The organism is Roseomonas alba (assembly GCF_019430885.1).
GTDB lineage: Bacteria > Pseudomonadota > Alphaproteobacteria > Acetobacterales > Acetobacteraceae > Neoroseomonas > Neoroseomonas alba.
Genome location: NZ_JAHYBZ010000002.1, coordinates 502,417 through 908,870, shown reverse-complemented (window position 1 = coordinate 908,870; position 406,454 = coordinate 502,417). Strand labels below are relative to the sequence as shown.

Genomic DNA, 406,454 nt, shown 5'->3' with positions numbered 1-406,454 from the left:
GGCGGGCCGTCCGTGACAGCCCGATCAGCCAGCCAGCCGTTGCCAATCAGCCAACGCACAGCAACATCCCGGGCAGATCAAATCGTCAAACCAGCCTCTCAGCAGGGTTGCCGGAAGTGTCCAGGCGACCTGGCCAACGCCGGCTACTGGTATCGCCGGGCCGGGCGCCCGGCGGCGCGCGGCACGCTGGCCGAGGAATGGGACGCCATCCTCACCGCCCTGGCAGCATGAGATTCACAGGGCTGGCGGAGCGCGTCATACTCCCCACATGGGCGTCCGGCGCGACAACGCTGAAGCACGGCCACCACCCTCAGACAGGACCCCTGCTGACCGCCATGGACCGGGCACGCTGACCGCGCGGCAGCAGGCCGGCGCGACCCGCAACCGCACCGCGTCGTCCGGTCCCGACGGCACATTGGGCTAGGACCTCCCCATGCCTCATTCCCCGGCGGGTGGCCGCCTTCCCGTGACCCGAGGCCGGCCCGGTGCGATGCGTCCGGGGGCGCTGCGGTGAACCTCGCCCAGACCACGCGGCCGGACGGCCTCGCGGACACCCGGCAGAGCGGGTCGGCATCGCTGCCGCTCCTCGCCCCGCCCTATGTGGTCTTCGATCGCGCGCAATGGGCGGCGCTGCGGGGCGGCACGTCGCTCGCCCTGTCCGAGATCGACCTGCCGGCGCTCGCCGGGGTGAACGATCCGGCCACGCTGGCCGATGTCGTCGAACTCATCCTGCCGCTGGTGCGCCTGGTCGACCTGCACATCGCCGCGGCGCGGAGCCTGAGCGCCATGGTGGAGGGCGCCTTCGTCGGCCAGCCGCGCGCCACCGTGCCGTATGTCATCGCCGTCGCCGGCAGCGTCGCGGTCGGCAAGAGCACCTTCGCCCGCCTGCTCCAGGCCGTGCTCGCCAGGGGAGAGCAGCATCCCCGGGTCGACCTGGTCGCCACCGACGGCTTCCTCTATCCGACGGAGACGCTGCAGGCGAACGGCCTGATGGAACGCAAGGGCTTCCCGGAGAGCTACGACCTGCGGAAGATGCTGGCTTTCCTGGAAGGCGTGAAGGCCGGCACGCCGGACCTGCGCGTGCCGATCTATTCCCACGAATCCTATGACGTACTGCCTGGCCGCTACCAATCCGTGGACCGCCCCGACATCCTGATCTTCGAGGGGCTGAACGTCCTCCAGACGGCGAACAGCAGCGCGGCCGTCGCCTCGGACTTCTTCGACTTCACTATCTACCTGGATGCCGACAGCGCGACGATCGAGAAGTGGTACATCGACCGCTTCCTGAAGCTGCAACGCACCGTCTTCCAGAGGAAGACCTCGTACTTCCACAACTACCGGGAGCTGACGCCCGAAGCGGCCAGCGACCTCGCGCGCGACATCTGGCGGCGGATCAACCTGCCGAACCTGACCGACAACATCGAGCCGACGAAGCGTCGCGCGCGGGTCGTGATGCGGAAGGGGGAGAACCACCGGATCGAGGAGGTCTGGCTGCGGCAGACCTGATGCTGCGTTCCGATCCGTGGGGTTGGAAGGGGCGCGGGCGGAGCGACGGCGGATGGAGAGGCTCTCGAAACCTGTCCCCGCCAAAGGCCACAGGTCCTTTGGAAACCGTCATCTGGCGCCCTGCGCGACAGTTCGGCCAGTCATGAAGCGCGCGCTTTGTGCCCAATGCCAGGAAGCATGCGTGGGCGCCGTGCACGACGCGCCCTTTGACATTGCGAAGGGGCCCTGCTGCCCGGTGCCCAGTATCGGTTTCCAAAGGCCTTGTGGCCCTTGTTGGGGTGGGGCCCGGGGGAAGGGCAAAGCCCTTCCCCCGGTCCGTCCTTCGCGCGCTGGAGCCAACCCGCCGCAGCGATCCTCAGGCCGCGCCCCGGTCCCACTGCGCGCAGAACGCGGAGACGTCGTCGGTCTGGAAGCTCTCCAGTCGCTCCATGACCAGTTCGAATGGCCAGTCCCACCAGGCGATGCGCTGCAGGGACGCGGCGATGTCGCGCGGAAACCGGTCCCGGATCGGCCGCGCCGGCACGCCGCCGACGATGGTGTAGGGCGCGACGTCCTTCACCACCACCGCGCCCGCGGCAAGCACCGCGCCGTCGCCCACCGTCACCCCGGCCAGCACGGTGACACCGTGCCCGATCCACACATCGTTGCCGATCGTGGTCCGCGCCGCGCGCCGTGCCGCGAAGAACGTGGCGTCCCGCTGCTTCGTCGCGTCGTAATACTCCGGCACATAGGTGAAGCGGTGCAGCGAGGGCCGCTCCATCGGATGGTTCGGCGGGCCGATGCGCACATGCGCGGCGATGGCGCAGAACTTCCCGATCGTCGCATCCGCGACCTGGCAGTCATGGCCCAGGTAGGACGCATCGCCGATCGTCGCGTATTCGACCGCGCAGCGTTCCAGCAATTCGCAGCGCGCGCCGATTGTCGTGTCGCGCAGCTTCACGCTGGGGTGGATGAAGGTCTCGGCGATCTTGGGCCGGGGCGCCATCTGGTCCATCGACGCGGAACCTCAGAGCAGGGAAGGAATGCCGGGTGCGGGTAGGGCGATATCGCTGGTGAGGAATTCCTGCAACTGCTTGCCGAAGCCGCTGTCGCATTCCCAGGGCGCGCCCGGGGGGGCGCCCATCGCCGGCACGATCACCCCGGCCCCCGGCGGGAAGCGCGCCGAATCCAGGATGCCGAGGTTGAACCCCAGCGAAGGCAGCATCCGCGGTTCCGGCAGCGGATCGGGCGGCGGCCCGTAGAAGCCGAAATAGGTGACGGGCAGCGGCAATCCGCAGGCATTCTCCCACCGCTCCCCCGGCTTCAGTTTCGCGAAATAGGGCACGGGTTCGGATTCCAGCCGCCGGCCCGGCGGCGGCGTCGGCACCCATTTGCCGATGATGACGCGCCCGGAACTCGCGCGCGCCGCGAAGAGCAGCGCGGGATCGCGGTCGCGGTTGCCGATGCTGTCCGTCGCGAACAGCACGGCCGCGACGTAGATGTCGGTCGGGCGCGTGTTGACCACCGCGACGTCGAGGTACAGCGCGTCGCGCGTCAGGCTGCTGATGGTGACCGAAAGGCTCGCCATGGACTCCGTTCCGTTCCGGCTTCAGTAGCGTGGGCGCTGGTATTCGTGCGGGAACTTGCTGATCCCCTGCTGGTCGAACTCCTGGCGCAGCTTGTTCTCGGTATAGGGATCGTTGGCATAGGGACCCAGCCCCACCGCCTGCTGTTCATAGCCGGGCGCGCTGTAGGTGTTGCCGTCAGCGCCCGTGTAGTTGCTGGTCGCCTGCACATTGGTGCCGTGCGTGTCGTGGTTGGCGTGGATCAGCTCATGCCCCAGGCCGATCGCCGGGTCGCGCGTCTGGTCCGGCCGGCCGTTCAGCTTCTCGCGGTCCGGGTTGAAGTAGACGGTGGTGTTGCTGCCCGCGCCGGGTTGGCCCGTCACCGGGTTCACATAGCCGGCGGGCTCGTTCGCCGGCACCTCGGAATTGGTGCCGTCGCGGCTCGGCTTGATCGTCGTGGTGTGCGGCGCGGCGTCGAGGCTCTGCAGCAGCGCGAGCCCGGTCGGCGTCGCGGCGAGCTTCGCGAGGCTCATCATCACCTTGAGCTGGTATTCCGGCGGTCCCTCGATCTTGATCTGCGAGTTGCCGGCCAGGATCTTCGCCAGCAGCGCGGCCGCCGGCCCGCCACCACCGCCACCGCCTCCGCCCCCGCCATCGCCGACCAGCACGGTGAAGCAGCCGAGCACGATGATGCCGCCATGCGCGCAGTTATCCAGGATGCGCGCCTGCGGCATCTTCATGGTCAGCACGGTGGCCGAGCCCTTGACGATCATGTCCGGCGGCCCGACGCAGACGCACATGTCGGTCACCCGCGCGGCGGGCAGCTTGCCGATCAGCACGGTCGGCGCGCCTGGACCGGCGATCGGCCCGCCCACATGCGGCACCAGGACCGTGAACATCGGACAGATATGCAGGTCCGTCAGCCGTGCGGCGGGAAATCCGACCATGGTCCTCTGCTCTCGCTCCCCGCACTCTCACGGTCCCACGGGCGCACCGCAAGCGCCCTGCGTCACGGCCCGTGCCGTTGTCACATGGCCCCGGCCGGCGCACGCTCCGGCACAGCCAGAGGAGACGACGCCATGCCGGCACCCATCCAGGTCTGGACCTGGCCGACCCCGAATGGTCACAAGGTCCATATCCTTCTCGAGGAACTCGTAGAGGAGGGGAAGCCGATCCCCTACGAAGTGGTTCCGGTCGCGATCGGCAAGGGCGAGCAGTTCCGCCCCGAATTCCTCGCCATCACGCCCAATCATCGCATCCCGGCCATCGTCGATCCCGAAGGCCCCGGCGGCCGCTTCCCGCTGTTCGAGAGCGGCGCGATCCTGATCTATCTTGCCGAGAAGGCTGGCAGTGCCCTGATCCCGGCCGACCCGGCCGCGCGCTACCGTGCCCTGCAATGGCTGATGTTCCAGATGGGCGGGGTCGGGCCGATGTTCGGCCAGTACGGCCACTTCGCCAACTACGCGGCCGAGAAGCTACCCTACGCCATCGAGCGCTACACCAACGAGGTCGCGCGGCTGCACCGCGTGCTCGACAAGCGCCTCGCCGAATCGGCCTTCCTGGCCGGGGATGGCTACTCGATCGCCGACATCGCGACCTTTCCCTGGATCCGCAATCCGGCACGCCGCAACGTTGATCTCGGTCAATATCCGAATGTCCAACGCTGGCACGATGCCATCGCCGCCCGGCCCGGTGTAGAGCGGGGCGTGTCGATCCTGGCCGAGAACCAGCGCCAGGGCACGATGACCGACGCCGAACGGGAGATCATGTTCGGCAAGACCCAGTTCCAGGCGCGCTGACCCGCGCCTGGGCCAACAGGAAACGCCAGGAACGCCATGGCCGAGATCGACCACATCGTCATTGGATGCGCCACGCTGGAACAGGGCGCCCGCTACGTCGAGGAACTGCTCGGCGTGAAGCCGGTGAAGGGCGGCCAGCACACCGGCCTTGGCACCCACAACATGCTGCTCGGCCTTGGCTCCGGCTGCTACCTCGAGATCATCGCCGCCGATCCCGACCAGCCGGAACCCGCCCAGCCGCGCCTCTTCGACCTGGACGAGGCCGGCATGAAGACCATGCTGGAAGCGGAGCCGCGGCTCGTCGCCTATGTCGCCTCGACCCCGGCGCTCGACGCGGTGGTCGCCCGACTCGGCCCGTCCCATTCGGGCGAGATCCGCGCCATGACGCGTGGCAACTTCGCCTGGCGCATGGCCTTTCCGCCGCAGCGTACGGACATGGACAACCTGATCCCGCCGCTGATCCAGTGGGACAGCGACAAGGTGCACAAGCACGTCAAGGATTCGGGCTGGCGCCTCGCGGCCCTGGAAGCCGAGCATCCCGAGACGCAGGCGCTGCACACGGCACTCGCCGCCCGCGGCCTGGGCGATGTGGTGAAGATCCGCCAGAGCCCGCATTCGCGCCTGATCGCCCATCTGCGTCACAAGGATGGGCGGGAGGCGACGCTGACCAGCGCCTGATGCCGGCCGCCCTTCCGCCCCGGTCGGGGAGCGGTCACGGCGCCCTTGCGCTGCGCCGGAGCGGCCCGATCTCCAGCGTCGGGCCGCTCCGTTGTGGAGATGAAGAGATGGCGCGCTTTTCGCGCCTGGGTTGCTTGTCTTTTCGCCCTCTTCACCTTCCGGCGAGGACGCGCGACACTGACCCGGGGATCGTGAGCACGGCTTGGAAGGGATGGATGCGGCTTTCAGCCGGCAGGACGATACCGCCACACGCTCGCGGGTGGCAGGTTGAGCGGCGTCCAGGCCTCGCGCCGCGCCGTCAGGCCCAGCTTGCGCCAGGGCAGCGGCGAGGTGATGCAGTAGCTGTAGAGCAGGAAGCCGCGCCCCGGCGCGACCGCCTCGACCGCAGCCACGAAGCGGCGCTGCTGTTCCAGCGGCAGCAGCACCAGCGGGATGCCGCAGATCGCGGTGCCGACCTTGCCGTGCAGCGTGGCGGGCAGCGCCTCGGGCAGCGCGAAGGCGTCGCCTTGGACCACGGTCACGCCGGGCAGGCTGCGCGCCAGGTGCTGCGCCATCTCGGGCACGATCTCGACCACCACGAGGCGGTCCGGTGGCAGGCCGCCGGCGAGCAACGCGCGGCTGATCGCGCCCGTGCCGGCGCCGAGCTCGACCACGACCTCATCCGGGCCGCAGGCGATCTGCGCGGCGATGCGGCGACCGAGCGCCGGCGAGGAGGGCACGACCGAGCCCATCTGCAGCGGATTGGCCGCCCAGCGCCGGAGGAACAGGCTGAAGCCGCTCTGCGCGGCCTCGGTTGCACGCTCTCCGGCAGTCATCTCGGACATGCACAGCTCCATGACTATACTGTGACAATTCAAGGGCTTGTCACCCAAGCCCTGATAGGTCTGGTTATCTGGTCTGGCCAGTTACGGTTGGATTGCAGAAAAGCGGGAGACATCGCGTGACCGCGCGCGTCTTGGTCGTCGATGACATTCCCGCGAATCTTCGCCTGCTCGAAGCGAAGTTGCGGGCCGAATACTTTGAGGTTGCGCTCGCCGCTTCGGGTCCCGAAGCCCTGGCCCTCACCGCCGCCTGGTCGCCTGACATCGTGCTGCTCGACGTGATGATGCCGGGCATGGATGGCTACGAGGTCTGCCGCCGCCTGAAATCGCAGGACAGCACGGCGCATATCCCGATCGTCATGGTCACCGCGCTCACCGAGCAATCCGAGCGCGTGCGCGGACTCGAAGCGGGCGCGGACGATTTCATTTCCAAGCCGGTGGACACCGTGCTGCTCTTTGCGCGGCTGCGGGCGCTGCTGCGCATGAAGCAGGTGCTCGATGCCTGGCGCGTGCGCACCGAGACGGCGCAACAGCTCGGTTTCGATTCACCCGGCGCGCCGGCCGAGGATTTCCAGGGCGCTCGCCTGCTCTTCGCCGGCGGCCAGCCTGACGAGGTCCAGGCTGTCGCGACGGCGCTCGCCGCCGACGGCATGGTGCTGGACCACGCGGCCGACGAGCCGACGGCCTGGGACCAGCTCCAGGACTCGCTGCACGACCTCGCCCTGCTCAGCGTACCGCTGCCCGGTGGTGACCCGCTGCGGCTTGCCTCCCGCCTCCGCGCCCATGGCGACAGCCGGGAACTGCCACTGGTGCTGCTCGCCGACGAGGACCAGCGGCAGGTGGTGCTGCGGGCCTTCGACCTCGGCGTCTCCGACCACGTGATGCGGCCGATCGACGCGCCAGAGCTGCGGGCGCGGGTGCGCAACCAGCTCCGCCGGCGGCGCTATCAGGAATTGCTGCGCGAGACTCTGGACCGGTCGCTGGAACTGGCCGTCACCGATGCGCTGACCGGGCTGCGCAACCGGCGCTATGTGCGCCGTCACCTCGAATCGCTGCTGCGCACCGGGGCGACGGCCGCGGTGCTCGTGATCGACGTGGACCGCTTCAAGCCGCTGAACGACCGTTACGGTCACGCCGCCGGCGACCTGGCGCTGAAGGAGGTCGCTGCCCGGCTGCGCGAGCATCTGCGCGCCGTCGACGTCGTCGCGCGCTATGGCGGGGAGGAATTCCTCGTCGTCATGGCTGGTGCCGCGGAGGAGGAAGCGGGCGCAGCGGCCGAACGCCTGCGCGCCGCCATGGCCGACGTGCCGGTGGTCGCCGGGCCGGGCATCACGGTCACGGTCACGGTCAGCATCGGCATGGCGATCGCACGCGGCCAGGCGGCCGCGGATGGGCTGATCGGCGCGGCGGATGCGGCGCTGTACCGGGCCAAGGGGAATGGGCGGAACCGCGTGGAAGTCGCGACCGCAGAGGATTGGGGCGGGCAGCCGGAGTAGCAGGGGCGAGCCTCGCTTCCCGGGCGCGGAAAGCGGGGCGATGACGGAATTGGAGAGGGGCTCTGCCCCCCTCCAAGCCTCACCCCGCCAAAGGCCCGAGGCCTTTGGAAACCGTCACCTGGAGTCGGGCGGGGCAGGGGGTTCTGCGGAGGCGACAGACGCGCCGTGCCCGAAGCCCGGCATTCCTTCCGGGCTTGCTGCCCGCGAAACAGCCTTCCGGTGATGGCTCGATCGTCGTGCCGGGAACCAAGTTCCGGCGGTCCAGGCCAGTCATGGCCTGGCGGGGTGAGGTTTGGAGAAGGGCGGCGCGCCTCTCCAAACCACTCATCCCGCAACGGCGCGCACCCCGCCAAAGGCCTGGTCCGTGGACGGCAGGCATTCGGTGCTGACCGTCCCTGCTCACATCGGTGCGAATCCGCCAGCGACCGACCGTCAGGATCGTCCCCAACGACAAACGGGCGCTGCCCGCAGGCGCGCCCGTCCGGAAGACGCGGCATGAACCTGGGCGGGCCTTGCCCGCCCGCGGATCACTTGATCTTGGCTTCGCGGAAGACGACGTGCTTGCGCGCGACCGGATCGTACTTCTTCTTCTCCATCTTGGAGGTCATCGTGCGCGTGTTCTTCTTCGTGACGTAGAAGTAGCCGGTATCGGCGCTGGACACGAGACGGATCAGGATGGTGTTCGACTTCGCCATGACACAACTCCATGGCCCGCGGGCGAACCCGCCCCGGGCGCGAGAGGCCGCAAACTAGCGTCCGCGGCTGGAACGTCAAGCAAGACCTCAGCCTGACGTGGTTTTTCCCCGGGAATCAGCGCCCTGGCGCCGCTCCCCGGGGCCCGAATCCTCACTTCGGCAGGGTTGCGAGGCCCTGTTCGAGGTCCGCGATCAGGTCGCCGACATCCTCGAGCCCGATATGGAACCTCGCGGTGAACCCGCCGAGATCCGGATTCGTCGCCGTGCGCGTCACGAAGCCAGTGGTTGGCAGGGCCAGGCTCTCGAACCCGCCCCAGGACGCGCCGATGCCGAACAACGCCAGGCCATCGATGAAGCGGAAGATCTCCGCTTCCGTGTAGCGCGGGTCGAACACGACGCCGAACAGGGAGCAGGACCCGGTGAAGTCCCGCTTGAACAGCGCGTGCTGGGGATGCGACGGCAGGCCCGGATGCAGCACGCGCAGCACCTCTGGCCGACCCTCGAACCAGCGGGCGACGGCAAGGCCGGCCTCTTCCTGGTGCTTCAGCCGCACCGCCATGGTGCGCGCGCCGCGCAGCGCCAGCCAGCAATCGTCCGGTGCGGCGAAATGGCCCATCTGCCCCGCCGCGGTGCGGATGGTGACGTAATCCTCCTCCGACCGCGTGGTGATGGAGCCCAGCAGCACGTCCGAATGGCCCGCCACATACTTGGTCAGCGCCTGGATCGACACATCCACGCCATGCTCGAAGGGCATGAAGTGGTGGATGCCCCAGGTGTTGTCCATCAGCACCTTGGCCCCCTTGGCATGCGCCGCGCGGGCGATGGCGGGGATGTCCTGCAGCTCGAAGGTGTGGCTACCCGGGCTCTCGGTGTAGACGACCTTGGTGTTGGGCCTCATCAGCGCGGCGATCTCGGCCTCGCCGATCACCGGGTCGTAGAAGGTGGTCTCGATGCCATAGCCGGCCATCAGCCCGGTCGCGATGTTGCGCCCCGGCCCATAGACGGAATCGGGCATCAGGCAGTGGTCGCCGGCCTTGAGGAAGGCCATCAGCGGCACCGTCACCGCGGCGAGGCCGGTACCCACCAGCACGCAGCGCGTGCCGCCCTCGATCTCGCAGATCGCGTCCTCGAGCGCGTACTGCGTCGGCCCGCCTTGCGTGCCGTAGGTCATCACGCGGTTGAAGCGATCCTTGCCGAATTCCCGGCGGCTGACGCAATCCGGATGCAGCACGGTCGATCCGCGATGCACGGCCGGGTTCACGAAGCCATGGCTGTGCGTGCTGGAGCGGCCCGCATGAGTCAGGCGCGTGGCGAAGCCCTCGGCGCGGTGGGGCTTGGCGATGTCGTCGGGCATGTCAGGCGGTCTTTTCCTTGGTGGTTTCCGGGCGTGAGGCCCATTCGGTCCAGGAGCCGTCATAGACGGCCGGTTCAGGCAGGCCGGCGCGTACCATGCCGAAGGCGAGCACGCAGGCGGTCACGCCCGACCCGCAGGAGGTCACGACCGGCTTGCCCCCGGTCGCCCCCGCCGCGGCGAACAACGCGCGCAGCGTCGCGGGGTCCTTGGCCTTGCCGTCCGGGCCCGCGATCTCGCTGACCGGGACATTCGCCGCCCCAGGCATGTGGCCCGACGGCAGGCCCGCGCGCGGTTCCGGCGCGGTGCCGTCGAAGCGACCCTTGGCGCGGGCGTCGATGATCAGCGCAGAGCCGTCCTCGACGATCCGCTTCACATCGCCGATGCCCTTCAGCATCGCGGCACGGAAATCGGGGACGAAGGTCGCGGGCTCCGGCACATGGGCCTCGCCGGTCGCGAGCGGGCGGCCTTCGGCCTTCCAGGCCGGCAGCCCGCCATCCAGCACGGCGACCTTGTCGTGCCCGAACAGCCGCATCATCCACCAGCCGCGTGGCGAGCCGCGCAGCCCGTGCTGGTCGTAGAAGACCACGCGCTTGTCGTTCGACACGCCGAGCGCCCCCACCATCCGCGCGAACTTCGCCGGTGTCGGGACCATGTGCGGCAGGTCGGTCTCGTCATCGGCGATGGCGTCGATGTCGAACAGCCGCGCGCCCGGGATATGCGCCGTGCGGAAGGCATCCTTCTTGTTGCCCGGTTCGCCCGGCAGGAAGGTCGAGCAGTCGAAGACCACCAGGTCCGGCTTGCCCAGTTCCCCCGCCAGCCATTCGGTCGAAACCAGCATCTCCATCGGCGTCACTCCCCGGCCAGGACCAGCGTCACGCGCCGGTTCGCCTTGCCCTTGTTCTCGATCTTCGCGACTTCCACGCGGCCGATCTCCCCGGTCGCGCGCACATGCGTCCCGCCGCAGGGCTGCAGATCCACCGGCGTGCCGTCGCCTCCGATGCGCACCAGCCGCACCCGGCCCGACCCGCGCGGCGGCTTCACCGACAGGGTCCGCACCAGGCCCGGATTGGCGTCGAGCTCCTCGTCGCTGATCCAGGCATCGGTGACGGCATAGTTCCCCGCGACGAGCTCGTTCAGCTTCTCGGTCAGGCTTTCCTTGGTGGGCGGATCGGGCAGGTCGAAGTCGAGGCGCGACTTCTCGGCCCCGATCTGCCCGCCGGTCACGCCGGCGCCCGGGATCAGGCTGCACAGCAGGTGCAGCGAGGTGTGCATGCGCATAAGCCGGTGCCGGCGGTCCCAGTCCAGCGCCGCGGTCACAGCGGCCCCGTCCGGCGGCAGCGACGCGCCCGGGGCCGGCACATGCAGCACCGTGTCGTCTGGCCCCTTCACCGTGTCGGCGACCGCCATCTCCCCGCCATCCCAGCGCAGCACGCCGGCATCGCCTGGCTGGCCACCGGCCCGCGCGTAGAAATTGGTGCGGTCGAGCACCACGCCTTCAGGCGCCGCGGAGACGACGCGAGCCGCGATCTCGCGCGCATAAGCGTCGTCGCGGAAGACGAGTTCGGTCGGCATTCAGTCTTTCCAGTCCTTGAGCAGCGCCGCACGGCGGCGGGCGAATTGTGCGAGGCACAGCGCGCCGGTCGCATTGGCGATGCGGTTGTCGTCGAGCATGGCGATGGCCTCCTCGGCGTCCAGCACCAGCACGCGGATGTCCTCATGCTCGCTGGCGAGGCCGTGATTGCCGGCATGCCCCGGCTCGGGCAGCCGGGTGCGGGCGAGGAAGAGGCTGATCACCTCGTCGCAGCCACCCTGGGTCAGGATGTAGCGGCCGAGCGGCTCCATCCGGTCCGCGACCAACGCGGTTTCCTCAGCGAGCTCCCGCTGTGCTGCGCCGACCGGGTCCTCGCCATCTTCGAGCAGTCCCGCCGCGCATTCCAACATGACCGGGTCGAGCCCGGCTGCCAGCGCCGGCAGGCGGAACTGTTCGATCATGGCGACACGGTCGGCCCAGGGATCCCAGGGCAGGATCCCGACCGCGGAGCCGCGGCGCCACAATTCCCAGGTCAGCAACCCGCCTTCGGCGCCGTCGAAGCGTTGCCGGCGGAAGCGGATGCGTTGCAGGGGAAAACGTCCGTCCCAGACGACTTCGTCCGAGAGAACCGTCAAGCCGGGATAGGGAGGGATGGGCTTGGCCTTGGGAGGTCTGGCGCTCATGAAGCCCGGACCCTAGCCTTGGGCGCCCGGCCCGTCCATGCAGGGGGGGAGCGGGAAAGGGCACCGATCAGAATGGTTCAGGCTGGCAGCGTGCGGGCCGGTGACGCGGAGCAGGCCGCCGCGCCCCCCGACCCCCAGGCGCGTATCCGCGCCCGCCGGCGGGCGATCCTGCTGCTGATCGGCGCGACCGCGGCCTTCGCCGTCGCGGCGGGCTGCGCCAAGGCGCTGGCCGGGCACATCCCGGTCGCCGAGGTCATCCTCTTCCGCAACCTGTTTGCCCTGCCGGCCCTGCTGCCGGTGGTGCTGGCGAGCGGCGGCCTCGCCGCGCTCGCCACCCGCAACCCGGTCAGCCACGCGGCGCGGACGGTGTTCGGCATGATGGGCATGGTCGGCACCTTCTTCGGCTACATGCACCTGCCGATCGCGATGGTCACGGCACTCGGCTTCACCATGCCGCTGTTCCTGACGGTGCTGTCCGTGCCGCTGCTCGGCGAGCGCGTGGGCTGGCGGCGCGGGGCCGCGGTCATGGTGGGTTTCCTCGGCGTGCTGCTGATGGTCGGTCCCGGGGCGCAGGGCCTCAGCCCGCAGGCAGGCATGGCCGTGCTGCTCTGCCTGCTGGGCGCGGTGGGCTGGGCGCTCGCCATGATCACGATCCGCAAGATGGGCGAGGCGGGGGAGAGTTCCGTCTCCATCGTCTTCTGGTTCGCGGTGGGCTCGGCGGTGCTGGCGGGGATCGCCGCCGTGCCGGTCTGGGTCTCGCCAACGCCCTTCGAGTGGCTGCTGCTGGTCGGCATCGGCCTGGTCTCGGCGCTGGCGCAGGTGCTGATGACGAGCGCCTATCGTGGCGGCGAGACGACGCTGCTCGCGCCCTTCGAATATACCGGCATTCTCTGGACGACGACGCTCGGGGCGGTGATCTGGGCGGAGCTGCCGGATGGGTGGGACTTCGCCGGCATCGCCGTGCTGGTCGGGGCGGGGATCTACATCTGGCACCGCGAGGTGACGCTGGGCGTCAAGCGATAGCAGGGCTCGCGTGGTCGCTGCCGCTCCGTTGCAGCGCCTGCCTCACGTCACGCAATGCGGAATGTCACCACCAACGATGCCTCCATGCCGGCGCCAACGGCCATGATCTCACCTTGTCCGGTGATGGTGCAGCCGATGGAAATCTCCTGAACGGTCAGTCCCGCAAGGGCCGGCATCTTCTGCTGCAATGTGGGGCTGATGGCCTTGGCCAGGGCTTCGACACTGTCGGCGATCATGGTTGCACTGATGTCGACGACCTTGCCACCCAGCCGTCGTAGTAGCGCGGCATGCGGGCCGCCGCCTGTCGCGCCACTCTGGACAAGGCCGCTCTCAGGGCCCGTGGCGTCATCGGATGCGATCAGAACCTTGATTGTCGTCTCCATCATGTCCTCCCGTCACAGGTAGAGATCTATTGCGAGTTCGGTGACCACCTGCTGCATCCATTGGCCGACGCCTCGTGTCGGGCCGCCACCGATCGGCACGAGATCGCCCACATAGAGGCCGACCGCCTCGCGCTGACCGTGCAAGGTGATGAGAGCGCCGCTGTCTCCGTGCGTGCAGGCGGCGTCGATGACGATCCGCTGCGGCACCATGACGTTCGCATAGATCGCGCTCTGGAAGGTCCGGAGGATTGTTGCGGTTACCAGGGCGCCGCCCGGGTGCCGCGCCGGATCGAGATGCACGTCCACCTTTGTGCCAGGCGCGACCGCAGTGGCCACGGGCAGCAGGTTGACGCCTGCGGGGATCACGACGGGCTCCAGCACCGCGGCGTCGATCGCAAACCCGGCGACGGCGTGTACGCCGGACGGGGTCACCGTCGAGGCGACGTGGTGGACCGCAACATGCGCCGCCGTCAGGATACCATCGCCCCCGAGCCGCATCGGATTGGCGACGCCCGCCGAGGGCCTGGCCCAGCAGGCCGATGTACCGGCGGCGGTGCTCCCCGACATGGGGTGTACGAGACCTGGCGGAGCCTGATGCCGCTGGAATTCGGCCGGCATCGCGAGTACCGGCACGCTCGTTTCCGCGACGCGAAGGGGTTCAAGAAAGGTGACGCTCAGGAAGCGCGATGCGGACGGGCTCAGGCAGAGGCCGAAGAAGTAGCCGTCCATATGATGGACACCCGCGGGAGGCTCGACGCCGCTGGGTATGGCAACGAAACCGGCGGACATGAAGGGCAGCTCCGGTGGGTCCCGGCGGCTTGCCAACCAAAGATCGCCACGCGTGAGTGCTGCATTGACGATCAGCGTTGCCCAGAGGAACGCGCGCCGTTCGGGGTCACGGGGGATCGCCTCGACGCGGCTACGCAGCGCCTCCGATAGCGTCACCACCTCGGGTATGGGGGGGGACGAGTTCCCAGGGAACTTCCAGCGGCATCGCGCATCTCCGGACGCCGCAGCCTAACTCAGGTTATTTCTTTATCGGATTAAATTTCGCTGATGCCTGGCCCGGAGCAATGCTGTGATCCGTCGCGTGCCGCCTATAGTACCTTCCTGAACCACACCCGCGCATGCCCCGCCGGCATGCCGTCAAGGCGACCGAACTCGACATACCCGCTCTTTTGCCAGAAGCCCGGCGCCTGGAAGGAGAAGGTGTCGGTATAGGCGTTGGTGCAGCCGCGTTCCTTCGCGATCGCCTCCGCCCGGCGCAGCAGCTCGGCGCCGAGGCCGCCCGCGCGCACCTCCTGCGACAGCCACAGCCAGTCGATGAACAGCCAGCCCCAGAAGGTCAGGCCGAGCAGCCCGCCCAGCGTCTTCCCCTCGGCGTCCTGGACCAGCAGCGTCACCGGGTCCCGGTCATAGGGGCCACCCGTCGCCTGGTTGAATTCGTGCAGGCCGCGCTGGATCGCCGCCACGGCCTCGAATTCCGGGGCGGCGTCCTCGACGATGGCGATGCCGTCGGGCAGCACCGCGGTCATCCCCCGAAACGCCCTGCCGCTGCCGCGGCCACCGTCACCAGACCGATCACGAGATTCACAGCCACACCTTTCCGTATCGTATCGAGCGCCGCCGCCGCCCGCGCGCCATCGCCGGCCGCGAGGGCTGCCGCCATGCGCCGCCGCGGCCCGAGCGCGAGGTAGGCGAAGATCGCCGCCATCACCAACCCGGTCGTATGCATCAGATGCACATGCCAGACGCTGGCGCCGAAGCCCCAGTACCAGAGGAAGAGCATCGACCAGCCGCTGACCAGCAGCAGGGGAATGACATGCCACAGGATGAAGAAGAAGCGACCGAACACACCATTCATCAGGGCCAGCCGCTGCGGCCCGTCCAGCACCGCATGCGCGGCCGGGCGCAGCACCAGCAGGGCGAAGGTCATGCCGCCCACCCAGACGACGGCGCACAGCACATGCACCACATACACCAGCAATGGCATGATTCAGCGCCCTTTCAGCGCATCCAGGGCGGCGGCGAGGGCACGCGCCTCGGCCGCGGCACTGCCCTTGGGCGCGGATTCCACCGCGCCGAGCCCGGCCATGAAGGCCTGGGCGAAAGCCGTCCGATTGCCCAGCACCGGATCGAGCAGCGGCAGCCCGCGATCGGTGATCAGCTTTATCACCTGCTCGCGCAGCTTGCCGGACGCGGGGACCCGGTTCAGCACCAGGGCGATCGGCCGCCCCTCGCGCTTCGCCAGTTCCAGCGTCCCGTCCATCGACCACAGATCGGCGGCCGAAGGCTGCAGGGGCACCAGCACCAGATCCGCCGAGCGGATCGCCACGCGGGCATCGGTGTCGTCATGCGGCGCGGTGTCGAGCAGCACGACGTCCTGCTCCTTGCGCAGCCGGTCGACCACGCCGGGCACGCGCCAGCCCGACGGTGCCTCGAAATGCAGGGGCTTGGCCTTGGAGGATCTGCCACGCACCTCATCCCAGCGCGCCAGGCTGCGCTGCGGATCGATGTCGAGCAGCCCCACGCGCTGCCCCCCCTCGGCGAAGGCCGCGGCGAGGTTGGCTGCGATGGTCGACTTGCCGGCACCGCCTTTGCGCTGCGCGACGGCGATGACGAAGGCCATGCGCGACTCCTGATGCTCCCGGCAGCATACCATTCCGCGCCGCGGCGGAACCCATTGGATGCCTTGTCCCGCGGCACGGGGGCGGGAATGCTGCTGCCATGGAACCTGATCCCGGCCCGCTCGCCCTGCTGACGCCCGAGGAAATGGGCCGCGCCGATGCGGCCGCGATCGCCTCCGGCATCCCGGGCGAGCGCCTGATGGAGGCCGCTGGCCGCGCCGTCGCCCGCGCCGCGCAGCGCCGTTTCCGGCCCTGCCGGACGCTGGTCCTGGCGGGGCCGGGCAACAATGGCGGAGATGGCTATGTCGCCGCGCGGCTGTTGGAGCAGGCAGGCTGGCCGGTTGCCGTCGCGGCGCTGGCGCCGCCGCGGCCGGGCAGCGACGCCGCCCTGGCCGCAGCGCGCTGGCGCGGCCCCTTCGCACCCTTCGCGCCGGCGGCTGCGGCACGTGCGGACCTCGTCATCGACGCCGTCTTCGGCGCCGGCTTGGCACGCCCGGTTGAGGGCCTGGTCGCCGAGAGCCTCGCCGCCATCACCGCGCCGATCCTGGCGGTGGATGTGCCCTCGGGCCTCGACGGTGCGACGGGGCAGGTGAGGGGCTTCGCGCCCCGCGCCGCGCTGACCGTCACCTTCTTCCGGCTGAAACCGGGCCATCTGCTGCTGCCGGGGCGGGAACTCTGCGGCAAGACCGTGCTGGCGGATATCGGCCTGCCGGCCTCGGTGCTGGAGACGGTGCTGCCGCCATGCTGGGAGAACGCGCCCGGCCTGTGGCGCCTGCCCGTACCGGGCCTCGCCGCCCACAAATACAGCCGCGGGCACGTCACTATCGCCGCCGGGGCGGGGATGACGGGGGCGGCGCGGCTCGCCGCCGCCGGGGCGCGGCGGGCGGGGGCGGGGTTGGTCACGCTGGTCGCGCCGGACCGTGTGGCGGGCGATGTGCTGCGGGCCGGGGACCCCGGCGTGATCGTCACCGAGGCGCCGGCCGCCACGCTGCTCGGCGACCCGCGCCGGCATGTCTGGGTGCTGGGCCCCGGATTGCCAGCCGAACCGGCGAGCCTTGCGCTGTTGGACAGCGTGCTGGCGGCGGGCCGGCAGGTCGTGGCCGATGCCGGGCTGCTCGCCGCGGCCGCCGGCACGCCGCAACGCCTGCGCGGCGCAGCGGTGTTGACGCCGCATGCGGGGGAGTTCGCGCGTCTCTTCGGCCCCATCGGCGAGGACCGGCTGTCTGCGGCGCGCCGCGCGGCGGCGCTGACGGGCGCCGTGATCCTGTTGAAGGGCCCCGACACCGTCATCGCCGCGCCGGATGGCCGCGCCGCGATCAATCGGCATGCCCCGCCCTTCCTGGCCACGGCGGGCAGCGGGGACGTGCTGGCGGGGGTCATCGCCGCGCTGCTGGGCAGCGGCGTGTCACCGTTCGATGCCGCCGCGGCCGGCGCCTGGCTGCATGGAGAGGCCGCTTTCCGCTGCGGGCCTGGCTTGGTTGCCGAGGATCTGGCGCCCGCGTTGCCCGCCGCGCTGGCCATGGCATCGCAAGCAGGGCGCCCGCGCGTCGCAATTTGAAGATTCTGCTGACTCGAAGGATGAGCTTCAGAGGCGAATAGTGTCGGGAAGACAAGATATCGCGGTTGTGCAACCGCCGGGATACCACAGGTTGCGCGTCGCAAAACCAGTCAGAATGCGCGTCCAGAATATTGAATTCACTCATTATTTAGAAGTAGCCTCCGTCCCACAGGGGAATTTCGGGGGTCACCATGAGCAGCAATCTCGTCGCCGTGCTCCACCAGGAGGAGCGCACGATCGTCGCAGAGCTTCGCGCGTCGCGACCGTTCCAGCGGCTGGAGGCCATTCGTCGGTTGCTCGCACTCTACGGTGAGCAGCCCTCGATTGCCGCGGGGCTCGACGCGCCGGCCGAAGCAGAGCGCGGCAGCGGCGAGGTGATCCACTTCGCCGCCGTCCCGGCCGCGGCCCCGCCGGCCCCCGGCACGGCGGCCATCCAGGCCGTGGTGCATGCCGCGGTCGCGGCGTCGTCCGCGCCGGCACCCGCGCCGGCCCCGGTTGCCGCGGCATCGATGCCTGCGGTCAGTGCGATCCCGATGCCCGGGCCGGCGGCCGGCGCGCCCGCCGCTGCCCCGGCCGCAGCCACCAATGTCGCCGCCATCACCGAGGCAGCCGTTGCCGATGTCGTGATGCGCAGTCCGGCCCCGTCCGGGCCGGCGCAGAAGACCGAGGCGGAGCCGGTGAGTGTCGTCTCCTCGGTCCGGGCGGCGCTGCTCGGAATTGGCAAGAGCTGACGCGACGGCCGCAACAGCGCCGGGGGCAGTTTGCGCCCCTCCGGCGGTGTTGTTTCAGAAGCACGCCGTCGCCTCATCGCCACTCTGGATTTTCAAATTCTGTTTCCCTAGGTTTCATACCCAGTCAAACGGGGTGAGACATGTCGGAAGTTGCCGTTCAGGCCGGATTGCTCGACCGGGCGCTGCGTCGCGTCTCGTCTCTCTGGCGCGACATGGCCTCCGTGGTGGGCGCGAATGAGTCCTCGCCCGACCTGACGGCCCGCCTCCGGGATGCGCTTGACGGGCGCGGCGGCGAGGTGTCGGCGCGCAACCGCGCCGCAAGCCTGGCCGAGGCCTATCGCACCCTCAACGCCGACGGCCGCACGGATTTCCTGCGCGCCCTCGCGGCCTTCGATTCCAATCCGGGTGCGGTGGCCCGCGCCATGGAGGCGGTCGCCGCCGCTTCGGACGCCGCCGAACGCGCCGTCGCGACCGCCAGGCTGCGCCGCGCGCTGGAACCGCCGCGGATCCGCCTGCTGACCGCCTTCGCCGCCATCCCGGACGGGGTGAAGTTCCTGGTCGACATGCGTGCCGACCTGATGGCGCGCATCGATGGCGACAAGCTGCTGCTGGCGCTCGAGACCGACCTCAAGGCGCTGCTGGCGTCCTGGTTCGATGTCAGCTTCCTGGAATTGCGCCGGATCGACTGGCATTCGCCGGCCAACCTGTTGGAAAAGCTGGTGCAGTACGAGGCGGTGCACCGCATCCGTCACTGGCGCGACCTCAAGAACCGGCTGGAATCCGACCGCCGCTGCTATGCCTTCTTCCACCCCCGCATGCCCGAGGAACCGCTGATCTTCGTCGAGGTCGCGCTGACCAAGGGCATGTCGCCCAGCGTCCAGCGGCTGCTGGACCTGAAGGCGCCGGTGCTCGACCCGGCCAGCGCCGATACGGCGGTGTTCTATTCCATCAACAACTGCCAGCGCGGGCTGGACGGCATCTCCTTCGGCAACTTCCTGATCAAGCGGGTGGTCGGTCTGCTGTCGGATGAATTCCGCAATATCAAGACCTTCTGCACGCTTTCTCCCATCCCGGGTTTCCGGCGCTGGCTCGAATCCCTGCTTACCGGAGACGAGGCGCCGCTGACCGAGGAGGAGCGCAAGGCGCTCCATGCCATCGCGGCCCTGCTCCCCGAAACGGTGCCCGACGATGCGCAGGAGGAGACGATCCTGCGCGCGCTGATCGCGCGCCGCGGCGTGCTGCGGGTGGAGGAGGCGCAGCGCGCCCTGGATCCCATCCTGACGCGCCTCTGCGCGCGCTACCTGGCCAAGGAAGAGAACCCGAGCCGTCCCGGCCGGGCCCGCGATCCCGTGGCGCATTTCCACCTGTCCAACGGCGCGCGCATCGAGCGGCTGAACTGGCGCGCGGACACATCGGAGAACGGACATCGCCAGTCGGTGGGGCTGATGGTGAACTACCTCTACGATCCGGACCGGATCGAGAAGAACCACGAGCTCTACATGGGCGAAGGCAAGCGTGCGGTGTCGAACGCACTGCGGAAACTGGGGAAGGCGGCGTAGGGCTCCCTAGGTTCGACCGGAAGGATTGAAGACGGCGCCCGCGGGGTGTGGGCAAGGCGTGTGGCGCGATGGGAAGGGCTCTGTCCCTTTCCGGACCTTGGCGGCAGTGTTGCCAGGCCCATCAAAGGCCACAGGGCCTTCGAGAACCGGTAATTGGCGCTGGGCGGGGCGTTCGGACCACGAAAGCAGGGGATGCGCGATGCATCGTGCCCTGGCGCATCTCATGGCGCTGGGCACGAAGCGCGCTTTTGGCGGTCGCCGAACCGTTGTGCGGGGCATCAGGTCATGGTTTCCAAAGGCCCCGCGGCCTTTGAGGGGGTGAGATTTGGAGAGGAGGCAGAGTCCCTCTCCAACCACAGCCTTACTGATACCCCTGCATCATCGCCCGCACCCGCGGGTAGATCTCGTTCTGCCAGCGCTTGCCCGCGAAGACCCCGTAATGCCCGACCCCGGTCTGCAGGTGATGGCTGCGCATGGTCGTCGGCAGGGCGGAGCACAGGTCGAGCGCCGCCATGGTCTGTCCGATGCCGCAGATGTCGTCCTTCTCGCCTTCCACGGTCATCAGCCCCATGCGGCGGATCGCGCGCGGCTGCACCGGCCGGTCGCGGAAGCGCAGTTCGCCGCGCGGCAGGTCGTGGGTCTGGAACACCTTCTCGACGGTCTCGAGGTAGAATTCCGCCGGCAGGTCCATCACCGCGAAATATTCCTCGTAGAAGCGGCGATGCGTCTCCGCGGCCTCGATGTCGCCCTGGGCGACGTTGCGCCAGAAGGTCTCGTGCGCCGTGATGTGCCGCCCGATGTTGAGCGACATGAAGGCCGTCAGTTGCGTGATACCCGGATAGACGCGCCGCCCCGCCCCGCGGCTGCCGAAGGGCACGGTCGCGATCATGTGGCGCTCGAACCAGGCCATCGGCTTGCTGGCGGCGAGCCGGTTCACCCGCGTCGGGTTCAGCCGCGTGTCGATCGGCCCGGCCATCAGGGTGACGCTGCGCGGGCGCTGGGGCTCGCGGTCCTCATGCATCAGCGCCGCGGCGACCAGCACAGGCACCGAGGGCTGGCAGACCGCCATCACATGCACGCCCTCGCCCATCGCGCGCAGGAAGATCATGACGTGCTCGGCGAAGTCGTCCAGGCCGAAGCGCCCGGCCGACAGAGGCACGTCACGGCCATTGTGCCAGTCGGTGACGTGCAGGTCGAAGTCCGGCAGCAGCACCTCGGCGGTCGGGCGCAGCAGCGTCGCGAAATGGCCTGACATGGGGGCGACCAGCAACAGCGGCGGCTGCCGGCCCGGCATGTCCTTGCGGAAGCGCAGCAGGGATCCGAAGGGAGTGGAGGTCACCACCTCCTCGGCCACAGCGACCTCGCGATTGCCCACCATCACCGTGTCGAAGCCGAAGGGCAGCCGCTTGTGGGTGGTGCGCACATTGGCGAAGAGGTCGACGCTCGCCAGCAACCGCCGCAGGGCGGGGGATTGGTCGGCGCCGGCGCCGCGGATCATTGCTGCCAGCCATTCCGCCTGGCCGCGGAACGGGGCGAGCGCCCGCGCATGGCTGTCGTAGAAGGCGTAGATCATTCTCCGCCGCGACTCCCGCACCGTATGGCTGGCCTGCCAGACGGGCATGATGGTAATGCTGCACTGCGATTGCGCATTGCACAAACATCGCGAGCATGGAGACCGGCATGGCCAAGGCGACCCTGTTGATCACCAGCCGCAACTATTCCTCCTGGTCGTTGCGCGGCTTCCTGCTGGCGAGGCTTTCGGGCCTCGACTTCGACACCGAGGTCATCTCGCCCGACGACCCCATCGCGCGGGAGGAGCTGCTGCTGCGCTCCTCCTCCATCCGCTACCCCTGCCTGCTGCATGAGGGGGTGCGGATCTGGGATGTGCTCGCCATCGCCGAATACCTGAACGAGATCTTCCCCGCCGCCGGCATGCTGCCCGCCGAGCGCGAGGCGCGGGCACTGTGCCGCTCCATCTCGGGCGAGATGCATTCGGGCTTCGCCGCCCTGCGCGCCTCGCTGCCGATGAACCTCAAGGCGCACCGGCCGGGCTTCCCGGTCTGGTCGGGGCCGCGGGCGGATATCGTGGCGATCGAGGCGATCTGGACCGACTGCCTGGCCCGCAGCGGCGGGCCCTGGCTGTTCGGCGCGACGCCGTCCATCGCGGATGCGATGTACGCCCCGGTCGCGACCCGGTTCCACACCTACGACATCACGCTCGGCGCCGAGGCCGCGGCCTATCAGCGCCATGTCCTCGCCTGGCCGGACCTCGCCGAATGGTCGCGCGAGGCGGTGGCCGAGCCGGACGAGATCGCGGAACTCGAAGTCGATTTCTGACAGGGCATCCGGATGCGCGCCGTTTGGTGCGTGTCCATGTCCGGCAGCGGCCATGTGGCCTCCTGTCCAGGACGCCGACGTCCAGAGGGGCGTGTAAGGGAGCGGGCCGGTGACGAAGGGTCCGGAGGGCCGCGCTGACGGCGCGGGGAAGCGTCCGGCCGCGCTTCCCTCGCTTGTGCTGCGCACGGATCCGGCCAGGCCTCAGCCCGGCTTCGCGTCGGCCGGCCAGGGCACCGGATCCGGCACCGCGCAGGGGCCTTCGGCGTCCTGGGTGCCGAAATTCGCCGGCCCGACCACCTCCAGATATTCCATGTCGGGCGAGTAGTCGTAGAGGTAGTGCACGATCCCCGGCCGCTGATGCACGCAGTCGCCGGCTTCGACGAGGGTGATCTTGTCCTCGTACATGAACTTGGCCCAGCCCTTGGTCATCAGGACGATGTGGAAATCGGCCTGGTGGGTGTGCCAGCCGGTGCCCTTCTCGGGCGCTTCGTTGGCGCGGACCATGTGGGCGATGACGCGTCCGCCGGTCGCCGCCGCGACGCCAAGGTCGCGATAGGCAAAGAAGGATCGCAACCCGTCCAGCCGCCAGGGCGTGTCGCCGGGCTTGTTGTGGGAAAACAGGTTCACGACAGGGGCATCGAGCATCGCGCGGTTCTCCTGCTGGCGTCCCGACCGTCGGGTTCGGGGCGCAGTTGTCACCGTCTGATCTGGCCTTCCTCGCAGCTTGAGGGTCGCGCCTTTGATTGGCGCACCGCAAGGAAAATGCGGTGCAGCCCGCAAAAGCGGCATGCGATGCGGTGGACAAGCGAAGGCGCCCGCGCGTGACATGCGACACCGCGGCACGATCCGATCGATGCGAGAACGGCCGCAATCACCGGGATTGGTCCAATGGTCGCGATGGCGCAGTTTCTCGTTCTGCTCGGGCTCGCCCTGTCGGCGCTGCTGCTGGCCGGAAGCGCCCTGACGCGGGGCCGGCCGCAGCGGGCGGCAGACCGGGCGAGGGCTCCCCTGTCCATCCGCTCCCGCCCCTGAAGCGTGGCGGAGCGCGGCGGGCCCCATGGTCGCCCGCTCGCTTCCCTTGCGGCCCGCCCACGCCCATCATGGCGCGGAGAATGGGAAGGAGCGACCATGACGGTGCAGGGAAGGGGCCAGCGGCTCGACACGCCAGGGGAAGCGCGCCGCGTCGAGATCCTCCATGCGCTGGAGCGCAAGCTGCTCTGGCTGTCGGCCTGGATGATCCACACCGCCAACCACATCCGCCCCAGCCGTGATGGGCTGAAGGTGGGCGGGCACCAGGCATCCTGCGCCTCCTCGGTGTCGATCCTCGCCGCGTTGTATTTCGGCATCCTGCGCCCGGCCGACCGGGTGGCAGTGAAGCCGCATGCCGGACCGGTCTTCCACGCCATCAACTACCTGTTCGGGCGGCAGCAACGGGAGAAGCTGGAGACCCTCCGGCAATTCGGCGGCATCCAGCCCTATCCCTCTCGCGTGAAGGACGGGCCGGAGGTGGATTTCTCCACCGGCTCCGTCGGGCTCGGCGTGGCGCTCGCCTCCTTCGGCTCGCTGGTGCAGGACTATGTCCATTTGCACAACCTGGTCCCGGAAGGGGTTCCCCCGGGCCGCCACGTCGCCGTCGTCGGCGACGCGGAACTCGATGAGGGGAACATCTACGAGGCCCTGCTCGAAGGCTGGAAGCACGACATCCGCAATGTCTGGTGGGTGGTGGACTACAACCGCCAGTCGCTCGATTCCGTGGTGCCAGACCGCCTGTTCGGCCGCATCGAGGGCCTGTTCCGCGACATGGGCTGGAACGTCGTCACGATCAAATACGGGCGCAAGCTGGAAGCCGCCTTCGCGCGCCCCGACGGCGAGCATCTGCGCCGCTGGATCGACGACTGCCCCAACAGCCTCTACGCCGCGCTGACCTTCCAGGGCGGGGCGGCCTGGCGGGCCGCGGTGCTGGCCGAACTCGGCCGCGTGCCGGGCATCCGCGCCATCATCGACCCGCTGACCGATGACGAACTCGCGACGCTGATGACCAATCTCGGCGGCCACGACATCGAGACGCTGACCGAGGCCTTCCGCGCGCAGGATGCCGAAGGCGACCAGCCGACCTGCTTCATCGCCTACACGGTCAAGGGCATGGGCCTGCCCTTCGCCGGCCACAAGGACAACCATTCCGGCCTGATGACCAAGGAGCAGATGGGCAGCTTCCGCGAGCTGATGGCCATCCGCCCCGGCCATGAATGGGACCTGTTCGAAGGCCTCGACATCCCGGAGGCGGAGCTGCGGGACTTCCTCGCGGGCGTTCCCTTCGCGGAACCGCTGACGCCTGCCGGGCGCAGCCTGGTCTCGCCGGCGATCCCTGTTCCCGCCAGCTTCGCCGCGCCGAAGGTGGGCGAGGGGCGGAAGCTATCCACCCAGGCGGCCTTCGGCGACATCCTCGCGGAGATCGGCCGCGGCAAGGACGAATTCGCCGACCTCGCGAAGCGCATCGTCACCACCAGCCCGGATGTCACGGTCTCGACCAGTCTCGGTCCATGGGTGAACCGGCGCGGCATCTTCGACCGGCACAAGAAGAACGACGTCTTCCGTGACGCGAAGCTCGCCTCGGCCCAGCGCTGGGGCATGTCGCCCGAAGGCCAGCATGTCGAACTCGGCATCGCCGAGCAGAACCTGTTCCTGATCCTCGCCGGGCTGGGACTGGCGGATCGCCTTTATGGAGCGCGGCTGCTGCCGGTCGGCACGGTCTATGATCCCTTCGTCAACCGCGGCCTCGATGCGCTGATCTATGCCTGTTATCAGGACGCGAGATTTCTTTTGGTTTCAACGCCTTCCGGCCTGACGCTTGCACCGGAAGGCGGCCAGCATCAATCGGTGAACACGCCGCTGATCGGCATGGCGGCGGATCGCCTGGCCGCTTTCGAACCGGCCCATGCGGATGAACTGGCGATCCTGCTGCGCCATGCCTTCGACCACATGCAGAAGCCGGACGGCTCGGCCGTGTGGCTGCGGCTATCCACACGGGCGCTGCTCCAGCCGGACCGGGCGCTCGACCCGGCGGCGGTGATCGCCGGCGCCCATTGGGTGGTGCCGCCGGGGCCCGGGGCACGCATCGCCATCGCCTATCAGGGCGCTATCGCGCCCGAGGCCATGGCTGCTTTCGAGGAGCTTCGCGCGGAGGAACCCTCCGCAGGACTCTTGGCCATCACCAGTCCGGACCGGTTGCACGCGGAATGGCTTGCCGCGCGGCGGGCGGTGCGCGGCGGGGTGCGGCGGGTGTCGCACATCGAACGCATCCTGGCGCCGCTCGCGCCGGGCGCGGCGCTGGTCTCGGTGCTGGACGGGCATCCGGCGGCCCATGCCTGGATGGGGGCGGTGCGCGGACAGCGCATCGTGCCGCTGGGCGTCGATCGCTTCGGCCAGGCTGGTGACATCCCGGACCTCTACCGGGAGTATGGGCTGGACAGCGACGCCATCCTCGATGCCTGTGCCGAGGCACTGCTGGGGTGAGCGGACGGACGGGGCTCCGTCCCGTCCGATTGCCGCGGTATCGTGTGCGGCGGGACTGACAGGGGGCGCGTTCTCGTCAACGGCCCTCGCGGGATTCCAGCGTGCGTGGCAGCCAATTTTTGCTGCCCGACCCGTTGGGTCTGCGGCCGCCGATGGCGCGGGTGGTTCAACATTGCGGGCCCGGCGAGACGGCGCCGACCACCCTCTTCCCCATTACCTTCGGGGAGTTGCGGCGCATGGCCGTGCCTGAGCTCCGGCGGCTCGGCGTGTTCCGCGCCGGCCATGCGGGGCGCCGGCTGCGGGACGCCTACGTGACAGGGGCCGAAGCCCTTCTTGTTGCGGTGCGTCAAGACGAGGGCTAGACGAGCCCGGTGGTGACACGCCTTCTTCGCACCGTCGCGCCGCTGCTGGCTGTCAGCCTTCTGCTGCAGATCGTCTTCGCGCCGGTGCATTGCCTCGCCAAGGCCCGGACGGCGGGCGGCTTCGATACGGTCATCTGTACGGCCGAAGGCACGCGCATCATCCATGTCGATGCAGAGCGCCAGGGGCATGCGCCGCAGATCGGCCTTCTCGGCATCTGCGTCGTCTGCATCGGCATGGCGCGCGTGGCGACGGTGGAGCCGTCGCTGCTTGTCGCGCCGGCGGACCGGCCGGTCGCGCGCGCCTGGCGCCCGGCCGCCGCGATGGCCTGGGCCTCCGCGGCCCGCGCACCGCCCTACGCGCCACGGGCACCCCCCGCACCCGGCTGAATTCCAGGCCCGCCCATCCCTGTCGGGCGTTGCCGGCGCATCGGCGTTGCGACCGGGCCCTCAGGCCCCGCGCGCGCGCCGCTGCACACCGTTTTCATCACCTCAAGGAGACCGCACCCGTGAAACGCTGGGTTCCCTTCGCCATTGCCATCTTCATGCTGACGCCCTTCGGGCTCTGGGCCCTCTTCGCGGCTACAGGCCTCGCCCAGGGCAATCCCATCTTTGAAAGCCGCATCGGGACGGTGCTCGTGCTGGCCTCGCTGCCGCTCGCCGGGCTGTTTTGGATCCAGAATCTGAGGCAACTCGGGGATTCCATGGGGCATGCCTCCCGGCTGCACATGGCGCGGTGGCTGACGACGATGCTGCCGCTGGCGATCCTGGGCATCGGCGCGCTCGGTGCCGTCTGGATCGGCGGGATCGAGGGCACGAACCAGGCGCTCGCGGCCTTCGCGGCGACGCTCGCCATGGCGGGGTTGGGCATGATGGCGGCGCGGGCGCCGGTCGAACCGGGCACCGTGACCGAGGAAGTGCATGCCGATCCCGCCGAGCAGGATGCCAAGGGTCTCGAGATGCTGCTGGTGATCGGAAACATCCTCGGCACCGTGCTGCTGCTCGTGATCTGGTGGTCGCCACTGGCGCTGCTCTACGCGGCCTATGCGGCTGTGCCGGCGATGTTCGCGGCGATGATCGGGCTGGCCTGGTGGGCGGCCTATGACGGGGTGGTGGAAGCGGCACCGCCGGTGCGGCGGCATGGGGCCCGGTGAGGAAACTGGGTCGGAGCAGCGCCGCCTAAGGCCGAAAGGCCCTCTTGATGATGCGGAGGTCGCTATCGGAGGGCCGTCGCCCCGTTCGCGCGAAGATGAGGTGCGGCGGGAGATTGGAGAGGGGCGCCGCCCCTCTCCAAACCTCACCCCGCCAAGTGCTTGGAGCACTTGGAACGCAGTCTGTTGGCGCCGGGTGCAACAGGCATCCGGGGGCAACAGGCATATTGCCTGCCTCTCAGCGTGCTTGGGGCGCAAGAGTGGGTCTCGGCGCCATTCTGACCAACGCGCTCGGCGCCAAGTTGAGGTTTCCAAAGGCCTTTCGGCCTTTGGCGGGTGGGGGTTCGGGGGAGGGCAGAGCCCTTCCCCGATCCGCCATCGCCGCAATCTCCGCGCGCATGGGGCAGAGCCCTCCAACTGCGCCAGCGGACGATCAAAGGTAGTCAGAGAAGGTCCTTCGGCCGGTGTGGGCTGCCATTCACGTTGCTCTGCAACGTAAATTGGGTCCCCCCGCGGTGGGGCAGTTTTGAAGGGGGGGAAAGCCCCCTCCATCAGTGCCTTACCGCGCCTTGATCGGCCGGTTCCCGTGGCTGTCCTGCGGCACGCCGCGGCCCAGCGACATATGACTGTGCACGCCCAGCCACCGCCCGTCCGGCTGCTTCTGCAGCACGATCGTCGCGCGGCCGGGGCGGTCGAATTCCGTGCCGTCCTTGTTCCAGCCGGTGCTGGTCCAGGGCAGGATCGCGACGGCCATGGACCCGTCGCCGGACAGCAGCACCTCGGTATTCGCGGCGTCGAGGGTGAAGTCCTTGGTGCGCGGCCAGACATTGGACCACTGCGTGTCGGTCCAGGCCTGGCGGGAGCGCACCAGCTCCTGATAGGTCCCGAAGATCACGATGTCGTCGTGCCAGAACGGGTAGGCGGATTTGAAATCCACCTCCCGCACGCAGGCGAAGAAGCGTTCGAGCCAGTCAATGATCTCCGCCTTGGTGGCGGGATCGGCGGTCGGGATGGGTAGGTTGGTCATGCGGCTCACACCTGTTGCGGGCGCCGCCAGCCAAGGGCGCGGCGCCCGAATGGTCAATGGGCCGCGGCGTCAGGCCGGCTGGATGCCGAGCCGCTCGTCGCGCTTGCGCAGCAGATGCACGAAGGGCAGGGCGATCAGCACCATCCAGGCCTTGCCGATGACCTGGCCGGCCAGGAAGTCGAGGCTGCCGAAGGCCAGATAGAGGAAGGCGATGGAATCGACGACCAGCCCGACGACGGAGGACGCCAGCACCGCCATCACCAGCCCGCGCTTCTGCAGCGGCGTATAGACGGCGAGGTCGGCGAATTCGCTGAGCAGGAAGGCGACAGCCGAGGCCAGCACCAGCGCCGGCGGCGCGAGGAAGGCCGACAGCGCCGCACCGGCCAGCACCGCGGCCGCCGAGAAGCCGACACCGAGCCGCCGCTGCACCAGGTCCCGCAGCACCAGGGCGAGGCCGATCATCAGCACGCCGGACGGCGCCATCACCCCGGGCGCGACGGGCACCAGGCAGGGGCCCTGCGGCACGCAGAACGTGCCGACATTGCCGATGAGCCAATTGGCGGCGGGGATGCAGAGGCCGAAGCCGATCAGGGCGATCACGCCCTCGGCGCGGGGGGTGAGGGTCATAGTCTCTCCGACACGAAATCCTGCCAGCCCTTGGCGCGTAGTTCGCAGGCCGGGCAGGTGCCGCAGCCGAAGCCCCAGGGGTGGTGATGGGTCCTGTCGCCCAGATAGCAGGTATGGGTGTGCTCGACCACGGCCTGGACCAGGGGTTCGCCGCCGAGGTCTTCGGCGAGCCGCCACGTGTCGCCCTTGGACAGCCACATCAGTGGTGTCTCGATCACGAAACGACGTTCCATGCCGAGGTTGAGCGCGACCTGCAGCGCCTTCAGCGTGTCGTCGCGGCAATCGGGGTAGCCGGAGTAATCCGTCTCGCACATGCCGCCGACGATGCGCTTGATCCCGCGGCGATAGGCGATGGTCGCGGCGAAGGTCAGGAACAGCAGGTTGCGGCCGGGGACGAAGGTGTTGGGCAGGCCCTCGGCGCCCATGCGGATCTCGGCATCGCGGGTGAGCGCGGTGTCGGAGACCTCGGCCAGCGCGTCGAGGCGCAGCGTGTGATCGGGGCCAAGGCGCGCGCCCCAGTCGGGGTTCAACGCGGCGATGGCGGCGCGGAAGGCGTCGCGGCAGTCGAGCTCGACGCGATGGCGCTGGCCATAGTCGAAGCCGAGCGTCTCGACATGGCCGAAGCGGTCGAGCGCCCAGGCGAGGCAGGTGGCGGAATCCTGCCCGCCGCTGAACAGGACCAGGGTGGCGTCGTCTCTCATGAAGCGGTCTCCAGGCGCATCGCAGCCCAGCGCGCGGCGTCGGCCACGGTCGGGTCGGGATCCTCGGCGAGGGATTGCGCGACGGGGCGCAGCGCAGCTTCGGCCGAATTGCCGATCGCGACCAGCACGTTGCGCACGAAGCGGTCGCGCCCGATGCGCTTGATCGGGCTGCCGGAGAACAGCGCGCGGAAGGATGCGTCATCGAGCCGCGCGAGATCGGCGAGGCGCGGCGCGTTCAGTTCCGCGCGCGGCGCGAAGGCCGGTTCGCTGTGCGCCTGCGCGAATTTGTTCCAGGGGCAGACGGCCAGGCAGTCGTCGCAGCCATAGATGCGGTTGCCCATCAGCGGGCGCAGTTCGAGGTCGATCGGGCCTTTGTGCTCGATGGTCAGGTAGGAGATGCAGCGCCGCGCATCGAGTTCATACGGTGCCGGGAAAGCCCGCGTCGGGCAGGCGTCGAGGCAGGCGCGGCAGGAGCCGCAATGATCGCGCTCGGCCGCGTCGGCGCCGAGGTCGAGGGTGGTGAAGACCTCGCCGAGGAAGAGCCAGGAGCCGAGGCCGCGCGAGACCAGATTGGTGTGCTTGCCCTGCCAGCCGATTCCGGCGGCCTGGGCGAGGGGTTTCTCGGCGACCGGGGCGGTGTCGACGAAGACCTTGATGCCGGTGCCGGGCCAGGTCGCGGCCATCCAGCGGCCGAGTTGCTTCAGGCGCTTCCTGATGAGGTCATGGTAGTCGCGGTTGCGGGCATAGACGCTGACGGTCGCACGGTCGGGCTGCGCCAGGGTCTCCAGCGGGTCGGTGTCCGGGCCGTAGTTCTGGCCGAGGACGACGACGGAAACGGCCTCGGGCCACAGCGCCTGCGGATGGGCGCGCTGGTCCGCGCGATCGGCCATCCAGCCCATGGACCCGTGCCGGCCCTCGGCGAGGAAATGGAGCAGGCGGGTGCGCACCTCGGGCGCGAGATGGGCGCGCGCGAAGCCCACGGCGTCGAAGCCGATCGCCAGCGCCTGCCGCCGGATCTCCGCGCGCATGTCCATCACCGGGTCTTAGCGCAGATGGCGGGGTGGGGCATGGGGCGCGATATACGAAGAATTCTCCTTGTTTTGCAGCCGATGCGAAGTATTCTTCGTTTATGACGAAGCGGAACGAGCCCCCGTCGAGCCTTCCGGTCCCGGCGCTGCACCGCGCCTTCCCTCAGCATCTGGCCCGGCGCCTGTGGCAGATCGCCGCAACCTTCCAGAGCGAGGCGCTCGCCCCCTTCGACATCGTCCCCTGGCAGGTGGCGCTGCTCGCGCAGCTCCAGGACTCCCCGGGTCGCGACCGGAACTGGCTGGCGGCCGCCATCGGGGTGGACGCTACCTCGACCGGTCAGGCCCTGGCGCGCTTCGAGGCGCGCGGCCTGGTCGCGCGGGAGATCAACCAGCAGGACCGGCGGGCCAATGCCTTCAGCCTGACCCCGGCGGGGCACGCGCTGCGCGCCGAGCTTGCCGGTCCGGCGCGCGGCGTGGCGCGACGATTGATGGCGCCGCTGGATGAGGCGGAGGGCGCGACGCTGCTCGCGCTGCTCACCCGCCTGGTCGAGGCGCATGAGGCCCATGCGCGACCCGGCGCCGGCCGTCGGCCGCCGCGGCGCGCGCAGCGCGAGGAGCGCCCCCCATGTCCCAGCCCATCGGACGCCGCGCCGCCGGCGGTCTCGGTCTTGCCGCGTTCCTCGCGCGGCACGCCGCGGCGCAGCCCGCAACCTGGCCGGAACGCCCCGTCCGGCTGATCAATTCGGGCGCGCCGGGATCGGGCATCGACCTGATCGCGCGGCTGCTGGCCGAGGGCCTGGCGCAGCATTTCGGCCGGCCGGTCTCGGTTGAGAACCGTCCTGGCGGCGGATCGGTGCTCGCCGTGCAGGCCCATGCGCAGGCGCGTCCCGGGGATTCCATGCTGCTGGCGGCGACCGGCGTCGCTTCGACGGTGCCCTATACCTTCACGGGCACGCTGCCCTACGACCCGGTCGCGGACCTGGTGCCGGTGGCCATTCCGGCGAGCGAGTTCCTCTGCATCGCAGTGACGGCCGAGCTGCCCGTGCGGAGCCTCGGCGAGTTCGTGGCGCTCGCGAAGGCACGGCCCGGCGCCATGAACTGGAATTCCGTGCCAGGATATGTGGAACTCGACACGCGCCTGTTCCTCCATCAGCAGGGGATCGAGGCGACCTACATCGCCTATCCGGGCTCGCCGCCGGCGATCCTCGACCTGGCGGCGGGGCGTATCCAGATGGGGGTGCAGCCGCTGACGCCGCTGCTCGGGTCGGTGCGGGAGGGCAAGGTGCGCGCGCTTGCGGTGACTTCGGGCGTGCGGGCGCCGTCCCTGCCGGAGGTGCCGACCGTTGCCGAGGCCGGCTTCCCCGGGCAGAGCTACGACCCGTTCACCGGCCTGTTCGGGTGGCGCGGAATGCCGGCGGCGGTGCGGGACCGAGTTGCGGAGGCGGTGCGCATCGTGGTGGAGAAGCCGGAGGTCGCGGCGCGACTGCGCCAGGCCGGGATTCTCGCGCGCTACGGCTCGCCGGCTGATCTGGCGGCGGTGATCGGTGTGCAGCGGGATCGGGTGCAGCTTGCTGTGCGGACGGTCGGGCTGCGCACGGGCGGGTGATGCGGAGGTGCAGATCGGAGGGGCGCCGCCCCTCCGAACCACCCCGCCAGGGGCTTGGAGGCCCTGGACCGCAATCGATTGGCGCTGGGCACGCCAGTTGTGCCGGGGCCCACACCGCGCGCTTCGTGCGCAAGTGCGGGTTTCGGCATCCATTCAGCGATTGGCGCCCAGCGCCAAGTATCGGTTTCCAAAGGCCTTTCGGCCTTTGGTGGGGTGAGGTCCGGAGAGGGGCAAAGCCCCTCTCTGGTCCGTCCTGCCCGTCACCCCCGCCCGCGATAGGGTTGCACGTCCTGCTTCGGCACCCACACGCCTTCCGGCGGTTCCCCCGACTGCCAGAACACGTCGATCGGCATGCCGCCGCGCGGATACCAATACCCGCCGATGCGCAGCCACACCGGTTCCAGCAGCGACACCAGGCGCTGGGCGATGTCCAGCGTGCAGGCCTCGTGGAACGCCCCGTGGTTGCGGAAGGCGGCGAGGTAGTTCTTGAGCGATTTGCTCTCCACGATCCATTCGCGCGGCACGTAGTCCAGCACGAGATGCGCGAAGTCCGGCTGGCCGGTCAGCGGGCAGAGCGAGGTGAACTCCGGCGCGGTGAAGCGCACGACGTAGCGCAGCGACTGGTGCGGCGCGGGGACGCGTTCCAGCACCGCTTCCTCGGGGCTCGCGGGCAGGCGCGTCGGGCGGCCGAGCTGGGTCAGGCCGGAATAGTCGTGGTCGGGGGCGCCGCTCATGCCGCCTTCTCCTCCTCGCTGTTGCGCCAGCCGGCGTCGATGCGCGCGGCGGTCTCCTCGAAGCGGCCGGCCAGGATGGCGCCGCCGAGTTCGGCCATCAGGTCCTGATAATACTGGATGTTGTGCCAGGTCAGCAGCATCGGGCCGAGCATTTCGCCCGCCTTGAACAGGTGGTGCATGTAGGCGCGGGAATGCCGCGCGCAGGCCGGGCAGGTGCAGGCCGGGTCGATCGGGCCGCCATCGTCGGCGTGGCGGGCGTTGCGCATGTTCAGCATGCCGTGGCGGGTATAGGCGCGGCCGGTGCGGCCGGACCGCGTCGGCATGACGCAATCGAACATGTCGATGCCGCGGCGGACCGCGCCGACCAGGTCGGATGGCGTGCCGACGCCCATCAGGTAGCGCGCCTTGTCCGTGGGCAGGCGGGGGACCGTGGTGTCGAGGACGGAGAACATCATCTCCTGCCCCTCGCCGACGGCGAGGCCGCCCACGGCGTAGCCCTCGAACCCGATGGCGGTCAGGGCATCCACGCTTTCCGCGCGCAGGTCCGGATACACGCCGCCCTGGACGATGCCGAAAAGGCCATAGCCCTCGCGCGGGGTGAAGGCCTCGCGGCAGCGCGCGGCCCAGCGCATGGACAGGCGCATGGACTCCGCGGCCTGCTTCTCCGTCGCCGGGAAGGGCGTGCATTCATCCAGGCACATGGTCACGTCGGCATCCAGCAGGCGCTGGATCTCGACGCTGTGCTCCGGCGTCAGGCGGTGCTTCGAACCGTCGATATGGCTCTGGAAGGTGACGCCCTGCTCGTCCATCTTGCGCAGGCCGGACAGGGACATGACCTGGAAGCCGCCGGAATCCGTGAGGATCGGGCCGGACCAGTCCATCATCCTGTGCAGCCCGCCCAGGCGCGCGACGCGCTCCGCCCCGGGTCGCAGCATCAGGTGATAGGTGTTGCCGAGCACCATGCGTGCGCCGGTGGATCGCACCGCATCCGCCGTCATGGCCTTCACCGTGCCGGCGGTGCCGACGGGCATGAAGACCGGGGTCGGGACATCGCCATGGGCAGTGCGCAGCGTGCCGGCACGGGCCGTGCCGTCCGTCGCATCCAGTGTCCAGTTCAGCGTCATGCCGCGCGCTCCAGCAACGAAGCGTCGCCGTAGGAATAGAAGCGATAGCCCTGCGCGATCGCATGGGCATAGGCGGATTTCATGCGCCCGGTGCCGGCGAAGGCGCAGACCAGCATGAACAGCGTGCTTTTCGGCAAATGGAAGTTCGTCATCAGCAGGTCGGCGGTGCGGAAGCGGTGGCCCGGCAGCAGGAAGAGGTCCGTGAGGCCGCGGAACGGATGCACATGGCCGTGCTCGTCGGCGGCGGATTCCAGTAGGCGCAGCGCGGTGGTGCCGATGGCGACGATCCGGCCGCCGGCGGCGCGCGCGGCGTTGATGGCGGCGGCGGCGTCCTCGGTCACCTCGCCCCATTCGGCGTGCAGGCGATGGGCGCGGGGGTCCTCGCCGCGCAGGGGCAGGAAGGTGCCGGCGCCGACATGCAGCGTGACGGTCGCCCGCGCCACGCCCCGGTCGCCGAGCGCCCAGAGCAGCGCCTCGGTGAAGTGCAGGCTGGCGGTCGGCGCGGCGACGGCGCCGGGGCGGGCGGCGAAGATCGGCTGGTAGTCGGCGGCATCCTCGGGGCGGGGGCCGTCGGGGCGGTCGATGTAGGGGGGCAGGGGGATTTCGCCCGCCTGGTCCAGGGCGCGTGCCAGTGCGGCCGGATCGGGGCCGAAATCGAGAAGGGCTGCCCCGCCTTCGGGGGCGCCAATGACGCGGGCGGTGCAGTCCTCGGCACCCTCGATGGCGATGGTGTCGCCTTCCCGCAGGCGGCGGGCGTTGCGGATCAGGGCGTGCCAGACGCCGCCGCCCTCCGACCGGTTCAGCATGACCTCGATCCGGGCCTCGCCGCGGCGGGCATGCAGCCGGGCGGGGATGACCTTGGTGTCATTCACGACCATGACGTCGCCCGGGCGCAGCAGGGTCGGCAGGTCGTGCACCCCGGCATCCGTCAGGCCGTCCCCGCCCACCACCAGCAGCCGCGCGGCGTCGCGCGGGCGGGCGGGGGCCTGGGCGATCAGGGCCTCGGGCAGGGCGAAATCGAAGTCGCTGGTATGAAGGGGGGTGCTCACGGGCGGGGCGGTAGCCCGCGCCGCCCGCTTGCGCAACCGTCCTGACCTAGCTGCGGCGGCGACGGAACTGGAAGCTGCGCACGCATTCGGAGCTGGTGTAGCTCGCGGTCATGTCGGATCCGTTAACCTGGCCCTGGAAGCGGTTGTTGCCGCTGGCGAGGTCGAAGCTGCCATTGGGTTGGATCGGGCCGCTGAAGCTGACCCCGTAGCGGTTGTCATAGGGAAAGCTGATCTGGCCGTTGGAGACCGTGAAGCGCCGGTCCGTGGTGTCCGGCCCGCAGGCTGTGCCGCGGCCGCGGCGCTGGGTCAGCGTGCCGGTGCCGGACCAGGTGCCGTCGAAGGCCGAGGTGGCCTGGACGGGCAGAAGCAGGGCGGGCGGCGGGGACGAAAGGGCAAGGGTGAGGAGCAGCACGGCGTGCATGGTGGTTCCTTCTTGGGGGGGATCCGGCATTCGATCTTATGACGGAATGAATGCGCTGTGCAGGGCCCCTTGTGAATGTCACACGGCCCGGGTGGCGGCCCGCACCGGCCGCCGCGAGGCTGGCGCGCCCAGGAGGTCCCCATGCGCATCGTCCTTGCCCTGATCGCTGCCCTTGCCACCATGCCGGCGCAGGCCGAACCCTTCCGCTTCGTCGCCTTCGGCGACATGCCCTATTGCCTGCCCGGCGCGCCGCAGGACTGCCCGGCCGAGGAAGGCCGCGTCGCCCGGCTGATGGGCGACATCAACGCCGCCCAGCCCGCCTTCACCATCTTCGTCGGCGACACCAAGGGTGGGTCGGAGCTCTGCACGGATGAGCGCACGCTGCGCGCGTTCACCTGGATGGGGCTCGCCAACCATCCGCTGGTCTATACGCCCGGCGACAATGAATGGACGGATTGCTGGCAGGACCGTGCCGGTCGCTTCGACCAGCTCGAACGCCTGGCGCTGCTGCGCAACCGCTTCTTCCGCGATGCGCGCAGCCTCGGCCGGGGGATGGCGCTGACCCGCCAGGCAGACGCCGATCCGGCGCATGCGGCCTATGTCGAGAATGCCCGCTGGATGCGCGACGGCGTGGTCTTCGCGACGCTGCATGTGGTCGGCAGCAACAACAACCGGCCGACCGAGCCGGGGGAACGACCGGCCTCCCGCCCGCCCGAGGGCGCCATGGCGGAATTCCAGGCGCGCGATGCGGCGAACCTCGCCTGGCTCGCTGCGTCCTTCGCAACGGCGCGCGAGCAGAACGCCCGTGCCGTGGTGATCGCGATGCAGGCCGAGATGTACTACGCGGAGCGCTGCGGCAGCGGCCAGACCAGCGGCTTCGTCGCGCTGCGCGAGGCGCTGGCGCGGGAAGCCGCCACCTTCGCCCGGCCCGTGCTGCTGATCCATGGCGACATTCACGCCTGGCTGCAGGACCGCCCGGTGCCGGCGGCACCGAACCTGACGCGCATCATGGTTCCGGGTGCCGAGGATGTGCGCGCCGTGGTCGTCACGGTGGACCCGGAGGCGGCCTATCCCTGGGCCTTCCGGCTGATCGGCCCCGAGGATCGCGTCCGCCGTAATCCCTGCTGACCGACGAGGTCCTGCCGTAGGGATGGGCAGGGGCTGCCGCCGCGGGCGGCAGCTTCGGCCTGCGCGGCGCATTGCAGTCGGTGCGTGGCCCTCGACGGGCCTCGCCCCGCATGGTCCGATCGTTCCGCGAGCCGGCCGGGACCGGCGAGGAACAGGAGGCTGCGATGCTGCGACACGTGTTCGCCGGGATGATCGGCGCGGCGATGATGTCCCCCACCGCTCACGCCCAGGCGCCGAGCCTGCCGGCAGGCCCACCGGTGCGCATCGTCGCCGTCACCCAGCCGCTGCCGACCCAGCCGCAATACATCCGCGTCGACCAGGCCATCCTGCGCGACGCGACGGCCCAGCGCAGCAACGGGCGCGTGCAGGTGACGCTGTCCACCCATGCGGAGCGCAACCTCTCGGGCGCCGAGATCGTCCGCCTGGTCCGCTCCGGCCAGGTCGAGATCGGCGCCGGGACGCTCACCACCCTGTCGGGCGACGTGCCGATCCTGGATGGGGTCGATCTCGCTGGCCTCGCGCCCGACATCGACAAGGCGAAGGCCATCGCCGAGGCGATCATCCCCGCCGCGAACCGTGACCTGGAACGTTTCGGCGTGCGGCTGGTCGCGCTCTATCCCTTCCCGGCGCAGGTGGTGTTCTGCCGCGCGCCCTTCTCCAGCCTCGCCGACCTGCGCGGGCGGCGCGTGCGCACCTTCGGCAATTCGCTGGTGGACTACTTCACCGCCCTTGGCGCCCAGCCGGTCAGCATCGGATTCCCCGAGGTCTATTCGGCGCTGGAACGCGGTGTGGTGGACTGTGCCATCACCGGTACCGGATCGGGGGCCGCGGCGCGCTGGCCGGAGGTGACGACGCACATCTCCGCCCTGCCGATCTCCTGGGCGGTGGCGGGCTACATGGTGAATCTCGCCTGGTGGAATCGGCTTGATCCGCCCGTGCGTGCATTCCTTGAAGCCACGATGAAGGAAGTGTCCGACGCGCAATGGGCGCTGGGCGCGGCGGCGACGCGTGACGGCATCGACTGCAACATCGGCCGCACCGCCGATTGCCACATCCACAATATCGCGGCGCGGCCGATGACCGAGGTGCCGGCCTCGGACGCTGACAAGGCCGAGACGCAGCGCATCTTCCGCGAAGTGGTGCTGCCCGGCTGGGTGCGCCGCTGCGGCGCGCGCTGCGGGGAGATCTACAACGAGGTGATCGCGCCCATCTCCGGCGTGCGTTACGGCGGGTGAGTGGCGCGGTCGGGCCGGTCCCGGCGCCGCTGCGAGCGGTCCGCGCGCTGCGGCGCGCGATCGCCGCCGTCTCGGCGCTGATGGCCCATGTCGCGGGCTGGGCCTATTTCGTCTGCGCGCTGTTCATGACCTTCGACATCGTGGCGCGCGCCTTCTTCGGCTTCTCCTCCCAGGCGACGGTCGAGATCACCGGCTATACCCTCGCCGGCGGCATCGCCTGGTCGCTGGCGCATACGCTGTTCCGCCGCGCGCATATCCGCGTCGATGTCTTCGTCACCCGGCTGCCGGTGCGCATCCGCGCGCCGCTGCACATCCTCTCTCTTGCGCTGCTCACCGCGCTGACCGCGCTGATCGTCTGGTCGGCCTGGGAATTGGTGGATGAGAGCGCGCTGTTCCAGGCGCATGACAACTCCGCCCTGCGCATCGAGATGGTCTGGCCGCAGGGCATCTGGGCTTTCGGCATTTCCATCTTCCTGCTGGCCTGCCTGGTGCTGATGGCGGAGGCTGTTTTGGCGCTCGTCGCGGGGCAGGGGGCGGTCCTCGACGGGCTGCTCGGCTCCCGCACGCTCGAAGACGAAACCGAGGAAGCGCTCGAGGCGGTGGCCATGGCGCATGAGGGTGAGCACCGGTGATCGCGATCGTCTTCCTGCTCGGCCTGCTCGGCGTCACGCTCTTCGCCGCGGCGAGCACCGGCCAGGCGCTGCCGGTTTCCGAGATCCTGATGCTGACGGCGGTCTTCGTCGTCTTCTTCGGCTCGGGCGTCTATATCGCCGCCGTCCTCGGCGTGCTCGGCGTGCTGACCGCCTTCTTCTTCTCCGACCGGCCGTGGTGGACCTTCCTCGGCCAGACGCTGTGGGGGCCGTCGTCGAACTTCGTGCTGGTGGCCGTGCCGCTCTTCCTGCTGATGGGGGAAATCCTGCTGCGCGCGGGCCTGTCCGACCGGCTGTATCGCGCGCTCAATGTCTGGCTGAACCGCATGCCCGGTGGCTTGCTCCACACCAACATCGTCTCCTGCGCGGTGTTCTCGGCCATCTCGGGCTCGTCGGTCGCGACGGCGGCGACCATGGGCTCGGTCGCGCTGCCCTATTTCTCGGATACCAAATACAGCCAGCGCATGGTGCTGGGCTCGCTCGCCGCCGGCGGGGCGCTCGGCAATCTCATCCCACCGGGCATCACCTTCATCATCTACGGGCTGATCACCGAGACCTCGGTCGGCGCGCTCTATATAGCTGCCCTGATCCCCTCCATCCTGGTCACGGCGCTGTTCATCCTGGTCATCCTGATCCATGGCATGCGGCACCACACGGAACGGCCGCCACCGGTGCCGCTGGCCGAAAAGCTGCGGGCGCTGAAGGACCTGGTGCCCACCATGCTCCTGATCCTGCTCGTGCTGGGCTCGATCTATGGCGGGCTCGCCACACCGACCGAGGCGGCCGCGCTCGGCGTGGTGGGCAGCGCCATCTTCGCCGCGATCGAAGGGCGGCTGAGCCTGCGCATGCTCAACGCCTCGGCCGAGGCGACGGCGCGCAACACCGCGCTGCTCGGCCTGATCATCTTCGGCGCCTATCTGCTGAACTACATCCTAACGATCATCAATGTGCCGCAGGCCCTGGCCGGTCTCATCGCCGGGCTGCCCATCCCGCCCTGGGGCATCATGCTGTGCATCGTCGCCCTGTATGTGGCGTTGGGCACCTTCATGGAGGGCTTCTCCATGATCATCACCACCGTGCCGGTGGTCTTCCCGGTGGTGGTGGCGCTTGGCTACGATCCGATCTGGTTCGGCGTGATCGTCACCATGCTGGTGGAGATCGCCATGATCAGCCCGCCGGACGGGACAGTGATGTACGTGCTGCAGGGCATGCGCAGCCGGCCCGGGCCGATCACCGACGTCTTCATGGGGGTCATGCCCTTCCTGCTGGTCTATCTGCTGGCGGTCGCCATCCTCATGGTCTTCCCCGGGCTGGCGCTGTGGCTGCCGGCCGTGATGAACTGACCTGCATTCCGGGACATTCCGCGTGACATCCACTGAGACGCTTCGCCCCGTCCGCATCGCGGTCGATATCGGCGGCACCTTCACCGACCTCCAGATCCTCGATGCGCGTGACGGTGTCGCGCGGGCCTGGAAGACGCCGACCACGCCGGAGGATCCGTCCATCGGCCTGCTGCGCGGCGTCGCCGAGGCCGCGGAACGCTTCGACTTCGCGCTGTCCGATGTCGGGCTGCTGCTGCACGGCACGACCATCGCGACCAATGCGGTGCTGGAGCGGAAGCTGGCGAAGGGTGTGCTGCTGACGACGGCCGGCTTCGAGGACGTACTGGAGATCAACCGCCATGTCCGCCGCGACATCTACGGTCTGGCGCCGGAACCCTTCCCGACGCTGATCCCGCGGGACCGGCGGCTGGGCGTGACGGAGCGCATGCGCGCGGACGGGACGGCGGAGACGCCACTGGATGAGAACGCCGTGCCGGCGCTGCTGGACCGCATCGCGGCGCTGGGGGCGGATTGCGTCGCGGTGTCGCTGCTGCATGCCTATGCCAATCCGGCGCATGAGACGCGGCTCGCCGAGCTGATCCGCGCGGCGCGGCCCGACCTGCCGGTGTCGCTGTCCTCCGACATCTCGCCCGAGATCCGCGAATACGAACGCACCTCGACCACGGTGCTGAACGCGCTGCTGATGCCGGTGGTGAAGGCGTATCTCGATCGGCTGGAAGCACGGCTGGGGGAGGGCGGGTTCCACCCGCTGGTCTTCCTGGTGCAGTCGAATGGTGGGGTGTGCAGCCTACGCATGGCGGCCGAGCAGCCGGCGCGGCTGTTGCTGTCGGGGCCATCCGGCGGGACGTTGGCGGCGGGGAGGCTTTCGACGCTGCTGGCGCGGCCCAACCTGGTCGCGGTGGATATGGGCGGCACCTCCTATGACGTGTCGGTCGTGCAGGGCGGGCGCGTATCGGTCGTCACCCAGGGTGAGATCGACCGGCTGCCCGTGCGCCTGCCGATGGTCGAGATGCGCACCATCGGCGCCGGCGGCGGATCCATCGCCGCGGTGGATGCCGGCGGGCGGCTGACGGTCGGCCCGCGCAGCGCGGGCGCCCGGCCGGGGCCGGTCTCCTACGGCCGCGGCGGGACGGAGCCGACGGTCACCGATGCGAATCTCGCGCTCGGACGGCTCGATCCGGAGTTCTTCCTGGGCGGGATGATGAAGCTCGACATGGCGGGCACGCGGGCGGCGCTGACGGCCAAGGTGGGCACGCCGCTCGGCCTCGGCGTCGAGCAGGCGGCCGAGGGCATCCTGACGGTAACCAACGCCAATCTCGGCGCGGCCATCCGGCTGTCGCTGTTTGAGAAGGGGCTCGACCCGCGCGACTTCTGCCTGTTGTCCTTCGGCGGCGCCGGCGGGCTACATGCGACGGATGTGGCGGGCGAGCTCGGCATGACCGAGGTCGCCTTCCCGCGCGAACCCGGCACGCTGTCGGCCTATGGCATCCTGTTCAGCGACCTGACGCAGGACATCGCGCGCACGCGGCTGCTGCGCGCTATCCCGGCGAACCTGCCGGCGATCGGGGAGGGCATCGCCACGCTGCGGGCGGAGGCGGATGCGCGGCTCGCCGCGGACGGGATAGCGCCGGAGCGGCGGCGCATCGTGATCGCGGCCGACATGCGCTACCACGGCCAAGCCTTTGAGCTGCTGATCCCCTGGGGCGAGGTGGATGCGCCGGACGAGGCCGCTTTGGCCGAATTGATCGCGTCCTTCCACGCGATGCACCGGCAGCGCTTTTCCTACGCCAATCTCGACGAGCCGGTGGAGATCGTCACGCTGCGCGCCATCGCGACGGGCGTGCTGGATAAGCCCGAGCCTGGCGATCCGCCGCCGGCGGGGCGCCCGGCGCGCAAGGGCGCGCGTCAGGTCTTCGCCGAAGGCGCCTGGGTCGAGGCGGCGGTCTGGGACCGCGAGGCGATGACAGCACTCGACGTCATCGAAGGCCCCGCCGTGGTCGAGGAAGCCTTCGCCACGCATTGGATCGGACGCGGCTGGACGGCGCGGCTCGGCGCCGCCGGCACGCTGATCGCGCAGAAGGAGGCGGCGTGATGCTCGGCCCCATCGAGATCGAGGTCATCCGCAACGCGCTGACCGCCGCCGCAGCCGAGATGGACATCACCATCTGGCGCACCAGCCGGTCCACCACCGTGCGCGAATTGCTCGACTACTCCACCGCCGTGTTCGATGCGGAGGGCAACAACGTCGCGCAATCCGCGCGCATCCCGCAGCATCTGAATTCCATGGGCGCGGCGCTGCGCACGCTGCTCGACCGTTTCGTCGATGCGGCGGATTGGGACGAGGGCGATGTCGTCATCACCAACGATCCCTATTGCGGCGGGCAGCACCTGAACGACGTGCTGGCCTTCAAGCCCATCGAGCATGAGGGACGGCGCATCGCTTATGTCGGCACGCTCTGCCACCACATCGACATGGGTGGCATGGCGCCGGGTTCCTATGCCGCCACGGCGACCGAGGTATTCCAGGAGGGCATCCGCATCCCGCCGCTGAAGCTCATCGAGAAGGGCGTGCTCAACAAGGCGCTCTGGGCGATGATCGGGCAGAACGTTCGCAAGCCCGGGCTGATGCTGGGGGACCTGCAGTCGCAGCTTGCCAGCCTTGAGGTCGGTGCGGCGTCGATCCGGCGGTTGGCGTCGCGTTATGGCGCGGCGCAACTGATCGAGGCGACGGGGCGCATCCTCGACATGAGCGAGACGGCGATGCGCGCCGCGATCCGTGCCATGCCCGATGGGCGGTACGAATTCGAGGATTTCCTCGACGATGACGGCGTGGCCGCCGATCCGGTGCGACTGCATGCCGTGCTGACCGTGGCCGGCGACGAGATCACGGTGGACCTGACAGGTTGCGCCGACCAGCAGCGCGGACCGATCAACTGCACGCCGGCCATGTCGAATTGCGCGGTGTATTACTCGATCATCGCCGCGACGGATGGGGCGATGCCGGCCAATGCCGGCTGCTACCGGCCGGTGAAGATCATCCATCGCGAGGGCAGCGTGACGTCCTGCCGCGCGCCGGCCTCGGTCGCGCATCGCGTGGCGGTGTCGCATCGCCTGGCGAATGTCATGTTCGGCTGCCTGCACCAGGCGCTGCCGGACCGGATGCCCGCGGCCTATTACGGCGGGTCCTATGTCGCGACCTTTCAGACCGAGGGCGAGGACGGATCACGCGAGGTACTGGTCGAGATCGAGATCGGCGGCACCGGGGCGAACCCCGTGAAGGACGGTGTGAACGCCTGGTCCTTCGGCATGCACAACAACTCCAACATCCCGGTCGAGATGATCGAAGGCCAGATGCCGCTGACCATCACCCATTACGGGCTGATCCCGGGTTCGGGTGGCGCGGGGAAGCATCGCGGCGGGCTGGGGCTGGTGCGCGAATGGCGGCTGGACAGCCCGGCCGGCGTTTTCACGGCCAACATGGATCGCTTCCGCTTCCCGCCCTATGGCCTTGCGGGCGGGCAGCCGGGCAGCCTGGGGAAGCTGATGCGCATCCGCGACGGCGTCGCCACGCCCATCGCACCGAAGTCCGATGGCGTGCGGCTGCTGAAGGGGGATATCGTGCGGCTGGAAACGTCCGGTGGCGGCGGGTTCGGCGATCCGGCCGGGCGCGACGCGACGGATGCCGCGCGCGACAGGACCCTGGGATACACATGACCGGTTTTGACCCTGCGGCACACCGCATGGTGCCGCAGCAACGCTGGTTCGAAGACTTCACGCTCGGCGAACGCTTCATCCTGCCCAGCCGCACCATGACCGAGGCCATCTTCCTCGCCTTCCAGGCAGCCTCCGGCGACAACCACCCGGTCCACTACGATGTCGAATACTGCCGGGCGCGCGGTATGCCCCACATGCTGGCGCACGGCTTTCAGGTGGCGATCCAGACCGCCGCCGGCGCCGGGATGTTCCCGCACATGGTCGAAGAATCGCTCAAGGGTTTCCTCGACCAATCCTCCCGCTTCCTGCACCCGGTCTTCGTCGGCGACACGCTCTACCCCGCGCTCGAGGTGGACGAGATCACGCCCCAGAGAACGACCGGCGTCCTCGGCCTGCGCAGCACCGTCCACAACCAGGCTGGCGCAGTCGTGATGGACGGACGGCAGCGATATCTGCTCCGGCGCCGCCCCGCCTGACTTCACGGGCCTTCCCCGGCACGCCACACTCGGCGCAACGAGGAGGAAACAATGGCCCGCATCGCCTATGCCGACCCTGCCCAACCCGATCTCCGTGCCGCGGCGGAGACCATCCGGAATTCCCGGAAGAAGATCGGGCATCTGCACCGGATGCTGCTGCACGCGCCGCCCATCGCGGAGGGGTGGATCGCGATGTTCGACGCGGTGCGCTGGAACTCCACCCTGTCCGGTAAGATCCGCGAACTGATGATGTGCCGCGTCGCTGCCATCAACGACGCGACCTATGAATGGGAGGCGCATGCGCCCATTGCGCTTCAGGAAGGCGCGACCCAGGCGCAGCTCGACACGCTCCATGACTGGCAGGCGAGCGACGCCTTCGACGCGACGGAACGTGCGGCACTGGCCTATTGCGACGCCATGACGCTGTCGGTGCATGTGCCGGAGAGCGTCGCCGCCGAGGTCCGCGCGCTGTTTCCCGAACGGCAACTCGTGGAATTGACCGTCACCATCGCGGGCTACAATTGCGTCTCCCGCGTGCTGGAGGCGCTGGCGATCAAGGGGACCGACGCGCTGCCGGACGCCTGAAAGGTTGGTGAGGGGCTTTGCCCCGCCCCAAACCGCGAAGCAGCGCTTCGCGCCCACCAGAGGCCGAAAGGCCTTTGGCGGGGTGAGCCCGAGAGGGGCGCCGCCCCTCTCGGTTCCGCCTTACGCCGCGCGTTGCAGCAGCCGGCCCGCGCGCGCGCCTGTCACGCCTGCGCCATGCACATAGGCAGACTGCCCGTTCACCCAGGTCTCCAGGATACCGTCCGCAGGCTGGATGGAATCCTCCCAGGTCGAGCGGTCCTTCACCGTCGCGGCGTCGAGCAGCACCAGATCCGCGAAGGCTCCCGGCGCGATGGTGCCGCGATCCGTGATGCCGAAGACCATCGCCGTGCGGCCCGTCATCTTGTGGATGGCGGTCTCCAGCTCCATCAGCTTCAGCTCGCGGACGTAGTGCCCCAGCACGCGGGGGAAGGTGCCCCACAGCCGCGGATGCGGCTTCTTGGCGAGCGGCCCGCCATCGCTGCCGATCATCGACAGAGGATGCGCCATGATGCGGCGTACGTCGTCCTCGGACATGTTGTGGAAGACGCCGGAGGCCGGCAGCAGGCGGTCGCGCGCTTCCAGCAACGAGACGCCCCATTCGGCGGCGATGTCGGACAGGGCGCGGCCGGCGACCTCCGGGTGGGGCAGGGAGTTCGTCACCGTGACGGGAATGTCCGGACGCGGGTCGCGCGCGGCCAGCGAGGTCGAGGACGCCGTGTAGGGATAGACGTCGAAGGCGACCGGATAGCGCGCCGCGTAGCTTTCGATCAGCGGCAGGGTTTCGCGCGATCGGCCGTGATTCTCCGGCTGTGCGCATTTGTGGTGGCTGATCACCACCGGCGCGCCGACGCTCTCGCCGATCTTCAGCGTTTCCTGGATGCTGTCGAGGACGTGGTTCGCCTCGTCGCGCATATGGGTGACGTAGAGGCCGCGATGGGCGCGCAGCGCCTCGGCGACGGCGATCACCTCCTCGGTCGGTGCGCTCCTGGAGGGCGGGTAGAACAGCCCGGTGGAGAAGCCCGCCGCGCCCTCGGCGAGGCTTTCCGCCAGCCAAACACGCATGCGCTCCGCCTCGGCATCGGTGGCCGCGCGCTGCGTATCGCCGTTCATCGCGCCGACGCGCAGCGACATGTGGCCGATCAGCGCCAGGGCGTTGACCGCGGGAGGCTCGCGCCGCAGATGGTCGGCATATTCGCCGAAGGAGCCGAACTTCCACCATTCCGGCGCGCAGACCTGGTCGAGCGGCGCCGGCGGGCGTTCCGTCATGCGCACCGGGGACAGGCTGATGCCGCAATTGCCCACCACGACGCTGGTGACGCCCTGGGACAGCTTGCAGCACATGCATTCCGCGCCCTGCAGGACGATCTGGTCGTCATGGGTGTGGGCGTCGATGAAGCCGGGGGCGAGCACGCGGCCCCCGGCCTGGACCTCCCGCGCTCCGGACGCGCTGCCGAGGTCGCCGACCGCCGCGATGCGCTCGCCATCCACCGCGACATCCCCGCGGAAGCCGGGGCGGCCGGACCCGTCGATGATCGTCGCATCGCGGATGATGAGGTCGCAACGGAGCGCCATGCGCTGATCTCCTGATTCGTCGGCTTGGCGCAGCATGCCGCAGCGGCGAAGGGCCGGGAAGGCGTTGACCGGGACCTCGCGGCGCCGGATCATCGCGCACGGGAGAACGGTGTCGCACCTGCCGGAGGCTTGCCTATCCATGATTGCATCCCGTCGCTCCGTCATGCTCGGCGCTGCCGGGCTGGTTGCCGCGCCGCGGCTCGGCCGGGCTCAAGCGGGGCGGCCGCTGCGCTTTGTGCCGCAGGCGGATCTCGCGGTGCTCGACCCGGTCTTCACCACGGCGACGGTGACGCTGACCCATGGCTTCATGGTGTTCGACACGCTCTACGCGCTGGACGAGGGCTACAACGTCCGCCCGCAGATGGCCGAGGGCCATGTGGTCGAGCGCGACGGCCTGGACTGGACCATCACCCTGCGGGAAGGGCTGAAATTCCACGACGGCGAGCCAGTGCGCGGGCGCGATTGCGTCGCCTCGATCAACCGCTGGGCGGCGCGCGACATGGTGGGCGCGGAACTGATCGCCGTGCTCGACGAGATGAGTGCGCCGACCGACCGCACCATCCGCATCCGCCTGAAGCGACCCTTTCCGCTGCTGCCGCGCGCGCTGGGCAAGGTGACGGCCGCGATGCCCGCCATCATGCCGGAACGCATCGCGGCGACACCGCCGAACCGCCAGGTAACGGAGATGGTGGGCTCCGGGCCATATCGTTTCCTGGCCGATGAACGCCTGGCGGGGGTGCGCGTCGCCTATGCGCGCTTCGACGGCTATGTGCCGCGCAACGAACCGTCGAGCCGCACGGCCGGCGGCAAGCGCGCCTTCATCGATCGCGTCGAGTGGCAGATATTGCCCGACCCCGCGACGGCAGCCGGCGCGCTGATGGCGGGCGAGGTGGATTGGCTGGAATATCCCTCGACCGACCTTGCGCCGATGCTGCGGCGGAACCGCGACGTGACGGTCGCCGTGACGGATGAGCGTTCCATCAGCGTGCTGCGCTTCAACCACCTGCATCCGCCCTTCAACAATCCGGGCGTGCGGCGGGCGCTGATCGGGGCGCTCGACCAGTCGGCCTACATGACCGCAGCCTTCGGTGACGACCGCGCCTTGTGGCGGGAGGTGGGCGTCTTCCTGTCAGGCACGCCCATGGCCTCCGATGCCGGCATGGCCGCGCTGCGTGGCCCCCGCGACATGGACAAGGTGAAGCGCGACCTCGCCGCCGCCGGCTATGCCGGCGAGAAGGTGGTGCTGCTTCAGGCCAACGACTTCGCGCTGCTGAAGGCACTGAGCGAGGTCTCGGCCGACATGATGACGCGCGCGGGCATGACCGTGGATGTGGTCGGCGCTGATTGGGGCACGATCGGCGCGCGGCGGGCGAGCAAGGAACCAGTCGAACGTGGTGGCTGGTCGGTCTTCACCTCGGGCTTCAGCGGTGCCGGGATGCTGGATCCGGTGGCGCATCTTGGCCTGCGCGCGAACGGAGCGGGAGCCTGGTTCGGCTGGCCCGACAGCCCGCAGTTGGAAGCGCTGCGCCGGGACTGGATGGCCGCGCCGGACACCGCCCAACAGCAGGCGGTGGCGCGGGCGATCCAGGAGCGTTTCTGGATCGACCTGCCCTACCTGCCGCTCGGCGAGTATTCCCGCATGACGGCCTATCGCAGCACCATCACCGACATCCCGGTTGGGCTGCCGAGCTTCTGGGGTGTCCGGCGGGTCTGAGAGCCTCTTTGGGCGTGCGCCATCCGGCGCATGTGCAGATTCGGCACCGGCCCGCATCCCCGCCCGGCCACCCAATCCAGGACGTTGACGTGATTGGCTGGGCGGGGGTGCGGGTCGGTGCCGGCCGTCTTAGGGTGTCGTCAGGCGGCTTCCGGGACAGGCTCTGGGTCAGGCCGGGCTGCTGGTCATCGCGCCCAGCGCGCCCGCCATCACGGCGAGCGCCGCCAGGCCCTTGAGGTGGTCGGCATCGGCCAGGGGCAGACGCATCAGGGCGCCCGAGGCGGCGCGCAGATGCAGTTCCGCGCCCTTGGCGGTTTCGATCAGGGCCACGGAATCCACGGCCTCGGGCTGACGAGGGGGGAGGGTCGTCAGAGGGATCATTTTCGGTCTCCGACAGAGGCACCGCGGTTTGCGGCGCCGCTACGAAAGCGCATCGACCTTGCCGGCCGGTTAATCGCGTCCTTGCCGCGGCGGATTTCGCGCCGCAGCATGGGTATCGACGAGAAGGACCCTGCCATGCCGCGGATCGACACCGAGCGCTTCCTGCGCGACCTTAACGAGCTCCGGAAGATCGGTGCCTACAAGACTGGCGTGCACCGTCCGACCTATTCGCCGCAGGACATGGAATCCCGGCGCTGGCTGATGGAACGACTGACCGAGTGCGGGCTTGAAGCCTCCATCGACGGCATCGGTAATGTGTATGGCCGCCACAAGGGCAATGGGCCGCATCTGCTGGCGGGCAGCCATATCGAGAGCCAGAACCAGGCCGGGTGGCTCGATGGTGCGCTGGGCGTCGTGGCGGCCCTGGCGCTGGCGCGCGCGGGGCTGCCCGTCGATGTCTGTGCCTTCGCCGATGAGGAAGGGCATTTCGAGGGCGGCTTCCTCGGCAGCCGGTCCCTCATCGGCGAGCTGTCGGATGACGAGATCGACCGGTCCCGCAGCCGCAACGATGGGCAGCCGCTGCGCGATGCGCTCGCTGCGGCGGGGCTCGCCGGCAAGCCGCGGATGCAGCTTGAACCCGGGCGCCACAAGGGCTTCTTCGAACTGCATATCGAGCAGGGCACCAACCTGGAATCGAAGGGCCTGCGCGTCGGCGTGGTGACGGGCATCGTCGCCATCTGGCAGTGGCTGCTGCGCTTTGACGGTCAGCAGGACCACGCGGGCGGCACCACCATGGCCGAGCGCAAGGATGCCGGCCTGTCGGCGGTGCGGCTGCTGGCCGCCATCGACCAGGAGTTCCCGCGCATCTGCGGCGAGCGGTCCACCTGGACCACCGGACGCATCGCGCTGGAGCCGGGTGCGCCGTCGATCATCCCAGGTTCGGCCGAGGTGCTCTTCCAGTTCCGCGACGTGTCCGTCCCGGTGCTGGAGCGGATGGAGGAGACGCTCCGTCGCCTGGTGCAGGAGAGCAACCGGCGCGAGAAGTGTCCCGCGACCCTGACGCAGAAGTCGCGTGCGACGCCCGCCATCTGCGACCCGGCGATGATGGCCGCGCTGAAGGCCGCGGCGGAGGAGGAAGCGCCGGGCGCCTGGACCACCATGCCATCGGGTGCCGGGCATGATGCGCAGTACATCGCCAAGCGCATGCCGGCCGCGATGCTGTTCACGCCGTCCATCGGCGGCATCAGCCACCATTGGGCTGAGGACACCAAGGAGGAAGACCTCGCCCTGTGCTGCCAGGTGCTGGGCAGCGCGGCGGAGAAGTACCTGGCCGGCTGACGGGGTGCTGGCACCCGACCGCGCGGTCGGTTGCCACGCGTTCTTGCCGATTGTAGGCATGACCCTGTCCAAGAATGGAGAGGGTGCGTGCTTGATCTGACAGGCAAGGTCGCGATCGTGACCGGTGCCGGCTCGGTCGGTCCGGGCTGGGGGAACGGCAAGGCGACCGCGGTGCTCTTCGCCCGCCAGGGTGCCGCGGTCTTCTGCATCGACAACAAGCCCGAGGCCGTCGCCGAAACCGTCGGCATCATCGCGAAGGAAGGCGGGCGCGCCGTCGCGCACACCGCGGACGTGACGGACTCCGACGCGGTGAAGGCGTCCATCGAGGCCGCGGTCGCGACCTTCGGCCGGCTCGACATCCTGGTGAACAATGTCGGCGGCTCGGCGCCGGGGAGCGCGGAATCCATGACCGAGGAGGTCTGGGACCGCCAGTTCGACATCAACCTCCGCAGCGTCTTCCTGGGCTGCAAGCACGCGCTGCCCTATCTCCGCGAATGCGAGACGGCGGCCATCGTGAACATCGCCTCCATTGCCGCGCTGCGCATGTCGGGCGACCGCCCGCACATCGCCTATTCGGCGTCCAAGATGGGCGTGATCGGGCTGACGAAATCCGTCGCGATGGACCAGGCGCGGAAAGGCGTGCGCTGCAACGTTGTCATTCCCGGGCTGATGCACACGCCGCTGGTCGAGAACCGGCTGCTGCGCCAGCTCGGCGCCAACGACGCGGCCAGCCTGGTCGCGAAGCGCGACGCACAGGTGCCGACCGGCAAGATGGGCACGGGCTGGGACGTGGCGCATGCGGTGCTGTTCCTCGCCGCCGACGAATCCCGCTACATCACCGGCACCGAGATCATCGTCGATGGCGGCATGTCCGCCATGATGCCCGGGGCGGGCGCATGAGCGGCCGGTTCCCGCCGCTGCCCGACGCCGCGCTGGACGAGGCGCAGCGTGCCGTCGTCGCGGCGATGACCGCCGGGCCGCGCGGCGGCGTGATCGGCCCCTTCACCGTGCTGCTGCGCGCGCCCGCCGTGGCGGATGCGGTGCAGCGGCTCGGTGCCGGGCTGCGCTTCTCTGGCATGCTGGACGACCGACTGCGGGAGATCGCGATCCTCACCGTCTCGCGCCGCTGGCAGGCGCAGTTCGAATGGTTCGCGCATCACCCGATCGCGGTGACGGCGGGCGTCGATCCGGCGCCGCTGGAACGGCTGCGCGCCGGCGAGGATCCGCGCTTTGCTGATGCGACCGAGCAGCTTGTCTGGCGCCTGTCCCGCGCGGTGCTCGACCGAGGTCGCCTCGACGACGCCGACTTCGCCGCCGGCCGCGACGCGCTGGGCGAGGCGCCCTTCGTCGAGCTGCTGACGGTGCTCGGCTACTACACGCTGCTGTCCTTCATCCTGAATGTGGGGGAGGTGCCGGTGACCGGCGACAGACCCTTCCCGGACGCGACCTGACAGCAAGACCAGCGGGAGAAACCAGGAATGACCATCACCACACCGCGCCGAGCCCTGCTCGGCGGCGGCATTGCCGTGCTCGCCGCGCCAGGCGTCGCCCGGACGCAGGGCAGCCTCGCGGGCAGGACCATCACCCTCGTCGTGCCGTCGCCGGCCGGCGGCGGGACCGACTTCTCCGCGCGGCTCATCGCGGACTCCTTCGGGCGGGCGCTCGGCGCGACCATGGTGGTGGAGAACCGGCCGGGCGGGAACGACGTGGTCGGGCTGACCTCGGTGATCCGCGCGCCGCAGGATGGTACCACGCTGCTCTGCGGCTATTGCGCGACCATGACGGGGCGCGCGGCCATCAACGGGCTCGGTGACATCCAGCCGATGCGCGACTTCCAGGCCGTGGGGCAGATCACCGACACGCCGCAGCTCTTCGTCACGCATCCCACCGTGCCGGCGACGACGCTGCAGGAATTCATCGCCCTCGCGAAGCAGAAGCCGGGGGAGATGAACTACGCCTCGGCCGGCAACGGGTCCATGCACCACATGGGCACCGAATACCTCAAGCACCGCGCGGGGATCGACCTGGTGCACGTGCCCTATCGCGGCACCGGGGAGACCATCCGCGACCTGATTGCCGGGCGCATCCAATTCTACATGAATTCGCCCCCGCCGCTGACGCCGCTGGTGCGCGACGGCAAGCTGCGCGCGCTGTGCGTATCGTCGAACGAACGGCATCCGGGGCTGCCGGACATCCCCTCTGCGGCGGAGCAGGGCATGCCGGACCTCAACCTGAATGTCTGGTTTTCGGTCTTCGCCCCGCGCGGCGTGCCCGCACCGATGGTGGCGATGCTGTCGGACACGCTGCAGGGGGTGCTCGCCGACCAGGGCCTGCGCGACCGCGCCTTCCAGGCCGGCGCGCTGGTGGCGCCGAGCACCGCCGAGGCGCTGGCCGATCGCGTGGCGCGAGAGACGGAGAACTGGCGCGCCATCGCCCGGACCGCCAACATCACGGCGGGATGATCGCGCTCACTCCGATGTGATCCGCCGCACCGCGGCGGGTCGCCCGGCCGCGTATGAGGCCGCTCTGCCGGCGAGGGTGCCGGCCGGCGTCGCCGCATCGGCGGCGCCCGTGCCCTGCGGGGCCGTAACCCGGAGCTGGCGACATGAACGACAACGAGACGCGGCTGGCGGCCGCATGGCCCTGCAAGACGCGGGAACTGCACAACCACCATTTCGATTCCACGGTCTGGAACGACTTCGTGTTCCGCGACGACGACATCATCGTCGGCACCTATGCCAAGTCAGGCACCACCTGGACGCAGCAGATCGTCGGACAGATCCTGTCGGACGGGTCGCCGGAGGTGGATGTCGCGTCGACCTCGCCCTGGGTCGATCTGCGCGTGCCGCCGAAGCCCGAGAAGCTCGCGGCCATCGAGGCGCAGGCGCATCGCCGCTTCCTCAAGACGCATCTGCCGGTCGATGCGCTCGTCTATTCGCCGCGCGCGAAATACATCTATGTCGCGCGGGACGGGCGCGACGTGGTGTGGAGCATGCACAACCACCACGCCAATGCGAATGCCCTGTGGTACGCGGCGCTGAACGATACGCCGGGCCGCGTCGGCCCCGCGATCGAACCGCCGCAGGGGACGGTGCGCGACTACTTCCTCGACTGGATGGCGCGCGACGGGCATCCCTTCTGGCCCTTCTGGGACAATGTGCGGAGCTGGTGGGCGATCCGCGACCTGCCGAACCTTCTGCTGCTGCATTTCGAGGATCTGAAGGCCGACCTGCCCGGCGAGGCCCGCCGCATCGCCGCCTTCCTGGGCGTGGAGGTGGCCGAGGATCGCTGGCCGGCCATCCTGGAACACAGCAGCTTCGCCTGGATGAAGGCGCATGCGGCCCAGGCGGCGCCGCTCGGCGGTGTCTTCTGGGATGGCGGCGCGGAGACCTTCATCAACAAGGGCACCAACGGTCGCTGGCGCGACACGCTGACCGCGGAGGATTGCGCGGCGTATGAGGCGACGGCGCGGCGTGAACTCGGCGAGGAGTGCGCGGCGTGGCTGGCGCATGGCTCGAGGGCGCGGCCGATGGCGGCAGCCTGAAGATCGGAGGGGCTCTGCCCCTTTCGGTGCGAGAAGAAGGGCAAAGCGCGGGATTGGAGAGGGGCTCTGCCCCTCTCCAAACCTCACCCCGCCAGGCCATGGCATGGCCTGGACCGTCGGATCTTGGTGTGGGGCACGGCGGCCGTGAGGAACCCCACCAGGCGCGCTTCGTGCGCAAGTGCGGGTCTCGGCACTGTTCCGTCAGTGGCGCACGGTGCCAGGTGACGGTTTCCAAAGGCCTCGGGCCTTTGGTGGGGTGGTTTGGAGGGGCAAGGCCCCTCCAACTCCACAGCGACAGCACCGCGATGACCGGCCCGGCGGAAAGCCCGGGAACCGCGGCGCGTCCCGTCGTACGAAGGAACCCTAGCGGCTCGCACCGTCGTAATGCTGGATCTCCAGTGCCGCGAGATCGACCGCCGGCACGCAGCGCAGATTGACTGCGCAGCCTTCGCCGCCATCGGGCGTCTGGGCGAAGGCGAAGGTTTCGCTGCCGCAGGTCGTGCAGAACCGGTGGCTGATCTTGTGCGTGTTGAAGAGGTATTCGCGCAGCGCCTCCTCGCCGCGGATCGTCACGGCGGACCGCGGCACGAAGGTCAGCAGCAGCCCCTTGCGGCGGCAGATGGAGCAATTGCAGGACAGCGCCTGGGTCGGGGTATCCGCGTCCACCGTGAAGGTGACCGCGCCGCAGTGGCAGCTTCCGTCATAGGGCATGGTCCGCGTCCTCTTGTGTCGTTTGCTCTTCAACCGTTCTGCAGCCTGGACGTCACATGGAACGGCAATTCGGCCTGACCATCGCCGAAGCTGACGAGATCCACCGCCACGCTGCTGCGCCGCGGCGCCAGCGGGAAGGAGTAGAGCCTTTCCGCCCCTAGCAGGAAGGCGCGGCCGCCGCGTGGGAACAGCCCGGTGATGGCCGGGTCGGCGGCGTCGAGCCCGCCGGTATAGGCGCCGAAGGCGGGCATCAGCACGCGCCGGCCGTCGCTGATGAAGCAGGGCCGGGCGACGCCGCCGGCGCGCGTCGGCGCAACGGCGCGCGGGTGCAGATGACCGGCAACCTCGCCCATCGCGCGCGGCGTCGGGATGTGGCGGAAGGTGAGGGGGCCGTCGCGCAGTTCCTCGACCGCCGTGCCCGGCAGGCCGACCGGCGGGGCGGGGTCGTGGTTGCCGGCGACCCAGGTGATGTCGATGCCTTCCAGCGTGGCGATCAGCGCGGCGCGGTCGTGCTCCGCGATCCGCGTGCAGCCTTCGTCGTCATGGAAGGAATCGCCCAGGAAGACGATGCGCTTCGGGCCGTAGCGGCGAAGCAGGGGGATCAGTCGGGACAGCGTCTCCCGCGTGTCGAAGGGCGGCACCAGGCGGCCGCGGGCGGCGAAGGCGCTGCCCTTCTCGAAATGCAGGTCGGCGACGACGAGCATCCGCCGCGCCGGCCAGTGCAGCACGCCGGCGGGATCGAGCATCAGCCGTTCGCCGGCGATGTGGACGGGGGCGGCGGTCATCGGCCTGTCACCATCTTCGGGGCCTGGCGGATGTCGCGCACGCGGCGGCGGTCACGGGCCTTGGCGCGGGCGATCGACGTGCCGCCGCGCACGGGGAAGGGTTCGGTCACTTCGGCCAGGGTCTCCACGAAATGCTCGGCGCCGTCGGTGACTTCCTCGACCATGGCGGCGGCTTCGGCGAGCAGCGCGTCCTCCGCGCCGCCCGCGACCCATTCGCGGCCCTGTTCGATCAGCGCCGGCACGGCGAGCGGCGAGACCTGCTCGAGCACGCGATGGCGGATGCGCCCCTGCACGCGGGCGAGCAGCGATGCGATGCGCGCGATGTCGGTCAATCCCTGCGCGGCCTCGGCGCGGGTCGCGCGCAGAAGGATGTGGTCGGGCTGGTGGCGGCGGAGCACGTCGTAGATCAGGTCGGAATTCATCGTCATCTGTCGGCCGGATTTCTCGGCCCCGGGGTGGGATTTTTCAATGAGGCCGGCGATCGTCGCAATGTTGCGGAAGGTCCGCCGCAGCATGCTCGATTCCGCCAGCCATTCCTCCATCTCGTCGCCCAGGATGTCCTCGGTGAACAGCTCGGCGACATCGCGCGGTTCGAAGGCCGACCAGATGGCGAGGATGTAGTCGGTCCCGACATAGCCGAGCGGCGCGAGGCCCAGCCTTTCCATCCGCTTCGTGACCAGCATCCCGAGCGTCTGGTGCGCGAGCCGGCCCTCGAAGGTATAGGCGACGAGGAACCACTTGCCGCCGCGCGGGAAGGTCTCGACCAGCAGCCCGTCGCGCGGCGGCAGTTCGGATTTGTAGCGTTGCAGGCGCAGCCATTCCTTCACGGGGTCCGGCAGGTGCCGCCAGCGGCGCGGGTCCGACAGGATGGCACGCACCCGCGCGGCGAGATGGGTCGTGAGCGGCATCCGCGCCCCCGCATAGACCGGCACGCGCGGTTCGCCCTCGCCGCCGCGCGAGACGATGGCGGCGCCGGGATCGAGCCGTTCGTAGCGCAGCACCTGGCCGCCAAAGAGGAAGCAGTCGCCGGGCTCCAGCGTCGAGACGAACCATTCCTCGACCTCACCGACCACGCCGCCTCCGCGCAGGCGCACCTTCAGCATCGGCGTCTCGACGATGGTGCCGAGATTCATGCGCAGCTGCGCCGCGACCATCTTGCCGCGGATATGCAGGTAGCCTTCGGAATCGCGGAACAGCTTGCGGAAGCGGTCATAGGCGGCGAGCGCATAGCCGCCGTCTTCCACGAAGCGCACGACGTCGTCGAAGTCGCGCCGGGTCAGCGCGGCATAGGGCGCGGCGCGGGTGACCTCGGCGAAGAGGTCGTCCTCGCGAAAGGGCGCCGAGCACGCCATGGCCAGCACATGCTGCGCCAGCACATCGAGCCCGCCGGGGCGTGGCGGCTCGCCGTCCAGTTCATGCGCCGCGACGGCTTCGGTGGCGGCGACGCATTCGACGATCTCGAAGCGGTTCGCCGGGACCAGCACGGCGCGGGAGGGTTCGTCCATGCGATGGCTCGCGCGCCCGACGCGCTGCAGCAGCCGCGACACGCCCTTCGGCGCGCCGACCTGGATCACCTGGTCCACATCGCCCCAGTCGATCCCGAGATCGAGCGAGGCCGTCGCCACCACGCCGCGCAGCTTCCCTGCCGCCATCGCCGCTTCCACCTTGCGGCGCAACCCGATCTCCAGGCTGCCGTGATGCATGGCGATGGGCAGGGCGGCCTCGTTCAGCCGCCATAGGGCGGCGAAGATCAGCTCGGCCTGGGCGCGGGTATTGACGAAGACGATGGTCACCCGCGCGCCCTCGATGCGGCGATAGATCTCGGGTGCGGAGGCAAGGCCCATATGCCCGCCCCAGGGCATGCGGCCTTCCGGCAGTTGCAGCTCGAATTCGGGCGGGGCGCCGCCGCGGGTTTCGACCAGGCGGACATCCTCGGCCCGCGCGGTGGGGGAGAGCCACGCGCGCAGGGCCTCGGGATGCGCGACCGTGGCGGACAGGCCGACATGCCGTGCTTCCGGTGCCAGCGTCGCCAGGCGCGACATGCACAGCGCCAGCTGGTCCCCGCGCTTCGTCCCCGCCAGCGCATGCGCCTCATCCACCACGATCGCCGACAGGCCGGCGAACATCGCCGGCGCGTCGGGCAGGGAGAGCAGCAGCGTCAGGCTCTCCGGCGTCGTCAGCAGCAGGTTGGGCGGGCGTTCACGCTGGCGCTGTCGGCGGTTCACCGGGGTGTCGCCGGTGCGGGTCTCAATGGTCACGGAAAGGCCCATCTCCGCGACCGGCTGGGTGAGGTTGCGGGCGATGTCGACCGCGAGCGCCTTCAACGGGGAGATGTAGAGCGTGTGCAGCCCCTCCCGCGGTCGCGCCGCGAGGTCGACCAGGGAGGGCAGGAACCCGGCCAGCGTCTTGCCGCCGCCGGTGGGGGCGAGCAGCAGCACATGCTCCCCACGCCGGGCAGCATCCAGCAGCGCCATCTGATGCGGCCGCGGCGTCCAGCCGCGCGCGGCAAACCAGCCGGCGAATGGTTCCGGTAATGTTCTCATTCGCCGCCACTATGACCATCATTCACCGCCGGGGGAACCGGTTTGCGCTGGAGCAAGCTTTTCCGCGGGCTTCAGGCCCAATCCTCGCGCCACGTCCATGGCGGACGGGAGATCCGAACGATGCGCAGATCCGATTTCGACCTGACCGATCCGGTGGTCGTCCTCCGGCTCATGTGCGGCCTGTTCTATGCGCCGCACATCCTCTTCAAGCTGAACAACATGGCGGGTTCGGCCGCCTTCTTCGGGCGCGTCCTGCCCTATGGCGAGGTGATGCTCTACCTCGCCCTCGCCGCCGAGACCGCCTGCCTCTTCGGCCTGACCCTGAACATCCTGGTGAAGTGGCTCGGCTTCGTCTCGGCCGGCATCATGGGCATCGCGGTCTATGCGACCCTGATGACCAAGGGCGCGGGCTGGCTGTGGAACCTCGGCGGCGTCGAATACCTGGTGTTCTGGGGGGTGAGCTCGGTGGCGCTCGCGGCCCATGCGTGGAAGCAGGAGAAGGCGCAGTACGGCCGCTTCTTCCTGCTGGTCCCGGCGTGACACCGGCCCCCCTGTCGACGGAACCGGGACCAGGGCCCCGGTTCCGCGTGTAAGCGCTCCATCCGGGGCACCCGTCGCGGTCCGCCGCGATGGTTGCCCCGGTCGCGCATGTCTTCCCTTCGACCCGCCGATGGGTCGGTGATCGGCACGGCTAGGCGGAATCGGGCGCAAGAGCGCCCTGGAAAGCGTCGGCGATGCCGACCACATGGCCGTCATGCCCCACCCCTCGACCTGGCTGAAGGTCACGCCGGCCGGCCTGTACTGCGAGCCCGGCGGCTTCTTCATCGACCCCAGCCGGGTCGTCGATCGCGCGGTGATCAGCCACGGCCATTCCGACCATGCCCGTCCAGGCCACGCCCATGTGCTGGCGACGCGGGAGACGCTCGCCATCATGACCGCGCGGATGGGCGAGGGGCGGGCCGGTGTCACGCAGCAGGCGCTGCGGTACGGGGAGGCGCTCACCATCAACGGCGTGCAGCTCTGGCTGCGCCCGGCGGGGCACGTTCTGGGCTCGGCGCAGATCTGCATGGACTGGCAGGGGTCGCGGGCGGTGGTCTCGGGCGACTACAAGCGCCATGCCGACCCGACCGCGGCGCGCTTCGAGGTCGAGCCCTGCGACCTCTTCGTCACCGAGGCGACCTTCGCGCTGCCGGTGTTCCGTCACCCCTCGGCCGAGGGCGAGCTCGCGAAGCTGCTGCGCTCCGTCGCCCTGTTCCCGGAGCGGACCCATGTCGTCGGCTGCTATTCTTTGGGCAAGTGCCAGCGCCTGATCGCCATGCTGCGCCAGGCGGGATGGGACCGGCCGATCCATCTGCATGGCGCACATGTGGCGATGTGCGCGGTCTATGAGGCGATGGGCGTGCGCCTCGGCGATCTGCGCGCCGCCACCGTCGCAAAGAAGGACGCCCTGAAGGGCGCGATCGTCCTCGCGCCGCCCATGGCGGTTGCGGATCGCTGGGCGCGGCGGCTGAACGAACCCGTGCCGGCCGTTGCCTCGGGCTGGATGCGGGTGCGGCAGCGGGCGAAGCAGGGCGGCGTGGAACTGCCGCTGGTGATCTCGGACCATGCCGATTGGGACGAACTGCTCGATACCTGCTGCGCGGTGCAGGCGCCCGAGGTCTGGGTGACGCATGGGCGGGAGGACGCGCTGATCCACGCGCTGTCCCTGCGCGGCGTCAAAGGCCGCGCGCTGCATCTGGTCGGGCTGGGCGAGGAGGAGGAAGACGCCGCGCCGGCTGAGGACCCTGTGGCATGAGCCTGCCGGCCTTCGCCGAGTTGCTGGAGCGCCTGGTCTTCACGCCCGGCCGCAATGCGAAGCTCGCGCTGCTGGGGGCCTGGTTCGCGGAACAGCCGGACCCCGATCGCGGCATCGGCCTCGCGGCCCTGACCGAGGAGCTGCGCTTCGCCGCTGCCAAGCCCTCCATGATCCGGGAGCTGGTGATGACGCGCACCGATCCCGAGTTGTGGCGCATGTCCTACGACTATGTCGGGGATCTGGCGGAGACCGTCGCGCTGATCTGGCAGCCTCGGGCCGGGGTGAACGCGCCGCCGCCGACGCTCGCCGAGATCACCGAGGCGCTGGAGGAGACGCCGAAGGCCGAACTGCCGGCGCTGATCGCGGGCTGGCTCGATACGCTCGATGCCAGTGGACGGCTGGCGCTCATCAAGCTGGTCACCGGCGGGCTGCGCGTGGGTGTCTCGGCGCGGCTGGCGCGTGTCGCGCTCGCCGAATGGTCGGGTCAGCCGGTGGAGGATATCGAGGAGGTCTGGCACGGGGTCGCCGCCCCCTATGTCCCCCTGTTCCGCTGGCTGGACGGCAAGGCCGAGCGCCCCGATCCGCGCGACCGGCCGATCTTCCGCCCGCTGATGCTGGCGCATCCGCTGGAGGATGCGGACCTCGCCGCGCTGCGCCCCGAGGACTGGCGCGCGGAATGGAAATGGGACGGCATCCGCGTGCAGCTCACGGCCGGCCCAGGCGGGCGAAAGCTGTTCTCGCGCGGCGGAGAGGACATCTCGGCCGCCTTCCCGGAGATCATCGCCGCGATGGATTTCCACGCCGTGCTGGATGGTGAATTGCTGGTGATGCGGCAGGGCGAGGTCGCGCCCTTCGCCGACCTTCAGCAGCGGCTGAACCGCAAGACCGTCACGGCGAAGATGCAGCGCGATCATCCGACGGCGGTGCGGCTCTATGACCTGCTGTTCGATGCGCATGAGGATCTGCGCGCGCTGCCCTTCGACGCCCGGCGCGCGCGGCTGGAAGGTTGGGCGGCGCGCGTTGCGCCCGCCCGCATGGACCTGTCGGCGCTGATCCCCTTCGACAGCATGGACGCCCTCGGCACGCTGCGCGACGGGGCGCGCGCGGCATCGATCGAAGGGCTGATGCTCAAGCGGGGCGATGCGCCCTATGTCGCCGGCCGGGTGAAGGGGCTGTGGTGGAAGTGGAAGCGCGATCCGCTGACCGTCGATGCCGTGCTGATGTACGCCCAGCGCGGGCACGGCAAGCGATCGAGCTTCTATTCCGACTACACCTTCGGCGTCTGGCGGGAGGACGGGGAACTGGTGCCGATCGGCAAGGCCTATTCCGGCTACACGGATGAGGAACTGCTCTGGCTCGACCGCTGGATCCGCGCCAACACGATCAACCGCTTCGGTCCGGTGCGGGAGGTCGAGCGCGGCATCGTCTTCGAGGTCGCCTTCGACGCCGCGCAGCGGTCCACCCGGCACAAATCCGGCGTGGCGCTGCGCTTCCCGCGCATCGCGCGCATCCGCCGCGACAAGCCGGTGGAGGAGGCGGATCGGCTCGACACCGTCATGGCCCTCCTCACCGATGGCGATGGCCGACGGAAGGCCGATTCTTCATCTTGATATTGCGCTGCAGCATAGACAGTGTTGCAGGTTCGGGACGCCGGCACGGCCACTTCACAACAACTCAAGTCCGGGTCCAATCATGCACACTCGTCGACGCGCCGCCCTGGCTGGGGCTGCCGCCCTTGTCGCGCCCACAACCCTCAGAGCCCAGGATGGCTATCCCAGCCGCCCGATGCGCATCGTCGTCGCCTTCGGGGCCGGCGGCGCCGCCGATCTGCTCGGCCGCCTCGTGGCCGAGCGCCTGTCCACCGCGCTCCGCCAATCCGTCGTCGTCGAGAACCGCGCCGGTGCCGGCGGGAACATCGGGACGACAGCGGTGCTTCAGGCCGAGCCGGATGGCCACACCATCCTGCTGCATTCACAGGGCTTCGCGGCCAATCGCTTCCTGTTCGATCGGCTGCCCTTCGATCCGGATAAGGACCTGGCGCCGGTCGCCATGATCGCCGAGATGCCCAACCTGATGGTCGTCAGCCCCTCCATGCCGGTCAGCGATGTCGCCGGTTTCATCGCCATGGCGAAGGCGCGCGGGCAGCCCGTGACCTATGGCTCGATCGGGGTCGGCACCTCGATGCATATCGCGGGGGCCCTCTTCGCCAAGGCGACGGGGCTCGACATGACGCATGTCCCATATCGGGAAACCGCGGCGGTCAACAGCGACGTGATGGCCGGCCGCGTCGACGTGGTGTTCCAGACCTATTCCGCGGCGCTGGGGATGGTTCAAGGCGGGCGGATGAAGCCGCTGGCCGTCACCGGCGGCGAGCGCGCCCCTGGCACGCCGGATGTTCCCACGCTGCGCGAAGCCGGGGTGGATCTCGCCACCGTCGCCTGGTGGGGGCTCCTGGTGCCCTCCGCCGTGCCGGCGGTGCGGCGCGAGAAGCTTCAGGCCGAGGTGATCGCCGCCGTGCAGGATCCCGTCGTGTCGCGCCGCATCGGCGAGGCCGGCGGCGTGCCGCGGCCGCTCGACGGTGCGGCCTTCGGCAGCTTCATCGCGAGCGAGACGCAGCGCCTCGGCACGGTCGTGGGCAATACCGGCATGCGGGCCGATTGACCCGCGTCGGGGGGCGTGGTCGCCTGACCCGCATTCCACGGGAAGGAAATGGCCATGCCTCTCGCACCCAATCTCGCACGTCGCCGCCTGGAAAACGGGGAGCTCGCCTTGGGTTTCGGCGTGCATCACCTGCGCACGCCCGCGGTCGGGATGATTGCTGCGGCCGGCGGCTTCGACTGGCTTTTCATCGACATGGAACACGGCGCGATGAGCGTGGACGACGCCACGCGCATGTGCATGGCCGCGCTGTCCCAGGGCGTCACCCCCATCGTGCGCTGCTGCAAGGATGCGCTGTTCGAGGGCACGCGCTGCCTCGACAACGGCGCGATGGGTGTCGTCGTCCCGCATATCGACACGCGGGAGGAAGCCGAGGCGGTGGTGCAGGCCTTCCGCTATCCGCCCATCGGCGAGCGCTCCTGGGGTGGCCCGCCGGCGCAATACGGCTTCGTGGTCAGCGACACCGCCGCCGCGCAGGTGGAGCTGAACAAGGAGATCCTGATCACGGTGATGATCGAGACGCCGCGCGCCGTCGCCGAGGCCGCCGCCATCGCCTCCGTCCCCGGGGTGGACTGCCTGATGATCGGCACCTCGGACCTCACGGCGTCCATGGGCATTGCCGGGCAGATCGGCCATCCCGATGTGCGCGATGCCTATGCCGCCGTCGCCGCGGCCTGCGAGGCCGAGGGCAAGTTCATGGGCATGGGCGGCGTCTATGACGAGAAGGTGGCGCCGGACTACATCGCCCTCGGCGCGCGTTTCCTGCTGTCGGGGTCGGACCACGCCTTCCTGATGGCGGGCGGCGGGGCGCGGGCGAAGTTCCTGCGCGGGTTGCAGAAGTAGGGAGCGCGGCCGGGAGATCTCCGGACTGCGGCGGCGCGGGAACCGGAAGGGCGCCGGCCCTTTGGACCGCCTCGCCATCGGGGGCCCAATGACACTGCTTCGCAACGCCAATGGGTGCCCCTGATGCCTGGAGCGCCTGGACCACAGGCACTTGGCATCCGGCGGGGCGGCCAGGCTGATGACCTCGGAGCGCCTTGCGGGCGCAAGAGCGTGTCTCGGCGCATATTCTGACAGCGGCGCACGGCGCCAGGTTGAGGTTTGCAAAGGCCCTTCGGCCTTTGCTGGGGTGGTTTGGAGGGGCAAAGCCCCTCCACAACGCGACAGCGCAAGAACGGAGGGCGACCGGGGTAGCGGCCCTGGGCGCGGGGGGGCAGCAGCGCCCCCTCCATCCATCCTGTCCCCGATTACATGCGACCGCATCGCAACTGAACTTGCGAACGCGTCTCAGATGCGATAGTCGACGGCCCGTCACACGATGAGGCCCTGATGCTCCGCCGCACACTTCTCGCGCTTGCCGTCATCGCCACCCCTGCCGCCGCCGCCGAGGCGCAGGAGGTCAACATCTACAATGCGCGCCACTACGACAGCGACGCCGCGCTCTACGAACGCTTCACCCGCGAGACCGGCATTCGCGTGCGTATCATCCAGGGCGATGCCGACCAGCTCATGGCGCGCATCCAGTCCGAGGGCCGCAACAGCCCGGCCGATGTCTTCATCACCGTCGATGCGACGCGCCTGGCCCGCGCGACCCAGGCGGGCATCCTGCAGCCCTACGCCATCCCGGCCGTGGATGCGCGCGTGCCGGCGGATCGCCGCGACCCGAACGGGCTGTGGTTTGCCATCACGATGCGCGGCCGCGTCATCATGTATGACAAGCAGGATGGCCGGCCCGAGGGGCTGAACCGCTACGAGGACCTCGCCGATCCGCGCTTCCGCGGGCAGATCTGCGTGCGGGCGTCCAACCACCCCTACAATGTGGGCCTTGCCACCTCGATCCTCGCCGCCGACGGCGTCGCGGCGACCGAGGCCTGGGCGCGCGGCATCTCCGCCAATCTGGCGCGCCCGCCGCAGGGCGGGGATCGCGACCAGTTCCGCGCCATCCCGTCCGGGCAGTGCAAGATCGCCATCGCCAACACGTACTACCTCGGCCATGTCGGCGCCTCGCAGCGCCCCGAGGATCGCGCGGTGTTCGAGCGCATCGGGGTGATCTTCCCCAACCAGGCGCCGGGTGATCGCGGGACGCATGTGAACGTGTCCGGCGCCGGCCTGGTGACGACCGCACCGAACGCGGCGAATGCGCGGCGGCTGCTGGAATTCCTCGTCTCCGATGAGGCGCAGGAGATCCTGGCGCAAGGCAACATGGAGTACCCGTCCGTACCCGGCGCGCCGATACACCCGATCCTGCGGACCTTCGGCGAGTTCCGCGCCGAACCCATCGCGCCGCTGCTGGATGCGGACCGCGCCGCCGAGGCGCTGCGCATCATGCAGCGCGCCGGCTGGCGCTAAGCGGCGAGGGCGATCGCACCCATGGTCGTCTGCCACTGCAATCGCCTGACCGCGGCGCAGATCGCCGCGGTCATCGCCGCCGGCGCCTCCCGCCCCGCAGAGGTCTATGCCGGCTGCGGCTGCGGCGCCCAATGCGGCTGCTGCTGCCAGACCATCCTAAGCCTGCTGCGCTCGGGGTCCGAGGACGGCAAGTCGGGCTGATAATGCGCCGCAAGCGCGTTCCTCTGCAAATTCAAAGGCTTGCTTGACATCCCGGCAGGTCGCTCCACACTTTCAACCGGAAGGGGCGGCGCGCCGGGATGCGTCGCGTCGATGGAGGATGCCATGCTGCGCGACCCGAAGGTGATCGAGCATCTCAACACCCAGCTCACCAATGAACTGACCGCGATCAACCAGTACTTCCTGCATGCGCGCATGCTTCGGCACTGGGGCGTGACCAAGCTCGGCAAGCACGAATACGAAGAGTCGATCGAGGAGATGAAGCATGCGGACATGCTCATCGACCGCATCCTCTTCCTGAACGGCCACCCCAACGTGCAGCGCCTGAACCCGATCCTGACGGGCGAGGGCGTGCGCGAAATCCTCGAATGCGACCAGAAGCTCGAGGAGAAGGCGATCAACGACCTGCGCGAGGCGATCGCCTATTGCGAATCGGTGCGGGATTTCGTGTCGCGCGACCTGTTCCTCAACATCCTGAAGGATGAGGAGAAGCACGCGGACTTCGTGGATACGCAGTTCGACCTGATCGAGAAGATCGGGATCGAACGCTACACGCTGCTGAACTCGGACGCGGCGCCCGATCAGGATCACTGAGGGCGATGTGTTGGGGAGCCTCGGCTCCTCACCATGCGGGTGGCGCGATCAAGGAATTGGTCCTCGATATGCCGGTTCCGCCGGCGCCAGTGCGGCGGCAGCGGTCCGCGTTCCCGGCGGCGCGCCGAGCTGTCAGCACGGGCCAGCCTTAGACAGTGGCCATCCATATTCCGAATAGCGGTCGCCCTGTGCGATGCACCGCAGGGCTTGTCGGACATACGGGATCGTCTCGTCAGGCAGGGCGTTGGCGGCCCGCCACATGAGATCGCAATGCTTGTCCGTCTCGCAGATTCGGGGGATGCCGGACCACTCCGTGGCCACGAAAAAGTGCCCAACCCAATCAGACCCGTCTGTCTGGCTGTGGAGGGTGTGGGCGTAGTGCAGGGCTGACGGCGCGACCCACACACCGACTTCCTCCTCGGCTTCTCTGCGTGCTGCGGAAGCGATCGTCTCCCCGGCATCCAGCCCTCCCGCCGGCAGACTGAACTGTCCATCCAGCCAGCCCGTTGCCTTCCTGCGGAGCAGGCAGATTTCCGATCCCTGCATGAGGGCGACGAAGACCGACGCCGAATGCATGTGGCGCAGACGCCCCATTAGGCACCCTTCCGATTCCATGGCAATCTTCGCACGGACCCCAGCGGACACGACGGGATGATTCGCCGTTTCGTCCAAAGTCCCGACGGACGCTGTGGCTACAGAGGGAACCTTCGATCCGAAGGGCAGCCGGGCCGGGCAAGGCCGTTCGGCTACTCCTTCCGCCGCATCGCCCGTGTCAGTGCCGCCACGGGCAGCAGCCCCACCACCACGATCAGCAGCGCCGCCGTTGAGGCCTCGACCAGCCGCTCGTCCGAGGCGAGATTGTAGACCCGCACGGCCAGCGTATCGAAGTCGAAAGGCCGCACGATCAGCGTCGCCGGCAGTTCCTTCATCGTGTCCACGAAGACCAGCACGGCCGCGGTCAGCAGGGCGCCGCGAGCCAGGGGCAATTCCACTTCCCGCACCGCTTGGCCCGGCGTGCGGCCCAGCACGCGCGCGGCGGAGAGCAGCGACGGCTTCAACCGCGCCAGCCCCGATTCCACCGAGGACAGCGCCACGGTCAGGAAGCGCACCAGATAGCCGAAGACCAGCGCCGCCATGGTCCCTGACAGCAGCAGCCCGGTGGACACGCCGAAGTGGCGGCGCATCCAGTCATCCAGCGCGTTGTCGAACAGGCCGAAGGGTACCAGCGTGCCGACCGCGATGACCGACCCCGGCAGCGCATAACCCAGTGACGCGATCCGGTTCGCGATGGTCCGCAGCGGGGAGGGATGCAGCCGCGCCCCCCAGGCCATCAGCGCCGCGAGGATCACCGCCAGAACTGCCGTGACGCTGGACACCAGCAGGGAATTGGTCGCGTAGGGCAGGAAGCGGCGGGGGTCGAGTGGATCGCCCGCCGTCACGGTCATCCAGAGCAACGCCCCGGCCGGCACGGCGAAGCCCAGCACTACGGGCATGGCGCAGGCGAGGATCGCCACCGCCTGCTTCCAGCCATGCAGCACCACGGGACGCAGCGGGGGATGGCGTGTCGTGGTCGGATGAAAGCGCCGGCCGCCGCGGGAAAAATACTCCAGCGCCAGCGCCAGGAAGACGCAGCCGAGCAGCGCGACCGACAACTGCGCCGCCGCGCCCCGGTCGCCCATGCCGAACCAGGCCTCGTAGATGCCGGTGGTGAAGGTGCGCACGCCGAAATACTGGACGGTGCCGAAATCGGCGAGGGTCTCCATCAGCGCCAGCCCGACGCCGGCCACCAGGGCCGGGCGTGCCAGCGGCAGCGCCACGTGCAGGAAGGTGCGCGTCAGCCCATGCCCCAGGGTGCGCGACGCTTCGAGCAGACAGACGCTCTGTTGCAGGAAGGCCGCGCGGCAGAGCAGGTAGACATAAGGGTAGAGCACCATCGCCAGCATCACGGCCGCTCCGGGCAGGGACCGGATCTCCGGCATCCAGTACTGGCCGTAATGCAGCCCGGTGACGTCGCGGAAGGTCGTCTGCACCGGCCCCGCCACGTCGAGCAGCCACGTATAGACATAGCCGTTCAGATAGGCCGGGATCGCCATGGGTAGCAGCAGCGCGACCTCCAGCAGCCGGCGGCCACGGAAGGCGCAGGTGGACACGATCCAGGCCGAAACCGCCCCGGCGGACCCGGCCATCGCCCCCACCAGCAGGGAGAGCAGCACCGAATTGCCCAGCATTTCGGGCAGGGTGGTGCTGGCGATGAAGCCGAAGCTCTGCCCGGGCGTGGTGAAGGCTGTCACCACCACGGCGACCAGGGGTCCGGTAATCGCCGCGGCGATCAGCAGGGACCCCCAGGCCCAGGCCGGTGCGCGGCGCGGCTGCGGCCGCGCGGTGACGGGTGCGGCATCCAGCGTGAGGTTGCGAAGCATTCTCGCGGCTGGATAGCACGCCGCGCGGCGGGCGGGGAGGGCGTCCGCGGCGCGTTTGGCAAGGTCCTGCGCCGGACCCGGACATGCGCCGCGGGGCGCATGTCCAAACCGGCTCTCAGCGCGACGGTGCGGGCGGAATGGTCACGCCGCCCTGGAAACCCTGGATCGTCCAGTCATAGGCCTGGGAGCCGACGCGGATGCCCCCCAGCCGGGCAGATCCCATGTCGAGGATGACCGTCGTCGTCGCCGTCCACATGCACAGCAGCAGCACGGTCAGGACCCGCAGCGGCTTGCCCCGCAGCCCGAGCTGGAAGCCGAGCGCGGACATCGACACCAGGCTCATCCCCACCAGCAGCCAGAAGAGTTGCGGCGGGAAGAGCATGGCGAAGGCGAAGCGCTCCGCCGTGGCGAGGTCGAAGGCATTGTTCAGCGCATTCATCAGCGAATTGGTGGTCGGGTCCGGCCGTTCGCGCACCAGCGCCGTCACATGGCCCCACATCTCGCTCTGCAGGGCATTGCTGCGGCGCGAGACCTCGGTCTCAGCAGCGGCGTCGCGGTCCATCAGCACGAAGGTCCGGCGCAGCGCGGTGTACTCCTCCAGCAGCCGTGCGATCTCGCCCCCGCGCGGCCCACCGATGGCCTGGGCCTGCAGCCAGGCCGTGCCGATGGCATTGGCCTCGGCGAGCGTGCCCTCCCGCCTTTCCTGGAAGCGGGCCGAGGAGAAGGAGAGGGTGAGCGCCAGCACGAAGGCGAGCAGGCCGAGCATGCCGCCGACCACGACGCCGACGCCCTCGCCGACGCCCTTCTCGCGTGCCGCGGCGCGTTGGCCGATGAGGTAGCCGATCTCCTTGGCGATGAACTGCACGAGGACCATGGCCAGGGCGAAAAGGCCGACGCCGAGCTGGGCGATGGCCTGCACGGTCTCGTTCAACATCCGGCGACTCGCCCTCCCGCGGCCTTTGGCCGCGGAACGATAGGCAGGGCGCGGGCCGGCCGTCCATGCGCTGTGCGCCGCTGGCAGCGCGGCCCGGGGGTGCCTAGAGTATCGGCATGCAGACGCATTTCTCGGCCGCCCAGCTCGCCGACCCCGATACCGCGGAAAGCAACCGCATCCTGCGCAGCTGCGTGCATTGCGGCATGTGCACCGCGACCTGCCCGACCTTCCTGCTGCTGGGCGACGAACTCGATTCCCCGCGCGGCCGCATCTACCTGATCAAGGAGATGCTGGAGGGCGGCCAGCCGGCGACCGAGCAGGTGGTCCGCCATGTCGATCGCTGCCTGTCGTGCCTGTCCTGCATGACGACCTGTCCCTCGGGCGTGCACTACATGCACCTGATCGACCATGCGCGCGCCTATATCGAGAAGACCTACACCCGGCCCTGGCCCGAGCGGGCGCTGCGGCGGTTGCTGTCGGCCCTGCTGCCCTATCCGGGGCGGTTCCGGCTGGCGCTGCGCGGGGCGGGGTTGGCACGGGCCTTCGGCGGGATGGTGCCCGGCGGGTCGATGACGGCGCAGCGGCTGCGGGCGATGCTGCGCCTCGCGCCGGGCTCCGTGCCGGCGGCCTCGCCGGTCGAACGGCCGGGCGTGCATCTGGCGGAGGGGCCGCGCCGCGGCCGGGTCGCGCTGCTGGCCGGCTGCGCGCAGCAGGTTCTTGCCCCCTCGATCAACGAGGCAACCATTCGTCTGCTGACCCGGATGGGCATCGAGGTGGTGGTGACGGCGGGGCAGGGGTGCTGCGGCGCGCTGGATCACCATATGGGCCATCATGACCCAGCGATGCGCCTGGCCCGCGCCAATATCCGCGCCTGGTCCCGCGAGCTCGCGGGCGGGGGGCTGGATGCGATCGTGGTGAACACCTCGGGTTGCGGTACCACCGTGAAGGATTACGGCTTCATGTTCCGCGAGGAACCGGAGCACGAGGCGGCCGCGAGGGTCTCCGAGCTGGCGGCTGACATCTCCGAGGTGCTGCAACGCTTCGGCTATGCGCCGTCGCGCCCGGCGCCGGGGCTGGCCGTCGCCTATCACGCCGCCTGTTCGCTGCAGCACGGCCAGAAGATCACCGAGGCGCCGAAGGCCCTGCTGAAGACCGCGGGCTTCACCGTCAAGGAACCGGCGGAGGGACACATCTGCTGCGGGTCGGCCGGCACCTACAACCTGATGCAGCCGGAGATCGCGGGGCAGCTCAAGGCACGCAAGCAGGCCAATATCGAACGGACCGGCGCGACCCTGATCGCGGCGGGCAATATCGGCTGCCTGACACAGCTCGGCGACGGCACGATGCCGGCGGTGCACACGGTCGAATTGCTGGACTGGATGGCGGGCGGGCCGGAACCGGCGGCGCTCGGCCGGGCCAGGGCCGCGGCATGACCATGCGCCGCGCCGTGATCGCCCTGCCGCTGCTGGCGCTGCCCGGCCTCGCCTCCGCGCAGCAGAGCGGTCCGACGCGGCAGCAGGAGGCGCGGCGCGCCGAACTCGACAGCCTGTTCGAGACGCTGAAGATCGCTCCGGACGAGGCGGCTGCGGCCCTGGTCGAAGGCCGCATCCGCGTGCTGTGGATCGAAAGCGCCTCGCCCGCCGCGGTGCTGCTGCTGCGCCGCGGCGCGCGGAACCTGGCGGCGCGCACCTTCGACGAGGCGCTGGAGGATTTCGACGCCGCGCTGGTGCTCTCGCCCGACAGCGCCGAGGCCTGGCATCAGCGGGCCCAGGCCTACGCCGCCATGGGCGATGCGCGGTCCGCGGCACGGGATCTGCAGGAGACGCTGCGCCTGGAACCGCGCCACTTCCCTGCGCTGGTGACGCTGTCGACGCTGCAGGAGCAGGCCGGCGATGCGGCGGGCGCGCTGCGCAGCATGCAGGCGGCACTCGACCTCAATCCGCGCCTGCGCGGCGGGCAGGAACGGCTGCGGGAATTGCGCCGCAAGGCGGAGGGCGACGTGACCTGACAGCGCCGCCGGCGCTTCGGTCGCAGCGTCGTCGCGGGCCGGGCGCTACGCCCAGAGCACCGCATGCGTGTCGAATCTGGAAGGCGGGAAGCCCGGCAGCAGGAAGGCCATGTCGGCGCTGCCATCGCCGTCGAGGTCGATGAACAGCGTCTGCTGCGCCTCGTCGAAGCGCCCTTCGGCGCTGCCCTGGGCAGTGAAGGCGAAGTCGCCGCGCCAGCGGAATTCGCCGCCCATGCCGATCCCGGCGAAGGCCAGGGCGTCGCCCTCCTGCGGGTTGAAGCCGACGATGGTGTCCGGCGCCGAGACTGGCGAATGCGATACCGCCGTGAAGATGAACAGGTCCGTCCCGGCGCCTCCGGCCAGGCGATCGACACCGGCGCCGCCGGTGATCTCGTCATTGCCGGCGCCGCCGGTGATGGTGTCGTTGCCCGCGCCGCCATAGAGGCGCGTGCGGACCGTGGTCACGGCGGTGACGGCAATCTCATCATTGCCGGCGCCGCCATGGATCAGTTCCACGCCCCCGGCCAGGACGCGGATGCCGCCATCGCCCAGCGTCAGGGCGTCGCTGCCGGCGCCGAGCGCGACCGAAACCTGTCCCGCGGCCCCAGCGATCGTGACCTGATCCGCACCGGCAGCACCCTGTACGGCCTCGACATTGCGCAGCACGACCGCATTCGCACCTTGGGCCAGGACCACGCGATCGGTGCCGGCGCCGAGGTCGATCTCCGCAGCACCGGTGCCGCGCGCCAGGGTGACTCCATCGTCGCCGCTGCCGCCAGTGATGTGCTCGACATCCGCGACCGTCACCTGATTACCGCCCGGGCCGAGCAGCACATGGTCGTCCCCGGCGCCAAGGCGCAGGATCACGCCGCTCGCCCCGCCGGCGAGGTCGATCGTGTCCGCACCGTCGCTGCCCTGGACGAGCTCGACATTGGCGAGCGCGATGCGATTGCCGCCGCGCGTGAGGATCAGCCGATCGCTGCCGCCGCCGAGGTCGACCAGGCCTGACGGCATGGCCGAGCCCAGGGTGACGACATCCGCGCCCGCGCCACCCGTGATGGTCTCGGCCAGCACCGCAGTCAGGATGTTGTCGCCACCCGCCAGCGTCAGCCGGTCCTGGCCGGCGCCGAGATGCAGCGTTGCGCCACGCAGCGTGTCGAGCAGGGTGATGGTGTCGTCGCCGCCCCCGGCCTCGAGCTTCTCGACGCTGCGCAGGCGTAAGCGTTCGGCCGCATTGGTGAGGACCACGCTGTCGCGCCCGGCGCCGAGATCGAGCAGGGCGTTGTTCGGGGCCGCGACCACGGTCACGTCATCGGCGCCGGCGCCGCCGGTCATGGTCTCGACGCCGCTGACGGAGAGCCGGTTGCCGCCCGCCGCCAGGGTGAGCCGGTCGTCGCCGCCGCCGAGATCGACCAGGGGATGGTCCATCCGGCGGCCGAACAGGATGGTGTCCGCGCCGCTGCCGCCGAGCAGCGTCTCCACCCCCGCGACCGTCAGCGTGTTGCCGCCATCGCCGAGGCGCAGCCGGTCCTGCCCGCCGAGCAGGTCGATCCGTCCGGTCATCGGGGCGGCGAGGGTGAGGTCCTCGTCACCGCCACCGCCTTCCAGGGTCTCGACGTTAAGGATCAGCGCCTGCACCGGGCCGCCGCGGATGATCAGCCGGTCCGCGCCGCCGCCGAGGTCGATCACGCCGGCGGCGATGGCGCCGGAGAGGGTGACCTCGTCATCGCCGCTGCCGCCGCGCAGAGTCTCGGTGCCGCGTGCCCAGAGGGTGTTCCGGCCCTCGGCCAGGACCAGGCTGTCGGCGCCGGTGCCGAGGTCGATCAGCGCCCCGGCCAGGCCCGACAGCAGCACGATCGCGTCGGATGCGGCACTGCCGCGGATGGTCTCCATGCCTGTGGCGACCAGGCTGCCGCCGCCGAGCATCAGGATGCTGTCGGCGCCGCTGCCTCCGGCAATGGTTTCGACGCCGCGTATCGCAAGCGCGTTGCCGCCATCGGCAAGCTGGATGCTGTCCGCGCCCGCGCCGAGGTCGAAGAGACCCCCATTGGGCAGCGCCGCGGCGAGCATGAGGCGGTCATCGCCGCTGGCCGCCGTGACGGCCTCGACGCCGAGCAGGGTTAGGATGTTGCCGCCAGCCGCCAGCACCAGGGAATCGGTGCCGGCGCCGAGGTCGATGCGGCGGCCGCCCTGGCTTTCCGCCAGGGTGACGCTGTCATTACCGGCGCCGCCGAGGATGGTCTCGGCGCCCGAGACGGTGACCAGCCCGCCATCCGTGCCGAATACCAGCCGGTCGTTGCCGGCCCCGAGATCGAGCACGCCCTCGGCGTAGCCGGTGAGCAGGATGGTGTCGTTGCCGCCACCGGCCCGCAGGTATTCGACGCCGGCGAGGCTGATGGAATCGGCCCCGTCGGACAACCAGACGCTGTCCGCGCCCTCCTTGAGATCGATCGCCATGCCGAGGGCGGCCCCGGTGACCGTCACCTCCTCAATGCCGCGATTGCCGAGGACGGTCTCGATGTCGGGCGCGATGGTGACCGCGTTGCCCCTGGTCGAGATCATGGAGAGCCGGTCGGCCCCGGCGCCCAGGCTATAGAAGCCGAGCATGCGGGCGCCGCTGTAGATGTCGTCGTTGCCGCTGCCGCCGAGGACCGTCTCGACGCCGGTGATCGTGACGTAGTTGCCGCCATCGGCGAGCAGCAGCGCATCGCCGCCGCCCTTGAGGTCGATGCGCAGGTCGCTGGTCGGGGCGGTGAGGACGATGGTGTCCGCGCCATTGCCGCCGACGAGAGATTCGACGCCCTGGACCGAGGCCAGGTTGCCGGCATCGGCGAGGACCAGCGTATCGCTGCCGCCGCCGAGGTCGACGATGGCATCGGCGAGCGCGCCGGTGACGGTGACGCTGTCGGCCTTGGTGCCGCCGGTCAGCCGGTCGAAGCCCGCGAGGCTGACGGTGTTCGGGCTGTTGCTGGTGAGGGTGAGTGTGGACAGGGGGAAGGCTCCGGCTCGGGCCGACGCCTTGCGGCGCCGGACCCGGGCAGGATGTCCGCCTGTCCCTAAAAAGAGACGAAATTAGGAGACCGATCTCATATCACGAGACCGTGTCACCAAACCGTGGTCAGGTCTTGATGGGACCTCCGCGGCCGCGTCCCTGACCCGGAGGGTCGTTCGGATCATTGTCCGACGGACCGCTGGGTGCCTGGCGACCGGGACGCTGCCCGCCGCCACGGCCCTGCCCGGGCGGGTCGTTCGGGTCGCTGTCGGACACGCCGCCGCCCTGACGGCCGCCGCCGCGGCCCTGGCCCGGCGGGTCATTGGGGTCGTTGTCGGTGACACCGCCAGGCCGCCGCGCGCCGCCGCCCCGCCCACCGCCGGGCGGGTCGTTCGGATCATTGTCCGTCACACCACCACGGCCGCTTCCGCCGCGGCCCTGGCCTGGCGGATCGTTGGGGTCGTTGTCGGTGACGCCGCCGGGACGGCGACCACCGCCGCCACCACGTCCACCGCCCGGCGGATCATTGGGATCGTTGTCGGAAACGCCGGTGCGGGGGCGCTGGCCTCCGCGCCCCTGGCCCGGCGGATCGTTCGGATCGTTGTCGCTCGGTCCCATCGGGCGACCGCCGCCGCGTGGGCCGCGGCCATTGCCCGGGTCGTCATTCGGGTCGGCGTCCGTGAGACCGGAGCGGGGCTGTTGGGGGCGCTGCTGACCCTTGACCGGCGGACCGCCGGGCGAGGGGGCCGGCGCACCCTGCGGCGGCGCGGGGGCGGGCGCCGGCGCCTGGCCACCGCCTTCGCCCTTGCCGCCCTGCGCGACGGCGGCGCCGGGTACACCGGCGACACCGCCGGCTGCCGCAGCGCGGACCATCAAGACGCGCCGCGCGAGGCGGCCTTCCTTCGAATCGGTCATGTATGGCGGGCCTTCTGGGTTCCGTCCCGCCCATTCTCTGCGGCAGGGGGCATGGCGCACAAGCGGGCGATGGGAAAGCGGGTGAACGGGATCACACGGGGCTTGCATTCATGTTCCCGTTTTGTTCTTATCATCGCATGAGAGCGACCCGACCCTGCGATCCCTCGCTGCTGATCCCGCCCTGCCCGGTGGCGGTGCGCCCGGCGCCCGTGCTGCGCTTCGTTCCGGCCAGGCCCGTGCGACGCATCGCCCGCCAGGCGATGCGCGACTTCACAGCCTTCCTCGCATTGGCCTGGGCGGTAGCGGAGCTGTGCCTCTGGGTTGGCGCCTGACGGCTCGCCGGGATCCATCTGCCAGGGCAGGGGGACGGTTCGCCGCTCAGGCGTGATGGTTGTGTGCCTGCACCCCTCGTTCGGCGGTGCGACGGCGCGTGGCGCCGATGGTTGCCCGAATGCTGCGAGGCGATGCCGGCCGATCCGCATGTGGCACGCAGTCGCGGCCCCTGCGCAGTGAATTCCCGCGCATCCTGGCCTGAATGAGCACGGCCCATAGCGCGATCCTCGCAGTGCAGAGGCGCGAATTCACGTGGGCTCCATCATGGCAGCGTCTGGATCAGGGCGCCCCTGCAGTGAATAGACGGCCCAGAGATTATTCAGATGTGTGACGTTTTTTATGCATGAGCTCGACGGGATGCTGCCGTGATCTTGGCGCGGTCATGACTTTCATCCCGCCCGTCCCAGATGACTGCCGGGCAGGCGCAAACGCCTCCAACCATGTGGGAAGGACATCATCATGACGCTCAAGCACTCCATGCTGCTGATCGTCGCCGCGCTGGGTTCGGGCTGCATCGGTGCGGGGGCCGCGGCCCCGGCGATGGCCAACGTCAGTGACGCTGACCACGTCCTTGCCAGCGCGGAGGCCGGTCGAGGACCGGACGCCGCTCCGCGGGGGCATGGCGTGGGCGCACCGGCGGGCGAACGTCGTGCCTCGGCCGGACAGGCCGTGTCGCAGAACTTCGTCAACCAGGGCCCCCACAGCTTCGGAGACCCGATGGCCTCCGGCCGCAACGCGGCGGGTTCGATGGCCTCTCCGAATTTCGCCAATCAGGGTCCCCACGGGTTCGGCGACCCGATGGCCTCCGGCCGGACAGCGACCGGCTCGATGGCCTCGCCGAACTTCGCCAATCAGGGTCCCCATGCCTTCGGTGGTCCGGTGGGAGGCGGCGCGGCGGTGGCTGTCCCGGCTGGCCGGTAGGCCTCAGCCCCTTCGGCACTGCCGCCGCGATCCGCAGCCCGGCATGGCGGCCGGGCCCAGCTGGACGAGGCTGACGCCACGCGGTGTCACGAGCACAGACGATCATTCCGATGCGGGCAGATCTGGCCGCGGAGCGCGGCACGGGCCTGCCGGGAGGTCGCACGGTCAGCCTTCCCTCTTGCATCTAAAACATATCAAGATATCCTTATAATGCGTTGGTCCCGTGCGAGCGGGCGCAAGAGGGAACGCCGTGCGCGGGGATCGCCCCCGCAAGTCGGCGGCTGCCCCAGCAACTGTCGGCGGCGAGCCGCCGGCCCTTCCGCGGGTGTTCCGCGGGCCACTGCGCGCAGGCGCGGGAAGGCGGGCCGGTGGCGGAGACCCGCAAGCCAGGAGACCTGCCGGCGCCGCCGACCTGCCCGTGACCCGGGCGGGCAGCGCCATCCCTTGGCTGCCGGGCTGGGTGCACCGGGGGCGGAGACGCAGTTCATGACCATTGCCGCCACGCTCGGCTATCCCCGCATCGGTCCACGACGCGAGTGGAAGGCCGCGCTCGAATCCCATTGGGCCGGGACGCTGGATGCGGTCGGGCTCGCCACGGCCGGGGCCGCGCTGCGCATGCGGGCGCGCGCGACGCAGCGCGGTGCCGGGATCGGCCACATCGCCTCGGCCGATTTCGCCTTCTACGACCATGTGCTGGAAACCGCGCTGGCCTTCGGCGCCATCCCGGAGGGCTATGGCTGGGACGGGGAGGGCCCGGCGAGCCTCGCGACCCTCTTCGCCCTGGCGCGGGGCGCCCGCGGCACCGAGGCCGAGCGCGCCGCGGGCATCGCTGCCGATGCCCCGGCGCTTGAGATGACCAAATGGTTCGACACCAACTACCACTACCTGGTGCCACGCCTGTCGGCCGCGACGCGGTTCCGCCTGGTGCAGAACCGCTGGGCGGAGGCGGTGACCGAGGGCCTGGCGGAGAACTGCCGCACCCGGCCGGTGCTGCTTGGCCCCGTCTCCTTCCTGCTGCTGTCCAAGCCGGAGGACGGTACGCCGCCGCTCGCCCTGTTGCCGGCACTTCTGCCGGCCTATGAGGCCGCGCTGCGCGGCATCGCCGAGGCCGGTGCGGCTTGGGTGCAGATCGACGAACCCTGCCTCGTCACCGACCTGCCCGCCGGCGCGGCCGAGGCCTATGCGACGGCCTATGCCCGACTGGCGCAGGCGGCGCCGGGGCTGAAGACGCTGATCGCGACCTATTTCGGCGGGCTGCGGGACAATCTGGCGATCGCGGCGGGGCTGCCGGTGGATGGGCTGCATCTCGACCTGACGCGGGGGGGGGAAGGGCTGGAACCTGCCCTCGCCGTGCTGCCGGAGGATCGCTGGCTGTCGCTCGGCATCGTCGATGGGCGGAATGTGTGGCGGACGGATCTGCGCGCGGCGCTCGCCACGCTGCGCAAGGTCGCGGACCGGCGCGGGACGCGGCGGCTGATGGTCGCGCCGAGCTGTTCCCTGTTGCACGTCCCGCATTCCCTGGCACGGGAGGATGCGCTGGATCCGGCGCTGAAGCGGCGGCTCGCCTTCGCGGAGGAGAAGCTCGCCGAGGTCTCGGCGCTGGCCCGCGGGCTGGACGAGGGCGATGGCGCGATCGCCGCGGCGCTCGCGGAGTCCGATCGCGTGATGGCAGAATGGCGCGCCGATGCGCGGCTGCACGATCCGGCCGTCGCCGCGGCAGTCGCAGCCGTGACCCCGGCCATGGCGCAGCGCGGGTCGGCCTATCCGCAGCGGGCGGAGGCGCAGCAGCAGCGCCTGCACCTGCCGCCTTTCCCCGTGACCAGCATCGGGTCCTTCCCGCAGACCGCCGGCGTGCGCCAGGCGCGTGCGGCCCATGCGCGCGGGGAGATCAGCGACGCCGACTACGAGGCCGGCCTGCGCACCATGACCGCCGAGGCCATCGCCTGGCAGGAGGCGGAAGACGTCGACGTGCTCGTCCATGGCGAGTTCGAGCGCAACGACATGGTCAAGTATTTCGGCGAGCGTCTGGCCGGATACGCCTTCACCAAGCATGGCTGGGTGCAATCCTATGGCAGCCGCTGCGTGGCGCCGCCGATCATCTGGGGCGATGTGTCGCGTCCCGAACCGATGACGGTGGAATGGGCGCGCTACGCGCAGTCCCTGACGGACAAGCCGGTGAAGGGCATGCTGACCGGCCCGGTCACCATGCTGTTCTGGGCCTTCGTGCGAGAGGACATCCCGCGCAGCGAGGTGTGCACGCAGATCGCGCTGGCCCTGCGCGAGGAGGTTTGCGACCTGGAGAAGGCCGGCATCGCCATCATCCAGATCGACGAGCCCGCCTTCCGCGAGGGCCTGCCCCTGCGGCGCGCCGACCAGGCGGCCTATCTCGACTGGGCGGCCTTCTGCTTCCGCCTGTCCGCGAGCGGCGTGGTGGATGCGACGCAGATCCACACCCACATGTGCTACGCGGAGTTCAACGACATCATCGGCGCCATCGCGGCGATGGATGCGGACGTCATCTCGATCGAGACGACGCGCAGCCGGATGGAGCTGCTGAATGCCTTCACGCAGTTCGATTACCCGAACGCCATCGGGCCCGGTGTGTGGGACATCCATAGCCCGCGTGTGCCGGGGGCGGCGGAGATGGCGGAGCTGCTGCGCCTCGCCGCGGCGCATCTGCCGCGGGAGAGGTTGTGGGTGAACCCCGATTGCGGCTGCAAGACGCGCGGCTGGGCGGAAGTGAAGCCGGCCATGCGGAACCTGGTGGCGGCGGCCAAGCAGTTGCGGGCGGAGGCGGTGTAGCGTTCCGGCTCCGCTGTGGAAATTGGAGGGGCGCCGCCCCTCCAAAGCACCCCCGCCACCGGGGTCACATTGACGTTGCTTCGCAACGCCAATGGGGGGCCGTGGTGCTTGGAGCACTTGGAACGCAATCTGTCGGCGTTGGGCGCGACAAGCATGCGATCCCCGCAAAGCCCGCATCCTGCGGAGGAGCGGGTCTCGGCGCCATTCTGACTGCGGTGCACGACGCCAAATCGAGGTTTCCAAAGGCTCTTCGGCCTTAGGCAGAGTGAGCCCGATAGGGCAGCGCCCGTCTCGGTTCCGCAGCGAAAGCATTGCGGTCATCAGGGAGGCCCCAGGAAACCTCCTCTTGGCGCCGGGCGCTCCTGGCAAGATACGCGCAGAGACCCGCCCTTGCGCCCGCAAGGCGTCAGGAGGGGAATCGGACGACCTCGCCGCCCGACACCAGAAGACTGCGGTCCAGGGGCTCCAAGCCCCTGGCTGGGTGGTTCGGAGGGGCAGAGCCCCTCCGATTCCGGCCGCGGCGCAAACCAAGAACGCCGCTGCAGATCTGCATCAGGGCCTCAAGGGAACTGGCCTTCGGCGTTCGCCTTCCCTGCCGTCAACGGGCCTCTTCGATCGCTTGCAGTACGGCGACGGCCGCGGCTTCCGATGGCAGCCCCTCCGGCGCGCGCAGATGCCCCAGGGCTTCGGTGAAGCCCGCGCGCTGGCGTGCCGCGACGTCGGGGTCGAGCAAGGGGGCGACTAGTGCCTCGGCCAACGCCTCGGGCGTGCAGTTTTCCTGCAGGCGTTCGGGCACCACCTCGCGTTCGGCGAGCAGATTCACCAGCGAGGCATGCGGCACCTTCACCAGCCGTCGCACAATCGCCGCGGTGACGGCATTCACGCGATAGGCGACGACATGCGGGATGCCGGCGACGGCCATTTCCAGCGACGAGGTCCCGGATTTGATCAGCCCCGCGCCGCCCGATTGCGCGACGGCCGCGAAGGCGTCGTGCTTGGCCTCCAGCCCGTCGATCAGGATGGGCGCGGCGGGCCAGTCGGACGCGGCCTGCCGCACCAGGGCGGCGACGATGGGGGCAACCGGCAGTACCGGGCGCAGGCCCGGGACGCGCTGTGCCGCGATCCGCAGCGCCGCGCCGAAGATCGGCAGCAGCCGGGATGCCTCCATGCGCCGGCTGCCGGGCATGACGATGACGGGGCGCTCGGCCTCGCCCAGCGCATGCGCTGCGCGGAAGCGCGCCGCGTCGCCGCGATCCGCGCCGCTTTCCAGCACCGGATGGCCGACGAAGGTCACGGGGATGCCGGCGTGTTCGAAGAAGATCGGCTCGAAGGGCAGCAGGCAGAGGATGCGGTCGACCTTCTGCTTCAGCTTCACGACGCGGCCCGGCCGCCAGGCCCAGACCTGCGGCGCGACGTAGTGCACCACGGGAATGCCGAGCGGCTTGACCTTCTCCGCGACCCGCAGCGTGAAGCCGGGGCTGTCGATGGTCACCAGCACATCGGGGCGCCGCGTGGCGATGTCGTCGACGGCATCGCCGATCAGCCGCTTCAGGCGGAAGATCTTGGGCAGGACTTCCATCAGCCCCATCAGCGCGAGCTCGCGATAGTCGAACAGGCTGGGCACGCCCTGCTCGGCCATGCGCGGCCCGCCGATGCCGGCGAAGTCCAGATCGGGGCGCCGCGCGCGCAGGGCGGCGATCAGCCGGGCGCCGAGAACGTCGCCGGACGCCTCGCCGGCGACGATGTGGATCAGCGTCATGCGAATTCCGCCACGGGGGGCACGATGAAGGGATGCGCCGGCCAGTCACGGTGATTGAAGACCTGGCCGTCCGCGCGCACGGCCGCGATGCGTGCGGGATCGAGGGTGCAGAACACCCATTCGTCCTGGTCGAGCGCGCCGCGTGCGAGCACGCCATCCTCGGGGAAGCCGCGGTCGACCGGGCCGAAGACGGCGGCATGGCCGCGATTGACGTCGAGCGCGGCCGACCACGGCGCGACACCCACCGTCGGCGTGATCGCGACGTAGCACTGATTCTCCATCGCGCGCGCGGCCGCGCCGATGCGCACGCGGTTGAAGCCGTGCATCGTGTCCGTGCAGCTCGGCGCGAGGATCAGCCAGGCGCCGGCCTGCACCTGCACGCGGACATGCTTGGGGAATTCCACATCGTAGCAGACGGAGATGCCGATCCGCCCCCAGGGCGTGTCGAAGACGCAAGGATCAGCGCCTCGCGAGACACCCCAGTGCTCGGCCTCGAAGCGCGTCATGGCGCGTTTTTCCTGCACCGCCATGCGGCCATCCGGGGCGATCAGCGGCGCGCGGTTGACGATGCGGCCATCGGCGGCCCGCACAGGCATGGTGCCCGGCAGCAGCCAGACGCGCTGGCGGCGGGCGGCCTCACGCATCGCGGTCTCGATGGCCGGCGCGGCGGCGACCAGGGCAGCGAGTTCCGTCGCCTCATCCGTGACATCGCCGCCGACCAGGCCGGCGCCAAGTTCGACGCAGGCATATTCGGGCAGGACGAGCAGATCGGCCTGCGCGCGGCCGGCCTCGATCCGCGCTTCCAGCGCACGGCCGAAGGCGGCGACATCGGCGGGCCGGCCGACGCCATATTGCAGCAGGCCGAGGCGCAGCGGCTTCGCCTCGGGTGCGGTCACAGCGGGTCCTTCACCCAGAATCCGAGGGCATGCGGCGTCTCGCGATCGTCGCCCACCTCCTGCCAATCGAAGATGACGGAGATGTCGGCGCGCTTCGTATAGCCGCGCTTGCCCCAGAAGGCGTCGAGCGGAACATAGTCGCGTGGCCTGCGTGGATCGTTGTCGTTGCGCGTGACGGCGCAGAAGGCCGCGGCCTGAAGGCCAAGGGAGCGCGCATGCGCCTCGCGCAACTCGAAGAAGCGCACGCCGGCGCCGCGGCCGCGATACTCGGACAGCAGTACGCTCTCGCCGAAATAGCACCAGCGCGCCGGGTCGAGGCCACGGCTGCGGAATGCGTCCTGCACGCGGGCCGTCGCTTCCGCCATGGGCTGGCAGGTGGCGCAGCCGACCGCGCGGTCCCCGTCGATGGCGGCGATCACCGCGGCGCCGGGGCTGTCCGCATAGGCGGCGAGGTACTTCTCCTCATACCCGGCCTCGCCTTCGTAGAGATACGGCCAGTCGCGGAACACCGCGATGCGCAGCCCGGCGAGCCGCGGCAGCCAGGCGCGCAGCGCATCGCCGCGCAGGGTCTCGAAACGCAGATCGGTCGTCGCCATGCCTGTTGCATAGGGGCAGGGCCCCGGGCAGGGAAGGGGCCGCGCTATCGGTCCCGCACCACCCGGATGCCGGCGAAGGTGTAGCGGTCCACCGCCTGGCCGCGCACGCGGTTGCCGGCGCGGACATACCAGGGCAGGTGGCCCCAGGACCCGCCGCGCATCGCCCGACTGTCGCAATCCCCGGTCAGCCGTGCCGATCCGTCCAAGGGCTGCCCGTCCAGCGTCGGGTTCAGGCAATCCAGCGTCCACTGCCAGACATTGCCCAGCATGTCGTAGAGGCCGAAGGCATTGGGCCGGAAGCTGCCGACCGGCGCCGTGTAGGCATAGAGGTCGTTGCAGCGGAAGGTGAATTGCGGCCGGGGGTCGAGGTTCATCCGCCGCATCAATGTCAGATCGAGGACATTGCCGTATTCGCAGGCACCGACCGCCGCATCGCCCCAGTAGCGCGCGGTGATGGTGCCGGCGCGCGCGGCGTATTCCCACTCGGCCTCGCTGGGCAGCCGATAGGGCTTGCCGGTGGTGCGGGTGAGCCAGGCGGCATAGGCCTCGGCATCCTGCCAGCTCACGCAGACGACGGGATGTTCATCCGTCTGCGGGAAGCCGGGATCGCGCCAGTCGAGGTTCGGCCGCTCGACATATTCGTAGGTCGCGCCATTGTTCACGAAGGTCCAGCAGCCGGTGCCCGGCGCGCGGCCGGTCTCCGCGACGAAGGCGGCGAACTGGCCGCGGGTGATCGGCGTACGCGACATGGCGAGCCCCGGCGCGATGGTGATACGCCGCTGCGGGGACGACCGGCCGCGCACATCGGCAGGCACCCCCTCGCGCTCCTCCTCGCCGGACGGCACGCCCATGGTGAAGGTGCCGCCGGGCAGGTCGACCATGTCGGGGCAACGCTCGCAATCGGCGTTGTCGGGCGGCGCATTCTTCGCGCCGGCGGGTCCACCGAGGAGCGCCAGCACGACAAACATCAGCAGCAGCAGGCAGCTTCTGGGCATGCCGTTCTCCGACCTTCGCGGCCGGAGCCTAATCCCAGCCCGCTAGAGCCGGGATACAGGCGCAACGTTCAGAAATCGCGGCTTTTTTCGGTTTCCCGCGCAGCCGTAACGAAGGCCGCTAGACCCTCCGCGACCACCTGCGGCTCCAGGTTGCGCAGCACGAAGACGAGCCTCGATCGACGGTCGTCATCCTCCGGCCAGGCCGCCAGAATGAGTGGTGGATGAAAGACGTGCTGCACGCCATGGACGATCACCGGCCGGTCCTGACCCGCGATGTTCAGCAGCCCCTTCACGCGCAGGATCGAATCGCCGCGCGTGAGCGTCAGCATCTCGAGCCAGGTGGCCACGCCATCCCAGGGGAGTGGATCGTCGAAGACGAAGCTGCAGGCCTGGATGCCGGCGTCGTGGCGGTTCGGGTCGTGGTGATGGTGGTGGTGATGATGGCCGTGCGCTTCCTGCTCCAGCCAGGATGCGACCTCGGGGATGCGGCCGCTGGTGGTGAAGTCCCCGGCGTCGAGCAGCGCCGCCGGCGGCGCATCCGCGGGCAGCAGGGGGGCGATCGGGTTCAGCGCGGCAAGCCGGGCCTTCAGCGCCGCAACCGCTTCCGGCGTCGCGATGTCGGTCTTGGTCAGCACCAGCCGGTCGGCCATGGCGGCCTGCTTCACCGCCTCGACCTGCGTGTCGAGCGTCGCCATCCCCGCCACGGCATCGACCAGCGTCACCACGCCATCGAGGCGATAGGCAGACAGCACCACCGGGTCGGTCATCAGCGTCTGGAGGATCGGAGCGGGATCGGCGAGGCCAGTCGTCTCGACCACCACGCGGCGGATTTCCTGCCCCGCCTCGGCCCGCAGGGCGAGGTCGCGCAGCGCGCGGACCAGATCCCCGCGCACCGTGCAGCACAAGCAGCCGGCATTGAGCAGCACGACATCGTCGTCGAGTTTCTCGACCAGCAGGTGGTCGAGGCCGATCTCCCCGAATTCGTTGATCAGCACGGCGCAGCCGGCCATCTCCGGCGCCTTGAGCAGCCGGTTCAGCAGCGTCGTCTTGCCGGCGCCGAGGAAGCCCGTCAGCACGGTGACGGGTATCTTCTCCCGCCTCATGCGCCGTAGAGCGTCTTCGGATCGACCAGCGGATCGGCGATGGTCGTCAGGGCGCCATCGCGGATGGCGCGGAAGAAGCAGTTGCGCCGGCCGGTGTGGCAGGCGACGCCATCCTGATCGACCAGCGCCAGCAGCGTATCGCCGTCGCAATCGAGCCGCAGGTCGACCAGCCGCTGCTGCTGGCCCGAGGTCTCCCCCTTGCGCCACAGCGCCTGGCGGGAGCGGGACCAGTAGCAGACGCGGCCCGTGGCGAGCGTCTCGGCGACGGACTCCGCATTCATCCAGGCCATCATCAGCACCTCCCCGGTGTCGTGCTGTTGAGCGATGCAGGGGATGAGGCCATCTCTGTCGAAGCGGATGGCGGCGATCAGGTCGGTGGCGGCGTCGGGGGCGGTGTTGCACATGACCTGATGATATAATGTTCCGACCCGGTCCGGCGAGGAGGTGACATGGCGGAAGTTGCGACGCGCGAGACGGCGCTGAAGGAAGCGGAGGCGGTCTGCACACGCCGCGGTGCCGTGCTGACGCCGCTGCGTCGCCAGGTCCTGGAACTCGTGCTGCGCGCGGAAGCGCCGGTCGGCGCCTATGCGCTGCTCGACCAGTTGAAGGCGATGCGCCCGGGTGCCGCGCCGCCGACGGTCTATCGCGCCCTCGATTTCCTGCTGGAGCAGGGGCTGATCCACAAGGTCGAGCGGCTGAACGCCTATATCGGCTGCAACGAGAGCGGCCATGGCCACAGCCATGACCACCACCATCCGCACCAGTTCCTGATCTGCCGGACCTGCGGGGCGACGATGGAGATCGCCGACCCCGCCGTGACCCATGCCATCGAGGCCGCCGCGCGCCGCGTCGGATTCGTGCTGGCCGAGGCGACGGTGGAGATCGAGGGAACCTGCGCCCGCTGCGCCGAGGCTTGATCCTGCGTCCCGCCGCTGCCGCTTCCGTCCCCGTCCTTGCGCTGCCTCATTGCCGCGGTTTGGCGCGGGCGTAAGCATGCCGTCATGGGCTATGACGCCCGTGGGCCCTCACGGCCCCCGGCAAGGAGGACGACAGCCACCATGCTTTCCCTGAACCCGATCCGCGCGCTGCGGCAGGGGGCCCTGGCCCTCGTCGCGGCCGGCGCGCTCGCCACGACGCCCGCCCTGGCCCAGGGCCAGGCCGCCGGCGGCGCCCCTGCCACCTTCACCACCGCCGATCTCGCGCGGCTGTGCGGCCCGCATGCGGACAACGCCAATACCTCGGCGCTGCGTCCGGCCTGCTATGCGGCGCTGGTCTCGATCGGCCAGGTCCACGCCATCTACACCAGCGGCCGCGGCGCGCAGCGCCCGGTCTTCTGCCTGCCCGAGCAGGCGCCGACGCTCGACACCGTCTCGGCCGCCTTCGTGTCCTGGGCCGCGGCCAACCAGCAGTATTCCGGCGTCCGCGCTGCCGAGGGCGTGCTGCGCTTCGCCGCGGCCACCTACCCGTGCCCGGCCGCGCCGGCCCGGCGCCGCTGAGAGAGGAGGAGATGACCATGATCGCCCGTAAGCCTCTCCGTCTCGTTGCCGTCCTCGCGCTCGGCCTCGGCCTCGGCGCCTGCGGGGGCATGACCGAGAACCAGCGCGCCACCGCCACGGGGGCCGGCATCGGCGCCCTCGGCGGCGCGGCGATCGGCTCGCTCTCCGGCAATGCCGGCTGGGGCGCGCTGATCGGCGCCGGTGTCGGCGGCGCGTCCGGCTACGCCATCAGCAGCAGCCGCCAGCGCTGAGTGACGGATCGGAAATGCGCCGAATGGCGCATTTTCGATGCTCCACCGGCGAGCCCCGTCCCGCCGGTGCGATGCTGCGGCGGCAGGCATGCCGCCAATCTCTGTCCGTTCCCGGCAATGCGGCACCCATGCCCGTTGCCGAGCCCTTCCGCCCCGTTGGACACTGCGCCCGCGGCCCGAGTCGCCCCCGCCGGGCGGGGTCGCCAGTCGCGCGACGGAAGGACAGGACCGACATGCGCCTCAAGACCATTCTCACGGCAGCGGCGCTCTGCGCCGCCGTCCCGGCCATGGCCCAGACGCCACAGGCCGCGCAGGGTTCGCACACCGCCACGGTGGCCGAACTCGCCACGCTCTGCGCCGTTCCAGCCGGGGATCCGGCCTATGCCAACGCCTCTGGTCTCTGCCGGGGCTTCATCTTGGGCTTCGCGCAGTATCACGCGGTGATGACGCGCCCAGGCACGCGCTTCCGCCCGCTCTTCTGCGTGCCGACCCCGGCGCCGACCGGCGAGCAGGCCGCCGGCGGCTTCGCCGCCTGGGCGCAGGCCAATCCGCAGTCGGGCAGCGAACTGGCCGTGGATGGCCTCGCCCGCTGGTTCATCGCCACCTATCCCTGCCCCCAGCCCGCGCGCCGCGGCGCGTCGCGCTGAGAGGAGAGCACACCATGCGCAAGATGGTCCTTCTTCCCGCGGCCCTCGCCCTCGGCCTCGGCGCCTGCTCCAACGGCCAGATGACGCAGAGCGGCCGCGACACGCTGATCGGCAGCGGCGTCGGCGCGCTCGCCGGCGCGGCGATCGGGTCCTTCACCGCCCATGCCGGCGTCGGCGCGCTGATCGGCGCCGGTGCGGGTGCGCTCGGCGGTTATCTGTGGAACCAGCACGAGGTCGCTCAGCGCCAGGCAGCGGAACAGCGGCAGCAGCAGCTCAACGCGGCGTATCAGAGCGGGTACCGCGCCGGGGAACGGGCGCCGCAGTAAGGCGCCGGTGGACCGGACAGGGGGGCTTTGTTCCTCTCCGGACCTCGCGCCACCACGGGCGCCCATTGACGTTGCGGCGCAACGCCAATGGGCGCCCGCATAGGCCACAGGGCCTTTGGAAGCTATCGCTTGGCGGGGGGCGCATAGCGTCTGTTCCGCGATGCCGGAGCCCACGCGGCGCCGGACCCGATGGCATGTCTCCCGGCACCGTGCAGGAGACGTGTTCAGCCCTTGGTTTGGCCTCTGGCGCCCGGCGCCACGTTGCGGTGTCCATTGGCCTTGCGGGCTTTGATGGGGTGAGGTTTGGAGCCTCGCCAGGAGGCCCACCGCGACACCGCGGCGATCCTGGGGTACGTCGACGCCGGCGGCGCTAGCGACCACTCGGGCGCACAGGAACCACGGCGCGGGCGCCCGACCCAAGAACGGGCACGATGACCCCTGAGGGGTTCGGCTTCCCCTCCGCCATCGCACCCACCACCTTGCCGGCGCTTCGATACGGCTTGCAGGACTTCCAAAAGGCATTGCCGCATCTGTGGCACGTCGCCCAGGGGCACCGCGGAAGCGGCCAGGGCGCTGACGGATTCGCTACCCTCCGGGGACGGAAAATGCGAAACTGAATCGAATTCACTCTCCCATAGGTTCATCCAGCCCACGCCATCCGTCGGATGGAGCTCCGGGTGCCGGAACGCGGCACGACCCACGCCTCTCCGACGACAGAGCCGCCTGCCCCGACCGCCTGCCATGGCGGCCGAGCCTGACAGGGATCATCGCCCCACTGAATGCGATGAAAAAAAGCCAAGGGAGATGCGTCATGAACCGAGCAGCAGTAGCAGCCTTTGCCGTTGCCTTCGGTATTGGTCTTGGGCCCGTCGCGTGGGCGCAATCCACGACGACGGGCAGCATGACCGAAGCCCAGGTGCTCAGTCGCCTGGAGGCCGCCGGCCTGCGGAACATCCGCGATCTGACCCAGCAGAGCGATGGCACATGGCGTGCCCAGGTCACCCCGGGGTCAGGGGGGAATGTGCTGGCGAGGATCGATACGCAGGGCAACATCGTCCTGAACACCGGGCTGCCGGTCAGGCGGTCCGCGACGACGCAGACCCCCGGCGCGGGCATGGCCGAGAGCGACGCACGCAGCCATCTGGAGGCCGCGGGCCTGCAGAACATCCGCGACCTGACCCAGCAGAGCGATGGTTCCTGGCGTGCCCAGGTGTCGTCCGCGGGAGGCGGCAATGTTCAGGCTCGGATCGATCCCGAGGGCAACATCAGCCTGAACACCGGGGTACCCACCCGGCAATAGCGTCCTCGCGCTCTCCGGAAGGGGGCGATGCCCCTTTCCGGGTGGGCGTCATGCGGCCTGCTGCTGCAGCGTCGGCGCCACATCCTCCAGCGTCACGCGGCGCATGTCGCGCGGATAGGTGCTGTCCTCGAAGGGCCGGGCGCGGTGCAGGGTGCAGCGATTGTCCCACATGACCAGGTCGTTCTGCCGCCATGCGTGGCGGTAGACGAAGTCGCGCTGCGTCGCGTGTTCCGTCAGGTCGCGGATCATCATCATGCCCTCGGGCACGGGCATGCCCTCGACCCGGCCGATATGGGCGGAAAGATAGAGGGAGACACGGCCGGAGCCCGGATGGCGGCGGACCAGCCGCTGCGGGACGGGGGCGAAGGCCTTCTTCTCCTCCTCGGTGTAGTCCGCGAAGCCGAGTTGGGCGCGGGAATAGATCAGCGAATGCCAGGTGGTAAGCGGGCGCAGCTTGGCCTTCTCGGCCTCGGGCAGGGCGTCCCAGGCGGCTCGCATGTCGGCGAACTCGGTGTCGCCGCCCTCGGGCGGGATCACCCGCGCATGCAGCATGGAATAGAGTGCCGGCGTCGACTTGAACGACGAATCGCTGTGCCAGAGCCGGTTGCCGAGCGCGAACATGCGCCGGCGATCATCGGCGGCGAGCAGCTTGCCGTCGGTGTCGAGGTTGGAGATGTCGTTCATCTCCTGGTGCTTCAGCCGGTGCTTGTGGGCGTCCACCACGCCGCGCGTCGGTTCCAGCTTCCCCAACGCCCGGCCGAAATTCATCTGCTGGTCGTCGTCGAGCTTCTGGTCGCGGAAGACCAGCACCGCATACTGGTTCATGGCGCGGTGGATCTCCTCGGCGATGCCGGCGGGCACGGGCTCGCGGAGGTCGATGCCGGAGGCCTCGGCCACGAAGAGTGGATGCAGCGGTGTCAGCGTAAGAGTCATGGGCGGTGTCCTCCAGCCTGCCCGGTCCCGGTGGGCCGGGTTCTTCTGGGGAAAGCGTCGCCCCGGCGGGGGGAGGGGGTCAAGATGCATGGCGCCGCACCGGCGCGATGCGCGACACTGGCGCCGTCCAGCCGCGGACACAGTGTCGGGAGGAAACGATGGAAGGCGGATGCACCTGCGGGCATGTGCGCTATCGCGTCGAGGGACGGCCGCTGATCGTCCATGCCTGCCACTGCACTTGGTGCCAGCGGGAGACGGGCTCGGTGCACGCGCTGAACGCGCTTTGGGAGGCGGATCATGTCGTGCTGACGGCCGGCCACCCTGAGCTGGTGCATACGCCGTCGGCCAGCGGACGCGGGCAGCTCATCGCGCGCTGCCCGGACTGCCATGTCGCGGTGTGGAGCAATTATCCCCAGGCGGGGCCGGCGGTGCGCTTCGTGCGGGTAGGCACGCTGGCGCGGCCGGCGGAATTTCCGCCGGACATCCACATCTACACCTCGACCAGGCTGCCCTGGGTGGTGCTGCCGGAGGGCGCGAAGGCCGTGCCGGAATTCTACGAGGCGGCCTCGGTCTGGCCGGCGGAAAGCCGGGAGCGGGTGCGGGCGATGCGCGCGCGGCTGAAGGCGGAAGCGGTGGTGCCGGACAGCGCGGATCCGGGGAGCTGAGCGGGAATTGGAGAGGGGCTTTGCCCCTCTCCAAGCCTCACCCCACCAAAGGCCGAAAGGCCTTTGGAAACCTCAACCTGGCGCCGAGAAGGCGTGCCGCACCAATCCCTCGAAACGCATTCGGTGCGCAAAAGCGGGTCTCGGCGATTGTTCCGAACCGTAGCGCCCGTCGCCAGGAGATTGCGGTCCAGGGGCTCCAAGCCCCTGGCGGGGTGAGGTGTGGAGAGGGGCAGAGCCCCTCTCCACTCGCGTTATGCCGCCGAGGCCATCGCGTCCTCGGCGTCGAGCACGCCGGCCACGGCGTGGACCACGGCGGCGATGCGCACCGCGGCCTGGACCTGCTCCTTCGACAGGCCGCCATGGAGGACCACCTTCTCATGGGCTTCCATGCACATGCCGCAGCCATTGATGGCGGAGACGGCGAGCGACCAGAGCTCGAAATCCACCTTGTCCACGCCGGGCTTGGCCATGACGTTCATGCGCAGCTTCGCGGGCAGGTTGGCGTAGTCGCCGCCGACCAGGTGGGTGAAGCGGTAATAGACGTTGTTCATGCCCATGATGGCGGCGGCGGCCTTGGCCGCGGCGAGCGCCTCGGGGGAGAGCTTCGGGCCGAATTCGGCGAGGATGGCGCGGGTGACCTCGGCATTGCGCGAGGCGATGGCGCTGGCCACGAAGGTGCCGGCGAGCTGCTGCTGGTTCAGCACGGGCTCAGTGGCCAGCGAACCGAGGTTCAGCTTCAGGTCCTTGGCATGTTCGGGCAGGCGGGCGCGCAGGGCTTCGAGGGACATCATAGCCTCCGGTAACGACACGTCCTGCGAGCCATCAGACTCGCAGGACCGGGGGGTGTAAGGGGGGCTGACTGGCCCCATTTGCGCGGCGGCGGTAGGGTTGGTGTGGCGGCTACCGCTGCCGCGCACAAACATCAGGCCGCCTTCTCGAACAATTCCTGCGGCTTCAGCACGTCCTTGCCCTTCTCCCAGTTGCAGGGGCAGAGCTCGTCGGTCTGCAGCGCATCGAGCACGCGCACGACTTCCTGCGGGTTGCGGCCGACATTCAGGCCGTTCACCGAGGCCCACTGGATGGTGCCGTCCGGATCGACGATGAAGGTCGCGCGCAGCGCCACGCCCTCGTTCTTGTCCAGGATGCCGAGGGCGGTCGACAGCTCGCGCTTGGTGTCGGCCAGCATCGGGATCGGCAGGTCGCGGATGTCGTCATTGTAGACGCGCCAGTTCAGGTGGACGAACTCGCTGTCGGTCGACACGCCGTAGAGCACCGCGTCACGGTCGGCGAACTCGCCGGCGAGCTTGCCGAAGGCGGCGATTTCGGTCGGGCAGATGAAGGTGAAGTCCTTCGGCCAGAAGAAGACGATCTTCCACTTGCCGGCGTCGGAGGCGGAGGTGATCTCGGTGAAGGACTTGCCGGGGCCGCCGAGGCCCTCGGCGCCACCCTTCACGGCGGCCAGGGCGAATTCGGGGAACTTGTCGCCAACGGTCAGCATGCGGTCACGCTCCTTGCGGTTTGGGGGCCGCCGGAACGGCCCTTGTGCAATGCACCAAGTGCGGTGCAGCAATGCTATGGAGCGCGCCGGGTGTCCAATGGATTTCTTCGAAGAATTCGATTGATCGGGTCGATTTGATCGGATTGCTTCAGCGCAAGATCATCGCCCGACGGCGGGCATTTCCGCGCAAAGGGGGATGGCCGCCGCGGCCTGCCGGACCTAGGCTGCTGCCAACAGGGTGGCCCGGCTCCGGCCAGGCGGCCGCCCGCCGGGAGGCGCGCCACTGACCGCAGGAGCTTCGTATGCGCGTTGGCGTCTTCCTGTTTCACGAATCCCGCAACCCGTCCGCCGATGCGCAGGTCATCGACGAGGCGGTGCGCGAGGCGCAACTCGCCGAGGCGGAGGGCATGGATGCCGTCTTCCTCGCCGAGCATCATTTCGACGGCAATTGCGCCTATGTGGATCCGCCGACCATGGCCGCCGCGCTCGCCATGGCGACCAGCCGGATCAAGATCGGCTTCGCGGTGCTGCAGAGCTCGCTCTACCACCCGCTGCGCATGGCCGAGCAGATCGCGCTGATCGACAACCTGTCGAAGGGCCGGCTGATCGTAGGCCTCGGCCGCGGCAGCATGGTCAACCTGCACGAATACAAGGGCTACCAGATCGATCCGACGAGCGCCCAGGAGCGCTTCGAGGAGATCGAGAAGATCCTGCTGCAATGCTGGACGGGCGAGCCTGTCCGTCACGAAGGCAAGTACTGGAACATCGATATCCCGATGCTCCGGCCGCTGCCCTACACCAAGCCACATCCGCCGATCCTGCGATCCGTGGCGTCCGAAGGATCGCTGGTCGGCCAGGCGCGGCAGGGGCGGCCGGTCATCATGGCGGCGGCGACGGCGGCGGGTGCCGCGCGCAACATCGACATCTACCGCAAGGCGGCGTCGGAGGCCGGCATCAGCGATGCGGCGATCGACCGCGCCATCGCCGAATCCTGGGTGTCGCGCACGGCGATCATCGCGCCCACCGATGAGGAGGCGCAGGAGGTCGGCCTGCCGTATTTCCGGATGATGCAGCAGTACCGCGCGGCGCAGAGCTCGGCCTTCGAGCAGCGCGCGGCGGAGCAGAACAAGGCAGCGGCGCCGCCGCTGCAATGCGGATCGCCGGCGACGGTGATGGAGGATTTCACCACGCTTGCGGCGACGGGCATCGGGGGCGTGAGCGTCCGCTTCCGCACCGGGCCGATGCCGGCGGACTTCTCGGCGCGGTCGCTCAAGCTGTTCATGCGGGAGATCGCGCCGCGGCTGCGTGAGCCGGCGCTGGAACCGTTGGCGGGTTGAGCGACGCGAGCCGCGCCTTTCCTTTTCCTGGGCTGTGGAACCGAGAGGGGCCTTGCCCCTCTCTGGCTCACCCCACCAAAGGCCACAAGGCCTTTGGAAACCGTCACTTGGCGCAGAGCGCCGCTGGCGGGATCAATACCGAGACCCGCACCTGCGCACAGAGTGCGCTGTGAGGGTGCAGAATGCCCTTCATACCCGGCGCCAAGTATCCGGCTTTCCAAATGACACGGTCATTTGGCGGGGTGGTTTGGAGGGGCAGAGCCACTCCAACTCCAACTGCAGCAATCAGGCGCGCGACAGCTACCCTACCGCCGCAACTCCATCTGGATCGGCCCCTCGCGATCGCCGCGCGCGAACTGGTCCACCATGGCGTTGCCGGATTCGCCCAGCACCGCGGCGGGCCCGGTCCAGACGATCTTTCCCCTGTGCAGCATCGCCGCGTCGTCGCCGATGCGCCGTGCGCTCGCCATGTCGTGGGTGATCGAGACCGCCGTCGCGCCGAGCCGCTTCACCACATCCACGATCAGCCCGTCGATCACCGCGCCCATGATGGGGTCGAGGCCGGTGGTGGGCTCGTCGAAGAAGATGATGTCCGGCTGGGCGGCGATGGCCCGCGCAAGGCCGACGCGCTTCTGCATGCCGCCCGATAATTCGGCCGGCGAGAGATCGCCGACCGACGCCGCGAGGCCGACCTGCGCCAGAACCTCCGCCGCCTTGTCGCGCGCCTTGGCCCGGGTGATGCGCTTCTGGGCGAGCAGCTTGAAGCAGACATTTTCCCAGACCGGCAGCGAGTCGAAGAGCGCGCCGTTCTGGAACAGCATGCCGATGCGGTCGTTCAGCGCCTCGCGATCGCGCCGCGGCATCTTCAGGATGTCCTGGCCATCGACCTCGATGGTGCCGGCATCGGGCGTGATGAGGCCCAGGATGCACTTGATGGTCACCGACTTGCCCGAGCCCGACCCGCCCAGGATGACCATGCCGTGCCCGGCGCGGATATCGAGGTCCACGCCGTCCAGCACACGCTTCTCGCCGAAGGCCTTGGTCAGGCCTCGCAGGCGGATCTTCGGGATCACGCCGGTCATCGGGCGAAGAACATCTCGGTCAGGATGTAGTCGAAGGCGAGGATGAGGATGGAGGAGGCGACCACGGCCGAGGTCGTCGCGGAGCCCACGCCCTGCGCGCCGCCCCGGCTGTTGTAGCCGCACCAGCAGCCCATCAGGGTGATGACGAAGCCGAAGACCGCCGCCTTCACGAGGCCCGAGGTGACGTCCATGAATTGCAGGAAGTCCATGGTGGCCTTGAGGTAGCCGGCCGAGTTGAAGCCGAGCTTCGTCGTCCCGATCAGCCAGCCACCCATCACGCCGAGGATATCGGCCACCAGCACGAGGAAGGGCAGGGCGAGCACGCCGGCGAGCAGCCGTGGCGCGACCAGATACTTCATCGGGTTGGTGGACAGCGTGGTCAGCGCGTCGATCTGGTCGGTGACGCGCATGGTGCCGATCTCGGCGGCGAATGAGGCGCCAATGCGCCCCGCCACCATCAGCGAGGCGATGACCGGGCCGAGCTCGCGGGTGATGGACAGCACCACGACATTGGCAACGGCGCCTTCGGCATTGAAGCGCGCGAAGCCGGTGTAGGATTGCAGCGCCAGCACCATGCCGGTGAAGAACGCGGTCAGCGAGACGACCGGCAGCGAGAAATAGGCGATCTCGATGAGATGCCGCAGGAACAGCCTGCCGTAGAAGGGCGGCCGCAGCAGGTGCGACAGGCCCTCGAGCGCAAACAGTGCCAGCGCGCCGACCAGGCGGCAGGCATCGAGGACGGCCCGGCCGATCGCGGCGACGGGATTCAGGACCAGATCCACGCGGTCAGCCTCGCAGATAGTCGCGATGATAGCGGGCGCCGAGCGAGGTCAGGATCTCGTAGCCGATCGTCCCGGCGCTGGCGGCGAGATCGTCCGGGCTGCATCCGGACCCACCGATGAGGGTCAGGCGGTCGCCGGGGGCGATGTCTGGCAGGTCGGTCACGTCGAAGGTCGTCAGATCCATGGACACGCGGCCAATCAGGGGAACCGGCTGGCCGCGGCATTCCGCCGCGGCCCGGCTGGACAGGCTCCTCAGGTAGCCATCCGCATAGCCCACCGCAACCGTCGCCACCCGCGTCGGCCGCGCCGCGGTCCAGGAGGCCCCGTAGCCGACCGGGGTGCCGGGGGCGATCTCGCGGACCTGGAGGACGGGCGCATCGAGCCGCACCACCGCGCGCATCGGGTTCGCCTGCCCGGGGGTCGGATTGATGCCGTAGAGCGCGCAACCCGGCCGCGACAGGTCGGAAGCGAAGGCCGGGCCGAGGAACATGCCGGAGGAGTTGGCGAAGCAGCGGCGCGTCTTCGGCAGGCCGGCGCAGGCGGCGGCGAAGCGCTGTGCCTGGGCCGCGTTCAGCGGATGGGCGGGCTCATCGGCACAGGCGAGATGCGTCATCACATAAAGGAGATCGAGGCCGGCCAGCAGGCCGTGATCCTGCGAGACGCGGGCGAGCTCCCCCGCATCCAGGCCAAGCCGTGCCATGGCCGTATCGACATGCAGGATGGCGCGCCGCGCGACGCCATCCGCCCGGCCCGCCGCGCCATGCGCCGCCACGTCGCCGAGGGAGTTCAGCACGGGCGTCAGCCCGGCATCGTCATCCTCGCCGGGGCGGAAGCCGCCGAGCACCGCGATCATCGGGCCGGTGCCGATGGCCTCGCGCAGAGCCATGCCTTCGCGGAGCTGGGCGACGAAGAAATGGCGGCAGCCCGCGGCGCGCAGCGCGCGGCCGACCTCCGCCGCGCCGAGGCCATAGGCATCCGCCTTCACCACCCCCGCCACGGCGCCGGGGCCGCCGCGGAGGGCCAGGTCCTTCCAGTTCGCGACGATGGCCGGCAGGTCGATGGTCAGGACGGCTTCCGTCGAGGCAGGACGCGGCATCAGAGATCCTTGCGGTAGAGCAGGAAGCCGCCATGCGCGGCCACCCGGTCATAGAGCCGACGCGCCGTCGCGTTGGTCTCATGCGTATGCCAATAGACGCGTTCCGCGCCGGCGGCGCGAGCCCTGACGGACAGCGCCTCGATCAGGGCGCGCCCGACGCCGCGGCCACGCAGGTCGGGCGCGGCGAACAGGTCCTGCAGATAGCAGGTGCAGCCGGCGAGCAGCGTGTTGCGATGGTAGATGACATGGGCGAGGCCGACGAGCCGGCCTTCGGCTTCGGCGACCAGGCATTCCATGGGTTCCAGCGCGGCGAAGAAGCGCGACCAGGTCAGGCGGGTGATGGCGTCGGAGGGCGCCGTCGCGCCCTCCCGCCCATAGAAGGCGTTGTAGCCGAGCCAGAGCGGCAGCCAGGAATCGTAATCCTCGGGCCGCGCGGGGCGGACCGCCAGCGCGTCAGTCATGCTGGTCTTCGTGATGGGTATCGAGGTCGCCGAAGCGGGTGAACTCGGCCTCGAAGAACAGCTTGATGGTGCCGGTCGGGCCGTGGCGCTGCTTGGCGATGATCAGCTCCGCCTTGTTGTGCGCCATCTCCATGTCCTTCTGCCACTTGTCGACGGCCTCATGGAACTTCTCCGGGTTGTCGTAGGTCAGTTCCTTGGGCGCGCGCTGGGCCAGGTAGTAGTCGTCGCGATAGACGAACATGACCGAGTCCGCGTCCTGCTCGATGGACCCGGATTCGCGCAGGTCGGACAATTGGGGCCGCTTGTCCTCTCGCGATTCCACCTGGCGGGAAAGCTGGGACAGGGCGATGACCGGGACGGAGAGTTCCTTGGCGATGGCCTTCAGCCCCTGGGTGATCATCGAGATCTCCAGCACGCGGCTTTCCGGCCGCGTGCCGGCGGCGGGTCGCATGAGCTGGAGGTAGTCGACCACGATCAGGTCGAGCCCCTTGGTGCGCTTGAGCCGCCGACAGCGTGTGCGCAGCGCCGAGATGGTGATCGCCGGCGTGTCGTCGATCCACAGGGGGAGGGCGGAGATCTCGCGGCTGACCTCGACGAAGCGGTCGAAGTCGCGCTGGCCGATCTCGCCGCGGCGGATGCGGTCGCCGGAGATGCGCGCTTCCTCGGACAGCAGACGGGTGGCGAGCTGGTCGGCGCTCATTTCCAGGGAGAAGATCGCCGCACCACCCTTGGGCACGGCGTTGGGATCGTTCTCGCGCGCCTCGCGCAGGATCGCCTTGGCGGCGCCGAAGGCGATCTTGGTGGCGAGCGCCGTCTTGCCCATGCCCGGCCGCCCCGCGATGATCATCAGGTCCGACGGGTGCAGGCCGCCCATCTTGGCGTCGAGGTCGCGCAGTCCCGTGGTCAGGCCCGAGACGCCGCCCGGCGTGGTGAAGGCCTTCTCCGCATGCTGGACGGCGGTGGTCAGCGCGCGTTCGAAGGAGACGAAGCCACCATCGCCCGCCCCGCCTTCCTTGGACAGGTCGAACAGGGATTGTTCGGCCGCTTCCAACTGGCCCTTGGCGTCGAGTTCCGGTTCCGCACCGAAGGCGCGGTTCACCACCACCTCGCCCAGGTCGATCAGCTGCCGGCGCAGATAGGCGTCGTAGACGACCTTGCCGTATTCGCCGGCATTGATGATGCCGACCATGGCCGAGAGGAGCTGCGCGAGGTAGCCCGTGCCGCCGGCCTCATCCAGCACGCCGGAATGTTCGAATTCCGACCGCAGCGTGACGACGTCGGCGAGCTGCCCGGCCTCGATGCGGCGCTGGATGGCCTGGTAGATGCGGCCATGCACCGGATCGGCGAAATGCTCCGGGGCGAGGAATTCCGAGACCCGCTCATAGGCCTTGTTGTTGGCGAGCAGGGCGCCGAGCAGGGCTTGCTCGGCTTCAAGATTCGCCGGCGGCAGGCGCTGGGAGAGGCCCAGCAGGCCGTCACCGGTCGGGGACGCATCGAAGCTGTTCATCGGCGTCGGTATAGCGCGGGGGCAGTCCGGCGGGCGGGCCGATTCTGGGGATGAATTGGGGATAGCGGGGATGACCGGTCCGACCAGGATCCTCGGTCAGTGGCGATCGCGACTGCCCCGGCGTGCCCGGGGAGGGTCCCGCCATTCCGAAGGGCTGGCCCCGGGGCGCACTTTCGCGGAAGGACAAGGTCCCTCGGGGCTTCGGCTCACGCGCGCGCAGGCGTCGCTGCCCGTTCCGCCTCGAACATGTAGTCGCGCGTCAGCGGCAGCGTATCGACGCGGCGGGTCAACTGGGCCTGCCAGACCAGATGCCCCATGTGCCGGAACGACAATTCCGCCCCCGCAAGATAGAACTCGAACATCCGGCAGAAGCGTTCATCGGTGAGGCTGGCGATCGTATCGCGGTTGCCTGCGAAGCGCGCGCGCCAGTGCTCGATGGTCTTCGCGTAGTGCAGGCGGAGGATCTCGATATCCGTCGCCCACAGCCTGGCCTTCTCGATCGCCGGCAGCACCTCGGACAGGGCAGGGGAGTATCCGCCGGGGAAGATGTACTTGGCCAGCCAGGGGTTGGTCGATCCCGGCCCATCGGAACGCCCGATGGCATGGATCAGCGCCACGCCGTCTTCCTTCAACGCGTCGCGGACAGTGGTGAAGAAGCGGCGATAGTGGTCGATGCCGACATGCTCGAACATGCCGACCGACACGACGCGGTCCATCGGCGTCTTCCAGCTCCGGTAGTCCAGCATCTCGATGCGGACGCGGTCCTTGAGGCCAGCTTCCTCGACGCGCTGCCGGGCGACGGCGAGCTGTTCCTGAGAGAGCGTGATGCCGGTGACGCGCGCGCCGTAGTCGCGGGCGAGGGTGATCGCCATGCCGCCCCAGCCGCAGCCGATGTCGAGCACTTCGAGGTCGGGCCGGTCGAGCCGCAGCTTGGCGGCGATGTGCCGCTTCTTGGCGACTTGCGCTTCCTCCAGCGTTTCGGTGCCGGTCGGGAAGTAGGCGCAGGAATACTGACGGTCGCGATCGAGGAACAGGGAATAGAGCCGCCCGTTCAGATCATAGTGATGCGCGACGTTGCGCTGCGACCGGCTGGCCGGGTTGAGTTGGTCGAAACGACGGCGGAACAGGCGTATCAGTTCCATGGCGCGCTCGGCCGGGTGGGTGCCGCCCTCCATCATGTTGAGGACCAGCATCTCCAGCAGCGCGAAGATGGAGCAGCCTTCCGGCTGGATCTCGTCGGCCATGTAGCCTTCGCCCAGCGCCATGGCCGGATTGAACGTCATGCCGCGCAAGGCACGGGCGGTGGTGATGCGCATGGCGACCTCAGGGCCGGGACCGCCGCGATAGTCGCGCACGGTGCCGTCCGGGTAGGTGACGGTCAGGCTGCCGTGCTGGATCAGCCGCTTCAGGGCAAGGTGGAACAGCATGCAAGCTCCTCCTGGCGTGGAGGAAGCATTGCAGAGCAGACATGCCTCGGAAAAGTCCCGAATGCTGCATGGCAGTGGCGGAATGCCATGCATCTTGCGCGCGAGCCATTCGCGCCTATGCGACTGAATGCGGCACAATGTCTCGGGAGGGCTTCCTTGCCTCACCTCGACGGTGCGGCCGCGCCGCCGAGGCCATGAAAGACCCTCAGGACGTTCGCGTTCTGGCCCTGTCGAATCGGAGGGGCCTTGCCCCTCCAAGCCACCCCAGCAAGGGCCGAAAGGCCTTTGCAAACTTCAACTTGGCGCCAGGCACCACTGGCGGAACGCTGCCAGAACCCGGCACCTGCGCACCGAACGCGCCGGGTGGGCGTTGCGTGCCCATCCTGCCTCGCGCCAAAGGACTGCGGTCCAAGTGCTCCAAGCACCAGGGGTACCGATTGACGTCGCAAGACAACGTCAAGGGAACCCCGATGGCGGGGTGGTTCGGAGGGGCAGACCCCCTCCGATTCCCACTGTCGCCGATCACGCGTGACGCCGACCTGGCGCCCACGCCTTGGCTGGAATCAGCGCTCCGCGTCGGCCTGGCCGGCCGCGAGTTCCGCCGCCAGCTCTGCCTCGAGGCTCGCCTGCTCGGCTTCCGCCTCGGCCTCGACGCGCTCGCCGCGCGCCTGCTTCTCGGCTTCCTCGACCGAGCGCGCCACGTTCACCACCACGGGGATGGAGACCTCCGGGTGCAGCGCGACCTGGACGGTGGCCAGGCCCACGGACTTGATGGCGTGCGGCAGCAGCACCTGGTCGCGGCCGGTGGTCAGGCCGGCTTCGGTGCAGGCCTCGGCGATGTCGCGAGTCGAGACGGAGCCGTACAGCGCGCCGCTCTCACCCGCCTGGCGGATGATGGTCACGGAGAGACCGGCGACGCGCTCGGCGACGCGCTCGGCTTCCTCGCGGCGCTTGATGTTCTGCGCCTCAAGCTGCGCGCGCTCCTTCTCGAAGCGCTCGAGGTTGGACTTGCTCGCGCGGATCGCCTTGCCGCTGGGCAGCAGGTAGTTGCGGGCGTAACCAGGGCGCACCTTCACCAGCTCGCCCATCTGGCCAAGCTTGTCGACGCGCTGCATCAGGATCAGTTCGATCATGTTGTGCCTCCGGGCGGGCTCGTGCGCCGCCCCCATTGCTCATAGAAACCGAAGGCCGTCACCGCGATCGCGGCCGGCACGCTGAGGATGACGAGCCCGGCATAGAAGAAGCCGAGCATGATCTGGCGCCCGGGGCGGCCCTGGGACCGGCGATGCACCGCGGCGATGCCCTGCAGGAAGACCGGCAGCAGCAGCACCAGCAGCACCGACAGCCACACCGCGTCTTCGGGCCCGCCGAAGGCGAGCCAGCAGGCAGCACCCGCCCCCGGCAGGAACGGATACCAGCCGGGCAGGCGGACCGTGCTCCAGCGCGGTGTCGGCGCGAGGGCGTGGCCGGACCGCGCCAGGGCGGACTGGGCCGCGGCCCCGTTCACCGAGAGCGAGATCGCCGACCAGAAGCCCATCGCCGCGGCCATGACCTGGGTCAGCTCCGCGACCGGGATCCCGGCCGAGGTCGCGCCCATGCGCTGCAGGGACTGTTCCACCGCGCCGCGGATCATGCCTTCGAGTCCGCCGGGGCTGCCCGCGAAGGCCAGCCCGGCGCCCAGGATGACAATGGCCGGCCAGATGCCGAGCAGTGCCAGCGGCATGCCCGGATCGATCCGCCCCTGGCGGAAGCCGAACAGCACCAGCAGCAGCGCCGGCACCGCGAAGGCGATGAGGAACACCGCCGTCGGCAGCACCCCAGCCACCGCGATGTGGATCGCGGCCGCGAGCCCCGCCGCCCAGGCCATGGCACCCGGGCCGAAGCCCAGGCCGGCGCCGAACAGCGGTAGCGGCGTCAGCCAGAAGGCCGCGAAGCCGAGCGGCAGCCCGCGCATGGCCCACAGCGAGAGCACGGCGGCGGTGAGACCCGCCGCCGTTCCCGCCAACCAACGCGGATTGCCGAGCACGCTGCCCATGGCTGCCCCTCCGGGCTCCCCGTCCTCAGTCGTTGATGACGTAAGGCAGCAGCGCCAGGAAGCGGGCGCGCTTGATGGCCTGTGCCAGCTCGCGCTGCTTCTTGCCGCTCACCGCCGTGATGCGGGACGGGACGATCTTGCCGCGCTCGCTCAGGAAGCGGGACAGCAGCCGGACGTCCTTGTAGTCGATCTTCGGCGCCTGCGGCCCGGAGAAGGGGCAGGACTTCTTGCGCCGGTAGAAGGGGCGGCGCGCGCCGACGGCCGGACGGCGGGCGGCGGGGGTCAGGTCGGTGGATTCGGACATGATCGCTTACTCCCCGGCCCCGTCAGGGCCGTCCATTTCGTCGCGGGGGCGGGCGCGGAACTCCTCGCGGTCGTCGCCGCGCTCGCGGCCACGGCCCGAACCGAAGCGGCCGGCCGGACGCGGGCCGCGGAAGCCGCGGTCACGCTCGCGGTCGTCGCCGCGCTTCGCCAGCACCGCCGACGGCGCCTCGTCGATCGCCTCGACGCGGATGGTCAGCGAACGGAGCACGTCCTCGTTCAGACCGAGCTGGCGCTCGACTTCCGGCAGGGCGGCCGCGGGGGCGTCGATACCGAGGAGCATGTAGTGCCCCTTGCGGTTCTTCTTCACCTTGTAGGCGAGGCCGCGCAGGCCCCAGTATTCGCGCTTCTTCACCTCGCCGCCGCCCTCGGTGATGAGGGTCGCGACCTGCTCGGCGATCGCTTCGACCTGCTGCTGGGTGATGTCGTTGCGCGCGATGAACACGCATTCGTAGAGCGGCATGGGATCTCCCTGTGGCTGTCTCAGCCCTGGCCCCGGAATGGAGCGCGCAAACGGGCATAGCCGGGCGCTTGCCTTGCGCCCGGCAGGGGAGCGGGGCGTTAAGCACAACGGCGGGAGCGGTGCAAGGGTGGACCCGATGCCCCATGCTTCCGATGTGGGACGGAGAGGGGCTTTGCCCGATAAGCGCGAAGATCAGATCGGAGAGGGACGCTGCCTCTCTCCGAACCTCAAGCCGTCAGGCCTTCGTATGGCCCGGACCACCGATACCTGGCGCCGGGCAGAGGGGGGTATTCCCGTTCCGCTGAGCATCTGTGCTGCGCAGGGCTGTATGTTGAGGCCCGTTTGCACCGTCGGGCAAAGCGCCAAGTGACGGTTTCCAAAGGCCTTGCGGCCTTTGGCGGGGTAGGGTTCGGGAAGGGGCGGAGCCGCTTCCTGATCCCACCGCCGAGCCCGATCTTCGCGCCTATGGGGCAGCGCCCCTCCAGCTGCGCCAACGAAAGCAGCCTCGGGCGGCGCCTGATGTCGCTGCCCTTCCTGCTCAATCCCCCGCCGCCGCCTGCTCCAGCCGGTACGGATGCGCCGGATAGGCACCGAGGATGCGGAATTCGCGGGAGAAGAAGGCGAGTTCCTCGAAGGCGCGTTGCAGGGCCGGGCTGTCCGGGTGGCCGTCCACGTCGCAGAGGAACTGCGTCGCGGAGAAGCGCCCGCCCACCATGTAGGATTCGAGCTTCGTCATGTTCACGCCATTGGTCGCGAAACCGCCCAGCGCCTTGTACAGCGCGGCGGGGACCGAACGGACGCGGAAGACGAAGGTGGTGACCGGGTTCGGCGTGTCGATCGGCGGATACCGCCGCTCGCGCGACATGACATAGAAGCGGGTCGTGTTGTGGGCCTCGTCCTCGACATTCTTCTCGAGGATGTCGAGGCCGTAGATCTCGGCAGCGAGTTCCGAGGCGATGGCCGCGTCCTCGACGCCGCCGCGCTCGGCCACCAGATGGGCGGCGCCGGCGGTATCGGCCTCGATCACCGCTTCGAGCTTCTTTTCCTTCAGCAGGCGCAGCACCTGGCCCAGGGCGACCGGATGGCTGTGCGCGCGCTTCAGCGTGGCGAGGGTCGCACCCTTCGGCGCCAGCAGGCAGTGCTCGACGCGCTGGAAGTGTTCGCCGACGACGAACAAGCCCGAATCGGGCAGCAGGCGATGGATGTCGGGCACGCGGCCGGCCAGCGAGTTCTCGCAGGGCAGCATGGCGAGTTCGCAGCGGCCCTCGCGCAGCGCGACCATGGCGGCCTCGAAGGACGGGCAGGGCAGGGTGGCCCAGCCGGGATAGGCGGCGCGGCAGGCCAGGTCCGAATAGGCCCCGGGCAGGCCCTGGAAGGCGATGGTGTTGGCGGTCATGCGGGGTCCGTATCAGCCGGCGAGCAGCGCGCGGGCGCGCTCGAGATCGTGTGGGGTATCGACGCCGAAGGGGCCGTGGTCGACACGGGCGGCGGCGATGCGCATGCCGTCCTCGAGCGCGCGGAGCTGTTCGAGCTTCTCGCGGCTTTCGAGCGGACTCGCCGGCAGGGCGACGAAGCGTTCCAGCGCTGCGCGGCGATAGGCATAGACGCCGATATGGTGCCAGCGCGGCCCGTCACCCCAGGGGATCGGCTGGCGCGAGAAATACAGCGCCGGCGCGACGCGGGCCTCGCCCGTGAAAGCGCAGGCGCATTTGACGAAGGAGGCGGTGTTGGCCTCTTCCTCATCAGCGATCGGGCAGACCAGCGTGCCGATGTCGATGGCCGGGTCCGCCAGCGGGTCGAGCACGGCGCGCAGCGTGGCGGGCTCGATGGTCGGGAAGTCGCCCTGCAGGTTCACCACGATGTCGTAACGGCCTTCGGGATCCAGGGCCGCCATGGCGCGCTGCACGCGGTCGGTGCCGGAGGGAACGTCCTCGCTGACCAGGACCGCCTCGGCGCCGGCGGCGCGGGCGGCCTCGACGATCTCCGGCTCGCCGCCGGCGACGGCGACGGGTCCGATTCCCGCCTCCCGCGCGCGGTCGAGCACATGGGCGATCATGGGGCGGCCATGGATGTCGGCGAGCGGCTTGCCCGGCAGGCGCGTGGCCGCCATGCGGGCCGGGATGACGACGATGGGGCGCAAAAGGGCGGCTCCGGCTGCTTGTCTGGCGGAAATACGGGCACTATGGTCCGGCGCGTTTTAGGCAAGGCCGGCGGGTGGCGCAAACGCGTCGCGGCAGGCACAATTGGCGCGCGCGATTACGAAGGGCCCCGACTGGCATGGCGACCAACCTTGAAGGCAACAAGATCGTCGCGGCGGTGCTGACCGCCGGTGTCACCTTCGGCCTGGCCGGGGTCATCGGCCGGCTGGTGGTGCATCCGACCATGCCGCATGAGACGGCCATGGTCGTGCCCGGCGAGGCGACTGCGGCGCCGACCCCGGCCGCGGCCCCGGCGCTCGACCCGATCACGCCGTTGCTCGCCAATGCCGATGTCGCCAAGGGCCAGCAACTCGTCCAGCGCCAGTGCGCCTCCTGCCACACCTTCAACGAGGGTGGTCGCGCGGCGGTGGGTCCGAATCTCTACGGCATCATCGGTAACCACCACGCGCATATGGAAGGCTTCAACTATTCCCCGGCCCTGCGCGGCATGGCCGAGAAGCCCTGGACCTACGAAGAGCTGAACGCCTGGATTCATTCCCCGCGTGCCTATGCTCCCGGCAACCGCATGTCCTTCGCGGGCGTGAGCAACGCGCAGCAGCGTGCGGACATCATCGCCTATCTGCGGTCGATCTCCCCGAGCGCGCCGGCCCCCTGATTCGGCGGGCCATGGAATGGTCCGCGTGAGTCTTTTTTGACCTCAGACGCCGGCGCCCGCATCCGCGGGCTTGGCTTTCGCGCCAATACTGGCGGACCGGGCACCGCGGGCGGTCTGGGCGCGGTCGCGCTTTGCGGTCCCGGATCGCGGAAGGTCCGCGATCCGCGGGGGCGCGGCCCCGCCGGGCGGCTGTTGCGCCATGGTGCCCTGCGCCGGTTCCGCTTCGTCGGAAGGCGCGCCGATGCCGAATCGCGGCAGGAGAGCGTTGCATGATCCGCTATCCCTTCATCACCGCGGCCGAGGACGCCGCCGATGCGGCGGGGGCGGTGATCCGGCCGCTGTTCCGCTCCCCTCTGCTGGTCGAGGCGAAGGGCGATGCGAGTCCCGTCACTCGCGCCGACCGAGAGGCGGAGGAGGCCATCCGCGCCCTGATCGCCGACCGCTTCCCCGACCATGGCGTGATCGGGGAGGAGCATGGCGCTGATCGCCCCGACGCGGAATGGGTCTGGGTGGTGGACCCGATCGACGGGACCCGGGCCTTCGTCACCGGGCGGCCACTCTTCGGCAGCCTGATCGGTCTGCTGCATCGCGGCGAACCCGTCCTGGGCATCATCGACCAGCCGGTCACTGGCGAACGCTGGGTCGGCGTGAAGGGCCGCAAGACCCGCTTCCGCGGCCCCGCCGGCACCGCCGCCTGCCGGCCTTGCGCGACCGTCGCCGAGGCCGAGCTCTCCTGCACCAGCCCGGACATGTTTACCCCCGAGGACAGGCCCGGCTTCGAGCGCCTGCGCGCCGCCGCCCGCCGCGTGACCTGGGGCGGGGATTGCTATGCCTACGGGCTGGTGGCGCTGGGCCTGGTCGATATCGTCGCCGAAAGCACCATGAAGATCTGGGACTGGGCGGCGCTGGTCCCCGTCATCGAGGGCGCGGGCGGCCGCGTCACCGGCTGGAAGGGCGAAACCCTGACGCCAGAGGCCGATGGCCGCATCCTCGCCGTCGGCGACCCGGCCATGCTGGACGAGGCCGTCCGCCTCCTCACCGATCGGTAAGCGCACGGACGTTGCCGCGCGGGGGCGGAACCCGCATCTTGCGGCCATGAATCGCCGCCACCTCCTCGCACTCGGTGCGATTGCCGCCGTCCCCGCCCTGCCGCGCGGCGCCCGTGCCGTGGTCCCGGCCGGGGGCGACAAGCCGGGGGAGGTGGTGCGCACCCATGCCCTGTCCCTGCTGGCCCCGCCCGCCCTGCCGGCGGATTTCCCGAACTGGCCCTGGGCAAACCCGAACGCGCCGAAGGGCGGCGAGGTGGTGCTCGCACGGCTCGGCTCCTTCGACAGCTTCAACCCCTTCATTCTGCGCGGCACGGCCGATCTCGGGGTTGGGCTGATCTACGATTCCCTGATGGCGAACAACCCGGACGAGGCGACCGCCGAATACGGCCTCATCGCCGAGACGGTGGAACTGCCCGCCGACCGCAAGGGCGTCACCTACAATCTGCGCGAGATCGCCCGCTGGCATGACGGCAGGCCGATCACGGCGGATGACGTGATCTTCAGCTTCAACGCCCTGCGCACCCAGGGCCGGCCCTTCTACCGCGCCTATTGGGCCGATGTGACCGAGGTGGTGGCCGAGAGCCCCCGTCGCGTCACCTTCCGTTTCCGCGACGCCGGCAACCGCGAACTCGCGCAGATCCTGGGCGACCTGCCGGTGCTGCCCAAGCATTGGTTCGAGGGGAAGGACTTCGCCCGGCCCTCGCTCGACGTGCCGCTGGGGTCGGGCGCCTATCGCCTCGATCGCTTCGAACCCAACCGCAACGCCGTCTATCGCCGCGTCGACGATTACTGGGCGAAGGACCTCGGCGTGCGGCGCGGGCTGAACAATATCGACATCCTCCGTTACGAATACTTCCGCGACACCACCGTCGCCTTCGAGGCCTTTAAGGCCGGCCAGATCGATTTCCGCACCGAGAACGTCGCGCGCGACTGGGCCACCGGATACGACTTCCCCGCCGCCCGCCGCGGCCTGGTGAAGAAGGAGGAGATCCCGCACGAGATCCCGACGGGCATGCAGTCCTTCGCCATGAACCTGCGCCGCCCGCTGTTCCAGGATGCCCGCGTGCGGCGCGCGCTCATCGAGGTCTTCGACTTCGAATGGATGAACGCGAATCTGTTCTATGGGGCTTACGCGCGCACGGCGTCGTATTTCTCGAATTCCGACTTCGCCGCGCGCGGCCTGCCGCAGGGGCGGGAACTGGCCATCCTGGAAGGGTTCCGCGGCCGCGTCCCCGACAGCGTCTTCACCGAGGAATACAAGCTGCCGGTCACCGACGGGTCGGGCAACAACCGCGAGGGCGCCCGGCGTGCTCTGGCGCTGATGCGCCAGGCGGGCTGGATGGTGCGCGACCGCCGCTTGGTGAACGCGCAGGGCCAGCCCTTCGAATTCGAGATCCTGCTGCAGGGAGCGACCTTCGAGCGCGTCGCGCTGCCCTATGTGCAGTGGCTCGAGCGCATCGGCGTCACAGCGCGCGTGCGCACTGTCGACCCTGCGCAGTACCAGGTACGCATCGATGCCTTCGACTACGACATGACGGTCGATTCGATCGGGCAAGGCTTCTCGCCCGGCAATGAGCAGCGCGACTACTTCACCACCGCCAAGGCGCGGGAGAATGGTAGTCAGAACGTTGCCGGCATCGCCGACCCGGCCATCGACGAACTGGTCGAACTGGTGATCGGCGCGCCCGACTATGACGAGCTGATCGCGCGCACCCGCGCGCTGGATCGCGTGCTGCTGCACCACGACTTCGTCATCCCGCACTGGCACAGCCGCAATTTCCGCATCGCCTTCTGGGACAAGTTCGGCCGTCCGGACCGCAACCCGCGCTTCGGACTGTCCTTCCCCTCCGCCTGGTGGATCGACCCGGCGCGCGAACGCGCGCTTGCCGAAGCGCGTCGCGGCTAGTCCATCATGGGCGCCTATCTGATCCGCCGGCTGCTGCTGGTGGTGCCGACATTGCTCGGCATCATCATCATCAACTTCGCCGTCGTGCAGTTCGCCCCGGGCGGGCCGGTTGAACAGATGATCGCGGAACTGCGCGGGCAGGGCCAATCGACGCTTGGCCGCATCACCGGGGAAGGCGGCGGCGAAGTGCGAAACGCCAACCGCCCGCCAGGGGGCGGCGGCGGGGAAGGCCCCGTCGGGTCCTATCGCGGCGCGCAGGGGCTCGACCCCACCATCGTCGCGGAGATTGAGCGCACCTTCGGCTTCGACAAGCCGGCGAGCACCCGCTTCTTCGAGATGATGTCGGGCTATCTGCGGTTCGACTTCGGCCGTTCGCTGTTCCGCGACCGCCCGGTGGTCGACCTGATCCTCGAGAAGATGCCGGTCTCGATCAGCCTCGGCCTATGGTCCACGCTGATCATCTACATCGTCTCCATCCCGCTCGGCATCCGCAAGGCGGTGCGGGACGGGTCGCGCTTCGACGTCGCGACATCGGGCGTGGTGCTGGTGGGTTACGCGATCCCGGGCTTCCTCTTCGCGATCCTACTGGTGGTCTTCTTCGCCGGCGGGTCGTTTTTCCAGTGGTTCCCGCTGCGCGGGTTGGCAAGCCCAGGCGCCGATGCGCTGCCCTTCTTCCAGCGAGCGCTGGACTATGGCTGGCACATGATCCTGCCGACGCTGACCCTGGTGATCGGCGGCTTTGCCGGGCTCACCATGCTGACCAAGAACGCCTTTATGGATGAGATCGGCAAGCAGTACACCGTCACCGCGCGGGCGAAGGGCAACACCGAGCACCGCATCCTCTACGGCCACATCTTCCGCAACGCGATGCTGCTGATCATCGCGGGGTTTCCCGCCGCCTTCATCGGCATCCTCTTCACCGGCGCGCTGCTGACGGAGATCGTCTTCTCGCTCGACGGGCTCGGGCTGCTGGGGTTCGAAAGCGCGATCCGGCGGGATTATCCGGTGATGTTCGCGACGCTCTACATCTTCACGCTGCTGGGGCTGGTCATGCAGATCGTGGGGGACTTCACCTATACGCTGGTGGACCCGCGCATCGACTTCGAGGCGCGGCGATGAGCGGCGCTGTGCGTTGGAGAGGGGCGCTGCCCCTCTCCAAGCCTCACCCCGCCAAAGGCCCGAGGCCTTTGGAAACCGTCACTTGGCGCGGGGCGCAGAGCGTCAGCCATCATCAGCCGCGCGATCCGTGCGCCGCGCCGGAACACATGACCGGGTGCCGTGCACCACGCGCCCTCCGATATCACGAAAGGGCCTTTGCGCCCGGCGCCAGGTATCGGTTTCCAAAGGCCCTGTGGCCTAGGGGTCCGGGGAGGGGCAAAGCCCCTCACCGTGGGACTGCCGCGCCATGACCCCCATCACCCGTCGCCGCCTCGCGAATTTCCGCGCCAACAAGCGTGGCTATGTCTCGCTGGTGATCTTCGCCTTCCTCTTCTTCTTCACCCTCTTCGCCGAGTTCATCGCGAATGACCGGCCGCTGGTCGCGCGCGTGGATGGCCGTTGGTATGTCCCGGTGTTGGTGGACTATGCCGAGAGCGACATCCTCGAGGACGGCCTGCCCACCACGGCGGACTGGCACGATCGCGGCTTCCTCGAGGAAGTCGCGGCCAAGGGCGGATGGATGGTCTGGCCGCTGGTGCCCTATTCCTACCAGACCGTCGTGCGCGACCTGGAGACGCCGGCTCCTTCGCCACCCAGCGCGCGCAACTGGCTCGGCACGGATGACCAGGCGCGGGATGTGCTGGCGCGGGTCATCTATGGCTTCCGCATCTCGGTGCTGTTCGGGTTTTCGCTGACCATCGTCTCCTCGGTCGTCGGCATCGCGGCCGGCGCCGTGCAGGGCTTCTATGGCGGCTGGGTGGACCTGATCTTCCAGCGCTTCATCGAGATCTGGTCGGGCATGCCACAGCTCTACCTGCTGATCATCCTGGCCAGCATCATCGAACCCTCCTTCTGGGTGCTGCTGATCTTCCTGCTGCTGTTCTCCTGGATGGGGCTGACGGGCGTGGTGCGCGCGGAGTTCCTGCGCGGGCGCAACTTCGACTATGTCCGCGCGGCGAAGGCGCTGGGCGTGTCCGATCCGGTGGTGATGTTCCGCCACATCCTGCCGAATGCGATGGTCGCGACGCTGACCTTCCTGCCCTTCATCCTGTCGGGGTCGGTGACGGTGCTGGCGAGCCTCGACTTCCTGGGCTTCGGCCTGCCGCCGGGGTCGCCCTCGCTGGGCGAACTGGTGAACCAGGGGAAGAACAACCTGAATGCGCCGTGGCTCGCGATGACGGGCTTCGTCGTGCTGGGCGGGATGCTGACGCTGCTGATCTTCGTGGGCGAGGCGGTGCGCGATGCCTTCGATCCGCGCAAGCTGCCGGGGGGAGGCCGCTGATGGCGCTGCTCGATGTGCGGAACCTCTCCGTCGCCTTCCGCGGCAAGCGGGTGGTGCAGGGCGTGTCCTTCTCGGTCGAGAAGGGTGAGACCGTCGCGCTGGTCGGTGAATCCGGCTCCGGCAAGTCGGTCACGGCGCTGTCCTGCCTGCGCCTGCTGCCTGGCGCGGGCGGCAATCCGGAAGGGCGCATCACGCTCGATGGCGTCGATGTGCTGACGGCCGCGAATGACGAGCTGCGCCGCCTGCGTGGCGGCGTGGCGGGCATGGTGTTCCAGGAACCCATGACCTCGCTGAACCCGCTGCACACCGTCGAACGCCAGGTGGCCGAGGCGGTGACGCTGCACCAGCCGCTGGCAGGCGCGGCGCTGCGCGCGCGGGTGATCGACCTGCTGCGCCGCGCTGGCTTCCCCAAGGCCGAGGACCGCCTCGGCGCCTATCCGCACCAGCTTTCCGGAGGCCAGCGCCAGCGCGTGATGATCGCGGCGGCACTCGCGAACGATCCCAAGCTGCTGATCGCGGATGAACCCACCACCGCGCTCGACGTGACGATCCAGGCGCAGATCCTGGAATTGCTGGAGACGCTGAAGCGCGACCTCGGCATGGCGCTGCTGCTCATCACCCACGACCTGAACATCGTGAAGAAGCACGCCGACCGCGTGGTGGTGATGAAGGACGGGGCGGCGGTGGAACAGGGCGATGTCGCCCAGATCTTCGCGAACCCGCAGCACGACTACACGCGCATGCTGATCGCGACCGAACCGCGCGGGCAGCCGGCCCCCGTCGCCGATGACGCCGCCCAGGTCATGCAGGGAGAGGATGTGAAGGTCCGCTTCCCGATACGCCGCGGCCTGATGCGCCGCGTCGTCGCGGAAGTTCGCGCGGTGGACGGTGTCTCGCTGAGCGTGCGGGAAGGCGAGACGGTCGGCCTGGTCGGTGAATCCGGCTCGGGCAAGACGACGCTCGGCCTCGCCATGCTGCGCCTGGAGACGAGCGAGGGCGCCATCCGCTTCGAGGGCCGCGACATCCAGGCACTGGACCGCGCCGCCCTGCGTCCGCTGCGCCGGCGCATGCAGATCGTCTTCCAGGACCCCTTCGGCGCCCTGTCCCCGCGCATGAGCGTGGGCGAGATCGTGGGCGAGGGCCTCGCCGTCCACGAGCCGGGCCTGACCGCTGCGCAGCGCGCCGCGACGGTCGCGACGGCGCTGGAAGAGGTCGGCCTGCAACCCGCGATGGCTGAGCGCTACCCGCATGAATTCTCCGGCGGCCAGCGCCAGCGCATTGCCATCGCCCGGGCCCTGGTGCTGAAGCCACGCTTCCTGGTGCTGGACGAGCCGACCTCCGCGCTCGATGTCTCCGTGCAGGCGCAGGTGGTGGAACTGCTGCGCCACCTCCAGGCGAAGCACCGGCTCGCCTATCTGTTCATCTCTCACGATTTGCGCGTGGTCCGCGCCATGGCGCACCGGATCATCGTGCTGAAGGACGGCAGGGTGGTCGAGGACGGCGCCGCGGCCGATGTTGTCGCGGCGCCGCGGGAAGCCTACACCCGGGCGCTGATGGCCGCGGCATTCGACCTGCGGGCCGAGGCCGGCGCGGGCGTCTGACCCCTCCGGCCGCGTCTGAGAGGGGCGGACCGGGGATTTGAACGAACTCGACACGCTGAAGGCGCTGCTGGATGCGGGGCATGTGAAGCTCGGCATCAGCATCCGGCGGATGAACTCGCCCGGCTCGCCGGTCTATCGTGCCTGGGAGAATGTCTGGCCGCCGATGGTCGCGCTGGGCGCCTCGGTGATCGCCCTGAAATGGGGTGGCTGGCCCTTCGAGGAATACTTCGGCGCGAAGCATGGCGGGGCCTGGGCGGGCACCATCGTGCTGCTGCTCGGCTGCTGGTGGTGGATCACCAAGGTCATGCCGAAGGTGAAGGATGGCGTCTTCGACCGCTCCGCCGCCTTCGCCTTGCAATCGCCGGCGGCCTTCGACGCGCTGTGGGCCCAGGGCGTGCTGTCGCTCTACGCGAAAATGGCCGACGGGACCGAGCGCGCCGCGACCCAGCGCGATTCCTGGCGCAATTTCGTCACCACCATCGATGCTGCACTGAAGGGGCAAGAGTGATGGCCGTCCTGCTTTCGACCAAGGCACACACCATGCAGGACTGGAAGGCGGCGCTGCTCGCCGTCGATCCGTCGCTTGAGATTCGCCTGTTTCCCGATGCCGGCGACCCCGCCGATATCGAGGCCGCGGTGGTCTGGACGGCGCATGACATGATGGAACTGCGCCGCTACCCGAACCTGAAGCTGATCGTGTCCATGGGCGCGGGGGTGGATCATCTGTTCCGCCCGCCCGGGCCGCCGCCGGGCGTGCCGGTCGCGCGGCTGGTGGATACGCGCCTCACTCAGGGCATGAGTGAATGGGTGCTGCTGAACGTGCTGCGCTTCCACCGGCAGGACCCGGAATACCGGGACCAGCAGGCCCGGAAGGTGTGGGAGGAACTGTCCGCACCCGACACCTCCGAGCGGCGGATCGGCATCATCGGCCTGGGCGAACTCGGCACCGATGCGGCGCGCAAGCTCGCCGCGCTGGGGTTCCCGGTCTCCGGCTGGTCGCGCCGGCCGAAGACGGTCGAGGGCATCACCTGCTACAGCGGCGCGGGCCTCGCGGAGATGCTCAAGCAGACCGACATCCTGGTCTGTCTGCTGCCGCTGACGCCGGAGACGCGCGGCATCCTCAACAAGGATCTGCTGTGGTCCCTGCCGCGCGGCGCCTATGTGCTGAATGCCGCGCGCGGCGGCCACATGGTCGCCGAGGACATGCTGCGGGCGCTCGACTCGGGCCAGATCGCCGGGGCGGCGCTCGATGTCTTCGAACCGGAGCCCCTGCCGGCCGACAGCCCCTTCTGGACGCACCCAAAGGTGATCCTGACGCCGCACGCCGCAAGCATCACCATCCCGTCGAGTGCCGCCCCGCAGGTGGTGGAGAATATCCACCGCGCACGAGCGGGCGAGCCGCTGATCAACCTGGTGGATTTCTCGGCTGGCTATTGAGCGCAGCCGTCACTTATTCTTGCGTTGTGGAACCGAGAGGGGCTTTGCCCCTCTCAGGCTCACCCCAGCAAAGGCCGAAAGGCCTCCGCAAACCTCAACCTGGCACCGTGCGCGGCTGACGGGACAGCGCCGAAACGCACCATGGCGCAGGAGACGCGCCGCGGGCGGTAGCATGGGCGTCATGCCCGACGCGAGAAGACTGCGGTCCTGGATGCCCAGCATCCAGGGCCCCATTGGCGTTGCCCTGCAACGCCGATGGGAACCCGGGCAGGGGGGAAGTGGGAGAGGCAGGGCCCCTCCGACGACCGCCAGTCGCGCCCTCAGACCGCCCGCAGGGCCGGCGCTTCCGCCGCAGCCGGGAGGATCTTAGTCTCGCCGGCCGCCTTGGCGGCCTCGGTCATGATGCGCTGCAGGTCCTGCAGGAAGCTGCTGCCCTTCGGGGTGCGCTGCACGAGCACCGAGCGGCGATCCGCCGGGTCCACCTTGCGCCGCGCCAGGTCGAGTTCGCCGAGGCGGTCCAGCGCACGGGTGATGGCGGGCTTGGAGACGTTCAGGTCTGCAGCCAAGCCACGCACCGTGTGCGGGCCTTCCCCGAGATAGACCGTGAGCAGCACGGCGAGCTGGCGGGCCGACAGGTCCGGCCCGTCGCTACGCACCAGCGCGACGATGGTCTCCCGAAGGATTCCAATGTGCTGTTCGGGGTTGCCATGGAGAGTCATGGGATCTTCCTTACGAATGCTTGGGGCGCCGCAGCGCCCAACGGGTGCCTGGTCTGGCACGAAGCGCGGCGAGCATTCTCAAGCTCTCGCCGCAAGGTGGTGATTTTGAGCCATCTTCGCAATCATTGCGTGTATGGCCCGGGTGCATTGCGCCTCGCCACCTTCCGGGCGGCCTGGGCGCGTGCTGTCGTTCCATGCGTACACATCGAGGTGAGCCCAGCCAGTGCCCGGCGGAACGAAGCGGCGAAGAAACAGCGCCGCCACGACTGCCCCCGCCATGGGCTTCTGTGCCACGTTGCACAGATCGGCAAATGGGGTGTCGAGCCACGAATCGTAACCGTCATGGAGCGGCAGGCGCCATATCGGATCGTGCATTGCGACCCCTGCGGCGAGCAAGGCCTCGGCCAACGAGTCGTCGTTGCTGAACAGGGCCGGCAGATCCGGGCCAAGCGCAACCCGCGCCGCGCCGGTAAGGGTCGCAACGTCGATGATGGCGGTCGGGGATTGCTCAGCGGCATAGGTCAGCAGGTCACACAGAACGAGTCGGCCTTCAGCATCTGTGTTGCCGATCTCGACCTTCAGCCCCTTGCGGGTGGGGAGCACATCCATGGGACGCATGGCCGTCCCCGAAATGGAATTCTCCACGGCGCCGATCAGGAGCAGCAGGCGGACGGGCAGGGCGCTGCGCATGACCGCGTCGGCCACGGCCAGCGCGATCGCCGCACCGCCCATGTCCTTCTTCATGCGCAACATGCCCGAAGGCGGCTTCAGATCGAGCCCGCCGGTATCGAAGCAGACCCCCTTGCCGCATAGCGCGATCAGCGGGCCATCCTCGGCACCGGTCCAGCGCAGCATGGCCACGCGCGGCGGGCGCGGGCTGCCGCCGCCGACCGCCGCGATGGCGGGAAAGCCCTGGGCCAGCGCGTCGCCGGCGATGATCTCGCTGGTCGCGCCATGGCGGGCGGCGAGCGTGGCGACGGCCTCGCCGAGTTCGACCGGGCCGAGATCGGCGGCCGGGGCATTGATCAGGTCGCGTGCCGCGCAAATGGCCTCCGCCATGGCGACCGCGGATTCGGTCCCGGCCGGCACTTCCAGCAGCGCCGGGGCGCCATTGACGGATTTGTGCCGGCGCGGGCGATAGGCGCCGAGCGCCCAGCCGAGTGTCGCCTGTGCAGCGTCGCCGTCACCCGGCAGCAGCCGCCAGGCGCTGCCCGCGGGCAGGGCACGCGACAGGCCGCCATAGGCCCAGGGGCCCTGGTCCTGTCCCAGCCCGACCACTGCGCCCGCCAGCCCGTCCGGGCCTGGCAGCAGTGCGTGCTCGCCGGCCCGCGCCGTGAAGCCGCAGCCGCGCAGGAACGCCGCCGCCGACGACGGCATCCCGTCGAGCAGACGAGCGAGGCCTTCGGGACGCACGGCGTGCAGCGGCAGGGCATGGGAAACGGCGGCCGTCAGGCCTTCGAGCATCATGGGCTCCCGGATGTCGCAGTGATCGCGACATCGTGATCACGCATGCGTAACAGGAATCTCTTACAACCATCGACCCGCCAGACCAACGATGCTGGTGCGCAACTGCGATATGCAGCCGCTGCACTAACGATCATCTTGTCCCGCGACAGTTCCGCTACCGGGTTCAACGCGCATGGGCCAGGCCGGTCGGCAGGCTGTTCAGCAGGGCGTCGGCCAGGGCATCGGCAAGGCAGGCATAGCCGCGGTCGTTGTGATGCAGGCCGTCCTGGCCCAGCAGGGCTTCTCCGGGGACGCCGGCGGCGGCCCATCGGTCCATCATCCGGCCGCGGGAGAATAGCGTGACGCCGGGCGTGGAAGCCGCGATCTCCGCCAGCGCGGCATCGAAGCGCTCATGGTTCGGGAAGGCGGCGATCCGGGGCGCGCGCTGGTTGTCCATCAGCACCACCTCGATGCCGGCCTGGCGCAGCCGCGCCACGCCCTCGCGCACGAAGCCGGCGAAGCGGACGGGATCCATCCGGCGCATCGCGGCGTTGGCGCCGACCTGCCAGATCACGATCTGCGGATGCTCGGCGATCACGTCCCGGTCGAGGCGGGCGAGCATGTTGTCGGCGTCCTCCCCGCCGACACCTTGGTTCATCACCGTGACGCCCGGCCCGAGGGCGGCGCGCAGCCGGGCCTGCAGCAGGGCGGGATAGGCATGGTCCGTGTCGCTCGCGCCCGAGCCGGCGGTGGAGGACGAACCGAAGGCGACGATGCGGAGCGCGTGAGAGCCCTGGCGCGATGCCTCGATCAGGGCGGGCGATTCGATAGGCAAGGAGGAGAGCTGGGGGCAGGAGGCGGCGCCGGCCTGCGTCACGCCGGGCAGCGCCAGCAGCACACCCACCAGCAGCGCGCGGTAGCGCGCCGTTTCCGGTCGCACAGAGCCCGGCATGGATTGCCCCTGACCCGCCTCACTCATTCTTGATCGCCAGCATGACGCGTTCGAGCCCGGCTTGCCAAGGAGGCAATTGGACGCCGAAGGTCTCGCGCAGCCTGGTGCCGTCCATCCGGCCATCGGCGGGCCGGATGGCCTTGGTCGGGTAGTCGGCGGTCGTGATGGCGTGCAGCAACGGCGCCGGCCGACCCGAGGCCGCGAAGATCGCCGTGGCGAAGGCGTGCCAATTGGTGAAGCCCGTCCCGGTCGCGTGGAACACGCCGCGATATTGCGCCTGCCACCCGACGTCGCGGATGCGGACGAGGATGGCGGCGATGGCGTCGGCGAGGTCCGGCGCGGCCGTCGGGCTGCCCTGCTGGTCAGCCACAATGCGCAATTCGGCCCGTTCGGCGCCGAGGCGCAGCATGGTGCGCACGAAATTGTTGCCCATCGGCGCGAAGACCCAGGCGGTGCGCAGCACCAGCGTCTGTGGACTGCCCGCCAGCGCCGCCCATTCTCCCGCAAGTTTGGTGCGCCCGTAGGCCCCCAGCGGATTGGGCGCGTCGGTCTCGACATAGGGCACGCCCTTGCGCCCGTCATAGACATAGTCCGTCGAGATCTGGATCAGCGGAATGCCGCGCGCAGCGCAATGTGCCGCGACCATCGCCGGGCCCAGCGCATTGGCGCGGAAGGCCGCGGGCTCATGGTCCTCGGCCGCGTCGACGGCGGTCCAGGCGGCGCAATTCACCACGGCCTCGGGCGCGGCCGCGGCAAAGGCGGCCGCGACGGTCGCGGGATCGTCGAACTCGAAATCCGGCTGGCCGACCAGAATGGCCTCGAAGCCCTGGGCCGGCAGGGCGTCGGCAAGCGCGGTGGCGAGCTGCCCGCCACGGCCGGTGACCAGGATTCTGCGCATCACCACGATCCCTTCGGGAAGGGCGGAGGAATATCGGCCAGCCGCTCGGCGTTGCGGTCCTTGTCCGACAGGATCGGCGCCGCAATCCCCCAGTCAATGCCCAGAGCCGGGTCGTCCCAGGCAATGCCGGCATCGGCGTCGCGGTCGTAATAGGCGTCGGTCTTGTAGAGCACCTCGGTGTCGGGCTCGAGCGTCACATAGCCATGCGCGAAGCCGCGCGGCACCCAGAGTTGGCGCCAGTTCGCCGCGCTCAGCACCTCGGCGACATGCTGGCCGTAGCTCGGCGAGCCCTCCCGGATATCAACCGCGATGTCGAGGATCGCCCCACGCGCGACGCGGACCAGCTTGCCTTGGGCCGAGGGCGGGCGCTGGAAATGCAGCCCGCGCAGCACGCCTGCCGTCGCCGAGAAGGCGTGGTTGTCCTGCACGAAGTCGATGTCGAGCCCATGCCCGGCGAGAGCCCGCCGCGACCAGACCTCGCTGAAGAAACCGCGCGCATCGCCGTGGCGGACCGGTTCGATCAGCAGAACATCGGGAATGGCGCAGGCCGCCGCGGTCATGCCAGCTTGCCTGCGGCGAGGTCGCGCAGATAGGCGCCATAGGCCGTCTTGCCGAGTGAATCGGCGCGGCTGCGTAGTGCTACGGCGTCGATGAAGCCCATGCGGTACGCGATCTCCTCGGGGCAGCCGATCTGGAGACCCTGGCGTTCCTGCACCGTCTGGACGAACAGCGCCGCCTGAAGCAGTGAGGCCGGCGTGCCAGCATCGAGCCAGGCGCAGCCGCGTCCGAGCTGCTCGGCGTGCAGCGCGCCGGCGGCCAGATAGACCTTGTTGAGATCGGTGATCTCCAGTTCGCCGCGCGCCGACGGCATGAGGTTGCGGGCGATCTGCGTGACCCGGGAATCGTAGAAATACAGGCCAATCACCGCCCAGTCCGATTTCGGATGGGCTGGCTTTTCCTCGATCGAGAGCACGCGGCCGGTCGCATCGAATTCGGCGACGCCATAGCGTTCGGGATCGGCGACGCGATAGCCGAAGATGGTGGATTCGCCGGCCAGCGTGCGCGCAGCGGCGGATTGCAACTGCGCCGGCAGGCCGTCGCCGTAGATGATGTTGTCGCCAAGGGCGAGGGCGCAGGGCTCCCCGCCGATCCAGTCCGCGCCGATGGTGAAGGCCTGGGCGATGCCTTCGGGCTTCGGCTGCTCGGCATAGGTCAGCGAGATGCCGAACTGACTGCCGTCACCGAGCAGCCGCCGGAAGGATGGCAGGTCGGCGGGCGTGGAGATCAGCAGGATGTCGCGGATGCCGGCGAGCATCAACGTGCCCAGCGGATAGTAGACCATCGGCTTGTCGTAGACCGGCAGCAACTGCTTGGACGCGGCCAGTGTCATCGGATGCAGTCGCGTACCGGACCCGCCGGCAAGAAGAATACCCTTCATCATGTCTGTCCCTCAGACGGCGGGCGCCGGCCATCGGGCCGGGTTGCCTTCGCGCCCTGCGCTGTTGTGGTGGCGGCGACTGATGGTCCCGTCGTGCCGTGCGCGCCCCGCCTGATGCGAGGCATCGGACCGAAGGTGATCCGTCGCCGCGCTCACGGGATGACCCCGCCGAGGCGCTGCCCCGCGTAGCGCTTGTCGCGGATGGGCCGCCACCAAGCCTCGTTGTCGAGATACCAGGCGATGGTCTGGGCCAGCCCGGATTCGAAATCATGCTTCGCGCGCCAGCCCAACGCGGCCTCCGCCCCCGAAGGGTCCATCGCGTAGCGGAAATCATGCCCCGGCCGGTCGCGCACGAAGGTGATCAGTCGCTCCCGCGGGCCGGCCGGATCGGGCCGCAGCCGGTCGAGCGTCGTGCAGATCGCGCGGACCACCTCGAGGTTCGAGCGTTCCTGCCGTGGCCCGAGGCAATAGGTCGCCCCGGGCTGCCCGCGAAACAGCGCGAGGCACAGCGCCTCGGCATGGTCCTCGACATGGATCCAGTCGCGGATGTTCGAACCGTCGCCATAGACGGGCAGGGGACGCCCTTCCAGCGCGTTCAACGTCACCAGCGGGATCAGCTTCTCGGGGAACTGCCACGGCCCGTAGTTGTTCGTCGTGTTGGAGACGAAGTTGGGCATCCCGTAAGTGTGCTGCCAGGCGCGCACCAGGTGGTCGGAGGCGGCCTTTGACGCCGAGTAGGGGCTGCGCGGATCGTAGCGCGTGTGCTCGTCGAAGGGCGGATCGTCGCAGCTTTCGAGGGAGCCGAAGACCTCGTCGGTCGAGACGTGGTGGAAGCGGAAGGCGTCCTTCGCCGCACCATCCAGCGCGGCCCAGTATTCCCGCGCGGCTTCCAGCAGCATCTGGGTGCCGACGACGTTGGTGCGGATGAACTCGGCCGGGCCGTCGATCGAACGATCCACGTGGGATTCGGCGGCGAGGTGCATCACCCGCGCGGGACGATGCGTCGCGAAGGCGTCACGCATGGCGGCGAGGTCGCAGATATCCGCCTCGATGAGGATGTGCCGCCGGTCATGCAGCCAGGTGCCGAGGCTCTCCGGGCTCGCCGCATAGGTCCGGCGGTCCACATTCACCACGACCTCGTCCGTCGTGGACAGCAGCCGCCGCACCACGGCGGAACCGATGAAACCGAGGCCGCCGGTAATCAGAAGGGTCATGCTGTGTGGGCTCCGCCCCGTCGGATCATGATTGTGCCATCGGATCTACGGAACGAAAACGGCAGCTTCGAGGGCAATTTCCGCTCACGCCGAGGAGCCCCGGCGCGCTGTCCCGCCCACCCGGGATACCGCCGTCAGCGGACGGGGGCGGTGGCAGGCGGCTGCCGCTTGATCGAAAATGCTCTAGACCGCGCCGCGCCGGCCCGCCCGGCCCAGCCAATGGCCGGGCAGGAAGGCCAGGAAGCGCGCCAGCCACAGCGGATCCGCCGCGAATCCAGCCCCGGCCGAGGCCAGCGCCGCCCCGATCCGCCCCTGCCGCGCCTGGACCAGGACGCGATAGCCGGTCGCCCAGCCATGCCAGCGTCGATAGGCCGCGCGGTCGGCCGAACCCGCAGGCAGTTCCGCAACGCGCGTCCGCGCCGTCTCCAGCAGGTGCCGCGACAGCTTGTCGCGCAGATCCCCGGCGGCGAAGGTCAGCGATCCGGGGTGGGAGCGGTAGCGGATCACGGTCGCGTCCATCGCCGCGACGCGCGGGGCGAGCAGCACCAGCCGCATCCAGAAATCCTTGTCCGCCGAGAGCGGAAAGCGATCGTCGAAGCCGCCGAGCCGCTCGATCAGCGCGCGGCGGTAGAAGGCAGCGTTCATCGCGGTGATCCCGCCGATCACATTCGCCTCGCTGAGCGCCACGGCCGCGCCGGCCAGCCGCGCGGTCGTCACCTCGCGGCCATCCTGTTCGGTGAAGAACTCGGCGGCGCCGAGGGCCATGTCGCTCGCCGGATCGGCGAAGGCGGCCTCGGCGGCGGCGAAGGCGCCGCGGGCGTAGAGGTCGTCGCTGTTCAGCAGCCCGACGATCCCGCCGCGCACCACGCGAAGCCCCTTGTTGATCGCGTCGTAGAGGTTGCGGTCCTTCTCGCGGATCACGATGAGATGCGGGTAGCGCGCCAGCACCGCCGCCGTGCCGTCCGTCGATCCCCCGTCGACGATGATGTGCTCGACGGAATCATGTCCCTGCGCCAGCACGCTGTCGATCGCCGCGCCGATGGTCGCGGCGCGGTTCAGGCAGGGTGTCACGATGGAAAAGCGCGGCGCCGTCATCGTCGCAGCACTGCGCGCAGCCGCCGCACCGCACCACCCAGGAGCAGCGATTCCACCGCCCGCCCGAAGGCTGGCGCGATCCGGTCGCACAGCCCGATCAGCCGGATCGCCGCGCGGGCCGGGGCAGCCGCACGCCGACGGGCCCGCGCCGCGGCAGCGGCATCGTCCAGCGCCTCCAGCACGGTCGCGGCGGCCGAGGCGCCGGCCTCGGCCGCGACGAGCTGATACCAGGCGCGGCGCTGAGTCGGCCAATCCTCGGGCAGGGGACGGCAGGCGAGGACCTCATCCGCGTCATGGATCGCGACGCCGTCTTTCCGCGCGCGCAGCAGCAGGCTGCAGAGCGTCTGCGCGGTCTGCGGCGCCGCAATGCCGTAGCGGCGCAGCAGGTTGTCATGGATCAGCGTCGCTTCCGGCACGCCGAGGCCGCGCGGCCCCTTCGGCCCCACATCGCCGGTGAGCAGGCGCGCCCAAGCCGCATCGATGGTGCCGATGCGATGCAGCGTCTCGCCGCCCTCGGGCTCGCGGGCGACATGATGGCCGCGGACGATCAGAGCATCGGAGGGGGCCGCGGCGATGACGCGGCGCAGCGCCGCGGAATCCTGCTGCACGCCGTCACCGCTGCGGATGTGCCATTCGGCCGGCAATGCCCAGCGTGTCGGGATGCTCGCGCCGCGCGCGGCGAGCGCTGCATGCGGCGTCGCGAGGAAGTCGAGCAGCGCCGGAATCCCCGCTTCCCATTGTGCGCGGCCGCGGATGATGCCGTCGCGCGCCCGCGCGCCGATGCCTCGCGCATCATCGAAGTCGAGCGGCGCCCGCCGCCCCGGCGCGTAAAGCAGTCCATTGGCACCGTGCGACACATACTCGTTCATCGTCGGCGCATCCGGCGCGACGACACACAGCCCCCGTGCCATGGCTTCCAGGAATGCCATGCCGATGCCTTCGAGCGGCCGCGGCGCGAAAAAGACGTTCGCACCCGCCAGGGCCTCGCGAAAGGCGCCGCCATCCTCGGACCAGGTGCTGCGGATCAGCTTGCCGACGTGCGCCGGCGCGGCCTTGGGAAAGGGCGCCGCGTGCCCCGGGTCGGGCGCGTCGTGGATGGCAAGGCTTGCGAAGGTCGTGCCAGCGGTCTGGGCGAAGACCGCCTCGGGCGGGATGTCGCGGCGGCGATACCAGAGGAAGCCGCGCAGCGTGTCGAAATCCGTGACCGGCGCCGGATCGGCCTCCGGGAAATACTGCATCCGCGTCAGCACCGGCGCGCGCGGCGTCACCTCGGCGGCGAGCGCCCAGGAGAAGCACAGGATCTTCGCCGCGCTGAAGGAATGCCGCCAGGTGAAGGCGCCGCCGCGCCACATCGCGTCATACATCGGCGCGAAGGTGACGTTGGGATGCCGGCCCGACAGCAGCGCGAAGGCCTCGTGCAACTGCCAGATGACGATGGCGTCGTAGCGCGTCTCGTCGAAGCCGGGCGCGGCCCGGCGCACCGCGGCCACGCCCGGTTCGGCGAAGAAGGCCTCCACCGTCGCATGCTGTTCCAGAAGGTCGAGCAGGAAACGGCTCGACCCCGTCTTCGCATGATAGCCGAGGCCGAAGAAGGCGACGCGCATTGCGCGCGCGGTCAGGTGCGCAGGTTGGGCTGGGCGAGGAACCAGCGATAGGTGGCCGCGAGCCCCTCGGCGAAGCCGATACGCGCATGCCAGCCCAGCGCACCGATGCGCGAGACGTCCATGCGCTTCAGCATGGTCCCGTCCGGCTTCGAGGTATCCCAGGCGATCTGGCCCTTGAAGCCGGTGACCTGCGCGATGGCCTCGGCCAGTTCCTTGATCGTGATGTCGCTGCCGGTGCCGATGTTGAGATGGCTCTCGCCCGAATAGCGGGCGAGGAGGAAGGTGCAGGCCTCCGCCACATCGTCGACATGCATGAATTCGCGCCGCGGCGTGCCAGACCCCCAGCAGGTGACCGTCGGCACCTTGTTCTGCGCGGCGTCGTGGAAGCGCTGCAGCAGGGCGGGGATGACGTGGCTGCGCGTGGGATGGAAATAGTCGCCGGGCCCGTAGAGGTTGCAGGGCATGGCCGAGATGTAGTCGCGCCCGTGCTGGCGACGATAGGCCTGGCACAGCTTGATGCCGGCGATCTTGGCAATGGCGTACCACTCGTTGGTCTTCTCGAGCGGGCCGGTCAGCAGGGCATCCTCGTTGATCGGGTTCGGCGCCTCGCGCGGGTAGATGCAGGAGGAGCCGAGGAACAGCGCGCGGTTGACGTCACAGCGATGGGCGGCCTCGATGAGGTTCGCCTCAATCATTAGGTTGTCGTAGAGGAAGTCCGCCGGATAGGTGTCGTTCGCCAGGATGCCGCCGACCTTGGCGGCGGCGACGATCATGGCGTCGGGCTTCTCGCGGGCCATGAAGGCCTCGACATCCGCCTGGCGGCGCAGATCGACGCTCGTGCGGTCCGAGGTGATGACTTCCGCGCCCTCCTGCGCCAGGCGCCGCGCGCAGGCCGCCCCCACCATGCCGCGATGGCCCGCGACATAGACGCGCTTGCCGCGCAGGGGGAAGATCTCGGGCAGCACGGCAGGCGCCGGCACGTCAGGCATTGGCCTTCAACTCCGCGATGTCGGCCGCCACCATCTCCGAGGCGAGTTCGGGCAGCGTGACCGTATGCGACCAGCCGAGGACACGCTTCGCCTTGTCGGGGTTGCCGATCAGCAGGTCGACCTCGGTGGGGCGGAAATAGGCAGGGTCAACGCGCACCACAACCTTGCCGGTCTTCTTGCAGGTGCCGGTCTCGTTCACGCCTTCGCCCTGCCAGTCGATCGCAATGCCGGCTTCGGCGAAGGCAAGGTCGCAGAAGTGGCGGACGGTGTATGTCTCGCCGGTGGCGAGCACATAGTCGTCCGAGGTCTCCTGCTGGAGGATGCGCCACATCCCCTCGACATAGTCGCGCGCATGGCCCCAGTCGCGCCGCGCATCGAGGTTGCCGAGGTAGAGCGTGTCCTGCTTGCCGAGGCTGATCGCCGCCACCGCGCGGGTGATCTTGCGGGTGACGAAGGTCTCGCCGCGGCGCGGGCTCTCATGGTTGAACAGGATGCCGTTCGAGGCGTGCAGGCCATAGGCCTCGCGATAGTTCACCACGATCCAGTAGGCATAGAGCTTCGCCGCGGCATAAGGGCTGCGCGGGTAGAAGGGCGTCGTCTCGTCCTGCGGCACGGCCTGGACCTTGCCGTACAGTTCCGAGGTCGAGGCCTGGTAGAAGCGCGCGGTCTTTTCCATGCCGAGGATGCGGACGGCCTCGAGCAGGCGCAACGTGCCGAGCGCATCGGAATTGGCGGTGTATTCCGGCGTCTCGAAGGATACGGCGACATGGGACTGGGCGCCGAGATTGTAGATTTCGGTCGGCTTCACCTGCGCCAGGATGCGGATCAGGTTGGTCGCGTCCGTCAGGTCGCCATGGTGCAGGCGGAAGGATGCGCCCGGCACATGGCGGTCGTGATACAAATGGTCGATCCGCCCCGTGTTGAAGGAGGAGGAACGGCGCTTGATGCCATGCACCTCATACCCCTTCGCCAGCAGCAACTCGGCGAGGTAGGAGCCGTCCTGGCCGGTGATGCCGGTGACGAGGGCGACCTTGCGGTGTTCAGGCATGAGTATCCTTCCTGGGGATGGCCGCATCCGCGCGCCGAACCGAGCCGGCGTCTATAGCCCTGGCACGGCGGCATCGGAAGGGGCGCGAGGCCCTGGCTCCGGAAGGGGCTGCGGGCGAAGCGGCGGCGGGCAGCATCCGGGCCGGCTGCGACATGGAATCGGCCGGCGATCAGCCGCCGGAAGCGTTCCGGCCGGCCAGGCGCCGCTTGATGCGCAGCAGCAGGTTCAGCACGGGCCTTGGCAGGTTTTGCACGAGCCACTGGCGCAGGGAGCGCCCGGACGCGGGCAGCGCGCCGCGGGGTGCCGCCAGCTCCTCACGCAGGCGCGAGGCTTCGATCCGAGCCTCCAGCCAGGCCTTCTGGAACAGGTCGATTCGCCGCCTGTCCCATGCCTCCGACCGATAGATCGGCGAGGCATTCTGGATGGCGAAGACCTCGGGCTGCCCCTTGGCGAGATCGGAGGAGGCCCCACCCATGGCGAAGGACCCGATCACGGTGTCGATCTGCGCCAGGCGCAGGGCGGGGTCCGCCATCACCTTCAGCCACCAGTCGTAGTCGGCGTGCCGGCGCCAGCGCAGGTCGAAGGGGCCGGTCCGATCGAAGACCGCGCGCCGCGCCAGCGTCGCCTGATGCGGCAGGCAGCCGAGCACCATCTCCTCCTCCGCCTGGTCGGGCGGCGGGGGGACATGGACCATACGCCCCTGTGCGCTGCGGATCTCCAGCGCGCCATAGTAGACGTCGGCCTCCGGCTGCCGTGCAATTTCGGCCATGGCGTCGCGGAGAGCATCGCGACTCGCGAAAGTGTCATCGGCGTTCAGGAAAAAGACGAATTCGCCACGCGCGCGCGCGATGCCCTTGTTCATCGCATCGTAGAGACCGCGATCGGGTTCCGAGACGACAAGGGCCAATCGGGACGCATTCCGCGCAAGGATGGCGCCGGTCTCGTCGGTCGATGCTCCGTCGATGACAATGTGCTCGATGGGGGCGTAGGATTGCTCCATCACGCTGGTTATGCAGTTCTGCAACGTAGCTGCTGCATTCCGGCAGACCGTGATAACGGATATGAGCGGGCGGTCGGTGTCGGACCGCGAAGTGCCGGTACGCGTCACGGTACCGCAGGTGCCAGGGAAGGATTGCAGTTGCCGCGTCCCATCGGGCATCACCCCATTACGTCACTCGAAAGCCGGGTCCGTGCTTCTGCATTCTCGCCGACACGTGTCGTCTTATAACTCGATGCCCCGATAGGGAAGAATATTATTTCAGTATTTTTTCATTCATGCATTGCATGAATGAATATTCGACCCTTGCCCTCGTGTAAGCCGGAAGCTATGTCGCGCTCCCCCTGTAAGGTCCCGTAGAGCATGATGCCGATCAATTCTGGTGAAGTGACGGATTTCACCGGACCTGTCACGGGTGGTCTTCATGGTGCGGGCGGCGGGAACGGTGGCGTGGCGCCCGCGCTGTCGCTGCGTGCGGAAATTCCCATTGTGACTGCGGCGGAGGATGCCGCGGGCCTGCGGCGCGTCGTGGACCTTCAGGCGCGCGAGCTGCTGCGCCTGCGCCGGGCGCTGGGCGCCGCCCAGACCCTGGCCGAGGATCGTCTGGAGTCGATCCGCAAGGGCTATGAGGCGGCGGTGAGCGCACCGGCGCCGGCCGCCCCGCAGCCGGCGCAGCATGTCGTCGATGACCTTCGCCGCGCCGTCGATCGCTTGCGGGAGGAACTGAGGCTCGCTGCCGGAGCGTCCCGGTGGCGACGCCTGGGGCTCAGGCTTGGGGTTGCGAAGCGCCTGCCCTGGGAAGGCCAGGACCTCATAACCGAAGGCGCCGCGCGGTCCGCGGATGCCGAGGCCGGCGGCGAACGCAGCCGCCAGCTCGCGGCCCTGCACGACGAGTATGATCGCCTGGTGGGCTTCGCCGACGAACTGCGCCGGTCGCGCTGGCGGCGGTTCGGGCATCGTCTTGGCGTGGCCAGGCGCATGTCCTGGGATCAGGCGCCGGATGTCGCCGCGGCCCGCGCCCTGGCACTACCGCCCGGGCTGATGGAGATCGCGGCGCCGCCTGGTCCTGCGCCCGCCCACTCCGCGCCGCCGGCGGTCGCGCATGGCGCGTCGTCCTACGAAGGCTTCATCGAGTATACGAGCCGCCGCTTCCTCGACGAATGCCGCAACTTCGCCGTCGATGTGGTGCTCGATGTGGGGGCGAATGCGGGGCAATTCGCGACGGGCCTGCGGCGCAGCGGCTTCCACGGCCAGATCATGAGCTTCGAACCGCTGAGCAGCGCGCATGCGGCGTTGCGCCAGGCCGCTTCGGCCGACCCGCTCTGGACCGTGGCGGAACGCTGCGCGGTCGGGGCCGAAGCCGGCGTCGCGACCATCAATATCGCGGGCAATTCCGCCAGCTCCTCGCTGCTCCCCATGCTCGACCGCCATCGCGACGCCGCACCGCATTCCGCCTATGAAGGTGTCGAGACCTGCCCGATCGTGCCGCTCGATGCGATCATCGACGGCAGCTTCTCGGACCCGACCACGCAGTTCGGGCTCAAGATCGACACGCAGGGCTACGAGGCCCAGGTGCTTGCCGGCCTGTCGCGCTGGCGGCATGCGGTGAAAGTCATTCTCTGCGAGATGTCGCTGCAGCCGCTGTATGGCGGCGGTCCGGTGATGACGGACATGTGCCGTATCTTCTCGGAACTCGGCTATCGCTGCGTTGCGCTCGGCCCGGAATTCGAGGACCCGCGCACCGGCGAACTGCTGCAGGCCGACGGCGTCTTCGTGCGCCGCGACGCCTGACGACGGAGCAGACCGGACGTGCGGATCGCCCTGCAGAACTCGCTGCCCAACCACCCGGAGATCGCCGAGGCCGAATGGTCGAAGCGCTTCCTGATCGCCGCTGATCGCGTCGGCTTCGACGTCGTCGAGGTCGTCACCTCCGATGACATCCTGGCCTGCCGCCCCGACTGCGTCCTCGTGACGCATGAATACTCGCCCAAACTGACCGAATTCCCGACCATCGGGCTGAACTGGAGCCCGCCGGCCTTCTTCGCCGACGACCCGATCCGCCGGCGTGCGTTGCTCAGCCTCGACGGGCACCTCTGCGGCTCCGCTTCCGTGGCGGAGTGGATCGACGATTTCTGCGCGGGCCAGGGCAAGCGCGCCGTCATCCATGACCGGCTGATGCTGCCTTCGACGCATGATTGCGGGCCGGCCGGCGCCTATCCGGCGCAGCCTGCCGTCATGTATGCCGGCACGCATTGGGACGGGTCGCGGCACGGGGCGGTCTTCAGCGGCCTCGACGGCCGGGTGCCGCTGCATATCTATGGCCCGAGCGCCGCCTGGCACGATCGTGGGGAAAGCTATCGCGGCCTGCTGCCCTTTGACGGCACCTCGGTGATCGACGCGCTGCGGCAGGCCGGCATTGCCCTGTGCCTGCACAAGGCCATGCACCGGGATGCCGACACCCCCTCGATGCGGCTGTTCGAGGCCGCTGCCGCCGGTGCGCTGATCATCACCGACGATTTCGGTTTCCCGCGCCACTGGTTCCGCGACAGCGCGCTCTATGTGGATGCTTCCCTGCCGGCGCCGCTGCTGGTCGAGCAGATCGTCGCCCATGTGGACTGGGCGGCGCGGCACCGCGACGTGGCGACGCGGCTTGCGCGGCAATCGAACGCGATCTTCCGCGAGAGCTTCACCCTGGAAGGCATGCTGCGCCCGCTTCCCGACTTCGTCGACCGCGTGCGCGAGCGCCGGCTGATGGTCCCGGTCCGCAGGGCGGAGGCGCCGCAGGCCCCGACGGTCGAATACGTCATCCGGGTCGGGTCGCGCCCCACGGCGATGATCACCCGGGCACTCGAGAGCCTGGCGGCGCAGACCCATCCCTCGATCGCCATCACCATCGTGCAGTTCCATCCGGTCGAGGGGCTGGATGATCTGCTGGCGCAGTACAGCGACCGCTTCGCCTGGATCAACCGCGTGATCGTGCCCAATCTCGGCAACCGGGCGACCTGCTGGTGGGCCGGGCTGCATGCCGTGCGCGCGGACTACCTCGCCTTCCTCGACGACGACGACACCCTCTTCCCGAATCACGTGGCGCTGCTCCTCGAGGCGCTGGAGAGGCATCCCGAGTCCGGCTTTGCCTATTGCGGGCTCATCCGGATCGAGGAGGAGGAGGGGCATTATGTCGACGGGCCCCAGTTCAACGGGCCGCGGGGCGAGACGATCCCCGAGCAGCGCGAACTCTTCGCGATCGAGGAGGAGCGGTTCGTCGATTTCTCGCCGACGAGGAACGTCATCGGCCACAATGCCTGGATCTGCCGCCGTTCCGTGCTGGACGAGGATATGCTCCGCGACCCCGCGATCGACTGGGCGGAGGACGTGTTCTTCCTGACGCTCGCCGCGGGCCGGACGCCGTTCCGCTTCGTGCCCGGCGCCACGGCGACCTGGCACTGGCGGTCGACCTCCAAGGACAACTGGACTCTGTCGCATCCTTCCGGGAAGTTCCGTCACAACTATGCGCGGTGGCGGCGGCGCCTGCAGGCCACACGGATCCCGGCCTACAGCCGTATCGCGCCGCCGGCTCAGGAGATGCAGGTCGATGAGATGCATGCGCGCGACATCGGCTAGGCCATCCGCGACCAGACGGGGAGACGTATCGATCCGTGCCGACTGACACCGGTTCCGGCCTTGCCGGGATGAGCAACGGAGAGACGCCGATGGGCGCTCATGCCGGCGCGGTGCCCGCCGAGGGCTTGCCGATCCACTTCTTCACCATCGTGCTGAACGGCGAGCCGTTCATCCGGTATCACGAGGCCATGCTGGCGCAACTGCCGTTCCGCTGGCACTGGCATGTGGTGGAAGGCGTGGCTGCGTTGCGCCACGATACGGCTTGGTCCGTCGCCGCCGGCGGCCGAGTGCTCGATTCGGTCCATCGCGAAGGCCGCAGCAATGACGGCACCAGCGAATACCTCGACGACCTCGCGCGCCGCTTTCCCGGCCAGGTCACGATCTACCGCAAGCCGCCCGGCGAATTCTGGGACGGCAAGAAGGAGATGGTGAACGCGCCGCTGCCCAACATTGCCGAGGAATGCCTGCTCTGGCAGATCGACAATGACGAACTCTGGACCGTCGACCAGATCGTTGAGATGCGCCGGCTCTTTCTCGCCGAGCCCGAGCGCGGCGCCGCCTATTACTGGTGCTGGTACTTCGTCGGGCCGGACAAGGTCATCAGCACGCGGCGGAACTACGCGCAGAACCCCGCCTTCGAGTGGCTGCGCACTTGGCGCTTCCGACCCGGCGACCATTGGGCGGCGCATGAGCCGCCGACGCTGGTCCGCCCCGACCCCGCCGGCGGCGAAGCGGTCGACATCGCGCGTCAGTCGCCCTTCATGCATGACGAGACGGAGGCCCATGGCGCCGTCTTCCAGCACTTCGCCTATGTCACCGAGGCCCAGCTTGGCTTCAAGGAGACCTATTACGGCTATGCCGGCGCCACCGCGCGCTGGCGGGAACTGTTGGCGCACAAGGGCTCCGGCCTGCTCGCCGATTATTTCGGCTGGGTCTCCGACCGGACGATGTTCGACGATGCCGCGGTGTTCCGCGTGGAGCCGATGGCCCGCTGCGATGCCGCCGGCACTTGGCATTTCGACGCGCCGACCGGCGTGAAGGACCGCGGCCCGGTGCCGGCGCGGCCCCGCATCGTCGTCGATGGCGTCTATTGGCAGCACCTCGCCTCGGGGATCGGCCGGGTCTGGCAGTCCCTGCTCGAGGCCTGGGTAAAGGACGGCAGCGCGGAGCACATCATCCTGCTCGACCGTGCCGGCACGGCGCCGCGCATGCCGGGCATCCATTACCGGACGATCGCGGCCCATGACCTGGGGCGCTGCGGATCGGACAGCCTCTACCTGGAACGCATCTGCGAAGAGCTCGGCGCGGATCTCTTCGTCTCGACCTACTATTCGTCGCCGACGGCGACGCCCTCGCTTTTCTTCGGGCACGACATGATCCCCGAGGCGATGGGCATCGATCTCAGCGACGAGGCCTGGCAGGAGAAGGCCCGCGCCATCCGCCACGCCGCGGCGCATCTGATGGTCTCGCGCCATTCCGCCCGCGATCTCGCACGCTTCTGCCCGGGCGTGCGGGAGGAGGCGGTGACGGTCGCCCATAACGGCCTGAACCCCGTCTTCCATCCAGTCCCCGCTGATGAGGTCGCGGAGGCGCGTCAGCGCCTCGGCCTGCCGGCGCGCTATGCGCTGATGGTCGGCGACCGCAACGGCGCCGATGGCTACAAGAACGGTATTGCGGCTTTCCGCGCCGTCGAGGCTGCTGCGCGGCAGGGCCACGGCATGGCATTGCTGTGCGTCGGCGGCCTGGCGGATATCGAACCGGCCTTCCGCGCCGCGGCCCCGTCCGTGGACATCCGGCGCCTGTCTGCCGACGACGCGACGCTGCGCCTGCTCTATGCCGGGGCCGAGGCGCTGCTCTACCTCTCGCGCTACGAAGGCTTCGGCATGCCCGTGCTCGAAGCCATGGCCTGCGGCTGCCCGGTCGTCACCTGCGCCAATTCCTCCCTCATCGAGGTGGGTGGCGATGCGGTGCTGTATGTCGACCCGGACGACCCGGACGAAGCCGCCGCGGCGCTGATCCGGCTGGCCACACCAGCAGAACGCGAGGCATGCATTGCCGCCGGCCTGGCCCAGGCCGCACGGTTCACCATCGAGGACCAGGCGCGCATCGTCATGGACGCCTTCCGCCGTGCCGTGGCCGAAGTCGCCGCCGGTCATGCGCCGCGTCCGGGCAATGGCTGGGCGGAATTCCGCCGCTACCAGGCTGGCATCCAGGCCTGGCTGCAACGCCGACCGGATCTCGCTGCCGAGGCGCTGTCGCTGGCCGACCTCAAGGACACGGACCGGGCCGCGCCGGCCAGGGTTTCAGGCGAGTTGCTGCGCGCCCTCGCGGAGATCGAGTCCATGAAGAAGAGCCCCTTCTGGCGCCTGCGCGGCAAGGTGATCGATCTGCTGAAGGCGACTGGCCTGCGGCATCGGAGCTGAGGCGCCCGGCATGCGCCTTCTGCTCTGGTACTGGGGGCGGCGCGGCGCGGGCGGCCAGCTGACCCAGGCGCTGGCCCAGGCGCTGGCGCGGCGGGAGGATGTCGCGGTCGCGCTGTCGCTCTCCGCCCAGGCGGAGCTGCTGGAGCCGATCCGCGCGCTGGACCTGCCGGTGGATGCGGTGCCGACCTATGCCTCGGCGGCCGGCTTCGCGGCGGGGTTCCTGCGCGTCCCCGGCCTTGCCGCTCGGCTGCGGCGCCAGGCACTCGATTTCCGCGCCGACGCGGTGGTCTCGGTGATGACGCATCTGTGGACCCCGCTGATCGCGCCGGGGCTGAAGCGTGCCGGGTTGCGCTACGTGCCCATGGTCCATGACGCCGAACCGCATCCGGGCGATCCCGGGTTCCTGTGGGAGTGGCGGCTGACGCGGGAACTCGATGCCGCGGAATCGGCCATCGCCTTTTCCGATGCGGTCGCCGCGGGGATTCGTCGGCGGCGGCCGCATCTGGTCGTGCATCGCCTGCCGCTCGGCGCTTTGCTGTCCGATGCCGCGCCGGCCGTACCGCGCATGGCAGGGCAGGGGGTCCGTTTCGTCAATCTCGGCCGGTTGCGCGCCTATAAGGGCCTCGACCTGCTGCGTGACGCCTGGGCGCTGTTCCAGCCCCGCTTTCCCGGCGCCCGCCTGCTGGTGGCCGGCGAGGGCGACGCCGACGCCTTGGCACCCGGCCTGGCTCAACTGCCTGGGGTCGAGGTCCAGGCGCGCTGGCTCTCCGAGACCGAGATCGCGACCTTTATCCGGGACGCCGACGCCGTGGTGCTGCCCTATCGCGAGGCGAGCCAGAGCGGCGTCGCCCCGGTTGCGCACGGGCTCGGCGTGCCGGTGGTGGCGACGCCCGTGGGGGGGCTTTCCGAGCAGGTGCGCGATGGGGTGGACGGTCTGCTGGCCCGCGCCATGACGGCCGAAGCGCTGGCCGAGGCGATGGCCACGCTCTGCGACCCCGCACGCCGCGCGGTGCTGGCGGAAGGGGCGCGGGAGACGGGGCGGCGGCTGAACGACTGGGATGGGATGGCGGCGAGGCTGGTCACGATGCTGGCGCGGTAAGCTCTGCTTCCGCTGTGGACGTGGAGGGGCGCCGCCCCTCCAAACCACCCCGCCAAGTGCTTGGAGCACTTGGAACGCAATCTTCTGGAGCGGGGCGCGACGGCCTTGCTCCCTCTCCAGACGTGCTTCGTGCGCAGGAGCCGGTCTCGGCGAGATTCCGTCAGGTGCGCGCGGCGCCAGGTTTCGGCTTCCAAAGGCTCTGCGGCTTTTGATGGGGTGAGGTCTGGAGAGGGGCAATGCCCCTCTCGAGCTCCACGCCTGCCATCATCGTCGCGACGATGGCCCGAGAAGCCTCCACTGCCGTGCCGGCAGGCTCAGACTTCCTCGTCGTTGCCCCAGTCGCCGCCGTCATCCTGGCTGCCACTGGCGTCCTGATCCGGCGTCGCGTCCCAGCCATTGTCCACGGGGGTTGCGTCTGCCTGTTGGCCCCAGCCGGGATCGACCGGCGCCTTCTCGCCGCCCCAACCGCCCGCGGCGGCGCCGGGATCGGTCCAGGGAGAAGCCACCGGCGACGCATCGGCCCCGCCTGTGGCGAAGGGGCTGGTCGCCGCCTGGGCCGCGCCGCCATGCCCACCGAAGGCGTTCATCAGCATGTTGCCCAGCAGCATGCCGCCGGCGACGCCCGCCGCGGCCGAGGCCGCCGTGCCGAGGAAGCCCATCCCGCCGCCGCGCCCCTGTGGGGCGAGCGCCTGCGGATTGTAGCCCGCCGGGTATTGCGGCTGGGGCGGGGGCGGCATCGGGGGCGGCATCGGCGCGTTCGACCGGCCGCCGAACAGCCCACCGAGCATGCCGCCGCCACCGGCCTGCGCTGCGGCCGCCTGGCCCTGGCGGCGGGCGTTCTCGACTTCCCATTCCAGCCGCTGGATGCGGTTGTTCGCCTCGACCAGCGCCGCTTCCTGCACGAAGGCGGTCTGGGTGATGCGGTAGCGCGCCTCCGGGTAGCGCGCGAAGAGGTCGGCGATCAGCCGGTCCGCCTCGGGGTCCACCGGCGGCAGGGTCGGCACCTGCGGGGCCGGTGCGGCGCCCCAGGGGCCGCTCGGCGCCTGCGGCACGGGGGCCGCTCCGCTGATCCGTTCCACGAAGGCGGAAATGATCCGCCGTTCCTCGTCCGTCATCGTCTATCCCTCTCCCGGCATGCGGCGGGGGCTGCCCTGACATGGGGCGTGCTCTCCCGCCCGCGCGGCGACGTGGCCCGGCGCCACGCCCTTTTCAAGTCGAAACCGAAGCCTGTTACCGAGAGGTAGCAATCCGGTCAGGAAGCCCGAGCCGCCGCCACTCGATGGCCGGGCAGCGGTCCATGACGACGGCCAGGCCCGCCGCGCGGGCACGCCCGGCCGCGGCCTCGTCGACCACGCCAAGCTGCATCCAGACCGTCTTCGCCCCGAGCGCGATCGCCTCGTCCACCACGGCGCCGGCGTCTTCCGAGCGGCGGAAGATATCGACCATGTCGAGCGGCGCGGCATCCTTCAGCGCCGCGACCGACGCCACGCCCTGCACCGGCCGCCCGGCGAGCGTCGGGTTCACCGGCACGGCGTCGTAGCCGCGGTCGCGCAGGAAGCCGAAGACGCCGAAACTTGGCCGGCCGGGGCGGTCGGAGGCACCGACCACGGCGATGCGCCGCGTGCGCAGCAGCAGGTCGCGAATCTCGTCATCGGTCATCGCGGGGCTCCCGGCGCGTCGAGGTACTTCTGCATGAACATGAGATCGAGCCAGCGTCCGAACTTGCGACCAACCTCGCGCAGCACGGCGCCGCGTTCGAAGCCGAGCCGTTCATGCATGCGGATCGAGCCTTCATTCGCCGCGTCGACGCCCGCGATCATGATGTGTTTGCCGAGCGCGCGCGCGGGATCGAACAGCGCGCTGACCAGCGCCGTGCCGAGGCCCTTGCCGCGCATGTCGACGCGGATGTGGACGGAGTGTTCGACCGTGTGGCGATACCCGGGATAGGCGCGGAAATCGCCGAAGGTCGCGAGGCCGAGGACGCCCGTGCCGTCATACGCGACCAGCACCGGATAGCCCGCGGCGCGGCGCGCGGCGAACCAGGCGCCACGGTCCTCGATGCTGTAGGGGTCTTCGACATAGAGCGCCGTCGAGGTTGCGATCACCTCGTTGTAGATGGCGGTGATGGCCGGCAGGTCATCCTCGGTGGCGGGGCGGATGGTCATCAGAATTCCTCGAGTAGCCGGCCGCAGCCTGCGACCTTGTCCATGATCCCGTTGGCGCGCAGCGCGTGCCAGTAGGTGGCGGCGTTGATGGCGATGACGGGCTTGCCGAGCCAGAGTTCGGCCATCGCGGCGAGCTTCACCATCGAGAGGTTGGTGCCGACCTGCACGATGGCATCGACATCGTCACCATCGAGCTGCTTCAGCGCCGCGACGCATTGCTGCGGCGTGACCTGCGCAATGCCGGTCCAGGACCGGCATTGCAGCGCGATGTCGCGCACCACCGTGAAGCCCATGTCGCCGAAATAGCGTGCGACCTCGCTGTTCATGACCGGCCAGTACGGCGACAGCACCGCGAGCCGCTTCACGGCGCCATAAGCGTTCAGCGCCGCCGTGCAGGCATGGCTGCCGACGGTGACGCCGATGCCCGAGACCTCCTGCACCTGCGCGATGAAGCGGTCGGCGCCCTTCGCACCATCGAAGAAGGTCACGGCCGACATGCCCATCACCAGATGGTCGGGGTGGCAGGTCATCACCGACCGCACCGCGTCGAGCACATTGCCGCCGATCACCGCGATGCCGGCGCGGAAGCTGTCATTCGAGATGGCGTCCGCGTCGGGCGTGTAGATGCGCGAATAGTGGTTCGTCACGCCGGCCGGCCGCATCACGTCGAAATCCGGCTGCACGACGGTGTTGGTGGACGGCCCCATCACGCCGAACAGCGTGCGCCAGCCCAGGATGTCGCGACCCATTGCCGTCTCCCGCAGGATATCCGTCGCGCAGCCTGCCACAGGCGTCGTGGCGCGCCAGTCGGGGCCGCGTCAGATCGTGCCGGCGAAGGCCCGGCGCAGGCCCAGTCCGACCGGGATCATTCCGGGAATCACCTCGCGCGTGAAGAGGCGCAGCGTTGCCAGGAATTCACCCAGACCGGGCGGGGCCGCCGGCGCGGGGCCGAGCACGGCGATGAGGCCGGGGGCCTCGGCCTTCGCCGCCGCGACCGCCGCGTCCCGGCCCGCGCGCAGCGTCCCGGCATCCGGCAGCAGCGCCGGCAACGCCGCGAGCAGATCCGGCCACAGGGTCAGATGCAGGTAGAGGCTCGGGATCACTGTGGCGTCCGACAGGGCATGGCGCGCCGCGAGGTCCTGCACGGTGGCCGTCGCCGCCGGCGACAGCGTGCCGATGCAGGGCAGGGGAGGTGGCTCGGGCAGTGGTGCACCGATCGGTGCCGGTGCCGCGGGTGCGCCCGGCCCCATGCCTTCCGTGCGCAGCCGCACCGCCGTCAGCAGGGCGAGGTTGGTGATGTTGCCGCGATTGTACGTCTCGACAAGCGCCACCGCTTCAGGGGGTGCGGCCGATCGGGCGATGGCGGGGAGCGCCACGGCATCCGCGATGCGGTCCCGCGCGCCGGCCGCCGCGCCGGAGTCGAGCGCTGGCCGCGCCTGGAGCCAGAGCCAGTCGAGCACCCCCGGCAGCGCGGCCGCGTGGCGCCAGATGAGGTTCACCTGCGGCACGCCGCTCGCGGCGCGCAGGGCGGCATAGGTGGCGGCGACCTCGGCGGAGGCTTCCACCTCGCGGATCTCGGCGAGACTCATGGGCGCAGTGCAGCGCGATCGGGCGCCAGGGGCAAGGGAGCCGACCGCCGTCCCCCTGCGGCGCCCTGCATCCCGCGCACCCTTCATCATGACGCCGATCGTTTACATCCGGCGCCGGGGGATGGCTCCCAAAGGCCTTGTGGCCTTTCGCGGGCGGGGGTTCGGGGAGGGCAGAGCTCTTCCCCGAACCGACCTTCGCGCATCCTCTCCCCGGTCCTCGGCGCCGCTCCGGTTCCGCAATGGCCGACCACTGCGACCCTGCTTGATGCGGCGGCCGGCGGGCGCATCTATGCACCGCATGAATCTCCCCTTCTTCGATCGGGCGCCGCGCGTGGCGCTGCTTCGCCTCGCCGGCGTCATCGCCGCGCGGCCCGACCCGCTCTCCGGTGGGCTGTCCGTGGCGGGTATCGGTCCGCTGCTCGACCGCGCCTTCGCCATCAAGCGGCTGGCGGCGGTGATGCTGGTGATCAATTCGCCGGGTGGGTCGCCGGTGCAGTCCTCGCTGATCGCGCAGCGCATCCGGCGCCTGGCCGAGGAGAAGAAGGTCCCGACCATCGCGGTGGTCGAGGATGCGGCGGCGTCCGGCGGTTACTGGATCGCCTGCGCGGCGGATGAGATCATCGCTGATCCGGCCTCGATCCTGGGGTCGATCGGGGTGATCAGTTCCGGATTCGGGCTGCAGCAGGCGATGGCGCGCGTTGGCGTGGAACGGCGGCTGCACACGGCGGGGACGGAGAAGTCCTTCCTCGATCCGTTCGGGCCGGAACGGGATGCGGATGTGGCGCGGCTGGAAGACCTGCTCGGCAAGCTGCATGACGAATTCAAGGCCTGGGTCCGGGCCCGGCGCGGCGCGGCGCTGACCGCGCCGGAGGACACGCTGTTCACCGGCCGCTTCTGGACGGGGCGGGAGGCCGTGGCGCTCGGGCTGGCGGATGGCCTCGGCGATGCGGAAGCCGAGGCGAAGCGCCGCTTCGGGGAGAAGACCCGCATCATCCGTATCGGCCCGCGCCGGCGGCCCTTCCCCTGGCGCCTGATTCCCGGCGCACGGGAGGGTGTCGATGCTGTCGCCGCCGCGATCGAAGACCGCGCGGCCTGGGCGCGGCTCGGCCTATAGGCTGGCGACGCCCGGCCCCAGCGTCTCGAACAGTCGCGCCAGCAGGCGGGTGCGCGGGACGAGGCAGCGGAGTTCGACGTATTCCTCGCGCGTATGCGGCCCGCCGCCGATGACGCCGAGGCCGTCCAGCGTCGGCACGCCGAGCGCGCCGGTGAAATTGCCATCGGACCCGCCACCCGCGACGCGTTCGCCGGCGGATGGCAGCCCGGTCTCGGCGGCCAGCATCGCCGCGTGGTCGTAGAGCGCCTGGATCGCCGGCGTCTTGCCGAAGGGCGGGCGGCCGAGGCCTTCCGTCACCGTCGTCGTCACATCCGGGTCGTGGCGTTCCAGCGCGTGCACGGCGTCGCGCAGTTCGGCCTGCTCCGTCGCGGTCGGCACCAGCGCGTAGCAGATGGCGCGGCACTCGGCGGGGACCATGTTCTCATGCGTGCCCCCCTGCACGATGCCGATGTTGACGAAGAAGTTCCGCGGATGGTCGGTCAGGGCTTCCAGCGCCAGGATGTGATGCGCCATCTCGCGCACCGCGGACCGGCCCTCGGCGTGGTAGGCGCCGGCATGCGCGGGGCGGCCCTCGGTGCGCAGGTGCCAGCGCGCGATGCCGTGCCGCGCGACGGTGAACTTGCCGCCCTCGCCGGACGGTTCGACCACCAGCACGGCGCGGTGCTTCAGCGCCTCCGCCTCGATGGCGGCGCGGGAGGACGGGCTGCCGACTTCCTCATCCGGGATCATCATGACGCTGACGGGCAGGCGAGGACGCTTCCCGGTCGCATGCAGGTGCTGCAGGGCGGCGACCGCCATCGCATTGCCGCCCTTCATGTCGTAGATGCCGGGGCCATAGGCGCGGTCGCCCGCGACGCGATACCCGAAGGTCCCGCGCTGATGCACGGTGTCCATGTGGCCGAGCAACAGCAGGCCGGGGCCGTTCACCTCGCCCGGCACGCGGCCGATCAGAATGTCCCCATAACCGTCGCGGCCGGGTGTGCGGTCGATCGTCGCGCCGATGCCGCGCAGCAGCGCCTCGGCATGGTCGGCGACACGGTTCACGCCTGCCGCGTCATTGGTGGGGCTTTCGATCTCGACCCAGGCGCGGACGGCGTCCAGCAGGCCATCCGTGGTCAGTTCGCGCATCTCAGATGGTTCCGTCCGCTGCCTTGGCGGGCAGGCGGCTGAAGAACCAGGCGCGCGCCGCGATCGGCAGCATGCCGAGGAGACGCGCCCCGGCATAGGTCGGCCACGGATAGGCGACCCGCGTGCGCCCGCGGGCGATGCCGTCCAACGTGCGCCGCGCCGCTTCCTCCGCGTCCATCAGGAAGGGCATGGAGAAGGCGTTGCGCGCCGTCATCGGCGTGCGGACATAGCCGGGGCAGATGGCGTGCAGGCGGATACCGCGCTGGCGCTCGCTGGCATCCAGCGCCTCGGCCCAGCGCTGCACCGTGGCCTTGCTGGCGCAATAGGCCGGCGCGCCGGGCGCGGCGACGAAGGCGGCGAGGGATGCGATCACCGCCACACGCCCGCGCAGCCCGTCCGGCCCCGGCGCCTGGGCCGCCATGGACTCGATGGCGGGCAGGGCGGTGTTCAGCACGCCGGTGATGTTGGTCTCGAAGATGCGGCGGGTCTGTTCGGCGGGCTCCGTGGCACCGCCCGTGCCGGCCGACACGCCCGCATTGGCGATGACGAGGTCGAGCCGCCCGGCCCCTGCGATCCAGGCCGCCATGGCGGCGGCGTCACGCACATCGGCCACCACGGGCCGCACCTCGGCCCCGCGGGCGCGGCAGGCGGCGGCTGCATCGTCCAGCCGGGCGGCATCGCGGCCCGACAGGTGCAGCACGGCGCCGGGCCGCGCGCAGGCCTCCGCCAGCGCTCGCCCCAGCCCCGAGGACGCCCCGGTGATCAGCACATGCGCCCAGCCCGCTTGCATCCTGCGTCCTCCGGAGGGAGAAGCGGCGCCATGGCCGCACACCCTCTTTCCTCGATGACCGGCTTCGCCCGCGAAGGCGGCACACTGCCGGATGGCACCTCCTTCCTGTGGGAACTGCGCAGCGTCAATGGCCGGGGGCTCGATGTGCGCCTGCGCCTGCCCAACGGCTTCGACGCGCTGGAAGGCCCGCTGAAGGAAGCGACGGGCAAGGTGCTGAAGCGCGGCAATGTCTCCGCCACGCTGGCGATCAAGCGGGAGGAACGGTCTGCCCCGCGCCTAACGCCCGACCCGGCCGCGCTGGACCAGGCGCTGAAGATCGCCCTCGATCTCGCCGCGCGCATCCCCGGCGGACCGGCGCCGCGCGCCGAGGCGCTGCTGACCCTGCCCGGCGTGCTGCGCGCCGAATCGGCCGAACCCGATGAGGGCGAGGAGGAAGCGAAGCGCGCCGCCATCGCCGCCTGCTACGCCAGGGCGCTGGAGGGCCTGGATGCCTCCCGCCGGGCCGAGGGGGCGAAGCTGGCCGAGATCCTGGGCGTGCTGCTGGATGAGGTCGCCGCGCTGCGCGACCTGGCGCAGACCGAGGCCGCCGACCAGCCCGCGCTGCATCTGGCCCGGCTGCGCGAAAGCCTCGCCGCGCTGCTGGAAGGCGAGCGCCGCGTTTCCGAGGAACGGCTCGCGCAGGAAGTCGCGATGCTCGCGACCAAGTCGGATGTGCGCGAGGAACTGGACCGCCTGTCCGCTCATATCGCGGAGGCGCGCCGCCTGCTGACATCGGGCGAGGCGATCGGCCGCAAGCTCGACTTCCTCACGCAGGAGTTCGTGCGCGAGGCCAATACGCTGTGCAGCAAGTCCTCCTCCATCCCGCTGACGCGCATCGGCCTCGAACTCAAGGCGGCGATCGAGCGGCTGAAGGAACAGTCGGCGAATGTCGAATGACGCACCGGCCGCCCGGTCCCGCGCGATGCGGGACCGGCAGCGCCGGCCGGATCAGGCTTCCGGCAGGCGGTGCGGCAGGGTCCGGTCGGCGTCGACGAGGATGCCGGCCGTGAGCTGCGCGGCGACAAGGGTGACGACAGCGATGAGGAAGATCGTGATCGGCATTGGGAACACTCCTGTGCAGGGTTCCTCCCTAAGCTGCTCAGGAACATGGGTTGTTGCGGTGCACAAGGCAAGTGCTGCACCGCACAACGCCATGCGCCCCCGTGCTGGTGCTGCCCAGTGACGGCGATGGAGCCGATCGCCCGTCGGGGCCTCTGCCTGGTGCTGGCCGCGGCCCCCGGGGCGGGCAAGACCTCCGTATCCCGCGCGCTGCTGGAAACCGAGCCGGAGCTGTCCCTGTCCATCAGCGCCACCACCCGCGCTCCGCGCCCGGCCGAACGGGAAGGCGTCCACTACTTCTTCAAGACCGACGCCGAATTCGATGCCATGGCCGAGCGCGGCGAGTTCCTGGAACACGCCCGCTTCCTCGGCCGCGCCTATGGCACGCCGCGCGGGCCGGTCGAGGCGGCGCTCGCATCCGGCCGTGACGTGCTGTTCGACATCGAATGGCAGGGCCATCGCCAGATGAAGGCGATGCTGCCGGAGGATGTCGTCGGCATCTTCCTGCTGCCGCCTTCGCTGCCGGATCTGGAAGCGCGGCTGCGCGGCCGCGGCCAGGACAGCGAGATCGAGATCGCCCGCCGCATGGCCGCGGCGCGGGAAGAGATCACCCATTGGGACGAGTTCGACCACATCGTGGTCAATCGAGACTTCGCGGCGACGGTGGCGCAGGTGAGGTCCATCCTGCACGCCGCGCGCAGCGAGCGCCGCCGCCAGCCCGGCATGGCCGGCTTCATCGCGCAGCTCCTCGCCGGCTGACCCCTTGTCCGTCATCCTCGAGATCGTCGCGCCCGTCTTCATCATCGTGGGGCTCGGCTATCTCGCGGCGGTGCGGGGCTTCATCGACCAGGCAGGGTTTCGCGGGCTCAACGACTTCACCTTCAACCTCGCCGCGCCGGCGCTGCTGTTTGTGGGCGGCACCTCGGGGCATGCGGGCGGCGGGCCGGCGGCGGTCGCCTTCTTCGGCGCGGCGCTGATCGTCTATGCGGTGGCGCTGTGGCTCGGGGCCAGGCGGATGCGCATGCCGCTTGGCGAGGCCGGGCTGTTCGCGCTGAACTGCACCTTCGGCAACACCGTGATGATGGGCATTCCGCTGATCGCGGCGGCCTTCGGCCAGGCGGGGCTGCCCATCCTGATCACCATCATCGCGCTGCATTCCATGGTGCTGCTGACGCTCGCCACCGTCGTCGCGGAATTCGGGCTGCACCGCCACGCGCCCTGGCGGCGCATCGTGGTCGCGACCTTCAGCGGCATCCTGCGCAATCCCGTGGTGGCGACGGTCTTCGTCGCGCTGGGCTGGAGTCTGCTCGGCCTGCCTGTTCCCGGCGTCGCGCGCCGCACCATGGAAATGCTGGGGGCCGCGACGCCGCCGGTGGCGTTGTTCTGCCTGGGCGGGTCACTCGCCGCCTTCAACGCCGGGCAGTCCTTCGGGGAGGTCGCCTGGGCGACGGTGCTGAAGCTCGCGGCCCTGCCGATCCTGGTCTGGGGCGGCTGCCTGCTGATGGCGCTGTCGCCGCTGGAAACCGGCGTGGCGGTGATGACGGCGGCCCTGCCGACCGGGGCCAATGCCTTTCTGCTGGCGCGACGCTACGCCACTGGCGCGGACCGGTCGGGGGCGACGGTGCTGGTGTCCACGGTGATCTCCGTCTTCACCCTGGCCGCGGTGTTGGGCTGGCTGCGTCTGGGCTGATCCCATCCCGGTCCCAGACCGGCGGGTCGCCGAAGGCCCGGCGCAGATGCGCCACCAGGGCACGCAGCTTCGCCGAGCTGCGGCCGCGTTCGGCATGGGCGAGGACGACGTATTCCGGCTCCGGTTCCGCGCCGAGATGGATCGGCATCAGCGCCCCGGTCCGCAGCGCGGCCCCGGCGATGAAGGAGGGCAGCAGCGCGATCCCGAGCCCCGCCACCGCCGCATCGCGCATGATATCCCCGTTGTTGACGCTGAGGGCGACACGCGCGCGCACCAGCACGGGGCCGTCGGCCCCGATCAGCCGCCAATCCGCCACGCCGCGATGGGCGTAGAAGATGCCGCCATGGCCCTCCAGCTCGGCGATGCTGCGCGGCGTGCCGCACCGCGCGAGATAGTCCGGCGAGGCCACCAGGCAGCGCCGGCTCGTCGCCAGGCGCAGGGCGACCAGGCGGCTGTCCTCGACTGGCCCGTGGCGGATCGCCGCGTCGTAGCCCTCCGCCGCGATGTCCACGCGCCGGTCGTCGAGTTCCAGCGCCAGCGCGATGCCGGGATGCGCGGCGAGAAAGGGATACAGCGCCGGCCCCAGATGCATCCGCCCGAAGGTGACGGGCGCTGACAGCCGCAGCGGCCCCGTCAGGCTGCCGCGCCGTTCGGCGAGCTCAGCCGCCGCCTCCTCGACATCCCGCACGATGCGCGCGGCGCGTTCGAGGAAGGCGACGCCGTCCTCGGTTAGCGACAGCTTGCGCGCCGAACGGTGCAGCAGCACCGCACCCAGGCCGCGTTCGAGCTCGCTCAGCCGTTCGCTCACCACGGATTTGGCCAGGCGCTGGCGGCGGGCAGCCTCGCTGATCGACCCGGCCTCGGCCACCTGCACAAAGGTCGCGAGGGCATCGAGCTTCAGCATCGTTCGGTTTTTCCGAATATCGGTTTCGGGTTTTGTAGTCTGCTCCGAACGATACGAAGCCGCCATTGTCTTGGCTACAGGGCGTCCGGCATGGGCGCCGCAGGAGACATGACAGTGCTTCGTTCCCTCATCGGCGCGACATTCGCGCTGGCCTTCGCGCTGCCAGCAGCAGCGGAGGTTTCCCCCTATCCCGCCGGCTTCCGCACGCAGGAGGTCCAGGTGGACGGCGCCACCCTCCATGTCCGCATCGGCGGGCAGGGACCGGCGGTGCTGATGATCCACGGCTATGGCGAGACCGGCGACATGTGGGCGCCGCTCGCCGCGGCGCTCGCCGCCGACCATACGGTCATCGCGCCCGACCTGCGCGGCATGGGCCTCTCCTCCAAGCCCGAGGGTGGCTACGACAAGCGTACCCAGGGCGTGGACATGGCCCGGCTGCTCGATGCGCTGGGCGTCCAACGCGTTGACCTCGTCACCCACGACATCGGCAACATGGTCGGCTACGCCTTCGCCGCGCAGTACCCCGAGCGTGTGACGCGCTTCGTCCTGATGGACGCGCCCATCCCCGGCGTTGGCCCCTGGGACGAGATCCTGAAGAGCCCGCTGCTCTGGCATTTCCGCTTCGGCGGGCCCGACATGGAGCGTCTGGTGGCGGGGCGGGAGCGCATCTACCTCGACCGTTTCTGGAACGAGTTCTCGGCCGATCCGGCGCGTTTCGACGAGGCGTCGCGCGCGCATTACGCCCGGCTCTACGCGCTGCCCGGGGCGATGCATGCGGGCTTCGCGCAGTTCCTCGCCTTCGACCAGGATGTGGTGGACAACCGCGCCTTCCTGGCCCGTGGGCCGCTGACCATGCCGGTGCTGGCGATCGGCGGGGCGGCCTCGCTGGGTCCCGTGATGGAAGCGGTCGCCCGCGGCGCCGCGACGAACGTCGAGGCGGTCATCATCCCGGCCTCCGGCCACTGGCTGATGGAGGAACAGCCGGAGGCGACGGTGTCGGCGATCCGCGCTTTCCTCACCCGCCACTGACGAGCCGTGCGCGGTCGCCCGGCTCACGGCGCGTCTCCAGGGCCTTCTTCTCGCGCGCACCTTCACCCGGTCAGGCGATTCCGCCTGATCGGGATCTGCCCTACAGGAACCGCCCATGCTGACACTGTTCCTCGCTCCGGGGGCCAGTTCCATGGCCCCGCATATCGCGCTGCACGAGATCGGGGTGGAATTCGCCATCCGCCCGCTCTCCTTCGCGCGGAAGGAGAACCGCGACCCGGCCTACCTGGCCATCAATCCGGAAGGGAAGGTGCCGACCCTGCTGGTGGATGGGCGGCCGCTCACCGAGGTCGCGGGCATCCTGTTCTATCTCGCTCGGCGGTTTCCCGAGGCGGGGTTGCTGCCGGCAGGCGATGACGAGGCCGAGGCGCGCATCGTATCCTGGATGTCCTTCCTGGCTTCGACGGTGCACCCCGCGCGCCGGCAAGGGATCGACCATGCCCGGCGGATCTGGGCCCTGGCCGAGGCGCGGCTCGACGGCAGGGCCTGGGCCGAGGGTACGATGATGAGCATCGCCGACATCCACCTGTTCCGGCTGTTCTGGCGGTTCCGTGGCTCGGCCGCGCTCGCCGCGGGGGAATTCCCGGGATTGCAGGACCACCACGATCGGATGATGGCGCGGCCCGCCGTGCAGCGGACTTGCGAGGTCGAGGCGGGGATCGGCTACGAACTGCCGGCGTGAAGGGGCGGGGAGGGCTTTGCAACGTCCGGGGGCCCTGCGCCAGTGGCGGAGAAGCCTTCGTGGTTGGCCGGATGCTTCTGCTGTCGGCGTTGGAGGGGCTCTGCCCCTCCAAGCCATCCCGCCGGGGGCCTGGAGCACCCGGACCGCAGGCTGTTGGTGTTGGCCGTGCTGCTTCCCTCGAAGCGCCTTGCGGGCCCAAGAGCGGACCTCGGCACGCACTCTGCCCGCGGCGCACGGCGCCAGGTGAAGGTTTGCAAAGGCCCTTCGGCCCTTGCTGGGGTGGTTTGGAGGGGCAAAGCCTCTCCAATGGCGACACCATATATATCGGGATATATCGGGGTCATCAGAAGGCCTTTCGGCCCTTGGCGCGGTGGATCCGGGAAGGACGCGTCCCGTTCCGTTACACGCTGCGCGCCAGAAGCTCCCGGGCCAGCCTGTCGAACTCGGCAACCGTCAGCGTTTCCGCGCGGCGCGATCCTTCGATCCCCGCCGCAGCAAGCAGTCCTTCGGCATCGCCCAGCGATTTCAGCGCCCCGCGCAGCATCTTCCGACGCTGGCCGAAGGCGGCCGCAGTCATGCGTTCCATGGCGCGGAACAGGGCGTCGCCTGGGTCCTCGGCACGGGGCGTGAAGCCTACCACGGCCGACCAGACCTTGGGCGGCGGGCTGAAGGCGCCGGGCGGCAGGCGCATCAGCAGGTCGCAGCGGCAGCGCCACTGCGACAGCACGGCCAGCCGACCATAGGCAGGAGTGTCCGGCGCGGCGGTGATGCGCTCGGCGACCTCCTGCTGGAACATCAGGGTCATGCCCTCGATGGCGGCGGCCTGGCGCAGCCAACCCACCAGCAAGGGCGATCCGACATTGTAGGGCAGGTTGGCGATGATCCGCCGCGGGGCAGGGGCCAGCGTCGTGACATCGATCTTGAGCGCGTCGCCCTCGATGATCGTCAGTCGGCCAGGATGCGCCGCGGCCAGTTCCGCGAGAAGCGCGACCGCCCGGCGATCGAGCTCCACGGCCACGACCTGCGCCGCCGGGCTCGCCAGCAGGGCGCGGGTCAGCCCGCCGGGGCCGGGTCCGATCTCGATCACATGCCGATCCGTCAGATCCCCCGCCAGCGCCGCGATGCGCCCGCAGACCGAGGGATCGAGCAGGAAATGCTGGCCGAGCGACTTGCGCGCATCGAGGCCATGGCGCGCGATGGCCTCGCGCAGGGTGAGGTCGCTCATGGCTGACGACGCTGCGTCGCCCGCCCCCGATGGTGGACCCCCGTCAGGATCAGGACCGAAACCCATTCCCGAGCCCAAGGCGCGCCACGATGGCGCCTGACGACATTCGTGCCCGGTACCAGATCGAGGTTTCCAAAGGCCTTTCGGCCGTTGGTGGGGTGAGGTCCGGAGCGGGGCAAAGCCCCTCTCTGGTTGCCGGACATCACCCCCGCCGCGCCCCCTGCCGCGGATTCGCCGGCGGCTGTGCCGGGGTGGTCGCCGCGGGCGTGGCCGTCCGGATGTCGATCTGGGCCCGGCGCTGCAGGTCGCGCAGCATCTGGCGCGAGATCAATTCCACGCGCTCCCGGATGAGGCGATCGCGCGCCTGCTCCGCCGTCACCTCGGCGAGGTTCTTGGTTTCCCGGGCGCAGACCACCAGCACCATGACGCCATCGGGTGCGATGATCGGCTGGGACGGCCGCCCGAGCGGCAGGTTGGAGAGCAGTTCGCGCAGCTCCGGCGGGTTCACGTTGTCGAGCCGCACCTGGCCCGGGTCGTTCACCCGCGCGCCGTCGCGGGCGGCGCCGTCCAACGCGTCGCAGGACCGCGCCGTTTCCGAAAGTTGCTGCGCGCGTTCCACCTGGCGCATCTGCTGCGCGGTAGGGGCGACCGGGTTGACCTGGCCCTCGAAGGGATAGACCGCCTGGCGCACGGTCAGCAGCGTCGCGATATCGCGCCCGGCGGTACGCTTCTGCCGCATCATCGCGATGACATAGCCGCCCGGCACGCGGATGGGGTTCGAGATCGCGCCTTCGGGCATCTGCCGCACGATCGCCGCCACTTCCGGGTCGAGCCGCTCGGCCTGAACCCAGCCGAGGTCGCCGCCGAGCATCGCGGTCTGCGACTGGCTGAACTGGGTCGCGACCATGGTGAAGGGCGCGCCCTGCCGCAGGCGGGCGATGATGTCCGCGGTGAAGCGCTGCACCTCGGCGTCCTGGCTGGGATTGGAGACCGGGAGGAAGATCTCGGAGACCAGGTATTCCGGCTGGCCGGTGCGTGCCTGATAGGCGGCGAGGTATTCGTCCACCGCCGCCTGGGGGATGTTCGCCTGGTCGCCGAGCAGCGCGCGCAGCAGCCGGTTCCAGCCGACCTGGGCCCGGATCTGGTCGTACAGCACGCGCGGGTCGATGTTCCCGCGGCGGAGATTCTCGCGCAGGCCGCCGGTGGGCAGGCCGTTGCGCTGCTCGATGTCGCCGACCGCGTTGGCGATGTCCTGGTCGGTCACCGGGATGCGGCGGCGGGCGACTTCCTGGGTGCGCAGGCGCTCGTCGATCAGCAGGCGCAGGATCTGGTCGTTGGCGCGCCCCGCTGTCTCGCCGGTGATGCCGGCGGACAGGGCGAGCAGACGTCGGCGGCTGTCCACCTCGTTCTGCGTGATGACGTCGCCATTGACGACCGCGGCGATGCGGTTGACCGACTGGGCGGCGGCCGTGCCGGCGAAGGCCAGCAGCGTAGCCATCACCGCGGCGGCGATCGTGGGCAGGCGCCCGAGAAGGGTGTGCGTCGTCGCGACTGTCATGACAGCGCCTTCATAGTGGCTGGGGCCGACAGGAGCGAGTCCGTGGTCGGTTGAGCTTTGTGACAAACTAAATCGCCCGGAAACCGACATCGCCGATCGTCTTCAGCCCGATGCGGAACAGCAGCACCGTATTGGCAGGATAGAGGCTGTTGGTTCCCGGATCCTCGGCGAAGCTTTTCAGGAAGCGGGCTTCGAGCAGGAAGCACTCATCCTCGTAGCCGGCCGAGGCGGTGATCACCACGGGGCGATTCAATTCGATATCGTACCTGGCCAGGGCGCCGAAGCGCCAATGGCCGATCTGCTGGTTGACGCCGACGACCACCTCGTTGCGCGGCTGCACGGGCGTCAGGTAGGGCATGGCCGGCGTGTAGAGATAGCCGGCGGTCACCGAGGTGCGGGTCTCGAAGGATGCGGTGGTCGACAGGTCCATGAACTGCACCGACCCGTCTTCCTGGGCGAAGCGCCCGCGGCCGAGGAATTCCAGCCAGCTCACCGGCATCAGCCGGGCCCGCGCGACGTAGTCCGAGGCCCGGTTGGTCAGGCCGCTGCCCTCGTAGAAGGGCCCGCCATCGTTCTGGATGCGGTAGGACGCGCCGGCGAGGCCTTCCAGCATGCCGCCATTGGGGAAGTACCAGGCCCCGCGCAGCGCATAGTCGAAGCGCGTGCCGCCTTCCTGCCGGTCCCGCCCGTAGAAGCGGTTCAGGCTGAACAGGTTGGCATCGGTGAACTCGAAGTCGATCGAATCCTCGTTCGGCACCGAGGACTGGTTGCCGGTCAGTGGCCCGCCGACGAACTGGACGCGGGGTTCGATCACCTGCTGGCCGTATTCCCCGGCCGAACGGACGAAGGGCATCCGCCAGTCGAGCGCGGCGCGGATGTTCGCGGTGCCGATGCCGCCATTGTTCGCCGAGGTCGAGTAGTTCGGCGCCAGCGCCAGGTCCGTGTAGTTGTAGGCTTGCAGATCCGACTGCATGCGAGCGGTCCACACCCCGCCGGCACCGTCGGTATAGGGCACGGCATAGTGCAGCCGTGTCGCGACGCGCTGGGTGCTCGTGCCCTCCTCGCGGAAGACGGCGAAGTTCCAGGTGTCGATGGTGAAGATCCCGCCGAGGCTGTCCGGCTGGGACCGCCAGTCGCCGTAGATGTTCGGCAGGACGTAGGGGATCTGGCTGTTGTTGTCGGTCGATCGCAGGCCCTGGAAGGCTCGCCCGTCGATCCGGGCATAGGCGTCTGTGCCCCAGAAGCCTTCCGTATAAGCGACCTGGTTCAGCAGGCGCCGGGCGCCGTAGCGGTAGATGCGGAGGTAGTCCTCGCTGCTCGCCCAGTTGTAGTCGAAGCCGGCGCGCCAGTTCTCGTCGATGGCGAAGCGGCCGCGGGAGAAGACGTGCCCGGCCGGGCCCTCCGGCGTGTTCTGCTCCCCATTGAGGTAGCCCACCGACCCTTCGGCCGAGATCTCGCCGAAGTTGAAGCGCCGGCGGTATTCCAGGCCGAGATTGGGCGCCGCGCTGGTCGCGATCTGCGGCCTCAGCACCAGATCCTGGTGTTCGTCGATTGCCCAGTAATAGGGCGTCTCGACGAAGCCACCGAGGTAGTTGGTGATGCCGAAGGTCGGGCTGAGGAAGCCTGATTGCCGTGGCGCCGACCCCGCGGGATGCTGCAGGTAGGGTGTCCAGAACAACGGCACGCCGCCGAACTCAACCACCGCATCGCGATAGCGCGCCTGCCGCGACACCTGGTCGAGGGTCGCGGTACGCGCGCGGAGCTGCCAGACCGGCGGGGCGAGGGGATCGGTCTGGCACGGATCGCAGGCCGAATAGACGACGCGGGAGAGGTCGAAGAAATTGCCGTCGGTGCGCCGCGCGCCGGCTGCTGCGACGCGCCCGTTCTGCGCCAGCAGGCCGCGCAGGCCCTCGAGGACGCCATCCTTGAACTGATTGCGCAGCTCGACGCTCTCGGCAAAGACCACCTGGCCGTCGGCCTCGATGAGCTGGACATTGCCGCGGGCGGTGGCGACGCCGGTGTTGCGGTCATAGGTGAATTCGTCGGCGCGCAGGACGCGGTTGCCCTGCCAGGCCTCGACATGGCCGCGGGCGACGACCAGGGCGCGATTCTGATCGTATTCGACCTCCTCGGCCGTGAAGGTCACGGGCTGGTCCTGGGTGGGCGGTGCGCCGGGTGCCGCGGGTGCCGCGGCGGGCGCCGCCGCGCCGGCGGGGGGCTGGCCCGGCAGGACCGGGGCGACGCTTCGCGGCGTCTCGATCGGCAGCGTCGGGCTGGCCTGGGCCAGCGCCTGTCCCGCCGAGGCCAGCGAGAACAGCGTGCCCAGCCCGGCTAGCGTCTTCGGCATCCCGGCCATGGTCCTCACCCGTCCTCGAGGTGCAGCAGCAGTGCGGTGGCAAGCAGGAAGCCCGCTCCCGCCGGTGCCCAGGCGGCGAAGAGCACCGGCAGGGTGCCGGCCTCCCCGAATTCCGCCGTCACCTTGTCGATCACGAAAAGGGCGAAGCCGGCTGCGACGCCGCCCCCGATCATCTGCGCCACCCCGCCGCGGCGGGAGGAACGCATGGAAAATCCCGCCGCCAGCAGAGCCATGGCCGCTGCCAGCAGCGGCAGCGCCAGCAGCGATTGGAACTGGAGCCGGTGTCGCACCGCCGAGAATCCTGCATTTTCCAGCACCTGGATGAAGTCCGGCAGCGCCCAGAAGGAGAGCGTGTCGGGGCTGGCGAAGGAATCCTGGATGCGTCCCGGGGTCAGTTCCGTCGGCAACTCCATCCGCTGCGCCGGAGACGGGACGCGGTCGGACCCGAAGGTGATCGCGTCCGGGATCACCCAGCGCCCCTGTTCGAGCACGGCGGATGGTGCCTCAACCCGGGCCAACGGCCGGTCGTCGGAGGACAGGCGCCAGAGGGTGACGTCGTCCAGCCGGAAGGCCTGGCCGGGGCGCAGATCGGTGATGGGTACCGGCCTGCCGGACAGGATGGCGACTCCCTGCGGATCGAGAACCGGATCGGACTGGCGCAGCCACAGCCGCCCGCCCGCCAGCGCGGTGATGCCCGAGGTGTTGCGCAGGTATTGTGCATCGAGCCTCTCCGCCCGCGCGAGCATGGCCGAGGAGAGCGGCGAGATCATGGTCGTCGCGAAGGCGCCGAGGATCACCGCCACCGCCACTGGCCCGGTCAGGAAGCCCCAGGCCGAGATGCCGGCGGCGCGCGCCACGATCAGTTCCGACGACCGGGTCAGCCGCCAGAAGGCGGCGATGCCGCCCAGCAGGATGGCGAAGGGCAGAATCTGCATGGCCACGAAGGGCAGGCGCAGCGCGGCGATCTCTGTGACCAGGCTGAAGGTCGCGTCCGGGCGCGTCGCGGCGCGGCGCAGCAATTCGATCAGGTCGAACAGTGCGACGAGGGCGGCAAGCGCGGCCAGCATCGCGACCGTCGCTGAGGCGAAGCGCCGCGAGACATAGAGGGTGAGCGTGTGGGCGAAGGTCATGCTTCGGCCGGCATGGGCGGGCGTCCCGGTTTGGGCCAGCCGGGCGCGCCCACCATCCACCACAGCGCGATGAGGCCGGGCAGCAGCGCCTGCACCCAGATCAGCGGCACCCAGACATTGTCGCGCGCGGCAAGGTTGCCCCCGGTCAGTCCGAAGGCAAGGAGGGCCACCACCATGCCGATGCCGACCGCGATGCGGAATCCGCCGCCATGGCGCCGGAACTCCCCGGTCAGGGCGACGGCCAGGGCCACCAGGGCGAAGGACAGGGTGGTGAACGGGCCCGACAGGCGCTGATGCGCCTCGGCGTAGAAGCGGCGGATCTCGCGGTCGCGCAGGCCCTCGGCGGGATCGGGTTCGAGCAGTTCGGTCACCGAACGCTCGCGCGAATCGCGGTTGCGGACCTCGTCGCCGCGTGTGGCGCGGGCCAGATCGATGCTGTTCTCCGAGAAGGAGAGCAGGTTCAGGCGCAGCGGGGGCGAACCGGGCGCGGCATTCGGCGGCGCCTTCTCCACCTGCTGGCGCACGCCGTTCAGCAGAGTCACGCGCGGCCCGGTGGGGGAGGTCGTGATGCGACCCTGCTCGGCCAGGATGGTCACCGGCGATCCATCGCCGCGCGCGTCGTGCACGAGAATGCCGCGCAGCGTGCCGTCCGGGTCGCGGTAGCGCGCATAGACTGTGAGGTCGTTGCCCACCTGGGAGAAGACGCCTTCTTGCAGCAGCACGCCGACGAGCTGGTTGCGGATCTCGAACTGCCATTGCCGGAAGGCGGTGTGCGACAGCGGCACCAGCCACAGGTTCAGCGCCATGCAGACGCCTGTGGCCAGCACGGCGAGCGCCACAGCGGGCCGCGCCAGCGTCCATTGCGACAGCCCCGCGGCGCGCATGACGACGAGCTCGCGGTCGCTCGCCAGGCGCACATAGACGAACAGCACCACGACGAAGGTGGTGATCGGCAGGATGACTGCGAAGAAAGATGGCAGCATCAGGCTGGTGAGTTCGATGAACACGACCATCGACAGGCCGCGGTCGAGCACGAGCTCGATGAAGCGCAGCGACTGCGTCAGCCAGACGAGCGCCGCCAGCCCGATCGTCACGGCGATCAGGGCGAGGGAGAGCTGGCGAAAGAGGTAGCGATCGATGCGGGTCATGCAGGATGCGGCAAACTAGAGGTTTGTCCCCCGCGCCGGAAGCCTCGCGGGGATATGGTCCATCACGGCGCCGTGTGTTCAGCGCCGGCGGCGCCCCAGCCAGATGAGGGTGCCAGCCAGGCCCGCAAGGTCTTCGAGGGCCTTCGTTCCGCGTAGCGTCAGGGCATGGCCGATCGCCTTTCCGCCATGGCGCAGAAGGCGTTGCGGGGCGTCGGCATGGCCGTGGCGGGCCCCGAAGACCTGCCGCGACAGGGCCATGTGATAGGCCTTGCGCCAGCGGATGCGCAGCGATGGCGGCGAGGATGTCCCGCCCGCATGTTCAACCCGTGCGTCCGGCACCAGCACCACGGAATGGCCGCGGGCGCGGGCCTCCGCGCAGAGCGCGTCGTCCTCGTAGAACAGGAAGAGCGATTCGTCGAAGCGCAGGCCCTGGGCCAGGCGGAGCAGCATCGCGGCCCCCGAGACGAAATCGAAGCAGGCCGGGCCCTCGGGCCAGGGTTCGGCGTCGCGCCGGCGCGGCAGGAGCGGCCGGCGTGCGCGTGTCGTCTCGTAGGACCGGACGCGGTGCCCGTCGCGGCCCAGGATGGTGGGGGCGAGGATCGCGGCGTCGGGGAAGCGGTCGGCGGCGTCCACCAGGGTTTCCAGCGTGCCGGGGGCCAGCCGGGCGTCAGGGTTCAGCAGCAGGGCGAATTCCGTCGCTGCGACGTCGAGCCCTGCATTGCAGCCGGCGCCGAAGCCCCGATTCGCCCTGTTGCGGATCACCTGCGCCGAAGGCCGCAGCGACGCGACGCGATCCGGCGTGCCGTCGGCCGAGGCGTTGTCCACTACCACCAGCGCGAGATCCGCCGGCAGCGCCGCCAGGAATCCCCCGATGGCGTCCCGACTGTCATGGGTGACGGTGACGACCGTCACCCGGCCGGCGGCGGTCAGGGCAGGACCTTGCCGGGGTTCATGATGCCTTTGGGATCGAGCGCGGCCTTGATGCGCTGCATGGCATCGAGCTCTGCCCCGCCACGCCAGGCTTCCATCATGTCGGTCTTGAGCCGGCCGATGCCGTGCTCGGCGCTGAACGATCCATCGAGATCGCGGACCACTTCGTTCACCGTGTCCATGATGTCGTGGCTGCGGGCGAGGAAGGCCGCGCCGTCCATGTCGACCGGCTGTTCCAGGTTCATGTGGATGTTGCCGTCGCCGAGATGCCCGAAAGGCACCGGCCGCGTGCCGGGGATCAGCGCGATGCAGGCCGCCGAGGCCCGGCGGATCAGCTCCGGCACCTTCGACACCGGCACCGAGACGTCGTTCTTCACCGAAGCGCCTTCCTTGCGTTGCGCCTCGGGGTGTTCCTCGCGGATGCGCCAGATGGCCTGGCGCTTCGCCTCATTGCCGCCGATCACGGCGTCGAGCACCTCGCCTTCCTCCATCGCTGCGCCGAGCACCTGCTCGGCCAGCCCCTGGAGGTCGGCATCGGCACGGGTCGAGGCGAGGTCGACCAGTATGTAGTGGTCGGCGCGCTCGGCGACCGGCAGCGTCACGCCGGGGATGTGCTTCACCGCGAAATCGACGCCGGTGCCCGACATGTATTCAAAGGCGCGGATCGCCGTCTCGTCCACCGCGCGGAAACGCTGGAAGACGGCGAGCGCGGCATCCTCATCGCGCACCGAGCAGAACAGGACCTCATTCGCGCGCGGGCGGGCAAACAGGCGCAGCGTCGCGGCGGTGACGATGCCGAGCGTGCCCTCCGCGCCCACGAACAGGTGGCGCAGAGCATAGCCGGTATTGTCCTTGCGCAGCCGCCGCAGCCCCGACCAGATCTGCCCGTCGGGCAGCACGACCTCGAGGCCCAGCATCAGCTCACGCGCATTGCCGTAGCGCACGGTGGTGTTGCCGCCGGCATTGGTGGACAGCACGCCGCCGATCGTCGCCGTGCCCTCGGCGCCGAGCGAGAGCGGAAACAGGCAGTTCGCATCCGCCGCGGCATCCTGCGCGGTCTTCAGCACCACGCCGGCCTCGGCTGTCATGGTCATGTCCACCGGGTCGATGGCGCGGATGCGGTTCATCCGGGCGAGTGACAGTACGACGGAGCGGCCGTCCTCGGTCGGCGTCGCGCCGCCGACCATGGAGGTGTTGCCGCCCTGCGGGACGATCGGCACGCCCGCCTTGGCGCAGAGCGCCACGCAGGCGGCGACCTGTTCGGTGGTCGCCGGGCGCAGCACCGCCATGGCGTTGCCCTGGTAGAGGCTGCGCCAGTCGGACAGGGCCGGGGCGATGTCGGCGGGATCGGTCAGCACGCCGGCGGGGCCGAGCAGGGCGCGGAACTCGGCCAGCAGGCCGTCGGTCGGGATGGTGTCGGGCATGGTGAGGCGGAGAAAACGCCGGGCGCCGGCCGGGGTCAATCGCCCGGTCGGCGCGCGGGCCGCTTCACGCCTTGCCGGTCATCCGCGCGAAGACCTGGCGGTCCCGATTCTCCTGCATCAGCATGGTCAGGCTCGGGATCTTCCCCAGGCCGAGGCCCTGCGGCGGGCCGCCCTCCGGGTCGGCCTCCACCTTGCCATAGGGTTCGGAGGCGACCTTCTCCCATTTCCCGGCAGGCTTCTTCACCTCGATGGTGACGACCGTCGCCTTGAGCAGCATGCGCACGATCGCCTCCTTGGGGGAGGTGGGCTTGGTCAGGCTCGGATGGCCGCCGATCATCGTCCAGCCATTGCCGAGCGCCCAGGCGGTCAGGGCATCCTTGTCCATCATGGGCGGTCCTTGCTGCGTGCCGGGGGCGGGTATGAACCCGGGGCGGCGGGAACAACAGTCCCATCCGGCGGGCCGTGCATCGTTCTGACCTATGGAGCCGGGAAGGGCCTTGCCCCATGCGCGCGAGGATTCTGGTGATGGCGGAGCGGGGAAGGGCTCTGCCCTCCCCCGGACCCCCACCCGCCAAAGGCCACAGGGCCTTTGGAAACCGGTACCCGGTGTTGGGCGCGACGGTCATTTCGGTGTGCGGAAGTATGCGAGGTGCCCGGGTGCCAGTCCTGGTGTTGGGCACGAAGCGCGTGCCTGACCGTGGCGCGACCGTCGCGCAGGGCACCAAGTCAAGGTTTCCAAAGGCCCTGTGGCCTTTGGCGGGGTGAGGCTTGGAGAGGGGCAGAGCCCCTCTCCAACTCAGTCAGTGCGGTGTCTCGTCGCGCCTCCAGACGGGGGCGCCTCCCATTCCGCGTCAGGCCGGCGCATAGACCCGCAGGCGGTGCCCGTCCGGGTCGCGCGCGGTGAAGGTGCGGCCGAATTCCATGACGGTGGGCGGGTGGAGAATGGGCAGCCCGCGCGCGACCCAGTCCGCATGGGTGGCGTCGACATCGGGCACGGCGAAACACAGTTCGCCGCCGCCGCCGGTCAGGGCCGCCGCCGGTTCCACCGTCGCCCGCGACCACAGCCCCAGCCGGGCGCCCGAGTCGAGGGCGAACATGGCGAAGGCCGGGGAGGATTCGACGGGCTCGCGCCCCAGCAGCGCACGGTAGAAACGTGCGCTCGCCGGCGCGTCTTCGACATAGAGGATGAAAAGTCCGGGTTCGGGCATCGCCATCGCCTTTCGTGTTTGCGATGCGCCGATCCTCCGCCGGGGCTGCGTCAGTTCCTGTCAGCAGCCGTCGCGTCAGTGCGTGCCCCAAACGCCCGGCCGCACCGCGACGGCGCAGAGCGCGCCATAGGCGGTGATCCCAAGCGCGACCGCGACGAACTGCCCCGTCAGGCCGAAGCCCATCAGGTCGCCCAGTACCCAGCCGCCGCCGACGGCAAGCGCGATGCGCGACAGCGCCGCCGCGACCGGGAAGGCCATGCGCCCGGCGCCCATGGCGGCGAAATACAGCGCCATGCCGATGCCGAAGCCCGGCATGGCCCAGCCGATGATGGACAGGGCGTCGGTCGCGATGGCGCGCACGGCGGGGTCCTGGGTAAAGGCCGCCGCAGTCGCCGCCGGGAACAGGGCAACCGCGAAACCCACCACCCCGGTGACGGCGATGGCGAGCGCGCCGCCGGTCCAGGCGATGCGCCGAGCCTCGGGCCAGTCGCCGCCACCGACCGCGCGTCCGACCAGCGCGGTCAGCGCCGAGCCGACGCCGAAGGCGAGGGGGATCATGAGGAACTCCATGCGCGCCGAGATGCCGTAGCCGGCGACGGCCGCCGCGCCATGGCTCGCGATGCGCGCGGTGACGAGGATGGTGGCGAGGTTCGCGATGGTCGCCATGACGCAGGCAATCAGCCCGACCGCGAGGATGCGGTGGAACAGGACCCAGCGCAGCGGCGTGCGCAGGGACGGGCGGAAGCCCGCCTGGCCCGACATCACCGCCCCGGCCATCAGCAGCGCCGCGCCGGTCATGGCGATGGCGAAGGCGAGGCCCGCCCCGGCCAGCCCCATGCCACAGGGCTCCATGAGCAGCCAGGCGAGGGGCGGGTACACGATCCAGGCACCGATGACGCCCCGGGCGGCGAGCGCGTGACGGCCGCCGCCGCGTAGGATGGAGGCGAAGGTGTTGGTCAGCCAGGTCGGCAGGGCGCCGGCACCGAACAGCCAGGCCGAGTAAGCAGCGGCGGCGCCGGCGGTCTCGATGCCGCCGATCAGGCCGAGCACGCTGCGCGGGAAAATGGCGAGGGGGATGGCGAAGAGCGCCGCGCCGGCGCAGGCGATGACCAGCGCGTGGGTGGCGAGCGCGGCGGCTTCTTCCGGCTTGCCGGCGCCGAGGGCGCGAGCGATGGCCGAGACCACGCCGCCGCCCATGGCCCCCGCCGTCATCTGGCCGAGCAGCAGCGCGAAGGGCAACACCAGCGCCCAGCCGGCCAACGCCAGGGTGCCCTGGCGCGCGGCGAGCCAGGGCTCGATCAGCAGTGCCGCGACCTGGGCGGCGGCGAGCAGCGTGGTGGGCGCCGCCAGGGCGAGGATGCGGCGCAGCCTCTCCTGCGTCGTGACGAGGGGCGGCGCGGTGAGGACGGCGGCATCGTTCATGGGGTCTCGGCGTCCTCCGGGACGGGCTGGGTCTCTTGGCCGCCGAAGCGGCGGCGGATGGCGGTGTTGGCGCCGGGGCCGGGGATGATGCGGACGTCCTCCGGGCTGATCGGGGTGCCGTCGGCGCGGGTGGGGGGCGCGGCGCGCACGGCCTCGCCGGTCATGCGGTCGATCATGACGGTGGGCGGGCCCTCGGGGCCGGAGAAGTGCCGCGCGCCCCAATCGCGGATGGCGAGATAGAGGGTGAAGGCGTCGCGGCCGCGATCCGTCAGGCGATAGGCGTGGCGGCTGCCCTCGGGCACGCGTTCCAGCAGGCCGTGCTGCGTCAGGTGGGTCAGCCGGGTCGAGAGGATGTTGGGCGCGATGCCGAGATTGGTCGCGAAGCCGTCGAAGCGGGTGGTGCCACAGAAGGCCTCGCGCAGGATCAGCATGGTCCAGCGTTCGCCGAGCACCGCCATGGCGCGGGCGACGGGGCAGCGCATGGCGCCGAAATCGGTGGGCCGCATGGTGTTTCCTCGAACGCAGCCGCAACTTGCAAATTGCAACTTTCAAACTGAAAGTCACATGGCTGTGGCAGCTTGTCCACAGGATTCTGTGCTTCGCCTGCATCGCAGAACTTGTGTGCCGGGGGTCGCTTCGCCTACCGTATGTTGTGTCAGGGGGACACAGGGGGACGCTGCGATGGACTGGACCGCAGAAGCGATCGAGCGCCTGAAGGCGCTCTGGGCTGAGGGCCATTCCACGGCCGAGATCGGCCGGCGGATGGGTATTTCGAAGAATGCGGTGGTGGGCAAGGCGCATCGGCTGAATCTGCCGGCGCGGCCGAGCCCGATCCGCCGCGATGCGGAGCCGCGCCCAGCGCCGGCACCCCGCGCGCCGCGGCCGATTCCGGCCGCCCGCGTGGCGCCGCCGGCGATGTTGCGCCCGGCGTCGATGGCGCCGCAGCCGGCCCCGGTGGTGGCCGTGGCGCCGCCGCCGGTGGTGCGGCCTTTCCCGGCTGCCAGGCCGCGACTCGGCTCGCGGTCCTGCTGCTGGCCGATCGGGGAACCGGGCACGGCGGGTTTCCGCTTCTGCGGCGCCGAGCCGATGTCCGGCAAGCCGTACTGCACCGAGCATGCGGCGCTCGCTTATGTGAAGCCGCGCGATCGCCGCGAGGACGCGGCGTAAAACGGGCCGGAGGGGGCGCCGCCCCCTCCGGGCCATCTTGGGTATGCCGGCCGATCAAGGCCTTTCGAGACGACACATCGGCGCCGACACGACAGGCATGTCGCCTCGTCATGGCGTCCATCGGGCCCGAAAGCGGGCTCCGGCACCTCTTTCCGACAGCGGCGCCATGCGCCAAGTAGCGGTTTCCAAGGGCCTCGGGCCTTTGGTGGGGTGGCTTGGCGGGGCAAGGCCCCTTCGATGACCGTCCGGTTGCCGGTTTGCGCCCCCGCCTCTATAGCGGCCCCGCTCCCCGAAGTAGATTGCAGGTGCTTTAATCTTGGCCAGCATCGCCCCGGCGCCCGACGCCTCGCAGAACCCCGCCCTTGCCGCCCAGGCCGAGATCCTCGCCCGGCCGGCGAGTGAGACGCGGCGGCTGGCCAATGCCATCCGCGCGCTGGCGATCGATGGCGTGGAGGCCGCGAAGTCCGGGCATCCCGGCATGCCGATGGGCATGGCCGATGTCGCCACGGTGCTGTTCACGAAGTTCCTGAAATACGACGCCGCCGATCCGCGCTGGGCCGACCGCGACCGCTTCGTGCTGTCGGCCGGCCACGGGTCGATGCTGCTGTATTCCCTGCTGCACCTGACCGGCCATGCCGGCATGGGCATCGAGGAGCTGAAGCGCTTCCGCCAGCTTCATTCGCCGGCTGCGGGCCATCCGGAATTCGGCGAGCATCCGGCCATCGAGACGACGACCGGCCCGCTGGGGCAGGGGATCGCGACCTCGGTCGGCATGGCGCTCGCGGAACGCATGCTGGCGGCGCGCTTCGGCGCCTCCCTGGTGGATCACCGCACCTGGGTCATCGCTTCCGACGGCGACCTGCAGGAAGGGATTTCGCACGAGGCGGCGTCGCTCGCCGGGCATTACGCGCTGTCGAAGCTGTGCGTGCTGTGGGACGACAACCACATCTCGATCGACGGCGACACGGCGCTGTCCTTCACCGACGACACGCTGAAGCGCTTCCAGGCCTATGGCTGGGCGACGCGCCGTGTGGACGGGCACGACCCCGAGGCGCTGGCCTCCGCCATGGCCTGGGCGACGCGCAACCGCAAGCCGACGCTGATCGCCTGCCGCACCATCATCGGCTTCGGCGCACCGTCCAAGGCGGGCACCGCCGGGTCGCATGGCGCGCCGCTGGGTGCCGCCGAGGCGGCGGCGGCGAAGGAGGCGCTGGGCTGGACCTCGCCCGCCTTCACCGTGCCTGAGGACATCAAGTCTGCCTGGGAGGCCGCCGGCCGCCGCGGCGCCGGCACCCGCCGGTCCTGGCTGAAGCGTCTGGCCAAGCATCCGCAGCAGGCGGAATTCGACCGTGCCCTGTCGGGCAAGCTGCCCGAGGCGTGGCACGAGGCGCTCGTCGCCCTGCGCGCCAAGCACGCCGAGGAGAAGCCGAAGCTCGCGACGCGCGTCTCCTCGCAGCGCGCGCTGGAGGCCCTGGTGCCGTCCGTGCCCGAGATGGTGGGCGGGTCGGCCGACCTCACCGGGTCGAACAACACCAATGTAAAGGGCATCCCGGCGATCGCGCCGGGCAATTTCGCCGGCCGCTTCATCCATTGGGGCGTGCGCGAGCACGGCATGGCCGCTGCGATGAACGGGATGGCGCTGCATGGCGGCATCATCCCGTATTCGGGCACCTTCCTGGTGTTCAGCGACTACATGCGCCCGGCGATCCGTCTCGGCGCGCTCATGGGCGTGCGCACCATCCATGTGCTGACGCATGACAGCATCGGCCTCGGCGAGGACGGCCCGACTCACCAGCCGGTCGAGCACCTCGCCTCCTTCCGCGCCATGCCGAATGTCTTCGTCTTCCGCCCGGCGGATGCGATGGAGACAGCGGAATGCTGGGAACTTGCGGTGAAGCGCGCGGATGGGCCCTCGCTGCTGGCGCTGTCGCGGCAGAACCTGCCGGCGCTGCGCACCGATACCGGCGAGAATCGCTGCGCCCGCGGCGGCTATGTGCTCGCGGAAGCCTCCGGACCGCGCAAGGCGACGCTGATCGCGACCGGGTCCGAGGTGCACCTCGCCATCACGGCGCGCGAGGCGCTGGAAGCGGAGGGCATCCCGACGGCCGTCGTCTCGCTGCCCTGCTGGGAGATCTTCGCCGCGCAGGACGCGTCCTATCGCGAGCAGGTGCTCGGCACCGGGCTGCGCGTGGGCATCGAGGCGGCGATCGGCTTCGGCTGGGAGCGTTGGCTCGGCGCTGACGGAATTTTCATCGGCATGTCGGGCTTCGGCGCCTCGGCACCGGCCGAGGAATTGTTCAAGCATTTCGGCATCACGTCCGATGCCGTGACGGCGGCGGTGAAAAAGCGCCTCGCCTGACGACGACACTACCCAAGGGGAAGGACAGGACACCATGCCGGTGAAGGTTTCCATCAACGGGTTCGGGCGCATCGGTCGCCTGGTGCTGCGCGCGGCCTGCGAGGCGGGCCGCGACGACCTGGAATTCGTGACCATCAACGACCTCGGCTCGGTCGAGGCGAATGCCCATCTGTTCCGCTATGACAGCGTGCATGGCCGCTTCCCGGGCGAGGTGATCGTCGAGGGCGACACCATCACGATCAAGAATGCGGGCAAGACCTGGGGCCCCATCAAGATCACCGCCGAGCGCGATCCGACCAAGCTGCCCCTGCAGGGCGTCGACGTCGCGATGGAATGCACCGGCATCTTCACCAGCAAGGAGAAGGCCTCCGCGCTGCTGACCGCCGGCGCGCGCAAGGTCGTCATCTCCGCCCCCGGCGACAATGCCGACGCGACCATCGTCTATGGCGTGAACCACCAGACGCTGACGAAGGAGATGACCGTCATCTCCAACGCGTCCTGCACCACCAACTGCCTGGCACCCATCGCGAAGGTGCTGCACGACACCTTCGGCATCGTCCGTGGCTACATGGTGACGATCCACGCCTATACCGGCGACCAGAACACCGTCGATACGCTGCACAAGGACCTGCACCGCGCGCGCGCGGCGGCGGTGTCCGCGATCCCGACCAGCACGGGTGCGGCCAAGGCCGTGGGCCTCGTCATGCCGGAGCTGAAGGGTAAGCTGGACGGCACCGCCATTCGCATCCCGACGCCGAACGTCTCGCTCGTCTCGCTCGACTTCGTGCCGGCCAAGACCGAGGGCCTGACGAAGGAAGCGATCAACGCGGCGATGAAGGCGGCGTCCGAGAGCGGGCCGCTCAAGGGCATTCTCGGCTACAACACTGCGCCGCTGGTGTCGGTCGACTTCAACCACAACCCGATGTCGTCGACCTTCGACGCGACGCAGACGCAGGTCGTGGACGGCGGGCTGGTGCGCGTGATGTCCTGGTACGACAATGAGTGGGGCTTCTCGAACCGCATGAGCGACACCGCGAAGCTGTTCGGGTCGCTCTGAGGCGTCCTGGAGAGGGGCGTCGCCCCTCTCCGAACCTGTCCCTGCCATCGGTATCCCAATGACGTTGCCTTGCAACGTCCATGGGTTCCATCGGCGGGGCGAAGTGCGGAGAGGGGCAGGCCCCCTCTCTCCAGCGCCCGTCGGGTCCGGGCCATAGTTCACCCCGTCGACCAGCCTTCCAGCACACGACCTGCGCGCCGCCCCGCAGGCTGGCGCCTGCACCGCCGCCAGCGGAGGGGGTTCCGGCCCCTCCCGATGACTCGCCAATCCCGCGAGGTCGCGGCATGGTGGCGGAAAATCAGGAGTCCTGCCGTGGAGATCGACAACCCCGAGGTGATCGCCGAGGCCCGCGCGGTCTTCGACCGCTACGAGGCTGCGATCGCGTCGAACGACACGGACACCCTCGATGCCTCCTTCTGGCCGGACCCGCGCACGGTGCGTTTCGGCGTCACCGAGATCCTCTATGGCATCGACGCCATCCGCGCCTTCCGCGCGACGGTGAAATCCTACGCCCCGCGCACCACGCGCAAGGTCCACATCACCAGCTTTGGCCGCGACGTCGCCTGCACGCATCTGGAATATGAGCGCGTCGGCACGGGCCTCATCGGCCGCGAGACCAAGATCATGGCGCGCCTGCCGGAGCATGGCTGGCGCGTGGTCTCCGCGCATGTCTCGCTGCTCGCCAACAGCGACCCGGGTCGCACGCAGAGGGGGTGAAGGGTCATGGGCCGAACGGTCGAATGCTTCTACACACTGTCCAGCCCGTGGATGTATCTGGGCGGCAAGCAGTTGACCGAGATCGTGAAGCGCCACGGCGCCACGCTGGTCCTGAAACCTTATGATTTCCGCCTGGTCGTCAAGCATACCGGCGGCGTCCCGCTGCGTACGCGGCCCGAGCCGCGCCAGGATTATCATGCGCTGGAACTCGACCGCTGGTCGCGCCATCTTGGCGTGCCGATCACGCTGAAGCCGAGGCACTATCCGCCCTCGGACCAGCGGCCGGCCGGGCGCATGGTCATGGCCGCCCAGGCGCGTGGGCTGGATGCGATGGAGTTGTCCCAGGCGCTGCTGCGGGCGCTGTGGGTCGACAACCGCGATATCGCTGATCCGCGCGTTCGCGTCGCCATCGCGGAGGATGAGGGCTTCCCCGGCGAGGCCCTGCATCGCGAGGAGGAAAGCTCCTCCATCGATGCCGAATGGGACCGCAACAACCAGGAAGCGGTGAAGCGCGGCGTCTTCGGCGCGCCCACCTTCTTCTGCGACGATCTCTGGCTCTGGGGCCAGGACCGGCTCTTCTTCCTCGACGACTACCTCTCCGGCAAGGCCGTGCAATCCGGTCCCTCGGCGGAAATCGGCAAGATACGGGCAGCATGACACGACAGGTTGCGATCCTCGGGGCCGGCATCGTCGGCGCCTGTTCGGCGGTGGAGGCACTCCGCCGCGGGTTCCAGGTCACCATCGTCGACCCGGCCGAACCGGGCGGCGAGCAGGCGGCGTCCTACGGCAATGGCTGCTGGCTCAGCCCCATGTCGGTCATCCCGCCGGCGGTCCCCGGCCTGTGGAGGAAGGTCCCGAAGTTCCTGATGGACCCGCTGGGGCCGCTGGCCATCCGCTGGTCCTATTTCCCGACCGTCGCACCCTGGCTGATCCGCTACCTGCGGGCGGGCTGGACCTGGCCGCAGGTGGAGGCCACGGCCCGGGCGTTGCGCCCGCTGGTGGTCGATGCGCCGGCACTGCATGCGGCGCTGGCCGAGGAAGCGGGCGTCAGCCACCTGATCGAACGCCGGGGGCTCATCTACATCTACCCCTCTCGCGCTGATTTCGAGGCCGAGGCCACGGTCTGGGAGATCCGCCACAAGGTCGGCGTGCGCTGGATCGAACTTGATGCCAACGACCTGCGTCAGCGCGAGCCGGACCTCGATCGCCGCTACACCTTCGGCGTGATGGTCGAGGAAGGCGGCCACTGCAACGATCCCGGCGCCTATACCGCCGCGCTCGTGGCCCATGCCGTGGGGCAGGGGGCGGTACTGCGCCGCGCCGCCGCGAAGGGCTTCGCGATCGAGGGTGGGCGGCTCAAGGCCGTGCAGACCGACCAGGGAGACATCCCGGCCGACGCCGCCGTCATCGCGGCCGGCGCTTATGCCAAGCCGCTCGCCGCGGCGGCGGGCGATGTCGTGCCGCTGGAGACCGAGCGCGGCTACCACGCCGAACTCGCCGATCCCGAGGTCTCGCCGCGGCACGGCCTGATGCCTTCGGATGGCAAGATGTCGGTGATGCGCACGGCGAACGGCCTGCGCTGCGCGGGGCAGGTGGAGATCGCCGGCCTCGCCGCCGCGCCCAACTGGAAGCGGGCGGAGATCCTGCGCGACCACCTGCTGCGCTGCTTCCCCGGTCTGCCGCGCGACCTGCCGGCCGAACGGGTGAAGGTGTGGATGGGCCACCGGCCGTCCATGCCGGACGGCATGCCCTGCCTCGGGCCGTCCAGCGCGACGCCCGACATCATCCATGCCTTCGGCCATGGCCATACCGGCCTGGTGGCCGGGGCGCGCACGGGACGGGTGGTGGCTGCTCTTCTCGCAGGCGGAATGCCTGAAATCCCGCTCGCATCCTTCGATCCGCGCCGTTTCGCCTGACCTGGGGACTCGGATTTCACTCGCTTTCCGTTTGTCGGGGTGCCATCCTGACAAATAGCGGCCCTGCATCCCGCAGGCTCGCGAGAATTGTGTGGACCTGCAGGAACGTGTCTGATTTCGACAACCAGGGTGGCACCGGCCCGATCGAGGCCGAGGTTAAATGGTATAACAGCCGCAAAGGCTTCGGCTTCGTGCTCGGGCCGGATGGCAACGACGTCTTCTTCCACGCCTCGGCATTGACCGAGGCCGGGATCGAGCCGCCGGATACCGGGGACAAGCTCGTCTGCGAGATCGGTACGGACCGGCAGGGCCGTCGTCTCGTCACCCGCATCGTCGAGCTGAAGCGCGGCGAGGGCGGTGGCGCCCGTCCGCCGCGCCGCGATTTCGGCGCCGGCCCCGGCGGCGGTGGCTTCGGCGATCGTCCCCCGCGGCGCGACTTCGGCGACCGCCCCCCGCGCCGTGACTTCGGTGGTGGCGGCGGCTTCGGTGGCGGTGGCTTCGGCGATCGTCCGCCCCGCCGTGATTTCGGTGACCGTCCCCCGCGTCGCGACTTCGGTGGCGGCGGTGGTTTCGGTGGCGGTGGTGGTGGCTTCGGCGACCGTCCGCCGCGCGCCTTCGGCGACCGTCCGCCGCGCCGCGATTTCGGCCGCGATGAGGGGGGGCCGACCTACGACATCAACGGTACGGTCAAGTGGTTCGACCAGGTCCGCGGCTTCGGCTTCGTGACCCCGGACGATGGCGGCCAGGACGTGTTCCTGCATTCCTCGGTGCTGCAGCGCGCCGGCAAGCAGGATGTGCAGCAGGGCGAGAAGGTCTCGCTCGAGGTCCGTGACGGCCAGCGTGGCCGCCAGGCCGTGAACATGAAGGACTGACCTTCGGGTCGGTCCTCGGAAGGGCCCCGTCGCCGGAAGGCGCGGGGCCTTTTTCTGTCCGGTATGCAGCGCGCGCCTGGGCCTGGCGTGCTGTCGCAGAAAAGGAACCGGCGTTAGCGGTCCCTTCACCTTCGGGCGCCAGAGTGGGCGCGCGGCGGGAATATCCCGTCTTATCGAAGGGAAGATCCCGATGAGCCTCAATTCGGTGAACACCAATGTCGGCGCGATGGTCGCGCTGCAATCGTTGAATCGTACCAACGAGGCATTGAACACCACGCAGAAGCGCGTCTCGACCGGCTTTCGCGTCAACGACGCCAAGGATGACGGCGCGGCCTTCGCGGTCGCCCAGTCCGTCCGCGCCGACGTCGCCGGCCTCACCGCCGCGAATGAGCAGCTCGGCGGCGTTAAGGGCATCCTCGATACCGCGCTGACCGGCCTCAACCAGGTGTCGAACAGCATGATTAAGGTGCGCGAGACGCTGGTGCGCCTCGCCGACGATACGCTGAACGCCGATCAGCGCTCCCAGTACGAAGCCCAGTACGAACAGCTGCGCACCCAGATCCAGAACTTCATCACCGATGCGACCTACAATGGCCGCACGCTGCTCTCGACCACGCCGCCGGAAGGTGGCGACATCACCACGACCCGCAACGAGGCCGGCACGACCTATACGCTGACCTCGCTGGATGGGCTCGGTACCATGGTCGTCGCTGCCGCGCCGACCGATGCGGCGACGGCCCAGGCGGCGATCGCGGCCGGCGGCGACTGGGGCACCATCAACACCGCCATTGCCAATGCACTGAACCAGTACGGGTCGGATTCGCGCTACGTCGACTCCCAGATCTCCTACAACCGCGACAAGCTCGATGCGCTGGATGGTGGTCTGGGTGCGCTGATCGACGCGGACCTCGCCAAGGAATCGGCGCGCATGCAAGCGCTGCAGATCCGCCAGCAGCTCGGCACCCAGTCGCTGTCCATCGCGAACCAGGCGCCGCAGTCGCTGCTCAGCCTGTTCCGCGGCGGCTGATCATCCGCCTCCGGCGAAGGCGTCTGTTGCGCGGGGCGGCCGCGCGCAGGACAGGTATTGATACCGAACCGGCAAGGGCGGGTCGGTATCAGGCATAGCGTCGGGGCCGCAGCCCGGCGTGCAGCCAGGAGATCAGCGAGACCACGTCATAGACCGGCATCCCGACTGCCTCGGCCAGGGATGCCGCATAGGGCGGCATGTTCGTGCATTCCAGCACGATGGCGCCGACCTCCGAGTGGCGCGCGACCAGGGTCTGGCCGGCGGCGATGATGTCCTGTTCCGCCAGCGCCAGGTCGAGATCCGTCGAAGCCCCATCCACCAGCACGCGATGGAATTCCTGCCCGCCCTCGGTGCCGATCATCGGCGTGTCGAGCGGCGCGCCGGCCGCTTCCAGATGGGCCGGCGTCAGCGATCCCGCCCGCACCGTCACCACGCCGACGCGCTTGCCCGGCGGCAGCGTCGCCTGCACCCAGGGCACCTGCATCAGCGCCGAGGTCGCCACCGGCACGCCCAGCGCAGCCGCCAATTCCTGCTGGAACAGCGAGAGGAAGCCGCAGGAGGTCGCGATGCCCTCGGCGCCCAACTCCACCAGTTCCCGCCCTGCCTCGATGAAGGCGGGCAGCAGGCCGCGGGCGCCGTTCAGCACCACCGTTTCGGCGTTGGCCCCGCGCACCACCCGGTAGAGCACCGGGAACGGCCAGGTCCCGCCATTGCCGACATCCCCCGGAACCCGCGCGAAGCGCGTCTCCAGCATGAGGATCCCGATCGGGGCGCCATAGATGGCCTTTCCGCCGCGGGCGGTCCGCGCGACATTGGGGGCAGGGAAGGAGAAAACCATGCCGGCAGGCTAGCGCGTCCCGACGTGCCGGCCCAGCGGCAACCCTTCGCGCAAGGAGACCGGGATCGTGCTTCGTCGAACACTGTTTGCTGCCGCCATCGCTGCCACGGCCGCCCTTCCGGCCCAGGCCCAGGACGCCGCCTGGCCCAGCCGGCCCATCACCATCATGGGCGGCTTCCCCAATGGCGCCGGCACCGACATCTATGCCCGCCGCCTGGCGGAACCGCTGTCGCGCGCGCTCGGCGTGCCCGTCGTGGTGGACAACCGCTCTGGCGCCGGCGGCAACATCGCCTCGGAATATGTCTCGAAGCAGGCTGCGGACGGTTATCTGTTCATGTTCGGCACGGCGGGGACGCACGCCATCAATGCCGCGCTCTATCGCCGGCTGCCCTTCAACGTGATCAACGACTTCACGCCCGTCGTCCTGCTCGGCGACGTGCCGAACGTGATGATCGTCAGCCCCGAGAAGCGGCCGAACTTCCGCACCTGTCAGGACGTGATGACGGCGGCGCGCGCGCGGCCGCAGGCGATTTCCTATGCCTCGACCGGCAATGGCGCCTCGACGCATCTCGCCGGGGCGCAGGTGGCCGTCGCCGCGCATCTGGACATGCTGCACGTGCCCTATCGCGGTCAGCCGGGGGCGATCGCCTCGTTGCTCGCCGGCGACACGGACGTGTTCTTCAACCAGACCGGCGCGGCCATGGGCCCCATCCGCCAGGGCCAGGTGCGCGCGCTGGCGGTGCTGACGCGCGAACGCCTCGCCGCCTTGCCGGATGTCCCGACCGTGTCCGAGGCCTGCGGCCTGCCGCCGATGGATACCTCGACCTGGTACGGGCTGCTCGCGCCCGCGCATCTGCCGGCGCCGATCGTGAACCGCATGAACACCGAGGTGAACCGGATCATCTCCACACCCGAGTTCCGCGAATGGCTGATCCAGAACCAGGCCATCACGCCACCGGCGGCGCCGAACACGCCGGAGCAGTTCCGCCAGACGCTGGCGGCCGACGTGGCGCGCTGGGCGGATGTGGTGCGGGCCTCCGGCGCGACGGTGGACTGACGCCGTGATGCGATGGAACCGGGGAGGGGATATGTGTCTCTCCGGACCGCACCTGGCCCGGCGGGTTCGGGGCAGCGCAGCACGACGCCGAAGGGGGCGCTTCGATGCTTTGCTACGGAGATCGGAGGGGCTCTGCCCCTCCGAACCACCCCGCCAATGGGTGCCCCTGGGCCTTGGAGCCCCTGGAGCGCAGTCTCCTGGCGTTGAGCAACGCCGTCGTTCTGCACCCACCAGGCGCGCTTCGCGCGCCAATGCGGGTTTCGGCATCATTCTGCCAGCGGCCCACGGTGCCAGGTTGAGGTTTGCAAAGGCCTTTCGGCCATTGCTGGGGTGGCTTGGAGGGGCAAGGCCCTTCCAACGCGACAGTGGACGCACAGGCGCCGCCGTTGAACGGCCGACCCTGCCATGACAACCACCACCCACAACGGCGCGCAGAACCTTCGCGCCACCGCCCGCCGCTGGCTGCGCGCCGAGGCCACCGAGAAGCAGCTCGGCCTGACCCTGACCTTCGTCGCCGGCGCCATCAATGCCGGCGGTTTCATGGTGGTGGGGCAGTACACCTCGCACATGTCGGGGATCGTCTCCTCCATGGCGGACCATGTCGCGCTGGGGATGGGGCAGGTGGCGCTGGCGGGAATGCTGGCGCTGGCATCCTTCATGGCCGGGGCGGCGCATTCCGCCTGGCTGATCAATTTCGGCCGGCGGCTCGGCTGGCGCGGCAGCTATGCCCTGCCGCTGCTGGTCGAGGCCGCGCTGCTGCTCGCCTTCGGCATCATGGGGGCGCTGCTGCCGTCCGAACTGGTGGCGATCCCCGTGGTGCCGCTGCTGTGCTTCCTGATGGGGGTGCAGAATGCCTGCATCACCAAGATCTCCGGCGCGCGCATGCGCACCACGCACATCACGGGCATCGTCACCGACCTCGGCATCGAGATCGGCAAGCTGACCTACTGGAATGCCGATCCGACGCGCGACGCGCCGAAGGTCATGGCCGACCGGGCGAAGATGAAGCTGCTCGCCGGACTGCTCTGCTGCTTCGCCTTCGGCGGGCTGGTCGGGGCCTGGGCCTTTGCGCGCATCGGGCTCGCGGCCTGCCTGCCGCTCGCGGTGGTGCTGCTGATCCTGGCCAATGCGGTGGTGCCGGCGGCCGAGGAGTAGGCGGTCAGCCGGCCTCGTACCAGCGCCGCGACCGACGGACGATCTGCACGACGGACAGCATCACCGGGACTTCGATCAGCACGCCTACCACCGTCGCCAGCGCCGCGCCGGACTGGAAGCCGAACAGGGCGATAGCCGTCGCGACCGCGAGCTCGAAGAAATTGCTCGCCCCGATCAGCGCCGAGGGTCCGGCGACGCACCAGGCCACGCCGAGCCGCCGGTTCAGCCAATAGGCGAGCCCCGCATTGAAATAGACCTGGATCAGGATCGGCACGGCGAGGAGCCCGATCACCGCCGGCTGGCGCAGGATCTGTTCCCCCTGCAGCCCGAACAGCAGCACCAGGGTCGCGAGGAGCGCCGTAAGCGACCAGGGCCCAAGTGCGCGCAGCGTCCGATCCAGCGTCCCGCTGCGCACCAGCGCCTGCCGCCAGACCTGCGCGATCGCGACCGGCACCACGATGTAGAGCAGCACCGAGAGCAGCAGCGTCTCCCACGGCACGGTGATCGCGGACAGGCCGAGCAGCAGCCCCACCACGGGCGCGAAGGCGAAGACCATGATCACGTCGTTCAGCGCGACCTGGGACAGGGTGAAGTGCGGCTCGCCTTCCACAAGATTGGACCAGACGAAGACCATGGCGGTGCAGGGCGCGGCGGCGAGCAGGATCAGCCCGGCCATGTAGCTCTCGATCTGGTCGGCCGGCAGGAAGGGGCGGAACAGCCAGCCGATGAACAGCCAGCCGAGCAGCGCCATCGAGAAGGGCTTCACCAGCCAGTTTACGCCGACCGTCGTCGCGATGCCGCGCCAGTGCTGCCCGACCTCGTGCAGCGCGCCGAGGTCGATCTTCAGCAGCATCGGGATGATCATCAGCCAGACGAGCACGGCGACGGGCAGGTTCACCTCGGCGACCGTCGCCGCGCCGAGCGCGTGGAACACGCCCGGGATCGCCTGGCCGAGCAGCACGCCGGCGACGATGCACAGCGCGACCCACAGCGTCAGGTAGCGTTCGAAGATACCCATGGCCGGCGCGGCCCGCTGGACGACCGCCTCGCTCACGACACCAGACCCATGACGCGGTTGCCGGCGGCATCCACGACCTTCTGGCCATCTTCCTTGGCGAAGGCACCGCGCTGCGCGGGCAGCAGGTCCAGCACCATCTCGGAGGGGCGGCACAGCCGCACGCCCTTCTCGGTCTCGACGATGGGGCGATTGATCAGGATCGGGTGCGCCATCATCGCGTCCAGCAGCGCCCCATCGGTCAGCGACGGGTCGCCGAGGCCGAGGGCGTCGTAAGGCGTGCCCCTCTGCCGCAGCAGGTCGCGTACCGAGATGCCCATGCGGGCGATGAGGTCGGTCAGCTCGGCGCGGCTCGGCGGTGTCTTCAGGTATTCGATGATCCGCGGCTCCTCGCCGCTGTTGCGGATCAGGCCGAGCACGTTGCGGGAGGTCCCGCAGGCCGGGTTGTGGTAGATGGTCACGGTCACGCGGCCGGTTCCTTTCTGCTGGCGCAACCTGCGCCGAGGTCGGGCATGCAGGCGGCCAGGTCGCCGCCGCAGCAATTCTCCGTCAGGAAGCCGATCAGCGCCGTCATGGCGCCGAATTCGGCAGCGTAGATCAGCGAGCGCCCGTCCCGGCGGAAGGTGACCAATCCGGCCTGGCGGAGCTGCGCGAGATGGAAGGAGAGGGTGGGCGACGCCAGGCCAAGGCTCTCGGCGATCTGCCCCGCGGCGATGCCCTCCGGGCCGGCCTGGATCAGCAGGCGGAAGATGTCGAGCCGGGATTCCTGCGCCAGGGCCGCAAGGGACTGGATGGCAGCCGTCTTTTCCATAATTCTATAATGATGGAATTGTTTGGCAGGTCAAGCGACCGTCTGATGTTCCTATTGCTGCCGGCACGGTCGGAATCGGAGGGGCTCTGTCCCTCCGAACCACCCCCGCCAGGATGCTGGGCATCCTGGACCGCAGCCTTCTGGCATCGGGCAGAACGGACATGCTCCACTCGCTCAGCGCGCTTCGTGCGCAAGAGCGGGTTTCGGTGCCGTCTCCGACCGCGGCGCACGGCGCCAAGTGGAGGTTTCCAAAGGCCTTTCGGCCTTTGGTGGGGTGGTTTGGAGGGACAAAGCCCCTCCAACGCGGCAGTGCAATCAGGCCAGCATCAGGAAGACCTTCGGCAGGTCGATCCGGCGACGGGCGCGCCTCGCGCGGACCTGCCGATGCCGCACCCTATCCGAACGGCCAGAGCCTTCCATACCAACGCATGATGGCGTCGCGACCACGTTCCTCACTACGACTGCGTTCGCACCACCGCGGGATGCCGCCATGCCGATGCCGGGAAAGAGTCTGCCTGACCCGACCAGGCACGTCCGGAATCATGATCGATGTCGGGTCGCAAAGGGTCTTTACGATCAGGTCGATCGACGCGGCGGTTGTCATGCGACCGTCTCGGGCGGCAGCGCGACAGCATGCCGGCCGGGATCGACAATCTCATTCCCGGATTCGCGAAGCGCTGCGGCGGCGCCTGCGGCCTTGGCATCATCGACGCCAAGGCCATGTTCGCCGCATCCGAAAGCCACTGAAGGAAGGAACTGCTGACATGCCGTTCGTCACCACTACTGATGGCGTCGATATCTTCTACAAGGATTGGGGTCCGAAGGACGCCCAGCCGATCATGTTCCACCATGGCTGGCCGCTGTCCTCCGACGACTGGGACGCGCAGATGCTCTTCTTCGTGCAGAAGGGCTTCCGTGTCGTGGCCCATGACCGGCGCGGCCATGGCCGTTCGACCCAGGTCAGCGACGGCCACGACATGGACCACTATGCGGCCGACGCCTTCGCGGTCGCCGAGCATCTGGACCTGCGCAACGCCGTCCATATCGGGCATTCGACGGGTGGCGGCGAAGTCGCGCGCTATGTCGCGAAGCATGGCGAGCCGGCCGGCCGCGTCGCCAAGGCGGTGCTGGTCAGTGCCGTGCCGCCGTTGATGCTCAAGACCGAGGCGAACCCCGAGGGCCTGCCGATCGAGGTCTTCGACGGCTTCCGTGCCGCACTCGCGGCGAACCGCGCGCAGTTCTTCCTCGATGTGCCGTCGGGGCCCTTCTACGGCTTCAACCGCCCCGGCGCCCAGGTCCATCAGGGCGTGATCCAGAATTGGTGGCGCCAGGGCATGATCGGCGGCGCCAAGGCGCATTACGAGGGCATCAAGGCCTTCTCGGAAACCGACCAGACCGGGGACCTGAAGGCCATCACCGTGCCGACGCTGGTGATGCATGGCGATGACGACCAGATCGTGCCGATCGCCGACGCCGCGCTGAAGTCCATCAAGCTGCTGAAGAACGGCACGCTCAAGGTCTATCCGGGCTATCCGCACGGCATGCTCACCACCCATGCCGAGGTGATCAACCCGGATCTGCTGGCCTTCATCAAGGCCTGACGCGACAGAAGCGGCGCCGGAGGGAGGTTGCCATCGGCTCTCCTCCGGCGCCGCGCGGCACGGTCTGCAGCGTGGCGCCGGCGTGGTCCCCGGCGTCGTCGGCGGATCTGATCGGCGAGCAGATCAGACCCTGACGGCTCAGGCGGGGCGCAGTGACGCCTGTTGCGGTCGCAGCGCCCTGTCCTCGACCCGCAAGGCGCGGTCGTGGAACTGCGCCACCGCTGGCCGATGCGCGATGGAGATCAGCGCCGTCCCCGGCAGCCTCTCCTTCAGCTTCGCATAGAGCCGCTCCTCCGCGGCGGGATCGAGGCTCGCCGTTGCCTCATCCAGGAACAGCCAATCGGGCTTCAGCAGCAGGGCGCGGGCGAGGGCGAGACGCTGCTGCTCGCCGCCGGACAGGCGGCGGTCCCAGGTCTCGGCCTCATGCAGGCGCGGTACGAGATGGCCGAGCTCAGCCGCTTCCAGTGCCGCCGCCACGGCGTCGTCGGTGAACTCGGCCTCGTTCTCGGGATAGCAGACGGCGCGCTTCAAGCTGCCGAGCGGGATATAGGGCCGTTGCGGCAGGAACAGGCTACGCCCCTGCGCCGGCAGTGCGATGCGCCCCGATCCGAAGGGCCAGATGCCGGCGATGGCGCGGAACAGGGTGGACTTCCCGGCCCCCGAGGCGCCGGTGATGACCACAGAATCACCCGGCGCGACGGTGGCCTCGCCATGGTCCAGCAGCACGCGGCCATCGGGCAGGGAAAGCGTCACGCCCTTCAGCGACAGATCGGGAGAGTCACCCTTCGCCACGATCGGCCCGCCATCGGCGCGGCGCGCGGCCTGCACGGCGCGGGTGAAGCCGGTCAGACGCTCCACCGTCGCGCGCCACTCGGTCAGGCTGGCGTAGTTGTCGACGAACCAGGACAGCGCGCCCTGCACCTGGCCGAAGGCGCTGCTGGTCTGGATCAGCCCGCCCAGCGGGATGCGCCCGGCGAAATAGCCGGGTGCGGCGACCACGATGGGGAAGACCACCGCGACCTGCGTGTAGCCGGCGGTGAAGAAGGTCAGGCGCTTGGTGGCGGTCATGATGGACCACCAGTTTTCCATCAGCGCGCGGAAGCGCTGGGTCAGGCCGCGCTTCTCATCCTCCTCGCCGCCATGCAGGGCGACGCCTTCGACATTTTCGCGGAAGCGCACCAGGGCGTAGCGGAAATCGGCCTCGACCTTCTGCTGGGTGAAGTTCAGCGCGATCAGCGGCTTGCCGATGACATGCGCGAGCACCGTGCCCGCCGCCGCATAGACCAGCGCCACCCAGACCATGTAGCCGGGGATGTCCACGCCGAAGACGGTCAGCGGCCCCGACAGCGACCACAGCACCACGATGAAGGAGGCCAGCGTCACCACCGAATTCATCAGCCCGAGACCGAGCGACAGGGTGGCGTCCACGAACAGGCGCGCATCCTCGGCAATGCGCTGGTCGGGGTTGTCGGTGGTCGGGTCGGTCAGCGCCATGCGGTAATAGGCGCGGTCGCCGAGCCAGTTGGTCAGGTAGACCTCGGTCAGCCAGCGGCGCCAGCGGATCTGCAGCGCCTGGCGGAGGTAGAGCTGGTAGACCGCGATCAGGATGTAGAGCACGGCGACGATGCAGAAGGACGGCAGCAGTCCTCCATCCTCGCTGCGATGCCAGGTGAAGAGCAGCGCCATGAAGGCGTCCCAGTCCTTCGCCTCGAGCGCGTTGTAGAAGGCGCGCTGCCAATAGGTGAGCAGCACCGTCATCCCCACCAGGGACAGGTTCAGCGCCACCACCACGGCGAGCAGCCCGCGCGCCTTCCAGCGATCCTCGCTGGACCAGTAGGGCCGCGCGAGATGCCAGGCATCGCGCAGGAAGGGACCGAGGCGTCGCATGGTGTTCTCCTTCAGCCGCGGCGCAGCCGGTCCTCGAAGGCGCGGAGCCAGTCGAGGACGCGCGCGCGGTTCACGCCGAAATCCGACCGTCCCATCAGGCTGCGCGAATAGAGCCAGAGGCCGGTGCCCCCGCCGCTCGGCGCGCATTCCGCCACGATGATGTCGGGGAAGTTCATCAGCCGGCTGCGGGCGACCCATTGCGCCTGGCGGCGGTCCGGCCAGTCGGCGAGGGGGAAGGTGCGCGGCTGCGCGGCCGCCACGCCACGGATGGCGGCGAAGGCAGCGTCGGGGCTGACGGGGAAGGGGTCGTGATGCAGGTGGCCCGCGCCGGGCGCCGTGGTCGGCGTCAGCAGGCAGGTGTTGGGCGTGGCGGGCAGCGCCAGCGTCGCGAAATCGACCGGATCGGGCGGGGGAATGCCCTCCGCCCCGCGGGAGAAGAGCAGGCCGATCACGGACGCGCCCGCAGGCGGATGACGCCGCGGATCTCGGCTTCGGGATCGACCGGCTTGCCCTTGCGCAGGATGTCGATGCGACCCTCCCGTGCCAGCAGCACGGCCTCGCGCCGGATGCGGGTCAGCAGGGATTGCCAGCCCTCCGGTTCCAACACCTGGGCGACGTCGGAAGGCGAGATGCTGCGGCCGGGCGGGCAGGCGGCGGTCTGGGCGAGGATGGCCTCGCGGATGGCGGGTTCGGTCATGGTGCAATCCAGCTTGCGCGCATCGCCCCGGTTTCGTCCCAAGTGAAGCGCGCGCGGCGATGCCCGGCGGGGTCCAGCAGCAGCCAGTCGAGGCAGTCGATGGTCATGACGACCGCGACGAAATGGATGCGGCCGGCCTGAGGGTCGTCCGGCCCGGCGAGGGGGGCGGGCAGGGGCGCGCCCGGGGCAAGGGCGGCGGCATAGGTCATGCGGCTCGATTCGCGGCTGGTGACCCAGGCGTCCTCGGCGATGGCATCGCAGTCATGCAGGGTGACGCGGCCGGCCAGGCGGAGCTGCGTGTGGGTTGCGGGATCATAGGCCAGCAGGGCGGCGCGGGGTTCGGCACGCAGTTCGGCCGTCTTGGGGCTGCGGCTGTCGGTGTGGATGCGCAGACGCCGCGTCGCCGGATCGAAGGCCCGCAGGATGACGGTGCGCAGGGAAGGGGCGCCGTCCCGCGCGACCGTGGCGAGGGCGGGGGTGTGGAAGGGGCTGCGCCGATCCGTCACGCCTCCGGCGAGTGCCTGGAAGGCGAGATCCAGGGCCTGGGTCAGGCCGGGGGCGGATTCGGCGGGCATCAGCGCCGGTATGGCGCCGCGGTGGCGGTGCGCAAGGGGGGCGTTTCGCCGGCAAGTGGCGTGGGCACGTCATCGCCCGGTCCCACGGTTCCGGGCGTTGCTGCGCGTCCTGCATCGCCCGGAGGCGCCGATCTGGTGAGGGGCGTTGCACGCGGTGCCGGAAGCAGGGACGAGCCGCGATCCACCGGACGCCCTTCGGCATCCCGAACAGGCCGCTTCACCCAACTCAACGTATCGGTTTCCAAAGGCCCTTTGGCCTATGCGGGCTCCCATTCATGTTGCGCGGCAACGTGAATGGGTCTCCGTGGTCGGGTGAACTCCGGGAAAGGGGCAAAGCCCCTCACCGCAGCGACCGCCGTGTCTAGCGACCGCGCTGCCCTGCCATCACCCGAAGGCGCGTTCCACCAGCGGCCCCTGGGCCGGTACGGCGGCGATCTCGCGGATGATCTTCCGCCGCACCGCGTTGGCGAAGGCGTCGTAGCCTTCGGCCACCATCAGGAAGGCCCCGGGCCCGCCGATGACTTCGTCGCGGTAGTATTCGTCCACCGGCGGCAGGCCGGCCAGCAGGACAGCAGGCTGCGGCGACCGGTCGAGCACGGCGAGCCCGTTCAGCACGATGCCCTTCTCCAGGGCTTCGGCCCGCGCGGCGGCGAGGGGCCGGCCGGAGTTGCTCACCCCGTCGCCGGAGATGTCGACGACGCGGCGCATGCCGTCATAGCGCTGGCCGAACTGCTGGGAGGCGTAGTCGATCGCGCCGGAGATCGAGGTGTAGAGGTAGGTCTCGCGGGAAGCCCCGTCGATCGCGCGGGCGAAGCGTTCGCAGGAGGTCGAGTCCTCCAGCTTCATCCACGGGACCAGCGTGTTCTGGATGTTCCAGTCCGACCAGACAAAAAGGGTGACGGCGATGGCGCCGAGCGGCCCGCCGGCGATGCCCTCGGCCAGGCGCGGATCACGGAAGGCCTCGGCATAGCCCCGCATCTGCATCTCCATCTCCTCGGTATCGACCGAGCGGGAGACGTCCACGGCGAGGATGAGTTCGACATCGACCTCGGTCGCGGCGCGCGCGCTGCGCGAGGTGATCAGGGCCGGGGCAGCGAGACCAAGGCTGGCGGACAGGACAAGGCGACGAGGCAACTGGCTACGCGACATCAGGGAAAACCTCCGATGGAGCCGTGCGTCCGAGTGCTGTCCTTCCCTTAGCCTTCTGTGTGAAGGTCATGTGTCGCTGATGCCAGAATTTATTGTGCAGCGCAACAAGAGAGTGAGCGAAGCTGACCAAAATTGCGCAAACGCACGACGGATCCTGGCGTGTTTGCCGCGATCCAGAGCCGTATCGGGCGAGGAATGTCCGAGGTCAGTCGTTGCGCGGCTGCTTGGTCCTCCGCCGGATGGTTGCGGGGCGGCGTGGCCGCCGCCCCGTTGCGTGCCCGGACGGGCGCGGCGTCAGACCGGGGTCATGAACCAGTCCGCGCTGACATCGCTCACCAGCACACCCTCGAGATAGACGCTCTGAACGCCGAAGCTCATCTGCACGCCCGTGCCGATGGCGATGGCGCTGCTCTGCATGATGGAAGCCATGATCGCGTCGGTGACCAGCAGGACGTCGCCCTCGCCATGGTCGAAGTCGGTGATCGTGTCCGCGAAGGGCGTCATCAGCATGTTGTTGAGAACGAAGACGTCCGCCCCGGTACCGCCGGTCAGGACATCCGCGTCGAAGCCACCGTCCAGCGTATCGGCGCCCACGCCGCCGATGAGCGTGTCCATGCCATCGCTTCCGTACAGGCTGTCATTGCCGCCATCGCCAGCGAGCGTGTCGCTGCCCCAATTGCCGATGATTGTGTCGCCGCCGGTGCCGCCATGGACCAGAATGCCGAGCGGGCTGATGATCATTCCGTTGGCGGTGATGAAATCGTTTCCGGCGCCACCCATGACCGAGTCGAAGCCGCCGCCGGTCACGATGCTGTCGTCGCCGCTGCCGCCGATCAGCCATTCGGGGCCGAAGCCGCCAATCAGCGTATCGGCGCCCTCACCACCGGTGAGGCGTCCAATGCCCATGCCGCCCAACAGGTAGTCATTGCCGCTGCCACCGAGGATGGTGTCAGAAATGCCGGAACTCCAGATCGTATCGGCGCCGTCACCCCCAGCGAGAAAGTTGGTGCCGATGCCGCCCTGGATCGAATCATCGCCGGCTCCGGCGTAGATCCTGGACGCCGTGCTGCTCCCCGTGACGGTGTCGTTGCCGTCGCCGGCCAAGATCGTATCGCTGCCGATGCTGCCTGTGACGAGGTCGTCGTCCGCCCCGGCGAAGACGCGGTTCAAACCATCGCCGGTACTGATCGTGTCGGCGCCATTGCCGCCGACGATCGTGTCGTTGCCCTCCTGCCCGTTGATCACGTCCGCGCCGTTGCCGCCATGCAAGAAGTCGTCGCCCGCGCCGCCGGCCAGGCTGTCGTTATCGGCCTGGCCGTACAGCTGCGTGCCGCTGCCGCTGGCCACGAGCGTGTCGTTGCCGAGGCCTCCGACGAGGATGTCGCCGGCAACCGCCGCGGTCAGCATGTCGGCGCCGCCCAGGCCGCGCATGAGTTGCGGCGTGAGGCCCGAATTGATGAGCGTGTCGTCGTCGACGGTCCCGATTATCGCCAAGTCAGTATCTCCCGTGCTTGTGTCCTGCGATCCGACGTCGGCCCGGGAAAGGGCGGCGGCCATCGGCCCGAGGTGGGGAGAACATGCGCGCCGTCGATTGAAGTCTTCTTAAGTGACTCCGTGGCAATAATTCATTGCGAATTCGGTTGTTCTTGGCTGAGGGGCCGCGGCGTCTTTCAGAACCCGCCGCCAGCCGCAAGCCAATGCTGCTCCTCAGGCGTATCGATCCGCCCGAGTGCCGCGTTGCGATGCGGAAAGCGACCGAATCGCGCGACCACCGCACGATGCCGCCACGCATAGTCGATGGTCCCGCCCGGCTTCGCCTGGCGCGGGTCGTCACGCAGCCCTTCGAACAGCGTGACCGAGAGATCCTGGTCGGCCATCGCTTCGGAATGCTCGAAAGGCAGGTAGAGGAAGATCCGCTGGGTCGGCGTCAGCCCGAGGTCATGCCGGCGCTGGAGGATCGCGTCGCGCGCCAGGTCGCGCATCAGGGGATCGGCGGCGAAGGCCTGCGCGCTGCCGCGATGCAGGTTGCGCGGCGCCTGGTCGAGCAGGATGGCAAGCGCCAATGCACCGTCCGCCGTCTGCACCCAGTCATTGTGCGCACCGGCCGCAGCGGCAGCGGACAGGTTCCCGAGCGTGACGCGCACCGCATCGTCGAATTCGTCAGACTTCCTGAACCAGGCATCGCGGAAGGTGTCGGTCCCCTCGGAGAACCAGAAGTCGAGAACAAGGCGAGGGGAGGTCATGCCAGGGCTTTCTCCAGGATGCGGACGGAATGCAGTGCCTCGCGTCCCGCGAGGTCGGCGATCTGATGCCGACAGGAGGTGCCGTCCGCAAGGATGTAGGCAGTCGGTTTCGCCGCGCGGACCGCCGGCAGCAGAGACAGTTCCGCCATCGCCTTGGAGGTTTGGATCGTCTCCGCCTGATAGCCGAAGGCGCCCGCCATGCCGCAGCAGGAGGAAGTGATGGGCGTCACGGTCAGCCCTGGGATGCGCTTGAGCAGCGCGACCGCCGGCGGGAAGGCGCCGAAGGCCTTCTGGTGGCAGTGGCCGTGGATGTGGACCTCGGCGTCGAGGCGCTTGAGCGGCAGGACCGCCTTCTCGGCTTCGAGGAATTCGGACAGCAGGAAGGCTCGCGCGGCAAGCGCGCGGGCTGGTTCCCCCGGCAGCAGGGTGAGGAATTCGTCGCGCAGCGTGGTCAGGGAGGAGGGTTCGATGCCGATCACCGGCGACGCGAATGGCACGAGCGCGTCGAGCGTGCGTCGGGCCTCGGCACGCGCCCGCTGCACCAGCCCGGCGGCGAGCAGGGTGCGACCTTCGTCGAGCGGCCGCGTGCCGCGCGCGGGGCGTGCGATGGCGGGATCGTAGCCGGCCGCGCGCAGCACGGTGATGGCGGCGCGCAGATTGTCGGGTTCGAAATAGCGGTTGAACACATCGGGCAGCAGGATGACTTCGCGCTCGCGGCCATCCGGTGCGCGCAACTCGTCATCATGGAAGGACGACCAGACGAAGCGGGGCAGGGACCGTTCGGCGGCCAGTCCCAGCATGTGCTCCGACAGTCTGGTCAGGCCCGGGATCAGGTCGCGCGCATTGGCGAGCGGCGGCAGCAGCGACGCCCAGCGCGCCCAGCGCGGCATGGTGGCGATGAGACGTTCGCGCCAGCCGATGCCGTGGATCTTCGCACGGGCGGCCAGCACCTCGATCTTCATGCGCGCCATGTCGACGCCGGTTGGGCATTCGCGCTTGCAGCCCTTGCAGGAGACGCAGAGTTTCATCGCCTCCGCGACTTCGTCCGAGGCGAGCGCGCCCGGAAGCTGCCGCGTCAGCGCGAGGCGCAGCGTGTTGGCGCGCCCGCGCGTCAGGTGCTGCTCGTCCCGCGTCGCGCGGTACGAGGGGCACATGACATTGGCGTCGAACTTCCGGCACGTGCCGTTGTTGTTGCACATCTCGACTGCGGACAGCAGGCCGCCGAGCGGGCCCGGATACTCCGACCAGTCGAGCGCGGGCGTGATGGCGGGGTCCGCCGCATAGCCGGGCGCGTAGCGGAACAGCGTGCGGTCATCCATCTTCGGCGGCCGCACCACGCGCCCGGGGTTCAGCAGGGCGGAAGGATCGAAGCTGTCCTTCACCTCCTCGAAGGCGCGGGCGATGCGCGATCCGAACATCGGCTCGTTGAATTCGGACCGGACGATGCCGTCGCCATGCTCGCCCGAATGGCTGCCCTTGTATTCTCGCACCAGGGCGAAGCATTCCTCGGCAATGACGCGCATCTTCCGCACGTCTTCGCCATCCTTCATGTTCAGCACGGGGCGGACATGCAGGCAGCCGACGCTCGCATGCGCGTACCAGGTGCCCTTGGTGCCGTGCTTCGCGAAGACATCGTTCAGCCGTTCGGTGTAGTCGGCGAGGTCTTCCAGGCCGACCGCGCAATCCTCGATGAAGGAGACCGGCTTCCCGTCACCCTTCATCGACATCATGATGTTGAGACCTGCCTCGCGCACTTCCGCGATGGCGGCCTGGAAGCCGGGATCGGTCGCACGGACAATGGCGTTGGGATAGCCGAGATCGGCCATCATCTCCTCCAGCCGGTCGAGGTCGCGCAGCAGTGGTGCGTCCTCGTGGCCATGGAATTCGACGATCAGCAGGCTGTCCGGCTCGCCCTTCACCATCCGGTCGATGGTCGCGCGGTAGATCGGTATCGACCGGCCGAGGTCGATCATGGTGCGATCCACCAGTTCCACTGCCTCGGGGTCGAGCGTGACCAGGTGCTGGGATGCCGCCATCGCCGCGCGGAAGGTCGGGAACTGGCAGATGCCGAGCATCTTGCGCGGCTTGATCGGCCATAGCTTCAGATCGAGCGCGGAGGAAAAGGCGAGCGTCCCCTCCGACCCGACGAGAAGCCGCGCAAGGTTGCCACGGCCCTCGGCCCGCGCGGCGGGCGTCAGGCTTTCGATGTTGTAGCCGCCGACACGGCGGAGCTGGTGCGGGAACCGTGCGGCAATCTCCTCCGCCTCCCGCGCGCCCAGGGCGCGCAGGCGCTGGATCAGCTCCGCGATCGGGGCGGGGAGATCGCCGCCCAGATTGTCGGGCAGGTCGCCGAAGGTGAAGCGCGACCCATCGGCGAGCAGCGCATCGATCGCGGTGACATTGTCCGCCATCAGCCCATAGCGAATGGATTTCGACCCGCAGGAGTTGTTCCCCGCCATGCCGCCGATGGTGCAGCGCTGCCAGGTGGAGGGATCGACCGGGAAGAACAGCCCCCGCGCCTTCAGCGCATCATTCAGCGCACCGAGCGTGATGCCCGGCTGCACCCGCGCGCGCTGGGCCGCGGCATCCACCTCGACCACGCCGCGCAGGTACTTGGTGCAGTCCAGCACCAGGGCGCGGTTCACCGTCTGCCCGCATTGGGATGTGCCGCCCCCGCGCGGCAGCAGCGGGATGCCTTCCTCCCGGCACAGGGTCAGCGCGGCCTGCACATCCTCGATGGTCCGCGGCACCAGCACGCCATAGGGCTCGACCTGGTAGATCGAGGCATCCGTCGCATAGCGCCCGCGATCCGCCGCGCCGAACAGCACCTCGCCCTGCGTCTCGCGCTTCAGGCGGGCGGCCAGGCGGCTGTCGCCGAGGCTCGGTCGGGTGATCACGTTCATCGCGGCGTTTCCGGGTCCAGTCGGGCGGAAACTACCCGGCAAGGGCGGCGATGTCCGATGCATAATGCTCGTCGGCGGGAGAAGTGCTGCTAATGCTCGCGCAATCGTTGTCGTTGCGGTATGAGGTGCGCGGGAGTCCCGCCCATGCCGAATTTCCGCCTGTCCCTCGGTCCCTTGCGTGCCAGCCTTTTCGCGGGCCGGCAGGGGGCGGAAATGCGCTTCGGCGTCGGTGGCCCCCGCTGGCTGTCCTGGTATGAGGGCGTGGCCGCGCACCGTCGGGCCCGGCGCGAGGCCGACCGACCCTTGGCCGAGGTCCCGCCGCCCGAAGAGGCCGGCGCTGCCGCTGATCTGCGCCGGCGCATCGCGACCTTGCCCTGGTATCACGTGATCGACCTTGGCCATGGGGTGGTGACGCCGGGCATCTTCGACCACCGGCCGGTCTTGCCGCGCTACCCGCTGCCCGACAGCCTCGCCGGGCAACGCGTGCTCGACATCGGCACCTTCGACGGCTTCTGGGCCTTCGAGTTCGAGAAGCGCGGCGCGGCGGAGGTCGTCGCCCTCGACATCGCGACCTTCAGCGAGGCGGATTTCCCTCCGCCCGCCCGCGCCCGCATGGCTCCTGCGGCGCTGGCGGAGAAGACGGGCCGTGGCTTCGCCATCGCCCATGACGTGCTGGGATCGCACGTCGAGCGCCGCACCGGCAGCGTCTATCGCCTCGACCCTGCCGAATGGGGGCGCTTCGACCTGGTGAATCTGGGCAATGTGCTGGTGCATCTGCGCGATCCCGCGCTCGCCCTGCAGTGTATCCGGCCGCTGGTCCGCGGACGGCTGATGATCACCGAGACGATTGATCAGGACCTCGAGGCCGCGGAGGGCATGGGTCCACTGATGCGCTACATGGGCGGCGAGCAGGATTGCAACTGGTGGCGCTACAACAGCGCGGCGCTGCTGAGGATGCCGCGCGATGCGGGCTTCGCGGCGACGGAACTGGCGACGATCTTCCGCCTGCCGATGAAGGGCGGGGCGCGCGACATGACCCAGGCCGTGGTGGTCGCCTCGCCCTGACGCCGGTCAGCGTTGCGCGAGCGCCGGGTCCGCCCCAGCGCGGAGGAGAGGAAGGCGGCGGCCTCCGCGGCGCTGAAGCTGACCAGTGCCGGGGCGGGCTGGATGCGCAGCCGGATTGCTTCGCCCGGCGCCGGATATAGCCAGGGCGCGAGCGGATCGGCGGAGGGGAAGTCCCAGGCATAGCCGGCGCCGCGATAGACGATAGGCCGCCGTCCATGCGGCAGCGCCAGCCGGTCCGCGACGGCGGCGCAATCCTCGGCCCGGTTGGCCGGGTCGGCATCGCCATGGATCACCAGCAGCGCGTCGCGCCGCGCACCCTCAGGCAGGTCGCGCAGGAGGGTGCGGCAGCCGGGATAGAGCAGCACGCGCGCCGCGACCTCGGACTGCTCCCCGACGCCGAGCATCGCGGCGCGGGCGCCGGCGCCGAAGGCGAGCATGCCGATCGGCGCCCCGCGCAGGCGCGGCTGTTGTGCCAATAGCCGCAGCGCGCGGCGTATGCGCTCACCGAAGGGTTCGTCATCCTCCGGCGCCACTTCGAGCACTGCGAGCCCAGCCCCGAGGAGCTGCGCCACATAGGGCAGGGCACGCAGGTCAGGGCCCAGCGCGTCATGCACCACCAGCACGGCGGGGGTGGGTCCGGCCGGCATGGTGATGGGCTCGCTCAGCAGGCCGAGCTGCCCCTGTGCATCGGCCATGACGTGCGGCGGCGCGAGTTCGTCGAGCGGCGTGGGGTCCGCGGTCGCGATGCCGCCCGCAAGCAGCAGCGCTGCAGCACAAAGGGGAAGGCAGCGGAAAGCACGACGCGGAAGCATGCGGAGTCCCTTCCAAAAGGGATGGGTCGGGCAGGGTCGGACTGCTGATGCGGAAGCGCCGGGCGGGGCCAGAGCGTCGGCGTCACGCCCGCGCTGCGATTGTCATGACAGGCGTGCCGGGACTATCTCAATGCGAAATCGCATCGAAGTGGTGTGGCGCGTCACAACCCGACTATCGCGTCTTCAACTCAGACGCGCGAGCGGCTTGAGGCTCTCCGGCATGTCCCGCGCCTGGACGCCCGCCGCACGCAGCGCGCCCCACAGCGCGACCGCGACGGAATCGAGCACCGGCACGTCCGGCACGGCCGCCACCGCCTGCAGCCCCCGGAAGTTCGTGCAATGGATGGCGATGGCCTCACAGCCCGAGGTCGCGACGTCGCGGACCATCTGCGTCACGCGCGCATCGGTGTGCTCCGCGAAGCTGAAATTGCCGGGGTCTTCCAGATGCCGTTCGGCGACCGTCTCGATCCCCACTGCGCGGAATGTCTGCACGATCGCGTCCTGCACCGACCCAAGATAGGGCGTGACCAGGCCGAGCCGCCGCGCACCCAACGCCTTCAGCGCGTCCAGCAGGGCGAGGGTCGCGGTGGTGCAGGGAATGCCCGTCGCCGCCGTGATCGCCGTGCAGATCGCCCGGTCCGCATCGAGGCCGAGCCAGGACCCCGAGGTCCCGTTCCAGCATAGGGCATGCACCTTGGCGTCCGCGAGCATTTCCGCCGCAGCGACCATGGGCGCCGCGTCGAACTGGCCGGTCGATCCACCCTCCAGCGAAATCGACAGCACCCGCAGGCGCTGGAAATGCGCGGTGATATGCGGCGTGTCCGCAAGCAACGCCGCCGTGGCCGGTTCCAGAACCGTGTTCGACGACGGTGTCAGCATGCCAAGCCGGATCATCAGCCCCCCGTCGCCAGGCGCGGATCGTTCTGGCCCCGCGTAGCCCAGCCCGTGGTCCGTTCCTCGATGGTCACGGCGACCCAGTACATCAGCACGCCCATCACCCCCGTCACGATCAGCCCGGCGAAGACCAGCGGCACGTCGAAGCGGGACGAGGCCACCAGCATCAGATGCCCGATCCCCTCATTTGCCGCCACCGTCTCGCTGATGATGGATCCCACGAAGGCGACGGTAATCGCGACCTTCAGCGAGGCGAAGAAATACGGCATCGCCCGCGGCAGCCCCACCTTCATGATGATGTCGTGGGAACTGGCCCCCAACGCGCGCAGCACGTCGCGCAACTCCGGCTCCACCGTCGCGATGCCGGTCGCGACATTCACCACGATGGGGAAGAAGGAGATCAGGAAGGCCGTCAGCGCGGCGGGCCAGAAGCCCGCCCCGAACCAGATCACCAGGATCGGCACCACCGCGACCTTGGGCACGGAATTGAACGCGATCAGCAACGGGTAGAGCCCGCGATAGGCCAGCACCGAGGATCCGATCGCCACCCCGAGCGCCAGGCCGAAGCCGACGGCCAGGATGAAGCCGACGAAGGTGGTCAGCAGTGTCGCCCAGGCATTCGTCATCAGCGGGTGCCACCACTTCACCATGCTCTCCGCGATGTCGGTCGGCGCGGGCAGTATGAAGGGCGGGATCTCGAACAGCCGCACCGCCGCTTCCCACAGCAGGAACATCCAGACCGTGACGAGCCAGGGCAGGGCGTTCTCCAGCCGCCGGCGGCGGCGCGCGGCGGCGGCGAGCGCCTCGGCGGAACGCGCGGCCTTACCGGACATCGGCGGTCTCCCCGCGGCGGGCATCGGCGATGCGGTCGCGCAATTCGTGGACGATGGCCTGGAACTCGGCCTCATAGGTCTGCTCCAGCCGCCGCGGACGCGGATAGGGCACGCGGCGTTCGGCGATGATGCGTCCGGGGCGGGAGGACATGATCAGCACGCGGTCGGCCAGGTAGACGGCCTCCTTCAGGTCATGCGTCACCAGGATCACCGTGGGCTTGCGGGCGATCCACACCGCCTGCATCACGTCCCACAGATCCTCCCGCGTGAAGATGTCGAGGGCGCCGAAGGGCTCGTCCAGCATCAGCAGCCGCGGTTCATGCACCAGGGCGCGGCACAGCGAGGCGCGCTGCTGCATGCCTCCTGAAAGCTGCCAGGGGTACTTGGCCTCGAAGCCCTCCAGCCCGACCAGCTTCAGCAGGTCGCGCGCCTTGCGCTCATAGGTCCCGCGCTGGGCCCGAAGCTGGCGGCGATGCGGCTTCACCACCTCGAGCGGGAGCATCACGTTGTCCAGGATGTTCCGCCACGGCAGCAGCGTCGGGTTCTGGAAAGCCATGCCGGCGATCGACAGTGGGCCATTCACCTCCCGGCCATCGACGATGACCGTGCCTTCGGTCGGCGGCCACAGGCCGGTGACGAGGCGCATCAGCGTGGACTTGCCACAGCCCGAGGGGCCGACCACGGCGATGAATTCGCCATCGGCGACATCGAGCGAGGCGTTGCGCAGGGCCAGCGTGCCCTCGACGCCGCCATAGCGCATTGAGACGCCGTCGATCTGCACGAAGGGAGGGGTGGTCATGGAGCACTTCCTGGCATGTGGCGGACCAGAGAGGGGCTTTGCCGCTCTCCGGACCTTGGCAGCGGTGCCGCCAAGCCCCGCCAAGGGCCCACAGCCCTTGGATCCCATCGGTCTGCCGGTGTCGGGACGATGGGCGGGCGCATGCCCATCAGGGCTGACATGGTGACCGATGGTTTCCAAAGGCCTTGCGGCCTTTGGCGGGGTGGTTTGGAGGGGCAGTGCCCCTCCAACCTCACAGCTTCCGGTCCGCCACCGGCGGCAGGAAATCCGCCGTGTAGATCTGCGCCGCCTGAAGCCGCGGCGTCAGATTGTAGGCCTCCTCCACCTGCCGGATTCCCGTCTGCAGCCGCGTTGCGTCCACCGCCGAGATCCCGTTCGCGCGGACATTCGCGCTCATAATCACCTTCTCGACGTTCAACTCATGGCGTTCGCGTTCCAGCGTCACGTCGGTCAGCGGCTCCACGCGCTTCAGGATATCGAGCATCTCCTGCCCGTTCTTCACCGTCTCGATGAAGGCCTTCATCAATGCGGCGGTCATGCCGCGCACGGCGTCCGGATTGCGTTCCAGATAGGCGCGGGTGGTCAGAATCGCGCCGCCATAGAGGTCGAGGCCATGGTCGTAATACATCATGGTGCGCTGCTGGTTCAGCCCGAGCCCGATGCCCTTCAGCGCCAGGGCGGAGGTGGTGACGAAGCCGGTCACGCCATCGGCCTCGCGGCGCACCAGCATCGGTTCGCGCAGCGCGGGGGTGACGGACAGGAAGGTGACCTTCGAGGCGTCGACGCCGGCGGCCTTGGCGAAGGCGGGGAAGAGCTGGCGCCCGGCATCGAATTCCGGGGCTGCGAGCTTCTTGCCCTCGAGGTCCTTCGGCGTGCGGATCGGCCCGTCGGCGCGCACGATGGCGCAGAGCGGGCTGCGGTCGTGCAGAACGGCCACGGCGACGATGCCGCGATCCGGGTTCTCGGCCATGAAGCGGATGGCGGGGTTCAGGTCGGCATAGCCCATATCGTAGGAGCCGCCGGCCAGCGCGACCGGCACGCCGCCCGACCCCTGGCCGCGATCGACGGTGACGTCGAGGCCGGCCGCACGGAAATAGCCTTTCTCCCGGGCGACAAGGGCGAAGGCGTTGGGGGCCTGGAAGGCCCAGTCGAGCGTCAGGCGGACGCGCGTCGCCTGAGCCTGCGCCAGGCGCGGGGCGGCAAGAAGGCCGCCGGCCGCGAGCAGCGCGGCGCGTCGGTTGAGGCCAAGGACCATGTGAGCGTCTCCCGGTGTTTCGGCCGTTGCCGATGGGTCGATCTGTGCGGCATCGGACGCGGGGCCTGCAAGCATTGGCGCATGCCCGCGTCACGGAATCTGCGGGCTTTGCGCCGCCCCATGCCTAATCCCTGGGCGATTCCTGCCCATGCGGGTCGCATGGGAGCGTGCCCGGCCCCACATCGACGGGTCGCCCGCACCGGGCCGCGCACTGCCGGAGGGAGGCGCCCATGTTCGAAGTCCTGCCCGAATCCAGCCCGGACCTGCTGGCCATCCGGGTGAGCGGCAGACTGAGCCGGGAGGACTACGCCCGACTCAACCCCTGGCTCGACGAACAGCTCGTGCACAATCCACGGCCCGCCTTCCTGATCGACATGCGGGACTTCCAGGGCTGGGACGGGCCCGGCGCCATGCTCGATGACGCGCGGACCGGCATCGCGCATTGGAACGATCTCGGGCGCATGGCGATCCTGGGCGACCAGCCCTGGGTGGCCTGGACCGTGTCGCTCTTCGCACCGCTGATGAAGGCGGAAATGCGCTATTTCGGCCCGGACCAGGCCGAGGACGCCTGGCGCTGGACGCGCCAGGACGTCACGGCGGCACCATGAAGGCGGAGGCGGCGCATGCCCGCCCGAGCAGCGAGCGCATCGCCGGATTGGCGTGACCCTCATGGGCGGTCAGCGCCTCCATGGGGCAGAAATACTCGTGCGGATGCGGGACCTGATGGCGGGCGAAGCCGTCATAGTGGTCGCGCTGCAACCCATAGAGCACGCGCAGATCGCGCACGGGCAGGCTGAAGCCGGTGATCGGTTCGGCGGCCAGGAAGGGGATGATGCGCCAGCGCGGTGTCGGGTCATTCGCCTGCAACGGCGCCAGCAGCCAGGCCAGTGGGCAATGCGCCAGCAGCGAGACCGTCGAGGGCGCGAAGCGCGACCGCTTGTCGAGGAGATTCTGGAAGGTCGAACAGGCCTCGATGCAGAGGATGTCCGCATAGGGGTCCTCGGCGCTGCCGCCGAAATGCAGCCATAGCCCATCCGGGATGGTCCGCATGCGGTCCGATCCGGGGATCTTGAGGTATGGCTGGGCGACGGGTTCGCCGTCACAGGGCCGGCCGCGCAGCCAGGCGCCGTCGTCGCCCAGGGAGCCGGTGCCTGGCGGCCGCTGTGGCCAGGTCTTCAGACGGTCGCGGACAACGTTGTCGAGCCGCTTGGGGCGACGCAGGAGAGGCCGGATTTCGCTCATTGCAGGAATGCTCGCCCTATTAATCAACCTATGGGAGAATCAATAACGCTCCATTGACGAGTAACAAGAAAAAATCTCAACCAATTGGTTCGTATTTCGCGTTTTGACGGAGAGAAAACGCTACCGAATGGTGCAGCATCGTCGCCGATCTTCACGTGCCATCTTAAGATGGGTCAGTAACGGATTCCAAGGAATCCCCATTTTCCGGCACCGCGCCGCCACCGGTCCGCGTCACTCCTTCGGGGTGCTCCGTGTGCCTTCCGTGATCCGGTCGGTCAGGGCGAGCGCGACCGCACCCACCAGGAACAGCCCATGCAGCCCCATCGCCCAGGCGAGGGTCCGGTCGGAGTAGGCATCGGCACGCAGGAACATCTGCAGAAGCTGTATGGAGGAGATCGCCACGATCGACCCCGCCAGCTTTACCTTCAGGTTCCCCGGGTCGAGCTTGCGGATCCATGACATGCCCTCGCCCTTGCCCTCGGGGGTCAGCGGCCAAACCAGGCTGTCCCAGGAAGCGAGGATCACCATCACCACCAGCGAGGCGACCAGCGTCCAGTCGAGCAGGTGCAGCAGGTCGAGCAGCGCCTGGTCGTCCTGGGATGCGAGGACGCCGCCCGCGAACTTCGCCAGCTTGGTGATGAAGCGTGCCGCAAACAGCGCCAGCGCGACGGTCAGCCCCAGCAGGAAGACGGCGGCGAGCCAGCGGCAGCCGAGAATGAATTTGGTGAGAATCGGCCGCATGGGATGAACCTCCGTCCCGGCTTATGGCCGGTGCACCGCATGGAGGGAATCCACACGATGGCGATCCGTAGACTGGCTGAGGAGCAGCGTCTGTCCGGCGCCGTGGTGGCGGGCGGCATGATCTGGCTGGCCGGCCAGGTGGCCGACGACGCAACGCTCGATGCCGAGGGCCAGACCGCCGACATCCTGCGCCAGATCGACGCCTTGCTGGCCGAGGCCGGCACCGACAAGCGCGCCCTCGTCAGCATCCAGATCGTGCTGGCGGACATCAAGGACGCGCCAGCGATGAACCGCGCCTGGGATGCCTGGCTCGACCCCGCGCACAAGCCGGCTCGCATGACCATCCAGGCGCCGCTGGTCGACCCCGCCTGGAAGGTCGAGATCACCGGCGTGGCCCTGGCCCCGTCGTGAAGCGGCTGTCGCAGCGCTACCGCCTGCCTGCGGGCTGGTTGCGCTCGACGCTGATGACCCTTGCCTTCGGGCTGCTGGTGGCGGGCGGCGTGGCCGATCAGGGGACGGTCTTTCCCTACATGGTCATCGGCGTCGCGGCGCTGGGGCTGGGAACGCTCTACCTGCTGTTTCCTCACGGGCTGCATTTCGCCTTCGGCACCAGCGCGGGGCTGGCGGTCTATGCCTGCCTCTTCGCGGTGATGGGGCATGCGGCCTTTCCCAGCGCGCCGGGCCCGGCGCGGGCCGTGGCCTTCCTGCTGCCGGTGCTGTCCTTCCTGGTCGCGGTGTGGCGGCGCCGGCGCAGCCTGCGCATGGTGGCCGAGGCCGCGCACCCCTTCGACCTCAATCATCTGCCGCGCATGGCGCGCTGGCTGATCCCGGTCTGGCTGGTCGGCATCTGCTCGCTGGCCTTCCCGGTCAACCGCCTGCCGGCCTTCGAGCAGGGCGTGGCGGTGCTGGCGGCCATGGCGCTGATCGCGGGCATGGTTGCCGCCTCGGTGCGCGGCGTGGTGCTGCTGCTGACCGACATGGCGCTGATCACCGAGGAACTCGCGGGCCGAGCCTCCCGCATGCTGATCCCGATCGTCGCCTTCCTGGCCATGTACGGAATGTTGGTGACGGTCTTCGCCTGCCTCTACCGCATCGCCCAGGGGCTTTCGCTGCATCCGCTGTTTCATGGGCCGCAAGGGCCGGTGCCGCTGCCCTTTCCGGATGCGCTCTATTTCAGCCTGGTGACCCAGGCGACCGTCGGGTACGGCGACGTCACCCCGCATGATGATGGCATCCGGCTGCTCGCCTCCCTGCAGGTGATCCTGGGCCAGGTGCTGCTGCTGTTCGGCTTCGCCGAGATCATGCGAACCCGCCGCGTGCTGGGCGGGGAGGGGAATGCGCGGCGCAGCGAACCGTCCGGTGATTGAGAGCCCGTCCCTCATGTCGCCTGACGGCGACTTACGAAGTCCGGCACCGGCCTGCACCCCCGCCCGGCCACCGATTCAGGATCCTCTCGTCGGGTGGCCGGCCGGGGGTGCGGGCCGGTGCCGGACTCGCAAGACAGGCTCTGACGCGTGCTGTGACCTTTGGTGGCTTGCACCCGGCGCTGCCTGTTGCCTAATGCGCCCGCCCGACGAGGAGCCTGCCCATGCGCCTGCCGCGCCCGCTTCCGGCCCTGCTCAGCGCCGCCATCCTGGCGCTGCCGGCCTCCGCCGCCCTGCCGCCGACCGCGCAGCGCCTTGTCGAGTTCCGTGCCGTCATCAACCACCCCGATATCGGCATGGCGATGGGCGGCGACCCCATCACACGCATCGACTATGTGCGGGATGACCTCTACCGCGTCTCCGGCGCGCGCTGTCGGATCGACCTCGCCATCGTGGGTGTGCCGTCCCCGCCCGGTCTGGTCGGTCCGCGGCAGTTCGAGGTGCGCACGGTCGATCGTGCCTGCAACTGAGCGGAAGGCAGGCCCCGCTGGCGCAGGATCGCCGCGGCGCCGGCCCGATTCCGCCGCAATCCGGCGCAGAATGCGCCTTCGTCTCCTGGAAGGCTGACTCAATGAGCAATGCGGCATTCTGGCGCGGGCGGCGTGTGCTGGTCACAGGCGGCGCCGGATTCCTCGGGTCGAACCTGTGCCACGCCCTGGCCGCCCATGGCGCGCGTGTCACCGCGCTCGATGCCATGATGCCCGATGGCGGCGCCTCGGCCCGCAATCTCGAAGGGGCTGGGGTGCTGCTGGTGCGCGGGGATATCCGCGACACGGAACTGCACTCGCTGTGCGAGGGTGTCGACGTGCTGTTCAACATGGCCGCCCAGACCTCCCATATGGGTGGGCAGAAGGACCCGGTCGCCGACATCGCCATCAACGCCGTCGCCCAGGTCCGGCTGATCGGCGTGATGCGGGAGGTCGCGCCGAAGGCCGCCGTCGTCCATGCCTCCACTCGCCAGTTCTACGGCCGCCCGCGTGCTCTGCCGGTCGATGAACTGCATCCGGTGAATCCGCCCGACGCCAATGGCGTGTCGAAATGGGCGGGCGAACAGTATTGGCTGCTCGAACAGCGTGTGCATCACCGCCCCGTGGTCTCGCTGCGCCTGACCAATTGCTATGGGCCGCGGCTGCGCATCAGGGATGCCCGGCAGACCTTCCTCGGCATCTGGATCCGGCGCGTGTTGGAAGGCGAACCTTTCGAGGTCTGGGGCGGGGCGCAGCTCCGCGACCTGACCTATGCCGAGGATGTCACCGACGCCTTCCTGATCGCGGCAGAAAAAGCTTCAGAACCAGCACTTTCAGGGCAGGTGTTCAATCTTGGTGGCAGCCCGCCGACCTCGCTGCTCGATCTTGCCGACCGGCTGGTCGCGGCCAATGGGGGCAAGGGCGAATACGTCACCAAGGAATTCCCCGCCGATCGCGCCCCGATCGATATCGGGTCCTACGCCGCCGATGACCGTGCCTTCCGGAACGCGTCAGGCTGGGCGCCGAAGGTCGACCTGGACGAGGGGTTGCGCCGCTCCCTTGCGTGGTATCGTCCGCGCCTCGCCGACTACCTCTAGCGCGGCGTCCGTTCGCCATGGCTCACGGGCACCGCGCTAAGCCTTCGTTCGACCACGTCTCTTCACCCGGCCCGACGATTCCGTCGGATCGGGATCTGCCCTAAGGGATCGCTCCGATGAACGCGCCCACCGTCACCATGATCCCCCAGGCCGACCCTGGCGCCGGCTATCGCGCCCAGAAGGCCGAGATCGACGCCGCCGTCGCCCGCGCGCTGGAGAGCGGCTGGTACATCCTCGGCAAGGAGGGTGTGGCCTTCGAGCAGGAATTCGCCGCCTGGCTCGGCCCCGACCAGAAGGCGGTCGGCTGCGCCAACGGCACGGATGCCATCGCGCTGATCCTGCGCGGCCTCGGCATCGGGCCCGGCATGGCGGTCGCCACCGTCTCCCACACCGCGGTTGCCACCGTCGCGGCAATCGAGATGGTCGGTGCGACACCGCTGCTGCTCGACATCGACCCCGACACCTACACCATGGACGCGGACGAACTCGTCTCGGTGCTTGAGGATCCGCCGCCGGGCCTGCCGCCGATCAAGGCGGTCATCCCGGTCCACATCTATGGTCAGCCTTGCGACCTGAATCCGATGCTGGAGGCGACCAACGCCGCCGGCATTCCGCTGATCGAGGATTGCGCGCAGGCGCATGGCGCGACGCTGGACGGGCGGAAGATCGGCACGATCGGCTCCGCGGCTGCCTTCAGCCTCTACCCGACGAAGAATCTCGGCGCGCTCGGCGATGGCGGGGTGCTGGCGACGCGCGATGCGGAGCTCGCCGAGCGCATCGCCGCCATCCGCCAGTATGGCTGGCGGGAGCGCTACGTCAGTTCGATGATCGGCGTGAATTCGCGCCTCGATGAGGTGCAGGCGGCGATCCTTCGGGTGAAGCTGACCGTGCTCGATGCCGGTAATGCGCGCCGCCGCGCCATCGCCGACGCCTATGACGAGGCGCTGGGCAATGGCCCGATCGCCCCGCCGGTGCGCCGGACCGGCGCTGAGCACGTTTTCCATCAATATGTACTGCGCACCGAGAACCGCGCCGAGGTCCAGGCCAGGCTGAAGGCGCAGGGCGTGGGGACCGGCATCCACTATCCGGTGCCGGTGCATCTGCAATCCGCCTACAAGGATCGCACGCCGCTGGGTCCGGCCGGCTGCGCCGAGACCGCCCGCGCCTCGGAGGAAGTGCTGAGCCTGCCGATGTATCCGGAACTGACGGATGCGCAGGTGGAGCAGGTCTGCGGGGCGCTGCGCTCGCTCTGACAGCGCCGCGGCAAAGCGCCGCCTGGGCAGGAACCGGAGGGGCACTGCCTCTCCGGATCATGCTGCCGGGTCCCCCATCGGCGTTGGGTCGCAACGTCGATGCAATCCCCTGCCCACTACGTTGCCCGGACCGCCGGCGCTTGATGTTGCGCCGCCGGTCGGCGCTGACCCCTCCCGGCACGTCCTGTACGCGAGAGCGGTGTTCCGGCAGCGGCGCAGCGCGCCAGCTCGAGGTTTCCGAAGACTCTTCGGCCGACGGATTCCCATTGCCGTTGCACCGCAACGCCAATGGGTTCCCGTGGCGGGGCGAGGCCCCCGCGACGTCAAATGCGCGCCGGGTCGGTCAGCGCTGTTCCAGCGCCCGGATGATCGGCACCATGCTGTGCGGGTGCGGGGACTGTGTCGGGCAATCGATGGTCTGCAACGGCATGCCGACATGGCTGCCGAACTTGCTCACCGGGTCCCAATTGCCGCGGAGATTGGCGATGGGCGCGAAGGCCTCGTCGCCGCTGGCGGCAACGACCTGGTTCAGCGCCGTCACCAGCCGACCGCCGAGCCCGAGCGTCCCGAGACTCGCCAGGAAGCCGACGCCGGCCGAGCCGGCCCCGCCCACCGCGGCGCGGATCGGGTTGGAGGAGAGCTGGTTCACCAGCGCAAGCGCCCCCGGCGCGTTCCAGGTGATGCCTGGCAGGCCCAGGATCGCGCCGACCATCTGCACGAAGGCGCCACCGAGCGAATGACCGGTCAGCCAGGTGATCTCCGCCTGGCGCGAGACTCCTGAGGTGAATTCCAGCGCGTCGTTCAGCTTCATCGCGAGCGCGTTGAGCCCGAGGCCGATGCCGCCGAGATCCGCCGCCACCGCATCCTTCAGGTTCGCCGTGCCGCGGAAGCAGACACAGGCGATCTTGTGGCCGGAGCCCTTCCAGTAGACCCGGGCGCGGAAGTTGTCATTCTCGTAGAGGTCCTGAACGAGGCTGGTGTGCCAGTCACGCAGCATGCTCGAGTCAGAAGCATCTTCGTAAACATCGGCCGCGATGCGGGCCATGTTCAGTATGTCGTACATCGTCGCCTTTCTTCCGGCTTTGCCGTGCCCGCGGGAGTAGGGCAGGCATTGATTGCGGAATAGCGACGAAGGTCACAGCCACAACGAGTGCTCGCGGCGGGCGGGCGGCGTGCGGAATCGGCGATGTCTGTACGGCGACGGAATACCGCGGTCTGGCGCATGCCGCGGCCGGCGATCGGCCGTGAGAAACGGTTCATACTGATCGCAGCGGGACGGATGCGCCGCGGCGCCCGGCTGCTCCGCCAGCGCCGCGATGCCGTCGCGCAAGGAGACGTTGCGCGACGGGCGGGAGCCGTGCCTCAGGCGGCCGCGCGACGTCCCCAGGCCGGATTGACCAGCGGCGAGCCCGCATTGATGCGCGCCCGCGCCGCCGCATACTCCGCCGCCAGCCGGTCGATCAGCGCGGCGGCGGGGACGACCTCCTTCAGCCCGCTCACTGACTGCCCCGCACCCCAGATGTCCTTCCACTTGCGCTTGCGGTCGGTGCCGAAATTCATTGTCGAGCCCTCGACGCCCGCGAGGTTGTCCGGGTCGAGCCCCGCCGCGCGCAGCGACGGCTTGAGGTAGTTGCCGTGAACGCCAGTGATCAGGTTGGTGTAGATGATGTCCTCGGCCCCCGAGCCGACGATCATGGCCTTGTAGTCCTCGACCGCCCGCGCTTCCTGCGTCGCGATGAAGGCGGTGCCCATATAGGCGAAATCCGCCCCCATCGCCTCGGCGGCGAGGATGGAGCGGCCATGGGCCATGGCTCCCGACAGTGCGATCGGCCCGTCGAACCAGGCGCGGGTTTCCTGCAGCATGGCGAAGGGGGATTGCGCGCCGGCATGCCCGCCCGCGCCGGCGGCGACCAGCACCAGCCCGTCCGCGCCCTTCTCGATCGCCTTGTGGGCGAAGGTCTGGTTGATCACGTCGTGGATGACGTAGCCGCCATAGGCGTGGATCGCCTGGTTTACCTCCGGCCGCGCGCCGAGGGAGGTGATGATGAGCGGCACCTTGTGCTTCACGCAGAGTGCGAGGTCCTGCTCCAGCCGGTCGTTCGAACGATGCACGATCAGGTTGATGGCGAAGGGCGCGGCAGGCCGGTCGGGATGCGCCGCGTCATGCGCCGCGAGCCGCTCCTTGATCTCGGCCAGCCACGCATCGAGCTGCTCCACCGGCCGCGCATTGAGCGACGGCATCGACCCGATGACGCCGGAGGTGCATTGCGCCACCACCAGGTCCGGCACCGAGATGATGAACAGCGGCGAGCCGATCAGCGGCAGGCGAAGGCGGCCCTTGAGGTTCTCAAGCAGGGTCATGGCGGTTCCTCGTATCGCTTGGCCGGAAGCCTTGCCGGGATCGGGGGTGCTTGTCGAGGGCTCGCCCAACCGGTCGGTCAGGCCAGCACGGCGACGGCGCGCGCCAGCGCGGCCCGCAGCGTGCCGGCGAGGCGGTCGATGACCGCCGGGGCGCTGTCGGGCTCGCCGGGCCAGTTCGCGCCCCAGAAGAAGGTGGCGCGCACCGGGCCGTCGATCATCTGGCCCGCCACCGCGACCGCCTGGCTGCTGTTCCAGTCGATGCTGCCGCCCTTGCCATAGGCCATGACGTCGGGGAGGGAGACGCGCGGCATGGCGTCGGCCCAGGAACTGATGCGCTTGAACTCGGCCAGTGAGGAGGCCTGCGCGAAGACCGCGCCGCCCAGGGCGCGCTCGTACCAGGTGCAGAGATCCTGCGCCGTGCTGACCATCGTCTGGTGTGGATTGATGACGGGCAGCGGCGTGCCCGGCAGCCGGTCGCCGGCGGCGATGGCGCGCATGCCCGCCCAGCCGAGATCCGTCCCCGGCGGCGCGCCGGCCATGGTCGAGATCATGATGCGCGTGCTGTCGGGAATGCGCGTGCCGGCGAGGCCCATCTCCGCGATGAGGCGCCGCACGCGGGCCGGGCCGACGCGGCGCATGGCGATGTCGGTCGCGGTGTTGTCGCTGTGGCTGATCATCGCCTCCAGCGCCGTGCGCGCGGAGACGGTGCCGCTCACCCCGCCGAGCACCGGGCTGATTAGTGACCGCACCCCGTCATCCACCGGCAGGGTCTCGTCGAGCGACAGCCGGCCCGCTTCGACCTCCTGCAGCCAGGCGGCGAGGATGAAGGTCTTGATGCAGCTTCCGACAAAGATCGGTGCCGTGTCGCGATGCGCGGCGCGGAGCCGGCCCTTGGGGCCGGTGGCCTCGATCAGCGCCGCGGCCTCGCCGGGCATGGCGGCGACGTCGCGCATCGCTTCGGCCAGCACGGGATCGGCCGCGGGTTGCGCGAGGGCACCCGCGACCGGCGCGGCTGCGAGCAGCAGGGGAAGGCGGCGGCGTTGCATGGCGTGACCTCGGGGGGCGGGAAGGCGGCCACGATGCGCGACGGGCGTAGCGCGGGGCAATGGCAATCGCGCGCGTGGTCCCTTGCCTGCTGCGTGGAACCGAGAGGGGCTTTGCCCCTCTCGGGCTCACCCCACCAAAGGCCGAAAGGCCTTTGGAAACCAACACCTGGCGCTTTGCGCGACTGACAGGATGGGTGTCGGCATCCGCCTTTGCGCAGGGAACGCGTTGCAAGGGGAATAGGGCGCCTGCGCTGCACAGCGCCAAGTGACGGTTTCCAAAGGCCTCGGGCCGATGGGGCCTCAAAGACGTTGCATGGCAACGTCTTTGGGATCCCGTGGCGGGGTGGCTTGGAGGGGCAGAGCCCCTCCAATTCCGGCCGCACCGGTCGTTCCTGCGGGCCGTTGGGATCAGAAACGGTCCTAGGAACCCGGCGTCAGTTCCGCGACTGCGATCCCGGCCTCGCCTTGCACCGCGTAGTACAGCAGGACGCGCCCATCATCCTCCAGGATGCACGGATCGCGGAGCTGGTTGACCGGGTGGTTGATCGCCCCGCGCCAGGACCGTTCCAGCGGCAGGCCGGCGCCTTCCCAGTCTGTCTCGGGCCGCAGCACCACCGCTTCGCCCTCGGCGCGCCAGCCCATCCAGTCGCCGGACAGATCCACGGTGGACAGCAGGATGGATTCCGGCGTGTCGCCGACCCGCGTCCAGAACACCTCCAGCGTGTCGCCGCGCAGGCGCAGCGCGGTGTGGCGCTGGGTGCCGGGGAACAGGGTCGGGCCACGCTCGAAGCCGGTCAGCCCATTCTTCGAGCGGAACACGATCCCCGGCATGGCGAGCGCATAGCTCCAGCCCCCATGCTGGAAGACCCGGAAGTAGGACGGGCCGAGCAGGTCAGGCAGGGCCTGGAAACGCAGCCCGTCCTCGGACAGCGCCACGCGGCTGCGCTGGGTGCGGAAGCCGGCGAGGCCGTGGAAATACATCACGATGCGGCGCTTCGCGTCATCCACATGCACGTCCGGTGAGGCGATGTGCGGATGGGTGGCGTCCTCCATCGGGTCGGGGATGCCAGGGGTGCCGTCAGGCGCGCTGCCGGGCAGCCGGTCGCCGCTGGCGATATCGGCCGGCACGGGCGGGGAGACGGTGGGGAACAGGCTTTCGGGCAGCGCCAGGCTGCCGGGGCCATGGACCTGCCAGGGTCCCTCGGGCGCATCGGCATAGGCCAGGCGGATGTAGTCGCCCTTGTGGTCGGCGAAGTAGCAGTAGTAGCGGCCGAGCGGATCCTTCACCCAATCCGGCACGCGGATCACCGAGGGGCCCTGGATGTTGGACCCCATGCGCGCATCCATCCCGGGCACGATCACCGGGTTGGCGGGCAGCCGGGTCACGCGGTAGCTCGTCATCGTCTCACTCCGATCGCAGGCCGAGTTCCGCCACCAGCGCGCCGAAGCGGGCATGGTCGTGGCGCATGGTGGCGGCGAGTTCCTCGGGCCCGGCTTCGAACAGCCCGGCGCCGGCAGGCATGCGGCTGGCGAAGTCGGGCTTTTCCAGCGCTGCCTTGGTGTCCGCGGCGATGCGCGCGGTGATCGCGGGCGGCAGCCCGGCGGGGGCCAGGACCGCCTGCCAGGCATGGGCGAATTCCACCTGCGGCGCGACCTCGGCGATCGAGGGAACGTTCGGGATCTCGGGCAGGCGCCGGCGCGGCGTCGCCACCACGGCGCGCAGCGTGCCGGCCTGGATGGCGGGCAGTACCACGCTGAAACTGTCCATCGTCGCCTGGACGCGGCCGGCGAGCAGATCCGCGAGCCCCGCCGGGCTGGTGCGATACGGGACATGCTGGGCAGGGAAGTCCAGGGTGCGGCGTAGGATCTCGAAGTTCAGATGCGGCACCGTGCCGTTGCCGGCAGAGTAGTAGAAGAAGGGATCGCCCGCCGGCCGCGCCCGCGCCGCGGTGACGAAGTCGGGCAGGGTGGTGATGCCGAGCTCGCTGCGCAGCGTCAGCGAACCCGCCGCGACGGTGACGCCGGCGACCGGCGTCAGGTCGCGCAGCGGATCATAGGGTGCGCGCGTCATATGCGGCGTGATGACGAGAGCCGCCATCGCCACCAGCCCGATCGTGTAGCCATCGGGTGCTGCGCGGGCGATCTGCTGCACGCCGATCGCGCCGCCTGCGCCGGGCTGGTTGTCGGCGACGACGCGCTGGCCCCAGCGTTGCTGCAATTCCTCCGCCAGCACGCGGGCGACATGGTCGGCGAGGTTGCCGGCACCATAGGGCACCACCATGCGCACCGGCTTGTTCGGCCATTCGCCCTGCGCCGCGGCGAAGCGTGGCGCAGCGAGGCAACCAGCCGCCGCCAGCATGGCCCGGCGTGACACCGCGCCGCCTGATGATGCGCGTTTCATGCGCTCTCCTCCCGATCCGCGCCTGGCGCGGTGATGCGAAAGGCTCGCATGGACCGGGGCAGGGGACAATGTCGCGGCGTTTCGGACTCGCCTTGGCGGACTGTGCGGATGCAGCATGGTCCCATGGATGTTGCCCCGACCGATCTCCTCGCCGACCTGCTTGGCCGCCTGCGCGCCGCACGGGAGGCAGCGGCGGCCGATCCCTTCGGCGATCCGGTGCTGCTGGTCGCGCTCGATCTCAGCCGGGCGCTCGACGAGGGGCGGGTGACGCTCGATGCGCTCAAGCTGCTGATCGGACGCATGGCGCGGGAGGCGGCGCAGGAACGCGCGACGCGCCTCGCCGCCTATACCGGCATGGGGGAGGACACGGCGGCCCTCGCCGCTGTCGCCGGGCGCCTGGTCCGCCCGGACCCCGAGGACAGCCCGGTGCCCTTCGCGGCGTTCCGGGAGGCGGTGGAACGGACCCGTTTCGCCGCGGTCTTCACCGCGCATCCGACCTTCTCCCTGCCGCTCGCGACCGGCACGGCGCTGGCCGAGGCCGCCGGCGGCGTACCGCTGCCCGAGGGCCTGTCGCATCGCCCCGCGCCGGTCACGCTGGAGGAGGAATTCGCCCAGGCCGCGGCCGCGATCGCGCGCGGGCGCGATGCGCTGGATGCGCTGTCCGCCGCGCTGTTCGAGGCGGCGCGCACGGTCTGGGGCGAGCGCGCGCTGCAGCTTCGGCCGCGGCCGGTGATCCTCACCTCCTGGGTCGGCTACGACACGGACGGACGGACGGATATCGGCTGGAACGACACGCTGCGACTGAGGCTGCGCATGAAGCGGCTGCAATTGGCGCGTCTCGCCGATCGGCTGGAACCGCTCGGCGCCTGCACGGCGCCCATCGTGGATCGCGCGCGGGAGGCCGCCGCGGCGGTCGCGGTGCAGGAGGAAGCAGCGCCAGCGAAGCCCGATGCGGAATCGACCCGCCGCTTCGCCCTCGCGATGATCGAGAAGCGCGAGGCCGCGCTGACCGACCTCGATCCGCTGCTCGGCCTGTTCCCCGCGGCGATCGCGGCGGCGCCGGATGAGGCGACGCGGCTGGGGCTCGCCGTGCAGCGGGCCGGGCTCGCGGCGCATGGGTTGGCGCTGGCGCATACCCATGTGCGGCTGAACGCGGCGCAGGTGCACAATGCGCTGCGCCAGCGCCTCGGCATCGCCGCCGCGCCGGAGGATCGCGCGGCGCGGCGCGGGCTGCTCGCCCAGGTGAATGCCGCGCTGTCCGAGGTCGTGCCCATACCGCTCGATTTCGGGGCGCTGCTGGCGGAGCAAGCCTCGGCGGTGCGGCTCATCATGACCTGCGCGCAGGTCATCAAGCATGTCGATGGCAGCCAGCCGATCCGCTTCCTGATCGCCGAGACCGAGACGGGCTACACGCTGCTCGCTGCGCTGTGGCTCGCGAGGCGCTTCGGCATTGCGGACCGCGTCGAGATATCGCCGCTGTTCGAGACCGCGGATGCGCTGGAACGCGGCGAGCGGGTGCTGGAAGAAGCCCTGCGCAGCCCGCATTTCCGCGACTATCTGCGCCAGCATGGGCGGCTCTGCCTGCAATTCGGCTATTCGGATTCCGGCCGCTATGTCGGGCAGCTCGCCGCGTCGTATCTCGCCGAACGGCTGAAGATCCGCCTGGCGGAGCAGATGCGCCGCCATGGCCTCGAAGGCATCGAACTGGTGCTGTTCGACACCCATGGCGAGAGCATCGGCCGCGGCGGGCATCCGAACAGCCTGACCGATCGCTTCGCCTATCTTTCCCCGCCGGCGGCGCGGGCCGCGCTGGCCGCGGCCAACCTGCACTGGCGCGACGAGGCCGCCTTCCAGGGCGGCGACGGCTATCTGCTCTTCGGCACGGACCGGCTGGCGCTCGCGACGGTGGCGCGCATCGCGGAACACGCCTTCGCCCCGCCCGCCGTGACTGACGACCCGATCTACGCCGAAGCCGATTGGGGCACGGACTTCTTCGCCACCATCCGGCGCGAGATGGCGATCCTCGTCGAGGATCCCGGCTATGCCGCTCTGCTCGGCGCCTTCGGGCCGGGGCTGCTGGACAAGACGGGGTCACGCCCCGCCGCGCGGCAGTCCGATGCCGGCGGGCCGGTACGGATCACCCACCCGTCCCAGCTTCGCGCGATCCCGAACAACGCGATCCTGCACCAGATGGGATTCCTCGCGAACACGCTGCACGGGCTTGGCGCGGCAGCGGTCGCGCATCCCGATAATTTCGCGGATCTTGCGCTGCGTTCGCCGCGCTTCGCGCGGGCGCTCGCCATGGCACGACGGGCGGCGGCCTGCTCGGACCTAGGCGTGCTGCGGGCCTCGGTGGACATGCTCGATCCGTCGCCCTGGCTGGATCGCGCGGGCTTCACGAAGCGGCCGGGCCGGCGGGAGGCACTGACCGCCGTCGCGGCGGCGCTGGAACGGCTCGACCTCTCGGCCGCGACGCGGCGGATGTTCCGGCGCTTGCAGGCGGACCATCAGGCGCTGCGCGCGGCCTGGTCCGATCTGCCCGACATGCCCGACCGGCTGGTGCTGGCCCATGCGCTGCGGCTGTGCCTGGTGCAGCGGCTCTGGCTGCTCGCGGTCGCCCTGCCGGAATTCAGCCCGCGCCATGGCGCGACGCGCGACAGCCTGATCGCGCGGCTGCTGCAACTCGACGTGCCGCCGGTGCTCGACCTGCTCGGCCAGATCTTCCCCGCGGCACCCGATCCCGCGAGCGGGCTTGATTTCGGCGAGCCGGCCGGGCCGCGCGAGGGCGCCTCCTACGCCGCCGAGCACGCGACCATCTTCGGGCCCATGGCGGCGATCTTCGCCCTGGTGCGGGAATGCTCGGCAGTGATCAGCCATGAGGTCGGGGCCTTCGGCTGAATTGCTTCCGCGCGGTTCGGCGGCGATGGGCATAGGATCGCCGCCCATGATCGCGCGTCTCGTCTTCGCCCTGTCGCTTATCGCCACGCTGCCCGCCGTCGCGCAGGAGCCATGCCCCACCCGCCGCCATGTCGATTGCGCCGGCGCCGCGCGGGCCGTGGATGCTGCGATCGCCGCCGATCCCTGGCTGTCGATCCTGGACCGGGCGCGGGCGATGCGGCTGGAGGAGCTCCGCACGCCTCTTGGCCCCGAGGCAGCCGCTGAGCTGACGCGCCAGGATGCCGCCTGGCGGCGCAGCCTGTCGCGCAACCTGTTCTTCCATCCCGACGGCAGCCTCGACGAGCCCGATCCGCGCGCCGCGCTGCGCGGTTCCCTCGAATACTGGCTGATGCGGCTGATCCAGATCGATCCCCTGCCGGCGCCGGGGATCACCGGCCGCTGGATGAGCGCCAAGGGAGAAGTCGTGATCCGCCGCCGCGACCGCGACCACTTCGACGTCGACATCAACGCCGCCGACATCAATGACACCGCCTGGACCTGCGAATACGAGGGCCAGGGCCGGTCTGACCGGATCGAGTGGCTGGAAACGGATGACGGGGCGATGGAACTGCGCTGGCTGGGGACTGCGCTGCAGGTCAGCATGCTGCCGGTTGCGCCCGTGCCGTTCTGCGGCGCGGCGGGAAGCCCGGCGGGGACCTACTTCCGGATCGGGGATGCGGATTGAGGGGGTGAACCGGAAGGCGGTTCTCCAATCATCCCCTTGCCTTCAGAACCCGACGCAGGCCTGCCGGAACACCGTCATCACCGATTCCTGCCGGAAGCGTGCCTTCCACGCCTCCTCGACCGGTCGCAGCCGGGCTTGCGCCGTCGCGGCATCCGCCCCGGGCAGCACGACCACCAGCACCTTGCTCGCTTCCTGGATGATGCGCCCGTCGCGGTTGCGCCATTGGCCGAGGCTCTCGACCGCCGAGAGTCCGTCGGGAAAGGCCGGCGTCACGGTGTCGCTGAGGAAGGCGCGCCATTCCGCCTCGCTGACCGGGTCGCGGTCGCGGACGTTGCGGCCGAAATAGGCCTCGGCCACCGTCGCGGATTGCGTGCCGGCGGGGCAGGCGGTCTCGCCGCCCGCCGCGCAGGCTGTCAGCAACAGCGCGGCGGCGAGGCCCCTCACGCCGTCGTTGCCAGCAGCGCCACGCCGGCGGCGATCAGGCCGATGGCGGCCATCTTGTGCATACCCATGCCTTCCCCGAACATCGCCCAGCCGATGATGGCGATGATGACGTAGGACGCCGCGGTGCAGGGCAGGGCGACGCTCATCGGGATCTTGCGCAGGGCGATGATGTAGAGCAGCGCCGCGCCGCCATAGAGCACCAGCCCAACCATCGTCGGAATGCGGAAGACCTGGTCGAAGAAGCCGCCCTCGGAAGCGACGGAGCGGGCGGCGCCCGCCTTCAGCAGCACCTGCCCGGCCATGGAGGTGCAGATAGCCGTGGCGAGGGCGATCCAGTGCAGCATCATGGCGTCGGGTTCCGTGCGGCAATGACCTGGCGCACCACGCCCTGCGGCTTGCCGTTGGCCGACATGAAGGCGCGGCCGACATATTCGCCCATCACGCCGAGCACGAGGAACTGCACGCCGGCGATCAGCAGCGTGACGGTCATCAGCGACGCCCAACCGGAGGGGGTTTCGCCGAACATCGCCTCGATGATGGTCCACAGGGCTGCGACCAGGCCGAGGATGCCCATGCCGACGCCGGCGAAGATCGCCAGGCGCAGCGGCAGCACCGAGAAGTTCGTCGCGAGGTTCAGCCACAGCCGCACCAGGCGCCGCATCGTGTAGTTCGACCGGCCTTCGACGCGGGCGAAGTGCTTCACCTCGATGGAATCAAGGCGTTGCGTTACCTGCATCAGCAGCCCGTCGATATAGGGGTAGGGACCGCGATACTTGATGACTTCGGATACGGCCAGCGCCGACATGCAGCGGAAGGATGAGAGATAAAGCCCCTTCGGCTTGTCCATGAGCTGGTCCGCGACCCAGTTGGCGAAGGCCGAGCCGAGGTTCCGCCAGCCTTCATGCTCCTTCACCGCATAGCGCGTGTAGACCACGTCGAAGCCGCCGAGCCGGGCATGGTCGTAGAGCTTGATGACCTCCTCCGGCGGGTTCTGGAGGTCGTCGTCCATGGTGATGACATAGGCGCCGCGGGCGTGGCGCAGGCCGGTCATGACCGCGTTGTGCTCGCCGAAGTTCCGGGCGTGCTCGATATAGGTGAGCGGCACGGTCGCCGTGGCGGCGAGTTCCCGGCAGACATCGCCGGAATTGTCGGGGCTGCCATCGTTGACGAGCACGATCTCGATGCCGCCCTCGGGCTGCAGCTTGGACAGCTCCGCGACCAGCATGCCGACGGTGGCGGCACCCCGGTAGACCGGCACGACGATGGACAGGCCGACCGGGTGGGTCTTCCCGGCCGCGGTAATGGACATGAAGCCGTTCTCCGACATCAGGGTCGCGTGGCGACCAGAAGGATGGACCCGCCGGCAGGATAGCGCAGGCCGAGCCGGCCAGCCGCGCGCTCGATCACCGTGGTGCCGTGCAGCGTGGCGTCGAGCCAGGGCGGGAAGGGGGCGACGTCGCTGCTGTCGTGATCGGCGTCCGGGCGCAGGATCTTGCGCTGGAGGACCATCAGCGGCAGCAGCAGGGCGTTCCAGTAGCGCGCCTCGATGGCTTCAAAGCCGGCCGCCCCCAACAGCGTGCGGCCCTGGCGCGCGGTGAAGCGGCGGTCATTGTGCACCCGTGCGTCATGCGCCGAATGCAGCCACTGATAGGCCGGCAGGTTCAGCACCAGCGTCCCGCCCGGGGCGAGCACGCGGCGGAATTCGGCCAGCGCCGCCGGCGGATCGACCGCCCGGTGGCACAGCACGTCGCAGGAGGTCAGCGCGGTGAAGGCGCCTGCGTCGAATGGGAGGCGATTCGCGTCCCCCGCCACGGTCAGCGCGCCGGATTTGGCCGCCGCCCGTGCCGCGGCACCCGGATTGAAGTCGAGCCCCGCCAGCGGCCGCCGCAGCGCGACCAGCCGGCGCAGCAGCCCACCCGTGCCGCAGCCGGCATCGAGCAGCGCCCCCGCCGGCCCGGGACGGCGGCGCAGCGCATCGATCACGCGGGCATGGAGGGCGCGGTACCACCACATGCGCTCCTCCGCCGCATCCATCAGGTCGTATTCGGCGGGTTCCACGGCTTTGCCTCATCGCATCGCAGCAAGGCTGGAACAAGGCAGGGATGCGCCATTCGCGGCCGCATTCCGGTTGCATACAGGCCTTCGCATCGGGAGGATGCGCGCCCTCGATGTCCCCTTTTCCGAACCGTCCCGAGTCCGGCCAGGCCGCGCCCTTCGCCGCCGCCCGGCCGGCCGCCCTGCGCGCCGCGGCCCGCACGCGCCTGCTGCGCTGGGCCGGCTTCGCGCCGGCCGCCTTCTTCCTGGTTTGCATCCTGCTGCCGCCGCTGAACCATGATGTGGCGGCGGTGCTCGACTTCTCCCGTCGCTGGCTGGCGGGGGAACGGCTCTATGTCGACCTCGTCGACGTCAATCCGCCGCTGATCTACCTGCTGAACTTGGTGCCGGCGGCGCTGGCGCGCTGGACAATCCTGACGCCGGTGCAGGCGCTGCTGCTGTGCCTCGTCGGCTATGCGGTGCTGCTCTGGCGGATGACCGAGGCGCTGCGCGTCGGTCGCGTGGAGGGCGCGGTCGAGGCCGCGGTGCTGACCACGACCATCCCGTTGCTGCTGGTCGTGGCGGGATCCGATTTCGGCCAGCGCGACGTGATGATGGGCATGGCCGCGGTCCCATACGCCCTGCTCGCGGCGCGGCGGATGGAGGGGCCGCCAGTGCCCTGGCGGCTGGCGCTCGGCGTCACCGTCGTCGCGGCCCTGGCCTTCGCACTCAAGCCCTACTTCCTGGCCGTGCCCCTGCTGGTCGAGGCGGCGGTCCTCCGCCGCCGCGGCTTGCGGCACTGGCGCCGGGATCCGATCCCCTGGGCGATGGGCATGGTCTGGCTGGCCTATTTGCTGGTCGTGTTGATCGCCTTTCCGGTTTTCTGGGAGCAGGTGCTGCCCTTCGCCTGGCAGGTCTATGGCCGCATCCACGGCCCCGGTTTCTGGGGGGTGCTCGGGACCGACGTGATGGGGGCGGCGGCTCTCCTGATGCTTGCCATGCCTGCGGCGCTGCGGCGGCAATCCGGCGCCTTCGCGCAGGCGCTGGCGGCGGCGGCACTCGGGGCCTTCCTGTCGGCATGGGCCCAGCACAAGGGCTGGACCTATCACGTCATGCCGGTGACCATCCTGGGTTGCGGGGCGGTCGTGGTCGCCGCCGCGCGCTGGGCAGACCGGTCGCTGCCGGCAGTCCGCGCTCAGGCGACGGCACCCATGCTGGCCGCGCTCGCCGCCTTCGGGGTGATGCTCTATGCCGTGCGGGGCGGGGAGACGCCTTGGCGCCAGACCGCCTTCCACGGCGAGACGCCGGGCCGCCTCGCCGACTGGCTGCAGCAGCATGCGCACGGCGCCGATGTCCTGGCGCTCAGCCCCGACCTGTTTCCGCTTCAGCCGGCCCTGACCTATGCCGAAGCGCATCAGCACCTGCATGCAATGAGCATCTGGCTGCTGCAGGGAGCCTATCGGACCTGCCCTGACGGACCGGAGCCCTATCGGGAACCGCACCAGATGGGGGCGGTGGAATTCGCCTTCTATCACCGCACCGCGGAGGAGTTTGCCCTGTCCCCGCCCCGCGCCCTGGTGGTGACGCGGCATGCGAATATCCCGGCCTGCGGCGATCGATTCGATCTGTTGCAGTATTTCCTGCGACATCCGTTGTTCGCCGAGGCATTCTTGCGCTATCAACCAGCAGGTGAGATCGACGGTCACCGTCTATTCTTGCGGCAGGACTGACGGGGGGCCGGTACAGCGCCAATGGCGGATGACGAACCACTGCGCAGGCGCGGGCTGAACACTCCCACAGGTGCGGATGCCGTGCGTGGTATCCTGTTCATCCTGCTCGCCTACATCGTCATCACCGGCGCCGACGCGACGGTGAAATGGGTGCTGCCGGAAGTCGGCGTCGCCATGTCCATGATCGCGCGCGGCGTGGTCGGGGCCACGGCCATCATCCTGCTGACGGGTGGGCGGGGGCTGCGGCCGGTCAATATGCGGCTGCTCGCCCTGCGCGGGCTGCTGCATTGCGGTGTCTCCGCTACCTGGTACTGGTCCTGGGGACGCGGCATGGCGCTGGTCGATTCCTATGCCATCGCCTCGGCGGCGCCGCTGCTGATGACGATCCTCGCCATCCCCATCCTCGGTGAGACGGTGGGCTGGCGGCGCTGGACCTCGACCGCGCTCGGCTTCGTCGGCGTCATGGTCATGCTCCAGCCGGGTGGCGATCTCTGGCGTTTCGAGACGCCCTTCCTGCTGGTCGCGGTGGTCGTGATGGCGGTAACGCGGATCTGGACGCGGGTGCTTTCCGCAACCGACGGGCCGGCGGCGATCGCTTTCTGGCTGATGGTCGCGCATATCCCCTCCGGCCTGCTGCTGCTGCCGGCCTTCCCGCCGGCGACGGTGACCTTCGGGCCGGGGCTGGTGGTGGCGTTGCTGTTCTTCGGCGTGGCCAATGCCATCGCCCATATCTTCTTCGCCCGCGCCTTCGCCCTCGCGCCGGTGTCCGCGCTGGCACCCTATGAATACTCGCCGCTGCTGCTGGGCGGGGTGCTGGGCTTCCTGATCTGGGCCGAGGTGCCGGCCTGGACCACGCTGGCCGGCGCAGTCGTGGTCATCATCGCCGGACTCTACAACCTGCATCGCGAGCGGGTGCGCCGCGCAGCCGAGCAGCGCAACGGCCTGATCTGATGCCCCTGAGGCACGACATCAGGCGCGGCGCCCTGCTGATGCTGGCCGCGACGGCACTCTTCACCGTCATGTCGGTGCTCATCAAGGGCGTGTCCGACAACATCCATTTCATCGAGACGATGTTCTTCCGCTCGGCCTTCGCCCTGCCGGTGATGATCGGGCTGGCGGCGCGGCGGCGGGACTGGGCGCTGCTGCGCACGAAGCGGCTGCGGGGCCATGTGGTCCGCGCCTTCACCGGCACCATGGCGCAGGGCTGTTCCTTCTTCGCCCTGACCGTGCTGACGCTCGCCGACCAGACGGCGCTGTCCTACACCACGCCGCTGTTTGTCACGATGCTGTCCATCCCCGTGCTGGGGGAGAAGGTCGGCATCCATCGCTGGTCGGCGGTGCTGCTGGGCTTCGCCGGCATCCTGGTCATCGCGCTGGGTAAGGGCGCCTTCCAGGGCGGCGGCATGCCCGAAGGCCTGGCCGCGATCGGCATGATCGCGGCGGTCACGCAGGGCCTCTGGTCGGCCATCACGACGCTGCTGGTGCGCAGCCTGTCGGCGACGGAATCCTCGGCGACGATCGTGCTGTGGCAGTCGATCCTGATGACGCTGTTCACCCTGGTCGCGCTGCCTTTCGTGTGGACCACGCCGACGCTGTGGGAATTGCTGCTGCTGGTGCTGATCGGCCTGATCGGCGGCGTCGCGCAGATTATGCTGACGGAGGCCTATGCCTCGGCGCAGGTCTCCGCGCTTGGGCCCTATTCCTACACCTCGATCCTGTGGTCGGTGATGCTGGGCTGGCTGGTCTTTGCCGATGCGCCGACCTGGAGCACCCTCGCCGGCGCCGCGCTGATCGTGGCCTCAGGGCTCTATATCCTGCACCGGGAGCTCAAGCGTTCGGCGATGCGGAGGAACACGTGACCATTCCCTTCTTCAAGGACGACCCCCTGCCGCCCGGCGCGGTGGAGCAGGTGGCCCCAGGCATCCGCCGCATCCTGTGCGGCAATCCCGGGCCCTTCACCTTCCGCGGCACCAACACCTGGCTGATCGGGGCGGGGCAGTCGGTCGCCGTGCTCGATCCCGGCCCGGTTGACGGGGCGCATCTGTCGGCGATCCTGGATGCCACGCGCGGGGAACGGATCAGCCATATCCTGGTCTCGCACACCCATCGCGACCATTCGCCGGGGGTGGCCGCGCTGCAGGCGGCGACCGGCGCGCCCTCCTTCGGCTTCGGGCCGCACATGACGCCGCCGGACCAGGGCGGGGAGGGCGGGGACCATGGCTTTCGCCCGGATGTGACGGTGCCCGACGGCGGCGCGGTGAAGGGTGGCGATTGGGCGCTGAGTGCGATCCACACACCGGGGCATTGCGCGAACCACCTTTGCTTCGCGCTGGAAGGCACGGGCATCCTGTTCAGCGCCGACCATGTGATGTCCTGGTCCACCACGGTGGTCAGCCCGCCCGATGGCGACATGACGGCCTATATGCGGTCCCTCGCGCGGCTCGCCGAGCGCGAGGACCGGCTGTTCCTGCCCGGCCATGGTCCGGCGCTGCCGGATCCCGGGGCGTTCATGGCGGCGCTCGCGGCACATCGACGTGAGCGCGAGGCGATGGTGCTGGACGCGCTGCGCGCCGCACGGCGTGCGACGGCGCAGGAACTGGTGCCGCCCGTCTATGGACCGGCGCTCGATGCGCGGCTGGTGCCCGCGGCGGCGCGCAGCCTGCTCGCGCATCTGATCAAGCTGCAGGCCGAGGGCGCGGCCAAGCGGGACGGAGACGCCTGGGAAGCGTAACCGGTTGAGGGGGAGGCGTCCCTCTCCCGATCCCTCAGCGCTTGCCGCGCCGCATCGGTTGCATCGGCACGATGCGGATATGGGCATCCTGCTCGTCGCCCTTCCGCGACGCGGCGGCGAAGCGCTGCGCGGCATAGGGCGCGACCTCGAACTGCGTCTCGCGCGCCAGGATGCGGATGCGGCCAATCTCCTGGCGCGTCACATGCCCGCGCCGGCACAGGAAGGGCAGCAGCCACTTCGGATCGGCGCGCCCGTCGCGGCCGACATCCATGCGGAACCACACACCCTCCTCGCCGCCGCCCTCCTGAGGCCGCGGCGCGGCTTCGCGCGGCGCGCGCGGGGCAGAACGGTCGGCGATCTCCGTCACCTCCTCCGGCGCCGGCAGGGGTGCGCGGAGGACATGCAGCAGTGCGGCGGCGAGGGCCTCGGCGCTCACCGCCTGGTCCGCAAGCAGGCGGCGGGCGAGATCCAGATCGGCCTCCTCCGGCTCCTCCGCCACCATCGCGCGCGCCTGGGCGGCGAGGCGTTCGTCATCGCGCGCGCGCACCGCCTCGGCGGAAGGCGCGGGTGCCCAGCTCGCCTTCACCCGCGCCGCGGCGATCAGGCGTTCGGCCAGGCGCCGGCGCGTATGCGGCACCAGCAGTACCGACACGCCCTTGCGCCCGGCGCGGCCGGTGCGGCCCGAGCGATGCAGCAGCGTCTCCGGGTCGCGCGGCAGTTCCGCATGGATCACCAGGCCCAGATCCGGCAGGTCGATGCCACGCGCGGCGACGTCGGTCGCGACGCAGACCCGCGCCCTCCCGTCGCGCAGGTTCTGCAGCGCCCGGGACCGCTCGGCCTGGGACAGCTCGCCCGACAGGGCCACGGCCGAGAAGCCGCGCTCGGAGAGATTGCCGTGCAGCCGCGCGACGGAAGCGCGCGTCGCGCAGAAGACCATGGCGATGCGCGCATCCTCGAGCCGCAGCAGGTTCACCACGGCGCGTTCCAGTTCATGCGGGGCAACGATGGCGGCGCGGTATTCGATGTCGCCATGGGGCTCTGCCTGGCTGGTCGCCTCGATGCGCAGGGCGTCGCGCTGGTAGCCCTTGGCCAGGGCGGCGATGCCGCGCGGCACGGTGGCGGAGAAGAGCAGGGTGCGCCGTTCGGCCGGCGTCTCGTCGAGGATCGCCTCCAGCTCCTCCTTGAAGCCGAGGTCGAGCATTTCGTCGGCCTCGTCCAGCACCACGGCGCGCAGCGAGCCGGGAATGAGGTTCCCGCGTTCCAGATGATCCCGCAGACGTCCCGGCGTGCCGACCACGATATGAGCCCCGTGCGAGAGCTGCCGCCGCTCCGCCACCGGGTCCATGCCGCCGACACAGGAGACGACGCGCCCCCCCGCCGGCGCGTAGAGCCAGGTGAGCTCAGCTTTCACCTGCAAGGCGAGTTCGCGCGTCGGCGCCACGACGAGGGCGAGCGGTGCGCCGGCCGGCTTCAGGCGCGGTGCATCGCCGAGCAGTTCGGGCGCGATGGCGAGGCCGAAGGCGACGGTCTTGCCCGACCCGGTCTGGGCGGAGACCAGCAGGTCGCGTCCGGCCGCATCCGGCGTCAGGACGGCGGATTGCACGGGGGTGGGCTCGGCATAGCCACGGGCGGTGAGTGCCTCGCGCAACGGCGCGGGCAGGTCTGCGAAGGACATGGGGGGAGGAACTTCCGGGAAGATGGCGCGCTGGAGCGTGATGATCGCAGGTGCGCATGCACTGGAGGTCTGGATCACGCAATCAAACAATAAGCGGGGGCGTGATTGGTGAACGGATGTGAACCAATCGCACTCTAGTGTCCCCGCGCGGGCGCCACGTCAAGCGCGCGGGACGCAGGGCTGCGTCACAGCGATGCGTCGGGATCGAGGCGGATGACGTAGGAGCGCCAGTCGGCACGGGTGGCGATGCGCTCATACAGCGCGATGGCGCCACGATCGGCTTCGGGCACGATCCAGCGCAGATGCGACCAGCCGCGCTCGCGGCCCAGCGCGCAGAGCGCGTCGATCAGCGCGCGCGCCAGGCCCGCGCCGCGCCGGTCGGGGCGGACGAACAGGTCGTCCAGCGCACCGCAGCGACGTGCGAAGACCGCCTCGGGCAGGTCGAAGAAGATGGCGAAAGCGAGGATCGCGTCACCCTCGGTGGCCACGAGGACCTCGGTGCGCGCATCGGCGGCGAGCAGCGCGGCGGCCTCCTCGCCGCGCGCGGGGCGGCTGCCGGCGAGGGTGTCGCGCATCTCCCCGGCATAGGCTTCGAGCAACGGCGCGAGCCGGTGGCGTTGGGCCGGCTGCAGAGCAAGGATGTCGGGCATGATGGTGTCCGCGATCGCGAAAAGGGCGCCGCCCGCCTTGCGGACGACGCCCCGCTCGCCGGGATCGGCGACGGTCTTATTCCATCGGGGTCTCAGCGGCCGGCGCCGGCTCTGCCGCAGCGGCGGCGGCGGCGGCGGCCTTCTTCGCAGCGCGGGTCGCCGCGGCCTTCTTCGCGGCCTCGACGCGCGCTGCGGACTTCACGACCGCCTTCTTCGGAGCAGGCGCGGCCTTCTTGGCGGCCGGCTTCCTGGCAGCGGCCTTCTTCGGAGCGGCCTTCTTGGCGATGGCCTTCTTGGCGACCGGCTTCTTGGCAGCGGCCTTCTTCGGCGCGGCCTTCTTGGCGACGGCCTTCTTGGCGACCGGCTTCTTGGCAGCGGCCTTCTTCGGCGCGGCCTTCTTGGCGACGGCCTTCTTCGCGGCCGGCTTCTTGGCAGCGGCCTTCTTCGGCGCGGCCTTCTTGGCGACGGTCTTCTTCGCGGCCGGCTTCTTGGCAGCGGCCTTCTTCGGCGCGGCCTTCTTGGCGACGGTCTTCTTCGCGGCCGGCTTCTTGGCAGCGGCCTTCTTCGCGGCCGGCTTCTTCGCCTTGGCGGCGGCGGGCTTGCGCTTCGCCGGCGCCTTCTTCTTCGCCGCGGCCATCGCCATCGGCTGGGCGCGCAGGCCTTCCTCGGCTTCAGCGGTTTCGATGATGTCGGTCATGGTGTTCTGGTGTCTCCGTGCGTTCCGGTGGGTGGAGTGCGGCGCGCATCGGCGCGACGGCTCCGGGGGGACAGCAGGTCGGGACGCGCCGGCGTCAGGCGCGCGGATCCCGTGGCGCGCTCCGTCGACTTTCGGGCAATCGTGCGGATGCGGGTCGTCGGAAGCGTGGCGATCGCGGCAAATCCCCGCCGCGTCTCGCTTCCGATATCTCTTCCGCCGGAGTGCGGCGCCAGTGTGGCGTCTCCCGACGAAGCGGGATGGAAGAGCTTGCACGCCATCCGTCCCAAGAGTCCGCGGTCCATCGACCGTCCTTCCCTGCTGCGGCGGTCACCCTTCCCGATGCGTCGATGGTCTTCGCAGACGACGGTCCGGAGCAGTGATGCGGAGCGACGTGCGAGAAAGCGAAGTCGACGAATCGCGCAAGATGATTCGCGCGGTGTCACGCTATCTGCACGCGCATATTCGGTGTCAACAGAATCCGCACGACGACGTGCGCAAAATGCGCGCGACGTGCATCGCGATGTGCGGTGTGTGGCGCCGCTGTCGCGCCGGATGTGCGTCGGGGCGTTCGACGCGGCGTGCAACGCATCGGCGTCGCGCGCGTTTTCTTCCCGCCGCGCTGCATGCACGCGGCGGGAAGAGCGTTCACTCAGCCGCGCTGCGGCAGCGGCACGACGGGACGCTGCTCCGGACCCGTGTACCAGGAGAGCGGGCGGATCAGCCGGTTGTCGGCCGCCTGTTCCAGCACATGTGCCGCCCAGCCGGTGATGCGGGAGCACACGAAGATCGGGGTGAAGAGCGGGATGTCGAAGCCCATCAGGTAGTAGGCAGGCCCCGCCGGGAAATCGAGGTTCGGGTGGATGTTCTTCCGCTCCAGCATGACCTGCGCGAGCACGTTGGAGGTGTTCATCCAGCGGCGGTCGCCCACCACCTCGGCCATGATCTCCGCGTACTTCTTCATGGTGGGGACGCGGCTGTCGCCGGTCTTGTAGACCCGGTGACCGAAGCCCATCACCAGCGCCTTGTGGTCGAACTTGCCTTCCAGCCAGCCGGCCGCCGCCTCGGGGGAGGGGATCTCCTTCAGCATGTGCATCACCGCCTCATTGGCGCCGCCATGCAGCGGGCCCTTCAGCGCGGCGATCGCCCCGGTGATCGCCCCATGCATGTCCGCCTGGGTCGAGCAGATCGTCCGGGCAGTGAAGGTCGAGGCGTTGAAGGTGTGCTCGGCGTAGAGGATCATCGAGACGTCGAAGGCCCTCAGCACCTCCGGCTGCGGCACCTTCCCGAACACCATGTTGAAGAAGTTGGCGCCGAAGGAGAGCGAGGCGTCCGGCGCGATCGGCGCCTGGCCCTTGGAGGCCCTGTGCGCCGCGGCGACCGCGGTCGGGATCTTGGCGAGGAGGCGCATCGCCTTGCGCCGCTGGGCGGCGTCGGAGATGTCGGCGGTCTCCGGATCCTCCATCCCCATGAAGGAGACGGCGGAACGGATCGCATCCATCGGGTGCGCATCCTTGGGGAATTCGGCGATCACCCGCAGCAGGGCGGGGGACAGCGCCCGGTTCGCCTTCTCCTCGGCCTGGAAGGCGGCGAGCTCGGCCTTCGAGGGCAGCTCCCCGTTCCACAGCAGGAAGGCGGTCTCGTCGAAGGAGGCGTTCTCACAGAGATCCTGCACGGCATAGCCGCGATAGGTCAGCGAGTTGGTCTCTGGCATCACCTTGGAGATGGAGGACTCGTCGGCATAGACGCCGACCAGGCCCTTCTTGATGTCAGGCGTGTCCGTCATGGGTTTCCTCGTTGCGGTGATCGGGAAGGGGGAGGGGGCGGCGGCGACGCGCCGCCCCGCTCGGGTCAGAAGATGCCGGGCTTGCTGTCGAGCAGCCCGCCAGCCGGCAGGGCGACATTCAGCGCGCTCAGCTCGCCGGCCTTCAGGCGCGGCAGGTCCTGCACCACCTCGATGAAGCGGTTCGACTCACGGGCGGAGATGATGCCGTCCGTCAGGGTACGGAACTTGTTGATGTACTGCGCCCGGGCGAAGGGCCGCGCGCCGTTCGGGTGGGCGTTGGCGACGCCCAGTTCATCCACCAGCTTGCCGCCATCCTTGAAGAAGATCTCGACCCGGCCGCCGAAGGCGAGCTCGTCGGGGTCCTTGGAATGGTACTTGCGGGTCCATTCCGGGTCCTCGGTGGTCTCGATCTTGTGCCACAGGCGGACGGTGTCGGCGCGGCCGGCGCGCTTCGGCGCATAGCTGTCGACATGGTGCCAGCGCCCGTCCTGCAGGGCGACGGCGAAGATGTACATGATGGAGTGGTCGAGCGTCTCGCGGGACGCCTTCGGGTCCATCTTCTGCGGATCGTTCGCCCCGGTCCCGATCACGTAGTGGGTGTGGTGGGAGGTGTGGATGACGATCTTCTCGATCGCCTCCATATCCTCGATCTGTTCGCGCATGCGGAAGGCGAGGTCGATCAGGGCCTGGGACTGGTATTCCGCCGAGTGCTCCTTGGTGTAGCTCGACAGGATGGCGCGCTTCGGCTCGCCGGCCTCGGGCAGGGGCACATGGTAGTAGACGGGCCCATAGACGTCGTCGCGGTTCGACCGGCCGGACAGCACCCAGGCAATGACCGAATCCTCGCCCTCATAGATGGGGGAGGGCGCGCCCTCACCGCGCATGCAGCGGTCCACCGCCTCGATCGCCAGCTTGCCGGCATGGGCCGGGGCATAGGCCTTCCAGGACGAGATCTCGCCCTTGCGCGACTGGCGGAAGGAGATGGTGGTGTGCAGCGCCTGCTGGATGGACTGGAAGACCACCTCCTGCGGCAGCTTCAGCAGCGTGCCGATGCCGGCCGCCGCCGAGGGCCCGAGATGGGCGATGTGGTCGACCTTGTGCTCATGCAGGCAGATGGCGCGCACCAGGTCGATCTGCAGCTCGTAGCCGGTGGCGAGGCCCCGGATCAGGTCGCGCCCCGACTTCTCCATCGCCTGGGCGACGGCGAGCACCGGCGGGATGTTGTCCCCCGGATGCGAGTAGTCGGCGGCGAGGAAGGTGTCATGCATGTCGAGTTCACGCACGGCGGTCCCGTTCGCCCAGGCCGCCCATTCCGGCGAGACCGTCGTGCCGGACTTCACGCCCATGACCTGCGCGCCGCCGCCCCGCTTGGCGTGGCCAAGCGCCATGCCGCGGGCCGAGACGACCGGGCGGCGGTTGATCGCGGCGATGGCGACCGAGGCGTTGTCGATGATCCGGTTGATGATCATCTCCTGGACCTCCTTCTCGACCGCGACCTTGTCGGTCGCGACGGAGGCCATCTTCCAGGCGAGCTGGTCCTCGCGCTTCAGCAGCGCCTTGGACGGGTGGACCTTGACGGGGTGGAGCTTCATCGACGGCGTTCTCCCTTTAGAGAAGAGCAAAGCGGATCGTCTTGTGCTCCGGGATCGCGTGATCGTCCAATCCGATTGACCGCGGGGCGCAATAGGATTTCCGTATCGTGATGGATTTCCGGCTGGTGCGCCGCCTCGGGCATTTCCTCGCGGTGGCGGAGGAAGGGCATTTCGGACGGGCGGCAGCGCGGCTTGGCATCTCGCAGCCGCCGCTGACGGCGCAGATCCAGGCGCTGGAGCGCGAGCTGGGCGTGCGGCTGCTCGAGCGCACGGGCAAGGGCGCGCGGCCGACGCGGGAAGGGGAGGCGCTGCTGCCGCTGGCGCGGCGCGTCGCGGGCGATGCAGCGGATCTCGAATCCCTCGCGCGGGAATTGCGCTCGGGCCGTTCGGCGCCGGTGTCCGTCGCCTGCGTCACCTCGGCGCTGTTCGACTACCTGCCGCCGCTGGTGCGCGCCATGCAGGCGGCGCGGCCCGAGGCGGCGATCAGCGTGAGGGAGATGGACACGGCGGATGCGATGGAGGCGCTGCGCCGCGGCGAGGCGGACCTCGCCCTGCTGCGCGCGGATCGCGAGGTCGCGCCGATCCGGCTGCGCCCGCTCGGCGAGGACCGCCTGGTGGTCGCGCTGCCGGTGGGGCATGCGATGCTGTCCGGGCCCGATCCGCTGCCCCTCGCGATGCTGGCGGATGAGCCGATGCTGGTGCTGCCGCGCGCGATCAGCCCGGCCTATTCGGATGCGATGACGGCGGCGTGCCGTGCCGCCGGCTTCGCGCCGGTGGCGGTGCGGGAGGTCGGATCGGCCATGGCGCAGCTCGGCTTCGTTGCGGCGGGGCTTGGCGTCGCGCTCGTCTCGGAGGGCATGGCGCGGCTGAACCCACCCGGCGTGGGCTTCCGCATGCTGGCGGGGCCGCTGCGCGGCGTTGGCGTTGCGCTCGCCTGGAGCGCGGAGCGGGAGAGCGAGGCGGTGCGGCTCGCGCTGGCGCTGGCCGGGCGTCTGTTCCCGCCCCTGTCGTGATGCGGTCCGGCAAGGCGCGATGTCGCGGCCGCCACCGGGGGCAGGAGATGCACCGGCATGCTGCGTGAGGAAGGCGGGCGACGCCTTGTTGCGGCGGATGTCGCCGCCCTGGTCTATCTGCTCGCGCTGACGCTGGTGCTGGCCCAGGCGCTGGGTCTGGCGGGCGGTGGCGGCACGGCCTTCATCGGCGACTTCACGGTGTTCTGGACCGCCGGGCGCGCCGCGGCTGCGGGCCAGGCGATGGCGATTTATGATGGCGCGTGGTTCGTCGATTTCGCCGAGCGGCTGATGGGCCGGCCCGTCTCGGGCGCGCTGCTCTGGCGCAACCCGCCGGGCTTCCTGTTCGTAGTGACGCCGATTGCGATGCTGCCCTACGGCTGGGCCTGGCTGTGCTGGACGCTGGTGACGGCGGGTGGCTTCATCTGGACGCTGCGGCGGGTGACGCAGGATTGGCGCATCCTGCTGCTGGCACTGCTGGCGCCGGCGGCGCTGTTCTGCGCGATGCTGGGCCAGAACGGCTTTCTGACGGCGATGCTCGCGGGGCTTGCGATGCATTGGCTCGACCGGCGGCCAGTCGCGGCGGGGCTGTGCCTCGCCCTGCTGACCTACAAGCCGCAATTCGGCGCCATCCTGCCTGTGCTGCTGTTGCTGGGACGGCGCTGGACCACCTTCATCGCGGCGAGCCTGGGCAGCATCGGTTGCGTTCTGCTGACCGAGATGGTGTTCGGCCGCGGCATCTGGCTGGCCTTCGTGCAGTCGCTGTCGAATGCCGTCGGCACCCTGGCGATGTCGGACGGGCAGCCGGTCTTCTTCTACCACGCCGTCCAGACGGCGCTGCGCTCGCTTGGTGTTCCGGGCGTCGTCGCCTGGGGCGTGCACATCGCCGTGGCCCTCCTCGCCATCGGTGTCGCGGTTCACTTCTGGCGCCGCGACGGGTCCGCGCAGGCCGAACTGCGCGCCGTCGCGACCTTTGGCGCGATGATGCTGGTGACCCCCTATGTGCTGATCTACGATCAGGTGCTGCTTGGTATGGCGGTCGCCTTCCTTGCGCGTGCGGCACAGCGCCAGGGCGGCTGGCTCCCCGGCGAGGCGCCGCTTGCTATGGTCGCCTGCCTGCTGCCGGGCGTGGCGCTGGCCGGCAAGGCGTTCTTCGCCGGGCCGCTCGCCTGGGTGATCCTGCTGACGCTCGTCATTCGGCGGGATGCCGTGACGCAGCGTGCCGGTGAGCACTCCTACATAGAGTAGAGTAGGATGCGGCTTCAGCGCAGGAAGCGCTTCTCGATCTGCCGCATTGCGTCGTCGCCCTGCAGGGCGAAGATGTCCTGCACAGAGGCGATGCGGGATTCGACCCCGGCAATTCCGCCCTCAGCCAGGATGCGCGCGAAGGTGTCGCGCATCGCGGCCACCGCCGCGCGGATCGCGTGGTTGCCGCAGATGATCAGGCCGACCTTCTCCAGCGCCGCGACATCGGCGAAGGAAAGCTGCGGGTAGGAGGTCGGCACCAGCACCAGCGGCACCCGGCCGGGCCAGGCGCGGCAGAAGGCGAGGATCTCGTCGGGCGTCTTCTGCTTGGAATGGATCAGCACGGCGTCTGCGCCGGCTTCGACATAGGCCTTGCCGCGCCTCAGGGCCTCGTCCTGGCCGAGGCCGGCGATCAGCGCCTCGGTCCGCGCGATGACCAGCGGGCCGTTCGCGATGCGCGCCGCTTCGATCTTGCCCTGGAATTCCTCGACCGGGACGAGTTCCTGCCGGCCGCCGGGACGGAGGGAGGAATCCTTGGGGAAGGTCTTGTCCTCCATCACCATCGCCGCGACGCCGGCGGCGGCATAGCGCGGCGCGAGATAGGCGACGTTCACCGCATTGCCGCTGCCGGTATCGATATCCGCGACGACGGGGGTGCCCTGCACCTCGATCATCGCGCGCATGGCGGCGAGGTGCGTCTCCCAGGACAGGATCGAGGCGTCGGGCACCGCATGCGCGGCCGAGAGCTCGAAGCCGCTGCCCCAGATGGAGTCGAAGCCGGCCTCGGCGGCGAGCTTGGCCGAGAGCGCATTGTGCGCCGACATGGCGATGGCGGGGCGGGCGGGGTCGAGGCGGGCGCGAAGCCGCGCGGCGGGCGTTTCCATGCAGGGATGGTCCATCGGCGCCGGCACGCCATCAAGACGGACAAGCCGGGCCGGGGTGGGCATCGGGCGCCGGTGGCGTTAGCTTCCGCGGCGCGATTTTCCGGGAGTCCCCCTGCATGACCGACGCCGCCCCCTTTGACCGCGTGATCCGCGGCGACATCGTCCTGACCGATCGCGTGCTGCGCGATGGCTATGTCGCCATCCGGGGGGAAGTGATCGCCGCGATCGGGGAGGGGGTCAGCCCGCCGGCCAAGGAGGAAACCGCCTTCCCGGGCAGCTACGTCCTGCCGGGCCTGGTGGATGGGCACATGCACACCTCCTCCTCGCGCGGCTGGCCGGGGATCAAGGGGGCGTCGATCTCGGCCGCAGCCGGCGGCGTCACCACCTGCGTCGACATGCCCTATGACGTGCCGCGGCCGGTCACGGACGCTTCGATCCTCGCCGAGAAGATCGAGGTCGTGAACAGCCTGTCCCATGTCGACATGGCGCTCTACGGCACCATCCTGAAGACCGGCGGCGTGGATGCCATCGCGGGCCTGGCCGAGGCGGGGGTCTGCTCCTTCAAGCTCTCTACATATGAGTATGACCCGGTGCGCTTCCCGCGCATCGACCACCCGACCATGGTCGCCGCCTTCCGGGAGATCGCGAAGACCGGCCTGATGGTCGGCATCCACAATGAGGACCAGGAGATCGTGGTCCGCATGACGGAGGAGGCGAAGGCCGCCGGCAACACCTCCCCGATCTGGCATTGCCGCACCCGCCCGCCGCTCTGCGAGACCATGGCCGACCTGGAGATCTTCGAGATCGGCCTCGAGACGGGCGCGCATGTGCACATCGCCCATTCGTCCCTGGCGCGCGGCTTCGAGATCGCCGAGGTATTCCGCCGCATGGGCGGCAAGGCGTCCGGCGAGGCCTGCATCCAGTATCTCTGCATGACCGAGGAGGACATCATCCGCCTCGAGGGCTTCGGCAAGTGCAACCCGCCCTTCCGCACCGCCGACGAAGTGGCGCGCATGTGGGATGCCTTCGCCGCCGGCAAGATCGCCTATGTCTCGACCGACCACGCGCCCTGGCCCAAGGACAAGAAGACCTACACGGGGGACATCTTCACGGTGGGTGCCGGCCTGACCGGCATGCAATCCTTCGCACCGCTGATGTACACGCTGCTCGCGGAACGGTCCCTGCCGGTGACGCTGATGGCGAAGTACTGCGCCGAGCGGCCGGCGAAGTTCCATGGGCTGTTCCCGAAGAAGGGCGCGATCCGCATCGGCGCCGATGCCGATTTCGTCGTGATGGAACCCGGCGACTTCACCTTCGACGCCGCCGAGATCCGCGACGAGCCGGATGCGCGCTGGTCGCCCTATGACGGCCGCCGCATGGCCGCGCGCGTCGCCGCGACCTTCCTGCGCGGCACCTGCATCTGGGACGGCAAGGAGGTGCTGGCGAAGCCCGGCACCGGCCGGTTCGTACCCCGCCAGCACAACGGGACCTATGTCGGGGAAGAATGAACGGCCGCAGGGCCATTGGATCAAGCGTCCGCCGAAGCCCTCGCGCATCGGCGACGCGCCGCCGCCGCGGCAGAAGCCCGGCTTCACCCAGGCGATGATCGCCATCGCCGTGGGGCTGGTGCTCGGCCTGCTTGGCGCGAGCTTCGCTGCCCAGGCCGGGCTGCGGGAGGGGCTGCCCGGCCTTGCCCTCGGCGGCGGCATCTGCCTTGGCACCATTCTCGTCTGGCGGGCCTTCGGGGGCACGCTTCAGGATTTCAGGGACATCTTCAAATGACGCGTATCCTCCGCCTCGCCGGCGCCCAGATGGGGCCGAACCAGAAGGCCGACAGCCGGAAGCAGATCCTCGACCGCATGATCGCGCTGCTGGAGGATGCGGCCGGGAAGGGTGCGCAACTCGTCGTCTTCCCCGAACTGCCGCTGACGACCTTCTTCCCGCGCTGGCTGTTCGAGACCCAGGCCGAGGTCGATAGTTATTTCGAGACCGAGATGCCCGGTCCGAACACCCAACCGCTGTTCGACCGTGCCAAGGAACTCGGGGTCGGCATGTATATCGGCTATGCCGAGCTGACCCCGCAGGGGCAGCACTTCAACACCTCCATCACCACCGGGCCGGACGGGACCATCCTCGGCAAGTATCGCAAGATCCATCTGCCGGGCACGGTGGAGCCGCGTGTGGGCGACCGCTTCCAGCAACTGGAGAAGCGCTACTTCGAGTATGGCGATCTCGGCTTCCCGGCCTTCCGCGGCCCGGAATCCTGGCACCGCGCGATCATGGGCATGCTGATCTGCAACGACCGCCGCTGGCCGGAAGGCTGGCGCGTCTATGGTCTGCAGGGCGTGGAGTTGATGCTGATCGGCTATAACTCCGCCGCCTATGACCCGATGGGCGGGACCTCCGAGGATTCGAAGATCCGCACCTTCCATTCGACGCTCGCGGCGCAGGCCAACGCCTATATGAATGCGACCTGGGCCGTGTCGGTGGCCAAGGCCGGCGATGAGGACGGGTCGGGGCTGATCGGCGGGTCCGTCATCGTCGATCCGAACGGCATGGTGGTCGCGGAGGCAAAGACGCTCGGCGACGAAGTGATCTTCGCCGAGGCCGATCTCGACGCCTGCCGGCAGGGCAAGGAGAAGATGTTCAACTTCGCCGCCCATCGCCGGCCGCAATGGTATCGGGCGATCGTGGACCAGGTCGGCGCGGTGCCGCCGGCTTGAACCGTTGCCGGGCGGGGCGTTGCTCCTCCCGATCCTGCGCGGCGGTTCCGTCGCGCCATGCTGCCGCATCTCCGACGCCGGCGATGCGCCATTCCAGGCAGGACCGCCGCATGGTGCTGCCAGCACGGCAAGGATGATGACGAATGCCTCTCGATACCGGCCGCTTCCTCGCGGATCTTGATACGGCGCGCCGGATCGGCACCTACCGGACCGGTGTGCATCGCCCGACCTTCAGCGCGGAGGACATGGAGAGCCGCCGCTGGCTGGCGGGCCGGATGGCGGAAGCCGGGCTTGAGGCGACGATCGACGGCATCGGCAATGTCTTCGGCCGCCATCCGGGGCCGGGGCCGCATCTTCTCGCCGGCAGCCATATCGAGACGCAGAACCATGCCGGATGGCTGGACGGCGTGCTGGGCGTCATCGGCGCGCTGGAACTGGCGCGGGCGGGGCTGCCCGTGGATGTCTGCGCCTATGCCGATGAGGAAGCCCATTGGGGTGACTTCATCGGCAGCCGCTCCCTGATCGGGGCGTTCAGCGATGCCGATATCGACGCCGCACGCAACCGCCACACCGGTGAGCCGCTGCGCCCGAAGCTCGAGGAAGTCGGCCTCGCCGGCCGCCCGCGCATCACCATCGACCCGACGCGCTACAAGGGCGCGTTGGAGATGCATATCGAGCAGGGCACGCAGCTTGAGAATGCCGGGCTGCGCATCGGCGTCGTCACCGGCATTGTCGGCATCCGGCAGTTCCGCATCATCGTCACCGGACAGCAGGACCACACCGGCGGCACCACCATGCGCGAACGCAAGGATGCCGGGCTGACAGCGGTGCGGCTGCTCGGCATGATCGACCAGGAATTCCCGCGCGTCTGCGCCGAGCGCAGCGTCTGGACCACCGGGCGCGTCGCGCTCGAACCCAACGCTCCGATGATCATCCCGGGCCGGGCGGAACTGGTCTTCTCGTTCCGCGATCTCTCATCCGAGGTCATGGACCGTATGGAGGACTGCCTGCGCCGCGTTGTGCAGGAGAGCAACCGGCGCGAACGCTGCCCCGCCGTGATCGAGGAGATCGGCCGCTCCGAGGCCGCGCTCAGTGATCCCGCGATCCTCGCCGCCTTCGAGGGCGCTGCCGAGGCGCTGTGCCCCGGCGCCTGGCAGGCGATGCCGAGCGGGGCGATCCATGACAGCCAGATCCTGGCGCGCGTCCTGCCGGTTGGGATGCTATTCGTGCCCTCGATCGGCGGCATCAGCCATCACTGGGCCGAGGATACGAAGCGCGAGGATCTGGTGCTGGGGATGGCAGTGCTGGCTGAGGCCGCGCGGCGCCTGCTTGCCTGACAGCGTGCGCGCGGCCTGGCGAGAGCGTCCGGTCGCGCAGGCGTGAGCCGGGCCGTGTGCCGGCACGACAGGCTTCCTCCGGGATCGGGTTGCCCCTCGCGGGGGGTTTGCCCACACTCGATGCCAATGGGGCGCTGCAATCAGTGGCGTCCGAGGAGGAAACATGGACGGCATCGTGACCGGCGGCACGCTGGATTCCGTGGCATCCGCCTGGATCGACCAGTTCGGAAAGGCACTGGCCGGGGGGGCGCCGGATGCGCTCGCCGCGCTCTTCGCGACGGAATGCCATTGGCGCGACGTGCTCGCCTTCACCTGGGATCTGCGCTGCGTGTCAGGCGCCCAGGCGATCGCCCAACGCCTCCTGCCCCTGGCACGCGCGGCAACGCCGCGTGAGTTCGAACTCGCCGCCGACCGCACGCCGCCGCGCCGCGTGACCCGCGCGGGTACCGAGGCGATCGAGGCCATCTTCACCTTCGAGACCGCCACCGGTCCCTGCACCGGCGTGGTGCGCCTCGTCCCGGAGGACGGCACGCATCGCGCCTGGACGCTGATGACGTCCCTCGACGAGATCCGCGGCCATGAGGATCCGGCCAACGGCAAGCGTTGGCAGGATGTGGACTGGAAGCGGAACTTCGGCGGCGAGAACTGGCTCGACCGCCGAAAGAGGGCCGTCGCCTATGAGGATCACGACCCGGCCGTGCTGGTGGTCGGCGCGGCGCAGGCAGGGCTGTCGGTGGCGGCGCGGCTATCGCTGCTCGGCGTCGATACGTTGGTGGTGGATCGCGACCCGCGCATCGGGGATTCCTGGCGCAAGCGCTACCACGCCCTGACCCTGCACAATGAGACCCGGGTCAATCACCTGCCCTACATGCCGTTTCCGAAATCCTTCCCGGTCTTCATCCCGAAGGACATGCTGGCGAACTGGTTCGAGCTCTATGCTGAGGCCATGGAGCTGAACGTCTGGACCGGCACGGAACTGACCGGCGGGTCCTGGGACGAGGCCGGGCAATGCTGGGACGTCACGCTGAAGCGCGCCGATGGCAGCGTCCGCCGCATGCGGCCGCGCCACATCGTCATGGCGAATGGCGTGTCCACCACGCCGATCATGCCGGACCTGCCGGGGCTGAAGGATTTCCGCGGCGCCGTGCGGCATTCGGGGAAGTACGGCAGCGGGCTCGACTGGGCGGGCAAGCGCGTTCTCGTGCTGGGCACGGGCACTTCGGGACATGACGTCGCGCAGGATCTGGTCGTTTCGGGTGCCGCCGAGGTGACGATCATCCAGAACCGGCCTTCCCTGGTGGTCAGCCTGAAGGAGGCGCAGGCGCCCTACGCCCTCTATGACGAGGACATTCCCTTCGAGGACAAGGATCTCCTCGCCACCTCCTTCCCCTATCCCGTCATGCGGCGGGCGCATCAGCGCATGGTGGTGATGAACCGCCATGCCGACCGTGCCTTGCTGGAAGGCCTGGAAAAGCGCGGCTTCCGGCTGAATTTCGGCGAGGACGATACCGGCTGGCAGATCATGTATCAGTCGCGCGGGGGCGGGTATTACTTCGATGCCGGCTGCTCGGCGATGATCATCGATGGCCGCGTCAGGCTGATGCATTACGCCGATATCGACCGCTTCGGCTCCGAGGGCGCCATCATGAAGGATGGCAGCGTGAAGCCTGCCGACCTGATCGTGCTCGCCACCGGCTATGAGGGTCAGGCAGCAGCGGCGCGGCGCCTGTTCGGCGATGCGGTCGCCGACCGGGTCGGCCAGGTCTGGGGCTTCGACGGGGAAGGGGAACTCCACGGGATGTGGCGCCCCACCGGCCAGACGGGCCTGTGGTTCCACGCCGGCGGCTTGGCACAGTGCCGCATCTACTCGAAGGTGCTGGCCCTGCAGATCAAGGCGCGGGAACTGGGGATGGTCGCATGATCGAGGTGGTGCAGGACGAGGAGACCGGCCATTTCCGCGTGGTGACCGTCCGCGGCGAGACACTCGGCATCGCGCGCACGCGCGCGGCGGCGGACGACCTCGCCGAATTCATGCTGGAAGCCTGGGAGGAAGCGCTCGCGACCGCCGCTGCCCGGGCGCGGATGAAGCATGGGGCGGCGATCATCGAGCCGCGCTGACCTCCCGCACTGCGGCAAAGCGCGATAGGGTCGCCGTCTTCTAGCAGGAGCCCCGACCATGACCCGCAGCCTTGTCCTCGCCGCCGCCCAGTTGGGCCCCATCCAGAAGGCCGAGGGCCGTGACGTCGCCGTCGGCCGCATGGTCCGGCTGATGGAAAAGGCGCACCGCATGGGTGCGGAGGTCGTGGTCTTTCCCGAACTCGCTCTGACCACCTTCTTCCCGCGGTGGTACGAGGAAGACATCTCGGTCGCCGACCATTGGTACGAGACGTCCCTGCCGTCCAACGCCACCGCGCCGCTGTTCGAGGCCGCGCGGAAATACGGCATCGCCTTCCATCTCGGCTATGCCGAGAAGACGCCGGATGGGCATCGCTTCAACACCTCGGTCTTCGTGAATCCGGCCGGCGAGGTGATGCTGAAGTACCGCAAGGTCCATCTGCCGGGTCACAAGGACTACGACCCGATCCGCAAGGTGCAGCACCTCGAGAAGCGGTATTTCGAGGTCGGCGATCTCGGCTTCCCCGTCGTCCGCGCGCCCGTCGCGGGGCACGAGGTCAATGTCGGCATGATGATCTGCAACGACCGACGCTGGCCGGAATCCTGGCGCGTGATGGGGCTGCAGCAGGTCGAGCTCGTCATGCTCGGCTACAACACGCCATCCATCAACGCGGACAATCGCGGCTTCGAGGCGCATCACCTGCGCGTCTTCCACTCCCACCTGTCGATCCAGTCGGGCTGCTACCAGAACGCCTGCTTCGCGGTGGCGACGGCCAAGGCCGGGACCGAGGACGGGCACGAGCTGTTCGGCCATTCCATCATCGTGAACCCGCAGGGTGAGATCATGGCCCAGGCGACGTCCTGGGACGACGAGCTGATCGTGGCCGACGCCAATCTCGGCATGTGCGAACTCGGCCGCACGACGATTTTCAACTTTGCGAAGCACCGCCGGCCGGAAGCCTATCAGCGGATCACGGACCAGGTGGGCAGCGAAGCGCCGGCGGTATGGTCGCCGGTGCGCGCGGCGGAGTGATGGGGGAGGGGGCCTATCCCCTCCAATCCCACCGGACGACATTGGATCAAGGGCGAAGCCCTTCCGGTCTACTCGTCGTCCGACCGGCTCGGCGGCCCGGCCAGGACGCCGCCATCGATCACGATCGTCTGACCGGTCATGAAGGAGCCGGCCGCGGAGGCCAGGAACACCGCCGCGCCGGCGATCTCGTCCGGTTCGCCGATGCGCTTCAGGGGGGTGTCCTTGGTGCGCTTCTTGTAGATGCCCGGGTCTTCCCACAGCGCGCGGGCGAAGTCGGTGCGGATCAGGCCAGGGGCGATGGCGTTGGCGCGGACATTCTGCGGGCCCCACTCGACCGCCAGGTTGCGCACGAGCTGCATGTCGGCGGCCTTGGAGATGGCATAGGCGCCGAGCACCGGGGACCCGCGGAAGCCGCCGATCGAGGAGACGATGATGATCGATCCGCCGCCGCGTTCGGCCATGCCCGGCGCGGTCATGTGGGCGAGCCAGAGGTTCGACTTGATGTTGGACGCCATCACCTTGTCGAAGATCTCGTCCGGGATGGTGATGGCGGGGCCGAAATGCGGGTTGATGGCTGCGTTGCAGACCATGATGTCCACCTGACCCCACTTTGCGATGGTGGCGTCGACCAGGGCCTGGCACTCGGGTTTGCGGCCGATGTTGCAGGCGACTGCCATGGCGGTGCCGCCCTTGGCGGTGATGGCGTCCACCACCTCCTGGCAGGCTTCAACCTTGCGGGAGGAGACGACGACCTTGGCCCCATGCTCCGCCAGGCGTTCGCAGATGGCGCGGCCGATGCCGCGGCTGCCGCCGGTGACGATGGCGACCTTGCCGGTCAGGTCGAAGAGGGACATGGCGTTACGCTCCCGTTTGGTTGAGGCGTGCAGCGCAGCACGGCGCGGGCCGCTCGGCAACGGGGGGCGCTTGCCGCCGGACGCATCCTGCACGACACTCCGGCCCGACCGATCGGTCGAACCGATCGAACTGAACAGGCAAGGGAGAGACCCAGTGGCCCAGGAAGCCGTCTTCGTCCAGCACGAGGCGCAGGGCGATGTGCATGTGCTGCATATTGCCAACCCGCCGGTGAACACGCTGCGGACCGAGGTCCGGGCCGGGCTGCTGGCCGGGCTGAATGCGGCCAAGGCGGCGGGCGCGAAGGCGGTGGTGCTGATCGGGTCGGGCCGGATGTATTCCGCCGGGGCCGAGATGACCGAATTCGGCAAGCCACGCCAGCCGCCCTCGCTGCCCGAGGTCTTCGATGCGATCGAGGAGTATCCCGGCATCGTGGTCTCGGCGATCCATGGCTCGGCGCTGGGCGGCGGGCTGGAACTGGCGTTGGCCTGCCATGCGCGGGTGGCCTCGCCGGGTGCCCAGGTCGGCCTGCCGGAAGTGAAGCGCGGCTTCGTGCCGGGGGCGGGCGGAACGCAGCGCCTGCCGCGGCTGATCGGGCCGGAGGCGGCGGCGAAGATCATCGTCTCGGGCGATCCGGTGAAGGCCGAACAGGCGGTGAAGCTCGGCTTCGTCGATGCGGTGATCGAGGGCGATCTGGAAGCCGGGGCCGTGGCCTGGGCCAAGGCGAATATCGGCAAGACCTTCATCCTGGCGCGCAACCGCACCGACAAGATCGAGGGCCAGGACCCGGCGGCCTATGACGCGGTAGTCGCCGGGCTGCTGAAGCGCACGCGCGGGCAGGAGAGCCCGAAGGGCTGCGCCGAAGCGGTGAAGGCCAGCTTCACCATGCCCTTCGAGAAGGGGCTGGAGAAGGAGCGGGAGCTGTTCCAGACGCTCGTTTCGGGCGAGCAGTCCAAGGCACTGCGCCACATCTTCTTCGGCGAGCGCGAGGTGCTGCGCATCCCGGGCATGCCGGCCGATGCGAAGTCCCTGCCGGTGAACAACCTGGTGGTGATCGGCGGCGGCACCATGGGGGGCGGCATCGCCATGTCGGCGGCGAATTTCGGCGTGCCGGTGACCATCGTGGAGATGACCGAGGAGGCGCTGCAGAAGGGCCTCGCGCGCTGCCACGCGAATTGGGAACGCACGGTGTCGTCGGGCCGCCTGTCCCAGGCGGAATACGAGAAGCGCAAGGCGCTGCTGACCGGCAGCACCGATTTCGAGGGCACGGTCGCGAAGGCCGACCTCGTCATCGAAGCGGTGTTCGAGAACATGGAGGTGAAGAAGCAGGTCTTCGCGCGGCTCGACAAGGCGGCGCGGCCGGGGGTCGTGCTGGCGTCCAACACCTCGACGCTGGATGTGGATGAGATCGCCTCCGCGACCACCCGCCCGGAGTTCGTGATGGGCATGCATTTCTTCAGCCCGGCGAACGTCATGCGCCTGCTGGAGAATGTGCGCGGGTCGAAGTCGTCCTGGGCCACGATCGCGACCGCTACCGAATTCGGCAAGCGCATCGGCAAGCTGCCCGTGCTGGTCGGCAATTGCGACGGCTTCGTCGGCAACCGCATGACCGGCAAGCGCACCCCGCAGGTCGAGAAGCTGCTGCTGGAAGGCTGCCTGCCGCAGGACATCGACAAGGTGATGGAAGGCTACGGCATGGCCATGGGGCCGCTGGCCACGGGCGACCTGGCGGGCCTCGACATCGGCGCGGCGGTGCGCAAGGCGCGCGGGACGGTCGCACCCGTTGCCGATGCCGTCGTCGCCCTGGGCCGCTTCGGCCAGAAGACCGGCAAGGGCTGGTACATGTACGATGAGAAGCGCACCCGCCTGCCGGACCCGGAAGTGGAACGCATCATCCTCGACGTCGCCGAGAAGATGCAGGTGCGCCGGCGCAAGATCTCGGACCAGGAGATCCTGGAACGGCTGCTGCTGCCCATGGTGAATGAGGGCGCGCGCATCCTGGAAGAAGGCGTGGCCTCGCGGCCCATCGATATCGATGTCGTCTTCTGCAACGGCTTCGGCTGGCCGGCCTTCCGGGGTGGCCCGATGTTCTGGGCGGATTCCATCGGGCTCAAGGCGGTGCGCGACAAGCTTGCGCACTATGCCGAGGCGACCGGGGATGCCAATCTGAAGCCGGCGGCGCTGATCGAGAAACTGGCGGTCGAAGGCGGGTCCTTCGCCGGCATGGGCGCGAAGGCGGCCTGACCCAATCATACGGGAGTAACGGACATGGACCTCCGGTTTACCGACGAGGAACGCGCCTTCCGACAGGAAGTGCGCGAGTGGATCGACGCCAACCTGCCTGCCGATACGCGGGAGCGCATGGCCTCCGGCCGCACGCCGACCAAGGCGATGCAGGTCGATTGGCAGAAGCGGCTCTACGCGAAGGGCTGGGCGGTGCCGCATTGGCCGGTCGAATGGGGCGGCCAGCCCTGGAGCGCGATCCAGCGCTTCATTCTTTCCGAGGAAATCCAATCGACGCCGGCGCCGTCGCCGCTCGGCTTCAATGCGAACATGCTCGGGCCGGTGATGATCGCCTTCGGCACCGAGGCGCAGAAGAAGGAGTTCCTGCCCAAGATCGCGAGCCTCGATCTGTGGTTCTGCCAGGGCTTCTCGGAGCCCGGCGCGGGGTCGGATCTTGCCTCGCTGAAGACGCGGGCGGTGAAGGAAGGCGATGTCTACGTCGTCAACGGGCAGAAGACCTGGACGACGCTGGCCCAGCACGCCGACTGGATCTTCCTGCTGGTGCGCACCGATCCGGGCGCGGCGAAGCAACAGGAGGGCATCTCCTTCCTCATCGTCGACATGAAGACGCCGGGCATCACCGTGCGGCCGATCATCACCATCGACGGCGCGCATGAGGTGAACGAGGTCTTCTTCGACGATGTGAAGGTGCCCGTCGCGAACCTGATCGGCACCGAGAATCGCGGCTGGGATTGCGCGAAGTTCCTGCTTTCGAACGAGCGCACCGGCCAGGCGCGCGTCGGCGCCTCAAAGGAACGCATCCGCCGGTTGAAGCTGATCGCCAAAGAAGCCCCGGGCGGCGGCAAGCCGATCATGGAAGACCCGCGCTTCCGCTCGCGCCTCACGGATGTCGAGGTGCAGCTCAAGGCGCTGGAGATGACCACGCTGCGCGTGCTGGCCGACGAGAACCGTCAGCTCAGCCAGCGCAAGCCGAACCCGGCATCGTCGGTGCTGAAGATTCGCGGCACCGAATTGCAGCAGGCGATCAGCGAGCTCTACGTCATGGCCGCCGGGCCCTATGGCATGGTCGCGCCGGACGATCCGGAAGCGAGCCTGCGCAACGAACCCGCGGTGGCGGATGATTGGCAGACGCTCTCGCAGGCGACCTATTTCAACTGGCGCAAGCAGAGCATCTACGGCGGATCCACCGAGATCCAGAAGAACATCATGGCCAAGGCCTTCCTGGGACTCTGACGCACATGGATTTCGATCTTTCCGAAGATCAGCGCCTTCTCCAGGACAGCCTGGCGAAGCTGCTGAAGGACAAATACGGCTTCGAGCAGCGCAAGGCCTACCTCAAGTCGGAGACCGGCTGGTCGCGCGAGGTGTGGGCCGCGTTGGCAGAACTCGGCCTGCTCGGCATGCCTTTCGCCGAGGAGGATGGCGGCCTCGGCTATGGCGCCATCGAGACGATGATCGTCACCGAGCAACTCGGCCGGTCGCTCGCGCTCGAACCCTTCATCTCGACCGTGGTGATGGGTGGTGGCTTTCTGCGCCATGGCGCGACGGCGGAACAACGCGGCGCGCTGGTGCCGCAGATCGCCGAGGGCAAGCTGCTGCTCGCCTTCGCGCATACCGAGCCGCAGTCGCGCTTCGACCTGAACGACGTCGCGACGACGGCGAAGAAGGAGGGCGAGGGCTACGTCATCGAAGGCCGCAAGGGCGTCGTCGTGCATGGCGATACGGCTGACCAGCTCATCGTCACCTCGCGGCTGTCCGGGCAGCGGCGCGATCGGGACGGCATCGGTGTGTTCCTGGTGCCCGCCGATGCCAAGGGCGTGTCGCGTCGCGGCTTCCGTACCTCCGACGGCCAACGCGCCGCGGACATCACCTTCGACGGCGTGAAGGTCGGTGCCGATGCGCTGCTGACGGGCGCGGGCGGCGGCATCGCGCTGGTCGAGCGCGTGGTGGACGAGACGCTCGCCGCGCTCGCTGCCGAGGCGGTGGGCTGCATGGAAGCGGCCAAGGACCTGACGGTCGACTACCTGAAGACGCGCAAGCAGTTCGGGCGGCCGATCGGATCCTTCCAGGCGCTGCAGCACCGCGCTGCCGAGATGATGGTGTGCCTGGAACAGGCCCGGTCGATGGCGATGCTCGCCGCGATGCTGGCCAGCGAGCCGGACGCCGCGGAACGCAAGCGCCAGATGCGGGCGGTGAAGATCGAGGTAGGACGCAACGCCCGCTTCGTCGGCCAGCAGACGGTCCAGATGCATGGCGGCATCGCCATGACGATGGAATACGCCGGCGGGCACTATCTGAAGCGGCTGACGGTGATCGAGAACTCGTTTGGCGACATGGACCACCACCTCGCGGCACTCAGCGAGGAAGGCGGGGTGTTCCAGGCGGCGTAGCGCGGAATTGGAGGGGGCTCTGCCCCCTCCAAGCCTCCCCCGCCAAAGGCCGAAAGGCCTTTGGAAACCAATACCTGGCGCCTGGCGGGGAGGGGGCACTGCGCCCCCGGGACGCGCATTCTGCGCGGAGGCGGGTTTCGGACAAATTGCGCCCCTCGATTTCAGGAACATATCAAGAACGAATTGTCCTGTCCAGCGTGAAGCCGGATGCAGGGGCGTGAATCGGTTGGGCGCGTATCCGAAGCGGGCGGCGCGCCGAAGTCGGAGTTCAGACGAATCCCGACGGAGAAGGCTTTGGCACCGCGACCCGCCGCGCTTGGAGAAACACCGCGCCTCCAGCGCGTATTTTATAATCCTAGTTTTCCAATAGGAATAACATTGATTCTGCCGCTCGGCATCCCGCAGGCTCGGTGCGCGGCCCCCTTGGCCGCGCAACCTTGGAACGGGAGCCCCTCGGCATGACAATCCTCACGCAGCGCCGCGCCCTCATCCTGGGCGTGCTGGCCTCGCCCACCATCGCCCGCGCGACGCAGCCCTTTCCGGCCCGCCCCGTGCGCCTGGTCAGCCCCTTTCCACCCGGGGCGACCAACGACAATTCCGCCCGTGCCATCGCGCGCTCGCTCAGTGCCCGCTTCGGCGTGCCGGTGGTGGTCGACAACCGGGCCGGTGCGGGCGGCGCCGTCGGCGCCCGGCAGGTCGCCGACAGCCATGGCGATGGCTACACCCTGCTCAACGCCTCGGCCGGGAACCTCACCATCGCGCCGCATCTGAGCGCGGTCGGCTATGATCCCCTGCGCGCCTTCGCCCCCGTCGCGCTGACCGGGGATGCCTATGCGATCGTCGCGGTGAACCCGGACCTGCCGGTGCGCAGCGTGGCGGATCTTGTGGCCTATGCGCGGCGCAATCCCGGGCGGCTCAACTACGCCTCGGCGGGGATCGGCTCGGCCGGGCATCTGCGCGGCGCGCTGCTGGCCGAGGATGGCGGCTATGACGCCGTCCACGTCCCCTATCCGGGCAGCGCGCCGGCGGTGAACAGCGTCATCAGCGGCGATTGCCACCTGATGATCGACCCGATCACCTCCGTCCATGTCGCCTCGGGCCGGCTGCGCGGGCTGGCGACCGTCGCCGCCGGGCGATGGGAGGATTTCCCCGACCTGCCGACCATCACCGAGGCCGGCTTTGGCGCCGCCTGGCCGTCCGGCGGCTGGTTCGGCGCCTTCGCCCCGGCCGGCACGCCGCCCGAGGTCGTCGCCCGCCTCAACGAGGCCTGGAACGCCGCCCTCGCCGAACCCGAAACGGCCTCGGCGCTGCGCCGGATGGGCCTGCGGCCCGAGCCGGTCGCGCCGGAGGATCTCGCCCGGCGGGTCGTGCGTGACTATGCGGCGACGGGGGAGGCCCTGCGCCGCCTGTCCATCACCTGACCCGGGCCAGTCCCCGGGGAGCCTTCGCTCCCCGGGGCGGCGATCAGCCGTGGATCATCGCCCAGACCGTCTCGGGCGTCGCCGGCATGTTGATGTGCTTCCCGCCCAGCGCGTCGGAAATGGCGTTCATCACCGCCGGCAGCGACCCGGCGCAGCCGGCCTCGCCCGCGCCCTTGGACCCGACCGGATTGGTCTTGCAGGGGGAGGGTTCGCTCTCGAACCCCAGCGACGGCAGGTCGTCCGCGCGCGGCAGGCCGTAATCCATGTAGGAGCCGGTCAGGAGCTGCCCGTCCTCGGAATAGGCGACGCGTTCGAGCAGCGCCTGGCCGATGCCCTGGGCAATGCCGCCATGGGCCTGGCCGGCCGCCATCAGCGGGTTCACGATCACGCCGAAGTCGTTGACCGTGGTGTAGCGGTCGACGCTGACCTTGCCGGTGTCCGGGTCGATCTCGACCTCGCAGATGTGGCAGCCATTCGGATAGGCCATCGGCGCCTCGTCGAAGACCGTGCGGCTGTCGAGGCTGTTCGGCACGTCCTGGGGCAGGGGGCCGAGGGTGCGGATCTGGGCCGCGAGTTCCATAATGCCGATGCCGCGGTCGGTACCGGCGATGGTGAAGCGACCCTCGGCGAACTCGATGTCCTCGACGCCGGCTTCCAGGATGTAGCCGGCGGCGTGGCGGCCCTTCTCGATGACCATCTCGGCGGCCTGCAGGATCGCGGCCCCCGAGGCCATCAGCGACTTCGACCCGCCCGTGCCGCCGCCGGCGATGAGCCGATCGCTGTCACCCTGGACCAGCCGGATCTTCTCGAAGGGCACGCCGAGGCGGGTGTGCAGCACCTGGGCGAAGGGCGTCCAATGGCCCTGGCCGTAGTCCAGCGTGCCGGTGACGATGGTGACCGAGCCGTCTTCCTCGAAGACCAGCTCGCCCTGTTCCTTCTGCGGCGGGGCGGTGCACTCGAGGAAGTTGCCGATGCCGCGCCCGCGCAGCTTGCCGGCGGCCTCGCTGGCGGCCTTGCGGGCGGCGAAGCCGTCCCAGTCCGCCGCCGCCAGGGCCTTGTCCAGCACCGCGCTGAAATTGCCGGAATCGTAGGCCGAGCCGTTGGAGGAGACCCAGGGGAGCTGATCCGGACGGATGTGGTTCAGCTTGCGCAGGGCGATCGCATCCTTGCCCATCTCACGTGCCGCCGTCTCGATCAGGCGTTCCATGAAGTAGTTGGCCTCGGGCCGGCCGGCGCCGCGATAGGCGGTGATCGGCGTGGTGTTGGTCACGACGTTCTTCGTCTCGACCAGCAGCAGCGGCGTCGCGTAGTTCGACTGGATGTTCTTGAGGAAATTGCCCGTCCCCATGTTGTTGCCAACGGTGGAGAGGTAGCCGCCGAGATTGCCGTAGGAGACGATCTTCACCGCGAGGAACTTGCCCTCGGCATCGAGCGCGAGGGATGCCTCCGTCTCGTGGTCGCGACCATGGCAGTCGGACACGAAGGAGCCGGTGCGCTCATCGGTCCACTTCACCGGCCGGCCGAGCATCTTCGCCGCGTGCAGCACGCAGGCATATTCGGGATAGGCGGAGGCCTTCATGCCGAAGGACCCGCCGACATTGCCGGTCAGGATGCGCAGTTTCTCGGGCGGGACCTTCAGGATGTCCTTCGCCATCTGGGCGCGCAGGCCGAAGACGCCCTGGCAGCCCACGCGTAGCACGTAGCGTTCCTCGGCCTGGTCCCATTCGCCGATCGCCGAGCGCGGCTCCATCGCGCAGACGACGATGCGGTTGGACCGGATCTTCAGCGTGGTGACATGGGCGGCCCTGGCGAAGGCTTCCTCGACCTTCGCGGCGTCGCCGAACTGGAAGTCGAGGGCCACGTTGTTGGGGATGTGGTCGTAGAGTTGGGGCGCCCCGGGGGCGGCGGCGGCGGAAGCCTCGGTGACGGCATCGAGGCTGTCGATGTCCATCTCCACCATCTCCGCCGCGTCCTTGGCCTGGGCCTTGGTCTCGGCGACCACGAAGGCGACCGGGTCGCCCACGAAGCGCACCTTGTCGGCGGCGAGCGGGCCGCGATCCACATTGATCAGCGGCGTGCCGTCGCGGTTCTTGAGCGGGATGGTCGCGCGCATCGGGCCGTATTCGGCCATGTCGGCGGCGGTATAGACGCCGAGCACGCCGGGCATGGCGCGCGCGGCCTCAGTGCCGATGCTGCGGATGATACCGTGGGCATAGGGGCTGCGGACGATGATGCACCACGCCTGGCCATCCACCTTCAGGTCGTCGGTGTAGCGGCCGCGGCCCTGCAGCAGGATGGGGTCCTCGTTCCGCGGCACGGGCTGGCCGATCCCGAACTTGAGCTTCGTCGATTCGGCCAGGAGCGCGTCGAGCATTGGGGGGCCTCAGAGGCTGTGTCGGATTACCCGTTAGGTTAGGCCGACTTTGCTGCGCTGCAACCCGTACCCCGCGGGTCAGGCGGCCGCACCCCGTGCCCAGGCGACGATCTGACGGGCCGGCATGGCACCTGCTTGGCGGGCAATCTCCTTCCCGCCGCGGAACAGGGCCAGCGTCGGGATGGAGCGGATGGCAAGGTCCTGGGCGATGCCGGGGGCTTCCTCGGTCGAGACCTTCACCAGGCGGAGATTGGGTTCCAGCTCGCGCGCGGCCGCCTCGAACTCCGGGGCCATCATGCGGCAGGGGCCGCACCAGGACGCCCAGAAATCGACCAGGATGGGGATGGAGGAGGCGCGGAGATGCTTGCGGAAGCGCTCCTCATCAAGTGGAGCGGGGTGGCCGGCGAAAAGCGGCTTGTGGCAGGCGCCGCAGGACGGGGCGTCGGCCAGCCGGGTGGCGGGCACGCGGTTCACGGCATCGCAATGGGGGCAGACGATCTGGAGGGGGTCGGCCACGGGGATCTCCACAAAGGGTATATGCGTTGAACGATATATAGAGCGTACGGCGCGGTCTGCGAGATCGCACCGCGCCTTGACCGCGACAGCGTGGCTCCCGAGGCTGCCGGCCGGGGAGGAGCCCATGGGCCGCATCGTTATCGTCGGATCGTATAATCGGGACACGGTGCTGTCCGTGCCGCATTTCCCCGCCCCGGGGGAGACGCTGGCCGCGACCGGCATGGCACGGTTCCATGGCGGAAAGGGCAGCAACCAGGCTGTTGCCGCCGCGCGAGGCGGGGCAGCGGTCGCGATAGTCGCCGCCATCGGGGCGGATGCGGCGGGGGAGGCGGCGCTCGCGCTCTGGGCGGAGGAAGGGATCGATGCTTCCGCGGTGACGCGGCTCGACGGCGTTCCGACCGGGGAGGCACTGATTCTGGTCGATGCGGCGGGGGAGAACCAGATCGTGATCATCGCCGGCGCCAATGCGGCGCTGCCGGGGACGGCGGCGGAGCGCGCGGTGGCGGGTGCGGCGCTGGTCGTGGCGCAGCTCGAGACGCCGATCGCCGCGACCGAGGCCGCCTTTCGCGCGGCGCGCGCGCAAAGCGTGGTGACGCTGCTGAATGCCGCCCCCGCCGCACCGATGCCAGACGCGCTGCTGGCGCTAACCGACATCCTGGTGGTGAACGAGACGGAGGCGGCGCGGCTGCTCAGCCGTTCAGAGGCGCCGGCGGCGATGGCGGCCGCGCTGGCCCCACGCCATGCGCGCGGCGTCGTGCTGACGGCCGGCGCCGCCGGGGCGTATTGGGCCGGGCGGGATGGCAGCAGCCATCATGCGGCGAGCCTGCCGGTGGCGGTGGTGGACAGTACGGGCGCGGGCGACGCCTTCATTGGTGCCTTCGCCGCCGCGCTGGCGGCGGGGCTCGGCGAGGCGGCTTCCCTGCGGCGCGGCGTGGTGGCGGGCGCCCTGGCCTGCCGGCGCGGCGGGGCGGTGCCCTCCCTGCCGCGCTTGGCCGAGATCGAAGCCGCCCTTCAGTAACGGTACGCGTTGGGATCGGGCTGCCAGTAGGAACCGGGCGGCATGGGCTGCGGCTGCGGCACAGGCTGCGGGTAGGGCGCCTGGGCGTAGGCCGGGCCGGGCGGCGGATAATAGACCTGCGCCGAAGGCTGCGGCGGCGGGTAGTAGCCCTGCGGCGGCGGCGCATATTGCGCCTGCGGCGCGTATTGAGGCGCGTATTGCGGCGGGGGCCCGCCATAGGCTTGGCCATAGGCCTGGGGCGCGTAACCCTGCTGGTAGGGCGGCGGAGGCGTCGGTGTGGTGACGGCGCCGAGCGCCGCGCCGCCGAGCCCGCCGGCCAGCGCCCCGATGGCCGCGCCGCGGCCGCCGCCGGCAATGCCGCCAATGGCCGCACCCGTGCCGGCGCCGATCAACGCGCCGCCGGCCGCGCGCTGACCCGGGTCGTATGGGTTCGTGCAAGCCGCGAAAAGCAGCAGGCTGAGAAGGGGGGCAATCCGCGTGGATACGGACATGGCGCAATCCTCTGTGATCCGCCGTGGCGCCAGGGCCGGTACGCGACGGGGATCGCGGCCTTCGGGACGGGGACAGTTGGATACCTCGCGCAGGACGATGGCGGCGATGTGGCGTCCGCGCGGCGCTTTCCGGCAGCGCCTAAGGCCTGGCACGCTAGGCAGCGCATCGCCGGAGAAGGACGGCAGCCGACCGTGCGGCATGCCTTGGGGCATTGCCCGATCGGCACCGTGTATCGGGCGAGGATGGAACGCGGGCGAAGCGCGCTCCACGCCGGGCCGCGGGGAGCAATTCCGGACCGGCGACCCGATCACCACCCAGCTTGAGGTGGTGGTGACGCCTGGCGTTCGAGTCCCGCGTCCGGGGTCGCTTGGCAGGGCCGAACCATGGACGATGCACGGCAGGGATGGATCGGCCGGATCAGCCGCATGGGCGACAAGCGGCCACGGCATCGACCGCGCGATCGTATCGAAATGGTTGCAACTTCTGGTCGCTGGCGATCGAGATCGCGTTCTCTCTATCAAACCGTTCCGGTGCGCGGGGAAATTCCATGGAACGGCATACCTCGGTCTATTTGGATCTGATCCGTTTCTCCGCCGCGATGACGGTCTTCATCGGTCATACCTCCGGGCGGCGCCTCGCCGGGGGATTGGCCTCGCAGTTCGGGCCGTTCATGGACGAGGCGGTGATCGCGTTCTTCGTACTGTCGGGCTTCGTCATCGGCCATGTCACGCAACGTCGGGAACAGAACTGGGGTGACTACGCCGTAGCGCGCGCAGCCCGGATCTACTCGGTGGCCGTGCCGGCGATTGTCGCGACGATCGTGCTCGACACGGTCGGCCGCCATCTGCGGCCGGACCTCTATTCCATGGCGTGGGGATACCAGCCCGGCCACAGCGGTGCCGAGTTCGCCGGAGCGCTGATCTTCGTGAACTACATCTGGTACAATGGCATCGCAGCCGGGTCGAACCTGCCCTATTGGTCGCTCTGCTTCGAGGTCTGGTACTACGTCGTCTTCGGCGTGTTCATCTTCGCACCGGGGCGCTGGCGCTGGATGGCCGCCGGTCTGCTGCTACTCTTCGTGGGCCCGCAGATCGCCGCCATGTTCCCGATCTGGCTCTTCGGGGTCGCGGCTTACAAGGTCTGTACCTCGGGCAGGGTCGGGCCGAGGATCGGGGCGATCGCCTTCTATGGCAGCGCAGCACTGATCGTCCTGCATCAACTCTGGATCGCGAAGCATGGCGCGCTGCCGCCGGCTCTGCACAATCTCCTGGTCCTGCCGAACATCAGCAACGATTACCTCGTCGGCCTGCTCGTCGCCTGCAACCTGATCGGCTTCAACGCCATCGGCGCTTCCTTCGTGGGACTGCTCACTGCCATCGAACGGCCGGTGCGCTGGTGCGCGGGCGCGACTTTCACCATCTACCTGTTCCACCTGCCACTGACGCAGTTCTTGTCGACAATCGTTCCTTGGCCGCCGACGCATTGGGCAACACGCCTCGTCATGTTCGGCGGGACGTTGGTGTTGCTGTTCGCCATCGCCGAGGTCACGGAGCGGCGAAAGGAGATTTGGCGGCGGGGATTCCAGAAGCTGTCGCACTGGCGGGACGCGCCGCGCGCCGCGGTGCGCTGAGCTGCGCCGCCACCGGCCCGCATCGTCCAGCCGCCGAGACCATCATCGGGTGGACGCTCGGGCCGGTGTCGTTCGATCTAGACGGGCCGATCGCCCTTCTCGACCCTCAGGGTGCGGTTGTCGACGCCGGGCAGCATCCGGGCCGGGTCGCGGGTGACGATGACGTCGAGGATGGTCGGCGTATCGGTGTTGGCCAAGCCCTGGCGGATCGCCGCACCCAGCTTCGCGGGATCCTCGACCCGGATGCCCTGGCAGCCGAAGGCGCGGGCGGCGGCGGCATAGTCAGTCTCCGCAAGTTCCGATGACTGGTAGTTGCCCGGCCCATAGACCGCGTGCTGCAGCGCCTTCACATAGCCTGAGGCTCCGTTGTTGAAGACGCAGAGCACGTAGTTGGCGCCGACGCGGCGTGCGGTCTCGATCTCGCCGATCGTCATGTTGAAGCCGCCATCGCCGGTCAGGCCCACCACGCGGCGCTTCGGGCCTGCGGCCATCTGCGCGCCCATGGCCCCCGGCGCGCCATAGCCGATGGAAGCGAAGCCGCGATCGGCGATGAAGTGCCGCCCGGCCTTCTTCGTGTCAAAGAGCAGCCCGCCCCAATGGCCGGCGAAACCGCCATCGGCGACGAGGATGTCCTCCTCGCCGAGCGCGATGTTCAGCTCGTTGATCAGGCGGCCGACATTGATCGGCGTCTCGTCGGATTCCAGCCGGTCGGCGGCGCCGACGCGCCAGGCCGCCATGCGCGGCGCGACGGCGGCGGCGAAGTCGGCGCGGCCATCAGGCAACTTGCCGGCGGGCAGGGCGGCGAGCAGGTCTTCCAGGGCGAGCCTCGCATCGGACGCCAGCGCGACATCGGCGCGGGTGGTGCGGCCGATCTCCTCGGGCACGATCTCGATATGCACGATGGGCACGCCGGCGGGCATCAGGGCGAAGCGCTTGGTCGCGATCTCGCCAAGCTTGCAGCCGACGACGATCAGCAGGTCGGCCTCGGCGACGAAGTCGTTGGCGATGCGCGAATACCGTCCGAAGACGCCGGCCGAGAGCGGATGGGTGCAGGCGATGGCACCCTTGCCCGACATGGTGTGTGCGACGGGGATCTTCTGCGATTCCGCCAGCGCGAGCAGCGCGTCATAGGCGCCGGAGACATGGATGCCGCCGCCCACCAGCAGCAGCGGGCGCTTCGCGGACGCGAGCAGCGCCGCGGCGCGCTCCAGCTCGCGCCCGTCGGGGCGGGTGCGGCGGGCCTGGGCCATCAGCGTGCCGGGATCGGCCCAGATCTCGTCGGCGGAGAAGGTGTGTTCGCCGTGGCAGACATCCTCCGGCACGTCGAGCACCACGGGGCCGGGCCGGCCGGAGGTCGCGACGGCGAAGGCGCGACGGACGAATTCGGGGATGCGCTTCGTGCTCTCGATGCGCATCAGTTCCTTGCAGGCGGGGCGGAGGATTTCGACCTGCCGCGCCTCCTGCGTCATGTTCTTCCAGGCGTGGTCGCGATTGGCGTCGCCCGTGATGGCAACCAGCGGGATGCCGGCGTTGAGCGATTCGATCAGGCCGGTGACCAGGTTCGTCGCCCCCGGCCCGAGCGTCGCATCCACCACGCCCGGCCGGTTGGTCACCCGCGCCCAGGCATCGGCGGCGAAGGTGCCGCAGCGTTCGTCGTTGATCAGGTGGTGCTTGAGGCCGAGCGCGCGCACCGCCTCGTAGAAGGGCAGGAGCTGGAAGCCACCCATGCCGAACATCGGCCCGACGTGATGGGCCTGGAGCATGCGGGCGAGGGCCTCGCCGCCGGTGATGGTGAGGGTGGTGTTGGAGGCAGTCACGCGGCGTTGTCCTTCCCGATGGCTTCGGCGAGCAGGGTCATGGCGTCTCGCACCGTCCCGCCGGGCCGGAGGCCCAGCGCCGCGGCGCGATGGTTCACGGCGGAGACGATGCCGGTCTCGACAGCAGAGCGGCCATCGCCGATGCGCGCCGTCCAGGCGGAATAGGTCGCGGCGGCGATGCCACGCGCATCAAGGGCGGGCAGGCGGGTGAAGCCGGCGCCGTCGATGCCGCCATCGGCATCGTTGTAGAGCGCGGCGAAGACGGCGGCGCGCGCGGCGGTTTCGGGCCTTCCGCCGAGCAGCCCGCCATGGCTGCCGGTGACGACGATGGTGCCGTCATCGTCGGGCGTCATCAGGGAGTTGGAATCCATCGCCGAGGCGCGTGCCCGGCCGGGCACGGCGACGGGGAAGCGGGATTCGACGCTGTCCGGCGCATCGGCCATCGGCACGGGGGCGGCGGCCAGGCGCCGGGCGGCCTCGCGGCACCACATGCCGGGCTCGATGCCAAGCTTCGCCGCCGCCGCGTTCACATGGCTGACGATGCCGCGGCCGAGCATGTCGAAGCCATCCCCGATGCGCGTGGTGCGATGCGAGCAGCAGGCGGCCGGAATGCCGAGCGGTTGCAGGTAGTCCAGCCCCGCGATGCCGGCGCGGTCCAGCCCGAGCCCCGCATCGTTCAGCACCACCCCGGCGACGCGCGCCTTGGCGCAGAGGTAGGCGGCATAGACCCCGCCATGCGACCCACCGATGATGACCCGCCCTTGCGCCTCCGGCCCAAGCCGGGTGACGCTGTCCACGACAATAAGCCGGTCCAGCATGGCGACGTTCCTTCTCCCTGATCCGGGAGTAGAGCGCAGCCGGGGCACTGGCAACAGGGGAGAAGACTGGATGCCAGGCTCGTCCAACGAGACGGCGCGACGGGTGGCGATGCTGCGCGAGATGGCGCGCATCCGGGCCTTCGAGCGCGAGGCCGTCGCCGCCATGCGATCCGGGGAGGCACCGGGGGTGGTGCATCCCTCGATCGGGCAGGAGGCGGTGGCGGTCGGCGTCTGCGCCAATCTGCGCCGGGCGGACCGGATCACCTCCACGCATCGCGGTCATGGGCACGCGCTGGCCAAGGGGGCCGATGCGCGGGCGATGATGCTGGAACTGCATGGCCGCGCGGGCGGGTCCTGCGGCGGCAAGGGCGGGTCGATGCACATCGCGGATTTCGCGGTGGGGATGCTGGGCGCGAATGGGGTGGTGGGCGCGGGCATCCCGATCGCCTGCGGGGCGGCGCAGGCGATCCGGCTGAAGGGCGAGGATGCGATCGTGGCCTGCTTCTTCGGCGACGGCGCGGTGAATCGCGGGCCCTTTCTGGAAGGGATGAACTGGGCGGCGCTGTATCGGCTGCCGCTGCTCTTCGTCTGTGAGGATAACGGCTTCGCGGCCTTCACGCGCGGCGCCGCCGTGACGGCGGGCGGCGGGCCGGCGGTTCGGGCGGAGGCCTGTGGCGTGCCGGCGACCGCCGCGGATGGCGAGGACGTGCTGGCCGTGGATGCGGTGGCGTCGGAGTTGGTCGCGCGCATTCGCGGCGGCGCGGGGCCGCAGTTCCTGCACGCCAAATGCTATCGCTGGGAGGGACACACCGGCACCGACGCCGCGGCGTATCGCCCAGCCGAGGAAGCCGCAGCGGCGCGGGATCGCGACTGCATCCGGCGCCTCGCCGCGCTGCTGGATGCGGATGAGGTCGCGGCCATCGAAGCCGAGGCCGCCGCGGAGATGGCCACGCATCGCGCCGCCGCGATGGCCGCGCCCTGGCCCGGGGCCGAAGCGGCCTTCAGCGACGTGCAGGATGCGGGAGCGCCGGCATGACGCGACTGACCTTCGCCGAGGCGGCGCGCCGCGCGCTCGCCGAGGAGATGCGCCGCGATCCGCTGGTGTGGGCGCTGGGGGAGGACCTCGTCCAGGGCGGCATCTTCGGGCAGTACAAGGGGCTCGCGGAGGAGTTCGGGGCGGAGCGCATCGTCTCCACGCCGATCAGCGAGAGCACGATCATGGGCGCGGGCCTCGGCGCGGCGCTGTGCGGCACGCGGCCGGTCGTCGAGATGCGCATCGCCGACTTCACGCTCTGCGCGATGGATGAGCTGGTCAGCCAGATCGCCAAGGTGCGCTACATGTTCGGTGGGCAGGGGCGTGCGGCGCTGGTGGTGCGCATGCCGCAGGGGATGTGGCGCAACTCGGCGGCGCAGCACAGCCAGTGCCTGGAAGCCTGGCTGACGCATATCCCGGGCCTCGTCGTCGCCGCGCCGGGGACGCCGGCGGATGCGGCGGCGCTACTGAAGGCGGCGATCCGGTCCGACGATCCGGTGGTGCTGCTGGAACCGAAGAATCTGTGGACCGCGGAAGGCGAGGTGCCGGAGGAGGTCGTGCCCGCACCCTTCGGCGTCGCGCGCCAGGCCGCTCGGGGCGACGCGCTGACCGTCGTGACCTGGTCGGCCATGGTGCCGGTGGTCGAGCAGGCGGCGCGCGAGAGCGGCGTCGCCTGCGACGTCTTCGACCTGCGCAGCCTGTGGCCCTGGGACGAGGCGGCGGTGATCGCCTCGGCGCGGCGCACGGGGCGGCTGCTGGTGGTGCATGAGGCGGTGACGGTGTCCGGCTTCGGGGCGGAGATCGTGGCGCGCGTGACCGAATCGGTCGGACCGCTGCGTGCGGTGGAACGTCTGGGGGCGCCGCGTGCCCCGGTGCCGTTCAGCCCGCCCCTGGAGGAGGCGATCCGCATCACGCCGGCGCGCGTCATCGACGCCATCCGGCGTCTTGCCGGGAGCGGTGGATGAACGCATCTGATGGATGGCGGCATGTCGGGAGAAGACCCGTCTCTGCGCTGCGCCCGGCGTGAATGCCTATTCTTTCGCTTGTCTACACCGCGGACGCATGCTGCGTTCCGCGCCCGCACGCACAACAGAGGGAGTGCGCCATGACCCTTGCCATCGGGCAGACGGCCCCGGATTTCGAGGCCGACACCACCCAGGGCCGCATCCGTTTCCATGAGTGGATCGGCGATTCCTGGGCCATCATCTTCAGTCACCCCAAGGACTTCACGCCGGTCTGCACCACCGAACTCGGTGCCGTCGCCGCGTTGAAGCCGGAATTCGACAAGCGCAACACCAAGGTCATCGGCTTGTCGGTCGATCCGGTGGACGACCACAGCCGCTGGGCCGACGACATCCGCGACGTCACGGGCCATGCCGTAACCTACCCGATCATCGGCGATCCGTCGCTCGAGGTCTCCAAGGCCTATGGCATGCTGCCGGCGGATGCGGGGAACACCTCTGCCGGTCGCACGGCGGCGACGAACCAGACGGTGCGCGTCGTCGTCTTCATCGGGCCGGACAAGGTCGTGAAGGCCTATCTCGCCTATCCGATGACGGCGGGGCGCAACTTCGACGAAATCCTGCGCCTGCTCGACAGCCTCCAGCTCACCGCGAAGCACAAGGTGGCGACGCCGGCGAACTGGAAGCATGGTGAGGACGTGATCATCGCCGGCTCGGTCAGCAACGAGGATGCGAAGAAGCTCTTCCCGCTCGGCTGGAAGGAGCCCAAGCCGTATATCCGCATCGTCCCGCAGCCGTGATCGCGGCGGAAGAATAAGGCCTCGCCACCGACCGATCGGTCGGTGCATGCTTCCTCCCAACGAAAGTTGGGAGGAACGGCATGATCGGCGACACGGGCCGGCGTTCGCTGCTGGCCATCTCATCCGCCGCGATGCTGGCGCGGCCGGCGCTCGCGCAATCGCGTTATCCCGACCGGCCGATCCGGGTGCTGGTGCCCTGGACGCCTGGCGGGGCCACCGACATCCAGATGCGGTCGATCTGCGATCAGGCCTCGAAGCGGCTCGGCCAGCCCGTGGTCGTGGAGAACAAGCCCGGCGCCTCCGGCACGCTCGGCGCGTTGTACATGGCGCGAGAGGGGCGGCCGGATGGCTATACCATCGGTCAGATGCCCAACGGGACCTTCCGCATGCCGGCGATGACCGACCGGCCGCAATGGGACCCGATGAAGGACTTTTCCTGGATCATCCGGCTGGTGGGCTACATGGGCGGGGTGGTGGTGCGTCCGGACTCACCCTGGCGGAACATGGCCGACCTCGTCGCCTATGCGCGCGCCAATCCGGGCAAGGTCAGCTATGGCACCCCGGGGGCCAATACCACCGATATCCAGATGACCCGCTTTGCGCGGCTGGCAGGCCTCGACTGGGTCGCGGTGCCCTTCCGGGGCGCCGCGCCGAACCTGCAGGCGCTGCTGTCGGGCGACATCCATTTCTCCGCGGAGACCAGCGCCTGGGCCGACATGGCGCTGGAAGGGCGACTGCGCGTGCTCGGCGTGTGGATGACCGAGCGCGCGGCCCGCTTCCCCGACGTGCCGACCTTCCGCGAGCAGGGCTACGACGTGCTGGGGGAAAGCACCTATGGCATCGCCGGACCGCGCGGCATGGATCCCGGCGTGGTGCGCATCCTGCACGACGCCTTCAAGGAGGCGCTCTACGACCCCGCCCATCTGGCGACCATCGCGCGTTTCGACATGCCGGTGCGCTACCTCGGCACGGAGGACTACGCGACGGCGGCGATGCTGCAGAACGAGGAGGAGAAGCGCACGGTCCTCGAGCTGGGGCTGCGCGCCTCCTGACCGCTACAGGATGCCCATCGCGCGGGGCAGGCCGAGGGCGAGTTCCGGGAAGGCCATGACGGCCGCTGCCGCGACGGCCATCGCCAGCACGAGCCAGCTCACCCAGGGCACGGTGCTTTCCATCGACACCCCGGCGATCCGACAGGACACCATCAGGTTCACCGCCATGGGCGGGGTGAACTGCCCGATCGCGATCATCATGGTCAGCACCACGCCGAACCAGGTCAGGTCCCAGTGGAAGGCGGCCGCGATCGGCAGCAGCACCGGCAGCAGGATCAGGAAGATCGAGATGCCGTCGAGGAACATCCCCACCAGGATGAGGAACAGCGTCAGCAGCGCGAGCGTCCCGCCCGAGCCGAAGCCGAGTCCGACCACCCAATCCGCGACGGGCTGCACGATGCCGAGCGTCGCCGTGGACCAGGCGAAGACCGTGGCGAGTGCGATGACCATCAGGATCACCGCCGAGATCTCGCCGGCTTCGACCAGCATTTCATAGACATCACGTAGCGTCAGGCTGCGATAGATCACGGCGCCGATGAACAGGCCGTAGAAGACGGCCATGACGGCGGCCTCGGTGGGCGTGAACAGGCCGATGCGCATGCCGCCCAGGATGACCACGGGGGCGAGCAGGCCCCAGAAGGCCTCGCGGAAGGTGCGCCAGACTTGCAGGGCCTCGTCGCGCCGCGCCTTGCCGCCGAAATCCTTCACGATCGACAGGATCACCACGGCGACGATCAGCGCGAGGCCCGCAAGGATGCCGGGGATCATGCCGGCCGCGAAGATCGCCGGCACGGAGACGCCCGGGACCAGCACGGCATAGACGATGAAGGCGACCGAGGGCGGGATCAGAATGTCGGTCGCCGCTGCCGCGCCCACCGTGCTGGCGATGAAGGGACGGGGATAGCCATCCTCGATCATGCTGCGCGTGACAACCTGGCCCACCGCGGCGGAGGTGGCGGGACCAGAGCCCGAGATGCCGCCCATCACCATCGCGACCAGCACGGCGACGGAGGCCAGCGCGCCGCGTCCTGCGCCGACCAGCGCGGTGGCGAAGCGCACCAGGCGCAGTGCGACGCCGGTGCGGTCGAAGACGCTGCCGACCAGCACGAACATCGGGATGGCGATGAGAGGGTATTTCGCGATGCCGGCATAGACATTGGTCGGCATCGCCATGATGGACTGGTCGGCGAGCCAGATGGCGAAGGCGCCGGCAAGGCCGAGGCAGACGCCGACCGGCACGCCGATCACCATCAGGATGACGAAGGCGGCGAAGAGGGTGGCGGCGATCATGGATCAGCCATCCTCGCCGCGGGCGAGGCGGATGATGCGTCCCGCCGCCCGTGCGATGACGAGCAGCGCGAGCAGCGGCAGCCATCCAGTGTAGAGCCATTGCGGATTGGCGAGGCCGTTCGACAGAACCTCGAAGCGGTATTCGTCATAGGCGAGGTCGGCGCCGAACACGACGAGCAGACCGAAGCAGACGATCGAGAGCAGCAGCGCGAGGACTTCCGCCCGCCGGCGCCAGGCGGGGGAGAGCAAGTCGGTGAAATAGCCGATGCGGATATGCCGCCCGCAGGCGATGGCGAGCGCCGAGCCGATCAGCGCGACGATGACCATCAGCACGACCGAGTATTCCTCGGTGATGGCGAGGGACACGTCGGTCAGGTAGCGCGTGACGACGTTCGCGGCCGTGATCAGCGCCATCGCGCCCATGGCGAGCGCGAGCAGGACCCGTTCGACGGTCAGCGGCACAAGCGTGCGCGGGTCCGGGTGCTCGGCACCCGGGTCCAGCTCGGCGCTCAAGTCGGCCTCAGGACGCGACGGCGCGGATGGCGGTCTCGGCCTTGCGGACGAGGTCGGGGCCGACGGTCGCCGCCCATTTGTCGTAGACGGGCTTGGTCTTCTCGGCGAAGGCGCGCTTCTCGGCGGCCGAGAGGACCGTGACCTCGACGCCGCGGTTGCGGAGTTCAACCATGGCGGAATCATCGGTGCCCTCGCCGCCGAGGCCCCGGCGGGTCAGCGCGATCTCGTCACGGCCCGCCTGTTCGGCGCATTCGCGGACGAGCTGCTGATCGGCCGGGGTGAAGCTGTTCCAGACCGACTTGGACAGCGCGAAGATCAGCGGGTCGTTGACGTAGTTCCACACCGTCAGGTGCTTCTGCGCCAGAGTATCCATACGGAAGGCGAGGAACAGGTTGATCGGGTTCTCCTGCCCATCCACCGCGCCGGTGGACAGTGCCGGCTGGAGGTCGGCGAAGGACATCTGAACCGGATTGGCGCCCAGCGCGTTGTAGATGTCGGTAAAGATGGCGCCGGCGGCGAAGCGGATCTTGAGGCCGCGCAGGTCGTCCGGCGTGCGGATGGCACGCTTGGAGTTGGAGATCTCGCGGAAACCGTTCTCGCCCCAGGCGAGGGGGACCACGTCACGGCGCTCCATCACGCCGAAGATGTCGCGGCCGACATCGCCGCGGATCAGCGCATCGAAGGCGCGATGGCTCGGCATCAGGAAGGGAAGCTGGAAGAGGCCGACCTCCCGCACCTGCGGGGCGATGTTGATGGTGGAGAAGACGGCGAAGTCGATGACGCCCTGCCGCATGGCGACGAGTTCGCGCGTCTGGTCGCCGCCGACGAGCTGGCTGCCGGGATAGACCTTGACGTTGATGCGGCCGCCGGAGCGTTCGGTGACGAGCTCGGCCCAGCGGAAGGCGCCGTCGGCGAAGGGGATGGGGCGGTTGCCGACCACGCTCAGCTTGTATTCAGGGCGGTAACTCTGCGCGCGGGCGGCGAAGGGCAGGGCCAGGCCGGCGCCCGCGGCGCCCAGCAACAGCGACCGGCGCGAGGCGCCCATGCGGGGGGTGGTCATCTGGCGTTGTCTCCCAAGGGGTGCGCCGATTGGCCGGCGCTTGGGCGACAGACTGGCGCGCGAGCCGCCGGGCCGCAAGCGCTTGCCGGGGATGCCACGGCTGGGCCAGCCTTGGGGCGGGAAGGAAACGCGACATGATCCCGACATCGAATTTGGCCAGTCTGCTGCTGCAGACGGCACGACGGCTGCCCGATCGGCCGGGCCTGGTCTGGCGCGACCGGAGCTGGTCCTGGGCAGAGATCGCGCAACGGGTCATGGCGGCCGCCGGGTCTCTGCGGGCGCGAGGCATCGGCAAGGGCGACCGGGTGCTGGTCCATGCCCGCAACGGGAATGCGATCTTCGAGTCCTGCTGGGCGTGCTGGCTGATCGGCGCGATCTGGGTGCCGACCAATTTCCGGCTGAGCCCGCCGGAAGTTGCCTTCCTCGCCAGCAATGCAGGCTGCCGGGTCCATGTCTTCGATAACGGATTCCCCGAGCATCGCGAGGCTGCCCGCGCCGGAAATCCCGCCTGCGTGCTGGAGGTCGGGATCGGGCAGGCGGGCGGCGCGGGCGGCGTGTCGTGGGAGGACCTGGTCGCCCTCGGTGTGCCGGTGACGGAGACCGAGGCGGTCGATCGCGACGACCCGGCCTGGCTGTTCTATACTTCCGGCACCACGGGGCGGCCCAAGGGCGGGACGCTGACGCATGGGCAGCTGGCCTTCGTCGTGGTGAACCACATTGCCGATCTGATGCCGGGGCTGACGGAGCGGGATGCCTCGCTGGTGGTGGCGCCGCTGTCGCATGGCGCGGGGGTGCATGCGCTGGCACAGGTCGCGCGCGGCGCGGTGTCGGTGCTGATGCCCGGGGAGCGGCTGGAGGTGCCGGAGGCCTGGCGGCTGGTCGAGACGCATCGCGTGAGCAACATGTTCACCGTGCCGACCATCCTGAACGCGCTGTGCGGGGATGCCAGCGTGGATGCCTTCGACCATGCGAGCCTGCGGCATGTGATCTATGCCGGCGCGCCGATGTACCGGGAGGACCAGAAGCATGCGCTGCGCAAGCTCGGTCCGTGCCTGGTGCAGTATTTCGGGCTGGGCGAGGTGACCGGGAACATCGCCGTGCTGCCGCCCGAATGGCACAGCCTGGACGATGATCCGGCGATGCCGATCGGGTCCTGCGGCTATCCGCGCACGGGGATCGAGATCGCGATCCTGGATGCGGCTCACCACCGCCTGCCGGCGAACGAGACGGGCGAGATCTGCGTGCGGGGCCCGGCGGTGATGGCCGGGTATTTCGAGAATCCGTCAGCGAATGAGAAGGCCTTCGCCGGGGGATGGTTCCACACCGGGGATCTCGGGCATCTCGATGCGCGAGGGTTCCTGTACATCACGGGGCGGCAGTCGGACATGTACATCTCGGGCGGATCGAACGTGTATCCGCGGGAGGTGGAGGAGGCGCTGATGACGCATCCCGCCGTCGCCGAGGCCTGCGTCGTGGGCGTGCCGCATGAGAAGTGGGGCGAGACGGGCGTCGCGGTGCTGGTCGCGCGTGATGGCGTGGCGATCGACCCGGCGGCGGTGATGGCGCATCTGGATGGGCGGCTTGGCCGCTACAAATGGCCGTCGCGCATCGTGGTGTGGGATGCGCTGCCGCGGTCTGGCTACGGCAAGGTGCCGAAGAACGAGGTGAAACGCCTGTTGGCTGAGCGCGGCGAGGGTTAGCGCCAGGTATCCAAAAAACGGAGGGGGATTCGGGGGAGGTGTTCCTCCCCCGACCTTTCCTTTTCAGCCGCGCCCTTCGAACGGCATCTTCGTGGCCTTGATGGTCATGGTGAAGATGTTCGATTCCAGCGGCAGGTTCGCCATGTGCAAGATGGCCTGGCCGACGTGGTTCACGTCCATGGTCGGTTCCACGGCCACGGACCCGTCGCCCTGCTTCACGCCCTTGGACATGCGGGCGGTCATCGGCGTCGCGGCGTTGCCGATGTCGATCTGGCCGGCGCAGATGTCGTACTTTCGTCCGTCCAGCATCAGCGACTTGGTCAGGCCGGTGATGGCATGCTTGGTCGCCGTGTAGGGTGCGCTGTCGGGGCGCGGCGTGTGGGCGCTGATCGATCCGTTGTTGATGATGCGCCCGCCCTGCGGCGACTGGTCCTTCATGATGCGGAAGGCGGCCTGGGCGCAGAGGAATGAGCCGGTGAGGTTCACCGCGACGACACGGGTCCAGTCGGCGTAGGTCAGGTCCTCGAAGGGTGTGCCGGGGACGTTCTGGCCGGCATTGTTGAAGAGCAGGTCGAGCCTCCCGAATTTCTCTTTCACGGCGGCGAAGAGCGCATCGACGGCGGCAGGGTCCGCGACATCGGCGGGCACGGCCAGGGCGCGCGAAGCGGCGTCGCCGGCCATGGCGATCGTTTCTTCCAGCGGTTCCTTGCGGCGGCCGGTCAGCACGACGGTCCAGCCGCCGCCGAGCAGCGCGAGGGCCGCGGCGCGGCCGACGCCGGTGCCGGCGCCGGTGACGACGGCGATCTTGGTGGGTGAGCTCATCGGCGTTTCCTCATGCCTCGTGGCGATGTCGCGCGCACTCTGCGCGGGTGGGCGGGGGCTGGCAACGGCGGGCGCCGGCTGACATCCTGGCGCAGGGAAATGTCAGGAGGGTCGCATGGCAGGCTGGCCGCAGGGCAGCGCATGGGATGGCTTCGTCGCCCGGTGGCAGGGGGCCTGCGCGGACGACGCGGTCCTTGGCGAATGGCGCCAAGGGGCGGAAACGCGCTTCGCGATCGTCAGCGGCGCGGCGCGCGCCGAATTTGCCTTCGGCGGCGCGACGGGAGCGGCGGCATTCGCGCTGGAGGCCTCGCCCGAGATCTGGGCGAAGCACCTCGAGCCCATTCCGCCGCGGCACCATCATGCGATCTTCGCGATGCGGCACCGCGTGCCGGGCTTCGCGATCACCGGCGACGAGATGGCCTTCCTGCGGCACTGCCACCTGGCGCGACGCGTGCTGGAAATCGGACGCTGGCTGGTGCTGCGCGGAAATGGGCCGGTGCCGGCCTTCCCGCGGCCCGCGCTGCCGGCAGGTCCCGCGGCGGATCCCACGGGCCGATACCTGGATGTGGCGGCGGATGGGCGGTCCTGGCGGATCTATACGGAACAGGCAGGGCAGGGACGGGATCTGCTGGTGCTGCACACGGCGGGCGCGGATAACCGCCAGGCCCATGGGCTGATGGCGGATGCGCGCATCACCAGGGATTGGCGCATCACCAGCTTCGACATGCCCTGGCACGGCAAGAGCCCGCCGCCGGCGGAGGTGCCGGGCGCCTGGCGGCTCACCACCGATCGCTATGTCGATCTCATCATGGGCGTGGTGAAGGCGGCGGGGCTGGAGAAGCCCGTGCTGCTCGGCGCGTCGATGTCGGGGGAGATCTGCCTGGAGGTCGCGCTACGGCATCCGGAGGCGTTTTCCGCCATCATTGCCTGCGAGGCCTGCGATCATGTCGCCGGGCGGCGCAGCCCCTGGGCGGATGATCCGCGCATCAACCAGGCGATCTTCGTACCCGAATGGATTCACGGGCTGATGGCGCCGCAAAGCCCGGCCGAGCCCGCCGCCGCCATCTGGTGGCACTACTCCCAGGGCGGCTACGCGACCTTCGACCGCGATATCGGCTTCTATTCCGGCGAGTGGGATGCGCGTGACCGCGTGCACCGCATCGACACCACGCGCTGCCCGCTGTTCATGCTGACGGGCGAATACGACTATTCCTGCACCGCCGAGATGTCCGAGGCCACGGCGGCGAAGATCAAGGGCGCGCGCTTCACCCGCATGGACGGGATCGGCCACTTCCCCTTCACCGAGAACCCGCCGCTGTTCGCGCAGTACCTGCTGCCGATCCTCGCCGAGGTCCAGAGCGTGATGGCCGTAGGTGCGCGTGCACCGGAAGTCTGAATCACGCGATCAGGCTAGTAGACGGCGCGCCCGCCCGAGATGTCGAAGACCGCGCCGGTCGAGAAGGAGCAATCCTCCGAGGCCAGCCAGCAGGCCAGCGCGGCGATCTCCTCCACCTGCACGAAGCGGTCCATCGGGATCTTGGACCGCATCCAGGCGATCTGTTCTTCCGTCATCTGCTTGAAGAGGTCGGTCGCGGCCGCGGCAGGGGTGATGCAGTTGGCGAGGACGCCGGTCTTCGCCAGTTCCTTGCCGAGCGACTTGGTGAAGCCGATCAGCCCGGCCTTCGACGCGCTGTAGTGGGAGGCATTCGGATTGCCTTCCTTGCCCGCGATGGAGGCGATGTTCACCACGCGCCCATAGCCCGCCGCGATCATCCCCGGCACCACGGCGCGCGCGACGAGGTAGGGGGCGATCAGGTTCACCTCGATCACCCGGCGCCATTCGGCGGGGGGCAGTTCCCAGGATGGGGCGTTGCCGCCGGTGATGCCGGCATTGTTGACCAGTATGTCGACGCGCCCATGGGCCGCGAGCGTGGCCTTCAGCGCCGCGCCGATCGCGGCTTCGTCCGTCAGGTCGAGCGCGTGCGATGTGGCCTTGCCCAGGGCGGCCGCGGCGTCGGCGCCGGCCTTGGCGTCCATGTCCCACAGCGCGACGGCCGCGCCCGAGTCCACGGCCCGGCGCGCGATGGCCAGGCCGATGCCGCGCGCGCCCCCGGTGATCACGGCCACGCGCCCTGACAGATCCAGTCGGTTCATCTCGTTTCCCCCGAAATCGGCACGCAGTGTCGGCCAGGTCGCGGGCAAGCGGAAGTGGGGGCGAGTAACCAGGCAGTTCCAAAGAGGCTCGTTCCGCCCCTATAGTCGACGCAGAGCCGGCATGAAGCCGGCCAAATAAGGGAGAATGCGTTCATGAAGCGACGGGACTTCGCGCGCGCCATTGCCGGCGGCGCCGTCCTGCTGGGGGCCCCGCATGTCGCGCGGGCGCAGCAGGCCATCACCCTGAACGGAGCCGTGCAGTTCAACGACGACCATGTCTTCACCCGCGCCCTGGTGCGGTTCGAGGAGCTGGTCAAGCAGTACTACACGGCGCAACCCGTGAATTTCATCCTGCACAAGAACTCCTCGCTGGGGCTGGAGAAGCAGTATTTCGAATACATGGCGGCCGGCCGCGGCGCGGTGGATTACGGCATCGTCTCGCCGGCCCACATGTCCACCTTCAGCCGGGCGGCGCCCTTCGTCGATGCGCCCTTCCTGTTCCGCGACCTGCCGCATTGGAATGCGGTGCTGGACCAGGACCTGTTCGCGCCGGTGGCGACCGAGATCGAACGCCGCGCGCGCGTCGCGCTGATCGGCTATGCCGGCGGCGGGGTGCGTAACATCTTCGCCAACAAGCGCGTCACCAACATGGCGGAGCTGCGCGGCCTCAAGATCCGCGTGCAGGGTGCGCCGATCTGGTCGCGCACCTTCCAGGCAGCGGGGATGTCGCCGACGGTCATCGCCTACAACGAGATCTACAACGGCATCCAGAACGGCGTCATCGAGGCCGGCGAGAACGAGGCCGCGGGCGTGGAGGCGATGCGCTTCTACGAGGTCGGGCCGAACCTCATCATGACGCAGCACGCGATCACCATCCGGCCGATCTGCTTCTCCTCCCAGACGCTGTCGCGCCTGCCGGCACCCCTGCAGGAGGCGATCCGGCGCGCGGGCAAGGAGGCCGGATCCTTCGGCCGCCAGGCCGAGAGCACGGAGGACGGGCAGAAGGTCGCCGAGCTCGAACGGGCCGGCCGGCTGCATCGCGTCGAGTTCACCGAACGGGCCGAGCTGAAACGCGCCGTCGATCCCGTCATGGCCGCCTATGCGCGGGAGGTGGATGCGGAGACCATCTTCACCCGCATCAACGCCATCACCGCCTGACCAGGCGATCGGCCGGCGGCAACCGCCGCCGGCCGGCATCCCCGACAAACCGGAGCTCCCCATGCCCCAGACCGGCCTGCGCGGCCTGGTGCGCCAGGCATCCGCCTTCTATGGGCGGCTGCTTTCGGCGCTGCTCGCCATTTCCGTGCTGATCCTTCTGCTGCCCGTCACGCTACAGGTGCTCTCGCGCCAGACCCATCTGCTGCCCCACTACATCTGGACGGAGGAGATGGCGCGCTTCCTTCTCATCTGGACCATCATGATCGGCGCGATCGTGGGCCAGAAGGAAGGCATCCACTTCATCGTGGATCTGTGGCCGCGGCTGACGGGTCGCTTCCGTGCGTTCATGGACCTCGTCTCCGGCGTCTTCGTACTGGTCTTCGGCGCGGCCTTCCTGTGGTACGGCATCGAATTCGTCGACTTCGCCTGGTTCCGCATCAGCGAGCTGGCGGAACTGCCGCTGTGGCTCATCCACCTCGCCTGGCCGCTCCTCGGCCTCTCCTGGCTGCTCTTCGCCGGGGAGAAATTCATCGATGACCTGCACACGCTGATCCATGGGGAGGCCGGCTGATGGGCGGCAATACGCTCGCGGCGGGCCAGGCCGCCTGGATCCTGTTCGGTGGCTTCTTCGGCCTTCTCGCGCTGCGCGTGCCGGTCGCGGTCTCCCTCGGCCTCGCCTGCCTGCCGATCCTCGCGCTGGAACCGCGGCTCGGGCCAATGGTGCTGATGCAGGAGACCTTCAACGCCTACAACTCCTTCATCCTGCTCGCGGTGCCCTTCTTCCTGCTGACGGCCAACCTGATGAATGTCGGCGGCATCACCGACCGGCTGATGACCCTGTCCCGCGCGCTGGTGGGGCACCTGCCGGGCAGCCTCGCGCAGATCAACGTGGTGCTGTCGTTCTTCTTCGCCGGCATCTCGGGCAGCTCGACGGCGGATGCGGCGTCGCAATCCAAGATCTTCATCGAGGCCCAGCGGAAGGAGGGCTACGACGACAGCTTCTCCGTCGCGATCACGGCGGTCTCGGCGGTGCTCGCAGTCATCATCCCACCCTCGATCCTGATGATCGTCTGGGGCGGGGTGCTGACGGTGTCGATCGGGGCGCTGTTCCTCGCCGGCGTCGTCCCCGGGGCACTGATCGCGCTGGTGCAGATGGGCACGGTGCATGTCTATGCGAAGATGCGCGGCTATCCGACCTATGAGCGGTCGACCTGGCGGGCGCTGCTCTGCGCCATCGTCGTCGCGCTGCCGGCACTGATGACGCCGCTGATCATCATCGGCGGCAAGGTCTTCGGTTGGTTCACCGCGACCGAGAGCGCCTGCATCGCCGTGCTCTATGCCGGCCTCCTCTCGCTCGTCGTCTATCGGGAGATGGGGCTGAAGCAGCTCTGGGAAGCGCTGGGCGAGACGGGGCGCCTCGCCGGCGTCGCGCTGTTCTGCGTCGGCACGGCGTCCTGCTTCGGGTGGCTGCTCGCCTACTACCAGATCCCGGAGGCGATCCTGTCCGGCGTGTCCACCTGGGGGATGAACCGGATCGAGACGGGGCTCTTCGTCGCCGCGGTCTTCCTGGTGGTGGGCTGCTTCCTCGATGCCATTCCGGCCATCATCATCGTCGGGGCGATCCTCCAGCCGCTGACGATCGGCGTCGGCATGGACCCGGTGCATTTCGCCATGATCGGCATTGTCAGCCTGGCCTTCGGGCTGGTGACGCCGCCCTATGGGCTCTGCCTGATGATCGCCTGCCATGTGGCCGGTATGCGCATGGCCGATGTGCTGAAGGATACGATCATCATGCTGCTGCCGATGCTCGGCGTGCTGCTGCTGGTGATCCTGTGGCCGGAGGTCGTGCTGTTCCTGCCGCGACTCGTCTCGCCGGAGTTCCTCAACTGACGGCGGCCAGCCTGACATACCCGCATGCAATGCCCTTCGCCTGTCAGATGACGCAGATCATCGGCACCGCGTAGGCCGGACCGGGAGCAGGAGCCTGTGACCCGGTTCGCTTGACCTTCCCGGTGGCGCACCGCAGCTTGCCAGGACAGGGCTGCTGCCGGCCCCCCCATTCCGGGGTGGCCCGCGCCGTGGCCGGAACGCGATTGGATTGGACCGCCCGCCCATGACAGCCCAGCGCCCGCCGCGCATCTTCATCGACGGGTTCAACCTCTCCCTCACGCAAGGCACCGGGGTCGCGACCTACGCCCGGAACCTCTCCTTCTGTCTGCGGGACCTCGGGGCCGAGGTGGGCGTGCTCTATGGCACGAGATCATCGACCATCAGCATGAACTCGCTGATCCGTGAGATCGCCTTCTTCGACCCACTGGTCGGACGCCCCTCCAGGCTGGTGGAAATGCTGCACGTCATTCGCCGGGCCCTGAGCACGCCGCTCGGCGAAATCGCGACCCAGGTGCCGATCACCGGGCGGGTGGTGCGGGAGACCTTCCGCTCGCGCCTGCCGCATTTCGATCATATCTGGAACGTGCAGAACCTGTTCGATCTGCAGCGGCTGCACTTCAAGCTCTACGTCAATCGGATGTCGGTGCATTTCCGCCATCCCCCGCAACTCATGCACTGGACCTATCCGCTTGCCCTGAAGGTACGCGGGGCAAAGAACGTCTACACCATGCATGACCTTGTGCCGCTGCGGCTGCCCTACACCACCCTCGATCACAAGCGGAATTATTTCCGGCTGATGCGCCAGCTCGCCCGCCGCGGCGACCAGATCGTTACCGTCAGCGAGGCCTCGAAGCGCGATATCATCAGCCTGCTCGGCGTCCCCGAAGAACGCGTCAGCAACACCTACCAGGCCGTCGAGATCCCCGCCCGCTACGCCAACAAGCCCGTCGCGGACGTGAAGACCGAGGTAGAGGGGACCTACGGCCTCGGCTACCAGCGCTACTACCTGTTCTTTGGCGCCATCGAGCCGAAGAAGAATGTCGGCCGCATGGTCGAGGCTTATCTTGCCTCCGGCGTCACCGATCCGCTGGTCATCGTGGGCAAGAAGGCGTGGAAGTCCGACGAGGAGCTGCGCCTGCTGTTTGAAAACGAGCATGTGCGCTACCTTCTGACCCGCGACGGGCGGACCGAGACACGCTATCGCGTGCAGCTCGTCGACTATGCCTCCTTCCCGCTGCTGGTCAGCCTGATCCGCGGGGCGAAGGCGGTGCTGTTTCCTTCGCTCTATGAGGGCTTCGGGCTCCCGGCGCTGGAATCCATGCTGCTCGGGACGCCGGTGATGACGTCCAACACCTCCTCCATGCCCGAGGTGGTAGGCGATGCCGCCATCAAGATCGACCCTTATGACGTGCGCGCGATGGTCGATGCCATCCGCGCGCTCGATTCGGATGCCGATCTGCGGGGACGGCTTGCGGAGCTCGGACCGCGGCAAGCCTCGCTCTACTCGCCCGAGCGCTACCAGATGCGGCTGCGTGATGCCTATGCCAAGCTCGGGGTGACAGTCGGCGCGTGAGCGCGGTTGTGGCATACCGGGTCAGCGTGTGACCGAGCAGCGAGGGTGAGGCATGGATGATCGGGGCCAGGACGGCGGAATGATGGCCGGGGAAGCGTTGCGCCAGGCCGATTCCCTGCGCGACCAGCGCATGTGGGATGCGGCGGCCCTGGCCTATCGTGCCCATCTGCTGCAACGGCCCGACGATTGGCGCGCCCGCATCCAGCTCGGCCATTGCCTGAAGGAGAGCGGCGACGTCGCCGCGGCGTTGCTGGCCTATCGCGAAGCTGTGACCGCCGCGCCGAACAATGCGGATGCCCATCTGCAGATCGGCCACGCCCTGAAGATGCTGGGCGAGGGGGAGGGCGCATGGCGCGCCTATGCCCGTGCCCTCGAACTCGACCCGGATAGCGGGGAAGCGGCGCGCAATGCGCAGGGCCTCGCCCATCTCGCCGGACCGCTGTCGCGGAAGCCTCGGGCGCCGGGCCAGTTGGTGCAGATGGTCTTCGACAGTTCCGACCTTGTCGCCTATGTCGCGCACAACCGCACGCCCACCGGCATCCAGCGCGTGCAGCTCAACGTCACGGCCCGCGCGCTGCTGGATCCGATCGAGGGGGTGGCCACCACCACAGTCGCCTTCGACGAGGGTTCGGGCTTCTGGCGCGAGATCGGCCGGGACCTGTTCCTGCGCCTGTGGCGCCTGTCGCGCACCGGCGGCGAGGTGGACGCGCCGGCCTGGCAGGAGGTGGTCGCGGAGGTGCGCGAGACGCTGCGCGATGGCCCCGATTTCGTCTTCGCCCCCGGCGCTAGCCTGGTCAACCTCGGTACATCCTGGTGGATTCGCGACTATTTCCTGCGGGTGCGCCATGTGATGCGGCAATACGGCGTGCGCTACGTGCCGCTGGTCTATGACTGCATCCCGCTGATGGTGCCCGAGCATTGCCAGGCGCTGCTCGCCGACGAGTTCTCCCAATGGTTCTCCTCCATGGCGGCGTTGTCGGATTCGGCGCTCGCCATTTCGGAATGGTCGGCGGGCGACGCGCGGCGCATTGCCGCGACGGTGGTGCCGGAACGCGCGCTGCCGGTCAGCGTCGTGCGCCTCGATGCGGATCTGCGGCAGGAGCTGGGCGCGGCCGCGGCGGATGGCTGGCCGGCCCGGGCCGACCTGCCGGAGCCGCAGGAGGAATTCATCCTCTGCGTCGGCACGATCGAAAGCCGCAAGAACCACCTGATGCTGTTCCACGCCTGGCTGGCGCTGATCCGCAAGCATGGCGCGGAGCGGGTGCCGCGGCTGGTCTGCATCGGCAAGGCGGGCTGGCTTGCCGATGCCGCCATGACGCTGTGGCGCAATTCCGAGGCCTTGCAGGAACGCGTCTCCATCGCGCATGGCGTGCCGGATGTGGCACTGGCGGCGCTCTACGCGCAGGCGCTGTTCACGGTGACCAACAGCTTCTACGAAGGCTGGGGCCTGCCGGTGACGGAAAGCCTGTCCTTCGGGCGTGTGCCGCTGGTCGCGCGCAACACCTCCCTGACCGAGGCCGGCGGCGATGCGGCGGTCTATTTCGAATCCGAGAACCTGCCTGACCTGGTCGCCAAGCTCGAGACGCTGATCTTCGACGCGGAGGAGCGCGGGCGCCGCGAGGCCTTCGTGCGCGAGACGGTCAAGCTGCGGAGCTGGGGCGACATCGCCGACCAGGTGATGCGCGAAGTGGCCGCGCGCAGCGCGACGCCGGCGGAGCCGCCGGTGCTGTTCTCGCCCGCGGTGATCTACCCGCTGCGCCTGATGGGCGGCGGCGAAGCGGACCGGCGCAAGGCCCTGGCGGACCTGATGCGGGACGGGCTCGCCTGGTATCCGATGGAGGGCTGGGGTTGCTGGACGCGCGCGGGGCTCGCCCGGCTGCGCCTGCCGATGGCCGAGGAGGGGCCGATGCGCCTGCATCTCGGCTGCGTGGCGCCGGCCGGGGCGAAGGGATTGCGGCTGCGTGCCTTCGGCGCGGCCTCGGCGCCCGGCGCCTTCGCGCCGATCATCGCCGATCCGGGCAGCAACAGCCGCTTCACCTGTGTGCTGGACATCGAGGTCAGCGGTGGCGCGGTGATCGTGGAGATCGACAGCGGGCAGGGCACGGCTGTCGAGGTCAGCGAGCATAATCCCGGGCGGCGCATCGGGCTTGGCGTGACCTCGGTCATGCTGTGCCGGCCGGACGATCTTGAGGCACGGCTCGATTTCCTCGAACGCCAGACCTACCGGGTGCTCGGGCCGGTTTGACCGACGCGCGGGGCTGGTCGATCCTGCCGGCCTCGGAGGAGACCAGCATGACCCAATATCCCTTCACCGCCGCGGATCTCGAGGCGCTGCGCCAGTGGGACACGCCCACCATCTGCAATGCGCTCGAGATCGTGTCGCCGGAGCGCCGTGGCTACGGCTTCACCGTGCGGCCGATGACCGCGGTGGACCCGAAGCTGCCGCCGATCTGCGGCCTGGCGCGTACCGGGACGCAGCGCGCGGCGTTTCCCTCGGGGCGCGGCAAGGACGTCGACAAGGCGATGCGCATCGCCTGGTATGAGTATGTCGCCGATGCGGCCATGCCGACCGTGGTCTGCCTGCAGGACCTGGATGACACCCCCGGCGTCGGCGCCTTCTGGGGCGAGGTGAATTCGGCCGTGCATCAGGGGCTCGGTGCGCAGGGCGTGGTGACGAACGGGTCGGTTCGCGACCTCGACATGTTCGCGCCGGGTTTCCAGGGTATCGCCGGGGTGGTGAACCCGTCGCATGCCTATGTGCACATCGTCTCGCTGAAGGGCGAGGTGACGATCCACGGCATGCAGGTGAAGCATGACGACGTGGTGCATGCCGACCGGCACGGTGCCGTCGTCATCCCGCATGACGTGGTGACCAAGATTCCGGCCGCGATCGACCTCGGCGCGCGGAAGGAGAAGGTCATCCTGGACATGGTGAAGACGCGCGGCTTCAACATCGAGAAGCTGAAGGAAGCCCTGTCGAAGTCCGAGGATATTCACTGAGCTGATGCGCGCGCCGCTCTGTCACGTCCTGCCCGGGTGGGTCGACCACTACGGGCACATGAACCTCGCCTACTATCTGGTGGCCTTCGATCTGGCGACGGACGCGCTATGGCCGTCGCTGGGGCTGGGCAAGGCATTCCGTGAGAAGGGCCTCGGCACCTTCGCCGCGGAATCCTGGCAGGCCTATACGCGCGAGGTGACAGAGGGCGCGCCGCTGGCCTTCGACAGCGAGGTGCTGTCCTTCGATGCGAAGCGCCTGCTGTGCCGGCACACCATGTTCCACGCCAACGAAGGCTGGCAGGCGGCGGAGAATGAGGTGCTGTATCTCTGCGTGGATCTCGAGGCCCGGCGCGTGGGCGCCTGGCCGCGGGACGTGCTGGACCTGTTCGCGGCCCGCGCGACCGGTGCCGCGGCGAAGCGGCTGGCGCTGAAGCGCTGACATCGCGGCGGCGACACCGATCCGCTGTCGCCCATTCCAGCAAAGCGCGCATGGGTCGGGAAAAGACCATGTGCTGCGGACGGATCCACCCTCGCGCCCCACGATGTTCCCGGGCGGCGGGGCGATCCGCGTCAACGCCGCCCGTGGTCTTTGGCAGGAGGGCATGCATGCGGATCGTGGTGGTTGGCACGGGCACGATCGGCGCGGCCGTGAAGCAGATTCTGGAAGAGCACGGCCATGGCGTCGTCACGGTCGGGCGCAGATCCGGCGATCTCCAGGCCGACATGACCGATGTGGAATCGCTGCGCGCGCTGTTCGCGGGGCTCGGCTCCTTCGATGCCGTGGCGAGCGCCGCGGGCGACGTCTTCCCCGCACCCCTGGCGCAGGCGAGCGACGCGCAATGGGCGGATTCGATTGCTGCGAAGGGCATGGGGCAGATCAATCTCGTCCGCGCCGCCCTGCCGGTCATCGCGGATGGCGGTTCCTTCACGCTCATCTCCGGCGTGCTGACCGATGAGCGCATCCCCGCCGGGACCATCGGGACGACCGTCAATCACCTGGTCGAAGGCTTCGTGAAGGGCGCGGCCAGCGAATTGCCGCGCGGGCTGCGCATCAACTGCGTCAGCCCGACGGTCCTTGCGGAATCCCCGGGCTACCATCCCTATTTCGCCGGCTTCACGCCCGTCGCGGTGCGGGAGGTCGCGCAGGCTTATCTGCGCGCGATCGCGAACCCCATAACCGGCCGCATCCTGAAGCTCCACCGGACCGATGGCTGACGGGAGGGGGCGCCGCGACCCGGCGGCGGGCCGTCGCGGCTAGTTCAGCCGCTCGCGGATGCGGGCGATGCCGGCTTCCGCGCATTGGTCGTCCAGGTGACCGCCGGGCGATCCATCGACGCCGATCGCGCCGACCACTTCGTCCCCCACGCGGATCGGCAGGCCGCCGCCGACGATCAGGAAGCCCTCGACATCCGCGAGGCGCGAGGCACCGGGATTGGTGCGGACCGTCTCCAGGATCTGGCTGGTATTCGCGCGCATGCTGACCGCCGTATAGGCCTTGGCCTGGGCTGCGGAGACGGTGTGCGGACCGGCGCCGTCCGCGCGCAGCAGGGCCTTCAGCACGCCGGACCGGTCCACCACCGCGGCGGTGACGCGGTGGCCGCGGCCGGCGCAGGATTCCACGGCGGCGGCCACGGCCTCGGCCGCCAGCGCCGCGCTGATGCTGCGTTCCGTCACCAGGCCCTGGGCGAGGCTCGGCAGCGGCGACAGGACAAGGCTGGTCAGCAGGAATAGGCGGCGCATGCGGCACCCCTCGGGGCGGTTCGGATGGCTGAGTCTCGCACGCAGAGACGGCGCACGAAAAGAGGGGTTCAGGTGACGTGCCGCACGACGCCCCCCACCACCGTTGCCATGACGCAGGTCTGCCGGACCGCGGCCGGATCACAGGTCAGGATATCCGTGTCGAGCACCGCGCAATCGGCGAGCTTGCCGGATTCGAGCGATCCCTTCTCGGCCTCCTCCCGCTGCGCCCAGGCGCCGAGGGTGGTGTAGGCGGCGAGGGCCTGGAGCGGCGTCACGGCCTCCGACGCATCGAGATCGGCGCCGGTCTGGGTGCGCCGCGTGACCATGGCGCCCATGGCGGTAAAGGGGTTCACGCGGCAGACGGCGAAGTCGGAATGGCCGGGTGCGGGCACGCCGGCGGCGATCAGGCTGCGATGCGGCCACATATGGCGCATGGCGTCCTGGCCACGATTGGCGACATAGGCCTCGCCGAGTTCGTCCATGAAGCCGGTCGCGGAGGAATCGACGAAGCCGCCCCGCTTCAGGCGTTGCAGGATCGCGGGCGTGACGTTGCAACAATGCTCGACCCGCATGCGGTGATCGGCGACGGGACGGGCGGCGAGCGCCGCTTCCATCACGTCCAGCGCGAAATCGATGCCGCGATCGCCGACGCCTTCCATCATCACCTGAAGGCCGGCCTGGTGGGCGGCGGTGGCGCGCCGGGTCAGGTCTTCCTTCTCGTAGAGCAGCATGCCGCAGTTTGGCACGGGTTCGCCCGGGATCGGCGTGCCGACATAGGGATCCCAATAGGCCGCCGTTCGCCCTGAGGTGGAACAGTCCGGGCACCATTCCACGCCGATCAGCCGCAGCCATTCATCGCCGAAGCCGGAGCGGATGCCGGCGCCGATCAGATGCGGCACGAGCGGTTCGTCGCGGCCGGATGCGATGATGCCGAGCCGCATGCGCAGCAGCCCCTCGCGGCGCATCATCTGGAAGGCGCGGATCGCCTGGGTCGGGGTCAGCGCATTGGCGACGGAGGTGATGCCGTGGCGCAGGCATTCGTCCTGCACCTGCTCCATGCCCTCGGCGATCTCACGCTCGGTGTCGCCGGCATGCACGGCGGCGAGGAAGATCTGCGCGGCGGTCTCGCGCACCTGACCCGTGAAGGCGCCGGTCGCGTCGCGGCTGAAGGCGCCGAAGGGGGGGTCAGGTGCGTCGCGCGCGATGCCGCAGGCGGCGAAGGCGGCACGGTTGGCGACGCCGATATGCTGGTCGGTGCGCAGGATGAAGACGGGATGGCCGGCACTCGCCAAGTCAAGCTCGTCGAGCGTCGGATAGCCGCCGCTGGCGCGCTCGTTCAGCCGGTAGAAGGCGCCCCAGCGGCCGGGTGCCAGGCCTTCGCAGACGCGGCGGATTGTGGCCAGCAATTCGTCGCGCGTGCCCACCCGATCGGGCGAGACCAGCGTCCAGTTGCGCAGCCGCACCGCATAGGCATCCGGGTGCGCGTGGCTGTCCACGATGCCGGGGATGACGCGGCGGCCTTCCGCATTCAGCACGCGCGTGCCGGGGCCGATATGGGCGCGCATCGCATCGCTGCTGCCGATGGCGACGATGCGGCCGTTGACGGCGGCGAAGGCCTGCGCCTCGGTGCCGGCGGCGTCCATGGTGGTGACGCGGCCGTCGAGCAGGACGAACTCAGCGTTCATGCCGCCGCGCGGTCCATATGGTCGCGCAGGCGGTACCAGCTTCCGACGATGGGCAGGAACCAGTTGGGATTGCCGTTGTAGAACGGCATGGTCGGGACGTTCAGCCCGTCCAGTGCGAAGCCCTCATTGTCCGCGCCGGCGATCTTCAGCGCGGCGCGATGGCCGAGCCAGGTCGCCATGGCCACCCCCGAACCCTGGCAGCCCGCCGCGTAATGCACCCCGTCCTGCACGCCGATATGCGGCAGGAAGTCGAAGGTGAAGGCGACATTGCCCGTCCAGGCGTGGGTCAGGCGGACGGATTTCAGCTCCGGGAAGACGGCGGTCATGAAGGCGTGCAGCACCGGGGCGGCGGCCTCGGGCGCCGTGGGCGCGAAGCTGGCGCGGCCGCCCCACAGCACCCGGTTGCCGTAAGGCGAGGGGCGGAAATAGTTCAGCACCCGCCGCGTGTCGCTGATCATCCGTCGCCCGGGAAACAGGCGGTTCATCGTCTCCTCGGGCAATTCCTCGGTGGCGATGATGTAGGACCCGACCGGGATCATGCGCTTCGCCAGCCATGGCATCGCAGCATGGCCATGCGTGTCGCGCGAATAGCCGTTGGTCGCGACCAGCACCGCATCGGCGCGTAGCGGGCCGCGATCGGTGGTTAGGCGGAAGCCCGACCCGTCGCCGGCGATGCCGCCGACGCGCACGCCATCGACCAGGCGGGCGCCGGCGCGTTCGGCAGCGTCCGCCAGGCCACGGGCATATTTGCCGGGGTGGAGGCTGCCGGCGGCCTCGGCGATCATGCCGCCATGGTAGTGGTCGCTGCCCAGCGCCTCATGCTGCTGGCCCTTCGGCACCATGCGCGTCGGCATGCCGGTCATCTCGGCGATGAAATCGGCGCGGGCGGCAAGGCCGTCATAGTGCTTCGGCGTCCAGGCCGGGGTGAAGCGGCCGCAGCGGATGTAGTCGCAGGCGATGCCCTCCCGCGCGATGGTCTCCTCGATGAAGGGGAAGGAGGCGGCGGCGGCCTTTGCGATGGCCCGCGCTCCCTCGGCGCCATGCTGCTTCTCGAGCGCCCCCGAGGCGACCTTCAGCCCGCCCGAGACCATGCCGCCATTGCGCGAGGAGGCGCCCCAGCCGATCCGCTCGGCATCCAGCACGGCGACATCATGGCCGAGGCGCCGCAGGGTCAGCGCGGCGGACAGCCCGGCATAGCCGCCGCCCACCACGGCGACCCCGGCATGGTCGGGCAGGGCGCTGTCGCGATGGGGCGGCTCGGCCGCCTCCCACCACCAGGGAGTTGTCTTGAAGCTTGGTGCGAAGACGGCATCCGCAGAGGTCATTGCCCGAACAGCCTGCCCATGGTGTGATTTGCGCGGGAGAGTTCACGCCGGAGCGGCGACAACGGCAAGTGGTCGCATGCCCGTTGATGCATCGGGGATGTGTTGCGTCATGCGCGCGGCACGGGACGTGCATTGCCTGGCGCAGTGAGGAGAGACGGTTATGCAGAGCTTTCAGCAGGATTGTGTCGAACTGGCCTTGCGCAAGTTCCGGCGTGGAGAGGTCGACCGGCGCACGCTGCTAGCCGGTCTCGCTGCCCTCGGCGTAGGCAGCTTCGCCAGCGATGAGGCCGCGGCGCAGGCGGCCCGCAAGCTCGTCATGGTGAACTGGGGCGGCCTGGCCAACCAGGGCTTCGGCAATTTCTACGGCGCGCCCTTCGCCGCGGCGAATCCGGGCTGGACCGTGGAGCAGGACAGCACTGGGCCTTCCGCCGGACGCATCCGCTCCATGGTGGAAAGCGGGCGCGTGACCTGGGATCTGTGCGATTCCTCGGCTTCCTCCTCCTTCCTGCTCGGCCGGCAGAACCTGCTCGAGAAGATCAACTACGACATCGTCAAGAAGGAAGACACGCTGCCGGTGGGCTTCGCGCTGGAATACGGCGCGGCGCCGTACTCCTTCAGCTCGGTGCTCTGCTACGACAGCGCGAAATTCCCCAATGGCGGGCCGACCGGCTGGAAGGATTTCTGGGATCTCCAGAAGTTCCCGGGCACGCGCCTGCTGCGGCGCGACGCGACCGCGATGCTCGACGCGGCGCAGATGGCGCTCGGCAAGGATCCGAAGAACCTTTACCCGCTCGACATCCGGGCAACGGTGCGCAAGGTCGCCGACATCCGCCGCAATGCCGTGTTCTGGAGCAGCGGCAGCGAGAGCGAACAGTTCCTGCGCACCGGTGAAGCCGTGATGGGCATCATCTGGCACACCCGCGCGACGGTGCTGCATGGCGAGACCAATGGCCGCATCAAGTTCATCTGGCCGCAGGCGCTGCTGCAGGCGGGCATCATGGTCATCCCCAAGGGCAATCCGGGCGGCGAGGGCGCGCAGCGGCTGCTGGCCTCGATGCTGCACAATCCGGAGCCGCAGGTCGGGCTGCTGACGCTGCTCGGCAACGGGCCGACCAATCCGCGGGCGGCGGCGCTGGTGCCGCAGGATCTGCGCTGGAAGAACCCGACCGACCCCGAGAATGCCCGGGAGCAGGTGGTGATGGACGGCGAATGGTGGGGTGCGAACTACCAGCGCGCCAACGCGGACTACGTCGACGCCATCACCGGCTGAGCGGGACCTCATGCTTCTGGTTGTGAAGTCCGGCGGCCCCTCGGCCGTTCCGGAGTGGGCGGACGCATTCGCGGAGTTCGCCCCGCAGATGGCGGTGCGGTGGTGGGACGATCCCACCGTCGCACCCGAACAGGTGGACTATGCCCTGGTCTGGGACCCCGAGCCCGGGCGGCTGGCCGCCATGCCGAGGCTGAAGGCGATCTTCGGCAGCGGTGCGGGGGTGGACAAGATCCTGCTCGACCCGCATCTGCCGAAGGTGCCGCTGGTGCGTTGCGTGCCGCCCGAAGGGCCGCAGCGCATGGGTGAATTCGCCTGCTGGGCGGTGCTGTCGCTGTGCAAGGATACGCGCGGCTTTGCGCTGGCGCAGGCCGAACGGCGCTGGAAATCCTATGACCCGCCCTTCGCGGCCACCGATCGCACGGTGGGCGTGATGGGCATCGGCGCGATGGGCATCCGCGTCGCGGAGATGCTGCGCGCCCTGGGCATTCCCGTGGTGGGGTGGTCGCGCACGCGCAAGACCATCCCCGGCGTGGAGACCTTCGCCGGCGATGCGGAGCGCGATGCCTTCCTCGCCCGCAGCGACATCCTGATCTGCCTGCTGCCGGCGACCCCGGAGACGGACGGCATCCTCGCCGCGCCGCTCTTCGCGAAGCTGCCGCGCGGGGCGGGGCTGGTGCAGCTCGGCCGCGGGTCGCAGCAGGTGATGGCGGACATCATCGCCGCGCTCGACAATGGGCAATTGTCCGGCGCTGTGCTCGATGTCTTCGAGAAGGAGCCGCTGCCAGCCGAAAGCCCGGCCTGGCTGCACCCGAAGATCATCGTCACGCCGCATGCGGCGAGTTCGCCGAGCCGGCGCGACCGTGCCCGCTACATCACCGCCTGTATCGCCGCGCAGCAGCGCGGCGAGCCGCTTCCCAATCTCTACGATCCAGCGCGAGGTTACTGATGCCCCTCCCGCCGCCCCCGGTGAAGCCGGACCCCAATCACATCCCGACCGAGCAGGAGGTGCGCGAGGACCTCGCCGCCGCCTATCGGCTGATCGCCCTGTTCGGCATGACGGACCTGGTGTTCACGCACCTGTCCGCCCGCCTGCCGGGGGAGGGGCACCGATTCCTGGTGAACCCCTATGGGCTACTGTTCGAGGAGGTCACCGCGAGCAGCCTGGTCGTGGTGGATGCCGAGGGCGAGCCGATGCAGGAGACGAGCTGGCCGGTGAACCCGGCCGGCTTCGTCATTCATTCGGCCGTGCATCGCGAATGTCCGAACGCGATGTGCGTGATACACACGCATACGCTGGCCGGCATGGCGGTCGCCGCGCAGTCCGGCGGGTTGCTGCCGCTGAACCAGATGAGCATCGAGTTCGACGGCAGGGTGGCGCTGCACGACTATGAAGGCGTCGCCGCGGACGACAATCTGTCCGAGCGCGAGCGCCTGGTGCGCGACCTCGGCGACAAGCCCTGCATGATCCTGAAGCATCACGGGCTGCTGACCGTTGGGCTGACGGTCGCCGCGGCGTTCTACTGGATGTATTACCTGGAGCAGGCCTGCCGGATTCAGCTCGCCGCGCAATCCTCGGGTGCGCCGCTCGCCATTCCCTCGGCGCAGGTCGTTCGCCGCACGGCCGCGCAGTTCGGCACGGGGCCGACCAAGGGTTGGCTCCCCTGGCAGGCACTGAAGCGGAAACTCGACCGCGAGCAGCCGGACTACAAGACGTGAGCGAGACCCGCGGGCATGCGCTGACCCTGCGCGAGGTCAGCAAGCACTATGGCAGCTTCACCGCAGTCGATCGCGTCTCGCTGGATGTCGGGCAGGGGGAGTTCCTGACCCTGCTCGGGCCGTCCGGGTCGGGCAAGACGACGATCCTGATGGCGGTCGCGGGCTTCGTGACGCCCAGCGCCGGATCGATCCTGCTGGACGGCTCAGACATCACGCCGCTGCCGCCGGAGAAGCGCAACTTCGGCATGGTCTTCCAGGGCTATGCGTTGTTCCCGCACATGACAGTGGCCGACAACGTCGCCTTCCCGCTGCGCGTGCGCGGCCTGTCACGCGCGGATCGCGACGCGAAGGTGCGGGCGGCGCTGGATCTGGTGCAGCTCGGGCAATTCGCGGAACGCCTGCCGAAGCAGCTTTCGGGCGGGCAGCAGCAGCGCGTGGCGCTGGCCCGCGCGCTGGTCTTCGACCCGAACCTGCTGCTGCTGGATGAGCCGCTCTCGGCGCTCGACAAGAAGCTGCGGGCGGAGTTGCAGGAGGAGCTGAAGGCCCTGCACCAGCGCGTCGGGCGCACCTTCATCAACGTCACCCATGACCAGGAGGAGGCGCTGTCCATGTCCGACCGCATCGCCATCCTGAACCATGGCAAGCTGATCCAGCATGGCAAGCCGCTCGACCTCTACGAACGGCCGCGCACGCGTTTCGTCGCTGACTTCCTCGGCAAGTCGAACTTCCTCGAAGGCATCGCACGGCTGCCGACAGCCCAGGGCTTCACGCTCGAGGCGGGGGGGCTGAACCTCGCGGTGCGCGGGACTGCGCCGGGCGAGGGGGCGCGCTGCCTGCTCTCCTTGCGGCCGGAGAAGATCGGACTGATCGCCGATGGGGCGACGGCGGACAATGTCGTGGAGGGGCACATCCTCGCCTGGGCCTATCTCGGCACCGGCTATTCGCTGAGGGTGGCCACGCCGTCGCTCGGCGAGCTGCGCGTCGCGCTGCCGGCCTGGCAGGCGACGATCGCGCCGTCCGAGGGGCTGGCCGTCCGGCTCGGCTGGTCGGCCGATGCGGCGGTGCCGATCGAGGATGATGCGGCATGAACGACACCGGTCGCGTCAGCGCCGGCTGGTGGCTGCTGATTCTGCCGGCCTTCCTGCTGCTGGTCGCCTTCTACATCGCGCCCATCCTGCAGGTGCTCGCCATCAGCTTCACCGATCCCGAACCGGGCCTCGGGAACTACGAGCGCATCTTCACCTCGGGGTCGGTGCAGCGGGTCATCATGACCACGCTGCGCATCTGCCTGATCACCACGGCGCTGTCGCTGCTGCTGGGCTACGCCATTGCCTATGCGATCACGCTGGCGAGCCCGCGGGCCAAGGGGTGGTGGCTGCTGGCCGTGCTGGTGCCGCTGTGGATCTCGGTGCTGGTGCGCGCCTTTGCATGGGTCACGCTGCTGCGCCGGCAGGGGCTGGTGAACAACTCGCTGATGGGCGCGGGCGTTATCTCGGAGCCGCTGCCGCTCGTGTGGAACGAGTTCGGCATCATCGTCGGCATGGTCCACTACATGGTGCCCTTCGCCGTGCTGCCGATGCTGTCGAGCATGCGGGAGATCGATCCGCGGCTGCTCGCGGCCGCGCGGGGCCTCGGCGCGTCGCGCTGGGAGGTCTTCCGCTCTGTCTTCCTGCCGCTGTCCAAGCCGGGCATCCTGGCCGCGGCGGTGCTGGTCTTCATCTTCTCGCTGGGCTTCTACATCACCCCGGCCATCCTCGGCGGCGGCAAGACGCTGATGGTCGCGGAATGGATCAGCCTGCAGATCCTCGACCTCATCCGCTGGGGGCTCGGAACGATGATGGCGACGATGCTGGTGGTGGCGATACTCGTCACCCTCGCGGTCTTCTCGCGGATCGTCGATCTCAGGCGCATCTTCGGGTCGGGGGGCTAAGGCGATGGACGGAACCTATCCTGCCGGCGCCTCGCGCGGCCTCGCCTGGGCCACGGCGCTGTATCTGGTGCTGCCGATCCTGATCGTGCTGCCGGTCGCGCTGACCGACCAGCGCTACCTGTCGCTGCCGGAACACGGGATCAGCTTCCAGCATTTCCGCACGGTGCTGACCTCGCCGGCCTGGCTGGGGTCGATCTGGCAGTCCTTCACCATCGCCGTGGCGGCGACGGCGCTGTCGGTCTCGGCCGGCACGCTGTGCGCCATCGGCTGCTGGCGCATCTCGCGCCGCGCGACCGATCTGGTCCGCGTGCTGATGTTGCTGCCGCTGATCATCCCGTCCATCGTCTATGCCATCGGGCTGTACCGGTATTTCGGGCCGCTCGGGCTGCTGGACCGCTTCCTCGGCGTGGTCATCGCGCATGGGGTGACGGGGATTCCCTATGTGATCATCACCGTCTCCACCGCGCTCGCGGCCTTCGATCCGCGGCTGGAGCAGGCGGCGCGCGGCATGGGAGCGTCGCTGTCGCAGACGCTGCGCTGGGTGATCCTGCCGCGCATCGCGCCCGGCATCTTCTCCGGTGCGATCTTCGCCTTCATCCATTCCTGGGATGAGTTGGTGATGGTGCTGTTCATCGCCTCCCGCGATGTCTTCACCCTGCCGCGGCGCATCTGGGACGGCATCAACGAGAACCTCGACCCTGCCATGGCCGCGGTTGCCGTGCTGCTGATCTTCTTTACCCTTCTGCTGCTGCTCGCCGACCGCGCACTGCGGAGGCGCAACGAAGGATAAGCGCCATGTCACGCGCGATGAGTGAGTTCGACCATCGCTACAACATGCTGATCGAGCGGTTCGCGAGCGAGGCCGAACCGCCGTTCCACAGCGCCGCCGAGCAGGAATTCGGCTGGGGCCGCCGGTGGGGCTGCAATTCCGATGTCGGCCGGCTGCGCGTGGTGCTGATGCACCGGCCGGGCGAGGAGCTGAAGGTTCTCGACGGGTTGCCGCTGATCCCGGAGCTCGGCGCCTATGGCGACCCGAAGAGCGGGGCCTATTGGCGCGGGGAAGTCATCCCCCCGCTCGCCGAGCAGCAGGCCCAGCACGACACGCTGGCCGCCGCGCTGCGTGAGGAAGGCGTCGAGGTGGTGATGCTGAACCGCGCCGCCCCCGGCCGTCACAAATCCATCTACACGCGCGATTCCTGCATCGCGGTCGATGGCGGTGCGATCGTCACCCGCATGGGCCCGCGCATCCGCCGGGGGGAGGAACGGCCGGTCACCGAGACCCTCGCCGCGCTCGGCATGCCGATCCTGCGCACTATCGCGGGCACTGGCCTCGTGGAGGGCGGGTCCTTCGCCTATCTCCGCCCGGATGTGGCGGTGATCGGCGTCTCCTCCCGCGTCAATGAGGAAGGTGCGCGGCAGGTCGAGGAGGTGCTCGCCCTCCAGGGCACCCGCCTGATCCGCGTGCAGATCCCGGGATACCGGCTGCACATCGATGGCGCGCTGGTGATGCTCGACCACGATGTCGCGCTGGTGAATCCGGTGATCCTGCCCTTCGTCTTCATGGAGGAGATGAAGCGGCTCGGCATCCGGATGATCCCGCTGAACCACGAGGACCCGTCCTGGGCCATCAACTGCCTCGCCGTCGCACCCGGCCGCGTGCTGATGAGCGACCAGGTCGGCCCGCGCACGCAGGAGGCGTTGGACAAGGCGGGCATCAGCGTGCGGCTCGTGGCCTATGACAAGGTCTACCTCGGCGGCGGTGGCATCCACTGCTCGACCTCTCCGCTGGTGCGCGATCCCGTATGAGCGGGCTGCCCGTATGGCAGCCCAGCATGGTCGGCCGCACGCCCTTCTTCGTCGCCGCGGCTGATCCCCGCTTTCCCTATTGCCTCTATGTCCCGCGACGGCGAGCGCCTGGCCCGGCGCCACTGATTGTCGCGGTGCATGGCAGCGACCGTCGGCCGGAAGTGCTGCGCACTCTGCACGCGCCACTCTGCGACCGCGTCGGCGCCGTGCTGCTGGCGCCGCTGTTTCCGATTGGCAGCGTCGCACCGGATGACGAACCTGGCTATAAGGTCTGCCTGTTCCGCGGGGTGCGTTACGATCACGCGTTGCTCGCCATGGTCGAGGATGCGGCACGGCGCGTGCCGATCGCGACGGACCGCTTCGTCATGACGGGTTTTTCGGGTGGGGCGCAGTTCGCGCTGCGCTTCATGCTGCTGCACCCGCACCGGCTGAGCGCGGTGTCGATTGGCGCGCCGGGCTATGTGACGCTGCTGGACCCGGCGCTGCCCTGGTGGGCCGGGACGGGGAATTTCGTGGCCACGTTCGACCACGAGCCCGACATCGCTGCCATCCGCAAGGTGTCGATCCAGATTGTCATCGGGACGAAGGACACGGCGCTCGACATGATCCCTCTGCCGCAGGGCGATCAGCGGCTGCGGCAGGCCGTCGCGCTGGCAGGCGAGACGCGGATCGCGCGCAGCCTGTCGCTGGAGGCCAGCCTGCGCGCGTCCGGCTGCGATCCGCGGGTGGAGCATGTCGAAGGCGCAGCCCACGCGGTGCGGGACGTCTTCCCCGCCGTGGAGCGCTTCCTCGAGACCTGCTTCCCGGCGTGATGGCGGGGGGCGTGCCGTCTTCCACGCCTTGCGTGGAGGAGCAGCGTTCGACGCCATCCGTTCCGGATGTGACCGGCGTCAGGGTGAGGTTTCCAGAGGCCGTCCTGATGATCCGCCTCATTCCGCTGCTGGAGATCGGAGGGGCTCTGCCCCTCGGAGCCACCCCGCCAGGATGCTGGGCATCGTGGACCGCAATCCGTTGGTATCGGGCGCCGCCGATATGCCGGGCCCGTGAACCGCGCCTATTGCGCGAATGCTGGTATCGGCGCTGGTCCTATCAGCAGTGCACGTCGCCAAGTTGAGGCTTGCAAAGGCCCTTCGGCCTTTGCCGGGGTGGTTGGGAGGGGCGAAAACCCTTCAGCTTCCGCAGCGGAGACAAGCGGGAGGAACAGAGGCCTTTCCGCTCCATTATCAGCCCGGCAGTACGCGCTCGAACGCCACGCCGCGACAGTCCATCTCGTATTCCAGACCTTCCACGGGCGGCCGGCAATCCTGCCAGGTCAGCCCGTGCCGGGCAGCGCCGCGGGCGACGATCTCCTCGCTCAGCGCCGGCGGGAAGGGGTGCACGGTATAGGCCTGCACGCCCGTCGTGTTTGCCCAGCCGAAGCCGAGCAGCCCCATGCGCCGTTCCATCTCGCCGAGGACGTAGCGGCCCTTCGCCAGCATCCCGTCCGCCGAGGTGTCGCCAAAGGCCACGGTGCTCTCGCGATAGGTTGCCTTGCCCTCGATCGATTCCCCGCTGCCGGCGACGACGAAGGAGGGCAGGGCGCCGGCCTCCGGCACCGTATAGGCAAAGGCGTGGAAGGATGGCGTCGCGGGCGGTGCGACGCGCGGGCAGACATTGCTGCGCGCCACCGGGTTGCGGCCTTCGTGCAGCACACCCCATTCGCCGAGCACCGTGGCGTAGCCGCGGTTGAAGCTGGCGAAGCCATCCTCGGTGAAGGGGGCGGGGGAGCGCAGCTCGCAGGCGGCGAAGGCGGTCAGCGGACGGCCGATCGCCGCGAGATACGCCGTGATGCGGCGCCAGCCTTCGGCGAGCGGCACCGGATCGGCGAAGCGCACGCGTTCCAGCCGGAAGCCAGGCAGGGCCGCCACGCCCGCCGAATACTGCATCACCGCGGGGATGTAGCAGTATCCGGCGGTCTCGATCGCGATGGTGCTCACCGCTTGGTCACGCCCCAGAAGACGGGAATGGTGGTCGGGCGCAGGCCCTCGATGGTGCTGCGATAGGCGGCAAGGGTGCGGAACTGCCCGGCATTGATGTAGGGCAGCACCTGCGCGGCACGGGCCTGGACCTGGGTGAGGATCTGCTGGCGCTTGGCCGGGTCGGATTCCGACCACCAGGCGGTGCGCAGGCGTTCGAGCTCCGCGTCGCAGGGCCAGCCGGCAGGAGCGGCGTCGCAGGTCGCGGCGAGATACAGGTTCACCAGCGGGTTCTGCCCGTCGAGGACGTTGGCGATGGTGACGAACAGGTTCCAGCCACCCTGATCCGCCGGCTCGCGCCGGTTGCGCCGCTGGGTCAGCGTCGCCCAGTCCATCGCGACCACATCCATGTTCAGCCCGGCGCGACGCATGTTCTCCGACATGGTCAGTGTCACGGCGTTGTTGGTGGGCGAATCCGTGGCGTTCAGGAAAACCACGCGCTGGCCGTTGTAGCCGGCCTGCTGGAGCAGTTCGCGGGCGCGAGCGACATTGATCTCGCGCAGCCCCTGGGCGCCGGCATCCGATTCCAGCGGCGTGCCGCAGAAGAAGAAGGCAGGGCAGTAGGGCACCTGCTCGGACGGCGCGACGCCGATCGCCTGCAGGTTCTCCTGCTGGTTGACGAGGAACAGCAGCGCTTGCCGCGCACGTTCGTCATTGAAGGGCGGGATGGTGGAATTGGGGCGCAGCCAGACCATCGACCCCACCGGGTTGAGCGCGAAGGTGCGGATGTTGCGGTTGCGCTGGAGCACCGGCAGCACGTCCGGCGTCGGCTGCTCGATGAAGTCGATCTCGCCCGATTGCAGGGCCGCCGCAGCCGTGGCCGGGTCGCTGATGCCGAGCCATTCGACGCGTTCGAGATTCACCACCTTGCCGCCGGCCAGGCCATCCGCCGGTTCGGGGCGCGGGCGATAGGCCGGGTTGCGGACATAGACGGCCCGCTCGCCAGGGAGGAAATCCTGCTGGCGGAAGATGAAGGGGCCCGAGCCGGTCGCGTCGGTGATCGCGACATTGGCCGGCGTGCTCGCGATCCGCTCCGGCATGATGAACAGGGCCGAGGCAGTGGACCGGGCCAGCGCCTCGGGCACCAGGCCGAAGGGGCGATTCAGGACGAGGGTGAAGGTCTTGTCGTCCACCACCTCCAGCGACGCGGTCGCGGCGAGCAGCGCCCGCCCGGCAATGTCGCGCTGCCCCCAGCGGCGGATCGAGGCCACGGCATCGGCCGCGCGCACCGGCTGCCCGTCATGGAAGGCGAGGCCCTCCCGCAGGGTGAAGCGATGCGTCATGCCATCGGCCGAGACCTCGTGCCGGTCGACCATCTGGGGCCGGGCATTGCTCTGGCTGTCGAGGCCGAAGAGCTGGTCATAGACGAAGAAGCCGTGGTTGCGGACGAAGGCGGCGGTGGAGACCACCGGGTCTAGACTCGCCAGCGCATTGACGAGCACGACGCGCATGGTGCCCTGGGGCGTGGTCTGTGCCGGGGCGGGCGCGGGGGCGCCCATCACCGAAAGGGCCGCGGCCGCTGCCGCGAGCATGCCTGTCCTGCGCCGGATCATGGGGGCCTCCCTGGCCTCTGCAAATCGCGGCGATGATGCCACTCGCGGGCGGCTTGTCCAACGCGGCGTCGCGGCCTTGAATGCGGGCATGACCTTTTCCCTCCTCGGCCGTTGCGCGCGCACCGGCCAGTTCGGCGCGGCGGTGACCACGTCGTCCATCGCGGTCGGCACGCGGGTGCCGTTCCTTGCCCCTGGCATCGGCGGCGTGCTGACGCAGCATCGGACCGATCCGCGCCTCGGGCCGCGCGGGCTGGATCTGCTGCGGTCGGGGTGTTCGGCGGAGAACGCGCTGGCGGCGATCGTCGCCTCGACGCCGGACCATCGCTGGCGGCAGGTCGCGGTGATGGACGGGCAGGGCCGCACCGCGCATTTCGACGGGGAGCGGGTGAAGCCCTGCCGCAGCGTCTTCCACGGCACCGATGTCGTGGCGATGGGCAATATCCTGGCGAATGAGGATGTGGCGCCGGCGATGGGCAGGGCCTTCCTGGCCGATCCCGACCTGCCTCTCGCTGAACGGCTGGTGCGCGCGCTGGAAGCGGGCGAGGCCGCGGGCGGCGAGCATGGCGACGTGATGTGCGCGAGCCTCCTCGTCGTCGATCGCGAGGTCTTCCCCTATGTCGATCTGCGCATCGACCATGCGGACGGGCCGATCCCGAAGCTGCGCGCGCTGTGGGAGACCTATGCACCGCTCGCCGATGGCTTCGTGCAGCGGGCCATCGACCCCGAAGACGCGCCGATCATCTGATGGACCCGCTCTTCGATCCCGCCGATTTCCGCATCCCGCCGGGCGTGACCCATGTCTGCGCGGCGGGTGAGACACCCTTCCTGCGCCGCCACGACGCGGCCTTCGCGGCCTATGCCGAGGATAAATCAGCCGGTGCGCCCGGCCGCACGCGGCAGGAGGCGCGGATGGAATCCGCCCGCGCGCGATCGGCGGCGCTGTTTGGCGTGGCGCCGGGCGATATCGGCTTTGTCTCCTCGGTCGCCGAAGGCATGTCGATGGTGGTCGAATCCCTCGACTGGCGCGAGGGCGACGAGGTGCTGGTCGATCCGGACGAGTATCCCTCGGTTGCGGCACCGCTCGCGCAGCGCGGGGTGACGCTGCGCTTCGCGCCCATGCTGGACCCGGAGGCGGTGGCGGCGGCAATCACGCCGCACACGCGCATGATCGCGGTCAGCGCCGTCTCCTTCCTGACAGCCGCCCGTTACGACCTGCCCGCGCTGCGGGGCGTTGCGGACCGCGTCGGGGCACTGCTGGCGGTGGATTTCACCCAAGGGGCGGGGTGGATGCCAATCGAGGCTTCGCTCGCCGATTTCGCCTTCGCGGCGACCTACAAATGGGTGCTGGGCTGCACGGGCGTGGGCATCGGCTTCTGGAACCGGGCGCGGCAGCCGGGTTGGGCGCCGGGCACGGCGGGGTGGCATTCCATCGCCTCGATGGGACGGCCGGACTGGTCGCGACGGCCGGAGCTGCTGCCCGATGCCGGCCGCTTCACCCGCGGCAATCCGGCGCATCTGGGGCTCTATGTCCTGGACGGCGCGCTGGACTACCTGGCGGGCTTCGGCGCGGCGGCGATTGAACGCCATGTCCAGGCGCTCACCGTGCCGATGCTGGCGCGTCTCGCGGATGCCGGCATCCCGTCCACGACGCCGGCCGATCCGCACCGCCATGGCGCGAGCGTCTGCGTGCAAAGCCCCCACGCCGCCGCGATCGTCGCCGGCATGGAACGCCGCGGGGTGCTGGCCTGGAACGGGCGCGGGCGCATCCGCGTCTCCTTCCATGGCTACAACGGCAGCGCCGACATGGAGAGCGCAACCGACGCCCTGATCGCGGAGTGGCGCGCCGCCACGGCTTGACGGCATCCCGCCCGCGCTGTCCCCTGGCCGCCGTCCAATGGAGGAAACCGGGGCATGCGCATCAAGGCAGCCGTTCTCTATCAGCAGGGCCTTCCGCGCCCCTATGCCGACAGCCTTCCGCTGGTGGTCGAGGAGGTCGAGCTCGATCCGCCCGGCGACGGCGAATTGCTGATCGAGGTCGCTGCAGCCGGCCTCTGCCATTCCGATCTTTCGACGATCGAGAACCAGCGCCCGCGCCCGCTGCCCATCGTCATCGGCCATGAAGGGGCTGGCATCGTCCGCGAAGTCGGCCCGGGCATCACCGACCTGAAGCCGGGCGATCACGTCATCACCGTCTTCGCGCCGTCCTGCGGCAATTGCCGCTATTGCGTGCGTGGGCGGCCGAATATCTGCCCGACGGGCAATGCCTTCCGCGGGGCGGGGCAGTTGCCAACCGGGACGCGCCGGTTGAAGCGGTTGGATGGGTCGCCGATCAACCACAATTCGGGATTGTCGCTCTATGCGCAGTATGCCGTGGTGGCGCGGCGCTCCTGCGTGAAGATCGGCGATGACATCCCGCTCGACGACGCGGCGATCTTCGGCTGCGCGGTGATGACCGGGGCGGGCGCCGTGCTCAACACGGCCGGTATCAAGGCGGGCGAGGCGGTTGCCATCGTCGGCCTGGGCGGCGTCGGCATGAATGCGCTGTTCGGCGCGGTCGCGGCGGGGGCGGAGCGCATCATCGCCATCGACACCAATCCGAAGAAGCTGGAACTCGCCAAGCAATGGGGCGCGACGGACGTCTTCCTGGCCGGCAATGACGATTGCGCCAAGGCCGTGCGCGACGCGACGGATGGCGGCGTCGATACGGTGGTCGAGACGGCCGGGTCCATCCCGGCCATGCAGCTCGCCATCGCCATCACCGCCCGCGGCGGGGAGACGATCAGCGCCGGCCTGCCGAACATCAACGCGCAGGTGTCCTATTTCCACGCCGCCATGGTCAGCGAGGAGCGGTCGATCCGCGGATCCTACATGGGGTCCTGCGTGCCGGAGCGGGACCTGCCGCGGCTGCTCGGCCTCTATCGCCGCGGCAAGCTGCCGGTGGACAAGCTGAAGACCAGCCACATCACCTTCGACCAGATCAATGAGGGCTTCGACCTGCTCTCGGATGGCGCGGTGCTGCGGCAGATGCTGCGGCCCAACGCCTGATTTGCGCGGGCGCGCGGGCGTGGCAGTCTGGACGGGATGCTCCCCGCCGCCCAGACTCGCCATCAACGCTCGCGCGGCGGTGCCGCCCTGCGTTTTGCCATGGCGCGCGGCGGGACGCGGCTGGTGGACCTGCACCAGGCCGCGCCGATGCGCATCCTGTTTCCCAATCCGGAAGGCGCGGAACCGCCTCTCGCGGCGCTGGTGAATACGGCGGGCGGGCTCGCGGGCGGGGACGAGGTCTCCATCGCGGTCACGCTCGATGCCAACGCGAACGCCGCCGTATCCACCCCGGCGGCGGAGAAGGTCTATCGCAGCCTCGGGCCTGAGACGCGTATCGCGACGCGGCTCGATGTCGCGAGCGGGGCCACGCTGGAATGGATCCCGCAGGAGACGATCCTGTTCGACGGCGCACGGCTCGATCGCCGCATCGAGGCCGTGCTCGCTCCCGGTGCGCGGCTGATGATGGCGGAGATGCTGGTCTTCGGCCGCCATGCGCGCGGGGAGGCGCTGCAATCGGGCAGCCTGTTCGATTCCTGGCGGGTGCGGCGCGGGGGGCGGCTGCTCTGGGCAGATGGGCTGGCGCTGGCGGAGGATATCCGCGCCCGGCTCGATCACCCCTTCGGCTTCGCCGGCGCCGAGGCCATGGCGACCCTGCTGCTGGCCGACGAGGCACCGCTGGAACCGCTGCGGGAGGCGCTGCGCGAGGCTGGCCACGTCGCGACCATCGCGCGCCCCGGCCTGCTGCTGGTCCGCTGGCTGGGCGGTGCGGCTGCGGTGCGGGATGGGCTGGGCTCGGCGATCCGTTTGGTGAGGTCGCACGCCTTCGGCCTGGCACCCGTTCTGCCGCGCCTGTGGACGTGCTGAGCGGAGACCGGCCATGATGCACTGCCGCGAAGATGACGGGCTGAGGAGCGGACCCTTATGAACCTGACGCCTCGGGAGAAGGACAAGCTGCTGGTGGCGATGGCGGCGATCGTCGCGCGCCGGCGGCTCGAGCGCGGGTTGAAGTTGAACTTCCCCGAAGCCGTGGCCCTGATCACCGATTTCGTGGTGGAGAGTGCGCGCGACGGCCGCTCGGTCGCGGAGCTGATGCGCGATGGCGCGACCGTACTGACCCGCGACCAGGTGATGGACGGCATCGCCGAGATGATCCCGGAAATCCAGGTCGAGGCGACCTTCCCGGACGGCACCAAGCTGGTGACGGTGCACGAGCCGATCCGCGACGCCGTGCCGGCGGGGCGCGCGCGGGCCAAGGCGCCGGCGAAGCCGAAGGCCAAGGCCAAGCCGGCGGCGAAGAAACCCGCCGCGACGAAGGCCGCGCCCAAGGCGGTCGCGAAACCGAAGGCGAAGGCCGCCCCTGCCGCGAAGGCCAAGGCGAGACCCGCCGCGAAGCCAAAACCCAAGGCGAAAGGAGCCCGCCGATGATCCCGGGCGAGGTCTTCCCCGCTGCCGGGGACATCGAACTGAATGTCGGGCGCGAGGCGGTCGAGATCGAGGTCGCCAACACCGGCGATCGCCCGATCCAGGTCGGCAGCCACTACCACTTCGCCGAGACCAACCCGAAGCTGTCCTTCGATCGTGCCGCCGCGCGGGGCCGGCGGCTCGACATTGCGGCCGGGACCGCGGTGCGCTTCGAACCCGGCCAGACGCGCAAGGTGCGGCTGGTCGAATATTCGGGTGCGCGCATCGTGCACGGGTTTCGCGGCGAGACGGAAGGAACGCTCTGATGGCCACCCGGATCTCCCGCGGCGCCTATGCCGAGATGTACGGCCCGACGGTCGGCGACCGCGTGCGCCTGGCGGATACCGACATCATCATCGAGGTGGAGCGGGACCTCACCACCTATGGCGAGGAGGTGAAGTTCGGCGGCGGCAAGGTGATCCGCGACGGCATGGGCCAGTCCCAGGTGACGCGTGCCGCGGGCGCGATGGACACCGTCATCACCAATGCGCTGATCTTCGATGCCGTCGCCGGCATCCTGAAGGCGGATGTCGGGCTGAAGGACGGGCGGATCGCGGCCATCGGCAAGGCCGGCAACCCGGACACCCAGCCGGGTGTGACCATCATTATCGGGCCGGGGACGGAGATCATCGCGGGGGAGGGCAAGATCCTCACCGCGGGCGGCATCGACCCGCATATCCACTTCATCTGCCCGCAGCAGATCGAGGAGGCGCTGGCCTCTGGCGTGACCTCGATGTTCGGCGGTGGGACCGGGCCCGCGCATGGGACGCTCGCGACCACGGCGACGCCCGGGCCGTGGCACCTCGCGCGCATGCTGCAGGCGGCCGAGGCCTTCCCGATGAATCTCGGCTTCTTGGGCAAAGGCAATGCGGCGCTGCCGGCGGCGCTCGAGGAACAGATCATCGCCGGCGCCTGCGGCCTGAAGCTGCATGAGGATTGGGGCACCACCCCCAAGGCGATCGACACCTGCCTGTCGGTGGCCGATGCGATGGACATCCAGGTCGCCATCCACACCGACACGCTGAACGAATCCGGCTTCGTCGAGGAGACGATCAAGGCGATCGGCGGCCGCGTGGTTCAGGCCTTCCACACCGAAGGCGCCGGCGGTGGCCATGCGCCCGACATCCTGCGGCTGGTGGGCGAGCCGTCGATCCTGCCGTCCAGCACCAACCCCACCATGCCCTACACGGTGAACACGGTGGACGAGCATCTCGACATGCTCATGGTCTGCCATCACCTCGACCCGCATATCGCCGAGGACATCGCCTTCGCCGAATCCCGTATCCGCAAGGAGACGATCGCGGCGGAGGACATCCTGCACGACCTCGGCGCGATCAGCATGATGTCGTCCGACAGCCAGGCGATGGGCCGCGTCGGCGAGGTCATCATCCGCACCTGGCAGACCGCGCACAAGATGAAGGTCCAGCGCGGCCGCCTGCCGGAGGAGACCGGCGACAACGACAATCGCCGTGCCCTGCGCTACATCGCGAAATACACGATCAATCCCGCGATCAGCCAGGGAGTGGCCGACCATGTCGGCAGCATCGAGGTCGGCAAGCTCGCCGACCTGGTCCTGTGGGCGCCGGCCTTCTTCGGCGTGAAGCCGGACATGATCGTCAAGGGCGGGGCGATCGCCATGTCGATCATGGGCGATCCCAATGCCTCGATCCCGACGCCGCAGCCGGTGCATTACCGGCCGATGTTCGGTGCTTTCGGGGCGGCACGGCGGGCAACGTCACTGACCTTCGTCTCCCAGGCCGCGATCAATGCCGATATCGGTGGGCGGATCGCGCTGCGGCGGCCGCTCGCGGCGGTGCGCAATTGCCGCGGCGGGATCTCAAAGAAGTCAATGCTGCACAATGACGCGCTGCCGCGCATCGAGGTGGATGCCGAGACCTACGAGGTCCGCGCCGATGGCGTGCTCCTGGTCTGCGAGCCGGCGAAGGTGCTGCCGATGGCGCAGCGCTACTTCCTGTTCTGAGGCAGACGATGGATCAGGAGAGCATCCCCCGCGCCACCGTCGTGCATCGCGCCGGTACCTGGCCGGAGGCCGAGGCCCGCGATTCCGTGCTGGTGGATTTCGACGACCGCTTCCGTCGCCGCAGGCTCTATACGGGGGAGGGTGGGCTTGCCTTCCTGCTCGACCTGCCCGAGGCCACGGTGCTGCATGAGGGCGACGGGCTGGCGCTGGCCACCGGCGGCTTCGTGCGGGTGAAGGCAGCGCCGGAGCCGCTGGTCGAGATTACCGCGAAGGATCACGAGCATTTTGCCCGCCTTGCCTGGCATCTCGGCAACCGGCACCTGCCGACGCAGATCGCCGGCGACCGGCTGCTGATCCGCGACGATCATGTGATCGTGCATATGCTGGAAGGGCTCGGCGCCACGTTGCGCAAGGTGAATGTCCCCTTCGACCCCGAAGGTGGCGCCTATGGCGAGCACAACTACAACCAGGGCCATCACCACCACCATCACCACGGCGATCACGACCATCACCACGATCACGACCACGACCACGGCGACCACCACCACTGAGGCGCTCTACCGGCTGCTGGCCTGGCTTTCGCCAGCCTATCCGGTGGGGGCCTATACCTACAGCCACGGGCTCGAGACGGCGGTCGAGGATGGCTCGGTGCGAAACCGGGACGATCTCGTCGCCTATGTCGGGCAGGCGCTGCGGGATGGGGCAGGGCGGGTCGATGGCGCGTTGCTGGCGGAGGCGCACCGCGCCTTCGCGGCCGGGAAGGCGGCAACGCTGGATGCGGTGACGGAGCTCGGCGCCGCCTGGCGCGGAACGGCGGAGACGGCGCTGGAGGCAGAGGCGCAAGGCACGGCGTTTCTCAACGTGACGCTGGCCGCCTGGCCGGAGCCGCGGCTGGCGGCCCTCGTCGCGCGGCATCCGCGGCGTATCGTGCATGCTGTCGCCTTTGGCGCGGCGGCGGCGGCGCATGGCGTGGCGCTGCGGGAGGCAGCCTTCGGGTATCTGTCGGCCTTCGCGGCCAATCTGGTTTCGGCAGGCGTGCGGCTGGTGCCGCTCGGCCAGACCGATGGGCAGATCGCGACGGCCGCCCTCATGCCGATCGTCACCGAGGCGACCGAGGCGGCGCTGCGGGCGAAGCTCGATCGCCTCGGCACGGCGAGCCCGGCGCTGGACCTCTTCTCCATCCGTCACGAAACCCAATACACAAGGCTTTTCCGCTCATGAGCACATCTGAGTCCGGCCGGCCGATCCAGACTCCCGTTCGGCGTGCAGGCCCGGCCAACGGCCCCTTCCGCGTCGGCATCGGCGGCCCCGTCGGCTCCGGCAAGACCGCGCTGACCGAACGCCTGTGCAAGCATCTGCGCGACCGTCACGACATCGCGGTGATCACCAACGACATCTACACGAAGGAGGATGCGGAATTCCTCACCCGCGCCGGCGCGCTCGATCCCGCGCGCATCACCGGCGTGGAAACCGGCGGCTGCCCGCATACCGCGATCCGCGAGGATGCCTCGATCAACCTCGCCGCCGTGCATGACATGACGGAGAAGTTCCCGGGTCTCGAAGTGCTGTTCATTGAGAGCGGGGGCGACAACCTCGCCGCCACCTTCAGCCCGGAGCTCGCGGACCTGACGATCTACGTCATCGATGTGAGCGCGGGCGACAAGATCCCGCGCAAGGGCGGGCCCGGCATCACGCGCTCCGACCTGCTGGTGATCAACAAGATCGACCTGGCGCCGCTGGTGGGCGCGGATCTGTCGGTGATGGACCGTGATGCGCGGCGAATGCGCGGATCGCGGCCCTTCATCTTCACCAACCTCAAGGACAACAAGGGCGTGGCCGAGGTCGCCGACTTCGTGTTGCGCCAGGGGGGGATCGCGGCATGAGGCATGCGGTGATCCTCGGCATGGGGCTGATGGGCTGCGATATCGCGGCGATCTTCCTCGCCGGCGGCTGGCGCGTGACGGCACTGGAGCCGGCGGAACAGCGCTGGCCGGATGTGCTGGCGCGGGTGCGGCAGTCGATCGGGCAGCTCGACGGTGATCCGGAGCGGGCGGCGGCACTGACGCTGGTCGCGGATATCGCCGCGCCCGACTACGCCAGCGCCGAGATCGTCATCGAGGCCGTGCCCGAACGCCTGGCACTGAAGCAGGAGGTCTTCGCCACCCTCGACACGCTCGTGCCGCCGCAGGTTCCCGTCGTGTCGAACGCTTCCGGCTATCGCATCACCGACATCGCCGGGCACATCGCGACGCGTGCCCGTTGCGCGAACCTGCACTTCTTCCTGCCCGCTCATCTCGTCCCGGGCGTCGAGGTCGTGCAGGGCGAATACACCGATCCCGCGATCTGCGATGCCGTCGCCGACATCATGAACGGGCTTGGACGCAAGGCGATCCGGGTCGCGAAGGACGTGCCGGGCTTCCTCGCCAACCGCATCCAGCACGCGCTGATGCGCGAGGCCTTCGCCGTGATCGACCAGGGTCTGGCGAGTGCCGAGGATGTCGACAACGCCGTGCGCTACTGCTTCGGCTTCCGCTACCTGGCCGCCGGCCCGATCACGCAGAAGGAATTGGCGGGGCTGGAGACGCAGCTCGAAGCGGGGCGCACCATCTATCCGTCCTTGTGCAACAGCCCCGATCCCAGCCCGACGCTCGCACGGCTGGTGGCGGAGAACCGGCTCGGCCCCAAGACCGGCCGCGGCTTCCGGGACTGGCCGCCGGAGAAGACGGCGAAGGAGCGTGCCCGCTACGAGAAGGCCCTGCTCGCCGCCGTCCGCATCCTGCGCGAGGACAACGCTTGACGCGCCGGGTCGGCCCTGTTCACCGTTCCTCCCAACAAGGGAGGCAACAGAATGGTCGACCCGATCCCCTTCCGCCCGGTCGCACCCGGCAGCCAGCCCCCGCTTGACCTGCCGAGCTATCGCAGCACCGCGCATCGCCACCCGTCGCAGCCGCCGTTGCGCATGCCAACGACGCTGACGGAAGCGAGCGCGCCGAGTTTCACCCCGGCCTGGTACGCGCCGCATGACGATCTCTCGGTGGTGGATGGCAAGCAGGCGCTGGGCGAGCGCATGATCGTGGCCGGTCGCGTGACGGACGAGAATGGCCGCCCCGTCGCCGGCGCGATGGTCGAGGTCTGGCAGGCCAATGCCGCGGGCCGCTACCACCATGCGCGCGACCAGCACGACGCGCCGCTCGATCCCAATTTTCACGGCGAGGGTCGTGTCTTCACCGACGCCGAGGGACGCTACAGCTTCACCACGATCAAGCCGGGGGCCTATCCCTGGCGCAATCCGGGCCCGGGCTGGCGGCCGCAGCACATCCATTTCGGCCTGCATGGCAACGGCTTCGCGCAGCGCCTGATCACCCAAATGTATTTCCCGGGCGATCCGTTGCTCGCCTTCGATGCGATCTTCCAGGGCAGCGGCGACGATGCGGCGAAGCGGCGCCTGATCGCGGATCTGGACCCGGAGCTGATGCGCCCCGACTGGGCCCTCGGCTATCGCTTCGACATCGTCCTGCGCGGCCGCGCCGCCACGCCTTTCGAGAATGCCTGACATGACCCCTGCGACGGCGAGCCAGACCGCCGGCCCCTACTGGCACATGATCGACTTTCCCGCCTGGGCCGACCTGCTGCGCGCGGACGGTCCGAATGCCGGCGCGGCCGGGGAGCGCATCACCCTGGCAGGCGTCATCACCGACGGCGCGGGCGCTGTGGTGCCGGATGCGATGGTCGAGCTTTGGCAGGCCGATCCGAAGGGGTCCTATGACGGCGCCTTCCATGGCTTCGGCCGTTGCGCGACCGACGCGCAAGGTCGGTTCTGCTTCATGACGCTGAAGCCTGGTGCGGTGCCCGGTCCCGGCAACAGCACTCAGGCGCCGCACATCACCCTCACGATCTTCGCCCGCGGGCTGATGTCGGGCCTGGTGACGCGCGCCTATTTCGCCGGCGACGCGCGCCTGGCGGAGGATCCGATCCTCGCCCGGGTGCCGGAGATGCGGCGTGGCACGCTGATCGCGAAGCCAACCGGGCAGGGGGAATGGCGGCTCGATATCCGCCTGCAGGGAGAGGGCGAGACCGTCTTCCTCACCGTGTGACGCTGCGGCGCAGCACGAATCTGCACGTTGCCGAGGCCACGACCTTGGGGCAAGGTCAATCCCAAGCCGCGTGACGCGGTAGGGAGTGGACGAACCGGATATGACCATCGCGCTCGCGCGGCAGCCATCGCGCCGTCGCAGCCTGATCCGTTGGCATTATGCCTTGGCGCAACCATCTCTGCGGGGAGGGCGCGCATGAAGCCGACCGACATCACCAACCCCGACCATTTCCACAAGGTCGTCGACTGCCAATGGGCCTGCCCGGCCCATACGCCCGTGCCGGAGTACATCCGGATGATCGCGGCGGGGCGGTATGCCGACGCCTATATGGTCAATTGGCATTCCAACGTCTTCCCGGGGATTCTCGGCCGCACCTGCGACCGCCCTTGCGAGCCCGCCTGCCGGCGTGGCCGGGTCGAGGAAGAACCCGTCGCGATCTGCCGCCTGAAGCGCGTCGCCGCCGACAACAAGGGCGAGGTGGCGCATCGCATGCCGCCTATCCCGACCGAGCGGAACGGCAAGCGCATCGCCTGCATCGGCGCCGGCCCGGCCAGCATGACCGTCGCGCGCGACCTCGCGCCGCTTGGCTACGAGATCCACGTCTTCGATGGCGAAGCGAAGCCCGGCGGCTTCATCCGCCAGCAGATCCCGCGCTTCCGCCTGCCCGAGGAGGTGATCGACGAGGAATGCGGCTACGCGCTCGACCGTGGCGGTGTGGTCAGCCACATGAACCGCCGCGTCGACAGCCTGAAGGGCCTGTTGGCCGAGGGCTATGACGCCGTCTTCGTCGGATCCGGCGCCCCCCGCGGGCGCGAGCTGGACGTGCCGGGCCGCAATGATGCCGCGGCGCATATCCATCTCGGCATCGACTGGCTGGCCTCGGTCTCCTTCGGCCATGTGACGTCGATCGGCAAGCGCGTGATCGTGCTCGGCGGCGGCAATACCGCGATGGATTGCTGCCGCTCCGCCCGCCGTCTCGGCGGCGAGGAGGTGAAGGTCGTCGTCCGCTCCGGCTTCGAGGAAATGAAGGCGAGCCCGTGGGAGAAGGAAGACGCGATGGGGGAGGGCATCCCCATCCTGAACTTCCTGGTGCCCAAGGAAGTGCTGCACGACAACGGCCGCCTGACCGGCATGGTCTTCGAGAAGGTCGCCGCGCAGTACGACGAGAAGGGCCGGCGCAGCCTGAAGCCGACCGGCGAGCCCGATGTGACCATCGAGGCGGATGAGGTGCTGGTCGCCATCGGCCAGGAGAACGCCTTCCCCTGGATCGAGCGCGACGCCGGCCTCGAATTCGACCGCTGGGGCCTGCCGAAGCTGGACGAGGCGACGCTGCAATCGACCCTGCCGCAGGTCTTCTTCGGCGGCGATGCCGCCTTCGGCCCGAAGAACATCATCTGGGCGGTCGCGCATGGCCACCAGGCCGCGGTGTCGATCGACCTGTTCTGCAAGGGCGAGGATGTCCGCAACCGACCGCCGCCCGATGTCCATCTCGCCAGCCAGAAGATGGGCATCCACGAATGGGCCTATGACAACGAGGTCTCGCTCGACCTGCGCTACAAGGTGCCGCATCTGCCCGCCGAGAAGGCGCTGCGCGACATCACGGCGGAAGTCGAACTCGGCTTCGACCGGGAGATGGCCTATCTCGAGACGCAACGCTGCCTGAACTGCGACGTGCAGACGGTCTTCACCGCCAAGCTCTGCATCGAATGCGATGCCTGCGTGGACATCTGCCCGACCGACTGCATCACCTTCACCGAGAATGGCGAGGAGGAGGAGCTCCGCACGCGGCTCAAGGCCCCGGCGGTGAACACCTACCAGGATCTCTATGTCGAGGATGGCCTGAAGACGGGCCGTGTCATGGTCAAGGACGAGGACGTCTGCCTGCACTGCGGCATGTGCGCCGAGCGCTGCCCGACCGGTGCCTGGGACATGCAGAAGTTCCTGCTCGAGACCGCGAAGCCGAAGGCGCACGCATGCCACAGCCGCTAGTCGCGACGAACGACTTCGTCGTCAAGTTCGCCAACGTCAACGGGTCCGGTTCCGCTTCCGCCAACGGGCTCTTCGCGAAATCCATCCTGCGCATGGGCGTGCCGATCGCCTCGCGCAACATCTTCCCCTCGAACATCCAGGGGCTGCCGACCTGGTTCGAGGTCCGCGTCTCCGAGGCCGGCCATATGGGTCGGCGCGGCGGCGTGGACATGATGGTCGCGATGAACCCGCAGACCTGGGACCGCGACGTCGCCGAGATCGAGCCCGGCGGCTACCTGTTCTACGATTCGACGCGGCCCATGCCGAAGTCGAAGTTCCGCGACGACATCACGGTGATCGGCTGCCCGCTGACCGAGATCACCAACGCCGCCTATTCTGATCCGCGCCAGCGGCAGCTGTTCAAGAACATCGTCTATCTTGGCGCGCTCTCGGCGCTGCTGGACATGGATGTCGAGGCGGTGAAGGGTGCCATCGCCGCGCAGTTCAAGGGCAAGGAGAAGCTGGTCCCGGCCAACTTCGCCGCGCTGGAGATGGGCCGCGACTGGGCGATGCAGAACCTTGCCTGCCCGATCGGGCTGCGGCTGAAGCGTGCGGACGCCGTGGGTAACCGCATCTTCACCGACGGCAACAACGCAGCGGGGCTGGGCGCGGTCTATGGCGGGGCCACGGTTTGCGCCTGGTATCCGATCACGCCCTCCACCTCGCTGGCCGAGGCCTTCGAAAAGCACTGCACGCGACTGCGCAAGGACCCGGAGACGGGGGCCAAGCGCTACGCCATCGTACAGGCGGAAGATGAGCTTGCCTCCATCGGCATGGTGGTGGGCGCGGCCTGGAACGGGGCGCGGGCCTTCACCGCGACGTCGGGGCCCGGCGTGTCGCTGATGCAGGAATTCCTGGGCCTCGCCTATTTCGCCGAGATCCCGGCCGTGCTGTTCGACGTGCAGCGCGCAGGGCCTTCCACGGGCATGCCGACGCGTACCCAGCAATCCGACCTGCTCTCGGCCGCCTATGCCAGCCATGGCGACACCAAGCATGTGATGCTGCTGCCGCAGGACCCCGGCGAGTGCTTCACCTTCGGCGCGGATGCCTTCGACCTGGCGGACCGGCTGCAGACGCCGATCTTCGTCATGCTCGATCTCGACATCGGCATGAACGATTGGCTCTGCGAGCCCTTCGCCTGGGACCCCGCGCGCAAGATGGATCGCGGCAAGGTGCTGGATGCCGAGGGTCTGGATGCGGCGAAGACCTTCGGCCGCTACCTCGATGTCGATGGGGATGGCATTCCCTATCGCACCTGGCCGGGCACGCACCCGGAGAAGGGGTCCTTCTTCACCCGCGGCACATCGCGCGACCGCTATGCGCGCTACACCGAGGATGGCGCGCCTTACGTCGACAACATGCAGCGGCTGCTGAAGAAGTTCCACACGGCCAAGTCCCTGGTGCCGCGTCCGGTCACCATCCCGGCCAAAGAGAAGGCGCGGGACGGCGTGATCTTCTATGGCTCGACCTCGGCGGCCATGTCCGAGGCGCTGGCCGCGTTGGAAGCCCAGGGCGTCCATCTCGACGCCATGCGCATCCGCGCCTTCCCCTTCCACCAGGACGTCGCCGACTTCGTTGCCGCGCATGAACGCGTCTTCGTGGTAGAACAGAACCGCGACGCGCAGCTCCGCACCCTCCTGGTGAATGAGGAGGAGATCGACCCGGCGAAGCTGGTGCCGGTGCTGCATTACGACGGCACGCCGATCACCGCGCGCTTCATCCAGTCCGCCGTCGCCGACCGGGCGTCCGCGGCCAATGTCCTGCCCTTCCGCAAGGCCACGCCATGAGCTACCTGCCGAAGCCGAAGCTCCATCATCCGAAGCTGCCGACCAATGCGATCGGCCTGACGCGGCGCGACTATGAGGGCGCGATCAGTACTCTCTGCGCCGGCTGCGGGCATGATTCGATCAGCGCGGCGATCATCCAGGCCTGCTTCAACCTGTCTCTGCCGCCGCACCGGGTCGCGAAGCTGTCGGGCATCGGGTGTTCGTCCAAGACGCCGACCTACTTCCTCGGCGCCGCACACGGCTTCAATTCCGTGCATGGGCGCATGCCATCCGTGCTGACGGGCGCGTATCTGGCGAACCGGGACCTGATCTATCTCGGCGTCTCCGGTGACGGAGACAGCGCGTCGATCGGCTTCGGCCAGTTCGCGCATTCCATCCGGCGCGGGGTCAACATGACCTATATCGTCGAGAACAACGGCGTGTACGGGCTGACCAAGGGGCAGTTCTCAGCGACCTCGGACAAGGGCTCGGTAGCGAAGAAGGGCACGGTCAACACCGACCAGCCGATCGACCTGGCGGCCATCGCGGTGCAGCTCGGCGCCTCCTTTGTCGCGCGCTCCTTCTCGGGCGACAAGGACCAGCTCGTGCCGCTGATCGAGGCCGCACTGCTGCATGACGGCGCCGCCTTCATCGACGTCATCAGCCCCTGCGTCGCCTTCAACAACCATCCCGGCAGCACGAAATCCTACGATTATGTGCGCGAGCACAATGACGCGCTGAACCGCCTCGATGTGATGCTACCGCGAGAGGAGATCACCGCCTCCTACGCCCCCGGCACACTGACCGAGGTCGTCCAGCATGACGGCTCGATCCTCCGCCTGCGCAAGCTGCATGAGGGGCATGACGCGACAGACCGTTCCTCGGCCCTGCACGCGCTGATGGAAGGCAAGAGTGCCGGCGAGATCGTCACCGGCCTGATCTACGTCGAGGCCGAAGCCACGCCGTTGCACGAGAATCTCGGCACCGTCCCGCAGGCGCTGAATGCGCTCGGCGATGCGGAACTCTGCCCGGGGGTCGAGGCATTGGAACGGATCAACGCCTCGTTGCGGTGATGCGACGGCGGGCGCTGTTCCGTGACCGCCAGGATGCGGGGCAGCGCCTGTTGCCGCTGCTCCGCCCGCTGGGGCTGACCGCCCCGCTGGTCTATGGCCTGCTGCGCGGCGGGCTCGCCGTCGCGGCACCTGTCGCGGAAGGACTGCATGTCCCGCTGCTGCCTTTCCTGGTGCGCAAGCTCGGTGTGCCGTGGGAACCGGAACTCGGCTTCGGGGCCTTGTCCGAAGGGTCCGACACTCCCGTCCTGAACGACGACATCGTGGCGCAGTGCGGCCTGTCACCAGCAGACATTGCGGCCGTCCGGGATCGCGAGGCGAAGGAACTGGCCCGTCGCCGCGCGGTCTACGTCGCAGGGCTGGAACGCCCCGATCCGCGTGGCCGTGCCGCGATCTTGGTCGATGACGGCCTAGCCACCGGCATTTCGGCCCGCGCGGCGCTGCGGTCGCTGCGCGCGCAGGGTGCCGCGCCGCTCATCCTCGCCGTGCCGCTGGCACCGCCAGACGCCATCGACGATCTGACTGGCGAATGCGACCGTATCCTTTGTGCCGAGGTCTTGCCGATCCCTCGCGGCATCGGCGGCTGCTATGACGACTTCCACCAGCTCACCGACGCCGAGGTGCTCGCCCTGTTGCGGGGCGCCGCGAAGGAGACGCCATGACGAATATCCCCGCCACCGGCCGCCCGCGCGACGAGATCCTGGGTGAACTCGCCGCTCGCAAGGCCGGCGACCGTGACTGGCGGCGGGGGCGGCTTGCCGTCTACTTCTACTGGCTCGACGAGGAACTCGAGCGCGTCCAGCAGGAGGCCTATCGCGCCTATTGGACCGAGAACAATCTCGGCCAGCGCGCCTATCCCTCGCTGAAATCCCTGGAGGACGAGGTCATCGCCATGGCGCTGTCGCTGTTGGGCGGCGGCGAAAGGGCTGGCGGCACCTTCACCTCGGGCGGGTCGGAGAGCATCTTCCTGGCCATGATGGCGGCGCGGAACAAGGCGCGCGCGGCACGCGGCATCTCGCAGCCCAACATCGTGCTGCCGGATACGGCGCACCTGACCTTCGACCGGGCGGCCGAGGCGCTGGGCCTCGAATCCCGCCGCGTGCCGGTCGGCCCGGATCTGCGCGCCGATGTCGCTGCCATGGCGGCACGCATGGATGGCAATACCGTCGCCCTGGTCGGTTCCGCACCGAACTACCCCTTCGGCACTTTCGATTCCATCGGCGACCTAGCCGCGCTCGCCGCATCGCGTGGCATCTGGATGCATGTGGATGCCTGTGTGGGTGGCTTCCTTGCGCCCTATGTGCGTCGGTTGGGGCATCCCATCCCGGACTTCGACCTGTCGGTGCCGGGCGTCACCTCACTCTCCGCGGATATCCACAAGCACGGCATGGCGCCGAAGGGCGCATCGCTGCTGCTGGTCTCGGATGCCGCGGATCGCGAATGGCATAGGTTCGAAAGCCGCGCCTGGCAGCGCGGTCCCTACGCGGCCTACACGACGCAGGGCACGCGTCCCGGCGGCGCGGTCGCCGCGGCTTGGGCGACGATGAATCACCTGGGTGACGAAGGCTATCTGCGCTGCGCAAGCCTGATCATGGAGGCGAAGTCCATCATGACGACCGGCATCGCTGCCATTCCCGGCTTGGCGATCCTGGAACCGAGCGACCTGGGAATTTTCGTCTGGCGTGCGACGGATCCGGCGCTCGACATCGGCAAGGTCGCCGCCGCGCTGGACGCGGAGGGGTGGCTGGTCGGCCGGCAGCAGGAACCGGACGGCGTGCACCTTCACCTCAACCCGATCCATCGGGAGGTTGCCGAGGAGTATGTCGATGCCGTCGCCCGTGCTGTCGCCGCGGCGCGTGGCGGGGCAACCGCCCGCATCGCCGCGACTCAGGCAACGTACTAAAGGAACTTCGCGACCACGTCCGTCGAGGATGCCTTCCCGATCGCGTCGAAATGCGCGTCGAGGAACGCCTCCGCCTTTGCGACGCCCAGCGCGCGCAGATGCCGCAGGAAACCGCTGCTCGCATTCAGCTTCGAACTGGCGTTCAGCACCGCCAGCTCCTCCTCGGCATCCACCGTATGGATGAAGCAGCGCAGATGCTTGCCCGGCGGCAATTGCCCCTGGTCGATCAGATCCGTCACGAAGCGGATCATCCGCATCTCCCGCATCAGCGACGAATTGAAGGCCAGCGTGTTCATCCGGTCGACGATGGCGCGGATGTCGTGCGGCACCTCGGGGATGTTGATGGGATTGAGCTGCACGATCAGGATGTCCGGCGCGCCGCCCATGTAGATCAGCGGGAAGATCGGCGGATTGCCGCAATAGCCGCCATCCCAGTAGTGCTGTCCGTCCACCTCGACCGCATGATGCAGCAGCGGCAGGCAGGATGACGCCATGACCGCCGCGGCGCTCATCTCCTTGCGTTCGAAGACGCGTAGCCGGCCGGTCAGCACATTGGTCGCGCAGACATAGAGCGCCGGGCCCGGCGCATCGCGCAGCCGCGTGAAATCCACCAGCGCATCGAGATGTTCGCGCAGCGGATTGGCATTGGTCGGGTTCAGCTCATAGGGCGAGAACTGCCGCATCAGCACATCCGCCACGCGCCACAGCGGCGAGAAATCCATGTTGCCCGGGCTCAGCATCAGGTCGAGAGGCGTGGGCTGGATCGGCGAGCCCTGGGCCATCTCGCCGATCCCGTCCCAGAAGCGGTCAAGCCGCCGCCGCGCCTCCGCCGCCCCGCCGGCGATCAGCCCGTCGACCAGCACTGCGGCGTTCATCGCCCCGGCGCTGGTGCCGACCACGGCCTCGATCTCCAACCGCTCATCGGCCAGCAGACGGTCGAGCACGCCCCAGGTGAAGGCGCCATGCGACCCGCCGCCCTGCAGCGCCAGCTTGATCCGCTTGCGGTTTCCCTCGGCCATGATCGGGCGATCCTATTTGCTGTCGAGCCGCGTGACCGGCGACCAGCCGGCTGGCGGACCATCAGGATAGCGCGCCAGCCGTCCCGCATAGGCGGCCACCAGCGGATCGCGCGCCGGATCGCCGGCCTCGCGCAGCGCTTCCATGGCGCGGGCGAACTGCCCGCCGCGCCATTGCAGCACCGCCTCCTCCCAGGCCGGCAGGCACCGCAGCACAGCGGAATCGGCGAGCAGCGCCAACTCCGTCGCATCCTGCGCATGGGCCAGGCCGAGCAGCTCATGCACCTCGATCGGGTCCTGCGCGCCCTTGGGCAGCACCAAGTCGACCGGGCGGAAGACGAAGCCGCTGCCCGCACCGATGCGCGTCTGCTCCGACACCAGGATCGAGGTGCCGTACATCTTGTTCATGCCTTCGAGCCGCGAGGCGATGTTCACCATGGATCCTATCGCCGTGTAGGACATGCGGTCCGAGGACCCGACATTGCCGACCACCGCTTCGCCGCTATGCACGCCGAAGCGCGTGTGCAGCCGGGGCCAGCCGCGCGCTTCGAACTCCTCCTCCAGCCGCCGCGTCAGGGCGCGGGCCTCCAGCGCCGCGCGGCAGCCGTGCAGCGCATGGGCGAGGTCGCGCTTCGGCGCGTTCCAGATCGCCATCACCGCATCGCCGATATACTTGTCGATGGTCGCCTGGTTCGCCAGCAGTTCCTCGGTGAGCGCCTGGAAATAGGTGGAGGTGATCTGCATCAGCGCCTCCGGGTCCATGCGCTCGGCGATCGTAGTGAAGCCCTGCACGTCGCTGAACATCACCGTCAGCCGCCGGCGCTCGCCGCCGAGTTCCGCCTCCGCGCCCTCGGCCATCAGCTTGCGCACCAGGTCGCGCGGCACATAGACGCTGAACAGGCGCAGCGCGGACTTCATGCCACGCATGGCATCCGCCAGCCGCTCCACCTCGGTGATGTGGGATTCGAGGCGCAGCGGCTGGGCGAGATCGAGCCGCCGGATTGCCTCCGCCTCCCGCGTCAGCACGCCCAGCGGCCGGGCGACGCGCCACGCCACCACTCCCAGCCCGCCCAGCCCCAGCACCAGCGCGGCGAGCGCCATCAGCGTGCCGTTGCGGATGCCGGCCTCGATCCCCGCGGTGAAGTCGTCGAGCGGCGCGGTGACGCCGACCAGCACGCGGGGTTCGACGAAATCCCCGACCATGGCGAGGTGGACCAGATAGGGCTGGCCGTTGATCGGCAAGCGCTGCGTCTCGCCGGGACGCAGCCGGCCTTCGGCATAGGCGCGCCACAGCGCCTCCAGCGCCACGTCGTCGCTGCGTGCGAGCGTCGTCCAGCCACCGCCCGGCAGCAGGGCCTTGCTCGGGTCGGGATGACCGAGCAGCACGCCATCCTCGGTGAAGAGCACCGTCTCACCGTGCTGGCTCACCCGCTGCCCGGTCAGGAAGCCACCAAGATCGGCGAGCGCCATGTCGAGCCCGATCGCGCCGCCGCCGGGCAGGGCATTGCCCACCGTCAGCCCGGGCCGGCCGACGAGGGGCAGTTCATAGAGAGTCGAAATATGCACGCCCGGTTCGCGCGCCTGCAGCACCCAGGACAGGCGTCGCGGATCGCTACCCCGGTGCGGCGCCGTGGCATCGCCGAGCACGGCACCTTCGGCGTCCAGGAAGGTCCAGCTCTCCGATGCCGCCTGCGGGGCAGGGACGCGGCGCAGGGCGAAGCCCGCGCCCGCCGGCACCGAGCGCGGGATCGCGGCCTCGGGCAGGGCCGAAAGCCGCAGCACCTGCTCCAGCGTGCCATCCGGCAGCACGGCCGAGACCGCGATCACCGGGGGCTCGGCCAGCAACACGGCAAGCGCCGGGTCGAGCACCGCATCCCGGCCCATCGGCATGCGCGCCAGGACCGCGGCGTGACCCAGCAGCGGATGGATCATGCCGCGCGCGCTCGCCGCCGTCGTGGCTGCGGCCGCGCCGAGGTGCCGCGCCGCCGTCTCCTCCGCCGCGCGCGACCCAGCCTGCCGGAAGGCCGTCACGACCGCCATGCCTGCCACCAGGAAGACAATGCTGAAGGCGGTCAGGATGGTGATGGTGAAGTTGAGGCGCGGGCGGAGCCTCATTTCGCCGTTCCGGCCCAGGCCAGCAGGGCTTCGGCATCGGCCGGGTCCATGGAGTCCAGCGCCACGGCGCCGGCCTCGGCCGAGGCTTCCTTCAGGCCGAGCCGGCGCGCCACCCCGGCATAGGCAGCGAGCTGTGTCGCGCGCAGGGCATCGAGGCCGAGCGCCTGCGCCGGGAGGGTAGCCGGCCCCATCATGCGCATGAGCCCGACGCGGGCGGCATGGCTCGCCACGCCCTCCGCGCCCACCAGACCGCAGACGGCGAATTCATGGGCGAGCTTCTGACTCAGCAACGGCCCCAGCGTGGGCAGGCTGCTGCCGAACAGATCGGCCTCCCGCGCCAGATGGCAGAGCAGGTCGGATGCTTCGTCATCCTCCCAGGGCCAAGTGGTGGCGAGGATGACGCGGCGCAGCGTCCTGATGCGCGCCTCATCGAGCCCCTCTGCCGCGGCGAGAGCGGCGACCGCCTCGGCCGATCGCTCCTCCAGCACCCCGCGATCGGCATAGACGCGCCCGTCATGCAGCAGGTCATGCCCGGCCATGGCGACGACGCCGAGCGCCGCCTCCTCGGGCGTCAGCAGCCCCAGCCGCCGCGCCGCGCCGGCAAGCCAGCCCATGGCAATCGTCGCCTCGGCCTGATGGTGCCGGCCGTGATAGGCAGGCTCTTCGCCGGGTGGGAAACCCGCGCCATGCGCTTCGACCGCTGCGGCAACGGCAGCTCCGGCACGGGCTGCGCAGGGCGGCGCGCCCGACGATCCGGTCGCGGCGTGCAGCGCCTGGGTCACCGCATCGACCATCTCAGGGGCGCCGGCACGGCGGCGCAGCAGGTAGGCCTCGGCCTGCTGCAGGGCTGCGAAGGGATCGCCCCCACCAAGCGCAAGGTCCAGGAAATCACTTCCGGTCGCAGCCGATGCGGCCATGGGACCCTTCGACAGTGGCGTGCCATCCTAGACCGCGCGCCACCGTGATTGGGAGCCCCCGGCCGTGGCCGTTTCAGGCAACCGCGGGCTTGGGTGTGAGCCCGAGCACATCGCGCAGCGCCGTCAGCATCTCGCGCGCCTTGTCGCCGAGCTCGTCCTCGGGACCCGCGACATGCTCGACCGCCGCCAGCGCCTTGCGCCGTTCCGCCGCCGTCTTCAGCAATTTCGGCAGGGCCGACAAGGCATCCTGGCGCAGCAGAGTGACGATGACGGTCTGCTCGCGGATGATGGCCTGTCGGGCGGAGGGGCTCATGCCCGCAAAAGGCGCCTCGGTCGTCAGCAACGTGTTGGACCGTGCGAGGCGCGTGCGCCGGACGCCGCCGCGCGCATCGGCGAGCAGGATCATCATGCGGATCACCGCCTCGGCATAGCCGCCCTCGGCGACCTTGGCGCGGGCTTCGTTGAGCTGGGCCGGCTCGATGGCGAGCGAGCGGCGGGCCACCTCGGCCTCCTCGGCGCTGTCGTCGCCCATCACGCCGGCGGCGGCGAGGTTGCCGTAGATGGCGTGGAAGGCGATCTCGCTCATCGCATCGCGGGCGTCGCGCCAACGGTCGATGGCGTGCTCCACGCGATCCGCCCAGGCCGTCTCCAGCGCCAGGAAGGGGTTGTCCTTCTCGGCCGGGGCGCGGTGGTCGCGCGCCATCTTGGCCATGGCACGGATCGGCATCATGAAGGGGTTCATGTCGCTGAACATGTAGCGACGCGTGCGCATCGGGTTCGCCTGGCGGCGCGCCTCGGCCCCCGCCTCGGTCGCGAACTGGCGAACGATCGGGGAGACCAGCACGTCATAGAGGTTCTGGTTCATCTCCGAGATCTTGGCGACCGCGGGGAACGCCTCGTTGACCGCCTCGCCGGAGAGGGTGCGGATGTCGGCGATCTTCCGCTCGACGAGCTCGACCTGCCATTCCTCGTTCGCACCCGTGCCCTCATGGCCGGTGATCTTCATCTCATACAGGCCCGGCGCGACGGCCTCGATCATCTCGAGGGTCGTGGCGATCTCGCTGTGCTCCTTCTTGGCGATGGCGCCGGAGACGAAGATGCCGAGATGGCCGATCTGGTCGTGCAGCAGGTAGACGATGGTCTGGCCGAGGTTCTTGATCTCCTGCTCGTCGCGATAGACGTCCGCGATCCAGCGCAGCGCCTGGCCCACCGGGGTGATGTTGTCGCCCGAGGAGGCGAAGACGATGACCGGGGCCTTCACCTCGCGCATGTTGAAGGTCTCGCCGCCGCCGGACGAGATCTGGCCGGTCGAGAAGCGGTTGCCGATGAACAGGTTGTCGACGATCCAGCGGATCTCGTCGCGCGTCATCAGGAAGTAGCCGCCCCACCAGCGCTCGAATTCCAGGAAGCGCTTTTCCTCGGTATCGACCTTGGCATAGAGGTCGTAGTACTTGCGGAACCAGGTATTGCCCGGCGACAGGCTTTCGAAATTGCTGACCAGCGAGGCGCCGTCGAATTTGCCGTTGCCGAGGTCGGCCATCATCGAGGCCGGCCAGCCGCCCCCAGCGAGCCCGCCCAGGTAGCGCATCGGGTTCTTGCCCTTCTCGCCGGCCCAGTAGGACAGCGGGGCGCCGTTAAGCACCAGCGCGCCGACCGCATCCGGGGCCGAGGCGCCGAGCATCATGGTGGCCCAGCCGCCCTGGCAGTTGCCGATGACGACGGGCTTCGGCGCATCCGGATGATCGTCGCGGATGCGGGCGAGGAAGGTGGCCTCGGCCGCGGTCACGTCGAGGATCGTCTGATCCTTCTCGGGCTCACGGTAGAAGACGACGAAATAGACCGGATGGCCGCGGCGCAGCGCCACGCCGACCTGGCTGTCGGACTTGAAGCCGCCGATCCCCGCGCCGTGGCCGGCGCGCGGATCGATGATGACGAAGGGTCGGAGCTTGGGATCGGTCGCCACGAATGCCGCGGGCGGGGTGATGCGCACCAGCGCGTAGTTCACCGGCCGAGGCAGGGTGCGGCCATCGACCACCGTCTCGTAGTCGAAGAAGAGCACGGGCGGACAGCCGGCCTTTTCATGCTCGACGAAGTTGTTGCCGGCCTCGCGCATCACGTCCCAGAACAGCAGCCAGCGCTGGGCGGAATCCACGGCATAGGCGCGCACATCCTGCATCAGGGTCGCCGGGGTGCGGGCCAGCGCGGCCTGCGCTGCCCGCATCGCCGTCGCCGTGTCCGGATTGGGCCCGGGGATGAGCGCGGCGGCGTCACGGGCCATCACCTCCGCCAGGCCTCGGACCTGATCGAGGATCCGCGTCGCGGTCTCGCTGGCCTTGTCCAAGACCTCCCGGGTCGGGAGGAGAGGCGTGTTCGGCATGTCGTGCGTTCCCTTGATCTGTCCCTTGTGGTCCCGCCCGGCGCCCGGTTCAAGCAGATTTGCTGCGATGCAACACACCCAGCACGTGTCGCGCGATCATCGCCTCCTCATCGGTCGCGCGGACGAGCACGCGGGTGGCGCTGCCGGGGGCCGCGATCTCGTGGGCATTGGCCTGGTTCGCTTCCGCATCGATCGTGATGCCGAGGTGGCCGAGACCCTCGCAGATCTTCGCCCGGAGGTTGCGCGCATTCTCCCCGATGCCGGCGGTGAAGACCAGGGCGTCGATGCCGCCCAAGGCGGCCGCGAGCGCCCCGATTTCCCGCCGCACGCGCCAGGCGTAGTAGGTCAGCGCCTGGGCGGCGCGGGGATCCGCGCTCTTCTCCAGGTCGCGGACGTCCTGGCTGATGCCGGACATGCCCTTGAGCCCAGCATTGCCGTAGAGCAGGCCGGTCAGGTCGGCGGCGTCCATCTTCTCGGTCAGCATCAGGTGCAGCAGCACGCCGGGGTCGATCTGCCCGCAGCGCGTGCCCATCGGCACGCCGTCGAGCGCGGTGAACCCCATGGTGCTGTCCACGCTGCGCCCCTTGTGGATGGCGCAGAGCGAGGACCCGTTGCCGAGATGCGCGACGACCACGCGCCCGGCGGCAAGGGCCGGTTCCTCACGGGCCAGCATGTCCGAGATGTATTCGTAGGACAGGCCGTGGAAGCCGTAGCGGCGGATGCCGCGCTCGTAATATTCGGGCGGCAGGGCGAAGGTGTCGGCCTCCCAGGCATGGGCGCGGTGGAAGGCGGTGTCGAAGCAGGCGATCTGCGGCACGCCGGGGAAGCGGTTGGACGCCGCAATGATGCCGGCGATGTTGTGCGGCTGGTGCAGCGGCGCGAGCGGGATCAGCTTGCCGAGCGTGTCCATCGCCGCATCGTTCACCAGCATCGGCTCGGCGAGGTCCGGCCCGCCATGCACCACGCGATGGCCCACCGCGATGATCCGGCGGCCAGCGATGCCGGGCTCGATGCCGTCCATGATGCGCGCCAGGGCGGTGACGTGGTCGGCGACATCCGGGCCGGACCAGCGCTGGTCGGCGAGCACCTGGCGCCGCGCGTCGCGCGCGATCAGGTGCGGCGAGGCACCGATGCCTTCCATCTGCCCATCGAGGCGCGTCTCGGCGTGATCTTCCACGACCTTGAAGAGCTCGAACTTGATCGAGGAGGAGCCGGCGTTGAGGACGAGGATGGCGTCGGTCAGGGGGGCGTTCGCGTCCATCAGCCGAGCTCCGGCACCAGGCAGGTGCCCGTGCGGCGCCAATGGCCGTAGAGCACGGCGAGTGCGGCCGACATCAGCCGCGCATGCTCGTCATCCGCGCGCGAGGTCAGCATCACGGGCACCTTCGCGCCCACGACGAGCCCGCCCGTATCCGCCTGGGAAAGAAACACCAGCTGCTTCGCCAGCATGTTCCCCGCTTCGAGGTTCGGGGCGACCAGCACATCGGCGCGGCCGGCGACGGTGGAATGGATGCCCTTGGTGCGCGCGGCTTCGAGGTCCACCGCGTTGTCCATGGCGAGCGGCCCATCCACCAGCCCGCCCTTGATCTGCCCGCGATCGGCCATCTTGGCGAGCACCGCGGCATCGAGCGTAGACGGAATGGCGGGGTTGATCGTCTCGACCGCCGAGAGCACGCCGACGCGCGGCTGCTTCAGGCCGATCGCCTGGGCGAGGTCGATCGCGTTCTGCACGATATCGGCCTTCGTCATCAGGTCGGGCAGGATGTTGATCGCCGCGTCGGTGATCAGCATCAGGCCCTCATGGCCAGGGATGTCGAGCACGAAGACATGGCTGATGCGCCGCCCGGCGCGCAGGCCGCCATCCGACTTGGTGACATGGCGCAGCACCTCATCGGAGTGGATGTTGCCCTTCATGACGGCCTCGGCCCGGCCTTCATGGACCAAGGAGACACAGCGCGCGGGCGCGTCGTGGGCGGTGCTGACGGGTTCGATGCGCACGCCGGCGAGATCCCAGCCGAGCTTCGCCGCCTCCTCCCGGATCGTGGCTTCCGGGCCGACCAGGATGGGCTCGATCAGCCCCTCCTTCGTCGCTTCCCAAGCGCCGCCGAGGGAATTCTCGTCGGTCGGCGCCGCGACGGCGGTCGGCATGGGCGGGATGCCGCGGCAGGCGTCCAGCAGGCGCGAGAACTTGCCGCGCTTGACCAGCGTGAGTTCAGGGATGCTGACGCCATCGGTGTGGATGCTGACCGCCGGCGCGCAGACCTCCGCCATGCCGGTGCAGACCAGGGTGCCGTTCTCCTTCTCGAGCCGGCAATCCATGACCAGCAGGTTGCCGGGCAGCTTTTCCCGTACCGTCACGGTCGCGATCACCGCGTCGCCAATCTCGACACGGGCGTGGAAGCGCAGGTCCTGGTAGCGGTAGGTCGCGCCCGGCCCCGGCAGCTTGTTGCCGAACACGGCCGAGAAGAGCGAGCCGCACCACATCGCCGGCGCCACGGGCGCGTGGCCGGTTTCCTGCTCGGACTCGCCGGGCAGATGCACGGGGTTGAAGTTGCCCGAGGCATGGGCAAACACGATCAGGTCGTTCGGCGTGCAGACGCGGGTCACGCTCGCGCTCTCGCCGACCTTGATGTCGGACCAGGCGCGGCCCACCAGGGCAGGGGCGGTGATGGTCACAGGCGCATCTCCGGGACGGTTTCGGGAATGATCAGCGGCGCGGTGGTGGCCGCGAGGATGTCGGCCACCGTCACGTCGGGCGCGCGCTCGCGCAGCATCAGGCCGTCATGGGTCGGCTCGATCACCGCAAGGTCGGTAACGATCAGGCTGGCGGGCCGCGCCGCGGTGGGCGGCAGGGTCAGTTCCGGCACGATCTTGGCCTGGCCCTTGGCGGCATGCTGCATGGCGACGATGACACGCTTCGCCCCAGCGACGAGATCCATCGCCCCACCCATGCCGGCGATCATCTTGCCCGGCACCATCCAATTGGCGAGCCGCCCCTTGGCATCGACTTCCAGCCCGCCCAGCACCGTCATGTCAAGATGCCCGCCACGGATCAGCGCGAAGGACGTCGCGCTGTCGAAGGCATAGGCGCCGGGCAGCGCGGAGATGAAGCCGCCGCCGGCGTCCGTCAGGTTGGGATCTTCCATCCCCTCCGGCGGATGGGCGCCGAAGCCGATGATGCCGTTCTCGCTCTGGAAGGCAACGACCATGCCGGCGGGCACATAGGCCGAGACCATGGTCGGCAGCCCGATGCCGAGATTGACCAGCGTGTTGTTGCGCAGTTCCTGCGCCACGCGGCGGGCGATGAGCTCCTTCGCGTCCATCTCAGTGCGGCCTTTCGACGAGATGCGTGACGATGATGCCGGGTGTGCAGACATGGTCGGGCGGGATCAGCCCGATCGGGACGATCTCATCCGGTTCGGCGATGACCATGTCAGCCGCCATGGCCATGACCGGGTTGAAGTTGCGCGCGGTCAGCCGGTAGCTGAGGTTCGCATAGTAATCGGCCTCGTAGCAGTGGAGCAGGGCGTAGTCGGCGCGCAGCGGCTTTTCGAGCAGGTAGTCGCGGCCATCGATGTTCAGAAGCTGCTTGCCCTCGGCGACGACGGTGCCGACCCCGGTCGGCGTCAGCACGCCGCCGAGGCCCGCGCCGCCGGCGCGGATGCGTTCTGCGAGCGTGCCCTGCGGCACCAGCTCCACCACGATCTCGCCGGCGATCATCTTCTTCTGCAGGTTCGGGTTCAGCCCGATATGGCTCGCGATGCAGCGGGTCACGCAGCCGCCGTCGATCAGCGCGCCGATGCCGTGACCGGGGCGGCCGGCATCATTGCCGATCACCGTCAGGTCGCGTGCGCCGCGGGCGACCAGGGCGGCGATCACGCGATGGGGCGAACCCACTCCCATGAAGCCACCGATCATCACCGTGGAACCGTCGCGGACCAGCGCCGCGGCCTCGGTCGGGGAAATCGCCTCGCGCATCGCCGTCACGCCACGTTGTGCAGGCCGGCGTCGACATAGATTGTGTCGCCGGTCATGCCGCTGGATGCGCCGCCCGCGAGGAAGGACACCACGCGCCCCACCTCCGCGATGTCGACCAGGCGATGCGACGGGGTGCGCTCCACCGCCATCTGGACCAGCTCGTCGAAATGGCCGATGCCGCTGGCGGCGCGGGTCTTGAGCGGGCCGGGGGAGACGGCGAAGACGCGGATGCCCTTCTCGCCGAGCTCGTTCGCCGCATAGCGGACCGAGGCTTCGAGCGCGGCCTTCACCGGGCCCATCATGTTGTAGTTCCCGACCACCTTGTCGGCACCGTAGTAGGACATCGTGATCATCACGCCGCCCTCGCTCATCAGCGGCTCGGCGAGCTTCGCCATGCGCAGGAAGGACCAGCAGGAGACGTGCATCGCCTGGGCGAAGCCCTCGGCCGAGCAATCCACGACCCGGCCATGCAGGTCGGCGCGCGGGGCGAAGGCGATCGAATGGATGACAAAGTCGAGGCCGCCCCACTGAGTCTGGATGCGCTCGAAGACGCGCTCCAGCTCGCCGCTCTTCTCGACGTCGAGGGGCTCGATGATCTCGGCCTTGAGGTCCTCGGCGAGAGGGCGGACGTATTTCTCCGACTTCTCGTTGAGGTAGGTGACCGCGAGCTCGGCGCCGAAGGCGCGCAGCTTCACCGCGCAGCCATAGGCGATGGAATCGGCGTTTGCGATGCCGACGACCAGCCCGCGCTTGCCCTTGAGCATGTCGCCCACACGGCTATCCGGGTCCCAGACCTTCGGCAGCGGGTCGGTCGGTCGGTTGTCCTGCGCCATGCGGGTCTCCTGGCCCTGTCGGTGGGAAAAGGCGTGCCATGCGGCCGCTCTCCGAATGTTGACCTAGAGCAGAATTTCAACGGCGGTCCATCAAGGTTTTGCTGCAATGCAGCGACTGTGATGGCTGGACCGGCGCGGGTCCCGGTGGTTCGCTGCCCGAAAAGGCAGGAGGAACGCCGCATGAAGGGTGTCGTCTTCACGGGTGACCGGAAGCTCGAACTCATGGAGTTCCCGGACCCCACGCCGGGGCCCGGAGAGGTGGTGCTGGAGATCCGCGCTTCCGGCATGTGCGGTAGCGACCTGAAATTCTACCGCGCGCCGGGCGGGCCGGGGCGGACGGCGGCGTTGGGGCTTGGGTCCGTCTCGGGGCCGATCATCGCCGGGCATGAGCCCTGCGGTGTGGTGGTGGCCGTGGGCCAGGGCGTGCCCGCCAACCAAGCCTGGGTCGGCATGCGGGCGATGCAGCACCATTACCGCGGCTGCGGGGTCTGCCCACACTGCAACACCGGCTGGATGCAGCTTTGCGTCGAGGGTGTGAAGGAGGTCTATGGCGCGACCGGGAACGGCGCCCATGCGCGCTACATGGTCTGCCCGGCGCGCACGCTGGTGGAACTGCCGGAGGCCCTGTCCTTCGAGACCGGTGCCGCGATCTCCTGTGGGACGGGCACGGCTTGGGGGGCCTTGCAGCGGCTGGGGCTGACCGGGGATCAGACCATTGCGGTGTTCGGGCAGGGACCGGTCGGGCTGTCGGCGATGCTGCTCGCGGCGAAGATGGGGGCGCGGGTGATCGCGCTCGACACGTCGCCGGAGCGCCTGGCGCGGGCGGCGGCGTTCGGTGCCGACCTGCTGATCAACCCCGCCGAGACGAATGACGTGCTCGGCGCCATCCGGGAGGCGACGCACGGGCTGGGCGCGCATGCCTCGCTCGATGCGTCGTCCAACCCGCTGGCGCGGCGACAGGCTGTGCAATGCGTGCGGACCTGGGGCAAGGCCTGCTTCGTGGGGGAGGGCGGGGACGTCACGCTCGATGTCTCGCCCGACCTGCTGCGGCGGCAAGTGACGCTGATCGGGTCCTGGACCTTCTCGACGGTCGGGCAGGCGGAGTGCGCACGCTACGTCGCCGATCGCGGCGTGAACGTCGATGCGCTGTTCACCCATCGCTGGCGGCTGGACCAGGCAGAGGAAGCCTATCGCCTGTTCGACCGGCAGACGGACGGCAAAGGGGTAATCCTCCCCGCCGCCTGACAGAAGCCAGCCTTTCGGCCAACTCGGCGTCAGAGTCTTGGTCTTGCGCGCGGCCGCCCAACCAACCCCGTGCGCCATAACGTTCGCGTTGCCGATGCGCGGGTCATCAGCAGGGCTCGGCGGTATGAGAGTCGAATCGGGTGCCGGACACGGAAATGCGCCGGATGGCGCATTTCCAAGCAGGCCCTGACCCCGCCTTGCGCCCGCGCGCCGCACGCCCGAATGTGCCGCGCCCGCTTCCCAGAGGAAACGCGATGTATATCGAACACCGTCAATACACGTTCCACCCCGGCAAGCAGCCGACCTGGGTGGATGCCTTCGACAAATACGGCTTCCCGTCGTCGCAGCGCACGCTCGGCGCGCCGTCGCTCGGGACCTTCGTGGCCGATGTCGGGCCGATCAACCGCTTCGTCTTCATGCGTGGCTGGGACGATATCGACACTCGCGATGCGGGCCTCGCGGCGCGCGAGGCGGATGCGCAATGGGGCGACTTCAAGAAGGCCTCGGCCGGCTGCCTGATGGCGCAGGAGGTGAAGTTTCTGAAGCCAACCGCCTTCTCCCCCATCCAGTCGGCCAAGGGCTTCAAGTTCGAGCGCAAGATCGGCGGCACCGGCATGGTGGTCGATCACCGCACCTACGACTTCGTCCCGGGCAAGATGGCGGCCTGGCTCAAGGCCTATGAGGAAGTCGGGCTGCCCGTGCAGCAGCGCCTGCTCGGCCAGCTCCTGGTCTTCGCGGTGACCGAGATCGGGCCGATCAACCAGGCCGTCTTCTGCTGGCTGTATGAGAGCTACGGCGATCGCGACGCGCGCCGCACCGCCATGGCGAATGACAAGGACTGGCAGGAATTCGGCAAGATGGTCGCCGGCCTCGGCGCATTGAAGCAGCAGACGGTGATGGGGCTGCGGCCGACCAGCTTCTCGCTGGTGAAGTAAGCCGCAGCGCCAGACCTTCAATGTCTTAAGGTCTTGTCACGTCGTTGTTCCGCCGCTGCTGGCGGGACAATGATCCGGTTAACCCGGATTTCAGCACCGGTGGCGAGGATGACAGACCCTCGGCACCGGTAGGACCATGCAGGAAACCGTTCGCCCACCCGCCCCCAGCGCCGCGGACCGCTTCCTGACCTTCGCCTTTGCCGCGGCGGAGCTGCTGGTCGAAACCGATGCGGATGGCCGCATCACCTTCGCCGAGGGCGCCTTCCCCGCCCGCTTCGGCGCCCCCGCGCAGAGCTTCCTCGGCAAGCCGGTGCATTGCCTGGTGGCGCGCGAGCAGCGCTCGGGCATGGGCACGGCGCTCGAGATCCTGACGGCGATGGGGCGCATCCGCCCGACTGCCGTCCGGCTGTCCGACGCTGGGCGGACGGCCTTCAGCGTGGCGGGCCTCGCCATGCCCGGGCGGCGCGGGCGCTTCTGCCTGACCTTCGCGCCGCTGCCCCATGAGCTGCCGGGCGGGCCGCTGCCTGGCGGGCCGGGCCTCGCCCGCGCGGCGGAGGAGATGTTGCGCACCGGCGATGGCACTCATGGGGCGCTCGGGCTGATCGAGCTTCAGGGGGATGGCGGGACGCTGGCGCCGCGCGCGGACCTGGCCGCGCGCATTCAGTCGGTGCTCGCCGCGCATGGCGGGGCAGGGGCGGTGGCGGCTGATTTCGGCTCGGGCCGCTTCGGTGTGCTGCCGGCGGAAGGCGGGCCCGATGTGCAGAGCCTCGCCGGGCAGGTGGCGCTGCTGCTGGCCCAGCACGGGCTGCCGGGGCGGATCGGGACGCGGGCGGTGCCGCTGGAAGGAGATGGGCTCACGCCGCTCCAGACCACGCGGGCGCTGCGCTTCGCGCTGTCTGCCTTTTCCCGCGGCGGGGATGCGGCGCTGGAGAAGGCGGGCTTCGCCGGCGGGCTGGCGGGATTTGTGTCCTCGGCCGCGGACCGCGCCACGGCGCTGCGGCGGACCATCGCGGAACGGCGCTTCCGGCTCGCCTTCCAGCCGATCGTGTTGCTGGCCGACCGCAAGGCACATCACTATGAGGCGCTGCTACGGCCGATCGCGACACCCGGCAGCCCCTATGACCAGGCGTCGGAATTCATCGCCCTGGCCGAGACGGTGGGGCTGTCGGAGGCGTTGGACTGGGCGGTGGTGGAGACCGCCTGCGAGGCCGCCCGCGCCGCCGCGGGGGCGCGCATCGCCTGCAACCTGTCCGGCCTGTCCTTGCAGAACCCGGCCTTCCGCGACCAGCTTTGCGCCATGCTGGAGGCGAGCCCGGATCTCGCCGGGCGGCTGCTGGTCGAGATCACCGAGACGGCGGAGATCGAGAATGAGGAGGAAGCCGCCCGCACGGTGGAAGCCCTGCGTGGGCGCGGCCTGCCGGTCTGTATCGACGATTTCGGCGCCGGGGCGGCCGCCTTCCGCTACCTGCGCCTGTTCCGCGTGGATTTCGTGAAGGTGGACGGCATCTATGTGACCCATGCGGTCGAGAGCGAGCGCGACCGCGGTTTCATCGCCGCCATGGTGGATCTGGCGCGCACGGTCGGCGCCCAGGTGGTGGCCGAGAAGATCGAGACCGAGGCCCAGGCGACGCTGATGAAGGACCTCGGGGTTGCTTTCGGGCAGGGGTATCTGTTCGGGCGGCCGGGGGCTCTGCCGGGTGGCTGAGGGCAGTTGGATTCTCAACACATTCTCAGTTCCGGTGAATCGACAGTTGCTGTAGGTACCGCGCGCGCCGCCCGGAGAAGCCCGCGTGACACCTTTCACGACCATGACCCTGGCGCTTGGCCTGTCGGTCGACGCCTTCGCGGCCGCCATCGGCAAGGGTGCGGCGCTGGATCGCCCCCGCTTCAGCGAGGCGCTGCGCACCGGCGTGATCTTCGGCTGCGTGGAGGCCCTGACGCCGGTCATCGGTTGGGCCATCGGCCTGGCTGCGGCGAGCAGCGTCGATGCCTTCGACCATTGGATCGCCTTCGTGCTGCTGGCCGCAGTCGGCGGTCGGATGGTGGTCCAGGCCAGCCGCGGCCATGACGGGGAGGCGCCGCCGAGCAGGCCGCGCCGGCATGGGCTGATGGTGCTGTTCGCGACCGCGATCGGGACGAGCCTGGACGCCATGGCGGTGGGTGTGACGCTGGCGTTCATCGGGGCGGACATCACGGTCGCCGCCATCGCAATCGGTCTGGCGACGGCGGTGATGGCGACGATCGGGATGCTGCTGGGACGGTATCTGGGCGGTCGGTTCGGACGGCTGGCCGAGGCCCTGGGCGGGGTGGCGCTGATCGGGCTGGGGACCAAGATCCTAGTGGAGCACACGCTGCTGGCGTGAGTCTCGGCAAGAGGTGGATGTGGTGTAAGGCTGGCCGCGGCCATGCGCCTGACAGGGGAGATGACGGACGATGCCGGGAACCCACGCCGGAAGCCGGCGGCACATCCTCGATTGGGTCGAGGGCCGTGGCGGCGACTTCGTAGCATCCGCGAACGCGCTGATCGCGCCGACAGGGGCCGTGCTAGCCGCGGAGCGCGCCTGGATGCCGACGGGGCACGCCCATGCTGCGGAGGCGCGGCTCGGCAGGCCCTGCGAGCCGTTGCTGACCGCTGCGTTCAGCCAGCGTCTGCGCGAATGGTGGCTGGCCGTCCCCAAGCCGACCGCGAATGATCCGAATTGGGATCTCGCGGCGGTCGCCACCTTCCCGGGTGGCGTGCGTGGCCTGCTGCTGGTCGAGGCCAAGGCCCATCTCGGCGAACTGGCCGGCGAGATGATCGGCAAGCGGTGGAACGCGACGTCCAATCGCGAGAACCATGACAGGATCGGCGCGGCCATCGCGGAGGCGCGACAGGCGCTCGGCGGCGAGGCCGCGGGCATCGGGATCAGCCGTGATCGCTGCTACCAGTTCTCGAACCGCGTCGCCTTCGCGTGGCGCCTGGCGTCCTGGGGCGTTCCGGTCGTCCTGGTCTATCTGGGTTTCACGGGCGATCGGGATGTGGCCGGCCCCGGCCAGATGATCCGGGATGATGCCCATTGGGGGGCGCTGATGCTGGAGCACACACGCAACCTGATGCCCGCCGCCGCCTGGGAAACCCCGCTGCCGACCACGGGCGCCACGTTCTGGATGCTGATGCGTTCCCTGCCAGCGCCTTCGGGCGCCCCGACCGTCCTCACCGTACCGGGTCATTCCGCCGTGCCCGGCGCCAGGTGACGGTTTCCAAAGGCCTTGTGGCCTTTGGTGGGGCGGTTTGGAGGGGCAAAGCCCCTCCAAGGACACGGTTCCACCCAGAATCGCCCCGCTTGCCCTTCCGCCCCCGCCGGGCCAGGAAGCGCGCATGACGGAGTCCACCCCGCCTCGGCTCGCCGTGGTGATCCCTTGCTACAACGAGGCCGCGAACGTCGCCCCCATGGTGGCGCGGCTGGATGCGGCGCTCGTCGGCATCGCCTGGGAGGCGATCTTCGTCGACGACGACAGTCCCGACGGGACGGCGGCGCGGGCGAAGGCGATCGCGGCGCGGGATACGCGGGTGCGTTGCATCCGGCGGATCGGGCGGCGGGGCCTCGCCTCGGCCTGCGTCGAGGGCATCCTCTCCACCGCCGCGCCCTTTGTCGCCGTGATCGACGGCGACCTGCAGCATGACGAAACGATCCTGCCGCAGATGCTGGCGGAACTGGAATCGGACCGTGCGGAGATTGTCATCGGCAGCCGCAACATCGAGGGCGGCACGAAGGGGGAGGGCCTGTCGCCGATCCGGCGCATGGTCTCGGATGGCGGGGCGGCGCTGGCGAATGCGGCACTGCCGGTGAAGGTCTCCGATCCGATGAGCGGCTTCTTCGCCCTGCCGCGGGACCTCTTTGAGGTACTGGCCCCGAAGTTGACGGCGACCGGCTTCAAGATCCTGCTGGATGTACTGCTCTCGGCAGGGCGGAAGCTGCGGGTGGCGGAAATCCCCTACACCTTCCGCGCGCGGGAAGCGGGGGAGAGCAAGCTCGATGCCGGAGTGCTGCTGGAATTCGGCGGGCTGCTGGCGGACAAGGCGCTGGGCGGCGTGGTGCCGCTGCGCTTCATGGCCTTCGCGCTGGTGGGGGCGATCGGCGTGCTGGTGCATCTGGCGACGCTGGGGCTGCTGCACGGGCTGGGTCCGGTGGGCTTTTGGCCGGCGCAATGGGTGGCGACCTTCGTCGCCATGACGGCGAATTTCCTGCTGAACAACCGGCTGACCTATCGCGACCGGCGGCTTCGTGGCGCGGCGCTGCTGCGCGGGCTGGTGCTGTTCTATGTGGTGTGCGGCATCGGGGCGGCGGCGAATGTGGGCATTGCGGGCGTGCTGCTGCGGGACGGGCTGCTGGGCTGGGGCCTGGCCGGGGCGGCGGGCGCGGCGCTGACCGTGGTGTGGAACTACGCGGTCTCCACCACCCTGGTCTGGCGGCCGCGCTGATGCGGTGGATCGCCGCGCTGGCGGCGCTGACCGCCCTGCGGCTGGCCGTGGCCGCGGTGCTGCCGTTGGCGCCGGACGAGGCCTATTACTGGGTCTGGTCGCAGGATCTCCAGGGCGGGTATCTCGACCATCCGCCGATGGTGGCGCTGTTCATCCGCGCCGGGACGCTGATCGCGGGCGAGACGCCCCTCGGCATCCGCCTGTTCGGCCCCTTGAGCCTGGCGTTGGGGTCCGTGCTGCTGGCGCTGGCGGCGGAGGATCTGTTTCCCGGGCGCAAGGCGGGGGTCTGGGCGGCGGCCCTGTTGAATGCGACGCTGCTCGCCGGCGTCGGCGCGGTCGCCATGACGCCGGATACGCCGCTGCTGTTCTTCTGGACGGCGGCGCTCTGGGCGCTGGCGCGGCTGCATCGGACGCAGGATGGGCGGTGGTGGCTTGCGGTGGGCGTCCTCGCCGGCGCGGCGCTGCTGAGCAAATACACGGCGGTCCTGCTCGGCTTCGGCATCGTTGTGTGGCTGCTGCTGGATGCGACGGCGCGGCGGTGGCTGCTGCGCTGGCAGCTTTGGGCGGGCGGGGCGCTGGCGGTGGCGGTCTTCGCGCCGGTGGTCCTGTGGAATGCCACGCATGACTGGGCGTCCTTCGCGAAGCAGGGCGGGCGGGCCGGCGACTGGCAGCCAGGCCAGGCGCTGCGCTTCATCGGGGAACTGATCGGCGGACAGGCGGGGCTCGCGACGCCGCTGGTCTTCGTGCTGTGCGTCGCGGGCATGGGTGCCGCGGCCTGGCGCTGGTGGAAGACGCGCGACGGCGCGGCACTGCTGGTGGCGGTGTTGACGGTCCCTGGGGCCGCAATCTTCCTGTGGCAGGCGACCGGCAGCCGGGTGCAGGGGAATTGGCCGGCGATCCTTTATCCCGCCGCGGCGATCGGCGCGGCGGCGCTGCTGACCGCGCCCGCCTGGCTGCGGCTACGCTGGCCGGCGCTCATCCTGGGTGGGGTGATGTCCGCTGTGGTCTATGTCCAGGCGCTGGCGGCGCCATTCCCGCTGCCGCGACGCAGCGACCCGACCCTCGCTCGCCTCGGGGGCTGGCCGGATTTCCTGCGCGACGTCGATGCGGCCATGACGCGCGAAGGCGCCCGCTTCGTGGCAGCGGAGGAATACGGGCTGGCCTCCGCCCTGGCCTTCGGCCTGCCGCGCGGGCGGATCGTCGTCGCCATGGATCCGCGCTGGCGATATTTTTCGCTCCCGGCCCCGGAGCCGGGCGTAACCGGGCTGCTGGTCCGCAGCGAAAGGCGCGGGGAGGGACCTCCTCTCTGGCCGGGCGCGCAGCCCTTGCCGGAGGGCGAGGATCGCCTGGTGCGCCACCGGAACGGGATCGAGGCGGAGGCCTATCGCCTTCATCGCGTGACCACCGGGGCAGGCCAGCCCCCGGCGGCGCTCTTGCCAAGGCCGGGGTCCTGACAGCAGCCTTGCTTCTGGGACCGGAACGCCGATCTCCGGAGCATCACGGAGGGACTGACATGCCGATCCGCATTCCGCGTGGCTGGGAAATTCCCGAAAGCCAGGTCACGCCCGAACATCTCGTCTTCAACCGGCGGAAGGCGCTCGGCGTCGGGGCGGGGCTGGTCGGCGCGGCCGTCGCGGGGCCGGCCCTGGCCCAGGGCGCGGCCCGCGCGCTGCCGCCGGCGATGCGCAACACGCGATTCGCGCCCGGCCGCGACATCACCAGCGAGCGCGACGCCACAACTTACAACAACTTCTACGAATTCGGCGCCGACAAGGGCATCAGCCGTACCGCCCAGCGCATGCCGCTGACCCCCTGGACCGTGAAGGTCGAGGGCATGGTCGAGACACCGCGCGAATTCGGCGTCGAGGACCTGATCCGGACCATGCCGCTCGAGGAGCGGGTCTATCGCCTGCGCTGCGTCGAGGCTTGGTCGATGGTCATCCCCTGGACCGGCTTCCCGCTCTCGGTGCTGCTGGCGCAGGTGAAGCCGCTGGCCTCGGCGAAGTATGTGCGTTTCGAGACGGCGACGCTGCCCGCGGTCATGCCCGGGCTGCGGCAGGCCTGGTATCCCTGGCCCTATATCGAGGGCTGCACGATCGAGGAGGCCGGCAACGAGCTGTCGTTCATGGTGGTGGGCGCCTATGGCAAGCCGCTCGGCGCGCAGAATGGCGGCCCGATCCGCTTCCACCAGCCCTGGAAGTACGGCTTCAAGGCCGGCAAGTCGCTCGTGAAGATCTCCCTGACCGACCAGCGGCCGGTGTCCTTCTGGGAGACCATCCAGGCCTCCGAATACGGCTTCTGGGCCAATGTGAACCCGGAGGTCGCGCATCCGCGCTGGAGCCAGGCCAATGAACGGGTGATCGGGACCAACCAGCGCGTCCCGACGCAGCTCTTCAACGGCTATGGTGACTTCGTTGCGTCTCTTTACACCGGCCTGCAGAACGAGCGACTTTGGGCCTGACATGGTTCTGCGGCTGCTCGCTCTGCTGTTTGCTTCCGCGGCGCTGCTGATGGGGCTGGCCCTGGGCTGGGGCTGGCCTCTCGGCGCGACGATCTCGCGCGTCAATCCGACTGCGATCCCGACTCTACAGAACCTGTTGAGCGGCGTGCTGTGGCAGCAGGCATGGAATGCGCTGGCCACCCCGATGCTGGACTCGCCGGCTTGGCTGGCCCCGGCCATGATCGCGTTGATCCTGTTCGGTGTCGCAGCGATGCGACCCGGGAAGGGGTGAGGGAAGGGGGCGTCCGCCCCCATTCCTACTCGATGCGCGCGCCGGAGATCTCGACCAGGCGCCGCCAGCGCGGGGTCTCGGCCGCAATCATCTGCGCCGCGGCCGCCGGGCTGTCGCTCATCACGATGGTGTAGCCGAGCGGGCGCAGGCGCTCGACGAAGTCGGGCTGGCGGGCGACCGCCTGCACGGCCTCGAACAGGCGCTGCACGATCGGCGCAGGCGTGCCGCCGGCGATGGTCACGACATTCCAGTTCACCAGCGCATGGTCGCCGAGGCCGAGATCGGCGAACGCCTTCATGCCCGGTATGCCCGGCAATATCGGCAGCGGGTCGGCCGAGGAAACGGCGAGCGCCTTGAACTTCCCGCTTTCCACATGGGGCATCAGCGCTGGCATGACGTCGAACATCATATCGATGTTCCCCGCCAGCAGATCGTTGATGGCGGGACCGCCGCCGCGATAGGGCACATGCAGGATCTTCGCATCGGCGAAGGTGTTGATGGCCGCGATGTTGAGGTGCGAAGACGTGCCCGAGCCCGAGGAGCCCATCCGCACCTGCTCCGGATGCGCCCGCGACCATTGAATGAGGGCGCGGAAATCGGACCAGCCATGGCGCTGCGCCGTCTCGGCATTCACCACGCAGAGCAGCGCGCCGTCGGTGAGCTGGGTGACCGGCGCTAGGTCGCGCTTCGGGTCAAAAGGCATGCGGGCATGCATGAACTGCGCGGCGCACCAACTCGTTGCGCTGATGAGTGCGAGGGCGCTGCCGTCCTTGTCCGACTTGGCGAGGGCATCGGCGCCGATGAGTCCGCCTGCGCCCCCCCGATTTTCGACCACGACGGTCTGGCCAAGCACCGGGCCGAGGCGCTCGGCGAAGAGGCGAGAGGTGATGTCAATCGCGCCACCGGGCGGGAACGGCACGATGACGCGCACCGGCCGGCCCGCGCCGATCTGCTGAGCGAAGGCTGGGCGCGCGAGGGCGGCGCTGCCGGCCGCCAGCAGGACGGCGCGGCGGGATATCGTGGGAAGCGGATGCATGACGGGTCTCCGGCAGGATTCGAGGCCGCCTTAGCCTGCGGCGCGGCCCGCGACGCGTAGAGCAATCTCCGCCCGGACGAAATCGGCCCCGTGACCGCCGACGATCCCGCCGCCCTTCGCCCTGGCTCGGCGCGCCTGGCACCTGTGCGCCAGCACACCACCAGAAGGTGACTTCGGATGGTCCTCCTTGCCGCCGCGGAACCCCGGCGTATAGGGTCCATGAACTCATTATATAATCGACACGATAAGGACTTTGTATCGTCCTGCCAAGGAGTTATGCGATGGCGATCGTGACCGTCGTGAACAGCCTCTTCGGCCCGCAGGTGCCCTTTGCTGCCATGCCGGCGGTCACGCGCCTATCCGGTACGACGACCACGGCAACGCTCGATGCGGTGAACGGATCCACGCTCATCATGCTTACCGGCAGCGGTCTGACCTATGATGGGCAGGCGCTCCCCATGGGCGGGACGATCACGGGACTCGAGCTCCGCTTCAACGGCGTGTCCACAAGTTGGACGGCGACCGGCTTCTCGGTGGACGCCGCGGCCTTCCGCGCCAATGCCGGGACGCTCGACAGCTTCCTCTTCGGCGGGGCCGACACGATCCTTGGCGCGGGCTTGGTCGATCATCTGTTCGGCTATGGCGGGGATGATTCGATCGCGGGCGGCGATGGCGGGGACGGGATCGTCGCGGGGGACGGGAATGACACTGTCTCGCCCGGCCTCGGCACGGATGGCATCTCGCTCGGGGAGGGGGACGACCTGCTCTTCATCGGGGGCGCGCAGAATGGCGGGACGAAGTTCGCCAATGGCGGAACCGGGACGGACCGCCTGGTCGCCGGCGGCGACATCTCGGCGAACAACCTCCAGGGCTTCGAGGAACTCACCTGGCACAGCCCGGACATCGAGATCCGTCTGACCAACGTCCAACTGGCCGGCTTCGACACGCTGGTCCTGGGCAGCCTGTCTCCCGGCGCGGAGCGCACCGAGCTCGAGATCACCGGCGGCGGTTTCGTCGACCTCGGCGCGCTGGCGCTGCAGACGAACGGTGCCGATTCCCTAGCGGTCGCGCTGGTCGGCACTACCGGCACGGTGATCCGCGGCCGTGACATCGCCGATGGCGCGGCGAATGACCTGATCGATGCGAATGGCAATGCGGCCGACGCCATTGCGACCTTCGGCGGCAGCGACACGATCACCAGCGCGAGCGGCGGCGACACCATCGCGGCCGGCGATGGCAACGACCTGGTCCGCATCTTCGGCGGCAATGCTCTGGTGTTCCTGGGCGACGGCCATGACAGTGCGACCGGCTTCGACGGCGCCGAGACCATCGATGGCGGGCTCGGCAACGACACGATGACGGCCGGCGCCGGCCATGACCTGCTGATCGGCGGGGACGGCGCGGACAGCATCGTCGGGGGGCCGGGCAATGACACCGCCTATGGCGGCGCGGGCGCCGATACCATCGCGGGCGGCGATGGCAGTGATACGATCCTGGGCGGCGCCGGCAACGACGTGATCGATGTGGGGAGCTTCTTTGGCGCCACCGACAGCGTCCTGGGCGGCATCGGCAACGATGTCATCACCGGCGGCGGGACGCTCGGCAGCGTCGTCTTCCGGGGCGACGACGGTGCCGACACCATCACCAGCAGCGCCTTCCGCAGCACGATCGATGGCGGTGCGGGCAACGACGTGCTGACCGGGTCATCCCAGAGCCAGCAGGTCGCGAGCCTCATCACCTTCGCACTCGACACGATCCTTGGTGGGGCGGGCAATGACCGGATCACTGGCGGCCGGGGCGGCGACAGCCTGGTCGGCGGGACCGGGGCTGACACCTTCGCCTATGCCCCCGGCGACAGCGGCCGGATAACCTTCGGCATGCTCGTCGATGTCGACACCATTGGCGGCTTCAGCCGGGCCGAAGGCGACCGCATCGACCTCTCGGCGATCGATGCCGATGTGCTGACCGATGGCGATCAGGCCTTCGACGAAGTTCTGCCCGCCGCCTCCCTCACGCCGATCACGGCCGGCAGCCTGCGCTACAGCGTCGGCGCGTCGGGCACCACGATCATGGGCTCGACGGACAACGACGCGGATTTCGAATTGCAGATCCTGGTCACGACCGCCGGCTATGTGCCGATCCTGTCGGACTTCATCCTGTAGCCCTGACGGCGGTGAGGGCAGCGCGTGCCGCCGCGATCGCCCGGTAGGTCGCGGGCGTCAGATCATATCCGGCGAGCTCGTCGGGCGTTGCCCAGGCGACGGCGCTGACATCGTCGCCCGCCACCGCCTCGCCCGAGAGCCAATGCGCCGCGAAGTCGATGATCGTGTAGTGGTATTGGGCGCGACCCTCATCGTCCGGCGTGATGGCATCGACCAACAGCGCGAAGGCCATGGCGCCGACTTCGATGCCGGCTTCCTCGCGCAATTCGCGGCGGGCTGCGTCTTCCGCCGTCTCGCCGAGATGCTGGGCGCCGCCCGGCAGCGACCAGGTCCCGACGCGTGGCGGCTTGCCGCGGCGGACCAGCAACACCGCGTCATCGCGGAAGACGACGCAGCCGATGCCGACCCAGGGGCGGTCCGGGTATTCGCGCCCGGTCACTGCTGGCGCGGCGTCTCGGCCGGGGCTGCGGGCGCGGCCGGTGCTTCAGGGGTGGCCGGTGCTGCTGCAGTGCCGGCCGTCGGCGGCGCATCCGCGTCGTCATCGGCCGCCGGTGCCGCCGGAGCCGGGGTCTCCTCGCGGCGGAGATCGGCGATGCGCGGCACGAAGGCCTTCTCCTTCCATGGACCGACCTGATAGGCCCAGCCGCGCCAGCGAGCGTTGAAGCGCGCGGCTTCGTCATCGCCCTCGGCGGCGATGGCGATCCAGAGGGTTTCGCCGTCCTTGCGCGGCTTCACCGTGATGGCGAGGTTGTCGGTCAGCTCGAATCGGCCTTCGCCGAGCGGCTCGCCGGGGATGTCCGCCTCGGGGCGGACATCGATGAAGGTGAGGAACTCGAAAGCGCGGCCGACTTCGTCGAGGTTGGTCTCGTCGAGCGGTGGATGCTCGGTCGGTTCCGTGACCTCCAGCTTGCCGTCCGGGCCTTCGCCGCGGGTCAGCACCAGCGGCGATTCGCCCGTGCGGCTGACCGCGACACGGCGGACGCGTTCCCGCGGAAGGTTTGCGATGTCGCGGTCGAGCCAGAGCTGTGGATCGGAATCGACCGGGACGCGCCCCTCCGCGAGCCATGCCTGGTTGTCGCCAGGGCGGCGGACGAAAGCGCTCTCGGGCACATTGCCCTGGGTGCGGACGCGGCGGCGGCCGATGATGAGCTCGGCGATCGGCGCGCCCTGGGCGTCCAGCACGCGCAGCAGCGTCGCGGTGGACCCGTCCTTGGTTGGGTCGTCCACACCGAGCCTGTCGAACAGCGCGGGATCGGTGGTGCGGGCCTCGGTCAGGCGCAGTTCGGTCAGGCCGGTGAGCAGCTCGCGCACCTTCTCCTGCCGCACGGGATAGCCGCCTTTCGCGGGCAGTACCCAGGTCTCGCCGCGGCGCGTGATCGCGAGCGCGCCGTCATGGCGCGTCGCCTCGATCTTCGCCGCCGATTGCAGGCGCTGGGCGAGACCGGGGAAGGCGAGGGCGCCGCCATCGGTTGGCGGCACGGTATCGTCGTTCGGGATCAGCAGCGCACCGCCGACCACGACGACGGCGGCACCCGAGAGCAGGAGAAGCGTGCGGCGTTGCATGACGGCGCCCCCCTTACGATCGCGCCGCGCTGCGCCGGCGCGCGCGCATGATGCCGAGGCCGATCGCGAAGGCCGCCAGCAGCACCGGCACCGCGGCGATGTTGATGATCCTGAGCCAGGTCTCGACGCCTTCGATGTCGCGCCGCATATCGAGCTGCACGGCGCGGAGCTGCTGTCGGGTCTGGAGGATCTGCGCGCGGGCCGCGTCGATCTCGGTGCGCTGTTCCGGGGTAATCACGGCCCCGGCTTGGCCGCCCTGGCCCTGACGCAGTTCCCGCAGACGACGTTCGGTCTGCTGGAGGCGCTCGGTGAGATCGCGCTCGGTCTGACGGAAGCGCGCATCGGCATCGCGGCGGATGTCGTCCACCACCACGAAGGGACGGATCGAGTCACCGCGCGAGCGCAGCGAGATCAGCGCATCGCCACCGGCGAACATGTCGACCAGGTTGGCGACCAGATTGCCGTTGTCACTGAAGGGCGTTGCGACCTGCTGGCCGAAGAAGTCCTGCACGCGGACCCAGAAGCGGTCCTCCAGGATGTCGGCATCGGCGATGACGACGAAATTCGCCGGGCCGTTGCTGCGCGCGAGATGGGCCGGGAAATCGGCCGGGCGTTCGGTGCCCTCGGGCGGCGGCGGAGGACCGTCGGGGAAGGCGGAGGGCACTTCGCCGCGCACGCGCGCCGCGATGGTGCGGTGCAGGTTCTCCGGGCGGAACTCGGCGAGGATGCGGGCGGGATCGGGGTTGTCGCGGACGCGCTCGACATTCGCCAGCATGCTGCGCTCGCTGCTTTGCAGCAGCGGGGTGAAGTCGATGGTCGCGCCATCGCGCCGGCGCAGATAGCCAGCCGCGGCGACGGTCACCTGGTTGAGCTGGGCGGTCGCGACCTCCGCGTCGTTGAGGGAGTCGCCCTGCATGTTGAACCAGGCGAGGTAGTCCACCGCCTGCACGCGGTCATTCGGATTGGCCCGCACGCGCCAAGCGCCGCGCAGGTCGAGCACCACGGCTTCCGACGGCGCATCGATGCCCCAGGCGTTCAGCAGGCGGTTGAGCTGGGACGCCGTATTCGCCGGCGGACGGCCGCCGGGGCCGGGGCGGGACGCCTGGCCCTCGGAGTAGGGATCGACGAAGGCGATCAGCTTGCCGCCGCGCATGACGAACTGGTCGATGGCGTATTGCGTGGCATCCGACAGGTTCTGCGGATGCACCACCATCAGCACCTGGACCTCATCCGGGATGCGCTGGGTGTCGAGCGGGACGTCCTGCACGGAGAAGAACTGGCGCAGCGTCTGCATCACCGCGAAGGGCTGCGGCGCCGGGCCGCCGCGCATCATCATCATCATGCGCGGGTCGCCGTTCACCGGCAGGGTGGACATCACCCCCACCACCGGGCGGCGCGGGCTCGACAGTTCATAGACCAGGCGGGTGAGGTCGAATTCGAGGAAACGCTCGCGATCCGGCTGGAAGAACGGGATGGAGCGTTCGTCGTCGAGCAGGTTGGTGCCGGCGAGGCCGAAATAGATCTGCTCGCCCGACTGGTCGACCGGCACGCCCTGGAGGCCATAGGCGAGGGCGCGGTCCTCAGTCTCGGAAAAGGGCTCGGGGTCGAGCACTTCGAGGCGGATCTTCCCGCCGGATAGCGCGACATATTCGTCGAGCATGGCGCGCACGCGCTCGGCATAGGAACCGTAGGACGGCACCGCGGCGCCGAGCCGGCGCGAGTAAAACAGGCGCAGCGTGATCGGGTCGTGCAGGTTGCGCAGCGTCTGCACCGTGCCGTCCGACAGCGTGTAGAGATGCTGCTGCGTCAGGTCGACGCGCGCGCGCGGCGCCAGCCGGTCCGCCAGCATGTTCACGCCGACCGCGAGCGCAGCCGCCGCGATCAGGCCGAGGGCCGAGGACCAGATCCGGCGGCTGCCGGGACGGGGCTTGGGGGAGGTCTCGCTCATCGCGATCAATCCGCCTTGCGGTGGTCGATGACCACGGCGTTCAGGAAGAGGAAGAAGCCCATGAAGGAGGCGAAGAACACCACGTCACGCAGCGCGATCACCCCGCGGGTGAGGCTGTTGAAGCGCTCGGTGATGGAGACGGCGCGGGCGACCTCGGCCAGCACGGGCAGGCGCTGGGAGAGGAATTCCGTGATGATCGGGCTGCCCGCGACGGCGAAGACGAAGCAGACCGCGACGGCGAGGACGAAGGCGATGACCTGGTTCTTGGTCATGGCCGACATCGAGGCGCCGATGGCGAGGAACGCGCCCGCGACCAGCAGGCAGCCGAGATATCCCGCCGCGATCACCCCGTTATCCGGATTGCCGAGGTAGTTCACCGTCAGCACCAGCGGAAAGGTCAGCACCAGCGCGATGGCGCAGAAGGCCCAGGCGGCGAGGAACTTGCCGAGCACCGCCTGCCATTGCGGCAGGGGCAGGGTCAGCAGCAGCTCGATGGTGCCGAGCCGGCGTTCCTCGGCCCAGAGGCGCATGGTCAGCGCCGGGACCAGGAACAGGAACAGCCAGGGCACGAAGGTGAAGAACGGCCCGAGATCCGCCTGCCCGCGGGCGAAGAAGCCGCCGAGGGTGAAGGTCAGCGCGCCCGCCATCATCAGGAAGATCACGATGAAGACATAGGCGACCGGGGTGGCGAAATAGCCCGCGAGTTCGCGGCGGGCGACGGTGAAGGCGGCCATCACGCGGCCTCCGGCTGGGCGGGGACGGTCAGTTCGCGGAAGACCTCCTCCAGCGTCTTGTCGGTGGGGGTCAGGGCGCTTGGCTTGTCATCCGCCAGTACCTTGCCGCCGGCGATGATGATGGCCCGCGTGCAGACCGCCTCGACTTCCTCGAGGATGTGGGTCGAGATCAGGATCGCCTTCTCGGGCGCCATGCGGCGGATCAGTTGCCGGACCTCATGCTTCTGGTTGGGGTCGAGGCCATCGGTCGGTTCGTCCAGAACCAGCACGGGCGGATCGTGCAGCAGCGCCTGGGCCAGGCCGACGCGGCGCTTGAAGCCCTTGGACAGGGTCTCGATGGGCTGGAGGCGCACGCCTTCAAGCTGAGTGAGGTCGATCGCGTCCTCGACGCGCTCCTTCCGCTCGATGCCGCGATAGCCGCGGATGCGAGCGACGAAGTCGAGGAAGCCGGTGACCGTCATCTCGGGATAGGTTGGCGCGCCCTCGGGCAGGTAGCCGAGGCTGCGCTTGGCCGCGACCGGGTCGTCCACCACGTCCTTGCCGCAGATGCGGGCGGTGCCGGCGGTCGGCGTCACGAAGCCGGAGAGCATCTTCATGGTGGTCGACTTGCCGGCGCCGTTGGGGCCGAGGAAGCCGACGACCTCCCCACGGGCGACGGTGAAGGACACGTCGTCCACCGCGGTGAAGGCGCCGAAGCGCTTGGTCAGACGCTCGATCTCGATCAAGGCGGCCAAAGCCGGTCTCCTGCTCTGCGTCGTTCGGGGCGGGGTTGGCGGTTTGGCGCGGGGCGGGGCGGGATGCAACCCCCTGGGTCAAGGGCCCGAAAGGCTCCGGCCGTCCCTCCCGGCCAAGCGGCCGGGGTGTTCCGCGGTCTGCCGGGCCGCTCGCCCTGCCGGAATTCCGGCGAAGCGAGCCTAGGATGGCTCGTCGCGCTCCATCGGCAGGGAGGCGTCCTTCGCCCATTCGTTCATGGAGGCATCGTATACTGCGATGTCGGAATGACCGAGCTGGTGGAGCAGGAAGGCATCGAGCGTCGCGGCGATGCCTCCGCCGCAATAGAGGACGATCCGCTTCGCGCGGTCCGCGCCAACGGCGGCGAAGGTGGCGGCGACCTCCTCGGCCGGGCGGAAGGTCATGGCGGCGGGGTCGATCACCGAGGCGACCGGCACGTTGACGCTGCCCGGGATGCGGCCGGGGCGGCCGTAGCGCGGGTTCGCGCCGCTGTGCAGGTCGGGCGCGAGGGCATTGATGGTGCAGGTGCCGGTATCGCCAATCGCGGCGCGGACATCCTCCTTGCCGACGAAGAGGCCTGGGCGTGGCCGCGCGGTCAGCCGGGCCGGCGGATAGTCGCGCGTGCCGCTTTCGGTCGGACGTCCCTCGGCCTGCCACCTGTCGAAGCCGCCATCGAGCACGGCGGCATCATCGAAGCCGATGGCGCGCAGCATCCACCAGACCCGCGTCGCCCATTGCATGGTCTTCCGGGAGTAGAGGACGACGCGATGACCGTCCCCGATGCCTTTGGCGGCAAGACGCGCCGCAAGATCATCCGGGGCAGGCATGGTGAAGTTGAAGGGGCTCGACCGGTCCGACAGTTCGCCCTGGAGGTCGAGGAAGGCTGCGCCGGGGATATGCGCGGCCTCGTAGTCCGGCCTTCCGCTGCCGATGCTGTAGGGGCGGCCGGTGCCGGTCTCGTAGAGCAGGTAGGTCGTGCAGTCGAAGACGCGCAGCGCGGGATCCTGCAGGTGATCCGCGAGCCATGACGTGTCCGCGATGGCCTCCGGATGCATGTAGCGGGCAGGCATTGGGCGGTCCTCCGTTCGGTCTTGCGCCCGAGCCTAGCCGAATCCCGCCGCCCGGTCCTGTTGGCGGGCCGAGGCCCATCAGCCCGCGTCGAGCGGCGCCATCGAGATGTCGTGGCCGAAGATCGCCAGCAGCAGGCGCGTGGCACGTCCGCGTGGGGAATCGAGGGCAGCGTCCTTCTGGAGCAGCAATTCCGCGTCGCGATGGGCGATCTCGACCAGGCGGCGGTATTCCTCCTGGTCTTCGCGCGGATCGAGCAGCCGCGCCCCGGGCATGCCGGCCTGCCGGGCGCCGAGGGCATCGCCGCCGCCGCGGGCGCGCAGGTCTTCCTCGGCGATGACGAAGCCATCGTCGGAATCGCGCAGGACCATCAGGCGCTGGCGTTCCCAATAGGTCAGCCCGGCCGAATGGACGAGCAGGCAGGAGGACGGCTTCGTCCCTCGCCCGACCCGGCCGCGAAGCTGGTGCAGGGCAGCGAGGCCGAAGCGCTCCGCCTGCTCGATCAGCATGATGGTGGCTTCGGGCACATCGACGCCGACCTCGATGACCGTGGTGGCGACGAGGATCTTCGTCTCCCCGGCGGCGAAGGCGGCCAGCGCGGCCTCGCGCACCGCAATGTCCTGCAACCCGTGGGCGAGGCCGACCTGACCGGGGAAATGGGCGGACAATTCGGCGAAGCGGTCCTCGGCGGCGACGGAATCGTCGTGCTCCGACCCCGTAATGGCGCGCACCACCCAATAGGCACGTTCCTCGCGCCCGATGGCCTCACCGAGGCGCGCGACGATCTCGGGCAGGCGGTCCTGGCTGACGACGCGGGTGGTGACGGGCTGACGGCCGGGCGGTTTGCCCGCAAGGCGACTGACCGCCATCTCGCCCCATTGGGTCAGCAGCAGGGTGCGTGGGATCGGGGTCGCGGTCATGACCAGCATGTCCACGGCCTCGCCCTTCTCGGCCAGCATCAGGCGCTGGGCGACGCCGAAGCGATGCTGTTCGTCCACCACGGCAAGGCCGAGGTCGCGGAAGACGACACCTTCCTGGAACAGGGCATGGGTGCCGAGAACGAGCGGGATCGACCCGTCGGCGAGGCCGGCGAGGACCCGCTTGCGCTCCTTGCCCTTCACAGTGCCGGTCAGCAGGGCGACCGGAACGCCGGCAGCCTCGCACAGCTTCTGGAAGGTGCGGAGGTGCTGGCGGGCCAGGAGTTCCGTGGGCGCCATCAGGGCGGCCTGGGCGCCGGACTCGGCGGCGCGGAGCATGGCCATGACCGCGACGAGCGTCTTGCCGGCGCCGACATCGCCCTGGAGCAGGCGCAGCATGCGGCGCGGGGCGGCGAGGTCGGCGTCGATCTCTGCGACGGCCTGGCGCTGGGCCTCGGTCGGCGGAAAGCCGAAGGCGGCGAGCGCCTTGGCACGGAGCCGGCCGTCGCCGGTCAGGGACCGGCCGGGACGTTCGCGCGACCGGCGGCGCACCAGGCCGAGGGCGATCTGGCCCGAGAGCAACTCATCATAGGCGAGGCGGCGGTGCGGGGCTTCGCCGGGCTCGGAGTCGGGCGCCTGGATCGCGCGCAGGGCGGCGGCGAAGCCGGGCCAGGATTCGCGTCGCAGCAGCGGGGCGTCCTGCCATTCGGGAAGGTCGGGCAGAACGGCGAGGGCCGCCGTCATCGCCCGCGTCACCTGGGGCAGGGTCAGCGCGCCGGTCAGCGGCCAGACGGGCTGGATGAGGGGAATGGTGTCAGAGCGGGTGGCGATCTGGGGATTCACCATCACCCAATCTTCGCCTTCCTCCTTCAGGGGGCCGGCGAGGAAACGGGAGGCGCCGACCGGAAGGGTCTTTTCCGCCCAGGGCTTCTGCCAATTCATGAGGAAGGCGGTGAGGGGCTCCCCCCCGGCCTCAGCGCGGACGCGGACATAGGGGCGGCCCTGGGCGGAGCGCGCGGCCTTGTGGCTGGCGACGACCGCCTCGATCAGCACCTCGGAGTCGGGCAGGGCCTGGGAGGGACGGTCGATGCGGCGGCGATGCAGGTAGCGTTCCGGAAGGTGCAGCAGCAGGTCGAGCACGCGCGTACCGCCCGCGGCCTTGGAGATCAGCCGCGCCTCGTTCTCCTTCACGCCCTTCAGGCCCGCGATCGGGGCCAGCAGCGGCGACAGTGCGTCGCCGCCATGCGAAGCAGACGTATCCTCTCGGGCTGACACGATTCCCATCGGCCTCTATATGGCAGGGCTTACACCATGGCCGAACCCCAGGAACTCGACCCGCGCCGCCGCCGCCTGATCTTCCGGGCGATGCACCGCGGCACCAAGGAAGCCGATCTGATGATCGGCGGCTTCGTCACACGCCATGTCGCCGGTTTCTCCGATGCCGAGATGGATGAGATCGAAGCGCTGCTCGACCACTGGGACGTCGACTTGGCCGATTGGCTGTCCGGCCGCCGGCCCATTCCGCCCGAGGCCGATACCCCGTTGATGCGCCGCATGGCCGAGGAATGCAGCCAGCCCGGCTACGGCGTCCCGCCGGGGGCGGAACGGTGAGCGTGCTGACCGTCCATGGCGCGCCGGAGGGCTTCGACGCCCTGCTGCTGTGCCGCCGCCGGGCGGAGACCGACGCACCGGTGGTCCATGTCTGCCGCGACGATGCCCGCATGGCCCGCATGGCCGAGGCGATCGGCTTCTTCGCCCCCGAAGTCGAGCTGCTGCGCTTCCCGGCCTGGGACTGCCTGCCCTACGATCGCGTCTCGCCCAATCCGGAGATCGTCGCCGAGCGCGTCGCGACCCTGACGCGGCTGCTGGAAGCGCCGAAGCGGCCGCGCATCCTGCTGACCACGGTGAATGCGCTCGCGCAGAAGGTGCCGCCGCCGGCGACCTTCGCGGGCGCGACGCTGCATCTGGAAAAAGGCGGGCGCGTCCAGCCCGAGGCACTGACCGCCTTCCTGGAAGCCAATGGCTATCACCGCACCGGCACGGTGATGGAACATGGCGAATACGCGGTGCGCGGCGGCATCGTCGATCTCTATCCGGCGGGCGAGCCGGATCCGGTGCGCCTCGACCTGTTCGGCGACGAGATCGAGGACATGCGCCGCTTCGATACGGCGTCGCAGCGTAGCGGCAAGGTGGTGCCCGAACTGTGGCTGCGGCCGGTCGGCGAGCTCTTCCTCGACGAGGAGTCCCGCGCGCGCTTCCGCACCGCCTATCGCGACCTGTTCGGTGCGGCTGCGACGGAAGACCCGCTCTATGTCTCGGTCAGCGCGGGGCGGAAGCACCCCGGCATGGAGCACTGGGCCGGGCTGTTCCACGAATACATGGCGACGCTGCTCGACTATCTGCCCGGCGCGTCCGTCAGCCTCGATCACCAGGCCGAGGATGTCGCGACGGCCCGCTTCGAGATGGTGGCCGACCATTACGAGGCCCGCCGCGTGCCGGTGCGCGTCGCGGACGGCGAGGTACCCTATCGCCCCGCGCCGCCGGAGACCCTGCATCTCGATCGCGCCGGCTGGCGCGCGATGCTGGCGAACGGCCCGCTGCTGCAATTCACGCCTTTCTCGATCGCGGATGGCGCCGAGGGCGTCGAAGCCGGCGGGCGTCCGGGGCCGCTGCTGACCGAGGCGCGCACGGCGGGCGAGAACGTCTTCACCGCCTATGGCGCCATGGCGGCAGGGCAGATGAAGGCGAAGCGGCGGCCGCTGCTCGCGGCGTGGAGCAAGGGGTCGCGCGAACGGCTGGCCAACCTGCTACGGGAGAACGCGATCGCCGCAGCCCCGGCCGAGGATTGGAAGGCCGCCCGCGCGCTGCCCGACGGCGTGGTCGGCCTGGTGGTGATGGGGCTGGAGCGCGGCTTCGTCGCGGAGGGCATCTGCGTCACTGCCGAGCAAGATATCCTCGGCGAGCGCATCGCCCGCCCGCCGCGCCGCCGCCGTCGCGCCGACCAGTTCATCGCGGATGCCACCGAGATCGCCGAAGGCGACCTCGTCGTGCATCAGGACCATGGCATCGGGCGTTACGAAGGTCTGACCACCATCGAGGTGTCCGGCGCGCCGCATGACTGTTTGCGCCTGACCTATGACGGCGGCGACCGGCTGTTCGTGCCGGTCGAGAATATCGAGATCCTGTCGCGCTTCGGCACCGAGACGGCGGGCGTGGCGCTCGACAAGCTCGGCGGCGTGGCGTGGCAGAACCGCAAGGCGAAGGCCAAGGCGCGGGTGCGCGACATGGCCGATGCGCTGATCCGCACCGCCGCGCTGCGCCGCATGAAGGACGGCGTGCTGGCGACACCGCCCGAAGGCGTGTGGGACGAATTCTGCGCCCGCTTCCCCTTTGCCGAGACCGAGGACCAGGCGCGCGCCATCGCCGATGTGATGGAAGACCTGTCCGCCGGCCGGCCGATGGACCGCCTGATCTGCGGCGATGTCGGCTTCGGCAAGACCGAGGTCGCGCTGCGCGCGGCCTTCGTCGTCGCGATGTCGGGCGCCCAGGTTGCGGTGGTGGTGCCGACGACGCTGCTCGCCCGGCAGCAGGCGCGCATCTTCACCACGCGCTTCGAGGGCTTTCCGGTCAAGGTTGCCCAGCTCTCCCGCATGGTCACGGCTAAGGATGCCGCGGCAGTGAGGGAGGGGCTGAAATCCGGCGACATCAATATCGTCGTCGGCACCCATGCGCTGCTGGCGAAGGGGGTGGGGTTCGCCGATCTCGGCCTGGTGATCGTGGACGAGGAGCAGCATTTCGGCGTGAAGCACAAGGAAGCGCTGAAGTCGCTCAAGGCGGACGTGCATGTGCTGACGCTGACCGCGACGCCGATCCCGCGCACGCTGCAACTGGCGCTGACCGGCGTGCGGGAGATGAGCGTGATCGCGACCCCGCCGGTCGATCGGCTCGCGGTGCGCACCTTCATCATGCCCTGGGACGGCGTGGTGATCCGCGAGGCCATCCAGCGCGAGCGCTTCCGCGGCGGCCAGGTCTTCTGCGTCGTGCCGCGCATCGAGGACATGGCGAAGGTCGCCGAACGCCTGGCCGAGATCGTGCCCGAGGCGCGCATCGTGCAGGCGCATGGACGCCTGTCGCCGACCGAGCTCGAACGCGTCATGACCGAGTTCGGCGACGGCAAGCACGACATCCTGCTGTCCACGAACATCGTCGAATCCGGCCTCGACATGCCGGCGGTGAACACACTGCTGATCCACCGGGCGGACATGTTCGGCCTGGCGCAGCTCTATCAGCTCCGTGGGCGCGTCGGGCGTGGCAAGCTGCGCGGCTACGCGTACCTGACCTGGCCGCAATCGCATCGGCTGTCCGCGGCGGCGGAGAAGCGCCTGGAAGTGATGCAGACGCTCGACAATCTCGGCGCGGGCTTCACGCTGGCGTCGCACGACCTCGACATCCGCGGCGCGGGCAACCTGCTCGGCGAGGAGCAGTCGGGGCAGATCCGCGAGGTCGGCATCGAGCTCTATCAGCAGATGCTCGAGGAAGCGGTCGCCGACATCAAGGCGGGGCAGGGCAGGGGTGAGGAAGACTCCGAGCGCGACTGGACGCCGCAGATCAATCTCGGCCTGCCGGTGCTGATCCCCGAGACCTATGTCACCGACCTGCCGGTGCGTCTCGGCCTCTATCGCCGTATCGGCGGCCTCGCGACCGATGGCGAGAACGACGCCATGGCCGCCGAACTGGTGGACCGATTCGGGCCGCTGCCGCCCGAGGTCGAGAATCTGCTCCAGGTCGTCGCCATCAAGCGGCTGTGCCGGGATGCGGGGGTGGAGAAGCTCGATGCCGGGCCGAAGGGCATTGTGCTGTCCTTCCGCGGCAACCGCTTCGCCGATCCTGCCGGGCTGATCGGCTGGGTCACGGCCCGCAAGGGTGAGGTGAAGCTGCGCCCGGACCATAAGCTGGCCCTGTTGCGGGAGATGGACCTGCCGCTGCGGGTGAAGGCGGCGCGGGACTTGCTCGCAGCGCTGGCGCGGCTGGTGCGCCGTGCACGCGCCGCATGATGCGGCATCCCCGATTGCCAGCAGACCGAAGCGGCCCTAATCCGATACGAATCCCGACCGAGGTATTGCCTGCATGATCGTTGCGTTTCCCCGGCCAACGCGCCTGGTGACCCTGGCCGCCGCATCGCTTCTGCTGGTTGCCGGGGGGCCGCCGCCCGACCGCATCACCACGCCGCGCCAGCAGGCGCTGCCGGCCAGCCCGGCACCGGCTGCGGCAGCGCCGGCCGCGCCGATGTCCGAGCCGGCGCCGGTTCCCGCAGCGGTCACACCGCCCGCGGCCCCGGCCCGCATGCCGGTCGATCTGTCCCACCTGTCGCCCGCGGACCGCGCCCGCGCGATCGCCGATTCCCGGCCCTGGTCGGCAACGCTGTTCGTCGGGTCCTCGGTGGCCGACGGCAAGCTGCGCGACCTGATGGTCGCGCCGTGGTCGGGGTCCTGGGGCGACGACACGCTGCTGAGCGGCGCGGTGCAGTACCGGCTCGGGCGCTTCTGGCGCTTCTTCACGGTCGATCTGGAAGCCGGTAGCGCCTACCGATTCGGCGATACCGAGGGCGGCGAGTTCTGGGGCGCGGTGTATCTACGCTACGATGGCTTCCCCTGGAGCAACTACGTCTACACTACGCTCGGTCTGTCGATGGGCCCGGACTTCGTGACGCGGCTGCCGCAGGTCGAACGCGGCACGGACGCCTATCCGGAACAGAACCAGTCGGCCTGGCTGAACTTCTTCTCGCCCGAGATCACCTTCGCCCTGCCGGACTATCCGCAGTACGAGGTCGCTTTCCGCTATATGCACCGCAGCGGCATGTTCGGCCTCTACAATGGCGTATGGGAAGGCGCGAACAGCTTCGTGGTGGGCTTCCGCTATCGCTTCTGATCGCCGCGTAGCGGCCGATCAGAGCTGGCATTTGCCTGATCCCTCAGACGATGGGCGGCGGCCATTCGGCCGCCCTGCCTTCGCGCCACGGGCTGCAGCGCCGTGCGCTGCGGTTGGTCTGGGCGCGGTCGCGCGTTCGCGGATCGCGGCGGCGCCGCGATCCTGGGCCCGGGCGATCAACTACTGACCGAAAAAGCCAGGCGCCTTCTACCGATGAGAGGATAGCGGCCCGATGCCCTGCATCGGGCCAGGAGCGCAGAGCGCGACCGCGCCCAGACCGACAGCGATCCCAATGCAGCAGCGCATGGCGTGAAGGCAAGCCGCGCGGATGCGTTGCGCCCGTCGTCCAAGGGATAAACAAACACTCATGATCGTGGATCCGCCGTGATCCGAAAATGGTGGGCGCACGTGGGATCGAACCACGGACCTCCTGCGTGTCAAGCAGGCGCTCATACCACTGAGCTATGCGCCCCCCGTTCCGGCGGGGTCGCCTCTCTAACCGCGGCGCGCGGCGGGCGCAAGACCCTGCGGTGAAATCCTCACGCTTCGACCAGGGCGACGTCGAGAAGACGCTCCAGAACCTCGGGTTCCTGGGCCCCGGCGATGGCGTGGCGGCCTTCCAGCACGAAGCAGGGAACGCCATTGATGCCAAGGCGATGGGCGCGAAGGTTCTCCGCATGCACCGCATCGGCATCCAACGTCGATTCGAGGAATCGGTGCACCGCCGGACCATCAAGTCCGGTCCGCGTCGCGAGCTGGATCAGCGTATCCATGTGCCCGAGATCCGCGCCTTCGACGAAATGGCCGTGGAACAGCGTGTCCACCATCGCGTCGCCCAAGCCCTCGCGCGCGGCGAAACGCACCAGGCGATGGGCATCCAGGCTCGAAGGCATGCGGCGGATGCGATCGAAGCGGAAGGGCACCCCCTCGGCGCGGCCGAGATCGGCGATGGTCGCATGCAGGCGTCGCGCGCGTTCCTCGCCGCCGAATTTGCGCGTCATGAATTCCTGGCGGGGCAGGCCGGCCGAGGGAATGTCGGGGTTCAGCAGGAAAGGCCGCCAGAGGATGTCGACCAGGATGTCAGGGCGCGCGCGCAAGGCCCGGCGCAGGCGGCGTGTGCCGAGATAGCACCAGGGGCAGACCAGATCGAAGACGACCTCGATCTGTAGGCGGGCACGGGGCGGGACGAGAAGGTTCACAAGATGAATCTACCGCGTTTCAGGCTGTGGCGGTATCGGCACGGGCGGGTCACGGCGCCGCACCGGCATGGTGCGGCGCGGAGGTGGGACGCGAACGGCCGCCACCCGCGCCATGCAGCGCCAACATCGCGGCGAAGACGGCCGCCACCGCCGGGACGAGCATGAGGAGAAGCTGAACGGCCGACAGCAGCGGCAAGGGACCATCAGTCATGCCGGAGCATGCATTGCCGTGACGATCCTGTGGTGCATCGACGCTGCCCCCAATGTTCTTGAGCAGCGCATTCTGCGCGATTGGCGCGGACTGCCAAGGGGCTGCGGCAGGTGCCGCCACAGCCCCCCGACTACCAGCAGAGCAGGAAATCGCCTTCGGAGAGGCTGCCAACGCCCAGCAGGCGAATGGCGATATCGACGGTGTTGTCGCCGTTGATGTCGAAGGTCACATCGACGCTGCCCTTGACCACGGTGGCGTAGCGGGCCGAGGCGACGCCACCGCCGATAAAGCTGCCCGTCCCCGCCCAGAGGAAAGCCTGGTTGCCCGCCGTCGTGGTGCTGGCGTCGATCTGGGCGACGTCGATCCTGTCCATGCCGCTCGTGAAATCGGTGATGACGTCACGCGCGCCGGCCGGGCTTTCATTGGCGGTGAGGAAGCGGAAGCGATCGGCCCCATCCTCGCCGGACAACGTATCGGCCTCACCATTGCCGTAGAGGGTGTCATTGCCGTCGCCGCCGGCCAGCGTGTCGGCGCCGCCATTGCCGTAGAGCGCATCGTCGCCATCACCGCCGATCAGGATGTTGGCGAGGGCGTTCCCCCGCAACTCATCGTTCATGGCGGAGCCGCGCAGGCCCTCGATCTGCACATAGACATCCCCCTGGGCGTCGCCGGTGCCGGCGAATCCTTGGGGGTACAGATGAGGATTAGAAAACCCAGCACCCAGATATTTTTTGATAAATCAACGCTCTGGCGGGGAAAACTGGCGGATGGGGTGTCTGTCGGACTGTGAGGGAATTCCTGATCTAGAGGTGCCGAATGGACGCCGACCCACAATTTGAGCCACATGCCGCTGCGTCCTCATGGAGGCATGGGCCGCCTTCCTGGCGAAGAAGCCGGCCGAGGTGACCGAGCTGCGGCCGGTCGAGGCACGGGCCGAGTAATCCTGGCCGGCGGCGGTGAGGCAGGTGGAGGGAGCGCATTCGTGGGCCCCGCGCAGTGCGACTGGCGGACCCGCATGCTCAGTAGGCGTTGCCAGTTCCAAGCCGATGCCGGTTCATACTGAACCCATCCGGAGGCTCATTCTTTCGCCTCCGCCGTCAGCCCGGCCCCAATCAGCCGGCGGGTGGCTCAGGGCTGCTCCTGGCCCAGGATACGCCGCCGATCGCTCCGCTCTACCTCCGCCGGCTCAGATACACCCGGTTGCCCGACGCCGTGATGTAGTAGAGCCCTCCCCGGGGCCCGACGCACGGCGTCGTTGGAGTGCAATTGCCCTGGTAGCTCGGCACCCGCGGCTGGCTCTCGGTCGCGGGGCCCGACGTTCGGGCAGGGCCGCCCCGGCCCCCGGCACGGACAACGTCCTGTTGCACGATTGCGGTCTCGACCTGCATCGCGCGCTGGCGTTCAGCGGGCGTGCGGGGCTGCTGGTAGCGGTCCTGTATGGCTCGCGTGGCCACCTCGCGAATGCCAGGCGCGAGGCGAACGTCAGTCGGATCCATCGCGGCCAGACTGGCGATGCGCTCCCGACGCCATTGCTCGAAGGTGATGGGCCCGGGCGCCGGCGCCGCCACCGGAACGGGCGGAGGAGGCTGGTGGCTGACGCAGCCGCCGAGCAACGCCGCAGCCATCAACGGCAGCGCGAATGTCCTCATCACGCCCTCCTGCCGCACGATAGCCGGGGGGCTCAGGGATCTCGATTCAAAGTTGCGCACGAGAGATAGTTACATGACGACCAGGCGGACTACCTGCAACTGCTTGCGACACAGCGAGCCCCCCATGCACAAGATTCCCAGGCATGCCCGTGATCAGCTACGTTCCGACCGTCCTGCGCCCCCGGTCGCCCCGAGATCGGAGGGCGCCGATGCTAGGCCCGCCGAGGGTTTACCCCTCCCGGTCTAGCAGGGCGCCTCTCCGCCTGCTTGCCGGGCCATCCAGCGACGCGCTACCTCACGTCTAACCCCCAGCCGTTTCGGACGTTGGCCCAACGCCGACCGCCGCGGCGGTCGGCGTTGGGCACTGGGGGCCTTCCCCGCGACTTCCGACGCCCGGAAAATTTCGAGGCCCCCCCTCCAGCCCGCCACCCACCCCCGCGACTTTTCCGGGGCGAGTTATGCGTGGACCCCGCCTACAGGGGTGCGGCCGCGATTTTTGAAGGCCCCCTCGCCATGGAGCCGCGGAAACGACCCAGGGGTGGGGTGCGCGTTCCACCGGCGGGCCAGGCAGTGCCGCCGGACACTCGGCTTGGCAGTTGGGGGCACATTGTGGGTTAGGCGTGATGATCTGTCTGCAACCGGGGTAGGACCGTCATCACGGGCGGATAGTATGTCCGCCTATCGCTTTCAGCCGAACGTCTCGGCGCTGTTGGTGTAGGTGGTCACTGGTCGTTTTCCTGCATCTGGACGGCTGGAGCCGGAAGTCGCTGCCCCGGGTGCGGTTCGAGCGAAAGGCCCTGCTTCTGTCGCTCTAGCTGCTGATCACGCCAGGCGAGCGTCCCATCCAGCATCGCCCTGGCCACGGGATCTTTCAGGATGATCTCGATCTTCACCGCGGGCCCCGTGTAGGCAGGCTCGCCCGACACGCCGGCCAGGATCAGCACCTCGCGCGCCGCCATGACCCGATCCCGCGTCGATCGCGCCTTCCGAGCCACGAACCGTAACGTCGCGTAGGAGTCGGCCACGTCCCCCTGCGCTGTCTCCCGAATGCCCTCCATCAGGGCTGCCCGAACGTGGGGCAGGCCAAGAGTGCGGGTGGCAGTCACGCGGGCGACTTCGCCTTTCCCGAAGCCTGCGGCCTCTCCGAGCTGCTGGCGGGTGAGGTGGCGACCCTCGGAACCGGCGGCGAGGGCGATGTCCACCAGGCGTTGCTGACGCTCGGTGAGCGTGCGCATGGCGGGATCGGAGGTGGCTACGTCGGAGCGCGGCTTCCTGGGCATGGTGGGGAGGCTCCAGTAGGGACGTAGCGTCTGCAAGGGTGGCGTGCGTGCGCCATTGGCCCCGGGGTGCCGCTGTCGCCAATGGGGGGTGCGCCATTAAGGATTTTCCTTAAGGCGCCCCAATGGCGCGGCGCACCCCCTGACGCGCCGTTGCGCCATTGAAAGTGCGCCATTGGATTTAATGGCGCGGGGTGTCGTCCTGCCATCCGGGGAAGGGGTTCCCGGCGGTCCATAGGCGCTTTCGAGGCTTGCGGGCGATGGGGTCGCGCCATTCGCGGAGGGAGACTTCGCCGGTTGCGATCAGGCCTTTCAGCACATTGGCGCAGGCGCTGCCGGGGATGCCAGCCTGTTCCAGGGCCGTCCGGGCGGAGGCATCGGCGCGCGGGCTGGTCGAGCAGGGCTCGCCGTGCAGGCCTTGGCGCAGGGCGCGCAGGGCGGCGGTCATCATCTCGGGCGTGATGGTGGTGGTGGGCGGGCTCCAGGGCATGAGCATGTGGGCCGGGTCGCCGTTGGCGAGTTCGCGCTCCTCGGCGACGAACCAAGCCGGCGGGCGCTTGCGGGAATACTGCGACTTGCCGGTTTCGACCTTCACGTAGAGGTCGGCCATGTCCTCGCTGACGCCGAACTGCTTGGCTTCCTCGGCAGTCATGGCGCGCATGGACCAATGGGCGCGGATGGCGCCACCGATGGCACCGGCACCGCGGAGGCGCTGGAGCGGCGTTCCCTCGCCGGCCTTGGTCTCGTGATGCAGCAGCAGGATGCAGCAGTCGTATTCGGTGCCCAGGTTCCGCAGCGCGCGCAGGACCGGGCGCATGAGGGTGTTCGAGGCTTCTTCCGCGGTGTGCAGCTCGATCAGGGGATCCAGCACGACGAGGTCGGGCCGGAAGGCAGCGATCGTGGCGCGCAGGCGTGCAGCGCCATTGGTCTCGATCAGCCTCCCATCGGGCGCCACCTGAAACAGGGGCACGCAGGCGGATAGGTCCATCAGAGCCAGGTTGGAATTGACCAGGGCGCGGAGGTCGGGGCGATCGGTGATGCGGGCCGCGATCGCGTGGCCGCGCCGGCGGAGCTCGGCAAGCTCGTCCTCCACGCCGCCGAACAGCACGCGGCACGGTGCCTCGGGGTCCACGAGGCCGCCATAGGGGACACCCGCGGCCAGGGCGACAGCGGCCCCCAAGGCGATTGTCGTCTTGCTGACGCCGGGCGGGCCGGACAGCGCGACGACGCGCGGGCGCGGGAAGGCGCCGACACCGCCCACATAGCGCCGCGGCGGGATCGCCGCCTCGTCATCGAGAAGCAGCGGCGCCAGGTCCAGCGGCGTTGCCTGCTTCTCGGCCGGCGCTTCATCGGACTTGGGCCCAGTGCGGGCCGCGATCAGCTTCACGAAGGCCGAGGCCTCATCGGGCGTCAGGTCAACGGCCTCCGACACGCGGCGCCTCCATGGTGGTGCGCATCGCGGATGCGACGGTGAGCGCCACCTCTCGCGGCAGCAGGCCGGCGGCGAGGCCGGCTTCCTGCGCGAGTGCTACGGCGGTGCGTTCGGTGAGCAGCCCCTCCGCCACGGCTTCGCCAAGCCGGCAGGCCGTCCAGTAGAGGCAGCGGTTGCGCTCGCCGGGGGCTGCGCTGGCGGCGGTGCGGATCAGGCCGGCAATCCGCTGCTCCAGGCCCACGCCGTCCTGCGCAGGTCGTGGCGGAGGGCGAGAGACGGGCCGCGGCGCCACAGCCGCCAGCAGCCAGGCCGGCGCCGGCGGAGGCACAACGTCCCAGGGTGCGACGCTCCACCGATAGGAGCCGCCCTTCCGCCGCGATGGCGGGATCATTGGGCAGCAGCGGCCGGCAAGCACGTCGAGCCCTGGCGCCAGACGCGCCGAGCCGGGGGCGATGGGCGCGCCCGTGTCGCGGAAGACCAGCAGATGCCCGCCGGATGGCGAGCGCCCATGCGGCCGGGCAGGGAGCGGGCCGTGCTGGTCGCACAGTGTTCGCAACGCTGCGACACCATCGGCGGCGTGATCCGGGCCGGGCTGGTCCACGTCGAGGAACCAGACGTTGGAGCCGCCCGGTATCACCTTCCAGCCGCAGCCTGGATACTCGCCGGCCCAGCGTTCAAGCGTGTCGAGGTCGGCCGTCGCGGCGTCGATGTAGCCGCTGAACATGCCTTTCTTCGTCGCGGTCGCGGGAACGCAGCGCCAGCCGAGCAGCGCCACGCGCTCGATGTCGGGATGCAGCCTCACGCGGCGCGCTCCACGGGGATGAGCGCGGGCGGGAACTGCCGGCCTGCGGTGTGCAGCGACAGCACCGAATGCAGCATGGCGGGGTCGAGCCGCCGCCAACGGGCGAGGTGTTCGGCGATCGCCGCCTCGGTCCTGGTTGCCTCGCCGAGCTCGTGCAGGAACTCCGCCAGGCCGCGGGGCCCCAGGGCGATCAGGTGCTCGGCGCCACGCTGGAGGATCAGGGGCGGGGTCATGGCTCGCGCACCGCTTCGAGGCGCCGCCGACAGGCCAGTGCATCGGCCAAGGTCGCGAAACCAAGCGCGGCGGCACCACCACGGCGAAGAACCTCGGTCGTTAGCGCGCAGCCCCACGCATCCGGCCAGGCATCGCCGGCGTCGTGCGTGACGATCGCCTTCATCACGTCCGGGGCGACCATCGTCTCCAGGCTCGCCGGCCGAGGCGGCACGGCCAGAAGCACTAGGAACGACATCTTCAGATCCATGTTCTCGTTCGGGACGAGAACGCGAACCGCGGTGTCGTGCGGGATGGAAAGCTCGGCGCTCATCGGCCGCCATCCCGCGGCGGTGCCGCAGCAATGCAAAGGGTGTGCGTGTGCTCGCCCGTGTCGGTGCCCCTCTTCGGCAACACCATCACGCGCAGGCCACCCCACCGCCCGCGCAGGTATTCCGTGCCTCGTGAGCTGGTCGCCGGAAACAGCCAGCAGACCTCGATCATGTTGTTGGGCTTACCCGCCCCGCTGCCGTCTCCGGCCATCCTGACCCCCTTCGATCGGGGTGCGGATCGGGCTTGCGCTGCGCATCAGCGTTATGGACGCTGCGGCGCGCCGGCCCACCTCCGGCACCTCCATAGTTGATCCCCTGACTTCCGCGCCCGCCCTGGTTCCGCCTGGGGCGGGCGCAATCGTTCAGCCCATCCGCTTCACCTCGCGGGGCTCGAAGACGATCGCGCGATGCTCGGCGCACCACGCGCAGCCCCCTTGAGTGGGAGCGCCGCAGCGGGGCCAGGGATGTTCGGCAGTGCAAATCCATTGGCAGGAGGCGAACCGCATAGGCGCGATCGGCAGCATGTTCACCAGCGCCACCGGCGCGGGCGCGGTGCCATGCCGCTGGCGCTGCGCCTCGGACGAGCGAATGCGCTGAAAGGTATTGTGCCGCGTTGGCCACCGCTGGGCAGGAAAGGGCGGGACCACGCTCGCGCTCACAGGATCACCACCGCGACCAGCATGCCGGCGACGCCGCCGGCGATCAGCCATGATCCGCGTCGGCGCATCTGGTCCGGGGTCTGCGCCGCGCGGCCCTGGTAGGCTTCGCGCAGGAGCCCGGGCAGCAGGTGGCACGCGGCGCCGTCGAGGATCCACATCCCCGACACGCCGAGGAGGAAGCCGGCGAAGGGCGTCATGGCGCCGCCTCATCGTCCCAGCCAGGAATGCGCTGGACCGCACCCGCCGGCGACATCTGCCGGCGCGGGAGGCGCGGCGGGAACAGCTCCACGACCGGTCGGCCCCAGATGCGTTCGAGATAGGTCCGCGTCTCCGCGGGAAGCTGCTCGAACGGCATGCCCCTGGCGCGCCACCGCTCCACGCGTTCGGGCCCCCAGTTGTAGGCGGCGGTGGCAAGCACCGGATCGCCGAACCGCTGCATCATCTGCCCGAGGTAGCGGACCCCGCCCTCGATGTTTTGTCCCTCGTCCTCGACATTCACCCCGAGCCCGCGGGCCGTGTCCGGCATCAGCTGCATGAGCCCTGTCGCGCCGACCGGCGAGCGCGTCAGCGTGCCATCGGCGCGGCGATGCTGCCCGCCGCTTTCCTGCATCGCCACGCGCTGGGCGAGTTCCACCGGCACGCCGTTGCGGTCCGCCGCCGTGGCGATCGCCTGCGCAACCGGAGCGGACAGCGCGGCGGGATTGATGGCGGTCGGGCCGAAGCCTGGCCCATCGCGCCGCCAGCTGCGGGACATGTCGAGATAGAATGGCCCGCCGTCCGGCCCGAGCACATGGAAGCCGTTGATGTAGAGCAGATATCGGTCCTGGCTCACGGCAACCAGGTCGCCGAACTGGCGCACCATCCACGGCTGGACCGGCTGCCCGCTGCGCGCACGAGCGCCATTGAGTGCGCCCCAGGTGAGGCGCGACATCTCCTCGTCGAATTGCACCTGCGACATCCCGCGCGGTGCGGCGGTGGCCCTGCCGTTGAAGGTGACAGTCGGCATCACCTCCTGAATCGCGCGGCTCAGCAGCGCCGTATCGAGGCGGCCGGTCAGCGCGGGCGGGTCCACCGCTTCCGAGAGCCGTTGCCCCGGCACGATGTCGCCCCGGGCGGCGAGGCTGACATAGACCGCGCGGACCGCGGACTGCATCGCTGTCACCGCGGCGGGTGCGATGAACTGGTAGGCAACGCCCGTCTGCTGCTCGATCCGCCGGGCGGCGTCGGGCCCAGACAGCGCGGGAATGGACTGGCCCATGGCGCGCATGCGCTCGGTGCCGTCGAGGATGCGTGCGGCCACGTCCCAGCGGTCCCGCAGCGCCAGGCTGCCCGCGGCGACGAAGGCCTGCACCCTGGGGCTGGCATCCGTCTGCCGCCCCGGCATGATGGCTTCCAGCGTCGCCATCATCCGATCCGCGCCCATCGGCGCCATGGCCCGCAGCAACGCGAGGTGACGCTGTGCCGCCTCGCCACGGTCGCCGCTGGTGTCGGTGATGACCCGCCGGAAGACCTCTGCCTCGGCCGCCGTGATGACCGGCATGCTGGTCGCCGAAAGGCCTTCGACGGATGCGAGCATGCCGGCCTGCCGCCGGCGCTCGGCGAGTTGCTGGCCGAGCCGTTCAACGTTCCCATACTCAAGGGCCTGAAGCTCGCCCACGCCGGGCTTGCCGCGGTGCACCCGCATGGCGGTCCCGAGCGGATCCGCTTCCATCTGCTCGCGGCGGACGCGTTCCACCTGCCGGAGCGTGGTCAGACGCTCGAAAGCCTGCTGCCGGGCCGCGTCATCGGGCGCCTGCTGAAGGGCGGTGAGCGCTTCGTTCTGGCGGCGCACGACATCGGGCAGCGACACAGTGGCGACGCTGGCCGTCTCCGCGAATGCCTGCTGCTGTCGGCGCAGCGCGGATGCCAGGCCCGTGTCGCCCGCGGCCTCTGCCCGCCGGATCAGATCCTCACCGCGCCCCGCATCGAAGGGCGTGAGCCCGCTTGCGTTGACCCGGCGCCAACCGTCGATTTCCTCGCGAAGCTCCGACCGCATGTAGGCCTGGCGCGCGTGGTGCTCCCCGATCGCCGTGCGCAGCATGGAGCGGAGATTGTTCCGCGCCGCGGGCGGCATGTGGAAGCCGTCCATCTCGCGCTCGAATGTCCGCGTCACCTCGTCCGGGTTGTCGCCGGCGTCGAGGCGCTCCAGCACGCTTCGGAACAACGCTTGCCCGCCGGTGCGCTCGCGGAACGCGCCGAGCATGACCTGCCGGCTCTCCGGCGAAATCTGGCCTTCCCGAACCCCGCGATCGAGATGCGCCTCGTAGCGCTGAGCAACGTCGGCGAACCGCGAGCCGCTGATCTCGCCCGCCCGCGCGAGGCCCTGCGCGTCGTCGTTCAGCGCCCCGAGGGCATCCCGCCAGCCGACCTCTGCGGCCCGCTGCGCGCGCTGCACCACCTCCATGCGCTGCGAATTCAGATGATCCACGCCGACCTGGCGCAGGACCGGCTGTACCCGCTCCCACGCATGGGCAGGGATCGACGCCCGGCGGCCCTCCATGTCGGCGCGCCACAGCGCGTTGAACTGCTCGGGATCGCCGTTCACTTCGGCGCGGATGCGAACGGCCCGCTCCCGCGCGGCAACCTGCTCCTCGTCCACGATGCGCCCGAGGAAGGTCTCCGCCGACATACGGCCGGCCCGCGTGCTCCAGTCGGGCGCGGGCACCGTGTAGTTGCCGGCTTCGTCGCGGATCGGCGCCGTCAACGCCTCTTCGCGCGCCTGGCCGAAGCGCTGCTCGGCCGCGTCATCGGCAGCGGTGCGGCCGACATCGGCAAAGGTGCGCGACAGGCTATCGAAGGTCCGGGACAGCGCGGCCATCGTGCCGCCGCCCTCGATTGGCACAATCGGCGCACCGGTGCGACGTTCGGTCGGAGTGATGGAGGGAAGACCTCCGCGACGCCCGCTCATGCCAAGCCGCCCCGGCTCATGGCGCCGGCCCGGCTCATGACACTGTATGCCCCGCTAACGCCGTTCGCGAGCGACCCCACCGCCTGGCCGTAGCTGCCGACCACCGCCCCTTCGCCCCGGTCCAGCGCCGTGCTGGCGCCCAGCCGTATCCGGCGGGATCGGCTATTGAGGTTCGCCCCGATGGTCGTGATGTCGGTCTCCGCCGCGTCGATGTTCTCCCGGCGGATGGCTTCGCCGCTGGGTGACATGAGCTCCAGGCCCCGCCCGAGGCGCAGCGCGTCGATGGCGCCGAGCGTGCGCGACAGGTCCCGCCGCTTCGCCGCAATCTCCTGCTCCGCCGCGACGCGCGCGGCATCGGCCTCCACGGCATACTGCGCGGCCTCGGCCTCGGCCGCCGCCTTCTGCTGTTGGCCCGAGTAAATGGCGGTCCCGGCCGATGCGACCGCGGATACCGCTACAGCGGCAAGGGCCGCCTCGACGCCCACGTCAGCCCACCACCTGCCCGAGCGACCGCGCCCAGGCAGGATGGATCTTCACCAACTCCGCTTCGATCTGCGCCGATGGCTTCCCGTAATTGCTCGGGTCGGCACGACGCTCTGCAATGACCGCGCGCCAAGCGCGATGCCGGGCAAGGATCTGCTCATCACGGGGCGGCACGACGTGGTAGCCCTGATGCCGGTCCAGCTCGCGCCGCTCATGCATGCACAGTGAATTGTGCGCCCGCTGGCCCTCTTCGTCTGTGGGCATGGGGATCGACACGAGGCACTGCCCAGCGAGGACCAGGCGCTTCACGTCCATGCCTTCCCGTTCGGCAGCCTCGATGATCAGGTCGGTCGCCACCGACGATCCGATGTGCGACGCCAACCGGCGGAAGGCCTCCGCCCGCCGCTCATCCGGCGCGAGGTCTTCACCAACGCCGAGCGAGACCTGAAGCGCCCGATCGGAGAGGCGTTCGTCGTCCGGTCCGAAACTGCTGTCCGGCTTGATGGCTCCGACCAGCGGCAGCGAGAAGGCACCGATCCGCACGCGGTTAGCGGGCTGGGTCTTCCGGAGGGTGGATGCCAGGGGCGGGCCCGCAGCCACGCGCGCGTGCCGCGAAGCGACCATATGCGCCCGGCTGACGGCAGAGAGAGCATCCTCGCGCGCTTTGGTCAGCACGTCATCCACCCGGAGCTGCGCCGAACCGGCACGCATCGCGGCGGCTTCCTCGGCCGCGGCCCGCTCGAAGGCGGCCACGGCCTCCTCGGCAACGCGCGCCGAAAACGCCACGCTGTCTACCGTCTCGGCGTCCACCGCCGGCATGTCCACCCCGGCGCTCATGCCGCCACCGCTCGGGCAGCGCCCTTGCGCGCGAGGCGCACCGGCTGCGCGGTGAGCAGCGCCATGAGATCGTCCGTCTTCACGACGGTGGAACGCCCCGCCTTGAAGGCGGCCAGCTTGCCGGCGGCGATCCAGCGATAGATCGTCTCATCCGAACGGCCCGACCAACGCGCGGCCTGCTGGATGTTCTGGAATGCGGGCGTCGGCGACGCACTCGCGGGAGCGATGTAGTTCACACGGCCTCCTGCAATTGTCGCTCGTGGAGAGCGGTTGCAACGAGGGGATGTGTGCGGGCTACGCGACGGCGCGCGTGTCCCTCAAATCGCGCGAGGGCGCTTCAGCCTCGCGAGCCGGGTGCGGAGCGTCGCGTGGCGGCTGTTCTCGCCGCGTACGTCCTGGCTCAAGGTCAGGGGCGTCAACTGCGCATCTGCTGCCTTCAGAAGCTCGGGATCGCGGTCTTCAGCCTTGAGCGCCAGTCGCGCAATCTCGGCGCAGCCGGCGACGAACCGCATTCCCGGTGAGGCGAAACGCGCGCCGTTCTGGCCCGGCGAAGGCCAATGGCCAGACAGTGACTGCCATGCCCAGCAGCATGCGCAGAGGAATGTGTCGGTGCCCTCCTTCCTTCGCGCGCCCCTGCCGTGCGCGATCATCTGCGGCATCTTCGAGTGCGCGCGAACGCGGGCTAGGTCCAATAGGCGCACTCGCCCACCTACGCGCATCCGATCACGAGCGGCCTTCAAGTCGACTGCCCGCTGTGCAGCCAGCGTCGCCCACTGCTGAAGTTGCAGCACGTCATGATATGCGTCGTTGAGCGCACGGGCCGCCTCGCGCAGATCCTTGGCCTCCATTGAGAGCCCGGGCTTTGCCACATGCGCGATCATGGCGATCATGGCGGGCGAGAAGGGAAAGCCGGCAGGGTCGCCCCCGCCAGCTTGTAGATCGAGTTTCGGCCGATCGGTCACTTGCCCGGCTTCGGCTTCGGGCGCGGCGGCGCCTCGTGCCCTGTCGGCACGCGGTCTGGGACGCGGAAGGTGCGATGGCCCTTCATGACCGCGCCTCCATGGTAGTAGACAGCGCCGCCGAAAGGTCTGCCTTCAGCCGGCCTACCGTCCATTCGAGGGCGCTGCGGAGCCTTTCCATGGGCTCGTTCTTGGTCAGCGCGGGCCAGTCATCCGAGCGGATGATCGTTTCCAATGTGGCCAGCCCATCGAGGGCATCCCCGATCCGGTCCTCCATGTCGCGCGCCAAGATCGCCAGGGGCGAAACTGGGGCGCTCACGCCACCACCTCGCGCGCCGCACCGGCGCCCTCGTACAATCGGTCCTGCACGCCGCGCACCGTCTCAACCAGGTGCGCATAGGCGATACGGATCACTTCCATGGGCGGGTCGCCGTCATCCAAGAGCCCCTTGATCTCGTCGGCGAGTTCCAGCGCGACGCACAGATTGCCCGCCTCGTTAAACATCTGCATGTCCAGCGTCTTTCGGGTATTCGTCTCGGTAGCCTCGGCCATAGGGGCCTTCTCCCTTGGTCGGGGTCAGCCTCGGCATGGTGTGCCAGCACCGCGCCGGGGCGCCCTGGATGCCGCGGAACCGCCGCGGCGCGGATCTCGTCAGGCGGTCGCGGCGTCCGGCCGCAGCGGCGTCACTGTCGCCGGCGCCTTGTCGCAGAAGTCTGCCCAATCCTTCATCAGCGCCGCGCGCTTCCGAAACAGGTCGCCGCGCTGGTAGGCCGCCTCGGCCTTGTCCTTGAGCTGGTGCGCCAGCGCGTGCTCGATCACTTCCCGCGGGTGCGCCGTCGCCTCGCCGCCCCAATCCCGGAATGATGACCGGAAGCCGTGCACCGTCAGGTCGGCGCGCTTCATCCGCTCCAGCACCTTCAGCATGGACATGTTCGACAGCGGCTTTCCGGCGAACTGGCCGGGGAACACGAAGCCATCCTCCTCGGCCTCGGTTCGCGCTTTCGCGAACGGGGCCAGCACCGCCAGCGCCTGGGGGGAGAGGGGGATGCGGTGCTCCTTCCCGGCCTTCATCCGGTCGGCCGGCACCGTCCAGACCGCGCCCGCCATGTCGATTTCCGACCAGCGCGCCCCGATGACCTCGCCCGTGCGGGCCGCCGTCAGGATCAGGAACTCCAGCGCCCGCGCCGCCGTGCCGGCCTGCTGGCGCAGCGTCGCCATGAACCCCGCCAGCTCCGACCAGGGCAGGGCGGCATGGTGCTCGACCTTCGCCACCTTCGACTTCGGGGCGAGCGCGAAGGCGAGATTGCCCTTCCATCGTGCCGGGTTCGGCCCCTGCCGCCAGTTGTGTGCCTCGGCATAGTCCAGCACCGCCTCAATCCGCCCGCGCACCCGCGACGCCGTCTCCGGCTTCGTCGTCCAGATCGGGGTGAGAACGCCCTTCACGTCCTCCATGGCGATCGCCGCCACCTGCATGTCGCCGAGGGTAGGATAGACGTAGGTCGCGAGCGTCGTGCGCCATTGCGCCGCGTGCTTCTCGTTCTGCCAGCCGGCTTCCTTGCCGGCGATGAAGGCCTCGGCCACGTCCTTGAACAGCCGGGCCGCTTCCTTCGCCTTCCGCTTGGCCGTCGCGATCTCATCCCGGTGGGCGAGGGGGTCCACCCCACCGCGCAGCAGCTTGCGTGCGTCGTTCGCCCGGTCCCTGGCCTCGGCCAAGGTGTACCCGTCCACCCCTTCAGGATCGGCCCGCCCGAGACCCATCTCCCGCGACAGCGGCTTGCCGTTCCGCGACAGGGTCGCCGCCATATAGCGCAGCATCCACCAGCCACGGCCCTTGCCGGTCACCACGAGGTACAGCCGGTTGCCGTCAGGGTGCCGCCCGACCTGCCCCTTCTTGAGCAGCGAGGCCACCTGCGTCGCCACCAGCTTGTCACCTAATCGAGACATCCGCCTGCATCCAAACCCACGCCTAACCCCACGATATGCATCGTGGAGTCAGGAGGCAATGGGAATTGAACAGACATGAAAAAAGCCCCGTATTCTGGGGCTTTGATCGGCTCTTCGTGGAGATTTGAGGAAGTGAGAAAGAGAGAACTGGCGGATGGGGTGGGATTCGAACCCACGAGGGCTTGCACCCTGGCGGTTTTCAAGACCGCTGCCTTAGACCGCTCGGCCACCCATCCAGGGGCGCCCGCCCGAAGGCGGGCGAAGGGGATTACTCCCCGGCCAGACGCGCCGCCATCATCGGCGCGCCAAGGCGCAGCATGCCGTGCACGTCGCTCGCCTTGTCGAGGTTCAGCACCGCGTCGGCAAGCTGCTTCGCGCGATCCGCCCCCAGCACCGCATCGGCGAGGCCGTGGAACTTCGCGCGCAGCTCGGCCTCGGTCAGGAAGTTGGCCGGCTCTCCCTTGGGCACATTCACCTTCTTCACGAAGGTCTGGCCGCGCGCCTGCACCGTCAGCTTGCCCGACATGTATTCGGGGAAGTCGGCTTCGACCTCGGCGTCCTCGACGGGCAGGATCTTCTTCATCAGGCCGCGCAGGTCGGCATCCTGCAGCCAGGCATAGCTGTCCCAGCCAAAATGGCCGCGGGCCAGCGCGCAAGCCACGACGAACGGGCCGGAGAACTGCCCGTCCACGATGTTCTGCGGGTTCTGCTTGTACTGCGTCGGCGCGCCGACCAGCAGCATGCCCTTGTTGGGCAGACCCATGGTGACGCTCTCGATCTCCTCGGTCTTCAGGCCGAGCTCGGCGCGTAGCGCGAGCGCCGCATCGACATTGGCATGGCCATAGCGGCAGGACGGGTACGGCTTCACGGCCGTCTCCATCAGCTCCCATTCCGTGCCGAGGCCCTGGAGCGCGCGCTCTGGCTTCGGGTTGGGGGCATAGGCGCGCAGGAAGCCGGCGCGGCCTTCAAGCGCCTCGCCGGCGCCGCGGAAGCCTTCGCGCGCCAGGGACGCGGCGGTAAGGCCATTCAGCGCCGACCAGCCGACCTGGAAGCGCTTCGTCCAGGCGCCATTCGCCAGGAATTGCAGCGAGCCCGCCGCCTGGGACAGGGCGATGCCGAAGGCGTCCTCGACCTGGCCTGCGGACAGCCCGAAGACCCGCGCCGCAGCGGCGGCGGCGCCAAACGCACCGCAGGTCGCGGTCGGGTGATAGCCGCGGTCGTAGTGATCGCCACCGGGCAGGGACAAAGCGAGCCGGCAGGTCACCTCATAGCCCGCGACGATGGCGGCGAGCACGGTCTTGCCGTCGGCGCCGACCATCTCCGCCGCGGCCAGGGCCGCCGGGATGACCGGGGCGCCCGGATGCAGGGTGCCGGCCGCATGGGTGTCGTCGAAATCGAGGGAATGCGCCGTGGTGCCATTCACCAGCGCCGCGCCCGCCGGCGTGTAGCGGGCCGAGTCGCCGAACACGGCCGCTGAACCGGCCGCGAGGCCGAGCGAACGCACCGCAGCGAGCAGCGGCGCCGTGCTCTCGGCATCGTGACGTCCGCGCAGCATGTTGCCAACGAGGTCGAGGACCAGGAACCGGGTCCGCTCCTGCACCGCGGCGGGCAGGATTTCGTAGCGGATCGCTGCGGTGAAGGCGGCGAGGTCGCGCGTGACGGCAGCCATGAACGTTCTTCCTCCGGGCTATCGTATGCTTTGTAGCACTCCGGTGACGGCGGCCAAGGCGTGCAACGATGTTTGCGTCGGGCGGGGCCGCGTGGCACCTGACGCCCATGATCACCCGCCGCCTCCTGATCGCCGCAGCGCCGCTCACCGGTTGCGCCGCCTCGACCAACCCTGCGACACCGGCCCCGGCCGCGGCGACGGTTCCGCCGCCCGTGCCGGTCGCGACGCCGAACCAGGCGCCGGAGATCGATCTCCAGACGATCTCCTCCGTGCCCTTCGACCGCTTCGTTGAGGGGGTGAAAGCCGAAGGGAGGCGACGCGGCATCTCGACCAATATCCTGAACGCCGCCTTCGCGGGGGTGCGGCCGAACCAGCGCGTCATCCAGCTCGACCGGCGCCAGGCCGAGGGCGGGCTGCCCTGGGAGGAGTATCGCGACCGCATCATGGTCTCGCCGACCCGGGTGCAGAACGGCCGCCGGAACTATACCGAGAATGCCGAGCTGCTGCGCCGGATCGAGGCCCGCTTCCGTGTCTCGCCGCGGGTGATCGTCGCGATCTGGGGCGTGGAGACGAATTTCGGCGGCAATACCGGCGGCTTCAAGGTGGTCGAGGCGTTGTCGACCCTCGCCTGGGAAGGCCGGCGCGCCTCCTATTTCCGCAACGAGCTGTTTGCCGCGCTGAAGATCCTCGATGAGGGACATATCCGGGTCGACCGCATGACCGGATCCTGGGCTGGCGCGATGGGCCAGCCGCAATTCATGCCGAGCAATTTCGACCGCTATGCGGTGGATTTCGACGGCGACGGACGGCGCGACATCTGGGACGACAAGGCGGATGCGCTGGGATCCATCGCCAACTACTTCGCTCGGAGCGGCTGGCGCCATGGGGAACCCTGGGGCTTGGCCGTGACGCCGCCGCCCGGGTTCAGCCTGGCTGGGGCGGATACGGAGACGAAGCGGCCGATGCGCGACTTCGCCCGCATGGGCTTCCGCACCGAAGGCGGCGGCGCGCTCCCGGACGGGCCCGAGGCGCAGGTGGTGCTGCCCAACCGCGGCAGCGGCCAGGTTTTCCTGGGTCACCACAATCTGAGGGTGATCCGCCGCTACAACTCGCCGGTGAATTACGGGCTGGCGGTCGGGCTGCTGTCGGACCGGGTGGGGTGAGGTGAGGGGGCTCCTGCTCCTGCCGCTGCTGCTGGTGGCGGCCTGCACCACGTCGCAGCCGCGTTACGTCGTCGGCGAGCCCTATCGCATGGGCGGCGTCTGGTCCTATCCGCGCGAGGATTTCGCGCTGGTGCAGCAAGGGATCGCATCGCGGCATCCGGGGCCCACGGGCTGGGATGCGCCGACGGCGAATGGGGAAGCCTGGAGTGGCTCCCGCGCGCTTGCCGCGCATCGCACGCTGCAATTGCCGGCGGTGGTGACGGTGACGAATCTCGAGAACGGGCGGTCGCTGACGCTGCGGGTGAATGACCGCGGGCCGGTCAATCCAGGCCGCGTCATCGGCCTGTCGGATCGCGCGGCGGATCTGCTGGGCATCCCCGCCGGCGGGACGGCGCAGGTGCGCATCGCGGTGGACGGCGAACGCAGCCGCGTGCTTGGCGAGCGCACGCTGGGCCGCCCGCCGGAAGCCGTGGCGATCGAGACCGCGCCGCGCGCCGCCGTCACCGCGGAGAGCCTCGATCCCTTGCCCGGCGCGCGGCAGGCATCGCCGCGCGTGGTGGCCACGCCAGTCGCCACCGCTGCCGCACCCGAGGCGAACCGCCCGTTGCCCGAGATCGTGCTGCCCGAAACGGTGACGACCGGCGCGCCGCGCCCGGGGCGGATCTATGTCGAGGCGGGGGTGCTGTCGCGCGCCGATGCCGCGCAGCGCCTTGCTGCGCGCATCCCGGGCGCGCAGGTCGAGGCATTTGGGCCCCGACGGGACCGGCAGTATCGCGTGCGTGTCGGACCGTTTCCGAATGTCGCACAGGCCGATGCGGCGCTTGAGCGGACTCTGGCGGCGGGAGTATCCGGGGCCCAGATCCTTGTCGATTGATCATACGACCGCAGCGCAGGAGTCGCGCGCATGACCTATCGCCGCACACTGCTTGGCACCGCTGTTCTTGGCCTGGTTGGGTCGGGGCTTGCCGCTCCCGCTCTGGCGCAGCGCGCCCGGCGTGGCACGCCTGCACCCGCGCGCCCGACCGGGTCGCCCGCCGACACGCCGCTCGGGCCGCTCGATGTGCTCGCCCGTCAGGCGATCATGGTCGACTACGCGACCGGCGCCACGCTGCTCGAGAAGAATGCCGACGAGCGCATGCCGCCCTCCTCCATGTCCAAGCTGATGACGATGTACGTCGTCTTCGAGAAGCTGAAGGCGGGGCAGCTCCAGCTTGACCAGATGCTGCCGGTCAGCGAGCGCGCCTGGCGCATGGGCGGATCGAAGATGTTCGTGGAGCTGGGATCCCAGATCAAGGTCGAGGACCTGATCCGCGGCGTCATCATCCAGTCCGGCAACGATGCCTGCGTGGTCCTCGCCGAGGCGATCAGCGGCAGCGAGCAGCAATTCGCCGAGTTGCTGAACGACACGGCGAAGCGCATCGGCATGACCAACAGCACCTTCCGCAACGCGACAGGTTGGCCTGACCCTGAGCACAAGATGACGGCGCGCGACCTGTCGATCCTGGCGCGGCGGATCGTCATGGATTTCCCGGAATACTTCCCCTACTACAACGAGCGTTCATTCCGCTGGAACAACATCACCCAGGAGAACCGCAACCCGATCCTCGCGCGGGTGCCTGGCGCGGATGGCATGAAGACCGGTCATACCGAAGATGCGGGCTATGGCCTGGTCGGAACCGCCAAGCGCGGCGACCGGCGGGTGATCATGGTGGTGAACGGCCTGCCTTCGATGCGCGCCCGCGCCGAGGAGGGCGAGCGCCTGATGGAATGGGCCTTCCGCGAATTCGAGGCGGTGGTGCTGTTCCGCGCCCAGGACACGATCGAGGAGGTGCCGGTCTATCTGGGCGAACGCGCCAGGGTGCCGATGGTCGGCGGGCGCGACCTGATCCTGACGCTGCCGCGGCAGTGGCGGCGGAACCTGCAGGTGCGGCTGCGCTACGATGCACCGCTGACGGCGCCGATCGCACGTGGCCAGCGCATCGGGACGATGTATGTCGGCGGGCAGGGCGTACCCGAGTTGGAAGTGCCTCTGCTGGCGGGCGCGGATGTCGAGAAGCTCGGGCTGGTCTCACGCATTCCGGCAGTGGTCAGCCGGATGGTGTTCGGCAGCTAGGCCAGCGGTTTGACGGCCGTCGCGCGGGACGCCAAACCCTCCTGCGATGATGGAACCGGGACGCTTCATCACTCTGGAAGGCGGCGAGGGCGCCGGGAAGTCGACCCAGGCACGGCGAATCGCCGCGGCCCTGGCGGCATCCGGCCGCCCCGTGCTGCGCACCCGCGAACCGGGCGGCACGCCGGGGGCGGAGCGTATTCGCGACCTGCTGCTCGGCCACGGCCCTTGGGACCCGGTGGCCGAGGCCATGCTGCATTTCGCTGCGCGGCGCGAGCATGTGGTGACGGTGATCCGGCCCTTCCTTCGCGCCGGCGGCTGGGTGGTGTGCGATCGCTTCGCCGATTCGACGCTGGCCTATCAGGGCGCGCAGGGGCTGGAACGGTCCGTCTGGGCGCGGTTGGCAGATGTGGCGCTGGAGGGCTTCGCACCCGATCTGACGCTGATGCTGGACATGCCGGTCGAGGACGGAATGGCCCGCGCGGCAGCGCGCAGCGGGGCGGATCGCTACGAGCGAATGGGCGCGGCGTTCCATGCGCGGGTGCGGAAGATGTTCCTCGCCATCGCGGCCGCCGAACCCGGGCGCTGCGCGGTGGTGGATGCGTCGGAGCCGCCCGATGCCGTGTTCGCGGCGATCGGCGGGGTCCTGCGGCAGCGGTTGGGGGCGGTGCTGTGACGGGCGGGCCAGAGAAGGGCTCTGCCCCTCTCCGGACCTCTCCCCGCCAAAGGCCGAAAGGCCTTTGGAAACCCCCATTTGGTGCTGGGCGCCGTTGCCAGCATGGGCGCCGAAATCCGAATCTGCGCACGAAGCGCGCGTTGAGGGCCTGTCATGGGCTTGCCGCCCGGCGCCAGATGCCTGCGGTCCAGGACGCCCAGCATCCTGGCGGGGTGAGGTTTGGAGAGGGGCTGGGCCCCTCTCCAATGCGACAGGCGCGCACATGATTCCCGAACCCCGCGCCAACCCCGACCTGATCGGCCATGACGACGCCGCGCGCACGCTGCGCGACGCCGCCCGCAGCGGCCGCCTGCACCATGCCTGGCTGTTCTGCGGCCCGCCGGGGATCGGCAAGGCGACGCTCGCCTGGCGCTTCACCCGCTGGCTGCTGGCCGGCCTGCCGGACAGCGATCCGCCGCTCTTCGTCGATCCAGCGAGCCCGGTCTTCCGCCGCGTCGCTGCCGACACCCATGCCGATTGCTTCACGCTGGAGCCGAACACCGGCGACAAGGGCATCAAGCGTATCCTGCGCGTCGATGACGCGAAGGAGGCTGTGCGTTTCCTGACCCAGACGGCGGCCGAGGGCGGCTGGCGCGTGGTGGTGTTGGACGAGGCGGAGCGCGCCGACCGGCCGGACGTTCAGAACACCCTGCTCAAGACTCTGGAGGAGCCGCCACCGAGGACCGTGCTGCTGCTGGTCTGCTCGGCGCCACAGAAGCTGCTGCCGACCATTCGCAGCCGCTGCCGGCGGCTCGATCTGAACCCGCTTCCTGACGCGGAGATGGACACGCTGCTCGCCCGCCTGCTGCCCGAAATGGGCGGGCCGGAGCGGCAAAAGCTGGCCGCCCTGGCGGCTGGATCGCCCGGCCGCGCGGTGGCGCTGATGGAAGCGGGCGGGCTGGAATTGCAGGGCGCCGTGGACGCGACGCTGGGCGCGCTGGCAAAGCCCGAGCCGCCGCGGGATTTCGCCCTGGCCGACCGGCTGGCGGCGGACCGCACCGGTGGGGCCTTCGGGCTGTTCATGGGGCTGCTGCGATCGGCCATCGCGGCGGCGCTGCGTGATGCGGCGCGGGGCAGGGCAGCGCCGGCCTGGATGGGGCGGCATCCGCTTGCCGTCTGGGCGGGGCTGTGGGATAGGCTCGGCCAACTCGCGGACGACACCGAGCGGTTGAATCTCGACCGCAAACAGGCCGTGCTCACGGGCCTTTCCTGGCTCGCGCATCCCTGAACGGAGCGCCGCCACGGATCTGAAAAAGCCCATGGCCAAGCCGAAGACCTACCTCACCACGCCGATCTATTACGTCAACGACAAGCCCCATATCGGGCACGCCTATACCTCGCTGGCCACCGATGTCCTGGCGCGGTTCAAGCGGCTGGACGGGCATGACGTCTTCTTCCTGACCGGCACGGATGAGCATGGGCAGAAGGTGGAGAAGGCGGCGAAGGATGCCGGGGAGGACCCGCAGGCCTTCACCGATCGCGTGAGCCAGGCCTTCCGCGACCTGACGGTCACGATGGGCTTCTCGAATGACGACTTCATCCGGACCACCGAGCCACGCCACAAGGCCGCCTGTGTCGCGCTGTGGAAGGTGCTGGCCGAGCGTGGCGAGATCTACCTCGGTGACTACGAGGGCTGGTATGCCGTTCGGGATGAAGCATTCTATGGCCCGGACGAACTGACCGAGCGGGACGGCGTGAAGTATGCGCCGACGGGTGCGCCGGTGGAGTGGGTGAAGGAGCCCTCCTACTTCTTCCGCCTGTCGAAATGGCTGCCGGAGCTGCTGCGCCGCTACGACCTGCCCGAGGGCCACCCCGAGCGCATCGACATCCAGCCCGAGAGCCGCCGCAACGAGGTTCGCGCCTTCGTAGCGCAGGGTCTGAAGGAATTCGGCGAAGGGTCTGCGAAGCTGGATCTTTCGGTCTCGCGCACCTCCTTCACCTGGGGCGTGAAGGTGCCGGGGGACGAGAAGCATGTGATGTATGTCTGGGTCGATGCCCTGACCAACTACATCACCGCCGCGGGCTATCCGGACACCACGAACCCGCGTTGGGCCTATTGGCCGGCCACTGTGCATTTCGTGGGCAAGGACATCGTTCGGTTCCACACCATCTACTGGCCGGCGATGCTGCTGGCGGCTGGCCTGCCGACGGCGAAGCGCGTCTTTGCCCATGGCTGGTGGACCAATGAAGGCCAGAAGATCAGCAAGTCCCTGGGCAATGTGATCGATCCGGTGGCGCTGGTGGAGGAATACGGCCTCGATCCCGTGCGCTACTTCCTGCTGCGGGAAGTGCCCTTCGGCCAGGATGGCGATTTCGCCCGCAAGGCCCTGGCGAACCGGCTGAATGGCGAGCTGGCCGATGCGCTGGGCAACCTCGCCAACCGGACGCTGTCGCTGATCCAGCGGAACTGCGAGGGCAAGCTACCCGAATCCGGCGACCCGGCGGTAGGCGGGGCGCTGATCGAGGGCGTCGCGGCGCTGACAGGGCAGGTGCGGGACCGGCTCGACCGCCAGGAATTCCACCTGGCGCTGGAGGCCATCATGGCCTCGGTGCGCGATGCCAATGCCTACATCACGGTCGAGGCGCCCTGGGCGCTGAAGAAGACCGACCCGGTGCGCATGGCGGCCGTGCTGCGGCACCTGCACACGGCACTGCGGACCTATGCCACGCTGCTGCAAGCCTTCATGCCGGAGACGGCGGGAAAGATGCTGGACCAGCTCGCCGTACCGGGGGAATTGCGAGACATCGCCGCCCTGGCCACGCCGCTGTCCGGCGGCATCGCCCTGCCGCCGCCCGCGCCCCTGTTCCGCAAGATCGAGATCGCGACAGCCTGATCATGCTGGTCGATAGCCATTGCCACCTCGACTACTTCGTCGAGGCGGAGATCGAACAGGTCGTCGCCCGCGCGAAGGCGGCCGGCGTCGGGCGCATGGTCACGATCGGGGTCCGCCATTCCCAGTCGGCCCAGGTGAAGGCGCTGACCGAGCGCTTCCCGGAGGTCTGGGGCACGGTCGGCGTCCATCCCCTGCATTGCCACGAGGAGGAACTGCCCACGCCGGAGGCGATCGCCGCCGAGGCGGAACATCCCCGCATCATCGGCATCGGGGAGAGCGGGCTCGACTACTTCTACGACAAGGCGCCGCGGGACCTACAGGCCGAGAGCTTCCGCCGCAACATCCGCGCAGCCCGGCTCGCCGGGCTGCCGCTCGCCATCCATGCGCGCCAGGCGGATGACGACATCCTGGCGATCCTGAAGCAGGAGCGCGAGGAAGGCGGATGGTTCGACTTCCTCCTGCATTGCTTCAGCAGCGGCCGGGAACTGGCGGAAGAATCAGTAAAAATCGGGGGCTATGTCTCCTTCTCCGGCATCCTGACCTTTCCGAAGAGCCAGGACATCCGGGACGTGGCGCGGGACTTGCCTGCTGATCGCCTGCTGGTGGAGACGGACTCTCCCTACCTTGCCCCCGTGCCCTTCCGTGGCAAGCGCTGCGAACCGGGCATGGTGACCCATACGGCCAAGGTGCTGGCCGAGGTTCGGGGGCTGGAACGGGAGGCGCTGGAGGATCTGACCACCGGAAATTTCATGCGGTTGTTCAGGAAAGTGGCGTAGAGCATTGTTAAAAATTACGATTCTGGGCTGCGGCGGATCGGGCGGCGTGCCCCAGATCGGCGGCGAGGACGGCAAGGGATGGTGGGGGGCCTGCGATCCCGCCGACCCGCTGAATCAGAGAACCCGCTCCTCCATCCTGATTGAAGGCGGGAAGGGCGGCCGGCTTCTGGTCGATACCGGGCCGGACCTGCGGACCCAGTTCCTCGCCTGCGGCGTGGCGGGCGTGGATGCGGTGCTCTACACGCATGACCACGCCGACCACATCATGGGGCTGGACGAGATCCGGCTGATGAACCGGATCATCGGGCGGCCGATGGAAGCCTTTGGCACGGAGCGGACGCTCTCGGTCCTGAAGCAGCGCTTCGACTACGCTTTCCTGCCGGAGACCGGGCCGGTCTTCTACCGCCCCGCCGTGCTGCCCATACGGGTGCGGGCAGGGGAGACCGTGGCCATGACCGGCCACCAGGTCCAGGTGTTCAGCCAGGACCATGCGGTGATGGAGACGCTCGGTCTGCGGATCGGCGGCTTTGCCTATTCCACCGACATGGTGCGGCTGCCGGAGCAGAGCCTTGCCGCCCTCCATGGCCTGGATACCTGGGTGGTGGGATGCTTCCAGCGGCGGCCCCACAAGGTGCATGCCAATCTGGAGCAGGTCCTGGACTGGGTCGCCCTGTTGCGCCCGCGCCGCACCATCCTGACACATATGAGCCCGGATCTCGACCATGGCTGGATGAAGACCCATCTCCCCCAGGGCGTCGAACCGGCACATGACGGGATGGTCCTGACCGTGACCTGAGTGCCATGCCGGAGACGCAGGGCTTTCACGGGGGCGGGGGATGCCCCACATTCGCCACGAATGCGGCGGGCTGATTCGGCCCCGCCGGGACGAAAGGACGACCACCATGATTCGGGATCGCGACCCGGTCGAAGTCTACAACAACAACCTCGTGCCCATGGTTATTGAACAAACGGCGCGGGGCGAGCGCGCTTTCGACATCTATTCGCGTCTGCTCAAGGAACGGATCATCTTCCTGACGGGCCCGGTCTTCGACCAGGTTTCCTCGCTGATCTGCGCCCAGTTGCTGTTCCTGGAAAGCGAGAACCCGACCAAGGACATCGCCTTCTATATCAATTCTCCGGGCGGCGTGGTCTCGGCTGGTCTCGCGATGTACGACACGATGCAGTATATCCGCGCGCCGGTCTCGACCGTGTGCATCGGCCAGGCGGCGTCCATGGGGTCCCTGCTGCTGACGGCCGGGGCCAAGGGCAAGCGCTATGGCCTGCCGAACAGCCGGATCATGGTCCACCAGCCCTCCGGTGGCGCCCAGGGCCAGGCCACGGACATCGAGATCCAGGCCCGCGAGATCCTCAAGCTCCGCCAGCGGCTGAACGAGATCTACGTGAAGCACACCGGCCAGCCGATCGAGGCGATCGAGCGCAAGCTGGAGCGCGACACCTACATGTCGGCAGAGGAGGCCCGGGATTTCGGCCTGATCGACCATGTGGTCGAGGAGCGGCCCGTCCCGGCTTCCGAGACCACGAAGGCGTGATGGAACCGGCCGTCCAGGCCGTGTTTCGCTTCCCCCCCGGGAGACCGGGGGCTACAGTCCTGTTGCAGTTCCCCGCACTTTCGGGGAACACGGAGATGGCATGAGCAAATCCGGCGATTCCAAGAACACCCTCTACTGCTCGTTCTGCGGCAAGTCCCAGCACGAGGTCCGGAAGCTCATCGCCGGACCGACGGTGTTCATCTGCGACGAATGCGTCGAGCTGTGCATGGACATCATCCGCGAGGAGCACAAGACGCACCTCGTGAAGTCGCGTGACGGTGTCCCGACGCCCAAGGAGATCTGCAAGGTCCTGGATGACTACGTGATCGGCCAGGATCATGCGAAGAAGGTGCTCTCCGTCGCGGTGCATAATCACTACAAGCGCCTCGCGCATGGCGGGAAGAATCCCGACATCGAGATCGCCAAGTCCAACATCATGCTGGTCGGGCCGACCGGGTCGGGCAAGACGCTGCTGGCGCAGACGCTGGCGCGCATCCTCGACGTGCCCTTCACCATGGCGGATGCGACCACGCTGACCGAGGCCGGCTATGTCGGCGAGGATGTCGAGAACATCATCCTCAAGCTGCTGCAGGCCGCGGATTACAACGTGGAACGCGCCCAGCGCGGCATCGTCTACATCGACGAGGTCGACAAGATCAGCCGCAAGTCGGACAACCCCTCGATCACCCGCGACGTGTCGGGCGAGGGCGTCCAGCAGGCGCTGCTCAAGATCATGGAAGGCACCGTGGCCTCGGTGCCCCCGCAGGGCGGGCGGAAGCATCCCCAGCAGGAATTCCTGCAGGTGGATACCTCCAACATCCTGTTCATCTGCGGCGGCGCCTTCGCGGGGCTGGAGAAGATCATCGGCGCGCGCGGCAAGGGCTCGGGCATCGGCTTCGGGGCCGAGGTACGGGACCCGGATGAGCGCCGCACCGGCCAGATCCTGCGCGAGGTCGAGCCCGAGGACCTGCTGAAGTTCGGCCTGATCCCGGAATTCATCGGCCGCCTGCCGGTTGTCGCGACCCTCGACGACCTGGACGAGAAGGCGCTGATCGAGATCCTGACCAAGCCGAAGAACGCCCTGGTCAAGCAATATGGCCGGCTGTTCGAGATGGAGGGAGCGAAGCTCACCTTCACCGAGGACGCGCTCAAGGCCGTCGCGACCCGCGCCATCCAGCGCAAGACCGGCGCGCGCGGCCTGCGGTCCATCATGGAGGCCATCCTGCTGACCACCATGTTCGACCTGCCGGGGCTCGAGGCGGTCGAGGAGGTGGTGGTGAACCGGGAGGTCGCGGAAGGCCGCGCCCAGCCGCTGTTCATCTACGGTGAACGTCCGGCCGAGCAGACTTCGGCCTGAATTGTGCAGGGCGTCCCAAGGCGCCCTGTCAAGATCTTGAGCAGGCGCCCCAGGGGCCCAACATCCCCTGACATGCCGTGGCGCCCCGCCCGTGCCGCTTTTGGGCGGGCCGGGCGCCGACTGTCCCTTGTGAGGTCACATGACGGAAACCATCCGCGGCGAACTGCTCCCGGTGCTCCCCCTGCGGGACATCGTGGTGTTCCCGCACATGATCGTCCCCCTCTTCGTCGGGCGTGAGAAATCCGTCCGCGCGCTCGAGGCGGTGATGAAGGACGACAAGCAGATCCTGCTGGTCGCCCAGAAGAATGCCGCGCAGGATGACCCCGGCGCCGACGACCTGTATCAGGTCGGCACGGTGTCGACCGTCCTGCAGCTGCTCAAGCTGCCCGACGGCACGGTGAAGGTTCTGGTCGAGGGCGCGCGCCGCGCGAAGATCGCCGCCTTCAAGGAGACGTCGCACTACTTCTCCGCCTTCGCCGAGCCGGTCGAGGAGACCACGGCCGAGCCGCGCGAGGCCGAAGCCTTGGCGCGCACGGTCGTCTCCCAGTTCGAGCAGTACATCAAGCTCAACAAGAAGATCGCCCCCGAGGTGCTGGTCTCGATCAACCAGATCGAGGAGCCGGCCAAGCTCGCCGATACGGTCGCCTCGCATCTGGGGCTCAAGATCCCCGAGAAGCAGGAGCTGCTGGAGACGCCGTCCGTGACGGCGCGGCTGGAGCGCGTCTTCGCCCACATGGAGGGCGAGATCGGCGTGCTGCAGGTGGAAAAGCGCATCCGTAACCGCGTGAAGCGGCAGATGGAGAAGACGCAGCGCGAGTACTACCTGAACGAGCAGCTCAAGGCGATCCAGAAGGAGCTGGGCGAAGGCGAGGACGGCAAGGACGAGGCCGCCGAGCTCGAGGCCAAGATCAAGGCCACCAAGCTGTCGAAGGAAGCGCGCGAGAAGGCCATGCAGGAGCTGAAGAAGCTCCGCACCATGAGCCCGATGAGCGCCGAGGCGACGGTGGTGCGCAACTACCTCGACTGGATGCTGTCGATCCCCTGGAAGAAGCGCTCCAAGGTCCGCAACGACATCGTCGAGGCGGAGAAGGTGCTCGACGCCGACCATTTCGGCCTGGAGAAGGTGAAGGAGCGGATCATCGAGTATCTGGCGGTGCAGTCGCGCTCGCCGAAGATCCGCGGGCCGATCCTGTGCCTGGTGGGACCGCCGGGCGTGGGCAAGACCTCGCTGGGCAAGTCGATCGCGAAGGCGACGGGGCGCAACTTCGTGCGCATGTCGCTCGGCGGCGTGCGGGACGAGGCCGAGGTGCGCGGCCATCGCCGGACCTATATCGGCTCCATGCCCGGCAAGGTGATCCAGGGCATGAAGAAGGCGAAGACCTCGAACCCGCTCTTCCTGCTGGACGAGATCGACAAGCTCGGCGCCGATTGGCGCGGGGACCCGTCGAGCGCGCTGCTGGAGGTGCTGGACCCCGAGCAGAACTCGACCTTCGCCGACCACTACCTTGAGGTCGATTACGACCTGTCGGACGTGATGTTCGTGACGACCGCCAACAGCCTGCGCATGCCGCAGCCGCTGCTGGACCGCATGGAGATCATTCGCATCCCCGGCTACACCGAGGATGAGAAGGTCGAGATCGCGAAGCGCCACCTGATGAAGAAGGTGGCCGAGGCGAATGGGCTGAAGGACGGCGAGTGGTCGGTGACCGACACCGCGCTGCGCGACCTGATCCGCTACTACACGCGCGAGGCCGGCGTCCGGAACCTCGAGCGCGAGATCGCGGGGCTGGCGCGCAAGGCGGTGAAGGAGATCGTCTCCAAGCAGTCGAAGAAGGTCGCGATCACGCCGAAGAACCTCGAGAAGTTCGCCGGCGTGCGGAAGTTCCGCTACGGCGAGACCGAGGCCGAGGACATGGTCGGCGTGGTTACCGGCCTGGCCTGGACCGAGGTCGGCGGCGAGATCCTGACCATCGAATCGGTGATGCTGCCCGGCAAGGGGTCAGTGAAGACCACCGGCAAGCTTGGCGACGTCATGCAGGAGAGCGTCTCGGCGGCGATGTCCTATGTGCGCAGCCGCGCGACGAGCTTCGGCCTGAAGCCGACCATGTTCGAGAAGCGCGACATCCATGTGCACGTGCCGGAAGGTGCGACTCCGAAGGATGGACCGTCCGCGGGCATCGCCATGGCGACCTCGATCGTCTCGGTGCTCACGGGCATCCCGGTGCGGCGAGACATCGCCATGACGGGCGAGATCACGCTGCGCGGGCGGGTGCTGCCGATCGGCGGGCTGAAGGAGAAGCTGCTGGCCGCGCTGCGGGCGGGGCTGAACACCGTCTTCATCCCGAAGGACAACGAGAAGGACCTCGCCGAGATCCCGGACAATGTGAAGAAGGGGCTGGAGATCATCCCCGTCTCGCATGTCGATGAGGTGATCGGCCGGGCGCTGGTGAAGAAGCCCGAGCCCATCACCTGGGCGGAGCCGGAGGAAACCCCGGCGCCGCGGGCCGGGGAGGGCGGTGCGACGGGGGCGGTGCTACCTCACTGAACCGCGATTCGCGCGTAGATTAACGGCCTGAAAGCCCCGGCAGAGCACCGCTTTGCCGGGGTTTTCTGTGGAAAACCCAGGCTATCGTTGCATTCCTGCCGCATGATGCGCCGCAAATGGCGGTTTTCCGCCGCGAATCGGGTGGTCTGTCGTTGACGCTACGAAACCCGCGCTCCTAGTCTCCGCGCCGACCCGGTTGGCCGACTCGCCGACCCGTCATCCGCACCAACGGAGGGGATACCCAGTGAACAAGCAGGACCTCATCACCGCCGTCGCCGAGGCGGCCGATCTCCCGAAGGCGAAGGCCGGCGACGTCGTCGACGCCGTGTTCGAGGCGATTCAGAAGTCGCTGAAGAAGAAGCAGGAAGTTCGCCTGGTGGGCTTCGGCACCTTCTCGACGTCCAAGCGCAAGGCCGGCAAGGGCCGCAATCCGCGCACCGGCGAGGAGATCAAGATCCCCGCCTCGACGACCGTTCGCTTCAAGGCCGGCAAGGGCCTGAAGGACGCCGTGAACTGATCCTGCCGAATTTCGGCAGCATCCCCGGGGGCCGGTCCGCAAGGACCGGCCTTTCGTGTTATGGGGGATTCGCTCTGGGCGCTTAGCTCAGCGGTAGAGCGCCTGTCTTACACACAGGATGTCGGCGGTTCGAACCCGTCAGCGCCCATTCATTCCCGCCCCCCTAGGGGGGCGGGAATGAATCCCCCGGAGTGGTAGAGAAGCGACCCGTGACGCACCGCGTCGCGCCGCGGCCCAACCCCCCCCCCGCGATATCCCTTTCCACGCGCCAACGGGGCAGGGCGTATATGCTTCCTGACGCACGGCCACGGCGTTCGAGGCAGTCCTCGAACCCCTGTCGCCCCATCTCTCCACAACAATCTCCATCCCTCTGCGGAATCACCGCATTCACCCGCTTGACTGCCCCCCGCCCAGCCCGTATTCCCCCGCACCTGTCGAGGCCACGCGGGTGTAGCTCAGTTGGTTAGAGCGCCGGCCTGTCACGCCGGAGGTCGCGGGTTCGAGCCCCGTCACTCGCGCCACGACAGTGAACGAAAGCGGCGTCCAGGAAGCCCCTGGACGCCGCTTTCGTTTTTGGTGCGCTGCAAGCCAGTTGCGAGCCATTCGCACTTGAATTCATTGTGCTTCACCCTATGGCGAAGCCATCGCAGCGGGGGTAATGTCGCGCCGCGCTGCGCTGCGGCATTACGCCGATGCGCGGCGCGACTCATGCCCGATCGGGCAGCACATCCGAGGTGCCCATGACGCAGTTGGCGTTGGCCGATTATTTCCCGATCCTCGTTTTCCTGGGGATCGCGGGCGGCATCGCCGCCGCCATGGTGGGGGGCGCCTTTCTCGCGGCGCGCCAGAAGCCCTATGCGGAAAAGCTGTCGACCTACGAATGCGGCTTCGCGCCGTTCGAGGACACGCGCCACCGCTTCGACGTCCGCTTCTACCTCGTCGCCATCCTCTTCATCATCTTCGACCTGGAAGTGGCCTTCCTGTTTCCCTGGGCGGTGTCGCTGGGCGGCATCGGCTGGCTCGGCTTCGGCTCGATGATGGGCTTCCTCTTCGTGCTGACAGTCGGCTTCGTCTATGAGTGGCGCAAAGGCGCCCTGGATTGGGAGTGACGCTTCCATGAGCGGCACCAGCAATGACATCGCCTGGAACAGCCAGGCGCTCGCACCCGGCGCGGCACAGGATGCGGTGATCGGCCAGGTGACCGACGAGATCACCGAGAAGGGATTCGTCGTCGCCAACATCGACAAGGTGGTGAACTGGGCGCGCACCGGCTCGCTGTGGCCGATGACTTTCGGCTTGGCCTGCTGCGCGGTGCCGATGATCCACGCCTATATGGCGCGCTACGATCTCGACCGCTTCGGCGTCATCCCGCGCGGGTCGCCACGCCAGTCGGATGTGATGATCGTGGCGGGCACGCTGACCAACAAGATGGCCCCCGCGCTGCGCAAGGTTTACGACCAGATGTCGGAACCGCGCTGGGTCATCTCCATGGGGTCCTGCGCCAATGGCGGGGGCTACTACCACTACTCCTACAGCGTGGTGCGCGGCTGCGACCGGATCGTGCCGGTCGATGTGTACGTGCCGGGCTGCCCGCCGACGGCGGAGGCGCTCGTCTACGGCATCCTGCAGCTGCAGAAGAAGATCCGGCGGACGGGGACCATCCTGCGTGGCTGAGAACGAGATCGCGACGGCCGAAGCACCGGCCGCACCCGAGAACCCGCTGCTCGTCCTGGGCAAGGCGATCGCCGAGGCCGCCGATGGCGCGGTCACCGGCGTCGACCTCGCTCGATTCGGGCAGGAGCTGGTTGTCACCGCGCAGCGCGACTCGCTGGTGACGCTGATGACGCTGCTGCGCGACGATCCGCGTTTCGCCTTCGAGCAGTGCATGGATGTCTGCGCCGTCGATTGGCCGGACAAGGCCGAGCGCTTCGAGGTCGTCTACAACCTGCTCTCCCTGTCGCATAACCACCGCGTGCGCGTCGTGGTCACGACGGATGAAGCGACGCCGGTGCCGTCGGTCGTCGGCGTCTGGCCGGCGGTGACCTGGTTCGAGCGCGAGGCCTGGGACATGGTCGGCGTGGTCTTCGCAGGCCAGCCGGATCTGCGGCGCATCCTCACCGATTACGGGTTCGAGGGGCATCCGCTGCGCAAGGACTTCCCGCTGACCGGCTTCGTCGAGCTGCGCTATGATGAGGAGCTGAAGCGCGTGGCCTATGGCCCCGTCGAACTGAAGCAGGAATTCCGCGATTTCGACTTCATGAGCCCGTGGGAGGCGATGACCTCGCTGCCGGGCGATGAGAAGGTTCATCAGAACCGTCTGGAGGGCCCGGCATGAGCACGCAGCCCCTGCAGATCGGCGAGGCTCCGGCCGAGACGGTCACGCGTACGCTCGAAGGCGACAGCCACACCATCAATTTCGGCCCGCAGCATCCCGCGGCCCATGGCGTGCTGCGCCTGGTGCTGGAGATGAAGGGCGAGGTGGTGGAGCGCGCCGATCCGCATGTCGGCCTGCTGCATCGCGGCACCGAGAAGCTGATCGAGCACAAGACCTATATCCAGGCGCTGCCGTACTTCGACCGCCTGGACTACGTCGCGCCGATGAGCATGGAGCATTCCTTCGCCATCGCGACGGAGCGCTTGCTGGGCATCGAGGTGCCGGAACGCGCGCAGTATATCCGCGTGCTCTTCGCCGAGATCTCGCGCCTGCTGAACCACCTGCTGAACATCACGACCTATGTGATGGATTGCGGCGGCATCACCCCGGCGCTTTGGGGCTTCGAGCAGCGCGAGACGCTGCTTGAGTTCTACGAGCAGGTGTCGGGCAGCCACTACCATGCGAACTACTTCCGTCCCGGCGGCGTGGCGAAGGACCTGCCGGCGGGGATGGAGAAGCACATCGCCGACTGGGCCAACAAGTTCCCGGCCTTCATCGACGACATGGAACGCCTGGTCACCGAGAACCGCATCTTCAAGCAGCGCACGGTCGATATCGGCATCATCTCGCCGGAGCAGGCGATCGAGTGGGGCTTCTCGGGGCCCTGCCTGCGCGCCTCGGGCTGCGGGTGGGATTTGCGCAAGTCGCAGCCCTATGACGTGTACGACCGCATGGAGTTCGAGGTGCCGGTCGGCACGCGCGGCGACTGCTACGACCGCTACCTCGTGCGCGTGCTCGAGATGCGGGAGAGCCTGAAGATCATCCATCAGTGCCTGGCGCAGATGAAGCCCGGCCCGGTGAAGACTCAGGACCACAAGATCACGCCGCCGAAGCGCGGCGAGATGAAGCGCTCGATGGAAGCGCTGATCCATCACTTCAAGCTCTTTACCGAGGGCTATCACGTGCCGGCGGGGTCGACCTACACCGTCACGGAAGCGCCCAAGGGCGAGTTCGGCGTCTATCTGGTGGCGGACGGGTCCAATCGGCCTTATCGCTGCAAGATCCGCTCGCCGGCCTTCGCGCATCTCCAGGCGATGGAGCTGCTGTCCAAGGGGCATATGCTGGCCGACGCCGTGGCGATCATCGGTTCGCTCGACGTGGTGTTCGGGGAGATCGACCGGTGAGCGTTCATCACGAGGAACCGACGAGCTTCGCCTTCGATGCGGAGAGCGAGGCGCAGATCGCGAAGATCGTCGCGCGCTATCCGGAAGGGAAGCAGGCGAGCGCGGTGATCCCGCTGCTCTATGTCGTGCAGAAGCAGATGAAGCGGCAGACCGACAGCGGCTGGGTGCCGCGGATCGGGATGGATGCGGTGGCCGAGCGGCTCGGCATGCCGCCCATCCGCGTCTATGAGGTCGCGACCTTCTACTTCATGTTCAACACCAAGCCGGTGGGCAAGTACCACCTGCAGGTGTGCGGCACGACGCCGTGCTGGCTGCGCGGCTCCGACGAGGTGCTGCGCGCGTGCCAGGACCATGCCGGCGTGAAGCATTACGGTGAGACCAGCGAGGACGGGATGTTCACCATGACCGAGGTGGAATGCCTCGGCGCCTGCGTGAACGCGCCGATCCTGTGCGTGGACGACGATTTCTATGAGGACCTCGACTATGAGCGCACCAAGGCGCTCATCGAGGCCCTGAAGCGCGGCGAGCGTCCGACGCCGGGCAGCACCATCGGGCGGCTGAACAGCGCGCCGGAAGGCGGGCCACTCGTGCTGACGGATATGCCGGGGGCGGGGGAATAAGCGATGGCTCTGTCCGACAAGGATCGCATCTTCACTAACCTCTACGGGGCGCAGCCGTGGAACCTGGAAGCGGCGCGCAAGCGCGGCAACTGGGACGGCACGGCGGGCATCATCGCTAAGGGCCGTGACTGGATCGTCGAGGAGATGAAGCAGTCCGGCCTGCGCGGCCGCGGCGGCGCGGGTTTCCCGACCGGCATGAAGTGGTCCTTCATGCCGAAGCAGTCGGATGGGCGTCCGTCCTACCTGGTGGTGAATTGCGACGAATCCGAGCCTGGCACCTGCAAGGATCGCGACATCGTCCGCCACGATCCGCACACGCTGATCGAGGGCTGCCTGCTGGCGGCCTTCGGCATGGGCGCGCATGCGGCCTACATCTACATCCGCGGCGAGTTCTACAACGAGAGCGTCACGCTGCAGGCCGCGATCGACGAGGCCTATGAGGCGGGGCTGCTCGGCAAGAACGCGGCCGGGTCGGGCTGGGATTTCGACCTGTACCTGCATCGCGGGGCAGGGGCCTATATCTGCGGCGAAGAGACGGCGCTGATCGAGAGCCTCGAAGGCAAGAAGGGCATGCCGCGGCTGAAGCCGCCGTTCCCCGCCGCCGTCGGCCTCTATGGCTGCCCGAGCACGGTGAACAACGTCGAGACGATCGCGGTGGTCCCGACGATCCTGCGCCGCGGCGCGTCGTGGTTCAGCAGCTTCGGCCGGCCGAAGAATTCCGGCACCAAGCTTTTCTGCATCCAGGGCCATGTGAACAAGCCCTGCAATGTGGAGGAGGAGATGAGCATCCCGATGCGGGAGCTCATCGAGCGCCATGCCGGCGGCGTGCGGGGTGGGTGGGATAACCTGCTCTGCGTCATCCCGGGTGGATCGTCCACACCGCTGCTGCCGAAGTCGATCTGCGACGACGTGCTGATGGATTTCGACGCACTGCGCGAGCACAAGTCGGGCCTCGGCACGGCGGCGGTGATCGTGATGGACAAGTCCACCGACATCATCAAGGCGATCGCCCGGCTCGCGGCCTTCTACAAGCATGAGAGCTGCGGCCAGTGCACGCCCTGCCGCGAAGGCATGGGCTGGCAGATGCGCCTGATGAACCGCATGGTCGAGGGCAATGCGGAGATCGAGGAGATCGACCTCCTCGAGAACGTCACGCGACGCATCGAAGGGCATACGATATGTGCCCTCGCCGATGGCGGCGTGTGGCCGGTTCAGGGGCTGATCCGGCATTTCCGCCCCGTGATGGAAGAACGCATCCGGCAGTACAAGGCGCGCACCATGCCGATGGCCGCGGAGTAAGCGCGATGGCAAAGGTCACGGTCGACGGCATCGAAGTGGAGGTCCCGAACGGGGCTTCCGTCTTGCAGGCCTGCGAGGCGGCAGGGAAGGAGATCCCGCGCTTCTGCTACCATGAGCGGCTGTCCGTCGCGGGCAATTGCCGCATGTGCCTGGTCGAGGTGGAGAAGGCGCCGAAGCCGGTCGCGTCCTGCGCCTATCCGGTCAATGACGGCATGAAGGTCTTCACCGACAGCGCCGTGGTCCGCCAGGCCCGGCGCAACGTCATGGAATTCCTGCTGATCAACCATCCGCTCGATTGCCCGATCTGCGATCAGGGCGGCGAGTGCGACCTGCAGGACCAGGCCTATGCCTTCGGCGCCGATGGCTCCCGCTACACGGAAGCCAAGCGGGCGGTGAAGGACAAGAATATCGGCCCACTGGTGAAGACGGTGATGACGCGCTGCATCCAGTGCACGCGCTGCGTCCGCTTCTCGGCCGAAGTCGCCGGCACCGCGGAGTTGGGCGGCACCAATCGCGGCGAGAATCTCGAGATCGGCACCTATGTCGAGAAGGCGCTGACCTCCGAACTGTCGGGCAATTTGATCGACATCTGCCCGGTCGGCGCGCTGACCTCGCGGCCCTATGCCTTCGTCTCGCGGCCCTGGGAGCTGAAGAAGACTGACAGCATCGACGTGCTGGACGCGGTCGGCTGCAACATTCGCGTTGATGCCCGCGGGCCGGAGGTGCTTCGCATCATCCCCCGCGTGAACGAGGCGGTAAATGAGGAGTGGATGGCCGATCGCGGCCGCTTCTCCTTCGATGGGCTGAAGCGGCGGCGGCTCGATCGCCCCTGGGTGCGCAAGGACGGCAAGCTGGTCGCGGCGACCTGGCCCGAGGCGTTCTCGGCTATCGCGGCGAAGCTGTCAGGGCTGTCCGGCGATCGCATCGGTGCGGTCGCCGGCGCGCTGGCGGATGCCGAGAGCACGCTGGCGCTGAAGGATCTGATGGCGGCCTACGGGTCGACAAACCTCGACTGCCGCGACGATTTCGCGACGATCGATGCCTCGCGCCCCGACTTCTACCGCTTCAACACGACCATCGCCGGCATCGATGAGGCGGATGCGCTGCTGATCATCGGCAGCGATGTCCGCCGCGAGGCGCCGGTGCTGAACGCCCGCATCCGCAAGCGCTGGACGCAGGGCAAGTTCAAGGTGGGCTTCGTCGGGCCGCGCGGGGTCGATCTGACCTATCCGGCGACGTATCTCGGCGATGGGCCTGCCGCGATGAGCGCCTTCGCAGAGACGCTGAAGGGCGCTGAGAAGCCGATGATCATCCTGGGCCGCGGCGCGCTGTCGCGGCCGGATGGCGCCGCGGTGCTGGCCGTTTCCTGGGCCCTGGCGGCCGAGGTCGGCGCGCTGAAGCCCGACTGGCACGGCTTCAACCTGCTGCATCTGTTCGGCGGGCAGGTCGGGGCGCTGGAACTCGGCTTCGTGCCGGGGCAGGGCGGCAAGGACCAGGCCGCCATGCTCGGCGGCGGGGTCGACGCGCTGTGGCTGCTGAACGCGGACGGCTTCGATCCGGCGCGCATCGGGGCGGACACCTTCGTGATCTACCAGGGCCATCACGGTGATGCGATGGCGGGCCGGGCGGATGTGATCCTGCCCGGCGCGGCCTACACCGAGAAGGAAGCGACCTGGGTCAATACCGAGGGCCGCGCGCAGCGGGGGCGTCTCGCGGTCTTCCCGCCCGGCGAGGCGAAGGAAGACTGGCGCATCATCCGCGCCTTCAGCGAGGGCGTGGGCAAGACGCTGCCCTATGACGATACCGCGGCGATCCGCGCGGCACTGGCGGCTGCGAGCCCGGTTTTCGGCCGGGTGGGCGAAGTCCAGCGGGCGGGATGCGCCGACATGGCGGGTCCGGCCGGCGGGTCGGTGTCCGGTGTGCCCTTCGTGCTGCCGCTGCCGGTCTATCACCAGGCCGATGTCATCAGCCGGGCCTCGGATGTGATGGCGGAATGTGCCGCAATCTACGGGCCGGCGCCGGCCCTGGCGGCGGAGTGACGTGATGGTCGATTTCTTCTTCAACCATCCGATCGGGATCCTGGTCCTGACCGTGGTGAAGGCGCTGGCGCTGCTGGTGCCGCTGCTGATCGGCGTCGCCTACCTCACCTATGCCGAGCGCAAGGTGATGGCGGCGATGCAGATGCGAAAGGGGCCGAACGTCGTCGGTCCCTTCGGCCTGCTGCAGCCCTTCGCCGACGCGATCAAGATGCTGATGAAGGAAACCATCGTGCCCACGGGCGCGAACAAGGTGCTCTTCATCCTCGCGCCGATGCTGACCTTCACGCTGGCGATGCTGGCCTGGGCGGTCATCCCGGTGAATGACGGCTGGGCGATCGCCGACATCAATGTTGGCATCCTGTATCTCTTCGCGATCAGCTCGCTCGGCGTCTATGGCGTCATCATCGCGGGCTGGGCGTCGAACTCGAAATACGCCTTCCTCGGCGCGCTGCGCTCGGCGGCGCAGATGGTGTCCTACGAAGTCTCGATGGGCTTCGTGATCGTCACCGTCATCCTCTGCGTCGGATCGCAGAACCTGTCGGACATCGTGCGGGCGCAGCAGACGGTGTGGTTCGCCATCCCGCTGTTCCCGATGTTCATCATCTTCTTCATCTCGACGCTGGCCGAGACCAACCGCGCGCCCTTCGACCTGCCGGAAGGCGAGTCCGAGCTCGTGGCGGGCTTCTTCGTCGAATACAGCTCGATGTCCTTCGCGCTGTTCTTCCTCGGCGAATACGCGAACATGATCCTGATGTCGTCGCTGACGACGATCCTGTTCCTGGGCGGCTGGCTGCCGCCGCTCGACATCGCGCCGCTGAACTGGGTGCCGGGGCCGATCTGGTTCGTCCTGAAGATCTGCGTCTGCCTCTTCACCTTCATTTGGGTGCGCGCGACCTTCCCACGCTTCCGCTACGACCAGCTCATGCGGCTGGGGTGGAAGGTGTTCCTGCCGTTCAGCCTGGTGTGGCTCGTGCTGACGGCGCTGGTGCTGAAGCTCGCCGGCTGGCTGCCGGCTTGATGGGGTCCTGATCATGGCCACTCTCGACCGCGTCGCGCGCAGCCTGCTGCTCACCGAGCTCGTCTCGGGGATGGCGCTGACGCTGAAATACTTCTTCAAGAAGAAGGCGACGCTGAACTACCCGTATGAACGCGGCCCGCTGGGCCCGCGCTTCAAGGGTGAGCACGCGCTGCGCCGCTATCCGAACGGCGAGGAACGCTGCATCGCCTGCAAGCTGTGCGAGGCCGTCTGCCCCGCCATGGCCATCACCATCGAGGCCGAGCCGCGTGAGGACGGGTCCCGTCGCACCACGCGCTACGACATCGACATGACGAAGTGCATCTATTGCGGCCTCTGCGAGGAGGCCTGCCCGGTCGATGCGATCGTCGAGGGTCCGAACATGGAATTCGCCGCCGAGACGCGGGCCGAGCTGATCTACACCAAGGAAAAGCTCCTCGATAACGGCGACCGCTGGGAGCCGATGCTCGCCGAGCGGCTGCGCCTCGACGCGCCCTACCGGTGACCGCGCCATGATTGCCGCTCTCACCTTCTACGCCTTCGCCGCCGTGCTGATCGCCTCGGCGGTCATGGTGGTGACCGCCCGGAACCCCGTGCATTCGGTGCTGTTCCTGATCCTGGCCTTCTTCAACGCCGCAGGGCTGTTCCTGCTGGCCGGTGCCGAGTTCCTGGCGATGATCCTGGTCATCGTCTATGTCGGCGCCGTCGCGGTGCTGTTCCTCTTTGTCGTGATGATGCTCGACATCGACTTCACGCAGCTGCGCGAGGGCTTCCAGAAATACGCCCCGCTCGGTGCGGTGGTCGGCGGCATCCTGTTCCTCGAACTGGTCATGGTGCTCGGCACCTGGCGCTTCGCGCCGGAGGCGGCGACGCTGCGGCTGAACGCCACGCCGGCGGATCTCACCAATTCCCGGGCGCTGGGGAATATCCTCTATACGGACAACATCTACCTCTTCCAGGCCTGCGGGCTGATCCTGCTGGTCGCGATGATCGGCGCGATCGTGCTGACGCTGCGCGACCGTCCAGGTACGCGGCGGCAGAACGTCGCCGAGCAGATCGCGCGGTCGGGGTCCGTCTCGCTGCGCAGCATTCCGCTCGGCGTCGGCCTGAAGGAGATCGGCATCGCTCGGCCGCCTTCGCCCGAGGAGGCGAAGCCCAAGGAGGTCGAGCACCACGGCCATGGGGGGCATCACTGAGATGGCCGTCTCTCTCGCACATTTCCTGACCGTCTCCGCCATCCTGCTGGTGCTGGGCGTGTTCGGCATCTTCCTGAACCGGAAGAACGTCATCATCATCCTGATGTCGATCGAGCTCATCCTGCTCGCAGTGAACATCAACATGGTGGCCTTCTCGGCCGCGCTCGGGGACCTGACCGGGCAGGTCTTCACCATGTTCATCCTGACGGTCGCGGCGGCCGAGGCAGCCATCGGCCTCGCCATCCTGGTCATCTACTTCCGCAACCGCGGAACCATCGAGGTCGAGGATATCTCGACCCTGAAGGGCTGAAGCGATGTTCGTCGGCGCCGTCTTCTTCCCGCTGCTGGGTGCCAGCATCGCGGGGCTCTTCGGACGCTGGATCGGCGACAAGGCCGCCCAGCTCGTCACCATCACCTGCATGGTGCTCGCCGCCCTCTGCGGCGTGACGCTGTTCTTCGAAGTCGCCTTCGGGCACGCCCCGCAGACTGTCCAGATCATGAACTTCGTCGATGTCGGCGGGTTCGAGGTGTCCTGGGCGCTGCGTTACGACACGCTGTCCGCGGTCATGGTGGGGATGGTCACCTTCATCTCCACGCTGATCCACATCTACAGCGTCGGCTACATGTCGCACGACCCGAGCCGGGCGCGCTTCTTCAGCTACCTGTCGCTCTTCACCTTCATGATGCTCATGCTGGTGACGGCCGATAACCTGGTGCAGCTCTTCTTCGGCTGGGAAGGGGTCGGTCTCGCCTCCTACCTGCTGATCGGCTTCTGGTACGAGAAGGACAGCGCCTGCAACGCGGCGATGAAGGCCTTCATCGTGAACCGCGTCGGCGACCTGTTCTTCATGCTGGGTCTGGCGCTGACCTTCTGGACCTTCGGCTCCGTCGAATTCGACACCATCTTCGGGTCGATCGAACAGCATCGCGAGGCGACCTTCGCTGGCTTCCCCGCCTATGAGGTCATCGGCGTGCTGCTCTTCCTCGGCGCCTGCGGCAAGTCGGCGCAGCTTGGCCTGCACACCTGGCTGCCGGACGCGATGGAAGGCCCGACGCCGGTCTCAGCGCTGATCCATGCGGCGACGATGGTGACCGCTGGCGTCTTCCTCGTCGCGCGCATGTCGCCGGTCTTCGAATATGCGCCGATCGCACTGGCCATCGTGACGGTGGTGGGGGCGTCGACCGCGCTCTTCGCCGCGACGATCGGCTGCGTGCAGAACGACATTAAGCGGGTCATCGCCTACTCGACCTGCTCGCAGCTCGGCTACATGTTCTTTGCGGCCGGGGTGGGGGCCTATCAGGGCGCGATCTTCCACCTCTTCACCCACGCCTTCTTCAAGGCGTTGCTCTTCCTCGGCGCCGGCTCGGTCATCCACGCGATGTCGGACGAGCAGGATATCCGCAAGATGGGCGGCATCTGGAAGAAGATCCCGGCCACCTACGCGCTGTTCTGGATCGGCTCGCTTGCGCTCGCCGGCGTGCCGCTCTTCGCCGGCTACTACTCGAAGGACTTCATGATCGAGGCCGCCTTCGCCGCGCATGGCTGGACCGGGAAGTATGCCTGGTTCTGCGGCATGGCCGCGGCCTTCCTGACGGCCTTCTACTCCTGGCGCCTAATCATCGTGACCTTCCATGGCGAACCGCGCGCGGATCACCACACCATGGAGCATGTCCACGAAAGCCCGCCGGTGATGGTGCTGCCGCTGGTGGTGCTCGGCCTCGGCGCGACCTTCGCAGGTATGGTCTTCGCGCCCTACTTCATTGGCCATGACTGGCAGGCGTTCTGGAACGGCGCGATCGTGAACGGTCCGGCCAACCACATCATGCACGACGTGCACGAGGTGCCGGAATGGGTTCCGCTGGCGCCGACCGTGGTCGGGTTGTCGGGCATCCTGGTGGCCTACATCATGTACATGTTCGTCCCCTCGATCCCGGGGAAGCTCGCCTCGGCCTTCCGGCCTATCTACCTGTTCCTGCTGAACAAGTGGTACTTCGACGAGCTGTATGACGCGATCTTCGTCCGTCCGGCCCGTGCACTGGCGCGCATGCTCTGGCAGAAGGTCGATGCGGGTGCGATCGATGGGGTGCCGAACGGCGTGGCCTCGCTTGCCGTGGACGTCGCCCAGGGTGCGGTGCGCCTGCAGACCGGGCGCGTCGCCTCCTATGCCTTCACCATGATCGCGGGCCTCGCGGTCTTCGTCTCCCTGCTCGCCTTCGGAGCCGTTCGATGAATGCCGCCGGCTTCCCGCTGCTGACGCTGCTCACCTTCCTGCCGCTGGTGGGCGCGGCCTTCATCCTCACCCAGCGAGGTGAGGAGGAGGTCGTCGCCTCCAATGCGCGCTGGACGGCGCTGTGGACCAGCCTGATCGTCTTCGGCCTGTCGCTGATCCTCTGGTTCAAGTTCGACAAGGCCGATGCCGGCTTCCAGTTCGTCGAGCAACTCGACTGGCTGGCCGAGTTCGGCGTGACCTACCATGTCGGCGTGGACGGCATTTCGGTGCTGTTCATCCTGCTCTCCACCCTACTGACGCCGCTCTGCATCCTCGCCTCCTGGGACTCCATCCGGATGCGGGTACGGGAGTACATGGTCGCCTTCCTGGTGCTCGAGACGATGATGGTGGGCATGTTCTGCGCCCTCGACTTCGTCGTCTTCTACGTCTTCTTCGAAGGCGTGCTGATCCCGATGTTCCTCATCATCGGCGTCTGGGGGCACAGCCGGCGCGTCTATGCCTCCTTCAAGTTCTTCCTCTACACTTTCCTCGGCTCGGTGCTGATGCTCCTGGCCATCCTGCTGCTGTGGTTCCGCGCCGGCACCACCGACATCCCGGCACTGTTCGACCACGCCATCCCGCCCTCGCTGCAGACCTGGATCTTCCTCGCCTTCTTCGCCTCCTTCGCCGTGAAGGTGCCGATGTGGCCGTTCCACACCTGGCTGCCGGATGCCCACGTCGAGGCGCCGACGGCGGGGTCGGTGATCCTGGCGGGCGTGCTGCTGAAGATGGGGGCCTACGGCTTCCTGCGCTTCTCGCTGCCGCTGCTGCCGCAGGCCTCGGCCGATTTCGCGCCCTTCATCTACGTCCTGTCCGTCGTCGCGGTCGTCTACACCTCGCTGGTGGCGCTGGCTCAGGAGAACATGAAGAAGCTGATCGCCTATTCCTCGGTCGCGCATATGGGCATCGTCACCCTCGGCATCTTCACCTTCAACGTGCAGGGGCTGTCGGGGGCGCTGTTCCAGATGCTCTCCCACGGCATCGTCTCGGGCGCGCTCTTCCTCTGCGTCGGCGTGCTCTATGACCGCGTCCATTCGCTTGAGATCGCGCGCTATGGCGGGGTCGCGAAGATCATGCCGGCCTATGCGGTGGTGTTCATGCTGTTCACCATGGCCTCGGTCGCGCTGCCCGGTCTCGCGGGCTTCCCGGGTGAATTGCTGGTGATCGTGGCGGCGTGGAAGGTGAACCCCTGGGTCGCCTTCGGCGCGGCCTTCGGCATGATTCTGGGCGCGGCCTACATGCTCTTCCTCTATCGCCGCGTGGCCTTCGGCAAGCTGACCAAGCAGGACCTAATGGGCCTGCTCGACATGTCGGCGCGGGAGAAGCTGGTCTTCGCCCCGCTCATCATCCTGACCATCTGGATGGGCGTCGCGCCGCAGTCCTTCCTGTCCTTCTTCCAGGCCTCGGTGACCGCGCTGGTGGCGCGGCATGAGGCTGCACTCGGCGCTGCGCGCCTGGCGGGGATGTGATCCGATGAACTGGACCCTCGCGCTGCCGGAACTGGTCCTCGCATTGTCCGGCCTCGCCATCCTCGGGGTGGGCGTGCTGCCCAGCCGCAACACCTATTACGCCTGCTCCATGGCGGCGATCGGGGCTTTCCTGCTCACCGCCGTGCTGGTGCTCGGCGCGCCGGAAGGAACCGGCTTCGGCGGACAGATCGTCTCCGACGCCTTTTCCCGCTTCACACGGCTGCTGATCCTGCTTGGCGCGGCGGCGGGCATCGCCCTGTCGCTCGACTACAATGCGCATGAGAAGCTCGACCGCTTCGAATACCCGGTGCTGCTGGTCTTCGCGACGCTCGGCATGATGGTCATGGTCTCGGCCAACGACCTGATGTCGCTCTATATCGGGCTCGAGCTGCTCTCGCTCAGCCTCTACGTCGTCGCTGCCTTCAACCGGGACAACGAACGGTCCGCCGAGGCCGGCTTGAAGTACTTCGTGCTCGGTGCGCTGGCCTCGGGGCTGCTGCTCTACGGTTCCTCGCTGGTCTATGGCTTCTCGGGTACGACCAATTTCGACCGCATCGCGGATGCGCTGTCCGATCCCGCCAAGGCCTCGGCCGGTGTGGTGGTGGGGCTGGTCTTCGTGATGGCGGGTCTGGCCTTCAAGGTCTCGGCCGTGCCCTTCCACATGTGGACACCGGACGTCTACGAAGGCGCGCCGACGCCGGTGACGGCCTTCTTCGCCGCGGCGCCCAAGGTGGCGGCGATCGCGCTCTTCGCCCGGGTACTGGGCGGGCCCTTCGGGGATCTCGCCGGGCAGTGGCAGCAGGTCATCATCGTCACCTCGCTGCTGTCGATGCTGCTCGGCGCCTTCGCGGCGATCGGGCAGGAGAACATCAAGCGCCTGATGGCCTATTCCTCGATCGGCCATGTCGGCTACGCGCTGGTCGGTCTCGCCTCGGCCTCGGAGGCCGGCATGCGTGGCCTGCTGGTCTACATGGCGATCTACCTGCTGATGAATGTCGGCGCCTTCGCCGTGCTGGTGGCGATGCGCCGGCAGGGCAGGGCGGTGGAGCGCGTCTCCGACCTCGCCGGCGTTGCCAAGACCGATCTCGGCATGGCGGTGTGGATGGCGGTGTTCATGTTCTCCATGGCCGGCGTGCCGCCGCTCGCCGGCTTCTTCGGCAAGCTCTTCGTCTTCAAGGCGGCGATCGATTCCGGCCTGTGGACGCTCGCCATCATCGGCGTGCTGTCCTCGGTGGTGTCGGCCTTCTACTACCTGCGCATCGTGAAGGTGATGTTCTTCGACGAACCCGTCGGCGCGCTCGATGCGCGGTCGGGGGCGACGACCTTCGTCATGACGGCCTCGGGTCTCTTCACCGTGCTGTTCTTCCTCTACCCCGCCCCGCTGGTGGCGGCGGCTCAGGTCGCCGTCGCCGCGATCCTGGGGTGATTCCGCCGGGCTTCCGCCTCCAGATCCATGAGGCGCTGCCCAGCACGCAGGACCCGCTGACTCGGCTCGCCCAGGCGGGTGAGCCGGAAGGGTTGGCCTTCCTCGCCCGGCGGCAGACCGCGGGGCGGGGCACACAGGGGCGGGTGTGGGAAGGCCCGGTGGGCAACCTGCACCTGTCGATCCTGCTGCGGCCGGAGGAGCCCATCCGGCTGGCGCCGCAATGGGGCCTGCTGGCCGGCGTGGCCCTCACCGATGCGCTGCTGCCGCTGCTGCCCGATCCGGCGATGCTCGCGCTGAAATGGCCGAACGACCTGCTGCTCGGCAGCGCCAAGGTGGCCGGCATCCTGACCGAGAGTGCCACCGATGACCGGGGTAGCATCGCCTGGGTCGTCCTCGGAATCGGCGTGAACCTGGCCCGGGCGCCGGAGCTTCCCGGCCGGGCCACGGCGTCGCTCGCCGGCCTCGGCATCGCCCCGCCGGCGCCGGAGGACTTCGCCGCCCGGCTGCTGGTCGCCCTCGATGCCCGCCGCCGGCAGCGGCAGGTTGAGGGCTTCGCCCCGATCCGCGATGCATGGCTGGCGCGCGGCCCGAAGGAGGGCTCGGCGCTTGCCATTCGCCGCCAGGGCGCCGAGATAGCCGGCCATTTCGCAGGCTTGGCCGAGGATGGCAGCCTGCGGGTTGCTGTCGGCGGGCGCGTCCAGACGCTCGCCTCGGGGGAGATCGTCTAGGCCATGCTGCTTGCCGTCGATGCGGGCAATACGAATGTCGTCTTCGCCGTCCATGACGGGAAGGAATGGCGCGGTCGCTGGCGCATTGCCACGCGGGCCGACCGGACATCCGACGAATACGCCGTCTGGCTGCTGGCGCTGTTCCAGCATGTCGGGATCAATGCGAACGACATCACCCGCTGCGTGATCGGCACCGTGGTGCCGGCCGCCCTTTACAATCTGCGCCGGGTCTGCCGCGACTGGTTCGACACCGAACCGCTGATCGCCCGCGCGCCCCTGAATTGGGGCTTCGAGATCAAGGTCGACCAGCCCAACGAGGTCGGTGCGGACCGCCTGCTCAATGCGCTGGCCAGCCACACCCATTACGGCGGCCCGCTGGTGGTGATCGATTTCGGCACGGCGACTACCTTCGACGTGGTGGATCGGGACGGGGCTTATCTCGGCGGCGTCATCGCGCCGGGCATCAACCTGTCGATCGAGGCCCTGCACCAGGCCGCCGCCCGCCTGCCGCGCATCGGCATCGGCCGGCCGCAGGCTGTGATCGGGCGCTCCACCGTCCCCGCCATGCAATCCGGGATCTTTTGGGGCTATGTCGGCCTCATCGAAGGGCTGGTCGCGCGCATCAAGGCCGAGTATGGGGCTCCGCTGAAGGTCATCGCGACCGGCGGCCTCGCGCCTCTGTTTGCCGAGGGCACTCTTGTCATCGAAAAGACCGACCCCGACATCACGCTCGAGGGTCTGCGTCTGCTGGCTGACCGCAATCCCGTCCCCGTCTTTCACCAGGCCGCCCTGCGCGACCCTCTGCGATCGGAATCCGACTGAACACGATGAACGCTCTCTCCGGTGACCTTGCTTTCATCCCGCTGGGCGGGACCGGCGAGATCGGCATGAACCTCAGTGTCTATCGCTGCGACGACGCCCTGCTGGCCGTCGATTGCGGCATCGGCTTCGCCGGGCACGACAATCCGGAAGTGGATGTGATGGTGCCGGACCCGGCCTGGCTCGCGGAACGCCGCGAGCGCCTGGTCGGCTTGGTGATTACCCATGCCCATGAGGACCACATCGGCGCCGTGGTCCACCTGTGGCGCCAGTTCCGCTGCAAGGTCTATGCGACGCCCTTCGCCGCCGCGGTGCTGACGCGCAAATTGACCGAGGCCGGCATGGTGCATGAGGTGCCGCTGGTGGTGACGCAGCCCCGCGCGCGGTTCGCCATCGGCCCCTTCGACTGCGAGTACCTGCCGGTCACCCATTCGATCCCCGAGGCCCAGGCCCTGGTGCTGCGGACCCGCCATGGCGTGGTGCTGCATACGGGCGACTGGAAGCTCGACCCCGATCCGCTGATCGGCCCGCGCACCGATGAGGCCGCCTTCACCGCCCTGGGCGAGGAAGGCGTGCTCGCCATGGTCTGCGATTCCACCAACGCCATGGTGGAGGGCCATTCGGGCAGCGAGGCCGATGTCCGGCGCAACCTCACCGCGCTGATCCGCGGCATGTCCGGGCGGGTCGCCGTGACCGGCTTCGCGTCCAACGTCGCGCGGTTGGAGTCCATCGCGCTCGCCGGCAAGGCCGCCGGGCGGCAGGTCGCCTTGTTCGGCCGGTCCCTGCGCAACATCGAGGCCGCGGCGCGCGACTGCGGCTACCTGAAGTCGGTGCCACCCTTCGTCCCGCAGGAAGAGGCCGGCTACATTCCCGATGACGAGCTGCTGCTGATCTGCACCGGCAGCCAGGGCGAACCGCGCTCGGCCATGGCCAAGATCGCCGAGGACACTCACCCCGACATCGCGCTGGGGGAAGGGGACACGGTCATCTTCTCCTCCCGCCGCATCCCGGGGAACGAGAAGGCGATCCAGCGCATCCAAGACGGTCTGGCGCGCCGCGGCTGCCGCGTGATGACGGATGACGACCACATGGTCCATGTCTCCGGCCATCCGGCGCGCGACGAGCTGAAGCGCCTCTACGCCCTGGTGAAGCCGCGCTTTGCCGTGCCGGTGCATGGCGAATGGCGCCACATGCAGGAACACGGCGCGCTGGCGAAGGAATGTGGCGCGGAACCCTTCCTGATCGAGGATGGCGACGTGCTGCGCCTGTCGGGCAACCGGCCCGAAGTGGTGGAAGGCATCCCGACCGGGCGTCTCGCGGTGGATGGCGACCGGCTTCTGCCGATCGACGGATCCATCATCGCCGCGCGGCGACGCATGCTGTTCAACGGCGTGGCGGTCGCGTCGCTGGCGGTCGATGCGCAGGGCAGGGTGCTCGGTGAGCCGCAGATCTCCGCCCCGGGCCTGTTCGAACTGGGCGACGCCGAACCGGCGATCATCGCGAGCGAGTTCCGCAGGACCATCGCCGAACTGCCCGCCGCGCTGCGGCGCGAGGACGATGCGTTGCGCGAGGCCGCGCGGTCGGCCCTGCGCAAGGCCATCGGACGGCGGCTGCGGAAGCGGCCGATGGTCGAAGTGCATCTGCTGCGGCTGTAGAGCCGTCGGAGGGGGGCCTTGCCCCCTCCGATCCACCCCCACCAAAGGCCGAAAGGCCCTTGGAAACCTCGACCTGGCGCCTGGCGCCCATGGTGGATCGATGTCGAAAGCCGCTCTTGCGCACAACAGGCAGAACCCTGGGCGCCTGGAGGGAGGGAGCCTCACATGACCTGGTTCACCGGTGTCGTCGTCTATCTGCTCATCTGGTGGATGGCGCTCTTCGCCATCCTGCCCTTCGGCACGCGGCCGGATGCGGAGGGCGATCCCGACGCCGGCGGCTGGCGCGGCGCGCCGGTCGCGGCGAATCTGGGGCGCAAGGCGATCGCGACGACCATCCTGGCCGCAGTCATCTGGGTTGGCATCTGGGCCTTGGTGCGCAGCGACTGGTTGTCGTTCCGCAGCGGCGTCTTTTCGCTGCCGGGTCCCTGACCGATTTTTGGGCGTCTGCCTAAAAGGATGCTCCGCTTTGGCGCAGGATGCGGTTCAGAGCCGCTTTTTTCATCCTGCGCTGCGGTATTTTTCGTTGTCGCCAGGGCCTCTGCGGGCCATCCTCATTCTCAGGAAGAGATTGGTTCTCTTCCTGCCGTGTGACTGGCGTTTCCTCCCTAAACTAGGGCCGCGACCTCTGGGGCGCGGCCCTTTCTTTGTCTTAAGGCTCCGCGCGTTCCGACCGCAAGCGGAAAGCAGGAAACTGCATTCAATTCATGTATTTTTCTGTCGCAGGGGCCTTCGCGATCGCAGCATTCTTACGAAAATACCGGCGCTGCCGTATCACCCCCGCCCCCCTTCCGGCGCGGCGCTACCGCCAGTAGGTTCGGCGGCCGACGATCGCCGCAAAGGATCCCATCTTGCGCCTCTCCCGCGCCTTCCTGCCCACGCTCAAGGAAACCCCCGCCGAGGCGCAGATCGCCTCCCACCGGCTGATGCTGCGCGCCGGGCTGATCCGGCAGACCTCGGCGGGCATCTATGCCTGGCTGCCGGCGGGCCTGCGCGTGCTGCGCAAGGTCGAGCAGATCGTGCGCGAGGAACAGGACCGCGCCGGTGCGCAGGAGATCCTGATGCCGACCATCCAGTCGGCCGAGCTGTGGAAGGAGTCCGGCCGCTACGACGACTACGGCAAGGAGATGCTGCGCATCACCGACCGCCATGAGCGCGAGATGCTGTTCGGCCCGACCAATGAGGAAATGGTCACCGACATCTTCAAGACCTTTGCGAAGTCGTACCGGGACCTGCCGCGCAGCCTCTACCACATCCAGTGGAAGTTCCGGGACGAGGTGCGGCCCCGATTCGGCGTCATGCGCGGGCGCGAATTCCTGATGAAGGACGCCTATTCCTTCGACATGGACCAGGCTGGCGCGCGGCATTCCTACCGGCAGATGTTCCTCGCCTATCTGCGTACCTTCCAGCGCATGGGCCTGACCGCGGTGCCGATGCGCGCCGATACCGGGCCGATCGGCGGCGACCTGTCCCACGAATTCATCATCCTCGCCGAAACCGGCGAGAGCGGCGTCTTCTACGATGCGGCCTATGAGACCACCGACTGGGCGAAGGCCGATGTCTCGACCGATGACGTGGACGGGCTGAAGGCGTTCTTCGAGCGCGTGACGACCAATTACGCCGCGACCGACGAGATGCACGACACTGCCGCCTGGGATGCCATCCCCGCCGAACGCCGCCGCGAGGGCAGGGGCATCGAGGTTGGGCACATCTTCTATTTCGGCACCAAATATTCGGCGGCTATGGGCCTGGTGCTCGCCGGACCGGACGGTGTGCCGGTCACGCCGGAGATGGGCTCCTACGGCATCGGCGTCTCCCGCCTGGTCGGCGCCCTGATCGAGGCGAACCACGACGAGGCCGGCATCAAATGGCCCGATCCGGTCGCGCCCTGGGCCGTCGCCATCCTGAACCTGCGTCCGGGCGACGCGGCGACGGACGCCTTGTGCGAGGCGCTCTATGTCAATCTCGCCGACGACGCCGTCTATGATGACCGCCCGGCGCGCGCCGGCGAGAAATTCGCCGATGCCGACCTGATGGGCTTCCCCTGGCAGGCCATCGTCGGCCCGCGCGGGGCGGCGGCCGGCAAGGTCGAACTGAAGCGCCGCGCCACCGGCGAGCGGGTCGAACTCAGCCTCGAGGATGCCCTGGCGCGTATCCGCGGCGCGTGACCGGCGGCGCGGGGCAGGGCGATGGCGCGCCCGGCGATGCGGAAGCAGAGCCGGCTACCGCCTCTGCGGTCCGTGCACCACCGCACGCGGAAATCACGGCAGCGTTTCGTAGCAAAGTCGCGGCGGCCGGCCGGTAGGCGGCCCCCGCCCGGCCTGCTAGGAGGCCACCCATGTTCAACGCCTTCGAGCGTGCCGTCGCCTTCCGCTACCTGCGCGCCCGCAAGGGCGAACGTTTCATCTCGGTCACCGCGATCTTCTCGCTGCTTGGCATCATGTTGGGGGTGGCGACGCTGATCGTCGTCACCTCGGTGATGAACGGCTTCCGCCAGGACCTCATGACCCGGATCATCGGGCTCAACGGGCATCTGATCGTCCAGCCGGAACGCGGCCGCGCGCTGGAAGGGTATGAGGCCATCGCCGCGCGCATCGCCGGCCTGTCCGGCGTGGCGCAGGTGGCCCCGGTGGTGGATGGCCAGGTGCTCCTGTCCAGCCAGGCCGGCGGGGCAGGGGCGGCGCAGCTTCGCGGCCTGCCGCCCGAGGTGTTGCGCGCTCGCCCGGTGCTGGACCGGGGCATCCGGCTCGGCAGCCTCGAGGAGTTCGGCGCGGACCCGGATAGCGTGGTCATAGGGGGAAGGCTCGCGCAGCGGCTGCGATTGCAGCCTGGCGATACCGTGACGCTGACGCTGCCCCAGGCACGCGGCGGGGATTTCTCGGCGGCACCGCGGCAGCGCGCGCTGCGCGTCGTCGCGACCTTCGATGTCGGCATGCCGGAGGTGGACAGCCGCACCATCTTCGTCCCGCTGGCCACCGCGCAATCGCTGTTCGCCCTGGGCGACGCGGTCAGCGAGGTCGAGGTAATGGTCACTGATCCCGCGCATGTCGCGCCGGTGACCTCGGAGATCCGCGCCGCACTGGCCGGCCAGCCGCTGCGCGTCGCGGACTGGCAGCGCACCAATTCGTCGATCTACGCGGCGATGCTGGTTGAGCGGAACGTGATGTTCCTCATCCTGACCCTGATCGTGCTCGTCGCCGCCTTCAACATCGTCTCCTCCCTGACCATGCTGGTGAAGGACAAGGGGCGGGACATCGCCATCCTGCGCACCATGGGCGCCAAGCGCGGGGCGGTGCTGCGCATCTTCCTGCTGTGTGGGGCGACGATCGGCTGCGGCGGGACGCTGTTGGGCTTCGCGCTGGGGCTCGGTATCGCGACGAATTTCGACGCGCTGCGGCGCGGGCTGCTGTGGCTGGAAAGCACCGGGCTGTTCGGCGCGGAGCTTCGCTTCCTGATCGGCCTGCCTTCCGTCGTCGATCCGCAGGAGGTCGGGATCATCCTGGCCCTTGGCCTCGGCCTGTCGCTGCTGGCCACGCTGTGGCCGTCCTGGCGCGCCGCGCGCATCGACCCCGCCGAGGCGCTCCGTCATGGCTAAGGCCCCCATCTTCGGCGCCTTCGAGCGCGCTGTCGCGGCGCGCTACCTGCGCGCGCGGCGTGGCGAACGCGCGGTCTCGGTCATCGCCGGTTTCTCGCTGGCGGGCATCGCGCTGGGCGTGGCGACACTGATCGTCGTGCTCTCGGTGATGGGGGGCTTCCGGCAGGAATTGCTGTCGCGCATCCTGGGGCTGAACGGGCATCTCGGCGTGGTGATGACCGAGGGGCCGTTCCGCGACTATGCCGAGGCCGCGACGCGCATCCGCGCCCTGCCGCAGGTCGCCCAGGCGGCGCCGACGCTGGAAGGCCAGGTGCTGATCACCACGGATGCGGGGGCTTCGGCCGGCGCGCTGGTGCGCGGCATCGCGCCGGCGGATCTGCGGGCGCGACGCATCATCGCCGACAACATCCGTGCGGGGAGCCTCGTCGATTTCGACGGCGAGGACGCGATCGCCATCGGCACGCTGCTCGCCCGCAAGCTGGATGTGAGCGTCGGCGACCGCATCACCCTGGTCTCGCCCGAGGGCCGCGTGACCGTCTTCGGCACCGTGCCGCGCCTCAAGGCCTATCGGGTCGTCGCGATCTTCGAGGTCGGCATGCAGGACTACGATGCCGGCTTCGTCTACATGCCGCTGCCGGCCGCGCAGCTCTTCTTCCGCAGCCCCGGCGCGGTCAGCCAGATCGAGGTCTTCCTGCACAACCCCGACGACACCTGGCAGGCCGCCGCGGCAATCCGCCGGGCGCTGACGGGACGCCCCGTCGGCATCCTCGACTGGCAGCGCGCCAACAGCAGCTTCTTCCAGATCGTGGAGGTGCAGCGGAACGTGATGTTCCTGATCCTCGCCCTGATCATCCTGGTCGCGGCCTTCAACATCATCTCGTCGCTGGTGATGCTGGTGAAGGACAAGGGGCGCGACATCGCCATCCTGCGCACCATGGGGGCGGGCAGGGGGGCGGTGATGCGCATCTTCCTGCTCTGCGGGGCGGCGATCGGCGGCATCGGGACGCTGGCGGGGCTCGGGCTCGGGCTGCTGGTCACCGCCAATCTCGAACATATCCGCCAGGGGCTGATGGCCGCGACCGGGACGACCGTCTTCGATCCGGAGATCTACTTCCTGACCCAGATCCCGGCAGTGGTGAATCCGTGGGAGGTGGGCCAGGTCGTGGGCCTCGGCCTGCTGCTCTCCCTGCTCGCAACCCTGTTCCCGAGCTGGCGCGCCGCGCGGCTCGATCCCGTGGAGGCGCTGCGCCATGAGTGAACCGCCGTTGCGCCTCGCCGCCGTTGAGCGCCGCTACAGGTCGGGAGCAGGCGAACTGCCCGTCCTGCGCGGGGCGGATCTGACGCTGGAACAGGGGGAGATCGTCGCCCTGGTCGCGCCGTCGGGCACCGGCAAGTCGACGCTGCTGCATCTCGCCGGCCTGCTGGAAAAGCCCGATGGCGGCGAGGTCTTCATCGAAGGCCGCGCCGCCGGCACCCTGTCCGACGACGCGCGGACCGCGATCCGGCGCGACACCATCGGCTTCGTCTACCAGTTCCATCACCTGCTGCCGGAATTCACGGCGGAGGAGAACATCGTGCTGCCGCAACTCGCCGCCGGGGTTGGGCGGCGCGCGGCCCGGGAACGTGCGCGTAGCCTGCTGGCCCTGTTCGGCCTGTCGGGGCGGGAGTCGCATCCGCCGGGGAAGCTCTCGGGCGGCGAGCAGCAGCGTGTGGCGATTGCCCGGGCGCTCGCCAACCGACCGCGCATCCTGCTGGCGGACGAGCCGACCGGGAACCTCGATGTCGGCACTTCCGACCGCGTCTTCCACGAATTGCTGGAACATGTCCGCGGCGAGGGTGTCGCGGCGCTGGTCGCGACGCACAACCCCGAGCTGGCGCGCCGGATGGACCGGATCGTGACCCTCGCCGAGGGGCGCATTGCCGCGGCTGGCTGATGGACAGAACGACACTGGATTGAAGGCAGTTCCTTCCGCCATCATGGCCCACCGGTCCTGGATAGGGATGGCGGTCATGTCCGGCGGGCCTTCGATCACCTTCAATGACGGCGCGGCCTATGAGGAGTTCATGGGCGTCTGGAGCCGGCTTGTCGGGGAGGTCTTCCTCGATTGGCTGGCGCCGCGCCAAGGCCTGCGCTGGGCCGATGTGGGCTGCGGCAATGGCGCGTCCACCGCCCTGCTGCTCGATCGCTGTGCCCCGGCGATCGTCCAGGGCATCGACCCATCCCCGGAGCAGCTCGACTTCGCGCGACGCCGACTGTTCGGACGCCCCGCGCGGGTGCAGCAGGGCAGCGCGATGGATCTGCCCTTCGCCGATGCGAGCCTGGACGCGGCCCTGATGGCCCTGGTGCTGTTCTTCGTCCCCGAGCCGGCCCGCGGCGTGGCGGAGATGGCGCGGGTCGTCGCCCCCGGCGGGCTGGTCGCTGCCTATGCCTGGGACCTTCCGGGCGGGGGTTTCCCCATCGCCGTGGTGCAGGAGGAGATGCGCGCGGGCGGCATCGAGCCGCCCCTGCCGCCCCATCCCGAGGCGTCGCGCCAGGATGTGCTTGAGGCTCTCTGGACCGGTGCCGGGCTGCGCGACGTAGCCGTGCGGGCCATCACCGTGACCCGCCACTTCGCGGATTTCGAGACCTATTGGGCGATCTGCCTGCGCGGCCCGGCGACCGCGCCGGTGCTGAAGGCACTGCCGCAGCCGGAGGCCGACGCGTTGAAGGATCGCGTCCGCGCGCGGCTGCCGGTTGATGCGAATGGCGGCATCACCGTTGCCGCCACCGCCAATGCCGTGAAAGGCGTGAAGCCCTGACGAAGCCTGCCGTCAGGCGGCGACGATCAGCGCCAGCCCGGCCGCGGCGATGCCCGCCCCGCCGGCGCGCAGAAGCGCAACGCGGCCCGACCCGACGCGTCCCAGCGCAAAGCCCGCCGCGTGCAGCACGGCCGAGGCCGCGAGCATGCCGATCGCCGTCAGCAGCACCGAGCCGCCGATCTCGCTGCCATGCGCCGCGCCGTGCATCAGCCCGAAGACAGCCGCGACCGGCAGGGCGACCGCAGCGGGCAGGGGCACCGCCAGCGCCACGACCAGGCCGAGGATCAGCACGGTCCCGGCGACCCCCGGCTCGATCCAGGCCGGCAAGGCCGTTTCCAGGCCGAGCCCGATTCCGCCCGCCATGCCGGTGAGGAAGGCCGCCGGCAGCAGCCAGCCGCGCGCGAGGCCCGACTGCGCCGCCCACAGGCCGATCGCGACCATGGCCACCAGGTGGTCGATGCCGAGCAGCGGATGGGTGAAGCCCCCGACCAGGCCCTCCGAATGGCCGCCATGGGCGAAGGCCGGGCCGGCGGCGAGGACGGGCAGGATCAGGGCGGCGGCGCGCAGCAGGCGCTGGGTCATGGCAGAACTCCGTGGCGAGATCGCGTGATGCTGACCGCAGCGCAGCACGCGTGCAAGGCCGGCAAGGCGTGTGCTGTCGGGCCGTCTGTCCGGGCATGGCCCTGCTCCGTGCGCGGCCGTGAGGAGCAGCGCTTTGCCGCGATGCCGTCAGCCTTGCGCGAGAAGGTCCCAATCCGCGGCATAGAATCTCCGCAGCGTGGCGAGATTCGCCTCGGTCAGCGGATCGACCGGCAGCGTGTTGCCCGCGGTCTGCAATTTCGGCAGCGGGATCTCGAAGCCGGCGCGTTCGGACAGCAGCGCCGCGATCTCCGGCAGGTCTTCCATCCGGCGGGGCCGGCCGGCCAGCGGCAGGGCGGCGGAGACATAGGCCGCCTGCGGCCGGAAATGATGCGCCGTGGTGCCGCAGACCCGCATGTAGAAGGGCAGGCGCGCCGCGAAGGTGTTGATGTCGGGGACCGCCGGCAGGCCGGCTTCCTCCAGCATCTTTGCGGCGTCCGGCCGAGCGCGCGTCGTGTGCAGGATGTCGCGATAGGTCGCGATGCGATTGCGGTATCCGCTGATGAAGCGTTCGAGCGGATCGCGCAGCACGACAATCATGTCGTAGCGATCGTAGCGGACGAGCTTCGCCGGATCGGCCGGCATGGTCGGGTAGATGTGGTGGATATGGCCGTCCGGCGCGCTGGACTGGGCGGCGATGTCGAAGGGGCGTCCGGCATCCGCGTGGAACACCATGGTCTTGATCGTCGTGCAGGCGTTCTTGGGCACCGGCTGATAGACGATGCGGAGGCGGTTGCTGACGATCACAGCAGGCGGGCCGGGGGCTTCATGGCGTGCGGGTCTTCACAGGGGCTGCTCCACCTCGCCATGGGGCGGTGGGCGGTGCAAGGGGGCAGGGCGATGATGCCGCGCTTCGCGTCCTGCACTATCCTGCCGGGGTGAGCGACTCCTTCATCCATCTCCACGTCCATTCCGCCTACTCGCTGAGCGAGGGCGCCATCAGGGCCGACAAGCTTCCCGCCTTGGCGGTGGAGAATGGCATGCCAGCGGTGGCGCTGACCGACAGCGCCAACATGTTCGGCGCGCTGGAGTTCTCGGAATACTGCGCGAAGAAGGGCGTGCAGCCGATCATGGGCTGCCGGCTCTTCCTTACCCGGGCCGAGGCGGATCCCGACCGCCCCGACATCGCCAGGCAGAACCCCGATCCGCTGGTCGCACTGGCCATGGACGCGGCGGGGCTCGAGAACCTCCAGAAGCTGTCCTCCTCGGGCTATCTGCGCGACGACCCTTCGGGCAGGCCGGCCATCACGCTCGATCTGCTGCGAAACCACGCGCAGGGGCTGTTCCTGCTGACGGGCGGGACGCTGGGGCCGGTCGGGCGGCTGATCGGCGACGGCCGGCGCGATGCCGCGACGCGCATCCTGCATGCGCTGCGCGAGGCCTTCCCCGACCGCCTGGCGGTCGAACTGCACCGCCACGGCCTGGCGCAGGAAAAGCCCATCGAGGCCGGGCTCCTCGCCCTGGCCAAGGAAGCTGCCCTGCCGATCGTCGCCGCCAACGACGTCTATTTCGCCAAGCGCGAGATGCACGAGGCCCATGACGCGCTGCTCTGCATCGCCGAGGGCCGCACCATGGCCGAGCGCGACCGTCGCCGCGTGACGCCCGAGCACTGGTTCAAGCCGGCGGCGATGATGCGGCAACTCTTCGCCGATCTGCCGGATGCCTGCGACAACACGCTCGCCATTGCGCGGATGTGCGCCGTGATGGCGGAATCCAAAAAGCCCGAACTGCCGATCTGCCCCAAGGTGCGCGAGGGCATGACCGAGGCCGAGACGGTGCGCTCCATGGCCAAGGAAGGCCTGGAGAAACGGCTCGACGCGCTGGTGCCGGCGCCGGACGAGGCGAAGCGGCAGGTCTATCGCGACCGGCTCGACTACGAACTCGGCGTCATCGAGAAGATGGGCTTCCCCGGCTACTTCCTGATCGTTGCCGACTTCATCCAATGGGCGAAGGCGCAGACGCCGCCCATTCCGGTGGGTCCCGGGCGCGGTTCGGGGGCGGGGTCCGTCGCTGCCTGGGCGCTGCTGATCACCGATCTCGACCCGCTGCGCTTCGGCCTGCTGTTCGAACGCTTCCTGAACCCCGAGCGCGTGTCGATGCCGGACTTCGACATCGATTTCTGCCAGGACCGCCGCGACGAGGTCATCCAGTACGTCGTGCGCGAATACGGTGCGGACCGCGTCGCGCAGATCATTACCTTCGGCAAGCTGCAGGCCAAGGCTGCGGTGCGCGACGTGGGTCGCGTTCTCGGCATGCCCTATGGCCAGGTCGACAAGATCGCCTCGCTGATCCCGTTCAATCCCGCGAAGCCCGTCACGCTCTCCCAGGCCATCGAAGGCGAGCCGCGGCTTCAGGAGATGCGCGACACCGACGAACAGGTCGGGCGCCTGCTGGAAATCGCCGGGCAGGTCGAGGGCCTGTACCGCAACGCCTCGACCCACGCTGCGGGTGTCGTGATCGGGCGCAAGCCGCTGATCGACATCGTGCCGCTTTACCGCGATCCGCGATCACCGATGCTGGTCACGCAGTATTCAATGAAATACGCGGAAGCGGCCTCGCTGGTGAAGTTTGACTTCCTCGGCCTGAAGACGCTGACGGTCATCGAGCGTGCGCTCGCGATCCTCAGCGAGCAGGGCGTGGAGGTGGATATCGCCGCCATCCCGCTGGATGACGAGAAGACCTTCACCATGCTGGCCAAGGGCGACGCGGCCGGCGTGTTCCAGTTCGAAGGGCAGGGGATGCGCGACTGCCTGCGGCAGATGCGCGCCTCCCGCTTCGAGGATCTGGTCGCGGCGGTGGCGCTCTACCGCCCGGGCCCGATGGCGAACATCCCGGCCTACTGCGCACGCAAGCTCGGCGAGGCGTGGGAGCCGCCGCATCCCGCGATCATGCACATCCTGTCCGAGACCTATGGCATCATGGTCTATCAGGAACAGGTCATGCAGATCGCGCAGGACCTGGCGGGCTATTCGCTCGGCGGTGCGGACCTGCTGCGCCGCGCGATGGGCAAGAAGATCCGCGAGGAGATGGTCAAGCAGCGCGCCATCTTCTGCGAGGGCGCCGAGAAGCGCGGCATCGAGCCGGCCAAGGCGGCCGAGATCTTCGACCTGATGGAGCGCTTCGCCGATTACGGCTTCAACAAGTCGCACGCCGCCGCCTATGCGCTGGTCAGCTACCAGACCGCTTGGCTGAAGGCGAACCACACGGTCGCCTTCCTCGCCGCGTCGATGACGCTCGACATGTCCAACACCGACAAGCTGGCCGGGCATATGCAGGAATGCGCGCGGCTCGGCATTCCGGTGCTGCCGCCCGACATCAACCGCTCCGGCGCGGATTTCCGGGTCGAGACGACGGCCGAGGGCAAGCAGGCGATTCGCTTCGCGCTGTCGGCGGTGAAGCGCGTCGGCGAAGGAGCGATGAAGGATTTGGTGAAGGCCCGCGGCGGGCAGGCCTTCACCTCGCTCGCGGATTTCGCCCATCGCGTGGACCCGAAGCTGCTGAACAAGATGCAGCTGGAGAACCTCGCCCGCGCCGGTGCCTTCGAGGCGCTGGAGAAGAACCGCGCCAAGGTGATGGCCGGCGCCGAGACCATCCTCCGCCGCGCCCAGGCGGATGCCGAGGAACGTGGATCCGGCCAGATCGGCCTGTTCGGCGCCGAGGCGCAGCAGGCCGAACCGCTGCGCCTGCCCGACGTGCCGGATTGGCCGCTGCTCGACAAGCTCGCCCAGGAAGCCGAGGCGGTGGGCTTCCATCTCTCGGCGCATCCGCTCGACACCTATCGCAAGGCCTTGCAACGGCTGGGCGTGGTGGGCTCGGCGCAGATCGCCGATCGCGCGCGGTCGGGGGCGTCGCGGCTGAAGCTGGCCGGTACGGTGGTGAACAGCAAGGAACGCACGACCAAGACCGGCAGCCGCATGGCCTGGGTACGCCTGTCCGATGCCCAGGGCGGGTTTGAGGTGACTTTCTTCTCGGAAATCCTCAACCGATCGCGCGACCTGCTGGTGGAGGGCAACGCCGTGATGATCACCGCCGAGGCGCGCATGGAAGGCGAGGCGCTACGCCTGACCGCCAACGACATCGAGGCGCTGGAAAAGGCCGCCAATGGTGTCGCCGGCGGCATCAAGCTGTGGCTGGACGATCTGGCCGGCATCGACCCGATCCAGGCGCTGCTGACACGCGAGGGCCGCGGCCGCGGCCGCGTCGTGCTGGTGCCGCGCACCGGGCCAGGGCAGGAGGTCGAGGTCGCCTTGCCCGGCGGCTTCAACATCGGCCCGCGGGTGATGCAGGCGATGAAAGTGCTGCCGGGCGTTTCGGCGGTCGAGGAAATCTGACGCCTTCACCGCCCGGCCGCGAAGCGCCTAGCATGCCGCCGAAGCCGGGATCCCCGCCGGAGGATTGATGACCGCGACCGATGATCTGCTCGCCCGCCGCAACCGCGCGCTCGGCGCGGGCGCGCCGCTGTTCTACGAACACCCGCTGCACATCGTGCGCGGGGAGGGCGTGTACCTGTTTGACTCCAATGGCCGCCGCTATGTGGACATGTACAACAACGTCCCCTGCGTCGGGCACGCCAATCCCCGGGTGGTCGAGGCGATGGCCCGCCAGCAGGGCACGCTGAACGTCCACAGCCGCTACCTCCACGAAAGCGTGGTCACCTTCTGCGAGCGCCTCGCCGCGCTGCATGGGCCGCAGATCGAAAGCGTCATCCTGACCTGCAGCGGCACCGAGGCGAATGAGGTGGCGATGCGCATGGCGCGCTTCGCCACCGGCAAGCGCGGCATCATCTGCACGGATGCCACCTATCACGGCAACAGCGAGATGGTGGGCGCGCTGTCGCGCCTGGGCCGCGCGCCATCGCCCAACCCTTGGGTCCGCGCCATCCCGTTCCCCGAGACCTATCGCCCCATTGCCCCGGGCCTGACGGGCGAGGCGCTGTGCGAGGCCTATCTGGCCGAGCTCGCCAAGGCGATCGCGGATTTGCAGGAAAGCGGGGAGGGGGTGGCCGCGATGATCCTCTGCTCGATCCTCGCCAATGAAGGCCTGCCCGACATCCCCGATGGCTTCATGCCGCGCGCGGCGGCGATGGTGCGCGAGGCTGGGGGCCTCGTGATCGCCGACGAGGTCCAGGCCGGCTATGGCCGCACCGGCCAGTGGTGGGGCTATGAGGTGACCGGCTTCACGCCCGATATCGTCGTGACCGGCAAGCCGATGGGCAACGGGCTGCCGCTGGCCGCGACCGCCGCGAGCCGCGCCCTCGTCGAGACCTTCCGAGCGAAGACGCGCTACTTCAACACCTTCGCGTCCTCGCCCTTGCAGGCGGCGGTCGGCATGGCGGTGCTGGACGAGATCGAGCAGCGCGACCTGCTGCCCAACGTCGCGCGCGTCGGCGCGGCGCTGAAGGATGCGCTGGCCCAACGCAAGGGCGTCAGCGCAACGATCGGCGATGTCCGCGGCCATGGGCTGTTCGTCGGCGTCGAAATGATTGGTGCGGACAAGGCGCCCGATACCGTGCTGGCCAAGCGCGTGATCAACACGCTCAAGGACAAGGGCTTTCTGACCAGCAATGCCGGTGCCTTCGCCAATGTGGTGAAGATCCGCCCGCCGCTGCCGTTCTCCGACGCCGACATGGCCGAATTCCTGGTGGCCTGGGACGAGACCATCGCCGAACTCGCCGCATGACGGCGGAGATTGGCGAGGCCTATGAGCCCGCGGCGCGGGTAGCACTCGCGGGCTTCGGCATCGAAGCGGCCGCGCTGCGCTTCGTGCATCTCAGCGAGAACGTGACCTTCCGCGTAACCGATGCGCGGGACGGGTCGCGCCTGGTGCTGCGGCTGCACCGGCCGGGCTATCACGACATCGCCGCGCTGCGGTCGGAACATCTGTGGACGCGGGCGCTGGTCCAGGCCGGCATCGCGGCGCCCGAACCGCTGCTGACGCCGGGCGGCGAGAGCTTCGTGGAAGTTCCCGTCGGCGGCAGCGAGACCCGCTGGGCCGGGCTGGCGCGCTGGGTGGAAGGCGAATTGCTCTCGGAGATCCTGGACCGTGATCCGGCGTCCCGTGCGGAGCATCTGCGCCAACTCGGGGCCATCATGGCGGCGATGCACAACCAGGCCTCGGCCTGGACGCCGCCGCCGGGCTTCCGGCGCCACCGGATGGATGCCGACGGGCTGATGGGGCCGGCGCCATTCTGGGGCCCGTTCTGGGACCAGCGCCTGCTGACCGCGGCCGAACGCGCCATGCTGCTCGACCTGCGTGACCGGCTGCACGCCGCGCTGCGACGCCTGGGCGAGGCACCCGAGCGCTTCAGCCTGATCCACGCCGACCTGCATCCGCACAACGTGCTGATCGATGGCGGGCGGGCGGCGGTGATCGACTTCGACGACGCCGGCTTCGGCTGGCACCTGTACGACCTGGCGGCCGCGCTGATCGGGTACCAGGACCGGCCGGACTTCGCGGCGATCCAATTGGCCTGCATCGAGGGCTACCGATCCGTGCGCGCGCTGCCGGATGCCGAACTCGCTTTGCTGCCGATGTTCCTGCTGATGCGGGGGATGGCCTATCTCGGCTGGTGCCATCAGCGGCCGGAACTGGCGACGGCGGCCACGCTCCAGTCGCGCAAGGCCCGGGTCTGCGCGGTGGCGCCGGGCTTCGTCATCCTCGTCTAATTTTTCCATAATATACCTTATGCGGTAATCAGACGCATGGCTTGGGGATTGCTAGCCCCAGGCCACGGCCTGCTTCTCGGCCGCCTTTTGCCTCAAGGAGATGCGTGTGTTTCGGCGTTCCCTGCTTGCCCTGCCGACCATCCTGGCAGTCCCTGCCTTCGCCCAGTCCAGTTGGCGGCCGAATGCGCCGCTGCGCTACGTCGTGCCCTTCCCGCCCGGCTCTGGTTTCGACTTGGTCGGCCGCATGGTCGCCGAAGGTGCCGGGCCGCTGCTCGGCCAGAACATCGTCGTCGAGAACCGCCCGGGCGCCGGCACGCTGGTCGCCGTCCAGGCCGTGAAGACCATGCCACCGGACGGCCAAGTCATCATCATGGTGGCCAACAGCTTCACGGTGAACCCGACGCTGCACCAGCCCAAGCCCTATGACGCCCAGGCGGATTTCGACCCGCTGGCGCTGCTGGTCGAAACCTCCCACGTCTTGGTCTGCAACCCGGCCGTCGCGTCGAACTTCCAGGACTTCCTCGCCAAGGCGAAGGCGCCCGGAAACGGCCTGTCCTTCGGCAGCAACGGCCAGGGCACCAGCCAGCATATGGGGCTCGAGCAGCTCAAGATGCTGGCCGGGCTGAACGCGGTGCATGTGCCCTATCGCGGCGTGCCGCCCATGCTGACCGACCTGCTGGCCGGGCGCGTGGACTACACGCTGGGCAATCTGTCGGACGTCCTGCCGGCGGTGCGCGACGGCAAGCTGGTGGCGCTGGGGATCGTTGCGTCTTCGCGACATCGCCTGCTGCCGGACGTGCCGACCATGGCCGAGCTCGGCTATCCGCAGCTTGTCTCCGACACCTGGTACGGCGTGGTGATGCCGACCGGCGGCCGGCCGGAGGTGAAGACCACGCTGACCGCGGCGCTGCTGGATTCGCTCAACCGGCCTGCGGTGAAGACGCGCATGACCGAGATCGGGCTGGAGGTGATCGCGGGCGGGCCTGACGCTCTGGCGGCCCGGATCCAGCGCGACACGGCGACCTATGCGGAAGTCGTGCGGGTCGCGAATTTGAAGCCGGAGTGAGGAGATTGGAGGGGTTCCGCCCCTCCAAACCACTCCGCCAAAGGCCGAAAAGCTCTCGGAAACCTCGACCTAGCGCCGCGCGCCGCGCGCGGGAGGGTTACCTGAACCCGCTTTCGCGCTCGAAGCGTGCTTCACCGGCACGGCATGACCACCCTGCCCGGCGCCAACAGATTGCGGTCCAGGGGCTCCAAGCCCCTGGCGGGGTGGTTCGGAGGGGCGGCGCCCCTCCGATCGTCCCCCGCCGAAAGAAGGAAATCAGCCCCCGATCCAGCGCGCCAGGTCCTCGGCCTTGGGCAGGCCGCCGGCATGGACCACCTTGCCGTCCACCACGATCCCCGGTGTCGCGGCGATGCCGTAGCCGGCGATCTCGGCATAGTCGGTCACCTTGCTGACCGACACCTCGACGCCCGACGCCGCGGCCGCGTCCTTCACCATCTGCACCGCCGCATCGCAGCGTTTGCAACCAGGGCCCAGCACCTTCACGTCCTTCATGGTTCCACCCTCCTCAGGCGAACAGCAGGTTGAACAGGAACCCCACGGCCAGGATGCCGAGGCCGACCACCGCGATGAACACCGCGATCAGCTTCGCCGACAGCACCTTCCGCAGGATGATCGTTTCCGGCAGGGACAGCGCGGTCACGCTCATCATGAAGGCGAGCACGGTGCCCAGCGCCGCCCCCTTCCCCAGCAGCGCCTCGACCACCGGGATGATCCCCGCCGCGTTCGAATACATCGGGATGCCGATCAGCACGGCGGCCGGTACGGACCACCAGGCATCGCGCCCCATGATGCCGGCGAGCAATTCCTCGGGCGCATAGCCATGGATCAGCGCCCCGGCGGCGATGCCGGCGATGATCCAGATCCAGACGCGGCCGACGATTTCGCGCACCGCCTCCAGCCCCGCGCGGATGCGGTCCGGCCAAGTGATGCTGTTCGGCGGCAGGTCGAGCTGCGCGGCCTGGATCTTCAGCACCCAGGGCTCCAGCCAGCCTTCCAGATGCAGCCGCCCGATCACCAGCCCGGCGAGGATCGCGACACCCAACCCGAAGGCCAGGTAGGTCAGTGCCACCTGCCAGCCCAGCAGGACGAACAGCAGCCCCAGCGCCACCTCATTCACCATCGGCGCCGCGATCAGGAAGGAGAAGGTCACGCCGAGCGGCACCCCGGCCGAGACAAAGCCGATGAACAGCGGCACCGCGGAACAGGAACAGAACGGCGTCACGATGCCGAGCATCGCGGCCATGACATTGCCGACCCCCCCTCGCCGCCCCGCCAGCAGCGCGCGGGTGCGCTCGGCCGAGAAGAAGCTGCGCACGACCCCCATGGCAAAGACCACCAGGGTCAGCAGCAGCAGCACCTTCGGTACGTCATAGAGGAAGAAGGCGATCGCCTCGCCCAGATGGGAATGGCGTTCGATCGGCAGCAGCGAGACGAGCCAGCCCGAGAAGGGCTGCAACTGGCTGTACAGCAATCCCCACAGCAGCAGCCCGGCCGCGCTGCCCGCCAGCCAGGGCCATGGCGCGGCGACGCGCGGGGAACCGGTGGCGGCGCTCATGCGGCATTCCTTTGCGGGGCCTGCACCAGATCGAGCGCGGCATCGAGCAGACGCCGTTCGGACTGGGACAAGGCCGGATTCAGACGATAGCGGACCCATTGCGCGTCGCGCCGGTCGGTTACCAGGCCGGCCTGCCGCAGCGTCGCCATATGGCGTGACACGCGGGACTGGCTGGCGCCCAGGGTGGCCACCAACGCGCAGACGCAATGCTCCTGCCCGTCCCGCAACTGCCGCAGCGCGGCGAGACGTGTCGGGTCGGCCAAGGCGGCGAACAGGGCAACCGGATCGCGCATGACTACTTTTGTATGCGCCCTTGCGCATATGCGCCTTGACGCATCGCAAAGACCGGGTGCTATCGCGCGGCGCGCACCGCCTCGACCAGCGTGCGGAGGAGGAAGTCCAGCTCCTGCCGGGTGGCGACCAGCGGCGGGTTGATCCGGATCTGGTTCCCCGCCCGCAGCAGCAGGATGCCGGCGTCGAGGCAGCGCGCATCCACCGCCTCGGCCGCCGCTTCGCTGTCGAATTCCAGGCCCCACATATGCCCCTTGCCGCGCACGTCGCGCAGCCCCGGCGTGCCGCGCAGCGCCATCAGGTGCGACAGATGCCGTTCGGCATTGGCGCGCACACGGTCCACCAGGCCGTCGCGATCCATGATCTCCAGCACCTTCAGCGCGATATCGCAGCCCACCGGATGACCGGCCATGGTGATGACCTTGCTCATTGCCTGGCCTGGGATGCGGAAGGTCTCGAAGATCCGCCGGTCCACGGCCGTGGCCGACAGCGGGTAATAGGCCGAGGTGATCCCCTTCCCCATCGTCACGATATCAGGGCGCACCCCGGCCTCATGCTGGAAGGCGAAGAAGGCGCCCGACCGCCCGAAGCCGTTGATGACCTCATCGACAATCAGCAGCAGGTCATGGGCTCGGCACAGTTCGGCCAGCATGGCGAGGAAGCCGGGTGGCGGGACGATCACGCCACCGGCGAAGGCGATGGGCTCGACGATGATGGCGGCGATGGTGCCGGGGCCGGCCTCGGCGATGGCCGCGTCGACACCCGCCCGGATCGCGTCCAAGCCGCGCGACACGCCGGCCACCGGGTCGCGCGCGCCCGCGACATGGATGAACTCGGCCGAGCGGTCCACGAGCGGCGATTGCAGGATGCCGGGGCCCGAAGCGTAGCTCGCCGCGCCGGTGGACCCGTGATAGGCGCGCTCGAAGGCAATGATCCGGCGCTTGGCGGGCTGGCCCTGGTGGCCCCAGAAGCGACGGGCGATCTCGATCGCCAGTTCATTCGCCGCCCCGCCCGTCGTGGCGTAGCGCACCCGGTATCCGCCCCCCAGCCGCTCGCTGAGTGCATCCGCCAGCGCCTGAACCGGCCGGGCATGGTGTTCCGGCGAGCAATAGGCGAGACGCCGGCTGCTCTCCGCCATGGCCGCGATCAGGTCTTCGTTCGCATAGCCCAGGTTGACGCAGCTATGGCCCGACCCCGCGTCGAACAGGCGGCGGCCGGATTCCTCGACCAGCCAGCTTCCCTCGGCGGAGGCGATGCGGTGCAGGGCATGGCCAGGCAGGTGGCTCTCGTCGTCCCAGAAGGCGCTGTCGGCGCGATCCATGGCGGGTGTTCCTCAGGCGGTGCGGCGTTCGGCTTCCATCGCGCGGACCATGCCGCGCAGGAAGCGCCGGACGATCAGCCGATGCGCCGGACCCACCGGCAGCATGTAGATCCGGCCGAACAGGTTGTGCGTGACGACAGAGGCCGTGACGAAGAGCGTCCGGTCCGCGACCGACAGGCAGGTCATGGTGTCGAGATGCCGGTCGCGGACCACCAGGGCGAGAGCATCGGGGGCGATATGCTCGACGGTGAAGAAATCCAGCCGGTCGCCTGGCTTCGGATCGGGGGCCGGAGCAGCCGAGAAACCGCGGATGGGTTCCACGCCGAACCAGCCGGAGACGACATCGCGGATGCGCACGGCCAGCGCGAAGATGGGCGAGCGCTGGGCCTTCATCCGCTGCCAGGCCTCGAGCGCGGTGACGGGCCGGGGCAGTACCGCGCTCTGGACATCGAGGTAGGACAGGCTGGCGGACGGCGCGATCAGGCGCGCGCCGGCGGGCAGGTCGCGGGCGGTCATGGCGACGCCACGATGGTCAGCCAGGGCCATCGCGCCTGGTAGGAGGCGGCCTTGGCAACAAACAGCCCCGGCGCGGGCATCAGCGGATTGGGCCGCAGGATGCCGTTGTGAAGGTCGTCGAGCCCGTCCGGCGCATGCAGCGCGCCATCATCCAGCGCCACGCCGATGCAGGTGCAGGCGACCAGATACCGGTCGATGCCCTCGGTCGCTGCGCGGAGCTGCGGATAGGCATGGCCGAAGCGCGCCGGGTACCACAGATGCACGCGCGCCTGGTTCTTCACCTCGACCTCGGCAGGCAGGTCCGCGACCGCCTCCTGCACGCGGCGGATTACCGTGTCCTCGGCCTCCCAGGACAGGTCGCGGTCGTCGAAATAGAAGACGTCGTAATCCTTCACGCCCTCGCCCGGGGGGCGGCCGGAGCGCCGGTTCCACCAGGCCTGGAACAGGCAGCCCGCGGTCAGATGGCCCTGCGGCAGGCCAAGTGCGGGCAACCGGTCCAGCAGCGCCGCTTTCACCGGATCGGCGCGCGCGCAGGCGATGAACACCTCGGCCGAGGGGGCATCCGCCCCCTCACCCGCGCTCAAGAAGCGTGGGCCGGTCGGAAGGGCCTGGCCCGTAGGAAGGTCTCGGCGATACGCAGCATCTTCGCGTCCTCGCAGCGGTTGCCGGCGATCTGCAGTCCGATCGGCAGGCCCTCGGCCGTTCGTCCGCAGGGCACCGACACCGCCGGCCCATGCGCCAGGTCGAAGGGGTAGGAGAACTCTGCCCACACCAGCCAGTCCCAATCGTGCTGGGGCCAATGAGCGGGGCGCTGGCGGCCGACCTCGAAGGCCGCGACGGAGGCCGAGGGTGTGATCAGCGCGTCCCAGCCGCCATCGGCGAACCAGGTGTTCACCTCCGCCGCATAGGCGATGCGTCGCGCCTGGGCGGCGATCGCGTCTTTCAGAGTGAAGTTCGCGAAATCATCCAAGCAGGCGATGAGGCCTGGATCCATCTGCGCGCGGCGCTCGGGATCGGTCTCGACGAAGCCGTACATGGCCGCGGCCCAGATCAGGCGTTCGAGGTCCGGCCCCTTGGGGCCCCAGGGCGGGGTGACTTCCTCGATGACCGCGCCGGCAGCTTCGAAGGCCGGCAGGGCGGCACGCACGGCTTCGGCGATCTCGGGGTCCACGCGGGCATGGCCGAGGTCGGGGCTATAGGCGATTTTCATGCCCTTGAGATCGGGCGACCAGACATCGGCCGCGTGGAATTTCATCGGCAATGTCGTATGATCAGCAGGATGCAGCCCGGCCATCACTTCCAGCATGAGGGCCGCATCGCCCACGCTGCGCGTGATCGGCCCCGCATGGGACACCGAGTTGTTGTTCGGCACGGGTGCATAGGGCACCAGCCCGAAGGTCGGCTTGTGCCCCACCGCGCCGCAGAAATGCGCCGGCAGGCGGATCGACCCCGCCCCATCCGTGCCGAGATGCAGCGCCCCGCAGCCCGACCCGGCCAGGGCGGCCGCACCGGAGGACGACCCGCCCGCCGTGCGCCCATGCACCCACGGATTATGGGTGTGTCCGGTCAGCGGCCCGGAGCTGACGGCCGTCCAGCCCTGCTCGGTCGAGCAGGTCTTGCCCAGGATGATGCCCCCTGCCCCGCGCAGCCGCGCGACCAGCGGCGCATCGGCCGACGCCGGCGCGTCGGAGGACAGGCGCGACCCACGCCGCGTCGGCAGGCCTTCCACCGCCTGCACGTCCTTGATGGTGACCGGCACGCCATGCAGCGGACCCAGCGGCACGCCAGCCATGACCATGATTTCGGCCGCCCGGGCGGCATTCAGGGCGCGCTCGGCATCAAGGGCGGCGAAGGCGTTGATGCGCGGTTCCCAGGCGTCGATGCGCTCCAGCACCGCCTGCACGATCTCGACCGGCGAGGCCCGACGGTCCCGGACGAGTTGCGCCTGTTCGACGGCGGTCAGGGTGGCGAGGTCGCTCACGCCGCGCGCTCCCACGCTGCCACGTCCAGGAATGTCGATTGGTAGCAGGCGCCCTCGCCCATATCCGTCCGCCTTTCGTCACAGAGCATGTTCACCGTGCCGGACACCGCCTCGGCATCCGGACGCTGGCCGGGGACCAGCACCACCCCCGGCTGGACTTCGTCGCTGACACGCAGCACCAGTCCCACCGCGCCACGATCGTTGAAGAGCTTCACCTTGGCGCCCTCACTTAATCCCCGGCGCGACGCTTCCTCGGGGTGCAGGATGGCGCAGGGATCGCCCTCCCGCTTGCGCAGGAAGGGCGATGCCGAATAGGCCGTATGCGCCTGGAAATAGCCCGGGGCGGTCAGCAGCCGCAGCGGCCAGCGGGCGGCATCCGCCGTCTCGACGGCATCCGGCTCCCACACCGGCATGGGCGGAATGCCCTGTGCCGCCAGGGTCTCCGAATAGATCTCGAGCCTGCCCGAGGGCGTGCGGAATTCCTGCGCCGCCAGCGGGGTCACCTTCACCGGCGTCTCGAACACCGTGGCCGGGTCGACATCGGCGATGATGCCGGTCGACCCCTTGAAGAACAGCGGCATGATCTCGCGCGGGGTCATGCTGAACACCGGATCGTTCAGCCCCATCCGCTGGCCGAGCGCCTGGGCCAGGTGGAAATTCGACATCGCCTGATGCTGCGGGGCCACCGCCGCCGGCCCCCATTGCATGCGGTAGGAGCCATAGGAGCGATAGAAATCCTCCGTCTCCAGATAGGTAGCGGCCGGCAGCACGATATCCGCATAGCGCGCCGTGTCGGTCATGAAGGGGTCGTGGACCACGGTGAACAGGTCCTCCCGCATCAGCGCCCGGCGCAGGCGGTTCACATCCGGGTTGGTCACGGCCGGGTTGTTCGCCGCGATAAACAGGGCGCGGATCGGCGGGTCGCGCATTTCTTCCAGCGCCTCGCCCAGCGCGAGGTGATTGACGGTCCGCGTGCTCTCCGGTCCCGAGGGCTTCGCCACCACGCCGAACTGGAAATCCATCGAGGCTGCGGCCAGCAGCAGCGCCCCGCCCCCTTCCCGCCCATAGGCACCGGTCAGCGCCGGCAGGGTCACCACCGCCCGCAGCGCCTGCCCGCCCTTGGCGAGCCGCGTCATGCCCTCGCCCAGGCGGATCAGCGAGGACTTCGCCGCGCCATACATCGCCGCGAGCGTTTCGATGTCTTCGACTGGCAGCCCGGTGATCTCCGCCACCCGCTCGGGCGGGAAGTTCGGCAGCACCTCCGCCGCCCACCGCTCGAAACCGAGCGTGTTCGCCGCCACATAGTCCCGGTCGATCTTGCCGTCGCGCAGCAGGATATGCGCGATGCCACAGGCCAGCGCCGCGTCCGTCCCGATCTTGATCGGCAGGTGCATGTCGGCCCGCGCCGCCGTCTGGCTGCGCCGCGGGTCGATCACCACCAGTTTCACGCCGGTCTTGCGCACCTTTTCCAGCAGCGCCCAGAAATGGACGTTCACCGCCATCAGGTCGCAGCCCCAGGCGATGACCAGGTCGGAATGGACCACCGCCTGCGGATCGGTCCCGCCCACCGGCCCCAGCGTCATGTCCCAAGCCGTCTCGCAGCAGGTGTCGCACACCGTGCCCAGCATCATCCGCGACGCGCCCAGCGCATGGAACAGCCCCGAGACCAGCCGCCGGTTCATATGCCCCTGATGCGCCGAATAGGCGTAGCCCAGGATGCCCATCGGCCCGTCGGTGGCGATGATGCCCTTCCAGCGCCCGGTGATCTCGTCCAGCGCCTCATCCCAGGTGATCGGCGCGAACTGGCCGCTGCCCTTGGGTCCGGTCCGGCGCAGCGGCGTGCGCAGCCGGTCAGGCGAATGCAGCGTCTCCATGTCCCGGTTCACCTTCGCGCAGGCGAAACCCGCCGTGTAGGCCTCCTCCGGGTCGCCTTGCAGCCGCACCACCCGATCGCCTTCGACATCGGCGACCAGGGAGCACATGTCGGGGCAATCATGGGCGCAGACGACGCGGACCTTCGGCATCGGGCTGGGTGTCCTTGGCTGAATCGGTCCGCAGTCTCGGTAAGGACGCAGCCGGGCGCAACCAGGGGACTTGCGTCGGCGACGGCGGCGGAGGAACACGGGCGACCCCTTCCCTGCCGCCGGATACGCCCATGACCGAGCCCCAAGCCGCCATCGTCCACCTGCTCGACATCATGGCGAAGCTGCGCGACCCGGATGGCGGCTGCCCCTGGGACCAGGTGCAGGACTTCGCCTCCATCGCCCCCTACACCATCGAGGAAGCCTACGAGGTCGAGGACGCCATCGCCCGCGGCGAACCCGCGACCCTGCTGGACGAGCTCGGCGACCTGCTCTTCCAGGTCGTCTACCACGCCCGCATGGCCGAGGAGCGCGGCTGGTTCGCCTTCGCCGACGTGGCCAAGGCGATCTCCGACAAGATGATCCGCCGCCACCCCCACGTCTTCGGCGACGCCGCCGCCCGCACCGCCGAAAGCCAGACCAGCGCCTGGGAGGTCCAGAAGGCCGCCGAACGTGCCGGCCGGGCCGAGCATGGGACATTGGCCGGCATCCCGCTCGGCCTCCCGGCCCTTACCCGAGCCGCCAAGCTGACCCGCCGCGCGGGGCGTGTTGGCTTCGACTGGCCGGACGCCGGGGCGGTGCTGGACAAACTGGAGGAGGAAGCAGAAGAGCTGCGGGTTGAGCTTAAAAATGAGCAGCAATCATCAGATAATACAGCATTGAAGGACGAAGTCGGTGACCTCCTCTTCGTGCTCGCGAACCTCGCCCGGAAGCTCGACCTGGATCCGGAGGATTGCCTGCGCGGTGCGAATCGGAAGTTCGAGCGTCGCTTCGGCTTCATCGAGCAAACCCTAAAATCTGAAGGAAAATTACCGGGGGATTCCACGCTCGATACGATGGAGGCGCTGTGGCAGGAGGCCAAGCGACGGGAACGCATGGCGATCTGAATATCGACGTATAATTATCTGTTTTTAAAAATTATCTCATGCGTGACGGCCCGAGGAGGGGCCTTGCCCCTCCTCGGAACCCCACCCCACCAAAGGCCGCAAGGCCTTTGGAAACCTTTAGGTGCACTGGCCCGCCAATGGATGGGTCGCTCTCGGTTGGGTATGTTTTCTTGCCAGGCGGCAGCGATTTGCCCGAAACAGCACACGCCGTGTGAGCAACGCCCCGGCCACCCGGAACCACGTATCGGTTCCAAAGGCCTCGGGCCTTTGGCGCGGGGCAGAGCCCCTGCATTACGCCGGTCGCGCCTCCGCCCGCACCGTCACCCGTGCTTCCGGCAGTGGGATGAATTCCTTCTCATCCCCCGGCACCTTCGCGAAGCGCCCGGCCTTCCAGTCCGCCTTCGCCTGTTCCAGCTTCTCCCGCGACGACGCCACGAAGTTCCAGAACAGGTATCGCGGCCCGTCCATCGTCGCCCCGCCCAGCATCAGCAGCCGCGCGCCCTGGGCCCCGGCGGTCAGCGCCAGCGCGTCCCCGGCGCGGAACACCAGCATACGCCCGGCCTCAAACACGGTGCCGGCGACCTCGACCGCGCCTTCGACCACATAGGCCCCGCGCTCCTCATGCTCCGCCGGCAGAGGCAACCGCCCGCCGGGGGACAGGATCGCGTCGGCGTAGAACAGGGGTGACGACACCGCGACCGGTGCCTTCAGCCCCCACCCCTCGCCCGCGATCAGCCGCATGCGCAGCCCGGCATCCTCGACCAGCGGCAGTGCGCCGGCATCGTGATGGGCGAAAGCGGGAGCGGTCTCCTCCGCGGATTTCGGCAGGGCGACCCAGGACTGGATGCCGTACATGCGCTGGGTGTGGTCGCGCTTGGCGGGGTCGGTGCGCTCGGAATGGACGATGCCGCTTCCGGCGGTCATCCAGTTGAGTTCCCCGGGGCGGATCGGCTGGGCCGAACCGAGGCTGTCGCGGTGCAGGATCTCGCCCTCAAAGAGATAGGTCACGGTCGACAGGCCGATATGCGGGTGCGGCCGCACATCCAGGCCCTTGCCGGTCAGGAACTCGCCCGGCCCCATCTGGTCGAAGAAGATGAAGGGGCCGACCATCTGCCGCTCGCGCGCCGGCAGGGCGCGGCGGACCTCGAAGCCGCCCACGTCATGGGCGCGGGGGATGATGACGGTCTCCAGCCCCGGGGGCGGCGGCGGGCAGGTCGGATCGGCTTCGTCAAGCGTGCTCATGGCGGTTCTCCTGGCCTGCTTGAGTATCGCGATCCCGGCCGGGGACTGCCATGCTAGGCCCGTGATGGTCTCCATCACGAAGCCGGATAAGCGGATGGCGGGCCCGGTCAGGCAGCGGACCGGACGTGCCAGGGCGGCAGCGGATCGGGCAGGCCGCGCCAGGCGGCGGGACCGGCCGCCATCTCCTGATCCGTCAGCAGGCAGGCATCGAGGGACCGCGTGATGGCGGTCTGCGGGACGGCCTGGCCGATGAAGGCGATCTCCTGCCGCCGATCCCCCCAGGGTTCCTGCCACTGCGCCTTCAACCAGTCCTGCCAGACGGGGCTGCGCGGCCAGCCCGCCTGCGGTCGGGCCGCCCACCAGGGCCCCGCCGGGGTCAGGCGGCGCTGTCCGCCGGCGAGGTGCCACTGCGCCGCCCAGTCATGGCGGCTGGCCAGCCACAACACGCCCTTGGCGCGGATCACACCAGGCAGCGGGGCGCGCAGGACGGCAGCGGTGCGGGCGGGATGCAACGGCCGCCGCGCACGCCAGACGAAGGACCCGATGCCGAATTCCTCACTCTCCGGGACATGCTCCCCCGCCAGGGCGCGCTGCCAGCCGGCGGCCATGCGGGCGCGGGCCGGGTCGAAGCGACCCGTCGCGATCAGCGCCTCGGGCGGGACCTTGCCGTCGATGCAGGGGATCAGCTCGGCGGCGGGATTGAGGACGGCGACCAGATCGCGCAGCCGGCGCAATTCGGCCTCCGAGATCAGATCCGCCTTGTTCAGCAGGATGACGTCCGCGAATTCCACCTGATCCGCCAGCAGGTCGACGATGTGCCGTTCATCGGTCGCATCTGCGGCGAGGCCCCGATCAGCGAGCCGGTCCCTGCTGCAATAGTCGCGCAGGAACGCCTGGGCATCGACCACCGTCACCATGGTGTCGAGCCGCGCGACATCCCCCAGCACCCCACCCTGGACGATGGGCAGGTCGAAGCCGGCGGCGACCGGCATGGGTTCACTGATCCCGGTGCTCTCGATGACCAGTGCGTCGAAGCAGCCGCGCCGCGCCAGGGCAGCGATCTCGACCACCAGCTCCTCGCGCAGGGTGCAGCAGATGCAGCCGTTGGACAGCTCAACCATGCCCTCGCTGCCACGCGCCCGGCTGCCTTCGGCGTCGAGGAGGGTGGCGTCGATATTGGTCTCGGTCATGTCATTGACCAGCACGGCGAGCCGGCGCCCGCCGGCATGACGCAGCAGGTGGTGCAGCACGGTGGTCTTCCCCGCCCCGAGGAAGCCGGACAGCACGGTCACGGGCAGGCGGGGCGGCATGGCGGTCATGACGGTTTCTCCTGGCGTTCTCGCGACATCGAAAGGTGAGCGCGGAGATACGCAACTTTCTGGTTTGCGTCGGCGCCCAAATTGAATCTGTTGCTGTCTAAGATCATTTACCTCAATATATAGCTGAAATCGTAGAATCAGACGACAATCTTGGAAAGAAGCATCTAAGATAATGGAGAGCAAATCACGCGAAACGTCTCTTTCTGCACTTGCGGACGTTGCGCGTCATCACGGAATACAATTTTCAGTTGCTAGATTGCGGCGAGACTACACGCCAGCGGTCGCAGAGGACGCTGATGCCTTCCTAATTCGGGTCGGAAACGAGATTGGTCTTCGCCTGGAGCGTGCATCCCTCGCCTGGGAGGACCTCAGGGCCCTGCCGCCGACACACCCGGTCCTCGGGCGGCTCGACAACGACAACTGGGTGATTCTCCTCGGCGTCGTGGCCGGTTTGGAGGGTGAGGAAGAGGGCGTGCTGCTGCGCGATCCCCTCGCCGAGGGGAGCGCTGCGCTCCAGATTCCCCGCTCCCGCTTCTGCGAACGCTGGAAGGGCGAGTCGCTGCTCGTCGCACCGCTGCGCAAGGTCGAGGAGCCCCCGCGCTTTGGCTTCGGCTGGTTCCTGCCCGAGCTGTTCCGCGAGCGCCGGCTGTTCGGAGAGGTCGCGCTGGCCGCGCTTTTCCTCTGCCTGCTCGGCCTTGCCGTGCCGATCTTTTTCCAGATCGTGATCGACAAGGTACTGGTGCATCGGAGCTATGCCACGCTGCAGGTGCTGCTGGTGGGTGTGCTGCTCGCCCTGCTGTTCGACGCGCTCTTCGCTTTCCTGCGCCGCTACCTGCTGATCTACGCGACGAACCGGGTCGATATCCGGATCGCCACGCGCACCTTCGCGCATCTCCTGCGATTGCCGATCGACTTCTTCGAGCGCATGCCCGCGGGGGTTGTGGTGCGGCACCTCCAGCAGGCGTCCCGCGTGCGGGAGTTCCTGACCGGACGGATGTTCCTCACCGCCCTCGATAGCATGACGCTGCTGGTTTTCCTGCCGATCCTCTTTCTCTACAGCGCAAAGCTCGCCTGCGTCGTGCTGGGCTTCGCGGTGATCGCGGCGCTGGTGATCGCGGCACTGTCCGGCCCCTTCCGCCGGCGGCTCTCCGCCCTTCACCGCGCCGAGGGCGAGCGCCAGGCGCTGCTGGTCGAAAGCGTGCACGGCATGCGCACGCTGAAGTCGCTCGCCATGGAGCCTCGGCAGCGCCAGAGGTGGGACTCGGCCTCGGCAGGCGCGGTGCGCATGCGGCATGAGGTGGAGAAGGTCTCTGCCGTGGCGCAATCCGCGACCGGGTTCCTCGAGAAAGGCATGATGGTCGCCATCGTCGGCATCGGCGCCCTGCTGGTCTTCGATGGGCAGATGAGTATCGGCGCGCTGGTCGCGTTCAACATGCTCGCCGGACGGGTATCCGGTCCGCTGCTGCAACTCGTGGGCATGGCGCATGAATACCAGGACGTCGCCATGTCCGTGCGCATGCTGGGCGAAGTGATGGGCGCCGAGCCCGAACGCGCCGGCCGCGGCCAGGGCATCATGCCGGAGATCGCCGGGTCGATCGATTGCGAGGGTGTGACCTTCCATTATCCCGGCGCCACCGCGCCGGCGCTTGACGACGTCACCTTCCGCGTGCCGACCGGCGGCGTGCTGGGCGTGGTCGGGCGCAGCGGGTCAGGCAAGTCCACGCTGACGCGGCTGCTTCAGGGCCTCTACACCGCGCAGGACGGCGTGATGCGGGTCGACGGTCACGACATCCGCGAATTCGACCTGACCCATCTGCGCCACGCC

At 69.2% G+C, this 406,454-nt stretch carries 383 protein-coding genes, 4 tRNA genes, 2 pseudogenes and 1 riboswitch (1 of these 390 running past the window's edge); of the genes and pseudogenes, 204 read left to right on the top strand and 185 right to left on the bottom strand.

Translation table 11 applies throughout. The annotated features are described in order from the left end of the window. Together KPL78_RS08785 and coaA are read left to right on the top strand one after the other, a co-directional pair. Positions 1 to 231, top strand: a pseudogene (locus KPL78_RS08785) (hypothetical protein); the annotation flags it as partial. A gap of 279 nt (positions 232 to 510) precedes the next feature. Further along, positions 511 to 1,506 (top strand): type I pantothenate kinase, encoded by a 996-nt coding sequence (coaA, locus tag KPL78_RS08780; protein ID WP_369412694.1) that lies wholly within the window; start codon positions 511 to 513, stop codon positions 1,504 to 1,506. Positions 1,507 to 1,861: 355 nt separating this feature from the next. Here coaA and KPL78_RS08775 read toward each other — a convergent pair whose 3' ends face one another. From KPL78_RS08775 to KPL78_RS08765, 3 genes are read right to left on the bottom strand one after another with little or no spacing between them, the layout of a single operon-like run. Then, positions 1,862 to 2,491 (bottom strand): DapH/DapD/GlmU-related protein, encoded by a 630-nt coding sequence (locus KPL78_RS08775; RefSeq protein ID WP_219762509.1) that lies wholly within the window; start codon positions 2,489 to 2,491, stop codon positions 1,862 to 1,864. A 21-nt stretch (positions 2,492 to 2,512) separates the two neighbouring features. After that, entirely contained in the window at positions 2,513 to 3,073 is a 561-nt protein-coding gene (locus KPL78_RS08770) for a hypothetical protein (RefSeq protein ID WP_219762508.1), read from the bottom strand. A 21-nt stretch (positions 3,074 to 3,094) separates the two neighbouring features. Further along, positions 3,095 to 3,997 carry a M91 family zinc metallopeptidase gene (locus KPL78_RS08765; RefSeq protein WP_219762507.1) on the bottom strand — a complete coding sequence of 301 codons (903 nt, stop codon included), beginning with the start codon at positions 3,995 to 3,997 and terminating at the stop codon, positions 3,095 to 3,097. A gap of 132 nt (positions 3,998 to 4,129) precedes the next feature. Here KPL78_RS08765 and KPL78_RS08760 point away from each other — a divergent pair, with 132 nt between their 5' ends. Further along, positions 4,130 to 4,849, top strand: a complete 720-nt coding sequence (locus KPL78_RS08760; protein ID WP_219762506.1) for a glutathione binding-like protein — start codon at positions 4,130 to 4,132, stop codon at positions 4,847 to 4,849. Between the two features lie 36 nt (positions 4,850 to 4,885). Continuing rightward, positions 4,886 to 5,527, top strand: coding sequence for a VOC family protein (locus KPL78_RS08755; protein ID WP_219762505.1), 642 nt, complete (start codon positions 4,886 to 4,888; stop codon positions 5,525 to 5,527). Between the two features lie 224 nt (positions 5,528 to 5,751). On the opposite strand, the gene KPL78_RS08750 is transcribed toward KPL78_RS08755, so the two are convergent. Then, on the bottom strand, positions 5,752 to 6,351 hold the full coding sequence (locus KPL78_RS08750) for a class I SAM-dependent methyltransferase (protein ID WP_219762504.1): 600 nt from the start codon (positions 6,349 to 6,351) through the stop codon (positions 5,752 to 5,754). Positions 6,352 to 6,467: 116 nt separating this feature from the next. Between KPL78_RS08750 and KPL78_RS08745 the strand changes: the two genes are divergently transcribed. Then, on the top strand, positions 6,468 to 7,844 hold the full coding sequence (locus tag KPL78_RS08745) for a PleD family two-component system response regulator (protein ID WP_219762503.1): 1,377 nt from the start codon (positions 6,468 to 6,470) through the stop codon (positions 7,842 to 7,844). 527 nt (positions 7,845 to 8,371) lie between these two features. Here KPL78_RS08745 and rpmG read toward each other — a convergent pair. The 5 genes from rpmG to KPL78_RS08720 all read right to left on the bottom strand — a co-directional run bounded on the left by rpmG (position 8,372) and on the right by KPL78_RS08720 (position 12,107). Continuing rightward, on the bottom strand, positions 8,372 to 8,539 hold the full coding sequence (gene rpmG / locus KPL78_RS08740) for a 50S ribosomal protein L33 (protein WP_168041378.1): 168 nt from the start codon (positions 8,537 to 8,539) through the stop codon (positions 8,372 to 8,374). A gap of 151 nt (positions 8,540 to 8,690) precedes the next feature. Further along, positions 8,691 to 9,893, bottom strand: a complete 1,203-nt coding sequence (metC, locus tag KPL78_RS08735) for a cystathionine beta-lyase (protein ID WP_219762502.1) — start codon at positions 9,891 to 9,893, stop codon at positions 8,691 to 8,693. A gap of 1 nt (position 9,894) precedes the next feature. Continuing rightward, on the bottom strand, positions 9,895 to 10,737 hold the full coding sequence (locus tag KPL78_RS08730; protein WP_219762501.1) for a sulfurtransferase: 843 nt from the start codon (positions 10,735 to 10,737) through the stop codon (positions 9,895 to 9,897). Positions 10,738 to 10,742: 5 nt separating this feature from the next. After that, the gene (locus KPL78_RS08725) at positions 10,743 to 11,465 is read right to left on the bottom strand and encodes an alanyl-tRNA editing protein (protein ID WP_219762500.1); all 723 of its coding nucleotides are present in this window, start codon (positions 11,463 to 11,465) and stop codon (positions 10,743 to 10,745) included. Continuing rightward, on the bottom strand, positions 11,466 to 12,107 hold the full coding sequence (locus KPL78_RS08720) for an NUDIX domain-containing protein (protein ID WP_219762499.1): 642 nt from the start codon (positions 12,105 to 12,107) through the stop codon (positions 11,466 to 11,468). It abuts the gene before it with no gap. A 72-nt stretch (positions 12,108 to 12,179) separates the two neighbouring features. Between KPL78_RS08720 and KPL78_RS08715 the strand changes: the two genes are divergently transcribed. After that, positions 12,180 to 13,130 (top strand): DMT family transporter, encoded by a 951-nt coding sequence (locus KPL78_RS08715; protein WP_219762498.1) that lies wholly within the window; start codon positions 12,180 to 12,182, stop codon positions 13,128 to 13,130. A gap of 47 nt (positions 13,131 to 13,177) precedes the next feature. Here KPL78_RS08715 and KPL78_RS08710 read toward each other — a convergent pair whose 3' ends face one another. The 5 genes from KPL78_RS08710 to parA all read right to left on the bottom strand — a co-directional run bounded on the left by KPL78_RS08710 (position 13,178) and on the right by parA (position 16,142). After that, on the bottom strand, positions 13,178 to 13,516 hold the full coding sequence (locus KPL78_RS08710) for a hypothetical protein (protein ID WP_219762497.1): 339 nt from the start codon (positions 13,514 to 13,516) through the stop codon (positions 13,178 to 13,180). A 9-nt stretch (positions 13,517 to 13,525) separates the two neighbouring features. After that, positions 13,526 to 14,458 carry a hypothetical protein gene (locus tag KPL78_RS08705; RefSeq protein WP_219762496.1) on the bottom strand — a complete coding sequence of 311 codons (933 nt, stop codon included), beginning with the start codon at positions 14,456 to 14,458 and terminating at the stop codon, positions 13,526 to 13,528. Positions 14,459 to 14,610: 152 nt separating this feature from the next. After that, the gene (locus tag KPL78_RS08700) at positions 14,611 to 15,048 is read right to left on the bottom strand and encodes a GNAT family N-acetyltransferase (RefSeq protein ID WP_219762495.1); all 438 of its coding nucleotides are present in this window, start codon (positions 15,046 to 15,048) and stop codon (positions 14,611 to 14,613) included. After that, positions 15,045 to 15,506, bottom strand: coding sequence for a CopD family protein (locus KPL78_RS08695; protein ID WP_219762494.1), 462 nt, complete (start codon positions 15,504 to 15,506; stop codon positions 15,045 to 15,047). The genes KPL78_RS08700 and KPL78_RS08695 overlap by 4 nt, the downstream gene beginning before the upstream one ends. Positions 15,507 to 15,509: 3 nt before the next feature. After that, positions 15,510 to 16,142: a ParA family partition ATPase gene (gene parA, locus KPL78_RS08690; protein ID WP_219762493.1), complete on the bottom strand. Its 633-nt coding sequence runs from the start codon at positions 16,140 to 16,142 to the stop codon at positions 15,510 to 15,512. Between the two features lie 98 nt (positions 16,143 to 16,240). On the opposite strand from parA, the gene KPL78_RS08685 reads away from it, so the two are divergent. The 3 genes from KPL78_RS08685 (at position 16,241) to KPL78_RS08675 (ending at position 19,988) form a co-directional block, all read left to right on the top strand. After that, the gene (locus KPL78_RS08685; RefSeq protein WP_219762492.1) at positions 16,241 to 17,698 is read left to right on the top strand and encodes an NAD(P)H-hydrate dehydratase; all 1,458 of its coding nucleotides are present in this window, start codon (positions 16,241 to 16,243) and stop codon (positions 17,696 to 17,698) included. A 191-nt stretch (positions 17,699 to 17,889) separates the two neighbouring features. Beyond that, positions 17,890 to 18,429 (top strand): hypothetical protein, encoded by a 540-nt coding sequence (locus KPL78_RS08680; protein WP_219762491.1) that lies wholly within the window; start codon positions 17,890 to 17,892, stop codon positions 18,427 to 18,429. Between the two features lie 140 nt (positions 18,430 to 18,569). After that, complete coding sequence (locus tag KPL78_RS08675; RefSeq protein ID WP_219762490.1) at positions 18,570 to 19,988, top strand: malonyl-CoA decarboxylase; 1,419 nt, start codon at positions 18,570 to 18,572, stop codon at positions 19,986 to 19,988. 361 nt (positions 19,989 to 20,349) lie between these two features. Here KPL78_RS08675 and KPL78_RS08670 read toward each other — a convergent pair whose 3' ends face one another. Continuing rightward, on the bottom strand, positions 20,350 to 21,609 hold the full coding sequence (locus KPL78_RS08670; RefSeq protein WP_255568730.1) for a polyhydroxyalkanoate depolymerase: 1,260 nt from the start codon (positions 21,607 to 21,609) through the stop codon (positions 20,350 to 20,352). Between the two features lie 59 nt (positions 21,610 to 21,668). Between KPL78_RS08670 and KPL78_RS08665 the strand changes: the two genes are divergently transcribed. Then, positions 21,669 to 22,325: a glutathione S-transferase gene (locus KPL78_RS08665; protein WP_219762489.1), complete on the top strand. Its 657-nt coding sequence runs from the start codon at positions 21,669 to 21,671 to the stop codon at positions 22,323 to 22,325. Between the two features lie 201 nt (positions 22,326 to 22,526). Here KPL78_RS08665 and KPL78_RS08660 read toward each other — a convergent pair whose 3' ends face one another. Continuing rightward, positions 22,527 to 22,970 carry a cupin domain-containing protein gene (locus KPL78_RS08660; protein WP_219762488.1) on the bottom strand — a complete coding sequence of 148 codons (444 nt, stop codon included), beginning with the start codon at positions 22,968 to 22,970 and terminating at the stop codon, positions 22,527 to 22,529. 483 nt (positions 22,971 to 23,453) lie between these two features. Between KPL78_RS08660 and KPL78_RS08655 the strand changes: the two genes are divergently transcribed. From KPL78_RS08655 to KPL78_RS08645, 4 genes are all read left to right on the top strand, one after another. Continuing rightward, a complete protein-coding gene (locus KPL78_RS08655) occupies positions 23,454 to 25,838 on the top strand; it encodes a 1-deoxy-D-xylulose-5-phosphate synthase N-terminal domain-containing protein (RefSeq protein ID WP_219762487.1) in 2,385 nt (794 codons plus the stop codon). Positions 25,839 to 26,074: 236 nt separating this feature from the next. Continuing rightward, a complete protein-coding gene (locus KPL78_RS30150; RefSeq protein WP_255568729.1) occupies positions 26,075 to 26,200 on the top strand; it encodes a hypothetical protein in 126 nt (41 codons plus the stop codon). Between the two features lie 12 nt (positions 26,201 to 26,212). After that, the gene (locus KPL78_RS08650; protein WP_219762486.1) at positions 26,213 to 26,587 is read left to right on the top strand and encodes a hypothetical protein; all 375 of its coding nucleotides are present in this window, start codon (positions 26,213 to 26,215) and stop codon (positions 26,585 to 26,587) included. Between the two features lie 119 nt (positions 26,588 to 26,706). Further along, entirely contained in the window at positions 26,707 to 27,351 is a 645-nt protein-coding gene (locus tag KPL78_RS08645) for a hypothetical protein (RefSeq protein ID WP_219762485.1), read from the top strand. Between the two features lie 556 nt (positions 27,352 to 27,907). Here KPL78_RS08645 and KPL78_RS08640 read toward each other — a convergent pair. The 4 genes from KPL78_RS08640 to queG form a co-directional block, all read right to left on the bottom strand. Then, positions 27,908 to 28,375 (bottom strand): YybH family protein, encoded by a 468-nt coding sequence (locus tag KPL78_RS08640; protein WP_219762484.1) that lies wholly within the window; start codon positions 28,373 to 28,375, stop codon positions 27,908 to 27,910. 69 nt (positions 28,376 to 28,444) lie between these two features. Continuing rightward, entirely contained in the window at positions 28,445 to 29,002 is a 558-nt protein-coding gene (locus KPL78_RS08635) for a VUT family protein (protein ID WP_219762483.1), read from the bottom strand. Then, on the bottom strand, positions 28,999 to 29,703 hold the full coding sequence (gene queC / locus KPL78_RS08630; protein WP_219762482.1) for a 7-cyano-7-deazaguanine synthase QueC: 705 nt from the start codon (positions 29,701 to 29,703) through the stop codon (positions 28,999 to 29,001). The genes KPL78_RS08635 and queC overlap by 4 nt, the downstream gene beginning before the upstream one ends. After that, entirely contained in the window at positions 29,700 to 30,737 is a 1,038-nt protein-coding gene (gene queG / locus KPL78_RS08625; protein ID WP_219762481.1) for a tRNA epoxyqueuosine(34) reductase QueG, read from the bottom strand. Before queG ends, queC begins: the two co-directional genes overlap by 4 nt. Before the next feature lie 95 nt (positions 30,738 to 30,832). Here queG and KPL78_RS08620 point away from each other — a divergent pair, with 95 nt between their 5' ends. After that, positions 30,833 to 31,468, top strand: a complete 636-nt coding sequence (locus KPL78_RS08620) for a MarR family winged helix-turn-helix transcriptional regulator (protein WP_219762480.1) — start codon at positions 30,833 to 30,835, stop codon at positions 31,466 to 31,468. After that, positions 31,357 to 32,337 carry a Bug family tripartite tricarboxylate transporter substrate binding protein gene (locus tag KPL78_RS08615; protein WP_219762479.1) on the top strand — a complete coding sequence of 327 codons (981 nt, stop codon included), beginning with the start codon at positions 31,357 to 31,359 and terminating at the stop codon, positions 32,335 to 32,337. The genes KPL78_RS08620 and KPL78_RS08615 overlap by 112 nt, the downstream gene beginning before the upstream one ends. A gap of 260 nt (positions 32,338 to 32,597) precedes the next feature. Here KPL78_RS08615 and queF read toward each other — a convergent pair whose 3' ends face one another. The 4 genes from queF to KPL78_RS08595 are packed head-to-tail and all read right to left on the bottom strand — an operon-like array spanning position 32,598 to position 35,665. After that, complete coding sequence (queF, locus tag KPL78_RS08610; protein ID WP_219762478.1) at positions 32,598 to 33,071, bottom strand: preQ(1) synthase; 474 nt, start codon at positions 33,069 to 33,071, stop codon at positions 32,598 to 32,600. Continuing rightward, the gene (gene tgt, locus KPL78_RS08605; protein WP_219762477.1) at positions 33,068 to 34,195 is read right to left on the bottom strand and encodes a tRNA guanosine(34) transglycosylase Tgt; all 1,128 of its coding nucleotides are present in this window, start codon (positions 34,193 to 34,195) and stop codon (positions 33,068 to 33,070) included. Before tgt ends, queF begins: the two co-directional genes overlap by 4 nt. Next, the gene (gene queA, locus KPL78_RS08600; RefSeq protein ID WP_219762476.1) at positions 34,192 to 35,244 is read right to left on the bottom strand and encodes a tRNA preQ1(34) S-adenosylmethionine ribosyltransferase-isomerase QueA; all 1,053 of its coding nucleotides are present in this window, start codon (positions 35,242 to 35,244) and stop codon (positions 34,192 to 34,194) included. The genes tgt and queA overlap by 4 nt, the downstream gene beginning before the upstream one ends. A 46-nt stretch (positions 35,245 to 35,290) precedes the next feature. Further along, the gene (locus KPL78_RS08595; protein WP_219762475.1) at positions 35,291 to 35,665 is read right to left on the bottom strand and encodes a type 1 glutamine amidotransferase family protein; all 375 of its coding nucleotides are present in this window, start codon (positions 35,663 to 35,665) and stop codon (positions 35,291 to 35,293) included. A gap of 141 nt (positions 35,666 to 35,806) precedes the next feature. Between KPL78_RS08595 and KPL78_RS08590 the strand changes: the two genes are divergently transcribed. The 8 genes from KPL78_RS08590 to KPL78_RS08555 all read left to right on the top strand — a co-directional run bounded on the left by KPL78_RS08590 (position 35,807) and on the right by KPL78_RS08555 (position 44,796). Further along, on the top strand, positions 35,807 to 36,793 hold the full coding sequence (locus KPL78_RS08590; protein WP_219762474.1) for a hypothetical protein: 987 nt from the start codon (positions 35,807 to 35,809) through the stop codon (positions 36,791 to 36,793). 164 nt (positions 36,794 to 36,957) lie between these two features. After that, positions 36,958 to 38,028 (top strand): TRAP transporter substrate-binding protein, encoded by a 1,071-nt coding sequence (locus KPL78_RS08585; RefSeq protein ID WP_219762473.1) that lies wholly within the window; start codon positions 36,958 to 36,960, stop codon positions 38,026 to 38,028. Next, positions 38,025 to 38,660, top strand: a complete 636-nt coding sequence (locus tag KPL78_RS08580; protein ID WP_219762472.1) for a TRAP transporter small permease subunit — start codon at positions 38,025 to 38,027, stop codon at positions 38,658 to 38,660. The genes KPL78_RS08585 and KPL78_RS08580 overlap by 4 nt, the downstream gene beginning before the upstream one ends. Continuing rightward, the gene (locus KPL78_RS08575; RefSeq protein ID WP_219762471.1) at positions 38,657 to 40,021 is read left to right on the top strand and encodes a TRAP transporter large permease; all 1,365 of its coding nucleotides are present in this window, start codon (positions 38,657 to 38,659) and stop codon (positions 40,019 to 40,021) included. Before KPL78_RS08580 ends, KPL78_RS08575 begins: the two co-directional genes overlap by 4 nt. A gap of 22 nt (positions 40,022 to 40,043) precedes the next feature. Then, a complete protein-coding gene (locus KPL78_RS08570; RefSeq protein WP_219762470.1) occupies positions 40,044 to 42,113 on the top strand; it encodes a hydantoinase/oxoprolinase family protein in 2,070 nt (689 codons plus the stop codon). Then, a complete protein-coding gene (locus tag KPL78_RS08565; RefSeq protein ID WP_219762469.1) occupies positions 42,113 to 43,735 on the top strand; it encodes a hydantoinase B/oxoprolinase family protein in 1,623 nt (540 codons plus the stop codon). Before KPL78_RS08570 ends, KPL78_RS08565 begins: the two co-directional genes overlap by 1 nt. Beyond that, the gene (locus tag KPL78_RS08560) at positions 43,732 to 44,211 is read left to right on the top strand and encodes a MaoC family dehydratase (RefSeq protein ID WP_255568727.1); all 480 of its coding nucleotides are present in this window, start codon (positions 43,732 to 43,734) and stop codon (positions 44,209 to 44,211) included. Before KPL78_RS08565 ends, KPL78_RS08560 begins: the two co-directional genes overlap by 4 nt. Before the next feature lie 51 nt (positions 44,212 to 44,262). Further along, positions 44,263 to 44,796, top strand: a complete 534-nt coding sequence (locus KPL78_RS08555) for a carboxymuconolactone decarboxylase family protein (protein WP_219762468.1) — start codon at positions 44,263 to 44,265, stop codon at positions 44,794 to 44,796. Between the two features lie 120 nt (positions 44,797 to 44,916). Here the strand turns inward: KPL78_RS08555 and KPL78_RS08550 are convergent, their stop codons facing one another. Next, positions 44,917 to 46,368: an N-acyl-D-amino-acid deacylase family protein gene (locus KPL78_RS08550; RefSeq protein WP_219762467.1), complete on the bottom strand. Its 1,452-nt coding sequence runs from the start codon at positions 46,366 to 46,368 to the stop codon at positions 44,917 to 44,919. Positions 46,369 to 46,507: 139 nt separating this feature from the next. Here KPL78_RS08550 and KPL78_RS08545 point away from each other — a divergent pair, with 139 nt between their 5' ends. Continuing rightward, entirely contained in the window at positions 46,508 to 48,082 is a 1,575-nt protein-coding gene (locus tag KPL78_RS08545) for an ABC transporter substrate-binding protein (protein WP_219762466.1), read from the top strand. Positions 48,083 to 48,250: 168 nt separating this feature from the next. Here the strand turns inward: KPL78_RS08545 and KPL78_RS08540 are convergent, their stop codons facing one another. Further along, complete coding sequence (locus KPL78_RS08540; protein ID WP_219762465.1) at positions 48,251 to 48,463, bottom strand: hypothetical protein; 213 nt, start codon at positions 48,461 to 48,463, stop codon at positions 48,251 to 48,253. Between the two features lie 135 nt (positions 48,464 to 48,598). Between KPL78_RS08540 and KPL78_RS08535 the strand changes: the two genes are divergently transcribed. From KPL78_RS08535 to KPL78_RS08515, 5 genes are all read left to right on the top strand, one after another. Beyond that, positions 48,599 to 49,801: a Zn-dependent hydrolase gene (locus tag KPL78_RS08535; RefSeq protein ID WP_219762464.1), complete on the top strand. Its 1,203-nt coding sequence runs from the start codon at positions 48,599 to 48,601 to the stop codon at positions 49,799 to 49,801. An 87-nt stretch (positions 49,802 to 49,888) separates the two neighbouring features. Then, complete coding sequence (locus KPL78_RS08530; RefSeq protein ID WP_369412687.1) at positions 49,889 to 50,701, top strand: SDR family NAD(P)-dependent oxidoreductase; 813 nt, start codon at positions 49,889 to 49,891, stop codon at positions 50,699 to 50,701. Then, positions 50,698 to 51,252: a carboxymuconolactone decarboxylase family protein gene (locus tag KPL78_RS08525; protein WP_219762463.1), complete on the top strand. Its 555-nt coding sequence runs from the start codon at positions 50,698 to 50,700 to the stop codon at positions 51,250 to 51,252. The genes KPL78_RS08530 and KPL78_RS08525 overlap by 4 nt, the downstream gene beginning before the upstream one ends. A 27-nt stretch (positions 51,253 to 51,279) precedes the next feature. Next, positions 51,280 to 52,263 carry a Bug family tripartite tricarboxylate transporter substrate binding protein gene (locus KPL78_RS08520; RefSeq protein ID WP_219762462.1) on the top strand — a complete coding sequence of 328 codons (984 nt, stop codon included), beginning with the start codon at positions 51,280 to 51,282 and terminating at the stop codon, positions 52,261 to 52,263. Positions 52,264 to 52,406: 143 nt separating this feature from the next. Continuing rightward, positions 52,407 to 53,345, top strand: coding sequence for a sulfotransferase domain-containing protein (locus KPL78_RS08515; protein ID WP_219762461.1), 939 nt, complete (start codon positions 52,407 to 52,409; stop codon positions 53,343 to 53,345). A gap of 363 nt (positions 53,346 to 53,708) precedes the next feature. On the opposite strand, the gene KPL78_RS08510 is transcribed toward KPL78_RS08515, so the two are convergent. From KPL78_RS08510 to KPL78_RS08500, 3 genes are read right to left on the bottom strand one after another with little or no spacing between them, the layout of a single operon-like run. Then, positions 53,709 to 54,056, bottom strand: coding sequence for a GFA family protein (locus tag KPL78_RS08510; protein WP_219762460.1), 348 nt, complete (start codon positions 54,054 to 54,056; stop codon positions 53,709 to 53,711). A gap of 29 nt (positions 54,057 to 54,085) precedes the next feature. Then, positions 54,086 to 54,841 (bottom strand): ligase-associated DNA damage response endonuclease PdeM, encoded by a 756-nt coding sequence (gene pdeM, locus KPL78_RS08505; protein ID WP_219762459.1) that lies wholly within the window; start codon positions 54,839 to 54,841, stop codon positions 54,086 to 54,088. After that, positions 54,838 to 57,384, bottom strand: a complete 2,547-nt coding sequence (locus tag KPL78_RS08500) for a ligase-associated DNA damage response DEXH box helicase (protein ID WP_219762458.1) — start codon at positions 57,382 to 57,384, stop codon at positions 54,838 to 54,840. Before KPL78_RS08500 ends, pdeM begins: the two co-directional genes overlap by 4 nt. Before the next feature lie 120 nt (positions 57,385 to 57,504). On the opposite strand from KPL78_RS08500, the gene KPL78_RS08495 reads away from it, so the two are divergent. From KPL78_RS08495 to bfr, 8 genes are all read left to right on the top strand, one after another. Next, on the top strand, positions 57,505 to 57,924 hold the full coding sequence (locus KPL78_RS08495; RefSeq protein ID WP_219762457.1) for a DoxX family protein: 420 nt from the start codon (positions 57,505 to 57,507) through the stop codon (positions 57,922 to 57,924). Positions 57,925 to 58,138: 214 nt separating this feature from the next. Beyond that, the gene (locus tag KPL78_RS08490) at positions 58,139 to 59,179 is read left to right on the top strand and encodes a ligase-associated DNA damage response exonuclease (RefSeq protein WP_219762567.1); all 1,041 of its coding nucleotides are present in this window, start codon (positions 58,139 to 58,141) and stop codon (positions 59,177 to 59,179) included. Next, a complete protein-coding gene (locus KPL78_RS08485) occupies positions 59,176 to 60,789 on the top strand; it encodes a cisplatin damage response ATP-dependent DNA ligase (protein WP_255568725.1) in 1,614 nt (537 codons plus the stop codon). The genes KPL78_RS08490 and KPL78_RS08485 overlap by 4 nt, the downstream gene beginning before the upstream one ends. Before the next feature lie 175 nt (positions 60,790 to 60,964). Then, positions 60,965 to 61,840 (top strand): Bug family tripartite tricarboxylate transporter substrate binding protein, encoded by an 876-nt coding sequence (locus KPL78_RS08480; protein WP_219762456.1) that lies wholly within the window; start codon positions 60,965 to 60,967, stop codon positions 61,838 to 61,840. Positions 61,841 to 61,894: 54 nt separating this feature from the next. Further along, on the top strand, positions 61,895 to 62,680 hold the full coding sequence (locus tag KPL78_RS08475; RefSeq protein WP_219762455.1) for an HpcH/HpaI aldolase family protein: 786 nt from the start codon (positions 61,895 to 61,897) through the stop codon (positions 62,678 to 62,680). 486 nt (positions 62,681 to 63,166) lie between these two features. Further along, positions 63,167 to 64,186, top strand: a complete 1,020-nt coding sequence (locus KPL78_RS08470) for an extracellular solute-binding protein (protein ID WP_219762454.1) — start codon at positions 63,167 to 63,169, stop codon at positions 64,184 to 64,186. A 21-nt stretch (positions 64,187 to 64,207) separates the two neighbouring features. Continuing rightward, positions 64,208 to 64,387, top strand: a complete 180-nt coding sequence (locus KPL78_RS08465) for a (2Fe-2S)-binding protein (RefSeq protein ID WP_219762453.1) — start codon at positions 64,208 to 64,210, stop codon at positions 64,385 to 64,387. A gap of 123 nt (positions 64,388 to 64,510) precedes the next feature. Beyond that, positions 64,511 to 64,999: a bacterioferritin gene (gene bfr / locus KPL78_RS08460; RefSeq protein ID WP_219762452.1), complete on the top strand. Its 489-nt coding sequence runs from the start codon at positions 64,511 to 64,513 to the stop codon at positions 64,997 to 64,999. Between the two features lie 132 nt (positions 65,000 to 65,131). Here bfr and KPL78_RS08455 read toward each other — a convergent pair whose 3' ends face one another. The 3 genes from KPL78_RS08455 to KPL78_RS08445 form a co-directional block, all read right to left on the bottom strand. Then, positions 65,132 to 65,593 carry an NUDIX hydrolase gene (locus KPL78_RS08455; RefSeq protein ID WP_219762451.1) on the bottom strand — a complete coding sequence of 154 codons (462 nt, stop codon included), beginning with the start codon at positions 65,591 to 65,593 and terminating at the stop codon, positions 65,132 to 65,134. Between the two features lie 152 nt (positions 65,594 to 65,745). After that, positions 65,746 to 67,419, bottom strand: coding sequence for an ABC transporter permease (locus KPL78_RS08450; RefSeq protein ID WP_219762450.1), 1,674 nt, complete (start codon positions 67,417 to 67,419; stop codon positions 65,746 to 65,748). 115 nt (positions 67,420 to 67,534) lie between these two features. Then, a complete protein-coding gene (locus KPL78_RS08445; protein ID WP_219762449.1) occupies positions 67,535 to 68,353 on the bottom strand; it encodes a hypothetical protein in 819 nt (272 codons plus the stop codon). A gap of 116 nt (positions 68,354 to 68,469) precedes the next feature. Here KPL78_RS08445 and glcF point away from each other — a divergent pair, with 116 nt between their 5' ends. Further along, positions 68,470 to 69,786: a glycolate oxidase subunit GlcF gene (gene glcF, locus KPL78_RS08440; protein WP_219762448.1), complete on the top strand. Its 1,317-nt coding sequence runs from the start codon at positions 68,470 to 68,472 to the stop codon at positions 69,784 to 69,786. Further along, the gene (locus KPL78_RS08435) at positions 69,783 to 70,361 is read left to right on the top strand and encodes a tetratricopeptide repeat protein (protein ID WP_219762447.1); all 579 of its coding nucleotides are present in this window, start codon (positions 69,783 to 69,785) and stop codon (positions 70,359 to 70,361) included. Before glcF ends, KPL78_RS08435 begins: the two co-directional genes overlap by 4 nt. Before the next feature lie 45 nt (positions 70,362 to 70,406). On the opposite strand, the gene KPL78_RS08430 is transcribed toward KPL78_RS08435, so the two are convergent. Continuing rightward, a complete protein-coding gene (locus KPL78_RS08430; protein WP_219762446.1) occupies positions 70,407 to 72,968 on the bottom strand; it encodes a calcium-binding protein in 2,562 nt (853 codons plus the stop codon). Positions 72,969 to 73,479: 511 nt separating this feature from the next. Next, entirely contained in the window at positions 73,480 to 74,268 is a 789-nt protein-coding gene (locus KPL78_RS08425; RefSeq protein WP_219762445.1) for a hypothetical protein, read from the bottom strand. Positions 74,269 to 74,405: 137 nt separating this feature from the next. On the opposite strand from KPL78_RS08425, the gene KPL78_RS08420 reads away from it, so the two are divergent. The 3 genes from KPL78_RS08420 (at position 74,406) to metE (ending at position 78,324) form a co-directional block, all read left to right on the top strand. Continuing rightward, a complete protein-coding gene (locus KPL78_RS08420; protein ID WP_219762444.1) occupies positions 74,406 to 74,600 on the top strand; it encodes a hypothetical protein in 195 nt (64 codons plus the stop codon). A gap of 460 nt (positions 74,601 to 75,060) precedes the next feature. Further along, positions 75,061 to 75,522 (top strand): hypothetical protein, encoded by a 462-nt coding sequence (locus tag KPL78_RS08415; RefSeq protein WP_219762443.1) that lies wholly within the window; start codon positions 75,061 to 75,063, stop codon positions 75,520 to 75,522. A gap of 199 nt (positions 75,523 to 75,721) precedes the next feature. Then, positions 75,722 to 75,939, top strand: a riboswitch (cobalamin riboswitch). A gap of 69 nt (positions 75,940 to 76,008) precedes the next feature. Then, positions 76,009 to 78,324, top strand: coding sequence for a 5-methyltetrahydropteroyltriglutamate--homocysteine S-methyltransferase (gene metE / locus KPL78_RS08410; protein ID WP_219762442.1), 2,316 nt, complete (start codon positions 76,009 to 76,011; stop codon positions 78,322 to 78,324). 598 nt (positions 78,325 to 78,922) lie between these two features. On the opposite strand, the gene lpxB is transcribed toward metE, so the two are convergent. The 6 genes from lpxB to hisI all read right to left on the bottom strand — a co-directional run bounded on the left by lpxB (position 78,923) and on the right by hisI (position 84,077). Then, positions 78,923 to 80,083, bottom strand: a complete 1,161-nt coding sequence (lpxB, locus tag KPL78_RS08405; RefSeq protein WP_219762441.1) for a lipid-A-disaccharide synthase — start codon at positions 80,081 to 80,083, stop codon at positions 78,923 to 78,925. Beyond that, positions 80,080 to 80,979, bottom strand: coding sequence for a carbon-nitrogen hydrolase family protein (locus tag KPL78_RS08400; RefSeq protein ID WP_369412686.1), 900 nt, complete (start codon positions 80,977 to 80,979; stop codon positions 80,080 to 80,082). The genes lpxB and KPL78_RS08400 overlap by 4 nt, the downstream gene beginning before the upstream one ends. Then, entirely contained in the window at positions 80,976 to 81,575 is a 600-nt protein-coding gene (locus KPL78_RS08395; protein WP_219762440.1) for a GNAT family N-acetyltransferase, read from the bottom strand. Before KPL78_RS08395 ends, KPL78_RS08400 begins: the two co-directional genes overlap by 4 nt. Before the next feature lie 44 nt (positions 81,576 to 81,619). Further along, complete coding sequence (locus KPL78_RS08390) at positions 81,620 to 82,570, bottom strand: formylglycine-generating enzyme family protein (protein WP_219762439.1); 951 nt, start codon at positions 82,568 to 82,570, stop codon at positions 81,620 to 81,622. A gap of 68 nt (positions 82,571 to 82,638) precedes the next feature. Then, positions 82,639 to 83,673 carry a CobW family GTP-binding protein gene (locus tag KPL78_RS08385; protein ID WP_219762438.1) on the bottom strand — a complete coding sequence of 345 codons (1,035 nt, stop codon included), beginning with the start codon at positions 83,671 to 83,673 and terminating at the stop codon, positions 82,639 to 82,641. Next, positions 83,670 to 84,077, bottom strand: coding sequence for a phosphoribosyl-AMP cyclohydrolase (hisI, locus tag KPL78_RS08380; protein ID WP_219762437.1), 408 nt, complete (start codon positions 84,075 to 84,077; stop codon positions 83,670 to 83,672). The genes KPL78_RS08385 and hisI overlap by 4 nt, the downstream gene beginning before the upstream one ends. A gap of 45 nt (positions 84,078 to 84,122) precedes the next feature. On the opposite strand from hisI, the gene KPL78_RS08375 reads away from it, so the two are divergent. The 6 genes from KPL78_RS08375 (at position 84,123) to KPL78_RS08350 (ending at position 87,693) form a co-directional block, all read left to right on the top strand. Further along, positions 84,123 to 84,590 carry a Fur family transcriptional regulator gene (locus KPL78_RS08375; protein ID WP_219762436.1) on the top strand — a complete coding sequence of 156 codons (468 nt, stop codon included), beginning with the start codon at positions 84,123 to 84,125 and terminating at the stop codon, positions 84,588 to 84,590. 141 nt (positions 84,591 to 84,731) lie between these two features. Continuing rightward, complete coding sequence (locus KPL78_RS08370; RefSeq protein ID WP_219762435.1) at positions 84,732 to 85,169, top strand: Rap1a/Tai family immunity protein; 438 nt, start codon at positions 84,732 to 84,734, stop codon at positions 85,167 to 85,169. A 17-nt stretch (positions 85,170 to 85,186) separates the two neighbouring features. Next, positions 85,187 to 85,420: a YMGG-like glycine zipper-containing protein gene (locus tag KPL78_RS08365; protein WP_219762434.1), complete on the top strand. Its 234-nt coding sequence runs from the start codon at positions 85,187 to 85,189 to the stop codon at positions 85,418 to 85,420. 233 nt (positions 85,421 to 85,653) lie between these two features. Then, a complete protein-coding gene (locus KPL78_RS08360) occupies positions 85,654 to 86,067 on the top strand; it encodes a Rap1a/Tai family immunity protein (protein WP_219762433.1) in 414 nt (137 codons plus the stop codon). A 14-nt stretch (positions 86,068 to 86,081) separates the two neighbouring features. After that, a complete protein-coding gene (locus tag KPL78_RS08355; protein WP_219762432.1) occupies positions 86,082 to 86,393 on the top strand; it encodes a YMGG-like glycine zipper-containing protein in 312 nt (103 codons plus the stop codon). Between the two features lie 811 nt (positions 86,394 to 87,204). Continuing rightward, complete coding sequence (locus KPL78_RS08350) at positions 87,205 to 87,693, top strand: hypothetical protein (protein WP_219762431.1); 489 nt, start codon at positions 87,205 to 87,207, stop codon at positions 87,691 to 87,693. A 48-nt stretch (positions 87,694 to 87,741) separates the two neighbouring features. On the opposite strand, the gene KPL78_RS08345 is transcribed toward KPL78_RS08350, so the two are convergent. Then, the gene (locus KPL78_RS08345) at positions 87,742 to 88,626 is read right to left on the bottom strand and encodes a TauD/TfdA dioxygenase family protein (protein WP_219762430.1); all 885 of its coding nucleotides are present in this window, start codon (positions 88,624 to 88,626) and stop codon (positions 87,742 to 87,744) included. A gap of 158 nt (positions 88,627 to 88,784) precedes the next feature. On the opposite strand from KPL78_RS08345, the gene KPL78_RS08340 reads away from it, so the two are divergent. After that, positions 88,785 to 89,291, top strand: coding sequence for a GFA family protein (locus tag KPL78_RS08340; protein ID WP_219762429.1), 507 nt, complete (start codon positions 88,785 to 88,787; stop codon positions 89,289 to 89,291). A 251-nt stretch (positions 89,292 to 89,542) separates the two neighbouring features. Here KPL78_RS08340 and ahpD read toward each other — a convergent pair whose 3' ends face one another. Both ahpD and KPL78_RS08330 read right to left on the bottom strand, forming a co-directional pair. Beyond that, the gene (ahpD, locus tag KPL78_RS08335) at positions 89,543 to 90,079 is read right to left on the bottom strand and encodes an alkylhydroperoxidase, AhpD family (protein WP_219762428.1); all 537 of its coding nucleotides are present in this window, start codon (positions 90,077 to 90,079) and stop codon (positions 89,543 to 89,545) included. A gap of 134 nt (positions 90,080 to 90,213) precedes the next feature. Beyond that, complete coding sequence (locus KPL78_RS08330; RefSeq protein ID WP_219762427.1) at positions 90,214 to 90,789, bottom strand: peroxiredoxin; 576 nt, start codon at positions 90,787 to 90,789, stop codon at positions 90,214 to 90,216. Positions 90,790 to 91,091: 302 nt separating this feature from the next. Between KPL78_RS08330 and KPL78_RS08325 the strand changes: the two genes are divergently transcribed. Beyond that, positions 91,092 to 92,126 carry an LLM class flavin-dependent oxidoreductase gene (locus KPL78_RS08325; RefSeq protein WP_219762426.1) on the top strand — a complete coding sequence of 345 codons (1,035 nt, stop codon included), beginning with the start codon at positions 91,092 to 91,094 and terminating at the stop codon, positions 92,124 to 92,126. A gap of 305 nt (positions 92,127 to 92,431) precedes the next feature. Here the strand turns inward: KPL78_RS08325 and KPL78_RS08320 are convergent, their stop codons facing one another. The 12 genes from KPL78_RS08320 to KPL78_RS08265 form a co-directional block, all read right to left on the bottom strand. After that, complete coding sequence (locus KPL78_RS08320; RefSeq protein WP_219762425.1) at positions 92,432 to 93,208, bottom strand: ABC transporter ATP-binding protein; 777 nt, start codon at positions 93,206 to 93,208, stop codon at positions 92,432 to 92,434. Beyond that, positions 93,205 to 93,990, bottom strand: coding sequence for an MlaE family ABC transporter permease (locus KPL78_RS08315; RefSeq protein WP_219762424.1), 786 nt, complete (start codon positions 93,988 to 93,990; stop codon positions 93,205 to 93,207). The genes KPL78_RS08320 and KPL78_RS08315 overlap by 4 nt, the downstream gene beginning before the upstream one ends. 4 nt (positions 93,991 to 93,994) lie before the next feature. Next, positions 93,995 to 95,086: an alanine racemase gene (gene alr, locus KPL78_RS08310; RefSeq protein ID WP_219762423.1), complete on the bottom strand. Its 1,092-nt coding sequence runs from the start codon at positions 95,084 to 95,086 to the stop codon at positions 93,995 to 93,997. Then, complete coding sequence (locus tag KPL78_RS08305) at positions 95,086 to 95,547, bottom strand: GNAT family N-acetyltransferase (RefSeq protein ID WP_219762422.1); 462 nt, start codon at positions 95,545 to 95,547, stop codon at positions 95,086 to 95,088. The genes alr and KPL78_RS08305 overlap by 1 nt, the downstream gene beginning before the upstream one ends. Further along, positions 95,540 to 97,054 (bottom strand): replicative DNA helicase, encoded by a 1,515-nt coding sequence (locus tag KPL78_RS08300; RefSeq protein WP_219762421.1) that lies wholly within the window; start codon positions 97,052 to 97,054, stop codon positions 95,540 to 95,542. The genes KPL78_RS08305 and KPL78_RS08300 overlap by 8 nt, the downstream gene beginning before the upstream one ends. A gap of 206 nt (positions 97,055 to 97,260) precedes the next feature. Further along, positions 97,261 to 98,481, bottom strand: a complete 1,221-nt coding sequence (locus KPL78_RS08295; RefSeq protein WP_219762420.1) for an SAM-dependent methyltransferase — start codon at positions 98,479 to 98,481, stop codon at positions 97,261 to 97,263. A 563-nt stretch (positions 98,482 to 99,044) separates the two neighbouring features. Continuing rightward, positions 99,045 to 99,614, bottom strand: a complete 570-nt coding sequence (rplI, locus tag KPL78_RS08290) for a 50S ribosomal protein L9 (RefSeq protein ID WP_219762419.1) — start codon at positions 99,612 to 99,614, stop codon at positions 99,045 to 99,047. Beyond that, a complete protein-coding gene (locus KPL78_RS08285; protein WP_219762418.1) occupies positions 99,611 to 100,516 on the bottom strand; it encodes a DUF2232 domain-containing protein in 906 nt (301 codons plus the stop codon). Before KPL78_RS08285 ends, rplI begins: the two co-directional genes overlap by 4 nt. 25 nt (positions 100,517 to 100,541) lie before the next feature. Further along, positions 100,542 to 100,820: a 30S ribosomal protein S18 gene (gene rpsR, locus KPL78_RS08280; protein ID WP_211845129.1), complete on the bottom strand. Its 279-nt coding sequence runs from the start codon at positions 100,818 to 100,820 to the stop codon at positions 100,542 to 100,544. 6 nt (positions 100,821 to 100,826) lie between these two features. Beyond that, on the bottom strand, positions 100,827 to 101,300 hold the full coding sequence (gene rpsF, locus KPL78_RS08275) for a 30S ribosomal protein S6 (protein ID WP_219762417.1): 474 nt from the start codon (positions 101,298 to 101,300) through the stop codon (positions 100,827 to 100,829). 538 nt (positions 101,301 to 101,838) lie between these two features. Then, entirely contained in the window at positions 101,839 to 102,696 is an 858-nt protein-coding gene (locus tag KPL78_RS08270; RefSeq protein WP_219762416.1) for a prephenate dehydratase, read from the bottom strand. 12 nt (positions 102,697 to 102,708) lie between these two features. Continuing rightward, positions 102,709 to 103,440, bottom strand: coding sequence for a 3-deoxy-manno-octulosonate cytidylyltransferase (locus KPL78_RS08265; protein ID WP_219762415.1), 732 nt, complete (start codon positions 103,438 to 103,440; stop codon positions 102,709 to 102,711). Between the two features lie 137 nt (positions 103,441 to 103,577). Here KPL78_RS08265 and KPL78_RS08260 point away from each other — a divergent pair, with 137 nt between their 5' ends. From KPL78_RS08260 to KPL78_RS08225, 8 genes are all read left to right on the top strand, one after another. Then, positions 103,578 to 104,114: a c-type cytochrome gene (locus KPL78_RS08260; RefSeq protein ID WP_219762414.1), complete on the top strand. Its 537-nt coding sequence runs from the start codon at positions 103,578 to 103,580 to the stop codon at positions 104,112 to 104,114. A 269-nt stretch (positions 104,115 to 104,383) separates the two neighbouring features. Beyond that, positions 104,384 to 105,163 (top strand): histidinol-phosphatase, encoded by a 780-nt coding sequence (gene hisN / locus KPL78_RS08255; protein ID WP_219762413.1) that lies wholly within the window; start codon positions 104,384 to 104,386, stop codon positions 105,161 to 105,163. 46 nt (positions 105,164 to 105,209) lie between these two features. Next, entirely contained in the window at positions 105,210 to 107,069 is a 1,860-nt protein-coding gene (locus KPL78_RS08250) for an extracellular solute-binding protein (RefSeq protein WP_219762412.1), read from the top strand. 6 nt (positions 107,070 to 107,075) lie between these two features. Then, entirely contained in the window at positions 107,076 to 108,188 is a 1,113-nt protein-coding gene (locus tag KPL78_RS08245) for a microcin C ABC transporter permease YejB (RefSeq protein WP_219762411.1), read from the top strand. A gap of 286 nt (positions 108,189 to 108,474) precedes the next feature. Continuing rightward, positions 108,475 to 109,509 carry an ABC transporter permease gene (locus KPL78_RS08240; RefSeq protein ID WP_219762410.1) on the top strand — a complete coding sequence of 345 codons (1,035 nt, stop codon included), beginning with the start codon at positions 108,475 to 108,477 and terminating at the stop codon, positions 109,507 to 109,509. Next, on the top strand, positions 109,509 to 111,110 hold the full coding sequence (locus KPL78_RS08235) for an ABC transporter ATP-binding protein (protein WP_219762409.1): 1,602 nt from the start codon (positions 109,509 to 109,511) through the stop codon (positions 111,108 to 111,110). Before KPL78_RS08240 ends, KPL78_RS08235 begins: the two co-directional genes overlap by 1 nt. A 37-nt stretch (positions 111,111 to 111,147) precedes the next feature. Beyond that, the gene (locus KPL78_RS08230; RefSeq protein WP_219762408.1) at positions 111,148 to 111,618 is read left to right on the top strand and encodes a hypothetical protein; all 471 of its coding nucleotides are present in this window, start codon (positions 111,148 to 111,150) and stop codon (positions 111,616 to 111,618) included. After that, a complete protein-coding gene (locus KPL78_RS08225; protein ID WP_219762407.1) occupies positions 111,618 to 112,547 on the top strand; it encodes a 2-hydroxyacid dehydrogenase in 930 nt (309 codons plus the stop codon). The genes KPL78_RS08230 and KPL78_RS08225 overlap by 1 nt, the downstream gene beginning before the upstream one ends. A 320-nt stretch (positions 112,548 to 112,867) precedes the next feature. Here the strand turns inward: KPL78_RS08225 and KPL78_RS08220 are convergent, their stop codons facing one another. The 12 genes from KPL78_RS08220 to KPL78_RS08165 all read right to left on the bottom strand — a co-directional run bounded on the left by KPL78_RS08220 (position 112,868) and on the right by KPL78_RS08165 (position 125,109). Next, complete coding sequence (locus KPL78_RS08220) at positions 112,868 to 113,266, bottom strand: MarR family transcriptional regulator (protein ID WP_219762406.1); 399 nt, start codon at positions 113,264 to 113,266, stop codon at positions 112,868 to 112,870. 78 nt (positions 113,267 to 113,344) lie between these two features. After that, positions 113,345 to 114,733, bottom strand: a complete 1,389-nt coding sequence (locus KPL78_RS08215; RefSeq protein WP_255568721.1) for a leucyl aminopeptidase family protein — start codon at positions 114,731 to 114,733, stop codon at positions 113,345 to 113,347. A gap of 163 nt (positions 114,734 to 114,896) precedes the next feature. Further along, positions 114,897 to 115,664: an SGNH/GDSL hydrolase family protein gene (locus tag KPL78_RS08210; protein WP_219762405.1), complete on the bottom strand. Its 768-nt coding sequence runs from the start codon at positions 115,662 to 115,664 to the stop codon at positions 114,897 to 114,899. Between the two features lie 19 nt (positions 115,665 to 115,683). Next, positions 115,684 to 116,562 carry a dTDP-4-dehydrorhamnose reductase gene (gene rfbD / locus KPL78_RS08205; RefSeq protein ID WP_255568720.1) on the bottom strand — a complete coding sequence of 293 codons (879 nt, stop codon included), beginning with the start codon at positions 116,560 to 116,562 and terminating at the stop codon, positions 115,684 to 115,686. Next, positions 116,562 to 117,122 (bottom strand): dTDP-4-dehydrorhamnose 3,5-epimerase, encoded by a 561-nt coding sequence (rfbC, locus tag KPL78_RS08200; RefSeq protein ID WP_219762403.1) that lies wholly within the window; start codon positions 117,120 to 117,122, stop codon positions 116,562 to 116,564. Before rfbC ends, rfbD begins: the two co-directional genes overlap by 1 nt. Continuing rightward, entirely contained in the window at positions 117,119 to 118,000 is an 882-nt protein-coding gene (gene rfbA, locus KPL78_RS08195) for a glucose-1-phosphate thymidylyltransferase RfbA (RefSeq protein ID WP_219762563.1), read from the bottom strand. Before rfbA ends, rfbC begins: the two co-directional genes overlap by 4 nt. A 152-nt stretch (positions 118,001 to 118,152) precedes the next feature. After that, complete coding sequence (gene rfbB / locus KPL78_RS08190) at positions 118,153 to 119,214, bottom strand: dTDP-glucose 4,6-dehydratase (protein WP_219762402.1); 1,062 nt, start codon at positions 119,212 to 119,214, stop codon at positions 118,153 to 118,155. Between the two features lie 183 nt (positions 119,215 to 119,397). Beyond that, a complete protein-coding gene (locus KPL78_RS08185; RefSeq protein WP_219762401.1) occupies positions 119,398 to 120,309 on the bottom strand; it encodes a glycosyltransferase in 912 nt (303 codons plus the stop codon). Continuing rightward, a complete protein-coding gene (locus tag KPL78_RS08180; protein ID WP_219762400.1) occupies positions 120,306 to 121,913 on the bottom strand; it encodes a glycosyltransferase in 1,608 nt (535 codons plus the stop codon). The genes KPL78_RS08185 and KPL78_RS08180 overlap by 4 nt, the downstream gene beginning before the upstream one ends. 11 nt (positions 121,914 to 121,924) lie before the next feature. Next, positions 121,925 to 122,902 (bottom strand): GDP-L-fucose synthase, encoded by a 978-nt coding sequence (fcl, locus tag KPL78_RS08175; protein WP_304621870.1) that lies wholly within the window; start codon positions 122,900 to 122,902, stop codon positions 121,925 to 121,927. Beyond that, the gene (gmd, locus tag KPL78_RS08170; protein WP_219762399.1) at positions 122,895 to 123,950 is read right to left on the bottom strand and encodes a GDP-mannose 4,6-dehydratase; all 1,056 of its coding nucleotides are present in this window, start codon (positions 123,948 to 123,950) and stop codon (positions 122,895 to 122,897) included. Before gmd ends, fcl begins: the two co-directional genes overlap by 8 nt. A 169-nt stretch (positions 123,951 to 124,119) precedes the next feature. Continuing rightward, entirely contained in the window at positions 124,120 to 125,109 is a 990-nt protein-coding gene (locus tag KPL78_RS08165; RefSeq protein ID WP_255568719.1) for a glycosyltransferase family 2 protein, read from the bottom strand. 201 nt (positions 125,110 to 125,310) lie between these two features. On the opposite strand from KPL78_RS08165, the gene KPL78_RS08160 reads away from it, so the two are divergent. The 4 genes from KPL78_RS08160 to KPL78_RS08145 all read left to right on the top strand — a co-directional run bounded on the left by KPL78_RS08160 (position 125,311) and on the right by KPL78_RS08145 (position 132,090). Next, positions 125,311 to 126,738 carry an FkbM family methyltransferase gene (locus KPL78_RS08160; RefSeq protein WP_219762397.1) on the top strand — a complete coding sequence of 476 codons (1,428 nt, stop codon included), beginning with the start codon at positions 125,311 to 125,313 and terminating at the stop codon, positions 126,736 to 126,738. An 18-nt stretch (positions 126,739 to 126,756) separates the two neighbouring features. Then, complete coding sequence (locus KPL78_RS30770; RefSeq protein ID WP_219762396.1) at positions 126,757 to 128,568, top strand: glycosyltransferase; 1,812 nt, start codon at positions 126,757 to 126,759, stop codon at positions 128,566 to 128,568. Between the two features lie 89 nt (positions 128,569 to 128,657). After that, positions 128,658 to 130,991: a glycosyltransferase family 4 protein gene (locus tag KPL78_RS08150; RefSeq protein WP_219762395.1), complete on the top strand. Its 2,334-nt coding sequence runs from the start codon at positions 128,658 to 128,660 to the stop codon at positions 130,989 to 130,991. A gap of 10 nt (positions 130,992 to 131,001) precedes the next feature. Next, positions 131,002 to 132,090, top strand: a complete 1,089-nt coding sequence (locus KPL78_RS08145; RefSeq protein ID WP_219762394.1) for a glycosyltransferase family 4 protein — start codon at positions 131,002 to 131,004, stop codon at positions 132,088 to 132,090. A 314-nt stretch (positions 132,091 to 132,404) separates the two neighbouring features. Here the strand turns inward: KPL78_RS08145 and KPL78_RS08140 are convergent, their stop codons facing one another. The 5 genes from KPL78_RS08140 to KPL78_RS08120 all read right to left on the bottom strand — a co-directional run bounded on the left by KPL78_RS08140 (position 132,405) and on the right by KPL78_RS08120 (position 135,844). Beyond that, a complete protein-coding gene (locus KPL78_RS08140; RefSeq protein WP_219762393.1) occupies positions 132,405 to 133,205 on the bottom strand; it encodes a DUF2076 domain-containing protein in 801 nt (266 codons plus the stop codon). 115 nt (positions 133,206 to 133,320) lie between these two features. Continuing rightward, positions 133,321 to 133,749 carry a CoA-binding protein gene (locus KPL78_RS08135; protein WP_219762392.1) on the bottom strand — a complete coding sequence of 143 codons (429 nt, stop codon included), beginning with the start codon at positions 133,747 to 133,749 and terminating at the stop codon, positions 133,321 to 133,323. After that, positions 133,746 to 134,255 (bottom strand): GNAT family N-acetyltransferase, encoded by a 510-nt coding sequence (locus KPL78_RS08130; protein WP_255568718.1) that lies wholly within the window; start codon positions 134,253 to 134,255, stop codon positions 133,746 to 133,748. The genes KPL78_RS08135 and KPL78_RS08130 overlap by 4 nt, the downstream gene beginning before the upstream one ends. Further along, positions 134,255 to 135,004, bottom strand: coding sequence for a maleate cis-trans isomerase family protein (locus KPL78_RS08125; RefSeq protein ID WP_219762391.1), 750 nt, complete (start codon positions 135,002 to 135,004; stop codon positions 134,255 to 134,257). Before KPL78_RS08125 ends, KPL78_RS08130 begins: the two co-directional genes overlap by 1 nt. Positions 135,005 to 135,073: 69 nt before the next feature. After that, positions 135,074 to 135,844, bottom strand: a complete 771-nt coding sequence (locus tag KPL78_RS08120) for a hypothetical protein (protein WP_219762390.1) — start codon at positions 135,842 to 135,844, stop codon at positions 135,074 to 135,076. Between the two features lie 298 nt (positions 135,845 to 136,142). Between KPL78_RS08120 and KPL78_RS08115 the strand changes: the two genes are divergently transcribed. Further along, positions 136,143 to 136,958, top strand: coding sequence for a S49 family peptidase (locus KPL78_RS08115; RefSeq protein ID WP_219762389.1), 816 nt, complete (start codon positions 136,143 to 136,145; stop codon positions 136,956 to 136,958). On the opposite strand, the gene KPL78_RS08110 is transcribed toward KPL78_RS08115, so the two are convergent. Both KPL78_RS08110 and KPL78_RS08105 read right to left on the bottom strand, forming a co-directional pair. Beyond that, positions 136,953 to 138,086 carry a M20 family metallopeptidase gene (locus tag KPL78_RS08110; protein ID WP_219762388.1) on the bottom strand — a complete coding sequence of 378 codons (1,134 nt, stop codon included), beginning with the start codon at positions 138,084 to 138,086 and terminating at the stop codon, positions 136,953 to 136,955. The genes KPL78_RS08115 and KPL78_RS08110 overlap by 6 nt on opposite strands. A 1-nt stretch (position 138,087) precedes the next feature. Then, positions 138,088 to 138,876 carry an SDR family NAD(P)-dependent oxidoreductase gene (locus KPL78_RS08105; RefSeq protein ID WP_219762387.1) on the bottom strand — a complete coding sequence of 263 codons (789 nt, stop codon included), beginning with the start codon at positions 138,874 to 138,876 and terminating at the stop codon, positions 138,088 to 138,090. A 30-nt stretch (positions 138,877 to 138,906) separates the two neighbouring features. Here KPL78_RS08105 and KPL78_RS08100 point away from each other — a divergent pair, with 30 nt between their 5' ends. The 3 genes from KPL78_RS08100 to KPL78_RS08090 all read left to right on the top strand — a co-directional run bounded on the left by KPL78_RS08100 (position 138,907) and on the right by KPL78_RS08090 (position 141,664). Further along, the gene (locus KPL78_RS08100; protein WP_255568717.1) at positions 138,907 to 139,812 is read left to right on the top strand and encodes a YicC/YloC family endoribonuclease; all 906 of its coding nucleotides are present in this window, start codon (positions 138,907 to 138,909) and stop codon (positions 139,810 to 139,812) included. A 291-nt stretch (positions 139,813 to 140,103) separates the two neighbouring features. Then, a complete protein-coding gene (gmk, locus tag KPL78_RS08095) occupies positions 140,104 to 140,733 on the top strand; it encodes a guanylate kinase (RefSeq protein WP_219762386.1) in 630 nt (209 codons plus the stop codon). Positions 140,734 to 140,737: 4 nt separating this feature from the next. Beyond that, positions 140,738 to 141,664 (top strand): AEC family transporter, encoded by a 927-nt coding sequence (locus tag KPL78_RS08090; RefSeq protein WP_219762385.1) that lies wholly within the window; start codon positions 140,738 to 140,740, stop codon positions 141,662 to 141,664. Here the strand turns inward: KPL78_RS08090 and KPL78_RS08085 are convergent. Continuing rightward, positions 141,624 to 142,568 carry a LysR family transcriptional regulator gene (locus KPL78_RS08085; RefSeq protein WP_219762384.1) on the bottom strand — a complete coding sequence of 315 codons (945 nt, stop codon included), beginning with the start codon at positions 142,566 to 142,568 and terminating at the stop codon, positions 141,624 to 141,626. The genes KPL78_RS08090 and KPL78_RS08085 overlap by 41 nt on opposite strands. A 114-nt stretch (positions 142,569 to 142,682) precedes the next feature. Between KPL78_RS08085 and KPL78_RS08080 the strand changes: the two genes are divergently transcribed. Together KPL78_RS08080 and KPL78_RS08075 are read left to right on the top strand one after the other, a co-directional pair. Continuing rightward, on the top strand, positions 142,683 to 143,597 hold the full coding sequence (locus KPL78_RS08080; RefSeq protein WP_219762383.1) for an alpha/beta fold hydrolase: 915 nt from the start codon (positions 142,683 to 142,685) through the stop codon (positions 143,595 to 143,597). Between the two features lie 115 nt (positions 143,598 to 143,712). After that, positions 143,713 to 144,297 (top strand): glutathione S-transferase family protein, encoded by a 585-nt coding sequence (locus KPL78_RS08075; RefSeq protein ID WP_219762382.1) that lies wholly within the window; start codon positions 143,713 to 143,715, stop codon positions 144,295 to 144,297. 400 nt (positions 144,298 to 144,697) lie between these two features. Here the strand turns inward: KPL78_RS08075 and rsmA are convergent, their stop codons facing one another. The 11 genes from rsmA to KPL78_RS08020 form a co-directional block, all read right to left on the bottom strand. Beyond that, positions 144,698 to 145,522 carry a 16S rRNA (adenine(1518)-N(6)/adenine(1519)-N(6))-dimethyltransferase RsmA gene (gene rsmA, locus KPL78_RS08070; protein WP_219762381.1) on the bottom strand — a complete coding sequence of 275 codons (825 nt, stop codon included), beginning with the start codon at positions 145,520 to 145,522 and terminating at the stop codon, positions 144,698 to 144,700. A gap of 202 nt (positions 145,523 to 145,724) precedes the next feature. After that, complete coding sequence (locus KPL78_RS08065) at positions 145,725 to 147,080, bottom strand: peptidylprolyl isomerase (RefSeq protein ID WP_219762380.1); 1,356 nt, start codon at positions 147,078 to 147,080, stop codon at positions 145,725 to 145,727. Positions 147,081 to 147,147: 67 nt separating this feature from the next. Continuing rightward, positions 147,148 to 149,427 carry an LPS-assembly protein LptD gene (locus tag KPL78_RS08060; RefSeq protein WP_219762379.1) on the bottom strand — a complete coding sequence of 760 codons (2,280 nt, stop codon included), beginning with the start codon at positions 149,425 to 149,427 and terminating at the stop codon, positions 147,148 to 147,150. A gap of 14 nt (positions 149,428 to 149,441) precedes the next feature. Then, on the bottom strand, positions 149,442 to 150,566 hold the full coding sequence (lptG, locus tag KPL78_RS08055; RefSeq protein WP_219762378.1) for an LPS export ABC transporter permease LptG: 1,125 nt from the start codon (positions 150,564 to 150,566) through the stop codon (positions 149,442 to 149,444). Further along, the gene (gene lptF / locus KPL78_RS08050; RefSeq protein ID WP_219762377.1) at positions 150,563 to 151,714 is read right to left on the bottom strand and encodes an LPS export ABC transporter permease LptF; all 1,152 of its coding nucleotides are present in this window, start codon (positions 151,712 to 151,714) and stop codon (positions 150,563 to 150,565) included. The genes lptG and lptF overlap by 4 nt, the downstream gene beginning before the upstream one ends. A gap of 78 nt (positions 151,715 to 151,792) precedes the next feature. Beyond that, complete coding sequence (locus tag KPL78_RS08045) at positions 151,793 to 152,626, bottom strand: glycosyltransferase family 2 protein (protein WP_219762376.1); 834 nt, start codon at positions 152,624 to 152,626, stop codon at positions 151,793 to 151,795. Between the two features lie 14 nt (positions 152,627 to 152,640). Then, the gene (locus tag KPL78_RS08040; protein WP_219762375.1) at positions 152,641 to 154,068 is read right to left on the bottom strand and encodes an FAD-binding oxidoreductase; all 1,428 of its coding nucleotides are present in this window, start codon (positions 154,066 to 154,068) and stop codon (positions 152,641 to 152,643) included. Positions 154,069 to 154,132: 64 nt separating this feature from the next. Next, positions 154,133 to 154,456, bottom strand: a complete 324-nt coding sequence (locus KPL78_RS08035; RefSeq protein ID WP_255568716.1) for a hypothetical protein — start codon at positions 154,454 to 154,456, stop codon at positions 154,133 to 154,135. A gap of 463 nt (positions 154,457 to 154,919) precedes the next feature. Continuing rightward, entirely contained in the window at positions 154,920 to 155,276 is a 357-nt protein-coding gene (locus tag KPL78_RS08030) for a VOC family protein (protein WP_219762374.1), read from the bottom strand. Between the two features lie 75 nt (positions 155,277 to 155,351). Beyond that, entirely contained in the window at positions 155,352 to 156,698 is a 1,347-nt protein-coding gene (locus KPL78_RS08025) for an MATE family efflux transporter (RefSeq protein ID WP_219762373.1), read from the bottom strand. Beyond that, a complete protein-coding gene (locus KPL78_RS08020) occupies positions 156,695 to 157,204 on the bottom strand; it encodes a winged helix-turn-helix transcriptional regulator (RefSeq protein WP_219762372.1) in 510 nt (169 codons plus the stop codon). The genes KPL78_RS08025 and KPL78_RS08020 overlap by 4 nt, the downstream gene beginning before the upstream one ends. 175 nt (positions 157,205 to 157,379) lie before the next feature. Here KPL78_RS08020 and KPL78_RS08015 point away from each other — a divergent pair, with 175 nt between their 5' ends. From KPL78_RS08015 to KPL78_RS07980, 8 genes are all read left to right on the top strand, one after another. Further along, positions 157,380 to 157,865 (top strand): GcrA family cell cycle regulator, encoded by a 486-nt coding sequence (locus KPL78_RS08015; RefSeq protein ID WP_219762371.1) that lies wholly within the window; start codon positions 157,380 to 157,382, stop codon positions 157,863 to 157,865. 325 nt (positions 157,866 to 158,190) lie between these two features. After that, a complete protein-coding gene (tkt, locus tag KPL78_RS08010) occupies positions 158,191 to 160,224 on the top strand; it encodes a transketolase (protein WP_369412698.1) in 2,034 nt (677 codons plus the stop codon). Between the two features lie 34 nt (positions 160,225 to 160,258). Then, complete coding sequence (gap, locus tag KPL78_RS08005; protein ID WP_219762369.1) at positions 160,259 to 161,281, top strand: type I glyceraldehyde-3-phosphate dehydrogenase; 1,023 nt, start codon at positions 160,259 to 160,261, stop codon at positions 161,279 to 161,281. A gap of 312 nt (positions 161,282 to 161,593) precedes the next feature. Next, a complete protein-coding gene (locus KPL78_RS08000; protein WP_369412680.1) occupies positions 161,594 to 161,998 on the top strand; it encodes an AtzH-like domain-containing protein in 405 nt (134 codons plus the stop codon). A 6-nt stretch (positions 161,999 to 162,004) separates the two neighbouring features. Continuing rightward, entirely contained in the window at positions 162,005 to 162,655 is a 651-nt protein-coding gene (locus tag KPL78_RS07995; RefSeq protein ID WP_219762367.1) for a 2-hydroxychromene-2-carboxylate isomerase, read from the top strand. Next, positions 162,652 to 163,914, top strand: coding sequence for an NAD(P)/FAD-dependent oxidoreductase (locus KPL78_RS07990; RefSeq protein ID WP_219762366.1), 1,263 nt, complete (start codon positions 162,652 to 162,654; stop codon positions 163,912 to 163,914). The genes KPL78_RS07995 and KPL78_RS07990 overlap by 4 nt, the downstream gene beginning before the upstream one ends. Positions 163,915 to 164,021: 107 nt before the next feature. Continuing rightward, positions 164,022 to 164,786 carry a cold-shock protein gene (locus KPL78_RS07985; RefSeq protein WP_219762365.1) on the top strand — a complete coding sequence of 255 codons (765 nt, stop codon included), beginning with the start codon at positions 164,022 to 164,024 and terminating at the stop codon, positions 164,784 to 164,786. A gap of 190 nt (positions 164,787 to 164,976) precedes the next feature. Further along, entirely contained in the window at positions 164,977 to 165,813 is an 837-nt protein-coding gene (locus KPL78_RS07980; protein WP_219762364.1) for a flagellin, read from the top strand. A gap of 88 nt (positions 165,814 to 165,901) precedes the next feature. Here the strand turns inward: KPL78_RS07980 and KPL78_RS07975 are convergent, their stop codons facing one another. Beyond that, a complete protein-coding gene (locus KPL78_RS07975) occupies positions 165,902 to 166,651 on the bottom strand; it encodes an aspartate/glutamate racemase family protein (protein WP_219762363.1) in 750 nt (249 codons plus the stop codon). Positions 166,652 to 166,718: 67 nt separating this feature from the next. Here KPL78_RS07975 and KPL78_RS07970 point away from each other — a divergent pair, with 67 nt between their 5' ends. Together KPL78_RS07970 and KPL78_RS07965 are read left to right on the top strand one after the other, a co-directional pair. Further along, a complete protein-coding gene (locus KPL78_RS07970; protein ID WP_369412679.1) occupies positions 166,719 to 167,708 on the top strand; it encodes a Bug family tripartite tricarboxylate transporter substrate binding protein in 990 nt (329 codons plus the stop codon). 405 nt (positions 167,709 to 168,113) lie between these two features. After that, entirely contained in the window at positions 168,114 to 168,863 is a 750-nt protein-coding gene (locus KPL78_RS07965; protein WP_219762362.1) for a YoaK family protein, read from the top strand. Between the two features lie 4 nt (positions 168,864 to 168,867). On the opposite strand, the gene arsB is transcribed toward KPL78_RS07965, so the two are convergent. The 3 genes from arsB to KPL78_RS07950 are packed head-to-tail and all read right to left on the bottom strand — an operon-like array spanning position 168,868 to position 170,689. Then, positions 168,868 to 169,917: an ACR3 family arsenite efflux transporter gene (gene arsB / locus KPL78_RS07960; RefSeq protein WP_432761278.1), complete on the bottom strand. Its 1,050-nt coding sequence runs from the start codon at positions 169,915 to 169,917 to the stop codon at positions 168,868 to 168,870. Beyond that, positions 169,914 to 170,345, bottom strand: coding sequence for an arsenate reductase (glutaredoxin) (gene arsC / locus KPL78_RS07955; protein WP_219762361.1), 432 nt, complete (start codon positions 170,343 to 170,345; stop codon positions 169,914 to 169,916). Before arsC ends, arsB begins: the two co-directional genes overlap by 4 nt. Continuing rightward, a complete protein-coding gene (locus tag KPL78_RS07950) occupies positions 170,342 to 170,689 on the bottom strand; it encodes an ArsR/SmtB family transcription factor (protein ID WP_219762360.1) in 348 nt (115 codons plus the stop codon). Before KPL78_RS07950 ends, arsC begins: the two co-directional genes overlap by 4 nt. Positions 170,690 to 171,453: 764 nt before the next feature. Between KPL78_RS07950 and KPL78_RS07945 the strand changes: the two genes are divergently transcribed. After that, a complete protein-coding gene (locus KPL78_RS07945) occupies positions 171,454 to 172,290 on the top strand; it encodes an alpha/beta fold hydrolase (RefSeq protein ID WP_219762359.1) in 837 nt (278 codons plus the stop codon). A 138-nt stretch (positions 172,291 to 172,428) separates the two neighbouring features. On the opposite strand, the gene KPL78_RS07940 is transcribed toward KPL78_RS07945, so the two are convergent. The 8 genes from KPL78_RS07940 to KPL78_RS07905 all read right to left on the bottom strand — a co-directional run bounded on the left by KPL78_RS07940 (position 172,429) and on the right by KPL78_RS07905 (position 181,744). Beyond that, positions 172,429 to 174,177, bottom strand: a complete 1,749-nt coding sequence (locus tag KPL78_RS07940; protein ID WP_219762358.1) for an ABC transporter ATP-binding protein/permease — start codon at positions 174,175 to 174,177, stop codon at positions 172,429 to 172,431. A gap of 11 nt (positions 174,178 to 174,188) precedes the next feature. Next, positions 174,189 to 174,629: a DUF1499 domain-containing protein gene (locus KPL78_RS07935; RefSeq protein WP_219762357.1), complete on the bottom strand. Its 441-nt coding sequence runs from the start codon at positions 174,627 to 174,629 to the stop codon at positions 174,189 to 174,191. Then, on the bottom strand, positions 174,626 to 174,874 hold the full coding sequence (locus KPL78_RS07930) for a DUF3253 domain-containing protein (protein ID WP_219762356.1): 249 nt from the start codon (positions 174,872 to 174,874) through the stop codon (positions 174,626 to 174,628). The genes KPL78_RS07935 and KPL78_RS07930 overlap by 4 nt, the downstream gene beginning before the upstream one ends. Then, positions 174,871 to 175,449: a pyridoxamine 5'-phosphate oxidase family protein gene (locus KPL78_RS07925; protein WP_219762355.1), complete on the bottom strand. Its 579-nt coding sequence runs from the start codon at positions 175,447 to 175,449 to the stop codon at positions 174,871 to 174,873. The genes KPL78_RS07930 and KPL78_RS07925 overlap by 4 nt, the downstream gene beginning before the upstream one ends. A gap of 384 nt (positions 175,450 to 175,833) precedes the next feature. Next, positions 175,834 to 176,598 carry a DUF1194 domain-containing protein gene (locus KPL78_RS07920; protein ID WP_255568714.1) on the bottom strand — a complete coding sequence of 255 codons (765 nt, stop codon included), beginning with the start codon at positions 176,596 to 176,598 and terminating at the stop codon, positions 175,834 to 175,836. Positions 176,599 to 176,892: 294 nt separating this feature from the next. Continuing rightward, positions 176,893 to 178,092 (bottom strand): calcium-binding protein, encoded by a 1,200-nt coding sequence (locus KPL78_RS30645; RefSeq protein ID WP_219762354.1) that lies wholly within the window; start codon positions 178,090 to 178,092, stop codon positions 176,893 to 176,895. A gap of 176 nt (positions 178,093 to 178,268) precedes the next feature. Then, a complete protein-coding gene (locus tag KPL78_RS07910) occupies positions 178,269 to 178,841 on the bottom strand; it encodes a DUF924 family protein (protein ID WP_219762353.1) in 573 nt (190 codons plus the stop codon). Continuing rightward, positions 178,838 to 181,744 (bottom strand): FAD-binding and (Fe-S)-binding domain-containing protein, encoded by a 2,907-nt coding sequence (locus tag KPL78_RS07905; protein ID WP_219762352.1) that lies wholly within the window; start codon positions 181,742 to 181,744, stop codon positions 178,838 to 178,840. The genes KPL78_RS07910 and KPL78_RS07905 overlap by 4 nt, the downstream gene beginning before the upstream one ends. Positions 181,745 to 181,888: 144 nt before the next feature. Here KPL78_RS07905 and KPL78_RS07900 point away from each other — a divergent pair, with 144 nt between their 5' ends. Beyond that, positions 181,889 to 182,809 carry a class I SAM-dependent methyltransferase gene (locus KPL78_RS07900; protein WP_219762351.1) on the top strand — a complete coding sequence of 307 codons (921 nt, stop codon included), beginning with the start codon at positions 181,889 to 181,891 and terminating at the stop codon, positions 182,807 to 182,809. Positions 182,810 to 183,804: 995 nt separating this feature from the next. On the opposite strand, the gene KPL78_RS07895 is transcribed toward KPL78_RS07900, so the two are convergent. From KPL78_RS07895 to KPL78_RS07880, 4 genes are all read right to left on the bottom strand, one after another. Further along, positions 183,805 to 184,515, bottom strand: a complete 711-nt coding sequence (locus tag KPL78_RS07895) for a maleate cis-trans isomerase family protein (protein ID WP_219762350.1) — start codon at positions 184,513 to 184,515, stop codon at positions 183,805 to 183,807. Further along, on the bottom strand, positions 184,515 to 185,348 hold the full coding sequence (locus KPL78_RS07890; RefSeq protein WP_255568713.1) for an ABC transporter permease: 834 nt from the start codon (positions 185,346 to 185,348) through the stop codon (positions 184,515 to 184,517). The genes KPL78_RS07895 and KPL78_RS07890 overlap by 1 nt, the downstream gene beginning before the upstream one ends. Beyond that, complete coding sequence (locus KPL78_RS07885) at positions 185,338 to 186,147, bottom strand: ABC transporter ATP-binding protein (protein WP_219762348.1); 810 nt, start codon at positions 186,145 to 186,147, stop codon at positions 185,338 to 185,340. Before KPL78_RS07885 ends, KPL78_RS07890 begins: the two co-directional genes overlap by 11 nt. A gap of 232 nt (positions 186,148 to 186,379) precedes the next feature. Next, complete coding sequence (locus KPL78_RS07880) at positions 186,380 to 187,402, bottom strand: ABC transporter substrate-binding protein (protein WP_219762347.1); 1,023 nt, start codon at positions 187,400 to 187,402, stop codon at positions 186,380 to 186,382. A gap of 230 nt (positions 187,403 to 187,632) precedes the next feature. On the opposite strand from KPL78_RS07880, the gene KPL78_RS07875 reads away from it, so the two are divergent. Continuing rightward, positions 187,633 to 188,010, top strand: coding sequence for a SpoIIAA family protein (locus tag KPL78_RS07875; RefSeq protein ID WP_219762346.1), 378 nt, complete (start codon positions 187,633 to 187,635; stop codon positions 188,008 to 188,010). Here the strand turns inward: KPL78_RS07875 and KPL78_RS07870 are convergent. Both KPL78_RS07870 and KPL78_RS07865 read right to left on the bottom strand, forming a co-directional pair. Continuing rightward, positions 187,994 to 188,644 (bottom strand): hypothetical protein, encoded by a 651-nt coding sequence (locus KPL78_RS07870; protein ID WP_219762345.1) that lies wholly within the window; start codon positions 188,642 to 188,644, stop codon positions 187,994 to 187,996. The genes KPL78_RS07875 and KPL78_RS07870 overlap by 17 nt on opposite strands. Before the next feature lie 231 nt (positions 188,645 to 188,875). Then, the gene (locus KPL78_RS07865) at positions 188,876 to 189,385 is read right to left on the bottom strand and encodes a YqhA family protein (protein WP_219762344.1); all 510 of its coding nucleotides are present in this window, start codon (positions 189,383 to 189,385) and stop codon (positions 188,876 to 188,878) included. Between the two features lie 57 nt (positions 189,386 to 189,442). On the opposite strand from KPL78_RS07865, the gene KPL78_RS07860 reads away from it, so the two are divergent. The 5 genes from KPL78_RS07860 to KPL78_RS07840 all read left to right on the top strand — a co-directional run bounded on the left by KPL78_RS07860 (position 189,443) and on the right by KPL78_RS07840 (position 193,626). Beyond that, positions 189,443 to 189,796, top strand: coding sequence for a RidA family protein (locus tag KPL78_RS07860; RefSeq protein ID WP_219762343.1), 354 nt, complete (start codon positions 189,443 to 189,445; stop codon positions 189,794 to 189,796). Next, the gene (locus KPL78_RS07855; RefSeq protein WP_219762342.1) at positions 189,793 to 190,752 is read left to right on the top strand and encodes an ion channel; all 960 of its coding nucleotides are present in this window, start codon (positions 189,793 to 189,795) and stop codon (positions 190,750 to 190,752) included. The genes KPL78_RS07860 and KPL78_RS07855 overlap by 4 nt, the downstream gene beginning before the upstream one ends. Positions 190,753 to 190,973: 221 nt before the next feature. Continuing rightward, positions 190,974 to 191,279: a hypothetical protein gene (locus KPL78_RS07850; protein WP_219762341.1), complete on the top strand. Its 306-nt coding sequence runs from the start codon at positions 190,974 to 190,976 to the stop codon at positions 191,277 to 191,279. Between the two features lie 101 nt (positions 191,280 to 191,380). Next, positions 191,381 to 192,373 carry an NAD-dependent epimerase/dehydratase family protein gene (locus tag KPL78_RS07845; RefSeq protein ID WP_219762340.1) on the top strand — a complete coding sequence of 331 codons (993 nt, stop codon included), beginning with the start codon at positions 191,381 to 191,383 and terminating at the stop codon, positions 192,371 to 192,373. A gap of 116 nt (positions 192,374 to 192,489) precedes the next feature. Next, a complete protein-coding gene (locus KPL78_RS07840) occupies positions 192,490 to 193,626 on the top strand; it encodes a DegT/DnrJ/EryC1/StrS family aminotransferase (protein WP_219762339.1) in 1,137 nt (378 codons plus the stop codon). Between the two features lie 343 nt (positions 193,627 to 193,969). On the opposite strand, the gene KPL78_RS07835 is transcribed toward KPL78_RS07840, so the two are convergent. The 5 genes from KPL78_RS07835 to KPL78_RS07815 all read right to left on the bottom strand — a co-directional run bounded on the left by KPL78_RS07835 (position 193,970) and on the right by KPL78_RS07815 (position 199,434). After that, the gene (locus tag KPL78_RS07835) at positions 193,970 to 194,689 is read right to left on the bottom strand and encodes a Tle-like phospholipase domain-containing protein (protein WP_219762338.1); all 720 of its coding nucleotides are present in this window, start codon (positions 194,687 to 194,689) and stop codon (positions 193,970 to 193,972) included. A 299-nt stretch (positions 194,690 to 194,988) separates the two neighbouring features. Next, positions 194,989 to 195,987, bottom strand: a complete 999-nt coding sequence (locus tag KPL78_RS07830) for an NAD(P)H-dependent flavin oxidoreductase (RefSeq protein ID WP_219762337.1) — start codon at positions 195,985 to 195,987, stop codon at positions 194,989 to 194,991. Between the two features lie 77 nt (positions 195,988 to 196,064). Further along, the gene (locus KPL78_RS07825; RefSeq protein ID WP_219762336.1) at positions 196,065 to 197,033 is read right to left on the bottom strand and encodes a serine hydrolase; all 969 of its coding nucleotides are present in this window, start codon (positions 197,031 to 197,033) and stop codon (positions 196,065 to 196,067) included. A gap of 420 nt (positions 197,034 to 197,453) precedes the next feature. Beyond that, a complete protein-coding gene (locus KPL78_RS07820) occupies positions 197,454 to 198,434 on the bottom strand; it encodes a hypothetical protein (RefSeq protein ID WP_219762335.1) in 981 nt (326 codons plus the stop codon). A 4-nt stretch (positions 198,435 to 198,438) separates the two neighbouring features. Continuing rightward, the gene (locus KPL78_RS07815) at positions 198,439 to 199,434 is read right to left on the bottom strand and encodes a Bug family tripartite tricarboxylate transporter substrate binding protein (RefSeq protein ID WP_219762334.1); all 996 of its coding nucleotides are present in this window, start codon (positions 199,432 to 199,434) and stop codon (positions 198,439 to 198,441) included. Positions 199,435 to 199,557: 123 nt separating this feature from the next. Between KPL78_RS07815 and KPL78_RS07810 the strand changes: the two genes are divergently transcribed. After that, entirely contained in the window at positions 199,558 to 202,332 is a 2,775-nt protein-coding gene (locus tag KPL78_RS07810; protein ID WP_219762333.1) for a phosphoenolpyruvate carboxylase, read from the top strand. A 46-nt stretch (positions 202,333 to 202,378) separates the two neighbouring features. After that, positions 202,379 to 203,056, top strand: coding sequence for a hypothetical protein (locus tag KPL78_RS07805; protein WP_219762332.1), 678 nt, complete (start codon positions 202,379 to 202,381; stop codon positions 203,054 to 203,056). 42 nt (positions 203,057 to 203,098) lie between these two features. Here the strand turns inward: KPL78_RS07805 and KPL78_RS07800 are convergent, their stop codons facing one another. Genes KPL78_RS07800 through KPL78_RS07785 form a run of 4 tightly spaced genes read right to left on the bottom strand, consistent with a single transcriptional unit; the run spans position 203,099 to position 205,558 of the window. Continuing rightward, entirely contained in the window at positions 203,099 to 203,500 is a 402-nt protein-coding gene (locus KPL78_RS07800; RefSeq protein ID WP_219762331.1) for a DUF3574 domain-containing protein, read from the bottom strand. Then, positions 203,497 to 203,847, bottom strand: a complete 351-nt coding sequence (locus KPL78_RS07795; RefSeq protein ID WP_219762330.1) for a DMT family transporter — start codon at positions 203,845 to 203,847, stop codon at positions 203,497 to 203,499. The genes KPL78_RS07800 and KPL78_RS07795 overlap by 4 nt, the downstream gene beginning before the upstream one ends. Beyond that, entirely contained in the window at positions 203,844 to 204,809 is a 966-nt protein-coding gene (locus tag KPL78_RS07790) for a glycosyltransferase family 2 protein (protein WP_255568710.1), read from the bottom strand. Before KPL78_RS07790 ends, KPL78_RS07795 begins: the two co-directional genes overlap by 4 nt. A 17-nt stretch (positions 204,810 to 204,826) precedes the next feature. Continuing rightward, a complete protein-coding gene (locus KPL78_RS07785) occupies positions 204,827 to 205,558 on the bottom strand; it encodes a class I SAM-dependent methyltransferase (RefSeq protein WP_219762328.1) in 732 nt (243 codons plus the stop codon). A gap of 110 nt (positions 205,559 to 205,668) precedes the next feature. Between KPL78_RS07785 and KPL78_RS07780 the strand changes: the two genes are divergently transcribed. The 4 genes from KPL78_RS07780 (at position 205,669) to KPL78_RS07765 (ending at position 209,995) form a co-directional block, all read left to right on the top strand. Continuing rightward, the gene (locus tag KPL78_RS07780) at positions 205,669 to 207,264 is read left to right on the top strand and encodes a hypothetical protein (protein WP_219762327.1); all 1,596 of its coding nucleotides are present in this window, start codon (positions 205,669 to 205,671) and stop codon (positions 207,262 to 207,264) included. A gap of 81 nt (positions 207,265 to 207,345) precedes the next feature. Further along, positions 207,346 to 208,215 carry a DMT family transporter gene (locus KPL78_RS07775; protein WP_219762326.1) on the top strand — a complete coding sequence of 290 codons (870 nt, stop codon included), beginning with the start codon at positions 207,346 to 207,348 and terminating at the stop codon, positions 208,213 to 208,215. Further along, the gene (locus KPL78_RS07770; protein WP_219762325.1) at positions 208,215 to 209,123 is read left to right on the top strand and encodes a DMT family transporter; all 909 of its coding nucleotides are present in this window, start codon (positions 208,215 to 208,217) and stop codon (positions 209,121 to 209,123) included. Before KPL78_RS07775 ends, KPL78_RS07770 begins: the two co-directional genes overlap by 1 nt. Then, positions 209,120 to 209,995: an MBL fold metallo-hydrolase gene (locus tag KPL78_RS07765; RefSeq protein ID WP_219762324.1), complete on the top strand. Its 876-nt coding sequence runs from the start codon at positions 209,120 to 209,122 to the stop codon at positions 209,993 to 209,995. Before KPL78_RS07770 ends, KPL78_RS07765 begins: the two co-directional genes overlap by 4 nt. A 34-nt stretch (positions 209,996 to 210,029) precedes the next feature. On the opposite strand, the gene KPL78_RS07760 is transcribed toward KPL78_RS07765, so the two are convergent. The 5 genes from KPL78_RS07760 to KPL78_RS07740 form a co-directional block, all read right to left on the bottom strand. Then, on the bottom strand, positions 210,030 to 211,670 hold the full coding sequence (locus KPL78_RS07760; RefSeq protein WP_219762323.1) for a DEAD/DEAH box helicase: 1,641 nt from the start codon (positions 211,668 to 211,670) through the stop codon (positions 210,030 to 210,032). Positions 211,671 to 211,855: 185 nt separating this feature from the next. Then, positions 211,856 to 212,320 carry a GNAT family N-acetyltransferase gene (locus KPL78_RS07755; protein WP_219762322.1) on the bottom strand — a complete coding sequence of 155 codons (465 nt, stop codon included), beginning with the start codon at positions 212,318 to 212,320 and terminating at the stop codon, positions 211,856 to 211,858. Positions 212,321 to 212,396: 76 nt separating this feature from the next. Further along, positions 212,397 to 212,957, bottom strand: coding sequence for a histone H1-like repetitive region-containing protein (locus KPL78_RS07750; protein WP_219762321.1), 561 nt, complete (start codon positions 212,955 to 212,957; stop codon positions 212,397 to 212,399). Between the two features lie 709 nt (positions 212,958 to 213,666). Beyond that, positions 213,667 to 214,800, bottom strand: a complete 1,134-nt coding sequence (locus KPL78_RS07745) for a bifunctional 2-methylcitrate synthase/citrate synthase (RefSeq protein WP_219762320.1) — start codon at positions 214,798 to 214,800, stop codon at positions 213,667 to 213,669. A 65-nt stretch (positions 214,801 to 214,865) separates the two neighbouring features. After that, positions 214,866 to 216,392, bottom strand: coding sequence for an MmgE/PrpD family protein (locus tag KPL78_RS07740; protein WP_219762319.1), 1,527 nt, complete (start codon positions 216,390 to 216,392; stop codon positions 214,866 to 214,868). 110 nt (positions 216,393 to 216,502) lie between these two features. Here KPL78_RS07740 and KPL78_RS07735 point away from each other — a divergent pair, with 110 nt between their 5' ends. Next, positions 216,503 to 217,405 (top strand): LysR family transcriptional regulator, encoded by a 903-nt coding sequence (locus KPL78_RS07735; RefSeq protein ID WP_255568785.1) that lies wholly within the window; start codon positions 216,503 to 216,505, stop codon positions 217,403 to 217,405. Between the two features lie 57 nt (positions 217,406 to 217,462). Next, positions 217,463 to 218,650 (top strand): glycosyltransferase family 87 protein, encoded by a 1,188-nt coding sequence (locus KPL78_RS07730; protein WP_219762317.1) that lies wholly within the window; start codon positions 217,463 to 217,465, stop codon positions 218,648 to 218,650. Positions 218,651 to 218,664: 14 nt separating this feature from the next. Here KPL78_RS07730 and KPL78_RS07725 read toward each other — a convergent pair whose 3' ends face one another. Beyond that, on the bottom strand, positions 218,665 to 219,531 hold the full coding sequence (locus KPL78_RS07725) for a phosphonopyruvate hydrolase (RefSeq protein ID WP_219762316.1): 867 nt from the start codon (positions 219,529 to 219,531) through the stop codon (positions 218,665 to 218,667). 116 nt (positions 219,532 to 219,647) lie between these two features. Between KPL78_RS07725 and KPL78_RS07720 the strand changes: the two genes are divergently transcribed. The 7 genes from KPL78_RS07720 (at position 219,648) to KPL78_RS07690 (ending at position 226,739) form a co-directional block, all read left to right on the top strand. Beyond that, on the top strand, positions 219,648 to 221,039 hold the full coding sequence (locus KPL78_RS07720; RefSeq protein WP_219762315.1) for a dihydroorotase: 1,392 nt from the start codon (positions 219,648 to 219,650) through the stop codon (positions 221,037 to 221,039). Continuing rightward, positions 221,023 to 221,313 carry a hypothetical protein gene (locus tag KPL78_RS07715; protein ID WP_219762314.1) on the top strand — a complete coding sequence of 97 codons (291 nt, stop codon included), beginning with the start codon at positions 221,023 to 221,025 and terminating at the stop codon, positions 221,311 to 221,313. Before KPL78_RS07720 ends, KPL78_RS07715 begins: the two co-directional genes overlap by 17 nt. Continuing rightward, positions 221,310 to 222,254 carry an N-carbamoyl-D-amino-acid hydrolase gene (locus KPL78_RS07710; RefSeq protein WP_219762313.1) on the top strand — a complete coding sequence of 315 codons (945 nt, stop codon included), beginning with the start codon at positions 221,310 to 221,312 and terminating at the stop codon, positions 222,252 to 222,254. Before KPL78_RS07715 ends, KPL78_RS07710 begins: the two co-directional genes overlap by 4 nt. A 143-nt stretch (positions 222,255 to 222,397) precedes the next feature. Next, the gene (locus KPL78_RS07705) at positions 222,398 to 223,591 is read left to right on the top strand and encodes a Zn-dependent hydrolase (RefSeq protein WP_219762312.1); all 1,194 of its coding nucleotides are present in this window, start codon (positions 222,398 to 222,400) and stop codon (positions 223,589 to 223,591) included. A 163-nt stretch (positions 223,592 to 223,754) separates the two neighbouring features. Beyond that, the gene (locus KPL78_RS07700) at positions 223,755 to 225,512 is read left to right on the top strand and encodes a flavin-containing monooxygenase (protein WP_219762311.1); all 1,758 of its coding nucleotides are present in this window, start codon (positions 223,755 to 223,757) and stop codon (positions 225,510 to 225,512) included. Further along, positions 225,509 to 225,709, top strand: coding sequence for a hypothetical protein (locus tag KPL78_RS07695; protein WP_219762310.1), 201 nt, complete (start codon positions 225,509 to 225,511; stop codon positions 225,707 to 225,709). Before KPL78_RS07700 ends, KPL78_RS07695 begins: the two co-directional genes overlap by 4 nt. 58 nt (positions 225,710 to 225,767) lie before the next feature. Continuing rightward, positions 225,768 to 226,739, top strand: a complete 972-nt coding sequence (locus KPL78_RS07690) for an N-carbamoyl-D-amino-acid hydrolase (RefSeq protein WP_219762309.1) — start codon at positions 225,768 to 225,770, stop codon at positions 226,737 to 226,739. 68 nt (positions 226,740 to 226,807) lie between these two features. Here KPL78_RS07690 and KPL78_RS07685 read toward each other — a convergent pair whose 3' ends face one another. After that, positions 226,808 to 227,593 carry an SDR family NAD(P)-dependent oxidoreductase gene (locus KPL78_RS07685; RefSeq protein WP_219762308.1) on the bottom strand — a complete coding sequence of 262 codons (786 nt, stop codon included), beginning with the start codon at positions 227,591 to 227,593 and terminating at the stop codon, positions 226,808 to 226,810. 154 nt (positions 227,594 to 227,747) lie between these two features. Between KPL78_RS07685 and KPL78_RS07680 the strand changes: the two genes are divergently transcribed. The 4 genes from KPL78_RS07680 (at position 227,748) to KPL78_RS07665 (ending at position 233,646) form a co-directional block, all read left to right on the top strand. Beyond that, positions 227,748 to 229,835, top strand: a complete 2,088-nt coding sequence (locus tag KPL78_RS07680; RefSeq protein ID WP_369412675.1) for a 3-hydroxyacyl-CoA dehydrogenase NAD-binding domain-containing protein — start codon at positions 227,748 to 227,750, stop codon at positions 229,833 to 229,835. Positions 229,836 to 229,859: 24 nt separating this feature from the next. After that, positions 229,860 to 231,068 (top strand): acyl-CoA dehydrogenase family protein, encoded by a 1,209-nt coding sequence (locus KPL78_RS07675; RefSeq protein WP_219762306.1) that lies wholly within the window; start codon positions 229,860 to 229,862, stop codon positions 231,066 to 231,068. Between the two features lie 5 nt (positions 231,069 to 231,073). Further along, positions 231,074 to 232,225, top strand: coding sequence for an acyl-CoA dehydrogenase family protein (locus KPL78_RS07670; RefSeq protein ID WP_219762305.1), 1,152 nt, complete (start codon positions 231,074 to 231,076; stop codon positions 232,223 to 232,225). Between the two features lie 458 nt (positions 232,226 to 232,683). Then, the gene (locus KPL78_RS07665) at positions 232,684 to 233,646 is read left to right on the top strand and encodes a Bug family tripartite tricarboxylate transporter substrate binding protein (protein WP_219762304.1); all 963 of its coding nucleotides are present in this window, start codon (positions 232,684 to 232,686) and stop codon (positions 233,644 to 233,646) included. 43 nt (positions 233,647 to 233,689) lie between these two features. On the opposite strand, the gene KPL78_RS07660 is transcribed toward KPL78_RS07665, so the two are convergent. Next, positions 233,690 to 236,020, bottom strand: a complete 2,331-nt coding sequence (locus KPL78_RS07660; RefSeq protein ID WP_219762303.1) for a xanthine dehydrogenase family protein molybdopterin-binding subunit — start codon at positions 236,018 to 236,020, stop codon at positions 233,690 to 233,692. Between the two features lie 78 nt (positions 236,021 to 236,098). After that, entirely contained in the window at positions 236,099 to 236,536 is a 438-nt protein-coding gene (gene trxC / locus KPL78_RS07655) for a thioredoxin TrxC (protein ID WP_219762302.1), read from the bottom strand. 124 nt (positions 236,537 to 236,660) lie between these two features. Between trxC and KPL78_RS07650 the strand changes: the two genes are divergently transcribed. Further along, positions 236,661 to 237,554 carry a PfkB family carbohydrate kinase gene (locus KPL78_RS07650; RefSeq protein ID WP_219762301.1) on the top strand — a complete coding sequence of 298 codons (894 nt, stop codon included), beginning with the start codon at positions 236,661 to 236,663 and terminating at the stop codon, positions 237,552 to 237,554. Here KPL78_RS07650 and KPL78_RS30130 read toward each other — a convergent pair. Further along, positions 237,548 to 238,045 (bottom strand): YMGG-like glycine zipper-containing protein, encoded by a 498-nt coding sequence (locus KPL78_RS30130; protein ID WP_255568708.1) that lies wholly within the window; start codon positions 238,043 to 238,045, stop codon positions 237,548 to 237,550. The two genes, KPL78_RS07650 and KPL78_RS30130, sit on opposite strands and share 7 nt — an antisense overlap. A gap of 548 nt (positions 238,046 to 238,593) precedes the next feature. Here KPL78_RS30130 and KPL78_RS07640 point away from each other — a divergent pair. After that, positions 238,594 to 239,676: an acyltransferase family protein gene (locus KPL78_RS07640; protein WP_219762300.1), complete on the top strand. Its 1,083-nt coding sequence runs from the start codon at positions 238,594 to 238,596 to the stop codon at positions 239,674 to 239,676. Positions 239,677 to 239,753: 77 nt separating this feature from the next. On the opposite strand, the gene KPL78_RS30765 is transcribed toward KPL78_RS07640, so the two are convergent. Together KPL78_RS30765 and KPL78_RS07630 are read right to left on the bottom strand one after the other, a co-directional pair. Then, positions 239,754 to 241,493, bottom strand: a complete 1,740-nt coding sequence (locus KPL78_RS30765; RefSeq protein WP_369412674.1) for a thiamine pyrophosphate-binding protein — start codon at positions 241,491 to 241,493, stop codon at positions 239,754 to 239,756. Further along, positions 241,490 to 242,311 carry a hypothetical protein gene (locus KPL78_RS07630; RefSeq protein ID WP_219762299.1) on the bottom strand — a complete coding sequence of 274 codons (822 nt, stop codon included), beginning with the start codon at positions 242,309 to 242,311 and terminating at the stop codon, positions 241,490 to 241,492. The genes KPL78_RS30765 and KPL78_RS07630 overlap by 4 nt, the downstream gene beginning before the upstream one ends. Before the next feature lie 70 nt (positions 242,312 to 242,381). Here KPL78_RS07630 and KPL78_RS07625 point away from each other — a divergent pair, with 70 nt between their 5' ends. The 4 genes from KPL78_RS07625 to KPL78_RS07610 all read left to right on the top strand — a co-directional run bounded on the left by KPL78_RS07625 (position 242,382) and on the right by KPL78_RS07610 (position 246,158). Continuing rightward, the gene (locus tag KPL78_RS07625; RefSeq protein ID WP_219762298.1) at positions 242,382 to 243,347 is read left to right on the top strand and encodes a thiamine pyrophosphate-dependent dehydrogenase E1 component subunit alpha; all 966 of its coding nucleotides are present in this window, start codon (positions 242,382 to 242,384) and stop codon (positions 243,345 to 243,347) included. Further along, positions 243,344 to 244,309 (top strand): alpha-ketoacid dehydrogenase subunit beta, encoded by a 966-nt coding sequence (locus tag KPL78_RS07620; RefSeq protein ID WP_219762297.1) that lies wholly within the window; start codon positions 243,344 to 243,346, stop codon positions 244,307 to 244,309. Before KPL78_RS07625 ends, KPL78_RS07620 begins: the two co-directional genes overlap by 4 nt. 140 nt (positions 244,310 to 244,449) lie before the next feature. Then, the gene (locus tag KPL78_RS07615; protein WP_219762296.1) at positions 244,450 to 245,106 is read left to right on the top strand and encodes a peroxiredoxin; all 657 of its coding nucleotides are present in this window, start codon (positions 244,450 to 244,452) and stop codon (positions 245,104 to 245,106) included. Positions 245,107 to 245,186: 80 nt separating this feature from the next. Then, complete coding sequence (locus tag KPL78_RS07610) at positions 245,187 to 246,158, top strand: tripartite tricarboxylate transporter substrate binding protein (protein ID WP_219762295.1); 972 nt, start codon at positions 245,187 to 245,189, stop codon at positions 246,156 to 246,158. Between the two features lie 3 nt (positions 246,159 to 246,161). Here the strand turns inward: KPL78_RS07610 and KPL78_RS07605 are convergent, their stop codons facing one another. From KPL78_RS07605 to dctP, 3 genes are read right to left on the bottom strand one after another with little or no spacing between them, the layout of a single operon-like run. After that, the gene (locus tag KPL78_RS07605; protein ID WP_219762294.1) at positions 246,162 to 247,448 is read right to left on the bottom strand and encodes a TRAP transporter large permease; all 1,287 of its coding nucleotides are present in this window, start codon (positions 247,446 to 247,448) and stop codon (positions 246,162 to 246,164) included. 3 nt (positions 247,449 to 247,451) lie between these two features. Further along, positions 247,452 to 247,961: a TRAP transporter small permease gene (locus tag KPL78_RS07600; RefSeq protein WP_255568707.1), complete on the bottom strand. Its 510-nt coding sequence runs from the start codon at positions 247,959 to 247,961 to the stop codon at positions 247,452 to 247,454. Between the two features lie 7 nt (positions 247,962 to 247,968). Further along, entirely contained in the window at positions 247,969 to 249,021 is a 1,053-nt protein-coding gene (dctP, locus tag KPL78_RS07595) for a TRAP transporter substrate-binding protein DctP (RefSeq protein WP_255568706.1), read from the bottom strand. A gap of 134 nt (positions 249,022 to 249,155) precedes the next feature. On the opposite strand from dctP, the gene KPL78_RS07590 reads away from it, so the two are divergent. Continuing rightward, a complete protein-coding gene (locus tag KPL78_RS07590) occupies positions 249,156 to 250,721 on the top strand; it encodes an acyl-CoA synthetase (protein ID WP_219762293.1) in 1,566 nt (521 codons plus the stop codon). 63 nt (positions 250,722 to 250,784) lie between these two features. Here the strand turns inward: KPL78_RS07590 and KPL78_RS07585 are convergent, their stop codons facing one another. Then, positions 250,785 to 251,543, bottom strand: coding sequence for an SDR family oxidoreductase (locus tag KPL78_RS07585; protein WP_219762292.1), 759 nt, complete (start codon positions 251,541 to 251,543; stop codon positions 250,785 to 250,787). Positions 251,544 to 251,658: 115 nt separating this feature from the next. Between KPL78_RS07585 and KPL78_RS07580 the strand changes: the two genes are divergently transcribed. Beyond that, the gene (locus tag KPL78_RS07580; protein WP_219762291.1) at positions 251,659 to 252,939 is read left to right on the top strand and encodes an alpha/beta fold hydrolase; all 1,281 of its coding nucleotides are present in this window, start codon (positions 251,659 to 251,661) and stop codon (positions 252,937 to 252,939) included. Positions 252,940 to 252,953: 14 nt separating this feature from the next. Here KPL78_RS07580 and KPL78_RS07575 read toward each other — a convergent pair whose 3' ends face one another. Continuing rightward, positions 252,954 to 253,697 (bottom strand): SDR family NAD(P)-dependent oxidoreductase, encoded by a 744-nt coding sequence (locus KPL78_RS07575; RefSeq protein WP_219762290.1) that lies wholly within the window; start codon positions 253,695 to 253,697, stop codon positions 252,954 to 252,956. A gap of 153 nt (positions 253,698 to 253,850) precedes the next feature. On the opposite strand from KPL78_RS07575, the gene KPL78_RS07570 reads away from it, so the two are divergent. The 8 genes from KPL78_RS07570 to KPL78_RS07535 all read left to right on the top strand — a co-directional run bounded on the left by KPL78_RS07570 (position 253,851) and on the right by KPL78_RS07535 (position 262,533). Then, positions 253,851 to 254,855, top strand: a complete 1,005-nt coding sequence (locus tag KPL78_RS07570) for a TRAP transporter substrate-binding protein (protein WP_219762289.1) — start codon at positions 253,851 to 253,853, stop codon at positions 254,853 to 254,855. A gap of 61 nt (positions 254,856 to 254,916) precedes the next feature. Continuing rightward, the gene (locus KPL78_RS07565) at positions 254,917 to 255,426 is read left to right on the top strand and encodes a TRAP transporter small permease (protein ID WP_219762288.1); all 510 of its coding nucleotides are present in this window, start codon (positions 254,917 to 254,919) and stop codon (positions 255,424 to 255,426) included. After that, positions 255,426 to 256,745, top strand: coding sequence for a TRAP transporter large permease (locus KPL78_RS07560; protein ID WP_219762287.1), 1,320 nt, complete (start codon positions 255,426 to 255,428; stop codon positions 256,743 to 256,745). The genes KPL78_RS07565 and KPL78_RS07560 overlap by 1 nt, the downstream gene beginning before the upstream one ends. A gap of 223 nt (positions 256,746 to 256,968) precedes the next feature. Continuing rightward, on the top strand, positions 256,969 to 258,318 hold the full coding sequence (locus KPL78_RS07555) for a glycosyltransferase family 4 protein (RefSeq protein WP_219762286.1): 1,350 nt from the start codon (positions 256,969 to 256,971) through the stop codon (positions 258,316 to 258,318). 52 nt (positions 258,319 to 258,370) lie between these two features. Beyond that, the gene (locus KPL78_RS07550; protein WP_219762285.1) at positions 258,371 to 260,563 is read left to right on the top strand and encodes a glycosyltransferase; all 2,193 of its coding nucleotides are present in this window, start codon (positions 258,371 to 258,373) and stop codon (positions 260,561 to 260,563) included. Positions 260,564 to 260,610: 47 nt separating this feature from the next. Beyond that, positions 260,611 to 261,318 carry an RraA family protein gene (locus KPL78_RS07545; RefSeq protein WP_219762284.1) on the top strand — a complete coding sequence of 236 codons (708 nt, stop codon included), beginning with the start codon at positions 260,611 to 260,613 and terminating at the stop codon, positions 261,316 to 261,318. 4 nt (positions 261,319 to 261,322) lie between these two features. Continuing rightward, the gene (locus KPL78_RS07540) at positions 261,323 to 261,757 is read left to right on the top strand and encodes an acyl-CoA thioesterase (RefSeq protein ID WP_219762283.1); all 435 of its coding nucleotides are present in this window, start codon (positions 261,323 to 261,325) and stop codon (positions 261,755 to 261,757) included. A 167-nt stretch (positions 261,758 to 261,924) separates the two neighbouring features. Continuing rightward, positions 261,925 to 262,533, top strand: a complete 609-nt coding sequence (locus tag KPL78_RS07535) for a short chain dehydrogenase (RefSeq protein WP_219762282.1) — start codon at positions 261,925 to 261,927, stop codon at positions 262,531 to 262,533. A 39-nt stretch (positions 262,534 to 262,572) separates the two neighbouring features. Here KPL78_RS07535 and KPL78_RS07530 read toward each other — a convergent pair whose 3' ends face one another. From KPL78_RS07530 to KPL78_RS07520, 3 genes are all read right to left on the bottom strand, one after another. Continuing rightward, positions 262,573 to 263,058, bottom strand: a complete 486-nt coding sequence (locus KPL78_RS07530; protein ID WP_219762281.1) for a GlcG/HbpS family heme-binding protein — start codon at positions 263,056 to 263,058, stop codon at positions 262,573 to 262,575. Positions 263,059 to 263,126: 68 nt separating this feature from the next. Continuing rightward, the gene (locus tag KPL78_RS07525) at positions 263,127 to 264,743 is read right to left on the bottom strand and encodes an amidohydrolase (RefSeq protein WP_219762280.1); all 1,617 of its coding nucleotides are present in this window, start codon (positions 264,741 to 264,743) and stop codon (positions 263,127 to 263,129) included. Next, positions 264,740 to 266,068 carry an NAD(P)/FAD-dependent oxidoreductase gene (locus KPL78_RS07520; protein WP_219762279.1) on the bottom strand — a complete coding sequence of 443 codons (1,329 nt, stop codon included), beginning with the start codon at positions 266,066 to 266,068 and terminating at the stop codon, positions 264,740 to 264,742. Before KPL78_RS07520 ends, KPL78_RS07525 begins: the two co-directional genes overlap by 4 nt. A gap of 160 nt (positions 266,069 to 266,228) precedes the next feature. Here KPL78_RS07520 and KPL78_RS07515 point away from each other — a divergent pair, with 160 nt between their 5' ends. The 8 genes from KPL78_RS07515 to KPL78_RS07480 are packed head-to-tail and all read left to right on the top strand — an operon-like array spanning position 266,229 to position 273,602. Beyond that, positions 266,229 to 267,338, top strand: a complete 1,110-nt coding sequence (locus tag KPL78_RS07515; protein ID WP_219762278.1) for an extracellular solute-binding protein — start codon at positions 266,229 to 266,231, stop codon at positions 267,336 to 267,338. Between the two features lie 10 nt (positions 267,339 to 267,348). Beyond that, entirely contained in the window at positions 267,349 to 268,284 is a 936-nt protein-coding gene (locus tag KPL78_RS07510) for a 2-hydroxyacid dehydrogenase (protein ID WP_255568703.1), read from the top strand. Then, the gene (locus KPL78_RS07505) at positions 268,284 to 269,054 is read left to right on the top strand and encodes a class II aldolase/adducin family protein (RefSeq protein ID WP_219762277.1); all 771 of its coding nucleotides are present in this window, start codon (positions 268,284 to 268,286) and stop codon (positions 269,052 to 269,054) included. Before KPL78_RS07510 ends, KPL78_RS07505 begins: the two co-directional genes overlap by 1 nt. Continuing rightward, positions 269,051 to 270,142, top strand: a complete 1,092-nt coding sequence (locus KPL78_RS07500; protein ID WP_219762276.1) for an ABC transporter ATP-binding protein — start codon at positions 269,051 to 269,053, stop codon at positions 270,140 to 270,142. The genes KPL78_RS07505 and KPL78_RS07500 overlap by 4 nt, the downstream gene beginning before the upstream one ends. Next, a complete protein-coding gene (locus KPL78_RS07495; RefSeq protein ID WP_219762275.1) occupies positions 270,139 to 270,984 on the top strand; it encodes an ABC transporter permease in 846 nt (281 codons plus the stop codon). The genes KPL78_RS07500 and KPL78_RS07495 overlap by 4 nt, the downstream gene beginning before the upstream one ends. Before the next feature lie 4 nt (positions 270,985 to 270,988). After that, positions 270,989 to 271,774 carry an ABC transporter permease gene (locus tag KPL78_RS07490; protein WP_219762274.1) on the top strand — a complete coding sequence of 262 codons (786 nt, stop codon included), beginning with the start codon at positions 270,989 to 270,991 and terminating at the stop codon, positions 271,772 to 271,774. A gap of 5 nt (positions 271,775 to 271,779) precedes the next feature. Further along, positions 271,780 to 272,790 (top strand): dimethylarginine dimethylaminohydrolase family protein, encoded by a 1,011-nt coding sequence (locus KPL78_RS07485; protein WP_219762273.1) that lies wholly within the window; start codon positions 271,780 to 271,782, stop codon positions 272,788 to 272,790. A 26-nt stretch (positions 272,791 to 272,816) separates the two neighbouring features. Beyond that, positions 272,817 to 273,602, top strand: a complete 786-nt coding sequence (locus KPL78_RS07480; protein WP_219762272.1) for an alpha/beta hydrolase family protein — start codon at positions 272,817 to 272,819, stop codon at positions 273,600 to 273,602. A 411-nt stretch (positions 273,603 to 274,013) separates the two neighbouring features. Here the strand turns inward: KPL78_RS07480 and cnbZ are convergent, their stop codons facing one another. Both cnbZ and KPL78_RS07470 read right to left on the bottom strand, forming a co-directional pair. Next, entirely contained in the window at positions 274,014 to 274,766 is a 753-nt protein-coding gene (gene cnbZ / locus KPL78_RS07475; protein WP_369412671.1) for a 2-amino-5-chloromuconate deaminase CnbZ, read from the bottom strand. Continuing rightward, entirely contained in the window at positions 274,763 to 276,358 is a 1,596-nt protein-coding gene (locus KPL78_RS07470; RefSeq protein ID WP_219762271.1) for an ABC transporter substrate-binding protein, read from the bottom strand. The genes cnbZ and KPL78_RS07470 overlap by 4 nt, the downstream gene beginning before the upstream one ends. Positions 276,359 to 276,446: 88 nt before the next feature. On the opposite strand from KPL78_RS07470, the gene KPL78_RS07465 reads away from it, so the two are divergent. The 18 genes and pseudogenes from KPL78_RS07465 (at position 276,447) to KPL78_RS07380 (ending at position 293,706) form a co-directional block, all read left to right on the top strand. Continuing rightward, positions 276,447 to 277,103: a DUF1028 domain-containing protein gene (locus tag KPL78_RS07465; protein WP_219762270.1), complete on the top strand. Its 657-nt coding sequence runs from the start codon at positions 276,447 to 276,449 to the stop codon at positions 277,101 to 277,103. Continuing rightward, on the top strand, positions 277,103 to 278,215 hold the full coding sequence (locus KPL78_RS07460; RefSeq protein WP_219762269.1) for an aminotransferase class V-fold PLP-dependent enzyme: 1,113 nt from the start codon (positions 277,103 to 277,105) through the stop codon (positions 278,213 to 278,215). Before KPL78_RS07465 ends, KPL78_RS07460 begins: the two co-directional genes overlap by 1 nt. 54 nt (positions 278,216 to 278,269) lie before the next feature. Further along, positions 278,270 to 279,403 carry a zinc-dependent alcohol dehydrogenase family protein gene (locus KPL78_RS07455; protein ID WP_219762268.1) on the top strand — a complete coding sequence of 378 codons (1,134 nt, stop codon included), beginning with the start codon at positions 278,270 to 278,272 and terminating at the stop codon, positions 279,401 to 279,403. Positions 279,404 to 279,439: 36 nt separating this feature from the next. Further along, positions 279,440 to 280,267: an urease accessory protein UreD gene (locus KPL78_RS07450; RefSeq protein WP_255568700.1), complete on the top strand. Its 828-nt coding sequence runs from the start codon at positions 279,440 to 279,442 to the stop codon at positions 280,265 to 280,267. Between the two features lie 57 nt (positions 280,268 to 280,324). Further along, a pseudogene (locus KPL78_RS07445) lies at positions 280,325 to 280,624 on the top strand (urease subunit gamma); the annotation flags it as partial. A 200-nt stretch (positions 280,625 to 280,824) separates the two neighbouring features. Then, positions 280,825 to 281,130, top strand: coding sequence for an urease subunit beta (locus KPL78_RS07440; RefSeq protein ID WP_219762267.1), 306 nt, complete (start codon positions 280,825 to 280,827; stop codon positions 281,128 to 281,130). Continuing rightward, positions 281,130 to 282,845, top strand: a complete 1,716-nt coding sequence (gene ureC, locus KPL78_RS07435; RefSeq protein ID WP_219762266.1) for an urease subunit alpha — start codon at positions 281,130 to 281,132, stop codon at positions 282,843 to 282,845. The genes KPL78_RS07440 and ureC overlap by 1 nt, the downstream gene beginning before the upstream one ends. A gap of 8 nt (positions 282,846 to 282,853) precedes the next feature. Continuing rightward, positions 282,854 to 283,396 (top strand): urease accessory protein UreE, encoded by a 543-nt coding sequence (locus tag KPL78_RS07430; RefSeq protein WP_219762265.1) that lies wholly within the window; start codon positions 282,854 to 282,856, stop codon positions 283,394 to 283,396. Then, positions 283,293 to 284,066, top strand: coding sequence for an urease accessory protein UreF (locus KPL78_RS07425; protein WP_219762264.1), 774 nt, complete (start codon positions 283,293 to 283,295; stop codon positions 284,064 to 284,066). Before KPL78_RS07430 ends, KPL78_RS07425 begins: the two co-directional genes overlap by 104 nt. Next, complete coding sequence (gene ureG, locus KPL78_RS07420; RefSeq protein WP_219762263.1) at positions 284,063 to 284,728, top strand: urease accessory protein UreG; 666 nt, start codon at positions 284,063 to 284,065, stop codon at positions 284,726 to 284,728. The genes KPL78_RS07425 and ureG overlap by 4 nt, the downstream gene beginning before the upstream one ends. Continuing rightward, a complete protein-coding gene (locus KPL78_RS07415) occupies positions 284,725 to 285,642 on the top strand; it encodes a 3-hydroxyacyl-CoA dehydrogenase NAD-binding domain-containing protein (RefSeq protein ID WP_219762262.1) in 918 nt (305 codons plus the stop codon). Before ureG ends, KPL78_RS07415 begins: the two co-directional genes overlap by 4 nt. Before the next feature lie 51 nt (positions 285,643 to 285,693). Then, a complete protein-coding gene (pcaH, locus tag KPL78_RS07410) occupies positions 285,694 to 286,398 on the top strand; it encodes a protocatechuate 3,4-dioxygenase subunit beta (RefSeq protein WP_219762261.1) in 705 nt (234 codons plus the stop codon). Between the two features lies 1 nt (position 286,399). Next, a complete protein-coding gene (gene pcaG, locus KPL78_RS07405) occupies positions 286,400 to 286,939 on the top strand; it encodes a protocatechuate 3,4-dioxygenase subunit alpha (RefSeq protein ID WP_219762260.1) in 540 nt (179 codons plus the stop codon). Between the two features lie 195 nt (positions 286,940 to 287,134). Further along, positions 287,135 to 288,928: an FAD-dependent oxidoreductase gene (locus tag KPL78_RS07400; protein WP_219762259.1), complete on the top strand. Its 1,794-nt coding sequence runs from the start codon at positions 287,135 to 287,137 to the stop codon at positions 288,926 to 288,928. Next, positions 288,913 to 290,754: a 2-oxoacid:acceptor oxidoreductase subunit alpha gene (locus tag KPL78_RS07395; protein WP_219762258.1), complete on the top strand. Its 1,842-nt coding sequence runs from the start codon at positions 288,913 to 288,915 to the stop codon at positions 290,752 to 290,754. Before KPL78_RS07400 ends, KPL78_RS07395 begins: the two co-directional genes overlap by 16 nt. Further along, positions 290,751 to 291,806, top strand: a complete 1,056-nt coding sequence (locus tag KPL78_RS07390; RefSeq protein ID WP_219762257.1) for a 2-oxoacid:ferredoxin oxidoreductase subunit beta — start codon at positions 290,751 to 290,753, stop codon at positions 291,804 to 291,806. The genes KPL78_RS07395 and KPL78_RS07390 overlap by 4 nt, the downstream gene beginning before the upstream one ends. Next, positions 291,806 to 292,465 (top strand): phosphoribosyltransferase, encoded by a 660-nt coding sequence (locus KPL78_RS07385; protein WP_255568781.1) that lies wholly within the window; start codon positions 291,806 to 291,808, stop codon positions 292,463 to 292,465. Before KPL78_RS07390 ends, KPL78_RS07385 begins: the two co-directional genes overlap by 1 nt. Beyond that, positions 292,462 to 293,706, top strand: a complete 1,245-nt coding sequence (locus tag KPL78_RS07380; protein ID WP_219762255.1) for a pyridoxal phosphate-dependent decarboxylase family protein — start codon at positions 292,462 to 292,464, stop codon at positions 293,704 to 293,706. The genes KPL78_RS07385 and KPL78_RS07380 overlap by 4 nt, the downstream gene beginning before the upstream one ends. Here KPL78_RS07380 and KPL78_RS07375 read toward each other — a convergent pair. The 9 genes from KPL78_RS07375 to fabI all read right to left on the bottom strand — a co-directional run bounded on the left by KPL78_RS07375 (position 293,703) and on the right by fabI (position 304,942). Next, complete coding sequence (locus KPL78_RS07375) at positions 293,703 to 294,725, bottom strand: patatin-like phospholipase family protein (RefSeq protein ID WP_219762254.1); 1,023 nt, start codon at positions 294,723 to 294,725, stop codon at positions 293,703 to 293,705. The genes KPL78_RS07380 and KPL78_RS07375 overlap by 4 nt on opposite strands. A gap of 12 nt (positions 294,726 to 294,737) precedes the next feature. After that, positions 294,738 to 296,837, bottom strand: a complete 2,100-nt coding sequence (locus KPL78_RS07370; protein ID WP_219762253.1) for an adenylate/guanylate cyclase domain-containing protein — start codon at positions 296,835 to 296,837, stop codon at positions 294,738 to 294,740. Then, a complete protein-coding gene (locus KPL78_RS07365; protein ID WP_219762252.1) occupies positions 296,834 to 297,754 on the bottom strand; it encodes a hypothetical protein in 921 nt (306 codons plus the stop codon). Before KPL78_RS07365 ends, KPL78_RS07370 begins: the two co-directional genes overlap by 4 nt. Before the next feature lie 73 nt (positions 297,755 to 297,827). Then, on the bottom strand, positions 297,828 to 300,131 hold the full coding sequence (locus KPL78_RS07360; RefSeq protein ID WP_219762251.1) for a DUF3141 domain-containing protein: 2,304 nt from the start codon (positions 300,129 to 300,131) through the stop codon (positions 297,828 to 297,830). Between the two features lie 49 nt (positions 300,132 to 300,180). Next, positions 300,181 to 301,392, bottom strand: a complete 1,212-nt coding sequence (locus tag KPL78_RS07355; RefSeq protein WP_255568699.1) for an acetate/propionate family kinase — start codon at positions 301,390 to 301,392, stop codon at positions 300,181 to 300,183. Next, the gene (locus tag KPL78_RS07350) at positions 301,392 to 302,807 is read right to left on the bottom strand and encodes a bifunctional enoyl-CoA hydratase/phosphate acetyltransferase (protein ID WP_369412668.1); all 1,416 of its coding nucleotides are present in this window, start codon (positions 302,805 to 302,807) and stop codon (positions 301,392 to 301,394) included. Before KPL78_RS07350 ends, KPL78_RS07355 begins: the two co-directional genes overlap by 1 nt. Further along, complete coding sequence (locus KPL78_RS07345; RefSeq protein ID WP_219762250.1) at positions 302,804 to 303,454, bottom strand: 3-oxoacid CoA-transferase subunit B; 651 nt, start codon at positions 303,452 to 303,454, stop codon at positions 302,804 to 302,806. The genes KPL78_RS07350 and KPL78_RS07345 overlap by 4 nt, the downstream gene beginning before the upstream one ends. Before the next feature lies 1 nt (position 303,455). Then, positions 303,456 to 304,109, bottom strand: coding sequence for a CoA transferase subunit A (locus KPL78_RS07340; protein WP_219762249.1), 654 nt, complete (start codon positions 304,107 to 304,109; stop codon positions 303,456 to 303,458). Positions 304,110 to 304,114: 5 nt separating this feature from the next. Continuing rightward, positions 304,115 to 304,942 (bottom strand): enoyl-ACP reductase FabI, encoded by an 828-nt coding sequence (gene fabI, locus KPL78_RS07335; protein WP_432761277.1) that lies wholly within the window; start codon positions 304,940 to 304,942, stop codon positions 304,115 to 304,117. 180 nt (positions 304,943 to 305,122) lie between these two features. Here fabI and KPL78_RS07330 point away from each other — a divergent pair, with 180 nt between their 5' ends. From KPL78_RS07330 to KPL78_RS07290, 9 genes are all read left to right on the top strand, one after another. Beyond that, positions 305,123 to 306,187: a zinc-dependent alcohol dehydrogenase family protein gene (locus tag KPL78_RS07330; RefSeq protein WP_219762248.1), complete on the top strand. Its 1,065-nt coding sequence runs from the start codon at positions 305,123 to 305,125 to the stop codon at positions 306,185 to 306,187. Positions 306,188 to 306,441: 254 nt separating this feature from the next. After that, a complete protein-coding gene (locus KPL78_RS07325; protein WP_219762247.1) occupies positions 306,442 to 307,122 on the top strand; it encodes an NIPSNAP family protein in 681 nt (226 codons plus the stop codon). A 136-nt stretch (positions 307,123 to 307,258) separates the two neighbouring features. Beyond that, positions 307,259 to 308,827: an EAL domain-containing protein gene (locus KPL78_RS07320; RefSeq protein ID WP_219762246.1), complete on the top strand. Its 1,569-nt coding sequence runs from the start codon at positions 307,259 to 307,261 to the stop codon at positions 308,825 to 308,827. 85 nt (positions 308,828 to 308,912) lie between these two features. Then, the gene (gene mntP, locus KPL78_RS07315; protein ID WP_432761276.1) at positions 308,913 to 309,485 is read left to right on the top strand and encodes a manganese efflux pump MntP; all 573 of its coding nucleotides are present in this window, start codon (positions 308,913 to 308,915) and stop codon (positions 309,483 to 309,485) included. A 70-nt stretch (positions 309,486 to 309,555) separates the two neighbouring features. Next, positions 309,556 to 310,356 (top strand): hypothetical protein, encoded by an 801-nt coding sequence (locus tag KPL78_RS07310; protein ID WP_219762245.1) that lies wholly within the window; start codon positions 309,556 to 309,558, stop codon positions 310,354 to 310,356. A 124-nt stretch (positions 310,357 to 310,480) separates the two neighbouring features. Then, complete coding sequence (locus KPL78_RS07305) at positions 310,481 to 311,584, top strand: glycosyltransferase (protein WP_219762244.1); 1,104 nt, start codon at positions 310,481 to 310,483, stop codon at positions 311,582 to 311,584. Beyond that, positions 311,584 to 313,038 (top strand): glycosyltransferase family 39 protein, encoded by a 1,455-nt coding sequence (locus KPL78_RS07300; RefSeq protein ID WP_219762243.1) that lies wholly within the window; start codon positions 311,584 to 311,586, stop codon positions 313,036 to 313,038. Before KPL78_RS07305 ends, KPL78_RS07300 begins: the two co-directional genes overlap by 1 nt. A gap of 59 nt (positions 313,039 to 313,097) precedes the next feature. Further along, positions 313,098 to 314,045: a protein-methionine-sulfoxide reductase catalytic subunit MsrP gene (msrP, locus tag KPL78_RS07295; RefSeq protein ID WP_219762242.1), complete on the top strand. Its 948-nt coding sequence runs from the start codon at positions 313,098 to 313,100 to the stop codon at positions 314,043 to 314,045. Position 314,046: 1 nt separating this feature from the next. Further along, a complete protein-coding gene (locus KPL78_RS07290) occupies positions 314,047 to 314,316 on the top strand; it encodes a hypothetical protein (RefSeq protein ID WP_219762241.1) in 270 nt (89 codons plus the stop codon). 25 nt (positions 314,317 to 314,341) lie between these two features. Here the strand turns inward: KPL78_RS07290 and KPL78_RS07285 are convergent, their stop codons facing one another. Beyond that, complete coding sequence (locus KPL78_RS07285) at positions 314,342 to 315,352, bottom strand: Bug family tripartite tricarboxylate transporter substrate binding protein (RefSeq protein ID WP_219762240.1); 1,011 nt, start codon at positions 315,350 to 315,352, stop codon at positions 314,342 to 314,344. 281 nt (positions 315,353 to 315,633) lie between these two features. Here KPL78_RS07285 and KPL78_RS07280 point away from each other — a divergent pair, with 281 nt between their 5' ends. After that, positions 315,634 to 317,514 (top strand): calcium-binding protein, encoded by a 1,881-nt coding sequence (locus tag KPL78_RS07280; protein WP_219762239.1) that lies wholly within the window; start codon positions 315,634 to 315,636, stop codon positions 317,512 to 317,514. Here KPL78_RS07280 and KPL78_RS07275 read toward each other — a convergent pair. The 7 genes from KPL78_RS07275 to recG form a co-directional block, all read right to left on the bottom strand. Beyond that, positions 317,504 to 317,953 (bottom strand): NUDIX hydrolase, encoded by a 450-nt coding sequence (locus tag KPL78_RS07275; protein ID WP_219762238.1) that lies wholly within the window; start codon positions 317,951 to 317,953, stop codon positions 317,504 to 317,506. The two genes, KPL78_RS07280 and KPL78_RS07275, sit on opposite strands and share 11 nt — an antisense overlap. Beyond that, complete coding sequence (locus KPL78_RS07270) at positions 317,950 to 319,077, bottom strand: DUF4340 domain-containing protein (protein WP_219762237.1); 1,128 nt, start codon at positions 319,075 to 319,077, stop codon at positions 317,950 to 317,952. The genes KPL78_RS07275 and KPL78_RS07270 overlap by 4 nt, the downstream gene beginning before the upstream one ends. A gap of 13 nt (positions 319,078 to 319,090) precedes the next feature. Next, positions 319,091 to 321,025 (bottom strand): GldG family protein, encoded by a 1,935-nt coding sequence (locus tag KPL78_RS07265; protein ID WP_219762236.1) that lies wholly within the window; start codon positions 321,023 to 321,025, stop codon positions 319,091 to 319,093. 5 nt (positions 321,026 to 321,030) lie between these two features. After that, the gene (locus tag KPL78_RS07260) at positions 321,031 to 321,759 is read right to left on the bottom strand and encodes an ABC transporter permease subunit (RefSeq protein ID WP_219762235.1); all 729 of its coding nucleotides are present in this window, start codon (positions 321,757 to 321,759) and stop codon (positions 321,031 to 321,033) included. After that, positions 321,759 to 322,493: an ABC transporter ATP-binding protein gene (locus KPL78_RS07255; protein WP_219762234.1), complete on the bottom strand. Its 735-nt coding sequence runs from the start codon at positions 322,491 to 322,493 to the stop codon at positions 321,759 to 321,761. The genes KPL78_RS07260 and KPL78_RS07255 overlap by 1 nt, the downstream gene beginning before the upstream one ends. A 180-nt stretch (positions 322,494 to 322,673) precedes the next feature. Next, complete coding sequence (locus KPL78_RS07250) at positions 322,674 to 323,561, bottom strand: sulfurtransferase (RefSeq protein ID WP_219762233.1); 888 nt, start codon at positions 323,559 to 323,561, stop codon at positions 322,674 to 322,676. Positions 323,562 to 323,639: 78 nt separating this feature from the next. Beyond that, the gene (recG, locus tag KPL78_RS07245) at positions 323,640 to 325,760 is read right to left on the bottom strand and encodes an ATP-dependent DNA helicase RecG (protein ID WP_219762232.1); all 2,121 of its coding nucleotides are present in this window, start codon (positions 325,758 to 325,760) and stop codon (positions 323,640 to 323,642) included. Positions 325,761 to 325,787: 27 nt separating this feature from the next. On the opposite strand from recG, the gene KPL78_RS07240 reads away from it, so the two are divergent. The 3 genes from KPL78_RS07240 (at position 325,788) to KPL78_RS07230 (ending at position 330,404) form a co-directional block, all read left to right on the top strand. Then, complete coding sequence (locus KPL78_RS07240) at positions 325,788 to 326,087, top strand: FAD assembly factor SdhE (RefSeq protein ID WP_219762231.1); 300 nt, start codon at positions 325,788 to 325,790, stop codon at positions 326,085 to 326,087. Next, the gene (mfd, locus tag KPL78_RS07235; protein WP_219762230.1) at positions 326,042 to 329,530 is read left to right on the top strand and encodes a transcription-repair coupling factor; all 3,489 of its coding nucleotides are present in this window, start codon (positions 326,042 to 326,044) and stop codon (positions 329,528 to 329,530) included. Before KPL78_RS07240 ends, mfd begins: the two co-directional genes overlap by 46 nt. Before the next feature lie 73 nt (positions 329,531 to 329,603). Further along, positions 329,604 to 330,404: a hypothetical protein gene (locus KPL78_RS07230; protein WP_219762229.1), complete on the top strand. Its 801-nt coding sequence runs from the start codon at positions 329,604 to 329,606 to the stop codon at positions 330,402 to 330,404. A 396-nt stretch (positions 330,405 to 330,800) separates the two neighbouring features. On the opposite strand, the gene KPL78_RS07225 is transcribed toward KPL78_RS07230, so the two are convergent. From KPL78_RS07225 to KPL78_RS07125, 21 genes are all read right to left on the bottom strand, one after another. Next, positions 330,801 to 330,876 (bottom strand) — tRNA-Val (locus KPL78_RS07225). A 67-nt stretch (positions 330,877 to 330,943) separates the two neighbouring features. Next, a complete protein-coding gene (locus tag KPL78_RS07220) occupies positions 330,944 to 331,603 on the bottom strand; it encodes a DsbA family oxidoreductase (protein WP_219762228.1) in 660 nt (219 codons plus the stop codon). Between the two features lie 49 nt (positions 331,604 to 331,652). Continuing rightward, complete coding sequence (locus KPL78_RS07215) at positions 331,653 to 331,814, bottom strand: hypothetical protein (RefSeq protein WP_219762227.1); 162 nt, start codon at positions 331,812 to 331,814, stop codon at positions 331,653 to 331,655. Positions 331,815 to 331,944: 130 nt separating this feature from the next. Further along, positions 331,945 to 332,460: a M10 family metallopeptidase C-terminal domain-containing protein gene (locus tag KPL78_RS07210; protein WP_219762226.1), complete on the bottom strand. Its 516-nt coding sequence runs from the start codon at positions 332,458 to 332,460 to the stop codon at positions 331,945 to 331,947. 526 nt (positions 332,461 to 332,986) lie between these two features. Beyond that, complete coding sequence (locus KPL78_RS07205; protein WP_219762225.1) at positions 332,987 to 333,463, bottom strand: hypothetical protein; 477 nt, start codon at positions 333,461 to 333,463, stop codon at positions 332,987 to 332,989. A 722-nt stretch (positions 333,464 to 334,185) separates the two neighbouring features. After that, entirely contained in the window at positions 334,186 to 334,698 is a 513-nt protein-coding gene (locus KPL78_RS07200; RefSeq protein ID WP_219762224.1) for a hypothetical protein, read from the bottom strand. A 223-nt stretch (positions 334,699 to 334,921) separates the two neighbouring features. Further along, a complete protein-coding gene (locus KPL78_RS07195) occupies positions 334,922 to 336,172 on the bottom strand; it encodes an AAA family ATPase (RefSeq protein ID WP_219762223.1) in 1,251 nt (416 codons plus the stop codon). Beyond that, positions 336,156 to 336,974: a bifunctional DNA primase/polymerase gene (locus KPL78_RS07190; RefSeq protein WP_219762222.1), complete on the bottom strand. Its 819-nt coding sequence runs from the start codon at positions 336,972 to 336,974 to the stop codon at positions 336,156 to 336,158. The genes KPL78_RS07195 and KPL78_RS07190 overlap by 17 nt, the downstream gene beginning before the upstream one ends. Next, positions 336,971 to 337,207, bottom strand: coding sequence for a hypothetical protein (locus KPL78_RS07185; RefSeq protein WP_219762221.1), 237 nt, complete (start codon positions 337,205 to 337,207; stop codon positions 336,971 to 336,973). Before KPL78_RS07185 ends, KPL78_RS07190 begins: the two co-directional genes overlap by 4 nt. Further along, on the bottom strand, positions 337,204 to 337,518 hold the full coding sequence (locus KPL78_RS07180; protein ID WP_219762220.1) for a hypothetical protein: 315 nt from the start codon (positions 337,516 to 337,518) through the stop codon (positions 337,204 to 337,206). The genes KPL78_RS07185 and KPL78_RS07180 overlap by 4 nt, the downstream gene beginning before the upstream one ends. A gap of 653 nt (positions 337,519 to 338,171) precedes the next feature. After that, complete coding sequence (locus tag KPL78_RS07175) at positions 338,172 to 338,372, bottom strand: hypothetical protein (protein ID WP_219762219.1); 201 nt, start codon at positions 338,370 to 338,372, stop codon at positions 338,172 to 338,174. Next, on the bottom strand, positions 338,369 to 341,032 hold the full coding sequence (locus KPL78_RS07170; RefSeq protein ID WP_219762218.1) for a lytic transglycosylase domain-containing protein: 2,664 nt from the start codon (positions 341,030 to 341,032) through the stop codon (positions 338,369 to 338,371). Before KPL78_RS07170 ends, KPL78_RS07175 begins: the two co-directional genes overlap by 4 nt. A gap of 86 nt (positions 341,033 to 341,118) precedes the next feature. Next, positions 341,119 to 341,607, bottom strand: coding sequence for a hypothetical protein (locus tag KPL78_RS07165; protein WP_219762217.1), 489 nt, complete (start codon positions 341,605 to 341,607; stop codon positions 341,119 to 341,121). 1 nt (position 341,608) lies between these two features. Next, on the bottom strand, positions 341,609 to 342,442 hold the full coding sequence (locus KPL78_RS07160) for a hypothetical protein (RefSeq protein ID WP_219762216.1): 834 nt from the start codon (positions 342,440 to 342,442) through the stop codon (positions 341,609 to 341,611). After that, positions 342,439 to 342,678: a helix-turn-helix domain-containing protein gene (locus KPL78_RS07155; RefSeq protein WP_219762215.1), complete on the bottom strand. Its 240-nt coding sequence runs from the start codon at positions 342,676 to 342,678 to the stop codon at positions 342,439 to 342,441. The genes KPL78_RS07160 and KPL78_RS07155 overlap by 4 nt, the downstream gene beginning before the upstream one ends. An 81-nt stretch (positions 342,679 to 342,759) precedes the next feature. Continuing rightward, complete coding sequence (locus KPL78_RS07150) at positions 342,760 to 343,404, bottom strand: hypothetical protein (protein ID WP_219762214.1); 645 nt, start codon at positions 343,402 to 343,404, stop codon at positions 342,760 to 342,762. Between the two features lie 82 nt (positions 343,405 to 343,486). Further along, positions 343,487 to 343,720, bottom strand: a complete 234-nt coding sequence (locus tag KPL78_RS07145; RefSeq protein WP_219762213.1) for a hypothetical protein — start codon at positions 343,718 to 343,720, stop codon at positions 343,487 to 343,489. Then, positions 343,717 to 343,953, bottom strand: a complete 237-nt coding sequence (locus KPL78_RS07140) for a hypothetical protein (protein WP_219762212.1) — start codon at positions 343,951 to 343,953, stop codon at positions 343,717 to 343,719. Before KPL78_RS07140 ends, KPL78_RS07145 begins: the two co-directional genes overlap by 4 nt. Positions 343,954 to 344,052: 99 nt before the next feature. Next, positions 344,053 to 345,345, bottom strand: coding sequence for a tyrosine-type recombinase/integrase (locus KPL78_RS07135; RefSeq protein WP_219762211.1), 1,293 nt, complete (start codon positions 345,343 to 345,345; stop codon positions 344,053 to 344,055). Between the two features lie 148 nt (positions 345,346 to 345,493). Beyond that, positions 345,494 to 345,581 (bottom strand) — tRNA-Ser (locus KPL78_RS07130). A 32-nt stretch (positions 345,582 to 345,613) separates the two neighbouring features. Further along, entirely contained in the window at positions 345,614 to 347,014 is a 1,401-nt protein-coding gene (locus KPL78_RS07125) for an MmgE/PrpD family protein (RefSeq protein WP_219762210.1), read from the bottom strand. A gap of 107 nt (positions 347,015 to 347,121) precedes the next feature. On the opposite strand from KPL78_RS07125, the gene KPL78_RS07120 reads away from it, so the two are divergent. The 37 genes from KPL78_RS07120 (at position 347,122) to KPL78_RS06940 (ending at position 385,066) form a co-directional block, all read left to right on the top strand. After that, positions 347,122 to 348,177, top strand: coding sequence for a lytic murein transglycosylase (locus tag KPL78_RS07120; RefSeq protein WP_219762209.1), 1,056 nt, complete (start codon positions 347,122 to 347,124; stop codon positions 348,175 to 348,177). Between the two features lies 1 nt (position 348,178). Further along, a complete protein-coding gene (locus KPL78_RS07115) occupies positions 348,179 to 349,051 on the top strand; it encodes a septal ring lytic transglycosylase RlpA family protein (protein WP_369412664.1) in 873 nt (290 codons plus the stop codon). A gap of 30 nt (positions 349,052 to 349,081) precedes the next feature. Further along, the gene (locus KPL78_RS07110) at positions 349,082 to 350,290 is read left to right on the top strand and encodes a D-alanyl-D-alanine carboxypeptidase family protein (RefSeq protein WP_219762208.1); all 1,209 of its coding nucleotides are present in this window, start codon (positions 349,082 to 349,084) and stop codon (positions 350,288 to 350,290) included. Between the two features lie 46 nt (positions 350,291 to 350,336). Then, positions 350,337 to 350,963, top strand: coding sequence for a dTMP kinase (tmk, locus tag KPL78_RS07105; protein ID WP_432761275.1), 627 nt, complete (start codon positions 350,337 to 350,339; stop codon positions 350,961 to 350,963). After that, positions 350,887 to 352,230: a DNA polymerase III subunit delta' gene (locus KPL78_RS07100; protein WP_369412663.1), complete on the top strand. Its 1,344-nt coding sequence runs from the start codon at positions 350,887 to 350,889 to the stop codon at positions 352,228 to 352,230. Before tmk ends, KPL78_RS07100 begins: the two co-directional genes overlap by 77 nt. A gap of 31 nt (positions 352,231 to 352,261) precedes the next feature. Then, a complete protein-coding gene (metG, locus tag KPL78_RS07095; protein WP_219762206.1) occupies positions 352,262 to 353,836 on the top strand; it encodes a methionine--tRNA ligase in 1,575 nt (524 codons plus the stop codon). Positions 353,837 to 353,838: 2 nt separating this feature from the next. Continuing rightward, complete coding sequence (locus tag KPL78_RS07090) at positions 353,839 to 354,612, top strand: TatD family hydrolase (protein ID WP_219762205.1); 774 nt, start codon at positions 353,839 to 353,841, stop codon at positions 354,610 to 354,612. A gap of 46 nt (positions 354,613 to 354,658) precedes the next feature. Continuing rightward, positions 354,659 to 355,408 (top strand): MBL fold metallo-hydrolase, encoded by a 750-nt coding sequence (locus KPL78_RS07085; RefSeq protein ID WP_219762204.1) that lies wholly within the window; start codon positions 354,659 to 354,661, stop codon positions 355,406 to 355,408. Positions 355,409 to 355,514: 106 nt separating this feature from the next. Continuing rightward, positions 355,515 to 356,162 carry an ATP-dependent Clp endopeptidase proteolytic subunit ClpP gene (gene clpP, locus KPL78_RS07080; protein WP_219762203.1) on the top strand — a complete coding sequence of 216 codons (648 nt, stop codon included), beginning with the start codon at positions 355,515 to 355,517 and terminating at the stop codon, positions 356,160 to 356,162. A 100-nt stretch (positions 356,163 to 356,262) separates the two neighbouring features. Further along, the gene (gene clpX / locus KPL78_RS07075) at positions 356,263 to 357,519 is read left to right on the top strand and encodes an ATP-dependent Clp protease ATP-binding subunit ClpX (protein WP_219762202.1); all 1,257 of its coding nucleotides are present in this window, start codon (positions 356,263 to 356,265) and stop codon (positions 357,517 to 357,519) included. 139 nt (positions 357,520 to 357,658) lie between these two features. Next, a complete protein-coding gene (gene lon / locus KPL78_RS07070; protein ID WP_219762201.1) occupies positions 357,659 to 360,064 on the top strand; it encodes an endopeptidase La in 2,406 nt (801 codons plus the stop codon). A 196-nt stretch (positions 360,065 to 360,260) separates the two neighbouring features. Continuing rightward, positions 360,261 to 360,581, top strand: a complete 321-nt coding sequence (locus KPL78_RS07065) for an HU family DNA-binding protein (RefSeq protein WP_219762200.1) — start codon at positions 360,261 to 360,263, stop codon at positions 360,579 to 360,581. 76 nt (positions 360,582 to 360,657) lie between these two features. Then, positions 360,658 to 360,729 (top strand) — tRNA-Val (locus KPL78_RS07060). A gap of 296 nt (positions 360,730 to 361,025) precedes the next feature. Beyond that, positions 361,026 to 361,102 (top strand) — tRNA-Asp (locus KPL78_RS07055). A 219-nt stretch (positions 361,103 to 361,321) separates the two neighbouring features. Continuing rightward, the gene (locus tag KPL78_RS07050) at positions 361,322 to 361,690 is read left to right on the top strand and encodes an NADH-quinone oxidoreductase subunit A (RefSeq protein WP_219762199.1); all 369 of its coding nucleotides are present in this window, start codon (positions 361,322 to 361,324) and stop codon (positions 361,688 to 361,690) included. A 7-nt stretch (positions 361,691 to 361,697) separates the two neighbouring features. Next, a complete protein-coding gene (locus tag KPL78_RS07045; protein ID WP_219762198.1) occupies positions 361,698 to 362,255 on the top strand; it encodes a NuoB/complex I 20 kDa subunit family protein in 558 nt (185 codons plus the stop codon). Then, positions 362,248 to 362,916 carry an NADH-quinone oxidoreductase subunit C gene (locus KPL78_RS07040; RefSeq protein WP_369412662.1) on the top strand — a complete coding sequence of 223 codons (669 nt, stop codon included), beginning with the start codon at positions 362,248 to 362,250 and terminating at the stop codon, positions 362,914 to 362,916. The genes KPL78_RS07045 and KPL78_RS07040 overlap by 8 nt, the downstream gene beginning before the upstream one ends. After that, positions 362,913 to 364,139, top strand: coding sequence for an NADH-quinone oxidoreductase subunit D (locus KPL78_RS07035; protein ID WP_219762196.1), 1,227 nt, complete (start codon positions 362,913 to 362,915; stop codon positions 364,137 to 364,139). The genes KPL78_RS07040 and KPL78_RS07035 overlap by 4 nt, the downstream gene beginning before the upstream one ends. After that, positions 364,136 to 364,759: a complex I 24 kDa subunit family protein gene (locus KPL78_RS07030; protein ID WP_219762195.1), complete on the top strand. Its 624-nt coding sequence runs from the start codon at positions 364,136 to 364,138 to the stop codon at positions 364,757 to 364,759. The genes KPL78_RS07035 and KPL78_RS07030 overlap by 4 nt, the downstream gene beginning before the upstream one ends. A 3-nt stretch (positions 364,760 to 364,762) precedes the next feature. Further along, a complete protein-coding gene (gene nuoF / locus KPL78_RS07025; protein WP_219762194.1) occupies positions 364,763 to 366,058 on the top strand; it encodes an NADH-quinone oxidoreductase subunit NuoF in 1,296 nt (431 codons plus the stop codon). A 5-nt stretch (positions 366,059 to 366,063) separates the two neighbouring features. Then, positions 366,064 to 368,097 carry an NADH-quinone oxidoreductase subunit NuoG gene (nuoG, locus tag KPL78_RS07020; protein WP_219762193.1) on the top strand — a complete coding sequence of 678 codons (2,034 nt, stop codon included), beginning with the start codon at positions 366,064 to 366,066 and terminating at the stop codon, positions 368,095 to 368,097. Between the two features lie 4 nt (positions 368,098 to 368,101). After that, on the top strand, positions 368,102 to 369,115 hold the full coding sequence (nuoH, locus tag KPL78_RS07015) for an NADH-quinone oxidoreductase subunit NuoH (RefSeq protein WP_219762192.1): 1,014 nt from the start codon (positions 368,102 to 368,104) through the stop codon (positions 369,113 to 369,115). A gap of 13 nt (positions 369,116 to 369,128) precedes the next feature. Continuing rightward, entirely contained in the window at positions 369,129 to 369,617 is a 489-nt protein-coding gene (gene nuoI / locus KPL78_RS07010) for an NADH-quinone oxidoreductase subunit NuoI (protein ID WP_219762191.1), read from the top strand. Positions 369,618 to 369,624: 7 nt separating this feature from the next. Beyond that, positions 369,625 to 370,308 carry an NADH-quinone oxidoreductase subunit J gene (locus tag KPL78_RS07005; RefSeq protein ID WP_219762190.1) on the top strand — a complete coding sequence of 228 codons (684 nt, stop codon included), beginning with the start codon at positions 369,625 to 369,627 and terminating at the stop codon, positions 370,306 to 370,308. Continuing rightward, a complete protein-coding gene (gene nuoK / locus KPL78_RS07000) occupies positions 370,292 to 370,618 on the top strand; it encodes an NADH-quinone oxidoreductase subunit NuoK (protein ID WP_408904479.1) in 327 nt (108 codons plus the stop codon). Before KPL78_RS07005 ends, nuoK begins: the two co-directional genes overlap by 17 nt. 4 nt (positions 370,619 to 370,622) lie before the next feature. Next, positions 370,623 to 372,539 (top strand): NADH-quinone oxidoreductase subunit L, encoded by a 1,917-nt coding sequence (gene nuoL / locus KPL78_RS06995; protein ID WP_219762189.1) that lies wholly within the window; start codon positions 370,623 to 370,625, stop codon positions 372,537 to 372,539. Further along, positions 372,536 to 374,047, top strand: coding sequence for an NADH-quinone oxidoreductase subunit M (locus KPL78_RS06990; RefSeq protein ID WP_219762188.1), 1,512 nt, complete (start codon positions 372,536 to 372,538; stop codon positions 374,045 to 374,047). Before nuoL ends, KPL78_RS06990 begins: the two co-directional genes overlap by 4 nt. A 4-nt stretch (positions 374,048 to 374,051) precedes the next feature. Further along, positions 374,052 to 375,473, top strand: coding sequence for an NADH-quinone oxidoreductase subunit NuoN (nuoN, locus tag KPL78_RS06985; protein WP_219762187.1), 1,422 nt, complete (start codon positions 374,052 to 374,054; stop codon positions 375,471 to 375,473). After that, positions 375,470 to 376,201: a biotin--[acetyl-CoA-carboxylase] ligase gene (locus tag KPL78_RS06980; protein WP_219762186.1), complete on the top strand. Its 732-nt coding sequence runs from the start codon at positions 375,470 to 375,472 to the stop codon at positions 376,199 to 376,201. The genes nuoN and KPL78_RS06980 overlap by 4 nt, the downstream gene beginning before the upstream one ends. A 3-nt stretch (positions 376,202 to 376,204) precedes the next feature. Further along, positions 376,205 to 377,023, top strand: a complete 819-nt coding sequence (locus KPL78_RS06975) for a type III pantothenate kinase (RefSeq protein ID WP_219762185.1) — start codon at positions 376,205 to 376,207, stop codon at positions 377,021 to 377,023. 5 nt (positions 377,024 to 377,028) lie between these two features. Then, positions 377,029 to 378,675, top strand: a complete 1,647-nt coding sequence (locus KPL78_RS06970) for a ribonuclease J (protein WP_219762184.1) — start codon at positions 377,029 to 377,031, stop codon at positions 378,673 to 378,675. Positions 378,676 to 378,840: 165 nt separating this feature from the next. Continuing rightward, a complete protein-coding gene (locus tag KPL78_RS06965) occupies positions 378,841 to 379,104 on the top strand; it encodes a DUF1467 family protein (RefSeq protein ID WP_219762183.1) in 264 nt (87 codons plus the stop codon). Between the two features lie 419 nt (positions 379,105 to 379,523). Then, the gene (gene proS / locus KPL78_RS06960; RefSeq protein WP_219762182.1) at positions 379,524 to 380,840 is read left to right on the top strand and encodes a proline--tRNA ligase; all 1,317 of its coding nucleotides are present in this window, start codon (positions 379,524 to 379,526) and stop codon (positions 380,838 to 380,840) included. Between the two features lie 170 nt (positions 380,841 to 381,010). Then, complete coding sequence (locus tag KPL78_RS06955; RefSeq protein WP_219762181.1) at positions 381,011 to 382,267, top strand: lipoprotein-releasing ABC transporter permease subunit; 1,257 nt, start codon at positions 381,011 to 381,013, stop codon at positions 382,265 to 382,267. Positions 382,268 to 382,274: 7 nt separating this feature from the next. Beyond that, complete coding sequence (locus KPL78_RS06950; RefSeq protein WP_219762542.1) at positions 382,275 to 383,525, top strand: lipoprotein-releasing ABC transporter permease subunit; 1,251 nt, start codon at positions 382,275 to 382,277, stop codon at positions 383,523 to 383,525. Continuing rightward, entirely contained in the window at positions 383,518 to 384,201 is a 684-nt protein-coding gene (locus KPL78_RS06945) for an ABC transporter ATP-binding protein (protein ID WP_219762180.1), read from the top strand. Before KPL78_RS06950 ends, KPL78_RS06945 begins: the two co-directional genes overlap by 8 nt. Before the next feature lie 76 nt (positions 384,202 to 384,277). Continuing rightward, complete coding sequence (locus tag KPL78_RS06940) at positions 384,278 to 385,066, top strand: class I SAM-dependent methyltransferase (protein WP_219762179.1); 789 nt, start codon at positions 384,278 to 384,280, stop codon at positions 385,064 to 385,066. Positions 385,067 to 385,078: 12 nt separating this feature from the next. Here the strand turns inward: KPL78_RS06940 and KPL78_RS06935 are convergent, their stop codons facing one another. Together KPL78_RS06935 and KPL78_RS06930 are read right to left on the bottom strand one after the other, a co-directional pair. Continuing rightward, positions 385,079 to 385,648, bottom strand: a complete 570-nt coding sequence (locus KPL78_RS06935; protein ID WP_219762178.1) for a HupE/UreJ family protein — start codon at positions 385,646 to 385,648, stop codon at positions 385,079 to 385,081. A 147-nt stretch (positions 385,649 to 385,795) separates the two neighbouring features. Further along, positions 385,796 to 386,452, bottom strand: coding sequence for a sulfotransferase family 2 domain-containing protein (locus KPL78_RS06930; RefSeq protein WP_219762177.1), 657 nt, complete (start codon positions 386,450 to 386,452; stop codon positions 385,796 to 385,798). A 131-nt stretch (positions 386,453 to 386,583) separates the two neighbouring features. Between KPL78_RS06930 and dnaE the strand changes: the two genes are divergently transcribed. The 4 genes from dnaE to KPL78_RS06910 all read left to right on the top strand — a co-directional run bounded on the left by dnaE (position 386,584) and on the right by KPL78_RS06910 (position 393,436). After that, the gene (gene dnaE, locus KPL78_RS06925) at positions 386,584 to 390,036 is read left to right on the top strand and encodes a DNA polymerase III subunit alpha (protein ID WP_219762176.1); all 3,453 of its coding nucleotides are present in this window, start codon (positions 386,584 to 386,586) and stop codon (positions 390,034 to 390,036) included. 67 nt (positions 390,037 to 390,103) lie between these two features. Further along, positions 390,104 to 391,384 carry an aspartate aminotransferase family protein gene (locus KPL78_RS06920; RefSeq protein ID WP_219762175.1) on the top strand — a complete coding sequence of 427 codons (1,281 nt, stop codon included), beginning with the start codon at positions 390,104 to 390,106 and terminating at the stop codon, positions 391,382 to 391,384. Then, the gene (locus KPL78_RS06915; protein WP_219762174.1) at positions 391,381 to 392,370 is read left to right on the top strand and encodes a phosphotransferase enzyme family protein; all 990 of its coding nucleotides are present in this window, start codon (positions 391,381 to 391,383) and stop codon (positions 392,368 to 392,370) included. The genes KPL78_RS06920 and KPL78_RS06915 overlap by 4 nt, the downstream gene beginning before the upstream one ends. 106 nt (positions 392,371 to 392,476) lie before the next feature. Then, positions 392,477 to 393,436, top strand: a complete 960-nt coding sequence (locus KPL78_RS06910) for a Bug family tripartite tricarboxylate transporter substrate binding protein (protein ID WP_219762173.1) — start codon at positions 392,477 to 392,479, stop codon at positions 393,434 to 393,436. A gap of 255 nt (positions 393,437 to 393,691) precedes the next feature. On the opposite strand, the gene KPL78_RS06905 is transcribed toward KPL78_RS06910, so the two are convergent. From KPL78_RS06905 to KPL78_RS06870, 8 genes are read right to left on the bottom strand one after another with little or no spacing between them, the layout of a single operon-like run. Further along, complete coding sequence (locus KPL78_RS06905) at positions 393,692 to 393,928, bottom strand: thioredoxin family protein (protein ID WP_219762172.1); 237 nt, start codon at positions 393,926 to 393,928, stop codon at positions 393,692 to 393,694. A gap of 13 nt (positions 393,929 to 393,941) precedes the next feature. Continuing rightward, the gene (locus KPL78_RS06900; protein WP_219762171.1) at positions 393,942 to 394,991 is read right to left on the bottom strand and encodes a permease; all 1,050 of its coding nucleotides are present in this window, start codon (positions 394,989 to 394,991) and stop codon (positions 393,942 to 393,944) included. Further along, on the bottom strand, positions 394,988 to 395,284 hold the full coding sequence (locus KPL78_RS06895) for an ArsR/SmtB family transcription factor (protein ID WP_219762170.1): 297 nt from the start codon (positions 395,282 to 395,284) through the stop codon (positions 394,988 to 394,990). Before KPL78_RS06895 ends, KPL78_RS06900 begins: the two co-directional genes overlap by 4 nt. Before the next feature lie 59 nt (positions 395,285 to 395,343). Beyond that, on the bottom strand, positions 395,344 to 396,603 hold the full coding sequence (locus KPL78_RS06890; RefSeq protein WP_219762169.1) for an aminotransferase family protein: 1,260 nt from the start codon (positions 396,601 to 396,603) through the stop codon (positions 395,344 to 395,346). 12 nt (positions 396,604 to 396,615) lie between these two features. Beyond that, a complete protein-coding gene (locus KPL78_RS06885; RefSeq protein WP_219762168.1) occupies positions 396,616 to 397,119 on the bottom strand; it encodes a DUF2867 domain-containing protein in 504 nt (167 codons plus the stop codon). Beyond that, positions 397,116 to 397,703, bottom strand: coding sequence for a nucleotidyltransferase family protein (locus tag KPL78_RS06880; protein WP_219762167.1), 588 nt, complete (start codon positions 397,701 to 397,703; stop codon positions 397,116 to 397,118). The genes KPL78_RS06885 and KPL78_RS06880 overlap by 4 nt, the downstream gene beginning before the upstream one ends. After that, entirely contained in the window at positions 397,700 to 399,100 is a 1,401-nt protein-coding gene (locus tag KPL78_RS06875) for an amidase (RefSeq protein ID WP_219762166.1), read from the bottom strand. The genes KPL78_RS06880 and KPL78_RS06875 overlap by 4 nt, the downstream gene beginning before the upstream one ends. Next, entirely contained in the window at positions 399,097 to 401,124 is a 2,028-nt protein-coding gene (locus tag KPL78_RS06870) for a molybdopterin-containing oxidoreductase family protein (protein WP_219762165.1), read from the bottom strand. The genes KPL78_RS06875 and KPL78_RS06870 overlap by 4 nt, the downstream gene beginning before the upstream one ends. A gap of 131 nt (positions 401,125 to 401,255) precedes the next feature. On the opposite strand from KPL78_RS06870, the gene mazG reads away from it, so the two are divergent. Beyond that, positions 401,256 to 402,068: a nucleoside triphosphate pyrophosphohydrolase gene (mazG, locus tag KPL78_RS06865; protein WP_219762541.1), complete on the top strand. Its 813-nt coding sequence runs from the start codon at positions 401,256 to 401,258 to the stop codon at positions 402,066 to 402,068. 291 nt (positions 402,069 to 402,359) lie between these two features. On the opposite strand, the gene KPL78_RS06860 is transcribed toward mazG, so the two are convergent. Both KPL78_RS06860 and KPL78_RS06855 read right to left on the bottom strand, forming a co-directional pair. Then, positions 402,360 to 403,310 carry a pirin family protein gene (locus KPL78_RS06860; RefSeq protein WP_219762164.1) on the bottom strand — a complete coding sequence of 317 codons (951 nt, stop codon included), beginning with the start codon at positions 403,308 to 403,310 and terminating at the stop codon, positions 402,360 to 402,362. Positions 403,311 to 403,417: 107 nt separating this feature from the next. Further along, a complete protein-coding gene (locus KPL78_RS06855; RefSeq protein WP_255568692.1) occupies positions 403,418 to 404,629 on the bottom strand; it encodes a GTP-binding protein in 1,212 nt (403 codons plus the stop codon). A 172-nt stretch (positions 404,630 to 404,801) separates the two neighbouring features. Here KPL78_RS06855 and KPL78_RS06850 point away from each other — a divergent pair, with 172 nt between their 5' ends. Further along, positions 404,802 to 406,454 carry the 5' portion of a peptidase domain-containing ABC transporter gene (locus tag KPL78_RS06850; protein WP_219762163.1) on the top strand. 498 nt of this gene lie beyond the right edge of the window, so 1,653 of the gene's 2,151 nt are visible here — the first part of the coding sequence; the start codon lies at positions 404,802 to 404,804; its stop codon lies beyond the right edge, outside the window.

What these genes read in the sequence shown, in the direction of transcription:
- KPL78_RS08775 (WP_219762509.1), bottom strand. Translation starts at nt 2,491, where the DNA reads ATGGCGCCCCGGCCCAAGATCGCCGAGACCTTCATCCACCCCAGCGTG.
- KPL78_RS08770 (WP_219762508.1), bottom strand. Translation starts at nt 3,073, where the DNA reads ATGGCGAGCCTTTCGGTCACCATCAGCAGCCTGACGCGCGACGCGCTG.
- KPL78_RS08765 (WP_219762507.1), bottom strand. Translation starts at nt 3,997, where the DNA reads ATGGTCGGATTTCCCGCCGCACGGCTGACGGACCTGCATATCTGTCCG.
- KPL78_RS08760 (WP_219762506.1), top strand. Translation starts at nt 4,130, where the DNA reads ATGCCGGCACCCATCCAGGTCTGGACCTGGCCGACCCCGAATGGTCAC.
- KPL78_RS08755 (WP_219762505.1), top strand. Translation starts at nt 4,886, where the DNA reads ATGGCCGAGATCGACCACATCGTCATTGGATGCGCCACGCTGGAACAG.
- KPL78_RS08750 (WP_219762504.1), bottom strand. Translation starts at nt 6,351, where the DNA reads ATGTCCGAGATGACTGCCGGAGAGCGTGCAACCGAGGCCGCGCAGAGC.
- rpmG (WP_168041378.1), bottom strand. Translation starts at nt 8,539, where the DNA reads ATGGCGAAGTCGAACACCATCCTGATCCGTCTCGTGTCCAGCGCCGAT.
- metC (WP_219762502.1), bottom strand. Translation starts at nt 9,893, where the DNA reads ATGCCCGACGACATCGCCAAGCCCCACCGCGCCGAGGGCTTCGCCACG.
- KPL78_RS08730 (WP_219762501.1), bottom strand. Translation starts at nt 10,737, where the DNA reads ATGGAGATGCTGGTTTCGACCGAATGGCTGGCGGGGGAACTGGGCAAG.
- KPL78_RS08725 (WP_219762500.1), bottom strand. Translation starts at nt 11,465, where the DNA reads ATGCCGACCGAACTCGTCTTCCGCGACGACGCTTATGCGCGCGAGATC.
- KPL78_RS08720 (WP_219762499.1), bottom strand. Translation starts at nt 12,107, where the DNA reads ATGAGCGCCAGACCTCCCAAGGCCAAGCCCATCCCTCCCTATCCCGGC.
- KPL78_RS08715 (WP_219762498.1), top strand. Translation starts at nt 12,180, where the DNA reads ATGGTTCAGGCTGGCAGCGTGCGGGCCGGTGACGCGGAGCAGGCCGCC.
- KPL78_RS08710 (WP_219762497.1), bottom strand. Translation starts at nt 13,516, where the DNA reads ATGATGGAGACGACAATCAAGGTTCTGATCGCATCCGATGACGCCACG.
- KPL78_RS08700 (WP_219762495.1), bottom strand. Translation starts at nt 15,048, where the DNA reads ATGACCGCGGTGCTGCCCGACGGCATCGCCATCGTCGAGGACGCCGCC.
- KPL78_RS08695 (WP_219762494.1), bottom strand. Translation starts at nt 15,506, where the DNA reads ATGCCATTGCTGGTGTATGTGGTGCATGTGCTGTGCGCCGTCGTCTGG.
- parA (WP_219762493.1), bottom strand. Translation starts at nt 16,142, where the DNA reads ATGGCCTTCGTCATCGCCGTCGCGCAGCGCAAAGGCGGTGCCGGCAAG.
- KPL78_RS08685 (WP_219762492.1), top strand. Translation starts at nt 16,241, where the DNA reads ATGGAACCTGATCCCGGCCCGCTCGCCCTGCTGACGCCCGAGGAAATG.
- KPL78_RS08680 (WP_219762491.1), top strand. Translation starts at nt 17,890, where the DNA reads ATGAGCAGCAATCTCGTCGCCGTGCTCCACCAGGAGGAGCGCACGATC.
- KPL78_RS08675 (WP_219762490.1), top strand. Translation starts at nt 18,570, where the DNA reads ATGTCGGAAGTTGCCGTTCAGGCCGGATTGCTCGACCGGGCGCTGCGT.
- KPL78_RS08670 (WP_255568730.1), bottom strand. Translation starts at nt 21,609, where the DNA reads ATGCCCGTCTGGCAGGCCAGCCATACGGTGCGGGAGTCGCGGCGGAGA.
- KPL78_RS08665 (WP_219762489.1), top strand. Translation starts at nt 21,669, where the DNA reads ATGGCCAAGGCGACCCTGTTGATCACCAGCCGCAACTATTCCTCCTGG.
- KPL78_RS08660 (WP_219762488.1), bottom strand. Translation starts at nt 22,970, where the DNA reads ATGCTCGATGCCCCTGTCGTGAACCTGTTTTCCCACAACAAGCCCGGC.
- KPL78_RS08655 (WP_219762487.1), top strand. Translation starts at nt 23,454, where the DNA reads ATGACGGTGCAGGGAAGGGGCCAGCGGCTCGACACGCCAGGGGAAGCG.
- KPL78_RS30150 (WP_255568729.1), top strand. Translation starts at nt 26,075, where the DNA reads ATGGCCGTGCCTGAGCTCCGGCGGCTCGGCGTGTTCCGCGCCGGCCAT.
- KPL78_RS08640 (WP_219762484.1), bottom strand. Translation starts at nt 28,375, where the DNA reads ATGACCAACCTACCCATCCCGACCGCCGATCCCGCCACCAAGGCGGAG.
- KPL78_RS08635 (WP_219762483.1), bottom strand. Translation starts at nt 29,002, where the DNA reads ATGACCCTCACCCCCCGCGCCGAGGGCGTGATCGCCCTGATCGGCTTC.
- queC (WP_219762482.1), bottom strand. Translation starts at nt 29,703, where the DNA reads ATGAGAGACGACGCCACCCTGGTCCTGTTCAGCGGCGGGCAGGATTCC.
- queG (WP_219762481.1), bottom strand. Translation starts at nt 30,737, where the DNA reads ATGGACATGCGCGCGGAGATCCGGCGGCAGGCGCTGGCGATCGGCTTC.
- KPL78_RS08620 (WP_219762480.1), top strand. Translation starts at nt 30,833, where the DNA reads ATGACGAAGCGGAACGAGCCCCCGTCGAGCCTTCCGGTCCCGGCGCTG.
- KPL78_RS08615 (WP_219762479.1), top strand. Translation starts at nt 31,357, where the DNA reads ATGTCCCAGCCCATCGGACGCCGCGCCGCCGGCGGTCTCGGTCTTGCC.
- queF (WP_219762478.1), bottom strand. Translation starts at nt 33,071, where the DNA reads ATGAGCGGCGCCCCCGACCACGACTATTCCGGCCTGACCCAGCTCGGC.
- tgt (WP_219762477.1), bottom strand. Translation starts at nt 34,195, where the DNA reads ATGACGCTGAACTGGACACTGGATGCGACGGACGGCACGGCCCGTGCC.
- KPL78_RS08595 (WP_219762475.1), bottom strand. Translation starts at nt 35,665, where the DNA reads ATGCACGCCGTGCTGCTCCTCACCCTTGCCCTTTCGTCCCCGCCGCCC.
- KPL78_RS08590 (WP_219762474.1), top strand. Translation starts at nt 35,807, where the DNA reads ATGCGCATCGTCCTTGCCCTGATCGCTGCCCTTGCCACCATGCCGGCG.
- KPL78_RS08585 (WP_219762473.1), top strand. Translation starts at nt 36,958, where the DNA reads ATGCTGCGACACGTGTTCGCCGGGATGATCGGCGCGGCGATGATGTCC.
- KPL78_RS08565 (WP_219762469.1), top strand. Translation starts at nt 42,113, where the DNA reads ATGCTCGGCCCCATCGAGATCGAGGTCATCCGCAACGCGCTGACCGCC.
- KPL78_RS08560 (WP_255568727.1), top strand. Translation starts at nt 43,732, where the DNA reads ATGACCGGTTTTGACCCTGCGGCACACCGCATGGTGCCGCAGCAACGC.
- KPL78_RS08555 (WP_219762468.1), top strand. Translation starts at nt 44,263, where the DNA reads ATGGCCCGCATCGCCTATGCCGACCCTGCCCAACCCGATCTCCGTGCC.
- KPL78_RS08550 (WP_219762467.1), bottom strand. Translation starts at nt 46,368, where the DNA reads ATGGCGCTCCGTTGCGACCTCATCATCCGCGATGCGACGATCATCGAC.
- KPL78_RS08545 (WP_219762466.1), top strand. Translation starts at nt 46,508, where the DNA reads ATGATTGCATCCCGTCGCTCCGTCATGCTCGGCGCTGCCGGGCTGGTT.
- KPL78_RS08540 (WP_219762465.1), bottom strand. Translation starts at nt 48,463, where the DNA reads ATGATCCCTCTGACGACCCTCCCCCCTCGTCAGCCCGAGGCCGTGGAT.
- KPL78_RS08535 (WP_219762464.1), top strand. Translation starts at nt 48,599, where the DNA reads ATGCCGCGGATCGACACCGAGCGCTTCCTGCGCGACCTTAACGAGCTC.
- KPL78_RS08525 (WP_219762463.1), top strand. Translation starts at nt 50,698, where the DNA reads ATGAGCGGCCGGTTCCCGCCGCTGCCCGACGCCGCGCTGGACGAGGCG.
- KPL78_RS08520 (WP_219762462.1), top strand. Translation starts at nt 51,280, where the DNA reads ATGACCATCACCACACCGCGCCGAGCCCTGCTCGGCGGCGGCATTGCC.
- KPL78_RS08515 (WP_219762461.1), top strand. Translation starts at nt 52,407, where the DNA reads ATGAACGACAACGAGACGCGGCTGGCGGCCGCATGGCCCTGCAAGACG.
- KPL78_RS08510 (WP_219762460.1), bottom strand. Translation starts at nt 54,056, where the DNA reads ATGCCCTATGACGGAAGCTGCCACTGCGGCGCGGTCACCTTCACGGTG.
- pdeM (WP_219762459.1), bottom strand. Translation starts at nt 54,841, where the DNA reads ATGACCGCCGCCCCCGTCCACATCGCCGGCGAACGGCTGATGCTCGAT.
- KPL78_RS08500 (WP_219762458.1), bottom strand. Translation starts at nt 57,384, where the DNA reads ATGAGAACATTACCGGAACCATTCGCCGGCTGGTTTGCCGCGCGCGGC.
- KPL78_RS08495 (WP_219762457.1), top strand. Translation starts at nt 57,505, where the DNA reads ATGCGCAGATCCGATTTCGACCTGACCGATCCGGTGGTCGTCCTCCGG.
- KPL78_RS08490 (WP_219762567.1), top strand. Translation starts at nt 58,139, where the DNA reads ATGCCCCACCCCTCGACCTGGCTGAAGGTCACGCCGGCCGGCCTGTAC.
- KPL78_RS08485 (WP_255568725.1), top strand. Translation starts at nt 59,176, where the DNA reads ATGAGCCTGCCGGCCTTCGCCGAGTTGCTGGAGCGCCTGGTCTTCACG.
- KPL78_RS08480 (WP_219762456.1), top strand. Translation starts at nt 60,965, where the DNA reads ATGCGCATCGTCGTCGCCTTCGGGGCCGGCGGCGCCGCCGATCTGCTC.
- KPL78_RS08475 (WP_219762455.1), top strand. Translation starts at nt 61,895, where the DNA reads ATGCCTCTCGCACCCAATCTCGCACGTCGCCGCCTGGAAAACGGGGAG.
- KPL78_RS08470 (WP_219762454.1), top strand. Translation starts at nt 63,167, where the DNA reads ATGCTCCGCCGCACACTTCTCGCGCTTGCCGTCATCGCCACCCCTGCC.
- KPL78_RS08465 (WP_219762453.1), top strand. Translation starts at nt 64,208, where the DNA reads ATGGTCGTCTGCCACTGCAATCGCCTGACCGCGGCGCAGATCGCCGCG.
- bfr (WP_219762452.1), top strand. Translation starts at nt 64,511, where the DNA reads ATGCTGCGCGACCCGAAGGTGATCGAGCATCTCAACACCCAGCTCACC.
- KPL78_RS08455 (WP_219762451.1), bottom strand. Translation starts at nt 65,593, where the DNA reads ATGGGGCGTCTGCGCCACATGCATTCGGCGTCGGTCTTCGTCGCCCTC.
- KPL78_RS08450 (WP_219762450.1), bottom strand. Translation starts at nt 67,419, where the DNA reads ATGCTTCGCAACCTCACGCTGGATGCCGCACCCGTCACCGCGCGGCCG.
- KPL78_RS08445 (WP_219762449.1), bottom strand. Translation starts at nt 68,353, where the DNA reads ATGTTGAACGAGACCGTGCAGGCCATCGCCCAGCTCGGCGTCGGCCTT.
- glcF (WP_219762448.1), top strand. Translation starts at nt 68,470, where the DNA reads ATGCAGACGCATTTCTCGGCCGCCCAGCTCGCCGACCCCGATACCGCG.
- KPL78_RS08435 (WP_219762447.1), top strand. Translation starts at nt 69,783, where the DNA reads ATGACCATGCGCCGCGCCGTGATCGCCCTGCCGCTGCTGGCGCTGCCC.
- KPL78_RS08430 (WP_219762446.1), bottom strand. Translation starts at nt 72,968, where the DNA reads ATGCTCGGCTTCTATAGCCTGGGCGCCGGGGCCGACCGGCTCTCCATG.
- KPL78_RS08425 (WP_219762445.1), bottom strand. Translation starts at nt 74,268, where the DNA reads ATGACCGATTCGAAGGAAGGCCGCCTCGCGCGGCGCGTCTTGATGGTC.
- KPL78_RS08420 (WP_219762444.1), top strand. Translation starts at nt 74,406, where the DNA reads ATGAGAGCGACCCGACCCTGCGATCCCTCGCTGCTGATCCCGCCCTGC.
- KPL78_RS08415 (WP_219762443.1), top strand. Translation starts at nt 75,061, where the DNA reads ATGACGCTCAAGCACTCCATGCTGCTGATCGTCGCCGCGCTGGGTTCG.
- metE (WP_219762442.1), top strand. Translation starts at nt 76,009, where the DNA reads ATGACCATTGCCGCCACGCTCGGCTATCCCCGCATCGGTCCACGACGC.
- lpxB (WP_219762441.1), bottom strand. Translation starts at nt 80,083, where the DNA reads ATGACGCTGATCCACATCGTCGCCGGCGAGGCGTCCGGCGACGTTCTC.
- KPL78_RS08395 (WP_219762440.1), bottom strand. Translation starts at nt 81,575, where the DNA reads ATGGCGACGACCGATCTGCGTTTCGAGACCCTGCGCGGCGATGCGCTG.
- KPL78_RS08390 (WP_219762439.1), bottom strand. Translation starts at nt 82,570, where the DNA reads ATGCCCAGAAGCTGCCTGCTGCTGCTGATGTTTGTCGTGCTGGCGCTC.
- KPL78_RS08385 (WP_219762438.1), bottom strand. Translation starts at nt 83,673, where the DNA reads ATGAGGCGGGAGAAGATACCCGTCACCGTGCTGACGGGCTTCCTCGGC.
- hisI (WP_219762437.1), bottom strand. Translation starts at nt 84,077, where the DNA reads ATGTGCAACACCGCCCCCGACGCCGCCACCGACCTGATCGCCGCCATC.
- KPL78_RS08375 (WP_219762436.1), top strand. Translation starts at nt 84,123, where the DNA reads ATGGCGGAAGTTGCGACGCGCGAGACGGCGCTGAAGGAAGCGGAGGCG.
- KPL78_RS08370 (WP_219762435.1), top strand. Translation starts at nt 84,732, where the DNA reads ATGCTTTCCCTGAACCCGATCCGCGCGCTGCGGCAGGGGGCCCTGGCC.
- KPL78_RS08365 (WP_219762434.1), top strand. Translation starts at nt 85,187, where the DNA reads ATGATCGCCCGTAAGCCTCTCCGTCTCGTTGCCGTCCTCGCGCTCGGC.
- KPL78_RS08360 (WP_219762433.1), top strand. Translation starts at nt 85,654, where the DNA reads ATGCGCCTCAAGACCATTCTCACGGCAGCGGCGCTCTGCGCCGCCGTC.
- KPL78_RS08355 (WP_219762432.1), top strand. Translation starts at nt 86,082, where the DNA reads ATGCGCAAGATGGTCCTTCTTCCCGCGGCCCTCGCCCTCGGCCTCGGC.
- KPL78_RS08350 (WP_219762431.1), top strand. Translation starts at nt 87,205, where the DNA reads ATGAACCGAGCAGCAGTAGCAGCCTTTGCCGTTGCCTTCGGTATTGGT.
- KPL78_RS08345 (WP_219762430.1), bottom strand. Translation starts at nt 88,626, where the DNA reads ATGACTCTTACGCTGACACCGCTGCATCCACTCTTCGTGGCCGAGGCC.
- KPL78_RS08340 (WP_219762429.1), top strand. Translation starts at nt 88,785, where the DNA reads ATGGAAGGCGGATGCACCTGCGGGCATGTGCGCTATCGCGTCGAGGGA.
- ahpD (WP_219762428.1), bottom strand. Translation starts at nt 90,079, where the DNA reads ATGTCCCTCGAAGCCCTGCGCGCCCGCCTGCCCGAACATGCCAAGGAC.
- KPL78_RS08330 (WP_219762427.1), bottom strand. Translation starts at nt 90,789, where the DNA reads ATGCTGACCGTTGGCGACAAGTTCCCCGAATTCGCCCTGGCCGCCGTG.
- KPL78_RS08325 (WP_219762426.1), top strand. Translation starts at nt 91,092, where the DNA reads ATGCGCGTTGGCGTCTTCCTGTTTCACGAATCCCGCAACCCGTCCGCC.
- KPL78_RS08320 (WP_219762425.1), bottom strand. Translation starts at nt 93,208, where the DNA reads ATGACCGGCGTGATCCCGAAGATCCGCCTGCGAGGCCTGACCAAGGCC.
- alr (WP_219762423.1), bottom strand. Translation starts at nt 95,086, where the DNA reads ATGCCGCGTCCTGCCTCGACGGAAGCCGTCCTGACCATCGACCTGCCG.
- KPL78_RS08305 (WP_219762422.1), bottom strand. Translation starts at nt 95,547, where the DNA reads ATGACTGACGCGCTGGCGGTCCGCCCCGCGCGGCCCGAGGATTACGAT.
- KPL78_RS08300 (WP_219762421.1), bottom strand. Translation starts at nt 97,054, where the DNA reads ATGAACAGCTTCGATGCGTCCCCGACCGGTGACGGCCTGCTGGGCCTC.
- KPL78_RS08295 (WP_219762420.1), bottom strand. Translation starts at nt 98,481, where the DNA reads ATGCTGTTCCACCTTGCCCTGAAGCGGCTGATCCAGCACGGCAGCCTG.
- rplI (WP_219762419.1), bottom strand. Translation starts at nt 99,614, where the DNA reads ATGATCGAACTGATCCTGATGCAGCGCGTCGACAAGCTTGGCCAGATG.
- KPL78_RS08285 (WP_219762418.1), bottom strand. Translation starts at nt 100,516, where the DNA reads ATGGGCAGCGTGCTCGGCAATCCGCGTTGGTTGGCGGGAACGGCGGCG.
- rpsR (WP_211845129.1), bottom strand. Translation starts at nt 100,820, where the DNA reads ATGTCCGAATCCACCGACCTGACCCCCGCCGCCCGCCGTCCGGCCGTC.
- rpsF (WP_219762417.1), bottom strand. Translation starts at nt 101,300, where the DNA reads ATGCCGCTCTACGAATGCGTGTTCATCGCGCGCAACGACATCACCCAG.
- KPL78_RS08270 (WP_219762416.1), bottom strand. Translation starts at nt 102,696, where the DNA reads ATGACCGCCAACACCATCGCCTTCCAGGGCCTGCCCGGGGCCTATTCG.
- KPL78_RS08260 (WP_219762414.1), top strand. Translation starts at nt 103,578, where the DNA reads ATGGCGACCAACCTTGAAGGCAACAAGATCGTCGCGGCGGTGCTGACC.
- hisN (WP_219762413.1), top strand. Translation starts at nt 104,384, where the DNA reads ATGATCCGCTATCCCTTCATCACCGCGGCCGAGGACGCCGCCGATGCG.
- KPL78_RS08250 (WP_219762412.1), top strand. Translation starts at nt 105,210, where the DNA reads ATGAATCGCCGCCACCTCCTCGCACTCGGTGCGATTGCCGCCGTCCCC.
- KPL78_RS08245 (WP_219762411.1), top strand. Translation starts at nt 107,076, where the DNA reads ATGGGCGCCTATCTGATCCGCCGGCTGCTGCTGGTGGTGCCGACATTG.
- KPL78_RS08240 (WP_219762410.1), top strand. Translation starts at nt 108,475, where the DNA reads ATGACCCCCATCACCCGTCGCCGCCTCGCGAATTTCCGCGCCAACAAG.
- KPL78_RS08235 (WP_219762409.1), top strand. Translation starts at nt 109,509, where the DNA reads ATGGCGCTGCTCGATGTGCGGAACCTCTCCGTCGCCTTCCGCGGCAAG.
- KPL78_RS08225 (WP_219762407.1), top strand. Translation starts at nt 111,618, where the DNA reads ATGGCCGTCCTGCTTTCGACCAAGGCACACACCATGCAGGACTGGAAG.
- KPL78_RS08220 (WP_219762406.1), bottom strand. Translation starts at nt 113,266, where the DNA reads ATGACTCTCCATGGCAACCCCGAACAGCACATTGGAATCCTTCGGGAG.
- KPL78_RS08215 (WP_255568721.1), bottom strand. Translation starts at nt 114,733, where the DNA reads ATGATGCTCGAAGGCCTGACGGCCGCCGTTTCCCATGCCCTGCCGCTG.
- KPL78_RS08210 (WP_219762405.1), bottom strand. Translation starts at nt 115,664, where the DNA reads ATGCCGGGCTCTGTGCGACCGGAAACGGCGCGCTACCGCGCGCTGCTG.
- rfbD (WP_255568720.1), bottom strand. Translation starts at nt 116,562, where the DNA reads ATGCGCAGAATCCTGGTCACCGGCCGTGGCGGGCAGCTCGCCACCGCG.
- rfbC (WP_219762403.1), bottom strand. Translation starts at nt 117,122, where the DNA reads ATGACCGCGGCGGCCTGCGCCATTCCCGATGTTCTGCTGATCGAACCG.
- rfbA (WP_219762563.1), bottom strand. Translation starts at nt 118,000, where the DNA reads ATGAAGGGTATTCTTCTTGCCGGCGGGTCCGGTACGCGACTGCATCCG.
- rfbB (WP_219762402.1), bottom strand. Translation starts at nt 119,214, where the DNA reads ATGACCCTTCTGATTACCGGCGGCCTCGGTTTCATCGGTTCCGCCGTG.
- KPL78_RS08185 (WP_219762401.1), bottom strand. Translation starts at nt 120,309, where the DNA reads ATGACGGCGCCGCGCTTTTCCATCGTGACACCCTGCCTGAACCGCGCC.
- KPL78_RS08180 (WP_219762400.1), bottom strand. Translation starts at nt 121,913, where the DNA reads ATGCGCGTCGCCTTCTTCGGCCTCGGCTATCATGCGAAGACGGGGTCG.
- fcl (WP_304621870.1), bottom strand. Translation starts at nt 122,902, where the DNA reads ATGCCTGACGTGCCGGCGCCTGCCGTGCTGCCCGAGATCTTCCCCCTG.
- gmd (WP_219762399.1), bottom strand. Translation starts at nt 123,950, where the DNA reads ATGCCTGAACACCGCAAGGTCGCCCTCGTCACCGGCATCACCGGCCAG.
- KPL78_RS08165 (WP_255568719.1), bottom strand. Translation starts at nt 125,109, where the DNA reads ATGCCCGATGGGACGCGGCAACTGCAATCCTTCCCTGGCACCTGCGGT.
- KPL78_RS08160 (WP_219762397.1), top strand. Translation starts at nt 125,311, where the DNA reads ATGATGCCGATCAATTCTGGTGAAGTGACGGATTTCACCGGACCTGTC.
- KPL78_RS08150 (WP_219762395.1), top strand. Translation starts at nt 128,658, where the DNA reads ATGGGCGCTCATGCCGGCGCGGTGCCCGCCGAGGGCTTGCCGATCCAC.
- KPL78_RS08145 (WP_219762394.1), top strand. Translation starts at nt 131,002, where the DNA reads ATGCGCCTTCTGCTCTGGTACTGGGGGCGGCGCGGCGCGGGCGGCCAG.
- KPL78_RS08140 (WP_219762393.1), bottom strand. Translation starts at nt 133,205, where the DNA reads ATGACGGACGAGGAACGGCGGATCATTTCCGCCTTCGTGGAACGGATC.
- KPL78_RS08135 (WP_219762392.1), bottom strand. Translation starts at nt 133,749, where the DNA reads ATGACCGATGACGAGATTCGCGACCTGCTGCTGCGCACGCGGCGCATC.
- KPL78_RS08130 (WP_255568718.1), bottom strand. Translation starts at nt 134,255, where the DNA reads ATGACCATCCGCCCCGCCACCGAGGATGACCTGCCGGCCATCACCGCC.
- KPL78_RS08125 (WP_219762391.1), bottom strand. Translation starts at nt 135,004, where the DNA reads ATGGGTCGCGACATCCTGGGCTGGCGCACGCTGTTCGGCGTGATGGGG.
- KPL78_RS08120 (WP_219762390.1), bottom strand. Translation starts at nt 135,844, where the DNA reads ATGAGTCTCGCCGAGATCCGCGAGGTGGAAGCCTCCGCCGAGGTCGCC.
- KPL78_RS08115 (WP_219762389.1), top strand. Translation starts at nt 136,143, where the DNA reads ATGAATCTCCCCTTCTTCGATCGGGCGCCGCGCGTGGCGCTGCTTCGC.
- KPL78_RS08110 (WP_219762388.1), bottom strand. Translation starts at nt 138,086, where the DNA reads ATGCGCGAACTGACCACGGATGGCCTGCTGGACGCCGTCCGCGCCTGG.
- KPL78_RS08105 (WP_219762387.1), bottom strand. Translation starts at nt 138,876, where the DNA reads ATGCAAGCGGGCTGGGCGCATGTGCTGATCACCGGGGCGTCCTCGGGG.
- KPL78_RS08100 (WP_255568717.1), top strand. Translation starts at nt 138,907, where the DNA reads ATGGCCGCACACCCTCTTTCCTCGATGACCGGCTTCGCCCGCGAAGGC.
- gmk (WP_219762386.1), top strand. Translation starts at nt 140,104, where the DNA reads ATGGAGCCGATCGCCCGTCGGGGCCTCTGCCTGGTGCTGGCCGCGGCC.
- KPL78_RS08085 (WP_219762384.1), bottom strand. Translation starts at nt 142,568, where the DNA reads ATGCTGAAGCTCGATGCCCTCGCGACCTTTGTGCAGGTGGCCGAGGCC.
- KPL78_RS08075 (WP_219762382.1), top strand. Translation starts at nt 143,713, where the DNA reads ATGCTGACACTGTTCCTCGCTCCGGGGGCCAGTTCCATGGCCCCGCAT.
- rsmA (WP_219762381.1), bottom strand. Translation starts at nt 145,522, where the DNA reads ATGAGCGACCTCACCCTGCGCGAGGCCATCGCGCGCCATGGCCTCGAT.
- KPL78_RS08065 (WP_219762380.1), bottom strand. Translation starts at nt 147,080, where the DNA reads ATGACAGTCGCGACGACGCACACCCTTCTCGGGCGCCTGCCCACGATC.
- KPL78_RS08060 (WP_219762379.1), bottom strand. Translation starts at nt 149,427, where the DNA reads ATGCCGAAGACGCTAGCCGGGCTGGGCACGCTGTTCTCGCTGGCCTCG.
- lptG (WP_219762378.1), bottom strand. Translation starts at nt 150,566, where the DNA reads ATGACCTTCGCCCACACGCTCACCCTCTATGTCTCGCGGCGCTTCGCC.
- lptF (WP_219762377.1), bottom strand. Translation starts at nt 151,714, where the DNA reads ATGACCCGCATCGATCGCTACCTCTTTCGCCAGCTCTCCCTCGCCCTG.
- KPL78_RS08040 (WP_219762375.1), bottom strand. Translation starts at nt 154,068, where the DNA reads ATGCCCGACACCATCCCGACCGACGGCCTGCTGGCCGAGTTCCGCGCC.
- KPL78_RS08035 (WP_255568716.1), bottom strand. Translation starts at nt 154,456, where the DNA reads ATGATGGACAAGGATGCCCTGACCGCCTGGGCGCTCGGCAATGGCTGG.
- KPL78_RS08030 (WP_219762374.1), bottom strand. Translation starts at nt 155,276, where the DNA reads ATGCCCGAACCCGGACTTTTCATCCTCTATGTCGAAGACGCGCCGGCG.
- KPL78_RS08025 (WP_219762373.1), bottom strand. Translation starts at nt 156,698, where the DNA reads ATGAACGATGCCGCCGTCCTCACCGCGCCGCCCCTCGTCACGACGCAG.
- KPL78_RS08020 (WP_219762372.1), bottom strand. Translation starts at nt 157,204, where the DNA reads ATGCGGCCCACCGATTTCGGCGCCATGCGCTGCCCCGTCGCCCGCGCC.
- KPL78_RS08015 (WP_219762371.1), top strand. Translation starts at nt 157,380, where the DNA reads ATGGACTGGACCGCAGAAGCGATCGAGCGCCTGAAGGCGCTCTGGGCT.
- gap (WP_219762369.1), top strand. Translation starts at nt 160,259, where the DNA reads ATGCCGGTGAAGGTTTCCATCAACGGGTTCGGGCGCATCGGTCGCCTG.
- KPL78_RS07995 (WP_219762367.1), top strand. Translation starts at nt 162,005, where the DNA reads ATGGGCCGAACGGTCGAATGCTTCTACACACTGTCCAGCCCGTGGATG.
- KPL78_RS07990 (WP_219762366.1), top strand. Translation starts at nt 162,652, where the DNA reads ATGACACGACAGGTTGCGATCCTCGGGGCCGGCATCGTCGGCGCCTGT.
- KPL78_RS07980 (WP_219762364.1), top strand. Translation starts at nt 164,977, where the DNA reads ATGAGCCTCAATTCGGTGAACACCAATGTCGGCGCGATGGTCGCGCTG.
- KPL78_RS07975 (WP_219762363.1), bottom strand. Translation starts at nt 166,651, where the DNA reads ATGGTTTTCTCCTTCCCTGCCCCCAATGTCGCGCGGACCGCCCGCGGC.
- KPL78_RS07965 (WP_219762362.1), top strand. Translation starts at nt 168,114, where the DNA reads ATGACAACCACCACCCACAACGGCGCGCAGAACCTTCGCGCCACCGCC.
- KPL78_RS07950 (WP_219762360.1), bottom strand. Translation starts at nt 170,689, where the DNA reads ATGGAAAAGACGGCTGCCATCCAGTCCCTTGCGGCCCTGGCGCAGGAA.
- KPL78_RS07945 (WP_219762359.1), top strand. Translation starts at nt 171,454, where the DNA reads ATGCCGTTCGTCACCACTACTGATGGCGTCGATATCTTCTACAAGGAT.
- KPL78_RS07940 (WP_219762358.1), bottom strand. Translation starts at nt 174,177, where the DNA reads ATGCGACGCCTCGGTCCCTTCCTGCGCGATGCCTGGCATCTCGCGCGG.
- KPL78_RS07930 (WP_219762356.1), bottom strand. Translation starts at nt 174,874, where the DNA reads ATGACCGAACCCGCCATCCGCGAGGCCATCCTCGCCCAGACCGCCGCC.
- KPL78_RS07925 (WP_219762355.1), bottom strand. Translation starts at nt 175,449, where the DNA reads ATGCCCGCCGAATCCGCCCCCGGCCTGACCCAGGCCCTGGATCTCGCC.
- KPL78_RS07920 (WP_255568714.1), bottom strand. Translation starts at nt 176,598, where the DNA reads ATGTCGCGTAGCCAGTTGCCTCGTCGCCTTGTCCTGTCCGCCAGCCTT.
- KPL78_RS07910 (WP_219762353.1), bottom strand. Translation starts at nt 178,841, where the DNA reads ATGACCTCCCCTCGCCTTGTTCTCGACTTCTGGTTCTCCGAGGGGACC.
- KPL78_RS07905 (WP_219762352.1), bottom strand. Translation starts at nt 181,744, where the DNA reads ATGAACGTGATCACCCGACCGAGCCTCGGCGACAGCCGCCTGGCCGCC.
- KPL78_RS07900 (WP_219762351.1), top strand. Translation starts at nt 181,889, where the DNA reads ATGCCGAATTTCCGCCTGTCCCTCGGTCCCTTGCGTGCCAGCCTTTTC.
- KPL78_RS07895 (WP_219762350.1), bottom strand. Translation starts at nt 184,515, where the DNA reads ATGATCCGGCTTGGCATGCTGACACCGTCGTCGAACACGGTTCTGGAA.
- KPL78_RS07890 (WP_255568713.1), bottom strand. Translation starts at nt 185,348, where the DNA reads ATGTCCGGTAAGGCCGCGCGTTCCGCCGAGGCGCTCGCCGCCGCCGCG.
- KPL78_RS07885 (WP_219762348.1), bottom strand. Translation starts at nt 186,147, where the DNA reads ATGACCACCCCTCCCTTCGTGCAGATCGACGGCGTCTCAATGCGCTAT.
- KPL78_RS07880 (WP_219762347.1), bottom strand. Translation starts at nt 187,402, where the DNA reads ATGGTCCTTGGCCTCAACCGACGCGCCGCGCTGCTCGCGGCCGGCGGC.
- KPL78_RS07875 (WP_219762346.1), top strand. Translation starts at nt 187,633, where the DNA reads ATGTTCGAAGTCCTGCCCGAATCCAGCCCGGACCTGCTGGCCATCCGG.
- KPL78_RS07870 (WP_219762345.1), bottom strand. Translation starts at nt 188,644, where the DNA reads ATGAGCGAAATCCGGCCTCTCCTGCGTCGCCCCAAGCGGCTCGACAAC.
- KPL78_RS07865 (WP_219762344.1), bottom strand. Translation starts at nt 189,385, where the DNA reads ATGCGGCCGATTCTCACCAAATTCATTCTCGGCTGCCGCTGGCTCGCC.
- KPL78_RS07860 (WP_219762343.1), top strand. Translation starts at nt 189,443, where the DNA reads ATGGCGATCCGTAGACTGGCTGAGGAGCAGCGTCTGTCCGGCGCCGTG.
- KPL78_RS07850 (WP_219762341.1), top strand. Translation starts at nt 190,974, where the DNA reads ATGCGCCTGCCGCGCCCGCTTCCGGCCCTGCTCAGCGCCGCCATCCTG.
- KPL78_RS07845 (WP_219762340.1), top strand. Translation starts at nt 191,381, where the DNA reads ATGAGCAATGCGGCATTCTGGCGCGGGCGGCGTGTGCTGGTCACAGGC.
- KPL78_RS07840 (WP_219762339.1), top strand. Translation starts at nt 192,490, where the DNA reads ATGAACGCGCCCACCGTCACCATGATCCCCCAGGCCGACCCTGGCGCC.
- KPL78_RS07835 (WP_219762338.1), bottom strand. Translation starts at nt 194,689, where the DNA reads ATGTACGACATACTGAACATGGCCCGCATCGCGGCCGATGTTTACGAA.
- KPL78_RS07830 (WP_219762337.1), bottom strand. Translation starts at nt 195,987, where the DNA reads ATGACCCTGCTTGAGAACCTCAAGGGCCGCCTTCGCCTGCCGCTGATC.
- KPL78_RS07825 (WP_219762336.1), bottom strand. Translation starts at nt 197,033, where the DNA reads ATGCAACGCCGCCGCCTTCCCCTGCTGCTCGCAGCCGCGCCGGTCGCG.
- KPL78_RS07820 (WP_219762335.1), bottom strand. Translation starts at nt 198,434, where the DNA reads ATGACGAGCTACCGCGTGACCCGGCTGCCCGCCAACCCGGTGATCGTG.
- KPL78_RS07815 (WP_219762334.1), bottom strand. Translation starts at nt 199,434, where the DNA reads ATGAAACGCGCATCATCAGGCGGCGCGGTGTCACGCCGGGCCATGCTG.
- KPL78_RS07810 (WP_219762333.1), top strand. Translation starts at nt 199,558, where the DNA reads ATGGATGTTGCCCCGACCGATCTCCTCGCCGACCTGCTTGGCCGCCTG.
- KPL78_RS07805 (WP_219762332.1), top strand. Translation starts at nt 202,379, where the DNA reads ATGATCGCGCGTCTCGTCTTCGCCCTGTCGCTTATCGCCACGCTGCCC.
- KPL78_RS07795 (WP_219762330.1), bottom strand. Translation starts at nt 203,847, where the DNA reads ATGATGCTGCACTGGATCGCCCTCGCCACGGCTATCTGCACCTCCATG.
- KPL78_RS07790 (WP_255568710.1), bottom strand. Translation starts at nt 204,809, where the DNA reads ATGTCCATTACCGCGGCCGGGAAGACCCACCCGGTCGGCCTGTCCATC.
- KPL78_RS07780 (WP_219762327.1), top strand. Translation starts at nt 205,669, where the DNA reads ATGTCCCCTTTTCCGAACCGTCCCGAGTCCGGCCAGGCCGCGCCCTTC.
- KPL78_RS07770 (WP_219762325.1), top strand. Translation starts at nt 208,215, where the DNA reads ATGCCCCTGAGGCACGACATCAGGCGCGGCGCCCTGCTGATGCTGGCC.
- KPL78_RS07760 (WP_219762323.1), bottom strand. Translation starts at nt 211,670, where the DNA reads ATGTCCTTCGCAGACCTGCCCGCGCCGTTGCGCGAGGCACTCACCGCC.
- KPL78_RS07755 (WP_219762322.1), bottom strand. Translation starts at nt 212,320, where the DNA reads ATGCCCGACATCCTTGCTCTGCAGCCGGCCCAACGCCACCGGCTCGCG.
- KPL78_RS07750 (WP_219762321.1), bottom strand. Translation starts at nt 212,957, where the DNA reads ATGGCCGCGGCGAAGAAGAAGGCGCCGGCGAAGCGCAAGCCCGCCGCC.
- KPL78_RS07745 (WP_219762320.1), bottom strand. Translation starts at nt 214,800, where the DNA reads ATGACGGACACGCCTGACATCAAGAAGGGCCTGGTCGGCGTCTATGCC.
- KPL78_RS07740 (WP_219762319.1), bottom strand. Translation starts at nt 216,392, where the DNA reads ATGAAGCTCCACCCCGTCAAGGTCCACCCGTCCAAGGCGCTGCTGAAG.
- KPL78_RS07735 (WP_255568785.1), top strand. Translation starts at nt 216,503, where the DNA reads ATGGATTTCCGGCTGGTGCGCCGCCTCGGGCATTTCCTCGCGGTGGCG.
- KPL78_RS07730 (WP_219762317.1), top strand. Translation starts at nt 217,463, where the DNA reads ATGCTGCGTGAGGAAGGCGGGCGACGCCTTGTTGCGGCGGATGTCGCC.
- KPL78_RS07725 (WP_219762316.1), bottom strand. Translation starts at nt 219,531, where the DNA reads ATGGAAACGCCCGCCGCGCGGCTTCGCGCCCGCCTCGACCCCGCCCGC.
- KPL78_RS07720 (WP_219762315.1), top strand. Translation starts at nt 219,648, where the DNA reads ATGACCGACGCCGCCCCCTTTGACCGCGTGATCCGCGGCGACATCGTC.
- KPL78_RS07715 (WP_219762314.1), top strand. Translation starts at nt 221,023, where the DNA reads ATGTCGGGGAAGAATGAACGGCCGCAGGGCCATTGGATCAAGCGTCCG.
- KPL78_RS07710 (WP_219762313.1), top strand. Translation starts at nt 221,310, where the DNA reads ATGACGCGTATCCTCCGCCTCGCCGGCGCCCAGATGGGGCCGAACCAG.
- KPL78_RS07705 (WP_219762312.1), top strand. Translation starts at nt 222,398, where the DNA reads ATGCCTCTCGATACCGGCCGCTTCCTCGCGGATCTTGATACGGCGCGC.
- KPL78_RS07700 (WP_219762311.1), top strand. Translation starts at nt 223,755, where the DNA reads ATGGACGGCATCGTGACCGGCGGCACGCTGGATTCCGTGGCATCCGCC.
- KPL78_RS07695 (WP_219762310.1), top strand. Translation starts at nt 225,509, where the DNA reads ATGATCGAGGTGGTGCAGGACGAGGAGACCGGCCATTTCCGCGTGGTG.
- KPL78_RS07690 (WP_219762309.1), top strand. Translation starts at nt 225,768, where the DNA reads ATGACCCGCAGCCTTGTCCTCGCCGCCGCCCAGTTGGGCCCCATCCAG.
- KPL78_RS07685 (WP_219762308.1), bottom strand. Translation starts at nt 227,593, where the DNA reads ATGTCCCTCTTCGACCTGACCGGCAAGGTCGCCATCGTCACCGGCGGC.
- KPL78_RS07675 (WP_219762306.1), top strand. Translation starts at nt 229,860, where the DNA reads ATGGACCTCCGGTTTACCGACGAGGAACGCGCCTTCCGACAGGAAGTG.
- KPL78_RS07670 (WP_219762305.1), top strand. Translation starts at nt 231,074, where the DNA reads ATGGATTTCGATCTTTCCGAAGATCAGCGCCTTCTCCAGGACAGCCTG.
- KPL78_RS07665 (WP_219762304.1), top strand. Translation starts at nt 232,684, where the DNA reads ATGACAATCCTCACGCAGCGCCGCGCCCTCATCCTGGGCGTGCTGGCC.
- KPL78_RS07660 (WP_219762303.1), bottom strand. Translation starts at nt 236,020, where the DNA reads ATGCTCGACGCGCTCCTGGCCGAATCGACGAAGCTCAAGTTCGGGATC.
- KPL78_RS07650 (WP_219762301.1), top strand. Translation starts at nt 236,661, where the DNA reads ATGGGCCGCATCGTTATCGTCGGATCGTATAATCGGGACACGGTGCTG.
- KPL78_RS30130 (WP_255568708.1), bottom strand. Translation starts at nt 238,045, where the DNA reads ATGTCCGTATCCACGCGGATTGCCCCCCTTCTCAGCCTGCTGCTTTTC.
- KPL78_RS07640 (WP_219762300.1), top strand. Translation starts at nt 238,594, where the DNA reads ATGGAACGGCATACCTCGGTCTATTTGGATCTGATCCGTTTCTCCGCC.
- KPL78_RS07630 (WP_219762299.1), bottom strand. Translation starts at nt 242,311, where the DNA reads ATGCTGGACCGGCTTATTGTCGTGGACAGCGTCACCCGGCTTGGGCCG.
- KPL78_RS07625 (WP_219762298.1), top strand. Translation starts at nt 242,382, where the DNA reads ATGCCAGGCTCGTCCAACGAGACGGCGCGACGGGTGGCGATGCTGCGC.
- KPL78_RS07620 (WP_219762297.1), top strand. Translation starts at nt 243,344, where the DNA reads ATGACGCGACTGACCTTCGCCGAGGCGGCGCGCCGCGCGCTCGCCGAG.
- KPL78_RS07615 (WP_219762296.1), top strand. Translation starts at nt 244,450, where the DNA reads ATGACCCTTGCCATCGGGCAGACGGCCCCGGATTTCGAGGCCGACACC.
- KPL78_RS07610 (WP_219762295.1), top strand. Translation starts at nt 245,187, where the DNA reads ATGATCGGCGACACGGGCCGGCGTTCGCTGCTGGCCATCTCATCCGCC.
- KPL78_RS07605 (WP_219762294.1), bottom strand. Translation starts at nt 247,448, where the DNA reads ATGATCGCCGCCACCCTCTTCGCCGCCTTCGTCATCCTGATGGTGATC.
- dctP (WP_255568706.1), bottom strand. Translation starts at nt 249,021, where the DNA reads ATGACCACCCCCCGCATGGGCGCCTCGCGCCGGTCGCTGTTGCTGGGC.
- KPL78_RS07590 (WP_219762293.1), top strand. Translation starts at nt 249,156, where the DNA reads ATGATCCCGACATCGAATTTGGCCAGTCTGCTGCTGCAGACGGCACGA.
- KPL78_RS07585 (WP_219762292.1), bottom strand. Translation starts at nt 251,543, where the DNA reads ATGAGCTCACCCACCAAGATCGCCGTCGTCACCGGCGCCGGCACCGGC.
- KPL78_RS07580 (WP_219762291.1), top strand. Translation starts at nt 251,659, where the DNA reads ATGGCAGGCTGGCCGCAGGGCAGCGCATGGGATGGCTTCGTCGCCCGG.
- KPL78_RS07575 (WP_219762290.1), bottom strand. Translation starts at nt 253,697, where the DNA reads ATGAACCGACTGGATCTGTCAGGGCGCGTGGCCGTGATCACCGGGGGC.
- KPL78_RS07570 (WP_219762289.1), top strand. Translation starts at nt 253,851, where the DNA reads ATGAAGCGACGGGACTTCGCGCGCGCCATTGCCGGCGGCGCCGTCCTG.
- KPL78_RS07565 (WP_219762288.1), top strand. Translation starts at nt 254,917, where the DNA reads ATGCCCCAGACCGGCCTGCGCGGCCTGGTGCGCCAGGCATCCGCCTTC.
- KPL78_RS07560 (WP_219762287.1), top strand. Translation starts at nt 255,426, where the DNA reads ATGGGCGGCAATACGCTCGCGGCGGGCCAGGCCGCCTGGATCCTGTTC.
- KPL78_RS07555 (WP_219762286.1), top strand. Translation starts at nt 256,969, where the DNA reads ATGACAGCCCAGCGCCCGCCGCGCATCTTCATCGACGGGTTCAACCTC.
- KPL78_RS07550 (WP_219762285.1), top strand. Translation starts at nt 258,371, where the DNA reads ATGGATGATCGGGGCCAGGACGGCGGAATGATGGCCGGGGAAGCGTTG.
- KPL78_RS07545 (WP_219762284.1), top strand. Translation starts at nt 260,611, where the DNA reads ATGACCCAATATCCCTTCACCGCCGCGGATCTCGAGGCGCTGCGCCAG.
- KPL78_RS07540 (WP_219762283.1), top strand. Translation starts at nt 261,323, where the DNA reads ATGCGCGCGCCGCTCTGTCACGTCCTGCCCGGGTGGGTCGACCACTAC.
- KPL78_RS07535 (WP_219762282.1), top strand. Translation starts at nt 261,925, where the DNA reads ATGCGGATCGTGGTGGTTGGCACGGGCACGATCGGCGCGGCCGTGAAG.
- KPL78_RS07530 (WP_219762281.1), bottom strand. Translation starts at nt 263,058, where the DNA reads ATGCGCCGCCTATTCCTGCTGACCAGCCTTGTCCTGTCGCCGCTGCCG.
- KPL78_RS07525 (WP_219762280.1), bottom strand. Translation starts at nt 264,743, where the DNA reads ATGAACGCTGAGTTCGTCCTGCTCGACGGCCGCGTCACCACCATGGAC.
- KPL78_RS07520 (WP_219762279.1), bottom strand. Translation starts at nt 266,068, where the DNA reads ATGACCTCTGCGGATGCCGTCTTCGCACCAAGCTTCAAGACAACTCCC.
- KPL78_RS07515 (WP_219762278.1), top strand. Translation starts at nt 266,229, where the DNA reads ATGCAGAGCTTTCAGCAGGATTGTGTCGAACTGGCCTTGCGCAAGTTC.
- KPL78_RS07510 (WP_255568703.1), top strand. Translation starts at nt 267,349, where the DNA reads ATGCTTCTGGTTGTGAAGTCCGGCGGCCCCTCGGCCGTTCCGGAGTGG.
- KPL78_RS07505 (WP_219762277.1), top strand. Translation starts at nt 268,284, where the DNA reads ATGCCCCTCCCGCCGCCCCCGGTGAAGCCGGACCCCAATCACATCCCG.
- KPL78_RS07495 (WP_219762275.1), top strand. Translation starts at nt 270,139, where the DNA reads ATGAACGACACCGGTCGCGTCAGCGCCGGCTGGTGGCTGCTGATTCTG.
- KPL78_RS07490 (WP_219762274.1), top strand. Translation starts at nt 270,989, where the DNA reads ATGGACGGAACCTATCCTGCCGGCGCCTCGCGCGGCCTCGCCTGGGCC.
- KPL78_RS07485 (WP_219762273.1), top strand. Translation starts at nt 271,780, where the DNA reads ATGTCACGCGCGATGAGTGAGTTCGACCATCGCTACAACATGCTGATC.
- KPL78_RS07480 (WP_219762272.1), top strand. Translation starts at nt 272,817, where the DNA reads ATGGTCGGCCGCACGCCCTTCTTCGTCGCCGCGGCTGATCCCCGCTTT.
- KPL78_RS07470 (WP_219762271.1), bottom strand. Translation starts at nt 276,358, where the DNA reads ATGATCCGGCGCAGGACAGGCATGCTCGCGGCAGCGGCCGCGGCCCTT.
- KPL78_RS07465 (WP_219762270.1), top strand. Translation starts at nt 276,447, where the DNA reads ATGACCTTTTCCCTCCTCGGCCGTTGCGCGCGCACCGGCCAGTTCGGC.
- KPL78_RS07460 (WP_219762269.1), top strand. Translation starts at nt 277,103, where the DNA reads ATGGACCCGCTCTTCGATCCCGCCGATTTCCGCATCCCGCCGGGCGTG.
- KPL78_RS07455 (WP_219762268.1), top strand. Translation starts at nt 278,270, where the DNA reads ATGCGCATCAAGGCAGCCGTTCTCTATCAGCAGGGCCTTCCGCGCCCC.
- KPL78_RS07450 (WP_255568700.1), top strand. Translation starts at nt 279,440, where the DNA reads ATGCTCCCCGCCGCCCAGACTCGCCATCAACGCTCGCGCGGCGGTGCC.
- KPL78_RS07440 (WP_219762267.1), top strand. Translation starts at nt 280,825, where the DNA reads ATGATCCCGGGCGAGGTCTTCCCCGCTGCCGGGGACATCGAACTGAAT.
- ureC (WP_219762266.1), top strand. Translation starts at nt 281,130, where the DNA reads ATGGCCACCCGGATCTCCCGCGGCGCCTATGCCGAGATGTACGGCCCG.
- KPL78_RS07430 (WP_219762265.1), top strand. Translation starts at nt 282,854, where the DNA reads ATGGATCAGGAGAGCATCCCCCGCGCCACCGTCGTGCATCGCGCCGGT.
- KPL78_RS07425 (WP_219762264.1), top strand. Translation starts at nt 283,293, where the DNA reads ATGGCGAGCACAACTACAACCAGGGCCATCACCACCACCATCACCACG.
- ureG (WP_219762263.1), top strand. Translation starts at nt 284,063, where the DNA reads ATGAGCACATCTGAGTCCGGCCGGCCGATCCAGACTCCCGTTCGGCGT.
- KPL78_RS07415 (WP_219762262.1), top strand. Translation starts at nt 284,725, where the DNA reads ATGAGGCATGCGGTGATCCTCGGCATGGGGCTGATGGGCTGCGATATC.
- pcaH (WP_219762261.1), top strand. Translation starts at nt 285,694, where the DNA reads ATGGTCGACCCGATCCCCTTCCGCCCGGTCGCACCCGGCAGCCAGCCC.
- pcaG (WP_219762260.1), top strand. Translation starts at nt 286,400, where the DNA reads ATGACCCCTGCGACGGCGAGCCAGACCGCCGGCCCCTACTGGCACATG.
- KPL78_RS07400 (WP_219762259.1), top strand. Translation starts at nt 287,135, where the DNA reads ATGAAGCCGACCGACATCACCAACCCCGACCATTTCCACAAGGTCGTC.
- KPL78_RS07395 (WP_219762258.1), top strand. Translation starts at nt 288,913, where the DNA reads ATGCCACAGCCGCTAGTCGCGACGAACGACTTCGTCGTCAAGTTCGCC.
- KPL78_RS07390 (WP_219762257.1), top strand. Translation starts at nt 290,751, where the DNA reads ATGAGCTACCTGCCGAAGCCGAAGCTCCATCATCCGAAGCTGCCGACC.
- KPL78_RS07385 (WP_255568781.1), top strand. Translation starts at nt 291,806, where the DNA reads ATGCGACGGCGGGCGCTGTTCCGTGACCGCCAGGATGCGGGGCAGCGC.
- KPL78_RS07380 (WP_219762255.1), top strand. Translation starts at nt 292,462, where the DNA reads ATGACGAATATCCCCGCCACCGGCCGCCCGCGCGACGAGATCCTGGGT.
- KPL78_RS07375 (WP_219762254.1), bottom strand. Translation starts at nt 294,725, where the DNA reads ATGGCCGAGGGAAACCGCAAGCGGATCAAGCTGGCGCTGCAGGGCGGC.
- KPL78_RS07370 (WP_219762253.1), bottom strand. Translation starts at nt 296,837, where the DNA reads ATGAGGCTCCGCCCGCGCCTCAACTTCACCATCACCATCCTGACCGCC.
- KPL78_RS07365 (WP_219762252.1), bottom strand. Translation starts at nt 297,754, where the DNA reads ATGGCCGCATCGGCTGCGACCGGAAGTGATTTCCTGGACCTTGCGCTT.
- KPL78_RS07360 (WP_219762251.1), bottom strand. Translation starts at nt 300,131, where the DNA reads ATGCCGAACACGCCTCTCCTCCCGACCCGGGAGGTCTTGGACAAGGCC.
- KPL78_RS07355 (WP_255568699.1), bottom strand. Translation starts at nt 301,392, where the DNA reads ATGGACGCGAACGCCCCCCTGACCGACGCCATCCTCGTCCTCAACGCC.
- KPL78_RS07345 (WP_219762250.1), bottom strand. Translation starts at nt 303,454, where the DNA reads ATGGACGCGAAGGAGCTCATCGCCCGCCGCGTGGCGCAGGAACTGCGC.
- KPL78_RS07340 (WP_219762249.1), bottom strand. Translation starts at nt 304,109, where the DNA reads ATGCGCGAGGCGATTTCCCCGACCGAGGCCGCGGCGCTGGTCCGCGAC.
- fabI (WP_432761277.1), bottom strand. Translation starts at nt 304,942, where the DNA reads ATGGCGCAGGACAACCGACCGACCGACCCGCTGCCGAAGGTCTGGGAC.
- KPL78_RS07330 (WP_219762248.1), top strand. Translation starts at nt 305,123, where the DNA reads ATGAAGGGTGTCGTCTTCACGGGTGACCGGAAGCTCGAACTCATGGAG.
- KPL78_RS07325 (WP_219762247.1), top strand. Translation starts at nt 306,442, where the DNA reads ATGTATATCGAACACCGTCAATACACGTTCCACCCCGGCAAGCAGCCG.
- KPL78_RS07320 (WP_219762246.1), top strand. Translation starts at nt 307,259, where the DNA reads ATGCAGGAAACCGTTCGCCCACCCGCCCCCAGCGCCGCGGACCGCTTC.
- KPL78_RS07310 (WP_219762245.1), top strand. Translation starts at nt 309,556, where the DNA reads ATGCCGGGAACCCACGCCGGAAGCCGGCGGCACATCCTCGATTGGGTC.
- KPL78_RS07305 (WP_219762244.1), top strand. Translation starts at nt 310,481, where the DNA reads ATGACGGAGTCCACCCCGCCTCGGCTCGCCGTGGTGATCCCTTGCTAC.
- KPL78_RS07300 (WP_219762243.1), top strand. Translation starts at nt 311,584, where the DNA reads ATGCGGTGGATCGCCGCGCTGGCGGCGCTGACCGCCCTGCGGCTGGCC.
- msrP (WP_219762242.1), top strand. Translation starts at nt 313,098, where the DNA reads ATGCCGATCCGCATTCCGCGTGGCTGGGAAATTCCCGAAAGCCAGGTC.
- KPL78_RS07290 (WP_219762241.1), top strand. Translation starts at nt 314,047, where the DNA reads ATGGTTCTGCGGCTGCTCGCTCTGCTGTTTGCTTCCGCGGCGCTGCTG.
- KPL78_RS07285 (WP_219762240.1), bottom strand. Translation starts at nt 315,352, where the DNA reads ATGCATCCGCTTCCCACGATATCCCGCCGCGCCGTCCTGCTGGCGGCC.
- KPL78_RS07280 (WP_219762239.1), top strand. Translation starts at nt 315,634, where the DNA reads ATGGCGATCGTGACCGTCGTGAACAGCCTCTTCGGCCCGCAGGTGCCC.
- KPL78_RS07270 (WP_219762237.1), bottom strand. Translation starts at nt 319,077, where the DNA reads ATGCAACGCCGCACGCTTCTCCTGCTCTCGGGTGCCGCCGTCGTCGTG.
- KPL78_RS07265 (WP_219762236.1), bottom strand. Translation starts at nt 321,025, where the DNA reads ATGAGCGAGACCTCCCCCAAGCCCCGTCCCGGCAGCCGCCGGATCTGG.
- KPL78_RS07260 (WP_219762235.1), bottom strand. Translation starts at nt 321,759, where the DNA reads ATGGCCGCCTTCACCGTCGCCCGCCGCGAACTCGCGGGCTATTTCGCC.
- KPL78_RS07250 (WP_219762233.1), bottom strand. Translation starts at nt 323,561, where the DNA reads ATGCCTGCCCGCTACATGCATCCGGAGGCCATCGCGGACACGTCATGG.
- recG (WP_219762232.1), bottom strand. Translation starts at nt 325,760, where the DNA reads ATGGGAATCGTGTCAGCCCGAGAGGATACGTCTGCTTCGCATGGCGGC.
- KPL78_RS07240 (WP_219762231.1), top strand. Translation starts at nt 325,788, where the DNA reads ATGGCCGAACCCCAGGAACTCGACCCGCGCCGCCGCCGCCTGATCTTC.
- mfd (WP_219762230.1), top strand. Translation starts at nt 326,042, where the DNA reads ATGCAGCCAGCCCGGCTACGGCGTCCCGCCGGGGGCGGAACGGTGAGC.
- KPL78_RS07230 (WP_219762229.1), top strand. Translation starts at nt 329,604, where the DNA reads ATGATCGTTGCGTTTCCCCGGCCAACGCGCCTGGTGACCCTGGCCGCC.
- KPL78_RS07215 (WP_219762227.1), bottom strand. Translation starts at nt 331,814, where the DNA reads ATGACTGATGGTCCCTTGCCGCTGCTGTCGGCCGTTCAGCTTCTCCTC.
- KPL78_RS07205 (WP_219762225.1), bottom strand. Translation starts at nt 333,463, where the DNA reads ATGAGGACATTCGCGCTGCCGTTGATGGCTGCGGCGTTGCTCGGCGGC.
- KPL78_RS07200 (WP_219762224.1), bottom strand. Translation starts at nt 334,698, where the DNA reads ATGCGCACGCTCACCGAGCGTCAGCAACGCCTGGTGGACATCGCCCTC.
- KPL78_RS07185 (WP_219762221.1), bottom strand. Translation starts at nt 337,207, where the DNA reads ATGACCCCGCCCCTGATCCTCCAGCGTGGCGCCGAGCACCTGATCGCC.
- KPL78_RS07180 (WP_219762220.1), bottom strand. Translation starts at nt 337,518, where the DNA reads ATGAGCGCCGAGCTTTCCATCCCGCACGACACCGCGGTTCGCGTTCTC.
- KPL78_RS07175 (WP_219762219.1), bottom strand. Translation starts at nt 338,372, where the DNA reads ATGACGCCCTTCGCCGGCTTCCTCCTCGGCGTGTCGGGGATGTGGATC.
- KPL78_RS07170 (WP_219762218.1), bottom strand. Translation starts at nt 341,032, where the DNA reads ATGGCCGCGCTGTCCCGGACCTTCGATAGCCTGTCGCGCACCTTTGCC.
- KPL78_RS07160 (WP_219762216.1), bottom strand. Translation starts at nt 342,442, where the DNA reads ATGAGCGCCGGGGTGGACATGCCGGCGGTGGACGCCGAGACGGTAGAC.
- KPL78_RS07140 (WP_219762212.1), bottom strand. Translation starts at nt 343,953, where the DNA reads ATGGCCGAGGCTACCGAGACGAATACCCGAAAGACGCTGGACATGCAG.
- KPL78_RS07135 (WP_219762211.1), bottom strand. Translation starts at nt 345,345, where the DNA reads ATGTCTCGATTAGGTGACAAGCTGGTGGCGACGCAGGTGGCCTCGCTG.
- KPL78_RS07125 (WP_219762210.1), bottom strand. Translation starts at nt 347,014, where the DNA reads ATGGCTGCCGTCACGCGCGACCTCGCCGCCTTCACCGCAGCGATCCGC.
- KPL78_RS07120 (WP_219762209.1), top strand. Translation starts at nt 347,122, where the DNA reads ATGATCACCCGCCGCCTCCTGATCGCCGCAGCGCCGCTCACCGGTTGC.
- KPL78_RS07110 (WP_219762208.1), top strand. Translation starts at nt 349,082, where the DNA reads ATGACCTATCGCCGCACACTGCTTGGCACCGCTGTTCTTGGCCTGGTT.
- tmk (WP_432761275.1), top strand. Translation starts at nt 350,337, where the DNA reads ATGATGGAACCGGGACGCTTCATCACTCTGGAAGGCGGCGAGGGCGCC.
- KPL78_RS07100 (WP_369412663.1), top strand. Translation starts at nt 350,887, where the DNA reads ATGCGTCGGAGCCGCCCGATGCCGTGTTCGCGGCGATCGGCGGGGTCC.
- metG (WP_219762206.1), top strand. Translation starts at nt 352,262, where the DNA reads ATGGCCAAGCCGAAGACCTACCTCACCACGCCGATCTATTACGTCAAC.
- KPL78_RS07090 (WP_219762205.1), top strand. Translation starts at nt 353,839, where the DNA reads ATGCTGGTCGATAGCCATTGCCACCTCGACTACTTCGTCGAGGCGGAG.
- clpP (WP_219762203.1), top strand. Translation starts at nt 355,515, where the DNA reads ATGATTCGGGATCGCGACCCGGTCGAAGTCTACAACAACAACCTCGTG.
- clpX (WP_219762202.1), top strand. Translation starts at nt 356,263, where the DNA reads ATGAGCAAATCCGGCGATTCCAAGAACACCCTCTACTGCTCGTTCTGC.
- lon (WP_219762201.1), top strand. Translation starts at nt 357,659, where the DNA reads ATGACGGAAACCATCCGCGGCGAACTGCTCCCGGTGCTCCCCCTGCGG.
- KPL78_RS07050 (WP_219762199.1), top strand. Translation starts at nt 361,322, where the DNA reads ATGACGCAGTTGGCGTTGGCCGATTATTTCCCGATCCTCGTTTTCCTG.
- KPL78_RS07045 (WP_219762198.1), top strand. Translation starts at nt 361,698, where the DNA reads ATGAGCGGCACCAGCAATGACATCGCCTGGAACAGCCAGGCGCTCGCA.
- KPL78_RS07035 (WP_219762196.1), top strand. Translation starts at nt 362,913, where the DNA reads ATGAGCACGCAGCCCCTGCAGATCGGCGAGGCTCCGGCCGAGACGGTC.
- nuoF (WP_219762194.1), top strand. Translation starts at nt 364,763, where the DNA reads ATGGCTCTGTCCGACAAGGATCGCATCTTCACTAACCTCTACGGGGCG.
- nuoG (WP_219762193.1), top strand. Translation starts at nt 366,064, where the DNA reads ATGGCAAAGGTCACGGTCGACGGCATCGAAGTGGAGGTCCCGAACGGG.
- nuoH (WP_219762192.1), top strand. Translation starts at nt 368,102, where the DNA reads ATGGTCGATTTCTTCTTCAACCATCCGATCGGGATCCTGGTCCTGACC.
- nuoI (WP_219762191.1), top strand. Translation starts at nt 369,129, where the DNA reads ATGGCCACTCTCGACCGCGTCGCGCGCAGCCTGCTGCTCACCGAGCTC.
- KPL78_RS07005 (WP_219762190.1), top strand. Translation starts at nt 369,625, where the DNA reads ATGATTGCCGCTCTCACCTTCTACGCCTTCGCCGCCGTGCTGATCGCC.
- nuoK (WP_408904479.1), top strand. Translation starts at nt 370,292, where the DNA reads ATGGGGGGCATCACTGAGATGGCCGTCTCTCTCGCACATTTCCTGACC.
- nuoL (WP_219762189.1), top strand. Translation starts at nt 370,623, where the DNA reads ATGTTCGTCGGCGCCGTCTTCTTCCCGCTGCTGGGTGCCAGCATCGCG.
- KPL78_RS06990 (WP_219762188.1), top strand. Translation starts at nt 372,536, where the DNA reads ATGAATGCCGCCGGCTTCCCGCTGCTGACGCTGCTCACCTTCCTGCCG.
- nuoN (WP_219762187.1), top strand. Translation starts at nt 374,052, where the DNA reads ATGAACTGGACCCTCGCGCTGCCGGAACTGGTCCTCGCATTGTCCGGC.
- KPL78_RS06975 (WP_219762185.1), top strand. Translation starts at nt 376,205, where the DNA reads ATGCTGCTTGCCGTCGATGCGGGCAATACGAATGTCGTCTTCGCCGTC.
- KPL78_RS06970 (WP_219762184.1), top strand. Translation starts at nt 377,029, where the DNA reads ATGAACGCTCTCTCCGGTGACCTTGCTTTCATCCCGCTGGGCGGGACC.
- KPL78_RS06965 (WP_219762183.1), top strand. Translation starts at nt 378,841, where the DNA reads ATGACCTGGTTCACCGGTGTCGTCGTCTATCTGCTCATCTGGTGGATG.
- KPL78_RS06955 (WP_219762181.1), top strand. Translation starts at nt 381,011, where the DNA reads ATGTTCAACGCCTTCGAGCGTGCCGTCGCCTTCCGCTACCTGCGCGCC.
- KPL78_RS06945 (WP_219762180.1), top strand. Translation starts at nt 383,518, where the DNA reads ATGAGTGAACCGCCGTTGCGCCTCGCCGCCGTTGAGCGCCGCTACAGG.
- KPL78_RS06940 (WP_219762179.1), top strand. Translation starts at nt 384,278, where the DNA reads ATGTCCGGCGGGCCTTCGATCACCTTCAATGACGGCGCGGCCTATGAG.
- KPL78_RS06935 (WP_219762178.1), bottom strand. Translation starts at nt 385,648, where the DNA reads ATGACCCAGCGCCTGCTGCGCGCCGCCGCCCTGATCCTGCCCGTCCTC.
- KPL78_RS06920 (WP_219762175.1), top strand. Translation starts at nt 390,104, where the DNA reads ATGACCGCGACCGATGATCTGCTCGCCCGCCGCAACCGCGCGCTCGGC.
- KPL78_RS06915 (WP_219762174.1), top strand. Translation starts at nt 391,381, where the DNA reads ATGACGGCGGAGATTGGCGAGGCCTATGAGCCCGCGGCGCGGGTAGCA.
- KPL78_RS06905 (WP_219762172.1), bottom strand. Translation starts at nt 393,928, where the DNA reads ATGAAGGACGTGAAGGTGCTGGGCCCTGGTTGCAAACGCTGCGATGCG.
- KPL78_RS06900 (WP_219762171.1), bottom strand. Translation starts at nt 394,991, where the DNA reads ATGAGCGCCGCCACCGGTTCCCCGCGCGTCGCCGCGCCATGGCCCTGG.
- KPL78_RS06895 (WP_219762170.1), bottom strand. Translation starts at nt 395,284, where the DNA reads ATGCGCGATCCGGTTGCCCTGTTCGCCGCCTTGGCCGACCCGACACGT.
- KPL78_RS06890 (WP_219762169.1), bottom strand. Translation starts at nt 396,603, where the DNA reads ATGGATCGCGCCGACAGCGCCTTCTGGGACGACGAGAGCCACCTGCCT.
- KPL78_RS06885 (WP_219762168.1), bottom strand. Translation starts at nt 397,119, where the DNA reads ATGACCGCCCGCGACCTGCCCGCCGGCGCGCGCCTGATCGCGCCGTCC.
- KPL78_RS06870 (WP_219762165.1), bottom strand. Translation starts at nt 401,124, where the DNA reads ATGCCGAAGGTCCGCGTCGTCTGCGCCCATGATTGCCCCGACATGTGC.
- mazG (WP_219762541.1), top strand. Translation starts at nt 401,256, where the DNA reads ATGACCGAGCCCCAAGCCGCCATCGTCCACCTGCTCGACATCATGGCG.
- KPL78_RS06860 (WP_219762164.1), bottom strand. Translation starts at nt 403,310, where the DNA reads ATGAGCACGCTTGACGAAGCCGATCCGACCTGCCCGCCGCCGCCCCCG.
- KPL78_RS06855 (WP_255568692.1), bottom strand. Translation starts at nt 404,629, where the DNA reads ATGACCGCCATGCCGCCCCGCCTGCCCGTGACCGTGCTGTCCGGCTTC.